Origin of the sequence: Methylobacterium sp. Leaf125, from assembly GCF_001423085.1 — a bacterium.
In the GTDB taxonomy this organism is placed as follows: domain Bacteria; phylum Pseudomonadota; class Alphaproteobacteria; order Rhizobiales; family Beijerinckiaceae; genus Methylobacterium.
On sequence record NZ_LMNU01000001.1, the window covers coordinates 956702 to 1296362 of the forward strand.

General features: G+C 69.7%; 315 protein-coding genes, 2 tRNA genes, 1 other RNA gene and 11 pseudogenes (1 of these 329 only partly in view). 170 read left to right on the forward strand and 159 right to left on the reverse strand.

The genetic code is table 11. From position 1 onward, the window contains the following. A protein-coding gene (argJ, locus tag ASF58_RS04330) for a bifunctional glutamate N-acetyltransferase/amino-acid acetyltransferase ArgJ (RefSeq protein ID WP_055947657.1) crosses the window boundary here: on the reverse strand, positions 1–432 show its 5' end (the start). Its footprint begins 819 nt before the window's first position; 432 of the gene's 1251 nt are visible here — the first part of the coding sequence; its start codon is at positions 430–432; its stop codon lies beyond the left edge, outside the window. A 381-nt stretch (positions 433–813) separates the two neighbouring features. Here argJ and ASF58_RS04335 point away from each other — a divergent pair, with 381 nt between their 5' ends. Next, complete coding sequence (locus ASF58_RS04335; RefSeq protein ID WP_055947660.1) at positions 814–1248, forward strand: hypothetical protein; 435 nt, start codon at positions 814–816, stop codon at positions 1246–1248. Between the two features lie 209 nt (positions 1249–1457). On the opposite strand, the gene ASF58_RS04340 is transcribed toward ASF58_RS04335, so the two are convergent. Next, a complete protein-coding gene (locus tag ASF58_RS04340; protein ID WP_055947663.1) occupies positions 1458–2024 on the reverse strand; it encodes a PRC-barrel domain-containing protein in 567 nt (188 codons plus the stop codon). A 189-nt stretch (positions 2025–2213) separates the two neighbouring features. On the opposite strand from ASF58_RS04340, the gene ASF58_RS04345 reads away from it, so the two are divergent. Then, positions 2214–2807, forward strand: a complete 594-nt coding sequence (locus ASF58_RS04345) for a glutathione peroxidase (protein WP_055947666.1) — start codon at positions 2214–2216, stop codon at positions 2805–2807. A 5-nt stretch (positions 2808–2812) separates the two neighbouring features. On the opposite strand, the gene ASF58_RS04350 is transcribed toward ASF58_RS04345, so the two are convergent. Continuing rightward, entirely contained in the window at positions 2813–3037 is a 225-nt protein-coding gene (locus ASF58_RS04350; RefSeq protein WP_055947669.1) for a hypothetical protein, read from the reverse strand. A gap of 131 nt (positions 3038–3168) precedes the next feature. On the opposite strand from ASF58_RS04350, the gene ASF58_RS04355 reads away from it, so the two are divergent. Together ASF58_RS04355 and ASF58_RS04360 are read left to right on the forward strand one after the other, a co-directional pair. After that, a complete protein-coding gene (locus ASF58_RS04355; RefSeq protein WP_244477180.1) occupies positions 3169–3399 on the forward strand; it encodes a hypothetical protein in 231 nt (76 codons plus the stop codon). Between the two features lie 86 nt (positions 3400–3485). Next, complete coding sequence (locus tag ASF58_RS04360; RefSeq protein WP_055947672.1) at positions 3486–3725, forward strand: hypothetical protein; 240 nt, start codon at positions 3486–3488, stop codon at positions 3723–3725. 24 nt (positions 3726–3749) lie between these two features. On the opposite strand, the gene ASF58_RS04365 is transcribed toward ASF58_RS04360, so the two are convergent. Next, positions 3750–5087, reverse strand: a complete 1338-nt coding sequence (locus tag ASF58_RS04365; RefSeq protein WP_156375517.1) for a diguanylate cyclase — start codon at positions 5085–5087, stop codon at positions 3750–3752. A gap of 321 nt (positions 5088–5408) precedes the next feature. On the opposite strand from ASF58_RS04365, the gene ASF58_RS04370 reads away from it, so the two are divergent. Further along, the gene (locus ASF58_RS04370; RefSeq protein WP_055947679.1) at positions 5409–6008 is read left to right on the forward strand and encodes a nitroreductase family protein; all 600 of its coding nucleotides are present in this window, start codon (positions 5409–5411) and stop codon (positions 6006–6008) included. A 10-nt stretch (positions 6009–6018) separates the two neighbouring features. After that, a complete protein-coding gene (locus tag ASF58_RS04375; protein ID WP_055947682.1) occupies positions 6019–7635 on the forward strand; it encodes an AMP-binding protein in 1617 nt (538 codons plus the stop codon). A gap of 126 nt (positions 7636–7761) precedes the next feature. Here the strand turns inward: ASF58_RS04375 and ASF58_RS04380 are convergent, their stop codons facing one another. After that, on the reverse strand, positions 7762–8046 hold the full coding sequence (locus ASF58_RS04380) for a hypothetical protein (RefSeq protein ID WP_055947685.1): 285 nt from the start codon (positions 8044–8046) through the stop codon (positions 7762–7764). 243 nt (positions 8047–8289) lie between these two features. Here ASF58_RS04380 and ahcY point away from each other — a divergent pair, with 243 nt between their 5' ends. The 8 genes from ahcY to addA all read left to right on the forward strand — a co-directional run bounded on the left by ahcY (position 8290) and on the right by addA (position 22502). Then, positions 8290–9720, forward strand: coding sequence for an adenosylhomocysteinase (ahcY, locus tag ASF58_RS04385; protein ID WP_055948829.1), 1431 nt, complete (start codon positions 8290–8292; stop codon positions 9718–9720). 312 nt (positions 9721–10032) lie between these two features. Further along, positions 10033–12531 carry a PAS domain-containing sensor histidine kinase gene (locus ASF58_RS04390; RefSeq protein ID WP_055948832.1) on the forward strand — a complete coding sequence of 833 codons (2499 nt, stop codon included), beginning with the start codon at positions 10033–10035 and terminating at the stop codon, positions 12529–12531. A gap of 192 nt (positions 12532–12723) precedes the next feature. Then, entirely contained in the window at positions 12724–14250 is a 1527-nt protein-coding gene (gene tsaE, locus ASF58_RS04395) for a tRNA (adenosine(37)-N6)-threonylcarbamoyltransferase complex ATPase subunit type 1 TsaE (RefSeq protein WP_082512860.1), read from the forward strand. Positions 14251–14327: 77 nt separating this feature from the next. After that, entirely contained in the window at positions 14328–15065 is a 738-nt protein-coding gene (locus ASF58_RS04400) for a nucleotidyltransferase family protein (RefSeq protein ID WP_055947690.1), read from the forward strand. A gap of 67 nt (positions 15066–15132) precedes the next feature. After that, entirely contained in the window at positions 15133–18267 is a 3135-nt protein-coding gene (addB, locus tag ASF58_RS04405; RefSeq protein WP_055947693.1) for a double-strand break repair protein AddB, read from the forward strand. Positions 18268–18333: 66 nt separating this feature from the next. Then, on the forward strand, positions 18334–18747 hold the full coding sequence (locus ASF58_RS04410; RefSeq protein WP_055947695.1) for a PIN domain-containing protein: 414 nt from the start codon (positions 18334–18336) through the stop codon (positions 18745–18747). Between the two features lie 18 nt (positions 18748–18765). Further along, complete coding sequence (locus ASF58_RS04415) at positions 18766–19014, forward strand: hypothetical protein (protein WP_055947698.1); 249 nt, start codon at positions 18766–18768, stop codon at positions 19012–19014. After that, positions 19011–22502, forward strand: a complete 3492-nt coding sequence (gene addA, locus ASF58_RS04420; RefSeq protein WP_055947701.1) for a double-strand break repair helicase AddA — start codon at positions 19011–19013, stop codon at positions 22500–22502. Before ASF58_RS04415 ends, addA begins: the two co-directional genes overlap by 4 nt. A 122-nt stretch (positions 22503–22624) precedes the next feature. Here addA and cobT read toward each other — a convergent pair whose 3' ends face one another. The 3 genes from cobT to ASF58_RS04435 all read right to left on the reverse strand — a co-directional run bounded on the left by cobT (position 22625) and on the right by ASF58_RS04435 (position 26428). Further along, positions 22625–24526 (reverse strand): cobaltochelatase subunit CobT, encoded by a 1902-nt coding sequence (gene cobT / locus ASF58_RS04425; RefSeq protein WP_055947703.1) that lies wholly within the window; start codon positions 24524–24526, stop codon positions 22625–22627. A 37-nt stretch (positions 24527–24563) separates the two neighbouring features. Beyond that, entirely contained in the window at positions 24564–25547 is a 984-nt protein-coding gene (gene cobS, locus ASF58_RS04430; protein ID WP_055947706.1) for a cobaltochelatase subunit CobS, read from the reverse strand. A 254-nt stretch (positions 25548–25801) separates the two neighbouring features. Next, the gene (locus tag ASF58_RS04435; RefSeq protein WP_055947709.1) at positions 25802–26428 is read right to left on the reverse strand and encodes a DnaJ domain-containing protein; all 627 of its coding nucleotides are present in this window, start codon (positions 26426–26428) and stop codon (positions 25802–25804) included. Between the two features lie 134 nt (positions 26429–26562). Here ASF58_RS04435 and ASF58_RS04440 point away from each other — a divergent pair, with 134 nt between their 5' ends. Both ASF58_RS04440 and arfB read left to right on the forward strand, forming a co-directional pair. Then, positions 26563–26847, forward strand: coding sequence for a BolA family protein (locus ASF58_RS04440; RefSeq protein WP_055948837.1), 285 nt, complete (start codon positions 26563–26565; stop codon positions 26845–26847). A gap of 59 nt (positions 26848–26906) precedes the next feature. Continuing rightward, the gene (arfB, locus tag ASF58_RS04445) at positions 26907–27329 is read left to right on the forward strand and encodes an alternative ribosome rescue aminoacyl-tRNA hydrolase ArfB (RefSeq protein ID WP_055947711.1); all 423 of its coding nucleotides are present in this window, start codon (positions 26907–26909) and stop codon (positions 27327–27329) included. Between the two features lie 8 nt (positions 27330–27337). Here arfB and ASF58_RS04450 read toward each other — a convergent pair whose 3' ends face one another. Both ASF58_RS04450 and ASF58_RS04455 read right to left on the reverse strand, forming a co-directional pair. Then, entirely contained in the window at positions 27338–28075 is a 738-nt protein-coding gene (locus ASF58_RS04450) for a YoaK family protein (RefSeq protein WP_055947714.1), read from the reverse strand. Between the two features lie 193 nt (positions 28076–28268). Further along, positions 28269–29204: a methyltransferase domain-containing protein gene (locus ASF58_RS04455; protein ID WP_055948840.1), complete on the reverse strand. Its 936-nt coding sequence runs from the start codon at positions 29202–29204 to the stop codon at positions 28269–28271. Positions 29205–29245: 41 nt separating this feature from the next. Here ASF58_RS04455 and ASF58_RS04460 point away from each other — a divergent pair, with 41 nt between their 5' ends. The 3 genes from ASF58_RS04460 to ASF58_RS04470 are packed head-to-tail and all read left to right on the forward strand — an operon-like array spanning position 29246 to position 32477. After that, entirely contained in the window at positions 29246–30289 is a 1044-nt protein-coding gene (locus tag ASF58_RS04460) for a ligase-associated DNA damage response exonuclease (protein WP_055947717.1), read from the forward strand. Then, positions 30286–32010, forward strand: coding sequence for a cisplatin damage response ATP-dependent DNA ligase (locus ASF58_RS04465; protein ID WP_055947721.1), 1725 nt, complete (start codon positions 30286–30288; stop codon positions 32008–32010). Before ASF58_RS04460 ends, ASF58_RS04465 begins: the two co-directional genes overlap by 4 nt. Continuing rightward, positions 32007–32477, forward strand: a complete 471-nt coding sequence (locus ASF58_RS04470; RefSeq protein WP_055947724.1) for a secondary thiamine-phosphate synthase enzyme YjbQ — start codon at positions 32007–32009, stop codon at positions 32475–32477. Before ASF58_RS04465 ends, ASF58_RS04470 begins: the two co-directional genes overlap by 4 nt. A gap of 12 nt (positions 32478–32489) precedes the next feature. On the opposite strand, the gene ASF58_RS04475 is transcribed toward ASF58_RS04470, so the two are convergent. Continuing rightward, on the reverse strand, positions 32490–32936 hold the full coding sequence (locus tag ASF58_RS04475; protein WP_055947727.1) for a DMT family transporter: 447 nt from the start codon (positions 32934–32936) through the stop codon (positions 32490–32492). Positions 32937–33031: 95 nt separating this feature from the next. On the opposite strand from ASF58_RS04475, the gene ASF58_RS04480 reads away from it, so the two are divergent. The 3 genes from ASF58_RS04480 (at position 33032) to ASF58_RS04490 (ending at position 35834) form a co-directional block, all read left to right on the forward strand. After that, on the forward strand, positions 33032–33952 hold the full coding sequence (locus ASF58_RS04480) for a LysR family transcriptional regulator (RefSeq protein ID WP_055947730.1): 921 nt from the start codon (positions 33032–33034) through the stop codon (positions 33950–33952). A gap of 76 nt (positions 33953–34028) precedes the next feature. Then, the gene (locus ASF58_RS04485) at positions 34029–35201 is read left to right on the forward strand and encodes a zinc-dependent alcohol dehydrogenase (protein WP_055947733.1); all 1173 of its coding nucleotides are present in this window, start codon (positions 34029–34031) and stop codon (positions 35199–35201) included. A 33-nt stretch (positions 35202–35234) separates the two neighbouring features. Further along, a complete protein-coding gene (locus ASF58_RS04490) occupies positions 35235–35834 on the forward strand; it encodes a cyclase dehydrase (protein WP_244477181.1) in 600 nt (199 codons plus the stop codon). Positions 35835–35980: 146 nt separating this feature from the next. Here ASF58_RS04490 and ASF58_RS04495 read toward each other — a convergent pair whose 3' ends face one another. Next, the gene (locus tag ASF58_RS04495) at positions 35981–36964 is read right to left on the reverse strand and encodes a catalase family peroxidase (RefSeq protein WP_055947735.1); all 984 of its coding nucleotides are present in this window, start codon (positions 36962–36964) and stop codon (positions 35981–35983) included. A 92-nt stretch (positions 36965–37056) separates the two neighbouring features. Then, positions 37057–37899, reverse strand: a complete 843-nt coding sequence (locus ASF58_RS04500) for a porin family protein (RefSeq protein WP_055947738.1) — start codon at positions 37897–37899, stop codon at positions 37057–37059. Positions 37900–38502: 603 nt separating this feature from the next. Between ASF58_RS04500 and ASF58_RS04505 the strand changes: the two genes are divergently transcribed. Beyond that, the gene (locus tag ASF58_RS04505) at positions 38503–39255 is read left to right on the forward strand and encodes a bacteriorhodopsin (RefSeq protein WP_055947741.1); all 753 of its coding nucleotides are present in this window, start codon (positions 38503–38505) and stop codon (positions 39253–39255) included. Positions 39256–39260: 5 nt separating this feature from the next. Then, positions 39261–40253 (forward strand): Brp/Blh family beta-carotene 15,15'-dioxygenase, encoded by a 993-nt coding sequence (locus tag ASF58_RS04510; RefSeq protein WP_082512812.1) that lies wholly within the window; start codon positions 39261–39263, stop codon positions 40251–40253. On the opposite strand, the gene queC is transcribed toward ASF58_RS04510, so the two are convergent. From queC to queE, 3 genes are read right to left on the reverse strand one after another with little or no spacing between them, the layout of a single operon-like run. After that, on the reverse strand, positions 40208–40927 hold the full coding sequence (queC, locus tag ASF58_RS04515) for a 7-cyano-7-deazaguanine synthase QueC (protein WP_055947744.1): 720 nt from the start codon (positions 40925–40927) through the stop codon (positions 40208–40210). The two genes, ASF58_RS04510 and queC, sit on opposite strands and share 46 nt — an antisense overlap. After that, entirely contained in the window at positions 40924–41301 is a 378-nt protein-coding gene (gene queD / locus ASF58_RS04520) for a 6-carboxytetrahydropterin synthase QueD (RefSeq protein WP_055947747.1), read from the reverse strand. The genes queC and queD overlap by 4 nt, the downstream gene beginning before the upstream one ends. Before the next feature lie 44 nt (positions 41302–41345). Beyond that, positions 41346–41978, reverse strand: coding sequence for a 7-carboxy-7-deazaguanine synthase (gene queE, locus ASF58_RS04525; RefSeq protein WP_055948848.1), 633 nt, complete (start codon positions 41976–41978; stop codon positions 41346–41348). Positions 41979–42366: 388 nt separating this feature from the next. On the opposite strand from queE, the gene ASF58_RS04530 reads away from it, so the two are divergent. From ASF58_RS04530 to ASF58_RS04540, 3 genes are all read left to right on the forward strand, one after another. Continuing rightward, complete coding sequence (locus ASF58_RS04530) at positions 42367–43953, forward strand: D-alanyl-D-alanine carboxypeptidase family protein (RefSeq protein ID WP_055947750.1); 1587 nt, start codon at positions 42367–42369, stop codon at positions 43951–43953. Positions 43954–44280: 327 nt separating this feature from the next. Then, positions 44281–45423 (forward strand): GTP-binding protein, encoded by a 1143-nt coding sequence (locus ASF58_RS04535; protein WP_055947752.1) that lies wholly within the window; start codon positions 44281–44283, stop codon positions 45421–45423. A 108-nt stretch (positions 45424–45531) separates the two neighbouring features. After that, positions 45532–46491, forward strand: coding sequence for a hypothetical protein (locus ASF58_RS04540; RefSeq protein WP_156375518.1), 960 nt, complete (start codon positions 45532–45534; stop codon positions 46489–46491). A gap of 38 nt (positions 46492–46529) precedes the next feature. On the opposite strand, the gene ASF58_RS04545 is transcribed toward ASF58_RS04540, so the two are convergent. From ASF58_RS04545 to ASF58_RS04565, 5 genes are all read right to left on the reverse strand, one after another. Beyond that, positions 46530–46850, reverse strand: a complete 321-nt coding sequence (locus ASF58_RS04545; protein ID WP_055947757.1) for an HPr family phosphocarrier protein — start codon at positions 46848–46850, stop codon at positions 46530–46532. A 117-nt stretch (positions 46851–46967) separates the two neighbouring features. Beyond that, entirely contained in the window at positions 46968–47369 is a 402-nt protein-coding gene (locus tag ASF58_RS04550; protein WP_055947765.1) for a PTS sugar transporter subunit IIA, read from the reverse strand. Between the two features lie 125 nt (positions 47370–47494). Then, on the reverse strand, positions 47495–48016 hold the full coding sequence (locus ASF58_RS04555; protein WP_055947768.1) for a hypothetical protein: 522 nt from the start codon (positions 48014–48016) through the stop codon (positions 47495–47497). A gap of 55 nt (positions 48017–48071) precedes the next feature. After that, positions 48072–49796: a sensor histidine kinase gene (locus ASF58_RS04560; protein WP_082512813.1), complete on the reverse strand. Its 1725-nt coding sequence runs from the start codon at positions 49794–49796 to the stop codon at positions 48072–48074. A 97-nt stretch (positions 49797–49893) separates the two neighbouring features. Continuing rightward, on the reverse strand, positions 49894–50604 hold the full coding sequence (locus ASF58_RS04565) for a response regulator transcription factor (protein WP_055947774.1): 711 nt from the start codon (positions 50602–50604) through the stop codon (positions 49894–49896). Positions 50605–50987: 383 nt separating this feature from the next. Between ASF58_RS04565 and ASF58_RS04570 the strand changes: the two genes are divergently transcribed. Further along, positions 50988–51803, forward strand: coding sequence for a DUF2470 domain-containing protein (locus ASF58_RS04570; RefSeq protein WP_055947777.1), 816 nt, complete (start codon positions 50988–50990; stop codon positions 51801–51803). Positions 51804–51921: 118 nt separating this feature from the next. Here the strand turns inward: ASF58_RS04570 and ASF58_RS04575 are convergent, their stop codons facing one another. The 3 genes from ASF58_RS04575 to ASF58_RS04585 form a co-directional block, all read right to left on the reverse strand. Then, positions 51922–52161, reverse strand: coding sequence for a hypothetical protein (locus ASF58_RS04575; RefSeq protein ID WP_055947779.1), 240 nt, complete (start codon positions 52159–52161; stop codon positions 51922–51924). A 137-nt stretch (positions 52162–52298) separates the two neighbouring features. Next, positions 52299–53726 carry an ATP-binding protein gene (locus ASF58_RS04580; RefSeq protein WP_055947782.1) on the reverse strand — a complete coding sequence of 476 codons (1428 nt, stop codon included), beginning with the start codon at positions 53724–53726 and terminating at the stop codon, positions 52299–52301. Beyond that, entirely contained in the window at positions 53723–54523 is an 801-nt protein-coding gene (locus tag ASF58_RS04585) for a response regulator transcription factor (protein ID WP_082512814.1), read from the reverse strand. Before ASF58_RS04585 ends, ASF58_RS04580 begins: the two co-directional genes overlap by 4 nt. Before the next feature lie 344 nt (positions 54524–54867). On the opposite strand from ASF58_RS04585, the gene lepA reads away from it, so the two are divergent. The 3 genes from lepA (at position 54868) to ASF58_RS04600 (ending at position 58410) form a co-directional block, all read left to right on the forward strand. Then, entirely contained in the window at positions 54868–56673 is a 1806-nt protein-coding gene (lepA, locus tag ASF58_RS04590; RefSeq protein WP_055948858.1) for a translation elongation factor 4, read from the forward strand. A gap of 16 nt (positions 56674–56689) precedes the next feature. Then, positions 56690–57556, forward strand: a complete 867-nt coding sequence (locus ASF58_RS04595) for a glycosyltransferase family 2 protein (RefSeq protein WP_082512815.1) — start codon at positions 56690–56692, stop codon at positions 57554–57556. A 182-nt stretch (positions 57557–57738) separates the two neighbouring features. Next, positions 57739–58410, forward strand: coding sequence for a L,D-transpeptidase (locus ASF58_RS04600; protein ID WP_055947785.1), 672 nt, complete (start codon positions 57739–57741; stop codon positions 58408–58410). Positions 58411–58476: 66 nt separating this feature from the next. On the opposite strand, the gene ASF58_RS04605 is transcribed toward ASF58_RS04600, so the two are convergent. The 5 genes from ASF58_RS04605 to ASF58_RS04625 all read right to left on the reverse strand — a co-directional run bounded on the left by ASF58_RS04605 (position 58477) and on the right by ASF58_RS04625 (position 63575). Further along, entirely contained in the window at positions 58477–59532 is a 1056-nt protein-coding gene (locus ASF58_RS04605) for a GGDEF domain-containing protein (protein ID WP_082512816.1), read from the reverse strand. A 185-nt stretch (positions 59533–59717) separates the two neighbouring features. Beyond that, positions 59718–60119 carry a hypothetical protein gene (locus tag ASF58_RS04610; RefSeq protein ID WP_244477201.1) on the reverse strand — a complete coding sequence of 134 codons (402 nt, stop codon included), beginning with the start codon at positions 60117–60119 and terminating at the stop codon, positions 59718–59720. 170 nt (positions 60120–60289) lie between these two features. Continuing rightward, positions 60290–60676, reverse strand: a complete 387-nt coding sequence (locus ASF58_RS04615; RefSeq protein ID WP_055947790.1) for a hypothetical protein — start codon at positions 60674–60676, stop codon at positions 60290–60292. Positions 60677–60742: 66 nt separating this feature from the next. After that, complete coding sequence (locus ASF58_RS04620) at positions 60743–62602, reverse strand: methylmalonyl-CoA mutase subunit beta (protein WP_055947793.1); 1860 nt, start codon at positions 62600–62602, stop codon at positions 60743–60745. 169 nt (positions 62603–62771) lie between these two features. Continuing rightward, positions 62772–63575 (reverse strand): undecaprenyl-diphosphate phosphatase, encoded by an 804-nt coding sequence (locus tag ASF58_RS04625; protein WP_055948865.1) that lies wholly within the window; start codon positions 63573–63575, stop codon positions 62772–62774. A 255-nt stretch (positions 63576–63830) separates the two neighbouring features. On the opposite strand from ASF58_RS04625, the gene ASF58_RS04630 reads away from it, so the two are divergent. The 4 genes from ASF58_RS04630 to ASF58_RS04645 all read left to right on the forward strand — a co-directional run bounded on the left by ASF58_RS04630 (position 63831) and on the right by ASF58_RS04645 (position 67854). Continuing rightward, positions 63831–64523 carry a glutathione S-transferase family protein gene (locus ASF58_RS04630; protein WP_055947796.1) on the forward strand — a complete coding sequence of 231 codons (693 nt, stop codon included), beginning with the start codon at positions 63831–63833 and terminating at the stop codon, positions 64521–64523. A gap of 161 nt (positions 64524–64684) precedes the next feature. Beyond that, positions 64685–65818: a tRNA epoxyqueuosine(34) reductase QueG gene (gene queG, locus ASF58_RS04635; protein WP_244477202.1), complete on the forward strand. Its 1134-nt coding sequence runs from the start codon at positions 64685–64687 to the stop codon at positions 65816–65818. Beyond that, positions 65815–66678 (forward strand): SDR family oxidoreductase, encoded by an 864-nt coding sequence (locus ASF58_RS04640; protein ID WP_055947799.1) that lies wholly within the window; start codon positions 65815–65817, stop codon positions 66676–66678. Before queG ends, ASF58_RS04640 begins: the two co-directional genes overlap by 4 nt. A gap of 84 nt (positions 66679–66762) precedes the next feature. Continuing rightward, complete coding sequence (locus ASF58_RS04645; RefSeq protein WP_156375519.1) at positions 66763–67854, forward strand: acyltransferase; 1092 nt, start codon at positions 66763–66765, stop codon at positions 67852–67854. A 12-nt stretch (positions 67855–67866) separates the two neighbouring features. Here ASF58_RS04645 and ASF58_RS04650 read toward each other — a convergent pair whose 3' ends face one another. Together ASF58_RS04650 and ASF58_RS04655 are read right to left on the reverse strand one after the other, a co-directional pair. Beyond that, positions 67867–68913 carry a GNAT family N-acyltransferase gene (locus ASF58_RS04650; protein WP_055947805.1) on the reverse strand — a complete coding sequence of 349 codons (1047 nt, stop codon included), beginning with the start codon at positions 68911–68913 and terminating at the stop codon, positions 67867–67869. A gap of 214 nt (positions 68914–69127) precedes the next feature. After that, positions 69128–69598, reverse strand: a complete 471-nt coding sequence (locus ASF58_RS04655) for a DUF2267 domain-containing protein (RefSeq protein ID WP_280137525.1) — start codon at positions 69596–69598, stop codon at positions 69128–69130. Between the two features lie 112 nt (positions 69599–69710). On the opposite strand from ASF58_RS04655, the gene ASF58_RS04660 reads away from it, so the two are divergent. The 14 genes from ASF58_RS04660 (at position 69711) to ASF58_RS04725 (ending at position 82866) form a co-directional block, all read left to right on the forward strand. Then, positions 69711–71243, forward strand: coding sequence for a helicase HerA-like domain-containing protein (locus ASF58_RS04660; protein WP_055947810.1), 1533 nt, complete (start codon positions 69711–69713; stop codon positions 71241–71243). A 223-nt stretch (positions 71244–71466) separates the two neighbouring features. Beyond that, positions 71467–71781 (forward strand): 50S ribosomal protein L21, encoded by a 315-nt coding sequence (gene rplU, locus ASF58_RS04665; RefSeq protein ID WP_055947814.1) that lies wholly within the window; start codon positions 71467–71469, stop codon positions 71779–71781. Between the two features lie 39 nt (positions 71782–71820). Continuing rightward, positions 71821–72087, forward strand: coding sequence for a 50S ribosomal protein L27 (gene rpmA, locus ASF58_RS04670; protein ID WP_055947817.1), 267 nt, complete (start codon positions 71821–71823; stop codon positions 72085–72087). A 149-nt stretch (positions 72088–72236) separates the two neighbouring features. Further along, positions 72237–73271 carry a GTPase ObgE gene (gene obgE / locus ASF58_RS04675; RefSeq protein WP_055947820.1) on the forward strand — a complete coding sequence of 345 codons (1035 nt, stop codon included), beginning with the start codon at positions 72237–72239 and terminating at the stop codon, positions 73269–73271. Between the two features lie 76 nt (positions 73272–73347). Next, entirely contained in the window at positions 73348–74484 is a 1137-nt protein-coding gene (proB, locus tag ASF58_RS04680; RefSeq protein ID WP_055947823.1) for a glutamate 5-kinase, read from the forward strand. Between the two features lie 108 nt (positions 74485–74592). Next, a complete protein-coding gene (locus ASF58_RS04685) occupies positions 74593–75891 on the forward strand; it encodes a glutamate-5-semialdehyde dehydrogenase (RefSeq protein ID WP_055948871.1) in 1299 nt (432 codons plus the stop codon). A 30-nt stretch (positions 75892–75921) separates the two neighbouring features. After that, positions 75922–76545, forward strand: a complete 624-nt coding sequence (locus ASF58_RS04690) for a nicotinate-nucleotide adenylyltransferase (RefSeq protein ID WP_055947826.1) — start codon at positions 75922–75924, stop codon at positions 76543–76545. Positions 76546–76608: 63 nt separating this feature from the next. Further along, positions 76609–77052, forward strand: a complete 444-nt coding sequence (gene rsfS / locus ASF58_RS04695; protein ID WP_082512817.1) for a ribosome silencing factor — start codon at positions 76609–76611, stop codon at positions 77050–77052. A 16-nt stretch (positions 77053–77068) separates the two neighbouring features. Beyond that, positions 77069–77569, forward strand: coding sequence for a 23S rRNA (pseudouridine(1915)-N(3))-methyltransferase RlmH (gene rlmH, locus ASF58_RS04700; protein WP_055947830.1), 501 nt, complete (start codon positions 77069–77071; stop codon positions 77567–77569). A 29-nt stretch (positions 77570–77598) separates the two neighbouring features. After that, positions 77599–78921: a peptidoglycan DD-metalloendopeptidase family protein gene (locus ASF58_RS04705; RefSeq protein WP_244477182.1), complete on the forward strand. Its 1323-nt coding sequence runs from the start codon at positions 77599–77601 to the stop codon at positions 78919–78921. Then, complete coding sequence (locus ASF58_RS04710; RefSeq protein WP_055947835.1) at positions 78921–80243, forward strand: S41 family peptidase; 1323 nt, start codon at positions 78921–78923, stop codon at positions 80241–80243. The genes ASF58_RS04705 and ASF58_RS04710 overlap by 1 nt, the downstream gene beginning before the upstream one ends. Before the next feature lie 132 nt (positions 80244–80375). Beyond that, positions 80376–81590, forward strand: coding sequence for a divergent polysaccharide deacetylase family protein (locus ASF58_RS04715; RefSeq protein WP_156375520.1), 1215 nt, complete (start codon positions 80376–80378; stop codon positions 81588–81590). A 104-nt stretch (positions 81591–81694) separates the two neighbouring features. Beyond that, positions 81695–82240 (forward strand): RNA pyrophosphohydrolase, encoded by a 546-nt coding sequence (locus ASF58_RS04720; RefSeq protein WP_055948876.1) that lies wholly within the window; start codon positions 81695–81697, stop codon positions 82238–82240. Positions 82241–82254: 14 nt separating this feature from the next. Beyond that, complete coding sequence (locus ASF58_RS04725) at positions 82255–82866, forward strand: DUF2939 domain-containing protein (RefSeq protein WP_055947841.1); 612 nt, start codon at positions 82255–82257, stop codon at positions 82864–82866. Between the two features lie 14 nt (positions 82867–82880). On the opposite strand, the gene ASF58_RS04730 is transcribed toward ASF58_RS04725, so the two are convergent. From ASF58_RS04730 to ASF58_RS04740, 3 genes are read right to left on the reverse strand one after another with little or no spacing between them, the layout of a single operon-like run. Further along, complete coding sequence (locus ASF58_RS04730; protein ID WP_055947843.1) at positions 82881–83957, reverse strand: ROK family protein; 1077 nt, start codon at positions 83955–83957, stop codon at positions 82881–82883. A gap of 55 nt (positions 83958–84012) precedes the next feature. Next, positions 84013–84375 (reverse strand): hypothetical protein, encoded by a 363-nt coding sequence (locus ASF58_RS04735; protein ID WP_055947847.1) that lies wholly within the window; start codon positions 84373–84375, stop codon positions 84013–84015. A 51-nt stretch (positions 84376–84426) separates the two neighbouring features. Beyond that, positions 84427–84855 carry a response regulator gene (locus ASF58_RS04740; protein WP_055947850.1) on the reverse strand — a complete coding sequence of 143 codons (429 nt, stop codon included), beginning with the start codon at positions 84853–84855 and terminating at the stop codon, positions 84427–84429. A gap of 168 nt (positions 84856–85023) precedes the next feature. Between ASF58_RS04740 and ASF58_RS04745 the strand changes: the two genes are divergently transcribed. The 5 genes from ASF58_RS04745 (at position 85024) to ASF58_RS04765 (ending at position 88968) form a co-directional block, all read left to right on the forward strand. Then, positions 85024–85695, forward strand: a complete 672-nt coding sequence (locus ASF58_RS04745; protein WP_055947853.1) for a YoaK family protein — start codon at positions 85024–85026, stop codon at positions 85693–85695. Positions 85696–85728: 33 nt separating this feature from the next. Beyond that, positions 85729–86730 (forward strand): hypothetical protein, encoded by a 1002-nt coding sequence (locus ASF58_RS04750; protein ID WP_055947857.1) that lies wholly within the window; start codon positions 85729–85731, stop codon positions 86728–86730. Positions 86731–86735: 5 nt separating this feature from the next. Then, positions 86736–87017: a hypothetical protein gene (locus ASF58_RS04755; protein ID WP_055947860.1), complete on the forward strand. Its 282-nt coding sequence runs from the start codon at positions 86736–86738 to the stop codon at positions 87015–87017. Positions 87018–87090: 73 nt separating this feature from the next. Continuing rightward, positions 87091–87618: a DUF2937 family protein gene (locus ASF58_RS04760; RefSeq protein ID WP_055947862.1), complete on the forward strand. Its 528-nt coding sequence runs from the start codon at positions 87091–87093 to the stop codon at positions 87616–87618. A gap of 111 nt (positions 87619–87729) precedes the next feature. After that, positions 87730–88968 (forward strand): hypothetical protein, encoded by a 1239-nt coding sequence (locus tag ASF58_RS04765; RefSeq protein ID WP_055947865.1) that lies wholly within the window; start codon positions 87730–87732, stop codon positions 88966–88968. 4 nt (positions 88969–88972) lie between these two features. Here ASF58_RS04765 and ASF58_RS04770 read toward each other — a convergent pair whose 3' ends face one another. Both ASF58_RS04770 and ASF58_RS04775 read right to left on the reverse strand, forming a co-directional pair. Continuing rightward, the gene (locus ASF58_RS04770) at positions 88973–89392 is read right to left on the reverse strand and encodes a metallopeptidase family protein (protein WP_055947868.1); all 420 of its coding nucleotides are present in this window, start codon (positions 89390–89392) and stop codon (positions 88973–88975) included. After that, on the reverse strand, positions 89389–90117 hold the full coding sequence (locus ASF58_RS04775; protein ID WP_055947871.1) for a pyrimidine 5'-nucleotidase: 729 nt from the start codon (positions 90115–90117) through the stop codon (positions 89389–89391). Before ASF58_RS04775 ends, ASF58_RS04770 begins: the two co-directional genes overlap by 4 nt. 408 nt (positions 90118–90525) lie before the next feature. On the opposite strand from ASF58_RS04775, the gene ASF58_RS04780 reads away from it, so the two are divergent. Genes ASF58_RS04780 through ASF58_RS04795 form a run of 4 tightly spaced genes read left to right on the forward strand, consistent with a single transcriptional unit; the run spans position 90526 to position 94059 of the window. After that, positions 90526–91080: a SiaB family protein kinase gene (locus ASF58_RS04780; protein WP_055947873.1), complete on the forward strand. Its 555-nt coding sequence runs from the start codon at positions 90526–90528 to the stop codon at positions 91078–91080. 14 nt (positions 91081–91094) lie between these two features. Further along, the gene (locus ASF58_RS04785; protein ID WP_055947876.1) at positions 91095–91481 is read left to right on the forward strand and encodes a DUF1987 domain-containing protein; all 387 of its coding nucleotides are present in this window, start codon (positions 91095–91097) and stop codon (positions 91479–91481) included. Beyond that, complete coding sequence (locus tag ASF58_RS04790; RefSeq protein WP_055947879.1) at positions 91478–92341, forward strand: GGDEF domain-containing protein; 864 nt, start codon at positions 91478–91480, stop codon at positions 92339–92341. Before ASF58_RS04785 ends, ASF58_RS04790 begins: the two co-directional genes overlap by 4 nt. Further along, entirely contained in the window at positions 92338–94059 is a 1722-nt protein-coding gene (locus ASF58_RS04795; RefSeq protein ID WP_055947882.1) for a SpoIIE family protein phosphatase, read from the forward strand. Before ASF58_RS04790 ends, ASF58_RS04795 begins: the two co-directional genes overlap by 4 nt. A 39-nt stretch (positions 94060–94098) precedes the next feature. On the opposite strand, the gene argB is transcribed toward ASF58_RS04795, so the two are convergent. Further along, positions 94099–94995: an acetylglutamate kinase gene (gene argB, locus ASF58_RS04800; protein WP_055947887.1), complete on the reverse strand. Its 897-nt coding sequence runs from the start codon at positions 94993–94995 to the stop codon at positions 94099–94101. A gap of 264 nt (positions 94996–95259) precedes the next feature. Here argB and ASF58_RS04805 point away from each other — a divergent pair, with 264 nt between their 5' ends. Further along, on the forward strand, positions 95260–95469 hold the full coding sequence (locus ASF58_RS04805; protein WP_055947890.1) for a hypothetical protein: 210 nt from the start codon (positions 95260–95262) through the stop codon (positions 95467–95469). A 196-nt stretch (positions 95470–95665) separates the two neighbouring features. Continuing rightward, a complete protein-coding gene (locus ASF58_RS04810; RefSeq protein WP_055947893.1) occupies positions 95666–95941 on the forward strand; it encodes a hypothetical protein in 276 nt (91 codons plus the stop codon). On the opposite strand, the gene ASF58_RS04815 is transcribed toward ASF58_RS04810, so the two are convergent. Beyond that, the gene (locus ASF58_RS04815; protein WP_055947896.1) at positions 95938–96714 is read right to left on the reverse strand and encodes an MOSC domain-containing protein; all 777 of its coding nucleotides are present in this window, start codon (positions 96712–96714) and stop codon (positions 95938–95940) included. The two genes, ASF58_RS04810 and ASF58_RS04815, sit on opposite strands and share 4 nt — an antisense overlap. 230 nt (positions 96715–96944) lie before the next feature. Between ASF58_RS04815 and clpB the strand changes: the two genes are divergently transcribed. Continuing rightward, positions 96945–99575, forward strand: a complete 2631-nt coding sequence (clpB, locus tag ASF58_RS04820; RefSeq protein ID WP_055947899.1) for an ATP-dependent chaperone ClpB — start codon at positions 96945–96947, stop codon at positions 99573–99575. A gap of 96 nt (positions 99576–99671) precedes the next feature. On the opposite strand, the gene ASF58_RS04825 is transcribed toward clpB, so the two are convergent. Next, positions 99672–100055, reverse strand: coding sequence for a hypothetical protein (locus ASF58_RS04825; protein ID WP_055947902.1), 384 nt, complete (start codon positions 100053–100055; stop codon positions 99672–99674). 161 nt (positions 100056–100216) lie between these two features. Here ASF58_RS04825 and ASF58_RS04830 point away from each other — a divergent pair, with 161 nt between their 5' ends. Beyond that, complete coding sequence (locus ASF58_RS04830) at positions 100217–101662, forward strand: TIGR00366 family protein (protein ID WP_055947907.1); 1446 nt, start codon at positions 100217–100219, stop codon at positions 101660–101662. A 35-nt stretch (positions 101663–101697) separates the two neighbouring features. Continuing rightward, on the forward strand, positions 101698–102321 hold the full coding sequence (locus ASF58_RS04835) for a hypothetical protein (RefSeq protein WP_055947909.1): 624 nt from the start codon (positions 101698–101700) through the stop codon (positions 102319–102321). Positions 102322–102444: 123 nt separating this feature from the next. Here the strand turns inward: ASF58_RS04835 and ASF58_RS04840 are convergent, their stop codons facing one another. From ASF58_RS04840 to rpmH, 5 genes are all read right to left on the reverse strand, one after another. Next, positions 102445–102819: a DUF423 domain-containing protein gene (locus tag ASF58_RS04840; protein ID WP_055947912.1), complete on the reverse strand. Its 375-nt coding sequence runs from the start codon at positions 102817–102819 to the stop codon at positions 102445–102447. Then, positions 102816–103466: a ribosome biogenesis GTP-binding protein YihA/YsxC gene (yihA, locus tag ASF58_RS04845; RefSeq protein ID WP_055947915.1), complete on the reverse strand. Its 651-nt coding sequence runs from the start codon at positions 103464–103466 to the stop codon at positions 102816–102818. The genes ASF58_RS04840 and yihA overlap by 4 nt, the downstream gene beginning before the upstream one ends. 169 nt (positions 103467–103635) lie before the next feature. Next, on the reverse strand, positions 103636–105489 hold the full coding sequence (gene yidC / locus ASF58_RS04850) for a membrane protein insertase YidC (protein ID WP_055947918.1): 1854 nt from the start codon (positions 105487–105489) through the stop codon (positions 103636–103638). Then, positions 105482–106072: a ribonuclease P protein component gene (rnpA, locus tag ASF58_RS04855; RefSeq protein WP_055947921.1), complete on the reverse strand. Its 591-nt coding sequence runs from the start codon at positions 106070–106072 to the stop codon at positions 105482–105484. Before rnpA ends, yidC begins: the two co-directional genes overlap by 8 nt. 84 nt (positions 106073–106156) lie before the next feature. After that, positions 106157–106291 carry a 50S ribosomal protein L34 gene (gene rpmH, locus ASF58_RS04860; protein ID WP_055947927.1) on the reverse strand — a complete coding sequence of 45 codons (135 nt, stop codon included), beginning with the start codon at positions 106289–106291 and terminating at the stop codon, positions 106157–106159. Between the two features lie 581 nt (positions 106292–106872). Between rpmH and ASF58_RS04865 the strand changes: the two genes are divergently transcribed. Beyond that, positions 106873–107403: a DUF1465 family protein gene (locus tag ASF58_RS04865; protein WP_055947930.1), complete on the forward strand. Its 531-nt coding sequence runs from the start codon at positions 106873–106875 to the stop codon at positions 107401–107403. Positions 107404–107541: 138 nt separating this feature from the next. On the opposite strand, the gene rpmE is transcribed toward ASF58_RS04865, so the two are convergent. Continuing rightward, positions 107542–107796, reverse strand: coding sequence for a 50S ribosomal protein L31 (gene rpmE / locus ASF58_RS04870; RefSeq protein WP_055948879.1), 255 nt, complete (start codon positions 107794–107796; stop codon positions 107542–107544). A 178-nt stretch (positions 107797–107974) separates the two neighbouring features. Between rpmE and ASF58_RS04875 the strand changes: the two genes are divergently transcribed. Further along, a complete protein-coding gene (locus tag ASF58_RS04875) occupies positions 107975–109822 on the forward strand; it encodes an ABC transporter transmembrane domain-containing protein (RefSeq protein ID WP_055947933.1) in 1848 nt (615 codons plus the stop codon). Between the two features lie 35 nt (positions 109823–109857). Here ASF58_RS04875 and moeB read toward each other — a convergent pair whose 3' ends face one another. Then, positions 109858–110640, reverse strand: a complete 783-nt coding sequence (moeB, locus tag ASF58_RS04880; RefSeq protein WP_055947936.1) for a molybdopterin-synthase adenylyltransferase MoeB — start codon at positions 110638–110640, stop codon at positions 109858–109860. Positions 110641–110752: 112 nt separating this feature from the next. Here moeB and dapE point away from each other — a divergent pair, with 112 nt between their 5' ends. Next, positions 110753–111931 (forward strand): succinyl-diaminopimelate desuccinylase, encoded by a 1179-nt coding sequence (gene dapE / locus ASF58_RS04885; protein ID WP_055947939.1) that lies wholly within the window; start codon positions 110753–110755, stop codon positions 111929–111931. A gap of 44 nt (positions 111932–111975) precedes the next feature. Here dapE and ASF58_RS04890 read toward each other — a convergent pair whose 3' ends face one another. The 5 genes from ASF58_RS04890 to recR form a co-directional block, all read right to left on the reverse strand. Continuing rightward, complete coding sequence (locus ASF58_RS04890) at positions 111976–113316, reverse strand: hypothetical protein (RefSeq protein WP_055947942.1); 1341 nt, start codon at positions 113314–113316, stop codon at positions 111976–111978. 77 nt (positions 113317–113393) lie between these two features. After that, entirely contained in the window at positions 113394–114164 is a 771-nt protein-coding gene (truA, locus tag ASF58_RS04895) for a tRNA pseudouridine(38-40) synthase TruA (protein WP_055947945.1), read from the reverse strand. A 19-nt stretch (positions 114165–114183) separates the two neighbouring features. After that, positions 114184–115113: a methionyl-tRNA formyltransferase gene (fmt, locus tag ASF58_RS04900; RefSeq protein WP_055947947.1), complete on the reverse strand. Its 930-nt coding sequence runs from the start codon at positions 115111–115113 to the stop codon at positions 114184–114186. A 22-nt stretch (positions 115114–115135) separates the two neighbouring features. Next, on the reverse strand, positions 115136–115651 hold the full coding sequence (locus ASF58_RS04905) for a peptide deformylase (protein ID WP_055947950.1): 516 nt from the start codon (positions 115649–115651) through the stop codon (positions 115136–115138). A gap of 106 nt (positions 115652–115757) precedes the next feature. Then, positions 115758–116363 carry a recombination mediator RecR gene (gene recR / locus ASF58_RS04910; RefSeq protein ID WP_055947953.1) on the reverse strand — a complete coding sequence of 202 codons (606 nt, stop codon included), beginning with the start codon at positions 116361–116363 and terminating at the stop codon, positions 115758–115760. 417 nt (positions 116364–116780) lie between these two features. On the opposite strand from recR, the gene ASF58_RS04915 reads away from it, so the two are divergent. Further along, positions 116781–118397 (forward strand): phosphoenolpyruvate carboxykinase, encoded by a 1617-nt coding sequence (locus ASF58_RS04915; protein WP_055948882.1) that lies wholly within the window; start codon positions 116781–116783, stop codon positions 118395–118397. 64 nt (positions 118398–118461) lie between these two features. Here the strand turns inward: ASF58_RS04915 and ASF58_RS04920 are convergent, their stop codons facing one another. From ASF58_RS04920 to ffs, 5 genes are all read right to left on the reverse strand, one after another. Next, positions 118462–118809 (reverse strand): hypothetical protein, encoded by a 348-nt coding sequence (locus tag ASF58_RS04920; RefSeq protein WP_156375522.1) that lies wholly within the window; start codon positions 118807–118809, stop codon positions 118462–118464. A gap of 129 nt (positions 118810–118938) precedes the next feature. Continuing rightward, complete coding sequence (locus tag ASF58_RS04925; protein ID WP_055947959.1) at positions 118939–120783, reverse strand: CHASE3 domain-containing protein; 1845 nt, start codon at positions 120781–120783, stop codon at positions 118939–118941. A gap of 176 nt (positions 120784–120959) precedes the next feature. Beyond that, positions 120960–121280 (reverse strand): YbaB/EbfC family nucleoid-associated protein, encoded by a 321-nt coding sequence (locus ASF58_RS04930; RefSeq protein ID WP_055947962.1) that lies wholly within the window; start codon positions 121278–121280, stop codon positions 120960–120962. 65 nt (positions 121281–121345) lie between these two features. After that, a complete protein-coding gene (locus ASF58_RS04935) occupies positions 121346–123319 on the reverse strand; it encodes a DNA polymerase III subunit gamma/tau (RefSeq protein WP_055947965.1) in 1974 nt (657 codons plus the stop codon). Positions 123320–123387: 68 nt separating this feature from the next. Then, an RNA gene (gene ffs, locus ASF58_RS24730) (signal recognition particle sRNA small type) lies at positions 123388–123484 on the reverse strand. A 247-nt stretch (positions 123485–123731) separates the two neighbouring features. On the opposite strand from ffs, the gene ASF58_RS04940 reads away from it, so the two are divergent. Then, a complete protein-coding gene (locus tag ASF58_RS04940) occupies positions 123732–124199 on the forward strand; it encodes a DUF5991 domain-containing protein (protein ID WP_055947968.1) in 468 nt (155 codons plus the stop codon). Positions 124200–124249: 50 nt separating this feature from the next. Here ASF58_RS04940 and ASF58_RS04945 read toward each other — a convergent pair whose 3' ends face one another. Beyond that, on the reverse strand, positions 124250–124513 hold the full coding sequence (locus ASF58_RS04945) for a PepSY domain-containing protein (RefSeq protein WP_103708487.1): 264 nt from the start codon (positions 124511–124513) through the stop codon (positions 124250–124252). 162 nt (positions 124514–124675) lie between these two features. Between ASF58_RS04945 and ASF58_RS04950 the strand changes: the two genes are divergently transcribed. Continuing rightward, a complete protein-coding gene (locus tag ASF58_RS04950; RefSeq protein WP_055947970.1) occupies positions 124676–126211 on the forward strand; it encodes a YifB family Mg chelatase-like AAA ATPase in 1536 nt (511 codons plus the stop codon). A 2-nt stretch (positions 126212–126213) separates the two neighbouring features. On the opposite strand, the gene ASF58_RS04955 is transcribed toward ASF58_RS04950, so the two are convergent. From ASF58_RS04955 to ASF58_RS04965, 3 genes are all read right to left on the reverse strand, one after another. After that, positions 126214–126789, reverse strand: coding sequence for a YgjV family protein (locus ASF58_RS04955; RefSeq protein WP_055947973.1), 576 nt, complete (start codon positions 126787–126789; stop codon positions 126214–126216). 147 nt (positions 126790–126936) lie between these two features. Further along, a complete protein-coding gene (scpA, locus tag ASF58_RS04960) occupies positions 126937–129102 on the reverse strand; it encodes a methylmalonyl-CoA mutase (RefSeq protein ID WP_055947976.1) in 2166 nt (721 codons plus the stop codon). Between the two features lie 167 nt (positions 129103–129269). Further along, the gene (locus ASF58_RS04965) at positions 129270–130178 is read right to left on the reverse strand and encodes an N-formylglutamate amidohydrolase (protein ID WP_055947980.1); all 909 of its coding nucleotides are present in this window, start codon (positions 130176–130178) and stop codon (positions 129270–129272) included. A 207-nt stretch (positions 130179–130385) separates the two neighbouring features. Here ASF58_RS04965 and ASF58_RS04970 point away from each other — a divergent pair, with 207 nt between their 5' ends. The 4 genes from ASF58_RS04970 to ASF58_RS04985 all read left to right on the forward strand — a co-directional run bounded on the left by ASF58_RS04970 (position 130386) and on the right by ASF58_RS04985 (position 132466). Then, positions 130386–130742: a response regulator gene (locus tag ASF58_RS04970; RefSeq protein ID WP_003603128.1), complete on the forward strand. Its 357-nt coding sequence runs from the start codon at positions 130386–130388 to the stop codon at positions 130740–130742. 94 nt (positions 130743–130836) lie between these two features. After that, a complete protein-coding gene (grxC, locus tag ASF58_RS04975) occupies positions 130837–131094 on the forward strand; it encodes a glutaredoxin 3 (protein WP_055947982.1) in 258 nt (85 codons plus the stop codon). Next, positions 131091–131939, forward strand: a complete 849-nt coding sequence (locus tag ASF58_RS04980) for a carbon-nitrogen hydrolase family protein (protein WP_055947986.1) — start codon at positions 131091–131093, stop codon at positions 131937–131939. The genes grxC and ASF58_RS04980 overlap by 4 nt, the downstream gene beginning before the upstream one ends. Positions 131940–131974: 35 nt before the next feature. After that, a complete protein-coding gene (locus ASF58_RS04985; RefSeq protein ID WP_055947989.1) occupies positions 131975–132466 on the forward strand; it encodes a DUF1178 family protein in 492 nt (163 codons plus the stop codon). 3 nt (positions 132467–132469) lie between these two features. Here the strand turns inward: ASF58_RS04985 and ASF58_RS04990 are convergent, their stop codons facing one another. Together ASF58_RS04990 and ASF58_RS04995 are read right to left on the reverse strand one after the other, a co-directional pair. Next, positions 132470–132958: a disulfide bond formation protein B gene (locus ASF58_RS04990; protein ID WP_055947992.1), complete on the reverse strand. Its 489-nt coding sequence runs from the start codon at positions 132956–132958 to the stop codon at positions 132470–132472. A 20-nt stretch (positions 132959–132978) separates the two neighbouring features. Continuing rightward, positions 132979–133560, reverse strand: a complete 582-nt coding sequence (locus ASF58_RS04995) for a YqaA family protein (protein ID WP_055947995.1) — start codon at positions 133558–133560, stop codon at positions 132979–132981. 138 nt (positions 133561–133698) lie between these two features. Here ASF58_RS04995 and ASF58_RS05000 point away from each other — a divergent pair. Beyond that, positions 133699–133783: transfer RNA gene (locus ASF58_RS05000), tRNA-Leu, on the forward strand. Positions 133784–134170: 387 nt separating this feature from the next. Here the strand turns inward: ASF58_RS05000 and ASF58_RS05005 are convergent. Then, the gene (locus ASF58_RS05005; protein ID WP_082512819.1) at positions 134171–136048 is read right to left on the reverse strand and encodes a M10 family metallopeptidase; all 1878 of its coding nucleotides are present in this window, start codon (positions 136046–136048) and stop codon (positions 134171–134173) included. Between the two features lie 1019 nt (positions 136049–137067). On the opposite strand from ASF58_RS05005, the pseudogene ASF58_RS05010 reads away from it, so the two are divergent. Continuing rightward, positions 137068–137226: pseudogene (locus ASF58_RS05010) on the forward strand (IS3 family transposase); the annotation flags it as partial. 195 nt (positions 137227–137421) lie between these two features. Here ASF58_RS05010 and ASF58_RS05015 read toward each other — a convergent pair. Further along, on the reverse strand, positions 137422–138120 hold the full coding sequence (locus ASF58_RS05015; RefSeq protein ID WP_055948000.1) for a glutathione S-transferase N-terminal domain-containing protein: 699 nt from the start codon (positions 138118–138120) through the stop codon (positions 137422–137424). A gap of 147 nt (positions 138121–138267) precedes the next feature. On the opposite strand from ASF58_RS05015, the gene ASF58_RS05020 reads away from it, so the two are divergent. From ASF58_RS05020 to ASF58_RS26955, 6 genes and pseudogenes are all read left to right on the forward strand, one after another. Further along, positions 138268–139062, forward strand: coding sequence for a DUF72 domain-containing protein (locus tag ASF58_RS05020; protein ID WP_055948889.1), 795 nt, complete (start codon positions 138268–138270; stop codon positions 139060–139062). Positions 139063–139306: 244 nt separating this feature from the next. Beyond that, positions 139307–139383 (forward strand) — tRNA-Arg (locus ASF58_RS05025). An 83-nt stretch (positions 139384–139466) separates the two neighbouring features. Further along, positions 139467–140234: a CDP-diacylglycerol diphosphatase gene (locus ASF58_RS05030; protein ID WP_055948002.1), complete on the forward strand. Its 768-nt coding sequence runs from the start codon at positions 139467–139469 to the stop codon at positions 140232–140234. 111 nt (positions 140235–140345) lie between these two features. Continuing rightward, positions 140346–140624, forward strand: a complete 279-nt coding sequence (locus tag ASF58_RS05035; RefSeq protein ID WP_082512822.1) for a hypothetical protein — start codon at positions 140346–140348, stop codon at positions 140622–140624. Positions 140625–140692: 68 nt separating this feature from the next. Next, on the forward strand, positions 140693–140872 hold the full coding sequence (locus tag ASF58_RS05040; protein ID WP_055948007.1) for a hypothetical protein: 180 nt from the start codon (positions 140693–140695) through the stop codon (positions 140870–140872). A 179-nt stretch (positions 140873–141051) separates the two neighbouring features. Then, positions 141052–141260 (forward strand): annotated as a pseudogene (locus ASF58_RS26955) (hypothetical protein); the annotation flags it as partial. 9 nt (positions 141261–141269) lie between these two features. Here the strand turns inward: ASF58_RS26955 and ASF58_RS05045 are convergent. Next, entirely contained in the window at positions 141270–142760 is a 1491-nt protein-coding gene (locus tag ASF58_RS05045) for an amidase (RefSeq protein WP_082512823.1), read from the reverse strand. A gap of 778 nt (positions 142761–143538) precedes the next feature. Here ASF58_RS05045 and ASF58_RS05055 point away from each other — a divergent pair. Further along, positions 143539–143817 carry a hypothetical protein gene (locus ASF58_RS05055; protein ID WP_055948012.1) on the forward strand — a complete coding sequence of 93 codons (279 nt, stop codon included), beginning with the start codon at positions 143539–143541 and terminating at the stop codon, positions 143815–143817. Between the two features lie 53 nt (positions 143818–143870). Beyond that, positions 143871–144089 (forward strand): hypothetical protein, encoded by a 219-nt coding sequence (locus ASF58_RS05060; RefSeq protein WP_055948015.1) that lies wholly within the window; start codon positions 143871–143873, stop codon positions 144087–144089. Between the two features lie 233 nt (positions 144090–144322). Here the strand turns inward: ASF58_RS05060 and ASF58_RS05065 are convergent, their stop codons facing one another. Next, positions 144323–144610 (reverse strand): DUF4113 domain-containing protein, encoded by a 288-nt coding sequence (locus ASF58_RS05065; protein WP_055948018.1) that lies wholly within the window; start codon positions 144608–144610, stop codon positions 144323–144325. 246 nt (positions 144611–144856) lie between these two features. On the opposite strand from ASF58_RS05065, the gene ASF58_RS05070 reads away from it, so the two are divergent. After that, positions 144857–145483 (forward strand): DUF4142 domain-containing protein, encoded by a 627-nt coding sequence (locus ASF58_RS05070; RefSeq protein WP_244477183.1) that lies wholly within the window; start codon positions 144857–144859, stop codon positions 145481–145483. A 173-nt stretch (positions 145484–145656) separates the two neighbouring features. On the opposite strand, the gene ASF58_RS25585 is transcribed toward ASF58_RS05070, so the two are convergent. Beyond that, positions 145657–145998, reverse strand: coding sequence for a hypothetical protein (locus ASF58_RS25585; RefSeq protein ID WP_156375523.1), 342 nt, complete (start codon positions 145996–145998; stop codon positions 145657–145659). A gap of 792 nt (positions 145999–146790) precedes the next feature. Between ASF58_RS25585 and ASF58_RS25590 the strand changes: the two genes are divergently transcribed. Then, complete coding sequence (locus tag ASF58_RS25590) at positions 146791–146961, forward strand: hypothetical protein (protein ID WP_156375524.1); 171 nt, start codon at positions 146791–146793, stop codon at positions 146959–146961. Between the two features lie 506 nt (positions 146962–147467). Here the strand turns inward: ASF58_RS25590 and ASF58_RS05080 are convergent. Next, positions 147468–149198, reverse strand: coding sequence for a sensor domain-containing diguanylate cyclase (locus tag ASF58_RS05080; protein WP_055948023.1), 1731 nt, complete (start codon positions 149196–149198; stop codon positions 147468–147470). Positions 149199–149606: 408 nt separating this feature from the next. Further along, complete coding sequence (locus ASF58_RS05085; RefSeq protein WP_055948026.1) at positions 149607–150053, reverse strand: helix-turn-helix domain-containing protein; 447 nt, start codon at positions 150051–150053, stop codon at positions 149607–149609. Between the two features lie 102 nt (positions 150054–150155). Here ASF58_RS05085 and ASF58_RS05090 point away from each other — a divergent pair, with 102 nt between their 5' ends. Together ASF58_RS05090 and ASF58_RS05095 are read left to right on the forward strand one after the other, a co-directional pair. Next, complete coding sequence (locus ASF58_RS05090; protein WP_055948029.1) at positions 150156–150905, forward strand: SDR family oxidoreductase; 750 nt, start codon at positions 150156–150158, stop codon at positions 150903–150905. Further along, positions 150892–151102: pseudogene (locus ASF58_RS05095) on the forward strand (4-oxalocrotonate tautomerase). The gene ASF58_RS05090 and the pseudogene ASF58_RS05095 overlap by 14 nt, the downstream one beginning before the upstream one ends. Before the next feature lie 256 nt (positions 151103–151358). On the opposite strand, the gene ASF58_RS05100 reads toward ASF58_RS05095, so the two are convergent. Then, a complete protein-coding gene (locus ASF58_RS05100) occupies positions 151359–151958 on the reverse strand; it encodes a cysteine hydrolase family protein (RefSeq protein ID WP_055948032.1) in 600 nt (199 codons plus the stop codon). A 167-nt stretch (positions 151959–152125) separates the two neighbouring features. After that, the gene (locus ASF58_RS05105; RefSeq protein ID WP_348271566.1) at positions 152126–152998 is read right to left on the reverse strand and encodes a DMT family transporter; all 873 of its coding nucleotides are present in this window, start codon (positions 152996–152998) and stop codon (positions 152126–152128) included. Positions 152999–153405: 407 nt separating this feature from the next. Between ASF58_RS05105 and ASF58_RS05110 the strand changes: the two genes are divergently transcribed. The 3 genes and pseudogenes from ASF58_RS05110 to ASF58_RS26965 all read left to right on the forward strand — a co-directional run. Next, the gene (locus ASF58_RS05110) at positions 153406–154542 is read left to right on the forward strand and encodes an FAD-binding domain-containing protein (RefSeq protein WP_244477184.1); all 1137 of its coding nucleotides are present in this window, start codon (positions 153406–153408) and stop codon (positions 154540–154542) included. A gap of 327 nt (positions 154543–154869) precedes the next feature. Then, positions 154870–155684: MCP four helix bundle domain-containing protein (locus ASF58_RS26960; RefSeq protein ID WP_244477185.1), on the forward strand; the 815-nt coding region annotated here is incomplete at its 3' end. A 1-nt stretch (position 155685) separates the two neighbouring features. Then, a pseudogene (locus ASF58_RS26965) lies at positions 155686–156598 on the forward strand (methyl-accepting chemotaxis protein); the annotation flags it as partial. Between the two features lie 187 nt (positions 156599–156785). On the opposite strand, the gene ASF58_RS25595 reads toward ASF58_RS26965, so the two are convergent. From ASF58_RS25595 to ASF58_RS25600, 4 genes are all read right to left on the reverse strand, one after another. Beyond that, complete coding sequence (locus tag ASF58_RS25595) at positions 156786–157082, reverse strand: hypothetical protein (protein WP_156375525.1); 297 nt, start codon at positions 157080–157082, stop codon at positions 156786–156788. Between the two features lie 203 nt (positions 157083–157285). Beyond that, positions 157286–157531, reverse strand: a complete 246-nt coding sequence (locus tag ASF58_RS05120; RefSeq protein ID WP_055948038.1) for a hypothetical protein — start codon at positions 157529–157531, stop codon at positions 157286–157288. 167 nt (positions 157532–157698) lie between these two features. Next, positions 157699–157944: a hypothetical protein gene (locus ASF58_RS05125; RefSeq protein WP_055948041.1), complete on the reverse strand. Its 246-nt coding sequence runs from the start codon at positions 157942–157944 to the stop codon at positions 157699–157701. Between the two features lie 135 nt (positions 157945–158079). Further along, on the reverse strand, positions 158080–158358 hold the full coding sequence (locus ASF58_RS25600; protein ID WP_156375526.1) for a hypothetical protein: 279 nt from the start codon (positions 158356–158358) through the stop codon (positions 158080–158082). 510 nt (positions 158359–158868) lie between these two features. Here ASF58_RS25600 and ASF58_RS05130 point away from each other — a divergent pair. Beyond that, positions 158869–159048, forward strand: coding sequence for a hypothetical protein (locus ASF58_RS05130; RefSeq protein ID WP_055948044.1), 180 nt, complete (start codon positions 158869–158871; stop codon positions 159046–159048). A 404-nt stretch (positions 159049–159452) separates the two neighbouring features. Further along, entirely contained in the window at positions 159453–160475 is a 1023-nt protein-coding gene (locus ASF58_RS05135) for a helix-turn-helix domain-containing protein (RefSeq protein WP_055948046.1), read from the forward strand. Positions 160476–160513: 38 nt separating this feature from the next. Here ASF58_RS05135 and ASF58_RS05140 read toward each other — a convergent pair whose 3' ends face one another. Together ASF58_RS05140 and ASF58_RS05145 are read right to left on the reverse strand one after the other, a co-directional pair. Continuing rightward, positions 160514–160969, reverse strand: coding sequence for a MucR family transcriptional regulator (locus ASF58_RS05140; RefSeq protein ID WP_200930165.1), 456 nt, complete (start codon positions 160967–160969; stop codon positions 160514–160516). 570 nt (positions 160970–161539) lie between these two features. Further along, positions 161540–162454, reverse strand: a complete 915-nt coding sequence (locus ASF58_RS05145; RefSeq protein ID WP_055948049.1) for a LysR substrate-binding domain-containing protein — start codon at positions 162452–162454, stop codon at positions 161540–161542. 100 nt (positions 162455–162554) lie between these two features. On the opposite strand from ASF58_RS05145, the gene ASF58_RS05150 reads away from it, so the two are divergent. From ASF58_RS05150 to ASF58_RS05170, 7 genes and pseudogenes are all read left to right on the forward strand, one after another. Continuing rightward, positions 162555–163733, forward strand: a complete 1179-nt coding sequence (locus ASF58_RS05150) for a DSD1 family PLP-dependent enzyme (RefSeq protein WP_055948052.1) — start codon at positions 162555–162557, stop codon at positions 163731–163733. An 11-nt stretch (positions 163734–163744) separates the two neighbouring features. Further along, positions 163745–164137: a RidA family protein gene (locus tag ASF58_RS05155; RefSeq protein WP_055948055.1), complete on the forward strand. Its 393-nt coding sequence runs from the start codon at positions 163745–163747 to the stop codon at positions 164135–164137. 57 nt (positions 164138–164194) lie between these two features. Continuing rightward, positions 164195–164830 carry an HAD-IA family hydrolase gene (locus tag ASF58_RS05160; protein ID WP_055948058.1) on the forward strand — a complete coding sequence of 212 codons (636 nt, stop codon included), beginning with the start codon at positions 164195–164197 and terminating at the stop codon, positions 164828–164830. Between the two features lie 434 nt (positions 164831–165264). After that, positions 165265–165805 (forward strand): annotated as a pseudogene (locus tag ASF58_RS25605) (porin family protein); the annotation flags it as partial. Continuing rightward, positions 165806–166318 (forward strand): annotated as a pseudogene (locus ASF58_RS25610) (porin family protein); the annotation flags it as partial. A gap of 4 nt (positions 166319–166322) precedes the next feature. Continuing rightward, positions 166323–166496: pseudogene (locus tag ASF58_RS26970) on the forward strand (porin family protein); the annotation flags it as partial. Positions 166497–166701: 205 nt separating this feature from the next. Then, positions 166702–166911, forward strand: a complete 210-nt coding sequence (locus tag ASF58_RS05170; protein ID WP_055948062.1) for a hypothetical protein — start codon at positions 166702–166704, stop codon at positions 166909–166911. Positions 166912–166970: 59 nt separating this feature from the next. Here the strand turns inward: ASF58_RS05170 and ASF58_RS05175 are convergent, their stop codons facing one another. The 8 genes from ASF58_RS05175 to ASF58_RS05210 form a co-directional block, all read right to left on the reverse strand. Further along, on the reverse strand, positions 166971–167156 hold the full coding sequence (locus ASF58_RS05175) for a hypothetical protein (RefSeq protein WP_055948065.1): 186 nt from the start codon (positions 167154–167156) through the stop codon (positions 166971–166973). A 40-nt stretch (positions 167157–167196) separates the two neighbouring features. Then, a complete protein-coding gene (locus tag ASF58_RS05180; protein ID WP_055948904.1) occupies positions 167197–167736 on the reverse strand; it encodes a DUF2059 domain-containing protein in 540 nt (179 codons plus the stop codon). 72 nt (positions 167737–167808) lie between these two features. Continuing rightward, positions 167809–168069, reverse strand: a complete 261-nt coding sequence (locus ASF58_RS05185; protein WP_055948068.1) for a hypothetical protein — start codon at positions 168067–168069, stop codon at positions 167809–167811. Positions 168070–168375: 306 nt separating this feature from the next. Continuing rightward, positions 168376–168828: a BLUF domain-containing protein gene (locus tag ASF58_RS05190; protein ID WP_055948072.1), complete on the reverse strand. Its 453-nt coding sequence runs from the start codon at positions 168826–168828 to the stop codon at positions 168376–168378. 168 nt (positions 168829–168996) lie between these two features. Beyond that, on the reverse strand, positions 168997–169653 hold the full coding sequence (locus tag ASF58_RS05195; RefSeq protein ID WP_055948075.1) for an SOS response-associated peptidase: 657 nt from the start codon (positions 169651–169653) through the stop codon (positions 168997–168999). A 3-nt stretch (positions 169654–169656) separates the two neighbouring features. Beyond that, the gene (locus ASF58_RS05200; RefSeq protein WP_244477186.1) at positions 169657–169965 is read right to left on the reverse strand and encodes a hypothetical protein; all 309 of its coding nucleotides are present in this window, start codon (positions 169963–169965) and stop codon (positions 169657–169659) included. Further along, positions 169925–170134: a hypothetical protein gene (locus tag ASF58_RS05205; protein ID WP_055948078.1), complete on the reverse strand. Its 210-nt coding sequence runs from the start codon at positions 170132–170134 to the stop codon at positions 169925–169927. The genes ASF58_RS05200 and ASF58_RS05205 overlap by 41 nt, the downstream gene beginning before the upstream one ends. Positions 170135–170277: 143 nt before the next feature. Next, on the reverse strand, positions 170278–170976 hold the full coding sequence (locus tag ASF58_RS05210) for a glutamine amidotransferase (protein ID WP_055948081.1): 699 nt from the start codon (positions 170974–170976) through the stop codon (positions 170278–170280). 367 nt (positions 170977–171343) lie between these two features. On the opposite strand from ASF58_RS05210, the gene ASF58_RS05215 reads away from it, so the two are divergent. Both ASF58_RS05215 and ASF58_RS05220 read left to right on the forward strand, forming a co-directional pair. Beyond that, positions 171344–172996: a GAF domain-containing protein gene (locus tag ASF58_RS05215; protein WP_055948084.1), complete on the forward strand. Its 1653-nt coding sequence runs from the start codon at positions 171344–171346 to the stop codon at positions 172994–172996. 112 nt (positions 172997–173108) lie between these two features. Further along, entirely contained in the window at positions 173109–173510 is a 402-nt protein-coding gene (locus tag ASF58_RS05220; RefSeq protein WP_200930166.1) for a response regulator, read from the forward strand. A 425-nt stretch (positions 173511–173935) separates the two neighbouring features. Here the strand turns inward: ASF58_RS05220 and ASF58_RS24745 are convergent, their stop codons facing one another. From ASF58_RS24745 to ASF58_RS05245, 3 genes are all read right to left on the reverse strand, one after another. Continuing rightward, on the reverse strand, positions 173936–175765 hold the full coding sequence (locus tag ASF58_RS24745; RefSeq protein WP_082512826.1) for a glycosyltransferase 61 family protein: 1830 nt from the start codon (positions 175763–175765) through the stop codon (positions 173936–173938). 309 nt (positions 175766–176074) lie between these two features. After that, entirely contained in the window at positions 176075–177451 is a 1377-nt protein-coding gene (gene eat, locus ASF58_RS05240; RefSeq protein WP_055948095.1) for an ethanolamine permease, read from the reverse strand. Between the two features lie 177 nt (positions 177452–177628). Next, entirely contained in the window at positions 177629–178813 is a 1185-nt protein-coding gene (locus tag ASF58_RS05245; protein ID WP_055948913.1) for a ceramide glucosyltransferase, read from the reverse strand. 176 nt (positions 178814–178989) lie between these two features. Here ASF58_RS05245 and ASF58_RS05250 point away from each other — a divergent pair, with 176 nt between their 5' ends. Together ASF58_RS05250 and ASF58_RS05255 are read left to right on the forward strand one after the other, a co-directional pair. Continuing rightward, positions 178990–179937 carry an FAD-dependent oxidoreductase gene (locus ASF58_RS05250; protein WP_055948098.1) on the forward strand — a complete coding sequence of 316 codons (948 nt, stop codon included), beginning with the start codon at positions 178990–178992 and terminating at the stop codon, positions 179935–179937. Positions 179938–179947: 10 nt separating this feature from the next. Continuing rightward, positions 179948–180850, forward strand: coding sequence for a histone deacetylase (locus tag ASF58_RS05255; protein ID WP_055948100.1), 903 nt, complete (start codon positions 179948–179950; stop codon positions 180848–180850). 41 nt (positions 180851–180891) lie between these two features. On the opposite strand, the gene ASF58_RS26975 is transcribed toward ASF58_RS05255, so the two are convergent. Together ASF58_RS26975 and ASF58_RS05265 are read right to left on the reverse strand one after the other, a co-directional pair. Then, complete coding sequence (locus ASF58_RS26975; protein ID WP_244477204.1) at positions 180892–183729, reverse strand: PAS domain-containing protein; 2838 nt, start codon at positions 183727–183729, stop codon at positions 180892–180894. A gap of 626 nt (positions 183730–184355) precedes the next feature. After that, on the reverse strand, positions 184356–184928 hold the full coding sequence (locus tag ASF58_RS05265; protein WP_055948107.1) for a TetR/AcrR family transcriptional regulator: 573 nt from the start codon (positions 184926–184928) through the stop codon (positions 184356–184358). A 245-nt stretch (positions 184929–185173) separates the two neighbouring features. On the opposite strand from ASF58_RS05265, the gene ASF58_RS05270 reads away from it, so the two are divergent. Genes ASF58_RS05270 through ASF58_RS05280 form a run of 3 tightly spaced genes read left to right on the forward strand, consistent with a single transcriptional unit; the run spans position 185174 to position 190568 of the window. Beyond that, a complete protein-coding gene (locus ASF58_RS05270; RefSeq protein ID WP_244477187.1) occupies positions 185174–186277 on the forward strand; it encodes an efflux RND transporter periplasmic adaptor subunit in 1104 nt (367 codons plus the stop codon). After that, positions 186274–187395 carry an efflux RND transporter periplasmic adaptor subunit gene (locus ASF58_RS05275; protein WP_055948110.1) on the forward strand — a complete coding sequence of 374 codons (1122 nt, stop codon included), beginning with the start codon at positions 186274–186276 and terminating at the stop codon, positions 187393–187395. The genes ASF58_RS05270 and ASF58_RS05275 overlap by 4 nt, the downstream gene beginning before the upstream one ends. Before the next feature lie 59 nt (positions 187396–187454). Then, the gene (locus tag ASF58_RS05280; RefSeq protein ID WP_055948113.1) at positions 187455–190568 is read left to right on the forward strand and encodes an efflux RND transporter permease subunit; all 3114 of its coding nucleotides are present in this window, start codon (positions 187455–187457) and stop codon (positions 190566–190568) included. Positions 190569–190595: 27 nt separating this feature from the next. On the opposite strand, the gene tsaA is transcribed toward ASF58_RS05280, so the two are convergent. Both tsaA and ASF58_RS05290 read right to left on the reverse strand, forming a co-directional pair. Further along, complete coding sequence (tsaA, locus tag ASF58_RS05285) at positions 190596–191093, reverse strand: tRNA (N6-threonylcarbamoyladenosine(37)-N6)-methyltransferase TrmO (RefSeq protein WP_055948116.1); 498 nt, start codon at positions 191091–191093, stop codon at positions 190596–190598. A 122-nt stretch (positions 191094–191215) separates the two neighbouring features. Then, positions 191216–193591, reverse strand: coding sequence for an EAL domain-containing protein (locus ASF58_RS05290; protein WP_055948119.1), 2376 nt, complete (start codon positions 193589–193591; stop codon positions 191216–191218). Between the two features lie 280 nt (positions 193592–193871). Between ASF58_RS05290 and ASF58_RS05295 the strand changes: the two genes are divergently transcribed. Further along, a complete protein-coding gene (locus ASF58_RS05295) occupies positions 193872–195341 on the forward strand; it encodes an AMP nucleosidase (protein ID WP_210166873.1) in 1470 nt (489 codons plus the stop codon). A 40-nt stretch (positions 195342–195381) separates the two neighbouring features. Here the strand turns inward: ASF58_RS05295 and ASF58_RS05300 are convergent, their stop codons facing one another. Genes ASF58_RS05300 through ASF58_RS05350 form a run of 11 tightly spaced genes read right to left on the reverse strand, consistent with a single transcriptional unit; the run spans position 195382 to position 207286 of the window. After that, a complete protein-coding gene (locus ASF58_RS05300; RefSeq protein ID WP_055948125.1) occupies positions 195382–196674 on the reverse strand; it encodes an ATP-binding protein in 1293 nt (430 codons plus the stop codon). Positions 196675–196702: 28 nt separating this feature from the next. After that, complete coding sequence (locus ASF58_RS05305; RefSeq protein ID WP_055948127.1) at positions 196703–197746, reverse strand: lysylphosphatidylglycerol synthase domain-containing protein; 1044 nt, start codon at positions 197744–197746, stop codon at positions 196703–196705. Between the two features lie 57 nt (positions 197747–197803). Then, positions 197804–198514, reverse strand: coding sequence for a uracil-DNA glycosylase (locus tag ASF58_RS05310; protein ID WP_082512827.1), 711 nt, complete (start codon positions 198512–198514; stop codon positions 197804–197806). Next, on the reverse strand, positions 198504–199268 hold the full coding sequence (locus ASF58_RS05315; protein ID WP_055948130.1) for a PIG-L family deacetylase: 765 nt from the start codon (positions 199266–199268) through the stop codon (positions 198504–198506). The genes ASF58_RS05310 and ASF58_RS05315 overlap by 11 nt, the downstream gene beginning before the upstream one ends. Positions 199269–199272: 4 nt before the next feature. Continuing rightward, complete coding sequence (locus ASF58_RS05320; protein WP_055948133.1) at positions 199273–200496, reverse strand: glycosyltransferase family 4 protein; 1224 nt, start codon at positions 200494–200496, stop codon at positions 199273–199275. After that, on the reverse strand, positions 200493–201338 hold the full coding sequence (locus ASF58_RS05325; RefSeq protein ID WP_055948135.1) for a sugar phosphate isomerase/epimerase family protein: 846 nt from the start codon (positions 201336–201338) through the stop codon (positions 200493–200495). Before ASF58_RS05325 ends, ASF58_RS05320 begins: the two co-directional genes overlap by 4 nt. Further along, the gene (locus ASF58_RS05330; RefSeq protein WP_055948138.1) at positions 201335–202924 is read right to left on the reverse strand and encodes a YcaO-like family protein; all 1590 of its coding nucleotides are present in this window, start codon (positions 202922–202924) and stop codon (positions 201335–201337) included. The genes ASF58_RS05325 and ASF58_RS05330 overlap by 4 nt, the downstream gene beginning before the upstream one ends. Before the next feature lie 19 nt (positions 202925–202943). Continuing rightward, a complete protein-coding gene (locus ASF58_RS05335; RefSeq protein ID WP_055948140.1) occupies positions 202944–203957 on the reverse strand; it encodes a Gfo/Idh/MocA family oxidoreductase in 1014 nt (337 codons plus the stop codon). Beyond that, a complete protein-coding gene (locus ASF58_RS05340) occupies positions 203957–205141 on the reverse strand; it encodes a methyltransferase domain-containing protein (RefSeq protein WP_055948144.1) in 1185 nt (394 codons plus the stop codon). Before ASF58_RS05340 ends, ASF58_RS05335 begins: the two co-directional genes overlap by 1 nt. 31 nt (positions 205142–205172) lie before the next feature. Further along, the gene (locus ASF58_RS05345) at positions 205173–206096 is read right to left on the reverse strand and encodes a hypothetical protein (RefSeq protein WP_055948147.1); all 924 of its coding nucleotides are present in this window, start codon (positions 206094–206096) and stop codon (positions 205173–205175) included. Then, on the reverse strand, positions 206096–207286 hold the full coding sequence (locus tag ASF58_RS05350) for an inositol-3-phosphate synthase (protein WP_055948149.1): 1191 nt from the start codon (positions 207284–207286) through the stop codon (positions 206096–206098). The genes ASF58_RS05345 and ASF58_RS05350 overlap by 1 nt, the downstream gene beginning before the upstream one ends. A gap of 317 nt (positions 207287–207603) precedes the next feature. On the opposite strand from ASF58_RS05350, the gene ASF58_RS05355 reads away from it, so the two are divergent. Continuing rightward, positions 207604–208788: a transglycosylase SLT domain-containing protein gene (locus ASF58_RS05355; protein WP_055948918.1), complete on the forward strand. Its 1185-nt coding sequence runs from the start codon at positions 207604–207606 to the stop codon at positions 208786–208788. 18 nt (positions 208789–208806) lie between these two features. Here ASF58_RS05355 and ASF58_RS05360 read toward each other — a convergent pair whose 3' ends face one another. Together ASF58_RS05360 and ASF58_RS05365 are read right to left on the reverse strand one after the other, a co-directional pair. Further along, positions 208807–210423, reverse strand: a complete 1617-nt coding sequence (locus ASF58_RS05360) for a DHA2 family efflux MFS transporter permease subunit (protein WP_055948152.1) — start codon at positions 210421–210423, stop codon at positions 208807–208809. Positions 210424–210436: 13 nt separating this feature from the next. Further along, a complete protein-coding gene (locus tag ASF58_RS05365; RefSeq protein WP_055948154.1) occupies positions 210437–211675 on the reverse strand; it encodes an HlyD family secretion protein in 1239 nt (412 codons plus the stop codon). Between the two features lie 307 nt (positions 211676–211982). Between ASF58_RS05365 and ASF58_RS05370 the strand changes: the two genes are divergently transcribed. From ASF58_RS05370 to ASF58_RS05400, 7 genes and pseudogenes are all read left to right on the forward strand, one after another. Then, positions 211983–212558: an HdeD family acid-resistance protein gene (locus ASF58_RS05370; protein ID WP_244477205.1), complete on the forward strand. Its 576-nt coding sequence runs from the start codon at positions 211983–211985 to the stop codon at positions 212556–212558. Positions 212559–212645: 87 nt separating this feature from the next. Then, entirely contained in the window at positions 212646–215201 is a 2556-nt protein-coding gene (locus ASF58_RS05375; protein WP_055948160.1) for a PBP1A family penicillin-binding protein, read from the forward strand. A 241-nt stretch (positions 215202–215442) separates the two neighbouring features. Further along, positions 215443–216477, forward strand: coding sequence for a helix-turn-helix domain-containing protein (locus tag ASF58_RS05380; RefSeq protein ID WP_055948163.1), 1035 nt, complete (start codon positions 215443–215445; stop codon positions 216475–216477). A 104-nt stretch (positions 216478–216581) separates the two neighbouring features. Beyond that, on the forward strand, positions 216582–219119 hold the full coding sequence (locus ASF58_RS05385; RefSeq protein WP_055948921.1) for a heavy metal translocating P-type ATPase: 2538 nt from the start codon (positions 216582–216584) through the stop codon (positions 219117–219119). Continuing rightward, a pseudogene (cueR, locus tag ASF58_RS05390) lies at positions 219116–219559 on the forward strand (Cu(I)-responsive transcriptional regulator). The gene ASF58_RS05385 and the pseudogene cueR overlap by 4 nt, the downstream one beginning before the upstream one ends. A gap of 176 nt (positions 219560–219735) precedes the next feature. Further along, positions 219736–220911 (forward strand): M20 aminoacylase family protein, encoded by a 1176-nt coding sequence (locus ASF58_RS05395; RefSeq protein WP_055948166.1) that lies wholly within the window; start codon positions 219736–219738, stop codon positions 220909–220911. Positions 220912–221224: 313 nt separating this feature from the next. Next, positions 221225–222307, forward strand: coding sequence for a molybdopterin-dependent oxidoreductase (locus ASF58_RS05400; RefSeq protein WP_055948169.1), 1083 nt, complete (start codon positions 221225–221227; stop codon positions 222305–222307). A gap of 776 nt (positions 222308–223083) precedes the next feature. On the opposite strand, the gene ASF58_RS05410 is transcribed toward ASF58_RS05400, so the two are convergent. The 7 genes from ASF58_RS05410 to rimP form a co-directional block, all read right to left on the reverse strand. After that, a complete protein-coding gene (locus tag ASF58_RS05410) occupies positions 223084–223656 on the reverse strand; it encodes a hypothetical protein (RefSeq protein ID WP_055948174.1) in 573 nt (190 codons plus the stop codon). Positions 223657–224212: 556 nt separating this feature from the next. Then, positions 224213–225241 carry a tRNA pseudouridine(55) synthase TruB gene (truB, locus tag ASF58_RS05415; protein ID WP_082512830.1) on the reverse strand — a complete coding sequence of 343 codons (1029 nt, stop codon included), beginning with the start codon at positions 225239–225241 and terminating at the stop codon, positions 224213–224215. A 133-nt stretch (positions 225242–225374) separates the two neighbouring features. After that, positions 225375–225809, reverse strand: a complete 435-nt coding sequence (gene rbfA, locus ASF58_RS05420; protein ID WP_055948176.1) for a 30S ribosome-binding factor RbfA — start codon at positions 225807–225809, stop codon at positions 225375–225377. Positions 225810–226106: 297 nt separating this feature from the next. After that, positions 226107–229022, reverse strand: a complete 2916-nt coding sequence (gene infB / locus ASF58_RS05425; RefSeq protein ID WP_055948179.1) for a translation initiation factor IF-2 — start codon at positions 229020–229022, stop codon at positions 226107–226109. Between the two features lie 73 nt (positions 229023–229095). Beyond that, complete coding sequence (locus tag ASF58_RS05430) at positions 229096–229839, reverse strand: RNA-binding protein (RefSeq protein WP_055948181.1); 744 nt, start codon at positions 229837–229839, stop codon at positions 229096–229098. A gap of 74 nt (positions 229840–229913) precedes the next feature. Then, positions 229914–231515, reverse strand: coding sequence for a transcription termination factor NusA (gene nusA, locus ASF58_RS05435; RefSeq protein WP_055948184.1), 1602 nt, complete (start codon positions 231513–231515; stop codon positions 229914–229916). 82 nt (positions 231516–231597) lie between these two features. Beyond that, on the reverse strand, positions 231598–232410 hold the full coding sequence (rimP, locus tag ASF58_RS05440; RefSeq protein WP_055948187.1) for a ribosome maturation factor RimP: 813 nt from the start codon (positions 232408–232410) through the stop codon (positions 231598–231600). A 495-nt stretch (positions 232411–232905) separates the two neighbouring features. Between rimP and ASF58_RS27595 the strand changes: the two are divergent. Continuing rightward, positions 232906–233223: pseudogene (locus tag ASF58_RS27595) on the forward strand (chloramphenicol acetyltransferase); the annotation flags it as partial. Between the two features lie 598 nt (positions 233224–233821). Here ASF58_RS27595 and ASF58_RS05445 read toward each other — a convergent pair. Beyond that, complete coding sequence (locus tag ASF58_RS05445; RefSeq protein WP_055948190.1) at positions 233822–234856, reverse strand: aspartate-semialdehyde dehydrogenase; 1035 nt, start codon at positions 234854–234856, stop codon at positions 233822–233824. Positions 234857–235122: 266 nt separating this feature from the next. Beyond that, complete coding sequence (locus ASF58_RS05450; RefSeq protein ID WP_055948926.1) at positions 235123–236136, reverse strand: LLM class flavin-dependent oxidoreductase; 1014 nt, start codon at positions 236134–236136, stop codon at positions 235123–235125. A gap of 401 nt (positions 236137–236537) precedes the next feature. Between ASF58_RS05450 and ASF58_RS05455 the strand changes: the two genes are divergently transcribed. Then, positions 236538–237272, forward strand: coding sequence for a hypothetical protein (locus ASF58_RS05455; protein WP_055948191.1), 735 nt, complete (start codon positions 236538–236540; stop codon positions 237270–237272). 103 nt (positions 237273–237375) lie between these two features. Then, positions 237376–237783, forward strand: coding sequence for a hypothetical protein (locus tag ASF58_RS05460; protein WP_055948194.1), 408 nt, complete (start codon positions 237376–237378; stop codon positions 237781–237783). A gap of 89 nt (positions 237784–237872) precedes the next feature. Here the strand turns inward: ASF58_RS05460 and leuB are convergent, their stop codons facing one another. Further along, positions 237873–238979 (reverse strand): 3-isopropylmalate dehydrogenase, encoded by a 1107-nt coding sequence (gene leuB, locus ASF58_RS05465; RefSeq protein ID WP_055948197.1) that lies wholly within the window; start codon positions 238977–238979, stop codon positions 237873–237875. 62 nt (positions 238980–239041) lie between these two features. Beyond that, on the reverse strand, positions 239042–240004 hold the full coding sequence (locus tag ASF58_RS05470) for a polyprenyl synthetase family protein (protein WP_055948200.1): 963 nt from the start codon (positions 240002–240004) through the stop codon (positions 239042–239044). 117 nt (positions 240005–240121) lie between these two features. Here ASF58_RS05470 and mtgA point away from each other — a divergent pair, with 117 nt between their 5' ends. The 4 genes from mtgA to ASF58_RS05490 all read left to right on the forward strand — a co-directional run bounded on the left by mtgA (position 240122) and on the right by ASF58_RS05490 (position 243229). Then, positions 240122–240820: a monofunctional biosynthetic peptidoglycan transglycosylase gene (gene mtgA / locus ASF58_RS05475; RefSeq protein WP_103710694.1), complete on the forward strand. Its 699-nt coding sequence runs from the start codon at positions 240122–240124 to the stop codon at positions 240818–240820. Positions 240821–240924: 104 nt separating this feature from the next. Further along, positions 240925–241491: a hypothetical protein gene (locus tag ASF58_RS05480; RefSeq protein WP_055948929.1), complete on the forward strand. Its 567-nt coding sequence runs from the start codon at positions 240925–240927 to the stop codon at positions 241489–241491. 80 nt (positions 241492–241571) lie between these two features. Continuing rightward, positions 241572–242336, forward strand: a complete 765-nt coding sequence (locus tag ASF58_RS05485) for a histidine phosphatase family protein (protein WP_055948208.1) — start codon at positions 241572–241574, stop codon at positions 242334–242336. Then, entirely contained in the window at positions 242333–243229 is an 897-nt protein-coding gene (locus tag ASF58_RS05490; RefSeq protein WP_055948211.1) for an NAD(P)H-hydrate dehydratase, read from the forward strand. Before ASF58_RS05485 ends, ASF58_RS05490 begins: the two co-directional genes overlap by 4 nt. Before the next feature lie 38 nt (positions 243230–243267). Here ASF58_RS05490 and ASF58_RS05495 read toward each other — a convergent pair whose 3' ends face one another. Continuing rightward, positions 243268–244509, reverse strand: coding sequence for an argininosuccinate synthase (locus tag ASF58_RS05495; RefSeq protein WP_055948213.1), 1242 nt, complete (start codon positions 244507–244509; stop codon positions 243268–243270). A 208-nt stretch (positions 244510–244717) separates the two neighbouring features. On the opposite strand from ASF58_RS05495, the gene ASF58_RS05500 reads away from it, so the two are divergent. From ASF58_RS05500 to atpC, 8 genes are all read left to right on the forward strand, one after another. After that, positions 244718–245344 carry a 2-hydroxychromene-2-carboxylate isomerase gene (locus ASF58_RS05500; RefSeq protein WP_055948216.1) on the forward strand — a complete coding sequence of 209 codons (627 nt, stop codon included), beginning with the start codon at positions 244718–244720 and terminating at the stop codon, positions 245342–245344. A gap of 101 nt (positions 245345–245445) precedes the next feature. Next, complete coding sequence (locus ASF58_RS05505; protein ID WP_055948217.1) at positions 245446–246156, forward strand: DsbA family protein; 711 nt, start codon at positions 245446–245448, stop codon at positions 246154–246156. A gap of 255 nt (positions 246157–246411) precedes the next feature. After that, a complete protein-coding gene (locus ASF58_RS05510) occupies positions 246412–246984 on the forward strand; it encodes a F0F1 ATP synthase subunit delta (RefSeq protein WP_055948220.1) in 573 nt (190 codons plus the stop codon). A 69-nt stretch (positions 246985–247053) separates the two neighbouring features. After that, positions 247054–248583: a F0F1 ATP synthase subunit alpha gene (gene atpA / locus ASF58_RS05515; protein ID WP_055948223.1), complete on the forward strand. Its 1530-nt coding sequence runs from the start codon at positions 247054–247056 to the stop codon at positions 248581–248583. Positions 248584–248704: 121 nt separating this feature from the next. Beyond that, positions 248705–249580, forward strand: coding sequence for a F0F1 ATP synthase subunit gamma (locus ASF58_RS05520; protein WP_055948226.1), 876 nt, complete (start codon positions 248705–248707; stop codon positions 249578–249580). A 45-nt stretch (positions 249581–249625) separates the two neighbouring features. Continuing rightward, positions 249626–251086, forward strand: a complete 1461-nt coding sequence (atpD, locus tag ASF58_RS05525; RefSeq protein WP_055948229.1) for a F0F1 ATP synthase subunit beta — start codon at positions 249626–249628, stop codon at positions 251084–251086. 4 nt (positions 251087–251090) lie between these two features. Continuing rightward, positions 251091–251339, forward strand: a complete 249-nt coding sequence (locus tag ASF58_RS05530; protein ID WP_055948230.1) for a hypothetical protein — start codon at positions 251091–251093, stop codon at positions 251337–251339. An 82-nt stretch (positions 251340–251421) separates the two neighbouring features. Then, a complete protein-coding gene (gene atpC, locus ASF58_RS05535) occupies positions 251422–251823 on the forward strand; it encodes an ATP synthase F1 subunit epsilon (RefSeq protein ID WP_055948233.1) in 402 nt (133 codons plus the stop codon). A 120-nt stretch (positions 251824–251943) separates the two neighbouring features. Here atpC and ASF58_RS05540 read toward each other — a convergent pair whose 3' ends face one another. Genes ASF58_RS05540 through ASF58_RS05555 form a run of 4 tightly spaced genes read right to left on the reverse strand, consistent with a single transcriptional unit; the run spans position 251944 to position 254688 of the window. After that, positions 251944–253182 (reverse strand): CCA tRNA nucleotidyltransferase, encoded by a 1239-nt coding sequence (locus tag ASF58_RS05540; protein ID WP_055948237.1) that lies wholly within the window; start codon positions 253180–253182, stop codon positions 251944–251946. Beyond that, entirely contained in the window at positions 253179–253436 is a 258-nt protein-coding gene (locus ASF58_RS05545) for a DUF6111 family protein (RefSeq protein WP_055948241.1), read from the reverse strand. The genes ASF58_RS05540 and ASF58_RS05545 overlap by 4 nt, the downstream gene beginning before the upstream one ends. Positions 253437–253471: 35 nt before the next feature. Continuing rightward, positions 253472–254113 carry a CoA pyrophosphatase gene (locus ASF58_RS05550; RefSeq protein WP_055948244.1) on the reverse strand — a complete coding sequence of 214 codons (642 nt, stop codon included), beginning with the start codon at positions 254111–254113 and terminating at the stop codon, positions 253472–253474. Next, entirely contained in the window at positions 254110–254688 is a 579-nt protein-coding gene (locus ASF58_RS05555) for a DUF1285 domain-containing protein (protein ID WP_055948247.1), read from the reverse strand. The genes ASF58_RS05550 and ASF58_RS05555 overlap by 4 nt, the downstream gene beginning before the upstream one ends. A 239-nt stretch (positions 254689–254927) precedes the next feature. On the opposite strand from ASF58_RS05555, the gene ASF58_RS05560 reads away from it, so the two are divergent. From ASF58_RS05560 to ASF58_RS05575, 4 genes are read left to right on the forward strand one after another with little or no spacing between them, the layout of a single operon-like run. Continuing rightward, the gene (locus ASF58_RS05560; RefSeq protein WP_055948250.1) at positions 254928–255932 is read left to right on the forward strand and encodes a MoxR family ATPase; all 1005 of its coding nucleotides are present in this window, start codon (positions 254928–254930) and stop codon (positions 255930–255932) included. A gap of 3 nt (positions 255933–255935) precedes the next feature. After that, complete coding sequence (locus ASF58_RS05565) at positions 255936–256871, forward strand: DUF58 domain-containing protein (RefSeq protein WP_055948253.1); 936 nt, start codon at positions 255936–255938, stop codon at positions 256869–256871. Positions 256872–256881: 10 nt separating this feature from the next. Next, positions 256882–259701, forward strand: coding sequence for a DUF4159 domain-containing protein (locus ASF58_RS05570; RefSeq protein WP_055948256.1), 2820 nt, complete (start codon positions 256882–256884; stop codon positions 259699–259701). Between the two features lie 28 nt (positions 259702–259729). Further along, on the forward strand, positions 259730–261811 hold the full coding sequence (locus ASF58_RS05575) for a hypothetical protein (RefSeq protein ID WP_055948259.1): 2082 nt from the start codon (positions 259730–259732) through the stop codon (positions 261809–261811). Between the two features lie 4 nt (positions 261812–261815). Here the strand turns inward: ASF58_RS05575 and ASF58_RS05580 are convergent, their stop codons facing one another. From ASF58_RS05580 to ASF58_RS24765, 6 genes are all read right to left on the reverse strand, one after another. After that, positions 261816–262706, reverse strand: coding sequence for an alpha/beta hydrolase (locus tag ASF58_RS05580; RefSeq protein WP_055948262.1), 891 nt, complete (start codon positions 262704–262706; stop codon positions 261816–261818). A gap of 45 nt (positions 262707–262751) precedes the next feature. Beyond that, a complete protein-coding gene (locus ASF58_RS05585; protein ID WP_055948265.1) occupies positions 262752–263255 on the reverse strand; it encodes an N-acetyltransferase in 504 nt (167 codons plus the stop codon). Beyond that, positions 263252–264361, reverse strand: a complete 1110-nt coding sequence (locus ASF58_RS05590) for a microcin C ABC transporter permease YejB (RefSeq protein WP_055948268.1) — start codon at positions 264359–264361, stop codon at positions 263252–263254. Before ASF58_RS05590 ends, ASF58_RS05585 begins: the two co-directional genes overlap by 4 nt. Positions 264362–264370: 9 nt before the next feature. Then, positions 264371–266230 (reverse strand): extracellular solute-binding protein, encoded by a 1860-nt coding sequence (locus tag ASF58_RS05595; RefSeq protein WP_055948271.1) that lies wholly within the window; start codon positions 266228–266230, stop codon positions 264371–264373. Continuing rightward, the gene (locus tag ASF58_RS05600; RefSeq protein ID WP_055948274.1) at positions 266227–268110 is read right to left on the reverse strand and encodes an extracellular solute-binding protein; all 1884 of its coding nucleotides are present in this window, start codon (positions 268108–268110) and stop codon (positions 266227–266229) included. Before ASF58_RS05600 ends, ASF58_RS05595 begins: the two co-directional genes overlap by 4 nt. Positions 268111–268382: 272 nt before the next feature. Next, a complete protein-coding gene (locus ASF58_RS24765; protein ID WP_082512831.1) occupies positions 268383–269291 on the reverse strand; it encodes a c-type cytochrome in 909 nt (302 codons plus the stop codon). Positions 269292–269661: 370 nt separating this feature from the next. On the opposite strand from ASF58_RS24765, the gene ASF58_RS05610 reads away from it, so the two are divergent. From ASF58_RS05610 to ASF58_RS25620, 5 genes are all read left to right on the forward strand, one after another. Further along, positions 269662–270405: a 3-deoxy-manno-octulosonate cytidylyltransferase gene (locus ASF58_RS05610; RefSeq protein WP_055948277.1), complete on the forward strand. Its 744-nt coding sequence runs from the start codon at positions 269662–269664 to the stop codon at positions 270403–270405. A gap of 24 nt (positions 270406–270429) precedes the next feature. Continuing rightward, entirely contained in the window at positions 270430–271287 is an 858-nt protein-coding gene (locus ASF58_RS05615; RefSeq protein ID WP_055948280.1) for a prephenate dehydratase, read from the forward strand. A 304-nt stretch (positions 271288–271591) separates the two neighbouring features. Beyond that, positions 271592–272878 carry an oxalate/formate MFS antiporter gene (oxlT, locus tag ASF58_RS05620; protein WP_055948931.1) on the forward strand — a complete coding sequence of 429 codons (1287 nt, stop codon included), beginning with the start codon at positions 271592–271594 and terminating at the stop codon, positions 272876–272878. Positions 272879–273048: 170 nt separating this feature from the next. Continuing rightward, on the forward strand, positions 273049–273249 hold the full coding sequence (locus tag ASF58_RS05625) for a hypothetical protein (RefSeq protein WP_055948284.1): 201 nt from the start codon (positions 273049–273051) through the stop codon (positions 273247–273249). Positions 273250–273483: 234 nt separating this feature from the next. Next, a complete protein-coding gene (locus ASF58_RS25620; protein WP_156375529.1) occupies positions 273484–273642 on the forward strand; it encodes a hypothetical protein in 159 nt (52 codons plus the stop codon). An 86-nt stretch (positions 273643–273728) separates the two neighbouring features. On the opposite strand, the gene ASF58_RS05630 is transcribed toward ASF58_RS25620, so the two are convergent. After that, positions 273729–274454 carry a tyrosine-protein phosphatase gene (locus ASF58_RS05630; RefSeq protein WP_055948288.1) on the reverse strand — a complete coding sequence of 242 codons (726 nt, stop codon included), beginning with the start codon at positions 274452–274454 and terminating at the stop codon, positions 273729–273731. 215 nt (positions 274455–274669) lie between these two features. Between ASF58_RS05630 and ASF58_RS05635 the strand changes: the two genes are divergently transcribed. From ASF58_RS05635 to ppa, 3 genes are all read left to right on the forward strand, one after another. Next, positions 274670–275176, forward strand: a complete 507-nt coding sequence (locus ASF58_RS05635) for a GNAT family N-acetyltransferase (protein ID WP_055948291.1) — start codon at positions 274670–274672, stop codon at positions 275174–275176. Positions 275177–275252: 76 nt separating this feature from the next. Then, positions 275253–275582 carry a hypothetical protein gene (locus ASF58_RS05640; RefSeq protein ID WP_055948294.1) on the forward strand — a complete coding sequence of 110 codons (330 nt, stop codon included), beginning with the start codon at positions 275253–275255 and terminating at the stop codon, positions 275580–275582. A 124-nt stretch (positions 275583–275706) separates the two neighbouring features. Continuing rightward, positions 275707–276255: an inorganic diphosphatase gene (ppa, locus tag ASF58_RS05645; protein WP_055948297.1), complete on the forward strand. Its 549-nt coding sequence runs from the start codon at positions 275707–275709 to the stop codon at positions 276253–276255. An 84-nt stretch (positions 276256–276339) separates the two neighbouring features. Here ppa and ASF58_RS05650 read toward each other — a convergent pair whose 3' ends face one another. Next, positions 276340–277596 (reverse strand): FAD-dependent monooxygenase, encoded by a 1257-nt coding sequence (locus ASF58_RS05650; protein ID WP_055948300.1) that lies wholly within the window; start codon positions 277594–277596, stop codon positions 276340–276342. Positions 277597–277912: 316 nt separating this feature from the next. On the opposite strand from ASF58_RS05650, the gene tesB reads away from it, so the two are divergent. From tesB to ASF58_RS26985, 6 genes and pseudogenes are all read left to right on the forward strand, one after another. Then, on the forward strand, positions 277913–278791 hold the full coding sequence (gene tesB, locus ASF58_RS05655; protein WP_055948304.1) for an acyl-CoA thioesterase II: 879 nt from the start codon (positions 277913–277915) through the stop codon (positions 278789–278791). 343 nt (positions 278792–279134) lie between these two features. Beyond that, the gene (locus ASF58_RS05660; RefSeq protein WP_055948310.1) at positions 279135–279473 is read left to right on the forward strand and encodes a P-II family nitrogen regulator; all 339 of its coding nucleotides are present in this window, start codon (positions 279135–279137) and stop codon (positions 279471–279473) included. 90 nt (positions 279474–279563) lie between these two features. Then, a complete protein-coding gene (locus tag ASF58_RS05665; protein WP_055948313.1) occupies positions 279564–281069 on the forward strand; it encodes an ammonium transporter in 1506 nt (501 codons plus the stop codon). A 344-nt stretch (positions 281070–281413) separates the two neighbouring features. Further along, a pseudogene (locus tag ASF58_RS05670) lies at positions 281414–283477 on the forward strand (DNA translocase FtsK 4TM domain-containing protein); the annotation flags it as partial. A 99-nt stretch (positions 283478–283576) separates the two neighbouring features. Next, positions 283577–283911, forward strand: a pseudogene (locus tag ASF58_RS26980) (FtsK/SpoIIIE domain-containing protein); the annotation flags it as partial. A 67-nt stretch (positions 283912–283978) separates the two neighbouring features. Next, positions 283979–284395, forward strand: coding sequence for a DNA translocase FtsK (locus tag ASF58_RS26985; RefSeq protein WP_244477206.1), 417 nt, complete (start codon positions 283979–283981; stop codon positions 284393–284395). 27 nt (positions 284396–284422) lie between these two features. Here ASF58_RS26985 and ASF58_RS05675 read toward each other — a convergent pair whose 3' ends face one another. Both ASF58_RS05675 and ASF58_RS05680 read right to left on the reverse strand, forming a co-directional pair. Next, on the reverse strand, positions 284423–285463 hold the full coding sequence (locus ASF58_RS05675) for an aldose epimerase family protein (protein ID WP_055948320.1): 1041 nt from the start codon (positions 285461–285463) through the stop codon (positions 284423–284425). A 55-nt stretch (positions 285464–285518) separates the two neighbouring features. Continuing rightward, complete coding sequence (locus tag ASF58_RS05680; RefSeq protein WP_055948323.1) at positions 285519–287300, reverse strand: ABC transporter transmembrane domain-containing protein; 1782 nt, start codon at positions 287298–287300, stop codon at positions 285519–285521. A gap of 180 nt (positions 287301–287480) precedes the next feature. Here ASF58_RS05680 and ASF58_RS05685 point away from each other — a divergent pair, with 180 nt between their 5' ends. Continuing rightward, positions 287481–288428 (forward strand): metal ABC transporter substrate-binding protein, encoded by a 948-nt coding sequence (locus ASF58_RS05685; RefSeq protein WP_055948327.1) that lies wholly within the window; start codon positions 287481–287483, stop codon positions 288426–288428. A 76-nt stretch (positions 288429–288504) separates the two neighbouring features. On the opposite strand, the gene moaD is transcribed toward ASF58_RS05685, so the two are convergent. From moaD to ASF58_RS05705, 4 genes are all read right to left on the reverse strand, one after another. Next, the gene (moaD, locus tag ASF58_RS05690) at positions 288505–288756 is read right to left on the reverse strand and encodes a molybdopterin converting factor subunit 1 (protein WP_055948330.1); all 252 of its coding nucleotides are present in this window, start codon (positions 288754–288756) and stop codon (positions 288505–288507) included. A gap of 13 nt (positions 288757–288769) precedes the next feature. Further along, entirely contained in the window at positions 288770–289369 is a 600-nt protein-coding gene (pgsA, locus tag ASF58_RS05695) for a CDP-diacylglycerol--glycerol-3-phosphate 3-phosphatidyltransferase (RefSeq protein ID WP_055948933.1), read from the reverse strand. Between the two features lie 58 nt (positions 289370–289427). Next, positions 289428–291548 (reverse strand): excinuclease ABC subunit UvrC, encoded by a 2121-nt coding sequence (uvrC, locus tag ASF58_RS05700; protein WP_055948332.1) that lies wholly within the window; start codon positions 291546–291548, stop codon positions 289428–289430. A 78-nt stretch (positions 291549–291626) separates the two neighbouring features. Beyond that, positions 291627–292361, reverse strand: coding sequence for a chemotaxis protein (locus tag ASF58_RS05705; RefSeq protein ID WP_055948335.1), 735 nt, complete (start codon positions 292359–292361; stop codon positions 291627–291629). Positions 292362–292608: 247 nt separating this feature from the next. Between ASF58_RS05705 and ASF58_RS05710 the strand changes: the two genes are divergently transcribed. Continuing rightward, positions 292609–293463, forward strand: coding sequence for a L,D-transpeptidase (locus ASF58_RS05710; protein WP_055948342.1), 855 nt, complete (start codon positions 292609–292611; stop codon positions 293461–293463). Between the two features lie 81 nt (positions 293464–293544). On the opposite strand, the gene ASF58_RS05715 is transcribed toward ASF58_RS05710, so the two are convergent. From ASF58_RS05715 to pgeF, 3 genes are all read right to left on the reverse strand, one after another. Further along, entirely contained in the window at positions 293545–294306 is a 762-nt protein-coding gene (locus tag ASF58_RS05715) for a DUF2076 domain-containing protein (RefSeq protein ID WP_055948345.1), read from the reverse strand. Positions 294307–294523: 217 nt separating this feature from the next. Then, a complete protein-coding gene (locus ASF58_RS05720) occupies positions 294524–295330 on the reverse strand; it encodes a hypothetical protein (RefSeq protein ID WP_055948348.1) in 807 nt (268 codons plus the stop codon). A 264-nt stretch (positions 295331–295594) separates the two neighbouring features. Further along, positions 295595–296383, reverse strand: a complete 789-nt coding sequence (gene pgeF, locus ASF58_RS05725; RefSeq protein ID WP_055948351.1) for a peptidoglycan editing factor PgeF — start codon at positions 296381–296383, stop codon at positions 295595–295597. Positions 296384–296564: 181 nt separating this feature from the next. On the opposite strand from pgeF, the gene ASF58_RS05730 reads away from it, so the two are divergent. The 4 genes from ASF58_RS05730 to ASF58_RS05745 all read left to right on the forward strand — a co-directional run bounded on the left by ASF58_RS05730 (position 296565) and on the right by ASF58_RS05745 (position 301741). Further along, on the forward strand, positions 296565–297137 hold the full coding sequence (locus tag ASF58_RS05730) for a hypothetical protein (protein ID WP_082512832.1): 573 nt from the start codon (positions 296565–296567) through the stop codon (positions 297135–297137). A 421-nt stretch (positions 297138–297558) separates the two neighbouring features. After that, positions 297559–298644 (forward strand): aromatic ring-hydroxylating dioxygenase subunit alpha, encoded by a 1086-nt coding sequence (locus ASF58_RS05735; protein ID WP_055948354.1) that lies wholly within the window; start codon positions 297559–297561, stop codon positions 298642–298644. 115 nt (positions 298645–298759) lie between these two features. Beyond that, on the forward strand, positions 298760–299836 hold the full coding sequence (locus ASF58_RS05740; RefSeq protein ID WP_055948357.1) for an MBL fold metallo-hydrolase: 1077 nt from the start codon (positions 298760–298762) through the stop codon (positions 299834–299836). Positions 299837–300037: 201 nt separating this feature from the next. Then, entirely contained in the window at positions 300038–301741 is a 1704-nt protein-coding gene (locus tag ASF58_RS05745; RefSeq protein WP_055948360.1) for a methyl-accepting chemotaxis protein, read from the forward strand. Positions 301742–301794: 53 nt separating this feature from the next. On the opposite strand, the gene hslU is transcribed toward ASF58_RS05745, so the two are convergent. From hslU to ASF58_RS05800, 11 genes are all read right to left on the reverse strand, one after another. Continuing rightward, complete coding sequence (hslU, locus tag ASF58_RS05750) at positions 301795–303108, reverse strand: ATP-dependent protease ATPase subunit HslU (protein WP_055948363.1); 1314 nt, start codon at positions 303106–303108, stop codon at positions 301795–301797. After that, entirely contained in the window at positions 303108–304178 is a 1071-nt protein-coding gene (locus ASF58_RS05755; protein ID WP_055948365.1) for a hypothetical protein, read from the reverse strand. Before ASF58_RS05755 ends, hslU begins: the two co-directional genes overlap by 1 nt. A 127-nt stretch (positions 304179–304305) precedes the next feature. Continuing rightward, complete coding sequence (locus tag ASF58_RS05760; protein ID WP_055948370.1) at positions 304306–305976, reverse strand: methyl-accepting chemotaxis protein; 1671 nt, start codon at positions 305974–305976, stop codon at positions 304306–304308. A 79-nt stretch (positions 305977–306055) separates the two neighbouring features. Next, positions 306056–306592: an ATP-dependent protease subunit HslV gene (gene hslV / locus ASF58_RS05765; protein ID WP_055948373.1), complete on the reverse strand. Its 537-nt coding sequence runs from the start codon at positions 306590–306592 to the stop codon at positions 306056–306058. 112 nt (positions 306593–306704) lie between these two features. Then, positions 306705–307100 carry a GFA family protein gene (locus ASF58_RS05770; protein WP_055948376.1) on the reverse strand — a complete coding sequence of 132 codons (396 nt, stop codon included), beginning with the start codon at positions 307098–307100 and terminating at the stop codon, positions 306705–306707. 59 nt (positions 307101–307159) lie between these two features. Continuing rightward, positions 307160–308305, reverse strand: coding sequence for an AAA family ATPase (locus ASF58_RS05775; protein WP_055948379.1), 1146 nt, complete (start codon positions 308303–308305; stop codon positions 307160–307162). Then, positions 308305–308895: a suppressor of fused domain protein gene (locus ASF58_RS26480; RefSeq protein ID WP_055948382.1), complete on the reverse strand. Its 591-nt coding sequence runs from the start codon at positions 308893–308895 to the stop codon at positions 308305–308307. The genes ASF58_RS05775 and ASF58_RS26480 overlap by 1 nt, the downstream gene beginning before the upstream one ends. Next, on the reverse strand, positions 308892–309812 hold the full coding sequence (hemF, locus tag ASF58_RS05785; RefSeq protein ID WP_200930181.1) for an oxygen-dependent coproporphyrinogen oxidase: 921 nt from the start codon (positions 309810–309812) through the stop codon (positions 308892–308894). Before hemF ends, ASF58_RS26480 begins: the two co-directional genes overlap by 4 nt. A 60-nt stretch (positions 309813–309872) precedes the next feature. After that, the gene (locus tag ASF58_RS05790; RefSeq protein WP_055948388.1) at positions 309873–310142 is read right to left on the reverse strand and encodes a YiaA/YiaB family inner membrane protein; all 270 of its coding nucleotides are present in this window, start codon (positions 310140–310142) and stop codon (positions 309873–309875) included. 44 nt (positions 310143–310186) lie between these two features. Then, complete coding sequence (locus ASF58_RS05795; RefSeq protein WP_055948391.1) at positions 310187–310912, reverse strand: PspA/IM30 family protein; 726 nt, start codon at positions 310910–310912, stop codon at positions 310187–310189. An 85-nt stretch (positions 310913–310997) separates the two neighbouring features. Continuing rightward, complete coding sequence (locus ASF58_RS05800) at positions 310998–311465, reverse strand: tRNA (cytidine(34)-2'-O)-methyltransferase (RefSeq protein ID WP_055948395.1); 468 nt, start codon at positions 311463–311465, stop codon at positions 310998–311000. A 107-nt stretch (positions 311466–311572) separates the two neighbouring features. Here ASF58_RS05800 and ASF58_RS05805 point away from each other — a divergent pair, with 107 nt between their 5' ends. From ASF58_RS05805 to ASF58_RS05825, 4 genes are all read left to right on the forward strand, one after another. Beyond that, positions 311573–313444, forward strand: coding sequence for an ABC transporter ATP-binding protein (locus ASF58_RS05805; protein ID WP_055948399.1), 1872 nt, complete (start codon positions 311573–311575; stop codon positions 313442–313444). Positions 313445–313775: 331 nt separating this feature from the next. Next, on the forward strand, positions 313776–313985 hold the full coding sequence (locus ASF58_RS05810) for a hypothetical protein (protein ID WP_055948402.1): 210 nt from the start codon (positions 313776–313778) through the stop codon (positions 313983–313985). Positions 313986–314081: 96 nt separating this feature from the next. Beyond that, the gene (locus ASF58_RS05815) at positions 314082–316175 is read left to right on the forward strand and encodes a hypothetical protein (protein ID WP_055948404.1); all 2094 of its coding nucleotides are present in this window, start codon (positions 314082–314084) and stop codon (positions 316173–316175) included. Positions 316176–316627: 452 nt separating this feature from the next. Next, positions 316628–317593: a UDP-glucuronic acid decarboxylase family protein gene (locus ASF58_RS05825; protein WP_055948409.1), complete on the forward strand. Its 966-nt coding sequence runs from the start codon at positions 316628–316630 to the stop codon at positions 317591–317593. A gap of 17 nt (positions 317594–317610) precedes the next feature. Here the strand turns inward: ASF58_RS05825 and ASF58_RS05830 are convergent, their stop codons facing one another. The 4 genes from ASF58_RS05830 to ASF58_RS05845 form a co-directional block, all read right to left on the reverse strand. Beyond that, positions 317611–319722, reverse strand: coding sequence for an exopolysaccharide transport family protein (locus ASF58_RS05830; protein WP_055948412.1), 2112 nt, complete (start codon positions 319720–319722; stop codon positions 317611–317613). Positions 319723–319877: 155 nt separating this feature from the next. Further along, complete coding sequence (locus ASF58_RS05835; RefSeq protein WP_055948415.1) at positions 319878–321275, reverse strand: O-antigen ligase family protein; 1398 nt, start codon at positions 321273–321275, stop codon at positions 319878–319880. Positions 321276–321499: 224 nt separating this feature from the next. Further along, on the reverse strand, positions 321500–322804 hold the full coding sequence (locus ASF58_RS05840) for a polysaccharide biosynthesis C-terminal domain-containing protein (protein ID WP_055948418.1): 1305 nt from the start codon (positions 322802–322804) through the stop codon (positions 321500–321502). A 22-nt stretch (positions 322805–322826) separates the two neighbouring features. Further along, entirely contained in the window at positions 322827–323828 is a 1002-nt protein-coding gene (locus ASF58_RS05845; protein ID WP_055948421.1) for a GNAT family N-acetyltransferase, read from the reverse strand. Between the two features lie 200 nt (positions 323829–324028). On the opposite strand from ASF58_RS05845, the gene ASF58_RS05850 reads away from it, so the two are divergent. Together ASF58_RS05850 and ASF58_RS05855 are read left to right on the forward strand one after the other, a co-directional pair. Continuing rightward, complete coding sequence (locus ASF58_RS05850) at positions 324029–324808, forward strand: polysaccharide deacetylase family protein (protein ID WP_055948425.1); 780 nt, start codon at positions 324029–324031, stop codon at positions 324806–324808. After that, the gene (locus ASF58_RS05855) at positions 324805–325929 is read left to right on the forward strand and encodes a glycosyltransferase family 4 protein (protein WP_055948428.1); all 1125 of its coding nucleotides are present in this window, start codon (positions 324805–324807) and stop codon (positions 325927–325929) included. Before ASF58_RS05850 ends, ASF58_RS05855 begins: the two co-directional genes overlap by 4 nt. 13 nt (positions 325930–325942) lie before the next feature. Here ASF58_RS05855 and ASF58_RS05860 read toward each other — a convergent pair whose 3' ends face one another. Together ASF58_RS05860 and ASF58_RS05865 are read right to left on the reverse strand one after the other, a co-directional pair. Further along, positions 325943–326767 (reverse strand): WecB/TagA/CpsF family glycosyltransferase, encoded by an 825-nt coding sequence (locus ASF58_RS05860; RefSeq protein ID WP_055948432.1) that lies wholly within the window; start codon positions 326765–326767, stop codon positions 325943–325945. A gap of 26 nt (positions 326768–326793) precedes the next feature. Next, on the reverse strand, positions 326794–328059 hold the full coding sequence (locus ASF58_RS05865; protein WP_082512835.1) for a glycosyltransferase family 4 protein: 1266 nt from the start codon (positions 328057–328059) through the stop codon (positions 326794–326796). Positions 328060–328774: 715 nt separating this feature from the next. Here ASF58_RS05865 and dps point away from each other — a divergent pair. Continuing rightward, on the forward strand, positions 328775–329329 hold the full coding sequence (gene dps, locus ASF58_RS05870; protein WP_055948435.1) for a DNA starvation/stationary phase protection protein Dps: 555 nt from the start codon (positions 328775–328777) through the stop codon (positions 329327–329329). A gap of 311 nt (positions 329330–329640) precedes the next feature. Here dps and ASF58_RS05875 read toward each other — a convergent pair whose 3' ends face one another. From ASF58_RS05875 to arsH, 3 genes are all read right to left on the reverse strand, one after another. Further along, complete coding sequence (locus ASF58_RS05875; protein ID WP_055948438.1) at positions 329641–330522, reverse strand: hypothetical protein; 882 nt, start codon at positions 330520–330522, stop codon at positions 329641–329643. A 143-nt stretch (positions 330523–330665) separates the two neighbouring features. Beyond that, positions 330666–330872 carry a DUF2171 domain-containing protein gene (locus ASF58_RS27600; protein ID WP_055948942.1) on the reverse strand — a complete coding sequence of 69 codons (207 nt, stop codon included), beginning with the start codon at positions 330870–330872 and terminating at the stop codon, positions 330666–330668. Positions 330873–331075: 203 nt separating this feature from the next. Then, entirely contained in the window at positions 331076–331849 is a 774-nt protein-coding gene (arsH, locus tag ASF58_RS05885; protein WP_055948945.1) for an arsenical resistance protein ArsH, read from the reverse strand. Between the two features lie 86 nt (positions 331850–331935). Here arsH and ASF58_RS05890 point away from each other — a divergent pair, with 86 nt between their 5' ends. From ASF58_RS05890 to ASF58_RS05905, 4 genes are all read left to right on the forward strand, one after another. Further along, positions 331936–332283 carry a metalloregulator ArsR/SmtB family transcription factor gene (locus ASF58_RS05890; RefSeq protein ID WP_082512836.1) on the forward strand — a complete coding sequence of 116 codons (348 nt, stop codon included), beginning with the start codon at positions 331936–331938 and terminating at the stop codon, positions 332281–332283. Next, entirely contained in the window at positions 332283–332708 is a 426-nt protein-coding gene (gene arsC, locus ASF58_RS05895; protein ID WP_055948441.1) for an arsenate reductase (glutaredoxin), read from the forward strand. The genes ASF58_RS05890 and arsC overlap by 1 nt, the downstream gene beginning before the upstream one ends. A 109-nt stretch (positions 332709–332817) precedes the next feature. Then, positions 332818–334113 (forward strand): arsenic transporter, encoded by a 1296-nt coding sequence (locus tag ASF58_RS05900; RefSeq protein WP_055948445.1) that lies wholly within the window; start codon positions 332818–332820, stop codon positions 334111–334113. A 113-nt stretch (positions 334114–334226) separates the two neighbouring features. Then, positions 334227–334523 carry a hypothetical protein gene (locus tag ASF58_RS05905; protein WP_055948447.1) on the forward strand — a complete coding sequence of 99 codons (297 nt, stop codon included), beginning with the start codon at positions 334227–334229 and terminating at the stop codon, positions 334521–334523. 2 nt (positions 334524–334525) lie between these two features. On the opposite strand, the gene ASF58_RS05910 is transcribed toward ASF58_RS05905, so the two are convergent. Then, positions 334526–334906, reverse strand: a complete 381-nt coding sequence (locus tag ASF58_RS05910) for a TonB family protein (RefSeq protein ID WP_055948450.1) — start codon at positions 334904–334906, stop codon at positions 334526–334528. Positions 334907–335889: 983 nt separating this feature from the next. On the opposite strand from ASF58_RS05910, the gene ASF58_RS05920 reads away from it, so the two are divergent. The 5 genes from ASF58_RS05920 to ASF58_RS25625 all read left to right on the forward strand — a co-directional run bounded on the left by ASF58_RS05920 (position 335890) and on the right by ASF58_RS25625 (position 339632). Next, entirely contained in the window at positions 335890–336159 is a 270-nt protein-coding gene (locus ASF58_RS05920; protein WP_055948456.1) for a hypothetical protein, read from the forward strand. 279 nt (positions 336160–336438) lie between these two features. Further along, positions 336439–336957 carry a peptide-methionine (S)-S-oxide reductase MsrA gene (msrA, locus tag ASF58_RS05925; RefSeq protein ID WP_055948458.1) on the forward strand — a complete coding sequence of 173 codons (519 nt, stop codon included), beginning with the start codon at positions 336439–336441 and terminating at the stop codon, positions 336955–336957. Positions 336958–337551: 594 nt separating this feature from the next. Beyond that, positions 337552–338760: a tyrosine-type recombinase/integrase gene (locus ASF58_RS05930; protein WP_055948461.1), complete on the forward strand. Its 1209-nt coding sequence runs from the start codon at positions 337552–337554 to the stop codon at positions 338758–338760. Positions 338761–338937: 177 nt separating this feature from the next. Continuing rightward, positions 338938–339159, forward strand: coding sequence for a hypothetical protein (locus tag ASF58_RS05935; protein ID WP_055948464.1), 222 nt, complete (start codon positions 338938–338940; stop codon positions 339157–339159). Further along, complete coding sequence (locus ASF58_RS25625) at positions 339156–339632, forward strand: hypothetical protein (protein WP_156375530.1); 477 nt, start codon at positions 339156–339158, stop codon at positions 339630–339632. Before ASF58_RS05935 ends, ASF58_RS25625 begins: the two co-directional genes overlap by 4 nt. Positions 339633–339661: the final 29 nt, after the last annotated feature.

Genomic DNA, 339661 nt, shown 5'->3' on the forward strand with positions numbered 1-339661 from the left:
GCAGTCGGCCAGCACGCCCTCGAACTTGGTGGCATCGAGGGGCTCGCCGATCACGCCGGTCGAGGCGATGAAGATCTCTTCCGGCCGGCACTGTGCCGCCTCGGCGGCGATCCGGGCCGTCAGCGCCACGGCCTCGCGCCCGCGCAGGCCCGTGAAGGCATTGGCGTTGCCGGAGTTCACCACGAGGGCTCGGGCGCCCGCACTGCCCAGCGCCTCGCGGCACCAGTCCACCGGGGCGGAGGGGCATTTCGAGCGGGTGAAGACGCCGGCGGCCTGCGTGCCCGCGGCGAGCGCGACGTAGAGCACGTCCGTCCGCCCGGAATAGCGAATGCCCGCCTGCGCGGTCGCGAGTCCGACGCCGCGAATCGCCGGTAGCTGCGGTTGCGTCTGGGGCGCCAGCGGCGAGACAGGGGGGCTCTTGGCAGACGACATGGACGAGGGCTCCGGATCTCTGCGGCCGTCTCCGGCGCGCGGCGGAGCCGGTGTTGCCCCGCGGGCGCCATCCCCGTCAACCACGACCACCGTCATCCGTCTGTCGCATCCGACGCGCCGCCCGTGAGCGTTGCCGGATCAGGGACTTGTCTCAGGGATCAGCGTGAAGACGGGCCCGAATGCTGCGGTGCAGCATCGCGCCGCGACGAAGCTGCCCCGGGTCGAGCATTCGAGACATCGGACGGAGGGGCGCCCCGGACTCATCGGCTTGGACGGAATGGGGGGCTTGTCTGTACGAGCGAACGTGACATAGCATGCTGCGACGCACAGTTTCCGAGGTGGTCGGCACGGATGTCCAGGCGCGAGGGGGGAGTCTCGACTATGGAACGACCGACTTCGCCGGGTGGCGCCTACGGCGTTCAGGTCCTGATCGCCGGTCGCCAGAAGCATTGGCGCGACGAGGTGACATCGCAGATCCGACGAGCCGGCTTCGCGGCCACCACGGTGGATTGCGGCATCGACGCGATGACGGTCCTGGCCCTCGGTCTTCCCGTCGATGTTCTCGTCACCGACGTGAGCCTGCAGGGCAAGCTCTGCTGCCAGAAACTCGCCTTGGAAGCCCGTGCGCTGCGTCCGGACCTCCGCATCGTCTTCGCCAGCGACCTGGAATCGCTGGCGAGCGAAGACGACCCGACGCAGTGGCTCGAAGAGTTGTTCGACGCCCAGTTTCCCGACGACCGCGACGGCCTGATCGCGGTCCGGCGCATCGACAATGTCGCCAGCACGGTGCGGGACGCTCTCCGCAGCCCTGCCTGATCTCATCCGCTCTCGCCGCGCGGATCGCCTTTCAGAAATCTGCCTCTCGGGATCGAGCCGTGGCGCCGTTGGCTCCGCTTGGCGAGCCGGATACCCGAACGACGTGACGGTTTTCTGACGGTCTGGTGCGTCTCAGACCTGGACTGCCCGGAAACGAAGAAAGCCCTCGCGTGGATGCGAAGGCTCCCGTTTCATCGATCCCGACCGGATCACTGCGCCTTGGGGGCGTCCATCGGCTTCGGCTCGGTATTCGTCTTCGTATCCGTGCGCGTCGCGTTGGCATCCGTGTTCGGCTTGGTATCGGCGTTCGGCTTGGTATCGGCGTTCGGCTTGGCCTTGCCGAGATAGACGTATTCCGGCGCGGCGCGGAGCTGGTCCTTGTTGGTGTCGATCGTCGCCTTCAGGGTGGCGTCGTCGACGCGGACCAGCTTCATGGCGCTCGGGTCGATGGCGACGTACTTCGTGCCGAGACCGAGGAAGCCGCCGACGCCGACCACCCAGGACTTCACCGTATTCTTCTCGTCGAGCACCACGTCGGCGATCTCGCCGATGGTCTCGTTGGCGGCATTCTGGATGGTCAGGCCGACGAGCTTCGACGTGACCATGTCGCTCTTGTTCTGCACCACGAAGGTGGGGCGCAGGTCGTTGGCGAGGGTCGCGGGGGCGGCCTGGACCGGCGCCGACGCGGCGGCGGGCGCATTGGCATCCGGCGACTGAGCGAGGGCGAGGGTGGCGCTGGCAGCGAGGAGAGTCGTGCCGAGCAACAGGCTGCGCATGGGCGAAGTCTTTCGAAAGGTCGAGCCGAAGGTCGAACGAGGGGGGCGTGATGTCACACGCTCAAGTTCAAGCTTCCGCCAAAGGTTCCCGCAATACGGCATGGTGAATGGACGAACGCGGCGCGGGCCTTAGTTTCCACAGCAGAGGGGCAGCGGAACCGGTCCGCGCCCGCCACGGGGTGCCGCACCATGTCGAATCTCCTGCTGCCCGACGTCCGGCTCGCGCCGCTGCCACGCCGTCACGCCCTTGCGCTGCTCGGCGGGGCCCTCGTCTGCGGTGTCCGCCCCGCCCTGGCCGATGCCACGAAGGCGAGCGCCTTCGCGTTCGAGAAGCCGGAGGGCGGCACCCTGCCGCTCTCGGCGTATGCGGGCCGGCCCATCCTAGTGGTCAATACGGCCACGGCCTGCGGCTATGCCGGGCAATTCACGGGGCTGCAGGGCCTGTGGACCCGCTTCGGTGACCGCGGCCTCACCGTCATCGCGGTGCCGTCGCCCGATTTCGGCAACCAGGAACCGCTGGACGGCGTCGCCATTGCGGAGGCTGCGCGCAAGAACCATGGTGTGACCTTCCCGGTCACCGCCAAGACCCATGTCCGGGGTCCGAGCGCGCACCCGTTCTATCGCTGGGCCGCCGCCGAGAAGCCCGGCAGCACGCCGGGCTGGAACTTCCACAAGTACCTGGTCGACCGCGACGGCAGCCTGATCGGCGCCTTCCCGTCCTCGGTCGAGCCCAACGATCCGCGCATCGTCACCGCGATCGCCAATGCCCTGCCGGCTGCCTGAGGCTTTCAGTGCGGAACGTCCCGCGGCGGGCGAAGGGACCCCGACGGCGGTGGTGCGCGGCGGATGCGCCGTGCCCGCTCCGGGGTCCCGCGCACCGGCGGCGAGGCGTAATTCGAGGCGAAGGGATTGGCCGGCGTGCGATCGGCGCTGCCGAACAGGCTGAACTCCGCTCGGGCGCCCTGGCTCCCGCCCAGCACTATCAGGAGGAGAGCGAGGAGAAGGCGGCGCATGCGTGTTCCCGGGGGCGGCGGACTCTCTTGCGCCGATCCTTGCCCCGATACCGCAAACCCCCACATCCCGCGAGAGGCCGCACCGGAATCATCGAGGGGTCGGGCGGCCGTGGGATGGATCGAGGAACGGGATGATGAAGCCGCACCGGTTCGAGCAGGCGGGCACCGTCTTCGAAATCGCCTTCGAACGGGCGCCGGAGGGCTGGGTCGCCCATATCCGCCGTGCCGACAGCGAAACCACCCACGCGATCGGGTTTCCCGATGGGCCGGGCTACGATCCGACCGACGTGCGCGGGTCGCTGATCGCGGGCTGCGAGGCGGCGCTTCCCAACCTGTCCTGGGCGAACCCGACCCGGCACTGAGCGGAACCTCCCGAACCGCCCCGTGTTCGCCCTCCCGTATGCTGCGCTCGCACCGGCGTGGGCGCGCGGAACGGGAAGGAAAGCCGATGTCCGAGATCACCTATCGCATCGTCGAGCACGATGGCGGCTTCGCCTACAAGGTCGGCGACGTGTTCTCCGAGACCTATCCGAGCCACGACGAGGCCCTGCAGGCGGCCCAGGCCGCCGCGGCCGAGCAACAGGTTCCGGGCTCGACGGAGGGCATCCGCTACCAGGACAGCAAGGGCGCCTGGCACGACGAGACCGCCCAGGGCAACGATCGTCCGACCGCGCGCGTGGTCGATTGAGAGTCGCTTCCGGTCCGGCGGCGCTCAGGCCGAGCGTCGCCGGGCCGGTGTCTCTCCGGCCGGCCAGGCGGCCAGGGCCGGCTCGGCCTCGCGGCCCGGCCCGACCTCCGCGCGGCGCGCGGCCCCCTCGCATCCGGTGCGGTTGCGCCCGGCCGACTTCGCCCGGTAGAGCGCCGCATCGGCGGCCTCGACCAGCGCCGCCGCCGTCACCGCGCCGCCGGGGCTCGCCGCGACGCCGACGCTGACGGTGACGTGTTCCAGGCCGTCACCGCGCCCGGCATGCGGCAGGGCCAGGGCGTTCAACGATTGGCGGACCCGCTCGGCCAGGACGATGGCCGCCGCGCTGTCGAGGCCCGGCAGCAGCAAGGCGAACTCCTCGCCGCCGTAGCGCGACACGAGATCGGCGCTGCCGCAGACGCGGGCGGTCAACAGGCGCGAGATCGCGCACAGGCACGCATCGCCGGCCCCGTGTCCGTAATGGTCGTTGAAGCGTTTGAAGTGGTCGACATCCACGAGCATCAGCGCGAACGGATCGCCGTTGCGCGAGGCCTGCCACAGGGCATCGAGACGCTGCGAGAAGGCCCTCCGATTGGCCAGGCCCGTCAGCGGATCGGTGGTCGAGAGGCGGGTCAGGCGTGCATTGGCGACCACGAGCTGCTGCGCGCGCAAGGATTCCCGCAACGTATAGAGGTAGTTGCGGCGGTTGGCGCTCTCGATCTTATGCGCGGCCCCGAGGCTGAAGGCGGTGCCGATCAGCATATCGAGCCGGGCCAGGCCCACGAGGTCCGGGGCGATCTCCGGGTGGGCGGCGAGGGCGAGCCCGCCGGCGAGCGCCGTCGTCCCGGACACGATGCAGGCCCAGTTGAACCGGAGCGCCAGGGAGATGTTGGCGAAGATCACCGTCAGCCAGATCGCTGTGGTCGCGTGGGCGACGTTGGGTCCGTGGCCGAGCCACAGCGTGACCACCGGAATCGCCGCCGCCGCGAGGACGCCGAGGCCGCACAGGGCCTCCCGGGTGCGGGCGCTCACCCGGCTGAGGGCCACGAAGATCCCGATCGCGAGCGGCGTCATCACGGCGAACCGCAGGGCCAGGTTCAGCGTCGCGACGTCGGGCGTGGTGACGAAGGCGGCCCAGGCATAGAGGTGGAAGACCGCGAGGCCGATGAGGGTGGTGCGCCGCAGGTGGCGAACCCGCCGGCGTCCGGTCTCCGCCTCGAAACGGCTTTCGAGTTCGTCCGGGAAGACGAGGCGCCAGCGCGTCGCCTGCAGGGTCCGTTCGATGAGCGCCAGCAGACGGTCGCTGGTGCGAAACGACAGGGAACCCGGATCGTCGGACGATCCGGCAGCAGACGAAGCGATCACGCGCGGGGACATCCATGGGCAGGTGGGCGAGGGCCAGGCGAGCGACGTCGACCCCTGCGCCGAGAGTGACCGCAACTCCTGTCGGCATGCTTTCCCCGATCGTTACAATCCGAGCGATCGACGGCGCGGGACCCCTGCATCGCCGCCGGACTCCTCCCGGCATTCGTGGGGTGCGACGGTGCCGGACGGAATGGACGATTGCCTCCCGGGGCCCACCTCGTGCATGCCTCGTCCGGATCCGGGCGTGCCGCCACGGACCGCGTGCGGGCCTGCCCGTCGCCATGACTTGACCCGGATCTCTTCGCCGCCTGGAGCCCGCCCGTGACCGTCTCGAATCCGCGCCAGCCCGATCACGACATCGATCCGCTCTTCATCGAGCGCTGGTCTCCGCGCGCCTTCACGGGCGAGGCCGTGCCGGAATCCGAGCTTCTGCGCATGATCGAGGCCGCGCGCTGGGCTCCGTCGTCCTACAACTCCCAGCCCTGGCGCTTCGTCTACGCCCTGCGCGGCACGCCCGCATGGGAGACCTTCCTCGACCTGCTGGTGCCGGGAAACCGCAAGTGGGCGGAGGGGGCCGGCGCCCTCGTCATCCTGGTCTCGAGCAAGCTGATGAAGACCGGTGACGGGCTGAAGCCCTCGGCGAGCCATTCCCTCGACACCGGGGCCGCCTCGGCGAACTTCCAGCTCCAGGCGATCCGCCAGGGCTGGCACGTGCACGGCATGGGCGGATTCGACAAGGAGCGCTCCGTCAGCGTGCTCAACGTGCCGCCGGACCATCAGGTCGAGGCGGCCTACGCCGTCGGACGCGCGGCGAACCCGGCCGATCTCTCCGAGGAGCAGCGGGCCAAGGAGGTGCCGAACGGCCGGCGTCCGATCACCGATTTCGCCTTCGCCGGTGCCTTCAAGGCCCGCGAAGCCTGAGTCGTCCGCCGTGCTGAGGCCCGCCCCCGACTATGCCGGGCTCGTCGCCGGTTTCGCCTGGGACATCCCGGAGCGGTTCAATCTCGGCGTCGATGTCTGCGACCGCTGGGCCCAGCGCGAGCCCGGCCGGGTCGCGATCCAGGAGGTCGTCGGGGCGCAGGTCTCGGAGGTCACCTTCGGGGACCTGCGGGATCGCTCCGACCGTCTCGCGACCGGATTGCGGGCGAGGGGCGTGGTGCCCGGCGACCGCGTCGGCGTCCTGCTTCCGCAATCGGCCGCCGTGGTGATCGCCCATGCGGCGGCCTACAAGCTGGGAGCGATCGCCCTGCCGCTCGCCGGCCTGTTCGGGCCGGACGCCCTCCGCTACCGCCTCGCCGACGCCGGCGCCCGCGTCCTCGTCACCGACGCGGCCGGCCTCTCCAAGGTCGAAGCCCTCCGCGCCGATCTGCCGGCGCTCGAGCTCGTGGTCTGCGTGGACGGCGCGCGGGGCGCGGCCCTCGACTACGAGACCCTGCTCGCCGAGGCACCGGGCGGGTTCGTCCCGGTCGACACCCGGGCCGATGATCCGGCCCTGATGATCTACACCTCCGGCACAACCGGGCTGGCCAAGGGCGCGCTGCATGCCCACCGGGTGCTCCTGGGGCACCTGCCGGGCTTCTGCATGATGCACGATTTTCCCCCGAAGGCCGGCGACCGGATGTGGACGCCCTCCGACTGGGCCTGGGCCGGCGGCCTGCTCAATGCGGCCCTGCCGAGCCTGCATTTCGGCGTGCCGGTGGTGGCCTGCCCGAGCTTCCGGTTCGAGCCGGACGCCGCGTTCCGGCTGATCGCCGAGCGGGCGGTCACCCTCGCGTTCCTGCCGCCCACGGCCCTGCGCATGCTGCGCGGCGTCGCCGATCCGCGCGGGCGCTTCGACCTGTCTCGCCTGCGCAACATCGCCTCCGCCGGCGAATCCCTCGGTCCGGAAACCTTCGACTGGGCGCGGCGCGAGCTCGGGCTCACCATCGGCGAGGCCTATGGCCAGACCGAGTGCAACCTCGTCCTCGCCGCCTGCCGGTCGGCGGGGGTGGCGCGGGCGGGCTCCACCGGACGCCCGGTTCCCGGGCACCGGGTCGCGATCCTGCGGCCGGACGGCCGCGAGGCCGCCACCGACGAGCCCGGCGAGATCGCCGTTGCGCGGCCCGACCCGGTGATGTTCCTGCGCTACTGGAACCAGCCCGAGGCGACGGCGAGGAAGTTCTCCGGCGACTGGATGCTGACCGGCGATGCCGCCCGGCGCGACGCCGACGGCTACGTCCATTTCGTTGGGCGCGAGGACGATCTCATCACCTCGGCGGCCTACCGCATCGGTCCCACCGAGATCGAGGATTGCCTCGGCGCGCACCCGGCCGTGGCCCTCGCCGCCGCGGTCGGCAAGCCGGATCCCCTGCGCACCGAGATCGTGAAGGCCTACGTCGTCCTGCGCCCGGGCTACGAAGCCTCGGAGGCGCTGGCCGCCGAGATCCAGGCCTACGTGCGCACGCGTCTCTCGGCCCACGAGTACCCGCGCGAGATCGCGTTCCGGGACAGCCTGCCCATGACCACCACGGGCAAGATCATCCGGCGGCAGCTGCGGGACGAGGTGTGAGCCTTATCGGACCGTGACGCGGTAGCGCGCACGGCCGACGTTTCCCGCCGGATCGACGATCTCGATCGCGAAGTCGTCCGGTCCGGTATAGCCGGGCGTCGCGGTGTAGAAGACGAAGGTCGCGGGTCACTTGCGGACATTGCAGCGCGCGCGGGCGTTGAACATCGGGAAGTTCGGAAAAGCCTGTCCCTGCCCGACCTGGACGTGGCCGTCATGCGGCGGGTCGATGATGCTGATCGTCATCCGACCGAGGGACCGACAGGTCGGGTCGAGCGACGAGAACGAGCCCAGCGTGAGCCGGCTGCCCGACAGGGCAACTTTCTCGAAGGTGGCCATGCGCATCGGGGCGGCCTCGGCCGTCTCGAGCGGGGCGAGACCGAGGGCGATGGCGAGGACAAGGTATCGGTGCATGGCTTGCCGCTCCGCTCTTCGTGCGAACGCGCCTGAGCATGCCCGAGTCGTGCGTCGAGGAAAGCCACAACCGCCCGTACGAGATACACGTTGTGGACGATTTGTCAGTCGGCTTGGGCGAGCCGTCCGGGGAGCCCCAGTTGGAATCGTTCGCATAAAGACATCTTTATATCTTGATTGCCTCCCGTCCGGCGCCCTGCTATAGGCCACGCCGACACGTCACGCGAGATGGAGCGAACCGCCATGGCCCAGACTTCCCCGGCCCAGACTGCCTCGGCCCAGGATTATATCGTCAAGGACATCGGCCTGGCCGATTACGGTCGCAAGGAGATCTCGATCGCCGAGACCGAGATGCCGGGCCTGATGGCGACGCGCGAGGAGTTCGGTCCGTCGCAGCCCCTGAAGGGCGCGAAGATCGCCGGCTCGCTGCACATGACGATTCAGACGGCCGTGCTGATCGAGACCCTGAAGGCGCTGGGCGCCGACATCCGCTGGGTCTCCTGCAACATCTACTCGACCCAGGACCATGCCGCCGCCGCCATCGCCGCCGCCGGCATCCCGGTCTTCGCCATCAAGGGCGAGACCCTGGGGGAGTACTGGGACTACACCGCGAAGCTGTTCGACTGGCATGACGGCGGCATGCCGAACATGATCCTCGACGACGGCGGCGACGCCACCATGTTCGTGCACCTGGGCCTGCGCGCCGAGAACGGCGACACCGCCTTCCTCGACAAGCCGGAATCCGAGGAGGAGGAGATCTTCTTCGCGCTCCTCAAGAAGAAGCTCGCCGAGAAGCCGAAGGGCTGGTTCGCCGGTCTGGCCGATTCGATCAAGGGCGTCTCCGAGGAGACCACCACCGGTGTGCACCGCCTCTACAACCTCGCCAAGGAGGGCAAGCTGCTCTTCCCGGCGATCAACGTGAACGACGCCGTCACCAAATCCAAGTTCGACAACCTCTACGGCTGCCGCGAGTCGCTGGTCGACGGTATCCGCCGCGGCACCGACGTCATGATGGCCGGCAAGGTCGCCATGGTCGCGGGCTTCGGCGACGTGGGCAAGGGCTCGGCCTCGTCGCTCCGCCATGCCGGCTGCCGCGTCCTCGTCTCCGAGGTCGATCCCATCTGCGCGCTCCAGGCCGCGATGGAAGGCTACGAGGTCGTGACGATGGAGGACGCCGCTCCGCGCGCCGACATCTTCGTCACCGCGACGGGCAACAAGGACATCATCACCATCGAGCACATGCGGGCGATGAAGGACCGCGCCATCGTGTGCAACATCGGTCACTTCGACAACGAGATTCAGGTCGCCGGCCTGAAGAACCTCACCTGGTCGAACATCAAGCCGCAGGTGGACGAGATCACCTTCCCCGACGGCCACCGCATCATCCTCCTGTCGGAGGGACGCCTGGTGAACCTCGGCAACGCCACCGGCCACCCGTCCTTCGTGATGTCGGCCTCGTTCACCAACCAGACCCTGGCCCAGATCGAGCTCTGGACCAACCCGGGCAAGTACGAGAAGCAGGTCTACACCCTGCCCAAGGCCCTCGACGAGAAGGTCGCGCTCCTCCACCTCGAGAAGATCGGCGTCAAGCTCTCCAAGCTCCGTCCCGACCAGGCCGCCTATATCGGCGTCTCCGAGAACGGCCCGTTCAAGCCCGACCACTACCGCTACTGAACACCGCTCCGGCGCCCCTCGCGGGGCGCCGCGACCCGTCGAATCCCGTCCGCGAAGCCCGGCCCCGTGCCGGGCTTCCGCACGTTCGGGGGCGCCGCCCGCCCGCCTGCGCAGTGTGGCTTTTCTGCGCTCCTGCGCGGCCATCGCCTCTGAAGCCTCTAAAGTTAAGCTTAACCCTCTTCCGGGACGATTCCGCCTCGCGCTAGTGTGGGCTGATTCCTCAGATGGAGTGGCTCGCAGCCGGCCTCCGGCCTGTTGCGGGATGGGCGCCTTTCGGCGTCTCATCGAAGATTCGTGGAGGCGGGACGGATCATGAGGGTCGAACGAACGGCGCGCGCCCTGCTGTGCGCCGGCTCTCTGGTCGTTGCCGTGGCCGGTCTCCCGGCGCGGGCGGCCGGGACGGGGATGGATGCCGGCGCTGCCGTCTCGGGGTTCGGGCAGCACACGCACAACGCCGCCGGTCTCGCCATCCTGATCGGCTTGACGGTGTTCTCCACCATTGTCGCCCTGCTGCACATGCGCGAGCGCAGCCGCTGGACCCGGCGCGAGCGCGACCTCGTCACCGAACTGTCGGCCCTGCGCGAGTCCCACGACCGCGCCGAGATGCTCCTGAACGCCGAGCGCCAGGTCCTCATCACCTGGTCGGGCCGCGGCGCCCCGACCATCGAGGGCGATCTCGGACTCATCGATGCCCGGCGCGCGCCCGGCGACACCGATCTCGGCCTGCCCGGCTTCGAGACCTGGCTGCACGCGGTCGATGCCGATGCCCTCAACACTGCCGTCGAGGCGCTCCGCGCCCGCGGCGCCGGCTTCCGCCTGAGCCTGCGCACCCAGTCGGGCCGCTTCATCGATGCGCACGGGCAGGCCCTGTCCGGCCGCGCGATCCTGCGCCTGCGCGAGACGACGGACGAGAAGCGCGAGCTCATCGACCTGCGCCTCACGCTGTACGAGGCCAAGCGCGGCCTCTCGGCCCTCGGCAGTCTCCTCGACGCGATCCCGCAGCCGGTCTGGCGCCGCAACCGCGATGGGGCGCTCGCCTGGGTCAACCTCGCCTACGTCGCGGCGGTGGAGGCCGGCACCCGGGAGCATGCGCTCGAGGGCGGCGTCGAACTCCTCGACCGCCAGGCCCGCGACCTCATTGCCCGCGACGATTCCGGCCGCCTGGCCACCGGGGGCCGCGTGCCGCATCGCCTCTCGGCGGTGGTGGCGGGTGGGCGGCGCACCCTCGACGTCACCGAGAGCGCGATCGAGACCGGTCGGGTCGGCATCGCCGTCGACGTCTCGGAGCTCGAGAGCGTCCGTGCCGACCTGCAGCGGCAGATGGATGCCAACGTCCGCACCCTCGACCAGCTGCCCACCGCCGTGGCGATGTTCGACGCCCGCCAGCGCCTGATCTTCCACAATGCCGCCTATCGCCAGCTCTGGGACCTCGATCCGGTCTTCCTCGACGGCCGCCCCCTCGACGGCGAGATCCTCGACCGGCTGCGCGCCGCCCGGAAGCTGCCCGAGCAGGCCGACTTCAAATCCTGGAAGGCCGACGTGCTCGCCGCCTACCGGGCCGTGGAGGCCAACGAGGCCTGGTGGTATCTGCCCGACGGACGCTCGCTGCGCGTCGTCGCCGATCCCAACCCCCAGGGCGGCCTGACCTACCTGTTCGACGACGTCTCGGAGAACATGAAGCTCGAATCCCGCTACAACGCGCTGATGCGGGTGCAGGCCGAGACCCTCGACACCCTGAAGGAGCCCGTGGCGGTGTTCGGCGCCGACGGCCGGCTCACCTTCGCCAACCGCGCCTTCGCGACCCTGTGGCGCCTCGACCCCGAAACCCTGCGCGAGCGCCCCCGGGTCGATGCCGTCATCGCCGCCTGCCAGACCCTCTCGCCCGACGAGGACCCGTGGATCGACATCCGCGGCGCCATCACGGGCCTGGAAAGCCGCGCCGGCCTGACCTGCCGCCTGGAGATCGTCGACGGCACCGTCCTCGACTGCGCCGCCCAACCGTTGCCCGAGGGCGCGACGCTGCTCACCCTGATCGACGTCACCGCCAGCGTGAACGTGGAGCGCGCACTCACCGACAAGAACGACGCCCTGGAGCGCACCTCGCAGCTGCGCGACACCTTCGTGAACCACGTCTCGTACGAGCTGCGCTCGCCGCTCACCAACATCATCGGCTTCACCCAGCTCCTCGGCGACGAGACGGTGGGCGCCCTGAACGAGCGTCAGCGCGAGTATTCGGGCCACATCATGCGCTCGTCGGGGGCGCTGCTCGTGATGATCAACGACATCCTCGATCTCGCCTCCATCGACGCGGGCTCCCTCGAGCTGACCCGCGAGGTGGTCGACGTCCGCGCCACGGTCGATGCCGCCGTGCGCGGGCTCGAAGATCGACTCGCCGATTCCGCCATCGCCCTCGATCTCGACGTGCCCGACGACGTCGGGAGCTTCGTGGCCGATGGCAAGCGCGTCCGGCAGATCCTGTTCAACCTGCTGTCGAACGCCGTCGGCTTCTCGGCGCCGGGCCAGCAGGTCCGCGTCGAGGTCCGCCGCAACGCCTCCGAACTGACCCTGGCGGTGGCCGACCAGGGGCAGGGCATGCCGCCCGACGTCGCTTCGCGGGTCTTCGACCGGTTCGAGAGTCACACCCTCGGCACCCGCCATCGCGGCGTCGGCCTCGGCCTCTCGATCGTGCGCTCCTTCGTGGAACTGCATGGCGGGCGCGTCAGCCTGGAATCGGCCCCCGGCGCCGGCACCCGCGTCACCTGCACCTTCCCGATCACCGAGCCGACCGCGCGGCGGGATGCCGCCGAGTAGGGGCTTCGGGCGGGGGCGTCCCGATGGAGCCTTCGGTCTGTCCGCGATTTGGTTAAGGATGCTCCGGTATGACAGCGGGGCTCCGCGCGATCCGGATCCGGCCGCGGCGGCGCACGGCCATGGAGGAGTTGGGCGTTGAACGAGGATGGTGCCGACACGCCCCAGCGTGAGGTGAAATCGGCCTGGGAGATCATGCTCCCGGAAGAGAGCGCCACCGAGGATCTCGGCCGTTTCCTCGCGGGGCTTCTCGTGCCGGGGGACATCGTCGCCCTGTCCGGCGGCCTCGGCGGCGGCAAGACCACCCTCGCGCGCGCGCTGATCCGCGAACTCGTCGGCGATCCCGACCTCGACGTCCCGAGTCCGACCTTCACGCTGATCCAGCCCTACGAGGCCGCCGACGGGCGCGCCATCGTGCATGCCGATCTCTACCGCCTGCGCAGCCCCGACGAACTCGTGGAGCTCGGCTTCGACGAGATGGCCGAGACCGCCATCACCCTGGTGGAGTGGCCCGAGCGCCTCGGACCCCGCGACGCGCCGATGCTGATCGTCGACCTGTCCCTGCGGGCCGAATTCGGGGATGGGGCGCGCTTTGCCCGCATCGACGGCAGCGGCGGCATGGTCGCCCGGCTGAAGCGGGCGCGGGCGCTGCGCATCCTCCTCGTCCGCAGCGGCTGGGACGAGGCCACCCGCATCAACATGCAGGGCGACGCCTCCTCGCGCGCCTACGAGCGGCTGGTGAAGCCGGACGGCAAGAGCGCCGTGCTGATGATCTCGCCGCCCCGCGCCGACGGCCCGCCGGTCCGCAACGGCCGCCCCTACAGCGCCATCGTCAAGCTCGCCGAGAGCGTGCACGCCTTCGTGGGGATGGACCGGGGCCTGCGTGCCCTCGGTTTCTCGGCCCCCCGCATCTACGGCGAGGACCTCGCCGAGGGCCTGCTGATCCTGGAGGATCTCGGCTCCGAACCGGTGGTCGACGCCAATGGGCCGCGCCCGGAGCGCTACGCCGAGGCGGTGCGTCTCCTGGCCAAGCTCCACGCCACCGAGTTGCCGGGCGTGCTGCCCGTGGCCGACGGCATCGACCACGTGCTGCCGCCCTATGATCTCGAAGCCCTGGTGTTCGAGACCGAATTGCTGCCCGACTGGTACTGCCCGGCCATCCGGGGAGCCGATCTGCCCCACGCGGCCCGGTCCGAATTTGTGGCCCTGTGGGCGGAGGTGCTCGACAGCATCAAGCCCGACCGCCCGACCTGGACCCTGCGGGACTACCACTCGCCGAACCTGATCTGGCTGCCCGAGCGCGAGGGACTGGAGCGCATCGGCGTCATCGACTTCCAGGATGCGGTCCTGGGCCATCCCGCCTACGATGTCGCCTCGCTGCTCCAGGACGCGCGCGTGGACGCCACGGCGGAGTTCGAGCTGCGCCTCCTCGGCCTCTACGTGCGCGAGCGCCGGGCCCGCGAGCCCGACTTCGACATGCAGGCCTTCGCCCGGGCCTACGCGGTGCTGGCGGCCCAGCGCGCCACGAAGATCCTCGGCATCTTCGCCCGCCTGGATCGGCGCGACGGCAAGCCGGCCTACCTCGCGCACCTGCCGCGCATCGAGGGCTACCTCGCGCGCAACCTCAACCACCCGGCCCTGACCCACCTGCGCCTCTGGCACGAGGCGCACCTGCCGCACCTCGTGCCGAAGGCCGCGGGCGAGCCGGCCGAGGGCGCCTGACAATCCGCGATGCCCGCGCAAGGCTGCCCGAGGGCGGCCGCGCCCGCCCGAGACCTCTCCGACGAGACGAAGCCGCCATGTCCGACACAGCCCCCATCACCCGCGCCTTCGTCCTCGCGGCGGGTCTCGGCAAACGGATGCGCCCGATCACCGCGACGGTGCCCAAGCCCCTGGTGGAGGTGGCCGGCCGGGCGCTCCTCGACCATGCCCTCGACCGGGCGGCCGAGGGGGGCATCACCGAGGCGGTGGTCAACGTCCACTACCTGGCCGACCTGATCGAGGGGCATGTGCGCAAGCGCCAGACCGCCCCGAAGATCGTGCTCTCCGACGAGCGCGACGCCCTGCTGGAGACCGGCGGCGGCGTGAAGAAGGCCCTGCCGCTGCTCGGCGACCACCCGTTCGTCGTGTTCAACGCCGACTCGTTCTGGCTGGAGGGCCCGGAATCCAATCTCGGCCGCCTGATCGCCGCCTGGGACCCGGCCGCGATGGACATTCTCCTCCTCGTCGCCCCGACCGCGACGAGCCTCGGCTACGAGGGCAACGGCGACTTCGCGATGGATTCGTCCGGGGCTCTGGAGCGCCGCGGCGAGCGCGAGGTGGCGCCCTTCATCTATGCCGGCGTCGCCATCCTGAAGCCCGGCCTGTTCGCCGAGACCCCCGAGGGGGCCTTCTCCCTCAACCTCCTGTTCGACCGTGCCATCGCGGCCGGCCGGCTGCACGGCCTGCGCCTCGACGGGCAATGGCTCCATGTCGGCACGCCGGAGGCGATCACGGCCGCCGAGGCCCGGGTGAAATCGACGGCACCCACGCCCTGAGGGCCGATCGGCGATTCGACGCGCCGCCGCATTCCCGGGCCGGGGATTTGGTGGCATGGAGGGTGGGATGCCGACCTCAGACGTCTCCGCCCCCCACGTCTTCTCGATCCCGCCCGGCGCGCCCTTCCTGCCGACCCTCGCCGACGCCCTGATTTCGGGGCGCCTCGTGGGCGCGATCGGCGACGATCCCTTCGCGCTCGCCTCCATCACCCTCTACCTGCCGACCCAGCGGGCGGTGCGGGCGCTGGCCGCGATCCTCGCCGCACGCCTCGGGCACGCGGCCCTGCTGCCCCGGATGGTCCCCCTCGGCGAGGCCGACGAGGCGGAACTGGACCTGGCCGCCAACCCGCTCCTCGAGAACGGCCCCGATCTCCTCGCGCCGGCGATGCCGCCCCTGGAGCGCCGGCTCATCCTCGCCCGGCTCGTCCAGGGCTGGGCCGAGGCGGTGGACCGCACATTGCTGCCCATCGACGACGACGTGCCCTTCCTAGTGCCATCCTCCCCCGCCGACGCGATCGGGCTCGCCGCCGACCTGGAACGGCTCATGGACGCGCTCACCGTCGAGGGGCTGCCCTGGGCCGAGATCGGCGGCGCCGTCGAGGCCGAGTACTCGCGCTACTTCGGCCTGACCCTGGACTTCGTGAAGATCGCCGCCGAGGCCTGGCCCGGGATCCTCGCCGAGCGGGGCATGAGCGACCCGGTTTCGCGCTCGCGCCGCCTCGTCCTGGCCGAAGCGGACCGGCTGATGCGCGAGCGGCCCGCCACCCCGGTGATCGTGGCGGGCTCCACCGGCTCGGTGCCGGCGACGGCCCGGCTGATCGCCGCGGTGGCGGCGCTGCCCCGCGGCGCCGTGGTGCTGCCCGGCCTCGACTCCGAACTCGATGCCGCCGGCTGGGACGCCATCGAGACCGGCGAGGGCGTTTCGCGGGAGATCGCTCATGGCCACCCGCAGGCGGTCCTGCATCGCCTCCTCGGTCCCGCCGGTCTCGACCGCGACCGGATGCAGGTCGCGTCCCTGGGAGACCCCTCCGCCGAGTCCCGGGCCCGCTTCGGGTTGCTGTCCCAGGCCCTGCGCCCGGCCGAGACCACCGAGGCCTGGGCGGCCCTCGACCCGGCCGAGCGCGCCCGGCTGGCGGAGGAGGGCATGCAGGGCCTCGCCGTGGTCGAGGCCAGCGACGAGCGGGAAGAGGCGCTGATCATCGCCATCGCCTTGCGCGAGACCCTCGAAATGCCCGGCGCGACGGCGGCCCTGGTGACGCCGGACCGCGGCCTGGCTCTGCGCGTCGCGGCCGAACTGGCCCGCTGGGGCATCGTCGCGGAGGATTCCGGCGGCGAGGCCCTGTCGCGCAGTCGGGCCGGGCGCTTGGCGCGCCTCGCCGCCGAGGTCGCGGCCGATCTCGAGCCGGCCCGGCTGATCACGCTCCTGTCCCATCCGTATGTCCGCCTCGGCATGCCGCGCAGCGACGTGGTCCGGGCCGCCGCCGCCCTGGAGATCGGGACCCTGCGCGGCCCCGCCCCGGCACCGGGCTTTGCCGGTCTGCAACAGGCCCTGGCCGATCAGCGCACCGCCACCGGGCGACGGCCCCGGGCCAAGCGCCGCCTGACCGAACGCGACTGGGACCTCGCCGCCGATCTTCTGAACCGTCTAGAGGTGGCCTTCGACGGCTTCCTCGACGCCGATCACCGCGGCGTCGGAAACCTCGTCGCCTACGCCGCCTGCCACCGTGCCACCTTCGACAGGCTGATCGACGCGGCCGAGGGCGAGGCCGTCGACGATGCGTCCCTGGGCGTCCTCGACACCCTGTTCGACGACCTGGAGCTGGCCGAGCCCGGCCTGCTTCCGGGCCGTTTCGGCGACTATCCCGCCTTCTTCACCGCCTTGGCCCGCGAGCGCATGGTGGCCTGCAGCGACGGGCGCCCGCATCCGCGCCTGCGGATCCTCGGTCTGCTGGAGGCGCGGCTGATGAGTGTCGACCGGGTCGTGCTCGGCGGCCTCGACGAGGGCGTCTGGCCGATGCAGACGACCACCGACGCCTTCCTGAACCGACCCATGCGCGAGCGCATCGGCCTCAACCCGCCCGAGCGCCGGATCGGCCAGAGCGCCCACGACTTCGTCCAGGCGCTGGGCCACCACGACGCCCTCATCACCCGGGCGGCCAAGCGCGAAGGCGCGCCGACGGTGCCCTCGCGCTTCCTGCAGCGCCTGCGCGCCTTCACGGGCGACGCCTGCTGGAGCCAGGCCCTCGCCGCCGGGCGCCGCTTCTCGGCCTACGCCGCCGCCCTCGACCAGGGCACGGGTCCGGCGCAAGCCCGCTTGAAGCAGCCCCGGCCCAAGCCCGATCCGGCCCTGTTCCCCAGGTCTCTGAGCGTCACCGAGGTGGAGACCCTGGTGCGCGACCCCTACGTGATCTTCGCCCGGCACGTCCTCGGCCTCGATCCCCTGGATCCGGTGGCGGCCGAGCCCGGCGCCGCCGACCGGGGCACGCTGATCCACGAGATCCTGGGCCAGTTCGCCCAGGACCATCCCGAGGCGCTGCCCGAGACGGCGGTGGAGCGGCTGTTCAGCCTGGCCCTGAACGCCTTCCAGCCGATCTCGGACACCTATCCCGAACTCTACGCGGAATGGTGGCCGCGCTATGAGCGGCTGGCCGCGCACTTCCTCGCCTGGGAGGTGGAGCGCCGGGCGCAGCTGACGCGGGTGCACCCGGAAATCTCCGGCAAGTGGGTGATCCCGATGGGCACCGAGACCTTCACCCTGCGGGCGCGGGCCGACCGGATCGAGCGGCGCCGCGACGGCGGGGCCTGCATCGTCGACTTCAAGACCGGGCTGCCGCCGAGCAACAAGGAGGTCTTCGCCGGCTTCTCGCCCCAGCTCACCCTGGAGGCGGCGATGCTCATGGCCGGGGCCTTCGACGGCTTCCCCGCCACCACGCTGACGCCGGACCTCCTCTACGTCCACGCCTCGGGCGGCCGCAAACCCTTCGAGCCCCTCGCGGTGAAGCCGCCGCGCGGCGACGAGCGCGAGGTCGCCGCCATCGTGGACGAGCACGTGGCGCGCTTCCGCGGCCTCGTGGCCCGCTTCCTCACCGGCGAGGCCGCCTATACCTCGCGGCCCTATCCGAAATACGCCAAGTCCTACGGCGACTACGACCACCTCGCCCGGGTGCTGGAATGGTCGCTCGGCGGCGAGGGTGAGGGATGAGGCGCGACGCCGCGACCGATCAGATTGGGCCCTTGACCGATATCGCCCCCGATATCATTTTGAGGAATGATCGTCGTGGATGCCAACGTCTTGCTCGGCGCGCTGCGATCACGCAACGGAGCATCCCATGCCGTGCTGCGTGGTCTGCTCACCCGCCGGTTTTCGTTCGCGCTCTCGCCAGCGATGGTTCTCGAGTACGAGGATGTCCTCAAACGACCGGGACTGCTGGGTCCCACACCCTGGATCGACGAGGCCGAGATCGACACGATCTTGGACGCTCTGTGCGCGACGGCCGTCCTGACCCTGCCCTGGTTCCGATTCAGGCCGTTCCTCGATGATCCGAAGGATGATCTCTACGTCGAATGTGCCCTGGCCGCCGGAGCCGCGTTGATCCTGACCCACGATCGCCACTTCCGGAAGCCGGTCCTATCGGCTTTCGGCCTGCAGGCGATGACCCCGCAAGCCTACCTGACCCTCTGACAGACACGAGGATGGGCCATGCCGAACTTCGCACTCCGTCTGCCCGACCACGTCATGTCCCAGGCCAAGACGGCCGCTGACGAGGACAACGTTTCCATCAACCAGCTGCTGGTCGCCTTCATCGCGGAAGGGTTGGGCCACCGCCGCGGCCTGAAGGCGCTTCACGCTCGCGCCGAGCGCGCCGACGTGGACGCGGCCCTGGCCCTGCTCGACGGGGCGCCCGACGTCCCGCCCGAGCCGAAGGACCGGATGAGGCTGGACCGATGAGCGGCGTGGCTGTCCGCGAAGCGTTCGTCGTCGACGACCTCACAAAGGCGGCGCAGCGCAAGGCCGCCGATCCCCGCGCCTCGGCCTGGGTCTCGGCCAATGCCGGCGCGGGCAAGACCAAGGTCCTCACCGACCGGGTGGTGCGGCTGCTCCTCGACGGCGCGCCGCCCGCCCGCATCCTCTGCCTGACCTTCACCAAGGCGGCGGCGGCCAACATGTCGATCCGGGTGTTCCGGGTGCTCGGCCGCTGGGTGACGCTGGACGAGGCCGCCCTCTCGGCCGAACTGACGGAGCTCACGGGGGAACGCCCAGCGCGCAAGACGCTGCAGGTGGCCCGGCGCCTGTTCGCCCGTGCAGTCGAGACGCCCGGCGGCCTCAAGATCGAGACGCTGCACGCCCTCTGCGAACGCCTGCTGCACATGTTCCCCTTCGAGGCGAACGTGCCGGCCCGCTTCGTGGTGCTGGACGAGACGCAGGCGGCGGAGGCCTTCCGGATCGAGACCGGGAACGTGCTGGCCGACGCCATCGGCGGCCGGCATCCGCATCTCGGCGAGGCCCTCGCCGTCGTCGGCCCCGAGGCGACGGGGGATGCCCTGCGCAAGGCGATCCGCAGCGCCATGCGGGCGCGGGACGTGCTGGACAGCCGCTTCGGCCTCGAAGGGCCCTTCGCAGCGCTGGCCGACGCCCTCGGGGTCCGGGCGGGCGAGAGCGCGGCGGCGATCGAGGCGCGCATGCTCGACGGGGTCCTGGGCGATCTCACAGCACTCGCCGGTCGCCTGCGCACCGGCAAGGCCACCGATGACGGCATCGCCGACAAACTGCTCGTGGTGGAAGCGGCGGCCACACCGGCCGAGGCCCTGGAGACGTACCTCGGCATCTTCTTCACCAAGGAGGGCACGCCGAAAGCCGACCGGAGCCTCGGCACGAAAGCGGTGCCGGAGGACGCCAAGCAGGCGCTGTGCGACGAGCGCGACCGCCTTGAACCGCTGCAGGACACGCTCCGCGGCGTGCGCGCCCTGGAGCGCACCCACGCCCTCTTCACCCTCGCGGGCGAGATCCACCGCCGGGTCGAAGCCCAGAAGGCCCGCCTCGGCGCCCTCGACTTCGACGACCTGATCCACAAGACCCTCGACCTCCTCGGCCGGGTCGATTCCACCTGGGTGCTGTACAAGCTCGACCGCGGCGTCGACCACGTGCTCATCGACGAGGCGCAGGACACCAACCCGCACCAGTGGGAGATCCTGCGCCGCATCACCGCGGAGTTCGCCTCCGGCGAGGGAGCTCGCGAGGTCGCACGGACCCGCTTCGCCGTCGGCGACCCGAAGCAGTCGATCTACAGCTTCCAGGGCGCCGAACCGCGCGAATTCGAGACCACCCGCCGTGACTGGCAACGGGCGGCCGCGGGCGCCGACCTCGCTTTCGAGGACGTGCGGCTCGAACTCTCGTTCCGCTCGGCCGGCGGTGTCCTGCGCGCGGTGGACGCGACCTTCAAGATCGCAGCCCATTACGAGGGCCTGTCCTTCGACGACACGGCCGTCGGCACCACCCACAGTACCGCGCGCAAAGCCGCGCCCGGCACCGTCGAACTCTGGCCCATCGAGGAGCCTGCGGACGAGCCCGAGCCCGACGCCTGGGCCGCTCCCGTCGACGCGCCCGAGACCAACGCGCCGGCCATCGTCACGGCCCGCCGGGTCGCCCGGGCCGCCCTGACCTGGATCACCAGCGGCGACGAGACCGGCCGGGTCTGGCGGCCGGGCGAGATCCTCATCCTGGTGCGCAAGCGCTCGGCGGCCTTCGAGGAGGTCATCCGCGCCATGAAGGCCCTCGGCGTGCCCGTCGCCGGCCAGGACCGCCTCGACATCGCCGCCCACATCGCCGTCAACGACCTCGTGGCGGTGGGCCGCGCCGGACTCCTGCCGGCCGACGACCTGACCCTGGCCGGCGCCCTGAAGACGCCCCTCGTCGGCTTCGACGACGACGACCTCGTGCGCATCGCGGCCCGTCGCGACCTGCACGAGACCCTGGAGGATGCGCTGGCCCGGCACGCCGCCGCCGGCGACCCGGCCGCGATCCGGGGCCATGCGGCCCTGACATCCTGGATCGCACTGGCGGCCTGCGAGGGACCGTTCGGGTTCTACGCCGCGCTGCTCGGCGCGCGGGGCGGCCGGCGCGCCCTGGTCTCCCGCCTCGGCGGCGAGGCCGGCGACGCCATCGACGTCTTCCTGATGACGGCGGCGCAGGCCGAGCAGGCGCCCGACGCGCCCTCCCTCGGTGGATTTCTGGCCCGCTACGACACGGTTCCGGGGCGCGGGGAGGGCGGCCACACGGTCAAGCGCGATCTCGATTCCGGCCGCGACGAGGTCCGGGTGATGACGGTGCACGGGGCGAAGGGGCTGGAGGCGCCGGTGGTCGTCGTCATCGACGGCTGCGAGGCCCTGGGCCGCAACGATCCGCCGCTCCTGCCGCTCCTGTCGGGGGTGCAGCGCTTCGGCCAGGGCGCGGCGCCGCTGCCGCCGATCTGGGCCGGGGCCAAGGCGGGCGACTGCGAGGCCGTGACGGAGGCCCGCGCCACCCTGCAATCCCGCGCCCGCGAAGAGCACAACCGTCTGCTCTACGTGGCGATGACCCGGGCCGCCGACCGCCTCGTCATCGCGCCCCATCGGGGGCACGAGGCTCCGAGCGAGGCGGCCTGGTGCGAGATGATCCGCACGGGCATGGAGGAGTCCTTCGGCTCCGGGGAGGTCCTGGAGACCGCCTACGGCGCCGCGACCCTGTGGCGCGAGGGCGGCGCGGCGCAGCCGGCGGCCCCGGCTCCCTCGATGCCGGAAGGGCCGCCGGAGCTGCCGGCCTGGCTGGAGGCGCCCGTCCCGGCCGAGGTCGAGGCTGCCCCTCCGGTGACGCCGTCCGGCGCGCTGGGAGCCGCCGACACCCGCCGCGAGCCGGGCCAGCGCCAGGCCGACAGCGAGGCGCGCCGGCGCGGGACCCTGATCCACTCCCTGGTGGAGCACCTGCCGCGGATCGACCCGGCTCAGCGGGAGGCCGCCGCGACCGCCTTCGTGCGCGCCCGTGCCCCCGGATTCGACCGGGCCAAGCAGGACGGCATCGTCGCCGCGACCCTGCACCTCTTCGCGGAAGCGGACCTGGCCCCGCTCTTCGCACCGGAGGCGCGGGCCGAGGTGACGCTGTCGGGACGGGTCGTGGTCGGAGGCGTCTCGCGTCCGGTCTTCGGTCGGGTCGACCGCCTGGCCATCGCCGAGGACACGGTCTGGGTCGCGGATTTCAAGACGGGCCGGCCCCCGCGGGCGGGCGCGCCGCTGCCCCGCGCGGAAGCCGGGCAGATCGCCCTCTACGCCGCGCTCCTGGCGGAGATCTACCCGCGCCACCGCGTGGTCCCGATGCTGGTCTGGACCTCGGGCCCCGTCATCCGCCGGCTCGATGCCGACGCGGTGGCGGCCGCCCTCGACGCGCTGGCGCAGAGGGCGGCGTGAGCACTCGGGCCCGTCAGGTTCAATTTGAGCCGGACAGACCTTCAATGCCTGACTCGACGCTCGTTTCTCCGGGATAACCGGGTCTCGCTGATCCCTGACAGACGCGTGGCCTGAAGCAAACGCTAGCGTCGCCCGCCGGCGGCCCGCTTCTGCGGCGCCGGCGTGCCCGAATCCTCCTCGAAGAGTTCGGCGAGCTTCTCGGTCATCGCACCGCCGAGCTCCTCCGCATCGATGATCGTCACGGCGCGGCGGTAGTAACGCGTCACGTCGTGGCCGATGCCGATGGCCAGCAGTTCCACCGGCGACCGGGTCTCGATGTCCTCGATCATCCAGCGCAGGTGGCGCTCGAGGTAGTTGCCGGGATTGACCGACAGCGTCGAATCGTCGACCGGCGCACCGTCCGAGATCACCATCAGGATCTTGCGCTGCTCGGGCCGGCCCAGCAGGCGCTTGTGCGCCCAGTCCAGCGCCTCGCCGTCGATGTTCTCCTTGAGCAGACCCTCGCGCATCATCAGCCCGAGGTTCTTGCGCGCCCGGCGCCAGGGCGCGTCGGCGCTCTTGTAGACGATGTGGCGCAGGTCGTTGAGGCGGCCCGGGGTGTTGGGCTTGCCGCCGGCGAGCCACGCCTCGCGCGACTGTCCGCCCTTCCAGGCGCGCGTGGTGAAGCCCAGGATCTCGACCTTGACGCCGCAGCGCTCGAGGGTACGCGCCAGGATGTCGGCGCAGGTTGCCGCCACCGTGATCGGCCGGCCGCGCATCGAGCCGGAATTGTCCAGCAGGAGCGTGACCACCGTATCGCGAAAGTTCGTGTCCTTCTCGCGCTTGAACGAGAGCGGCTGGAACGGATCCGTGACCACGCGCACGAGGCGCGCGGGGTCGAGCTGGCCCTCTTCGAGGTCGAAGTCCCAGGCACGGTTCTGCTGGGCCAGGAGCCGACGCTGCAGCCGGTTGGCGAGGCGCCCGACCACGCCCTGGAGATGGGCGAGCTGCTTGTCGAGGTAGCTGCGCAGGCGCGCCAGCTCCTCGGCGTCGCAGAGGTCCTCGGCGTGGATGATCTCGTCGAAGCGCGGGTTGAAGACCTTGTATTCCGGACCGCGCGGCTCGTTCGTCCGCTGCGACGGCGGGCGCCAAGCCTCCGACGCCTCCTCGGATTCGGCGTTCTCGGCCTCGTCGGGCAACTCACCGGAGGGCGCATCGGCGGCCTCGGTGGCGCCTTCCTGCAACTCGTCGGTGGCCTCCTGCGAGGTCTCCATCTCGGAGCGGTCGCCCTGGGACTGCTCCTCGGCCTCGCCCTCGCTCGGGGTCTGCTCGTCGTCCTGGGCGTCGTTCTCGTCCTCGTTCTCGTCGTCCTCGGGGTCGAAGGGCGTCTCGTCCGCCATGTCGAGGGAGGTGAGGAGGTCGCGGACCGAGCGGGCGAAGGCGCGCTGGTTCTCGATCGCGCCGATCAGCCCGTCGAGATTCGTGCCCGCCTTCTCCTCGATATGCGGGCGCCAGAGGTCGACGATCTTCCGGGCCGCGTCGGGGGGCGCCGCACCGGTGAGGCGCTCGCGCACCATCAGGGCGACGGCATCCTCCATCGGGGCATCGGCCCGGTCGGTGATGTCCTCGTACTTGCCGCCGCGATGGTAGCGGTCCTCGAGCATCGCCGAGAGGTTCGCGGCGACGCCGGCCATGCGCCGCGAGCCGATGGCCTCGACGCGGGCCTGCTCGACCGCGTCGAAGACCGCCCGGGCGCCGGCATTCTCCGGCGCCAGCCGGCGGTGCACGGCGACGTCGTGGCAGCCGAGCCGCAGGGCCATCGAGTCGGCATTGCCCCGCAGGATCGCGACGTCTTCCGGCGTCAGCTTGCGCGGCGGCTCGGGCAGGCGCGCCTTCTCGCCCGTCAGCGCCGGGCGGTCGCTGGCGTAGACCACCTCGATCTCGGAGCGCTTGGCGATGGCGCGCAGGCAGCCCGCCACCGAGCGCTTGAGCGGTTCGGCGACGGGCTCGCGCCGGTCGCCGGGCTTGCGGTTGGAGATCGACATGCGGGTCGACGGTTTCCTCGAAACGGACGGAAGGGGCTCAGCTCAGGGCGACGTTCGAGGCGCTCTCGGGCAGGTCCTTGCCGAAGGCGCGCTGGTAGAACTCCGCCACCAGGGTGCGCTCCAGCTCGTCGCACTTGTTGAGGAAGGTCACCCGGAAGGCGAAGCCGATGTCCTGGAAGATGTCGGCGTTCTCGGCCCAGGTGATCACCGTGCGCGGGCTCATGACGGTGGAGAGATCGCCGTTCATGAACGCGTTGCGGGTCAGGTCCGCCACGCGCACCATGCGGTTGACGATGTCGCGGCCGCCGTCGCGCTGGTAATGCGCCGCCTTCGACAGGACGATGTCGACCTCGCGGTCGTGGGCGAGGTAGTTCAGGGTGGTGACGATCGACCAGCGGTCCATCTGGCCCTGGTTGATCTGCTGGGTGCCGTGATAGAGGCCGGACGTGTCGCCGAGGCCCACCGTGTTGGCGGTGGCGAACAGGCGGAAGGCGGGGTGCGGGCGGATCACGCGCTTCTGGTCGAGCAGCGTCAGGCGGCCCGACAGCTCGAGCACGCGCTGGATCACGAACATCACGTCGGGGCGGCCGGCATCGTACTCGTCGAAGACCAGGGCGACGTTGTTCTGCAGCGCCCAAGGCAGGATGCCGTCCTGGAAGGCCGTGACCTGCTTGCCGTCCTGCAGCACGATCGCGTCCTTGCCGACGAGGTCGATGCGCGAGACGTGGCTGTCGAGGTTGATCCGGATGCAGGGCCAGTTGAGGCGCGCCGCGACCTGCTCGATATGGGTCGACTTGCCGGTGCCGTGATAGCCCGTGACCATCACGCGCCGGTTGCGGGCGAAGCCCGCCAGGATCGCCAGGGTGGTCTCCCGATCGAAGATGTAGTCCGGATCGAGGTCCGGCACGTGCTCCTCGCTCTGCGAGAAGGCCGGGACCCGGAGGTCGAGGTCGATGCCGAAGGCCTCTCGGACGGAGACATCCCGGTCGGGGAGCGAGGCGGGCGAGACGTCAGAAAGCATAAGGACCTCGTCGGGGCGCGGGTGCCGTGGGGGTGTCACGGAACACGCGGGCTGTGTCGGACTTCGGGGCCTGGCGGTTCGGGAAGGATGAACCGCGCGCGACCGCCATCTAAAGGTCGACGCCGGGCGGCGCCAAGGGGTGTCAGGGCTGCATATAGGGCCTCGCCCGGCGATTGCCGCCCACCCAGAGCAGGGGAGCCCCGGAAAACGTGCATCGATCGTGCCGGAACCGCGCCGATCCGGCGATCGGCGCGTCAGCAGAGGCCGGCGGCGCGCAGGGCATCGTGGGCCCGGATGATGTCGCGCAGGCGCTCCTCGAACGAGCGGTCGCCGCCATTGGCGTCGGGATGGAAGCGCTTCACCAGGGTCTTGTACTGCGCCTTGATGGCGGCCGAATCCGCGTTCTCGTCGAGGCCGAGCACGTCGAGGGCCTTGAGGGTCGCCGCCGAGTGCCGGGGCCGACGCGGCTCGGGCGCCGCCTTGCGCCGGGCGGTCTCGCCGACACCCTCGGCCCGCAGGATGTCCAGGGGATCGACATAGGCCCAGTCGCGCTTGGGCGCCGCCTTGCCGCGCTCGCCGGCGGTGGCCGGGTTCACGCCCATCGCCCAGGTCGGGCGATGCCCGATGATCGCGTCCTTCTGGAAGGCCTGCACGGCGGCATCGTTCATGCCGTCGAAGTAATTGTACGTGGCGTTGTAGGCGCGCACGTGGTCCATGCAGAACCGCCAGTACTGCCCCTCCGCCTTGCGCCCCTTCGGCGCGCGGTAGAGCCCGGGGTTCTTGCACCCGGGAGTCTCGCAGGTCTGGGTCGCGGCCGTCTTCGGCTCGTCGCAGGACGGCTTGATGCGGATGCTGTCGAACAGGGGCGAGTTGAGATCCATGATAGGGCGATTATGAGGGGGTGGGTCGGAGACACAAGAGCGGCGGGCCTGATGCCGCATGCGGTGTTCGGGGGTTGACGCGCGAGACCGGACGCCAGCGCCCGACCCCCAGCAACAACGAGGAGACGTCCGCGATGACCGAGACCGTGACCCTGAAGGATTGGATCACCGACACGCTCCAGGCGCAACTGACGCCGCAGGACCTGGCGGTGATCGACGAATCGCACCTGCATGCGGGCCATGCGGGTGCGCGGCCCGAAGGGGAGACGCATTTCCGACTGGACGTGGTTGCCGCCGTCTTCGAAGGCAAGAGCCGCGTCGAACGGCATCGCCTCGTCAACGCCGCCCTCGCGCCGGCCTTCCAGCGCGGCCTCCACGCCCTGGCGGTGCGGGCCCGCACGCCTGCCGAAGCCTCCTAGAAGCGTCCGAGTAGCGTCCGAGAAGTGTCCTGGACGCGCAGCCTGCGAGAGACCCCGCCGTGGCCCTGCAATGCACGCCCCACATCGCCATCGACGAGGCGGAGCTGGAGGAAACCTTCGTGCGGGCCTCGGGCCCCGGCGGACAGAACGTCAACAAGCTCTCGACGGCCGTGCAGCTGCGCTTCGACGCCCGGCGCTCGGCCTCCCTGCCGGATGCGGTGGCCGTGCGCCTGATGCGGCTGGCCGGCCGCCGCCTCACCGTCGACGGGGTGATCGTGATCAGCGCCCAGCGCTTCCGGACCCAGGACCGCAACCGGGCCGATGCCCGCGAGCGCTTGGCCGAGCTCGTCGCCGAGGCCGCGGTGCCGCCCACCCCCCGGCGCGCCACCCGCCCGACCCTGGCCTCGAAGAAGCGCCGCCTCGACGACAAGTCGAAGCGGAGCGCCACCAAGCGGCTGCGCGGGAGCGGGGGAGCCGATTAGCTCGCCGGTCAGATCTGGGCCGCGGCGGCGCCGTCCGGCGGATGCCGCTCCACCTCGCCGCTGACGTAGCGGCTGCCCGGCTTCAGGATCGTCAGCCCCAGAGCGATGATGGCCAGGAGCGCCGAGAGCGCGGCCGGGAACAGGAACGCATCCTCACCGTAGCGCATCTGCAGGAAGCCGCCGATCACCGCGCCGGTGCTCAGGGCCGCCCAGAGGGGGGCCTGGATCCAGAACGAGGGCGCCACCGTGCCGAGCATGAGGTTGGCGAGCCCGGTCCCGAACCGCACCACGGCGCCGGTGACGTAGGTGAGCGCGAGGCTGCGCCCGCCCTCGTCCTGCAGCGTCGCGTTCTGCAGGCCCAGCGCGATGACGATCGGATAGGCGTGGAGCGGGAAGGCGAAGGAGCCGTGCGGGATGATCAGCCCGATGGTCAGGAACACGGATTGAAGCAGGAGCAGCACCGAGAGGCGCCAGCGCCCGACCCAGGCCGCGATCAGGGTGCCGGCGAAGGCACCGAAGCAGAACAGCACGATGACCGAGGCGACGCGCGACGTGCTCTCCCAGTCGAAGCGGCTGACCGAGACGCCGAAGCGTGTCGTGTTGCCGCTCATGAAAGACATGAACAGCTGCGAGAACTCGAGGAATCCGATCGAATCGGCGCAACCGGCCACGGCCGAGAGCGCCAAGGCGAAGGGGATGCGCGTCGCGGCGCTCGCCGGAAATGACTTGTTCTGCGTCTCTGCCATAGGTTTGCTATCCTCCGTCCCGTGTGGCGGCTGAACTACGGTGGCGTAAGGCCGATACGCTCGGTGCGAGGCCGGACCTCGACGTCAGGTCACGGGCGGGGTGCTCCGATGCGTCCGGGGCAACAGTCACGCTCCCGTTTGGTTCAACCGCGTCGTGCGCCAGCGCTCAAGGCCTGCAACGCAAACGTGAACGTTACCGCCGCCGGGCCACGATCACCCGGCCGGGGACGTCGGCACCGTTTTCCCGCCGCACGACGGCCGGCTGGGCGAACTCGCAGCTGAGGCCCGCCGCCGCCAGGGTCTCCTGCACCAGCGCGTCGCCGTGGGCGTAGCGGGCATCCGCGCCCAGGATGAGGCCGTCGCCCGCATGGGACTGCACCGTGAAGGCGAAGCGCCCGCCCGGGCGCAGGACGCGGGCGCTGCCGGAGACCATGCCGGAAAAGTCGCCCACGTAGATCATGACGTCGGCGGCCGTGACGCAATCGGCCGAGGCGGCGGGCTCGGCCGCGAGCGCCGCCACCAGTTCGCCCTCCACCAGGCGATGGTAGCAACCACGCCGCCCGGCCTCGGCCAGCATGCCGGGTGAGAGGTCGATCCCGGTCAGGTGCGCCGGCCGGCCGGCGAGGGCGGCCCCGACGAGGCCCGTGCCGCAGCCGAGGTCGATCACCCGCCCGAGGAACGTCGCCGGACCCGCCGCGGCATCGAGCGCCTCGGCGACGAGCGCGTGCCCGCGATAGGACAGGCCCTCCACGAGGTGGCGATCGAAGCGGGGCGCGTAGGCGTCGAACAGCGCCCGGACGTAGCCCGGCGAGATCGCGGTGATCGCATCGCCGGCGCCGATGCGCACCAGGGCGAGGCGCGCCCCCTGGGCATCCTCGGGATCGATGTCGAGGGCATTGGCGTAGGCGCGCAGGGCCGCGTGGTGATCGCGCGCCTGCCCGCCCTTCGCGTAGCGGGCTTCGCGGGCCAGCCCGAGCAGGAACCAGGCCGGAGCGAAGCGGGGGGCGATCTCCAGGGTCTGCTCCGCCATCTCGGCGGCACCGTCCGGGTTGCCCTCGTCGAGGCAGCCCTGGGCGTAGGCGTAGCGCCGGTCGGCGCGAAGGTCGCCGGAGGTGATCGTACGGGACATGTGGCTGCGCATGGGCTTCGGGCGCCCTATATGCCGCGCCGATGAGTTTCAGCGCCAGCGATCTTCTCACCCTGACCCGCGAGGGCCTGTACTGCCCCCTCGGCGGCTTCCATGTCGATCCGACCTGGCCGGTGCCGCGCGCCCTGATCACCCACGGGCATGCCGACCACGCCCGGGCCGGCCACGGGCGGGTGCTCGCCACCGGCGAGACCCTGCGCATCATGGCGGTGCGCTACGGGGCGGAGTTCTGCGAGAGCCGCCAGGAGGCGCCCCTCGGGCAGGAGATCCGCATCGGCGACGTGACCGTGCGCTTCGCGCCGGCCGGGCACGTGCTCGGCTCGGCCCAGATCGCGATCGAGGCGCAGGGCGTCCGGGTCGTCGTGTCGGGCGACTACAAGCGCGCCTACGATCCGACCTGCCTGCCCTTCGAGGTCATGCCCTGCGACGTCTTCATCACCGAGGCGACCTTCGGCCTGCCGGTGTTCCGGATGCCGGACACCCGCGACGAGGTGAAGAAGCTGCTCGATTCCGTGGCGCTGTTCCCCGAGCGCGCCCACATCGTCGGGGCCTACGCGCTGGGCAAGGCGCAGCGCGTGATGGCGCTGCTGCGGGAGGCCGGCTACAACCGGCCGATCTACCTGCACGGCGCGATGGAGAAGCTCACCGAGCTCTACAAGCAGGAGGGCATCCCGCTGGGCGAGACCCCGAAGGTCGTGGCGACCGAGCGCGCCAAGCTCCACGGAGCCATCGTGCTCTGCCCGCCCTCCTCGATCCAGGACGTCTGGTCGCGCAAGTTCCCCGACCCCGTGACCTCCTTCGCCTCGGGCTGGATGCGGGTGCGCGCCCGGGCCCGCCAGAAGGGCGTCGAGCTGCCCCTCTGCATCTCCGACCATTCGGACTGGCCCGATCTCTGCCGCACCATCCTGGAGACCGGGGCCGGGGAGGTCTGGGTCACCCACGGGCAGGAGGACGCCCTGGTCCACTGGTGCGGGACGCAGGGCATCAAGGCCAAGCCCCTGCACCTGCTGGGCTACGGGGACGACGGGGAGGCCGAGCCGGCCGCCGCACCGGAGGAGGCCGCGTGAACGACTTCGCCCACCTCCTCGACCGCCTCGCCTACGAGCCGCGCCGCAACGCCAAGCTGCGCCTGCTGCAGGATTATTTCGCCCACGCCCCCGACCCGGAGCGCGGCTACGCCCTCGCGGCGATGACCGGGGGCCTGACCTTTCGCGAGGCCAAGCCCGCGATGATCCGCGGCCTGGTCGAGGCGCGCATCGACCCGGTGCTGTTCCAACTCTCGCACAACTATGTGGGCGATCTCGCCGAGACGACGGCGCTGATCTGGCCGGCGCCCACGTCGCGGAGCGACGAGGCGGTCGTCGGCCCCGGCCACAACAACCCGCCCCCGCACGTGCCGACCCTGGCGGAGGTGGTCGAGACGCTGGGCACCGTGAAGAAGGCGGACCTGCCCGCCCGCATCGCCGAGTGGCTCGACGCCCTGGACGAGACCGGGCGCTGGGCGCTGCTCAAGCTCATCACCGGCGCGCTCCGGGTCGGCGTCTCGGCCCGTCTCGCCAAGACCGCGATCGGGGCGCTCGGCGGCCACGAGGCCGACGCCGTCGAGGAGGTCTGGCACGGGCTGGAGCCGCCCTACGCCACCCTGTTCGCCTGGGTCGAGGGAAGGGGCGAGCGGCCCACCACCCTGAATCCGGCGCCGTTCCGGCCGCCGATGCTCTCCCATCCCATCGACGAGGACGGCGATTTCGAGAAGCTCGATCCGGCCGCCTTCTCCGGCGAGTGGAAGTGGGACGGCATCCGGGTCCAGCTCGTGGGCGGACGCGACGAGGCCGGCGCGCAGGTCGCCCGGATCTACTCGCGCACCGGCGAGGACATCTCCGGCGCCTTCCCGGATCTGGCCGAGGCCATCACCTTCTCGGGCGCCATCGACGGCGAATTGCTGATCCTGCGCGAGGCCCGGGTGCAGAGCTTCAACGTGCTGCAGCAGCGCCTCAACCGGAAGGCCGTGACCCCGAAGCTCCTGGAGGAGTTTCCCGCCCATGTCCGCGCCTACGACCTGATGCACGCCGAGGGCGAGGACCTGCGCCCGCTGCCCTTCAGCGAGCGCCGGGCCCGCCTGGAAGCCTTCGTGGCGGCCCTCGACCACGCCCGGATCGACCTCTCGCCCCTGGTGCCGTTCGCGACCTGGGCGGATCTGGCCGCGTCCCGCGCCGACCCGGCCGCCGTGGGGGCGGGCGAGGATGCCGACGCCATCGAGGGCGTCATGCTCAAGGCCCGCGACAGCGCCTACCTGCCGGGGCGCCCCAAGGGGCCGTGGTGGAAGTGGAAGCGCGAGCCGTTCCGGGTCGACACGGTGATGATGTACGCCCAGCGCGGGCACGGGAAGCGCTCGTCGTTCTACTCCGACTACACCTTCGGGGTCTGGCGCGCGCGCGAGGACGGCGCGCCCGAGCTGGTGCCCGTCGGCAAGGCCTATCACGGCTTCACCGATGCCGAGCTGCAGAAGCTCGACCGCTACGTCCGCAACAACACCACCAAGCGCTTCGGCCCGGTGCGCGAGGTCGCCTACGGGCTCGACCACGGCCTCGTCCTGGAGATCGCCTTCGAGGGGGTGCAGCGCTCGACCCGGCACAAGTCCGGGGTCGCCATGCGCTTCCCCCGGGTGGCACGCATCCGCTGGGACAAGCCGGCGGCGGAGGCCGACCGGATCGAGGCCCTGGAGACCATCCTGGCCCGCGGCGAGCGCGAGATCGCGCCGGGCGAGACCCTGACGGAGGCGCAAGGATGAGGCGTGCGGGTAAAATCGGTACCTTGGAGGGCTTCGCCAGCGGCGGTGTCGAGCGGCAGGCGGGCGCGACCCTCACGGTCTCGACGCCGGGCCAGGGCTTCACCGACATCACCCGGTCGGTGGCCGAGTTCCTGGGGCGCAGCGGCATCGGCACCGGGCTCGTCACCGTGTTCTGCCGGCACACCTCGGCCTCCCTGACCATCCAGGAAAATGCCGATCCCGACGTGCAGACCGACCTCCTCACCGCCCTCGACGGGCTGGCGCCGCGCCATGCCGGCTACGTCCACGGCGCCGAGGGCCCGGACGACATGCCGGCCCATATCCGCACGATGGTGACGGATTCCGCCCTCGGCGTGCCGGTGCGGGGCGGGCGCCTCGCCCTCGGGACCTGGCAGGGGATCTACCTCGTCGAGCACCGCGACCGGCCGCACCGCCGGGAGATCGTCCTGCACGTGGTCGGGGCCTGAGGGCCGGCCGGATCAGCGCCGGATCAGGACCACGCCGCCGATCAGGAGCGCCACGCCGAGCACGCGGGTCGTGTCGAGCTCGCGCTGGGCGAGGCCGAGCCAGCCGAAATGATCGAAGGCCACCGAGGCCAGCATCTGGCCGGTGACGAGGAGGGCCAGGAAGGTCGCCGCGCCGAGCTCCGGGACCAGGATCGTGGCCAGCGCGATGAAGACCGCGCCGAAGAAGCCGCCGCTCCAGGCCCACCACGGGATGCGCGCCGTCAGGCTGGACGCCGGCAGCGGGTCGCGCAGGGCCAGGGCCAGCACCACCATGGACAGGAGGCCGACGAAGTAGCTCGCGAAGCCGGCCCAGGCGGCGGAGTTCAGGGCGATCCGGAGATTCGCGATCAGCGCCTGCTGCACCACGATGCTGGCGCCCGCCATGACGGAGAGGGCCACGGGAAGCAGGAGGTTGAACATCGGCCTGGCACCTGTTCGGGACACGGGCGCCTTGACAACCATTCCGTGGCCATGCCGTCAAATGACGGATCGGCGCGTTTCCATGCGAGCGAGGCATGATCAACCCGGGCCACCTCGATCTCTTCCGCGCAGTGATGCGCCACGGGGGCATGACCCGGGCCGCGGCGGCGCTGGGGATCGGCCAGCCCCACGTGAGCCGGGCGATGGCGCAGCTCGAGGCCGAGACCGGCCTGTCGCTGTTCGTGCGCGGCCACGGCACCGCCCGCCCCACGCCGGAGGGGGAGGCCTTCGCCCGCGAGGTGGAGCGCAGTCAGGCCGGTCTCGAGCAGCTGACCCACGCCGCCCGGCAGATCCGCGAACTCGGCACCGGGCCCCTGCGCGTCGCCTGCCAGCCCTCCCTGGCTTCCCGCCTGCTGCCGCGGGCGATCCGGCGCCTCATGGCGGAGCATCCCGGGGCCCGCGTCGCCGTCCACGTGCCGAGCCCCGACACGATCTGGGCCTGGACCGCCTCGGGCCGGTGCGACCTCGGCCTCGCCCGGCCACGCGCCGGCCATGCGGGGGTGACGGCCGAGCGCTTCCTCACGGTCGATGCGGTCTGCGCCCTGCCGCGCCGGCATCCCCTGGCGCGCCGGCGCTCCATCGCGGTCGCGGACCTGGCCGGCGAGATCCTGATCGCCGGCGGGCCCGGCCTGTTCCAGGAGGCGGTCGAGGCCCGCTTCGCCGAGGCCGGGTGCGTGCCGCGCTTCCCCCTGATGGCCCAGTACACGGCGGCGCGCTGCGGGCTGGTGGCGGAGGGCCTGGGCCTCGCCATCGTCGATCCGGTCCCGGCGGGCGAACTCACCGGCCTGCCGATCGTGCTGCGCCCGTTCCGGCCGGCCCTGTCGATCGAGACCACGCTGATCCGGCCGGCGGGCCACCCGCCGGGACGCCTCGCGGAGCGCCTGATCGACTTCCTGCGACGGGAACGCGACGCGCTGGTCTCGGAGCCGAGCCGCCTGCCCGATGAAGGCCTGTAACCCGGGACCGAACCCACGTCCCGTCGCCGGGTTCTCAGCGTATCGGCGACACGAAACCGTACGTGGGAGAGATGCGATGAAGGCCCTCGTCTGGCACGGAACTCAGGACATCCGCTGCGAGTCCGTTCCCGATCCGCGGATCGAGGACGACCGGGACGCGATCATCAAGGTCACGGCGTGTGCGATCTGCGGCTCCGACCTCCACCTCTACGACCACTTCATGCCCGGCATGGAGAAGGGCGACGTCATGGGCCACGAGTTCATGGGCGAGGTCGTCGAGACCGGGAAGGGCGTCAACGGCAGCCTGCGCAAGGGTGAGCGGGTGGTGATCCCGTTCACGATCATCTGCGGCGCCTGCGACCAGTGCAAGCGCGGCTTCTTCTCGGTCTGCGAGCGCTCCAACCGCAACAAGCACCTGGCCGAAAAGGCCTTCGGGCACACCACCGCGGGCCTGTTCGGCTACACCCACCTCACCGGCGGCTACCAGGGCGGACAGGCCGAGTACGTCCGCGTGCCCTTCGCCGACAGGACCCACATCAAGGTGCCGGAGGGGCTCACCGACGAGCAGGTGCTGTTCCTCGGCGACATCTTCCCCACCGGCTGGCAGGCGGCGGTGCAGGCCGACATCCAGCCCACCGACACCGTGGCGATCTGGGGCGCGGGCCCCGTCGGCCAGATGACGATCCGCTCGGCCATCCTGCTCGGCGCCAAGCAGGTGATCTGCATCGACAGCGTGCCCGAGCGCCTGGACATGGCCCGGGCCGGCGGCGCCATCACCATCGACCACACGCAGGAGAGCACCGTCGAGCGGCTGAACGAACTCACGGCCGGCAAGGGTCCGGAGAAGTGCATCGACGCCGTCGGCATGGAGGCCCATTCACCGCGCGCGCTCGAACAGGTCTACGACCGCGTCAAGCAGGCGGTGATGCTGGAGAGCGACCGGGCCACGGTGCTGCGGGAGATGATCTACGTCTGCCGCCCGGCCGGCATCCTCTCGATCCCGGGCGTCTATGGCGGCCTGGTGGACAAGATCCCCATGGGCGCCCTGATGAACAAGGGGCTGACGGTCCGCACCGGGCAGACCCACGTCAACCGCTGGACCGACGACCTCGTGAAGCGCATCGCCGACGGGCAGATCGACCCCTCCTTCGTCATCACCCACCGGGGCGGCCTCGAGGACGGGCCCGAACTCTACAAGACGTTCCGCGACAAGAAGGACAACTGCATCAAGGTCGTGCTCCGGCCCTGAGTGGCGCCCGTTTTCCCGATCGAGGAGGTCCGCATGCCCGCATCCGCGTCCCGTCCGAATCCGCCCGCTCGTCCCGGCCGGACAAGGCCCGAACGCCCGCCCTCCCGGCTGTCCTCGGACCACCGGCGCCGGCCCGATCCGGCCACGCGCCAGGTGGCGCAGGGCCTCGGCTGGTTCTCCCTCGCCCTCGGGGTCACCGAGCTGACCTGCGGCGACGCGATCGCGCGCTGGCTCGGCATGCCCCGCGCCGGCGCGCTGGTGCGTGCCTACGGCGTGCGTGAGATCGTCCAGGGCGTCGGCATCCTCGGCTCCCGCGATCCGACCCCCTGGATCTGGGCCCGGGTGGCCGGTGACGGCCTCGACGTCGCCACCGTCCTGCCCGGGCTCACCGGCGATCCGCGCCATCGCGCCAACACCGCCATCGCCCTCGGCGCCCTGGCGGGCGTCGGTGTGGTCGACGTGCTCTGCGCCCAGGCGCTCTCCGACGCCCCCCTGGCGCCCTCGGAGCGCGTGCGCGCGGATTACCGGAGCCGGAGCGGTTTCCCGAAGGGCATCGCGGCGACGCGCGGCGCCGCCCGTGACGTCCGGCCGCCGGAGTTCACGACGCCGGAGGCGCTGAGGGCCTGGGCCTAGGGCGTGGGCCTAGGCTGTGGGCCCGGCGCGGTCGCCGGGCGACCCGACGGACACCGGTCTGCGGGGATCCTTTCTCGGGCACCCGTCGCGACCGGCGTGACGCCCCAGGGAAACGCCCAGGAAAACGTCTTCGGGTTCGCTCGGGCTCAGTTGGCGCGCCGCGACAGCGAGATCGCGTAGGCCGGCGAGCGGATGGCGAACATCGGGTCGTCGGCCGGACCGGCGACGCCGTCGGGGAGGTCTGTGACCGGGTCGAAGGTGGCCGCGTCGCAGGTGGCTGCCGGTTCGAGGGCGTCGATCGCCACGGTGCCGAGCCGGGTCGTCTTGCGGTTCTCCTCGGGCCAGAGAACGGTGGGATCGTGGGTCGGATCGCCGGGCTCACCGCGGATCGCCACGAGGTCGAACGTGGCCGGTCCCTGGGCCAGCCGCTCCTTCAACTCGTCGGCGTAGAAGGCGTCGGGCTTGGCCTTGGCCTCGTCGTCCGTCAGGCCGAGCTGGCCCGCTGTCGCCACGGTCTTGAGCTTGGCCACCGTGGCCGTCCCCTTGGCGTCGGTGAGCGTGTAGGCGTGGACGCCCCAGTAATCGACGCCCGCGTAGCTCGCCGGTACCGGGCGCGCGGTGAGCCAGGCCGCCTGGCGCGTCGTCTCGGGGTTGGCCGCTCCGAAGGCCTTGATCTTCTCGGCATCCGGCTTTCCGTCCGGTCCCGGCGCCCGCACCGTGGCGAACTCGAGCAGCTGCTGCGGGGTCTTGGTGCCGAAGACCGGGGCCGAGATGAACACGAACACCATGTCGCCGGTCGGGTGGGTGACCCGCATGGAGAAGCCGCGCGTGACCGGCTTTGCCTTGTCGGACACCTTCGGGTTGCTGCCGCCCATGGAGAAGCGGGCCGTCATCGGCAGGGGCTTGTCGGAGGCACTCGTGAAATGCGGAGCCTTGGACAGGCCCTGCGCCTCGGCCGAGGGCGTGAAGCTGCCCTTGACGCAGACGCCCTTGGCCCCGCTCCCGCGCACGTTCGGCTGATTGCCGCCGGCCTTGAACAGGGCGTCGACGATGGCCTGCGTCTCGGGCTCGGCACGGGCATGCGTGGCGACGGTGAGGGCGGCGGCGAGAAGCAGCAGGTTCGGTTTCATCACGGGCGCACCCCACGGGCAAACGGATCGCGGTCGGGAGACAATGGAGCCGGCACCCCGGGCGCGATCCCGGGGTGCCGGCCGGGTCGGGCCTAGTAGCTGCCGAACTTGTAGTTCAGGCCGGCCCGGGCGATGCTACCCTCGGTGGAGATGCGGCTGTTGTAGCCGACCCCGGGACCGCCGACGCTGGCGACGAGCAGATTGCGGCTGCCGAGGTCGTAGCGCAGGTATTCGGCCTTCACGGTGACGGCGCTGGACTTGAAGAAGTTGAAGAACGAGTCCGTGGGCAGGGCGTACTCGATGCCGCCGCCATAGGCGTAGCCGGTCTCGATGTTGGAGCGCGACCCCGCATAGGTGACGGGCACGCCCGTGGTGAAGGCGATGCGCTGGGTGACATCGCCGTAGGCGAAGCCGCCGGTCCCGTAGATCAGGAACTTGTCGAAGGCGTAGCCGATCCGGCCGCGGACGGTGCCGAGGAACGACAGTTCGGTGCGGTAGCTGTTGGTCAGCTGGTTCGGATTGAAGACCGGGTTGAAGATGACCTGGGTCGTGGTGCGCTGGAGGTCGGTGTACTGCGCATCGGCCTCGAGGCCGACCACGATGCCGCTGCCCGGCGTGAACTGATAGTTGTAGCCGACCTGGCCGCCGCCGGTGAAGCCTTCGGTCGCGTTCCGCACGGACGCCTGACGCAGGCCGTTGAGGACGTTGTTCTGCAGCTGAGCGCCGCCCGGGGTGTTGATGCCCGTGGTGCGGATCGTGTCGTTCTCGCTGAAGACGTAGCCGGCGTTGATACCGAAATAGGCGCCCGTCCAGGTGAAGACCGGAATGGGCGTGAAGACCGGCGGCGGGGCCTGACGGCGAGGCAGGTCGGCGGCAGCGGCGGCACTGGTGAGGAGGGCCGCGGCACTGCCGGCAAGGAGCAGCGTCTTGAGCATCGGAAAGGGCCTTCGGGTTCAGGACTTTCGGGATGGAGGGACGGTGCCCGCCCACCCTCGACATGCCGATGTCTGGCGATCGCGCATAGATCTGCTGGCGTTCAAAGGTCATCTTCCGAAGCAGATTGCCCGCTTTCCGGCCTAGACGTGATCCATCGGCAACAGAAACCACAGTTGATCTCGCAGTTATAAACTTTCCGTGATGACGGATTAAATGCGTAACCTCGATTTTACTGCGCCGTCGACGGTCGTGTTGACTTGAGCAACGGATCGCGGCGTTCGGAAGAGCGGTCTTTGCCGTGCGACTCCGCCACGCCGAAGGCCCGCGCGTCGCCGGGGGCGCCGGCGGCCTGCCGGGATCCTGGCGGCCGAGCGCCGGGGCCGGCCTCCCGGCCTCGACCGCTCGGCGCGGTGCCGGGATTGGGATGAGGCCGGCCCCTCGTCCGATCCCGCGCCCCGACGCGTCGGGCCCGGCTCGGCGGGCGGTCCGGTCTCACTCGACTGTGACCACGCGTCCCCGCAACGAACGGCGCCGACGCCAATTGGGCAGGAGGGCCGCCACGTTCCGGGCCGGCCTTTCATCCCCGTACCGACGAGATAGTGATGACGCCTCAATTCTGGCTTTGGCTCGGCTTCGCCGGCATGGCGGCGGGTGCCGCCGCGATCTTGTTCCTCGGGAAGCGGCGGACGCCCGTGGAGGAAGCGGATGCCATCATCCACGGGATCGTGCCGATCATCGCGGCCTGTTCCTACTTCGCCATGGCGACGGGGCAGGGGAGCATCGCCCTGCCGGCCGGTCCGGAGGCCGCGGATGCCGCGCGGCAGTTCTACTTCGCCCGCTACCTCGACTGGACCTTCACCACGCCCCTGCTCCTCGTCGGCCTCGCCCGCACGGCGATGCATTCGGGGATGCGCCGTCCGGCCGTCGTCTGGGGCCTCGTCGGCTCCGACCTGATCATGATCGTCACCGCCCTGGCCTTCGGCCTGTCGACGGTCGCCTGGGTGAAGTGGACCTGGTTCGCCATCTCCTGCGGCGCGTTCCTGGCCGTGTTCTACGGGATCTTCGTGCAGCTGCGGGAGGAGAACGCCACGGAGCGGGCCGATGTTCGGTCCGCCTTCCTGCGCAACGCCGTGTTCCTCTCGGTGGTCTGGTGCGCCTATCCCGTCGTGCTCCTCGTCGGCCAGGACGGCCTCGGCATCCTGTCCCCCGCCGTGGCCCTGGCCGTGGTGGCGATCCTCGATCTGACCGCGAAGGTGGTCTACGGCGTGATGGCGACGCTGCAGACCACGCGGGCGGTCGACCGGGACCTCGCGGAAGGCAAGGCCACGGCCGCGCCCCTGCGCCGGGCGGCCTGACCCGGATGGCGGCTCGCCCGGTCCTCCCGGGTCTCGGGACGCCCGTCCGGGCGCGCCGCCGGCGCGTCGGTTCGGGGGGCGCGGGCCTGCTGCCCCTGGCGGGCGCCGGCGTGGCCCTCGCCCTCGTCGCCTCCGCGGCCCTGCCGCGCGAGGCGTCCTGGCTCGCGGCCCTGGCGGTGGTGATCGGGCTCGGCGTCCCGCACGGCGCCCTCGACGGGGCCGTGGCCGCGCCCCTGCTGCGCCCCCGCTTCGGACGCGCCTGGTTCGGGGTCTTCGCGGTGCCGTATCTCGGCCTCGCCGGCCTCGTCCTGCTCGCCTGGCACGTCGCCCCGATGGCGACCCTGGCGGGCTTCCTCGCCCTCTCGGTGCTGCATTTCGGCGAGGAGGATGCCGGCCCGGGCCGGCCGCTGGAGATCCTGGTGCGCGGCGGGCTGCCGGTGGCGCTGCCGGCCCTGCTGCGCCCCGAGGAGACCGCCGGGCTGTTCGCGGCCGTCACGCGCCTGCCGATGCCGCTGCTCCCCGGCTGGTGGGTGGCGGCCTCCTGGCTCTGGCTCGCCCTCGCGGCGTACTGGGTGCTCGTGCAGGCCCGGTCCTGGTCCGTGCGCGGCGAGATCGCCGCCCTGGCGGCCGCCTTCTGGCTGCTGCCGCCGCTCACCGCCTTCACCCTGTACTTCGTCGGCCTCCACGGCCCCCGGCACATGCGCGCGCTGGTGAACGATCCGACCCGGGCGCCCGGCATCGACAGCCTGGGCAAGGCCGTCCGCGCGTCGCTGCCGGTCTTCGGCCTGACGCTCCTGCTCGGCGCGGCCCTGTGGCCGCTCTACGCCGCCGGCTCCGGCTCCGGCTCCAGCTCCGGCGCCGGCACGCTCCTGTGCCTCACCCTGCGGATGCTCTCGGCCCTGACGGTGCCGCACGTCCTCCTCGACCGGATCGCGGCCCGGTCGCCGGCGGTTCAGGCGGCCGGCGGCGTCACCGGCTCGGCGACGAACTTGGCATAGCCCTTCGCCCGCAGGTCGCAGGCGGGGCACTGGCCGCAGCCGTGGCCCCAGGCATGGCGGTCGCCGCGGGTGCCGAGGTAGCAGGTGTGGCTGTCCTCGACGATGAGGTCGACCAGCGCCGGGCCGCCGAGGTCTTGGGCCAGCCGCCAGGTCTCGGCCTTGTCGATCCACATCAGGGGCGTGTGCAGGACGAAGCGCCGGTCCATCCCGAGGTTGAGCGCCACCTGCAGCGCCTTGACGGTGTCGTCCCGGCAATCCGGGTAGCCCGAATAATCGGTCTCGCACATGCCGCCGACGAGGTGGGTCAGCGACCGGCGATAGGCCAAGGCCGCCGCGAAGGTGAGGAACAGGAGGTTGCGGCCCGGCACGAAGGTGTTGGGCAGGCCGCCGTCCTCGAACGCGATGGCGGTGTCGCGGGTCAGCGCCGTCTCGGAGACCTGGCCCAGGGCATCGAGGGCCAGCGTGTGGTCGTCGCCGAGGCGCGCCGCCCAGGCGGGCTTCAGGGCCGCGAGGCCCCGGCGCAGGGTGTCCCGGCCGTCGAGCTCGATGCGGTGGCGCTGGCCATAATCGAAGCCGAGGGTCTCGACCCGGTCGAAGCGCTCCAGCGCCCAGGCGAGGCAGGTGGTGGAATCCTGGCCCCCGGAGAACAGGACCAGGGCGCCGCCGCCGCTCATCGCCGGGCCTCGCCCTCGGACCCGCCCTCGTACTCGGCCCAGGACATCGGCGTCTCGTAGACCTTCACGGAGGAGAGGGCCGGCAGCGCCGCCTTGGTGCGGTCCCAGATCCAGGCCGCGATGTGCTCGGCGGTGGGGTTCTCCAGCCCCTCGATCTCGTTGAGGCAGTAATGGTCGAGGCGGGCCAGCACCGGCGCGAAGGCGTGCTCGACGTCGAAGAAATCCACCACCCAGCCGGTGGCCGGGTCGACGGCGCCCGAGAGGGTGAGCTCGACCCGGTAGGAATGCCCGTGCATGCGGTGGCAGCGATGGGTCTCGGGCACGTTCGGCAGGCGGTGGGCCGCCTCGAAGGTGAAGGCTTGGGTGATCTTCATCGAGCAATCTTCATGGTGCGAGCGGGCGGGATCCTCCGGGATCCTCAGGGAATCCCGATGATCTTGTGCGTCTGGAGCGAGAGGCGCCAGCGCGCGTCGCGCCGGCAATAGGCCACCGCCGCGGCCGTGTGGGCGACCCGGTCCGGCCCGTCCATGGGCTGGAGCCAGTGGTGGCGGAAGTCGAGATCCGCGAAGGCGTCCGGGGCGGCCTCCGCCTGCGGGAAGACGAGCTTGAGTTCGTGCCCGCTGCGCTGGACCAGGGGATTGCCGGCCTTGGGGCTGACGCAGATCCAGTCGATTCCGGCCGGGGCCGCCAGGGTGCCGTTGGTCTCCACCGCGATCTCGAAGCCGGCCGCGTGGACCGCCGCGATCAGGGCCTCGTCGAGCTGGAGCAGCGGCTCGCCGCCGGTGAAGACGACGTAGCGGTGGCGCGACCCGCCCATCCAGGTCCCCGCGATGGCGTCGGCCAGGTCCTGCGCCGTGGAAAAGCGCCCGCCGCCCTCGCCATCCAGGCCGACGAAGTCGGTGTCGCAGAACCGGCAGGCGGCGCCGGCGCGGTCCTCCTCGCGGCCGGACCAGAGATTGCAGCCGGCAAAGCGGCAGAACACCGCGGCCCGGCCCGCCTGCGCGCCCTCGCCCTGGAGGGTGTGGAACAGTTCCTTGACTGCGTACGCCATCACGTCCTCGGCACCCGCCCCGGCGAACCGCCCCGGCGAGCCCACTCCATCCTCTGAAACACGCTTCGACTCTCAGAAACACGCTTCGGCCGCCGCAGCGCCTGACGCGCACATAAGCGGTCGAACGCGCGGGCACCACGGGCCGCGGACGGCCCCCACCCATGCGGAGGGCGGCGGTATACCATGATTCCGCCGGCTTCTCGCATCTGCGAGAGGGTCTGCCATCCTCCTGCCACGGAACGCGGCTTTGTGGAGACCGTGTCACGATCCGGCGAGACGCGCTTGCCGTCCCTCCCGGAGGGGTGGCATGCCAGCTTGGCCGTTGACCGGCTTCCCGCCAGGGCCGATCATCGATCGGGCCGGGGCGTTCCTTCTTGAGACAGGCCTGATGTCGAACGGATTGTTGAGGCGCCTCGTCGTCGGTCTCGCGGTGGCGGCGAGCCTGCTGGGTGCGGGCGCCGCGAACGCCACCACCGCACCGATCCTCGTGGTCGATGTCGATTCCGGCAAGGTGATCTACGGGCAGGCGGCCACGGATCCGTGGTTCCCGGCCTCCATCACCAAGCTGATGACCACCTACGTCGCCCTGGACCTCGTCCGGCAGGGCAAGCTTTCCCTCGACACGCTGATCACCATCTCGCCGGCCGCCGCCGCCGAGCCGCCCTCCAAGATGGGCTTCCGCCCGGGCACCAAGCTGACCCTCGACAACGCCCTCAAGATCATCATGGTCAAGTCGGCCAACGACGTGGCCTGGGCGATCGGCGAGAATCTCGGCGGCTCCGTCGAGGGCTTCGCCCAGATGATGAACGAGACCGCCCAGCGCATCGGCATGCGCGAGAGCCGCTGGACCAACCCCAACGGCCTGCCGGACGCCCGCCAGTGGACCTCGGCCCGCGACATGGCGGTCCTCGGGCGCGCCCTGATCCGCGACTTCCCCGACAGCCGCGGCCTGTTCTCGATCAGCGCGATCCAGTTCGGCCGCTCGGTGATGGCCAACCACAACGGTCTCCTGGGCCGCTATGCCGGCGCCGACGGCATGAAGACCGGCTTCATCTGCTCGGGCGGCTTCAACGTGGTGGCCACGGCGACCCGCAACGGGCGCCGCATCCTCACCGTGGTGATGGGCCAGCCGAGCGCCCGCGAGCGCGACCTCAAGGCGTCGGACCTGTTCGACTACGGCTTCAGCCAGTCCCCGGGCTGGGGGGCGCAGACCCTGGACGCCCTGCCGGTCTCCGGCCTCTCGGAGCCGCCGGACATGCGGCCCTACATCTGCGACCGGAAGAAGCCGATGCCGGTGGACGAGGGCCAGGGCGCCATCACGGCCAGCGCCGGGGCGGCCGGCGCCAGCGCCGACAACGCCAATGCGCAGCTGATGGCCGCCGCCGCTCCGCCCTCCGCGGCGCTGGCCTTCGCCACCATGAACAGCGCCGCCCTGCGCAATCGCGCCCTGCCGCCCCGCGCTCCGCTGCAGCCGATCCTGGTCTGGATCGGCCGCGACCCGGCCGAGGGCGCCATCGCCCTCAACGAGCAGGAGGAGGCCGAGAAGGCGGAGAAGGCCGCCAAGATCGCCGACGCCCGCAAGGCCAAGCTCGAGGCGGTCGCGGCCAAGCGCGAAGCGGCCCATCAGGCCAGGGCGGCTGCCTCCGCCTCAAAGGCGGCCGCCACCGCTTCAAAGGCGGCCGCCCCCGCCACGAAGGCGGCCGCCAAGCCCGAGCCGAAGAAGGCGCTCGCCCGCGGCAAGGCCGGCGTTCCGGCGACGGCGAACGCCTACGCCCCCGCCGAGTCGACGCCCGTGATGGAGGGCGCCCCGAAGCTGAAGGTCGGCGCCGTCAAGAAGCCCGCGGCGAAGGCGGCCCCCAAGGCGGGTGCCAAGACCGACGCGAAGACCGACGCGAAGGCCGAGCACAAGCCGGCCGGTGCCGCCGCGAAGGCCAAGTCGACCAAGTCGGCCAGCAAGACCCAGGCGGACGAGTAGGACGGTCTCCGGACCGTCCGCCTCTGGCAGGCGCCCCACGCGGGGCGCGCGCCGTGCCGACGGCCGTGTTTCAGCCCCGCGACATTCCGGGGCCGCAAAGCGGAGCCCGGGATCCCGACACGCGTAGGGTGCGGGACCGTCCACCGTCGGCGGCTCTGGAGTCCGGGCTCGCCTGCGGCGCCCCGGACCGACGGTGTGGGGCCGACGACGCGCTGACCGACGGGTCGGCCGCAGCCCCACCGACGCCACCCCGCGCGCGTGCGTTCTGTAACATTATAACATCGACGTGGGATTGAGCGGAGCCGCCGGGAGGGCTAGGTCAGGGGGATGACCGACCTGTCCAAGCCCGATCCCCGCGCGCCCGAGCCGATCCCGCTCACCGTCCTCACCGGATTCCTCGGAGCCGGCAAGACGACGCTGCTGAACCGGATGCTGCGCGATCCGGCGCTGGCCGACACCGTGGTCATCGTCAACGAGTTCGGCGAGATCGGCCTCGACCACCTGCTGATCGAGCGGATCGACGAGGACATGGTCCTGCTCGGGGCCGGCTGCCTGTGCTGCACCGTGCGGGGCGACCTCATCGCGACCCTGGAAGACCTGCTGCGCAAGCGCGACAACGGCCGCATCCAGCCCTTCCGCCGGGTCGTGATCGAGACCACGGGCCTCGCCGATCCCGCCCCGATCCTGCACGCGCTGATCTACCATCCCTATCTGGTCATCCGGTACCGCCTGCAGGGCGTCGTCACCGTGGTCGACGCGGTGAATGGGGCCGCGACCCTCGACGCCCATGGCGAGGCCGTGCGGCAGGTGGCGGTGGCCGACCAGATCGTCGTCACGAAGCGGGATCTGGCGGACCATGACGGCCGCGCCCTGGCGGCGCGCCTGCGGGCCCTGAACCCGACGGCGCCCCTGCGCGAGGCCGCGGTGGCGCCCGTCGACCTCCTCGGCGGCCTGTTCGGCCTCGACGGCAAGAGCGACGACGTGCGGGCCTGGCTCGGTGCCGAGGCCGCGCGCGAGGCCCATCACGATCATCCCCACGATGGGCACCCTCACCACGGCCATCACCACCACCAAGGCCATCATCACGACGTGAACCGGCACGATGCCGCGATCCGGGCCTTCAGCCTGACCAGCGACGCGCCGGTGCCCCGGGCCGCCTTCGAGATGTTCCTGGATCTCCTGCGCTCGGCCCACGGCCCGAACCTGCTGCGCCTGAAGGGCCTCGTGGCGCTGGCCGACGCGCCCGACCGGCCGCTGGTGGTGCACGGGGTGCAGCACGTGATCCACGCTCCGGTGCATCTCGAGGCCTGGCCCGATGCCGACCATCGCTCGCGCCTGGTCCTGATCCTGCGCGACCTCGACCCGGCCTTCGTCACCCGCCTGTGGGACGCCTTCCTCGGAAGGCCCCGCATCGATGCGCCCGACGCGGCAGCGCTGACCCAGAATCCCCTCGCCATCCCGGGCGGCTAGGCCGCGCCGTCCGGAAACGGGCGGCACCGATCTTGAAGCCTTAACGCCGACTGGCGCCTCAAGGCGCCCCCTTGTCCCAGGACGGGACGCGGCGGATCGGATCGGCACATGAGACAGCGCTTCACGGTGATCGAGGGCGGCGCGGCGACCGGCAATTCGGTGGCCCAAGGTTCGCTGGCGCAAGGTTCGGTGATCGAAGCTTCGGTGATCGAAGGTTCGCCGGCCGATGCGGCCCTGAGCGCGCGCGTCCCCGCTTCGCCGATCGCAGCGTCGGTTTCCTGGCGGGTCGACCTGCGCCGGGCGGTGGCGGTGAGCGAGGGAGAGATCGCGGCGTGGCGTGCGCTGCTGGTGCGCGCGCGGGTCGCCGATCCGATCCGGTCCGATCCCGACTACCTGCTCTCGGCGGCCCAGCATCAGGCGGGGGGACGCGACCTCGTCTTCGCCCTCGCCTGGGTGACTGGGCAGGGCCCCGACCAACTCGCCGCCGTCCTGCCGCTGGCGATGCCCCACACCCTCTGGGGCCAGGAGCGGATCGGCCTCTGGCAGCCCTACGGCACCGCGCTCGCCCCGGTCATCGCGCCGGCCTGCTTCGCGCCCGTGCGCGTCGCCGTGGCCGATCGCCTGCGGGCGCTTCGTCCCCGCTCCGTGCTGGTGCTCGAGCCCATGGCCGCGCCTGAGGCGGACAGCGCGGTCGCGCCGCTCCGGGCCGTCCCGCAGCGCGCCGGGATCCCGGCGCACAGCCTCATCGGCGTGCGGGCGAACCCGGCGCCGGTCCAGGTGGAGCGGGTCAGCGAGCCCAGTCTCGTCCGTGACGCGGTGGAGGAGTTCCTGCTCCTCGATGCCGAGGTCGCGGCCGCCCCGATCATCGGCGATCCGTCGGAGGCGGCCCTGGTGCGGGTGGTGACGCGGCTGTTCGCGCAACGCCGGCAGGTCACGGTCGCCCTGACGCGGCGGGACGATGCCATCGTCGCGGCGACGATCACGCTCGGCCACGGCGCGCAGGCCGTCCTCTGGCGACAGGTCGCGGGCGAGGCGGGGGTGCCGGAGCGTTACGGCCGCCGCGCCTGAGCGGGACGCGCCGCGCCCGATGCCCCGTGCGCCGGCGCCTACTCGTCCTCGCCGAACTTGTTGGCAAGGAGGTCGGTGATCGCCGTCATGCAGGCCTCCGCGTCGCCGCCCGAGGTGACCACCGCGATCGTGGTCCCCTGCGCGGCGCCGAGGGTGAGGAGGCCCATGATCGAGCGGCCCCCCACCGTCTCGCCCGAACGGGTCACCGTGACGGCGGCATCGAAGCGCTCGACGGTCTGGACGAACTTGGCCGAGGCCCGGGCATGCAGGCCGCGCCGGTTGATGATCGGCAGGACCTGGATCAGCCCGCCCTCGGGCACCGGCGGCAGGCTGTCCTCGGCGTCGTCGTCGTAGCTCATGGGCGTCGGCCGTCCCCTCGCTGGCGCGCCGGGCCGCATTCTGCGGCCTCGGCAGGCCCTCCGTTCACGCCGGGGGCCCGAGATTGCCTGTAAGCCGTGGCGGCAAGGGAAGAAAGTCTATTTGCCGGCCAGCACGCGGGACGCGACATTGATGTACTTGCGGCCGGCTTCCTGGGCGTGGAGGACGGCGTCGCCGAGGGGCTCGGCATCGCGCACGCTGGCGAGCTTGATCAGCATGGGCAGGTTGATGCCCGCCACGACCTCGACCTGTCCGCCGTTCATGCACGAGAGGGCGAGGTTCGAGGGCGTACCGCCGAACATGTCCGTGAGCACGACGACGCCCTTGCCGGTGTTCACGCGGCTGACCGCATTCATGATGTCGAGCCGGCGCAGCTCCATATCGTCCTCGGGACCGATGGTGATGGTCTCGATCTGCTTCTGAGGCCCGACGACGTGTTCAAGGGCAGCCTTGAACTCCGTCGCCAACAGCCCGTGGGTGACGAGCACCATTCCAATCATCGACGCGGGTTCCAACGCCTTGTGAGCGGAGCCGCCATTTTGTGCAGCGCAAGGTCGAGCGCAAGGTGAATGCGGCATTTTGTGTGCTCGAACGTCATGATCATGCCACGTGGGTGGCACCGGCGCTACGGTCTCGGGAGCGGCGTCAGACGCAAGACCGGGCAGTGCGTCCCGCTTGCCACGCCGGCGCAGGCGGCCAGGGCGTCGAGAACCAGGCGCGGCGCGAGGCCGGAGCGCCGCAGGGCCGCGTCGAGGCACAGGCTCGGCAGGTCGACGTCGAGGAGCCGCGTGCGGCTCAGCGGATTCTCCGGCAGGCGCGGGGCGTCGGCGACGCAGTCGACCACCAGCCGAACCGGAACGCTGGGCAGGACGTCCGCGACCGGCAGCAGGCCGAGGCCCCGCACCTCGATCCGATCGCCCAGGGTGGGGTCGGCATGGGCCAGCACGGTTCCGCCCTGGCGGGTCAGCCGGACCCGATCGTCGGCCACGAGGCTCGCCGGCTCCTGCATCAGGGCGGCCCGGTCGAGGAGGAGCAGCGCGAGGGTCGACTTGCCGGCGCCCGACGGTCCCCGGATGAGCAGGCCCGCCTCGCCGAGGGCGATGCAGGTGGCGTGCACCGAATCGGTCCGGCTCGACGGATCGTTCATGAATCGCTCACGGCTTGCTCACGGCGCGGCCCTCATGGCTCGGCCGGTCCCCGGCTCAGCGGGTCACCGCCGGCAGGCGCACGATGAAGCGGGCGCCGCGCACCGTCGGCTCGCCGTCCTCGTCGGCCGGACCGGGCCGGTTCTCGGCCCGGATCGTGCCGCGATGGGCCTGGACGATCTGGCGCGAGATCGAGAGGCCGAGGCCGGAATTCTGGCCGAAGCCCTGCTCCGGGCGGTCCGTGTAGAAGCGCTCGAAGATCCGCTCCAGGGCATGCTCGGGGATGCCGGGACCCTCGTCCTCGACGATGAGCTCGACATCGTTGCGCACCCGGCGCAGGGCCACCCGGACCTTGGCATCGGGGGGCGAGAACGAGCGGGCATTGTCGAGGAGGTTGTTGACCACCTGGCCGAGGCGGCTGTCGTGGCCGAAGATCGTGAACGGCGAGTCCAGCTCGCCCGCGAGCGTGTCCACGTCGAACTGGATCGGCGCGTCCTTCGCGCGCCGGCGCTCGTTGGCCACCGAGACCACGGTGGTCATCAGCTTGCGCATGTCGACCCGGCGCGCCTCGGCGCGGGCGAGCTCGGCATCGAGGCGCGAGGCATCGGAGATGTCGGAGATCAGGCGGTCGAGGCGTTTCACGTCGTGCTGGATGATGGCGAGCAGGCGCCCGCGCGAATCATCCGACTTCGCCAGGGGCAGGGTCTCGACGGCGCTGCGGAGCGAGGTGAGGGGGTTCTTCAGCTCGTGGCTGACATCGGCCGCGAAGCTCTCGATGGCGTCGATCCGGCGATAGAGCGCCTGGGTCATGTCGCGCAGCGCCCCCGAGAGGTGGCCGATCTCGTCGGTGCGCCCGGTGAAGTCGGGGATCTCCTCGCGGGACTTGATGCCCAGCCGCACCTTCTCGGCGGCGTCCGCGAGGCGCCGCACCGGGCCCGCGATGGCGCCCGCGAGCAGGATCGAGAGCACGAGCATCACCGCCGCGGCGATCAGGAAGACCTGCAGCAGGCCGAAGCGCTCCGAGGCGATGACGCGGTCGATGTCGCCCCCTTGCGTGGACAGCATCAGGGCGCCGCGCACGGAGTTGGCCCGCTGGATCGGCACCGCCACGGAGACGATGGTCTCGCCGACCGGGTTGCGGCGGACGATGGTGCCGCGGGCGCCCGCGAGCGCCACCTGGACCTCCTTCAGGCCGTGGCCGCTGGCCGGGCCGACATCCTCGGTCACGCCCGGGGCCGCGCCGTCGCCGCCGAGCTGCGTCCCGAACTTCGCCTGGACGGTCTCCCAGGCCTTCTCCAGCCAGGTGCGCTTGCGGGGCCGCACATCCGGGTCGCTGCGGTTCATCTCGCCCCGCGCCGAGAGGGTGCGGGTGTCGAACAGCAGGCCGCCTTCCTGGTCGTAGACCCGGGCGCGGTTGCCGGTGGGGGTGATCAGCCGGCGCAGCAGCGGGGCCACGCGCTCCGGGTTGAGCGAGAAGGTGAGGGGGGAGGAGGGCTCCTCGGCCTCGCCGGCCTGGAGCTGGAGCAGCTTGTCGGGGTCGATCCGGATCGCGTCGGTCTCGACGGAGGCCGAGGAGGCGATGGCGCCGGCGATGATCTCGCCCTGGATCAGGAGGCTCTGCACCCGGGCCTGGATCAGGCCCTGGCGGAACTGGTTCAGGTAGAGGAAGCCGAACAGGAGCGCGATGAGCCCGACGAGGTTGAGCACGACGATGCGTCGCGTCAGGCTCGACGAGGCACGCTGACCGATCCCGTTCCAGATCTGGCGCGGCCAGCCCAGCATGCCGCGCGACGGGATTTCGGCTTGGTCTGTGGTGGCCACGAGCGTCCGGTGGTGAGGGAACAGCGTTGCGGGAGGGGTAAGAGACCCGGGCCGGGTCTCAGCTCTCCTTGAAGCGGTAGCCGACGCCGTAGAGCGTCTCGATCATGTCGAAGCTCGTGTCGGTCACCTTGAACTTCTTGCGCAGGCGCTTGATGTGGCTGTCGATGGTCCGGTCGTCGACGTAGACCTGGTCGTCGTAGGCCGCGTCCATCAGGGCGTTGCGGCTCTTCACGACGCCCGGGCGATGGGCCAGGGCCTGCAGGATCAGGAACTCCGTCACCGTCAGGGTGACGGGCTCCCCCTTCCAGGTGCAGGTGTGGCGCTCGGGGTCCATCATCAGGAGGCCGCGCTCCAGGGAGCGGGCGGCGGCGTCGGCCTCGCGGGCGGCGGCGCCCGGGCCGTCCTTCGGGGCAAAGCGCCGGAGCACCGCCTTCACGCGCTCCACGAGGAGGCGCTGCGAGAACGGCTTATGGATGAAGTCGTCGGCGCCCATCTTGAGGCCGAACAGCTCGTCGATCTCCTCGTCCTTCGAGGTCAGGAAGATCACGGGAAGGTCGGATTTCTGCCGCAGACGCCTGAGAAGCTCCATCCCGTCCATGCGCGGCATCTTGATGTCGAAGATCGCGAGATCCGGCGGGGAATGCTTCAGGCCGTCCAGCGCCGAGGCCCCGTCGGTGTAGGTCTGGATCCGGTACCCCTCGGTCTCGAGGGCGATCGAGACGGAGGTGAGGATGTTTCGGTCGTCGTCCACGAGGGCGATGGTCGGCATGCGCGTGTCCTGTTGCTCGGATGCGGCTCGGCGGACGTCTGATGGCGCCAGCCCCTCCGCATCCCACCCCATCCTCCGTCGCGGACGGAGGGCAGAGATCGGCAAAAACGCGGTGGCGACCGTGCCGGGGAGGCGGGCCGCGTTCGCGCGGAGAGTCAGGCTGTGTAATGGCTCTATGCTGAAAAAGCGAGCGACCTCGGTCGGTTGTTCGTTTGGCGCTTGACTGATGCCAACGGGCCGCAGTCCGGTACCCTCGTGCGGAGCCCCGATCCCTGGCTATGATCCCCTGGCTGAACGCGGCCTGAGCGCCGGTTCGCCAGCACCGAATCGAGGGGATCTTCATGGCCGCAGGCGAAATCAGCAGTGCTCCAGGCGAGACCAGAATGGCCGAGGGCGGAACCGGGACCGCGGGGGCGCGGCGCGGGCCGGCGGTGCCGCTGCCGGCCTCCGAGGCGCCGTTCGACGCGATCGGCCTTGCCCGCCATCTCCTGCGCAGCATCCGTTCCGGCGCCCTGGCCACCCTCGACCCGGAGGACGGCACGCCCTTCGCCTCCCTGGTGACCATCGCCACGGACGTCGACGGGACGCCCCTGATGCTGCTCTCGCGGCTCTCGGCCCATACCCGCAACCTGCTGAAGGACCCGCGGGCCTCGCTGCTGTTCAGCGCCGGCGGCAAGGGCGACCCGCTCGCCCATCCGCGCCTGACCGTGACGGGTCGGGTGACCCAGACGCCGGACCCGCGGGCCCGTGCCCGCTTCGTCGCCCGGCATCCGAAGGCGAAGCTCTATGCCGACTTCCCCGATTTCGGCTTTTTCGCCCTCGAACCCGTGGCCGGGCATCTCAACGGCGGGTTCGCCAAGGCCGCCGTGCTGACGGCCGACGAGCTGCGCCTCGACCTCACCGGCGCCGAGGGGCTGGTGGCGGGCGAGGCCGGCGCCGTCGAGCACATGAACGCTGACCATGCCGACGCCCTCGCGCTCTACGCCCAGGCCGCCGGCGCCGAGCCCGGCCCCTGGCGGCTCACCGGCCTCGACCCGGAGGGCATGGACCTCCTCACCGGCGACCGGACCGCGCGGGTGCTCTACCCGGCGCCGGTCCGTGAGATGGGCGCCCTGCGCAAGGTGCTGGTGACGATGGCGGCCCAGGTGCGCGCCGGGGAGGCCGCGCCGGCGGACCAGGGTCCGCCAGGCTCATCCTGAGCCGGACGGACCCTTGAGTCTTATCTTGAAGGTTGGCGTTCCGGGAGAACCGGGTCCCCCTGAGCCCCGACAGACGCCAGGCCCGGGCGCGACGCCCTCGGCCGGACCGGACGCGTCCTTACTGCTTGTCGGGGCTGTGCGTGTGGGTGAGGCCATCCTTGGCCGCCTGCACCGGCTTGCTGCGCCCGGTCACCGCGCCGCGCTCGGCGTGGTGGTTCGGGCCGCCCGAGACGCCGCCGGTGTTCGGGAAGGCCTGCGACGGGTTGTCGGAGTTTCCGTTGCCCTCGGTGGCGGAGGCCTGGCCCGCCAGGGCGGTCAGCAGGGCCAGGGACAGAAGCGTGATGCTGATGCGCGACATGGTCTCGTCCTCGTGTCTCGCAGCCCCGTTGGCTGCGTCGAGACCTGATGTAGCCGCGGCGCTTGGCTGGCCGATGCCGGGTCTGTGACGAAGTGTGGCGCGCGGCGCCGGACCCCCGTCGCCGACCGAATCCCGCCTCAGCCGGCCGGGCGCGGCAGGGTGATCCGCACCCGCAGGCCGCCGCCGGGCCGGGTCGCCAGGCCGATCTGGCCGCCCTCGGCCTCGATCACCCGGCGGGCGATGGTCAGGCCGAGCCCGGTGCCGCCGGTGTTGCGGTTGCGGGAGGTTTCCAGGCGGGTGAACGGCGCGAAGGCCCGCTCGACCGCGTCGGGCGACAAGCCGGGGCCGTCGTCGTCGACCTGCAGCTCCAGCGTCGAATCCGCGATCGCCAGGCCGATCCGGGCGCGCTCCCCGTACCGGACGGCGTTGTCGACCACGTTGTCCAGGGCGCGCCGGAGCGCCACCGGCCGGATGGCGGCGAGCGCCCGCCCGGGCCCCTCGTACACCACCGCGTGCCCGGCATCCTGCCCGGCATCGGCGATGCTCATCAGCAGGCTGGCGACGTTGGTGACCCGCCGGACCTCCGGGTCGGCATCGCCGCGCAGGTAGGCCAGGGTCGAGTCGATCATCGCCTGCATGTCGTCGAGGTCGGACGCCATCGCGCGGCGCTGCGCGTCGTCGGCAAGTTCTTTGTCGGGAAGTGCGTTGTCGGCAAGTTCTTTGTTGGGAAGGGCGTTGTTGGCAAGTTCATTGTTGGCAAGGGCGTTGTCGGCCAGCGCGTCGAGGCGCAGGCGCAGGCGCGCGATCGGCGTCCGCAGGTCGTGGGACACGGCGGCGAGGGCCTGGGTCCGCTCGGTGACGAGGTCGCGGATGCGCAGCTGCATGCCGTTGAGGGCGCGGGCGATCGCGCGGGTCTCGTCGGGGCCGACCTCGGGCACCGGCACCACCCGGCCCTGGCCGGCGGCGTCGCCGATCAGCCCGGTGATGCGGCCCAGCGTGCGCAGCGGCCGGGCGATCCGGTGGGTCAGGAGCACGGCGGCGAGGCCGACCAGGATCGCCATCGCGGTCGCCAGCACGGCCCAGGGATTGCGCAGGGCCATGCCCGAGGCATGGGCGGAGTGGAAGGTCAGCTGGCTGCCGTCCGGGAGCGCCAGCGTCCCGCCGAGATCGAGCCGGTGCATCGGATCCGCGTCGCCCTCCATCGCCAGGGACAGGCCGGTCCCGAGGCTGGGGTCGAGGGCGGCCAGGCGCTGGTGCAGGGGGGCCAGGGCCGGGTCGCTCTCGGGCTGGGCCGGGGCGGGGGCCTCCGTCCAGGCCAGCTCGAAAAGCGGGTTGGACAGGGCCTTGGCCTCGGCGTTCCGCTCCGCCGGCGGCCGCCGCATCACCGCCTCGCGGGCCAGGGCGAGCTGCGTCGCCACCTGGGCGGCGAAGGCCTCGGCCGCGGCGGCCGCCGCCGACTGGCGATAGAGCAGCAGGGCCCCGCCATGCACCACCAGGATGGCGACGAGGAGGACGACGAGCGTCCGGGCCTCGAGGCTGCGGGCCAGGGCGAACAGGCGTCTCACCGGCGCTCGACCTTGGCGGCCAGCATGTAGCCCGACCCCCGCACCGTCTTGATCACCGGCGGCTCGCCCTCGGGCGGGTCGAGCTTGCGCCGCAGGCGGCTGACGAGGGTGTCGACGCTGCGGTCGGACGGCGATCCGAGGCGGGCGCGGGACAGTTCGAGGATCTGCTCGCGGCCGAGGACCCGCCCGGGATGGTCGAGGAACACCAGCAGGAGGTCGTATTCCGCACCGGAGAGGTCGACGCCGGCGCCGCCCGGGTCGACCAGGGTGCGGCTGCGCAGGTCGAGGCGCCAGCCCGCGAAGGCCAGGGTCTCGCCGCCGAGGGAGACCGCCGGTGCCACGACGGAGCGCCGCAGCACCGCCCGGATGCGGGCGAGCAGCTCCGGGCGCCCGAACGGCTTGGCGAGGTAGTCGTCGGCGCCGAGTTCCAGGCCCAGCACCCGGTCCGCCTCCTCGCCGCGCGCGCTGACGATGATGACCGGCACGGTGGAGCGCGCGCGCAGGGCCCGCAGCAGGTCGAGGCCCGAGGCGCCGGGCAGCATGACGTCGAGGAGGATCAGCTCGACCCCGCCCTGCGGCAGCAGCCGCCACATCTCGGCGCCGCTCCGGCAACCGGTGACCCGGTAGCCGCTGTCGCGCAGGGCCCGGGTCAGCAGGATGCGCAGGCCGTCGTCGTCCTCCACCAGGAGGACGTGGCCCAAGACAGTCTGGCCCAAGGCAGGCTGGCCCGGGGCGTTCTGATCCAGGGCGGTCTGGTCCCGATCCGGCCTCGGCCCGGCGCCCTCCAGAGGAGACATGGTTCTGGCTCGGCGTCCTGACGGCGCCCGGGACCGCGAATCGGCGGGCGTCGGGACTCAGCCGGAAATCGCCGGCCGCCGCAAGCTTGCGCCGGGCCCGGCCTTCTTCGCCCGGGCCCGGCGCGCTGGTGCGGCGCGCGGCCGGCGTTCGGGCCGCGGCGCCTAGCTTTGGGCCGCGGCGCTTACTTTTGGGCCGCGGCGCTTACCTTTGGGCCGCGGCGCGTGCGCTTGGCGCAGGGGGCCGGCGCTGCTATCTGCGGGCGACCTGTTTCCCATTCCAAGAAACCGTGCGCCGGGTCCGTCCCTTGGACGGCGGGCCGCGCGCGCCGGAGATCGCATCCTCGATGACAACGACCCCCATCGACAACATCCGCAACTTCTCCATCGTCGCGCATATCGACCACGGCAAGTCGACCCTCGCCGATCGCCTGATCCAGACCACCGGCACGGTGGCCCTGCGCGACATGAGCGAGCAGATGCTCGACTCGATGGACATCGAGAAGGAGCGCGGCATCACCATCAAGGCGCAGACGGTGCGGCTCGAATACAAGGCCGAGGACGGTAAGGACTACGTCCTCAACCTGATGGACACGCCCGGCCACGTCGACTTCGCCTACGAGGTGTCCCGCAGCCTCGCCGCCTGCGAAGGCTCGCTGCTGGTGGTCGACGCCTCGCAGGGCGTCGAGGCGCAGACGCTCGCCAACGTCTACCAGGCGCTCGACGCCAACCACGAGATCGTGCCCGTCCTCAACAAGATCGACCTGCCGGCGGCGGAGCCGGAGCGCATCCGCGCCCAGATCGAGGAGGTGATCGGCATCGACGCCTCCGAGGCGGTGGCGATCTCGGCCAAGAGCGGCCTCAACATCGAGGCGGTGCTGGAGGCCATCGTCACCCGCCTGCCGCCGCCCAAGGGCGACCGCGACGCGCCCCTCAAGGCCCTGCTGGTGGACAGCTGGTACGACGTCTATCTCGGCGTCGTCGTGCTGGTGCGCATCGTCGACGGCGTGCTGAAGAAGGGCATGAACATCCGCATGATGCGGGCCGATGCCGTCCACGGCGTCGACAAGATCGGCGTGTTCCGCCCGAAGATGGCCGATATCGGCGAACTCGGCCCCGGCGAGGTCGGCTTCTTCACCGGCTCGATCAAGGAGGTGGCCGACACCCGCGTGGGCGACACGCTCACGGAGGACAAGCGCCCCTGCAAGGAGATGCTGCCGGGCTTCAAGGACGTGCAGTCGGTGGTGTTCTGCGGGCTCTTCCCCGTGGACGCGGCCGAGTTCGAGACCCTGCGCAGCGCCATGAGCAAGCTCCGGCTCAACGACGCCTCGTTCTCCTACGAGATGGAAACCTCGGCCGCCCTCGGCTTCGGCTTCCGCTGCGGCTTCCTCGGCCTGCTGCACCTGGAGATCATCCAGGAGCGCCTGGAGCGCGAATTCAACCTCGACCTGATCTCCACGGCGCCCTCCGTGGTCTACCGCCTGCAGATGACGGACGGCACGATCAAGGAGCTGCACAACCCGGCCGACATGCCGGACGTGATGAAGATCACCGCCATCGAGGAGCCGTGGATCCGCGCCACCATCCTCACCCCCGACGAGTATCTCGGCGGCGTGCTGAAGCTCTGCCAGGATCGGCGCGGCACCCAGGTCGACCTCAACTACGTCGGCAAGCGGGCCATGGTGGTCTACGACCTGCCGCTCAACGAGGTGGTGTTCGATTTCTACGACCGGCTGAAGTCGATCTCCAAGGGCTACGCCTCGTTCGACTATCACATCTCCGACTACCGCGAGGGCGACCTGGTGAAGATGTCGATCCTCGTGAACGCCGAGCCGGTCGACGCCCTCTCGATGCTGGTCCACCGCACCCGGGCCGAGCATCGCGGCCGGGCCATGTGCGAGAAGCTCAAGGACCTGATCCCGCGCCACCTGTTCCAGATCCCGGTCCAGGCGGCGCTCGGCGGCAAGATCATCGCCCGCGAGACCATCAAGGCCCTGTCCAAGGACGTGACCGCCAAGTGCTACGGCGGCGACATCTCGCGCAAGCGCAAGCTCCTCGACAAGCAGAAGGAGGGCAAGAAGAAGATGCGCCAGTTCGGCAAGGTCGAGATCCCGCAGGAGGCGTTCATCGCCGCCCTGAAGATGGACGATTGAGCCGGGCCGCCCGACCGTGGATCCCCATTCGGACCCCCATTCGGACCCGACCACGCCGATCCCGCTGACCGTCCTGATCCGCACGCTGAACGAGGCGGACCGGATCTCGGCGGCGATCCGCTCGGCGCTGCCGCTGAACTGCGAGATCCTCGTCATCGACGCGGGGTCGACGGATGCCACCGTGTCGATCGCCGAGGCCCTCGGGGCCCGGGTGGTGGTGAACCCCTGGATGGGGTTCGGCCCCCAGCGGCGGTTCGGCGAGGCGCTTTGCCGGCACGACCACGTCTTCAGCGTCGATGCCGACGAGATCCTGACGCCGGAGATCGTCCGCGAGATCCGGGGGATCTTCCAAAGGCCCGCGATTCCGCCCCTAATGATCGTCCGCAAGGCGATGGTGCTGCCCCACCACGCGCGCCCCTCGCCCTGGGCCTTCTGCACCGAGAACATCTACCTCTACGACCGGCGCGTGGCGCGCACGACCGACAACCCGAACTGGGACAAGCTCGCGATCACCACGGACGCGAAGCCGGTGACGATCCGGTCCGTGGTCTGGCACCACACCTTTCGCGACTGGAACCACGCCATCGCCAAGTCGAACTATGTCGGGCAGCTCGCCGCCGACACGCAGCCGATCGGCTCGCGCTTCGAGACCGGCCTGCGGCTGGTGTTCGAGTATCCGCTCAACTTCCTGAAGTTCTACGTCCTGCGGCGCTTCTTCCTCGCCGGCCTCGACGGCTTCGTGATGGCCAGCGTGCTCGCCTATGGCCGCTTCATCCGGATCGCGAAGATGCACGAGGCGACCCGCGGCCAGCCCTCGACGGGGCTGCCGTTCCTGCGCCGGGCCAAGCGCCCGCCCGCCGACACGCGGGCCGGATCCGGCTGAGGCCCCGCCGCCCCCGCCGGTCATCTCCGCGACGCAATCGGCCGGCTCCTGTTCGCGGGTGACGTCCGCCCCCGGCGCCCGGCTTGCCAGCCGGCGCGGGGACCGGCACTGTCAGCTTGGCCATAAGGCCGCGCGGGGTCGATCGGTCGGCCCGCCGCGCGACGGAAGACGGGACGCCTGCGATGACGAGGGACACGAGGACCATGGAGTTCGGCCGCCTGAGCCGCCGGTCGTTCCTGGCCGGCACGGGCGCGGGTCTCGGCGCCCTGGGGCTTGCCGGCTGCGTCGCCTCGGACGGCGCCCTGCGCGCCGAGGCGGCCAAGATCTACGGCCCGATGCCGGAGGAGAAGTTCCCCATCCCGGCCACCGACATCAGCAAGGTCGATCCGAAATACTTCCGCCGCACGGTCCCGTACGAGACCAAGGAGGCGGCCGGCACGATCATCGTCGATCCGGCCAACTACTACGTCTACCGCGTCGAGGGCGACGGGACCGCCACCCGCTACGGCGCCAATGTCGGCCGCGACGGATTCCGGTGGAGCGGCGACGCCTATGTCGGGCGCAAGTCCGAATGGGCCACCTGGACCCCGCCCGCGGAGATGATCCGGCGCCAGCCCGAGGCGGCCAAGTACGCCCGCGGCATGCCGGGCGGCCTCGACAATCCGCTCGGCGCCCGCACCCTGCATCTCTACCAGAACGGCGCCTACACCCTCTACACGATCTACGCCTCCGGCGAGCCCGACACCATCGGCTCGGGCATCACCAGCGGCTGCGTCGGCCTGCTGAGCCAGGACATGATCCACCTCTACGCCCGCACGCCGGTGAAGACGAAGGTGGTGGTCCTCCCGGCCTGAGGCCGGGGATCGCGGGCCGCCGGCGCCCGGGCCGTTTCTCCGCGGGCCGCCGAAGGCAGGGCGGGCTCAGCGCGGCTGGGCCATGCGCAGGGTGCCGCGGCCGGCGGCCTTGGCCGCGTAGAGGGCCGCGTCCGCGCGGATGAAGAGATCCGCCGGCGCCGAGGCGGCGGCCCGGGCGATACCCACGGAGGCCCCGAACCGGAGGCAGACGCCGCCATGGGGGTAGGGTTCGCGCATGGCCGTGACGATGCGCCGGCCGATCGCCTCGCAGAGCGGCCCGTCGGCCCCCTGCGCCACCAGGACGGCGAACTCGTCGCCACCGATGCGGGCGACGAGGTCCGTGTCCCGGCAGGCCGCCCGGAGGCGCCGCGCCGCCTCCTGCAGGCAGGCATCGCCCACGGCATGCCCGTGGCTGTCGTTGATCGCCTTGAAGCCGTCGAGATCGACCAGGAGCAGGGCCCCGGTCTCCGACATCTGCGCCAGGCGGTCGTCGAAGACGGACCGGTTGGCGAGGCCCGTCATGCGGTCGAATTCCGCCTGGTAGCGCGTGCGCTCGGCGCTGAGCGTCTGCGCGGTGATGTCCTGCTTGAACCCGAACAGGCGCGCGGGGACGCCCGCGCGGGTCTCCACCGACCCGGTGATCCGGATCCAGCGACGGCTGCCGCGGCGCGCGACGATCTCGGCATCGAGCGTGAAGGCGGAGCGCCGGCCGATCGCCTCCGACCGAACGGCCCCGAGGTGGCGTCGCGCCTCCTCGGTGTAGCAGGCGAGGGTGTCCTGCCGGTTCACCGCGGATCCGTGCGGGAATTCGAACAGGTCGTAGATCCCGTCGCTCCAGCGCAGGGACTCGGTCGGCAGGTCGCATTGCCAGAGGCCGATCCGCGCTTCGGTCGTGGCCTCCTCGAAGACGCGGGTCAGGTCGGCGAGGGCATCGGCCTGGCGCTGGATCAAGGCCGCCTGGGCGTCGAGTTCGTGGCGCAGGGTGAGGATCGTCGCGGTGTCCCGCCAGCTTTGGGCGGCCGCGGCATCGACCGCGCGGGTGGCCAGCCGGAGGGCGGCGGAGGCCAGGCGCGGGCGGCGTGGCGCCGGCAGCGCCTGACCGGGGTCGTCGGAAGAGTTCAAGCGTCGTGCCCCGTTCGCGCCAAGGCGTGCCTCCGGGTGGAACGGACATCGCTGGCGACGTCCCGCCGTGTCCGACACGTCCTGCCGTCGTCAGGACGTCCCGCCGTGTCCCAGATGACCCTGGACCGTGACGATCGCACGGCGCCGGTTAACGGAGGCCAACCCGGCGGCGCCGGCGCCGCGTCCTACTCGGCGGGCTTGTCCAACTCCTGCGCCTCGGCCTTGTCGACCGGCGGCTCGGCGCTCGCCACGGACTTGCGCTCCAGCATCGGCTGCAGGCGCTCGGCGAGCTGCTGACCGAGATGGCGCGTATAGGCGTTCTGGAAGTAGCGGGCGCCGGTGCCGCGGCCGTAGAGGCGGTCATGCGCCTGGATCATCGCGTCGACCTCCGGGCGGCACAGGAAGCCCGTGATGCCGGCGGCCTCGTACCAGCGGCCCGCCCGGGCGTGGCGGGTCGCGGCGGGGTTCGCCAGCACGGTCTCGGCGAAACAGTCCGTCGCCGCCCCCTCGAGGGGCGACATGACCGCGTGCGGGTGGGTCGGATTACGCCCTGCCGCCTCCGCCGCGGCGCCCCATCCCAAGGTCATCACCAACGCGCCGAACAGCAAAGCCTTCATCGTCGGAAGCCCCGTGCGAAATCGATCTCGATTCGGCGCGAGTATTCACCAGTGATTCGGTCCGGAGAAGGGCAGAAGTCCGGCCGTTGGAGGCCCGACGATGATCGGCGCGCGATTGTGGCGCGCCCATCACAGGGCCGTCAGCCCCGACGCTCGGCGTTCCAGCGGCCGCTGCAGGCGATCAGCCCGGTGGTGTTCCAGGTGCCGTTGCCGGTGCCCGAGCGGCCCAGCCGGCCGACCACGTCGGCGGCGTCGTTGCCGCGGGAGATCACCGCCCGCACCGCGCCGCTCTGAGAGACGCGCCCGTTGATGTTGAACTCGCCGCCGGCATAGCTCGCCTCGCCGCGCCGGATATGGACGCCGTAGCGGTAGGCGCGGTCGCAGGGACCGTCGAGGGTGACCACCTCGATGCTCCAGGTGCCGTCGTAGCGGTTCGGAACCTGGACCTTCTTCTTGGCGGCGTCCGCGACCCCGGCGGAGGCGGTCAGGAGGGCGAGGGTGGTCGCCGCGAGGGCTGCGCGTCGCATGGAAATCCGTTCGTGATTCGACTTGATTGGGTCGAGAACGAACGTGGTCGCCCCCGGGTTGCGCGCCTACGCGTTCGTCGCGTGCGCCAGCGCTCCCGTCAGCAGCGCCAGGACGTCGCCGCCGGCATGGAGATAGCCGTCGACGCCGGCCGCCGTCAGGGGCTCGGCGAGGTCGCCCGCCTTGCCGGCGAGGTACAGGGTGGTGGCCCCGGCCGCCTTGAGGGCGCGGGCGGCCTCCACCGCGTGGCTGGCGTAGAGCGCGTCGGAGGAGCACAGGCAGGCGATGCGGGCGCCGGAGGCGCGGAAGGCCTCGGCCAGGAGCGCCGGGTCGGTGAAGCCCTCCGCGTTCACCGCCTCGATGCCGCCGGCCGCGAAGGCGTTGGCGGCGAAGGTCGAGCGGGCGTTGAAGACCGCCACGGGGCCGAGATTGGCCAGGAACACCGTGGGGCGTCGGCCGCTCGCGGCGAGGGCCGCATCGGACGCGTCGCGCAGGGCCTCGTAGGGTTCGGCGAGGCGCAGGGACGGCAGGGGCGCGGCGGTGAGGACCGATCCGTGGCCGAAGCCCGTGGCCGGGGGCGCCGCCACGGGGGGGACGTCCAGGACCGTGACGGGCTTCTCGGCGAGGTAGGGGAACTCGCTGGCGCCGGTCAGGGCCTCGCGCCGGGTAGCGACGTTCCGGGCCCGGGTCGCCTGGATCGCGGCGATCCGTCCCTGGATCGTGCCGGCGCGCAGGCTGGCGACGATGCCGCCCTCGCGCTCGATCGCCTGGAAGGCCGCCCAGGCCGCCTCGGTCAGCTCGCCCGTCAGGGTCTCGAAGCTGCCGGCACCGGCGGCCGGGTCGGCCACGCGGGCGAGGTTCGATTCCTCGATGAGGACGATCTGGCTGTTGCGCACCACCCGGCGGGCGAAGGCGTCGCTGAGGCCCAGGGCCGCCGTGTAGGGCAGGGCGGTGATCGCGTCGGCGCCGCCGAGGCCGGCCGAGCAGGCGGCCATGGCGGTGCGCAGGATGTTCACGAAGGGGTCCCGCCGGCTCATCATCCTCCAGGCGGTCTCGGCATGGAGGCGCAGGGGGGCGGGGGCGAGCCCGCAGGCCGATTCCACCCGCGCCCAGAGACGGCGCATGGCCCGGAACTTGGCGATGGTCAGGAACTCGTCGGCATCGGCCGTGAGCAGGACGGCCACGGCGTCCCGGGCGCGCTCCAGGGCCTGCCCGCCGGCTTCGAGGGCGCGCAGGTAGGCCACCGCGGTGGCGAGCACGGCCCCCAGCTCGGTCGCCTCGCTGGCACCGGCCTCGTGGTAGGGCCGGCCGTCGGCGAGGCAGGCGCGTCCCGAGAAGCCCTCGGCGTCGAAGGCCGCCAGGGTGCGGGCGAGTTCGGCGCCGTAATCCTCCGCCAGGGCACCGCCCGCCGCGAGGGTGCCGATGGGGTCGAGGCCGAGGTCGAGGTCGAGGCCCTTGAGGGTCTCGCCGCGGGCCTTGACCATGTCCTTGATCAGGAAGGCGGCCTCGGTCCCGCGTGCGCCCGCATCGAGACGGGTGGCGATCAGCGGCAGCATCACGTTGCCGAGCGCGGCGTCGAGGTCCGCGGCGTTGGTGGCGGTGAGGCCGTAGCCCCGCGCCGCGGGGGCGCCGGCGAAGACCAGGGTGAGGGCGTCGGCGCCGCCCTCGAGATCGGCCAGGGCGAGGGCGCTCGCCTGGTCGCCCTCCGGATGGTCGACCCGCTGGGCCACGCGCCACGGGCCGGGGGCCCGCACGGGCTGCGCCACCGGGGCCGCGGCGTCGTAGAGCGGTTCGATGCGGATGCCGTCGGCCGTCTTCGAGACGAGGCGCTTCTCGAAATCGCCGCCCTTCAGGACTCCGTCGACGAGGCCGAGCCAGCGCGCGCGGGTCGCGGGCGGGAACAGGTCGGCGAGGGGACGGTCTTCCATCGGGGCGGGCCTCCGCAGATGCTTGGCTTTGGCCAAGCGGCGTTGCGCCGGCCGCGCGCAGCCGGACATTCTGATCCGGAGAGCCCTTGCACGGGGCGGCGCGCGGACGCAATCGCCTCCCCGTCCTGTATTCTTTATCCCGTCCGATCCGGCGCTCGGGCGCTCCGCGTCAGCCGAAGATGATCAGGCCGGCAAAGCCCAGCGAGCCGACGATGATGCGCCACCAGGCGAACAGCCGGAACCCGTGGGAGGCGACGTAGTCGAGCACCGTCCGGACCACGATGAAGGCCGAGATGAAGGCGACGATGAAGCCGATGACGATCAGGCCGGTGTCATCCCGGGACAGGTTCTTGTAGTTGTCGAGCAGGTCCTTGGCGAAGGCGCCCGCCATGGTCGGGATCGCGAGGTAGAACGAGAATTCCGTGGCCGAGCGCTTGTCGGCGCCCATGAGCATCGCGCCCACGATGGTGGCGCCCGAGCGCGACACGCCCGGGATCATCGCGAGGCACTGGAACAGGCCGATCCTGAAATCCATCGGCAGGGTGAAGTCGAAGACGTCGCGCTTCTTCACCTCGAGGTCGGTCTCGTCGAGGACGAGGAGGACGATGCCGCCGGCCACCAGGGTCGCGCAGACGATCCAGGGATTGAAGAGGTAGTACTTGATGTACTTCGAGAAGAGGCCGCCGATGATCGCCGCCGGCAGGAAGGCCACCAGGATCCCGAGGACGAAGCGACGGGCCTTGGGGTCGTTGGGGAGCGCCAGGGTGATGCCGAGCAGCCGGCGGAAGTAGACGGCCAGGATCGCCAGGATCGCGCCGAGCTGAATCAGCACCTCGAAGGTGTTGTTCGGTGATTCGAACCCGATGAAGTGTCCGACGAGGAGCTGGTGCCCGGTCGAGGAAACCGGAATGAACTCGGTCGCGCCCTCCACCACGGCAAGCACGACCGCCTTCGCGATGCCCATCGCATCCATCATCTCAGCGCCTCGAGGGTTGGAGGTGTTTCGTGGGACCGGGCCGGTCCGGAGCGAGCGGTGCGGATCCACCTCGCGCGGCCTTCGCGGATCGAGCCTGATCCGTCAAGGTTGACGGATGGTTATCGCGTTCGCCGCAGGCATGTTAATGAGGCGGCAACCCTCGGGCCATAAGTGTGATCGCCGCCGACCATCCCCGCGGGGCACCGACGCGGCCCGTCCCCCGGCAAACCCTCCCCGTTCGAAACGGCCTCGATGGCGACGCTTTACCACTCTCCTTTCTGCCCGCACTCACGCTTCATCCGCCTGGTCCTGTCCGAGATGGGCATGGAGCCGACGCTGATGGAGGAGCGTGCCTGGGACCGGCGCGAGGCCTTCCTGCTGATCAATCCGGCCGGGACGACGCCGGTGCTGGTGGAGCAGAGCGGGCTCGCCGTGCCGGGGGCCGGGATCATCGCCGAGTATCTCGACGAGACCCGCGGGCTCGGCCTCAGCGGCCGGCGCCTCCTGCCCGAGACCACGGCGGCCCGGGTCGAGGTGCGCCGCCTCCTCGACTGGTTCCTGGTCAAGTTCAACGCCGAGGTGACCGAGTACCTCGTCACCGAGAAGATCTCGAAGCGCTTCATGACCAGCGCCAACGGCGGCGGCCCGCCGGACATGAACGCCATTCGCGCCGCGCGCACCAACGTGCGCTACCACATGAAGTATATCGGCTACCTGATGTCCCGCCGGAAATGGCTGGCGGGCGACCATCTGACCTATGCCGATCTTGCGGCGGCGGCCCACCTCTCCTGCGTGGACTATCTCGGCGACGTGCCATGGGACGAGGACGAGACGGCGAGGGACTGGTACGCGCGGGTGAAGTCCCGCCCGTGCTTCCGCACCCTGCTGGCCGACCGGGTGCCGGGCATGGCGCCGGCGGACCACTACGCGAACCTGGATTTTTGAACGCACCGGGGCCGCCGCAGGCACGCGCCGCGAGCCGGCCGTTGCACGAACACGCCGCGAGCCGGCCGTCGCAGGAACGCGCCGCGAGCCAGCCGTTGCAGGCAACTGCCGCACGCAAGACACCCCGAAAAATTCTCGCGGGCGCCGACCTGCGTCGCGCCGTGGAGGCGCGCGCCCGCCTCCTCGGCTTCGAGGCCGTCCGCGTCACCCGCCCGGACGCGGTTCCCGAGCTTCGGACCCGGCTGCCCGCCTGGCTCGCCGCCGACCACCACGGCGAGATGGACTGGATGGTGGAGCGGGCCGACCAGCGGGCCGATCCCGCCACCCTGTGGCCCGGTGTCCGCAGCATCGTCATGCTGGGCATGAATTACGGCCCGGAGGTCGATCCCCGCGCGGTCCTGGCGCGGCGGGACCGGGGCGCCATCGCGGCCTATGCCCAGCGGCGCGACTACCACGAGGTGGTCAAGGGCAAGCTGAAGGAGCTCGGCGGCTACCTCTCGGCCAAGGGCGACGTCCGCGTGAAGGTCTTCGTCGACACGGCGCCCGTGATGGAGAAGCCCCTGGCCGCCGCCGCCGGCCTCGGCTGGCAGGGCAAGCACACGGTCCTGATCTCGCGCGCCTTCGGGAACTGGCTGCTGCTGGGTGCGATCTACACCTCGGCCGAGCTGGAGCCCGACACGCCGGAGACCGACCATTGCGGCTCGTGCCGGCGCTGCCTCGACATCTGCCCGACGAACGCCTTCCCGGCACCCTACCAGCTCGATGCCCGCCGCTGCATCGCCTACCTCACCATCGAGCATGCCGGGCCGATCCCGACCGAGTTCCGCGCCGCCATCGGCAACCGGGTCTTCGGCTGCGACGATTGCCTGGCCGTCTGTCCCTGGAACAAGTTCGCGGCGGCGGCCGCAGAGGGCCGCATGGCCGCCCGGGCCGACCTCGCCGCACCGGCCCTGGCCGACCTCGCCGGCCTCGACGAGGCGGCCTTCCGGGTCCGCTTCGCCGGCACGCCCGTGAAGCGGACGGGCCGCGACCGCTTCCTGCGCAACGTCCTCATCGCCATCGGCAACTCCGGTGAGCCCGGCCTCGCCGCGGCCGCCGAGGCGAACCTGTCCGACCCGTCGGCCCTGGTGCGCGGCATGGCGGTCTGGGCCCTCGGCCGCCTCGTCGCCCGGCCCCGTCTGCAGGACCTTTTCAACGCCCGGGGTTTCGGCGAAACCGACGACGCCGTCCGGGCCGAGTGGCGGTGCGCCCTCGATCCCGCCGGCTCCGAGACGACAGGACACGCCGCCTCATGAACCTCTTCGTCTTCGGCCTGGGCTTCACCGCCCGGCGCTTCGTGGAGCGCGCCCGCAGCCGCTTCGACACGGTGCGCGCCACGGTCACCGATCCGGGGCGGACCGGACCGGGCGACATCGCCGAGATGCGGGCCTTCGGACCCGATTCGAACGACCCCCGCATCGCGGCCGACCTCGCCGATACGGACGTGCTCCTCGTCTCGGCCCCTCCGGTCCGCGACCTCGACACGACCCTCGGCGTATACCGCGACGCCATCGCCCGGAGCCGCATCGGCTGGATCGGCTATCTCTCGACCATCGGCGTCTACGGCGACCACGGGGGCGCCTGGATCGACGAGGACACCGCCCCCAGCCCGGTGAGCGGCCGCTCGCAAGGTCGCCTCGCCGTCGAGGCGGCCTGGCTGACCCTGGGCCGCGAGACCGGCAAGCCCGTCCAGGTGTTCCGCCTGTCGGGCATCTACGGCCCGGGCCGCAACCCGATCGTCAAGCTGCGCGACGGCAAATCGCAGCGGATTATCAAGCCGGGACAGGTGTTTAACCGCATCCACGTGGACGACATCGCCACGACGCTGCTGGCCTCGATCGACAAGCCCCGGAACGGCGCGGTCTACAACGTCACCGACGACGAACCCACGCCGCCGCAGGTGGTCACGGAGTACGCCGCCAAGCTCGCCGGCCTGCCGCTGCCGCCGGAGATCGATTTCGAGACCGCCGACCTCAGCCCGATGGCGCGCAGCTTCTACGGCGAGAACAAGCGGGTCCGGAACCGCCGCATCCGGGACGAGCTCGGCGTCGACCTCGCCTATCCGACCTACCGCGAAGGCCTCGCCGCCCTCACCGCCGATGCGCGGACGGCCTAGCGTCCCGGCCTGCCCCGTGGGCGCCCGGGTTCGGTCGCACCGGCCATCGCGACGGTTCGGCCCGCATCACCGGGGGACCACGCCGTGAGAGTGCTCCATTCCCTCCAGGCGATGCGGGGGCTCGCGGCGTGCCTAGTCGTCTACGCCCATGCCTTCGACCTCGCCAAGACCCTGAGTTCCGGGCCGGCCGTCCAGGCCCGCCTCGGCTACCTTGAGGATTTCGGGGCCATCGGCGTCGACGTCTTCTTCGTCATCAGCGGCGTCATCATCACGCTCACGGCGCAGCGCATCGTCGATCTGCCGTCCGCACATCGCTTCGCCCGGCGCCGCGTCCTGCGCGTCGTACCGTATTACTGGCTCCTCAGCGGTCTCGTCGTCGGCCTGACGCTCCTGTCCGGGCTGCCCGACGCGCGCCGAATTCCGGCGACGGTGCTGTTCTTCCCGTTCAGTGCGCGCGGCTTCGAGATGCCGTACCTGGCGGTCGGCTGGACGCTCTGTTTCGAGATGCTGTTCTATCTCTGCGTCTATCTCGCCCGGGCGTGGCTGTTCTGGACGCCGACGCTCCGGTTCTCCGTGGCGCTCATCCTCTTCGCCGGGCTCTTCGTGCTGGCGCGGCCCGAGCCCGTCACCCTGTTCCTCCTCAACCCGATCATCCTCGAGTTCGGCTTCGGCATCGGCCTCGCCCGGCTCTATCGGCGCGGTACCGTCGGGCGCGCGGAGGCCCGGTATCTCTTCGCCTTCGGTCTGATCGGCTTTGCCCTGAACCTGATCTTCGGCTTCGGTCAGGCCTCGGAGCTGGAATACACCGTCGCCCTCCCGGGGGCCGCCTACCGGGTGCTGGTCTTCGGCGTTCCGAGCGCCGCCGTGGTGGGCGGCCTGCTGCTCATGGAGGGGGCCGGCGTGCGGATCGGAACGGCGCTGGAGGGACTGGGGAACGCGTCCTACTCGATCTATCTCACGCACACGCTCACGTTCGAAGTCATCCGGGCTGCGGTGCCGCGGAACAGCCTGGCGCCCGACCTCGCCATCGCCCTGGCGCTGGTCCTCGGCGTCGCGCTCGGGTTCGTGGCCTACCACGTCCTCGAGCGGCCGCTCCTGCGGGCCCTCGGGAGCCTTCCTGCCCCCGCCGGTCAGGGCCGTTCGGGGCCTGCCGCCACCGGGACGGCGAGCCCCTGAACGGAAGGACCGTCAGGCCGCCCTGCGGTTTGCCGCCGGCCCGAAATGGTCGCGGTAGCGTTCCGCGATGGCCGAGACGGGCAGCACCACGAAGACGTCCGTGGTGCCGAACTGGTGGTCCACCACGGCCCCGTCGCCGAAGGTGGCACCGACGCGCAGGTATCCCTTGATCAGCGGCGGCAGCGCTTGGAGCGCCGCCTTGGGATCCACGGCCTCGCGGGCGAGGCGGTCCATGGCGACATAGCGCTCGGGCAGGGCGCGGGCGCACCAGCCCTCCGCCGCCCGGGCATGGTGGTGCAGGAAGCTCAGGGGGAGGGCGAGACGGTCGGGGTCGGTCCCTTCCAGGCTGGCGCAGCCCAGCATGGCGTCGATGCGGTGATGCTGCACATAGGCCCAGATCCCGGCCCAGAGCAGCTCCACCGTCCGCTTCGTCCGATAGGGCTTCAGCACGCAGGAGCGCCCGAGCTCGAGGAAGCGCGCGCCCGGGTTGGCCGCCATCATCGGGGCGATGTCGTACTCGCCCGCGGTGTAGAAGCCGAAGTGACGGTCGGCCGCCTCCTGGCGCAGGAGGCGGTAGGTGCCGACCACCTTCGGCCGGGCCCGGCGGAAGGGCTTTGTGGCGAAGGGCGTCGTGTCCACGGCCGCATGGTCGATGACGAGGAGGTGGTCGCAGACCGCGTCGTAATCGTCGATGTCCCGGCGCGACAGTATCGCGAGGCCGCTCGGGACCGCCGACATCTCCTCGTAGAACACCCCGTAGCGCAGCCGCTGCGCCCGCCGAATTTCCGAGACGGTGGTGGCGAGACGGACCTCCAGGGTGCCGATCCGGCCCAGGGTCGCAGGGAGGCCCGGAGCCGCCAGGGGCTTCTTGAGGCGGGGCTTGAATCGGATCGGCGCCGCCCCGGGGGGGAGCAGCAGGCCGCGGGGATGGAGGGCCGGAAGGCCGGCACGGCCCGCCTCGGCGGTGCGCTGCTTCAGCCGGGCAAAGGGGGCGTGCACATGCGCCTCCCAGCCATTGAGCCACGCCGTGGAGGCATCGCGCGCGAAGTTCGGAACCATCGTCCAATCCGCCCTGTCGGGACACCGAGGCGGCTCCGCGGGAGCCCCTGGCCTCGTGCCTTCGGGAGGTCACAACATCACGAAGCCCACACGCTTTTATGACACAGATTGCCGTTTAGCCAGAGAGGTTTGCGACGGGATGAGCCCGACCCTCGGCGACGGCCCGGTGGGTAGTCGCCGAAGGATCAGGCCCGCCGATCGCAGACGAACGGGCTCAGACGAACTGGTTCAGACCCGGGATCGAACCGACGATCGGTCCCATCACGTCCTCGCCGGCCTTCTCGCGGCCGTAGGCGAACAGCTCCTGGCCGAGGGGCTGCATCTGGCCCATCGGCACGCCGGCCGACATCAGCTTCTGGCCGAGAGCCATGACGCCGCCGCCACCCATCATGCCGCCGAGCATGCCCATCAGGCCGCCGCCGCCCTCGCCGGCGTTGGCTTCGGCGATCGTGGCCTCGGATCCCGGCAGGGCGCTGAGCAGCTGGCTCACCTCGGTGGCGGGCCCCTCCTTCTGCAGGAAGGCCAGGATATGGCCGATGGCGGTCTGGGCCGTGGCGGCATCGAGGCCGGTCCGGTTCGTCACACGGGCGATCAACTCTTCCATCTCAAACGGGCTCCTGGGTGGCCGGCTCTTCCACGCGGCCGGGATTGCTACGCGGTCGGGATGTTGTCCTTCCGGCCTCATCGCCCCGAAATCAAGGCCGGCCCGCGAAGCGCTGGAAAATGCCGCGGCCGCAGCCCATAACCGGCACGGTCGATGCCGCCGCGCCTAGGCCGGCGAAGAGGAGCGGACGGTCATGCAGGACGACGGCACGATCCTGGTGGGCAAGGCGCCGCTGAAGGACGGCACCCTGAAGTCCGAGGGTCTGACCCTCCGGCTCGCCAATCGCCACGGCCTGGTGGCGGGGGCCACCGGCACCGGTAAGACCGTGACCCTGCAGGTCATGGCCGAGGGGTTCTCCAACGCCGGCGTTCCCGTCTTCGCTGCGGACATCAAGGGAGATCTTTCGGGCCTCGCTGCGGCCGGGGAATCGAAGCCGGTTTTCGTCAAGCGCGCCGCGGAACTGGGGATTTCCTACGAGCCCGACCGGTTCCCGACGGTGTTCTGGGACCTGTTCGGAGACCAGGGCCATCCGATCCGCTGCACCGTCATCGAGATGGGGCCGCTGCTGCTCGCACGCTTGCTGGAGCTCAACGACACCCAGGAAGGCGTCCTGAACATCGCGTTCCGGGTCGCCGACGACAACAAGTGGCCGGTCCTCGACCTCAAGGACCTGCGAGCCCTGCTCCTCTACCTCACCGAGAACCTGAAGGCGGTCTCGGGCCAGTACGGCAACGTCTCGGCGGCCTCCGTGGGCGCGATCCAGCGCCAGCTCCTGATGCTTGAGAACCAGGGGGCGGACCGCTTTTTCGGGGAGCCTGCCCTCGACCTCAACGACTTCATGCGGGTGGACCGCGAGGGCCGGGGCATCGTGAACATCCTGGCCGCCGACAAGCTGATGCAGCGGCCCCGGCTCTACGCCTCGTTCCTGCTCTGGATGCTCTCCGAGCTTTTCGAGCAGCTTCCCGAGGTCGGCGACCTCGACAAGCCGAAGCTGGTGTTCTTCTTCGACGAGGCGCACCTCCTGTTCGACGACGCTCCGAAGGCGCTCCTCGATGCGGTGGAGCAGGTGGTGCGCCTGATCCGCTCGAAGGGCGTCGGCGTCTACTTCGTGACGCAGAACCCCCTCGACGTGCCGGAATCGGTCCTCGGCCAGCTCGGCAACCGGGTGCAGCATGCCCTGCGCGCCTTCACGCCCCGCGATCAGCGCGCCGTGAAGGCCGCGGCCGAGACGTTCCGCCAGAATCCCGGCTTCGACGTCGCCGAGGCCATCACCGAGCTCGGCGTCGGCGAGGCCCTCGTCTCGTTCCTGGAGGCGAAGGGCACGCCCTCGGTCGTTGAGCGCGCCTTGATCGCCCCGCCCCAGGGTCGCGTCGGCCCGATCACCCCGGCCGAGCGGGCCGAGCTCATGGCGAAGAGCCCCGTGCGCGGCAAGTACGACCAGTCGGTCGACAACGAGAGCGCCTACGAGATGCTGGCTGCCCGCAAGGGCCTCGACGGAGGGCCGGGCGGGGCCGAGCCCGCGGAAGGGGGCTTGGGTGGAATGCTCGGCGGCTGGCTCGGGGGTGTTCTCGGCAGCAAGCCGGCCGGCAAGAGCGGCCGCCGGCCGGCCCCCGGCCTCGCTGAGCAGGTCCTTGGCAACGCCGCCCGCTCGATGGCCCGCAAGGTTGGGACCGAGGTGGGGAACGCGATCCTGCGGAACGTGCTGGGCGGCCTGACGAAGCGGTAGGTCGTCGGTGCCGACGCTCGGGCGCCCGCATTGACAAATCACCCTGTCCCCGCCTATCCACCGCCTCTCGCGCGGCTTCCTCGACGAAGTCCGCGCGTTTCGCGTTCGCGCTCGGCCCAGGCAGCAAGCCCCGATCCGGTGTCGCGGATGACCTGAACAAGAAGACGGTCCAGGCTCGCCTCGCGGTGAGCGGGAGACCGGCAGAGAACACGAAGAGAGAACGATGTTCGCAGTCATCAAGACGGGCGGCAAGCAGTATCGCGTTGCCGCCAACGACACCATCACGATCGCCACCCTCGAGGGTGAGGCCGGTTCGGCCGTCACCTTCGGTGACGTGCTCCTGTTCACGAACGGCGAAGGCGCCACCCAGGTCGGCGCGCCGCTGCTCTCGGGCATCAGCGTCACCGGCGAGATCGTCAGCCACGGCCGCGACGCGAAGGTCATCGCCTTCAAGAAGCGCCGCCGTCAGAACTCGCGCCGCAAGCGGGGCCACCGCCAGCACCACACGGTGGTCCGCATCACCGGCATCAGCGCCTGACGATCCGACCTGAGATCCAAAGATTCGGAGTAATTCCCCATGGCCCATAAAAAAGCAGGCGGCTCGTCCCGCAACGGTCGCGACTCGGCCGGTCAGCGCCTCGGCGTGAAGAAGTTCGGTTCCGAGGCCGTGATTCCGGGCAACATCATCGTGCGCCAGCGGGGCACCAAGTGGCACCCCGGCACCAATGTCGGCATCGGCACGGATCATACCCTGTTCGCCAAGGTTGCCGGCCGGGTGCTGTTCGAGACGAAGCGCGGCCGCGCCTTCGTCACCGTCGTGCCGATGCAGGAAGCTGCCGAGTAAGGCGCCGAACCAGGGCCTTCCGCGAGGCGGGCCCGACCACCAGATGATCCCGGGGAAGATGGGAAACCGTCTTCCCCGTTGTCGTTTCTCCCCTCGACGTTTCGGTGGCACGCTCGCGCCCCGAGAGCCAACCTGACCTGAGTCCGCCCGTGAAATTCCTCGACGAAGCCAAGGTCTATGTCCGCTCCGGCGACGGTGGCGCCGGCTGCGTGGCCTTCCGCCGTGAAAAGTTCATCGAGTTCGGCGGACCGAACGGCGGCGACGGCGGTCGCGGCGGCGACGTCTGGGTGGAGTGCGTCGACGGCCTCAACACCCTGATCGACTACCGCTACCAGCAGCACTTCAAGGCCAAGAAGGGCGAGCACGGCATGGGCTCGAACCGCCACGGGGCCAATGGCGCCGACGTGGTGCTGAAGGTGCCGGCCGGCACCGAGATCCTGGCCGAGGACGGCGAAACCCTGATCGCCGACATGACCCATGTCGGCCAGCGCGTGCGCCTCGCCAAGGGTGGCAACGGCGGCTTCGGCAACGCCTATTTTACGACCTCGACCAACCGGGCTCCGAAGCACGCGAACCCGGGCCTGGAAGGCCACGAGCAGTGGGTCTGGCTGCGCCTGAAGCTCATCGCCGATGCGGGACTGGTCGGGCTGCCGAATGCCGGCAAGTCGACCTTCCTCGCCACGGTAACGGCGGCCAAGCCCAAGATCGCCGATTACCCCTTCACGACGTTGCACCCGGGCCTCGGCGTGGTGCGCTCCGACGAGCGCGAGTTCGTCCTCGCCGACATCCCAGGCCTGATCGAGGGCGCGCATGACGGTGTCGGCCTCGGCGACAAGTTCCTTGCCCACGTGGAGCGCTGCCGGGTGCTGCTGCACCTCGTCGAGGCCACCAATGAACATGCGGGCCAGACCTACAAGCTCGTCCGGCGTGAGCTCGAAGCCTACGGCCACGGCCTCGACGAGAAGCCTGAGATCGTGGCGCTCTCGAAGGCAGACGTCGTCGATCCGGACGTGCTCAAGGAGCAGGTCGCCCGCCTCAAGCGCGCGTCCAAGAAGAAGCCCCTCATTCTGTCCTCGGCCACGGGCCTCGGCGTGCAGGACGCCCTGCGGGCGCTGGCCCGGGAGATGGATGCCGCCAAGCTCGCCGAAGCCGAGGCGCGACCGGCAGAGGCGTGGCAGCCCTGAGGAGGGGAAGCCAGGTCTTGTGCGGTGGCCAACCGGTCGTCACAAGCGCTCCATCGCCCTCTCGCCGATGCTGCCGATGACCTCCGACGTTCAGCCCCCGAACCTCCAAGACTTCCGTCGCATCGTCATCAAGGTCGGTTCGGCCCTCCTGGTCGACCGGACGCGTGGGCGCCTGCGCCATGCTTGGCTGAGTGCGCTCGCCGAGGACATCGCCGACCTTCATGCCAGCGGTGCCGACGTCCTCGTCGTCTCCTCCGGGGCCATCGCCCTGGGACGCACGGTGCTCGGCTACCCGCCCGGGACCTTGCGCCTGGAGGAGAGCCAGGCGGCGGCGGCCGTCGGGCAGATCGCCCTCGCGCGCCACTGGTCGGAAGCGTTGGGGCATCACGGCATCGCCGCCGGCCAGATCCTGGTTACGCCCCAGGACACGGAGGAGCGCCGGCGCTACCTCAATGCGCGCGCCACGGTGCTGAAGCTCCTCGAGGTGCGGGCCGTGCCCGTCGTCAATGAGAACGATACGGTGGCCACCAGCGAGATCCGCTACGGCGACAACGATCGCCTGGCCGCCCGCGTCGCCACGATGATCGGGGCCGACGTGCTCGTACTGTTCTCCGACATCGATGGCCTCTACACAGCGCCGCCGCACACCGACCCGGAGGCGCGCCACCTGCCCCTGATCGAGCGGATCACTCCCGAGATCGAGGCCATGGCGGGTGGGCCGGCCTCGGAGCTTTCCCGCGGCGGCATGCGCACCAAGGTCGAGGCGGCCAAGATCGCCGCGAGCGGCGGCACCCACATGATCATCGCCGACGGGCGCGAGAAGAATCCCCTGCGCAGCATTCTCCGGGGTGGGCGCTGCAGCTGGTTCCTGTCCGGCTCGAACCCCGTCACCGCGCGCAAGAGCTGGATCGCCGGCTCCCTGGAGCCGCGCGGCATTCTCACGGTCGATGCCGGCGCGGCGCGAGCCCTCCAGGGCGGCGCGAGCCTGTTGCCGGTGGGCGTCACGAAGGTCCAGGGCGGCTTCGGGCGCGGTGACGCGGTGGTGATCCGCGACGAGGCCGGGCGCATTCTCGGACGTGGGCTCGTAGCCTATGACAGCGATCAGGCCCTGCGCATCATCGGGCGGCCGAGCCGCGAGATCGCGGACCTCCTCACCCATCCGGGTCGGGCCGAGATGGTGCACCGCGACGACCTCGCCATGGTGGGGGAATAGCAGCTCTGTCAGCGGCAATGCTTGTTTTGACGGTATCCGGCATGGCATGACGAGCGGGAACACATGGCGGCCGCGCCCCTTTCCGCGACGGTCGCGAGGATGAAGGCCGTGCCCGTTCTGAACCTGCGAACCGATTTTGCGCCGCCCGGCGATCTCTCCGAGGAGATGAACGCCATCGGCCGTCGCGCCCGCGCCGCCGCCCGCCAGATCGCCCTCGCGCCAGCCCAGACCAAGGACACGGCCCTGCGGCTGATCTCCGAGCGCCTGCGCGCCGAGCGAGACGTCATCCTGGCCGAGAACGCCCTCGATGTGGAAGCGGCTCGTGCCGCCGGCCAGACGCAGGCGCTCATCGACCGCCTCACCCTTGATGCGGGCCGCCTGAACGGCATCGCGGATGCGGTGGCCAAGATCGGTGCGCTGCCCGATCCCGTCGGCCGGCAGGTCGCGGCCTTCGAGCGGCCCAACGGCCTGCTCATCGAGCGCATCGCCGTCCCCCTCGGCGTGATCGGCGTCATCTTCGAGAGCCGGCCCAACGTCACTGCCGATGCCGGTGCGCTCTGCCTGAAAGCCGGCAACGCCGCGATCCTGCGGGCAGGCTCGGACAGCCATCGCTCCGCCATGGCCATCGCCCGCGTCATGCGCGCCGGGCTGGAGGCTGCCGGCCTGCCCGCCGACGCCATCCAGATCGTACCGACCCGCGACCGGGCCGCGGTGGGAGCGATGCTCACCGGTCTCGACGGGGGTATCGACGTCATCGTGCCCCGCGGCGGGCGTGGGCTGGTGGAACGCGTGCAGGTGGAGGCCCGGGTTCCGGTCTTCGCCCATCTCGATGGGATCTGCCACGTCTACGTGGCGGCCGGTGCCGACCTCGACATGGCCCGCACCGTCCTGCTCAACAGCAAGATGCGCCGCACCGGCATCTGTGGGGCTGCCGAAACCCTGCTCGTCGACCGCGCTTGTGCCGACACACACCTGGCCCCCCTCGTCACCGCTCTGCTGGACGCCGGCTGTGCGGTGCGCGGTGACGCCGCCGTCCAGGCGGTCGACGACCGGGTCACGGCCGCCATCGAGGCGGACTGGCGCACCGAGTACCTCGACGCCATTATCTCGGTGCGCGTGGTCGACGGCCTCGACGCTGCAATCGAGCACATCGAGACCAACGGCTCGCACCACACCGACGCGATCATCACTGACGATATCGCCGAGGCCACGCGCTTCCTCGCCGAAGTCGATTCGGCGATCGTGACCCACAACGCCTCGACCCAATTCGCCGATGGCGGCGAGTTCGGCTTCGGGGCCGAGATCGGAATCGCGACCGGACGGATGCACGCACGTGGGCCGGTGGGCGTCGAGCAGCTGACGACCTTCAAGTACCGCGTTCACGGGAACGGGCAGACGCGTCCTTGACGCGGCCACGTCCGACCCGACTCGGCCCCGATGCGCTTTGACGCGTCGGGGCCGGCGCACCTGCCCCCCGTGACGCCGGGCCTGCGCATCGGCCTCTACGGCGGCTCGTTCAACCCGGCCCATCTGGGGCACCGGCATGTCAGCCTCGTTGCCCTGAGGCGCCTCCGACTCGACCGCCTCTGGTGGATGGTGACACCGGGCAATCCGCTGAAGGACCGCGGGCAGCTCGCGGCCATCGACCGGCGGGTCGCTCGCGCTGACCGCGTCGCCGACCATCCGCGCATCGACGTCACCGATTTCGAATCACGGATCGGCGCGCGCTACACCCGTCAGACCCTGCGCTTCCTCACCCGTCGCTATCCCTCGGTGCGCTTCGTCTGGATCATGGGGGCGGACAGCCTCGCGACATTTCATCGCTGGCAGGGATTTTCCGAGATCGCCCACCTGATGCCGATCGCGATCGTCGACCGGCCGGGCTTCACGCTGAAGGCCCCAGCCGCTCGCGCCGCTCAGGCCCTAGCGCGCTGGCGCATACCCGAAGCGGATGCGCCTACCCTGGCCGATCGGGCCGCCCCGGCCTGGATGTTCCTGCACGGGCCGCGCTCGACCCTCTCGTCGACGGCTCTGCGGGCCAGGGCGGAGAGCGATGCATAGGCCGGTCATGGAAAAGGCAAGAGCCACGTTCCACTTTATCCTCATACAGGGTACGATCACGGGATGACGATGGCGATTGCAGGAACCCAGACACTGAACGACGCGGTTCATACCGGAGCCTTAGGCTCTGACGACTCCACCAACCGGAAGATCAATGATCTCCGGAGCCTGGCTCTCGATTGCCTCGAGGACATGAAGGCCGAAGAGACGATCGAGATCGATCTGATGGGCCGGACCTCCCTGGCCGACACCATGATCATCACCTCGGGCCGCTCCCAGCGCCATGTCGGCGCCATCGCCGACCGAGTCCTTCAGGAAATGAAATCGAAAGGGCTCGGTACCGCCCGCGTCGAGGGTCTGCCGGCCTGCGACTGGGTGCTCATCGATGCCGGTGACATCATCCTGCACATCTTCCGGCCGGAGGTGCGCGGTTTCTACAATCTTGAGAAAATGTGGGGCGCCGATCGTCCGACCAGCGATCGTCCCCTCTCCGTCGTCGCCGAGTGAGCGCCGGCACCGCTTCGTGCGCCTTCTCGTGGCGGCAGTCGGCCGCCTGAAGCCTGGACCCGAGCGCGACCTCGCCGTCCGTTACCGTGAGCGGGCCGCGCAGCTCGGGCGCGGCCTCGGCTTCACAGCCTGCGACATTGCCGAGATCCCCGAAAGCCGAGCCCGCCGCGCGCCGGACCGCGCCGCCGAGGAGGGGGCTGCAATCCTGGCTCACGCGGCCGCTGGCGCGGTGCTGGCCGTCTATGACGAGCGCGGCCGCGCCGATCTCACGAGCGAGACCATTGCGACGCGCATCGGAGGCTGGCGCGATGCGGGTCGCTCCGTCCTCGTCCTCGCCATCGGGGGCGCCGACGGCCTTGACGCCGTGGTGCGAGATCGCTCTGAGCTCGCCCTGTCCTTCGGAGCCGCCACCTTGCCGCACGGGCTTGTGCGCGTCCTCGCCCTGGAGCAGGTGTATCGCACGCTGACGATCCTTGCCGGCCACCCGTACCACCGCGGAAACCTCGACGAGCGATGAACCCGGCCACGCGACGCAGGCGAGACGGCATGAGGGGCGGCCTGCTGGCGCTCGTCCTTCTGACGCCATCGTTCCTCGCCGCGCCGGCCGCGCTCCGAGCCGAGGAACCGGCAACGCCGGAAGCGGTCCAGAAGGCACTCGAGGAGAAGACCCGCCGGGCGGAGAACCTCAAGCGCATCGAGGACGCCCTGGCTGCCAGCACCGGGACCCGCGCCAAGTACGAGGCGGAGATCGCCAGTATCGGCGGCGATCGGGCCAAATTGAACACCGCGCTTCTCGACGCCACGCGCCAGGCGCAGGCCACCGAGGTTCGAATGAGCCGGCTGGAGGAACGTCTGAAGACGCTTGGTGCCAGTGAGGCCGCCCTGCGCCGCTCGCTGGATTCCCGCCGCGGCGTCATTGCGGAGATCCTGGCCGCCCTGCAGCGGATGGGGCGGCGGCCGCCCCCCGCCGTGTTGGTGCGGCCAGAGGACGTGCTCGCGGTGATCCGTACCTCGATGCTGCTTGGAGCCGTGGTGCCCGAACTGCGCGGCGAGGCGGAGACTCTTGCCGCAGACCTCTCGGAACTCGTGCGCCTCAAGGGCCTCATCGCCGCCGATCGCGAAGGATTGACCAACGATCTCGCGGGCTGGGCCCGCGAGCAGCAGCGCTTGAACGCCCTCATCGCCGCGCGCCGCACCCGTCAGGCCGAGGTCGAGAGCGGCCTCGCAGCCGAGCGGACCCGCACGGCCGAACTGTCGGTGCAGGCCCGCAGCCTCAAGGATCTTCTCGACCGGATGGAGGGGGAGGTCGCCTCCGCCCGCCGGGCTGCGGAGGAGGCCAGGGCCGCCGAGACGCGGGAGGCCCGTGCGACGCAGGAGCGCTTCGCCGCCGCCGGGGCCCGAGATCCCGCCCGGCTTTCCCCGAAAGTGCGCTTCGTCGACACCCGTGGCGACCTGCCACGTCCGGTCAGCGGAGCACTCCTGCGCAGCTTCAACCAGCCTGATGGGAACGGCGGCACCACCCGCGGCATATCGCTCGCGACCCGCCCGAAGGCCGTGGTTTCGTCACCGGCCGATGGCTGGGTGTCCTTCGCGGGGCAGTTCCGCTCGTACGGGCGACTCTTGATCATCAACGCCGGCGATGGCTACTATCTCTTGTTGGCCGGGATGGACCAGATCAACGTCGAAGTCGGCCAGTTCGTGCTCGCGGGCGAGCCGGTGGCGGCGATGGGGGAGGGCGGTACCGGCACCGATGCGGCGGCCGCAGACCGCGGCGATCCGGTCCTGTACGTAGAGTTCCGAAAAGACGGCGGCTCCATCGATCCGGAGCCTTGGTGGGCGAAAAGCCCCAGCGAGAAGGTTCGCGGATAATGCGCAAGGTTTCCCTCGTTCTGCTCGGCGCGTTCGTCGGCGTCGGGTCCTCCATGGTGGCGACCCAGACCCGCCTGCTCTCGGGGACGAGCGCGGTCGCGGCCTCCGCCGAGACCTACCGCCAGCTCAGCCTGTTCGGCGACGTGTTCGAGAAGGTGCGCACCGATTACGTCGAGAAGCCCGACGAGGCGAAGCTGATCGAGGCGGCCGTCAACGGCATGCTGACCTCGCTCGATCCGCATTCGAGCTACATGGATGCCAAGAGCTTCCGCGACATGCAGGTTCAGACCCGCGGCGAGTTCGGCGGCCTCGGCATCGAGGTTACGATGGAGGACGGCCTGATCAAAGTCGTCACTCCGATCGACGACACGCCCGCCTCGAAGGCCGGCATCCTCACCAACGACATCATCACCCAGATCGACGAGGATCAGGTCCAGGGCCTGACCCTGAACCAGGCCGTGGACAAGATGCGGGGCCCGGTGAATTCGCCGGTCAAGCTGAAGATCAGCCGCAAGGAGTCGAAGGACCCGATCGAGGTCACGCTCAACCGCGACGTGATCAAGATCAAGCCCGTGCGTTCCCGCGCCGAGGGTGGCGACGTCGGCTACATTCGCCTGACCCAGTTCAACGAGCAGACCTTCGACGGCCTGCGTGCGGCGATCGACAAGCTGAACACCGATATCGGCGCCGATAAGCTCAAGGGCTACGTGCTGGATCTCCGCAACAATCCGGGTGGCCTCCTCGATCAGGCCGTGATGGTTTCGGACGCCTTCCTCGACCGGGGCGAGATCGTCTCCACGCGCGGACGCAACCCGGACGAGACGCAGCGCTTCTCGGCCAAGGCCGGCGACCTGACCAAGGGCAAGCCGATCGTCGTGCTGGTGAACGGCGGCTCGGCCTCGGCCTCCGAGATCGTGGCTGGCGCCCTGCAGGATCACAAGCGCGCCACGGTGCTCGGCACGCGCTCGTTCGGCAAGGGCTCGGTGCAGTCGATCATCCCCCTGGGCGGCAGCGGCGCCCTGCGCCTGACCACGGCGCGCTACTACACGCCGTCGGGCCGCTCCATCCAGGCCAAGGGCATCGAGCCGGACCAGGAGGTCCTGCAGGAGGTACCGGACGAGCTGAAGGGGAAGGACGAGACCAAGGGTGAGGCCGGCCTGAAGGGGCATCTCAAGCAGAAGGACGTCGAGGAGCGCGGCGGTTCGTCCGCCTACGTCCCGCCGGATCCGGCCAAGGACAAGCAGCTCATCGCCGCCTTCGACTTCCTGCGCGGTATCCAGAAGGGCGCAGCCAACACGCCGAAGGTCGCCGTCCCGAACTGAACACGATCCGCCTCGCCTTAGCGAAGCGTTAACCATGACGGCCCCCAATGTTGGTTCAGGACCGACGCTGGGGGCCGTCGCCGTTTCGGCCAGTCCCTCTGCGAGCCCCGGTCCAGGAGCCTGGGGAAGCGGCTGCGCGTGGCCACCGACGATATCCTGACCCGTCCGCTCGGCGGCAAGCCGACCGCCGGCCAGCGTCTGCGGGCCCTGCGGCAGGCGCGCGTGACCGCCCCGATGGTGCTCGGCGGTCTCGTGGCGGGCCTCGTCCTCGGTGCCAGTATCCTCGTCGTGGCAGGTGACCCCGAGGGCGGCGAGCCCAGCGCGGTGGCGGTGATCGCGCTCCGCGAGCCGGTCGCCCCGGAGCCGACGACACAGGCGCCGAAGCCAGAGGCGGTGAAATCCGGTCCGAGCAGCGCCAGCGACGTCGAGACCGCCTCCGGCGTTATCGTCGTTCGCCCGACCGGCACGGCCGCCCCCACCGATGCCGTGGTCATCCAGGTTCCGTCCGCGGCCGCCGTGAAGCTGAGCACCGCTCCGGATCCGCGGCTTGTCGAACGCGGTCGCCACGGCAACATCCCCCGCCTCGGCGACGGGCGCCTGCGCGCCCTCGACGTCTATGCGCGGCCGGATGCCGGCGGTTCCGGGCCCCGCATCGCCATTCTGCTCTCGGGCCTCGGGATCGGCCAGGCGGCCACCGCCAGCGCGATCACCCGCCTGCCCCCCGCGATCAGCCTCGGCTTCGCACCCTACGGCACCGACCTCGAGCGGACCGTCGCCCGGGCTCGCGAGGCCGGGCACGAGGCCCTGCTCCAGGTGCCCATGGAGCCCTTCGACTATCCCGACAGCGATCCCGGTCCTCAGACGCTCCTGACCAGCTCGCGCCCTCCGGAGAATCTGGATCGCCTGAGTTGGGTCATGAGTCGGTTCTCGGGCTTCGTCGGTCTCGTCAACTACATGGGCGCGAAGCTCACCAGCGATCCGGGCGCCCTGGAGCCGGTGCTGCGTGAGATCGGAGCCCGCGGCCTGGGTTTCGTCGATGACGGAACCTCGCCGCGCTCGGTTGCCCCCGCATTGGCCGCCAAGGCCAAGGTACCCGTCGCCCGAGCCGAGATCGTCCTCGACGCCCTGCCGCGGCCCGAGGCGATCGACCGGGAACTGGCTCGGCTCGAAGCGCAGGCCCAACAGAAGGGTTTCGCCTTCGGCTCCGCTTCGGCCCTGCCGATGAGCATCGACCGAATCGCCCGCTGGGCCGCCGAGGTGGAGGCGCGCGGCATTCGTCTCGTTCCGGTCAGTGTCGCCCTGCGCGGAAGCGGGCCGAACCCCCGGCTCACCAGCGCCAAGCCCTGACACGGCTCGCTCGACGGCTCGTGCCTGACAGGCCGGCCCGGAATTGCGCTGCGGCGCCGTTTCGTGCGTTGCGGCACATCCCCCGCCTGCCTATGGTCGCCGCCATGACCGCATCCCCGATCACCGACGGCGCCGACCTTCCCTACCGTTCCTGCGTCGGCATCACGTTGATCTCGCGCACAGGTCTCGTCTTCATCGGGCGGCGGCGGGCTGATGCCGGGCCGGAGCACGTGTCTGACGGACGGGCCTGGCAGATGCCCCAGGGCGGGATCGACGACGGCGAGGATCCGGAAACGGCCGCCCTGCGCGAGCTCTATGAGGAGACCAACGTCGCGGCCGGCTCGGTGGTGCGGCTCGGCGAGACCCCGGGATGGCTCTCCTACGACCTGCCCCCGGAGGTCCTGAAGCAGGCCTGGAAGGGGCGTTACCGCGGCCAGACGCAGAAGTGGTTCGCCTTCGGCTTCCTCGGTTCAGACGACGAGATCGATGTCGCCACGCCCGGCAACGGCGCCTTCAAGTCCGAATTCGATGCCTGGCGCTGGGAGCCGATGGCCGGATTGCCGGACCTGATCGTACCCTTCAAGCGGCCCGTCTACGAGGGCGTGGTCGATGCCTTCTCCGGGCTGACGACCTGGCGCGTTCCCACGTGACGGCCTGACGCCCGATGCGGTGGTGGTCGATCCCGATCCTGTTGGTGCTCGGCTGGTTCGCGTACACGCTGACGCCGCTCTGGGCACTCTATGACATCGCTCGCGCGGTCCAGGCGCACGATACCGACTACATCGCGCAGCACGTCAATTTCCGATCCCTGCGCCTCTCGGTGATCCGCCAGGCCGCCGCGGCGGCCCAGACGCGTGATCCCGCTGCGCCCGATGCGGAGCCCAGGGAGCGCCAGCGCATCGCCGAGGCCGCCGCAGCTCTCGCGATCCCGATCGCCGAGGCCCTGGTGACGCCCCGGACCGTCGTCGACCTCCTCGACGACGGATGGCCGCAATCGGTGGAGCTCGGCCGCGACGCGCCCGAGGAGAAAGCGACCGGCGGGGGCCTCCGGATCGACTCCTTTCGCCGGCTGATCCCCTTCTATCTCGCTTCCGAGATGCGGGGCTTTCGCACCGTGGTCGTCGGCGTGCCGCCGGAGGCGGGCCGGGACCGTCGTCTGCGGATCCGCCTGCGCCTGCGCGCCTGGACTTGGCGCATCGTCGATATCGAGCTGAACGACGAGCTGCGCGAGCGCATCGCCCAGGCCTTTGCGCGCACCGGCGCGAAAGCGCGCTGAGGCCGCCGCGGCGGCTAGTCCTCGTCCTCCGCGCCGCGGTTGGTGAACCTGGCGTTGCCGAGGCCCGTGCCGATGGTGAGCACACCCCATCGCGTCACGTCCGTCCGGTGCGGAACCTCGCTGAGGCCCTGCACCACGGCGTCGTTGTGCATGACCACCATGGCCGGGTGTTCGCCGATCCGGGGAATCGCGGCCGTCACACGCTCGGCAAGGTTGAAGTCGCGGCCCTCCCAGTTGCCGGGCAGGTTCTGGCCCCCGCGATCGATCGTGCCGTCGGCCTCGATCATGCCGGGGCAGCCGATGCCGATGAAGGGCGCGAGGGTGAGGTTGGCGCGGTCCGCTCGGCGGATCAGGTCGTTGAGCATGCCCACGAGGCGCTCGACCGCTTCGTCGCGGCTCGGCATCGGATCCTCGTCGCAATGGCGCCAGATCTCTGAGCGCCAGACCTCGCTGCGCGAGAGGTCGGCAGCCTTCCTGAGGTTCGTGACCACGACGCCTGCGCGAATGTTGCTGCCGCCGATATCGACGGCCAGCAGGCTGTCGTAGCCGGAGAACATCCAGGACGGCGCCAGGTGCACGGCGCCGATCAGGCCGCCCTCGTCGGGATGGTGCCGGATCGGTTCGAGGGTGATGTCGAGGCCCCCGGCGCGCAGCAGGAAGCCTGCCCGCGCGACCGCGAGGCGTCCGGCCCGGCTGTCGCTGAAGCCACCGCCCACCACGATCGCCTGCGTGCCCTCCCAGCCATCCTGGCCGAGGAAGAGGCGGGCCACACGGGCCAGCTCCTGCGCGAAGTCCTCGATCGCGCTGAACACCACGCCCGCGGCGAGGGGATCCTCGCCGAGCAGGATCTGGTCGATGCGACGCTTCGAGAAATCGCAGCTCGCCTTTTCGCCCAGCGGATCGGCGCCGAGGGCACGCAGGCGCTCCCGGCACGCTTCCAGCATCTCGCGAAACGCAGACTTCGAAACCCGGTCGCCGATGAAGCCTTCGCCGTCCTTCAGCTCGATGTTGTAGTCGTCGACCACCACCGACGGCAGCCGTTGTGCCGCGTGCGCGATGCCCGCCTCGCGGATCTGAGTGTCCTTCGCCATGCCGTTTCGCTTACCCCTCGTCGTGTCGTTCCGCGCAGCTCAACGCACCGCGCATTCATTTGGGCTTGGCGGTTTCGGCCGGGGTCGGCGCTTTCGGCTCGCGGGCCTCCATCAGGTCCTCGGCTTTGTCCTCGTCGGTATCGCCGCCGCGCTCGATCGTTTTCTCGGGGTTCGCGGCGAGGGCCCGCACGATCTCGACCAGGCGCTCGCACTCGGTGGAATACTTGTAGGTCTCCAGCACGATGGCCGCGTCGCGCAGCGTGCGCAGGTCGCGCACCGTCTGCTTGTTGGCCGTCTCGCGCAGCTCGGCCTTAGCTGCGATGGCCTCCTCCAGCTTGGCGCCCTTCACGTCGCAGACGGCCGAGGCCGTCGCCGTGCCGGCCAGGAGGACGAGGAGAGGGAGGAACAGATGGCGCATCGGAAGACTCTGGGCTCCGGCGGCCGAACCCGCGCCGCGCGCGGTCCGGTCTCAGCCGTGGTGGGGGTGGGAACGCAGGATCTCGTTGGCGAGGGCCACGAGATGGCTCAGGCGGTAGGGCTTCGGAACGAAGACGGACTGGGTGACGGCGTCGGCCTGCGAGAGGTGGCCGCGTCCACCCGAGGTGTAGACCACCGGCAGGTTCGGCAAGTGCCGGCGTGCGCGCCGCGCGAGGGCGATCCCGTTCGTGTTGCGGGCCAGATCGATATCGGTGAAGAGCAGGTCGACGCGCTCCCGCGCCAGGATGTCCTCCGCTGCGTCGGCATCGGCGGCGGTGAGGACGCGGTAGCCCTCGTCGAGCAGCGCCTCGGCGGCGAGCTCGCAGACCATGGCTTCATCCTCGACCACCAGGACGGTCTCGGCGGCGGCACGCGGGCTGAAGGCGGGATGGGCGGGAAACGCGCAGGCGAAGGAAATCATGACGCAACTCCTACTCACCCGGCGTGAGCCCCTGGGGGCTGGGCCGGATCGCAAGACAAACGGGTCGCCGAGGCGCATCGTTCGCCGCCGATCACTCCAATTGCGCGGACTTGGTAAGCGAAGCTTTAACCCTGCGGCGACGCCGGTGAATGGGTGCGTGCCCCGTCCATGACCCGTCCCTGGCATCTCGGCTTCGGCCTCGTCCTCACGGCCCTGGCCGGCTACGTGGACGCCCTCGGGTTCATCCGGCTCGGCGGCCTCTACACCTCGTTCATGAGCGGGAACACGACCCAGTTCGCGGTCTCCCTCGGGCACGGCGATCCCCACCACGCCATTCTGCCGGCGCTGCTGATCGTCGCCTTCCTCACCGGCGGCATCTGTGGCGGTGGCCTCTCAGCCCTCACGCCCGCGCGCTGGGTCACTCCGGTGATTCTCGGCTTCGAGACCGCAATCGTCGGCGCTGCCTTCGAGGCCGCGACGGCCGCGCCGGATTCCGGTGTCGCCTCGCTGATGCTGGCCTTGGCGATGGGCGCGCAGAACGCCGTCCTCTCCCATGTCCAGGGCTTCCGGGCCGGGACCACCTTCGTGACCGGCGCCTTGTTCGGCTTCGGCCAGAAGCTCGCTCTGGCGCTCGCCCGGCGCGGCGCGCGCACCGCCTGGGTCGGCGACGGCGTCGTCTGGTTCGCGCTCCTCCTCGGATCCGTGGCCGGGACGGTCGCCTACGGGAAGCTGGCGTTGTATGCCCTCGCCATTCCCGCCGGCATCGCCGGCCTCCTCGCGCTCGTCGCGACGGTCCTGACGGCGCGCACGGCGCCGGCGAAGGTCGCCGTCGTGAAGTGAGCGCGCGAGCCCCTGGTTGAGAGACCCGTTGCGATGAGTGCCCCCTCCCTCCTCGATCACGTCGCGCCGCTATCCGCCGGTGCCCACGTCACCGCCACGGTTTGGCTGAAGGACACCCTGGCCCTCGCCCTCGGAGACGGCGGCGTGCTCTTGGCCTCCGGAGCCGAACTCCGCCGGGTCGAGGCGCATCCGGAGGCCGGCATCCTCGTGGCGGCCGGGGACGGACGACGCCTCGTCACAGGCGGCGACGATGGCCGGGTGGTGGCGACCTCCGATACGGGCGACGTCGTCGAGGTCGCCCGTGCGAAGAACGGTGCCTGGATCGACGCCCTCGCCCTGCATTCCGAGGGCGGCCTCGCCTACGCGGCCGGGCGCAACGTCGTCGCCCGCGACGCGAAGGGGCGGGAGAAGAGCTTCGCGGCGCCCTCGACCGCCCGCGGCCTCGCCTTCGCGCCCAAAGGCTATCGCCTGGCGGTATCGCACTACAACGGCGCCACCCTCTGGTACCCCAATCTCGACACTGCCCCCGACTTCATCGAGTGGAAAGGCTCGCATATCGACGTGACCTGGTCGCCGGACGGCCGGTTCGTCGTGACCACGATGCAGGAGAACTCCCTGCACGGCTGGCGCTTGCAGCCCGACCGCGGTCACATGCGGATGTCGGGTTATCCTGCGAAGGTGCGCTCAGTCTCCTGGTCCGGCGACGGACACTGGCTGGCCACCAGCGGCGCCGAGGCAGCCATCGTCTGGCCCTTCGATTCGAAGGAAGGCCCCACCGGCAAGGCCCCCCGCGAGTGCGGGGTGCGGCCCGCCCGCGTCTCGCGGGTGGCGTTCCACCCCAAGGCCCTGGTTCTGGCCATCGGCTACGAGGACGGCTGCATCCTTCTCGTGCGCTTTGCCGACGCGTCGGAACTGCTGGTCCGACCCGCGGTGAAGGGCAGCGCCATCTCGGCCCTGGCCTGGGACGGACGTGGCAGCCGCCTCGCCTTCGGCTGCGCTGACGGGCAGGCGGGCCTTCTGACCCTCCCGGCCTGACGCCGATGGCCCTGTTCAGCTTCGGCAACCGCCGCCCCCCGGCGGATCAAGGTGTCCGCACGAGGGTCGTCGATTGGGTCCGCCGCTGCGGCGGCTTCGACGCGGCCGTCACCGTGAAGGCGAGCGAGATCGTCTGTGCCGACCCGGCTTGCCCGGGTATCGAGACCGTCATTCTCATTCTCGTCCCCGGGCGCCCGACCCGCGCCCTGAAAGTGGCCCGTCCCCTCGCAGAGGTCACCGAAGCGGACATCGCTGCGGCGTTCGCGGGGGAGGGGACGGCGGCTTGAGGCCGAGCGGTCCGCCGGAACCCGCCGCGCCGTCGCGCCCTTGTCCCCCGTCACCACCCACGCGGAGAGGCCGGTGTTTCGCGTCCTACGCACCCTGGGGCTTGCCCTCGGACTGATCGGCGGTGCCCTGGCGGCGCAGGCGCCGGAATTCGCCCAGCAATACGCGCAGCGCCTCGGCGGCACCCTGGACGAACTGCGCCGCGTGGTTTCCGGTTTCGAGGCCGATGCCGTCGCGACCGGGCGTAGCCGCGACGATGCGGTGGCGCGCCTGCGCAGCGACGGCGACCCTCTCGTCGCCCGGCGCGGCGAGGCGGCACGCCAGGATATCGTGCGTCTCGCCGCCCTCGATCGGCAGCGCCGGGAACTCGCGGAGGCCGGCGGCCCTCTCGGCCGCGTCGTCGCCCTGATGCGCGATCCCGATCCCAGCCTCGCGCGGGCCACCTACCAGGACTACACGCCCGCGATCCCCACCACCGCCGACGGCCTGACAGCGGGCCTGGTGGGCTTCCTCGCCACCTGGGCAGGCTGGCGCATCCTCGCCGACCTCCTTCGGCGCCTCGCGTCGGGCCGTGTCCGGCGGTCCGTGACCCGGCCGGCGTGAAGACGCGACTGTTGCCCGGCGTCTACAGCGTGGCCCCCGCGGCTGCACTAGGGTCTGGCGGTTAGCGCGCGGGCCTCATCCTGGCGCCGTTTCACGGCCTCCTTCGAACCCATGGCGCGCCTTCCTTCCACTTCGGTCGACCCAGCCATCGATGCCGCGGCCCTGCTGCGCCGCATCGGCTTCATCGGCCTGTTCGTGATCATGCCGGTGGCGGCTCAGGTCGCCCGACGCGCGGTGGTCATCCTCGCGCCGATCTCCATCGCACTTCTGCTCCTGGCGAGCGCCATTGACGGCCGTGCACGGCCGGTCCGCCCGGCCTCCACCCGCCTCTTGCGCTCGCCCGCCTTCCTGGCCGGCTGCTTGGTGATTCTCTGGTCGGCCCTGTCCCTGGTCTGGACGCCGTTTCTGAGCCTTGCGACCGAGCGGCTGCTCAACGTGATCGCCACCTTGCTGATGACGATGGCGGCCTATCTGGCTCTGCCGGACCGTATGCGTTCGGCAAACCTCTATCTTTTGCCGGTGGGCGTGGCGGCGGCGGCCATCTTCGCCATTGGGCTCGGGCTCACGGGGCAGGGGCCGTTCGGCCAGGGCCTGCTCGGACCTGACGAGGACGCGATTCTCGACCGGGGCTTGATCCTGCTCATCCTGTTCGTCTGGCCGGCTGTGTCTTGGCTTCGCTCCCGTGGGCGCAACGGCGAGGCCCTCGGGCTGGCCCTGCTCGTCTCGGTCGCGCTCCTGGTCTCGCCCGGCCCGACCACCCTGGTCGCCTTGGCGGTGGGGGCCATTGCCTTCGCGCTCGCAACGTTCCGGCCCATGCTGACGCCGCGCCTCCTCGGCGTCACGGCGGCGACCCTGCTGGTGCTGGGACCGGTCCTGCCCTTCATTGCCCGACCGATCGGCGCGACGATGTTCGGCGGGCGGGCGCCCGGCGTCCTGAGCCTCAAGGCCTGGCAGACCATCGTCACCGGCGAGCCGCTGCGTCTCGTCACCGGGCACGGCCTCGAGACGGCCCTGCGGGGTCGTTACGTCAACCTGCTGCCGATCAACGCGCCGCGGACCCTGCTGTTCGAGCTCTGGTACGAGCTTGGCTTGGTCGGGGCCTTCGCGGCCGCCTTCGCCCTGCACGCCGCGATCCGCCGCGCGGGACGTGAAGCATCGGTGCTGGTGCCCGGTGCCATGGCAGCCTTCGCCTCGGCCTTCCTGATCGCCTGCATCGGCGTCGGGATGACGGTGATGTGGTGGCTCACCACCTTGGCGCTCGCCGTCCTGGTCTTCGTCGCGGTGGAGCGCGGGCAGTTCCGCACCCGCCGACCCAAGGCCAGCCTGTTGCCGTCCGCCCAGAAGGCCTGACGCCTCAGGTGTCCGCGGCCGCCTCGATCGCCTCCATGTCGGCGTCGGAGAGCCCGAAATGATGCCCGATTTCGTGGACCAGGACGTGCGTGACGAGGTGGCCGAGGGTCTCGTCGTGCTCGGCCCAGTCGTCGAGGAGGGGGCGACGGTAGAGCCAGACCTGATTCGGCATCTGCCCGGTCGCCGCCTCGCCGCTCTGGGCGAGACCGATCCCGCGGAATAGGCCGAGGAGATCGAACGGGCTCTCGCACTCCATCTCTCGCAAGGTCTCGTCGTCGGGGAAGTCTTCGACGTGGATGACGAGGCCGGCACAGAGATTCCGGAAGGCCCGGGGCAGGTTGGCGAAGGCCGCATGCGCCAGATCCTCGATCGCACCGAGGTCCGGTGCCCGAGCCGACGTCCAGTCCGGTTCGCCGCTGCTCACGCGAGTTCCGGCAGCACGCGCTGCGCGAGGAAACCGGCGAGATCGCTGGTGATATGGTCGATATGCGCTTCGCGAACGGCCTCCTGCTCGAAGGCTTCCCGGAAGGGGTCGATCGTCGGCGGGACCACCAGGACCGTGGACATGCCGATGTCGTGCGGCACGATCAGGTTGCGGGCAATGTCCTCGAACAGGGCCGCCCGGCGCGGCTCGACACCGTGGCGCTTCAGGAACCGCTCGTAGGTGGAGCGCTCGGGCTTCGGAATGAAATCGGCATCGGTGATGTCGAACACGTCCTCGAAATGGTCGAGGATGCCGAGCTTGGCCGCCACGTTCTCAGCGTGCCGGCGCGATCCGTTGGTGAGGATGAGCTTGCGGCCGGGCAGGCGCTCGATGGCGTCGCCCAGCGCCGGGTCGAGGCGGATCGACGAATGGTCGATGTCGTGGGCGAAGTCGAGGAAGTCGTGCGGATCGATGGCCGATTCCACCATCAGCGCCTTCAGGGTCGTCCCGTAGCGATGGTAGAAATACTTCTGCAGGGCCCGGGCCGAGAGGCCGTCGAGGCCATAGAGGCGCATGACGTAGAGGGTGATGCGCTCGTCGACCTGCGGCCAGACCCGGGCGTCGCTCGGATACAGCGTGTTGTCGAGATCGAACACCCAAGTGTCGACGTGGCGAAAGCCGCGGGATTGGTCGGTGGTGAAGTGGGTTTCGCCGGGCAGGAACAAGGTGGGTCGATGTGGTTCTTGGGTGGGCCGAGACGCCCGGCCATTCGAGATGGGGACCGGACACCGCGAAGGAAAGCGGGGCGCCTGCATGTCAGAGCATGGCCGTCGGCATCCCGCAAGCATGTGCGCCGGCCCGGCCTCGAGGCCCCATCGTCCGAGCCGCGCTTTGCCGGCAGGCCCCCCGCATCAGCCCGAGGTGAGTTGGTCAGTGTTTAGGCAAAAGCCAACCGTTTTGTCCTCGAAATAGGCAGCCTAAGCATCGGCATGGCGATATTGTGCTTGCCGGCGGAAAGACATGGCGAAGATGCCAGCTTAACCGAACGTATACGAACGTCCGGCTATTTGATCACGACGGTATAGCGCGAGACGAGCGTCTAAGGCCGACCCGGTGTGGCGGGAGAAATTGCATTGCTCGCACGCGATTTCATGAACTTCTTCGACGCGTCCCGGCGCCAGGGCGTAATCCTTTCCTTCGGCGGCGACATTTCGGAGAACGTCCTCTTCTCCCTCGGCGAAGTGCTCAAGTTGCGCATGCGCCAGGGCGAGACCGATGCATCGGTGGCCAAGCGCGTCTTCGCGATCTTCGTCGAGCAGGCACAGAACGTCATCCGCTACTCCGCCGACAAGGTCGTGAAACCGTCCGGTCCGCAGGCAGATCTGATCAGCAACGGGGTGATCGTCGTCGGTATGGAGGCGGGGCGCTTCTACGTCGTCTGCGGTAACGAGTTGCCGGATCTCGACGTCCCGCCCCTGCGCGCCCGGCTCGACCATATCGCGAGCCTGAGCAGCGACGAACTGAAGGCCTATTACCGCGAGAAGCTTCGCCAGCCGCCGGACGAGGGCAGCCTCGGCGGCAGCATCGGCCTGATCGAGATCGCGCGGCGCTCCAGCGCGCCGGTCGAGTACGGCTTCCAGGCGCTCAGCTCCGGGCGCAGCTTCTTCTGCCTCAAAGCCTATATCTGACGGGCCGACCACCGATGGACCGAATCCAGCTTGCCGCCACGGACCGCTCGCCGCGGGTCGATTTCGACTTCGCGACCGGGCACCTGTCCCTGCACGGCGAATCCTATCCCGAGGATGCCGCCGCCTTCTTCGGCCCCCTGCTCCAGGCTCTGCGCACCTACCTGGCGGATGCCTCCCCGACCCCGATCGTGTTCGAGGTCGGGCTCGCCTACTTCAACTCGTCGAGCGCCAAGGCGCTGATGAACCTGTTCATGCCCCTGGAGGACGCCGCCGAGGAAGGGCGCTCGATCACGGTGCGCTGGCGGTTTGCCGATGGCGACGAGACGATCGAGGAAGCGGGCGAGGACTTCGCCGCCGACTTCTCCTACGCGCGCTTCGAGATGGTGAGGGAGATCGTATGACCCGCACGATCCGGGCCGTCGGAGGCACGGCCTCAGAACCCGCCGCCGATTCCTTCAGTCTCTACGACGCTGAGGAAGCGGTCCTGACCCGCACGGAGGCGATGCTGTCGGGGCTCTCGGACGTCGCCGGCGGTGTCCAGGCGCTGGCCGACGCCTATCGCCGGGGCTTTCGCGAGCAGCAGCGGCTGGTCCGCATGAGCGACCGGATGCAACTCGACCTGCAGAAGGCGAACCAGCGCCTGGCCGATCAGCGCCGGGATCTGCAGGCCCTGAACGCCGCCCTGTCCGGTGAGATCGAGCACCGCACCCGCCTGGAGGCCGAGCTGCGGCGCTTGGCCGACACCGACGACCTGACGGGGGCCCTGGCGCGCCGCCGCTTCATGGAGAGCGCTGCGCGCGAATGGCTGCGCCACGCGCGCAGCGGCGCCCCGGTCTGCATCCTCATGCTCGACCTCGACCGATTCAAGCTCCTCAACGACAGTTTCGGTCACGCGGCCGGCGACGCCGCGCTGGTCTCCTTCGTCGCGATCTGCCGGGCTCACCTGCGCACCCTCGACTTCATCGGCCGCACCGGCGGCGAGGAGTTCGCCATCGTCCTGTCCGATACCGGCCTCGAGGGCGGCGCGGCCTTCGCGGAACGCCTGCGCGAAGCCGTTGCCGTGACGCCGGTGCCGATGATGGATGCCGCCATGCGGATCACCGTGAGCATCGGCGTCGCCCAGTCCGAGCCGGGAGAAACCCTGGAGAACGCCATGCAGCGGGCCGATGCCGCCCTTTACGCGGCCAAGGATTGCGGTCGCAACCGTATCGCATTGAGGTCCGGCGCGCAGGACCTCTCTGGCGCTGCGATCCGGCCATGACTGCCGAGACCCCGACCCTCGGAGCCGCCACCGGCCCGTCCGCCAGCGACCGGCCCGCCTCCGGCGTACGGCGCGGCGGGTCCCTGCGCGGAGCCGGCCCGCGGCGCAGCAGTGATTTTCTCAGCGCGGCGGGCTTCATCGATGTCCCGACCGGCGAGCCGGGCGCGATGCGTCCCGGCGCCCTGCGCGGCGCGGCCCAGGGGCGCGACCTCGACAGCCTCGCCCACACCCTCTTCCTGCGGATCTACCCCGTGATCGCGGTGGTCGTCCTGGTGACGCAGATCGGGATCGCGTGGGTCAATTATCGCGACCAGCTCCACCTCTACACCGAGCGCGCCGACCTGATGGCGTCCCTGACCGCCAAGGCTATTGCCGGCCCCGACTGGCGCAGCCGTCCGGAGATCTATCGTCGTCCGATGGAGGCTTTGACCCTCGACCCGGCCTTCCGCGCGGCGACCCTGCGCGACGCCGCCGGCGCCGTGGTGATGACGCTGGGCGAGCCGAAGCGCGGGCGGTCCTTCGAGCAGATCACGACGCAGGCAGATCTCATCGCTGGCCCCGGTGACGCTCCGGTGGGACACCTGACCCTGTCGATCTCGGCCGAGGCCCTGCGCGGCAACGCCGAGAAGCAGGCGATTCTCGCCGTCGTCACCAGCCTGATCCTGATGCTCGCCTTCGTGCTGACCCTGCATGCCAACGTGCGGCGGCACGTGCTGTCCCCCCTGAAGCGCCTGCTGCTGGCCATGCGCGAGGTCGAGCACAAGCGTTGGGTGCCGGTGGAGCTCGATGGCGCTTTCCGCGCCAGCAACGAGATCGACGTCATCTCCCAGGCCTTCAACCGCATGGTCGACGGGCTCCGCTCCGGCGACGAGGCCAAGCAGCTCCTGGAGCAGCTGGAGCAGGCACACCAGAAGCTGGCCCAGGCCAACCATTTGGTGATGGAGAGCATCGGCTATGCCCGTCGCATCCAGAGCTCGGTGCTGCCCGACCGGTCAGCCCTCGACGGCACGGGTCTAGACGTGGCGGTGCTCTGGGAGCCGCTGCATCTGGTCGGGGGCGATTATTTCTGGCTCGAGGAAATCGACGGCCTCGGCATCCTGCTGGTGGCCGACTGCACCGGCCATGGCGTTCCGGGCGCCTTCCTGACGCTCATCGTCGCCACCGCCCTCGACCGCCTGATCCACGAGCGCGGCCTGCGCGATCCGGCCGCCATCCTGGAGGCGCTCGATGGCATGGTGCGGACCCAACTGCGCCAGGACGGGCGGGGATCAGAATCCGACGATGGCCTCGATTGCGGCCTCTGCGTCTGGGACCCGGCCGCGGCGGAGCTCCGCTTCGCCGGCGCCGGCTCGGCCCTGACCTTAATCGACGGCGCGGCGGTGACGCGGATCCGCGGTGCCAAGCGCGGCCTCGGCTATCCGCGGCGACCGGGCGAGCGCTTTGCGGCGGAGGAGACCCGCCTGCGGGTTGGACCCGGCATGACGTTCTACCTGATGACGGACGGGATCACCGACCAGATGGGCGGCGCCGGACCCGCCCGACGCCTCCTCGGCCATCGTGGCGTGACCGAGATCCTAGGGCCTCATCAAGGGGCGCCGCTGGCGGAGCAGGTGACGGTGCTCGATGCAGCGCTCGCCGCCTATCGCGGCGGCGAGAGCCGACGGGACGACATGACCCTGGTGGCCTTCCGGCCGCGGGTCCTGCCCCGCGCGACGTGAGCGCGGGGCAGGGGCCGAGCGCGGGGCAGGGGATCGCGTTCAGCCCCGACGGATCAGGGTGCCGGCACCGTAATCGGTGAACAGCTCCAGCAGCACCGCGTGACTGACCTTGCCGTCGAGGATGACCACCGCCTCGACGCCCTGCTCCAGAGCGTAGATGCAGGTCTCAACCTTGGGGATCATGCCGCCCGTGATCGTGCCGTCCGCAATGAGCCGGCGGCAATCGTCAATGGACAGCTCGGGGATGAGCTTCTTGTCCTTGTCGAGCACCCCCGGAACGTCGGTGAGCAGCAGCAGGCGCTTGGCCCGCAGCGCCCCCGCAATCGCGCCCGCGAAGGTGTCGGCATTGACGTTGTAGGTCTGGCCATCGGCGCCGAAGGCCACGGGGGCCAGGACCGGAATCAGCTCGGCCTTCAGCACCGCGTCGAGAACGCCGCGCTCGACATGCTCGGGCTCGCCGACGAGGCCGAGATCGACCTCCTGCTCGGTCTGGCTCTCGGGATCGATGATGGTGCGGGTGGCCTTGCGGGCCCGAACCATGTTCCCATCCTTGCCGCAGAGGCCGATGGCGCGGCCGCCCTCGGCCGAGATCCAGCCGACGATCTGCTTGTTGATCGAGCCCGCCAGAACCATCTCGACCACCTCCACGGTGGCTTCATCCGTGACGCGCAGACCGCCGCGGAATTCCGATTCGATGCCGAGCCGGCCGAGCATCCGCCCAATCTGCGGGCCCCCGCCATGGACCACGATGGGCTTCAAGCCGGACTGCTCCAAGAGCACGATGTCCTCGGCGAAATCCTCCGCCGCTGCCCGGTCTCCCATGGCGTGGCCGCCATACTTGATGACCACGATCTCCTGGTCGTAGCGCTGCATGTGCGGCAGGGCCTGGACCAGGACCTCGGCGCGCACATGGACGTTGGGCAGCGGTTCTTTCATCGTGGGGCTCGTCCTCGATGGCGCGTCGGGCACCGCGCGCGACGCCGGGCTTCTAGCGCAGCAACGCGACGGTGCGAAGCAGCAGGCAAATGAATTTCACGCGGCGGCGACGTGTTGCGCCGGCGTCCGTCCGGCGCGGGCGCCGCCGGAGCCGGCGCGGCCCCCTCCCGCGGACGCGTCGCGCACGCGGCTGCAACCGATCCCTGGTAATCAATCCTTAAGGTTGATAAACCATGATCGGTCGGTCGCCGGGGATCCTGCACCATGCTGAATGTTGATCCATACGTACCGCGTCCCACCCTGCTCAGCCCGCACCACATCGCCAGCGCGGTCGACCAGCTCAACCCTCAGGCGGCCTCGCCCTCCGAGGTCTGGCGCCTCCTGACCGAGCAATTCACCGTCGATCTTGATGCCGTTGCAGCCATTCTGCCGCGATCCGAGCCCGAGCCGCACTGGTTGCAGGTCCGCCGCTAACGCAAGCCGCGCCATTGGCGGCCCCGTCCACGCCGGACGGTGATCCGCGTCTCAGGGGAAGGACGCTGGCACACGCCGTGCTTAGCCCTCTTCAACAACAACGACACGGGGAACACCAAGGCAACGATCACGCGGCCGCTCGCACGCCGGAGCCACACCGCGGACCTTTTTCGCCATCTCGAACAAGGGGTCCGTCATGTCTGAACTGCTCTCCGTCGCCCTCGTCTGCGCCGCGACGCTCCTCGCCAAGGATTGCTCGCGCGACACCGCCCTCGATGTCATCGTCGCCCCTGCCCGAACTCCCATGGAGTGCCTGATGCACGGTCAGGCCGCCGCGGCTTCCACGGGCCTGGCCGCCGGTGAGAGCCGCTACCTGAAGGTCACCTGCGAGCGCCGTCACGCGGACCTGCGCCACCTGCGCCGGGCGGGCTACGCCGCCGCCATCGTCCTCGTGCACCGCGACGCCATCTAGCCCAAGCTGAGAGCCTCGCCGGCCGTCAACACGCCGCCTTCCAGCACCTCCGCGTAGACGCCGCAATCCGTGTGGCCGAGATGCTGCGCGAGCGTACGAGGAATCGCGAGGTCGCGCTGGCCCGTGGCCGGGTCGACATTGGTCGCTGCGCAGCGCTGCGTTCGCTTGTGGATGCGCAGGCGCACGCCGCCCGGCGACGTGAGCGTGTGATCGACGAGATCGAGCTCGGCCCAGGCGTCGAGGCCCGTGACGTGGAGGTTCGCGCGGAAGCGGAGGGGATCCACCGCCGCGCCGGTCATGGTCTCGAGCGCGGCGACGCTGGCGAGATTGAGGAGCGAGACGAAGCCGCGCGGAGAGTCCGTGAAGCGATAACCGCCCGGCGCCGACAGGATCCGGGCTGGACCGCGCAGGGATCCGGGCATGTAGCGCGTGAGGAAGTCTTCGATGGTGGCCCGCCCTTGCGGTTGGGCGAGGTCGCCGCGGGCTGCGATCGCGCCGCCCTGGCGGATCGTCAGCGTCCCATCCGTCGGATCGTAGCGCGTGTCGAGCTGCGCCAGCGCCTCGTCGCGCATCAGCATCAGGAACTTGATCTTGGGCTGGTGCACCGGGGCGGCCGGGTCGAAACCCGACGGGCCGTTCTCGACCGCGAACAGGCGGTCGTCGGGAAAGTAGTCTCCGTTCCTCAGGGTCGCGTGGGTTATCGACTCGGGTGAGAGCCCCTTCACGGGGTAGCGATAGAGGGCGTCGAGGCGCAGGCTTGGCATGTCGGTCATGCGCCGAGCGTGGCCCTGAAATGCGTCGGGACGCAAGCCTGAGCGACGGCTGTCTCCCGTCGCGTACCGCACCCTTGTGGTGCCGATTTACAACACCACATCTCGACTACCGGCGGCCAGGTGGCGCCGGGGTCTCCAGCGGCATCGGCCGTGGGGGCGACGTCTCGGCGATCGGTCGCGCCGCGAAGAGCGGGCGGTGGGTCGAGCCGACACGGGGAGGTGGGACACAGATGAATTTTGAGATCTATACCGAGCGCGCCCGCGGCTTCGTCCAGGCCGCGCAGAGCCTCGCAATGCGCGAGGGCCATCCGCAATTCCAGCCGGGCCATATCCTCAAGGTTCTGCTCGACGATCCCGAGGGCCTCTGCGCCGGTCTGATCGATCGGGCGGGCGGTCAATCGCGGGTCGCCCTTGCACAGACCGAGGCTTGGCTCGCCAAGCAGCCGAAGGTGTCCGGCAACGCGTCTCAGCCGCAGGCGACGCGCGAACTCGTGCGCCTGTTCGACACTGCCGAGAAGGCCGCCGAGAAGGCGGGCGACAGCTACGTCACGGTCGAGCGCCTGCTGCTCGCCCTCGCGGTCGAGAAGGATACCGAGGCCGGGCGCGCGCTGGCGGCGGCCGGCGTCACCGCGGCCTCGCTCAACGGCGCGATCAACGCCCTGCGCAAGGGCCGGACCGCCGACAACGCCACGGCCGAGAACGCCTATGATGCGCTGAAGAAGTACGCCCGCGACCTCACCGAAGCGGCGCGCGAGGGCAAGCTCGACCCGGTGATCGGCCGCGACGAGGAGATCCGTCGCACGATCCAGGTCCTGTCTCGGCGCACCAAGAACAACCCCGTCCTCATCGGCGAGCCCGGCGTCGGCAAGACCGCCATCGTCGAGGGCCTCGCCCTGCGGATCGTCGATGGCGACGTGCCGGAATCCTTGCGCGACAAGAGCCTTCTCGCCCTCGACATGGGCGCGCTGATCGCGGGTGCAAAGTATCGCGGCGAGTTCGAGGAGCGGCTGAAGGGCGTGCTCTCCGAGGTGACGGCGGCCGAGGGCGGGATCATCCTGTTCATCGACGAGATGCATACCCTGGTGGGCGCCGGCAAGGCGGATGGGGCGATGGATGCCTCCAACCTGCTGAAGCCGGCCCTCGCCCGCGGCGAACTGCACTGCGTCGGGGCCACCACCCTCGACGAGTACCGCAAGCATGTGGAGAAGGACGCGGCCCTGGCGCGGCGCTTCCAGCCCGTCTTCGTCTCCGAGCCCACCGTCGCGGACACGGTCTCGATCCTGCGCGGCATCAAGGAGAAGTACGAGCAGCACCACGGTGTACGCATCCAGGATGCGGCCCTGGTGGCGGCTGCGACCCTGTCGAACCGCTACATCACCGACCGCTTCCTTCCGGACAAGGCCATCGACCTGATGGACGAGGCCGGATCGCGCCTGCGCATGCAGGTCGATTCGAAGCCCGAGGAGCTCGACAACGTCGACCGCGAGATCGTGCGCCTGAAGATCGAGGGAGAGGCCCTGAAAAAGGAGACCGATTCCGCCTCGCGCGACCGTCTCGTGCGATTGGAGAAGGAGCTGGCCGACCTCGAGGAGCAATCCGCCGCGATCACCTCGCGCTGGAAGGCCGAGAAGGACAAGCTCGGGGCCGCCGCCGAACTCAAGCGCAAGCTCGACGAGGCGCGGAACGAACTGGCCTCGGCCCAGCGCCAAGGCCAGTACCAGCGCGCGGGTGAGCTCGCCTATGGGGTGATCCCGGGCCTGGAGCGTCAGCTCTCGGAGATCGAGGCCCAGGCCGAGAGCGCCGTGGTCCGCGACGGCATGGTCGAGGAGGCGGTGACGCCGGCGCATATCGCGGGCGTCGTCTCGCGCTGGACCGGGGTTCCCGTCGACAAGATGCTCGAGGGCGAGCGTGACAAGCTCCTGGCCATGGAGAAGGTGCTGGGCGAGCGCGTCGTCGGGCAGCGCGAGGCGGTGGAGGCGGTGGCGACCGCCGTGCGCCGGGCGCGCGCCGGTCTCCAGGATCCGAACCGGCCGATCGGCTCGTTCATCTTCCTGGGCCCCACCGGCGTCGGCAAGACCGAGCTGACCAAGGCCCTGGCGGGCTTCCTCTTCGACGACGACACGGCCCTCGTGCGCCTCGACATGTCCGAATACATGGAGAAGCACTCCGTGGCCCGGCTGATCGGCGCGCCTCCGGGCTATGTCGGCTACGAGGAGGGGGGAGCACTGACCGAAGCGGTTCGGCGCAGGCCCTACCAGGTCGTGCTGTTCGACGAGGTCGAGAAGGCGCATCCGGACGTGTTCAACGTCCTGCTTCAGGTGCTCGATGACGGCCGGCTGACCGACGGACAGGGGCGGACGGTGGATTTCCGCAACACGCTCCTGATCATGACCTCCAACCTCGGTTCGGAATACCTCGTCAACCAGGGGGAGGGCGACGACACCGACGCCGTGCGCGAGGAGGTGATGGGCGTGGTGCGCAGCCACTTCCGGCCGGAATTCCTGAACCGGATCGACGAGATCATCCTGTTCCACCGCCTGATGCGCTCGGAGATGGGCGCGATCGTCGATATCCAGCTGAAGCGCCTGCAGAAGCTCCTCGACGAGCGCAAGATCACCCTCGACGTCGATCCGGAGGCTCGCGACTGGCTCGCCGACAAGGGTTACGACCCGGCCTACGGGGCGCGTCCCCTCAAGCGCGTGATCCAGAAGGCGGTGCAGGATCGGCTGGCGGAGCAACTCCTGTCCGGCCTGATCCACGACGGGGAAGTGGTGCCGGTGGAGGTCGGTCCCCTCGGGCTGAAGGTGGGCAAGTCCGGCCTCAGCACCGAGCGCCGGCCGGAGAGTGCCACCCTCAACTGAGGCGGGGCGTCATTCCGACATCCTGCCGAGAATCCCGCCGAGATCCCGGGGCCCGCGACGGCAGCCGCCGTCGCGGGCCCCCGTCAGGCCGGTTCCTCACTGTCCCGAGCGCAGCACGAGGCGGCGGATGCGACGGTCGAAGTCCTGGAAGCTGGCCGAGATGCCCCGGCCGGCGCAGGCCTGGAAAGAGTCGCCGGCGAAGAAACCGCGCGCACTCTGCTCGCGGCACGCCATCAGGGGCGGGACCAGCACGGTGCCGAGGCCTACGACCAGCACCAGGGCGAAGTTCAGGATGACCGCGATCATCCAGCCGAGGGGGGACAGGAAGGGCGTCTCGAAATCCGTTCTGCCCCGGTCCTGGCGAGCCAGATCACGCACCTTGGCGCTGGCCTGACGCCGTTCGGCCATCCTCGTATCGAGGTCCCGGAACTTCGAGATTTCGGCCACGAACAGGGTCTCCCATGCGAGAACAGGGCGCATCGTAGCCGTCGAACCCTCAAGGAAGCCTGAAGCGGCGACCTGACATTCCCGCGCGATCCCTGCTGCCAAGCCTGTGTACCGGCCGGATTGCATCTTGAGCCCGGTCGGCAATTGCGGACAATGCGCCCCCAAGGCCATTTCCTCGTTCCCAGGACTTCCCGATGTCGACACCCACGCCGGAGCGTCGAGCCGATTCCGCCGCGCTGGACAGCGCCCTGTCGCGGGCCGGCATCCGCTTCACCGCCTGGGCCGAGAAGTGGTTTCCCGATGCCTTCATCTTCGTCGCCATCGCGGTGGTCATCGTCGCCCTCGGCGCGCTGGCCAATGGCGCCCCGGCGCCCGCCATCGCCAAGAGTTTCGGCGACGGCTTCTGGAGCCTGATCCCCTTCACCATGCAGATGGCCTTCGTCACGATCGGCGGCTACGTCGTGGCGACGGCTCCCCCGGTCCAGGCGCTGATCGATCGGCTCGCCGCCATCCCGAAGACCGGCCGCGGCGCCGTCGGCTTCGTCGCCGCCGCGACCATGCTGTCCTCGTTCCTGAGCTGGGGCCTGAGCCTGATCTTCGGTGGCCTCCTCGCCCGCGCGCTCGCCCGCCGGACCGAACTCCGCATGGATTACCGTGCCGCCGGGGCAGCCGCCTATCTCGGGCTCGGCGCCACCTGGGCCATGGGCCTCAGCTCTTCGGCGGCTCAGCTTCAGGCGAACGCGGCGAGCCTGCCGAAGGCGCTGCTGCCGATCACCGGTGTGATCCCCTTCAGCGAGACCATCTTCCTCTGGCAGTCGATGCTGATCGCCGCGATCCTCTTCGTGATGTCGGTGATCATCGCCTACGCCTCGGCGCCCCGCCCGAGCACGGCGGTGACGGCCGAGGATCTCGGCGTGAACGTCGCGCGCGAAACGACCGATCTCGGCCGGCCGGAGCAGCCCGGCGAATGGCTGGAGCACTCGCCCATCCTGACGATCCTGCTCGTGGTGATCGCGGGCGCCTGGATCTACCAGGAGTTCGCTCGGCAATCTTGGATCACCGCGATCTCCAACCTGAACACCTACAACCTCCTGTTCATCACCCTCGGCCTGCTGCTGCACTGGCGCCCGAAGCGCTTCCTCGTCGCAGTGGCCAAGGCAGTCCCGGCGACGGCCGGCATCCTCATCCAGTTCCCGCTCTACGCCGCCATCAGCGCGATGCTGACCGGTCCGAAGAATGCGGCCGGGATCTCGGTGTCCGAGGTGATCACCCACGCCTTCGTCAGCCTGAACACCACGGGCAGCTTCCCGATCTCGATGGGCGTGTACTCGGCGGTGCTCGGCTTCTTCGTGCCGTCGGGCGGCGGCAAGTGGCTGCTCGAGGCACCCTATGTGATGCAGGCGGCCAACGAGCTGCAGGTGCATCTCGGCTGGGCGGTGATGGTCTACAACGCGGCCGAAGCGCTCCCGAACCTGATCAACCCGTTCTGGATGCTGCCGCTCCTCGGCATCCTCGGCCTGAAGGCGCGCGACATCGTCGGCTTCAGCTTCCTGCAACTCCTGATCCACCTGCCGGTGGTGCTGTTCCTGCTCTGGGCCCTGGCCTTCACGCTGACCTACCACCCGCCGGTGATGCCGTAGGCCGCGCCCGGAAGCCGGATCGGAGGATCCAACCCATGCGTGTCGCCGTCCTGCCGGTCCTGTCGATCCTTCTCTTCGGGAGTCTGTCCGCCTTGGCCCAAGACCGCCTGCCGCCGCTTCAGGCCGACGCACTCAGCCCGGAGCAGAAGGCGGCCTCCGAGGCCTTCCTGGCGGCGCGGAAGACGCCGGTCTTCGGACCGTTCGTGCCGCTCCTGCGCAGTCCCGAGCTGATGACCAACGCCAGCAACATGGGGCTGCACCTGCGCTACCGCAGCGTGCTGCCCTTGCGGCTGAGCGAGTTCATCATCCTGATCACCGCGCGGGAATGGACGCAGCAGCTGGAGTGGCACATCCACGCGCCGATCGCTCTAAAAGCCGGCCTCGACCCGGCGATCGTCACGGCGATCCAGGAGGGCCGGCGGCCGGACGCGATGGGCCCGGAGGAGACGCTGGTCTACGCGTTCTCGACGGAGCTGCACCACAACAAGGCGGTGAGCGATACGACCTACGCGCGGGCGGTCCAGACCTTCGGCGAGCAGGGCGCCATCGAGATGGCGGGGATCAACGGCTACTACACGCTGCTGGCGATGAGCATGAACGTGGCGCAGACCGCGCTGCCGGACGGCGCTACGCCACAGCTGCCCCCGCTGATCCGCTGAGGGGCCGGGTCTCGGCGGCTATGCCGGACCGCTGAGGCGTTTTCCCGCCACACGATCCCGGAGCCGACGACGAGGAGTCACCCGCGCGGTGCGCATCGGGCGGTCGGCGGAGGGCCCCATGCCTCAGGACCGGCGTGCCGGAACGAAGGCGGCCACGGCCGTGAGCAGCCAGCCGGCCATCAGGGCGAAGCCTCCGGTCGGCGCCGCCATGGGAAACAGTGGCGTCCCTTGGAGCGCCCGGAGCGCGAGGTCGCCCGAGAACAGCGCGAGACCGACGACCAGGGCCCCCGCCGCGATGCGGGTCACGAGACGGTGCGTCGTGCCGGTGGCGGTCAACGCGACGAGCCCGAGGATCGCCGGGGCGTGGAAGAGCAGGAACTGGGCGGCCGTCTTCAGACTGTCGGCTCCGCTGAGATGAGCGGCCGCCGCGCTGGCAGCCACACCCAGCAGGCCCGCGAGGGCGCCGAGCGCCAGGAGGACGCGATCGACGCCGTTCACGCGCCGCGCTCCCGCAGCAGGCGGGCGACGCTGGCCCGGAGTTCGGGGACGCCCCGATCGTCGCGGCTCGAGGTGAGCAGGATCTCGGGGTAGGCGGCCGGCCGACGGGCGATGGCGGCCTGCACGCCGGCGAGGCGGGCATCCATCTCGGATTTCTTCAGGGCGTCGCCCTTGGTCAGCACGATCTGGTAGCTGACGGCGGCCTTGTCGAGACCGTCGAGGACGTCGGTGTCGATGCTCTTCAGGCCGTGGCGCGAGTCGATCAGCATGAAGACCCGGGCCAGGTTCGAGCGGCCCTTCAGGTAGTCGTGGATCAGGTCGGTCCAGGCTTCGACCTTGGTCTTCTCCACCGCCGCGTAGCCGTAGCCCGGCATGTCGACCAGGGTCAGGCGGCCCCCGATATCGAAGAAGTTGAGCTGTTGCGTGCGCCCCGGGGTGTGCGAGGTCCGCGCCAGGGTGTTGCGCCCGGTCAGCGCGTTGACGAGGCTCGACTTGCCCACGTTGGAGCGGCCCGCGAAGGCGATCTCAACGCCCTTCATCGCCGGCAGGGCGGGCACGTTCGGTGCCGAGGCGATGAAGTCGGCCGCACCCGCGAACAGCAGGCGTCCGGCCTCCAGCAGGGCGGCATCGTCTTCGGCTTGGGACATCGGGCGGCTCCGGACGAGGGGGCGCATCCACCGCCCTCGCGAGCCGACACGCCGGAAACAGGACGGTCCTCCCCGTCAGGAAACGGAGAGGACCGGTTGGAAGTCGCGCGCCGTGGCCGGACGTCGGCCCGGCGCGGTTCGGTCGAGCCGGGTTCAGCTCTTGGCAACTTCAGCTCTTGGCGACGGCGTTCTTGTCGGCGGGTTTGCGCCGGAACATGCCCCTGAGATTGTCCCACAACTCCACCTTCACGCCGTTGCGGCGCATGATGACGTATTGCTGGATCACCGACAGGGTGTTGTTCCAGGCCCAGTAGATCACCAGTCCGGCCGGGAACGAGCCGAGCATGAAGGTGAACACGATGGGCATGAAGGTGAAGATCTGCGCCTGGACCGGGTCCGGCGGCGCGGGGTTCATCTTCATCTGGATGAACATCGTGATGCCCATGATGATGGGCCAGATGCCGAGGTGGATGAAGTCGGGTGCCGCGAACGGCAGGAGACCGAACAGGTTGAGGATGTTTGTCGGATCCGGCGCGGCCAGATCCTGAATCCAGCCGAAGAACGGCGCGTGCCGCATCTCGATGGTGATGAACAGGACCTTGTACAGCGCGAAGAAGACCGGGATCTGGATCAGCACCGGCCAGCAGCCGGCGACCGGATTGATCTTCTCCTTCTTGTACAGCTCCATCATCGCCTGCTGCTGCTTCATTTTGTCGTCAGCATAGCGCTCGCGGATCGACGCCATCTCCGGCTGCACGGCCTTCATCTTGGCCATGGACTGGTACGACTTGTTGGCGATCGGCAGGAAAAGCAGCTTCAGGCAGAAGGTCACCACCAGGATCGACACACCGAAGTTGCCGAACAGGTGGAAGAAGAAGTCCAGCGCCCGGAACATGGGCTTGGTGATGAAGTGGAACCAGCCCCAGTCGATCAGCAGGTCGAACTGCTTGATGTTCTGGTTCGCCTGATAGGCGTTGACGGTGTTCACTTCCTTGGCGCCAGCGAACAGCTGCTGGGTCGCGGTCGCCGAGGCCCCGGGCTGGATCACCTGCACGTTGCCGAGCACGTTGGCCTGGTAGACCTTGGTGGCGCCGTCGGTCCGCTCGGTGAAGCTGCCCGTGTAGGGGGTCGCCTGATCCGGGATGGCGGCAGCGGCCCAGTACTTGTCGGTGATGCCGACGAAGCCGCCGGTCACGCCCGCCCAGGTCTTGCCCTTGGTGCTGACATTGCCGAGGGCCGGCTCCTTGGCGAGGTGGTCGTAGGTGTATTCCTGCAGGCCGTCGGCGCCGAGGACGCCGATCAGGCCCTCGTGAAGCACGTAGTAGCCCTGGGTGTGCGGCTTACCCCAGCGCGACACGAGGCTGTAGGGATAGAGGGAGACCGCGTTGCCACCCTTGTTCTCGACCTCGTCGCGAACGGTGAACATGAACTTGTCGTCCACCGCGATGATGCGCTTGAACAGCAGGCCGGCGCCGTTGTCGTAGCTCAGCGTCACCGGCTTACCCGGCGCCAGAGTGGTGGCGTCGGCGGTCCAGACAGTGTCGCCGTTGGGCAGCGGTCCGGCGTTCTGGCCGACCCAGCCGAACTCGGCGTAGTAGGGATTCTCGGTGCCGGTGGGCGAGAGCAGGACGATGCGCGGGCTCTTGTCGTCCACGGTCTCGTGGTAGTTCTTCAGCGAGACGTCATCGATGCGGCCGCCCTTCAGGGCGATGGAGCCGGCGAGCGCCGGGGTGTCGATGGTCACGCGCGGGGAACGCGCGATCGCCGTCTCGCGGGGTACGACGCCACCGCCGGCGCTTGCGGCGCCCGGCAGGGTTCCGGGGACGGGATTGGCGGGGCCGCCTTCCTTCGGGCTGGCGCTGGGCACGCCGTCCGGACTGGTCGGCTCGGCGGCGGCCTTGTTCTGGAGGGCGGCCTGGCGCTGCTGCTCCACGCGGGGGGCGGCGATGAAATAGTTCCAGCCGAGCAGGACCGCCAGCGACAAGGCGATCGCGACGATCATGTTCGTCTTGTCATTACCCATCGGTCGGTCCGTCGCATGCGTTGGGAGAAGGGGAGGGCGCGTTCGCGCGGGCCGGCTCGGCATCGGCCGGCGCGGCGAGGCCCGAGGCCAATACCGGAGCCGCCGCCGATGCGCCAGACGCGGGCGCGCCTTTGCCGCGTCCGCGCCGGGCGGGCCGCGAATCGGAGGCGCCGGATGTCTGGCCCGGCAGTTTTGGATCCTGCGGCTTCGTCACCACGGTGACGGCGCGGCGCAGGTCGTCGATGAGGGTTTGGAACGGGGCGTGCAGGGCCGGGCGCCGCGCCACCAGGACCACGTCGGCGGGACGCGCCGGCAGGTCGCCGGCCGCCTGGGCCACGGCTGCGCGCAGCCGTCGCCGGATACGATTGCGCTCCGTCGCGTGGCCGACCCGCTTGGTGATGGTGAAGCCGATGCGGAGGCCGTCGCCCGCGGGATCGCCGGGGGCGTCGTCCGTGGACGCCGCCGCGGCGCGGACGAGGCCCTGCGCCGACAGGCGTTCGTTGTGGAAGCGACGTCCGCCGGCCGCGGCCAGGAACTCGGAGCGTCGCGTGAGCCGCCCGACCGTCGGTGGGGCCGATGACATGGCCGATCCGATCTCGCAGCGGGTCCTGTGGCCCCTGGCCAGACTCATGATGTGGCGCGCCGCCGTGACGGCGCCGCCGACCTCTTAGGCCGAGAGCTTCTTGCGACCGTGTGCGCGGCGGGCCGCGATGACCTTGCGGCCGCCAGCGGTCGCCATGCGGGCGCGGAAGCCGTGACGACGCTTACGCACGAGCTTGCTGGGCTGATAAGTTCTCTTCATGGCGCGATCTCCGAATGGCCGAGGATCGATCCGGGCCGCACCGAAGGCCGCGCCGGATATTCACTCGCCCTGAAATGTGTCTGCAAGCGCGAACAGCGCCCTCGAGGGCGCCGCGTCGCGATGGCGCGGCTTATGGGGCAAGGTCCCGCGCGAGTCAATTCCGGAGCGTGCCGAAACGGCAAGATCCCGGTCCCTCGATCAGGCGCCCGGACGGCATTCCGTGAACCATCCGTTAACCAATCTACGCCATCCTGTGATCCTGTTCGGTTCTCCCGGACAACGTGCGGATTGTCCGATCCGCTCGCTTGGACTGCTCCCGAAACTCGCTTTACAGGCCGCCCGCACCGGGCGGCCTTTTTTCGTTCCGCGTCCTTCGCGTCCGGGCCTTCGCGTGTCCGGTCATCCGGATGCGTCAGCGGCGCGATCGCGCGGCCGGGACCCGATCGCCCCGGTTAACGTTAACATCGGGTAAAGGCCGCGGATCGGTGGGTTCGGCGCTAGAGTTGCGCAGATCGGTGCAAGCGCGGCGCCTTCGTCCCATCTCGGGACGCAATCGGTCCGGTCGCGGCACAGGAGGCACCATGAGCGGGTTCGACGTCATGTTCCGGGACGAGCGCGATTGGGTGAATTTCGGTGACACCTACGTCACGTCCGAGGCCTTCAAGGTTCTTTTCCGCGAGGGCATGACCCTGGTCGAGGAGGCAGCCGCCTATCTCGACGGGACCGGCCGCGAGGAATCCCGCCTGATGTCCCGCGATGGGACGCTGAGCTATGCCAGCGAGAGCATGCGCCTCACCACCCGGCTGATGCAGATCGCCTCCTGGCTGCTGGTGCAGCGCGCCGTGTCCGAGGGCGAGCTGACCCCGGCCGAGGCGATGCAGGAGAAGACCCGCGTCCGCCTGACCACGCCCGAGACCTTCCGTAGCGAGGTGTTCGGCGTCCTGCCGCCGACCCTCCAGGACCTCATCGTGCGCTCGCGCCGTCTCCACAGCCGGATCCTGCACCTCGACGGCCTGATCGCCGACGAGCGTCCGACGCCGCTGCCGCAGGAGAGCCCCGTCGTGGCCCAGCTGAGCCTGCTGCGCTCGGCCTTCGGCGGCGCGTCCGCCTGAGCGGGGCTTCACCGCCCGGCCTCGGCCGGGCGGCGGGAAAGGAGACGGAAACGCAGAACGGGCGGCTCCGGGAGAGCCGCCCGTTCTGCGTTGTCCTGAGGCCGCCGCCGCGTTGCGCGGCAGCGAACCCGGGTGACCTTACTTCTTGCCGAAGCTGAGGGCGCCGAAGCGCGAATTGAAGCGCGACACGCGACCGCCGCGATCGAGCATCTTCTGCTCGCCACCGGTCCAGGCCGGATGGGTGTTCGGGTCGATGTCGAGGTTGAGGGTGTCGCCCTCCTTGCCGTAGGTCGACCGGGTCATGTACTCGGACCCGTCGGTCATCACGACCTTGATGAAGTGGTAGTCGGGATGCTCGGTACCCTTGGCCTTGTCGGCCGCGCTCTTTGCCATGACGAAATCCTTGAATAGCCAAGCCGACCGGCCCGTCTGGCGGCCCGCGGCCATAGATCACGCGCAATCGGATGAAGGCGCGCCTATACCTCACGCACCTCCGCCCGACAAGCGTGCGCCGATCGAAGAGACCGCCGAACGGTCGCTTTTCCTGGAAGACCAACGATGACGAGGCACCATGGCTCGCGGCCGTGACAAGAAAATCCCCGGCGAGGCGCGGCCGAAGGCACCGCTGGGTTCGCTCCGCCCGCTGATTCCGTTCGCGATGGTCTATCGCGGCCGGATGCTCGCGGCATTCCTGGCGCTCCTCGCCGCTTCGGGCGCGACCCTGGTGGTCCCGATCGCCTTGCGTCGGGTCATCGACCACGGGTTCTCGCCCGAGGGCCAGGGCGTGATCGACACCTACTTCGCCGCCCTGATCGGCGTCGTGGCGGTCCTCGCCCTCTCCAGCGGGGCGCGCTACTACACGGTCGCGACGCTGGGCGAGCGCGTGGTGGCGGATCTCCGCACCGCCGTGTTCCGGCGCCTGACCCAGCTCGATCCCGCCTTCTTCGACCGCTCGCTCTCGGGCGAGATCATCTCGCGCCTCACCGCGGATGCCACGCAGGTGAAGGCCGTCTTCGGCGTCTCGATCTCGATCCTGCTGCGGAACGCCTTCCTGTTCACGGGCGCGGTGGTGATGATGGTCATCACGAGCCCGAAGCTGTCGGTCCTCGTCCTGGCGGCGATTCCCCTCATCGTCTTTCCCCTGATCCTGTCCGGCCGCGGCGTGCGACGCCGCTCCCGGGCAGCGCAGGACCGCCTCGCCGACGCCTCGGCCTATGCCGCCGAGGCCGTGAACGCGATCCGCACGATGCAGGCCTTCGGCATGGGCCGGACCACCGCGAGCCGCTTCGCTGCGGCGGCCGAAAATGCCTATGCGGCCGCGCGGGATTCGATCCAGGCGCGGGCGCTCCTGACCGGCGTCGCCATCTTCCTCATCTCCGCCAGCGTCGTCGGCGTGATGTGGTACGGCGCGCAAGGGGTCTTGGCCGGCACCATGACGGCGGGTCAGCTCTCACAGTTCGTGCTCTACGCGGTGTTCGGGGCGAGCGCCCTCGGGCAGCTCTCGGAGGTCTACGGTGAGCTCGCCCAGGCGGCCGGGGCCGCCGAGCGCCTCGGCGAGATCCTGGCGGCCGAATCGATGATCCGTACCCCGGCCGAGCCGCTGGCCCTGCCGGTGCCCGCCAAGGGCGCCGTGTCCTTCGACGCCGTGCGCTTCCAGTACCCGACCCGGCCCGATCATCCCTCCCTGGACGGCATCAGCTTCACCATCGCGCCGGGGGAGCGCGTCGCCCTGGTGGGACCCTCCGGCGCCGGCAAGACCACGGTGCTGCAGCTGCTGCTGCGCTTCTACGACCCGCAATCCGGCTTCATCCGGGTCGACGGGGTCGACATCGCCCAGGCGGATCCGGAGCCACTGCGCGAGCGCCTCGCCCTGGTGCCCCAGGACCCGACGGTCTTCTCCGGCTCGGTGCTCGAGAATATCCGCTATGGCCGGCCGGCCGCGACCGAGGCGCAGGTCCAGCGCGCGGCCGAACTCGCCCATGCCGACGGCTTCATCCAGGCCCTGCCGCAGGGCTACGCCACGACGGTGGGCGAGCGGGGCGTCACGCTCTCCGGCGGCCAGCGCCAGCGGGTGGCGATCGCCCGCGCCATCCTCAAGGATGCCCCGATCCTCCTGCTCGACGAGGCGACCTCAGCCCTCGACGCCGAGAGCGAGCGCGCGGTGCAGACCGCCCTCGACACCCTGATGCGCGGGCGTACCACCCTGGTCATTGCGCACCGCCTGGCCACGATCCGCAAGGCGGACCGCATCCTGGTCCTCGACGGTGGTCGAATCGTCGAGAGCGGAACGCACGAGAGCCTGCTGGCGCAGGGCGCGCTGTACGCGCAGCTGGCGGCCCTGCAGTTCACCGATGCCCATGACGATGGCCCGCGCGCCCGGGCATCCCGGCCGCTCCTCGACGCGCTGCCGGCGGAGTAGGGCGTCAGCGAGCGCCCCCGGCCGGTCGCGGCGGGTCAGCCCTTCGCGCCGCTCCCGTTGAGCGGGTTTGCCTCGTCCCAGGCGTAGCCGAGGGTCTCGAACCGCATCGCGCGGGTATCGACCATGAGGAGGCGGCCGACGAGGGGCTCGCCGAAATCCGTCACCGTGCGGATCACCTCCAGGGCCATCAGCGAGCCCATGATGCCCGCGAGCGCGCCGAGCACGCCGGCCTCGGCGCAGGGGGCGACGCTTCCGGGCGGCGGCGGGTTCGGGAACAGGCAACGGTAGGTCGGGTTCGGGCGCCCGCGCGCATCGGCCTCGTAGGGCCGCAGGGTCGTGAGCGAGCCGTCGAAGCGTCCGAGCGCCGCCGTCACCAGCGGGCGCCGGGCGTGGAAGCAGGCATCCGAGACCGCGTAGCGCGTGGCGAAGTTGTCGGAGCCGTCGGCCACCACGTCGTAGGCGCCGATGAGGTCCGGGGCGTTCTCCGGCGTCAGCCGCAGCGCATGCGCCTCCACGGCGACGTGCGGGTTCAGGCGCGACACGGCCTCGGATGCGCTCTCGACCTTGCGCCGGCCGATATCGGACGTTGCGTGGATGACCTGCCGCTGCAGGTTCGACAGGGAGACGGTGTCGTCGTCGACGATGCCGATGGTGCCGATCCCGGCAGCCGCGAGGTACTGGATCAGGGGGGCGCCGAGACCCCCGGCCCCGATGACGAGGACGCGGGCGGCCTTCAGCCGGGCCTGACCCGGGCCGCCGACCTCCGGCAGGACGAGATGGCGGGCATAGCGTTCGACTTCGTCGGGGGAGAGGGCCATGTCCCGCAGATAAGCCCCCCCGTCGCCCGGCGAAAGCCCGGCCGCGAATTGCACCTGCCCGCCCGCCCGCCTATGGCCGTCCGCACCCGGACATCACGCGAGAGTCCCGCCCGTGCCGAACGCGCCCCTCGACCGCTCCCCCCTCGCCCTCGCCCAAGGCCTGATCCGCTGCCCCTCGGTGACTCCGGAAGAGGGGGGCGCACTGGCCTGGCTCGCCGGCATCCTCGCGGGGGCGGGGTTCCGCGTGGAGCGCCCGCGCTTCTCCGAACCGGGCACGCCCGACATCGACAACCTCTACGCCCGCATCGGTACGAAGGCGCCCTGCCTTCTGTTCGCCGGTCACACCGACGTGGTGCCCCCCGGCGATGTCGCCCGTTGGCGCCACGGCCCCTTCGCCGGGACCGTGGAGAACGGGGTGCTGTACGGGCGCGGGGCCGTCGACATGAAGGGTGGGATCGCCTGCATGCTGGCCGCCGTCCTCGACTACCTCGACGTGGCCGGTCCGGATCTTCCGGGATCGATCGGCTTCCTCATCACCGGCGACGAGGAAGGGCCTGCGATCAACGGCACGGTGAAGCTCCTCGAATGGGCCCGGGCCCGGGGCGAGCGCTTCGACCATTGCCTCCTCGGCGAGCCCACCAACCCGGACGTGCTCGGCGACATGATCAAGATCGGCCGGCGCGGCTCGCTCACGGGCCGGCTGACGGTGCAGGGACGCCAGGGCCACGTCGCCTACCCGGACCTCGCCGAAAATCCGATTCCCGGGCTGCTGCGCCTCGCCGCTGCGCTCCTCGCCGCGCCGCTCGATGCCGGCACCCAGCATTTCGGTGCCTCGAACCTGGAATTCACCACCCTCGACGTCGGCAACACGGCCACCAACGTCATCCCGGCCGAGGCGCGCGGCACCTTCAACGTCCGGTTCAACGATCGCTGGACCGCCGAGACCCTGGGTGCCGAGATCCGGGCCCGCCTCGACGCGGCGGCCGGCCGGAGCGTACGCTACAGCCTCGAACTGCTGCCCTCGAACTCACCCGCCTTCCTCACCGAGCCCGACGCCTTCACCGAACTCGTCGCCGGCGCCATCGCCACCGAGACCGGCCGCCGCCCGGTGCTCTCGACCACGGGCGGCACCTCGGATGCGCGTTTCATCAAGGAGGCCTGCCCGGTCATCGAGTTCGGCCTCGTCGGCCAGACCATGCACCAGACCGACGAGTGCGTGCCGGTCGCGGACCTGAACCGGCTCACGGCGATCTACACCCGCGTGCTGGCGGCGTATTTCGCCGGGCGCTAGCCCGTCCGTCGCGACCGCACGCGGGTGTTCGTGGCCCTAGCCTCTCAGGTCGCGTTGCCGGACGCGCCCGCGGGCTGGGCTCGGAAACGCCGGCAGTCCGGCCCGAGGCGGTCGCCCACCGCGATGAAGATCTGGCGCAACCGCTGAACGTGGGGGTCGTCGAGCCGCAATTCGATGCTGGCGACGACCAAGTCGACGGCGGCCTGCCGGTCCGCTGCCGCGTCGATCATGGGCGCGCCCAGGATGATACGGCCGACTTCGAGCAACAGAGCCTCGTTGCGCGTCGCGCTCGGCGCGGCCAGCCGTTCGAGGTCGAACAGGGTCCGCACGCCCAGGGGCCAGAGCCGGATGACTCTCTCGCGCCCGACCGAGCAGCAGAGCTGCGCCTGCGCGACCCAATCCATGATCTGATAAACCCCGTAGGGCGTCTCGACGAACAGCATCAGCGGGTTGGCGGCCGCCAGGTTCTGGGTCGAATGGATGTGGTGGTCGTCGAGACGGACGCGGATCTCACTGTCGATTCCGTCGATGATCTCCACGGGCGTAATCTTGAAGGCGCGAAAGACCTCGCGTTCCTCTCGCTTGAAGTTCTTCAGCTTGTCGCGCTGGAGGATGTTGCGCAGTACGACGTCGGGCATGATGCCGGCGACGAAACAGCCGGTAATCGCCAGGGCGAGCACCAGCGGGGAACGCATCGGGTCCTCAAGCGTCGCGATGGCTTCCGCGAGGCTCGTCCCAAACCGCAGCAGGCCGACCACCAGGATCGGCGCGAGGACGATGCCAATCACGATCTTGATCGTTTCGCCGACGATGGTCGCGGGGCTCAGGTCGAAGTTCTTGATCGCACGGTACAGGTTGCGCAGCGCCGTGAGGTAGCTGCCGGCAAAGGCCGCACAGACGCCGAACAGCCAGACCGCGGTCCGATCCTGGTTCGTCAGACAGGGGCCATCCAGCCACGCGAACCCCGACCCCGTGGCGCACAGAAGCGTCGCAAGCAGCGAGAGGGTATGAAACACAGCGACTGCCGCCAGCACGCTGAAGGCGATGCTGCCGAGGATCCAGGCTGTTGTCGTGAAGTCCTCCCGGTGTCGCGACCGGTCAAAAATATCCAGAGATCCTTCCGATGAATCGGGCGATCCCCCTTTTCCAAACAGCTTGGGTCGGCCAACGAAGTACTTGTACTTCACGAATTCGAAGGATGGGATCAGACGTTGGCTCGAAGGCCCCGCAATGTCGAAGACGGCCGCCAAGTCCCGGACGATCTCCTGTCTCTGACGCTTCACGGCTTCGCGGATTGCGATGAAGATGAAGGGCGAGAGGGCAGCGAAGACGGTTGCGCCGAGGATGAGCAGAGGAACAGGAGGATTCGTCACGGCAAATTCCATCGCCCCGATGCGAATTGCACCGGACGCGACGGATCATCAGGGTTCCTGCCGGCGTATCAACTTAAAGTAAGAAGTTCTTAACTCACGGTTGTGTTATCGACGTAATCGACGCCGACCAGAGTGAGCCCACGGGCGGGAGCCAGGGGGCCGCACCGGCTGCGGTCCCGACTTGCCAGGATCTCGCTCACGTCGTCGGCGCTGATACGGCTGGCGCCGGCCAGCATGAGGGTGCCGACCATCGAACGAACCTGATGATGCAGGAAGGCGCGAGCCGACGTCGCCACCACGATCTCGTCGTGCAGGCCCATCGGCAGGACGGCGACATCCAGCTGATCGAGGGTTCGGATCGGGCTCTTCGCTTGGCACTCGGCGGCCCGGAAGGCGGTGAAGTCGTGCAGCCCGAGGAGGCGTGCGGCCGCGTTGCGCATCAGCCCGACGTCGAGGGGCCAGGGGACTTGCCAGACATGGGCGCGGTTGAGCACGGGGGGGCTGCGCCGGTTGAGGAGGCGGTAGCGATAGTGCCGGCGGGTGGCGGAGTGCCGCGCGTTGAAATCGGCGTCGACGATCTCGGCGCTGAGGATCGCCACCGGGTTCGGGCGCAGATGCGCGTTGAGCGCGTCCCGCACCACATCGGTGCGCCACGCCCGTTCGAGGTCGAGATGAGCCACCTGATGCGTGGCGTGGACGCCGGTATCGGTGCGGCCGGCGCAGGTGAGGCCCGCGACCTCGCCGGAGAAGCGCTTGACCGCCGACTCGATCGCGCCCTGGACGGAGGGCTGCGCGGTCTGGCGCTGCCAGCCGCAGAACGGGCTGCCGTCGTACTCGATGACGAGCTTGTAGCGCGGCATCAGGGGTGAACCGGTGCGGTCATGCCAACGGCGTCCCCGGCGTTCGGTGGGTGCCGCGCACGAATTCGGCCCCGCTGCTGACGCCTCCCTTTCCGGCGCGCCGCACTGCGCACAGGCGCACGGCAGCCTCGCCACAAGCGATCGTTCCCTCGGTGTCGAGGAGCGTACCGGGGGTGCCGGAGCCCGGCACGGCCTCGGCCGAGAGCACCTTCACCCGCTCGGTCCCCTTGCCGAAATCCGCCTCGAAGAAGGCGCCGGGGAACGGCGACAGGCCCTGGACGTGGTTGGCGACCGCGTGGGCCGGTCGGGTCCAGTCGATCCGGGCCTCGTCGTTGGTGATCTTGTGGGCGTAGACCACGCCCTCCGGAGCCTGGGGGGTGAAGGCCAGTGCGTCCCGCTCCACGTCCCGGAGCGCGCGGGCCATGAGGTCGGCGCCGAGCGGCATCAGCGCGTCGTGGAGTTGTCCGGCCGTCATGCCGGGGGTGATGGGAATCCGCGCCTCCAGCGCCACGGGGCCGGTATCGAGGCCGGCCTCCATGCGCATGATGCCGACGCCGCTCTCCGCGTCGCCGGCCATCACGGCACGCTGGATCGGGGCCGCGCCGCGCCAGCGGGGCAGGAGCGAGCCGTGCAGGTTGAGGCAGCCGTGGCGCGGCAGGTCGAGGATCGCCTGAGGCAGGAGCAGGCCGTAGGCGACCACCACAGCGACATCGGCCGCATGGCCGGCGAAGGTCTCGGCGGCCTCCGCACCCTTCAGGCTCGTGGGCGTCAACACCGGCGCGCCGAGGCTCTCGGCCATCGCCTGCACGGGGGAGGGCTTGAGCGCCATGCCGCGTCCGGCCTTGGCCGGCGCACGGGTGTAGACCGCCGCGATGGCGTGGCCGTCGGCGGCGAGGCGCGCCAGGGTCGGCACGGCGAAGTCCGGCGTGCCCATGAAGACGACGCGCATGGCTCTCCCCCCGCACCCGGTCTCAGACGTCGCCGCGCTTGGCCGCCTTGGCGAACTTCTTCACCACCCGGTCGCGCTTCAGCTTCGACAGGTGGTCGATGAACAGCACCCCGTCGAGGTGGTCGATCTCGTGCTGGATGCAGGTCGCCAGCAGCCCGTCGGCCTCGATCTCCTGCTCCCGGCCGTCGAGGTCGCGGAAGCGGACGCGCACGCGGTCGGGCCGCTCGACCTCCCCGTAGAATTCGGGGATCGACAGGCATCCCTCATCGTAGATCCGCTTCTCCTCCGAGGCCCAGACGATCTCGGGGTTGAGGAAGACCTGAGGCTGGCGGTCGTTCTCGTCCTTCGAGGTGTCGATGGTGACGATCCGCTTCGGCACGCCGATCTGGATCGCCGCGAGGCCGACGCCGGGGGCGTCGTACATGGTCTCCAGCATGTCGGCGGCGAGCGTCCGGATCTCGTCGGTCACGGGGCCGACCGGCGCGGAGGCAAGGCGCAAGCGCGCATCGGGCAGGATCACGAGGGGGCGGATGGTCATGGGGCGATCGGACTTGAAACGGGTGCGGGGCGGGCGGCGGCCTTGAGCCCCCGCAGATACGGGTGCACCGGAGGCCGGTCAAATACCAGGCCTGCGCGTTCCGGAGTCAGAACGGCGTGCGGCTGCGGATCGCGGCGGTGAGGGTGCCCTCGTCGAGGTAGTCGAGCTCGCCGCCGACCGGGACGCCGTGGGCGAGGCGGGTCACCTTGAGGCCGTGCGCCTTCAGGGACTCGGTGACGTAGTGGGCCGTCGTCTGCCCGTCGACGGTGGCGTTGAGAGCCAGGATGATCTCCCGCATGGCCGGGTCGGCGGCGCGGGCCACGAGGCTGTCGAGGTTGAGGTGCTCGGGCCGCACGCCGTCGAGGGCCGAGAGCACGCCGCCGAGGACGTGGTAGCGGGCCGTCACCGCGCCGGAGCGCTCCAGGGCCCAGAGGTCCGAGACGTCCTCCACCACCACCAGGGTGGCCGGGTCGCGCGCCGCGTCGCAGCAGATCGTGCAGGGATCGCGCGTATCGACGTTGCCGCAGGCCTGGCACACGACGATGCGTTCCGACGCCACCCGCATCGCGTCCGCCAGGGGCGCCAGCAGCGTCTCGCGCTTCTTGATGAGCTGCAGGGCGGCGCGGCGGGCGGAGCGGGGCCCCAGGCCCGGCATGCGGGCCAGAAGCTGGATCAGGCGCTCGATCTCGGGACCGGCGACGGCTTGTGCCATGGACGCAAATTCTCGTGACGGTGGGGACGCCCACGCGGCGGACGGCGGAGCGGTAGGCGGATGAGACGGTGCAGCTCCGGCGCGCCCGGCTGTTCCGCACCGCCTGACATAGGGTTTCCGGCCCGGAATTTCGCCCCCGGCGTTCCGGAAACGCGCCGAAAAGCTTGTCGCGCCGGCCCGGTTCACGGGGGCGCTCGGGCGCTCATCCTGGTCATGTAAGACTTTTTGTTGGCCAACAGGCGGATTGACGGCAACGGTGCCGTCTCTATGCAGGAGAGGCGCGGAACTCGAGCGGTGAACCTGCGCGCGGTGGACCTGACCAACCACGCGGACGCTCGAGATCCGAACGAATACGGAGAGCCGGCAGGGCTCCCGTCATGGGTGGCGACGCGATCAGGTGCCCGAGGAGAGATGAGCGTGACGAATATTGGCCCGTTCAATGCAGCGCACGGTTCCGAAGCCATCGGGCTGCGCAACCTGAAGGCGGTTCACTGGAACCTCGAGGTTCCCCGCCTCTACGAAGAGGCTCTGGCGCGTGGCGAGGGCCAGCTCGCCCGGGGTGGTGCCTTCGTGGCCACCACCGGGTCTCACACCGGCCGCTCGCCCAAGGACAAGTTCGTGGTGCGCGACGACGCCACGGAGAACGAGATCTGGTGGGACAACAACGGCGCGATCACGCCCGAGCAGTTCGAGACCCTGTACGCTGATTTCCTCGCCCATGCGGAGGGTCGCGAGCTCTTCGCCCAGGACCTGCGCGGCGGCGCCGACCCCTCGCACGGCGTCAACGCACGGGTGTACACGGAGCTCGCCTGGCACTCCCTGTTCATCCGGAACCTGCTGATCCGGCCGGATCGCGCGTCGCTCGCGGGCTACGTCCCCGAGCTGACGATCATCGACCTGCCGAGCTTCCAGGCTGAGCCGCACCGCCACGGCTGCCGCTCGAAGACGGTGATCGCCATCGACTTCGCGCGCAAGCTCGTCCTCATCGGCGGCTCGGCCTATGCCGGCGAAATGAAGAAGTCGGTCTTCACCTACCTGAACTACATCTTGCCCAAGGCCGGCGTGATGCCGATGCACTGCTCGGCCAACGCGGCCCTCGACGAGGCCGGCGACTCGGCCCTGTTCTTCGGCCTGTCCGGCACCGGCAAGACCACCCTCTCCAACGATTCCTCGCGCCAGCTCCTGGGCGACGACGAGCACGGCTGGAGCCGGGAGGGCATTTTCAACTTCGAGGGCGGTTGCTACGCCAAGACCATCCGCCTCTCGCGCAATGCCGAGCCGGAGATCTACGCCACCACCGAGCGCTTCGGCACGGTGATGGAGAACGTGGTGATCGACCCCGAGACCCGGATCCCGGACTTCGACGACGCCTCGCTCACCGAGAACACCCGGTGCGCCTATCCGCTCGACTTCATCGCCAATGCGAGCGCCACGGGGCGTGCCGCGCATCCCAAGAACATCGTGATGCTCACCTGCGATGCCTTCGGCGTGATGCCGCCGATCGCCAAGCTGACCGGCGCCGAGGCGATGTACCACTTCCTGTCCGGTTACACCGCCAAGGTTGCCGGCACGGAGCGGGGGCTGACCGCACCCGAGGCGACGTTCTCGACCTGCTTCGGTGCACCGTTCATGCCCCGCCACCCCAGCGTCTACGGCAACCTGCTGCGGGACCTGATCGCCGATCATGACGTGGATTGCTGGCTCGTGAACACCGGCTGGACCGGCGGCGGCGTCGGCACCGGGCGCCGCATGCCGATCCGGGTCACGCGCCGCCTGCTCACGGCCGCCCTCGACGGCTCCCTGGCGCATGTCGAGTTCCGGCGGGACCCCTATTTCGGCTTCCAGGTGCCCGTCGCGGTCCCGGGCGTCGAGACGGAGGTGCTCTCTCCGATCGAGACCTGGACCAACAAGCCCGCCTTCCACGAGACCGCGACGCGCCTCGTCACGATGTTCCAGGAGAACTTCAAGCGCTTCGCCGCCCACGTGGACGCGGATGTCCGCGCTGCCGAACCGGTGCGCTCCGCGGCCGCCTGAGCACTCGCCTTCCGGGGCGCGGCGCGCGAGCGTCCGCGTCCCGGCACGGAGTCCGATGCGGGCGCTACGGTTTCGGGATCGGACCGGTCGCAGGATCTTCGCCGCACAGCGCATCGTCGCACAGGACCTCGGGGGCATTCTCCCGCGCTTCGCGGAAGAGGACGCCGACTTCGTTCCCGCTGGACCAGATCGTGTGCGCCCGGTAGGCGGTCTCGCCCGGATCGAGGAAGAGGTCGAAGCTGTCCGGGACCTCGACCTCCGAGCAGAACGCGACACGCGCCCCGATGGGCGACAGGTTTCGCACGAGGCAGGGCGTTGTCTCGGCCGATGCCCCGTCGAGGGCAACACGACCGGACAGATGCGTCGAGGCTCGAACGGCGTGGCGATGCTCATCCATGCCGTCAGCAGACACGGGCATCCGTTAAGACAGCCCGACTTCAATCGGTGAAATGCGAGGCTATCGCCTGCAGACCGGTTGATGGCGGGGTAAATCGTGCCTCCGCCCGGGCATTCGGCACGCCGGCGTGCCGGGCAGGATCGCTCAGGCCGCCTCGCGCACCATCGCCTGACGCACCTTCAGGGCCAGCTGCTCCAGCGTATAGGGCTTGGCCAGCAACTGCACGTCCGCGTCGACGAGCCCGTTATGCACGATGGCGTTGCGCGTATAGCCCGTCGTGAACAGAACCGGCAGGTCGGGCCGGCGCTGGTGGACGGCCTCGGCGAGTTCGCGACCGTTGACCTCCGGCATGACGACGTCGGTGAAGAGCAGTGCGATCTCGGGATGCGTGTCGAGCATCTGCAGGGCATCCTTGGCGCCCTCGGCATGGATCACGGTGTAACGCAGGTCGCGCAAGGCCTCGACGGCCAGGTCGCGCACACCGTCCTCGTCCTCGACGACCAGGATCACCTCCCGGGCCGAGCCCTCCGGGAGCATCGTCGGCGTGACGCGCTCCATCTCGGCGGCGTCACCGAAATGACGCGGCAGGTAGAGCCGGACCGTCGTTCCCCGCTCGGGTTCGGAATAGATCGCCACGTGCCCGCCGGACTGGCGAACGAAGCCGTAGACTTGGCTGAGACCGAGGCCGGTGCCCTGTCCGACGGGTTTCGTCGTGAAGAACGGATCGAACGCCTTGGCGGCAACGTCGGGCGGCATGCCGCTCCCGCTGTCCGTCAGGGCCACGAGGACGTATTGGCCGGCCGGAACGCCGGGATTCTGGGCGGCATAGGCCTCGTCGAGATGGACGTTGTCGGTCTCGATGATGAGGCGGCCGCCCTTCGGCATCGCGTCGCGGGCGTTCACCGCCAGGTTGAGAATCGCGTTCTCCAGTTGGTTGGCATCGGCCTGCGTGGTCCAGAGGTCGGGGGCCGCCACGGTCTCGATCCGGATGGATTCACCGAGGCTGCGGCGCAGCAGGTCGGACATCGCGGCGATGAGACGGTTACAGGCGATGGCCTCCGGGGCCAGGGGCTGCTTGCGAGCGAAGGCAAGCAGCCGATGCGTGAGGGTCGCTGCCCGGTCGGCGCCCTTGAGGGCCTGCTCGGCGTAGCGCTCCACCGCATGCTCTCCGCGCTCCAGCCGCCGCTTGAGGAGGCTGAGATTGCCGATGATGATCGCCAGCATGTTGTTGAAGTCGTGCGCGAGGCCGCCGGTGAGTTGACCGAGGGCCTCCATCTTCTGGGATTGCCGCAGGCGGTCCTCGAGCATGTCCCGGGTGGCGGCGGCCTCGATCAGGGAGGCGTTCGCTTCCTGCAGGGCGGCGTGGGCACGGAGTGTGCGCTGATGCCGCTGGCCCGCATCGATCACCACGTAGGCACCCAGCACGACCACCAGGATGACGGCCGCCGCGACGGCGAGTTGCACCTGGCGTGCCGCCTCGCCCGCCTGTTCCTGACGGCGGATCAGGCGGCTGTAATTGTCGGCCTGGGCCTCCCCGAAGAGCGTGCGGACCTCGTCCATGAGGTGCTTGCCCTCGCCGGAGCGCATGCGCGCCAGGGCCGCTTCGACCTGGCCGGCGCGGCGCAGGACGATGGTCTCCTGCATTTCCGCGACCTTGGCTTCGGCGGCGTGGCTCAGCCGGGCGATGATCGCCGCCATGCCGGGATTGCGTGCCACGGCCTCCGCGATGGTGGACAGGCGACCGGGCGTCCTCGCGACGGCCTCCTCGTAGAGCTTGAGGTAAATCTCGTCGCCCGAGAGGAGAAACCCCCGCTGACCCGATTCGGCATCCTGGATGCCGGAATACAGGGTGAAGATGGCGTCTCGAATGCGGACGCTGCGACGCAGTTCGGCTCGGTTCGCATCCTGCTCCGCAACCAGGCTGGCTGTCGCAGCAACTGTTGCGATCAGGAGTAGAAAGCCGACGATCAGGGGTGCAATGTCCCTCAAGCGTCCCGGTACAACCTTGGGCTGTATCGGCGTAACCCGAGGAAGATGCGCATCAAAGTTCATGATCCGGCCGGCGGGAGAACGTTGGAGACCCAACGTTCCACTCCGCCGGCTCTATGGCAACGCTTCAACGACCAAATTGTGATCGATGTTGCTCAATTGCCGGATTGACGGACTTAGAACAGCTTCATGCCCGGGGGGATCGGCAGGCCCTTTGTGAGCTCGGCCATCCGCTCGGCTGCAACCTGTTCGGCCTTGCCGCGGGCATCGTTGACGGCGGCCACGATGAGGTCCTCGAGGATCTCGCGCTCGTCGGCCACCAGCATGGCGGGGTCGAGCTGCACGCCCTTCACGAGGCCCTTCGCCGTCATCGTCACCCGGACCGCGCCCCCGCCCGACGCACCGGACACCTCGACGGTGTCGAGCTCGTCCTGCAGGGAGGCCATCTTCTCCTGCATGGCCTGGGCCTGCTTCATGATGCCCATGAGGTCGCGCATCGGGTCTGCCCTCTCTCGTTCCGGAATTGGGATGGATCACATCTGGGGCGCCACGGCCCCGGAGGCTATGCCTCGTCGTCGGGCTCGTCGGTTTCCGCTTCCCCGGTGGGCGCGGCCTCGATCGCCGGCGACCCCTCGGGCGCCTTGTCGCGCACGTCGACGATCTGCGCGCCCGGGAAGCGGGCCAGGACCTCGCGGACCAGCGGATGGGCGGCGGCGTTCTGGTGGCGGGTCTCGGTGGCGGCGCGCGCGGTCGCGTCGAGGGTCGGATCGCCGGCCTCCTTCGACAGGGCGACGATCCAGCGCCGGCCGGTCCAGGCATCCAGGGCGCGGGCGAGGTCGTTGGCGATGCTCTGACGCCCGCCCTCGGCGAGGCGGAACTCGATGCGGCCCTCCTCGAAGCGCACGAGGTGGACCTCGCGCTCCAGGGCCATCTTCAGGCCGATATCGCGCTTGGCATCGGCCAGGGCGACGACGTCGGTGAATCGGAGGAGGCGCGGCGCTTCGGGCTGCGGCGCCGGAGCCGGGTTTGCCAGGGCCGGGTTTGCCAAGGCTGGGTTTGCCAAGGCCGGGTTTGCCAAGGCCGGGCGCGCCCCGCCGCCATGGGCCGCCATGGTCAGGGCAGGGCGCGGCGGTGGCTCCCCGGAGAAGGTCGGGATCGGCGACAGGGCCGGGCGGGCCTCGGCCATGGTGGCCCCCGGGGACGGGGACACGGCCAGGGACGGGGCCACGGCGGGGGACTGCACGGCTAGGGACGGGGATTCGGCGGGGGACGGGGCCGCGGTACCGGTGGTCGCCGCCGGGCCCGTCAGCGCCTGGGCCTTCATCTGGCGCAGGGCCTCGTCCGGGGTCGGCAGGTCGGCGGCGTAGGCGAGGCGCACCAGGGCCATCTCGGCCGCCGCCAGGGGCCGGGTGGCCGTCTGCACCTCGGGGATCGCCTTGAGCAGAATCTGCCAGGCCCGCGACAGCACCCGGACCGAGAGGGTCTTGGTGAAGTCGCGTCCGCGCGACCGCTCCGCCTCGCTCAGGGTCGGGTCGGCGGCGGCCTCTTCCGGCACCAGCTTCAGGCGGGTGACGAGGTGCGTGAAGCTCGCGAGGTCGGACAGGATCACGGCCGGATCCGCGCCGGCCTCGTACTGCCCGCGCACCTCTGCGAAGGAGGCCGGGATGTCGCCGCGCATCACCGCCTCGAACAGGTCGACGATGCGGCCGCGATCCGCCAGCCCCAGCATGTCGCGCACGCTCTGGGCGCTGACGAGGCCGGCCCCGTGGGCGATCGCCTGGTCGAGGAGCGAGAGCGCGTCGCGCACGGAGCCCTCGGCCGCCCGGGTGATCGCCGCCAGCGCCTCGGCGTCGGCCTCGACGGATTCGGCGGCGCAGATCCGGCCGAGGTGCCCGACCAGGGTCTCCGCCTCGACGCGGCGCAGGTCGAAGCGCTGGCAGCGGGACAGGATTGTCACCGGTACCTTGCGGATCTCGGTGGTGGCGAAGACGAACTTGGCGTGCGGCGGCGGCTCCTCCAGGGTCTTCAGGAAGGCGTTGAACGCCTTCTCCGAGAGCATGTGGACCTCGTCGACGATGTAGACCTTGTAGCGGGCCGAGACCGGCGAATAGCGGATGCCGTCGATGATGCCGCGCACGTCGTCGATGCCGGTGTGCGAGGCGGCATCCATCTCCAGCACGTCCATGTGCCGGGATTCCATGATGGCCTGGCAGTGCCGGCCGAGCTCCGGCATCGCGATGGTGGGGCCCGTATCGGGATGGCCGTCGCGCACGTAGTTCAGGCCGCGGGCGAGGATCCGGGCCGTGGTGGTCTTGCCGACGCCGCGCACGCCGGTGAGCATCCAGGCCTGGGGAATGCGGTTGGCTGCGAAGGCATTGGCCAAGGTTCGCACCATGGCGCCCTGGCCGATCAGATCGTCGAAGTTCTGGGGCCGGTACTTGCGCGCCAGCACCCGATAGGGTGTGGCGGCCGGGGTCGGCTCGGGAAGGCCGGGCAGGAGCCCGGCGTCGCTCAGAGGACCGGAGGTCGCGTCCATGCCGCCTTGCTGGGTTGGTGCGGCTCCGGTCGGAGGGTGCCGCCACGCGAGCCCGAGGCATCGATCGAGGTGGGAGGCTGGACGAAGACCCGCTCGGTCTCGTTAGGGCTGCTTCCTTCCGGACCTGACCCGGTTGGCGAGTGAAACGTCCCTCGCCAACCTCCCGAGCGCTATATGGCCGCCGCGCGCGACGGATGCAAGCGGAGTCCGGGTCACGACGCGGAGTCCGGGTATTCCACGGAGATTTTCGGTATTCCAAGCGAATGCAGGGTATTCCAAGCGAATGCGGTGTATTCCGAGCGAAATCCGCCTCGGAGGGCGGCTCGCGACAGCCCGCGGCGTGCCCGCAAATCGCCCGATCCCTGCGCCAACGTCCGCCCCCTGACCTGTATCGTCCAAGAGGGAGACGCCGATGACGCGGCGGTTCGGCTTGAGCCTGATGGTATCCACGTGCCTCGCAGCGGGTCTGATGGCGGCATCTGCTGCGCCCGAGGCGCCGAGAGCCTGGGCGGGCCGCTATCTCTACGAGCACGATGGTGGTCGCACCGTCGGCGGATCGCCGATCGTCGTCACCTACGAACTCAACATCGCTCCGGGACGCGGCAACCGTGACTGTCTGTTGCGGATCGAGGGCTTCCAGACCGACGAGACCATCGTCTGCAAGGCGAGCGGTACGGCCGAGAGCGTGTCCGTTGCGTTTCACACCTTCGGCGACGGCCGCACGGTCAACGCCTACGGTACGCGGCTCTACGATGTCGGCCTGAACCTGTTCGAGATGCACCGGGGCGGCGACGCCGTCCTGACGCAGTGGCGCGCGCTCAATCCGAGCGGTGCCGGCTCGGCCGCGCCGGCCGGCACCTATTTTACCCGTCAGGGCTGAACGTCGAAGCGAGGCCTATTCGGCGGTCCGGCCCAGATGAGCATCGTGGACTATTCGGCCTTGCGCTTCACGATGGCGAAGGTCTTGGGGTCGAGTTCCAGGTCGAACTGCTTCCCATTGGCGTCGATGGCATCGTCGACTTCGATCTCGTCGTCCTCGACCTCGATCTTCTTCCATTTGGTGAAGCCTTCCTGCTTCAGCACGGCTTCGATCTTGGTCTGCTCCTCCGGGGTCGGCTTCCGGTCGGCGAAGGCGGATCCGGTGAAGGCGAGGCCGAGGGCGAGGGCGGTGAGGCCCGTGAGCTTGATCGACATGGTGTCTCCCTGCTGTGTTGAGAAATGTTTCTGACCCCAGTCGAACCACTCAGCCTGGGTGAGGTTCCTGCCGACGTCGTGCGATGGCTGCGCCCAGAGGTTGTGTCCGGGGGCGGTGCCTCCTAGGGTCGCCGGATCTTTCCGCTCCAGGATCGGTCCAGCATGGTCACGCGCGTCGCCACCGTGGCGTTCGAGGGCATCGAGGCGCGGGCCGTCGATGTTCAGGTTCAGATCGCCCCCGGCATCGTCGCCTTCACGGTGGTGGGCCTCGCCGACAAGGCCGTGGCGGAATCCCGGGAGCGCGTGCGGTCGGCGCTGATCGCCTCCGGCCTCGCCCTGCCGGCCAAGCGCATCACCGTCAATCTTGCCCCGGCCGACCTGCCGAAGGAGGGCTCGCACTACGACCTGCCGATCGCCCTGGCGGTGATGGGGGCCATCGGCGCCCTGCCGGCGGATGCGCTCGCGGGCTACTGCGTTCTCGGCGAACTCGCCCTCGACGGCACGATCACGGCCGTGTCCGGCGTCCTGCCCGCCGCCATGGCGGCCAGTGCCCTCGGCCTCGGCCTGATCTGCCCGGCCGCGACCGGGCCCGAGGCCGCGTGGGCCGGCGGCGACCTCGACGTGCTGGCGCCGCGCTCCCTCATCCAGCTCGCCAACCACTTCAAGGGTACCCAGGTCATGGCCCGGCCGGAGCCGGCGGTGGCCGCGCCGGGCGCCGCCTTGCCGGACCTGCGCGACATCAAGGGTCAGGAGGGGGCCAAGCGCGCCCTGGAGATCGCGGCGGCCGGCGGCCACAACCTGCTGATGAACGGGCCACCGGGAGCGGGCAAGTCGATGCTCGCCGCGCGCCTCCCCTCGATCCTGCCGCCACTGGCGCCGCGGGAACTCCTCGAAGTCTCGATGATCCAGTCGGTGGCGGGCGAACTGAAGGGCGGCGCGCTCTCGAACCGGCGCCCGTTCCGGCAGCCCCACCATTCCGCCTCCATGGCGGCCCTGGTCGGCGGGGGCATCAATGCCCGTCCGGGCGAGGCCTCGCTCGCCCATGGCGGCGTGCTGTTCCTCGACGAATTGCCGGAGTTCACGCCCCAGGTGCTCGATTCCCTGCGCCAGCCGATGGAGACCGGGACGATCATGATCGCGCGGGCCAACCACCGCGTGACCTACCCAGCCCGCTTCCAGCTCGTCGCCGCGATGAATCCCTGCCGCTGCGGGCAGGCGCTGGAGCCGGGCTACGCCTGCCGCCGGGGGCCGAACGAGCGCTGCGTCGCCCAGTACGGCGCGCGGATCTCTGGGCCGCTCCTCGATCGTATCGACCTGCGCATCGAGGTCGGGGCGGTGACGGCCGCCGACCTCATCCTGCCACCGCCCTCGGAGGGCTCGGCCGAGATGGCGGCGCGCGTGGCGACCGCCCGCGCTCTGCAGGCTGCGCGCTACGCGGCCTACGATCCCGACGCGACGTTCACCAATGCCACTTGCCCGTCGCCGGTGATCGAGGCCGTCGCCGCGCCGGACCCGGAGGGCGCCGCCCTGATCCGGTCGGCCGCCGAGACCATGCGGCTCTCGGCGCGCGGCTTCCACCGGACCCTGCGCGTCGCCCGCACCCTGGCCGACCTCGACGGCGAGGCCCAGGTCCGCCGCCTCCACCTCGCCGAGGCCCTGTCCTATCGCGGGCGGACGGAGCAGCCCGTCGCGGTATGACCTCAGGCGGCGGGGAGCACCTGCGATGCAGGGTGCCGCCGCTGGTGGCGGATCAGCGCAAGCGTCAGGCCCGACAGGGTGAGCAGGTCGCAGGTGAGCCCGAAGACCGAGCCGACCAGGGCGTTATGAAAGGCCCAGCACAGGCTGGCGCCGAGGAAGAGCCGCCGCATACCCTGCGGGTCGCCCTGGAGGCGCGCGGCCGTCGCCAGCAGGGCCCCGAGCCCGGCACAGGCCGAGGGACCGCCGTTCCAGGTCGCCAGGGTCAGGCCGGCGGCGACGAGGGTTGTCGCGGCGAAGAGGGGACCAACCCAGGGAGCGCGGCCCTGCGGCCCGATCGCATGCGCCGAGACCAGGTTCTGCAGGAGGGCGATGGCGCACATGGCCGTGCCGGTGAGCGCACCGAGATGCAGGTAGTGTAGGCCGAACGCGGTGGCGCATCCGGCGGAGGCGAGGAGCATCCCGCGGCGATGCGGCATGATCCCGGCGGCGAATCCCAGCAGCAGGCCGAGGGTTCCGAAGAGGTCGAGATGTGGTTTCGCTGCTGCCCAGCCGATCTGAGCCCACTCGATGACAATCATGGTCCGCGCCCGGTCGGCGCAGAAGCGCGCCGCACTCGATGCAGGCGCTAGGTCGTCATGGTAACCGGTCGGTTAACGCGTCTTGTCGAGGGCCGGAGCTGTCGTCCGACTGCCACAGCGGGCGAACGGACCGCCCGCTGGACCGTCCTATTCCGCGGCCTGGCGGGCGGCGTAGCCGAGCCGCCCGTTCAGCTCCTCGATCAGCTTCACGGCGGCCTCCGCGATGACGGTGCCGGGCGGGAAGATCGCCGAGGCACCGGCGGCGTAGAGGGCGTCGTAGTCGCCGGGTGGGATCACGCCGCCGATGACGATCATCACGTCGCCGCGGCCCTGCTCCGTCAGCGCCGCCTTGAGCTCGGGCACCAGGGTCAGGTGGCCGGCAGCCAGCGACGACACGCCGACGATGTGGACGTCGTTCTCCACCGCCTGCCGCGCCGCCTCGGCGGGAGTCGCAAAGAGCGGTCCGATATCCACGTCGAAGCCGAGATCGGCGAAGGCGGAAGCGATGACCTTCTGGCCGCGGTCGTGGCCGTCCTGCCCCATCTTGGCGACGAGGATGCGCGGGCGGCGCCCGTCATTTTCCTCGAAGGTCTCCACGAGCTTGCGAACGGTCTCGACCACCGGCGACATGCCACCCACCTCCCGCTTGTAGACGCCCGAGATCGAGCGGATCTCGGCCCGGTGACGGCCCCAGGCCTTCTCCAGCGCATCCGAGATCTCGCCGACCGTGGCCTTGGCCCGCGCCGCACTGACCGCGAGTTCGAGCAGGTTGCCCTGGCCCTGTGCCGCGGCCGTGAGGGCGGCCAGCGCCGCGTCGACGTCGGCCTGGCTGCGCTCGGCGCGCAGGCGCTTCAGCTTGTCGATCTGCAGGGTGCGGACGTTGCCGTTGTCGACCCGCATCAGCTCGATGGCGCGATCGTCGTCGGGCTTGTACTTGTTGACGCCAACGATGGTCTGGCGGCCGGAATCGATCCGAGCCTGGGCGCGGGCGGCGGCCTCCTCGATTCGCAGCTTCGGGATGCCGGCCTCGATGGCCTTGGCCATGCCGCCGAGCTCGTCGACTTCGCGCAGGTGCTCCCAGGCGCGGGTGACGATGTCCTGGGTCAGCTTCTCGACGTAGTAGGAGCCGCCCCACGGATCGACGATGCGGGTGGTGCCGCTCTCCTGCTGCAGGAAGAGCTGCGTGTTGCGGGCGATGCGGGCCGAGAAGTCGGTGGGCAGGGCCAGCGCCTCGTCGAGCGCGTTGGTGTGCAGGGACTGGGTGCCGCCCTGCGTCGCCGCCATCGCCTCGATGCACGTCCGGGTAACGTTGTTGAACACGTCCTGGGCGGTCAGCGACCAGCCCGAGGTCTGGCTGTGCGTGCGCAGCGGCAACGACTTGTCGCTCTTCGGTTCGAACTCCTTGACGAGCTTGGCCCAGATCAGGCGCGCAGCCCGCATCTTGGCGATCTCCATGAAGAAGTTCGTCGAGATCGCCCAGAAGAACGACAGGCGCGGGGCGAACTGGTCGATGGTCAGGCCAGCCGCCAGACCCGCCTTGATGTACTCGACCCCATCCGCCAGCGTGTAGGCGAGCTCGAGGTCGTTCGTCGCCCCGGCCTCCTGCATGTGGTAGCCGGAGATCGAGATCGAGTTGAACTTCGGCATGTTCTTCGACGTGTAGGCGAAGATGTCGCCGATGATCCGCATCGAACCCGCCGGCGGGTAGATGTAGGTGTTGCGGACCATGAACTCCTTGAGGATGTCGTTCTGGATCGTGCCGGCGAGCTTCTCCGGCGGCACGCCCTGCTCCTCGGCCGCGACGATGTAGAGGGCGAGGATCGGCAGCACCGCGCCGTTCATCGTCATCGAGACGGTCATCTCGTCCAGCGGGATGCCGGAGAACAGCGTCCGCATGTCGTAGATCGAATCGATCGCCACGCCGGCCATGCCGACATCGCCCGAGACACGCGGGTGATCGGAATCGTAGCCGCGGTGGGTGGCAAGGTCGAAAGCCACCGACAGGCCCTTCTGCCCGGCGGCGAGGTTGCGCCGGTAGAAGGCGTTCGAATCCTCCGCCGTGGAGAACCCGGCATACTGCCGGATCGTCCAGGGCTGGGTCACGTACATCGTCGGGTAGGGACCGCGCAGGTAGGGTGCCACCCCTGGGTAGGTGTCGAGGAACTCGATGCCGTCGCGATCCTCGGGGCCGTAGACGCCCTTCACCGGAATGCCCTCGGGCGTCATCCAGGGCTCGCCCGTGGGCGGCACCGGAGCCGGGATGGCATCGGCCGCGTAGGGAACGGTCGCGAAGTCGGGGATGCGAGACGTCATGGGCTCTGGCTCGTGCGGCAGCGGCGTCCCTGCATTATAGGTACGCGCACAATCTGGGCTACCTCTAACCGGACTTCGCCCGGATGGGGCCGGCAAAACCGTCACTTTCGCGCATGCGAGCGGCAAATCTTTTCGGGCCGCTGCCAAATCTTTCTTGTCGGATGCCCCTATTCAGCGGCCATCCGGGAGGGGGCGAGGCCCTGGACCTCGGCGGCCACGGCTGCCACGACGCTGCGCAGGTGCCAGACGAGTTCCGAGAAGCCCGGCGTGATCGCGAGGGAGGCCTCGTTCATGTAGAGGCTGCGGTTGATCTCGATCTGCAGGGCGTGGCGCTCGACGTTCGGTTCGCCGTAATGCTCGGTGATGAAGCCGCCCGCGTAGGGCTTGTTGCGCAGCACGCGGTAGCCGCGAGCGCGCAGGTGGTGCTCGAAGGCGTCGATCAGGATCGGCGCGCAGGCCGTGCCGAAGCGGTCGCCCAGGATGATGTCCGCCCGCGCCGCCTCGTCGCGCCCGAGGCTCGACGACGGCATCGAATGGCAGTCGATGAGGATGGCGTGGCCGAACTGGCGGGCGGTACGCTGGATCAGGCTGCGCAGCGTGCGATGATAGGGCTTGTACAGCGTCTCGATCCGCTCGACCGCGACCTCCACCGGCAGCCGTCCGCGATAGATCTCCTGCCCGTCGGCGACGAGGCGCGGGATGGTGCCGAGGCCGCCCGCCACCCGCATGGAGCGGGTGTTGGCGAAGGCCGGCAGGCGTCCGTCGAACATGCGCGGATCAAGCTCATAGGGCTCGCGGTTCACGTCGAGGAAGGCGCGCGGGAAATGTGCCCGCATCAAGGGGGCCCCGAGATCGACCACCGGGGCGAACAGCCGGTCCACGTGCGCGTCTTCCGAGCGCCGCAGCGCGAGCCCATCGAGGCGCGAGGCGGCCAGGAAGGCGGGTGGGTAGACCGCACCGGAATGCGGTGTGTTGAAGACGAAGGGGAGGGTATGCGCCGTCGGTTCGTCCACCGTGAAGGGCGGATCGAAGACCGCCGCTCCGGACGCTTCGGGGGTCTGGAACGGCTCTGTCATCGCGGCGCGGGCGCCTCGGTGCGGACGGGACAACGCATCGACTCACTTTGCGGTTTGCCAACTCGCCTGTCCAGCAGGACGGAGGCGTCGCGAGGCCGCTCTGGGTGCCGTTGGACACCCCGTCCCGACGGGCTGGCAACGTTCTGTTTACCAAGCCGGTGCTTTGTGGAAAGAACACGTCGAATCAAAGGTACGGGACGCTGCTCGATGAAGATCCTCCTGGCGGAAGACGACAACGACATGCGCCGCTTCCTGGCCAAGGCGCTGCAGAACGCCGGCTACGACGTGCTGTCGTTCGACAATGGGCTCTCGGCCTATAATCGCCTGCGCGAGGAGCCCTTCGAGCTGCTGCTCACCGACATCGTGATGCCCGAGATGGACGGGATCGAGCTGGCGCGTCGCGCCACCGAGCTCGACCCCGACATCAAGGTGATGTTCATCACGGGCTTCGCCGCCGTGGCTCTGAACCCGGATTCGAAGGCCCCGAAGGACGCCAAGGTCCTGTCGAAGCCCTTCCATCTGCGCGACCTCGTCAACGAGGTCGAGAAGCTTCTGGCCGCCTGAGCGTAACCGCCAGCACCCCCACCGAATCGAGGCAGTAGGAAGAGCCCGCCGGCTCGCCTATATGCTGTACGGATTGGGATGGGGCGTTTCGACGATGAAGCCGGTCACGATCTATACAACCGCGTGGTGTCCCTACTGCTCGGCGGCCAAGAGCCTGCTGCGCGACAAGGGCATCGCGTTCACCGAGATCGACGTCGAGCGGACGGCCGGCGCGCGCACCACCATGGTCCAGCGCGCCGGGGGCCGCACGAGCGTGCCGCAGATCTTCGTCGGCGAGACCCATGTGGGTGGCTGCGACGACCTCTATGCCCTGAACGGCGCCGGCAAGCTCGACGCCCTGGTGGCCGCATGAACGGCGCGCCCAAATTTACGGCCGCGTGCGTACAGATGCGCTCGGGCCGCGATCCGCTCGCAAACCGCGACGCCGCCGTGGCCCTGGTCCGCGCGGCCGCGGATGCCGGGGCGCACTACGTCCAGACGCCCGAGATGACCTCTCTGGTGGAGCGCAGCAAGGCGAGCCTGTTCGAGAAGGTCACGGCCCAGGACGACGACCCGACGCTGGCGGCGCTGCGCGACGTCGCCCGTGAGCGCGGCATCGTGCTCCAGATCGGGTCGCTCGCCGTGCGCAACGGCGACAAGGTCGCCAACCGCGCCTTCCTGATCGATGCCGAGGGAGCGATCACCGCCTCCTACGACAAGCTGCATCTCTACGACGTCGACCTGCCCAACGGTGAACGCTGGCGCGAATCGGCGACCTATACGGGCGGCGCCTGCGCCGTGGTCGCCGACACGCCCTGGGCGGCCATCGGCCTCGCCATCTGCTATGACATCCGCTTCCCGGCCTTGTACCGGGCCCTGGCGGAGGCGGGCGCCACCGTCCTGACGGCGCCGGCCTGCTTCACCAGGCAGACGGGCGAGGCGCACTGGCACGTGCTGCACCGGGCCCGCGCCATCGAGACCGGCTCGTTCATGATCTCGGCCGCGCAGGGGGGACACCACGAGGATGGACGCGACACCTACGGTCACTCCCTCATCGTCGATCCCTGGGGCCGAGTCCTGGCCGATGCCGACGGAGCCGAGCCGGGGGTGATCCTCGCCGAGATCGATCTCGCCCGCGTGGCCGATGCCCGCGCCCGCATTCCGACCCTGCAGCATGCCCGCCCCTTCACGATCGAGCGGGTGGGGCGCGCCACCTGACACCGCCCGCAGACGCGTTCCGAAAATCCTGACCCATGATCCGCTACACCCTCGTCTGCGAGGCCGAACACGGCTTCGAGAGCTGGTTTCCGTCGAGTGATTCCTTCGACGCCCAGGCGGCACGCGGGCTGGTCTCCTGCCCGGTCTGCGGCTCGGTCCGGGTCAGCAAGAGCATGATGGCGCCCTCGGTCGCCCGGACGGATCGCGGTCCTCGCACGCTTCCGGCCCCCGTCGGGACCCCCGCGGAGGCTGGCGCGTCCCCCGCCGGGCCGCCGGCGACGCCGCAACTGGCACTCACCGAGCCCGAGCAGCGCCTGCGCGCCCTGATGCGGGCGATGCGCGAGGAGGTGACGCGGAACGCCGATGATGTCGGGGCACGCTTTCCGGAAGAGGCCCGGCGGATCCACTACGGCGAGACCGAGACTCGTGCGATCTACGGCCAGGCGAGCCTCGAGGAGGCCCGCGCCCTCGTCGACGAGGGCATCGCGGTGGCGCCCCTCCCGCCGGCCTCCGACGACCGGCACTGAGCCTCAGCGCTTCAGTGCGGCGGTCCCGGCGATCGACGAGAGGGCGAAGGCGATGAGCGCGTTCCAGCCCGCGAGAGAGATCCCGGCCAGGCGCCAGGCCGCCGTGGAGCAATCGGCCACGCGGGTGGTCTGGAGTGCGTTCAGAAAATCGCCGACGGCGGCCGGATTGGCGCCCGCGCCACCGCCGCAATCGGTGGGGCCGGCCCAGAGGCTCCACTCCGCCCCTGCGTGATAGACGCTCAACCCGGCTCCATAGAGGAGGCCGAGGGCGGCGAGGCCGAGGACGAGACGGGTGGCCCAGGCAGGCAGGACCAGGCCCAGGACAGCCAGCGGAATCGCCGCGTAGTAGGGAATGCGCTCCTGCAGGCAGAGCTTGCACGGCACGTAGCCGAGCCCCCACTGGAAATACCAGGCTCCCGCGAGCGTCGTTACGGATCCGACGAGCAGAAGGAGGGCGGTGCGGCGCAGGCGCAGGAGCGAGGCGTAGTCCATCTGTCTACAATCACCTTGGTCTAGAGCAACACCTTGAACAGCACGAAGCCGAGGATGATGACGGCGACGGAGATCGCCGCCACCACGTTGAGGTGCCGGTCGAGCACCCCCCGGATCTGAACGCCGTAGCGGCCCAGAAGTCCCGCCAGGATGAAGAACCGGGCGCCGCGCGTCAGCAGCGACAGCACCACGAACCAGAACAGGTCGTAATGGGCGAAGCCCGAGGTGATGGTCACGAGCTTGAACGGGATCGGCGTTAGGCCCTTCAGCAGAATCACCCAGTGCCCGTACTCGGCGTAGGAGGCCTGGAAGGTCGCGGCCTTGTCGGACAAGCCGTAGACCCGGAACACCCATTGCCCGATGGAGTCGAACAGCAGGGCGCCGATGGCGTAGCCGAGGAGGCCGCCCGCCACGGAGGCCAGGGTGGTGATCAGGGCATAGAACCAGACCCGGTCCGGCCGGCTCACCGCCATCGGCACCAGCATCACGTCCGGCGGCACCGGGAAGAACGAGCTCTCGGCAAAGGCCACCGCCCCGAGGGCGTAGGGCGCGGAGGGCTTGCCCGCGAGCGCGAGGATCCACTCGTAGAGGCGACGGATCATGAGGGGTCCGGGAAGGCTGGAAGGGATGGGCGGCGCCCTTTGACCATACGGCGCCGTTCCTGGCGAGCGCTCGCGGACCGCACTGCGAAGAAAACCCCTCTGGCCGAAACCGGGAAGGTGTGCGATGACGCGGGTGCTGCGGGCGTGGTGGAACTGGTAGACGCGCCGGACTCAAAATCCGGTTCCGCAAGGAGTGTCGGTTCGATTCCGACCGCCCGCACCACTCGGCTCCCCTAGCCATCGCGATTCGGCCCGAGCGCCCAGGTGCGCCTCGACCCGTCTCATCTCGGCGAGCGGCCCGCGAAAAGCGGGCGATCGACGAACTTGGCATGGTGGCTCTCGCTCGATCCCCGCCTTGACCGGCCTGACGTTGCGGGGAGGGCCGAGAGACAATCCATCGCGCGGTATCCTAGACGGACGGTCCGGTCGGCTCCGCCTGCGCGCGACCCGTGATGCAGGGACAATCCTGCCGATCTGGGCGATCCGAACGAATGAAGTCGACGCTGCCCTCGCCGTGAGCCTCGCAAAGCGCGGCTCACGAGGCCGCTCGACCGGACCAGACCTGCGGCGCAGGCGCGCCGTAGGTCTGTCTTCGTTTCGAGTGTGGTCCTCAGGCGACGAGCAACACGTCGTGTTTCAGACTCCCGATAAGGTCGAGGTTGGTCACGCCGGCGATCTGGAACGTCTCGCTCAACTCCCCCCAAAGGTCGGTATCCGCCGTGATCGTGTAGACGTCCGTGCCCATCGTTTGGCTCAGCGTGGCGCCCGGACCGAAGCCGGAGAACGCAAGGCGGTCGCCCGCCGACGCACCCGCGTCGTTGAAGTCCATCACCTTATCGCCGTTGGTCTCGCCCGGGCGGAACACGAAGGTGTCGGTGCCGCCCCCGCCGATGAGCACGTCCTTCCCGCTGTCGCCGTCGAGGACGTTGTCCGCACCGTTGCCGATCAGGGTGTTGCCGAGGGCGTTGCCCGTGCCTGTCAGATCGGCCGTGCCGGTCAAGGTCAGGGCATCGAGGCTGGTTCCGAGGGTGTAGCTGATCGAGGACCGCACGGTGTCGATGCCTTGGCTGGCCATTTCGACCACGAGATCACCGCGCGCGCCGACGATGTAGGTGTCGTCGCCCATGCCGCCGATCATGAGGTCGTCGCCGGTGCCGCCGTCGAGCGTATCGTCGCCGGTACCACCGTAGAGCCAATCATCGCCGGCGGCGCCCGACAGCGTGTTGGTGGCCGCGTTGCCCATGAGGACGTTGTCCAGCGTATTGCCGGTGGCGTCGATGGTGCCCATCCCCGTGAGCTTCAGGTTCTCGACGTTGGCGCTGAGCGCGTAGGAGATCGCGGCGAGGACGGTGTCCGTGCCCTCTCTGGTCGACTCGATCACACTGTCGTCGATGCTATCCACCACGAAGGTGTCGTTGCCGAGGCCGCCCGCCATGGTGTCGGCGCCGAGGCCGCCGTCGAGGCGGTCGTTCCCGGCACCGCCGGTCAGCGTGTCGTTGCCCAAACCACCGGCCAGCGCATTGTCAACGCTGTTTCCGACAATCGTATCGTTGCCCGATCCGCCGATGGCGTTCTCGATGAGAGACGCGGTATTGTCGTTATACAGGAGGGCATTGGCAATATTCCCAGCCGCCGGATGACCTACTCCGAGCTGAGCCAGTTGACTGACGGAGGTTACCGTCCACTTTCCGGGAGACAGGTCGATACTCAGATTTGTCCCATAATTCGAGAAATCGTATGTATCATTTCCTCCCCCATCCCAGATCGTCATGAACAGGCGATTTTCCAACGGAATGGAGAATCCATTGCCATCGATCGAGAGCTGGCCAGTATCGGGGCTCCACTGGTAGCGATTGTCGCCTGCGTTGACGTCATAATTCGCTCCGTACATGTATTGCAGCGCGGCAATGTCGTACATCATCAGCGATTGAGGAAAGCCGTTGAGCTCGTTTTCGGCATACCCTCCATCTGAGCCGACATACGATTTGGCCATGATCGTGTATTCGCTTGAATCATGCTCATAGGTCATGGCCCCGAATACACCGGGCTCATTGCCGTGCTTGAAGCCCAGCGCATGCCCGATTTCATGGAGCATCGCAGAAAAAGCATAGGTTCCGACAACCGGGTCGTCGAACCCTACCGTATTATACCAAGTGTCGCCGGCATCGGGGCCATTGCCTGGATAGTAAGCCCACGCATTTGGGGGCATATCCGACATGGCGAAGCGTAAATCGCCGGCCCCTCCGTCGATCTCGGTAAAAGAGAGATCTGCGACTGAGGCGACAGAACTCAACATCTCTCGGACAACTTCCTTTTGCCGCTCGCTGAAAGACTGGAAGTTTAAATCCCTCTCGCCTCTGTATTCGTACTGGGCAGGATCGGTGGGAAAACTGAACGTCATATCGGTGTTCGCCCAGCGCAAGCCTGCCAGCAATCCATTGATATCTTGATTGCCGCTTGCAGGGACAGACGCATAAGTATTGGCCATTTTACACTCCAGTCGATACGAACTAGCTCTTCGAAATCTTTGATGCCTGCTCAGGATTTGTTCGAAAGGCGGTAGATCGGACGTCTCCCCAGTCTTCCGGCCGGCCGATCGGGTTTATCTTCGATCGCATGTCGGGCAGTCGCGTTGACGTATTGACCCTGGCGGGATGGCAACCATGCCTCACCCGATCAGAGGTGGAGGATGAGACCTGTTTTTGACTTGATCGCATCACGGCATAGAGCAAGCTTCGATGCCGTTGTATTTCGGGTTATGCTACAAGTCGCAGGTGTTGATCTATTATTGTCTTTGGCAAAGGCCGCGAGCAATTTACTCTGTGTGACCCTTTATTCTGAATCGGCCTCTTTCATAACGCAGGGTTCCTCGACCGGGGAAGTGCTGAAGATGTGTCGGCGCAGGCATCGCGCCGCGTCGCAGGTCGGTCTCGGGTTGGCTCGGATGTCAATCGATACGGCAGCGGTCTGGGATGTCTCGATTTGCACTGCGTGGTTGTCGCTCTGCCGATCATCCTTTCCTGTGGCGCGCCTCCGGATGCGGCGGCCCGACCCTCGGAACTGCGTGTCCAACCGCCGCTTCGAGGGGCTACGGAGACTTTGGGCGATACCGATCCTGCCCAGGTCGACGATCATCCCAAGTAGGCGTAAGCGAAATTCGTGCCGTGGTTGAATAGGCTCGATCGAAGGATCGCGCTGCGTGCACGCTGCGTCCCGTCTTCGATCTGCGATGGATGCGCGTCGCCAGCTGGGGCATCGAACCGCACCTCGATCGCTGGGAAGCGAGCGCCTTGCCGAGAGTTTGTCAGGGACAAGCGCGGACCGGTTGTCCCGAAAAGACAAACGCCAAGACCGGAATCAAGGGTCTGTCTGGCTCGGGATGAGGCTGACAGACCCGGACGACGCGATCGTTGGCGACCCGGCCCAAGCCCCGCTCCACCAGTTGCATGGTCTCCGACTGCATGGTCCCTGGATGTCATGCGCCCGATCCGTCGCGACGCGAGCCAGGCCTGCCGGATCCTCGGCGAGCCTCGGGGCATGCAACGCTCCGTGCCGACGGTACCGACCGCCGAGGATGCGCTGACCCGCGCCAGCATGGCCTCGGCGTCCGAGTTCGGACGCTATGGCGAGCGCCGCATCTCCGCGCTGCGGCAGGCGGCCGGGTGGGCGGGGTCAGGTCAGGTCGGGCACCACGCCGGGTGATTGCTTCGGTTTGATCGATGCCGCACACATCGCACGCGCTGATCCGCTCAACGAGAGCGGGCAGGCGAAGGGCAAGGTCGTCCTCGCCGGTTTCGCCGACTAAACCCCATCAGGACGCATTCCGCCTGGAACCGGGACGCGTCCTGCATCGGGCCGAGGCTACGGTGTGAGTTGTGCCAATTCCTCGAGGCCGCCACCATCGGCATAGGCCTTTCGGAAGCTGTCGCGAGACTTCCAGCGCTTCCAGAATCCGTCGAGCTGCTCGAACCGTTCGTCGAGCGGCGTGGCTACGGGGCCGAACTTCGAGAAGGCGATGGCCGTGCAGAGGGTGATATCGGCAAAGGTCGGGTGCTCGCCGCCCAGCAGCCATTCGCGTCCTTCGGCCAGGTGTCGATCGACGAGGGCGGCGTGCGCCAGGGCCTCCTTGCGGCAATGCTCGCCCCATTGCGGGTTGCTCGTCAGCTCCAGCTTCGGTCCGAGACCCTGATGCGAGACGTGGAACAGCGTCGTCAGCCGGTAAAGGATCTGCACCCAGACGCGATTGTCCCACATCGCGTCGAGCCCCTGAGCGAGGGGCGTTTCGCCGGTGATCCTGCGGCCCTCATGGTGTGCATCGAGGTAGCGCACGATCGCGGACGACTCCGAGAGATAGCTGCCGTCGGGCAGTTCCAGCGTCGGCGTCTCGCCCCACGGGTTCATCTTGAGGTGGCGCCAGCCGCGCTGCTCCCCCTTGGGGGCCATATCGTAGATCACCTCCTCGAAGGCGTCGGTGATGCCCTTCTCGTGCAGGAAGAGGCGAAGGCGCTGAGGGTTCGGGAACGCCGATGGCGACGTGTAGATCCGAGTTTTGGTCGACAAGGAAAATCTCCGCTGATGGGCACGGCCGGCAGGTGGGCTGCACCATCAGGACTGGCAAGGACGGCCGATGTTCCAGGGCCTGACGCGATTCATGGCCCCATCGTTCCGCGAGGCGCCGGCTTGCGCCGCCTCCGGCGCCCGCGCACCCTGCCCGAGACGTTCTTCAACGTTGGGGGCTCGAACAGCGTGATCGCGATTGGGACGGCCGGCTGGAGCGTGCCGAAGGCCCATGCCGATGCGTTCCCCGCATCCGGCAGCCATCTGGAACGCTACGCGCAGCGCTTCGATGCCGTGGAGATCAACACTGCGTTCTACCGGTCCCACCGAGTCGGGACCTATGCGCGATGGGCGGCGTCCGTGCCCGAACGGTTTCGCTTCGCCGTCAAGCTTCCGCGCACGATCACGCACGAGCAGCGGCTCGATCGAGCCGAGGGGCTGCTGCGCCAATTCCTCGGCGAGGTCGCCGGGCTCGGCCCCAAGCTTGGCCCGCTCTTGATCCAGCTGCCGCCGAGCCTCCGCTTCGACCCAGATACGAGCGCTGGGTTCCTGCGGGCCTTCCGAGACATTCATGGCGGCAGCATCGTCTGCGAGCCGAGGCACGCCAGCTGGTTCGCGCACTATGTCGATGCGCTGCTGACCGAGTTGTGTATCGCGCGCGTCGCAGCTGATCCGTCCCCAGTGCCCGGCGCCGGCGAACCCGGAGGCTGGCATGGTCTGCGCTACGAGCGCCTGCATGGCTCACCGAAGATGTACTACTCGGCCTATCCACCCAGCACTCTGGATGCCCTCGCCGGACGCCTGCGAGGCGACGCCGTGCACGGGCACGAGTGCTGGTGCATCTTCGACAACACCGCTGCTTTCGCGGCCGCCGGCGACGCGCTGGCTGTATGCGAGCGCCTTCGCAGCCACGCAAAGCTGAGCGAAACGCCGACGCCACCTTAGCGCTGCCGCAAGACGATCTTGGCGCGCCACAGGAACGGCGCGCACCCCGCGTCGCAGCCGAGCCGTGTTCGCATCTGCCCAGCATCTCAGTGCACAAACGGCGCCCTTGCACCCTGAGAGACTCGACCCGGTTGGGACCTGCGACCTTTGCTTTCGAAGCCCTTGCGGACATCCCTTTGAGCCGAAAGGCTGCCACGACCCGTTGCGCGGAGCCCGTGCATGGGCTACCAGAACGACACGGTCAGCACCCGTAGCTCAGCTGGATAGAGCGTTGCCCTCCGAAGGCAAAGGTCACACGTTCGAATCGTGTCGGGTGCGCCAATCATTTCAATGATTTACCGTCGCTTCAGGCTCCGTCCCGCCTTCGCGTATCGAGCGTTGCGCGACGAAGAGGTCCTTGAGACGTGAAAGGTGCGTTCCGGTTACCGGCTCTCCTGCTCTGCGTTGCAGCGGCTGTCACGCCGGCCCGGGCGACCCTGAACCCCTCCCGCGACGTCCTCTGGATCGCCCTGCAGGGCTGTCTTCTCACGAAGAAGACCACGGGCCGCGCCTTTCCCTGCCTCTCGGTCGATCTGGGCGACGAGGATCGTCCCGGAACGGCCGTCCTACGGGCGCCCGGACAGCCGACACACACCGTTGTCATGCCGACCGTCGCGGTGGTCGGCCTCGAAGCACCGCAGCTTCAGCAAGCTGCCGGCAATACCTACTGGAAAGCAGCGCTTGCCGCCCGGTCTTATGTGGTCTCGGCTCTGGGAGGACGATTGCCAGTGGAGCGGGTCGGCCTCGCCGTGAACTCCGTGGGTGGGCGGAGTCAGGACCAACTCCATATCCATCTCGATTGCATCAGGCCGACCGTTCGTGCTGCCCTACAGCGTCATTCCCTGCGCCTGCGGGAGAATTGGACCGCGTTTCCGACGCCCCTCGTGGGTGGGCGTTTCATGGTTCGTCGGATCGATGCGGCCGCGGTGGACGGCTTCAATCCCTTCGCTGCCCTGCGGCAGCTTCCGTGGCGTACGTCCGATCTGCGCTCGACGAGTTTCGCGATCATCGCCCGCGAGCCGAACGATCCTGATAAGGGGTTCTACATGCTCGCCTATCGCTCCCCCGAAGCGCATGCCGAGATGCTACTCGACCACAGTTGCTCGGTTGCGCCGAAGGCGGTGTCCGAGTGAACTCTCCCATCTGGAGCGGTGGTGTCGGGCCGAGTCGGTTGGCGCAGGGCTGGACCGCTTGCCGCGGACGGTGGATGTTCACGGTGGGCCTAACGGCGAGAGCGACCTGAGATGACAGCAGAAACCGGAGATCCGCCGGAACGGCTATCCAAGGTTGTGCGCCTCTCGACGCTTCTCGCAGATCAGGTGCTGGCAGCGCAGGCCGCCGAGCAGCCGGTTCCCAAGGCCCACATCAACGCGTTGCTCGACGCAGCCATCATCCTCGATAAGTACCAGGTCGCGTTGCCGGCGCCACTCGGCCAGATCGTCGATCAGATCAGCGACGTCGAAGATCAGGAAGCTGGCCGTCTCGCATGGCTGTTCCGGCCATTCCAAGGGTCCGCAAGGTAGAGCTCGCCCTTCCGTCTCGTAGAAACCGCTGCAACATTCACCTAACCGCGCCCAGCGGAGGCGGAGCGTTGCTGCTCAAGCCGGTCTCAACGATCTTCAATCAGCGCTTCGACCGACTGGATCTTGGCCTCGAAATCAGCGATCCGCTGCAGGACACCCCTGCTCGGGAGTGGTTCACCCGCTTCCGCTTCCAGCACCAAGAAATGCTGTTCAGCCCTCAGGCGTTCGATGAGCGCTTCCAGATCTGACATACCAGGGGAAGCTCACCACGGCGGAGCATGTTCCTCATCGGTTCAGGCTCATCCTTAACACCTGCCTACCGCGATGGACGGACCTTCGTCCCTGGCGCCCGACCTGTTCCGCATCGCGGATCACGCGCGTCTATGCCCAAGCCGCCGATCCATGTGTGCTGGGCGCAAACGTGGTGTCACCGACCAAGGGTGGCGCATCGAAGAAGGCTGAAGCGATGGCGCGCGCATGCCTCGCGCGGCCGCAGTCAAGGTTGTCGCTGACGAGACCGGCGAACGCGAGGCGGCCGCGATCCTCGCGCCGTTCGGCGAGCTCCCGGGCGACTTTGTCGAGAGCATACAGCGCGCGCGGCGCAATCGTTCACGCGGCAGGGGCGCTCGAGGATGAAGGCGATTCTCAGATCGTCGGGGCCGTCCACCCGCCGAACTTCTCTTCCAGGCATCGTACCAGGGCGAGCGCAATATCCTCGCGCCACGGCCGCGCGGCTATCTGGACACCGATCGGCATGCCCTCGGGGGAGGTTCCGATGCGAACGGTGGCCGTGGGCCAGCCTGTCAGATTGTGCATCTGCGCATAGCCGACTCCTGTCTGCAGCGTGGGATCGAAGCTCTTTCCATGGTGCGGCGCGACGTAAGGCAGCACCGGAGACAGCAGGGCGTCGTATCCGCGCATGAAGCCCATCATGGTGTTGCGGTAAGCATCCCACCGCGTGAACGCGGCCAAGGCGTCCGTAGTGCTGGCCATTGCAGGGGCCGAGCGCGATGAGAGCGATTGCTCGAAGAGCGGTGAGATCTGTTCGGTCCCGACGGACTTCAGGAACGCGCGCACCCCGGCGCCCCCATCACCACGGGTCATGTCGTAGTAGATCGTTGCGGCGCGGTCGGCCTCAGGTGGGCGGCGCTCCTCGACTCTTACGCCCAAGTTCGCGAGTGCATCAGCAGCGGCGCGCACCGCGGCGGCGATTTCCGGCGTCGGCGCAAGAGTCCCGTCATTGTCAAAGTAGGCGAGGCGAAGCTTCGGCACAGCCACAGTGCGGCTGTCGAGCAATGGCATATCGATGATGGTGTAGTCTTGGAAATCCGAACCCGCGATGATCGGCAGCGCGAGGGCGAGGTCATCGACCTTCCGGGCGATCAGACTGACATGGAAAACCGAATTCCGGGCACCCATAGGTCGAGGGAACTGCCCGGTCCGCGGAACACGACCCGATGTGGGCTTCAAGGCCGCCAAGCCGCAGTAATGTGCCGGCACGCGGATGCTGCCTCCGGCGTCCGTACCGAGCCCGAGCGGCGAACCTCCCGCCGCGACGATAGCCGCCTCGCCGCCGCTGCTTCCGCCCGGCGTCCGTGTAAGGTCGTACGGATTGTTGGTCCGCCCATAGATCAGATTGTCAGTCTCGAGCGCGCCAGCCAGCTCCGGCACATTGGTCTTGCCCAGGAGAATTGCGCCGGCAGCGCGAAGGCGAGCAACGGACGTTGCATCCGTCTTCGGCACGTAGTGCGTTCGGCCGAGCGTTCCGCCCGTGCAGATGACGCCCTCCGTCTCCAAGGTGTCCTTGATCGTTATCGGAACGCCGTGGAGAGGACCCTTTGATTCGCCGCGGGCGAGCGCAGCATCAGCTTCGTCTGCTTGCCGACGGGCAGAATCAGCAGTGAGCTGGACGATGGCGTTCAGCTTGGGGTTGATGCGCTCAATACGGCCCAGGTACGCCTCGACCACCTCGCGAGAACTTAGCCGCTTGGAGCGAATGGCCTGGGCAAGTTCGCCCGCGGAGGTCGCAGTTGTCGAACTGGAGGCGCCTGCAGATTTTGCGGGACCAAACGCGGCGACAGCACCGGTGGCCGCCATTCCGCTGAGAACCGAACGGCGTGCAATCCGATTGGACATCCAACTCACCTTCGATGGTCGCTCTGAGCGCAGTTGCCAGCAGCTACGCCATTCGTTTCCGCGCCGGTTCTTCGAAGGGCAGGTTCTTCGAAGGGCAGGTTCTTCGGATACCTTACGGCGTCGGACGGCTTCCCGAGCAAGCCTTGCACCATCCGAGACGATGGTCGGCACGCGGGGAGTGCGACGGATTGTGACTGCTCTGGTGGAGCCGGTCGGGACACGGAACGAGAAGACAGGGCGCCTGAGAGTGGCGCGGCTCGCGCAGTTGGCCGAGCAGAAAGGGTAAGCCGAGAGATGTCCGACGACTCCCGTAAGCTCGAGATCCTCGTGGGCCTGTACGAACTCGCAATCAGTCGGCTGTTCGAAACGGTCCCGGAGGGAGGCGAAGCCAAGCGACTCTTCGTCGAGGACGTCCGGCAGCTCCTGGGCAGCACGAACGAGGTTCAGCCGCACTCACCGGCCGCTCAGACGTACGAAGCGCTCCTCCGGCGCCTTGGGGCGGCTCCCCCCGATGCTGCTGGTGGTTTGGGCGTTGTGCCAACGCCTGAGCGGGGCCTTCCCGTATCCGGCTCGGGCGAGTAGGCACGCGTCGTTCCCATCGAGCGCCATGGCGATCGGGTTCAGGGGGGACTGTAAGCGTCCACCAGTCAGGCATTTTCAGAAGTGCTTTTCGAGCCACACCCTGCGCACAACGATCGACGTTACGGACAAGCTGCCACACTCCGCGCAAAGGCCTCCCGCATGCCTCCGTCATCGAGACCAGCGTAGGAGAGCCGCTATGAGCAACAAAGGGCAGTCCAATGGCGCTGAGGTCGTCCAGTTCCCTCCACGGGTGGCGCTCACCAGTCCAGACGCGGACATCGCCTCGATGATCGAGGTGCTTCAGGACCAGCTTGCCTTGGCTCGCGAAGGTAAGCTGCGCTCGGTGGCCGTCGTCTCGGTTTCTGCAGACGGCGAGGCCGTTGGTACGCAGTGGTCGTGCAAGGGCGCTGACGTCACGAGTCTGATCGGCAAGCTGACGGTGCTGACGCATGACCTCATGGCAGCTCGGAAGTAGCGACAACACATGCCCCCGCGGCTCCAGCCAATGGGGATCGGAAGGCTGAACACATGGCGACGTCATTCAAGGGCCTCTACCTGTGCCTGCCGAAGCAGGCGCAGCCGACGCGCATCCGTGCGGAGGATGGCGAGCATGGCCAACTCACGCTGTCACGGGAGGATTACGAGGCTCGTGGTGGCCAGCCGCCTTGGCAGAGTCTGCCCTGGGAAGGCGGAGAGGCACTTGCACCCGACGCCACCGGCAAGGACATTCCGGACACCAGCATGTGAATGGTAGCCCCTGCGGATCGGACGACCGGCCCAGCGGCGCGATGCCACTGATGCCCGTCGCACCACCCGCGCGCTCAAGCGTGCTATCCGGCAGCATGCCTCGTTGGTTCTTTCTCCTCTTCGCCATCGCACTCGGCTTGTCCGTTATGGGCGGTGTGCTGATCTTTCTGCGGTCGCCGACGCCGGTCGAGCAGCCTTCGAACTAAGCCGTCGTGGGCAGGCAGCCGTTGCGATCAAGCGCGCGCTGTTGGCAGCGCACCGACCTGCGTGGTGTAGCGCGGGCGGCGCATCTCGAACTTCGTCGACCAAGTCCGTTTCTCGGTGAGCCCACCCCGGGCGGGCACGACGGCACCCCGACCGAAGCATGCGGTGCAGGCGTCCAGAGCCTCCATCAGCGGTGCGCCGCGCTCCCGGTCGAGCTGACCGATCAAGGCTCGTGGCGCGTCCGCGAGGCGTGTCGGGTCGGTCGTGAGCGAATCGACACGCCTCGCGGACGCGCGCGACGGCGAGCGGACTCGCATCAACGACAGTTCCGGGGAGCGCAGGTTTCGCCTAAAGGACGAGGCGTAGGCGGCCAGCCGGCGCGCGGCGTGGCGCTGAGAAGACGCTGCCCTGACGCCGGTGCGCTACGCGGACGCATTCAACTCCTGCGGGTACAAATCCGGAAACACTGACGGCCTGGGCTCGGTTGGCGCGGTATCAGGAGGATCTCACGAGCGTCTTCGTTCGCGAGAGCCTTGTGCCAACCAACTACACGAGGAAATCTCATGCGTCGTCTCACCCTCAGCGCTGTCGCGCTGGCCTTTACCATGCCTTGCATCGCGCTTCCGGCCGCCGCTCAGAACGCGTCAGGCTCAGCATCCGAGCAGAACCCGTCGAGTTCGGCATCCGAGAAGACGGGCAACAAGGCTGCGGCGATGGGCGAGGCGGAAGCCAAGCACGCCGCCGACACCACGACCGTCGGTCTCCTGGCTCTCCAGACCAGCCAGATCGCCCTCAAGAAAGCGCAGAACCCGAAGGTGAAGGAGTTTGCGCAGCTGGAGGTCGCCGAGCAGGAGACGATCGCTGACGTGCTGAAGTCGATGCGCGATCAGAGCACGCCAGCCAGCGGGCAGGTGAAGGCTCCGACCGCCGACACTGTCCAGTCGAACCTCGACGCCAAAGGAAAGGCGATGGTCGAGAAGCTTCAGAAGGCCGACGCCGGACCCGCCTTCGATCGTGAGTACGTGCAGAGTCAGATCGAGGGGCATCAGCAGTTGCTCGAGATCCAGGAGGCCTACCTGAAGACCGGCAAGGATCGCGAGAACCTCAACGTGACGAAGCTGATGCGTGGCCAGATCAAGGAGCATCAGATGCTCCTTCAGGATATGCACAAGCAACTCGGCCGTAGCTGATTTGAGTCGATCGTCACCCTCTCCTCGCAAGGGGGTGACGAGCTCAGGTCGATAGACTGTCGTTCTCCGAACCTATCAAAGTCGGTCCAGATGCCTCCAACGAGTGGCCACGTTCTCAGAGCATGACATACCGTATCATATTCTACGATGCTCACGGTGAGATCGGCTCACGCTTAGAACCGAGCGACCTGGAAGCGGCCAAAGCGCATGCTGAGGAGGGCTTGACCCTGCATCATGCCGCGTCCGTCCGGATCGTTGACGGCAACGATGACGAGGTCTGGGTCAAGCAGGCCGCGGGACGCGCAGGTGGCGTCCCTCAGGTTTGAGGGACGCCTTGAGGTTCTAGTAGAAGCCGCGGCGGCCATAACCGCGATCATGTCCATAGCCGTGACCGCGCCCTCGACCATAACCGAAGTGACGGCCGCCGAAGCGCGGCCCGAAGTGATGACCGCCACCGTAGCCGCGGCGCCCATATCCATCCCCGTAACCGCGGCGCCCGTATCCTCCGCCGCCATAGCCATATCCGTATTGGACGTTTCCTACAGCAGTCGCAGTTTCCGGCATCGTTGTAACACCAAGCGGTGTTGCCGAAACCGGGGCCGATGCCAGGAACAGACTGGCAGCCATCAGGCCAGCACCAAGCGTGAGTGTCTTGAACATAGGGTTTCTCCCTGCGGATCCGCTTATCCGAGCAGCTCGCTCCGGAGACCTACCAGCCTCAATCTGAACGACGCCCGCGTCGGCAGCATCTCTGCAATCAGCCTACGAACCAACATGCCCCGAGCATCACGGCCGCCCTGGCAGCGGCCATGCCAAGCAGGGTCACGCGACTGACCTGATCGACCTTGTCGATGGTGTCGCCGGTTCGATGTTCCCCACTCACGGATGCGCTCTCCAGGCCGGCCTGTTCGCTTCCTCATTCACGACGCCGTTCGTGGTCGGGATCGTGCCTGTTCCGCGCTAGACGCGCGCGGTCATGCCTGTCTCCTTTCCGCCCAGGAGGGGAACGGTCGAGGAGCGGTCGAGGTCGGTGAACGGAGGTGCGGCGAGATACCCATGCCCCTCGTCACTCAGAGAGGCGATGCATACGTCCCGAGGGCACTTGGAGAGGAACGAGCGGCGTGAACGTGTTTGCCGAACCTTTTGAGGATCACACAATCGGCTCTGCGGAATGGAGGTCTGCTCTCTTTGCGGAAGCGGTTCGCCACACGGCTCATCTCGCCGGTCCCATCAAGGTAAGTGCTCTGCAAGAGCACCTCCTGGCGTTCACTGGTGGAACGGAGGAAGAATGTAGGGGCGAGATCCTCATGACGCTCTGCCTGCTGATCCACAGCGGCCTCTACACGGCCAACACCTACAATCGTGCTACGATGACCCTCATCCTGAGCGAGGCAACGACCTTCACGGCCTCGCACGTCCTCACCATGCACATGCACGGAGAGCACGAGGCCGGCGAGGAGGATGAGGAAGAGGCGTAAGGTTCGCACCCAAGCTTGCCACTGATCCCGGTGTTCGAAACTCCTTCCGTGTGAGGCACGCCCATGAAGGCGACCTGATGACGGGACGTGTCGCCTTGATGATGAGCCGATTTGAGGAAGTCAAAGCCCCGTGCCGGTGAGGGCTGCAGGGCTTCGGACATCGACAATTGGTCAGCGTTCCCGCGGCCTGACAGCCCTAAACCGACGGCGGTTCGTCCTCACCGCGCACGATGCGACGACCGAGGCCGATGGACTTCGCCAGCTTCGAGCGGCGGGCTGCATATTTCGCGGCAACGTTCGGGCATGCTCCACCGAGCCACATCGCAACGGCAGCAAACGTGCCGAAGGTGTGGTCGACCTTACTGAACGGGTGTGGCCGCCTCTGCGGTGGCGGATCGTCGAGCGGCGCAGCAGGACAATCGGACGTCGGACCATCGAGGACAGGTACGGCTCGAAGCGCGGAACGAAGGCCACCTGCTGGCGAACCGCGCGAGACCAACCAGCTGCTACGCCGCCACTTGCAACGCAGAGGCAGCCGACGTCTCAAACGACCGGACGCAGTTGCGGCCACCTGATTTCGCAGCGTAGAGCGCGCGATCGGCCCGCTCGATCGTGCGATCGATGTCCTCGTCGGATGTCTCCGCCTCGGCCATGCCGATGCTGATCGTTGCCTTGAAGCACGAGCCCCCCGGCTCGAACACCGTGTCAGCGACCGTCTGGCGGATGCGTTCGGCGAACACCGCAGCTCCGGCCAGGTCGGTTTCACGAAGCAGAACCACGAATTCCTCGCCGCCGAACCGGGCGACCTTATCCGTCGTCCGGATCGCTTCGCTGATGATCCGGCCAACCTGGCGGATGACTTCGTCGCCTGCGGCGTGGCCATGAAGGTCGTTGACGCGCTTGAAGTGATCGATGTCGATCATCAGGACGCAGATCGCCCGGCGGTAGCGCTTGAAGTAGCTCATGGCGTCCTTGGCCAAGGGCATGAACGCACGCCGGTTCAGGAGGCCTGTAAGGGCGTCCGTGTCGGCCAGGACCTGCATGGCATGGAGATCGGCTCCGAGGCGTCTCACGCGGTCTTCAGCGACGTGCACCGCGCTCGACGCCTCAGCCTCGATGTGACGGGCATCCGCCTCGGCGGTGCCGATGCGCCGGAGCAGAGAGCGGACAGAAGCCGACAGTTGCAGAACCTCGGGCGAGCCATGCACGCGGTCGGTCATCCGCGCATTCGGTTCACGACCCACGCGGTCGACAGCTTCTGTCAGTTGCGACAGAGGCCGGCTCAACCGTGCCGCCACCGACCGTATCCCCAGCATCCCAACCAGGGCAGCACCAAGCCCGAGCAGGGTGATGAGGACGGCCAGATGATTGGCCCCTGCGAGCGCTGTATCGATGGGCTGCAGAGCGACGACGATCCAGCCCAGCCCCGCATAGTCGCCCCGTCCGCGGGTCGACGTCGTCGATGCTACCTGATTGCCTTGCGGGCGGAGAGCAAAAAAGGATCCGGCGGCAAGTTCGTCAGCCGTGAAGGGGCTTGCGCCGAGGTCCGGCCCAAGGAGAACACGACCTGCTCGATCAAGGACGATGATGTCCTCCTTCAGGTCTGCTCTTCGGGACGACAGCACCTCACGCCGGACGACATCGGCCCAGCGCCAGCTGAGGTGAACGCCGAGAACGCCGATGATCTGACCGGATGCATCCCTGACCGGTGCAGCCAGATCCACGAACCGGAAGGGGGTTCCATCCGCATGCGGCTTGAGCAGTGACTGCAGCATGGACGCCGCATGCACGTCCTCGACAGCCGCGTGTTTGATGCCGTTCTGAAACCAGGGTCGTTGTGCGACATTCGCCCCTTCGAGAACACCGCCCGTGGCCGCGCGCACGCGCCCATCGCGATCCGCGAACCCAACCCAGGCGTAGTCCGGGAGTGTTCCCTGCATACGGTCGAGGACCTTGCGAAGGCTGCCGGTATTCTCGAGCCAATGCGGCTGCAGCGCCTCGAGAGCTGCGACGTTGCGAATTTCGCGTAACCGTTCGGCCATATCTTGATCGAGCCGGTCGGCCACCGAGCGCGCCACCTGTAGAAGGTTGCTCTGGGCCATCTCCGTCGCTTGCCTGCTCGCCAGGAGAGCCGAGCCTACCGCGGTCACTCCGATCACGGCGAGAGCAATCGCACCAGCGAGCAGGCTGATCTGGCGCCTCAACAAAATCCCGTCAGCAAACTGCGTGAACGTCATGACTTATCCTCGATGGCGAGGATCATCCCTTATATCGGATGGCATCACATGAAGTTTATAAGTTAACGACCTGTGAACGAGCTGGAAAAATATATGTAAGTTACTTGAGAGTTACAATTGCTATTCAGAAATTTATTCAGTTCTGAGCGCGAATAAATCACTTAGAAAAATACAGTCTTTCGGGTTGCGGGACTGCAGCTGCTCAAGGTGCTCTTCGGTCAGTCTGCGTCGTAACGGAGAGGTATTGAAGCGAGAATTACTGCTCCGCCGGCTTACGTATCAATGCACAGGATGGGGCGCTGCCAAGCAGGCCAAGCAGCTAACTCTGACGGGTTCTGGCGCAGCCGAACGTCTGTTCTCGCAGGGTAACCCTGTGACGGCGCACTGCTGACAGCGGTCCCATGATCTTCAAGACCCTTCGGCGCAGGCGGACACGTCATGCGCTTCGCCCGCCGCAAACGCTCGACGTGCGCGCTCGATCTCGCCGTGATGCGTCTCCGCCCAGATCCACACACCGCAGAACGCCGCTCCCAAACTTTGCCCCAGCGGCGTCAGCGTATAATCCACATGCGGCGGAATCACTGGATGCACCGTCCGACGCACCAGACCATCTCGCTCCATTTGCCGGACTGTTTGCGTCAACATCTTCTGGCTGATCCGTCCCACCGCCTTGCCGAGTTGGGTGAACCGTAGCGTGCCGTGCTCGTCCAAGGCTTCAAGGATGAGCATGGTCCACTTGTCGGCCACCTTGGCGATGATGTCGTTGACCAGAGCTTCAATCACCGGATCGATCTCGTTTGGGATCGGCTCACGCCGCTGCACCTCAATCCTGGGGTCAGGGGCAGCTCTACGCATCCGACACTCTCCTTTTGGTAAGTACCAATCTTTTCGGTGCCTACTTCAGTGTGGAGAGTGTGGTCCATACTCTCCGAGGCGACAACAACGAAGGTCGCCGTCATGAAAATCTCAGGCAACACCATCCTCATCACCGGAGGCGGCTCCGGAATCGGTGAGGCTCTCGCGCATCGTTTCCACGATTTAGGCAACACCGTCATCGTCGTCGGTCGCCGAGTGCAGGCACTGGAACGGGTCACCACCGGCCGGCCGCGCATGCACGCGATGCCGCTCGACATCGCGGATGCCAGAGACATCGCCGCGTTCGCGAAGCGGATCGTGGCCGAGCACCCGACCTTGAACGTGGTGATCAACAACGCCGGGATCATGCGCTTCGAGGCGTTGGATCAAGCTCGCGACCTCTCTGATGCCGAGGCAACGATCACCACGAACCTGCTCGGCCCGATCCGGCTGACGGATGCCCTGATCGAACATCTGCTCGGTCAATCTGATGCGGCGCTGATCAATGTGTCCTCTGGACTGGCATTCGTTCCCCTGACGGCGACACCCACCTACGCGGCAACGAAGGCCGCCATTCACAGCTACACGGTGTCCCTGCGAGAGGCTCTGAAGGGTAGGATCGAAGTGATCGAACTGGTGCCCCCGGCGGTACAAACCGATCTGACGCCGGGCCAAGCCACCCGCGAGGGCTATCTGCCGCTGGCCGACTTCATCGACGAGGTCATGGCGCTCTTCCAGCAGCAGCCCACGCCGCGTGAGATCCTCGTGCAGCGCGTCGCCTTTCTGCGTAACGCCGAGGCCGAGCACCGCTTCGACCACGCCGTCATGAGCCTGAACGATGCCGTTCGCTAACATCGAAGTTCCCGAGGTGGCGCTCAGCCGCGCGGACGGAGGAGATCGTCCATCGCGTGACGAACCTGTTCGCGGACGATTTCAGCGAAGGCGTTCGAGGACCCACCCTGGTGTTGATCGCGAAGGTCAAGGACGGCGGCTACGCCCGGGCCAATGAGGTGTTCGACAGGCCGCATGCCTATCGGTCGAAGGACTGACCGTGTCTGGGCCGCCCAGGAGAGCGGCGGCCCAGACATCTGGCGTTACCGGAAGTTGCTGCAAGAACCGCGGAGCAGGCGGTAAGTCTGCGGCCTTGATCAGCCATGACGGAGCAAAGGGCGAAATCTCTTGACTGCTTCCGAGGACGGCAGGTCAGCTTCCACGATTTATTTGGCGGAAAACCGTCTTGTGGGTTTCGGTCTAACGAGGACTTCCACCGGAGCTTCAATGCCACGTCCGTGTATCGAGCGACCCTCAATCAGGGAGATCGGTCTGCTTGCCTGCGACCACGGCGAACAGGTCCGTGAGTGCGGCCAGGCTCGCCGCCTGAAGCTGCGCGGCTCGAACAACCGAACCATCAGGAGCAGGCAGGTCGCGTGTTGCCGTCGTCGAGGCAACGACTGTGGGTCGAAACCCGAGGCTGAAGGCGCCGCGCGCCGTTGAGTTGATGCACATGTGCGTCATGAAGCCTGCCAGGACGACGTCCTTCACCCCCGCCGCTTCCAACTGCGCCTGGAGATCGGTCCCGACGAACGCGTTCGGATAGGCCTTGGTGATCACCGCCTCGCGGCCCTGAGGGGCTACCTCGGCGCTGATCTGACCGATGGGTGCCGTGATGTCGTAAGGCGAGCCCAGCCCGGCATCGTGCTGAATGTGAATGATCGGGATACCCGCGCCCCGCGCCCGCGCGAGCAGGGCAGCGGCTTCCCGAAGAGCGGGCTCGACACCTTCGAGGCGCATCACGCCTCGTCGATAGGTCTCCTGCAAGTCGATCATCACGAGGGCCGAGTCCTTGAGGGACGGGGGCTCCGTGCTGAGACCGGAGAGCCTGCGTAGGGTCGCGAGATCTGACATCGTGCTTCTCCTTCGGCACCACTCGACTTTTGGCGTGCCATCCAAGCGTGCTGCGGACATTACCACCCGCAGATCCGAAGGCATCTGGCCGGAAAGTCGGGTGTGCTCACCTCGGCACGCTGGATTTTGTTTCTCGCATCGACCTGCCCGATCTGAGGGGAAGGTGATTACGCGGCCCGCCGACGAGTTCCGAGGCGTTCCGCGATGAAGATCCCACCGAGGACGAGTACGAGTGCAGCGGCATTGTCGAGGCGAAACGGCTCCCCAACCAGCATCACGGCCAATAGGGCGCCGAACACCGGCAGGAGGTTCACGAAGACGCCTGCTCGGTTCGGGCCGATCATCTCCACCCCGCGTAGGAAGCAGAGTTGGGAGACGAGAGATGGACCAAGTCCGACATAGACGACGATGGCCCAGCCCTCGCGGGTCGGCCAGACGAGATGACCGCTGATCCACTCTGCAGCCGCGAGCGGCAGGGACGTCAGGAAAGCGGCGACTGCCATCGCCGTGAAGAACGTGAGGCCTGAAACCGCCGGTCTCGCCCGTAGGGCTACGGTGTAGCCGGCGTAGAACAGGCAGGCGACGAACATGAACAGGTCGCCTCGGTTGAAAGCCAGGGTTCGCAGGATCTCCCAATCGCCGTGGGTTGCGGCTACGGCGACCCCCAGCAGCGTGACCAGCACGCCCACGGCTTGCATCGGCCTCACGGGGGTCCGGTAAGCAAGGAAGCTGCAGAGCAGCACGATGACGGGGATCGCCCCTTGGATCATCGCCAGATTGGTGGCGCTCGTATGGGTCCCGGCCACGTAGAACAGTGCGTTGAAGGCAGTGTAGCCGCAGGCGCCCATCATGACGACGAAGCGCCAACGCGGCAGGAGGAGGCGCCACTCGCGAGATACGGGACGAGATGCGAGCGGCACCAGGGCGATACACGCAACCAGCCAGCGTAGGCTGGTCAGGGCAAAGGGTGACACCTGACCGACCGCCCACTTGCCCGCGACTGCGTTGCCGGCCCAGATCAGCGCGGTGAACGTCAGCAACGCGTAAGCGACGTTCGTAGACGCGGTGTCAGGGCTGTGGGGAACGGTCGAAGGAGTTTCGCCTGAAGACATGGACGCTTCTAGCACGCCTCCAATGAGAACCGGGATCTCTGACTCTGCCCACTTCACGACGAGAAGGAAGGTCACCGTATCGGGCGTCATTAAGTCGGAACCGTCTGTCCGCTCTACGACCGGGTTGGGTGGTTTCCGGCAGGTCTGCTTTGCAGCTCTTGGCCGCGAATAACGCCGTCATGCGTACAGGCCAAAGGTCTGGATCCGAGCGGCCGCCGCGGGTCGGGCGGTAAGGCGCCGGGGCGCGGCGGGCTTGGGGCTCGGCTCGAGCAGCCCTCTGGGGCAGGGGAAATGGGTCGCATCCGCTGGTTCGCCCAGGCTCCTAGGTAAGCGGCATGGACCGCAGCTTTCCCATGACCCGCGCCGCCGGGCTCGATCGCCTCTCCGAATTCCTCGCTGGCGCCGGCGCCTCCTACGCCGCCGACCGCAACACCGATCGGGGGACTGAGCACGCACCGACGACTTCGGCGCTCTCACCCTATCTGCGTCGTCGCCTCATCACCGAGGCCGAGGTCGTAGCCGCGGCCGACCGCGCTTTCGGTGACGGCGGCGCGGAGAAGTTTGTGTCGGAGGTCTTCTGGCGGACCTACTTCAAGGGTCACTTGGAGACCCACCCCTCCGCCTGGACGGAGGCACTCGCGTTGGCCGCCGCGGGCCACGAGCGCCTCGCCGCCGAGGCCGGCCTGCGCCGGACCTACGAGGCGGCCATCGCGGGGCGCACCGGGATCGAGGGCTTCGACGATTGGGCCCGGGATCTCGTCGAGACCGGGTGGCTCCACAACCACGCCCGAATGTGGTTCGCCTCGATCTGGATCTTCACCCTGCAGCTGCCCTGGGCACTCGGGGCGGACTTCTTCATGCGCCATCTCCTCGATGGTGATCCGGCGAGCAACACGCTGTCGTGGCGCTGGGTGGCGGGCCTGCACACCCGGGGCAAGCACTACGTCGCCCGGGCGGAGAACATTCGCCGGTATACCGAGGGCCGTTACGATCCCGCCGGTCTCGACGAATACCCGGACGCGCTCGACGAGCCGATGCCGCCGCGCGAGCGCCCCCTGTCCCCGGCCGATACCCCGCCGTCGGGGCAGGCTGCACTGCTCCTGCATCTCGACGACCTGCACCCGGAGAGTTTGCCCCTGGGCGGCGCGACCGTCATGCGCGTCGGCGGGCTGATCGCCCATGCGGATGGGGCGTCCGACCGCGTCAGGTCCGCGGACAGGGTCGCGATGGCCGATGCCCTGGCCCGGGCCGGAGCGTATTTCGGGTGCCCGGCCGGCCCGGTCGAGGCCGGATGGGCGGGCGACCTGCCGGTCCTAACGGCCTGGGCCCCCGTCGGACCATCGGCGACGCTCCTGCCGGACGGCTGCCGGCGCGTACGCCGGGCCTGGGACGAGGCGGCCTGGCCGCGATCCACCCGTGGGTACTCACGCCTGCGCTCTGCTATCCCGGCGGTGCTGGCAGGCTGCCCCTGATGCCCCTTCGCCTGCCGACGGGGCCTGCGCATCGAACGGCATGAACAATGAAAGGCATGAACAATCCGATCCGGCGACGGCAGCGCCTCGGGCCCCGGGGCCGCTCCGGTCTCATGGCTCTCTGACGCGCGCACGCAGTTCGCCGACGCGACGTATCCGCGAGACACGCTTCAGCACACCGAAGCAATCGTGCGACTTCGAACGCTCGATTGGTCAGGCCGCCATCTCGTATTTTGCGATCACAGGAGGCGCCTGCTTAACACTTTTCCGTGACGATGCTCCTCCAGCTGCTTTCGACTTTTCGCTTCGCAGCTTTGGGAGCTCATCGTGTCGTTCCGAAATCTTTCCATCCGCGCCAAGCTTGTTGCGGCTTTCTCCATCCTGACACTGCTGGCCATCGGATTGGGTTTGCTGGGCGTGTTCGGCACGCAGCGCATGCGGGAGCAGGCCCTCAACATCGAGACGAACTGGCTGCCGAGCATGCGCGTGCTGGGTGAGATCGATACGCTCACCGCACGGACCAGCGCCCTCGTTCTGCGCCACACGCAGGCCACCGACCCCGCGCTCGTTGCCAGCATCGAGAAAGACATGGAGCGCTTCGGCAAGAAGCTCGACGAGAAGAAGGCCACCTACGAGCCCATGATCGGCTCTCCTGAGGAGCGGGCGCTCTACGAGACCTTCACGCGTGAGGCCCGGAATTTCGAAGGCGTGCGCGGGTCCATTCTCGAGCTCTCGCGTGCCGGTGAGAAAGCTCAGGCCTATGCCCTTTACGAGAGCAAGGGCATCATCCCGCGCCGTGCGGCCTCCGTGGCCCTCGACAAGCTCGTTGCCATGAACAACGAGGGCGCCACGGCCGCTCAGGCCGAGAGCAAGGCCGTCTTCGAAACCACCCGCACCTGGGGGGTTATCGCCATCTCGTTCTGCGTTCTCCTCTCCACCGTCTCTGCGACCCTGATCGTGCGCGGCGTCACGCGCGGCATCGGCGCGGTGGTCCAGCCCATGCAGGCGCTGGCCGGCGGCGACCTCTCGGTGACCATCCCGCACCAGGGCGCCCGGACCGAGATCGGCACCATCGCGGACGCCGTTCAGGTGTTCAAGGACGGCCTGATCCGGATGCGGGCGCTGGAGGAGGAGACGGTGCTNCCAGGGCGCCCGGACCGAGATCGGCACCATCGCGGACGCCGTTCAGGTGTTCAAGGACGGCCTGATCCGGATGCGGGCGCTGGAGGAGGAGACGGTGCTAGCGCGGGCCGGGGCCGAGGCGCAGCGCAAGGCGGCGATGCGGGCGATGGCCGACAGCTTCGAGGGCGCGGTGGGCGGCATCATCAGCATGGTGACGAGCTCGGCCACCGAGCTGCAGGCCACCGCCCAGAGCATGGCCGGCACCGCCACCCAGACCGCCAACCAGACGACCAGCGTCGCGGCCGCGGCGGAAGAGGCCGCTTCCAACGTCAACACCGTGGCGGCCGCCGCCGAGGAGCTCGGCTCCTCGGTGCAGGAGATCGGCCGTCAGGTCAGCACCTCCGCGACCATGGCACACGGCGCCGTCCAGGAAGCCGCCGAGACCGCCGAACTCGTACAGCAGCTCAACACGGCGGTGGCGCGCATCGGCGACGTGGTGACGGCGCGGGCCGGCGAGGCGGGCCGGGGCTTCGCGGTGGTGGCCGCCGAGGTCAAGGAACTGGCCAACCAGACGGCGCGGGCCACGCAGGAGATCGGCGGGCACATCAGCCAGATCCAGGGTTCGACCGCGCGTGCTGTCTCGGCGATCGGCAGCATCGCGGCGCGCATTCAGGACATCAGCGGCGTCGCCACCTCGATCTCGGCGGCGGTGGAGGAGCAGGGAGCGGCCACCCAGGAGATCGTGCGCAACGTGGCGCAGGCGGCGATGGGCACCAGCGAAGTCACGAGCAACATCTCGGGCGTCGCAGGTGCCGCCGAGGAGACCGGCGCGGCCGCCAGCCAGGTGCTGGGCGCCGCCTCGGAGCTCTCGCGCCAGTCCGAGCACCTCAGCACCGAGGTAGACCGCTTCCTGGCCACGGTTCGGGCGGCCTGAGACGCGCATGTGAAGGCGGGGCGGCCTCGCGCTGCCTCGCCTCGGCGCACACCCGGCGACCAAGCGCGCAGGATCGAGAAGCCTGTGCCGCCGGGCGGTCGCTGACTGGTGCGGTGCCTGCTGCGTGGGGGTGACACGACAAGCCCGGCACGCCACGACGACGCCCAGGCCCCATAGGCAGGCCGGATCAGGCGAGGTCGTTCTGCTCCTCTGGATCCTCCGGCAGACGCTCGGCCGGATCGACGGTGTCCTGCGCGCGGCGACCTTCGATGCCGGATTCCTTCGGATTGGCCTCGCCCTTCGGCTCAGAGCCTTCTGAACTGCTCCCGCCATTCCTGGTGAGCACCCGATCCATGGGGACGTCCAGCGGATCTTGCGGATTTTCAGGCATCATTTCCTCCAGGGTCTTTGTTCGAGACCAACGGATGAAGACGATGAACGTTCGAGCGCCCTGCGCCGGCCATGTGCGCGAAGGCGGCGTCACGGAACAAAAACCCGCCGCGGCCGGAGCCGGGCGGGTGAAGGTGGAGTCCTCGGGTAAGGACAAACGCCGGCCAGAACCATTCTGGCGGCTCGCTGCATCGCTTGCAGGATCCGTGCAACACCACGATGACCGGGCGGACTTTCTTCCGGATTGCCCACGGGCGCGGTGTGGAACGCCGATCCGGCCTGCATGCGGTGCGCCGGTCAGCATACCCCCGTCTGGTGATCCTCGGTGAGCGTCAAGCACGCGCGGTAAGCGGTCTCTCCGTCCTCATCCCGGACGATGGCGGTGAAGGTGCGATCGTCTCCGTCCAAGCCGCACTCTCCGGCGACCTCGTACAGGGCACGGACGGCCAGACAGCGACCGGCTTGAAGGTCCGGGAGAACACTGCCCTCCTCGTCCGCGACGAAATCTTGTCCCGCTGCAACGTCGACGAAGTACCGCGGCATCCGCTTGCTCCGAGTCGTTTCAGATGACTCGTGAATGCCCGGTGCGGCGTTTTGTTCGGTCGGCTTCCCATGCCTCGCGCCGACTTTCAACGAAAAACCCGCCTCAGACTGCGCTGGGGCGGGGTAACCGGCTGTGTACAGATCGTAATTTGCCATGCACTCGGATGCTATGCGAGCGGTGTGCTACTTCGCGCGGATAGGGTGATCTTGGCGCAGTATGACTCTTCACCTTGCTCATCTCGCACGGTGGCAATAAACGTCTGGTTCTCTCCTGTCGGAAGATCCTCTTTGATCATGTCGCTGAGGGATTGAAGGGCAACCTGCCGGCCCGACTCTCTGTCTGGCAAGATGGTCCCAACCTCATCCTCGATAAAATGGGTGCCCTCTGCGACGTCGATGAAATACTTCGGCATTCACCCGCTCCAGTTGACCCAGGCTGTTGAAATGCCTGCCGAGCCGCCAAGTTCATCACGTTTCGGTCAAGCTGCGGTTACGGTTAACGTTTCGTGGAGAACGCCCCGAAGCGGCTGCGCTCGGCATGCACGGATTCAGCCGTCCTGGGCGGGACGATCTCGGCCAGACGACGCCGGTCGTGTTGCAGGCTCTGACCCTGGCGAACCGAAACGCCGGACGAGTCCACGATTGCTCCAGAGATCGGTGCGGATGTTGCTGCCGCGTGCGGTGACGATCAGGATCGCCTCTGCGTCGCTGTCGGCGAGAAAATCCCTGACATGGATGATGCGGCCGTCGGTGTGCCGCGTGATGGCGCGATACAAGCGCGCCGGATCAAATCGCGTCTTGCTCCTCTCGCCGCCCTTATCTCGCAAGCGCTTCTCTCCCTGATCGTTTCGCGCGGTCGGGGCGCGGTACGGTCGACGGAGGTCGAAAGTTTCAGGGGCGCAGAAAAAACCCGCCACGGATTGCGCCGGGCGGGGGAAGTCGGTCTCGCGCTTGGGAGGAAGCGTGGGGGCTTCCCTACGCCGATCGCTGCGGGGCGTCATGGTTACGGTTGCGGGGCTGGTATGCAAAGCGCCGCAACACCCAATGGCACCTCCCGGCGGGCCGTGCGTGGATCGACCCCCACCCTGGTTCGCGCGATGATCATCGGCTCTGCACCGATGGCTGGGCCAGACAGCGCATCGTCCCCGGAAGACGAGGCCCGGGCGGTTGGCGCGGTGCGGCGCTGAGCGCTTGGCCGCCCATCGAACCCGTGGTGTGGCGAATGAGTGATTGCGGCCAAGCTTTGTTGTGGCCAGGGTCCCGCGCCGTCCGCCCCGTGTCGGGCGACCGTGATGTGAGGTGCCGTGACAAGCGATAAGCCGTGCACTGCCGATGCGATGCTCGTTCTCGAACTCGCAACGGAGAACGCCCTGTTGCGGGCGCAGCTCGCGGAGGCGCAGGACCAGTGCGTCGAGCTGGCGGTCGACGCCGGCGATCTGCATGCCGAGATCGAGGCGCTGCGTGCGGAGCTGGAGACCCTGCGGGCCAGCGCCGCCAAGTGGCAGCGCGTGGCGTAGCGGAAGCGTGAGGGCGTAGGGCGGGGAGCCCCGGAACCTCTTCCTGCTCGAACGCGCAGGCCTGTGTTCTTCCCGCTTGTGGCGTGCCCGGGTCGCGGGAGCCCACTGAAGGCGTCGTAGCGCGGTGCCGCCGAGGTTCAATCTGACGCAAGCCAGGGCCAACCCGGTCTGGGCACCTGCTGGAGCCGAGGTACGGTTCGATGGCCGCAGTAAGCCTTGGACGAGGCCGTGCTCTTTCGACTCCCAATGCTCGGATTGCTCGTGTGCCAAACCTTGGTCGGCAACTCGTACGGGATTGGACAAAGTCCCGTCATTCCCAAGGGATGCGAGCGCGAAGGCGTGACTGTTCGGCTACGCTCTCTTAGGGCTGGAACACCTCGAAGATCCTCGGTTTTGCGGACCGCATGACCATCGTTCCGACCCTGAACTTCAACACCGACCATCTCTCTCCGGCTCACGCCTTTGCGGCATGGCGGGATCTGATGGCGCCGATCATTCGGGTCGAGCAGTGCGAGGGGGCCGGGCCACCGCGCGGCAATCTCTCCTGCACGATGCTCGGCGACATCCTCGCCAGCCGGATGGTCTTCACCCCGCAACACATGATCCGGGACCGCCGGCACGCAGCGGTGACGCCGGATCACCTGACCTTCATGCTCTACGTCTCGGGAGGGCTGACAGGCGAGATCGCAGGCTGCGCGGTGATGCAGCAGCGGAACAGGGTGATGGCGGCCGATATGGGCCGAGAACTCGATGCGCGCGGGGCTCGGTCCAGCGCGATCGGGCTGACCGTCCCTCGCCGGCTCCTGGCTGATGTCGATCTGAGGCGCATTCCGATGTTCTTCGATCAGGAGCGCAACAGATTGCTGCTCGCGCGCCTTCACGCGCTGTATCGCCATCTTCCCGCGACACGAATCGCCGACGCCGATGAGGTCGCGGCCGAGCTGACCGGGTTCGTGCGTCGCTTGCTCGACGGCTCCTCTGCCTCGGACGTTCTGCAAGGGAGCGAGCTCGACGCAGGGGTCGTGGAAATGGCTGAGCGGCTGATCGATCTGCATCTCCCCTCATCCAGGCTCTCACCCGAATGGCTTGCCGAACGCCTGGGGACGTCACGGACGTCGCTGTATCGGGCCTTCGAGCGGACTGGCGGGGTCATGCGCCTCGTTTGGGAGAAGCGGTTGGAGGCGATCCGGACGGCGCTCGCGGATCCGCTCGAAACCCGCTCGATCACCCGCCTGGCGAGCGAGTATGGGTTCAAGACTTTGGCGCATCTCAGCCGTGAATTCCGGAACCGCTACGGCGTGGCGCCTCGCGAGTGGCGCCACGCCCGGATTGATCGGTCCGCTCTGACGTTCGAAAAATCACCTGCGATGGCGCACGATTGGTACGAGCGACTTGGTCAGCGGTCAGGCCCACGACGAATCGCATGACCAAGGATCCTTCGAAGGCCGCTGCCAATCCCCTGCAATCATGCCGCCTTGTGTCGACCCTTCGCGCTGGGCTGCTCGTCTTCGCTCCGGTCGGCGATGCGGCCGAGGCCGATGGATTTCGCCAGCGCTGATCGACGTGCGGCGTATTCCGAAGCGACCATCGGGTAGTCGGCCGGCAGGCCGAAACGAGCCCGATAGTTGAACGGGTCCAAGCCATGGGTGTTGAGATGGCGCTTCAGCGTCTTGTAGGTCTTGCCGTCCAAGAAGCTGACGATGCCCTCTGGTGTCACCGACTTCCGGATCTGCGCCGCCGTGGGCTTTTCGACCTCGATCTCGGATGCGGTTGCATCCGTGACGTTGGCGAGGCCGTTGAGGGCCCCGTGGACGTTCCGGATCAGGTCCGGCAGATCGGAGGGACGGACGGGATTGTTCGATACAAACGCCGACACAATGTCGGTAGTTAACTCGACAAAATCAATTTGTTGATCGTCCATGTCAGTAATAATGCTACTTTCGCGTTTTGCACCCCTGCAACATGTGCATCGTCGATCCTTGGGCAGCAATCAAGCGTCGATCAGCAAATCAAGGATATTACATTCCTAGCGTGCATCCAACAAATAGATTGCACGAGCAGATCGTTTCCATGATCGAAATCTGTGCGAGCCGCGTGGCCTCACTGAGGATCGCTTCCTCGGGTGACGACGCGACGGCATCGGGCGTTGCGACGGTGCGGTCGTCCTGGCTGAGCGGATGCGGCCGCTTCGTGCGCCGTGGATCATTCGGGCGTTCGGCGCGCCTCACGGGGGCGTCGGCGCCAGACTCGATCGTCCGTCACGCGCCTGATCAGGACGATTCGTTTGCGTCCGAAGGTGGAACGCGCGATCCCGGCGCCCGCTGCGAGAGGGCGCGCGAAGAGTGGGCGTGGTCGGAGCCATGTCTCTGGAACGGAGGCCCAGCCTGATCATCACGGTGGCAGTCCGTTACGGATCTATAGCTGGCGACGTCCAGTTGGCACCATGGATGAACACACCGACACCGCCCCGGTTCGGCGAGGCGGGATCGGTTCAGCGCCAAGGCACGGGCTCCAGTGAGCGCTGCAGTGCATCGAGGAAGCGTCCGGTTCGCGCCGCACGCGCTTGGCGACGCGCGCCGAGCAGAGCCACGACCGGCGCCGCGGGCAGCCGGTAACTGTCCAGAAGCCGGACCAGCCGACCCGCCCGGACATCGTCGACTAAGTCCCATTCGGAGCGCACGATGATCCCGCACCCCGCCAGGGCCCAACGGCGCACGACTTCGCCGTCGTTGCTGGCCAGATCGGGCTCGATTCGGATGCGCTCCTCGGCGGCGCTCGCCGATTGGAAGCGCCACAGGGTCACGTCCTCATCGTTCTCGCGCAAGGCGATGCAGGCATGTGCGCGCAGCGCGCCCGGTGTCTCCGGCACCCCGCGACGGCTCAGGTAGCTCGGAGCCGCGCAGGCCCAGCGCGCGTTCGGGGCGAGGTTGCGCATGATCAGACCCGGGGCCGTGTGCTCTCGGTCGCCAACGTGGATCGCCAGGTCCCAGCTGCTGCTGCCCGGTGCGCCTCCCAGACGGTCGGATAAGACGAGGTCGATCTTCAGTTCCGAATGCTCCGCCTGGAAGGCTGCGACCACCGGCGCCACGTAGCGGCGGCCGAACCCGAGCGGTGCGACGATGCGCAGATGGCCCCGAACCGCGCCGCGGCGCTCGGCAAGTGCATCGTCGATCTCGCTGAGGCCTTCGAGGATTTGGCGTCCGCGTCCTGCGAGCAACTCGCCCTCGTCGGTCAGCGTCAGGTGCCGCCCCGAGCGATCGACGAGATGGACGCGAAGCCGGGCCTCCAGGGCACGAAGCCGCTGGGTCACAGCCGGCGGAGAGACGTTCAGGTCGCGCGCGGCCGCCGCCAGCGACGATGCCCTGGCGATGGCCGCAAAGAAGCGAAGGTCATCGGTCGTCAGCATTCAGGCCGAACTTAATCCGGGATGCAGCGGGCGTTAATGGCGGTCGACCATCGTCCGTGTTCTGTGTGGTCTCGCACCTGCGTAGGAGGCAAGCCCATCGATGCCGGACGTCACGTTCCGCCAGACGCCCCCCGCCAAGCACGGGACGGCCTTGGACCAGCTCGAAACACCCTGCCTGCTGCTCGACGAGGCAAAGCTGCGCGCCAACGTCGAGAACCTGCGCGCGCGCCTGGTGCGGCTCGGCGTCACGTTCCGCCCCCATCTCAAGACCGCCAAATCCCTCGACGTCGGCCGTATCGCCATGACGGCTCCGCACGGCCCCGCCATGGTTTCCACCCTGCGTGAGGCGGAGTACTTCGCCGAAGGGGGCGTGCGTGATCTGGTCTACGGCGTCGGCATCGCGCCGGCCAAGCTCGATCGCGTCTCGGCCATCCGCGCCCAGGGGGCCGATCTCGCCCTCATCCTCGACAGCCTGGAGCAGGCCGAGGCCGTCGCCGCCCATGCCCGATCCCTCGGCGACGCGCTTCCCGTCCTGATCGAGGTGGATGCGGACGGCCACCGCTCCGGCGTGGCCCCGGCCGACGCCGATTTGCTCGTCGAAATCGGCCGGCGCCTGGTGGCCGGGGGTGCGGGCTTACGAGGTGTCCTGTTTCATGCGGGTGACAGCTACGCGCTGCATGATCCGGCGGCTTTGACCGCAGCGGCCGAGGCCGAGCGCATGGCGGCCGTGACGGCGGCCGAGACCCTGCGCGCGGCGGGGCTGCCCTGTCCGGTCGTCAGTGTCGGCTCGACCCCGACTGCCCGCTCCGCGCGGGACCTGACGGGTGTCACCGAGGTTCGCGCCGGGGTCTTCATGTTCGGCGACCTGTACCAGGCCGGCATCGGCTCGGTGAATCCGGCCGATATCGCCCTCTCGGTGCTCGCCACGGTGATCGGCCACCAGCGGTCCAAGGGCTGGATCATCACGGATGCCGGCTGGATGGCGCTGTCGCGCGACCGCGGGACGGCCAAGCAGGCCGTGGACCAAGGGTACGGTGTCGTCTGCGACCTCGCAGGCCGGCCTTACCCGGACCTCATCGTCGCCGACGCCAACCAGGAGCACGGCATCATCGCCGTGCGGCGCGGATCCGAGGCCACGCTCCCCGATCTGCCGATCGGGGCACGGCTGCGCGTCCTGCCGAACCATGCCTGCGCCACGGGCGCCCAGCACGACCGTTACCACGTCCTCGACGGAACCGGCCGCGTCTCGGCGGTCTGGCCCCGCATCAATGGTTGGTAGGAACCCGCATCATGACCGATCCCATCGCACGCATCGCTTCGTCCGCCGTATCGGCGCCGGCCGGGCACTACGTTCATGCGACTGCGTGGCGTGATCTGGTGTTCGTCTCGGGACAGCTCGCCGCCCGCCCGGACGGGACGCATACCGCCGATCAACCCTTCGACGTGCAGGTTCGGCAAGCTCTCGCCAACGTCCTCGCCATCCTGGGCGAGGCGGGATGCGGACCGCAGGATGCCCTGCGGGTCACGGCCTATATCGTCGGCGTCGAAAACTGGCCCGCTTTCAACCGGATCTACGCCGAGGTTTTCGGGGAGGCGAAGCCGGCCCGCACCGTCGTGCCGGTGCCGGAACTCCACCACGGCTATCTCGTGGAGATCGATGCGATCGCCGCCCGGACCACGTGAGGGCAGCGTCCCGCACGAACGCCTTCGCGAAGCACGGCAACGATTTGGAGACCCACGATGCCAGAGCAGCGCCATGATGCCGTCCTGTTCGATCTGCTGACCGCCCTCCTGGACAGTTGGTCGCTCTGGAATTCCGTGGCCGGAAGCGAGGACTTAGGCCGGCGCTGGCGCGCCGAGTACCTGCGGATCACCTATCGTACGGGGCGCTACTGCCCTTACGAAGAGCTCGTTGCCCAAGCCGCGGGGATGGTCGGCCTGCCGGGCGGCGCGACGGCCGAGCTCGCCGAACGCTACGCCGAACTCAGACCCTGGCCGGGCGTGGTGCAGACCCTGCGGGACCTCTCGGACAAGTCCATACCGCTCGGGATCGTGACGAATTGCTCCGAACGCTTGGGACGGATCGCGGCCGACTGCGTCGGGGTCCCCTTCGCCACGGTGGTGACGTCCGAGCGGGCGGGATTCTACAAACCCGATCCTCACCCCTATCGCCTTGCCCTGAGCGAACTCTCCGTCGATGCGTCCCGCTGCCTGTTCGTCGCTGGCTCGGCCTACGATCTCGTCGGGACGGCTGCGGTCGGGTTGCCGACCTACTGGCACGATCGCGTCGGGATGGCAGCCCCCGAGGGCGCACCGCCGCCGCTGGTGCACGCGGCCTCGCTGGATCACCTGACGCCGCTGGTCCGAGGCCGGTGATGCCGGCGTCATCCCCGAACGACCCGCCGGCCGACGTCGCGAACCGGCGCCACACACCGACCGAACCTCATTCGCACGTCAGTTCACGGATCGCCCGCCTGCGGCGTCTCGCCCCGTGGAATGTTTTTCGGGAACCGAACAGGCGAATGGGCGTTAGAGCGATCGCAAATAACATGGTAAGTAAAACCCTAGCGCAGTCTTGGACCATCTGGCGCTTCACCAATCTGATCTGGGTGTTGCGCATCTGCACTAGTCGCCAAGTCTGCCCTGTCGCTAAGGTGTCTTCACACCGCACCGAGAGNGACCATCTGGCGCTTCACCAATCTGATCTGGGTGTTGCGCATCTGCACTAGTCGCCAAGTCTGCCCTGTCGCTAAGGTGTCTTCACACCGCACCGAGAGTGCGCGGCAGATTTCACCGGCAGACCCACCATGATCAAGACCCTCATCCTCGCCAGCGCCGCGACGGCCCTTCTCGCCGGCGCCGCCTCCGCCGCCGACCTTCCGCGCCGCGCGGCGCCCCCGGTGTTCGTGCCGGTGCCGGTGTTCACMTGGACCGGCTTCTACGCTGGTTTCAACGCCGGTTACGGCTTCGAYGCCTCCAGCAACAGCCAGCCGWCCGTCATCGGCGTCAACGGCGCCAGCACCCTGGTCCTGCCGGGCACCACGGCCGCCATCGCCTTCAGCAACGGCCAGAGCAACGACGGCTTCGTCGGCCCAGTACGTCGACTTCGGTCGTGAGCGGAACCGCTTCTCGGCCACCGGCCCCCTGGCCGCCCAGCAGGTCTTCAACCCGGCCGGCGTCTCGGGCCTCGACTACTTCGGCACCGTCCGCGGTCGCCTCGGCTACGCCTTCGACCGCACCCTCGTGTACGGCACCGGCGGCTTCGCCTACGGTTCGGGCGGCGGTCGCGACTTCGGTCTGACCAACTCCAGCCGCGACGACTTCCAGACCGGCTGGGCTGCCGGCGGCGGCCAGTACGTCGACTTCGGTCGTGAGCGGAACCGCTTCTCGGCCACCGGCCCGCTGGCCGCCCAGCAGGTCTTCAACCCGGCCGGCGTCTCGGGCCTCGACTACTTCGGCACCGTCCGCGGTCGCCTCGGCTACGCCTTCGACCGYACCCTCGTGTACGGCACCGGCGGCTTCGCCTACGGTTCGGGCGGCGGTCGCGACTTCGGTCTGACCAACTCCAGCCGCGACGACTTCCAGACCGGCTGGGCTGCCGGCGGCGGCGTCGAGTACGCGCTCCCCACCGACTCGTTCCTGAACTTCTTCAAGTCCTCGGCCGTCACGCTGAAGATCGAAGGTCTGTACGTGAACCTCGACCAGGGCAACCGCAACAACGGCGCCTTCGCGGTCAACAAYGTCGGCAACGTCGTCACCACCACCAGCCCGGGCGTCGTCCTGGTCAGCGGCGGCCGTCAGGTGCGCGACACCGAGTTCGCCGTCGTCCGCGCCGGCCTGAACTACAAGTTCGGCTCCTACTAGGATCCTGAACCTCGACCAGGGCAACCGCAACAACGGCGCCTTCGCGGTCAACAATGTCGGCAACGTCGTCACCACCACCAGCCCGGGCGTCGTCCTGGTCAGCGGCGGCCGTCAGGTGCGCGACACCGAGTTCGCCGTCGTCCGCGCCGGCCTGAACTACAAGTTCGGCTCCTACTAGGATCGACGGGACTTTTCGGTTCGGCCTGAGCGTCCCCAGCCCCGATCACCTGGCCGCTTTCGTCGCAACGCGCCTCGAGGAGACATCCTCGGGGCGCTTTCGTTTCGAGGCACCGTCAGATCTCGCGGCGCGGACGGAGACCCGGAACCGTCCGGGTCGCGCCTGTTAGGGTTCCGCTAACCGCGACCGTCGCACGCTCGGCGGCATGACCAAGCGCGCGATGAAGAAGACCGGCCGGCTGATCCTGTGGCTCTCCGCTCTCGGTGTGGGCGGGTTCGTCGGCGGGCGGCTCGTCGATGCGAACCGGACGGGGCAGCCGATCGTCGCGGCGTCAGAACGCGTCGAGCCGGAAACGACCGGCTCGATCGACCAGAGGGCGATGCGCTGGTGCGGTGCTGCGCCCTGGTGCCATTGAGGCCCCGCCGCCGCAGGGCGAAGGCGCGTTGCTGAAACGGCTCCTGGGCGCGCGGGTCGCTACGAGCCCTTGTCGGCCTTCTCCTTGGCGAGTCGAAGGGCCTTGAGCCGCGCCGTCTTGTCCTCGGTGGCCTGCTGGGTCGCGTCGTATTCGGCCCGGGCCTCACCCCCGGCGCGAGCCCGTTCCAGATGTTTGGCGGCCTTCGTCTCGCGACGATCCTGGGCGCCGCTGTCATCGCGCGTCATGAAATTGTTCCTCCTCGATCCCGACGGCGGGCTTTGCGGATCAGCGCGCCTTCGGCTGACCGCTCGTGGTCCAGCCATGCGCCTGGATCGCCTTGGCCAGCTTGCCCTGCAACTCGGGCATCACGGACTGCATCCACTGCTGCGTGCCGGCCAATTGGGCCTGGGCGAGTTGCGGCTGCGCCGTGACCAGGCGCTTGCCGGCCGGCGTCGCGTAGAACGCCGCGATCGCCTGAAGGTCGTCCTTCCCGAGCGCCGCGGCAAAGCTGCGCGCCTGAATGTCGAGAAGCTCGTCGTAATGCGCCGAAAGGGTCGGCATCACGACCTCCTGCACGAGCGCCTGTGCCTGATCCTGCTGCTTGACCCCGATCTGCTGCATCATTCCGACCATGGGGGCCGCAATCGCGTTCAGGAGGGCGTTTCGATCGCCCTGCATCTGCATGACCACCTCGCGGGCCGCCTTCAGGGTGGTCGGGTCGGAGACCGGGGCCGGTGTTGCGGGGGAGGGCGCAGGTTGTGCCATCGCTGCGCAAGGCAGGGCGAGACCGAGGCAGAGGCTGGCGAGCAGTCGAGAGTGGCGCATGGCTGTTCCGATCACGGGCATCGCGCAATTCAAAGCTGCGCGGCGGGTGTGCACTGCTCGTACACGTCCGTGTCAGATCTGTCCCGGCTGACAGCCGTAGGGTGGGACGGCGCGAGGAAATCGATCCCTGATGCGCTCGCAGCCCCAGGTCCGAAGCGATGCGGGCAGGCGACGGTTCACCTCGATGCCCACCTCGTCGTAGGGCGTGGCGCCGGCCGTCACGTAAGCGTACCAGCGCCAGCCGATGGTCCCGAAGCCGGCGACGAGGATCCCGCAGGCCACCGTCAGGGCCAGGGCCAATCGCGACTGAGGGCGCTGCGCTTCACCTGCCATGCCAAACTCCGATTGCTGGATTGAACCCTCCCTAGCCTGACGGATGCACAGAAGTCGACGCCGCGGCGCACGGGCCGCGGTGGGGTGCTGACGGCCGCACGACGGGCCAGCGCCGCTGCCATGTCCGGCGAACGCACCCGCCGATCGTGCTGGACCGCACATCCGCGCCCCGAATTTGGGGCCACCACACGGGTGGTCGCCGTCTTGCCCCCCTTCGGCGACCACGACGAACGGCGCAGCGGCTTCCAGGCCCTGCGCCGTTTGCATGGTCGAGGAAACGATCGGGCGACGGCCGGGTGCCGGCGTCTAGCTGGCGAGACGCTGCGCCTGACGCTTGGCGGCATCGAAGGCCTGGAGATCCAGGGCGAGGTTGATGATCTGGCTGCTCTTCAGGCGTGTGGGCTCGATGGCGCTGCCGATGCCGTGCTGCAGGTAGACCTCTTCCACCTCGGGCGTCCGCATGGCGCCGCCCATGGTCCAGTTGGGGAAGGAGCGGCTCGGACTGTTGCGCGCATCCATGATGGTCGCCGTCGTATGGCGTGGATCACGGGCGATACGGGTGTAGGTCGCGCTCACCTGCGCCTGCTCGCCCTCCAGGATCTGGATGAACCAGGTCTTGTCGAAGATCAGGAACCCGGTGATCCCGTCCCGGCTGTTGTTGCGCTGTGAGGCGGCGACGATCTCCCGCAAATTCGTGAGCATCGCCCGGTCGTTGCCGAGGACGACGTTGCGGCTGTAATAAACAAGCTGGTGGATCATCGCAGGTTTTCGCTTCTGCCATCAGGCGTTGCGTGAGTAGATCTTCGTCACTCACGACCAGATGGCTCGATAACGCGGCCAAGCGCAGATCGTTTTTGGTGCGATCTGCTTGTTTGTTGGCTCAGTTAATCAAACGAAAAGCCGCGACGCTTCATATCGTCCGGTGCCTTATTCCGATGGGTCTTTCCGGCCCCCCGTCGCCACGATCCGCATCATCGCGTCCGGCAAGGGACGCTGAAGCTCCAGCGCGATCTCGGTGGGAGCTGCGAGCCAGGTGCTCCACTCCTCCGGCGTCGTCAGCAAGACCGGCATGGCCTTCGGGTGGACCGGGCCGACGACGCCGTTAGCCTCGCAGGTCAGGAACGAGAACAGCCGGTGGTCCTCCTCCGCACGATCCGGATTCTCGGCCTTGGTGCCGCGCACGCCCGTCCAGGGACGCCAGATCCCCGCGAAGGCAAACAACGGCCGGTCCTCATCAAGCGCAAACCAGGTCGGCGTCTTCTTCGGCTTGGTGTCGGCATACTCGCTGAACGAAGAGACCGGCACGAGGCAGCGGTATTCCGGCTTCAGCCAGGGCCGCCAGTGCGGGCTCTTCACGTTGCGCACGTTGGTGACCGGGTGCTCGCCGAACTGCTTCGGGCCCGGGATGCCCCAGCGGAACATCTCCAGGACACGCGTGCCGTCCTGGGCCACGCGGACGATCGGGGCGCGCTGGTCGGGGAAGATACCCGGCAGCGGCGGCAGGTTGCCGGCGCGATCCACCGAGACGTCGAAGGCGGCGCGGATCTCCGCCTGGGGCGTGACCAGGCTGTAGAGGTTGCACATGACTCAGGTCCTCGACGGCAGTCCTGCGGGTGTCGGGCCACCCGTCGTGTCGAGCTTGGCCCGGCAGGTCATGCCGTAGACATTGGGCGTCCGGCTTCCGACCTCGCGCTGGAACCGGCAGGTTTGCGTCAGAGCCAGGTACACGTCCAGCATCGAGGCATGCGGCCCGAAACGCTGGCGCAGCCGCTCGACGCCGTAGGACCCGCTCCGGCCACAGGGACGACACGCGACGACGATGCGTTCGCCCCGGACATCGCACAGGCGCTCCATGTCAGGTGCCCTGACCGGGAACGGCACCACGAACGTAGCCATAGGAGATCCGCCGCTCGGCCGTCGCCAGCTTCGTCTCCAGGCTCAGGATGTCCTCGATGGCCTGCAGCAGGGCTCGGCGTGCGTCACCACCCACCGCTTCCTCGTAGGCCAGGGCGATCAACTCGGCCTCGCTCATGGACGCGATCTCGGCGATCTGTGCTGCGGTCATCGGCCTTGTCCCTATCCAGTACAAAGCAGGAACATTCTCGCGGAGCCGGGGTCAAACTCTTTGTGGATGACCTGTGCAGAGCGGGGACAGGCCGTGGAATTCCCTTGCCAGGGGCAGCGTCACGCTGCGGTTCAAGAAACCTGTCAAGCGGGATCGCCGAGGAATCGTCGAATCCATCGGCCGACGCGCGCGCTGTCGTCGGGGGCATCGAGGGAAGCCAGGGCCCGGGTGCGGACGGTCTCGTCGAGGTCGCCTGGACGGTGGCCTGCGATCAAGGCACGGGCATAATCGGTCGTGAACTCCGGATGGAATTGGACGGAGAGGGCGTGCCGGTCGACATAGGCGAGGATGCCGTGGGGCGTGAAGGCGCTGCCCGCCAGGGTTCGGCTGCCCGGCGGCGCCGCGACCACCTGATCCTGGTGGATGGCCGGAACGGAGACCCGGGCCTGTCCATCCATCCAGTCGGCCGCCCGGTGGATGTCGTAGCTGTGCAGCCCGATCCCCCAGCCTTTCGGTGATTTCTCGACCCGTCCGCCGAAGGCCGCTGCCATGACCTGATGCCCGAAGCAGAGTCCGACGAGCGGCTTTGTTGGATCGAGATCGCGCAGGTAGGCGATCAGTGTTCCGATCCAGGGCGAGGGATCGTAGGCGCCGGCCGGCGAACCCGTCACGAGGGTGGCGTCGAAGGCGTCGGGATCGACGGGCCAGTCGTCCTGGTTCACCCGGAACACCGAGACGTCGTGGCCGGGGCACAGCCTTTCGGCCGTCATCCGCCCGTAGCCCGGATATCGGCCGGCGAGCCGGTCGGGGGGTGTGCCGGCTTCAAGAATCGCGATCTTCATGGATGGGAGTTGGAGAGCCGGCAGGGAACTCCTGATACCAGAGCCCCGCACGCTCGGCCCAGCATTTCCCGCGCGACCCACGTCCGCGGTGATTCGCGTTTCGGCCACCGGACGGCGGGCGAAGGTGCTTGCGTCTTGCGGAACAACCTGTCGGACAAGCGGTCCGACGCGCGGAATAACCTGTCGGACAGGCGGTCCGACGCAGGTGCCGGTTTCGCACGCGCCTACGTTGTGCGACAGTCCCGGCCTGTGCCCAGGTGGACCTCACCCATCGGTGCGATTAAGCGGTGCCATCGTGCCAACAAGGGCTAAGTGACTTCACGCGAAACGGAGGATACAACGGCTGACCGCCGGGAACGTTCCCTTCATGAGCTATCATCTCGATCAGGGTATCAGACCGGATACATCCGATCCGCAGCGGCTTGCTGAGCTTGCCGCGCTCGACATCCTCGACACGGCTCCGGAGCAGGCGTTCGATGACGTCGTTCAACTCGCCCGGCTGCTGTGCGGATCGCCCGTCGCCCTGATCAGCCTGGTCGACAGCGACCGGCAATGGTTCAAGGCGCGCGTCGGCTTTCCGCGATGCGAGACGGATCTGAATTCCTCCGTCTGCGTCTACGCCCTGAGCGAGCCCGACCTCCTCGTGATCCCCGACCTGATGGCGGATCCCCGCACCTGTCGGAATCCCCTCGTCACGGGAGACCCGCATATCCGCTTCTACGCCGGCGCCCCGCTGCGGATGCCCAGCGGCCGCGTGCTCGGCAGCCTGTGCGTGCTCGACCACCAGCCGCGCCCGGGTGGCCTGACGGAGGATCAGGCGGACGGTCTCCGGCGCCTGGCGCGTCAGGTGACGACCCTGATCAACGAGCGTCGGCAGATCGCCCTGGTGAAGGTCGAGGAGATCTATGCCCGCGCGGCCTCGCTCCGGCGCGCCGCGCTGATCGAACTCGGCGACTTCCTGCGGAACGAGGCCTCGATTCCGGCGATGACGCACCGGGCGGCGGAGATCGTCGGCCGAACCCTGGACGCCAGCCGCACCGGATACGGCGAACTCGACGCGGCCGGCGAGCACATCACCATCCATCGCGATTGGACCACCGTCGGCTCGGACAGCCTCGTCGGGCGCCATCGGTTCATGGACCACGAGACCCTCGGTCCCTGCCTCTCGCGGGGGGAAACCCTCGTGGTCGACGCCGTGGCCGAGGATCCGCGCACCGTGGAGACGGCCGCGCTCCTCTCCCGGATCAATGTCGCCGCGATGCTCAACGTCCCGGTGCGAGAGCGGGGTCGCAGCGTCGGCCTGTTCTTCGTGCACAGCGCGGCACCGCGCCCGTGGCGGCACGAGGAGGTCGCCTTCGTCCGCAACGTCGCGGATCGCGTTCAGGTGGGCATCGCGCGCCTGCGGGCCGAGGAGCAACAGGCGGTGCTCAATCGCGAGATCAGCCATCGCATGAAGAACATGCTGGCCATGGTCCAGGCGATCGCCACCCAGACCCTGCGCAGCGCACCCGACCTCGAGACCGCGCAGGACGTGCTGGCCGACCGCCTGATCGCGATGAGCAAGGCCCACGACCTGCTCCTCAGCGGGACCCGCGAGAGCGCCAGCATCGAGGCGATCATCCGCGCGGCTCTCGAGATCCACGACGATGCCCGGTCGGAGCGGCTGCACCTGGCCGGTCCCTTCGTCCAGGTCGGCTCCCGGGCCGCCCTCTCCCTGGCCTTGATGGTCCACGAACTGGCGACGAACGCGGCCAAGTACGGGGCGCTGTCCCGATCCGAGGGGTCGGTCGCGGTGATCTGGACCATCGAGACCGAGGGACCCGAACCGATGCTGTCCCTGTGCTGGACCGAGCGTGGCGGCCCCGCGGTGGTCACACCGACGCGCCGGGGCTTCGGAAGCCGCCTGATCGAGCGGGGCCTCGCCGGCGCCGTGGGCGGGGCGGTGCGCACCGTCTACGCGCCCACCGGCCTGGTCTGTACCCTGGCCGCACCCCTGCGCGGGATTGAAGCGGAGGAGTAAGGCGCGTAGGGTCCGCCGGCTTGGAGCGCTGGACGTGAGGGTCGCTTGGGGCAGGTGGCGGCAAAAGAGCCGCCAGGCCGGACCTTTTCTCGCCAGCGAAGCATTGAGGTTCATGACCTACCCGACCTCCTCCAAAGGCTCTCACGCTCTCGTGGTGGAGGATGACGGCCTGATCCGCATGGATGCGGTCGATATTCTCGAGCGGGCCGGCTACGCGACCCTCGAGGCTCAGACCGCCGATCAGGCCCTGGACCTGCTGCGCCGCTGCCATCAGGATGTGTCCGTTCTGTTCACGGATGTGCGGATGCCCGGCACGCAGGACGGCTTCTCCCTGGCGCGGGAGACCGCGCGGACCTATCCCCACATCGCCATCCTGGTCTCGTCGGGCATCGCCCGCCCGGTCCTCGGCGACATGCCGGATCAGGCCCATTTCATCGAGAAGCCCTTCAGCGCCCGCATCGTCAAACGCCATCTGCAGCAGATGATCGACGAGAACGGGGTGAAGGTTCAGTAGATCGGGGATCGGATTCGCTTCCGGCTGCTTGTGGGGGCGTTCCCGCAGGTCCGGTGGAGCTCTCCGCCCCCGCTAGCCACCCTCGATCCGCTGAACGCTCCGGCAGCGTGGCGACCCGCGACGACTCCCGGTCGGATTTCGAACTCGCAGCACCGATCGTGGAGCGGCCTGCCGGCCATCAAGGCCGGGGTCGCCAGCCCTTCCGCGGCGCGGATGGCGGGCGCCACCCGCACGAGAACGATCGCGAAGCGCACCGGATCGCAGACCACCAGACCCGCGCGGTGATGTGGTAGGGGCGTCCGGGTCGAATTCGAAGGCCGAGAGGCGTGGGGGTTCGAGGGCCCCCACCGCCACCGGTGCCGGCCGAGGCGCGCCCGATGACGGGATCGCCGCAGAGGGTCCGCCAAGCCTTTCCGGATCGGGGGCTATCGCCGCAGGGCTGCCGCCAGGGATCCCGGCGAATGGTATGCCGCGGTGGGCGTGACATCCACTTCCTGCATGAATTTGGCGACCGTCATCGTGGCAAGATCCATCGCCAGCATGTCGTTGACGATCGACTCGTAGCGATCATTGAGGAGCGTCGAGGTTGGATCCAGGCGTGAGATCAGCACAAGTCCCGTGGGTGCGGAATCCAAGCAGAGGATGTTGAGATCTGTCCGGTGACGCTTGAGCGCGAGAACCGTCCTCCATACGTCGCCGGTCCACCAGCCGCCCCTGTGCGGTGCGATCGGCGGTGTTCCGTTCTGGGTTCGATCCGTCATGGGTATCTCGACCGGAATGCAGTCGTGAAGGGCGATGACACCGAACGGCGCCGAATGTCGTTCCGCGTTCATGAAGTCGCGGAGCAGAAACTCGCAGTGATGCATCCCATCGAGGAACGTGAAATCGAGGGCAGATCCCAGCAACGCCTCCGGTGTATAATCCCGGAAGAATGTATCGCTCTCCAGTTGATAGAACAGACACACAGATTTTTCGCCGATCACTTCCGAGGTGATCTGGAATTTGGGATCGATCGCAATGGATGGGGATCGCGAGAGCGCCAGTGTTCCTCCGGTCAGCGTGCCGATTTCCAGATAGGCTGCGGGGCTCAGTTCGTGATGAAGCTTGGTTAATGTGTCCCGATAGCTTTCTCCGGCGAGATCAGGCAAGCAATTGGCATTGTAAATCATAGCTGAACCCGTGAGCGATTTGTCTGCAAAGGCGAGTCCGGGAATTTTGTTGCGCGTCGGGAGGCTGGAAATTTCTAAAAGCTCTCGGGCGAACCGGTTTATATCTTTGATCTTCCGGGAGCAGATATAGCCTGAAATCTCTATATTCTCAATATTATCGAACGGATAGAGATATCTTGTGTCTGAGGCGTTGAGTTTGTCGAGTATCAAGAAGTTCGTGTTGATGAATTTATCCAGAGTTATACAAGTTATTCGAGGTCTTTGCCGCGAAAAGATATGGTTGTGGAATGCCGACCCGGCGAAACCAAAAATATTCTGGCGATTCGAAAATAGATCGATCTGTTGTGGAAGGGTAAGTTGTTCCGGGTAAACGATATCGAATCCGAACGAGACCAGAACCTCTTCCAGTTCGGCCTCGTTGGCGATGTGGGCGACGCTATTGATGCCCATACGGGATTTGGAGAGCCAGACCGGTCGGGGCTCGCTCTCCAAGGGAGCACCCTCTCCCAGGGCGTCCCCGATCCGGCGCATGGGGGGAAGAAACGCCTCGTGGGCGAGTTTCTGTTCGAGGAAGGCAGGAGCGGGGATCGTCAGATTCCGGAAGCGGACCTCGTTCGTTGGCGCCACGAACCGTTCGGGCTTCAAGCCCAGCGCGGACGTAAGAACGCCCATATACCCGCGAAAATGGTCGTGGATCGCATGGTCGGAGTGGCAGAGCAGAGGCTGATCGACGTTGTCCGGCTGCGCCGCGAACCACGCTCTCGCGAGGCTGCCGACGAGAAAATGGCCGTAGTGCGGGATCAAGGCCCCGAAATAAATGTGCTCGGCCTGTTCGACATCGAGGCTCCGACCGCTCAAGTCGCGTGCAGGGCTTTGGCCGATCAATTGCAGTTCTGGGCCGCGCCGGTAGGCTGCCTCAAGTATGAGATTGCCATCCGTCGTATAAACACCCCAAGACGGATCGCCGGCGAAAAAGACATCTCGCGGGAAGGGCGCATATACACAATCGACGTTGTTTAAGACAGCGGGGTTTTCCGGCTTCACTTCCACTTCGCCGAAATATGCCAAAGAGGATAAAAAGGGCATTTGGCATCCGCCGCAGGTGTTTGATCTGACTAGACAGCGTCTAGCAGCAAAAATGTCAACTGCGATCGCGGACCGAAGCGGGGATAGCCTTCAGGGTATCTGGTAATAGGGTGCGCGCGTTACTGTTATCCCGCGTTCCTCAGGGCCTTCACAGGGTAGCGTCCCGGAACGGGTCGGCTCCCTTGATTTTCGCTTCTCCTGAAGGAAGGGCGTCGGGTGACGCTCCGGGGCCTGGACTGGCGGCCCTGGCCGAGGGGTCCCCGAGGGGCCGAGGTCCTGGTGGCGAGCGGGCTGGCGTTTCCTTCGCCCTCAGGGGACTGGATCGGAGATAGGCTGCACGGCCACCGGGTCCGGGGTCGCCAGCCCCTTCGCCGCGAGCACGGCCAGCAACATCAGGACGAGGAAGATCGCGAAGATCACCGGGTTGTAGACGACCAGGGCGACGAAGCAGATCGCCGCCATGACGAGTGCGAAGGCGGGCGCCGCCGGGTAGAGCGGCGCGCGATAGGGACGGGCGAGGCCCGGCTCGATCCGGCGCAGCCGGAACAGGCTCGCCAGGCTCATCCCGTACATCACCAGCGCGCCGAACACCGCCATGGTGACGATGCTGGCCGTGAGGGACTGGCCCGCGAGGGTCACGAGGTTGTCGCTGTAGATCGCCGCGATCCCGACGACGCCCCCGGCGAGGGTGGCGATGTGCGGCGTGCGGAAGCGCGGGTGCAATCGGGCGAGTCCGCGGGGCAGGAAGCCGGCGCGGGCCAGGGCGTAGATCTGGCGCGAATAGCCCATGATGATGCCGTGGAACGAGGCGACGAGGCCGAACAGGCCGAGCCAGACCAGCATGTGCAGCCAGCCGCTGGATTCGCCCACCACGCCCTTCATCGCCTGGGGCAGGGGATCGTTGAGATTGCTGAGGATCCGCCAATCGCCCGCGCCGCCGGCGAAGATCATCACGCCGAAGGCCAGGGCCGTCAGGGTCAGCACGCCCGTGATGTAAGCGATGGGGATGGTGCGCCTGGGGTCCTTGGCCTCCTCGGCGGCCATCGCCACGCCCTCGATGGCGAGGAAGAACCAGATCGCGAACGGGATCGCGGCGAACATGCCGCCGATCGCCGGCAGGCCGAACCGGTCCGCGCCGGCCCAGCCGTTGGCGGCGAAGTTCGACCAGGCGAAGGCCGGGGCGACGACCCCCATGAAGACCAGGAGTTCCGCCACCGCCAGGATCGTCACGAACAGCTCGAAGGTCGCGGCAATCTGCACCCCGACGATGTTGAGGGTCATGAAGACGAGGTAGGCGCCCAGGGCCGCGTGCTTCGGATCGAGGCCGGGGAACTGCACGTTCAGATAGGCCCCGATCGCCAGGGCGATGGCGGGCGGGGCGAACACGAACTCGATCAGCGTGGCGTAGCCGGCGATGCAGCCGCCCACCGGCCCGAAGGCGCGCCGGCTGTAGGCGAAGGGCCCGCCGGCCTGCGGGATCGCCGTGGTGAGTTCGGTGAAGCTGAAGATGAAGGCGACGTACATCGCCGCCACGGCCATGGTGGTGATGAGGAAGCCCAGGGTCCCGGCGGAGGCCCAGCCGTAGCTCCAGCCGAAATACTCGCCCGAGATGACGAGCCCGACCGCGATGCCCCAGAGGTGGAAGGCGTTCAGGCCCTTGTGAAGTCCGTTCGTCTCGGTCTGCAACGCCCAGGCTCCGTCCGCTCGCCCGCCGCGGGCGGAGCGCCTCAAGCAAGAGCGCTGCCGTCCGGAAGCGCTGGCGCCCGAGAGCGCGTGTGTCCGAGAGCGCGTGTGTCCGAGAGCGCCTGTGTCCAGGAGCGCTGCGGGCTCATCTCCCGGGGCGGAGGGCCGGCACCGGCGCGCTCAGGCGGCGCTGGCGCGGGCCCGCAGGCGACGCCAGGGGCTGCGGCCGGACGGCTCGGACGCCTTCGTCCGGATGTCCATCGGATTGCCGCGCCAGACGATGGCGCCCCGCATCCAGGCGCTGACCCACAGGGCGGGCACCAGGGTGTCGCGGATCAGGAAGGCGAGGAGAAGCCGGGGCTGACGGTACCAGCGCGCCCGGGCGGCCAGGCCGATCTCGGCCCCGTACCACAGGGCGGCGAGCCCGAGGAGGAGGCCGGCCAATGCCAGAGAGGGCGCGGCCGCGAGGGCGAGGGCGAAGGGCAGGAGCGGGCCACAGCCGATCTCGGGGGCGAAGAACAGGGGGAAGGTGACCCGGCGCAGGCGGGCCCAGCGCAGCTGCCGGGACCAGACCTCCGCGAGGGTGCGCTGTCCGAGGGGCTGGTCGAAGGGGGCGGCCACGAGGTGGACCTGCGCGCCCGCCGCCCGCACGAGCTTCGTCGCCGCCGCATCCTCGGCGATCTCGGCCGCCAGGGCCCGGATACCGCCACGGGCCTCCAGGAAGGGCTTGTGCCAGAGCATGCTCTTGCCCTGGGCGAAGCCGAGGCCGAGGGCCTCGCCGGTATATTGCCAGCGCGCCTGCAGGGTGTTGAGGAAGGCGCATTCCACCGCGGCGAACAGGCCGGTGGGGCGGGCCCCGATCGGTGTCGAGCAGACGAGACCGGTGTTCGGGCGCCACGCCGCCTGCAGCTGCTGCAGGTAATCCGGCGGCATCGCGACGTTCGAGTCGGCGAGCACCACCCAGTCGTGGCGGGCCGCCTCCCAGCCACGGACGCAATTGTTGAGCTTCGGGTTGTCGCTGATCCGCTCGTCGCCGACGATCAGGCGGGCCGGCACCCGCGGATGCGCCGCCATCAGGCGCTCCAGCAGCGGCACGATGGGGTCGGCCCCGTGCGCCACGCAGAAGATCAGCTCGTAGTCCGGATAGGCGAGATGGAAGCCGCGCGTCAGCAGCTCCTCGCTGAAGGCCTCGACGCCGCAGACCGGCCGCACCAGGGAGAGGGGGGCACCTTCGGGAAACACCGACGCGCCGTTGCGCCGGCCGATCCGCAGGGCCGCCACCGCGATGCCGGCGAGGTTGATGAGGGTCAGGGCGACGCAGAGCCAGAGGGCGACCGCAGCGCCCGGCTCCGACAGCTCCCGCATCGCCTGATCCCACATCCGCGACGTCTCCCGTCCGCGAAGCCCCGACATCGCAGCCCGGCGCGGGCTGGACACCGCGTCGCGTCCCGGACTGCACAGCGCCCCTAACAGCCGTGCTGCTTCAGTCGTATGACAATCTCGGATCACGAGGGGGGACACGGGTGACGGGACCGGCGCAGATGGCGATACCGGCACAAGTGGCGATCGTGGGGGCCGGGATGGCGGGGGCCAGCGCGGCACGCCGTCTGCACGAGGCCGGGTTCTCCGTCGCGGTGTTCGACAAGGGCCGGCAGCCGGGCGGCCGCATGGCGAACCGCCGCGACCGCGAGAGCGGGCTGAGTTTCGACCACGGCGCGCAGGTGATGCGGGCGCACGGCCCCGCTTTCCGCGCCCGCCTGGCCGACTGGGAAGCCCGCGGCCTCGTCGCGCCCTACGAGGCGCCCGGCCGCGTCACCGCCGTACCCGACATGACCGCGCCCGTGCGCGATCTCCTCGCAGGCCTCGACGTGCAGGTCGCCCGCACCGTCACCGCCCTGGCGCGGGCCGACCGGGGCTGGCGCCTGACGCTGGCGGAGGCCGGCGAGGACCGGCATTTCGACGCAGTCGTCCTGACGCTGCCGGGCCCGCAGGCCCTGCGCCTCCTCGCCGCCAGCGGCCTCGCATTGCCCGGGGTTGCGCGGGCCACCTACGCGCCGTGCTGGTCGCTGATGCTGACCTGCGGGCGGGACCTGCCCTTCGCGGGCGACGTCCTGCGCCCCGCGGATGGACCGGTCGCCGCGCTGTTCCGCGAGGGTGCGAAGCCGGGGCGCCCGACGGCGCCCGCCGCCTACACCGTCCATGCCACGCCCGACTGGTCCAAGACGCATCTCGAAGACACCCCGGAGGCCGTGCGGGCCGCCTTGCTCGCCGCCGTCGCCGACCTGTTCGGCGGACCCATCGCCTCCCTGCAGGCCCGCGCCCATCGCTGGCGCTACGCCCTCGTGGAGGAGACCTGCGGCGCACCCTGCCTCTACGATCCGGTCCAGCGTCTCGGCTATGCCGGCGACGGCTGCCTCGGGCCGCGCATCGAGGCCGCCCATGACAGCGGGCTCGCCCTGGCGGACCGGCTGATCGCGGATCTCCCATGAGCCTGTCACGATGAGCCTGCCCATCGTCTTCCACCCGGCCTACGAAGCGACCCTGCCGGAGGGCCATCGCTTCCCGATGCGCAAGTACGGGCGCTTGGCCGAGCTCCTGACGGAACGGGGATTGGTCCCGGGCGGCTTCGCGCGGCCGGAGCCGGCCGGGGCCGACCTCCTCGTCGCCGCCCACGAGCGCGCCTACGTGGAGGCCGTGCTCGCCCTAAACGTCTCCCGCGAGATCGAGCGCAATATCGGCCTGCCCGTGGGCGCCTCGGTGGTGGCCCGTTCCTGCGCCTCGGTGGGCGGCACCCTGCTGGCGGCCCGCCTCGCCCTGGCGCACGGCCTCGCGGGCAGCACCGCCGGGGGCAGCCACCATGCCCGGCGCGAGACCGGCGCCGGCTTCTGCATCTTCAACGACGTGGCGGTGGCCGCCCGGACCCTGCACGCCGAGGGCAGCATCGCCCGGGCCCTGGTGGTGGATTGCGACGTCCACCAGGGCGACGGCACCGCCGATTGCCTCGGCGGGACGCCCGACCTGTTCACCCTCTCGATCCATGCCGAGAAGAACTACCCGACGCGCAAGATCGCCGGCGACCGCGATGTCGGCTTGCCCGACGGCGTCGACGATGCCGGCTATCTCGCGGTGCTCGAGGCCCATGTCGGGCCGCTGCTCGATGCCCTGCGCCCCGACATCGTGTTCTACAATGCCGGCGTCGACCCGCATCGCGACGACCGCCTCGGCCGTCTCGACCTCACCGATGCGGGCCTGCTGGCGCGTGACCGCTTCGTCGTCGGCGAGGCGCATCGGCGGGGCATCCCCTTCGTCGGGGTGATCGGCGGCGGCTACGCCACCGACATCGATGTGCTCGCGGCCCGTCACGCCCTGGTCTTCGAAGCCATGGCCGAACGGGCGGCCTGAGCGGGCACGTCTTCGGTCGTCGCGGCGCGGCGCCGGGGACCTCAGGAACCCGACGGTACCGCGTGGCGGGCAACGATCCGATTGATCGTCCGGCCCAGCTGCTCGGCGGAATAGGGCTTGTGCAGGAGCTCGAATCCGTGGGCGTCCTCCTGCGCCAGGATGTGACTGTAGCCGGAGGCGAGCAGCACCGGCAGCTTCGGACGGCGCCGCTTCAGTTCCTGCGCCAGGGCGACACCGCCCATGCCGGGCATGACCACGTCCGAGACCACGATGTCGAAGGGGGTGGTGTCGCGCTCGACTTCCGCCAGCGCGCTCTCGGCATCGGTATGCCAGGTCGGCAGGTAACCGAAATCCTCCAGGATCTGGCGCGCGAAGCGGCCGACCTCCAGGTTGTCCTCGACGAGGAGGACGCGCAGGCCGTCCCCCGAGACGGCCGGGTGCTCGGCGGTCACGGGGGCCGGGGCCGGAATCTGGTCGGCCGCCACCGCGGGCAGATAGAGCGTGAAGGTGGTTCCGGCCCCGACCGCGCTCCGCACCGCGATGTCGCCGCCGGACTGCTTGGCGAAGCCGAAGACCTGGGACAGCCCGAGCCCGGTGCCCTTGCCGACGCCCTTGGTGGTGAAGAACGGCTCGAAGATCCGGTCGAGATGCTCCGGCGGGATCCCGCTGCCGGTGTCGGTGAGGGAGATCGCGGCGAACCGGCTCGCGCTGCCGCCGTGATTGCGCAGGGGCGGCAGCGGCGCGCCGCATTCGAGCCGGATGGTCAGGGTGCCCCGCTCCGCCATCGCGTCCCGGGCATTGACGGCCATGTTGATCAGCGCGGTCTCGAACTGGCTGAGATCCGCACGGATGTGACAGGTCTCGTCGGGCAAGGCGGTGACGACCTGGATGCAGGCGCCCGTCACCGTCTCGAGGAGCTCGGCGACGGCGACCAGCCGCGCCCGGACCTCGAACACCTCGGGCTTGAGTGCCTGGCGCCGCGCGAAGGCGAGCAGCTGGCCGGTCAGCTTGGCGGCCCGGTCGACGGTCTCGGAGACCGCGTCGAGGTAGCGGCTCTTGCGCGCCTCGGGCAGGTCCGGCCGGCGCAGGAAGTCGACCGAGGAGCGGATGATGGTGAGGAGGTTGTTGAAGTCGTGCGCGACCCCGCCGGTGAGCTGGCCGACCGCTTCCATCTTCTGCGCCTGCCGCAGGGCCTCGTGGGTTTGCTCCAGCTCCGCCGTCCGTCCCGCCACGCGCTCCTCGAGGGTCGCGTTCAGCTCGCGCAGGGCCGCCTCGGCCTCCGCCTGCGCGTAGGCCGACCAGGTCCGCGCCGCGACCTCCATGGTCAGCCGCACCTCCGCATCGGTCCAGTGCCGCGGTTCGGCGGAATGCACGTAGAACAGGCCACCGAGGGAGAGGCTTCCGCCCTCCTGCCCCCGCAACATCGGCGCCACGATCAGGGCCCGCGTGCCGATGCTGTCCCAGGTGGCCTGGAACGCGGCCTCCGCCGTGCGCGGATCCGTCCGGCAATCCGACACCACGAGGGTCCGGCCCCGGCGCAGCTCCGCGATCAGGGTCGGGCCGAAGGCGTCCAGCACTCGGGTCTCGCCGGCGAGCGACCGCATGCGCCCGTCGCACCAGTCGCGCTCGACGGAGATCACTTCGCCCCCGTTCAGGAGGTGCCCGTAGCCCGCCCGCCCGACGCCCAGATAGGCGCCGAGGCTGGCCGCGGCGATCATCTTGAGCTCCAGGGGCGTGCCCGCCGTCCGCAGGCGGTCCGCGAGGGCGATCTGGAAGCGCAGGTGACCCTCGGCGGACTTGCGCGCCGTGATGTCGATGGCGGTCCCGAGGGCCCGGACGCAGCGCCCGCTTCCGTCGAAGACGCCGCGGCCCTTGGCGGCGACCCAGCGCATCAGGCCGTCATTGCGGCCGATGGTGCGGTATTCCACGTCGTAAGTCGCCCGCACGGCGGGATCGAGGGCCGAGGCGAAGGCGGCCCGGGTGGCCGCCAGGTCCTCCGGGTGCAGCCCGGCATGGAAGTCGTCCATCGTCACCGCGGCCTCCGGCCCGAGGCCGAACATCGCCTTGGTCCGGTCAGACCAGATCAGCGTGTCGCCGATCGGGTCGAGGTCCCATGTGCCGATCTCCGCCGCCTCGGTGGCCAGCCGAAGCTGCTCCTCCTGTCGCTGGAGCCGCATCTCGGCCCGCTTGCGGTCGTGGATGTCCTCGACCACGCCGTACCAGCGCAGGATCGAGCCGTCCTTGGCCCGGCGCGGAAAGGCCCGGGCGCGCATCCAGCGATACTGCCCCGTCGCCAGGCGGATGCGATAGTCGACGTCCACGGGCTCGCCCGAGGCGAGGCAGGTGCCGAACACGGCCAGGGCCTGCGGCAGGTCCTCGGGGTGGACCGCCCGGGTCCAGCCGTCGCCCAGGGGGTCGCCGGGCGCCTGCCCCGTCAGCGTCAACCAGCGCGTCGCGTAGGAGGTGATGTTGCCGGCGGCATCGCAGGTCCAGGGAACCTGCGGGTTCAGCTCGACCGCGTGGCGGTAATGGTCCTCGCGCTCGCGCAGGGCCGCCTCGCCGCGCACGCGGTCGGTGGTTTCCGCGGTGATGCAGAACAATCCGTTGATCGCGCCCGCGTCGTCGTAGACGGGCGAGTAGGTGAAGGACCACCAGCTCTCCTCGGCCCGGCCCGTCCGTGCCAGGTCAAGCTTCATGTCGGTGAGGGTGCGCGTCTCGCCCGCGAGGGTGGCGTCGACCAGGGGGCCGATATCCTCCCAGATGCTGTCCCAAACCTCGCGGAACGGGCGGCCGAGGGCCTGCGGCAGCCGGTAGCCGAGGATCGGCCGATAGGCATCGTTGTAGAAGCAGAGCAGCTCGGGACCCCAGGCCAGGAACATCGGCTGGGGGCAGGCCAGCATCAGCGCCAGGGTGTTGCGAAGGGCGGGCGGCCAGCGCTCCGGCGGACCGAGCGTCGTTCCCGACCAGTCGTGGGCACGGATCTCGGCGCCGGTGGCGCTGCCCGCGTCGAGGAACCCCAGGGAGAAAGTCACGCGGCGCGCATCCGGGAGCGCGCGCTTCGGTCCGAGATCGGCCCTCCGGCGCCCGGCTCGCAAGGCTCCGGCGTGGCGATCGTCCGCACCGCGAGCCGACGCAGCCTTGCCTCGGAAGCCGGCCTCTCGGAAGTTCGGGCATGCGACGGGGTCGTTCCGGATGGCATCCGCAAGACATAGCGCTGCCGCGCCGGGTCGTACAGCGATCATCCATCGCCGAACAGAACAGATCCCGGGAATCCCAACTAGATCCTGCCGGTCAGACTTTTGCCCGGCCGGGCCCCGCGAGGGTTGAGCGGGGGCTGGAAAGTATCGGCCGGGAAGCCGGCCGGTGAATTTTCGTTGACCATCTTGGTCATCACAGCGTGCCCAGGGCCCCGCGGCGAAACTCGTCTGCATCAATACGCGGCGGTGGCCTGTGTCGGCTTTCGCTCATCAGTGTCCGAAAGCGGACGCGCGGGTCGCTTGCGACCTCAGGCCCGGACCGGCTTCGGCAGGCTCTGGGCCGTGTTCTCCATGGCGTCGAACAGCTTTTCCAGCTCCGCGCCCTCGAGGCAGTGGAAGCCCAGGGTCCGGGTGAGCAGCAGCCCCAGGGTGGCGAAGGTCAGCATCGCTCCGGCGCCCGGGCAGCAGGCCACGTCCTCCATCTGGGCGAGGCGCTGCTTCAGGAAGGCGTTGAAGCCCGCGAAGGCCTCGGGGTTTTCCGCCGAGGCCAGCAGGAGCGCGCGGGGAAACCCGTCCTCGTCGGCATAGACCTGACGCGCATGCGCGATCAGGGCGAGGGGGAGGGCGGCCGGGCCCGGACCCTGCTCCGCCTCGTGGGCCGCCACGCTCTCGCGGATCTCCCGCAGCTTGCGCTCGGCCAGCGCCGAGATCAGCGCGTCCTTCGAGGCGTAGTGATGCAGCACGCCACCCTTGCTGAGCGAGGCCTCGGCCGCCACCGCATCGATGGTGAGCGTCCGGGTGCCCATGCGCCGGATCAGGCGTTCGGCGGCATCCAGGATGACCACCGGTCTGTCTTCGCGGCGGGTGCGCGCCTTCATCATCGACAATCCGGCCGGTTCACCGGCGGTTTCGAGGGCGGGAGATCCGTTGCCAGGGCCGGCGAGGCGATCGGAAACGTCAACGGGATACCGGGGAACGACGGCGCCGGGAAGATGGTTCGCCGAAAAAAGAAACCGTCTGGACGGTCGGTAACGGAGCCGATATGGGTGACGCCGGGATGGGGCCTTTCGAGTTCGAGGACGCGATGGTGGGTAGGCTGACCGTGTGGCCGCGCAGGTGCGGGGGCGTGGCCCTCGTGCTCGCGGCCTGTGCCGCCACGCTGCTGCCGGCCCGGGGCGCCGAGGCGGCCGCGGAGACGGAGAAGGGGACGGCCAAGCCGGCGAGTCCCGCCGTGGCCGTCGTGCGCACGGCGGTGGCGCGCGCCACCACGATCGCCTCCGACCTGATCTTCACCGGGGATATCCAGGCCCAGTCCCAGGTCAACGTGGCCTTCCGAACCAACGGCAAGATCGCGCAGCGGCTGGTGGAGGTCGGCGACCACGTCACCGCCGATCAGGTGCTGGCCAAGCTCGATCCTCAGGAGCAGCGCGCCAACCTCAACAACGCCCAGGCCGCGCTCACCTCCGCGGAGGCGCTCCTGACCCAGGCCAAGCTGAACTTCAAGCGCCAGGAGCAGCTCCTCGCCAGCGGCTACACCACCCGCCCGAGCTACGACGATGCCGAGCAGCAGCTGCGCACCACGCAGGCCTCGGTGGATTCCGCCAAGGCCGCCCTCGGCAGCGCCGAGGAGCAGTACTCCTACACGGACCTGAAGGCCGGCGTGGACGGCATGGTCCTGAGCCGGACCTTCGAGGTCGGCCAGGTGGTGCAGACCGGCCAGACCGTCCTGGCGATGGCCCAGGACGGTCCCCGCGACGCGGTCTTCAACATCTTCGAGGCGGTGCTGGCCGCGCCCCCCGAGAGCAAGACCGTGGAGGTGACGCTGCAGGCCGACCCGCGGGTCAAGGCGGTCGGCCGGGTGCGCGAGATCTCGCCCAGCGTCGATGCGGCCTCCGGCACGGTCCGGGTCAAGGTCGGGCTCGACGAGACGCCCAAGGCCATGACGCTCGGCGCCGTCGTGATCGGCACCGGCAAGTTCCGGCCGCGCCAGGCAATCGTGCTGCCCTGGTCGGCCCTCTACCGCTGGGAGAACAGCCCGGCGGTCTGGGTCCGCGATCCCCGCAACAGCACCGTCGCGCCCCGCCGCGTCGTGATCGAGCGCTACGGGCCCAACACCATCGCGCTGAAGGGCGGGGTCGAGCCCGGCGAGGAGGTCGTCATCGCGGGAATCCAGCTCCTGCGCCCGGGCCAGACCGTCGCCGTCGCGCAGACCCTGGAGGCGGCGCGATGATCCGCCCATCCCTGCTTCGCCCATTCCTCCTCGCTCCAGCCCTGCTTCGCCCGGCCCTGCGCGCCCTGGCGCTCGCCCTTCCCCTCGGGGCCTGCCAGGCCGCCGAGGAGACGGCGTCGCCGCCGCCGGTGCGGCCGGTGCTGTACCGGGTCGTGAAACCGGTCGCGGCCCAGGTCTTCGGCCCCTTCGCCGGGGTCGTGGCCCCGCGCTACCAGTCGGAGATCGGCTTCCAGATCGCCGGCCGGATGATCGCCCGCGACGTCACGGTGGGCGACATCGTCCACAAGGGCCAGCGCATCGCGGCCCTCGATCCCGTGGTGACGCGCTTCGCCCTGACCCGTGCCGAGGCGGACCTCGCCGACGCCAGGGCGCAGGCCGAGAACGCCAGCGCCACGGAAGCGCGGCGCCGGCGCCTGCTGGCCGGCGGCAACGTCACCCAGGCGCAGCTCGACACCGCCGTGGCGAGCCGGGACACGGCCCAGGCCCGCGTCTCCCAGGCGGAGGCGAACCTGCAGCGGGCGCGCGACCAGATGGGCTATACCGAGCTGCACGCGGATTTCGACGGCGTCGTCACGGTGCGCAGCGCCGAGGTCGGACAGGTCCTCAGCGCCGGACAGGCGGTGGCGACCCTGGCCCGCCCCGAGGAGCGCGAGGCCGTGGTGGACATTCCCGAGGAGCTCGTCGGGACGATGCCCACGGACGCCGAGTTCACCGTGGCGCTCCAGAGCGCGCCGGACGTGACGGCGACGGCGCGGGTGCGCGAGATCGCGCCCTTCGCCGACCAGACCACGCGGACCCGGCGCATCCGCATGACCCTGATCAAGCCCTCCGAGGCCTTCCGCCTCGGCTCGACCCTCACCGTCACCCTGGCGCGGGCCGAGGCCCCCCACGTGGACCTGCCCGCCACCGCGGTGCTGACGGAGGACGGCCGCGATGCGGTCTGGATCGTCGCGCCGGACGGGAAGAGCGTGCGCAAGCGGCCCGTCACCGTGACCCGCCGCGACCCGGAGCGCATCAGCATCGGCACGGGCCTGAATGCCGGAGACCGGGTGGTCCTGGCCGGGGTCCACTCGCTCCAGGAGGGACAGGCCGTGCGCCTGCCCGACCAGGCGCCCTGATCCTCGGCGCCGCCGCCATCCATCATCAGCCGCCACCCCGGTGAGGCGAGAGCAAACCCGTGAAGACCTTCAATCTCTCCGAATGGGCCTTGGAGCATCGCTCCTTCGTCTGGTTCCTGATGCTGATCTCGGTGGTGGCCGGGTTCCTGGCCTACGAGCGCCTCGGCCGCGAGGAAGACCCGCCCTTCGCGATCAAGACCATGATCGTGCAGGCGCGCTGGCCGGGCGCCACCATCAGCGACACCCTCGATCAGGTCACCGAGCGGATCGAGAAGGAGGTGCAGCAGATCGATGCCGTCGATTTCAGCCGCAGCTACACCACGCCGGGCCAGGCCACGGTGTTCGTGCAGCTGCGCGAGACGACGCCGCCGAAAACCATTCCGGCGATCTTCTACCAGGTCCGCAAGCGCATCGGCGACATCCAGGGCACCTTCCCGCAGGGCATCCAGGGTCCGTTCTTCAACGACGAGTTCGGTGACGTGTTCGGCAACGTCTACGCCTTCACGGCCGACGGCGTGACCCCGCGGCAGCTGCGCGACTACGTCGAGCGCGTGCGCGCCGAGGTGAAGAAGGTGCCGAGCGCCGGCAAGATGCAGCTCCTCGGGGCGCAGGACGAGGTCATCTACCTCGACTTCTCGACCCGCAAGCTCGCGGGTCTCGGCCTCGACACCAACTCGGTGATCCGCACCCTGCAGTCGCAGAACGCCATCGCGCCCTCGGGCGTGATCCAGGCGGGCCCCGAGCGGGTGTCCGTCCGGGTCGGCGGCCAGTTCGTCAACGAGGAGAGCCTGCGCGCCGTGAACCTGCGGGTGAACGACCGCTTCTTCCGCCTCTCGGACGTCGCCGAGATCTCCCGCGGCTTCACCGACCCGCCGACCGACCTGTTCCGATTCAACGGCCAGCCGGCCATCGGCCTCGCCATCGCGATGCAGCCCTCGGGCAACCTGCTCACCTTCGGCCACGACCTGAAGGAGCGCATGCGCAAGCTGGAAGGCGAACTGCCGGTGGGCGTCGGCATCCACCTCGTCTCGGACCAGCCCAAGATCGTCGAGGAGGCGGTGGGCGGCTTCACCAAGGCGCTCGTCGAGGCCGTGGTGATCGTGCTGGCGGTGAGCTTCATCTCGCTCGGCTGGCGCGCCGGCCTCGTGGTCTCGCTGTCGATCCCGCTGGTGCTCGCCATCGTGTTCGTGATCATGCAGATCATGGGCGTCACGCTCCAGCGCATCTCGCTCGGCGCCCTCATCATCGCGCTCGGCCTGCTCGTCGACGACGCGATGATCACGGTGGAGATGATGGTCGCGCGCCTGGAGGTCGGCGACAGCCTGAAGAAGGCCGCCACCTTCGCCTATACCTCCACCGCCTTCCCGATGCTCACCGGCACCCTGGTGACCGTGGCGGGCTTCCTGCCCATCGGCTTCAACGGCTCGTCGGCGGGCGAGTACACCTACTCGCTCTTCGTCGTCATCGCCGCCTCGCTCCTCGTCTCCTGGGTGGTGGCGGTCCTGTTCGCGCCCCTCATCGGCGTGAAGCTCCTGCCCAAGCAGATGAAGCACAAGGACCATGACGCCCCGAGCCGGTCCATGCGGATCTTCACCGGCCTGCTCCTCGGCGCCATGCGCTGGCGCTGGACCACCGTGATCGTCTGCGTCGGCATGCTCGGCGCCTCGATCGTCGGCATGGGCTTCGTGCAGCAGCAGTTCTTCCCGGCCTCCGACCGGCCCGAGCTCCTCGTCGACATGACGCTGCCGCAGAATGCCAGCATCGCCGAGACCAAGGGGCAGATGGACCGCTTCGAGGCGACCCTGGTGGGCGACCCCGAGATCGTGCGCTGGTCGTCCTATGTCGGCCAGGGCGCGGTGCGCTTCTACCTGCCCCTCGACCAGCAGCTCGGCAACGCCTTCTTCGGCCAGATCGTCATCGAGACGAAGTCGATCGAGGCGCGCGAGCGCATGAAGCTGAAGCTCGACGCGCTCGCGCGCGACAAGTTCGTCGGCACCGACTTCCTCATCCACTCCCTCGACCTCGGCCCCCCGGTCGGGCGGCCGGTGCAGTACCGTCTCAGCGGGCCCGACCTGCAGACCCTGCGGGCCTACGCGCTCACCCTCGGCAACATCGTCGGCGCCAACCCGCATCTCGACGTGCCGACCTTCGACTGGAACGAGCCCGGCAAGGTGCTCAAGGTCGACATCATCCAGGACAAGGCGCGCCAGCTCGGCGTCACCTCGGAGGACATCGCCGGGCTCCTCAACGGCATCGTCGGCGGCCGGTCGATCACTCAGGTCCGCGACTCGATCTACCTCGTCAATGTGGTCGCCCGGGCGCAGGCCGTGGAGCGCAATTCCCTCGACACCCTGCAGAGCCTGCAGGTGCCGCTGGCCAACGGCAGCGTGGTGCCGCTCCTGGCCTTCGCCACCATCGGGTACGAGCTGGAGCAGCCCATCGTCTGGCGCCGCGACCGCCTGCCGACCATCACGGTGCGGGCCTCGATCTCGGACGACACCCAGCCGGCCACGGTGGTGAGCCAGCTCGACCCGCAGATCAGCGCGTTCCGGACGAGCCTGCCGGACGGCTACGTGCTGGCGGTGGGCGGCGCCGTGGAGGAGAGCGCCAAGGGCCAGGGCCCGATCGCGGCCGTGGCGCCGGTGATGCTCCTCACCATGGCGATGTTCCTGATGATCCAGCTCCAGAGCTTCCAGAAGCTCTTCCTGGTGGCCAGCGTGGCGCCCCTCGGGCTGATCGGCGTCGCGATCGCGCTGCTGACCTTCAACAAGCCGATGGGCTTCGTGGCGATCCTGGGCGTCCTGGCCCTGATCGGCATCATCGTGCGCAACTCGGTGATCCTGGTCACCCAGATCGACGAGTACGAGCGCGACGGGCTTCCCCCGTGGGATGCGGTGGTGGACGCCACCTGCCACCGCATGCGCCCGATCCTCCTCACGGCCGCCGCCGCCAGCCTCGGCCTCATCCCCATCGCCCGCGAGGTGTTCTGGGGACCGATGGCCTACGCCATGATCGGCGGCATCCTGGCGGCGACCTTCCTGACGCTGTTCTTCCTGCCCGCCCTCTACGTCGGCTGGTACCGGATCAAGGCGCCGCCGAAGGGCGCCCCGCGCAAGATCCACGGCGCGGACGGGCGGGTCCACGGCGCCGAGGCGCCGACACCCGCGGGTTGATCCGCGGATCCACGGCCGGGCGCCGCGTCAGCGCGGCGTCGTCCCGGCCCGCTCCACCGTGGCGCCGGGGCGCGCATCCGTCGTCGCGAAGTAGGGCTTGATGTCGAGGAGCGGGGTGCCGTCGCGGCAATCGAGGCCGCGCACCCGCAGGGTCGCCCCGTCCCGTTCCAGGAGCTCGACCACCGACAGGGCGATGGGGTTGGGGCGCACCGGCGAGCGCAGGGAAAAAGTGCCCCGGCTGCCCTCGGCGTGGCGGGGGCGCTGCAGCGCCAGGTCCCGGGCGGCCTCGTCCATCCAGTAGAGGACGATGAGGTGGCTCGCGCCCTCGACGTTCTGGAGGGCCTCGGCAAAGGGCGCATCGACGGTGAGCGTGCAGACCGCGTCGGTCTTCAGCCCGTTCTTCGGGCACGCGCCGCGGGTCGCCCAGGGCGTGCGGACGCGGCCGATGAAGTAGAGCCCGGCGTCGAAGGTTTCGGGCAGCGGGATCGCCACCTCGCCGGGACGATGTCCGGTCTCGTCGTTCATGCGCGGCGCCTCTCCTCCGGCGCGGGCCGAGCCGCCGGGCCTCTCGTTTCGGGCAAGTCCCGCTTGGCAGCAAGTCCCGCTTGGCAGCAAGTCCCGCTTGGCAGCAAGCGGGTCGGCGCCGGTCAGGCTGCGACCGGCGACCGTTGCCGCGCGCCGCGGGTCTGCTGCTCGAAGCCGCTGATCGGGCCCGGTCGGCCGATGAAGTAGCCCTGCGCGGCGTGGCACTTCTCGGCGACGAGGAAGCCGAGCTCCTCGGCGGTCTCGACCCCTTCGGCGATGACCGGCAGGCCGAGTCCGGCACCGAGCCCGAGCACCGAGCGCACGATGGCGGCCGCCTGCGGGTTCGAATCCACGGCCGCGATGAACGAGCCGTCGATCTTGATGGTGTCGAAGGGGAACAGCCGCAGGTTCGAAAGGGACGAGTAGCCGGTGCCGAAATCGTCCATGGCGAGGCGCAGGCCCAGCGCCTTCAGCTGGCGCAGGTTGGTCAGGGCCCTGTCGGGATCGCGGATCAGGGCCGTCTCGGTGATCTCGAGTTCGAGGCGCCCCGGATCGAGGCCGGTCTCGGCCAGGATCGCCCGGACCGCCGGCGCGAAGCCGGAATCATGGACCTGGATGCCCGAGACGTTGACCGCGACGGACAGGGGCACCTCCCAGCGCGCGGCTTCCCGGCAGGCCTCCCGCAGCACCCAGGCGCCGATCTCCCGGATCAGCCCGCTCTCCTCCGCGATGGGGATGAAGACGGCCGGCGAGACCAGCCCGCGCCCGGGCAGGTGCCAGCGCAGCAGGACCTCGAAGCCGATCACGGCCCGCGAGCGGGTTTCGATCTGCGGCTGGTAGACCAGGCGCAGCTGGTCCTCCGCTAGGGCGCGGCGCAGCTGCTTCTCGAGGACTCGGCGCTCGCGGACATCCTGTCCCATCGACGCCTCGAAGAAGCGGTAGTTTCCCCGGCCCTCGGCCTTGCCCAGAAGCAGCGCCGTATCGGCGGCGTTGACGAGGTCGTTGCGGTCGCGCGCGTCGTCCGGGAACACCGCGATGCCGATGGTGGCGGCCGGCACGGGTTCGCCCTGGGGGGCCCCTTCGGCCGCGGCCTGGAGGGTGGTCCGGATGGCCTCGGCGAGGCGGCCGGCCGCCACCGCGTGGGTGCAGGGCGTCAGCACGGCGAACTCGTCGCCGCCGATCCGCGCCATCGTCTGGGTCTCGTCGAGGAGGCCGCCGATGAGGTGGGCGACCCGCACGAGCGTGGCGTCCCCGATCGGGTTTCCGAAGAGGTCGTTGATCTCCTTGAACCCGTCGAGGTTGATGTGGAGGAGCGCTAGGTGCCCGCTCCCCACCTGCCGGATGTCCCGATCCAGGCAGTCCTGGAAATGCCGGCGATTGGGCAGTCCGGTGAGGAGATCGTGCCCGACCAGGAAGCGGATCTGGCGCTCGGCCCGCCGCCGCGTCGTGAGGTCCCGCACCGCCAGGGCGACGTGCGGCGTCCGCCCGTAGGCGACCGGGCGCATGATGAGCTCGACCGGGAGGTCGGACCCGTCGAGCCGGTACAGGGTCCCCTCGACCACGTCGTTGGGGTTGTCGGCGAGGCCGGTGCGGGTCGCGCTGTCGGGAACGAACTGCGCCAGGGGCAACCCGGCCAGGGCCTTCGCCTCGGCGCCGGCCAGATCCGCGAAGCTGTCGTTGGCGCTGACGATGACCCCGTCCTGGCAGATCACCAGGCCCTCGACGGCCGCGTTGGCGAGGCTGAGGAGGCGCCCGCGATAGACCTCGCGCTGGCGGTCCCGCAGGTCGAGCACCAGGGTGGTGCAGGCCATGATCAGGATCGTCAGGCTCGCCAGCCCGACCGGCAGGGCGAGCCAGAGCGCCGGGACCGTCTCCTCGGGGACGATCACCGAGGGGTCCGGCACCATCGACAGGGCCATCATGCCGAGGGTGTGGTGGCTGCCGATCGCGCCCGCCAGGAGGGCGGCCCCGACGACCCGGCCCCGTGCCCGCCGGCTGCTCAGCCCGATCCACAGGGCCGCCATCGCGAGCCCGACGCCCACCGCGACCGAGAGCGCCACCAGGGCCGGGTTCCAGACCAGGCGCCCGGCCACCTGATAGGCGGCCATCCCGGTGTAATGCATCGCGGCGATGCCGAGGCCCACGACGGCTCCTCCGGCCAGGGCGGCGCTGCGGGCGCGCCAGAACACCGCAATCGCCAGGCCGAGCCCGCTCACCACGATGGCGAACACCAGCGAGAGCACCGTCAGCCCGACCGCATAGGCCGGGATCAGGCCCGGATCGGTGGCCAGCATGCCGAGGAAATGCGTCGCCCAGATCCCCGAGCCACCGGCGACGGCCGCCACCGCGACCCATCCGTTGCGCCAGCCGACCCGGGTCTGCTTCGCATGGTGCAGAAGCGCGATCGTAGACGTCGACGCCAGGGCGCAAATGATCGCCGCGAGCGTCAGCAGCCACGGATCGTGTTCGATAATGAAGCAACCGATGACTGTGAGCATCGACGCCCTGTTCCCCCTGTCGTCGCCGCTTATGCCAGTCCGTGGATCCAATCTTCGTCTCTTCGAGGCAAAGCGGATACATCGCATATGTTAAGGGAATCGGAGCCGTAACGAAATGGTTGTATCGGAACCGAAGGGCAATTTGGAATCGCCCGGGTCGCGATCGCGTTGGAAAAATCCCTGGCCCGCCCCGCGTTCGCCTCCCGGGTTCGCCGGGTGTAAGACCCTGGGGACCGAGCGCCTGGCAGGAGTCACCGTGATCCGCGACGAGTTGCGACCGATGGAGTCCGTCTCCGATCCCGAGACGGCGGTGGACCGCCTGGCGTCCCTCCATGCGGGAGCGATCGAGGCGCTGCGTTCGGCCCTCGCGCGCTACCTCGACGGCGGGCCGCCGCCGGACGCGACGGAGCGGCTGCAGTTCCGCTATCCGGAGCTGCGTCTCACCTACCAGCCGACCGGGCCGATGCCGCAGGTCTCCCGCGCCACGGCCAAGCTGCAGGCACCGGGCACCTACGCCACCACGGTGACCCAGCCGGACCATTTTCGCGGCTACCTGCTGGAGCAGTTGCGGCCCCTGGTGCGGGACTACGCCGTCACCCTCGAGGTCGGCCTCAGCGCCCAGGAGATCCCCTATCCCTACGTGATCGAGCCGGGAGCCGATCTCGGGCGCGGCGGCGTCACCCCGCGGGACCTCGCCACCTACTTCCCGGTGCCGCTGCTCTCGGTGGTGGGCGACGAGATCGCGGACGGGCTCTGGCACGACCTGCCGGACGCGCCGCGCCCGCTCGCGCTCTTCGACGCGATCCGGACCGACTACTCGCTCCGGCGCCTGGTGCACTACACCGGCAGTGACTGGGGCGACGTGCAGCCCTGGATCCTGCTGACCAACTACCACCGCTACGTCGACGGCTTCATCCGTCACGGCCTGGAGCGCCTCGCGCGCGGCGACGACGGGTTCGAGCGCATGATCCTGCCGGGTGGCGTCAGCGTCTCGCGGGCGGAGGCCGCCACCGTCGATCCGGCGGCGCTGATCGCCGCCTCGCCCTGGCACAAGTACCAGATGCCGGCCTACCACCTCGTGGCGCGGGGCCCCGACGGCAGCCAGCAGGGCACCACCCTGGTGAATATCGGCGTCGGCCCGTCCAACGCGAAGACGATCACCGACCACCTCGCGGTGCTGCGCCCGCATTGCTGGCTGATGGTCGGGCATTGCGGCGGCCTGCGCCAGTCGCAGACCATCGGCGACTACGTCCTCGCCCACGGCTACCTGCGCCGCGACCGCATCCTCGACGAGCTGGTGCCGCCCGACGTGCCGGTGCCGGCGCTGGCCGAGGTGCAGCTCGCCCTGCAGGCCGCCGCCGCCCACGTCACCGGCGAGAAGAGCGAGGCCCTGAAGCGCCGGCTCCGGACCGGGACGGTCGTCACCTACGATGACCGCAACTGGGAGCTCCGCTTCAGCCAGGAGCGGCGGCGCATCAACCTCTCCCGCGCCATCGGGGTCGACATGGAGAGCGGCACCATCGCGGCCCAGGGCTATCGCCTCAGGGTTCCCTACGGCACCCTGCTCTGCGTCTCCGACAAGCCGCTCCACGGCGAGATCAAGCTGCCGGGCGCCGCCAACGCCTTCTACGAGCGCGCGGTGGCCGAGCACCTGCTGATCGGGCTAGCCGCCCTCGACAACCTGCGGGCCGAGCGCCACGGCCTGCATTCGCGTAAGCTGCGCAGCTTCGACGAGCCGCCGTTCCGCTAGGCTGCCGGTCTCAGGCCGCCATCCTGCCAGACGGACGGCCTTACGCCGGCTCGGCCAGGACGTCCGGGGTCTCGGCAGCCTCGTATGCCGGGAAGATCGCCCGCACGGTGGTGCCCTCGTCGGGCACGCTCTCGATCAGCAGGCGGCCCCGGTGCCGGTTGACGATGTGCTTGACGATGGCGAGGCCGAGGCCGGTCCCGCCCTGGTCGCGGCTCGAGGCGACGTCGACCCGGTAGAACCGTTCGGTCAGGCGCGGGATATGCTCGGCGGCGATCCCCGGCCCGTAGTCGCGCACGGCGAGCTCGACGCTCGTCCGCCCGCTGGCGGCATCGGTCTGGCGCCGGAGCGCGACCTCGACGCGCCCCCCGCTGCCGCCGTACTTCACCGCGTTCTCGATCAGGTTCTCGACCACCCGCAGCAACTCGTCACGCTCGCCCAGGATGGGGAAGGCGCCCTCGACGGCGGCGCTCAGCATCACGCCGCGGTCGCGGGCCAGCGGCCCCTGCGTATCCACCATCTGCCGGGCGATCCGGGTCAGGTCGACGGGGCGCGTCGGCGGGACATGTTCGCGCAGCTCGATCCGCGAGAGCGACAGGAGGTCGTCGACGAGGCGCGCCATCCGCTGCGCCTGGGTCTTCATGATGCCGAGGAAGCGCTCGCGCGCCGGCGGGTCGTTGCGGGCCGGGCCCTGCAGAGTCTCGATGAAGCCGAGGAGCGAGGCCAGCGGCGTGCGCAGCTCGTGGCTCGCATTGGCGACGAAGTCGACCCGCATCGCCTCCAGGCGCCGGGCCGAGGTGAGGTCGCGCAGGAACAGCACCACGTTGGGCTGGCCTCCCAAGACCCCCCCCACGACCCCGTCCGGCATCGGCAGGGCGCCGATCTGAACCTCGAAGGCGCGCTCGGTGGGGACGCGCGTGGCGTAGAGGGTCTTGAGCGAGGCGCCGGTGCGCAGGACCTCCTCGATCCCGTCGAGGACGTCGGGGGCGCGCAGGGCGAAGGAGAGCGGGTGCCGCAGCTTCAGGGCCGGCAGCAGGGCCCGGGCGGCGGGATTGACCTCGATCACCACCGCGCGCCGGTCCACCAGGATGACGGGATCGGGAATGTTGGCGAGGAGCGCCTCCGCCACCGAATGGCGGCTGGTTCCGGGGCTCTCGGGCATCCGCACGACGCGGGCCCGCCCGAGGCTGCCGATGACGCCCCCGAGGCAGAGCACGACCAGGGAGGCCGCGATCATCGGCGCGTCGAGGGTCCCCCGTCCGGCCGCGAACACCCCGAGCCCCACCGTCGCGATGGCGGCGGCGGTCCAGGACGATCGGCGCGCGCCCCGTGCCATGCGGACTCTCCCGGCTCAGCCCCGCGCCTCAGGCCCTGGCGGCCCGGGTGCGCTTGACGATCTCGTAGACGGTCAACATGGCCAGCGCGATGACGAAGGGCACGAGGTAGTAGCAGACCCGGAACAGCAGCAGCGATCCGAGCACCTGGTCGCGGGGCAGGCTCGACAGGGCGAGGAGGATCGTCGCCTCGAACACCCCGATGCCGCCCGGCGCGTTCGAGGCGATGCCCAGCATGGCCGCCAGGACGTAGATCGCCACGAAGGTGGTGAAGCCGATGGACGTGCCCGCCGGCAGGAGCACGTAGAGCGTCGCGGCCGCCGCGCAGACGTCGCCGATGCCCACCACCATCTGGCTCAGGGAGACCGAGGCGCCCGGCAGCTCGAGCCGCCAGCTCTTCACCCGCACGTGCCGGCGCTTGAGGGAAACCCAGAGCAGGTAGGCCACCACGGCGAGGAGGGCGCCGAAGCCCACCCCCTGGTTCAGTGCGATGCTGGTGAAGGTGAGAGCGGCGAGCTGGCCGGCCTCGACGATCAGGCTCAAGCCCAGGACGACGCCCATCCCGAGCCAGAAGGTGAAGCCGGCGATGACCGTCAGGGCGGCGATCTTGGCCGCCCCCAGGCCCTTGCTCGAATAGATCCAGTAGCGGATCGTCCCCGCCGTCAGGAGCGGAAAGCCGAGGGTGAAGCTGACGGCGTAGCTCGTGAACGAGGCCAGGGCCGTCGTTCGGTACGGCACCTTCAGCTTCAGCTGCCGCAGCGCCAGGGCGTCGTAGCAGGTGAGAAAGAGGTAGCTGACGCCGACGAACAGGAAGGCGAAGCCGAGCTGTTCCGCCGAAGCACCCGTGAAGGCCGCGTGCATCTCGGCCCAGGTCACCGTCTCGACGAGCTTCCACAGGACGAAGAGCGAGCCCGCCAGGATGGCGAGGCTGGCAATGGTGCCGAGCCAGGCATAGCGACCGCACATGCCGGATTTCACCGGCGCCGCCTCGGCCTCCGTCGCGTCGATCGGGGCCGCCTCGGGCGCGAGCGCCTCGGCCGTCTCGACCTGCTTCTGCTGTCCTGCAAAATTCATCGTGTCGGCGTCCGCCTCCGCTGGGCTCCCCGCGCACGGCCGCATCGGCGGCATGGGTCAACCCGAGCTTGTGCCGGACCACGGCCCGTCGCCCGCATTTAGGGGCATCGGCCGGCAATTGCCAGCGAGAGAGGCGCAATGCCCACCGGCGATGCACGCCTGCGCCTCGCTCAGGCCCGCCCGGATGCGCGCGGCGACGCTGGGGGCGGTGCAGACATAGGTCGGGCTCGGATGGGGGATCGGGATCAGCGTCAGGTCCGGGCGCAGGGCTTCGAGCTCCGGCCGCGCGAAGCCCGCGACCCGCCCGGAGAGCACGACGACGCCGAGCCGCGGCAGGCAGGCGAGGAGGGGCGCCAGGCAGGGCAGGGCCTGCCGCACCTCGGACCGGCGCGGTGCGCGGTTCAGGGCCCCAGGGGGGTGGATCACCCACGGAATCGTGTTCCAGATCAGGGTGTCGCGGCGGGCGATCCCGGCCTCCGCCAGGAAGCGGAACAGGTTGGCGGCGGTGCCGGTCGGGTTGTCCCGCGAGACGAAGCCGGTGCCGCGGATGCTCGGACCGGGCGTCTCCAGGAGCAGGAGCAGGCGGGCCGCGACGCCGCCGTCGAGGGGATCGGGATCGGGGACTTCGGCGCCCTGTGCCGCGGCGATCTGCCGGCCGAGGGCGCGGATCGGGGCGATGTGGGGGCTGGCCAGCAGGGACTTGCGCGCGGCCAGGGCGACGGGGTCGCGCAGGCTCTTCGGTTCGGCGGGCGGCGCCTCAGCCGACATCGGCGACGAGGCGCCTCAGGCTCTCGGGCAGGGCGCCCTGCCGGCGGAAGCGCTCGCGACCGTCCTCCTGCGCCAGGCGCCGGACCAGGCCCTCGGGGCCGCCGAACTGGAAGCCGAGCTGCGTCGCGTAGGCGGCGCAGGCCTCGGCCTTGGCGCCGCGGCCTTCGGCTCCGCAGCGGATCTCGGCCTCCGGGAGGTGGGCGAAGCGCGCCCGCAGGGGCTCCTTCGGGGTCTGGTCGCGCACCGTGTAGGGGAAATCGCGCCACCACAGGATCGGTGCCGCGGGCTCGGCCGCATCGAGGGCGCGCACCACCTGGACGTGGTCGACATGGCCGCCGATGGCCTGGGGCGCCAGGATCAGGGTGGGCGTCGTCTCGGCCAGGAGCGCCCGGAACGCGCCGGTCAGGTCCGGCACGATCCCGTCATCCGCCCGCACGTCCTGGAACAGCGCGGGGGCGGAGGCGTAGCCGCGATGGGGCGCCTCGCGGAAGGGCAGGTGGCGCGGACGCGCCAGCCCGAGGGCCCGGATCGCCGCCGCATCCTCGGCCCGGCGCAGGTCCATGTAGTCGACCTCCGGCCCGAGCCCCTTGTCGGTCTGGCAGGCGAGGGCGAACCCCGTCGGGTCCGCCACCGAGGCGGTGAACACCGTCACGGTCACCACGTCCCAGCCCGCCGCACCGAGCGCGTGCAGGAGGCCGCCGCAGGAGAAGGCGGCGTCGTCGAGATGGGGCGACAGGGCGAGGGCGGTGGGCATCGGCTCAGAGCAGGTGCGGTTCGGCGCGGAAGCGGCAGGACGGATCGTGCGGCAAGACCGTCGGGAAGTCGGTGGCCGGACGCGTCCGGGCGATGCCGGCATAGACCTCCATGATCTGCCGGCCCACCGCGCGCCAGGAATAGACCCGGCGGCACTCGGCCAAGCCGTCCGCGGCGAGGCGCTTGCGCAGGGGCGCGTCCTCGATCACCCGGGCGAGGGCCTCGGCCAGGGCCGGCACGTCGCCCGGCTGGACCAGGAGGCCGTTCTCGTCGTCGCGCAGGCAGTCCGAGACGCCGACCGAGTGGGTCGAGACCACCGCGAGCCCGGCCGCCATCGCCTCCAGGATCGTGTTGGAGAACCCCTCCGCATAGGTCGGCGACACGAAGACGTCTGCCGCCCGGTAGAGGTCCGGCACGGTGTCGTAGTCGGCGTAGCCGGTGAAGCGGATCTCGGCCTCGGAGAAGTTCAAGTCCGCCGCGCGGGCCTTCGAGGATTCCACGTCGGGCCCGATGCCGGAGATGATCGCCTCGAACGGGATCGCGCGGGCGCGCACGAGCGCCAGGGCGTCGATGAAGTCGAGCACGCCTTTCCGGCGGTCGACGCGGCCGTGATAGAACAGCCGCACCGGACCGGGATGGTCGCCGGGCCCCGGCGTGAAACGCGCGGTGTCGACGGCGCCGGGCACGATGGTGAAGCGGGCGGGGTCCGAGCCGAGCCGGTCGCAGACCTCCTGGACGAAGGAGGCGCCGCCGATCAGCAGGGCGTTGGCATGGGCCAGCACCTCGCACATGGCGACCCGGTGGGTCTCGCAGCAGGAGCCGACCCAGTGGCCGTCGCCGCCCTGGATCGAGACCACGTTCGGCACGCCGATTGTCCGCGAGGCCAGGAGTGTGGCCCAGCCGGTCGGGTAGCCGTACTGCGCGTGCAGGATGTCGAAGGGCTTCCGGGCGTGTTCGGCGCGGATCGTCGCCACCATGGTGTCGATGTCGCGCTCGAAATCGCCGCTCTCCTGCTCGCCCACCTGTTCCAGGCCGATGACGGTGACGCCCGGCACGGCGGGGGGCGGGCCGCCGCCGTAGACGCGGGTGCCGAAGGCGTCGCCGCGGTACTGGGAGATCATCGTCACGTCGTGGCCGGCCTCGACCAGCTCGCGCAGGAGATTCTGCGCGTAGACGCTCATGCCGGAGATCGCCGGGAAGTAGCGGCGCGAGACGAAGCAGATCCTCACGCGGAGGCTCCCGGGTTCGGATTGCGGCAATCGCGGAGGTATTTCAGCGAGGCCGGTACCATCAGGTCGGCCCGGTGGCTCTCGCGGGAGAGCTCCACGCAGATCAACCGGTCGAACCGGATCGCGTCGAGGGCCGCCAGCACGCCCGGCACGTCCATGTCACCCTCGCCGAAGGGCAGGTGGATGTGGACGCCCCGCGCCATGTCCTCGATCGCCACGGTGCCGAGGCGGTCGGCGAATTCCGCGACCGCCACCGCCGGGTCGCGCTCGCCGGTGACGAGGCAGTGGCCGGTGTCGAGGGCGAGCTTCAGCCCCGGCAGGTCGAGGGCGGCGTAGTCGTCCAGGGTCTCGATCAGCATGCCGGGCTCGGGCTCCAGGCAGGCGACCACGTTCTGCGCGGCGGCGTAGGCGACGATCTCGGTCAGCCCCTCCCGCAGCCAGCCCTGGGCCTCGGTGGGATCGATGCCAGGCTTCGGCACGCCGGCCCAGAACGAGACCGCCTCGGAATGCAGGATCGCCGCGATGTCGACGGCGCGCTTGAGGAAGCCGATCCGGCGGGCCCGGCCGGCGGCATCGCCGCTCACCAGGGTCGGCTCGTGCTTGGCCTTGGGGTCGAGGAGGAAGCGCGCGCCGGTCTCGATCACCGAGCCCAGGCCGAGGCGCTGGAGCCGGCTCGACACGCGCTGCGCCTCCGGCCGCCAGCTCTCGGCGAAGGGGTCGAGGTGGTGGATGTCGAGGGTCAGCGCCACGCCCTGGTAGCCGGCCTCGGCGATGAGATCGATCGCATCGTCGAGGCGGTGATGGGCGGTGCCGTTGGTGTTGTAGGCGAAGCGCAGGCTCATGCGGCACGGCCCTGCTGGGCCAGACGGAACGGCGCGTGGTGCGATTCCGGCTCGCGGTAGAGCGGGTAGTGCGCGCCGACGATCCGGTCGGCGAGGGCGGTGTCGAACAGCGGCTGGCCGCCGAAGCGCTCGATCGCCTCCGGGGGCAGGCGCACGGGCTTGAGGGTGTCGGTGGCCGCGCCGAAACGGATCAGCGGGTGGTCGCGGTCGATGAGCTTCTGCGTGTTGCGCGCGCCGATGCGGTGGTAGCTCATGGTCTCGACCTCGAGCCCCGGCACGATGGCCTTGACCACGCCGACGCCGCCGCCGGGCGGCGAGCAATCGACGTAGAGGACGTCGAAGCCGGCCTGCTCCAGGCGCTCGCGGGCGATGCGGCCGCGGGCGTGGCCGTCCGGCGCCTCCGTGGTCGGCAGGTCGGTGAAGCGCTTGGTCGAGCGCTCGGAATAGACGGTGTCGCGCAGGGTGGCGGCGATGCCCTCCGGCGGCTGCACGATCCATTCGAGCATCGCCTTGAGGGCGCGGCTCTCCTCGAGATCGAGGCTCGGCAGCGCCTTGTCGATGAAGGCCTTGACGTAGCCCGGGGGCGTGACCCGTTCGGCGAAGGAGAGCGGCCCATGGCCGAAGGCCTTGCGCACGCGGGCGGCCTGGAATTCGAGGAGCGCCTTGCGCAGGGCCCGCTCGCGATCCGGATCGCAGGCCTCGCCGCAGGCCGAGAGGGCGATCGGCACCGGCGTGTCGGCGAGGTTGCGGTCGTGGCCGACGACGTAGAGGTTGGTCAGGCCGAACTGGTCGGTGGCGAATTTCGGCAGGGCCTTGATCCCGAGCTCGTCCAGCCGGTCGAGCATGCCGCGCGTCTCGGGGCCGAGGCCCTCCGAGAGATCGAGCATCACGCCCTGGTCGAGGGCCCGGAACAGCAGGCCGTTGCCGTCGCGCTGCAGCAGTTCGAGCAGGCCGTGGCCCAGTGCGAACGGCACGTCCGGCCCGGCGCCGAGACCGTTGGTGATGAGGTTGGTGAAGGGCTTGTAGCCCTCCGACAGCTCGAAATAGTCGGTGGCGGCGATGTCGAGCGGCATCAGCACCGTCTCGCCGCTGCGGGCGCGGAGGGTGGGCGTCCATTCGAGGGTGGTGCCGCGCCCCACCGGGCTGCCGGCCGGCAGGCAGAGCGTCAGGGGATCCGCCACCGCGCCGGCGCCGTAGACGCGCACGAGGTCGTCGTAGCTGGCGCGCTCCTTCTTGCGCGGCATCACGGCGAGCGACGGCATCAGGTTCTCGGCGATCTCCGCCACCGCGCCGATGATGGCCTCGTCGTCGGTGGCGCCGTAGCCGATGCCGCTCGGCATGGCGCCGACGAAGAACGGGTCGTCGAGGAACAGCGACACGAACCAGACCGGGATGCCGGTGCGGTCGAGGGGCGCCAGGGGGAAGCCGACGATGCGGCCCTCCGGCAGGATGTCGAGATAGGTGCGCACGGGCTCGGGTAGAGCGGCCGGGAGGCCCTCGATCCGGCGGGGGGCGCCGTGGGTGTAGGCGCGCGGCGCCTTGATCCGGCTGTGGCGGGCGCGGTCGTCCTGGTCCTGCTCGTTCACGGTCGTGGTGTTCCGTTCCTCAGGGCAACGCGGCGTAGGCGCGGGCCAGCAAGCGCATGGTGTGAAGGTCGCGGGTCGCGCTGTAGGCCTCGCGCTCCGCCGGCCGGCGCAGGGCCGAGCCGAAGGCCTTCACCTGTTCGAGGAAAGGCGAGGCCTCCCCGTCGAAGGGCAGAGTGTCGGACAGGCCGGTTGACCCGTCGGTGAACGAAAGGCTGCCGCCCGCCACCTGGCCCATCGTGTCGATGGCCGTCAGCAGGCCCCCGGTGCCGGTCACTTCGAGACGGCGGCGGGGCAGGGCGTCCGGGCAATTGTAGGCGACGTGCAGGTTGGCGAGGACGCCGGAGGGCGTGCGCCCGATCAGGAGGGCGCCGTCGTCGACGGCGTAGTCCTGCGCCCGCGCCTGGGTCAGGGCGGCGAGGTCGTGGATCGATTCGTCGAGGAGGAAATCGACGAGATCGAGGCCGTGCGGAGCGAGATCCATCAGGGCGCCGCCGCCGGCCTTGGCCGGGTCGATGCGCCAGTTGTCCTGGCCGGCGAAGGACGTCCACGTGCTCGGCAGCCAGCAGGCATAGACGATGCGGATCGCCGTGACGGTCCCGAGCCGGCCCGCGCGGATCGCGTCCCGCATGGCCCGGTGGGCCGGGTGGTGGCGCTGGTCGAAGGCGGTGCCGTAGAACGTCTCCCCGCCGCGCAGCGCCGCGACCATGGCCTCGGCCTCGTCGAGGGAGGCCGCCATCGGCTTCTCGCACAGGATCGCCTTGCCGGAGCCCGCCAGCGCCTCGATCGCCTCCCGGTGCAGATGGTTAGGGGTGGCGACGTAGACGGCCTCGACCTCCGGATCGTTCACGAGGTCTTCGAGCCGCGCATAGGCCCGGGCGCCCTCGGCCTCGGCCGCCGCGCGGGAGGCCTCGCCTGGATCCGCGACGGCGACGAGCCGATGCCCGGCCGCGCGGATGCCCGGCGCCATGTAGTCGCGTGCGACCCAGCCGTAGCCGACGATGCCCCAGGCGACGGGGTCCTGCTCCGACGCCATCACCAGCGCTCCGGAAGGTCGACATAGGTCCGGTCGCGGACCCGGTCGGCCTCGGGCGAATCGAGGTCGCCCTGCCAGTCGAGACTGTCCGGCCCGGCATAGGTCGACGGATAGGTGGCACGGGCGGCGTACTCGGCCTCGTAGCGCTCGGAGGGCCAGCGGATCGCGTGTTCCGCGCCGCCCTCGGAGACGAAGAGCGGGTTGATGCGCAGGGTCCGGCCCGGGCGCGGCACGGTAATGCCGTCGATCACGGGGCGGGGGGCCGGGCGCATGCCCGGGCCCGCCACCACCGAGAAGGCCTCGCAGCCGGTCAGGTCCTGGGGCTTGCGGGGGGAGGGGGCGCGCCGCTCCAGCATGGCCCGCGTCAGGTCGTCGTCGTCGTAGACGAGACCGTCGGGGAAGAGCTCGTCGATCTCGGCCGCCGAGACGGCGCGACCCGCCGAGAAGCCCGGTCGGTCGCTGTTGTGGATGTGGCTGACGGCAAGCCAGCCGTCGTCGCCGGCATTCTGGCGCAGGCATTCCAGCACCTCGGCCTTGCGGTCGAGGAAGTAGAAGGCGTCGTTGCAGACCACGAGGTCGACCGGCGCGTCCGGGATCGGCCAGTGGGGCGAATGGGCATCGAAGCAGACGAGCTGTGCCGACTTGCCCACCACCCAGTGGCGCGCGACCCAGAGCTTCGCGAAGACGACGTCGGCGCCCGAGACCTTGATGCCGCGGGTCTGGAATTCGCGCAGGTAGTGGCCGATGCCGCAGGCGAACTCGAAGACGCAGACCGGGTTGTTCCAGTGCGCTTCGAGCAGGGTGAGGCCGGCCAGGAAGGTCGGGTCGGTCCAGCGATGCAGGAAGTAGTCGCCGACCCGGCCCCAGCCGAGGAGCCGCACCGCATCGCGCAGGGAATGCTTGTCCCGCGCGCGCACGAGTTCGTGCAGCTCCAGAGGGTCGGCCGGCGGCCCGGTCCACCAGTCGTCCTGGTCGGCGAGCAGACCTTCGAGGGCGAGGTCCGCCTCGCCGGCATCGAGCCGCTTTAGCGTCTGCGCGACGAGGTCGGCGCGGTTGGTGCGCAGGTAGGGGATGCCGTCGATCACCGGCCAGCGCGCGCCGCTCTCCGCCTCGCGCAGCGAGTGGGGGGTATCGGCCTTGAGGGGCTCGCCGGTCTCCGGCGAGCGAAGATCGAAGGGGATCATGACGGGGCGCCCGCGCGGTCGCGAGGTGAAATCACGGGATCTGCATGTCCTTGAGCACGCGGTCGTGGAAGCCTTTCACCGGACCCGCATGGACGAGCTCCATCTCGTCGAGAACCGTGCCCATGGTCAGGGTCGCGGCCCGCAGGTGCTGGGCGATCTGCAGCACGCGGTCGATGCAGTCGGCCGCGTGGAAGGCCCGGCCTTCCGCCGTGGCGTCGTCGGGCAGGACGCTGCGCGCCCGCTCGACCGTCTCGCGCAGGGCTGGGTCGAGTTCGTCGAGCGCCCATTGCGTGGTGCGGGCCATGATCGGCAGGAGGTGGTCGCCCAACAGCATCTCGCCGGTAAAGCCGGCATCCGGCATCGCGGCATTGTGGAAGTGATGGGCCATGGCGGCGAGGAAGACCTGGGTCGGGTCGGCTCGGTAGAACGGGCTCAGCACGACGCCGTAGACCGCCACCATCAGGCAATGCTCGGCATGGTTCTCCGGCGGCTCCAGCAGGATGCGGGGCTTGCCGGGGCAGGTGACGCCGGCGCGGGGCTGATGCGCCAGGGCGGCGACGAAGCCCGGCAGGGGACCCGGCACGAAGCTTTCCGGCGCGCGCAGGGCCCCCCGGAGGCGGTCCCGCAGGCTGGAGGCGACGCTGTCGGTGACGGCATCGAAACCCGCCACCAGGACATCCGCCGTTGCCCGCTCGTCGAGCCCGGCGGCGCTGAGGAACGCGGCGTCGAGATCGCAGAGGCGGGCCGCGGCGAGGGCCTTGGCGGTGATGTCGAGGGCGACGGCCTCTGGCGCGGCGCCCCCGGTGAGAGCGCCCCAGCCTTGCGCGAACAGGCGCTCGGCGATGGAGCCCGTCCGCCCGGCGGCGTGCACGCGCTTGAGGTCGTTGACCTCGACGAGGAGGGCGCGAAGCGCCAGCGGGGCCGCGGGACCGGCGCCCTCCGTCTGCGTCGACATCAGTGCGTGCCGAGCCACTCGAGCAGCATGGTCTGCTGCTTGCCGAAGTCATGCTCGGGGCCGTGGCCGTTCTTCACCATCGGGGCCTTGAAGAAGCTCGAGAGCTGCTCCTGGACACCGCCGTCGCCGCGCTGCTTGGCGAGCTCGAGGACGCGGGCGATCTCGATGACGAGGGGGGCGGCCAGGATCGAGTCCTTGCAGAGGAAGTTGACCTTGATCTGCATCCGCTGGCCCATGAAGCCGCTGACATCGATGTTGTCCCAGGCTTCCTTGTCGTCACCGCGGGGGCGGTAATAGTGGATGTGCACGAGGTGGTCCTCGACCGGGTAGCCGAGGATCGAGTCGAGCACCGTGCCCTTGGTGTTGAGCTTCGACTGGAGCGAGTCCTTGTCGTTCAGGGCCAGACCGTCGCGGTTGCCGAGGATGTTGGTGGAGAACCAGCCGTCCACGTGCAGGGCGCGGGCCTTGAGGGCCGGGGCCAGGACCGTCTTCATCATGGTCTGGCCGGTCTTGCCGTCCTTGCCGGCCACGGGGACGTTCATCTCCTTGGCCAGTTCGAGCAGGGCCGGCACATCGGCGGCCACGCTCGGGGTGAAGTTGGCGTAGGGCACGCCGCTCTTGATCGCCGCATAGGCGTAGAGCATCGCCGGGCTGATCGACTCGTCGCTGCTGTCGAGGCCCTTCTCGAAGGCGGCCGTCGAGTTCAGGGTCGGGTCGGACAGATCGGGCCAGCGCTCGGTGGAGGCGAGGTTGATGACCACGACCTCGTCGAGATTGCTCTCGGCCTTGAAGCGGCGCAGGTCGTTGGCGATGACCGAGACCGCCTCGCGGTGATCCTTGGCGACGATGCGGTTGGCACCCTCGATGTTCTTGCAGAACTTGGCGCTGCCGACGGCCGGCCAGGGCTTGATGCCCTTCAGGACCTGGGCGCCATTCTCGATATCCTGCGCGGTGAGAACGCCGTGGCCGGTGGCGGCGGAGGCGAGGTCATCGTCGTTCAGATCCCATCCGCCGAACACGAGGTCCTTGTAGTCGGCCATCCCGGCGACCGGGACGCCCGCCAGGGGCAGGCCATCGAGGCGGTTCGATCCGGATTTAATCATCTCGATGCCTGCGATGGCGGTGGTGGCGACAGCGCCACCCATGCCAACGAACGCAACGCCGACGCGGCGACCGGTCTGCATGCTCATTGGAAAACGGCTTCCTTCTTCAGGCGAACGGGAGCCTGTCCCAACCTGGGGGCCGTTCCGCTCAGCCCTCACTAACTGGGCTTCCGGGGTTGCGTTCCAACCCTGGCCAGGACGCCTTTTTGACGCGGTGCACCTGAACGGCCACCGAACGATCCATTAAAAATTCGTAAATACAATGGCTTAACCCAACGTTAAGCCTGCCATCGTTGAATCACGGAGCTGTCCCATTCTGGTCACAGCAACCGGCGAGACGTCCCCTCGCTGAACGACAACGAAGCCGCGCCCGACGAAGGCAGCGGTACGAACAAGGACCAATGATGGGGGTTTTCCCGGAGCCGGCGCTCTGCGCCGACGACGTGAGCCGTCTCGTGCCCAACGAGACCTTCGACGCAGACCCGACCGTGGCATGGCTGCCGCGGACCGAGCGCAGGACGCGCCGGACCTTCGCCACTCTCCGCCGCCGGACCCTCGCGACGCTCGTCACCGGCGTGCTGCTGGGCGGCGCGCTGCCGCAGAACGCCCTGGCACCCGCCGCGGCGGCCCATGACCGGATCGACGAGCGCGCCCTGACGGCGCAGGCTCTCGTCCGGGACCAGTCCGCGCCTGTTCCCGAGACCCCTAACGCGTCCGACTGGGCCGGGGTTCCCGTGGTCGAGCAGGAACCCGCGACGCTGTCGCTGATCGAGAGCGACCTCGCCTCCCTCGCCCCGAGCCGCGACGCCTCCGGCGCCGAGCGACTGCGCTTCGGCGACATGGCGGTGCCGCGCGAGATCGTCGACACCATCCTGCGGGCCGCCACGGAAACCGGCGTCGACCCAGTCTACATGATGGCGCTGGCCGACAAGGAATCGAGCTTCGCCACCAAGGTGAAGGCCTCGACCTCCTCCGCCGAGGGCCTGTTCCAGTTCCTGTCGGGCACCTGGCTCGAGCTGATCCGCACCTACGGCGCCCGCCATGGGCTCGCCGACGAGGCGGCGGCGGTGAAGGGGCGCGGCAGCGCCATCACGATCGCCGACGAGGCGACGCGGACCCGCGTGCTACGCCTGCGCCAGGACCCCTACGTCGCCGCCCTGATGGCGGGCGAGCTCATCAACCGCGACAAGGGCCGGATCGAGCAGCGCATCGGTCGCGACCTCTCCACCGCGGAGCTCTACTTCGCGCATTTCCTCGGCACCGCCAGCGCCGGCCGCTTCCTCGCGCTCACCGCCGAGAAGCCGGGCCAGGTCGCCAAGCAGGTGTTCAAGGCCGCGGCGAAAGCGAACCGCAGCCTGTTCACCGAGAAGGCCGGCAAGGGCCGCCGCAGCCTCACGGTCGCCGAGGTCCGCGAAAAGATCGGCGGCATGATCGACCGCCGCCTCGACCGCTACGAGGGCGTGGCCGCCCTCGCGGCCCCGGAGCTGAAATCCGAGGTGACCCTCACGGAGATCGAGACCGACGCGGTCCCCGTCCCGGCCCAGGCCGGACGCGTCCACGTCACCGAGGCGACCACACCGGCCGAGTGAGCCCAGACGCGGCCTGGTTCAGTGCCCGGCCGGTGCGCCGCCGCCGAGCTTGACCTTGCTGAGGATCATCGCGAGCGGCACCGCCGCGCCGGAGACGAGGCAGAGCGACCAGAACACGTCGATGTAGCCCCAGTACGCCACCTGGGTCTGGAGCTGCTGGCCGATCCAGGCCATCGCCTGGTTCTGCGCCTCGACCCCGGACGCCCCATGGGCCTGGAAGTACTGCGTCGCCGCCCGCAGGGTCTCCTGGTAGTTCGGGTTGGCGCTGGAGACGCTCTCCCCGAGCCGGCTCTGGTGGAATTGCTGCCGGTAGGCGAGCACGTTCTGGGCGAGGCTCACGCCCATCGAGCCGCCGACGTTGCGGGCCACGTTGATCAGCGCCGAGGCCTGGTCGGTCTGGCCCTTCTCGATGCCCTCGTAGGAAGCGGCGGTGATCGAGATGAAGATCATCGGCAGGCCGATGCCGATATAGATGCGCGACCAGGCGAAGAACCAGAAGCTGGTGTCGCCGTAGAGGCGGGTGAGGTCGTACATCGCCGCGGAGACGATCGCGGCGCCCAGCGCGATCAGGTATTTCGGCTGCACCTTCCCCGAGATCCGGCCGATCACCAGCATCATGAACACCGTGACGAGGCCGCCCGGCGCCAGGACGAGGCCGGCGAGGGTGGCGGTGTAGCCGTAATATTCCTGCACCAGCTGCGGTACGAACTGCGTCGTGGCGATCAGGATCGCGCCCGTGGCCATCATCACCAGGAAGCAGGCGCCAAACTGGCGGCTGCCCAGGAGCCGGAGATCCACCACCGGGTTCTTCCGGGTCAGCTCCCAGGGGATCATCGCCACGAAGGCGACGACGCAGATCACCGCGAACACCACGATGAAGTTCGAGCCGAACCAGTCCTTGCGCTGGCCCTCGTCGAGGACGACCTCGAGCGCCCCCAGGAAGGTGGCGACGAGCAGGAACCCCACCAGGTCGAAGCGCACGCCCTCGCGGCGCAGGCGCCGCCGCTCCTCCACGGCGCCCTTCGGGTCCTCCAGCAGCAGGTGCATCAGCCCGAGGGCGATCAGGCCGATGGGGCCGTTGATGAGGAAGCACCAGTGCCAGGAGACGTTGTCGGAGAGCCAGCCGCCCAGGGTCGGGCCGATCACGGGGGCCACCACCACGGCGAGCCCATAGAGGGCGAAGGCTTGGCCCCGCTTCGCCGGCGGGAACGAATCGGCCAGGATCGACTGGGCCAGCGGCGCCATGCCGCCCCCGCCCAGCCCCTGGAGCACCCGGAAGACCAGGAGCGATTCGAGGTTCCAGGCGAAGCCGCACAGCACCGAGGCCACGGTGAAGAGCGCGATGCTCCACATGAAGAAGGCTTTTCGCCCGAATCGCTTGGCGAGGAAGCTCGAGGCCGTGAGCACGATGGCGTTGGCCACGAGGTAGCTCGTCACCACCCAAGCCGCCTCGTCCGGGCCCACCGCGAGGCCGCCGGAGATGTAGCGCAGGGCCACGTTGGCGATGGTGGTGTCGAGCACCTCCATGAAGGTCGCCAGCGAGACCACGAGGGCGATGGCCCAGGGATTGTGCCCGCCCGGGGCCTTGGCGGAGGCGTCCGAGGCCCCGCCGGCCTCCGCCGCGGCGGCGCTCATCGCGCGATGCCCGTCACCGGACGTGCACCCGCGGCACGATCGACATGCCGGGCCCGATGGCGACGTCGGTGGGCCACTGGTCGACTACGATCTTCACCGGGATGCGCTGGACCACCTTCACGTAGTTGCCGGTGGCGTTCTGGGCCGGAAGCAGGCTGAAGGCGGTGCCGGAGCCGGGCTGCACCGAATCGACGTGCCCGGTGATCTTGCGGTCCGGGTAGGCGTCGATCGCGATATCGGCGTGCTGGCCCGGCCGCATGTCGGTGATCTGCGTCTCCTTGTAGTTCGCGATCACCCAGATGTCGTCGGGCACGAAGGTCGACAGCGTCTGCCCGGCCTGGGCGAACTGTCCCCTGGCCCCCGACAGCTGCACCATCCGGCCCGGCTGGGCCGCCGTGACGGTGGTGTAGCCGAGGTTGAGTTCGGCCTGCGCCACCTGGGCCCGGCCGGTGGCGAGGCTGGCCTCGGCCCCCGCCTTCTGCGCGGCGAGCGCGCCGACCTGGGTGCGCGCCGCGACGAGGGTGGCTTTCGCGCGGTCGTAGGCGGCCTGCTGCTGGTCGAGGGTCGAGGCGGAGGATTGCGAGCGCTGGATCGTGCCCGCGCCCTTCTCGGCGAGGTCGCGGTAGCGGGCCGCGTCCTCCCGGGCGAACTTCAACGAGGCCTCGGCCTGGGTCACCTCCGCCTGGGAGGCCGAGACCTGCGCCTTCTGGCCCTCGATCTGCGCGTCGAAGTTGCGGATCGAGGCCTCCGCCGAGGCGACCTGCGCCCGGGCCTGCGCCAGGGCGACCTCGTAGTCGCGCCGGTCGATCTGGAACAGGACGGCCCCGGTCTCGACATGCTGGTTGTCGGTGACCGGCACGTCGACGATGTAGCCGGCGACCTTCGGCGCGATGGAGAATTGCCGCGCATCGACGAAGGCGTCGTCGGTGGATTCGAACGGGTGCAGGCGAGTCAGCCAATAGACGTACGCGCCGGCCGCCAGGGCAACGACCGCGACCGCGATGCCGAGGGCCCAGAACGGATGCCGGCGCAGGATGTTCGGCTTCTTGTCCGCGCTCCCGTCGGACTCCTGGGCCGGATCGGTCTCGCCGGCGGACTCGCCGGCGCGGTCGCGCGCTCCGGTATCCTCCGGCGGCGCCTCTCCGGGCGCCCGCGCGTTCGATGCCTGCGCTTGGGAGCCGTCCGCATCGGATGGCCGCACCGACTCGCCCCGTGCGGGCTGGCTCCCCACGGCCTGCTGATCCTGAAGCATCGACTGATCGTCCGAACGCGTCCAGGGGCCGCGCGATCGAAACCGCGCCGCCCGAAATTCCCGCCTCGGCGACAACAAGAAGTAGCGCAGGCGATTGTTCCGGTGGCGGATCACATTTGCGGACCGCGTCCGCGACCGGACGGAACGTCCGAAATCCGGCGCGCGTTTTCGGGATCGAGGGGCCGGGTCGCGGTCCGTCCGCAAGCTGCAGGAGGCGCGTATGACCGCCGGTTCTCCCCTGTCGCCACCGGGTGCCGCCGGTCCGGGCGGCCTTGATCGTCTCGACGCGGGGGCGCGTCTCGATGCGATGAGTACGGTGCTGGCCCGCAACTGGTGGTTGATGGCGCTGCGCGGGGTGGTCGCCATCCTGTTCGGGCTGATCGCCTTCGTGGCGCCGGGCGCCTTCGTCCTCTCCCTCGTGCTGTTCTTCGCCGCCTACATGCTGGTGGACGGCATCGTCGGAATCGTCGCCTCGGTGCGGGCCGCCCAGCGCCACGCGCGCTGGGGTTTCCTCCTCCTCGAAGGGCTCCTCGACATCGTCGTCGGCGTCGCGGCCGTGCTCGTGCCGGCGGCGGCCGTCTGGGCCTTCGTCTATCTCGTGGCGTTCTGGGCCCTCGTCACCGGCGGCCTGATGGTCGCGGCGGGCTTCCGCCTGCATGCCCATTACGGGCGCTGGTGGCTGGTGCTCGGCGGCGGCGTCTCGATCCTGTTCGGCATCGCGCTCCTGATCAATCCCGGCCTGTCGGCCCTGGTGCTGACCTGGTGGATCGGCAGCTACGCGATGGTGTTCGGACTCCTGCTGGTCCTGCTGGCCTTCCGCCTGCGCGGCCGCCATGCGGAGGCGGGCCGGCCCGGCCCCCTGGGGCGTCCCGGAACGGCGTAGCTTTGCCCGCGCGAGATGGTCTAGAACTGACCCGACACCGCGCGGCGCTTCGCTGCTGAGCGCCGCCCCCCGTGACCATGGCCCGCGATGACCTCCCCCGACCCGGACCGCCCGCGCCTCGAGCGGGTCGACCCGCCCCAGCCGGCCCCTGGACCACGCCCCGCCGGCGGGCCGGAGACCGAGGACACGCGCGCCGCGGCGCGGGAAGCCGCGGCGGCGGCCCGGATCCTCGGCCGCCAGCTCGGCGTGCTCGCCATGGGCGCGGCGCGGGGGGCCGGGCGCCGGGCCGCCGGCGCGGCGCGGGCGGCGGGGCCCGCCTGGCAGGGATGGGCCGACCGCATCCGCCCCCGCGCGCCGGCCGGCCCGCAACCCCTCGCCCATGCCGCGCCCGCCGCGGGACCGACGCCCGCGGCCGAGCCTGCACGGGAGCCGCCGGCCCGCGCCGCCGGCCTGCCCGCACGCCTGCGCCGCCATCCCTGGCTCGCCGCCGCCCTGGCGGTCGTCCTGCTGCCGATGGTCGCCCTGGCCGGGCTCGTCCTCTACAGCTTCGCCACCCTGCCGCCCCTGGGCGGCGTGGTGCCGGAGGCCGGGCAGCGGGCGCTCACCGTCGAGGCCGATGACGGCCGGGTCTTCGCCACCCGCGGGGCCTTCCAGGGCCAGAAGCTGACGGCGGCGGAGATGCCGCCCCATCTCGGCCAGGCGATCATCGCGATCGAGGACCGGCGCTTCCGCTCCCACTGGGGCATCGACCCCCGCGGTCTCCTGCGCGCCGTGTACCGCAACGCCGTCGGCGGCGGCGTGCGCGAGGGCGGCTCGACGATCACCCAGCAATATGCCCGGCTCGTCTCCCTGAACCAGGAGAAGTCGCTGCGGCGCAAGATCCAGGAGGCGTTCCTGGCCCTGCGCGTCGAGGCGACGATGTCGAAGGACGAGATCCTGCTCGGCTACCTCAACACCGCCTATTTCGGGGCCGGGGCCTACGGCGTCGATGCCGCCGCCCGGCGCTACTTCGGCAAGGGCGCCAAGGCCCTGACCCTGCCGGAGGCCGCGATGCTGGCCGGCCTCGTGCGCGCGCCCTCGCAGCTGGCTCCGACCCGGAACTTCGGCGGCGCCAAGGAGCGCGCCGACGTGGTGCTGCAGGCCATGGTCGAGACCGGCGCCATCACGGCGGCCGAGGCCGACAAGGCCCGGGCCCAGACCATCACCCTGCGGACGCCTCCCGAGACGCCGCCGGGCACCAACTACTTCCTCGACATGGTCTCGGCCGAGTCGAAGAAGCTCGCCGACGCACCGGGCGACGTCACCGTGCGGACCACCCTCAACCTCGACCTGCAGAGCCTCGCCGAGGGGGTGATCGCCCGGCGCCTCGATGCCGAGGGGGCCAAGAAGAAGGCCAGCCAGGGCGCCATGGTGGTGCTCAACAAGGAGGGCGCGATCCTCGCCCTGGTGGGCGGGCGCGACTACGAGGACAGCCAGTTCAACCGGGCCACCCAGGCCAAGCGCCAGCCCGGCTCGCTGTTCAAGCTCTTCGTCTACCTCACGGCCTACGAGAACGGCTTCAACCCCGACACGGTGCTGGTCGACCGGCCGATCCAGATCGGCGACTGGGAGCCGCAGAACGCGACGGGCCGGTTCAAGGGCGCGGTCCCCCTGCGCAGCGCCTTCGCGCAGTCGATCAACACCGTGGCGGCGCAGCTCGCCGACGAGGTCGGCATCCCGGCGGTCATCGCCACCGCCCACCGGATGGGCGTGACCGCGGACCTGCCCAACGTGCCGAGCCTGGCCCTCGGCTCGGCCGAGGTGACGCTGCTCGAGATGACCCGCGCCTACGCGGGGGTGCTGGCCGGGGCCGCGCCGGTGGACACGCACAGCGTCCACGCCATCCGGGGCGCCCAGCCGCAGCCGCTCTTCCTGCGCGCCGACGCCAAGGGCGGCACCGCGATCCCCACCGAGGCCCGGGCGATGATGCTCGATTCCCTCCAGGCCGTGGTCGACGGCGGCACCGGCAAGGCGGCCCGGGTCGCCGGCCTGCCGGTGGGCGGCAAGACCGGCACGACCCAGGATTATCGCGATGCCTGGTTCATCGGCATGACGCCGGACCTCGTGGTCGGCGTCTGGGTCGGCAACGACGACAATTCCTCCATGAACCGCGTCGGCGGCGGCGATCTTCCGGCGAGCATCTTCCACGACTTCGTCCAGCGGGCGACGGCGCAGCTGGCCAAGGGCCGCAAGCGCCCCTCGGCGGCCCGCGGCGAGCCGGCCCGGGCCGAGCCGGCGCCCGCCCGCGAGGCCGCCGCCAGCGCCGCCGCGCCCGGCATCCGCGGCGTGCCGGAGGTGGTCGATACCGGCACCCTGGCCTTCCGCGGCCGTACCGTCCGCCTCCTCGGCGTCGAGGGCGAGGGCGGGGCGCTCGCCCGGCAGCTCGCGCGCTACCTGCGCCGTCGCGAGGTGACGTGCACCGCCGCGGCCGGTGCCGAGGCGGCCGCCGAGCAGCTCCGCTGCCAGATCGACGGCGACGATCTCGCCTCCCTGATCCTCACGGCCGGCGGCGCCCGCGCCGCCGAGGACGCGCCGGCCGACCTCCTGGCCGCCGAGGAGCAGGCCCGCTCCGAGCGCGCCGGCATCTGGGGCCGGCGGCGGTAGGGGGAGGCCGCGCTCGTGCGGGCCCGAGGATCGAGCCTGTGGTTGCACCGCGCCGTCGATCGCCTATCACGATGCTCGCCCGCGAACGGACGTGGGTCGCATCTCCGATGCGGTCGCGTGACGATCCGCGGGGGCTCTGGCGTTGATCAGGGAAGGCATGTCGCTCGGGGCAGACCCGTCGATCAGGCAAGACCCGTCGCTTAGGGAAGAGCCGTCGCTCGGGAAAGACACGGCGATTCCGGTGGCTGCCGGCCGGATCGTGCCGCACCGGACGGTCCTGAGGAACGACGTTCCGAATGCCTTCGGGACCTACCACGACCTCGTCCGGGCGAGCGGCTCGACCACCTACCGGCTGGGGGACACGTTCGAATCCGCGGTGACGGCCTACAGCTTTCCCCGTTGCACGCTGTTCGACCGGCAGCTGGTCGGGGTCGAGCACCGACGCGACCCCGCGCAGATCCGGCGCGACGGTTTCGAGCACTTCCACCTTCAGGTTCTGCGTTCGGGCCGCATGGCCGGCGGCCCCTTGGGCGAGGAGCGGACACTCGCGCCGGGGGACGCCCTCCTGTTCGATGCGACGCTGCCGCAGCGGACCCTGGTGGCGGATGCCGATTACGTCACCGTGACCCTGCCGCGTGCATGCCTCGACGCGGTGCTGCCGGACGCCCGAGGCCTGCACGGACGGATCCTGCCGCGGAACTCCGGCCCCCTGGGGGCGGCGGTCCTGTCCCTGGCGCGGCAGGCGTCCGGCCTCGGCGTCGATCCCGGCGCCGACAGCGCGCTCATGATCGCGGATCTGCTGGCGTCCTTCGTCGGAAGCACCCGGCTCACCGGCCAGGGGCGGATCGACGAAGCGGAGATCGATCGCTCCAGGCGGCTCCGGGCGGAGCTGTTCATCGACGCCAACCTGGGCCGCCAGGACCTCGACGTGGAGGCCGTGGCGCGCGGCATCGGCCTGTCGCGGAGCGCCCTGTACCGGGCGTTTCAGAGGTCCGGGGGGATCGAGCGCGCGATCATCCGGCGCCGCGTCGCCCGGTTCAGGTCCGCGCTCCTGACGCCGTACGAGGGCCGCCCGATGAAGGTCATGGCCTACGATTTCGGCTTCGCGAGCCTGAGTCACTGCTCGCGCGTCTTCAAGGATTTCTACGGCGTCGCCCCGAACCGGCTTCGGGGCGAACTGCGCGGGGCGGCCGGCACGAACGCGCAGGCGCTCAGGGTCGATCGCATGGACGCCTGGTACCGGGACCTGAACGTGTCCCCTCCCGTGTCGGCCTAGCGTCCGTCCGTCGCGCCGCCGCGGCGCGACGCGCGGGGGGCGCGCCGGGCGGCTGCCACCGACCCCCTTGACCTTCCCACCATGGGAACCCCCACATGGGGGACATGGACAAGCGCCCGCTCCTCGATTCCGCGATTCCCACGCCCGGCCGGCGCCTCGGCTTTCCGGTGGAGGGGCTGTCCTGCGCCTCCTGCGTCGGGCGGGTCGAGCGGGCGCTCCGGGCGCTGCCCGGGGCCCAGGAGGTCTCGGTCAACCTCGCCACCGGTCGGGCCGAGCTGCGTCTGCCCGGGCCGGGCGCCGCGGCGGTGGAGGCCGTCGCCCGGGCGGGCTACGGGGTGCCGGAGACCGTCACGGCCCTGGAGATCGCCGGGCTGTCCTGCGCCTCCTGCGTCGGCCGGGTGGAGCGCGCGCTGGCCGCCGTCCCGGACGTCACGGCGGTCGCGGTCAACCTCGCCACCGGTCGCGCCGAAATCCGCCACCCCGAGGGGCTGGTGGCGCGCCGGGACCTGGAGGCCGCGGTCGTGAAGGCGGGCTACCAGCCGCAGGCCCCGGGCGAGGACCCGGCCGAGGCACCGGTCGCGGCCCGGGAGGCGCGCCAGGCGCGGGAGGGGGCGGGCCTGCGCCGCGACCTCGTCGCCGCGGCCGTCCTGTCGGCGCCCGTCGTCGTCCTCGACATGGGCGGCCACCTCGTCCCGGGCTTCGGCCACGCGGTTCACGGCGCGCTCGGCGCCGGGGCCGGCTGGATCCAGGCCGGCCTCGCCACCCTGGTGCTCGCCGGACCCGGGGTCCGCTTCTTCCGCCAGGGCCTGCCCGCCCTGGTCCGCGGCCATCCGGACATGAACGCCCTCGTGGCCCTCGGGTCCGGCGCCGCCTACCTCTATTCCCTGGTCGCGGTCCTGGCGCCGGAGCTGCTCCCGCCCGGGACGGCCCATCTCTACTTCGAGGCCGCGACCCTCATCGTCACGCTGATCCTCCTCGGCCGGACCCTCGAGGCGCGGGCCAGGGGGCGGACGGGCGCGGCCATCGCGCGCCTGGTCGGCCTCAGCCCCGCCACCGCGCGGGTGATCCGCGACGGCGTCGAGACGGAGGTGGCCCAGGCCAGCCTCCGGCGCGGGGACGTGGTCCGGGTCCGCCCGGGCGAGCGGGTGGCCGCCGACGGCACCCTGGTCTCCGGGTCGAGCTACGTCGACGAGAGCATGATCACCGGCGAGCCGGTGCCGGTGGCCAAGGCGCCCGGCGACGGGGCGGTGGGCGGCACCCTCAACACCCATGGCAGCTTCGACCTGCGGGTGGATTCCGTCGGAGCCGAGACCGTGCTCGCCCGGATCGTCCGCATGGTCGAGGCGGCGCAGGGCGCCAAGCTGCCGATCCAGGCCCTGGTCGACCGGGTCACGGGCTGGTTCGTGCCGGCGGTCATCGCCGCCGCGGCGGCGACCTTCGCGGGCTGGCTCGCCTTCGGCCCGAGCTCCGCCGACGCCCCCGCCCTCGGCCTCGCGCTGGTCAACGCCATAGCGGTGCTCATCATCGCCTGCCCCTGCGCCATGGGCCTCGCGACCCCGACCTCGATCATGGTCGGCACCGGCCGGGCGGCGGAGCTCGGCGTGCTGTTCCGCAACGGCGGCGCGCTCCAGCGCCTGCGCGCGGTCCGGGTCGTCGCCCTCGACAAGACCGGAACGCTGACCCTCGGCCGCCCGACCCTCACCGACCTCGTCGCCGCGCCGGGCATCGCGGCGGACGAGGCCCTGCGCCTGGCCGCGAGCCTCGAATCCCGCTCCGAGCACCCCGTCGCCCGCAGCCTCGTGGCGGCGGCCGCGGCGCGCGGCCTGGCCCTCGGATCGGTGACGGACTTCGCGGCGGAGCCCGGCTACGGCATCGCCGGCACGGTGGAGGGCCGCGCGGTCGTGGTGGGGGCCAAGCGCTTCCTCGATCGCCGCGGCATCGCCGCCGGGGCCCTGGAGACCGAGGCCGACCGCCTCGCCCGGGACGGCCGCAGCCCCCTCTACGTCGCCCTCGACGGGCGCCTCGCCGCCGTGATGGCCGTGGCGGACCCGATCAAGCCCGGCGCGGCGGACGCCGTCGCGGCCCTGCGCGCCCGCGGCCTCGTGGTGGCGATGGTCACCGGGGACGGGCAGGCGGCCGCGGAGGCCGTGGCCCGCACCCTCGGCATCGCGTCGGTCGCGGCCGAGATCCTGCCCGGCGGCAAGGTCGCGGCGGTGCAGGCCCTGCGCGCCCGCCACGGCGCGGTGGCCTTCGTGGGCGACGGCATCAACGACGCGCCGGCCCTGGCCGAGGCCGATGTGGGGATCGCCATCGGCACCGGCACCGACATCGCGGTGGACGCCGCCGACGTGGTGCTGATGTCGGGCGCCCTCTCGGGCCTGGTCAGCGCCCTCCGGCTCTCGGCCGCGGTGATGCGCAACATCCGCCAGAACCTGTTCTGGGCCTTTGCCTACAACGTCGCGCTGATCCCGGTGGCGGCGGGGCTGCTCCACGCCGTCGGCGGGCCGCTGCTCTCGCCGGTCCTCGCCGCCGGCGCCATGGCGCTGTCGAGCGTCTTCGTCCTCGCCAACGCCCTGCGCCTGCGCCGGGCCGGCGGCAGGGTGACGACCCCGGGGGCGGCGACCCCGGGGGGCGGGGCATGAGCGCGGGGGCGATCACCATCGGCGAGGCCGCCCGCGCCACCGGCGTCTCGGCCAAGATGATCCGCTACTACGAGGAGACCGGCCTGCTGGCGCCGGCCGGCCGGACGGCCGCGGGCTACCGCCTCTAAACCGGGGCCGACCTCCACGCCCTGCGCTTCGTGCGCCGGGCCCGCGACCTCGGCTTCACCATGGAGGACATCCGGGCGCTCCTCGCCCTCTGGCACGACCGCTCGCGGGCGAGCGCCCAGGTGCGCCGCCTCGCCCTCGACCACGTGGCGGACCTGCGGCGCCGGATTGACGCCCTGGACGGCATGGCCCGCACCCTGGAGGACCTCGCCGCCCATTGCGGCGGCGACGCCCGGCCCGACTGCCCGATCCTCGACGACCTCGCCAGCGGCCGGCAGGGCTTGGCCGGCAGGGCATGGCCGGCGAAAGCCTGACCGGAGAAGGCTTGACCGGCGCGACACCGCGGCAGGGGGAGCGCGACCCCGAAGGGGCGCCTTCGCGACGCGGGAAGCGTTGACCGCATTCCTGGCCTCTTGTTTGCTGGGTGAACGGCGTCGCAACCCCGGCGCGTCCCCCCTTGAGAGCCGTCGCCTCTCGAAAGTCGCTGTCCATGCCCGTCCTCGACCGGATCGCCGCCTTCGCGGACGAGATCGCCGCCTGGCGCCAGGATCTCCACGCGCATCCCGAGCTGCAATACGACGTCCACCGCACCGCCGGCTTCGTCGCCGACAAGCTGCGGGCCTTCGGCTGCGACACGGTCGCCACCGGCATCGGCCGCACCGGCGTCGTCGGCGTGATCCGGGGCCGCGCCCACGGCTCGAACCGGGCCATCGGCCTGCGCGCCGACATGGATGCCCTGCCGATCCAGGAGGCGCGCGACCTGCCCTACCGCTCCACGGTGCCGGGAAAGATGCATGCCTGCGGGCATGACGGGCACACCGCGATGCTGCTCGGGGCGGCGAAGTACCTGGCCGAGACCCGGGACTTCGACGGCACGGCGGTGCTGATCTTCCAGCCGGCCGAGGAGGGCGGCGGCGGCGGCGAGGCCATGGTCCGCGACGGCATGATGGAGCGCTTCGGCGTCGAGACCGTCTACGGCATGCACAACATCCCGGGCCAGGCGCTGGGCACCTTCGCCATTCGGCCGGGCCCGATCATGGCCTCCACGGACCGCTTCACCATCACCATCACGGGACGGGGCGGCCACGCCGCCCAGCCGCACAACGCCATCGACAGCGTGCTGGTGGCCAGCCACGTGATCACGGCCCTGCAATCCGTGGTGTCGCGCACCGTCGATCCCCTGGAGAGCGCGGTGGTCTCGGTCTGCGCCCTGGAGGCGGGGGAGGCCTTCAACGTGCTGCCGCAATGCGTGGTCCTGCGGGGCACCATGCGGGCGCTCTCGAAGCCGATGCGGGCCCTGGTCCAGGACCGGATCAGCGCGATCGTCACCCACGTGCCGCGGGGCTTCGGCGCCACGGGCACCATCGAATTCAACAGCGGCTATCCCATCACCGAGAACCACCCGGCGGAGACGGACTTCATCGCCGACGTGGCGGCGGAACTCGTCGGCGAGGCCGGGATCGACCGGGCCGTGGCGCCCATGATGGCGGCGGAGGATTTCTCCTACATGCTCGCCCACCGCCCCGGCGCCTACATCTTCCTCGGCAACGGCGACAGCGCCGGCCTGCACCACCCCGACTACGACTTCAACGACGCCGCCGCGCCCTACGGTGCCTCGCTCTGGGCCCGGGTGATCGAGACGGGGCTGCCGATCCGGGGCGCGTGAGGCGGGGTGCGCCGCGCGGGCCGACCGATGACGCTGACTTGACCCTCACTTGGCCCTCACTTGGCCCTGCGCCGGGAACGGCACCCGATCCGCTCGACCCGGCGCGGGACGGCTTGCGACCCCGACCAGGTATCCCGACCAAGTATCCCGACGAGGCCCTGCGCGTCTCCGGACCGTCCGTTCTTCGGCCCTCGGCCCTCGGGCGACGGCGCGCGACGCCGCTCCGCGCGCGGCGTCGTCCCTCGGGTCCGCGATTGAGCCTTACCGCCGCCGGCGCGTTCACGTCCGTGTCCTCACCCGAACGGAAGCCGCGATGTCGAGCCCCTCTGAGCGAAAGGCTCGCCTGATCGTCCATGGCGACCAGCCCTACAATGCCGAACCGCCCCTCGGCCGCCTCCGTGCCGCCTACCGGACCCCGGCAGAGGACTTCTATGTCCGCTCGCATGGCGACCTGCCGGATCTCGAACCGGAAACCTGGAGGCTTACCGTCGAGGGCGGAGACGGTGTCACGGGCGAGCTGTCGCTGCACGACCTGCAGACCCGCTTCCCCGAAGTCACGGTCACGGCCACGATGCAGTGCGCCGGGAATCGTCGTGCCGACCTGCGTGCGGTTGCCCCGGTCTCCGGCGATCCTTGGGATGCCGGGGCCATCGGAACGGCGGCGTGGACCGGCGTCCGGCTCGGCGACGTCCTGCGCGCGTTCGGGGTCACGGACGACGCCGGCCTCCATGTGGCCTTCGAGTGCCACGACCGCGTGGAGGGGCGCCCCTACGGAGCCTCGATCCCCCTCGCCAAGGCCATGGCGCCCGAGACCTTGCTCGCCCACGCCATGAACGGCGCGCCTCTGCTGCCCGAGCACGGCTTCCCGGTCCGCGCCGTCGTACCGGGCTTTGCCGGCGTGCGCAGCCCGAAATGGCTCCGCCGCCTCGCGGTGCAGCGCCACCCGTCCGACAACCCGATTCAGGCCGACGATTACAAGCTGTACCCGCCCGACGTGACCGCGGAGAGCGCGGACCCGACCCGGGGGCACACCATCGACACGATGCCGCTGAACGCGGCGATCTGCGAACCGGACCGCGGCGCCACCCTCAAGGCCGGTCCGAACCGGGTCCGCGGCTACGCGGTGAGTGGCGACAGGGCCATTGTCCGTGTCGATGTCTCCGGGAATGGAGGCCGGTCCTGGAGGCAGGCCGACCTCGAGCACGAGACGGATGCGCCGTTCGCCTGGACCTTCTGGAGCGTGGACCTGGATCTGCCGCCAGGCGAACACGAGCTCGCCGTCCGCGCCTGGGATGCCGCCGGCCAAACGCAGCCGGCGCTACCGGACGATGTCTGGAACCACAAAGGCTATCTCTGCACCTGCTGGCACCGGCTGCGTGTGCGGGCGGAGGCCTGAACCACCGGTTTGTCCCAAGCAAGCGGAGCGCGTTTCGTGCGCAGCCCCCAGAATTGTTGCCGACATCGTCGCGGACATCGTTGCGGACTTGCCCCGCCTCCCGCGGGCCGCCTGCGCGGGGGACGCCGCCAGCCCGACGGTTCGCGCGGCGTCGGGACGGGGAACGGCAGGGGCGGGACCCGCCCGACATCGTGGTGCCCAGCGAGGACCGGAGCGCGGCGGCGTTCGCGACCGTCCCGGCTGCGCAGACCGACCGTTTTCGGGACGTTCGGCTCGCGGGCTGCCCTGGCGCGAGAGCGGCGCGCCTCTTCGCCCCGATGTCGGGAGGGCTGGCGATCCGACCTCGCGCCGCCCGCGAAGCGGCGGTCCGACGGGGGGCGATGATATCAGGGAAGCGGGACAGGGCGATCCAGGGACCCCTGGTCCCAAAGCCTGAGCTGACGAAAGCTGTCCGCCGCGCTCGACGCGGCCGCCTTCCGCTCCGTCGCCGGTGGCGGCATCGATCTTATGTGGGACGGCCCGGGCGGCGCCGATACCGTCGCGCGCGGCCCTTCAATCCTGACGGTCGATGTTCTCGATGCCTCGAGGTCTGCGCGGCTTCAGGTCGGCGGTGGGTCGGAGGCCTGGTTGTCGGGGGTCCCGCCCACGGCGATCACGGCAAACGACATCTTATTCATTAAGCGCATCAGCGATGGTCGTAATTTCGTAAGCTTGGCAGATCCTGCGCGCACGCCGCGCAGGATCTGATGTCTTAAAATGCCTTTCGTCCGCGACTATCAGGCATCGGCGTTGCGTGAGAGACTGAGGACCGGCGGCCCGGAAATGTAAGTCTTAAAGAATTCTGCAGCCTCTGCCATGTCATTCGCGCGATCTGTCTCGACAGCAGCGTCCATCGCGCGCTTGAATTCACCAGATAGAAGGGCAATGTAGAAATCTGATTGAGCGAATTCACTTCGATATCTATCATTCTCCGGCTCATCCTTGATCGCTGCAAGTTGTAGATTTTTCTCCTTGTCGGTCATTGTGCGGTCGCTACGGATACGGTCTTCCACGGCCCCCCAGTTGTCAAACCGCTCGGCGACTTGGCTCTGACCGATAGCGATGATGATGGACCGAGGTTCTTTCGCCCTCTGCGCTGCCGCGTCCCGCTCCGCTTGGGTGACGTTGAAGATGACCGCGGCGCCCGAGGCTTGTCGGGCGGCAGGGCCCGGAGCGGGTGACAGGCCCTGGGCCGTCTTGATCAGGTCGTTGGCATCACCGGAGGCCGGCTGCGCCGAGGGAGGCCGTCCGAGCTCCCGCAGCAGCGAGAGGACGGAACTAGACCGCGCGGACATTTCGCTCACGGACATGATGGTTCTCCAATGGATCGGCGCTCGGATCCTCATTGCGGGCCATGCTGTCCGCGGGCGCGCGATCGCGGAGCAGGCCGACGATCATGGGGGCCTTGCCATTGAAAAGGGTGTTAAACCACCGGCCTAGACTGTCTCGGCATGAGACTCTCAGGCTAAAATGTTTCGATGGATTGGAGCAGTCCGACACCGGTGCGCGCCCTGCACTGGAGAGGCAGGTGCCGGTGCGGTGCGTGCCTGCCGAAGCCGCAGCGACCACGGGCGGCGCGTCGGAGATCGAAGGCCCGGAACGCGGCTCATAGAGGGCGCCGCGCGCCGCGGTCGCGTGGGCGGACGCTCCGGTCGGACGACGGAGCCGCGTCGCGTCGGCCCCGGGGCCGCGCGGCGGAGCCCGGGATGGCACGCCTGCGGCGCGTCCCTTCGGGATCCGCGCTCGGGGGCGGCGACGGGGACCGGCGGCGCGGGGCGGTCGCCGGACGAAGGAGGGGGCCTGCGCGTGCCGCTGCTATGCGCGCCCGCGGCCACCCTCTCCGGGGGGAGGGGGCGAACGCCCTGCTCAGGCCGGGCGGTTGGCCGTTCCGCCGAGGTGGAACACCCGGTGCGGCACCAGTTCGCCGCGCTCGACATCGCCCACCGCCACGAGGATGCCGCCGCAGGTGGCGAAGGCCTTGCCCTCCACCGGGGCGTCCCGCCCGCGCAGGATCACCGGCTGGCCGCGCATCAGGCGCAGGGCCATGTCGCGGGAGACCGGCACCGACGGGACCGCGTCGAGGGCGGTCTCGACCGGATGGAGATGGCCGGCATTGCCGTCCGGCCCGGCTTCCTCGAGGGCGGCGACCTGGCAGGCATCCGCTTCCGTGAAGGGGCCGACCCGGGTGCGGCGCAGGGCCGAGACGTGGCCGTAGCAGCCGAGCAGGCGGCCGAGGTCGCGGGCGATGGCGCGGACATAGGTGCCCTTGCCGCAGGCGGCCTCGATCACCGTGCGCTCGGGGCTGTGCTCCACCACCGCGAGATGGTCGATCTGGACCGGGCGGGCCACCAGCACGACCTCCTCGCCGTCGCGGGCGAGGTCGTAGGCGCGCTCGCCCGCGATCTTGATCGCCGAGTAGCGCGGCGGCACCTGCTCGATGGCGCCGATGAAGGTCGGCAGCGCCGCCGCGACGGCCTCCCGGGTCGGGCGCGCCTCGCTGGTGGCCACCGGCCGGCCCTCGGCATCGTCGGTGTCGGTCTCGATGCCCCAGGTCACGGTGAAGATGTAGGCCTTGCGCCCGTCCATCACGAACGGAACCGTCTTGGTCGCCTCGCCCAGGGCGATCGGCAGGATGCCGGAGGCCAGGGGGTCGAGGGTGCCGGCATGGCCCGCCTTCTTGGCGTTGAAGGCGCGCTTCACCACCGCGACCGCGTGGGTCGAGGTCATGCCGACGCCCTTGTCGAGGATCACCCAGCCGTTGACGTCGCGGCGCTTCGGCCGATCGGGACGCGGCGCGCCCCGCGGCGGTCGCCGGCCCTCGGCGGCCACGGGCCGGTCCGCCGGATTCGGCAGCGCTGAGCCCTCGGTGCGCTCGACGGTCGGTTCGTTGATCATGGGGGTCCTCGGTCAATGATCATAGGGGGCGGGCGGCACGTCCTGCGCCGTCATCCGTCCCGGTCGGGGTTCGCTGTTCGGTGTCTCCGCCGCCGCGGGCCGGAGACCCTGCACCGCTCAAGCGCGCTGCGCGTCAGGCGGCATCGGGGTCCGAGGCGCCGTCGTCCTTCTCCGCATCCGGCGATTCGAGGTCTCGGCGCACCTTATCAGTCCGCAGCAGGGCGTCGATCCGGTCGGCCTCGTCGAAGGTCTCGTCGCGCAGGAAGCGCAGGTCGGGGGCGTATTTGAGGTTCACCCGTCGGGCGACCTCCTGGCGCAGCGCCTTCTTGTTGCGCGCCAGCGCGGCCAGGACCGGCGCCTCATCGAGGCCGCCGAGCGGCATGATGTAGGCGGTGGCGAGCTTCAGGTCCGGCGACATCCGCACCTCCGGCACGGTGATGACGTGCGCGCTCAGCACCGGGTCCTGGATATCGCCGCGCTGGAGAACCTCGGCGATGGCGTGGCGGATCAGCTCGGCGACGCGCTGCTGGCGCTGCGAGGGTCCGGTGGGAGTCTGTCTCTGGGCCATGTCGGGTTCTGATCGTCTTCTCGTCGAAACGGTTCGACACCGGCGCGCCGGAAGCCGCGGACGATGCGTCGCTGAAACGGAACATCGAGGTGCCGCCGCACGGAAACGCCGAGCCGGCTGAAACGAAGCGGACGTCGAAGGCGACCCTCTTAGCGCAGTTCGCCGTCCGGGATATAGGCCCGTCGCGTCAGTTTCCGCGTCGTCTTTCCGCGAAAGAGACGCGTGCGGGCTCCGAAATGCACGACGGGGCCGCGACCTCGTCGCGACCCCGCTGGTATTTCTAAGCGAATCAACCGCTCAGAGCGTGCGGCGGATCTCCTCGACCCGGTAGCACTCGATGGTGTCGCCGGCCCGCATATCCTGGAAGTTCTCGAAGGACATACCACACTCGTAACCGGCGGTGACTTCCTTCGCATCGTCCTTCAGGCGCTTCAGCTGGGCGAGCTTGCCCTCGTGGATGACCACGCTGTCGCGAATCAGGCGGACATGCGCCCCGCGCTGGACCACACCGTCGGTGATGCGGCAACCGGCGATCTTGCCGACCTTCGAGACGTCGAAGATCTGCAGGATCTGGGCCTCGCCGAGACGCTCCTCGCGAAGGGTCGGCGGCAGCATGCCCGAGAGGGTCGACTTAATGTCATCCACGAGGTCGTAGATGATGTTGTAGTAGCGGATCTCGACACCGTTCCGCTCGGCCGACTCGCGCGCTTCCTTGTGGGCCCGCACGTTGAAGCCGATGACGACGGCCTTCGAGGCCTCCGCCAGGGTGATGTCCGACTCGGTGATGCCGCCGACGCCCGCGAGCAGGATGCGCGCCGACACCTCGTCGTTGCCGAGCTTCTCCAGCGCGCCGTTGATGGCCTCCACAGAGCCCTGCACATCGCCCTTGACGACGAGCGCCAGTTCCTTGCGGCCGGCGCCCTCCTTCAGGTCGCGCATCATGTCCACGAGCGAGCGGTTGGCACCGCCGGTGCGCGCGGCCAGGCGCTCACGCTTCTGGCGAGCCCGGTACTCGGTGACCTCGCGCGCCCGCGCCTCGTTCGGCACGACCACGACGCGGTCGCCCGCATCCGGGGTGCCGTTGAAGCCGAGCACCTCCACCGGGACCGACGGTCCGGCGTAGGGCACGTTCTCGCCCTTGTCGTCGATGAGGGCACGCACGCGGCCCCATTCGGCACCGGCCACGACGATGTCGCCGGTGAACAGGGTGCCGCGCTGGACCAGGACCGTCGCCACCGGGCCGCGACCGCGATCGAGCTTGGCCTCGATGACCGTGCCCTCACCGTCACGCGTTTCGTTGGCGCGCAGGTTCATGATTTCGGCCTGGAGCTGCAGGCCCTCGAGAAGCTCCGGCAGACCGTCGCCGGTCTTGGCCGAAACCTCGAATTCGAGGGTCTCGCCGCCCATGGACTCGACCTGGATGTCGTGCTGCAGCAGCTCGGTGCGCACCCGCTGGGGGTTCGCCTCGGGCTTGTCGATCTTGTTGATCGCCACGATGAGCGGCACGCCGGCCGCCTTGGCGTGGGAGATCGCCTCCACCGTCTGGGGCATGACGCCGTCATCGGCCGCCACCACGAGCACGACGATGTCCGTCACCTTGGCGCCGCGGGCGCGCATCGAGGTGAAGGCTGCGTGGCCGGGGGTGTCGATGAAGGTGACCATGTCGCCGCTCGGGGCTGCAACCTGATAAGCACCGATGTGCTGCGTAATGCCGCCGGCCTCGTCGGAGACGACGGTGGTCTTGCGGATCGCGTCGAGGAGCGAGGTCTTGCCGTGGTCGACGTGGCCCATGATCGTGACGACCGGGGGACGCGGATCGAGATCCTCCTCCAGCTCGGGCTCGTCGCTGAACAGGCCTTCCTCGACGTCCGACTCCGCGACGCGGCGCACGGTGTGGCCAAGTTCCTCGGCAATCAGCTGCGCTGAATCCGAGTCGATCACGTCGGTGATCTTGTGGATCTCGCCCTGCTTCATCAGCAGACGGATGACATCCACCGCTCGCTCCGACATGCGGTTGGCGAGTTCCTGGATCGTGATCGTCTCCGGGATGATGACTTCGCGGGAGAGCTTCTCTTTCTGCTCGACCTGCCGGTTTCCGCTCATGCGCTGCTGGCGGCGGCGGAACGAGGCGACGGAGCGCGTGCGCTCGTCTTCACCCGAGGTGGCGGTAGCAATCGTGAGGCGGCCGCGGTTGCGGTCGCCACCCGGCTGCTTCGGTGTCTTGGGCGGCGTGATGATCTTGAGCGGCATGCCCGGGCGGCGGATCACGCGCTTCTGCTCGCTCTCCTCCTCGGCAGCCTGCGGACGACCCGCCGTGCGGGCCGGCGTGGCACCACCGGCCGGGCGAGCGGCCGTGGCGGCCGTCGGGGCGGTGGGCTCAGGCTCCGGCGCCGGAGCGGGACGAGCCATGAAGTTGAGATCGCGCGGCTTGCGCACGTCCGCCGTGATGGTCTTGCGCGGCTCTGCCGTAGCCGGACGCGCCGTCAGTGGCGGGCGGGCAGCCGGACGGGCGGGAGTTGCTGTTGCTGCCGGACGGGCCGGCGCAGCGGCAGCGGCGGGACGCTCTGCCGCCGGAGCGGCTGCGGGGGGCGCCGAGCGAACGATCGTCGGAGCCGCGGGCATCGGGGCGGTCTTCGACACCGTCGGGGTAGAGGCCGGCACAGCCTGTTCCTTGGCTGCCTCCTGCGCCGCAGCTTCGGCGGCGCGCTGCGCCTCCTCGGCGGCACGACGCTCCTCCTCTTCTTTGCGGCGGCGGGCTTCTTCCTCGCGCTTCTTGGCCTCGGCCGCTTCACGCTCGCGCTGCTCGGCAGCCAGGCGCTCACGCTCCGCAGCGGCTTCCGCCTCGGCACGGTTGCGGGCCTCCGTCTCGCGACGCTGGGCGTCGGCGAGGGCGGCAGCGCGGGCATCGCGCTCCTGCTCGCTGAGCGTCCGCAGGACGACGCCGTTCGCCGAGCGCTGGGCCGGGCGCGGAGCCGCTGGCGGCGGGGGCGGGGCCACCCGCGTCGCAGGGGCGACGGGCGTCGTCTCACGCGCCGGGGCAGCCGGAGCCGCACCGATGACACGGCGCTTCACCGTCTCGACCACGACCTGCTTGGTGCGGCCATGGGAGAAGCTCTGACGCACCGTTCCCTGCTCGATCGGACGCTTCAAGGACAGCGGCTTCGAAGGGGGTCTCGCCTGCGTCTTGTCGCCCGGATTGTTCGTATCGCTCATTCAGTCCAAACCCTGAGGGTTTCCATCGTCCCGTGAACCGGCAAACTGCTGTGCGCCGGGTAGATCCGTCACTTCAATCGTCGTGCAGATCGGAAACGGCCTGCCCAATGCGGGCGGAGCCGGCCTCCTCGGCCGTCGTCGCCAAACCCTCGAAGGAGCGGAGCCGACGCCAACGCGCAAGGCAGCCGGAAGCTCCGACTCCTGCGACGAGAGCCGCATGTATCACATGATCCCGACCCAAGGCCATGTCCAATTCTTCATTGGACAGGTCATCGATGACGGGAATGCACGATATGGCACTGCCATGTCGCCGGTGCAATGCCGCGACGATTTTCCGCCGTCCGTCGGCGCTGCCGTCGGACGCTTGAATCACTGCCGCGACGCCAGCCTTGTCGCCGATGGCCGACTCCACCTTGGCAAAGCCCGCGACGACGCATCCGGCCTTGTTGGCCAGGGACAGCGACTGACGCAGGTCGGCGCGCAGACCCTCCGCGATGCGGTCGGCGAGATCGGATGCGACTGCATCCTTGCTCTTGAAGGCGCGCTGGAACGCACGCCGCTTCACCGCTTCATTGACCACCGCACGTGCGGGAGTCAGCCAGGCGCCCCGGCCCGGCAGGCGGGCTCGGAGATCCGGCACCACGGTGCCGTCGGGTCCGAGCACGAAGCGGATCAAGCCGGATGGCGCCTGCGCCACGCGTGTGACGAGGCATGTGCGCAGAGCATTGGCACGACCTCGCCCCAGGCCCGGATCGAGCAGCGTGCTTGGATCCGGTTCTGCAGCGGCGTCAGTCACGTCTGCGGTTTCGCCCGTCATGCGGCGTGGGAGTCTCTCGTCGAACGGAACATATCCCCGCGATCGACGACCGCGGGGCGCAATGATTCGCTTCGTCAGGCCGAAGCGGGTTCTTCGTCGGTGGTCTCGGCGGCTTCGGTCTCGGCCGGTGCCTCGATCCAGCCGGCATGGACACGGGCCGTCATGACCATGGCCTCCGCCTCCGCCCGCGAAATCTCGAAACCGTCGAGATAGCCTGCGTGCCGCTTGGCCTCGGGGCCACGCCCCTCGGTGTAGCCCACCAGATCGTCTGTAGCGCAGCCGGCGAGGTCCTCGATCGTCTTCACGTCATTCTCGCCCAGCGCCACCAGCATGGGCGTGGTGATGCCGTCGATCTCGCGCAACTCGTCTTGGACGCCGAGTTCCTGCCGCTTGGCATCGAATTCCGATTCGACGCGGGCGAGGTGATCCTGGGCGCGGGCCTGGATCTCGGTCCCGCTCTCCTCGTCGAGGCCCTGGATGTTGGCGAGCTCGCCCGGTTCGACGTAGGCGATCTCCTCGACGTTGCGGAAGCCTTCCGCTGCCAGGAGCTGCCCCACGGTCTCGTCGACATCGAGGGCTTCCATGAAGATCGCGGTGCGCTCGGCGAATTCCTTCTGACGGCGCTCCGACTCCTCGGCCTCGGTGAGGATGTCGATATCCCAGCCCGTGAGCTGTGAGGCGAGGCGCACGTTCTGGCCGCGGCGGCCGATCGCCAGCGAGAGCTGGTCGTCGGGTACCACCACCTCGATACGGTCGGCCTCCTCGTCCAGCACCACCTTGACCACTTCTGCCGGCTGCAGCGCGTTGACGATGAAGGTCGCCTGGTCCTCGGACCACGGGATGATGTCGATCTTCTCGCCCTGAAGCTCACCGACGACCGCCTGGACGCGGGAGCCGCGCATGCCGACGCAGGCGCCGACTGGGTCGATCGAGCCGTCCCGCGAGATCACCGCGATCTTGGCGCGCGAGCCCGGATCGCGGGCTACCGCCTTCACTTCGACGATGCCGTCGTAGATCTCCGGCACTTCCTGGCCGAAGAGCTTGGCCATGAATTGCGGGTGCGAGCGCGAGAGGAAGATCTGCGGCCCGCGCACCTCGCGGCGCACGTCGAACAGGTAGGACCGGATGCGGTCGCCCGGACGGAAGGTTTCGCGCGGGATCATCTCGTCGCGGCGCACGATGCCTTCGCCGCGACCGAGGTCGACGATGACGTTGCCGTACTCGACGCGCTTCACGAGACCGTTCACGACCTCGCCGATCCGGTCCTTGTACTCGTCGAACTGACGGTCGCGCTCGGCGTCGCGCACCTTCTGCACGATGACCTGCTTGGCCGACTGAGCGGCGACGCGCCCGAAATCGAAGGGCGGCAAGGTGTCGGAGATCACGTCGCCCACGAGGGCACCGGGGTTGTAGCGGCGGGCCTGGTCGAGGGTGACCTCTCGAGCATCGTTCTCAACCTGGTCCACCACCACCAGGTGGCGCGACAGGCGCAGGGCGCCGGTCTTGGGGTCAATCTCGGCATGCACGTCCGTCTCGGCCCCGTAGCGGGAGCGCGCGGCCTTGGCGATCGCTTCTTCCATCGCGTCGATGACGATGGAGCGGTCGATCACCTTCTCGCGGGCAACCGCTTCGGCGATCTGCAGGAGTTCGAGCCTGTTGGCGCTGACGACGGCCATCGGTTTTCGTCCTTCTCTTCGTCGTAGGGCGTTCACATCCCGCATCCCGGGCCACGGCGGCACCGGGAGATCGGGGGAAAAACTAGTGGAGCTTGCCATCTTCCTTCACCCGCACCGCCTTGGTGCGGACGGGCTTGGCCTTGTTCTTCGCCTTGATGGCGAGGCTTTCCTCGGTCTCGACCTTGACGGGCTTGGGCCTCTGCGAGGCCTTCGGCTTCAGGGGCCGGGTCACCTTTTTCTTCAGTGGAGCGGGGGGCAACTCGGCCTCCGCCTCGATCTCATCCGACTCTTCGTCATCGTCGTCCGCGTCCAGGACGGGCGGACCGCCGCGGCGAAGCGACTCGCGCACGAGTTCGTCGGTGAGCACGAGGTAGGCGTCGCCGAGGTCGCGCAGCGGCAGGTCGATGCGGCTCGGCAGGCCCTCCTTCACGTCGGGCAGGTCGATCGGCACCGTGAGCCCGTCGGGGTTCGGCGCGCCGATGATGCCCCGGAAGCGCTTGCGGCCATCCATCGGCACGGCGAGCTCCACCTTGGCCTCGTAGCCGGCCCAGCGCGCAAAATCGACGGCCCGCACCAGGGGGCGGTCGATCCCCGGCGAGGAGACTTCGAGGTAGTAGGCCTTGCCCACGGGGTCGTCGAGGTCGAGGAGCGGCGAGATCGCCCGGCTCACCGCCTCGCAATCGTCCACCGTCATGGTGCCGTCCGGCCGCTCGGCCATGATCTGCACCGTGCAGCCGTTGGCGCTCGACACCTTCACCCGAACCACCCGGTAGCCCAGGCCCTGGATCGAGGCCTCGATCACCTGCACCACCCGCGCAGCCACGCCCGTCTCGGTGATCAGGCGCTTCTCGGTGAGGTCGCTGTGCGACGCGTCGGTGTTGGAATGGTCCGCCATGCTGCGCTTGAAGTCCGGCCTTGTCCGAGGCGATCCGGCGCGGGAGGCATTGCGGCAATAAAAAAGAGCGGACCCGGTGGGGCCCACTCCCGAACCGCAGTCTCACAACTGCAACCAGAACTGATAATCGCAAAGTAGGCTGGTTCGCCGCGGTTTTCAAGCGGTTTCGGCCGATCCGGTCGCGGCCGGCGTCGCGTCGTGGAACGAGAGCGGACGAGCCATCGTGCCGTTCCAGGGCTGCGCAGCGAAGCCCGGAATCCGGAACCGCCGGTGGTGCAAGGCCTGACACGGTCGACTGCTCTGGATTCCGGGCTCGCCTCCGGCGCCCCGGAATGACAAGGAGCCTCTCGACGGGCATGCGATCACAGGCGGTTCGATCCTCCATGACGACCACCGCAGACCCGAGCCTTCCTCGGAGCCCCCTCGACCGATCCCTTCGCCATCTTCCGCGGCGCCTGGACCGGGCACTTTCCCGAGGAGACCGACTTCCCGAATCGCGGTGATACGATCATCGGCCACGACGTCTGGCTCGGCTACGACTGCACCATCCTGCCGGGCGTCACCGTCGGCACCGGCACCGTGGTGGCGGCGAAATCCGTTGTGACTGGCGACGTGCCTCCCTACGCCATCGTCGCCGGCAACCCGGCCACCGTCGTGCGGATGCGGGTGCCGCCGGAGGTGGCGGAACGGCTGCTCGCCGTGGCGTGGTAGGACTGGACGCCTGAGCGGATCACACGCTGCTTGCCGGCGATCAGCGGTGGGGATGTGGCGGCCTTGGAGGCCGAGGGGGCACGAATTCAGGCCGACCGATGAGCCATCATCGCCGTCAGGACGGGTCGTGTCCGGACGACCAGCAGGGCTCTCGCGGCGATGCAACGATGGTCTCGGCTTTCCATCGGCGCAGGATCACGACGGACGCTTTCCCGTCTCGCTGCCGGAGAGGCTGGGCGAGCAGGCGACGTCGGCTGCGTATATGCTGCTGTAAAGCGTTTTGCCGGACGTCACTGCTAAGTCAGACCGGTCTCAGTAATGCTCAGATCTCCGGGGCCTAACCCAATCTCGTTGAGGGCGATGCAGACAGCGAGATGCCGCGCGAAAGGGAAAGCATTCCTTGCGATAGGGGTGCGATCGCGAAAATTCGTGGCATTCGCGATCGGTGGCGGAGCATCGAGCGGGTAACCGTCTCTGGCTGAGCGTTCCCGAGAGCGAACTTGGGATCTCACATCATGGCGCGCTTGTAGGCGCTATGTGCTTGCTTTCTCGCGTGGCCGTATGGGAAAACATTCAAGAATTGGCGGCTTCAGGTTGCCGGATCCTCAAACGCCGTACGCCGCCCCACGGGGTGGGACGGCGCTGAATGCAACTCTGTCGGCCCCTGAGATTCAGCGACCGGTCTCCGATGCTATCGAGCTCAGGCGGCCGCCTGCGCTCGCTTCAAGAGCTTCCGGTTCACCAGCATCTCGGCGATCTGCACGGTGTTGAGCGCCGCGCCCTTGCGCAGGTTGTCGGCGACGCACCAGAACGAGAGGCCGTTCTCCACCGTCGCGTCCTCACGGATACGGGAGACGTAGGTGGCGTCCTCGCCGGCCGCCTCGTGGGGGGTCATGTAGCCGCCGGGCTCACGCTTATCGACGACCATCAGGCCGGGAGCCGAGCGCAGGATCGCGGTGGCCTGCTCGGCCGTGATCGGGCGCTCGAACTCGACGTTCACCGCCTCGGCGTGGCCGATGAAGACCGGCACGCGCACGGCGGTGGCCGTGAGCTTGATCTTGGGATCGAGCATCTTCTTGGTCTCGGCGACCATCTTCCACTCTTCCTTCGTGTAGCCGTCTTCCATGAACACATCGATGTGCGGGATGACGTTGAAGGCGATGCGCTTGGGGAACTTCTCGGCCTTGATCTCGCCGGCGGTGAAGACCGAACGGGTCTGCTGGAAGAGTTCGTCCATGGCGTCCTTGCCGGCCCCAGAGACCGACTGGTAGGTCGCCACCACCACGCGCTTGATCGTGGCCGCATCGTGCAGGGGCTTCAGCGCGACCACGAGCTGCGCCGTGGAGCAGTTCGGGTTGGCGATGATGTTGAGCTTCGAGAAGCCATGGATGGCCTCCGGATTCACCTCGGGCACGATCAGCGGCACGTCCTGGTGGTAGCGGAAGGCCGACGAGTTATCGATCACCACGCAACCAGATTGACCGATACGGGGCGACCACTCCTTCGAGGTCTCACCGCCGGCCGACATCAGGCAGATGTCGGTGTCGGAGAAGTCGTAGGAATCGAGTGCCTTCACCTTCAGGATCTTGTCGCCGAAGGAGACGTCCTGGCCGGCCGAGCGACGCGAGGCAATCGCCACCACCTCGTCCGCCGGAAAGGCGCGCTCGGACAGGATGTCCAGCATTTCGCGGCCCACATTGCCCGTGGCACCCACGACGGCGACCTTGTAACCCATTGCTCTTCACTCCGCTCTGCGCGGGCGCCAAGGCCGGTGCGACGCTCGCCGGTCTGGCGAGCCGCAGCGTCCGGGTCCGGCGCCGTTCTCAAGCCTCCCTGCCGTGCGCCGAGCCGCCCGTGGCAGCCGGCGGCCCGCCGGCCGCGAAGGTTCCGCGGCCCGATCCCGGTCCGCTCCGTCTGGGACCCGCCGCACCGCAGCATGAGTCGCCAAGCGCGGGAGCAAGACGCCTCGCTCCCGCTGCTGTCAAGGGTCGGGCGCCCCGATCATGCCACGAGGGCGGCCGGGGCAGCGCCGAGGGCGTCGCGGGCCTCCGCCAGGATGGCGTAGGATCGCTGCCGCGCGCCCTGGTCGTGAATCGCCGCCGCGACCATGATCTCGTCGGCGCCGGTCTCGCGGATCAGCGCGGCGAGTCCCTGCCGCACGGTCTCCGGCGAGCCGACGAGGCTGCGGGCCAGCATCCGTGAAGCCTGTGCCTTCTCGTGAGGAGCCCAATAAGTCTCGATGTCGTCGATCGGTGGGCGTAGCAGGCCACGCGTGCCGCGCACGAGGTTGGTGAACTGCTGCTGGGCCGAGCTGAACAACCGGCGCGCCGCAGCGTCGCTCTCGGCCGCCACGACGTTCACGCCGATCATCGCGTGTGGCCGGCTCAGCTGAGCCGAGGGTTGGAAGCGCTCGCGATAGATGGCGAGCGCGGGCAGCAACTGCTCCGGTGCGAAGTGCGAGGCGAACGCATAAGGCAGCCCCAGCATTGCGGCGAGCTGCGCGCCGTAGGTGCTCGAGCCGAGGATCCAGAGTGGCACCTTCAGTCCGGTTCCGGGCACCGCCTGCACCGCCTGTCCGGGCTGCGGATCGCCGAAGAGCGCTTGAAGCTCCAGCACATCCTGCGGGAAGGTATCGGCGGCGTCGGGCGAGCGCCGCAGGGCGCGCGTGGTACGTGGGTCGGTGCCAGGTGCACGTCCGAGGCCGAGATCGATCCGGCCGGGGAACAGGGTCTCCAGGGTGCCGAACTGCTCGGCGATGACCAGGGGGGCGTGGTTTGGCAGCATGATGCCGCCCGCGCCGACGCGGATCGTACGGGTGCCCGCCGCGACGTGCCCGATCACCACGGCCGTCGCCGCACTGGCGACGCCGATCATGTTGTGGTGCTCGGCCAGCCAAAAGCGACGATAGCCGTGATCTTCGGCGTGGCGAGCGAGATCAACGCTGTTGCGCAGGGCATCAGCAGGCGTCGCTCCCTCGGGTACGAAGGCGAGGTCGAGGACGGAAAGGGGGATCATGGAGTCCTTGTCTGTGTCGCGCGATGGTGCCCCGCGCTGAGAGATCGCGATCGGCAGGGCGCGCTGCAAGCCGGGGCCGGCATGTGCCAACCGCATGGGTCGACACCAACGATTCACCCTTTCGTCGGAAAGGCCGCATCCGCGGCGTTCTTGGAAACCCCGGTTTGCACGAGTGCGGAGCAGGGTGGGCTCCGGCGGCGCGCGGCCGCCGGAAACCCCGGAACGCGATGCGAACGGTTTTCGAACGAGACGGAATCGGCCCGGATGTGACGGCGACGAAGCGGATGCGCCTTCCGTGTCCGTCGGTCCGCCACCTCACGCAGATCATTGCAGCCGGTGCCGTGGTCGCGATCTTAAGTCTTGCGTCACGAGGTGGAGGACCCGACCCGTCCGCGCAGGCCATGGAGACACCGGCTGGGCCCGGCTTCGTGCCGTCCTCCGTCCAGACCGTCCGCCCCGCGATGCCTCTCGCCCTGTCGGCGCCCCGCTTCCGCCTCGACGACTTCGAAGCCATCGAGGCGCCGCGCGCGGAGGCGGCCCGCCTCAACCCGTCGAACGGTCGTCGGGAAGACCTGTTGGTCCAGGGCGGCTTCGACACGATCGAGGCGCCCTACCTGCGCCTGATCCTGACCGAGGCATCCGCGACCGAGTCTGGCCCCGGCCTGTTCGTCACCCTGGCCCGACGGGCCGCGGATGGCCAGGGTCTGGCCGTGATCCGGACCGGAGAGCGTGGCGCCATCGAGACGAAGTTCGGCCCCGTGGAGACCCTCGACCTCACCCTCGGCGGCGAGGGCAAGCGTAGCTGTACGGGCTTTGCCAGCCTGAACCCCGGCACGCTCCGTCTCGACGGTTGGCTCTGCGCCCCCCTCGGACAGGCGCCGGAGCCGCGCGCCATCACCTGTCTCCTCGACAGGGTCTCTCTACAGGGTCAAGCGTCCCCAGAGGTCGAGGCCGCCTTCGTGGGCTTCGATGCCCGGCGCGATCCGGGATGCGGGCCACGTTCCCCCGTCGTGCCCGGGTCGCCGCAGGAGATCGGAAACGAGACCGGATCAATCCCGGGCCGGACCACCCGGAAAAGTTGGGCCACACGAAAAAATGAGGCCAAACTGCGGCGATCGCACGAAGCGCGGCCATAATCCGGGAACCTCGGCCGGGCTGGCACGTCTTCCCTCCATACGAAGGCTTCAGTTTCTTAAGGAAGCCCGGCCTACAGTCCCACAGCTTCAACGAAGGTGCGTCATGCGCTCTGTCTCGATTGCCCTGATGGGCGCTCTCACTCTCGCAGCTGTCGGTGCGAACACCGCTGCCGAGGCCCAGGGGCGCTACGCGCCGGCCGGCTACCGCGTTAGCCAGCCGCTGCCGATCCGCATCCGCCCGCGCAGCTGGCTCGACGCGGGCAACGTGGTCGAGGCGAACAATGGCTCGGTCAGCAACCCGGCGACCAACCCGCAGTTCATTACGGCGAGCTACCTGAACTCTCCGCCCTACGGCCGGAACGACCGCTTCGGTGGCGGCATCTTGTCCGATCCGATCACCAACGGCCCGTTTATCGGCGCCCGGTCGAGCGCGATCCGCAACGTCGACTTCTCGGCCGTCGACGCGATCGACCCGACCTCCTACGTCTCGCGCGTCGGCAATCCCTACTAAGATCCGCCTATTTGGCTGGACATGCGACGGGCCCCTCTCGGGGCCCGTTTTCGTTCGTGCATCGTACGCGGGGAGACAGCGTCGCCGGTTCAGGCGGCCGCGTGCTTCAGCTCCCGAATGATGGCGTCGCCCATCTCGGCAGTGCTGATCGGCGTGGTACCCTCGGCGGCGATGTCCCGGGTCCGGGCTCCCGAAGCCAGGGTGCGGGTGACGGCCGAGTCCAGGAGGTCGGCGGCCTCACCCAGGCCGAAGGAATAGCGCAAGCACATGGCAAGCGAACCGATCATGGCGATCGGGTTCGCGTAGCCCTTGCCGGCGATGTCGGGGGCCGAGCCGTGGACCGGCTCGTAGAGGGCCTTGCGGCTGCCCTTGGCGTCGACGGCACCCAGCGATGCGGAGGGCAGCATGCCGAGGGAGCCGGTGAGCATCGCCGCCACGTCCGACAGCACATCGCCGAACAGGTTGTCGGTCACGAGGACGTCATACTGCTTCGGGCGGCGGACCAGCTGCATGGCGCAGTTGTCGGCAAGCACGTGCTCCAGGCTGACGTCGCTGTACTCGGCGTGGACTCGGGTCACCACCTCCTTCCAGAGGACGCCCGACTTCATGACGTTGTGCTTCTCGGCCGAGGCGACCCGGCCCGAGCGCTTCCGGGCGAGGTCGAAGGCCACGTGAGCGATCCGCTCGATCTCCGCCGTGGTGTAGACCTGGGTGTCGACGGCACGCTTCGTACCGTCCGGAAGAGTGGTGATCTCCTTCGGCTCGCCGAAATAGACGCCGCCCGTGAGTTCGCGCACGATCATGATGTCGAGGCCCTCGACCAGCTCGCGCTTCAGGGCGGAGGCGTCGGCGAGGGCCGGGTAGCAAATCGCCGGGCGCAGGTTGGCGAAGAGGCCGAGATCCTTCCGCAAGCGCAGGAGGCCCGCCTCGGGTCGGATCTCGTAAGCGACATCCGCCCATTTCGGTCCGCCCACCGCGCCGAGCAGGATCGCATCGGCGGCATCGGCCCGCGCCAGGGCCGCGTCGGTCAGCGGCTTCCCGTGGGCGTCGATGGCGCTGCCACCGACGAGGTCGCGCTCGATCTCGAAGCGGGCGAGACCCAGCGCGTCGAGGGCACCGATCACCTTCTCGACTTCTGCCATCACCTCGGGGCCGATGCCGTCGCCGGGGAGGAGGAGGAGCTTGTAGGAGGTCATGGGATCAACTCGCGATAGATGTTCGAAGGACGGGGGCGGTCAATCCGCCGTCGGATCAGGGGTCAGACCTTGCGCGCCACGGTGAATCGCGCCGCTTGGCGCAGGGTCTCGGCCTTGTCGCCCCAGGATGCCACGGCCTCCTCGCAGACGCCGACGAGGCGGTCGCATTCGGCACGGGCGCCGTCGAGGCCGAGGCGGTCGACGAGGGTCGCCTTTCCGGCGTCCTTGTCCTTGCCGGTGGCCTTACCCATGGCTTCCGACGAAGCCTCGCGGTCGAGGATGTCGTCGGCGATCTGGAAGGCCTGGCCCAGGGCGTGGCCGTAGCGCAGCAGCGCCTTGCGCTGGTCCGGCGTCGCGCCGCCGACGATCGCACCGGCTTCCACCGAGAAGGCCAGGATCGCGCCGGTCTTCATCGCCTGGAGCTGCAGCGTGTCGTCGACGTCGAGGGAGACGGGGCCGAAGCGACCTTCCGCCCCGAGGTCGAGAAGCTGGCCGCCGACCATACCGCCGAGACCCGAGGCCTTCGCGAGGCCGAGCACGAGATCGGCGCGCACGGCAGGGTCGGGCTGCCAGGCGGCGTCGGCCAGAATCTCGAAGGCAAGCGTCTGGAGGGCATCGCCCACCAGGATCGCGGTGGCCTCGTCATAGGCCTTGTGCACGGTGGGCTTGCCGCGGCGCATGTCGTCGTCGTCCATGGCAGGCATGTCGTCGTGGACGAGGGAGTAGCAGTGCACCAGCTCGATGCCCGAGCCGGCCGCGAGGGCTCCGGTCTCGGAACCACCCAGCATCCGGGCGGTCTCGATGGCGAGGAACGGACGCAGGCGCTTGCCGCCGCCGAGCACGGCGTGGCGCATCGCTTCCATCAGGCGCACCGGGCGGGTGATCTCGCCGGCTTGCGTCTCCGGGGTGAGTCGCTCGGCGAGGTAGGCCTCGACCGTGTCCGCGACCGTGGCAAGCCTGTGGGAAAACGCGTCGACCGGGGCATCCGCCTTGACCGAAGCGTGGGATCCTTGCGTTGAGGTCATGTTCGGTCGGGCCTTCGGTCAGACGGTGTCGTGTCGTGGGCGGGGGAGGTTCGAATTCAGGATCGGGAGGAGAGCGACGAGCAGCCGTTGCGGCAGGTTTCGGCGCGTCCGCTGGCGATGCGCGAGGCATCCGGCAGGAAACGGGCGAGAGGCTTGCGACGGATCGTCAACCTCATTCTGCTCCTCCCCGTCATCGGCCTCGTCCTCTTATTGTCGCTCGCGCTCGTCTATAGTGCGCTGACCCCGCCCTCAACCCTGATGCTCGGACGATGGTTGACGCTGCAATCCGTCGACCGCCAGGCGGTGGGGCTCGACGCGATCTCACCCTATCTCGTCCAGGCGGTCATCGCCTCGGAGGACCAGCGCTACTGCCTGCACAACGGTGTGGATTGGGGTGCCCTGCGGGAGGTCGTCGACGACGAGGAGGGTCCCAGCCGCGGCGCCTCGACGATTTCGATGCAGACGGTGAAGAACGTCTTCCTGTGGCCGGGCCGCTCGGTGATCCGCAAGGCTCTCGAGATACCTCTGGCCGTGGTGGCCGACACCCTGTGGGGCAAGCCGCGCACCCTGGAGATCTATCTCAACATCGCCGAGTGGGGGGAGGGGGTGTTCGGGGCCGAAGCCGCCGCCCGGCGCTGGTTCGGCAAGCCAGCCCGCGCCCTGACCCGCGGGGAGGCGGCGCTCCTGGCCGCTGTGCTGCCGAACCCGATCCTGCGCAATCCGGCCTTGCCGTCACGCGGCGTCCGGGCTCAGGCCGCCCGGATCCAGGCGCGGATGAATGGCGTGTCGGGGCTCATGGGCTGCCTCAAGCGGTAGCCCGGGGCCACGGGATCGGCTACCTGCCGCCCCAGACCCTCGTCGCGGTGCTGATCCGCGACCACGATGTGCCCCTGCGCGGCCCCACGGGCGAAAGACGGACGATGACCCAGCCGACCTTCGAACTCACTCTCGAGCGCATCGCGCTGATTCGCCGAATGGTGGTGGCCTGGAACCCCGAGGGTGTGGGGGCGCCCATCGTCCATCCCGACGCGCCCTACGGCAGCACGGATCGCGACGGCGACATCTTCAACGTCACCGGCGACGACGACGGGGCCGACGAGGAGCATCGGGCCCTGGGCGATGCGCTCGCGGTGTTCACCACCAACGCCGTCCTCAAGCCAGGGCGCTACGCCTATCACAACACCCTGGCAAAGCTCGCCTCCGACGATGTCGGCGACGTCTTTCGCGATGCGGCCACCGGCGAGACGCCCGAGCACGTCACCTTCGACGTCACGGCTGAGCAGGTCGCCCGCGTCAAGGCCCTGACGATCCGCTGGGACGCCGCCCGCGACGTGCCGGCGGTCGACACCGAGGCGCCCTACGGCCCGGGCATCGACCTGCCGAGCGAGCACCGCGAGATGCAGCCGGTGCTCCAGATCTTCCTGCGCTACGCCGATCTCGGCCCGGGCGACTTCAGCCGCACGGCATCGGGCTGGCAGCCGGCTTAGAGGTCTCGAACGACGCAGGAGGCGAACGGATCGGTTCGCAGGAACGTTGGCCTCGGAGAACAAGCCGAGGATGATGACGGATGCTGCAACGCTGGCCGAGCCGGATCTGGGTCGTCCGACACGGCGAGAGTGCGGGCAACGTCGCGCGCGATGCAGCCCATGAGGCCGGGCTGGAGCGCATCGACATCGCTGAGCGCGACGTCGACGTTCCGCTGAGTGATCGCGGCCGTCAGCAGGCCGACGCGCTCGGGCGCTGGTTTTCCGAGATGCCGGACGGGGAGCGCCCGAACGTGGTGCTCACCTCGCCCTACCTCCGGGCGCAGCAGACCGTTGCGGGCATTCGCCGGGCCGGCGGCATCGCGTCGGACGCGCTCGACGACGTGGTCGACGAGCGACTGCGCGAGAAGGAGCTCGGTCTGCTCGACCGGCTCACCCGAACCGGCATCGAGGCGCTTCATCCGGAACAGGCCGAATTGCGGGCCCGCCTCGGAAAATTCTACTATCGTCCGACCTGCGGCGAGAGCTGGTGCGACGTGATCCTGCGCCTGCGCGGCGCTATGGATACGATCTCCCTGCATCATGGCGAGAAGCGCGTCCTGATCGTCGCCCATCAGGTCGTGGTGCTCTGTCTGCGCTACCTCATCGAAAATCTCACCGAGGCCGAGATCCTGGGCATCGACGCCGAGGGTGATGTGCTGAACTGCTCCGTCACCGAATACGGCTTCCGAGCCGAGGCCGGGTCCACCGGGCGGCTCCTCCTCGAACGCTACAACTTCGTCGCCCCGGTGCAGCGGGCCGGCGCCCCCGTCACCGCCGAACCCTCGCTGACGGGAGACGTGCGATGACCGGGACCGAACTCGACGCGGCCTGCCTGCGGGCCCGTCCGCTTCCGACCCCGGAGGCTGGAAGCAAGGACGACCGCGGCAGCGTTCTCGTCCTGGGTGGCTGCGCCGAGGTGCCGGGCGCTGTCTTCCTCGCCGGCGTCGCGGCCCTGCGGGCCGGTGCGGGCAAGCTGAAGATCGCCTCGGTACGAAGCGTCGCCGTGGCGATGGCCCTGGCCGTGCCCGAGGCCATGGTGATCGGCCTCCCGGAGACCGACGCGGGCGAGATCGAGGCGGAGGCTGCGGCCCCCCGTATCGCCGGGGCGGCGCAGCGCTGCGACGCGGTGCTGCTCGGGCCCGGCATGAACACCTGCGACATCACGACGACCCTGGTCCGGACGCTGCTCGCAGAGCAGAACGAGACCGCCTACGTCCTCGATGCCGGCGCGATCTGCGGCCTGTCTCCCCATGCCGCGACGGTGCGCGCCCTTCAAGCCCCGCCGGTGCTGACACCGCATGCGGGCGAGATGGCGCAACTCCTCGATTGGGATCGCGAGGCGGTCGAGGCCGAACCCCTGAAGGCGGCTCTGCGCGCTGCCGAGCTGCTGCGGGCCGTGGTCATCATGAAGGGGGCTGAGAGCTGGATCGTCGCCCCCGACGGTGCGCACTGGCACTACGACGGCGGCGGCGTCGGTCTCGCGACTTCCGGCTCCGGCGACGCCCTCGCGGGACTCATCACGGGCATCCTTGCGCGGGGCGCCGATCCGCTGACGGCCGCCCTCTGGGGGGTCTACCTCCACGGTGAGGCAGGCGCCCGCCTCGCGAAATCGGTCGGGCCCGTAGGGTTTCTCGCCCGGGAGATCTCGGGCGAGGTGCCGCAGATCCTCCGGGAGTTCTCCGCAACACCGTCGCTCTAGCTGGGTCCCTGGGGGAGGGGGACCCGGCCCGGTTCGCCTCAGGCGCCGAGCTTCTTCTTGCGCTGGGCAAGCGTGCGCAGGCGCAGGGCGTTGAGCTTGATGAAGCCGGCCGCGTCGCGGTGATCGTAGGCCACGGCGCCCTCCTCGAAGGTCACGAGGTCCTGGTCGTAGAGGGAATTCGGGCTGGTGCGACCGATGACGTGGACGCCGCCCTTGTAGAGCTTCAACCGGACTTCGCCGGTGACCATCTCCTGGCTCTTGTCGATCAGGGCTTGCAGCATCTCGCGCTCGGGCGAGAACCAGAAGCCGTTGTAGATCAGCTCCGCGTATTGCGGCATCAGCTGGTCCTTGAGGTGTGCGGCACCCCGGTCCAGCGTGATCGACTCGATGGCGCGGTGGGCGGGGAGCAGGATGGTGCCGCCCGGCGTCTCGTACATGCCGCGGCTCTTCATGCCGACGAAGCGGTTCTCGACGAGGTCGAGGCGGCCGATGCCGTTGTCGTGGCCGAGCTGGTTGAGCTTGGCGAGGAGGCTCGCGGGCGACAGCCGCGCGCCGTCGATGGAGACCGCGTCTCCCTTCTCGAAGCCGATGGTGATCACGGTCGGCGTATCCGGCGCCTCCTCGGGCGACCGGGTGCGCGAGTAGACGTAATCCGGCACCTCGTCGGCGGGATCCTCCAGCACCTTGCCCTCCGAGGAGGCGTGCAGGAGGTTGGCATCCACCGAGAACGGGCTCTCGCCGCGCTTGTCCTTGGAAATCGGGATCTGGTGCTGCTCGGCGAAGGCGATCAGCTGCTCGCGGCTCTTCAAATCCCACTCGCGCCAGGGGGCGATGACCGTGACGTCGGGCTTCAGGGCATAGTAGCCGAGCTCGAACCGAACCTGATCGTTGCCCTTGCCGGTGGCACCGTGACAGACCGCGTCCGCCCCGAGCCTCTCGGCGATCTCGATCTGCTTCTTGGCGATGAGCGGCCGGGCGATGGAGGTGCCGAGAAGATAGACGCCCTCGTACTGGGCATTCGCCCGGAACATCGGGAAAACGTAGTCGCGTACGAATTCCTCGCGCAGATCCTCGATGAAGATGTTCTCGGGCTTGATGCCGAGCAGTTCGGCCTTCTTGCGGGCCGGCTCGAGCTCCTCGCCCTGGCCGAGATCGGCCGTGAAGGTGATGACTTCGCAGCCATAGGTGGTCTGCAGCCACTTCAGGATGATCGAGGTGTCGAGGCCGCCCGAATAGGCGAGCACGACCTTGTTGACGGGCTTCGGGTTCGCGTCGGTCATGGGCTCGCTTCCGGTTCGGGCGTCGTGTGCGTCGGCGTTTCGCGCCTCCGCGTCGTGATTGCGGCGGCTTATCAGCGGAGCGCGGGGCCGTGCAACCGCTGTGCCGTCCGACGCGTTCGCTCGGCGTGGCCGTGGTCGTGAACCGCCTTGTCGCGAGCCTGCAGGCGGGCGACACTCACGACCATTCTCGATCCCGGAGATTCGACGCATGCCGCGCAGGCCGACCCTCGAATTCTGGTACGAGTTCGCATCGACCTATTCCTACCTCTCGGCCATGCGGATCGAGGCCCTGGCAGAAGCGGCCGATGTCGAGATCCGCTGGCGTCCGTTCCTGGTCGGGCCCATCTTCGCCGCGCAGGGCTGGAATTCCTCGCCGTTCAACCTCTACGCCGCCAAGGGGCGTCACATGTGGCGGGACGTCGAGCGCGAGGCGGCGCGCCTCGGCCTGCCGTCGCTGAAGCGCCCGGATCCCTTCCCGCAGAACAGCCTGAGCGCCACCCGCGCGGCGACCTACGGCATGGACCACGACTGGCTCGTGCCCTTCTCGAAGGCGGTCTACGAGGCCGAGTTCGGGCGCGGCCAGTCGATCGCCGAGCCGCCTGCCGTGGTGTCGATCCTCAACGGCCTCGGTCTCGACGGAACCATCATCCTGAAGCAGGCTGCGGCGGAGACCAACAAGGGGCGGCTGCGCGTCAACGGCGAGGAGGCGCGCTCTCGCGGGATCTTCGGCGCACCGACCTTCCTGACCAATGACGGCGAATTGTTCTGGGGCAACGACCGCCTGGAACAGGCCCTCGCCTGGGCGGCGGGGGACCGGCCCGGCGCGATGCGCTGAGGCCGACCGGCGGGGCGGCGCTGGCGGTCGGGCACCGGTGGGTCTAGAAGCCGGGCGGTTTTCCGCACGCTTTCCCGATCCCCCGCTACCAGGGCCGCCCCATGAGCTTCGCGTTACCGAGCCTCGACCGCCGGCGATTCCTCCTCGCCTCCACCGGCTTCGCTGCCGGCCTTGCGATTTCCGGGGAGAGTTCGGCTCAGGGCTATGGCCAGGCGTTCAAGGTGGACAACGATGAGGGACGCCCGGTCGCGAACATGCGCCTGCCCGGCGAGATCGTCGGTGAGATCCCGGCCCTGCGCGGCCTGACCTATGTCGGATCGGCCGAGGCCGAGACGACCCTGTACGAGTTCTTCGACTACAATTGCCCTTATTGCCGGAAGGCGGCAGCCGACATGGTCTCCCTCAGCGAGAGCGACCCGTCGCTGCGAATCGGTCTGATCAACAATCCCATTCTCGCGGTACAATCGGCCCAGGCCGCCAAGGTCGCCCTGGCAATCCAGCGCAAGCTCGGATCGGCCGCCGCCTGGACCCTCTATCGGACGCTGCTGGCCAAGCCCGGCAAGATCGACGGGCCCGGCGCCCTCCAGGCCGCCGCCAAGCTCGGTGTGCCCGCCGCCGAGATCGAGAGCATCGCCGACAGCGAGGAGGTGCGCCTCGCCCTCAAGGCCCAGATGCGCATGGCCGCGGATCTGGGCCTCACCGCGACCCCCTCCTACGTTCTGGGCAATACGGGCCTTCTCGGCCATCCCGGCCCAAAGGCGCTGGCCCGGATGGTCGCCGCGACCCGGCGCTGCGACCGCATCGCCTGCTGAGGCGGCCTCACCTTCGCCACCGTTTGTCCGCATCGGAACAGGGTTCGGCATCTCGCGTTGCACAACGCTCCGGCACAAGTGCCCTCGTCTTGCGCCCCCCGGACACGCATGCTAGGCCCTCGCCGCGCCGGAAGGGCGGGCTTTTCATGGCTCGCGCAGACCGGCACGTTCCCAATCCTGACGGTTTCAGAGCCCGCGCCGAACACGGCGCGACGCGGCCGGAGCCCTCAGGCAGGATTGAAGAGAGAGCGGCGCGTGGCGCAGAACGGTTCCGAGGCGGGTTCCCCGGTTGCAGGCGTAGCGGCACGCTACGCGTCGGCCTTGTTCGAGCTGGCGCGCGACGAGCGCGACATCGATGGCGTGGCGGCGAGCCTCGACCAGTTCGGTGCGATGCTCAACGAGAGTGCCGACCTGCGCCGCTTCGTGCGCAGCCCGGTCTTCACGGGTGCCGAACAGGAAGCCGCCATCGTCGCGCTTCTGGAAAAGTCCGGCATTGGTGGCATCGGCGGCAACTTCATCCGTCTCGCAGCCGCCAACCGTCGTCTGTTCGCACTCCCCGACATGATCCGTGCCTTCCGCACCCTGGTGCGCGAATCGAAGGGCATCGTCCGCGCCGAGGTGACCGTCGCCGAGCGTCCGTCCGACGCCGTCGTCGAGGAGATCAAGGCCTCCCTGCGCGACGTGGCGCGCTCCGAGATCGACCTCGATCTCAAGATCGATCCCAGCCTGATCGGCGGCCTCGTGGTCAAGATCGGCAGCCGCATGGTGGACGCATCCCTGCGCACCAAGCTCAACGGAATTCGCCTCGCGATGCGGGAAGCCCGGTAAGGGCCTTCGAGGCCCGACCGCTTCCCGTTCCCAACCCCATTCATTCAATCCAAGACAAGAGGCCCGACGATGGACATCCGCGCCGCCGAGATCTCCGCGATCCTGAAGGATCAGATCAAGAATTTCGGCCAGGAAGCCGAAGTCACCGAGGTTGGTCAGGTTCTGTCCGTCGGTGACGGCATCGCCCGCGCCTACGGCCTCGACAGCGTCCAGGCCGGCGAGATGGTCGAGTTCGAGTCGGGCGTGCGCGGCATGGCCCTGAACCTCGAGCAGGACAACGTCGGCATCGTGATCTTCGGATCCGACCGCGACATCAAGGAAGGCCAGACCGTCAAGCGCACCGGCGCGATCGTGGACGTGCCGGTCGGCAAGGCGCTGCTCGGCCGCGTCGTCGACGCGCTCGGCAACCCGATCGACGGCAAGGGTCCCATCGCCACCACCGAGCGTCGCCGCGTCGACGTGAAGGCCCCCGGCATCATCCCGCGCAAGTCCGTGCACGAGCCGATGGCCACCGGCCTCAAGGCCATCGACGCCCTGATCCCCGTCGGCCGCGGACAGCGCGAGTTGATCATCGGCGATCGCCAGACCGGCAAGACCGCCATCGCCCTGGACACGATCCTGAACCAGAAGCCGGCCCATGCCGGCACCGACGAGAACGCCAAGCTCTACTGCGTCTACGTCGCCATCGGCCAGAAGCGCTCCACCGTCGCGCAGTTCGTGAAGTCGCTCGAGGACAACGGTGCGCTCGAGTACTCGATCGTCATCGCCGCCACCGCCTCGGACGCCGCGCCGATGCAGTTCATCGCGCCCTTCGCCGGCTGCGCCATGGGCGAGTACTTCCGCGACAACGGCATGCACGCCGTGATCGTGTACGACGATCTCTCCAAGCAGGCCGTCGCCTACCGCCAGATGTCGCTGCTGCTGCGCCGCCCGCCGGGCCGCGAGGCCTACCCGGGGGACGTGTTCTACCTGCACTCGCGCCTGCTCGAGCGCGCCGCCAAGATGGGTGACGCCGCCGGCAACGGCTCGCTGACCGCGCTCCCGGTCATCGAGACCCAGGCCAACGACGTCTCGGCCTACATCCCCACCAACGTGATCTCGATCACGGACGGTCAGATCTTCCTTGAGACCGACCTGTTCTACCAGGGCATCCGCCCGGCGGTGAACGTCGGCCTCTCGGTCTCCCGCGTCGGCTCCTCGGCCCAGACGAAGGCGATGAAGAAGGTCGCCGGCAAGATCAAGGGCGAGCTCGCGCAGTACCGCGAGATGGCGGCCTTCGCGCAGTTCGGCTCGGATCTCGACGCCTCGACCCAGAAGCTCCTGAACCGCGGTTCGCGCCTGACCGAGCTCCTGAAGCAGCCGCAGTTCTCGCCGCTGAAGATGGAAGAGCAGGTGGCGGTGATCTACGCCGGCGTGAACGGCTACCTCGACAGCCTCCCGCTGAACAAGGTTCGTCCCTTCGAGGACGCCCTGCTCTCGGCCCTGCGCACCAAGCATGCCGACCTGCTCACCAAGATCCGCGACTCGAAGGACCTGTCGGACGACAGCGCCAAGACGCTGAAGGGCGTCGTCGAGAGCGTCGCCAAGTCGCTCGCCTAAGACGCGGCATCGACAACGAAACCGGTCGCCCGCGGGCGACCGGATCTTGAGCGAGCGCAGGCGCCCGGGTCGTCCGGGCGCCTCGCCTTGAGCGGCAGCGGATGGATCTGGAAGTCACCCCATGGCGAGTTTGAAGGATCTGCGGAACCGCATCACCTCGGTGAAGGGCACGCAGAAGATCACCAAGGCGATGCAGATGGTCGCCGCCGCCAAGCTGCGGCGCGCCCAGATGGCCGCCGAGAGCGCGCGTCCCTACGCCGAGAAGATGTCCCAGGTGCTCGGGAATCTCGCGGCGAACCTCGTCGGCGGCGTGCAGGGCCCCCGGCTCCTCTCCGGTACCGGCTCGGAGAAGACCCACCTGCTCATCGTCTGCACCGCGGATCGTGGCCTCTGCGGCGGCTTCAACTCCTCGATCGCCCGCCTCGCCCGTGACCATGCCCGCCGGCTGATCGCCGAGGGCAAGACGGTGAAGATGATCACCGTCGGCAAGAAAGGCTACGACCTTCTCCGTCGTCAGTTCCGCGACGAGATCATCGAGAACCGCGACCTGCGCGGCAACAAGGCGGTCGACTACGAGTTCGCCGCCGAGATCGCCGACAGCATCATCGCCCGCTTCGATGCCGGAGAGTTCGATGTCGCGACCTTGTTCTACTCGCGCTTCCGCTCCGTGATCTCACAGATCCCGACGGCACAGAAGCTCATCCCGGCCGAGCTGCCGGCAACCGGCGCCACCGCCCCCGACGCGGCCCTCCAGTTCGAGCCGAGCGAGGAGGCGATCCTCGACACGCTGCTGCCGCGCAACCTCACCGTCCAGGTGTTCCGTGCGCTCCTGGAGAATGCAGCCTCCGAGCAGGGCGCCCGCACCGGCGCCATGGACTCCGCCACGCGCAACGCCGGCGAAATGATCAAGAAGCAGACGCAGATCTACAACCGGACGCGTCAAGCCATGATCACCAAGGAACTCATCGAGATCATCTCGGGCGCCGAAGCGCTCTAAGCGCAGACGACGCCCTGACCGCAACGCATCCAAAGGACCCGTAACATGGCGAACACCGCGATCCCCGGCGCCGGCTCGAGCAAGGTCGGCAAGATCACCCAGGTCATCGGCCCCGTGGTCGACGTTCACTTCGACGGCCACCTGCCCGAGATCCTGAACGCCCTGGAGACCAAGAACAACGGCAGCCGCCTGGTGCTCGAAGTCGCCATGCAGCTCGGCGAGAGCACCGTGCGCTGCATCGCCATGGACACCTCGGAAGGCCTGGTCCGCGGCCAGGAGGTCACCGACACCGGCGAGGCCATCAAGGTCCCGGTCGGTTTCAACACCCTCGGCCGCATCATGAACGTCATCGGCGAGCCGATCGACGAGGCCGGCCCGATCCAGTCGGACACCCTGCGCGCCATCCACCAGCCGGCGCCTGCCTATTCCGAGCAGTCGACCGAGTCTCAGATCCTCGTCACGGGCATCAAGGTGGTCGACCTCCTCGCCCCCTACGCCAAGGGCGGCAAGATCGGCCTGTTCGGCGGCGCCGGCGTCGGCAAGACCGTGCTGATCATGGAGCTCATCAACAACATCGCCAAGGTGCACTCCGGCTACTCGGTGTTCGCCGGCGTCGGTGAGCGCACCCGCGAGGGCAACGATCTGTACCACGAGATGATCGAGTCCAAGGTGAACATGGATCCCAAGGAGCACAACGGCTCGGCGGAAGGCTCCAAGTGCGCGCTGGTCTACGGCCAGATGAACGAGTCCCCCGGCGCCCGCTCGCGCGTCGCGCTCACCGGCCTGACCATCGCCGAGGACTTCCGCGACCAGGGCCAGGACGTGCTGTTCTTCGTGGACAACATCTTCCGCTTCACCCAGGCCGGCTCGGAAGTGTCGGCGCTTCTCGGCCGCATCCCGTCGGCGGTGGGCTACCAGCCGACCCTGGCCACGGACATGGGCGCCCTTCAGGAGCGCATCACCACCACAACGAAGGGTTCGATCACCTCGGTGCAGGCCATCTACGTGCCGGCCGACGATCTGACCGATCCGGCGCCCGCCGCCTCGTTCGCCCACCTCGACGCCACGACCGTGCTGTCGCGCTCGATCGCCGAGAAGGGCATCTACCCGGCCGTGGATCCGCTGGACTCCACCTCGCGCATGCTCAACCCCGCCGTCCTCGGCGAGGAGCACTACGAGGTCGCCCGTAAGGTCCAGCAGACCCTGCAGCGCTACAAGGCCCTGCAGGACATCATCGCGATCCTGGGCATGGACGAGCTCTCGGAAGAGGACAAGCTCACCGTCGCCCGCGCCCGCAAGATCGAGCGCTTCTTCTCGCAGCCCTTCTCGGTGGCTGAGATCTTCACCGGCTCGCCGGGCATCCAGGTTCCGCTGGCCGACACGATCAAGGGCTTCAAGGGCCTCGTGAACGGCGAGTACGACGACCTGCCGGAGGCGGCGTTCTACATGGTCGGTACGATCGAGGACGCCAAGGAAAAGGCGAAGAAGATCGCCGCGGCGGCCTGAGGTCTTGAACGCGAAAGTCGTTCTCCTCCTCGTCGGTCTCGTGGTCGGCGGTCTCACCGGGTATCTCACCCGGCCCGAGGCCGCCGAGATCAAGATCGGGTCGTTCAGCCTGGAGGTTCAGGGGGATTCGCCGGCGGGAACCCGTGGCGGCTCCCTGACCACGGGTCAGCTGCAGCACATCGGCATCTTCGCCGTCATCGGCGCGGTGCTGGGCCTCGGGATCGGCTTCGTCGCCGATCGCCGCAGGGCCTGACGACGAACTCGACGGCGCGCGCCTTCGCGGCACGGCGCGCCGTCACTCCGCACAGACAACCCGAGCCGGGATCCTCGACCTCATGGCCACCTTCCAGTTCGATTTCGTCGGTCCCGAGCGGACGGTGTATTCCGGCCAGATCGAAGCCGTGCAGCTGCCCGGCATCGAGGGCGAGATGACCGTGCTCCCCGGCCACGCCCCCGTGCTCACCGCCCTCAAGGTCGGCGTCATCGTGATCAACGAGGCCGGCCATACCGGCAAGCGCGTCCTGGTCCGCGGCGGCTTTGCCGATATCGGCCCGACCTCCGTCACCGTCATCGCCGAGCGCGCGAACCCCTTCGAGGAAATCTCCCCGGAGTCCCTGGATCGCGACATCGAGGCGGTCGAGCTTCTGCGCGACGCCACCGAGGACTTCGCCAAGAAGGACGAGCTCACCGGCCAGATCGTCCAGCTCCGCGACGCGAAGGTCGCACTCAACTTCTAAGGCCTTCCGGTTCGTCAGGCTCATCTTGAGCCAGACGGACCTCTAAGTCCTTTCTTGACGTTTGTCTTTCCGGGATAACCGGCTCCCACTTATCCCTGACAAACTCTCGGTTTCGAGACCTCACCCGGCCGCGTGCTCGAGCAAAGCCTCGCGCGCGGCCGCATCGTCCGGGCAGCCCAGATCCAGCCAACGGGCCCGGGCGAGAGCGAGCCGCCGACCGATCTCAGGACCCGGCGGAACCCCCCGCGCCACGAGATCGGCGCCCCCGAGGGGAAATTTCGGCGCGGCGATGCGGCCACCGGCCAGCTCGGCCAGATAGTCTTCCGCCTCAGGCGAAAGGGCCGGCATCTTTTCGCCCTGGGTGGTCGTCCGCGCGAGGGCGAAGCCAAGGCGATCGTGAGCGGCGGCCAGTCTCCGGATCTCCGTAGCGTCGATGATGGCCCGTCCATGCAGAGCGCCGAGGGCCCGGCCATAGGCCGCGAGGGCGGCGGTTTCCGTCTTCGAGAGCCGTAATCTGATCTCCAACCGCGCGACATCGGCATCGGACCAGATCGCCAGCGCTGCCAGCCGGTCGATCGCGGACGCCTCCAAGCCCTTCGCGAGGGCCCGGGCGAAGCGCCCGCGATCCCCGAATCCGCCGATCAGCCGCATCAGCAGCCCGGTCTCGCTCAAGATCGCGACGGCCGCCGCGGCGCCCGGCGCCAGCAGCAGCTTGAGGAGTTCCGCCCGGATGCGCTCGCGCGAGAGTCCGTCCAGGGCATCGCGGGCGGCGATGCAGGCCGACAATCCCTCCGGGTCGGGGAGGCCGACCCCGTAGCGGGCATGAAACCGGAAGAACCGCAGGATGCGCAGGGCATCCTCGCGAATGCGGGTCCGGGCCTCTCCGATGAAGCGGACGCGTCCCGCCCGCAGGTCGTCGACCCCGCCCGTCGTGTCGTGGAGGCTGCCGTCGGGCGTGAGCGAGAGCGCGTTGATGGTGAAATCCCGGCGCTGCGCGTCGCGGGCGAAATCACGCCCGAACCGCACCACGGCATGGCGCCCGTCGGTTTCGACATCCTCCCGCAGGGTCGTGACCTCGAAGGTGGCTTCGCCGGCGAGCAGCGTGATCGTGCCGTGCTCGATCCCGGTCGGGATGGCCCGCAGACCGGCGTCCGCGGCGCGGACGATCACGGCCTGCGGCAGCAGCGTGGTGGTCAGGTCGATGTCGTCGCCGGAGCGCCCGAGCAGAGCGTCGCGGACGCAGCCGCCGACGAGGCGGGTCGCTTCGCCCTCCGCGGACAGGGCGGCGAGCACGCGACGAACCCCCGGTCGGTCGAGGAGATGGCCGAGGCCCGCCTCGTCGAGGACGTGTCCGCTCACTGGAACCGTCCGGGCACGACCTGGCCGTTCTCCAGGTGGGGCGGCACGTAGCCGCCGCGATGGCGCTCGCTGAAGAGACCCGTCGCCACCAGGGAGAGGATGACGAGCACCACGCCCGCCAGGGTCAGGCGGAAGGCCTGCCCGTCCCAGTGCACGCCGTGGTCTGGCCGGCGTCCGCGGATCGCCAGGTAGAGCGCGTAGAGCAGGAACGGCGAGAGGAAGATCAGGAGTTCTTCGAGGACGCGGCGGATCATTGAGTGTCTCGAATGGCGAAGGGGCGGACGCTGCCTCAGGGGAAGAGGCGTTCCTGCAGGTTGTTGACGATCCCGGCGGTGACGCCCCAGATCCGGAACTCGCCGTAGGTGATGTCGTAGTAGCGCCGCTGACGACCGCGCCAGACCGCGCTCTCGATGCGACGCTGGGCCGGGTCGAGGAGGTGACTCAGCGGAACCTCGAAGGTTGCGGCGACCTCGTCGGGGTTCAGGGACAGCTCCGCCTCCGGGTCGACGAGGCCGAGCACGGGCAGAACCAGGAAGCCCGTGGCGGAGAGATAGGGATCGAGGTAGCCGAGCACACGGATCGCTTCGGCAGGAAGCCCGACTTCCTCGCGCGCCTCCCGCAGGGCGGCGTCGGCCGGGCTCGGATCCTCGGCGTCGATCTTGCCCCCCGGAAACGCGATCTGCCCGGAATGGTCGCGCAGATGCGCGGCCCGGACGGTGAACAGCAGGTGAGGACCGTCGGCCCGGGGCAGCACGGGCACGAGCACCGCCGCGCGCCGGTGCGGACGCTCCGGCACCACTGCCGTATCCGCGCCGTCGAGGTCGTGGTCACCCCGCGGATTCGCCGTCGGAGCGCCATCGCCCGGCGGCTCCACGGACAGATACTCGGCGGCCCGGGCGACGAGGTCCGCCAGCGCAGCGTCCTGCCTCATGCGCTCTCGGCGGGCGCGATGCGGTGAAAGGCGCCGCCGGCCGTGACGCCGAGCCAGCCGTCCTGCTCCTCTGCCAGGGCGAGGAGATCGTAGGTCAGCGCCCGGGTCAGCAGCGCCCAGAGATCGCGGCGGACGTGGACGTAGGGGCGCAGGCCGCCGCCGGCATCCTGTTCGAAGCGCAGGGCATGGTCGGCATCCACCGGCACGAGGTCGTCGACATTGGTGCGGAAGGCGAGGCGCCGCAACGGACCGTCGCCCTCGGCCGCCATCTCCACGGCGACGAAGGGGGCATCCTCGACCGTGATGCCGACGCTCTCCACGGGCGTGACCAGCACGTAGCCGCCATCGGGCTCACGCCGGAGGATCGAGGCGAAGAGCTTGACCAGCGCCGGGCGGCGGATCGGCGCGCCGTCGTGGTGCCAGGTCCCATCCGCGGCGATCCGCATGTCGATCGCTCCGCAGAAGGGCGGATTCCAGCGCTCCACCGGCGGCGGGCCGCGGCGCGCCGCATCGCCGAGGGCGGCGCTGAGGCGGTCGATCGTCGGATCGGCGGCGGGCGGGGCTGGGTCAGTCATGCGATCACAAGATAGCGCATCCGGCTGACGGGGGAACGGCGGCGCGACGTTCTCACCAGATGGCTCGGCATCCGCCCTCGCAGGCCTGAACCCTGCGTCGTCGCGCCGACCTTGCCAGCGTGCCGCAAAGGGCGCCACACTCCCGAACAGACGGCCGACGCTCGGCCCGCCCTTTGATGGCGCATTCCCACCGCGTGTGGCCCTTGCCGGCCGACGCGGAGAAGCCAGGACCGATACGCATGATTCAGGGCTCCCAGCCGGCCACCACCCTCGATGACGGCATCGTCGCCACGGCGGAAGCCTGTCTCGGTTCGGTCGGACAGGCCCGCGAGGCGATCCACAAGGTCATCTTCGGCCAGGAGCAGGTCGTCGACCTCGCCCTGGTGACGATCCTGGCCGGCGGCCACGGTTTGCTGGTCGGCCTTCCCGGCCTTGCCAAGACCAAGCTGGTCGAGACCCTCGGTACCGTTCTCGGCCTCGATGCCCGCCGCGTACAGTTCACACCGGACCTGATGCCGTCCGACATCCTGGGCACCGAGATCCTGGACGAGGACGCGGATCGCCATCGCTCCTTCCGCTTCGTCAAGGGCCCGGTCTTCACCCAGCTGCTCATGGCGGACGAGATCAACCGCGCCAGCCCGCGCACCCAGTCTGCCCTGCTGCAGGCCATGCAGGAGAACTTCGTGTCGGTGGCGGGCGAGCGCCATGACCTGCCGCGCCCCTTCCACGTGCTGGCGACTCAGAACCCGATCGAGCAGGAGGGTACCTATCCGCTGCCCGAGGCCCAGCTCGATCGCTTCCTCCTGGAGATCGACGTTGGCTATCCCGACCGCGCTGCCGAGCGCCGCATCCTGATCGAGACCACGGGCGTCGACGAGCACAAGCCGGTGGCGGTGATGTCGACCGAGGCCTTGCTCACGGCCCAGCGCCTCGTGCGCCGGCTGCCCGTCGGGGACGCGGTGGTCGATGCCATCCTCGACCTCGTGCGCGCCGCGCGCCCTGAAGGCGGCGATCCCGCGCTCAAGGGCAAGCTCCTCTGGGGGCCCGGCCCCCGCGCCAGCCAGGCGCTGACCCTGGCGGTGCGCGCTCGCGCCCTGATCGAGGGCCGTGTGGCGCCCTCCATCGCCGACGTGAAGGCGTTGGCCGAGCCCGTGCTCAAGCACCGCATGGCGCTGAGCTTCGCGGCGCGCGCCGACGGCGAGACCATCTCGGGCCTCGTCGCCCAGCTCGCCGGCAAGCTCTAGGGCATGGCGATTCCCCGGCCCGGCGGCGGCGCCACCCAGGTCCTCGACCGGAGCGCACGCAATCCCGGACGCCGCGAGACGGAGAGCGCGCTCGCCCTGGCCGAGCGCATGCCGCGCCTGATCCTCGAATCCCGCCGGGTGTCCTCGACCCTGGCCCACGGCATCCACGGACGCCGCCGGGCCGGGCCGGGTGAGAGCTTCTGGCAGTTCCGGCCCTTCGTCGCCGGCGAGGCCGCCGCGCGCATCGATTGGCGCCGCTCGGCCCGGGACGACCGGCTCTACGTGCGCGAGCGCGAGTGGGAAGCCACTCACAACATCTGGTTCTGGATCGACCGCTCGGCCTCGATGGGCTTCGCCTCGCACCTGGCGCAGGCGCCCAAGGTGGAACGCGCGCTGGTGCTCGGCTTCGCCCTGGCCGACGCTCTGGTCGAGGGTGGCGAGCGCACCGGCCTGCTCGGCCTCACCCGGGCCACCGCCTCCCGTCGCATCGTCGAGACCATGGCGCAGGCCCTCGTCGCCGATGGCAGGGGACAGGACGACGACGCTCCGCCGCCGGCCACGCCGGGTCGGTTCGACGAGGCCGTGCTGATCAGCGACTTCCTGTCGCCGCCCGATGCCGTGAAGGCGTCGGTGGACCGGCTCGCCGGCCGGGGGACCCGTGGCCACCTCGTGATGATCGTCGACCCGGTGGAAGAAACCTTCCCGTTCACGGGGCAAGCGGTCCTGCACGACCTGGAATCGAAGCTCAGCCTCAATGTCGGCGATGCGGGTGCCTGGGGCGAGGCCTACCGGATCCGGATCGCCGCCCATCGCGATCGCCTCGCGGAGATCGCCCGGTCCCAGGGCTGGACCTTGACGATCCATCGCACCGACCGTCCGGCGAGCGAGGCGGCCCTGCGCCTCCTGACCCTCGCCGCCGCGGCGCGCGGGACCGGCTGAGGATCGCCGCATGCTCGGATTGCCCCTCACCTTCGCCGCGCCCCTGGCGCTCGCCGCGCTCGTGGCCTTGCCAGCTCTCTGGCTCCTGCTGCGGGTGACCCCGCCGCGGCCGCGACGCATCGATTTTCCCCCTCTGCGAATCATGGCCGATCTGCTGGGCAAGCGCGAGACGCCGGCCCGGACGCCGCCCTGGCTGCTGATCCTGCGCCTCCTCGCCGCCGCCTGCCTGATCCTGGCGGTGTCCGGCCCGGTCTGGAATCCGTCCGGTACGGGTGCCGCCACGGGGCGCACGCCGCTCCTCGTCGTCCTCGACAACGGGTTCACCGCCGCCCACGATTGGCGCGACCGCCTGCGAGTGGCCACCGACACGATCGAGAGCGCGGCCCGCGACGGCCGGCCTGTGGCGGTGACGGCCCTGGCCGAGCCGGCCGCAGCCCTGGAGGCCAAGGTCCCGGCCGCCGCCCTCGAGCGCCTGCGCGCCATCGCGCCGCGTCCGCATCTCGCCGACCGTGCTGCGCACCTCGCATCGCTCACCGCCTTCCTCGAGCGTAGCCCCGGCACGGCGATCCTCTGGATCAGCGACGGGGTCGCGGGCCCGGGCGAAGAGACGTTCGGCAAGAGCCTCGCCGACCTCGTCGGCCGGACCGGCGCTTCGCTGACGATCCTGAAGGCGGACCAGCCGCCGGCGCTCGCGCTCTCGGCCGCCGAAGCCAGCGGCCAGCTCACCGCCCATGTCCTACGGGCGGCACCGAACGGCCGCGACACCGGCCTCGTGCGTGCCGTCGACCAGAAGGGCCTGCCCCTGGCCGAGCATGCCTTCACCTTTGGATCGGAGGCCACCGAGGCCGAGGTCGGTTTCGACCTGCCGGTGGAGCTGCGCAACAGCATCAGCCGGATCGAGGTGGCGGCGGAGCGCTCTGCCGGCGCCGTCACCCTGGTGGACGAGCGCGGCAAGCGCCGCCGCGTCGGCCTCGTCTTCGGCGGGACCAGCGATCAGGCCCAGCCGCTGCTGGCGCCAACTTACTACCTGTCGCGCGCGCTCAGCCCCTATGCCGACGTGCAGGAGCCCCGGGGCGCCAAGGGCATCGCGGAATCCATCGGACAGCTTCTCGACAACCAGGTCTCGGTCCTCGTCCTCGCCGATGTGGGCGCCCTCGACGGTCCGACCCTCGCCCGCGTCGAGCAGTTCGTCGACGAGGGCGGCCTCCTGCTGCGCTTTGCCGGGCCGCGCCTCGCCGCCGGCAACGATCCCCTGGTGCCGGTGCGCCTGCGCCGTGGCGGCCGCACCCTCGGCGGCACGCTCTCCTGGGACAGTCCCAAGACCCTGGCGGCCTTCGCCCCCGAGAGCCCCTTCGCCGGCCTGACCCCGCCGGCCGATATCGGCGTGCGCCGGCAGATCCTGGCCGAGCCCGACGGCGACCTGCCGGGCCGGACCTGGGCGTCCCTCCAGGACGGCACGCCCATCGTCACGGCCCAGAAGCGCGGCCAGGGCCTCGTCGTGCTGTTCCACGTCACCGCCGACACGACCTGGTCGAATTTGCCCCTGTCGGGCCTGTTCATCGACATGCTGCGCCGGGTGGTGAATCTCGCGGGCGCCAAGGCGCTGCCGGCGGGCGATGCCGCCGCACGGGCCACGGCCGTGCTGGCGCCGCGCCTCACCCTCGACGGGTTCGGGACCCTCGGGGCGCCGCCGGCCGGGGCCACCGCGGTCTCCGCCGACGAGACCGGCCGGGCGACCCTGGAGCACCCGCCGGGTTTCTACGGCCCGGCCGACGGCGGCATCGCCGTCAACGCCCTCGTGCCGGCGGACCGGTTGAAGCCCCTCGATTTCGGAGCCCTTTCCGGCGCCCGCCTCGGCTCGCTCGCCGGTGCCGAGACCCTCGACCTGCGCGCCACCCTCTTCACCCTGGCCCTGATGCTCCTCATCCTCGACACCCTCGCGGGCCTCTGGCTCGGCGGCTTCCTGCGGCGCGGACGGGGCTTCGTCTCGCGCCCGGCGGCGCTCCTCTTCGCCGGCCTGGCGCTCGGCGCGCTGGTCGGTACGCCCGGTCCGGTTCAGGCCCAGCCGGCTCCGCCGGTGCGTGCGGGCGCCTTCGACTCGGCCCTCGCCACCCGGCTCGCCTACGTCGTCACCGGCGACGAGGCGGCGGACACGGCGAGCCGGGCCGGTCTCTCCGGCCTGACCCAGATGCTGGCGAGCCGCACCGCCCTGGAGCCCGGCGACCCGATCGGGATCGACCCCGCCAAGGACGAACTCGCCTTCTACCCGCTGATCTACTGGCCCATCGTCGCCGGGCGGCCACAGCCGAGCGAGACCGCGATCCGGCGCATCGACGCCTTCATGCGCAACGGCGGCACCGTGATCTTCGACACCCGTGACGCGCTCACCGCGCGGCCGGGCGGCCCGCCGACGCCGGAGGGGGCGTATCTCCGCAAGATGCTGGCGACCCTGGAAGTGCCCGAACTCGAGCCGGTGCCGCCCGACCACGTGCTGACCAAGGCCTTCTACCTCGTCGACAACTTTCCGGGCCGCTACGCCACCGGCCAGACCTGGGTCGAGACCCTGCCGCCGGCCGGGGAGGGCTCCGAGCGCCGTCCCGCGCGGGCCGGCGACGGCGTCTCGCCCATCGTCATCACGAGCAACGATCTCGCTGCCGCCTGGGCGGTGGGCAAGCGCGGCGAGCCGCTCTACCCGATCGTCGGCGGCGACCAGCGCCAGCGCGAGATGGCCTTCCGCGGCGGCATCAACTTCGTGATCTACACCCTGACCGGCAACTACAAGGCCGACCAGGTCCACGTCCCGGCACTGCTGGAGCGGCTGGGCCAGTGACGCACCCCGCACCGGAGGCCCCGCGCCCATGCTGAGCCTCAGCTTCACCCCCCTGGTACCCTGGCCGGTGCTGATCGGCTTCGGCGTGCTCGTCGTGATCTTCGCCGTGCTGGCCTTCCTGGCGCGCGGACGCACCGCGATCCTGCGGGCGCTCGCCCTGGCCCTGGTGCTCCTGGCGATCGCTAACCCGTCCCTGGTGCGCGAGGACCGCGAGCCGGTGAAGGACATCGCCGCCATCGTGGTCGACCGTTCGGGCTCGCAGGCCCTCGGCGACCGGCCGGCCATGACCGATGCGGTCCGCGCCGAGTTGCAGCGCCGCTTCGGGGCACTGACCAACATCGAGCCGCGCTTCATCGACGTGCCCGATGCCAAGGAGGGCGACGAGGGCACCCGGCTGTTCACCGCCCTGTCGCAGGCGCTGGCCGACGTGCCGGCCGAGCGCCTCGCGGGCGTCGTCATGCTCACCGACGGCGTGGTCCACGACATTCCGGCCTCGGTGGCGGCCCTGGGCCTCAAGGGACCGCTCCACGTCCTCGTCACCGGCCATCCGGACGAGCGCGACCGCCAGATCAAGCTGATCGAGGCACCGCGTTTCGGCATCGTCGGGCGCGACCTGACCATCCGGGCCGAGGTGATGGAGCGCGGTGGCACCGGCAGCGCCACCGTCACCGTGCGCCGCGACGGCGAGGACGTCGGACGTCGGACCTTCCCCACCGGCCAGCCTTTCTCCCTGACCATGCGGATCGAGCATGGCGGGCCGAACGTGGTCGAGATCGAGGTGGAGCCGCTTCCGGGCGAGCTCACCACGATCAACAACCGCGCGGTCCTGCCCATCGAGGGCATCCGCGAGAAGCTGCGGGTGCTCCTCGTCTCGGGCGAGCCCCACCAAGGCGAGCGCACCTGGCGCAACCTCCTGAAGTCCGATGCCAACGTCGACCTCGTGCACTTCACCATCTTGCGGCCGCCCGAGAAGCAGGACGGCACACCGATCTCCGAACTCTCCCTGATCGCCTTCCCGACGCGCGAACTGTTCGTCCAGAAGATCAAGGACTTCGACCTGATCATCTTCGACCGCTACGCCAACCAGAGCGTGCTGCCCTCGGCCTATTTCGACAACATCGTCCGCTACGTCCGCGAGGGCGGTGCCCTGCTGATCGCGGCCGGCCCCGAATTCGCCTCGCCCTCCAGCCTCTCGCGGACGCGCCTGTCCGCGATTCTGCCGGGCGAGCCCAACGGGCGGGTGGTCGAGCAACCCTACAAGGCGAGCCTTACGGGCGTCGGCAACCGCCATCCCGTCACCCGGGCATTGCCCGGCTCCGAGGCCTCGCCCCCCGCCTGGGGCGACTGGCTGCGCATCGTCTCCGCCCAGGTGAAACCCGGCATCCAGCCGATCCTGCAGGGCCCGGACGCCCTGCCGCTCCTGGCCCTGTCGCGCGAGGAGAAGGGGCGGGTGGCCCTGCTCCTGTCCGACCATGCCTGGCTCTGGGCTCGGGGCTATCAGGAGGGCGGGCCCTATCTCGACCTGCTGCGCCGACTGGGTCACTGGCTGATGAAGGAGCCGGCCCTGGAGGAAGAGGCTCTGCGGGCCCAGACCACCGGCCACGGCCGGGAGGTCCGCGTCGAGCGCCAGACCATGGCCGACACGGTGGAGCCCGTCACCGTGACGGGCCCGACCGGCAACCAGCGCACCCTGACCCTGACGCCCGGCGAACCGGGCCTGTTCGCGACGACCTTCGAGGCTGCCGAACTGGGCCTGCACACCCTGCGTTCGGGCAATCTCGTCGCCTTCGTCAGCGTCGGTCCGCCGAATCCGCGCGAGCTCGCCGACGTCTTCAGCGACACCGAGCGCCTCAAGGCTCTGGCCGAGGGCACAGGCGGCTCGATCCGCCGCGTGGCGGAGACCGGCGGCATCGTGGTGCCGCGCCTGCAGTCGGTTCGCAGCGGCCGCCTCAGTGGTGCCGACTGGATCGGCTTCCGCCCGAGCGACAGCGCCAACATCCGCGGCGTCGAGGTCTATCCCCTGGCCCTCGGGCTGTGGGCATTGGCCGCCTTGGCGGCCGCCGTGCTGGCGATGTGGCTCGTGGAGGGTCGGCGCGGCCGGGCGGCCTGAGCGCTTAATCCGGCAGCCGCTCGAAGAACCGGGCGATCGCGGCGGCTGCCCGGTCGGGGTCCTCCCGGTGCGGGAAGTGGCCGAGGCCCGGGAAGGGCGCGAAGTCGAGGTCCGCGAAGGTCTCGCCGAGGCGGTCGGTCCAGGCGAGGGGGAACAGCGGGTCGGAATCGCCCCAGCGGATGCCGGTCGGGACGGCGATCGGCGGCAGGGACGGAGCCTCGCCGCGGATCATGGCCAGGCGCCCGGCCTGCGCGCTGACGTACCAGTTGAAGCCGCCCTGCAGATTGCCGGGCGCCAGGAAATTGTCGACGAAGGACTCCAGCACGTCGTCGAAGGCGGCCGGGTTGCCGCCGGCCCAGTGGCGCAGGAAGTGTCCGATATAGAGCCGGCAGCCCTCGCGCGAGGCCCCGACCTGTGCGGCCGCGAAAGGCTTCACATGGTAGGACTGGTACCAGATTTCGGCGAGCATCTCGGGGACGGCGAGGCGCGGCCCGATCCCCGGATAGGGGCAGTCGAAGGTGAACAGCCCGGTCAGGCGCTCCGGCACCGTCCGACCCAGGACCTGCACGACGGAGGCTCCGACGTCGTGGCCGACGATGCCGGCCCGGGCGATGCCGAGGGCATCGAGCAGCGCGACGATGTCGGCGGCATGCACGTCGGCGCCGGCCTTGTCGGAGGGTTGGAGATCGGGCTTCTCGCTGTCACCGAAGCCGCGCAGATCCGGGGCGATCAGCTCGAAGCGGTCGGCGAGGCGCCGCATCACCGGTTCCCAGGTCAGCCAGAATTCCGGCCAGCCGTGCAGCAGGACCAGCGGGCGGCCGCGCCCGAGCCGCGCCACGTGGAGCGCGATGCCGTTCGCCGTGATCGTGTCGTGCCGAATCGCCGAAGTGTCCATCGGAGTGCCGTCCCTGCCGGCGCCGGGTCGGCGCCCTCGGCGGGGTCAACGCCAGCGGAGGGCTGTGACGTTCCCCGAGATCGTCGCGGCCGCGCCGGGCCGGAGCTCGCGCCAGAGGAAGCGGGCCGGGTCGACGGGGGAAGGCGGGACGAGGCGTCCGGGCGGGATCGGCGCGAAGCCGAAGCGCCGGTAATACGGCGCGTCGCCGATCAGAAGGACGAGGCCGTGGCCGGCGGCCGTCGCCGCGTCGAGGCAGGCCGTCATCAGGGCGGCACCGATGCCACGCCCCTCGAAGCTGGGATCGACCGTGAGGGGGCCGAGCACGAGCAGGGGATCGCCCGCCTCGGCCGGTCCCACCCGCACCGAACCCACGAGGTAGGTCGCCACCAGGGCGGTGAAGCAGAGCTCAGCGACGGGTGCGGTTCCCTCCCGCAGGCGGTAGGCGGTGCGGGCGAAGCGGCCGGGGCCGAAGGCGCGGGCATGGAGCCGCTCGATCGCCTCGGCGTCGCCCGCGTGCTCGTGTCGGATGATGAGGGGGAGGGTGGTCACGTCGCCCGCGCCGAGAAGTCGATGCGCGGGTCGATCCAGGTGTAGATCAGGTCGGAGAGCAGGTTCACCGCCAGCCCGAGCAGGGAGAAGATGTACAGGGTCGCGAACACCACGGGGTAGTCGCGTCCAACGATCGAGGTGAAGGACAGGAGTCCGAGACCGTCGAGGGAGAAGATCGTCTCGATCAGCAGCGAGCCCGTGAAGAAGGCCGAGATGAAGGCCGCCGGGAAACCGGCGATGACGATGAGCATGGCGTTGCGGAAGACGTGGCCGTAGAGCACCCGGCGCTCGGACAGGCCCTTCATCCGGGCCGTGAGGACGTACTGCTTGCGGATCTCGTCGAGGAAGGAGTTCTTGGTCAGCAGGGTCGAGGTCGCGAAGGCGCCGAGCACCAGGGCCGCCAGCGGAAGCGTCATGTGCCAGGCGTAGTCGACCACCTTGCCCCAGAGGCTCAGGGACTCGAAGTTCTCGCTCGTCAGGCCCCGGATCGGGAAGATCTGCACGAAGGAGCCGCCCGCGAACAGGATGATCAGCGCGATACCGAAGAGGAAGCTCGGGATCGCGTAGCCGATGATGACCACGGTCGAAGTCCAGAGATCGAAGCGCGAGCCGTCATGCACCGCCTTGCGGATGCCCAGCGGAATCGAGATCGCGTAGGAGATCAAGGTCATCCAGAGACCCAGCGAGATCGACACCGGCAGCCGCTCGCGGATCAGCTGCAGCACCGAAACATCGCGAAAATAGCTGTTGCCGAAATCGAACCGGACATAGTCCCAGATCATCTTGGCAAAGCGCTCGGGCGCCGGCTTGTCGAAGCCGAATTGCTGCTCGAGCTTCTTGATGAAGGCCGGGTCGAGCCCCTGCGCGCCGCGGTAGCGGGCACTCGCCTCGCCCCCGCCCCCGCCGCCGCTGCGTGCAGCGCCGCCGAGGTCGCCGGCCCCCCCGGTCACCCGCGACAGGCTGCCCTCGTTCTGGCCCTGGAGCTGGGCCAGCACCCGCTCCACCGGGCCACCGGGGGCGAACTGGACGATGACGAAGGTGATGAGCATGATCCCGAAGATCGTCGGGACCATGAGCGCGATGCGGCGCAGGATGTAGCCGAGCACGGGTGTCCCTCAGGTTCGGCCGATGCGCCGGGCCTTGGCGGCATCGTACCACCAGACGTTCGGCACGCCGAGATCGTAGGTCGGTCCCTTGGCCGGGCGGCCGTAGACGTCCCAGAGGGCCAGCCGGTGATCGGCCTTGTACCACATGGGCACCCAGTAGCGCCCCGCCCGCAGCACCCGGTCGAGGGCGCGCGCGGCGTGGATCATGTCGGCGCGGGAGTTGGCCTCCGTGACCTTCTCGATCAGCGCGTCGATGGCGGGGCTCGCGATGCCCGCGAGGTTGTTCGCGCCGAGCGTACCGGCGGCGCGGGACCCATAGGCCTCGCGGAGTTCGGGCCCCGGCGTGAGCCCGCTGGCGAAGCGGCGGGCGGTGAGGTCGAAGTCGAAATCCTTGACCCGGGCCTGGTACTGCGAGGGATCGACCAGCCGGATGCTGGCGCGGATGCCGATCAGGCCGAGATTGCGGATGAAGGGCTGCGTCACCGGCTGGAACACCGGGTCGTTGTCGAGGAACTCGATCTCCAGCGGCTTTCCGGAGGCTAAGCGGATCACGCCGCCGTCGCGGGTGCAGCCGGCCTCCCGCAGCAGGGCCACGGCGCGGCTGAGCAGGGCGCGGTCCTGGCCCGACCCATCGGAACTCGGCGGGCTCCAGGCCTCGCCGAAGACCTCCGCCGGCAGGTCCCCGCGCATGGGATCGAGGAGGGCCAGTTCCTCCGGCGCCGGACGGCCCGTGGCCTTCAGGTCCGAGTTCTCGAAATAGGAGGCCGTGCGGATATAGGCGCCGTACATCAGGTTGGCGTTCGACCAGTTGAAGTCGAAGCACAGGCCGATCGCCTCGCGCACCCGGGGATCGCGAAAGGCTTCGCGGCGGGTGTTCATCCACCAGCCCTGGGTGCCCGACGGACGGGCATCGGGCACCACCTCCTTGCGGACGCGGCCCTCTTGCACGGCGGGAAATTCGTAGCCCGTGGCCCAGACCCGGGCGGTGAACTCTTCGCGGAAGGTGAAGGCGCCGCCCTTGAAGGCCTCGAACGCGACCTGGCGATCGCGGAAATACTCGTACCGGATGGCGTCGAAGTTGTTCTGCCCGACATTCACTGGCAGCTCTGCGCCCCAGTAATCCTTCACCCGCTCCAGTTCGATGAAGCGCCCCGCCTCCACGCGACTGACCTGGTACGGCCCGGAGCCGAGCGGCGGCTCCAGGGAGGAGGCCTCGAAATCGTGCTTGGCGTAGTAGGTGGCCGAGAACACCGGCAGTGTGGCGACGAAGAGGGGTAGGTCGCGGCTGCGGCCGGGGGCGAAGCGCAGGGTCACCGTGGCGTCGTCCTCGGCGATGGCCTCGGCGAGGTCGCGGATCACCTGGGAGATCTCGGGGTGGCCCTTCTCCTTCAGGAGGCGCATCGACGCCGCCACGTCGTGGGCGGTGAGGCGTGAGCCGTCGTGGAAGCGGGCCTGCGGCCGCAGGGCGAAGCGATAGCGCAGCCCGTCCTCGGAGATCTCGACCGAGCGGGCGAGGAGCCCGTAGAGCGCGTCCGGCTCGTCGAGGGCGCGGACCATGAGCGAGTCGAAGGTCAGGTTCATGCCGGCGGCGCCGTCGCCGCGCAGGACGTAGATGTTCAGGGTGTTGAAGGTGTCGGAGGCCTGGTTGCCCAGAGTCGAGGCGATTTGCGCCGAGAAGCGGCCTCCTCGCGGCGCATCCGGATTGACGTAGTCGAAGTTCGGGAAGTCGGCCGGGTACTTGAGGTCGCCGAAGCTCGACAGGCCGTGGCTGGTGCGGGCCGCCGCTCGGGCCGGGGGCGCCAGCACCAGGGTTGCCCCGAGGGCACCGGCGCCCGCGACGACGGCGCGCCGGGTCGGCTCGACGCTCATCGCGGCGCCCCGGTCTTGGCCGCCAGCGTCTCGTCGTACCACCAGGTCGCGGGGAAACCCGAGCTGCCGTATTTCGGCAGCACCGCCGGATGCCCGAAGCGATTCCAGCGCAGGGTGCGCGAGACGTTCGAGCCCCATTGCGGCACGACGAAGTTGTGGGCCAGCAGCACCCGGTCGAGGGCGTGGGTCGCCGACAGCACGCCGGGGCGGTCCTTGGCGAAGATCACCTTCTCGATCAGGGCATCGATGGCCGGGTCCTTGATGCCGATCAGGTTGCGCGAGCCGGCCTTGTCGGCGGAGGCCGAGCCCCAGTACTCGCGCTGCTCGTTGCCGGGCGAGAGGGATTCCGGCCACGAGCTCGTGGTGATGTCGAAGTCGAAGGCCCGCAGGCGATTCTGGTACTGAGCCTGGTCGATGACCCGCAGGGAGCTGTTGATGCCGATGAGCTTCAGCTGCGCCGCGTAGGGCAGCACGACCCGTTCGAACACGCTCTGGAATTCCAGGAACTCGACGGTGAGCGGTTCACCGCTCTTCACGTCGGTCATCTGGCCGTTGCGCAGCTCGTAGCCGGCCTGCTTGAGGAGGCCGACGGCCTCGCGCAGGTTGGCCCGCACCGCGTCGGGCGTGCCGTTGACGGGATTGGCGTAGGGCGTGGTGAAGACCGAGGCCGGAACCTTGTCCTTCACACTCTCCAGGATCGACAGCTCGTCGCCCTGCGGCAGGCCGGACGAGGCCAGCTCCGAGCCGAAATAATAGGAGTCGATCCGCTTGTAGAGGCCGAAGAACAGAGACCGGTTCATCTCCTCGAAGTTCATCGCGAGGTTGAAAGCCCGGCGTACCCGCGGATCGGCGAACTTCGCCCGGCGGGTGTTCAGCACGAAGGCCTGCATGTTGCCGTTGCCGCGATCGGGGAACTCCTCCTTGATCAGGCGGCCCTCCTTCACGGCGGGAAAGGTGTCGTAGGCCGTGGCCCAGTTGCGCGCCACGTTCTCGGCCCGGAAGTCGAACAGATCGCCCTTCAGCGCCTCGATCAGCACCGTCGCATCGCGGAAGTACTCGTTCCGCATGGTGCCGAAGTTGTTGCGACCGACATTCACGGGCAGGTCTTTGCCCCAGTAGTCCGCGACGCGCTCGTAGGTGGCGCTGCGCCCGGCCTCGAACTTCGCCAGGCGGTAGGGCCCCGAGCCCAGGGGGATCTCCAGGGTGGTCTGGGTGACGTCGCGCGGCCGCCCCTGCGCGTCCTTGCCCGTCCACCAGTGCTTGGGCAGCACCCGCAACTGGCCGAGCACCTGCGGCAGCTCGCGGTTGCCCGCCTCCGAGAAAGTGAACGTCACCTCGCGCGGGCCGGTGACGACGGCCTTGGTCACGGTCTGATAGTAGGCCGAATAGAACGGGCTGTTCGCCTTCAGGATGTCGAAGGACCAGACCACGTCCTCGGGCGTCACCGGCTGGCCGTCATGCCAGCGGGCCCCCTCGCGCAGGCGGTAGGAGACCGCGGACAGGTCGTCGGCGAGGCGCACGCCATCGGCCAGGAGGCCGTAGGAGGTGAATGGCTCGTCGGCGGATTCCGTCATCAGGGTATCGTAGGTCTGGACGATCCCGCCCTCGAGGTCGCCCTTCAGCCCCGACACCACGTAGTTGAAGTTGTCGAACCCGCCCTGGGCGCCCAGGCGTACGAGTCCGCCGGCCGGCGCGTTCGGGTCGGCATAATCGAAGTGCTTGAAGTCGGGACCGTATTTCGGCTCACCCATCAGCGTGATCGCGGGCATCCAGGCGCCTCGCGGCGCGGTGGAATCCGGATCGGGGGCGGCCCGGGCGGGCAGGCCACAGGCCAGGAAGGCGAGGGCGGCGACGAGGCGTCCGATCAGGGTAATGCGCATCACAGGCAGGCGGTCTCCGGATTCCGGGGTCGCGGTCCCGCCGCCGCACCGGCGACGGCAGGCGGGTGTTCTAGGACGGACCGGCCGCGAACGCCAAGCGGGCGCGTGCGCGCAGGATGAGACGGGCGCGCGTGCGCGCAGGAAGCGATGGGCGCGCGTGCGCAGGAACTTGAGTCCGTGTCGCCGCGGTCTGGACCGGCAAACGAAAAGGCCGGGCAATGGCCCGGCCTTTTTGCGTCCGTGAGGGGCTTCGGTTCTCGCCGAAGACCGACCTACGGCTGGGCCGGCTTCTCGGCCGGGAGAGTGGTGGCCGGGGCAGGCGGCGCGGCGGGGGCGGCCCCGACCGGCGTGTCATCGGCAGGCTTCACCGAGGCCGGCTTGTTCGCCTCCTCGCCCGTGACGGTCGGCTTGGCGGCCGTCGCCGGGTTGGCGACCTCCGGCTTCTGATCCTCGGTCGCCTTGGAGGCGTCCGCGGGCTTCGGCGCCTGCTCGCGCCGGACCTCGGCCGCGGGCTTCGACTCGGGGTTGGGCTTGGCGTCGGCCGGTTTGGCATCGGCCGGCTTCGCTTCGGCGGGCTTGGTATCCCCAGCCTTGGCAGCGGCCGGCTGGGCTTCGGCCGGCTTGTCGCCCTCGGCCTTCTTCTCCGCGGCCGGCAACGGCGCCGGGGTATCGGCGAGGCTGCGCAGGTAGAGGATGACGTCGGCGCGCTCGGTCGGCGAGGTGATGCCGGCGAACGCCATCTTGGTCCCAGGGACGTAGCCCTTCGGATTGGTCAGGAAGTGATCGAGCTCGTCGTAGGTCCAGGTGCCGCCCTTCTCCTTGAGCGCGGCCGAGTACTCGAAGCCGGGCTCGTGGGCCCGCTGGCGATCGACGACGCCCCAGAGATGCGGCCCGACCTTGTTCGGGCCGCCCTTCTCGAAGCTGTGGCAGGAGGAGCACTTCTTGGCCGCGGCCTGACCCTTGTCGACGGTGGCGCTGGCCAAACGGATCGGCAGGGGCTCGGCCTTCGCCTCGGGCGCGGCGCCGCCGGCGGCCTTCGCCTGCGGCTCGGGCAGGGCATAGCCGGCATTGCCGGCAGGCTTGGGATGATAGATCAGCTCGGCGACGAAGCCCGACCCCACGGCGAACAGCAGCGCGCCGAGCGCGGCACCCGCAACCTTGTTCAGCTCGAAAGAGTCCATTCTCGACAACTCCGGTGCGGCCGGCCTGAGGGGGAGAATTCAGGGCGAAGTCCAGCGCGTGCCTGTGCCGGACTTTGGAAACGGTCGAGGGTGCTTAGCCGCTGAAGCCCGACCTTGACAATGGTCGAGTCGCGCTTCGCGTAGTCGCAGACCGGCAGGTGTCGCCGCCATCCCTCACTTCTTCAGACGCGGGCGGGCGCATCCGGTTCCCGCGCCGGCGGACGCGGTCTCCGCGGCCCGGCGAGACACCTCTGGCAAGACACGCTCGGCAAGACACGCTCGGCAAGGCACCTCCGCCATGACACGCCCGGCATGACAACTCGGGGCGTCGCTGGTAAGCACCGGCCCAGCCGGAGCAGGGTCCAGACCGATGTCCGATCCCATCGTCCTCATTCCCGCGCGCATGGCCGCGACCCGCCTGCCCAACAAGCCGATGGCCGACCTCGCCGGGGAGCCGATGATCGTGCATGTCTGGCGCCGTGCCGTGGAGGCCGGTATCGGCCCCGTGGTGGTCGCCACCGACACGCCCGCCATCGTCGAGACCATCGAGGCCGTGGGCGGCCTGGCGGTCCTGACCCGGTCCGACCATCCCTCCGGCTCGGATCGCCTGGCCGAGGCCCTGGAGATCATCGATCCGCACGGCAACCACGACGTGGTGGTCAACGTCCAGGGCGACCTGCCGACCATCGATCCAGGCATCATCGGCGCGGCGATCCTGCCGCTGGCAGACCGCTCCGTCGACATCGCCACCCTCTGCGCCATCATCACCGAAGAGTCCGAGCGGCGTGACCCCAACGTGGTCAAGCTCGTCGGCCACATCGTGGGCACCCGCCGTCTGCGCGCGCTCTACTTCACCCGCGCCGAGGCGCCCTGGGGGGAAGGGCCGCTCTACCATCACATCGGCCTCTACGCGTATCGCCGGAAGGCGCTCGCCCGCTTCATGGCCCTGCCGCCCGGCGAGCTCGAGACCCGCGAGAAGCTGGAGCAGCTCCGCGCCCTCGAGGCCGGGATGCGCATCGACGCCATCGTCGTCGATGACCTGCCGCTCGGCGTCGATACCCCCGCCGACCTGGAACGTGCCCGCGCCATCCTGTCGGCCCGCCGCCTGAACTGAAGCGCCTCGGAAAGACCAGCCCGCATGCCCCAGCACATCGTCTCCTACCAGGGCGAGCCCGGCGCGAACTCCCACATCATCTGCGCTCAGGCCTACCCGGACTGGACGCCGCTGCCGTGCCCGACCTTCGAGGATGCCTTCGCGGCCGTGAAGGAGGGTCGTGCGACGCGGGCGATGATCCCCATCGAGAACTCGATCGCCGGCCGGGTGGCGGATATCCACCACCTGATCCCGACCTCGGGCCTGCACATCGTGGCCGAGCACTTCCTGCCGATCCACTTCCAGCTGATGGTCCTGCCCGGCACGCCGGTGGAGCAGATCCGGACGGTGCACAGCCACGTCCACGCCCTGGGACAATGCCGCAAGATCATCCGGCGCCTCGGCGTGCGCCCCATCGTGGCCGGTGACACGGCCGGAGCCGCCCGCGAGGTGGCGGAGGCGGGTGATCCCACGCGCGGTGCCCTGGCTCCCGCGCTCGCCGCCGAGGTCTACGGCCTCGACATCCTGGAGCACGATGTCGAGGACGAGAGCCACAACACCACCCGCTTCGTCGTGTTCTCGCCAGAGCCGGAGCCGGTCTCGCCCGAGGCGGGCCCGATGGTCACCAGTTTCGTGTTCCGGGTCCGCAACATCCCGGCGGCCCTCTACAAGGCGCTGGGCGGCTTCGCGACGAACGGCGTCAACATGTCGAAGCTCGAGAGCTACATGGTCGACGGCCAGTTCGTCGCGACCCAGTTCTACGCCGAGGTGGATGGCCATCCGGAGGAGCCGGGCCTGTCACGAGCCCTGGCCGAACTCGGATACTTCTCGCGGGAATTGCGGATCATCGGGACCTACCCGGCCCATCCCTACCGGGAGGCGAGCCGCATCGCCGCGGAATAGGAACTCCGTTTCGCCAAGCTACTGTCCAGAGCATGACCGCACCGGGGCCGGCGGCGGCCGTGCCTCCGGAAACCGTCGCCGTCGCCACCGCGCGGGCTGAGCCGTCGCGTCCGGCGACCGGCACCCGACGCATCGCCGCGCGCCAACACCCTGCAGGATGATACACGCCTGGAGACGCTGAGCGGGGTTCCGCCACCTCCGCACGTCCGAAACGACATTTCATTCCCTGGTATATTGCATACAAAGAATTTTGGTGCATGCTGGCGGCATCGGTGCGAACAATCCGATCAAGAAGGAATTCGGGATGGAACGTCTGGACTCACCGTCCGCCAAATGGTGGCAACTCGCCTTCGGCGTGCTCTGCATGGCGATGATCGCCAACCTTCAATACGGGTGGACGCTGTTCGTCGACCCCATCGACACCAAGTTTCACTGGGGCCGGGCGGCGATCCAGTTCGCGTTTACCATCTTCGTTGCGACCGAGACTTGGCTGGTGCCGGTCGAAGCCTGGTTCGTCGACCGCTACGGCCCGCGCATCGTGGTCTGCTTCGGCGGCATCATGATCGCCCTGGCGTGGTTCCTGAACGCCCACGCCGATTCCCTCTTCCTTCTCTACGCGGCGGCGGTCATCGGCGGGATCGGTGCCGGATCCGTCTATGGCACCTGCGTCGGCAACGCCCTGAAGTGGTTCCCCCATCGCCGCGGCCTCGCCGCCGGCGCCACCGCGGCCGGCTTCGGTGCGGGCGCGGCCGTCACGGTGATCCCGATCGCCAAGATGATCGCCACCAGCGGCTACCAGGACGCGTTCCTGTTCTTCGGGCTGGGTCAGGGGGCCATCGTGGTCCTGCTGTCGTTCTTCCTGCGGAAGCCGTCTCAGGCGGTACCGGTCCAGCGCAAGACTCTGCGCCTGCCGCAGGCCAAGCTCGATCGCACGCCGCGCGAGGTCGTGCGCACCCCCGTCTTCTGGCTGATGTACGTGATCTTCGTGATGGTCGCCTCCGGCGGCCTGATGGCGGCGGCGCAGATCGCCCCGATCGCCCACGACTTCAAGGTCGCCGACGTGCCGGTGAGCCTGTTCGGTCTGCAGATGGTGGCGCTCACCTTCGCGATCTCCCTCGACCGCATCTTCGACGGCTTCGGGCGCCCGTTCTTCGGCTTCATCTCGGACAATATCGGGCGTGAGAACACGATGTTCATCGCCTTCTCGATCGCCGCCCTGGCGATCATCACCCTGCTGACCTACGGCACGAATCCGCTGATCTTCGTCTTCGCCACGGCGGTGTATTTCGGGGTCTTCGGCGAGATCTACTCGCTGTTCCCGGCCACCTGCGGCGACACCTTCGGTTCGAAGTTCGCCACGACGAATGCCGGCCTGCTCTACACTGCGAAGGGCACTGCCTCGTTCCTGGTGCCGATCGCCAGCATCATCTCCGCCAAGTACGGCTGGTCGGCGGTGTTCTCGATCATCATCGGCCTCAATGTGGTGGCGGCAATCCTGGCGATGTTCGTGCTCAAGCCCCTGCGCCTGCGCTTCCTGAATGACGAGACCGTCGCGACCCCCGTCGCGGCCCGGCCTGTGCAAGCGGCCTGACACGCGGATGGTCCCGCGTGAGACGAGCCCCAACCCGGGCTCGTCCACAAGCCCTCCCTCCGCGGTGGGCCGACCCAGGGGGGGCCGACGCCCGACCGTGCGACGATCGGGCGAAGAGGCGAACCGATGGCCGGCCAGAATGCGAAGTTACCTATGAACCGAGGTTGTCCATGAACATTGCGGCGGCACTCACCCTTCAGACGGTCCCCTTCGCCGGCATCGTTCTGGCGGGTCGCGAAGACAAGGATTTCTTCGCGGTCGTGTATCTCGGTGCGGTGGGATTGATCCTGACGCTGATCATCCTCACGGGCGAAAGTCCGAGCTACGTTTCGTCCTTCGCAGCGGATCTCGAAAGTCTGTCGATTAACTGATTGCTGCGTTGCGAAAACTATCGGTTCGAGGACAGAGTCTTCCCGCAGAGGTTGGTTGAGCCTTGCAGAACTGAGGGTTGAGCGATGCGGAGAGTGCGGGGCGAGAATCGCCTCGACCGCCGATTTGCGGGAAGCTCTGCGTCGGCCGCATGAGTGGTGTGTAGAATTTGGTATACCAAGGAAAATGGTGCAGTGCCATATCTGGCTCAACGCAACCGCCCTGGAACACACCCGATGATCGCTCTTCTCGTTGTCGCCGCCGCCGCTCTCAACGTCTCGCTGGTCTTCGTGGCTGCCAATCTCCTGACCCCGAAGAACGGTCCGCTCTCCAATTCCGGCCGCTTCATCGCCAGCAACGAGAACGCCCCGTCGACGATCCGTCTCGCCGCCTGAGGCGACCCTGCCGGGCGCCCGCGCCACGGCATACGGTTCGTCGAAAGCCCGCCCGGCTCGGCCGCGGCGGGTTTTTTCGTGTCGGGCTATTCGCGCTTGATGATCCGGTCCACCACGAGGTCGGACCAGAAGCCGGGGCGGAACGTGCGCTTCAGCGCCTCCGCATCGTACTCGGTCTCGACCCAGGTCAGGAAATCCAGGCCCTTGGGCTCGCCCTCCCGGCGGTAGAGCGCGAAGAACGCGTCGAGGATCCCGGTCTTGGCGAACCGGAAATGGCCGTAGCGGGCCGAGAGCTGGCCCATGGCCTCCGAGACCGGCAGGCCCTCGTGCAGGATGAGGTAGAGCGCCGCCGCGAGGCCGGCGCGGTCTGCGCCGGATTTGCAGTGCATCATCGCCGGGTACTCGACCCCGTCGAAGAACGCCTTGGCGGCCAGGATGGTCTCCCGCGAGGGGGCCTCCCGCGAGCGCAGCACGAACTCCACCAGCGTCAGGCCCTGCCGTTCGCAAGCCTCGCGCTGGAGCGGCCAGGACCCGTGCTCGCGTCCGCCCCGCAGGGAGATCACGGTGCGAACCCCCTGGCGCTTGAACCAAGCCAGCTGGTGCGGTGTCGGCTGGGCCGAGCGCCAGAGCTTGCCCGCGCCGATCCGGTGGCGGTTCAGGTAGGCCAGGCGGAACACGCCGTGATCCACCAGAAGCATGTTCGCCCAGGCTTTCGCCCGCGAGACCGGGCCGGCGATCGGGCGCTCGAAGCGCGCGATCCGCGCCATGCGCCGGGCGTAGCGGGTCTCGTACGAGAGAAAACGGTTGAACACGGGGACGGGGGCACCGGTCTGGCGGGGCAGGGGGAGGGGTTGATCTACCAGTGCGCGGCGGCCGCGGCAAACGCGCTGTGGAGCGCGGGGAGCAACCGGCATCGCGCTTGCGTTGGTCCCCGTCGCCTTGTCTTCGCCCGGATCGTCGCTACCGATGCGGGGGTCGACACCGATTGCGAACCGTCCATCGTCCTCATCGAGCGCGGGGATCCGTCATGCGAACGAGCACCACCAGCATTCGCCGCGCCCGTCCGGCCGACGCCGACCCCTTGGCAGACCTGTTCGATGAGACATGGCGCGAGGCCTACCGGGGGATCATCCCCGGGGTCGCGCTGGAGCGGATGATCTCGCAGCGCAGTTCGCAGTGGTGGCTCGGGGCCACCCAGCGCAGCCGGCCCCTCGTGGTGGTCGAGCAGGAGAGCAGCATCGTCGGCTATGCGGTCTACGGACCGGCGCGGGGCCGCATTCTCCAGGCCCCCGGCGAGATCGACGAACTCTACATCCGCCCGGCCTACCAGGGGCTCGGGCTCGGACGCCGCCTGTTCCGGGCGGTCTCCAACGACTTGGCCGACCACGGCCTGACCCGGGTCGGGGTCTGGTCGCTCGAGGGGAACGAGCGGGCCTGCGCCTTCTACACCGGGCTGGGCGGCATCGCGATCGGCCAGGCCATCGACCGGATGGCCGGAACGGTTCTGCCCAAGGTCGGTTTCCGCTTCAGCTGACTTCGCCGAAGCCTGCGCCGCCCCCCGCGGTCCGGTCCGGCGGATCGGATCCTCGGGCGGGCGAGCGGGACGACGGATGCGCGTGACGGCAGCGGATTGGGACAGGCGGGTCACGGATCTCAGCGCGAAGCTGCCGGACCGCATCCGCCGCGCCGTGGATTGGCTGCGCGAGCCGTCGCGGTTCTGGGTTCGCCTCCTGGCTGCGATCCTGTTCATCCTCGGCGGCATCTTCTCGATCCTGCCGATCCTCGGCCTCTGGATGCTGCCCGTGGGCCTCGCTCTGCTCAGCCAGGACGTGCCCGCCCTGAAGGTGCCCCTGGAGCACGCGGCCCGCTGGATCGAGCGCATGGTCCGGCGCCTCGTCGCGGCCTGGCGCAGGCGTTTCGGCTCGTCCGACCGCCCCTGAGGCGCACCCGACAATTTCGTGCAAACGTCGCCCCCTGCCGCACGGTGCGATTTCCTTCGCGGCGGAAGGGCCTTAAGACACCCGGCAACGGGGCCGTGACGCCCCTGCTTCCGGGAGCACAGCTATGATCATCGACGCGGTCTCGATTGGCAAGAATCCGCCGGACGACGTGAACGTCATCATCGAGGTTCCGATCGGTGGTGACCCGATCAAGTACGAGATGGACAAGGAGGCCGGCGCCCTGGTGGTCGATCGCTTCCTCTATACGGCGATGCACTACCCGGGCAATTACGGTTTCATCCCGCACACCCTGTCGGGTGACGGCGACCCCTGCGACGTGCTGGTGGCCAACACCCGCGCCATCGCCCCCGGCGCCATCATCAGCGCCCGTCCGATCGGCGTCCTGGTGATGGAGGACAATTCCGGCGAGGACGAGAAGATCATCGCCGTGCCGTCGCGCCACCTGACCATGCGCTACGACCGGATCGAGAACTACACCGACCTGCCCGACATCACGATCCACCAGATCCAGCACTTCTTCGAGCACTACAAGGATCTGGAGCCCGGCAAGTGGGTCAAGATCAAGCGCTGGGGCGGCAAGGAAGAGGCGCATCGCCTGATCCTCGAGGGCATCGAGCGGGAGAAGGCCAACAAGGCCGCCAAGGGCAAGTAACGCGCCCCGGCCCGCCGTCTTCGGCGCGTGAGCAGTCCCATTGCGGCGGTCCTTTCCCGAGGGAAGGGGCCGCCGTTTCGCGTCTCAGAGTGCCTCGCCGCGCATCAGGCGTGGCTGCGGCCCGCGCGCGGCGGCCGCCTCACCGATGAAGAGGCGCTTCAAACCGGGAAGCCGGTCGACGAGGCCGAGGCCGAAATCGCGGACGAGGCGCAGCGGCATCACATCGTTGGAGAACAGGCGGTTGAGCCCGTCCGTCACCGCCCCCATTGCGACGGTGTCGAAGCGGCGCGCCCGCTCGTAGCGCTTCAGGACGTCCGGGCTCCCCGGATCGAGGCCGAGGCGGAGAGCGTCGGTGACCGCCTCCGCCAGCACCGCCGCGCCGGCGAGGCCGAGGTTCAGCCCCTGGCCGGCGATCGGGTGGATGACGTGCGCGGCATCGCCCAGGAGCGCCAGGCGCTCGCCGCGGAAGCTGCGGGCCATGCCGAAGGCGAGGGGATGCGCGCTCGGGCCCCGCTCCAGTGCCAGGCGCCCGAGATTGAGGCCGAAGCGGCGCTCGATCTCGGCCAGGGTGTCCTCCGGTCCGCCGCCCGTCAGGGCCGGTACCTCGGCTGCCCGCTCCGTCCAGACGATGGACGAGCGGTGCCCGAGGGCGCCCCCGTCCACCAGGGGCAGGATGGCGAAGGGGCCGCTGGGCAGGAAGTGCTCGTAGGCCCGCCCCGCATGGTCGCGCTCGTGCCCGATCGTGGCGACGAGCCCCATCTGCGGATAGGACCAGCCGACCCAGCCGATCTTCGCGGCCTCGCGCAGGCGCGAACGGGCCCCATCCGCCGCGACCAGGAGCGCGGCCGGCAGTACGCGTCCGTCGCCGAGGGCGATGCGCGTCGTGCCGCCGGCCGGCAGAGCCTCGACGATGCCGGTGGGCTCGAACACCACCCCGGCCGCCTCGGCCGCCGCGAGCAGCGCGGCCACGAGGGGCTCGGCCTCGACCATATGGGCGAATGGGGCGCCGGCTTCCGCCTCCTGCGCGAAGGTCAGGAAGACCGGGCGCACCGGGTCTGACAGGCGACTGTCGCTCACCACCATGTCGTGGATCGGCTGCGCGGCGTGCTGCACCGCATCCCAGATGCCGAGGCGGGTGAACATGCGCCGCCCGCCGGCCGCCACCGCGTAGGCCCGCCCGGCATGGCGCGCCGCTCCGGCGCTGAGGCCGGGATCGCAGAGCGTGACCGTCAAGGCCGGGCCGTTGGCCTGGGCCAGCGCCAGGGCGAGCGTCAGCCCGGGAATGCCGGCGCCGGCGATGACCACGCTGCGCTGGTTTCCGCGCTTCTCCGATCCGTCCATGCCGATCCCCGCCACCCTCGCTGCCCGGGAGGGAGTGCCATTCCCCGGCGCCGGGGGCAACGCGCGGCGTCGGGGATCGAGCCCGCGCCATCGTCGCCGGGCCCGGTCGCCGAAACCGTCGCCGCACCTTGCCCGTCGCACCTTGCCCCTCGCTCCTCGCCCGTCGCACCTTGCTTCCGATGCTGGCCCACAGATCCTGGCCGACCGATCCCGGCCGTCGCATCCTTGCCAGCGCGATGGTTCACATGTGAAGGATCGCCCGAGGCGCCGTGGCGTCTACGCGGTCCGGGGATCCCCGGGCGACCAGGGAAGCGGCATGACCGGCATCGTCACCGAACTCCTCGACATCCTCGACCTGAAGAGCCTGGAGCCGGACCTCTTCCGGGGCGAGAGCCTGCAGACGGGCTGGTTCCGGGTCTTCGGCGGGCAAGTGGTGGCGCAGGCGTTGGTGGCGGCGACCCGCGCGGTGCCCGAGACCCGGCCGCCGCATTCGCTCCACGCCTACTTCCTCCTCGGCGGCGACCCGAAGGCCCCGATCGACTATGCGGTGGAGCGCATCCGCGACGGCCGTAGCTTCACCACGCGCCGCGTCGTGGCGCACCAGCACGGCCGGGCGATCTTCACGATGTCGGTCTCCTTCCACGACGCGGAAGCGGGCGCGACCCACCAGGCGACCATGCCGGACGTGGCTCCCCCGGAGGAGGTCCCGGAGGCCCCCGCTGCCACCGCCGACGCCGCCCGGCACGGGCTCGCGATCCCGGCGCCGATCCTGTCCTATTTCGGCCGGCGGCGGCCCATCGAGCTGCGGCCCGTCGAGATCGAGCGCTACCTGCGCCGGGCCCCGCGGGAGCCGCGCTTCCACGTCTGGATGCGGGCCGTCGACCGCCTGCCCGACGATCCGGCGATCCACCGCGCCGTCCTCGCCTACGCCTCCGACATGACGCTGCTCGACGCCACCCTGATCCCGCATGGGCAGACCGTGTTCGACCCGGAGATCCAGTCGGCGAGCCTCGACCACGCCCTGTGGTTCCACCGGCCGTTCCGGGCCGACGACTGGCTGCTCTATGCCCAGGACAGTCCGAGCGCCGATGGGGCCCGGGGGTTCGCGCGCGGACAGATCTTCACGCGCGACGGCACGCTGGTGGCGTCCGTGGCCCAGGAAGGCATGATCCGGCCTCGCCGCACCGAGGCCTGACTGCGCCCGGTCGAAGCTGCGAAAGACGCTGCTTCGATGCACGAGTTGCCTGCGTCGGCAGCGTATTGCCTATTTTGCGGGCAAACTTGGCCGTGGAAACGCTGCGTCCTGAGTCAATGACCGGATACTTCTTGGGCAGATGCGCATCCGGCGAAAAAGTTCCGTTGGCATAGTCCTTGAATATGTGTGCGGGCGAACGGGCTGGAAGCGGCTCGGGCGCACCGGCCGGTCCGATCGTGTCGCGACGCTTGCGTGCGCCGGCCGGTGGCCTCCACGCGCGCATGTTTCTGTCCACCCGGTTCACCTCGTCGAACTCAACTCGTAGCTTAAGGGGGCGTCGCCCATGAAAATCGTGATGGCCATCATCAAGCCGTTCAAGCTGGAGGAGGTCCGCGACGCTCTGACCGGCATCGGCGTCCACGGCCTGACCGTCACCGAGGTGAAGGGCTATGGCCGGCAGAAAGGCCATACCGAGATCTACCGGGGCGCCGAGTACGCCGTGAGCTTCCTGCCCAAGCTCAAGATCGAGGTGGCCGTGGCCTCCGATCTGGTCGCCAGCGTGATCGATGCGATCGCGGCCGCCGCCCGCACGGGCCAGATCGGCGACGGCAAGATCTTCGTCGTGCCCCTCGAGAAGGCCGTCCGCATCCGCACCGGCGAGACCGACGTCGACGCCCTCTGAGGCGACCGCCTGTCCGGACGATCGCGTCCGGGCGCCCCTGACCTGTCCTCTTCACATCAGCATCGCACCGCGATCGGGAGTCTCGTTTCCATGAAACTTCGCAATGCCCTGGCGCTCGGGCTGGGGGGTGCCGCGCTGGCACTCCTGTTCATCGAGCCATCCCTTGCGCAGACGCCGACGGCGGAGGCCGTGCCGGCCGCCGCGAGCGCCGTGCCCGTTCCGAACAAGGGCGACACCGCCTGGATGCTCATCTCCAGCGCCCTCGTGCTGCTGATGGTCGTGCCCGGCCTGGCCCTGTTCTACGGCGGTCTCGTTCGCACCAAGAACATGCTGTCCGTCCTGACGCAGGTCTTCGCCATCGCCTGCATCTCCTGCCTGCTGTTCGTGATCTTCGGCTACAGCCTCGCCTTCACCAACGGCGGCGGTCTCAACGACTTCGTCGGCGGCCTGTCGAAGGCGTTCCTGAAGGGCATCGACCCGAACTCCACCGTCGCCACCTTCTCGAACGGCGTCGTGATCCCCGAATACGTCTACATCTGCTTCCAGATGACGTTCGCGATGATCACCCCGGCCCTCATCGTCGGCGCCTTCGCCGAGCGGATGAAGTTCTCGGCCCTGGTCGTGTTCATGATCCTCTGGACCACGCTGATCTACTTCCCGATGGCGCACATGGTCTGGTACTGGGGCGGCCCGGACGCGGTTGGCAACGCCGCCAAGGCGCTGGCCGCTGCCACCGACGACGCCTCGAAGGCGACCGCCCAGGCGGCCCTCGACGCGGTGAACGCCGATGCCGGCCTGCTCTTCAAGTGGGGCGCCCTCGACTTCGCCGGCGGCACCGTGGTGCACATCAACGCCGGGATCGCGGGCTTCGTCGGCTGCCTCATGCTCGGCAAGCGCATCGGCTACGGCCGTGACCTGCTGGCCCCGCACTCCCTGACCATGACGGCGATCGGCGCCTCGCTCCTCTGGGTGGGTTGGTTCGGCTTCAACGCCGGCTCGAACCTCGAGTCCAACGGCACCGCCGCCATGGCCATGCTCAACACCTTCGTGGCCACCGCCGCCGCAGCCCTCTCCTGGCTGTTCGTCGAGTGGATGCTGAAGGGCAAGCCGTCCCTCCTCGGCATGCTGTCGGGCGCCATCGCGGGCCTCGTGGCCGTCACGCCGGCCGCCGGCTTTGCCGGTCCGATGGGCTCGATCATCCTCGGCCTCGTCGCCGGCGCGGTCTGCTTCATCATGTGTTCCACGGTGAAGAACGCCCTCGGCTACGACGATTCCCTGGACGTCTTCGGCGTCCACTGCATCGGCGGCATCCTCGGCGCCGTCGCCACGGGCCTGCTCGTGAACCCGGACTTCGGCGGCGTCGGCCTGCCGGACTACACCTCCAAGCCCGGTGAGCTCGCGGTCGGCGCCTACGAGACCAGCGCCGCGCTGATGAGCCAGATCAAGGCCGTCGGCTTCACCATCCTCTGGTCGGGCGTCGGCTCCGCCATCCTGTACAAGCTCGTCGATCTCACCATCGGCCTGCGCGTGACCCAGGACGAGGAGCGCGAGGGCCTCGACATCGCCGATCACGGCGAGCGCGCCTACAACTACTAAGCCGCAGCAACGAACGCTTCCGGCGCCCACGGGCGTCGGAAGGAAAGGCCCAGGTCCCCGTGACCGGGGCCTTTCTCGTTTCGGCGGTCCGGTCGAGGCGGGCCGTCCGCAGACTTCGGGCGACGTTGCGGGGCCGCGAGGCGGGTCCGGCCCGGTGGCGCGCCATCGGCCCGTCCAGCGCCCATCGCACCGGGATAACCCGAGGCAGGCACGATCCCAGGCGGGAACGACCCAACGAAGGACCGCATTGCGACGGAGCGCGAAGGGAAGTCTCAACCTTAGCCAGCCGTTAACTCCGCCGACGCTACCGTCACCGGACAGTTCCCCATCGTGTCTGGTACCGCATGCGCTCGCTTCGCCGTTCCGCATCGCCCTACGATACTTTCGTCGACAGCTTTCGCCCGTTCCTGGCCAAGCGAATGACAGAGTTGGGCGGTCTCGTGCTGTTTGCCGGTGCCACCGCGCTGACGGTCGCCCTGGCGACGTGGTCGATCGACGATCCGAGCCTCAACCACGCCACCGACCATGCGGCCCACAACGTCCTGGGCACCGGCGGGGCCGTCGTCTCGGACCTGGCGATGCAGCTCCTGGGACTCGGCTCCCTGGCCTTCGTGCTGCCCCCGGCGCTCTGGGGCATCCAGCTGATGCGCACGCGGGCGCTGCCCCGGGGCGGCCTGCGCCTGACCCTCTGGATCATCGGATTCTTCGCCGCGAGCGCGGTGGCGAGCGCGCTGCCGTCAACGGCGCGCTGGCCCCTGCCCACCGGTCTCGGCGGTGTCGCCGGCGACGCGTTGATGCATGCCGCCCGGATGATGCTCGGCATCGTGGCGACCCCGCTCCACGCCTTCGCGGGCTTCCTCTTCGCCGGCGTCGCGATCCTGTGCCTCACGGGTGCCTGCCGGGTCGGTGAGCTCGATACGGAGGATTTCGACGCCTACGATGCGCCGCCGGCCCCCGCGCGCCAGGCCGTGCGCGGCCGGCCCGATGCCAGCCATGACGGACGCTACGAGGATGACGAGCCGAGCCTCGGCATCGTTTCCCTCGGGGCGATGGCGCAGGCCCTGATGGGCGGGCGCGCGGCCCTGGCGGCGCGCCTCGCCGACTGGCGGGCCGAGCGCGCGGCGGCGGCCACCGCACTCGCCTATGCTGGTGCCTCGCCGGCCCTCGCGGCACAGCGCGCCTTCGCGGCGCCCGAAGACGCCCCCTGGGCGACCCACGCGCCCGATGCCCGGGTGGCCCCCTCGGACGGCCGGCGGGAGCCGGTCTTCGACGCGCCGCCGCAGGCGCCGTCCGCGACCCGGCGCCCCCCGCCGCCCGTGCACCACGACGACGAGGACGCCGACGACGCGGCCGATCTCGAGGCGCCTCCCGTCGAGGCCGCCGCGCCGGCGCGTTCCCGCGTGGCGCCCGCGGCCCCGGCGCCCGTCCCGGCCGCCCCCCGTCGCACGCCACCGCCCCAACCCCAGAATGCCGAGAACTACCGGCACCCCGCCCTGGAACTCCTCGCCGACCCGCCGCGGCTGCCCGCCTCCAGCCAGATCTCTTCGGAGGCCCTGGAGCAGAACGCCACCCTGCTGGAGGCCACCCTCAGCGACTTCGGCGTGCGCGGCGACATCCTGGCGGTGCGCCCCGGCCCGGTCGTCACCCTCTACGAGCTGGAGCCGGCGCCCGGCACCAAGTCGAGCCGCGTGATCTCGCTCTCGGACGACATCGCCCGCTCGATGTCGGCGGTCTCCGCCCGCGTCGCCGTCGTCCCCGGCCGCAACGCCATCGGCATCGAGCTGCCGAATGCCCGGCGCGAGACCGTGTACCTGCGCGAGCTCCTCGCCTCGGCCGATTTCGCCGAGACGAAGCAGAGCCTCGCCCTGTGCCTCGGCAAGAACATCGGCGGCGAGCCGATCATCGCCGATCTCGCCAAGATGCCTCACCTGCTGGTGGCGGGCACCACGGGCTCGGGCAAGTCGGTGGCCAACATCGGCGGCGAGCCGATCATCGCCGATCTCGCCAAGATGCCTCACCTGCTGGTGGCGGGCACCACGGGCTCGGGCAAGTCGGTGGCCATCAACACGATGATCCTGTCGCTGCTCTACCGGATGAAGCCGGAGGAGTGCCGCCTGATCATGGTCGACCCCAAGATGCTGGAGCTCTCCGTCTACGACGGCATCCCGCACCTGCTCTCCCCCGTGGTCACGGACCCGAAGAAGGCGGTCATCGCCCTCAAGTGGGCCGTGCGCGAGATGGAGGAGCGCTACAAGAAGATGTCGAAGGTCGGTGTGCGTAACATCGACGGCTTCAATGCCCGTCTCGCCGAGGCGCGCGGGCGCGGCGAGATCCTGACCCGGACCGTCCAGACCGGATTCGACCGCGAGACCGGCCAGGCCGTGTACGAGACGGAGGAGATGGACCTGTCGGCGCTGCCCTACATCGTGATCGTGGTCGACGAGATGGCCGACCTGATGATGGTGGCGGGCAAGGACATCGAGGGCGCGATCCAGCGCCTGGCGCANTCGGCGCTGCCCTACATCGTGATCGTGGTCGACGAGATGGCCGACCTGATGATGGTGGCGGGCAAGGACATCGAGGGCGCGATCCAGCGCCTGGCGCAGATGGCGCGCGCGGCCGGCATCCACCTGATCATGGCGACCCAGCGTCCCTCGGTCGACGTGATCACAGGCACGATCAAGGCCAACTTCCCGACCCGGATCTCCTTCCAGGTGACGAGCAAGATCGACAGCCGCACGATCCTGGGCGAGATGGGCGCCGAGCAGCTGCTGGGCCAGGGCGACATGCTGTTCATGGCCGGCGGCGGGCGCACGACGCGCGTGCACGGGCCGTTCTGCTCNGACAGCCGCACGATCCTGGGCGAGATGGGCGCCGAGCAGCTGCTGGGCCAGGGCGACATGCTGTTCATGGCCGGCGGCGGGCGCACGACGCGCGTGCACGGGCCGTTCTGCTCGGACTCGGAGGTCGAGAGCGTGGTCGCCCACCTCAAGCGCCAGGGCCGGCCCTCCTACCTCGAGGCCGTCACGGCGGAGGAGGACGGTGCGGCGGGCGGAAAGGGCGGCGCCGACGAGATCGAGCTGGACGGCGCGGTCTTCGACCAGGGCAGCTTCGGCGAGTCCGGCGGCGACCTCTACGACCAGGCGGTCCAGGTGGTGCTGCGGGACAAGAAGGCCTCGACCTCCTACATCCAGCGCCGCCTGCAGATCGGCTACAACCGCGCCGCCTCCCTGATGGAGAAGATGGAGATCGAGGGCATCGTCGGCCCGGCCAACCATGCGGGGAAGCGCGAGATCCTGGTCGAGCCGGACGCGCATCACGGCTGAGCTGCGCCGCGGCGCCGGACGGCCGCCCTACGGAACGGTGCCGAACCGATAGGTCGTGGTCGCCCGGAACGGCGCGTCCGGTCGCAGGACGGTGCTGGGAAAGGCCGGGTGGTTCGGGGCGTCCGGGAAGCCCTGGGCCTCGAAGCAGACGGCATCGCCGGCGCGGTAGAGCCCGCCGCCCGAGCCCGTCACGGTGCCATCGAGCATGTTCGCGGTGTAGAGTTGCAGCCCAGGCTGCGTCGTGGCCACGGTGAGGCTGCGCCCGCTCGCCGGATCGACCGCCTGCGCCACTGCGCGCAGGGTCCCGTCGCCGCCGAGCACGTAGGTGTGGTCGTAGCCGTGAGCGAGGGCGAGCTGCGGATGCGCCGTCCGGATGCGCGCCCCGAGCGCCGTCGGCGTCCGGAAGTCGAAGGGCGTCCCGGCCACGGGCAGGATCCTGCCCGTGGGGATCTGCTCGGCATCCGTCTCCAGCACCGCATCCGCCGCGAGGGTGACCATGTGCCCGAGGGCGCTGCCCGCGTCCTCGCCGGCGAGGTTGAAGTAGCTGTGGTTGGTCAGGTTGACGATCGTCGGCCGGTCGGTGACCGCCGCATACGCGATGGCCAGGGTGCCGTCGTCCCCCAGGCGGTAGGTCACGGTGACGTCGAGGTTGCCCGGGAAGCCCTGTTCGCCGTCGGCGGACCGGTAGGCCAGGGTGAGGCTGGCCGCGTCGGCGGCCTCGACCCGCCAGACCCGCCGGTCGAAGCCTTCCGGCCCGCCATGCATGGTGTTGCGGCCCTGGTTGCGGGGCAGCTGATGGATCGCTCCGTCGAGGCTGAAGCGCCCGCCTGCGATCCGGTTGGCGTAGCGCCCGATCAGGGCCCCGAAATGCGCGTCGCTCGCGACGTAGCCTGCGAGGTCGGCGGCCCCGAGGACGACGTTGGCCACGCGGCCCCTGCGGTCCGGAACGTCGATCCGGCTGACGATCCCACCGTAATCGAGCACCTGCACCCGCAGGTCGCCCCGCGTGAGGGTATGGCGCGTCACGGCCGCGCCGTCCGCCGTGGTTCCGAAAGGCTCTGTGCGCATCGACGTCCGAGTCCCGCTCCGGCCGGCTCAACGCGCGGCCGGCGGATCGGTCCCGTCAGGCCGGTACGACGGCGTCCGCGGCGTCGCCGGAGAGCTGCATCCGGTGCAGCCGGGCATAGGCGTCGCCCGCCGTCACCAGCGCCTCGTGGCGTCCGGTCTCGATGATCCGCCCGGCCTCCATCACGACGATGCAGTCGGCATCGCGCACGGTGGAGAGGCGGTGCGCGATGACCAGGGTGGTGCGGCCCCGCATCAGGCGCAGGAGCGCGTCCTGGACCAGACGCTCCGACTCGGAATCGAGGGCGCTCGTCGCCTCGTCGAGGAGGAGGATCGGGGCGTCCTTGAGGAAGGCGCGGGCCAGGGAGATGCGCTGGCGCTCGCCCCCCGAGAGGCGGCCGCCCGAGGGCCCGACCGGGAAGTCGTAGCCCTCCGGCAGGCGACTGATGAAGCCGTGGGCCGCCGCCGCCTCGGCCGCCGCCTCGATCTCGGCGCGGGTCGCTCCCGGCCGGCCGAAGCCGATATTGGCCGCGATGGTGTCGTCGAACAGCACCACGTCCTGTGAGACCACGGCCACCGCCGCGCGCAGGGAGGCGAGGGAGACGCTGCGGATGTCCTGCCCGTCGATGCGCACCGCGCCCTCGGTCACGTCGTAGAGGCGCGGCACGAGGTTGAGGAGGGAGGACTTGCCCGAACCCGAACGCCCGACCAGGGCCACCGTCGCCCCGGCCGGGACGGTGAGGTCGATGCCCTCCAGGGCCGGCGCGTCGGCGCGGTAGCGGAACTGCACGCCGGTGAAGCGGATCTCGCCCCCCGCCACCTGCAGCGGGGGCGCGCCCGGCACGTCGCGGATCTGCGGCGCCTCGTCCATGAGAGCGAAGTAGCGCTGCAGGGCGGCGCCGGCTTCCTGAAGGATCGCGTTGAGGGTGCCCAGGGTGCGGATCGGCTGCGAGGCCAGGAGCAGCGCGGTGACGTAGCCGGTGAAGTCGCCCACCGTGCGGTCGCCCGAGGTCACGCGCTGGCCGACCAGGGCCAGCACTGCGGCCACCGCGAAGCCGCCGCCGATCTCGAGGAGCGGATCGAGGCGTCCGCGGGCATTGGCGGCCTTCATCTTGAGGCGGCGCACCTCGTCGAAGGCCCCCCGCGCCCGGCCCTTGAGGTAGCCCTCCAAGGCGTAGGTCTTGGCGATGCGGGCCCCCTGCAGGCTCTCGGTGATCAGGCTGGCGGTGAGGCCCATCCGCTCCTGCGTCGCGGTCGAGACCCGGCGCAGCTTCTTGCCGACCCGGCCGATCGGGCCGGCAACGAACGGCACCACCACGCCCGCCACCAGGGTGAGGATCGGATCCATCCAGACCAGGGCCGCCACCAGGGCGATCAGCATGGCGATGTCGCGCAGGAGCACCGTCGAGATGCGGGTCAGGGCCTCCTTGATGAAGGCGAAATCCGTGGTGAAGCGCTGGGTGAAGGCGGCCGGGCTCTCGCGCCCGAGCTGGGCGAGATCGGAGTCGATGAGGTGTCCGTAGAGGGCGGCCTGCATGTCGGCCTCGACCCGGGTGACGACCCGGTTGGTCAGGACGTTCTGGCCGAACAGCGCGAAGCCGCGGATCGACGTGATCGCGATGACGATCACCGGGCCGTAGGCGAGGGCACCCATATCCTTGCGGTCGAAGGCGTCGAAGGCGAGCTTGATCAGGGTCGGGTACAGGCCCGTCGCCGCTCCCACGATGGCGATGAGCACCAGAACCACCGCGAGGGTCGCCCGGTGCGGACGCAGCCATTCCCGCCAGACCCGGCCGAGGAGGGGAAGGATGTCGCTCTTGGGAAGCGCCCGTCGCGCCATCTGGTCCGCTCTTTCCGTGTCATGCCCGCCCGTCGGCGCAGAGGCCGCGACTGCGGGGGTGTTTGCGTCCGCCCGCCGGCGAGATCAAGCGGAAGCCACGGGGGAACGCTCCACGGCCCGGCTAGGAAATGTGATAATGTTACAGTAGAGCGGGGGAGCTTACCGAAAGGATCGTCTCCGATGCCGCTCCGGCTCCCGTTCCCGCGCCCGCGTTTCGGCCTGCCTGCCGCCCTCGTGCTCCTGCTCGGCCTGGTCGGTCCGGTCTCGGCGGCGGAGACGAAGCTGCGCGCCGTCGCGACCTTCTCGATCCTGGCCGACCTGGTGGCCCAGGTCGGCGGGGACCATGTCGCCGTGACCTCCCTGGTGCAGCCCAACGCGGATGCCCACGGCTATGCACCGGCGCCGAGCGACGCCCGGACCCTGGCGGATGCCAGGCTCGTCGTGGTCAACGGCCTGGGGCTCGAGGGATGGATCGACCGGCTGATCAAGGCCTCCGGCACCAAGGCGCCGGTGATCGTCGCCTCCGCCGGGGTCAAGCCGATCGAGGCCGAGGATGACGGCCACGGGCATGACGGGCCTGGTCACGCGCACGGCCACCACGACGATCCCCATGCCTGGCAGAGCATCGCCAACGCGCGGATCTACGTCGGCAACATCCGGGATGCCCTGGTGCGGATCGACCCAGACCATGCCGCGGCCTATGCCGACAACGCGAAGGCCTATGTCGCCTCCCTCGACGCCCTTGAGGGCGAGGTCCGGACGGGGATCGCCGCGATCCCGAAGGCCCAGCGCCGGATCATCACCACCCACGACGCGTTCGGGTACTTCACCGCCGCCTACGGCCTCACCTTCATCGCCCCCCAGGGCGTGTCCACCGACAGCGAGGCGAGCCCGCGCGACGTCGCCCGGATCATCCGCCAGATTCGCCAGGAGAAGATCCCGGCCGTCTTCCTGGAGAACATCAGCGATCCGCGCCTGATGCAGCAGATCGCCCGCGAGAGCGGTGCCGTGATCGGCGGCAAGGTCTTCTCCGACGCCCTGTCGGGGCCGGACGGGCCGGCGCCGACCTACGTGGCGATGATGCGCCACAACCTCGCGGCCTTCACCGCGGCCCTGGGCCAGCGCTGAACCCAGGCCCGGTTTCGCTCAAGCGTCGGGCGGGCTCGGCGGATGCGGGTCCCCGTCCGATCGACCGAGGGCCGGATCAGCCCCCGGTCATCGGCGGGAAGAACGCGATCTCGGCGGCGCCGGCGATCGGTGCGTCCGGCTTCGCATGGACCCGGTCGATCGCCGCGCGGACGATGCCGGTGGTCTCGAAGGCGTAGGCGTATTCCTCGCCCCGGCCGCGCAGCCAGTCGACGAGATCCGCGACCGTGACGATCCCGGCGGGGAGGTCGATGGTCTCCTCGGCCTTGCCGACGCGCTCGCGCACCCAGGCGAAATAGACGAGCTTCATCGCGTGGTGTCCCTCAGCGCGGGTCGTCGATGACGTGCTTGATGCCGGCGCGCAGGTAGTCCCAGCCGGTATAGAGCGTCAGCGCGGCGGCGATCCAGAGGAGGACGGTGCCGGTCTGGATCGTGCCCGGCAGGATCGTTTCCCCGGCCGGACCGGCGACCAGGAAGCCGATCGCGATCAGCTGCACGGTGGTCTTCCACTTGGCGACCTTGCTCACCGGAACGCCGACCTTCAGCTCGGCGAGATACTCGCGCAGGCCCGAGACCAGGATCTCCCGGCACAGGATCACGATGGCGGCCCAGAGGGTCCAGCCCACGATGGTGTTGTCGGCGGCCAGCATGAGCAGGCAGGCGGCCACCAGCAGCTTGTCGGCGATGGGATCGAGCATCCGCCCGAGGGCCGAGCTCTGGTCGTAGGTCCGCGCCACGTAGCCGTCGAGGTAGTCGGTGATCGCCGCCAGGATGTAGACCGCCAGGGCGCCGAAGCGCGCGCTGGGCTCGGTGGGCCAGTACAGCAGCGCGACCACGACCGGCACCGCCACGAGCCGCCCGTAGGTCAGGCAGTTCGCGAGCGTCCAGGCTGGCGACCGGCGGCGGGTGAGGACGGGATTCATCGCAGGCGTGAAACCATGTGCGGCGGTGGGGGTCAACCGCTCGGACCCGCCGATCTCGTCACGCATGGGTGTGAAAGAAGTCGTAGACGGCGCGCGCCGTGGCGGCGTTGACCCCCGGGGTCTTCGCCAGATCCTCGAACGCCGCGCGCTGGATCGCCTTCACGGTGCCGAAGTGGTGCAGCAGCGCGCGCTTGCGGCTGGGGCCGATTCCCGCGATCTCGTCGAGGGGGTTCCGCACCATCTCGCGCTTGCGCTTGGCCCGGTGGCTGCCGATGGCGAAGCGGTGCGCCTCGTCGCGCAGGCGCTGCACGAAGTACAGGGTCGGATCGCGCGGCGGCAGCTTGAAGGGGGGGCGCCCGGGCACGAAGAACGTCTCGCGCCCGGCGTCGCGGTCGCGGCCCTTGGCGATGCCCACCAGGGCGACGTCGGTGACGCCGATCTCCTCCAGGGCGGTCCGGGCAGCGTCCAGCTGCCCCTTGCCGCCGTCGATCAGCACGAGGTCGGGCCAGGCCGGCAGGGTGTCGCTCTCCGGCGGCGCCTCGGGCACCGGCGCCTCGGCGCCGCCCTCGCTCGCCGCGATCGCGGCCTCCCGGGCGGTGCGCGGGTTCTCCTTGACGAGGCGCTTGAAGCGGCGCTGCAGCACCTCGCGCATCATCCCGTAATCGTCGCCCGGGGTCAGCTCCTCCGACTTGATGTTGAAGGTGCGGTAATGCTGCTTGGCGAAGCCCGTCGGCCCGGCGACGATCATGCCGCCGACGGCGTTCGTGCCCATGATGTGCGAGTTGTCGTAGACCTCGATCCGCCGGGGCGTGCCGGAGAGCCCGAAGGACTGGCCGAGGGCGACCAGGAGCTTGCCCTGCGAGGCGGTGTCGGCGAGGCGCCGGCCCAGCGCCTCCTTGGCGTTGCGCTGAGCGTACTCGACGAGGTTCTTGCGCTCGCCGCGCTGGGGCTGGTGGATCTCGACCCGGTACTCCGTGCGGCTCGACAGGGCGGCGGCCAGGAGTTCCACATCCTCGATGGCGTGCGAGACCAGGACGCTGCGCGGCGCCGGCTTGTCGTCGTAGAACTGCCCGATGAACGAGGCCAGGACCTCGTCCGGCGTCATGGTGCGGTCGGCCTTGGGAAAGTAGGCGCGGTTGCCCCAGTTCTGGAAGTTGCGGAAGAAGAACACCTCGATGCAGAACTGGCCCGCCTGCTCGTCGAGGGCGAAGACGTCGGCCTCCTCGACGCCCTGGGTGTTCACGCCCTGCGTCCCCTGGATCGCCGACAGGGCGGCGATGCGGTCGCGGAACCGGGCCGCGCGCTCAAACTCCATCTTCTCGGAGGCGTCCTGCATCTCCTCGCGCATGCGGTCCTTCACGGCGTTCGACTTGCCCGCGAGGAAGCTCTTCGCGTTGTCGGCGAGCGCGCGATAATCGGCGAGGTCGATCTCGCCCGTGCACGGACCGGAGCAGCGCTTGATCTGGTAGAGCAGGCAGGGCCGGGTGCGGTTCTCGTAGTAGCTGTCCGTGCAGGTGCGCAGGAGGAAGGCCCGCTGGAGGGCGTTCACCGTGCGGTTCACCGCCCAGACGCTGGCGAAGGGGCCGTAATAGCTGCCCTTCCGGCGCCGGGCGCCGCGGTGCTTGATGATCTGCGGCGCTTCCGAATCCGCCGTGACGAGGATGTAGGGAAACGACTTGTCGTCCCGCATCAGCACGTTGAAGCGCGGCTTCAGCTGCTTGATCAGGTTGGCCTCGAGGAGCAGCGCCTCGGTCTCGGTGGCGGTGGTGACGAACTCCATCGCCGCCGTCTGCGAGATCATGCGAGCGATGCGGTTGGAATGGGCCTGGCCCCGCGCGTAGGAGCCGACCCGCGCCTTGAGGTTCTTGGCCTTGCCGACGTAGAGCACGTCGCCCTTGTCGTCGAACATCCGGTAGACGCCGGGCGAGGTCGGTAGGGTCGTCCAGAACCGCCGGATCACCTCGGTGCCGGCCTTGACCGCGCCCTCCTCGAAATCGAAGTCGATCTCGGGGGCGTCGTCGGCCTGCGCGAGGTCGAGCGCCTCCTCGGCGTCGTCCTCCCGGCCGCCGTCCTGCGGGAACCCGTCCTGCGAGAACCCATCCTGCAGGCCGTCCTGATCGTCGAAGCCGTCAGGCGGCAGATCTTTCGAGGCGTGGTCTTTCGCGGGCGCGCGGCTCATGCCGCTGACTTAAGCCTCGGGGGAAGGCGAGGGAAGGGGCGATCCAGGCGGCGCGCGGGGCGACGAGGCCCCGTCGCCTCAGTCGAAGAGCGCGTCGATGTCGCCCTGGTCGACGTGGCCGATATCGTCCTCGAGCTTCGGCCCGTTGAGGAGCGAGCTCTCGTCGTCGATGTCGATCTTGGCGGGATGGGCGCCCAGCAGCTCGCTGAAGCTGTCGAGGCCGCCCCAGGCCTCGATCATCCGGTCGAGGTGCTCCTCGATGAACTTCAGCACGCCGACGATCTTGTTGATGCGCTGGCCGGTGAGGTCCTGGAAGTTGCAGGCCTCGAAGGCGACCACGACGCGGTCGAGGATCGCGTCGATGTTCTCGCGTCCCGCCATGGTGGTGGTCATGGCGCGCAGCATGCTGGCGTTGGTCTCGATTTCCTCGATCGCGCCTAGGATCGTGCTGGTGGCGCGCTCGGTGGAGTCGACGACGGCGTCGAGTTCGCCCGCCACGCGGCGCATGCCCTTGCCGGTATTCTCCGAGCGGTAGAGCGTCGCGATCTCCTGCTTGGTGCGGGTGATCGCATCCTTCATGATGTCGAGTTCGGACCGCATCGCGAAGGCTTCGTTGAGCTCGCGCCGGCAGGCGTCGATCGTCTCGACGGTGCTCGTCTGCGTGACCTTCCGAAGATCCTGGATCGCCGAGAGGATCTCCTCGAGGCGCTTGTTGTTCAGGGTTACCGCCTCCGACGAGACGGCGGCTTCGGTGGCCACGGCGGGACCTGCGAGCCCGAGGCTTTCCTCGATGCGGTAACGTTTGAGAGTCATCGGTCGCGATCAGCCGGAAAGAGTGAAGCCCGGTGACGATGCCGCCAACTCATTGCGATTTCTTGAACGTCGCAACGGGCCAGCAACCTTTACCGGCCGTTCACGCTGAATCCGAGGAACTGTTCGAAGCCGAACCGGGCTGAACGATTCACCATGTTCCTTCACCGGGTCCTCGTTCGGGGCCCCGATCCTCCGGGCATGTCGGACCCGCGGACGGGTTCGACCGAGGCTTGGAGCGTTGACGAGCATGCGGTTCGATTGGTGCGTGGCCGTGGCCTGCCTGACGGTGGGACTGGCGGGGCAGGGGGCACAGGCGCAGTCGCAGGGATCGGCCCGGCCCGGCGCCTATGGCGGGGGCTTCATCGAGTACATGCTGGGAAGCGGACAGGAAGCGCGCCCGGCCGCGCCGGCCCCGGTTCGCTACGTCTCGGGCAACCGCCTCGCCGATGCGCAGGCCCTCGACCCCGCGTCCCGCGCCTACGGTGTCGCCCCGACGCCACGCATGCTCCACTCCGGCGACCGGGTTCCCGAGGAGCGCTTCGTACCCTCGTACGCGCCACCGGTCGCCGCGGCGCCCGTCCGGACGCCGATCCGCCTCGCCGCCCTGCCGTCGGCCCAGGCCGTGGAGCCGGCGGTCGAGACCATCGCCCGCGCGCCCGATCCCCGCTACGCCCGCCAGGTCGTCGCCTTCGATGGACCGCAGCGCGCGGGGACGATCGTCGTCGATACGTCCGGCAAGTTCCTCTATCTGGTCCAGCCCGGGCACCAGGCGATCCGCTACGGCATCGGCGTCGGCCGGCCGGGCTTCGCCTGGTCGGGCCTGAAGACGATCAGCCAGAAGCGGGAATGGCCGGATTGGACGCCGCCCGAGGAGATGATCCGGCGCCGTCCGGACCTGCCGCGCCACATGGCCGGCGGTCCCGGCAACCCGCTCGGCGCGCGGGCGCTCTATCTCGGCTCATCGCTCTACCGCATCCACGGCACCAACGAGCCGCACACGATCGGGCAGAACGTCTCGTCCGGCTGCATCCGGATGATGAACGAGGATGTCATCGATCTCTACGAACGCACGCCCGTCGGCACGCGGGTCGAGGTCCTGTGACGGCTCAGGCCTCACGACCGGGGCCCTGAAACGAGAAGCGCCGGCGCCCCATCGAGGCGCCGACGCTTCGTCGTCGTGGGATCAGACCCAGTCGTCGTCCCCGCCGCCGCCGAGGTCACCCCCGAAGTCGCCGCCGGAATCATCCGTGAAGGACGCGTCCTGGAGATCGTTGCCGCCGCCGAGGGCCGAGCCGAGATCCTCGTTGCCGCTGCCGCCGAAGAAGTTGTTCTCGGTGATGTTCGGGGTGCCGCCGAGACCGGCCGCTGCTGCGCTGCCGAGCTGGGAATGGCCCCCCGCGAAGGCGTTGGAGAGGGCGCTGCCGAGCAGCATGCCGCCGGCGGCACCCGCCGCCATGGGCAGTGCCGTCGCCATGAAGCCGCCGCCGCGGGCCGGTGCCGCCTGCTGGCCACCCCACGGGCCGCCCTGCTGCGGGCCGCCATAGCCCGGCTGCTGTCCGTAGCCCGGCTGCGGCTGGCCATAGCCCGGCTGCTGCGGCTGGCCGTAGCCCGGCTGGCCGCCCTGATTGCCCCAGGCGCCGCCCTGACGCGGTGGCTCGGGCTGGCGGGCGGATGAACCGCCGCCGAAGATGCTGGACAGGAAGCCGCCGCCGCCGCCCTGCGGCTGCTGCTGACCCGCACGGCGCAGCTGCTCCAGCTGCTCGTTCAGGCTCTTGATCGCCTCTTCCTGCACGTAGATCAGCTGCGCCATGGCGTAGGGCGCGTAGGGCTGTGCCCGGATCTTGTCGGCAATGAAGCGCTCGGCTTCCGCGTCACGGGGCTGGCTCGAAGCCTGCTCCAGGCGCTGGAAAATGCCGCCGATGACGTCGCGTTCTTCGCTGTTCATGGAGTTGTCCTCCTGGGGCAAGCCGGCGGGTGACCACCCGCACGGGCGGGTCACAGATGGGGGGTGCCGCCGGCCTTTGTCAGGGGTTCAACGCAAACTTTGCCGTCCCGGATGCATGGGCCGATTTCGAATCTGCCCAGAACGCGGAAAAGCCCGGCCTTGCGGCCGGGCTTTCCTGAAGATGCGCGCCCCGCGAAGGGCGCGATCGGGTCGGATCCTAGTAGGAGCCGAACTTGTAGTTCAGGCCGGCGCGGACGACGGCGAACTCGGTGTCGCGCACCTGGCGGCCGCCGCTGGCGAGCACCACGCCCGGGCTGGTCAGGCTGACTTCCTGGCCGGCGTTGTTGACGGCGAAGACGCCGTTGTTGCGGTTGCCGCGGTCGAGGTTCACGTACAGGCCTTCGACCTTCAGCGTCACGGCCGAGGAGCGGAAGAAGTTCAGGAACGAGTCGGTGGGGAGCGCGTACTCGATACCGCCGCCGGCAGCCCAGCCGGTCTGGAAGTCGTCGCGGCTGGAGTTGGTCAGACCGAAGTCGCGACCGCCGCCCGAACCGTAGGCGAAGCCGCCGGTGCCGTACACGAGGGTRCGGTCGAAGGCGTAGCCGAGGCGACCGCGGACGGTGCCGAAGTAGTCGAGGCCCGAGACGCCGGCCGGGTTGAAGACCTGCTGGGCGGCCAGSGGGCCGGTGGCCGAGAAGCGGTTCCGCTCACGACCGAAGTCGACGTACTGGCCGCCGACGAAGCCGTCGTTGCTCTGGCCGTTGCTGAAGGCGATGGCGGCCGTGGTGCCCGGCAGGACCAGGGTGCTGGCGCCGTTGACGCCGATGACGGTCGGCTGGCTGTTGCTGGAGGCGTCGAAGCCGTAGCCGGCGTTGAAACCGGCGTAGAAGCCGGTCCAGGTGAACACCGGCACCGGCACGAACACCGGCGGGGGAGCCTGACGACGCGGAAGGTCGGCGGCGAAGGCGGAGCCGGCGATCGCGATGCCGGCGAGCGCGGTGGCGCTGCGAAGGAAGGATTTCATGATCTGGTCCTCTAACCGTTACGCACCGGCGCCACTTTTACGGGTGGCGTCCGCTGCAGTTCCCCGTCTTTAAGCCAGCAGCGTGCGAGAAGCTGTTGCGTTACGATCACGCCAGCCGCAGCGAACGCGGCCCCTTTGTGGCGATACTCGTCTTATTCTCACCCACTCCGTGAACACCGAACGCGCACCAATGGCCAAGGTTCGCGCACGGCCACGCTTTTTTCATCATCGGTCTTTGACAAAGTGTCGCAGGGCCTGGACGGCCTACGCCGAGAGGGCGATCGCGGAGATCAGTCGGCCATAATCCGCCTCGCCGAGATGGGTCGTCCGGCGGAAGCTGTAGAACCGGTCGGGATCCGCGTAGGTGCAGCACCCGAGATCGTCCGCCTGGGCGATTCCGGCCTGTGCGAGGCGCGCCAGGATGAACCCCGGGAGGTCGAACTGGGCATGGTCCGCACGCGCGCCGGGACCGAGGAACCGTTCGAAGGCGGGGGCGTCCGCCCGGAACCGGGCGATGAAGTCGGGTCCGACCTCGTAGGAGGCCTGCGCGATCGTCGGCCCGAGCACGGCGACGATGCGACTTCGCGCGGCGCCGAGCCCTTCCATCGCCGCGATGGTGCGCTCGATCACGCCGCCGAGGGCGCCCTTCCAGCCTGCATGCGCGGCGCCCACGACGCGGTTCTCCGGGTCGGCGAACAGGATCGGGCCGCAATCGGCCGTGGCAATGCCCAGGGCGAGGCCGGGCACCCGGGTCACCATCCCGTCGGCCCTGGGGCGATCGGCGAGGGCGATCGGACCCTCGACCACCACCACGTCGGGCGAGTGGACCTGATACAGGCTGACGAGGGCGTCCTCCGCGACATCGAGGTGGCGGCTCATGCGGCGGCGGTTCTCGCCCACGTGGTCGGGCGCATCGCTCGAGCCGAGGCCACCATTGAGTGCGACGTAGAGTCCCTCCGAGACGCCGCCGCGCCGGGTGAAGAAGGCGTGCCGAATGCCCGGGAGGCCGGCGAGATGCGGGGACTCGAGGGCTTCGGGATGTTCGCGCGTCATAGGCACTTCGACCCTTGCGGAGGATTGCGTTGCTGGGGGAGGACTGGGCGGGCGCGGCTCTCGCGACCGTGAGGCCTGCGCGCGGGTGTAAGTGACCCCGACGACACCCTGACGTCGCGGCTCTTTACGGTTCGTTAAGCATGTTTTGATCGTATGCGCTTCAAGAGTCGAGGATCAGCCGATGTCGGAAGCAGCCCGTCACCCCGCCCCGTACGAAACGGCGACCCGGCCTCAGCCCGGTCCGCTGCGCGATTGGCTGGCAGCCATGAAGGCCGCGACCCAACCGGCGGGCGCCGAGGTGCAGCCGGCGGTCGTTCCGGCCCCGATGGCGGAGGAGCCCCGGGTTGCCGAGCAGAACAAGGCCTGGACCCCGCGGGTCGTGACGCCGGCCGCCGCTCCGGCGGATGCCGTGGAGGGCGACCTCTCGGACCTGATGGCCGAGAACATCATGCTGAAGGCCAAGCTGAAGGTCGAGAACGACCGCTACGACGCGCTCCAGGGCGTCATCGCCCGTGAGCTGCGCAACCTGCGCGCCCATGTCGAGGCCGAGATGCAGGAATTCGAGGAGGCGCGCCGCGAGCGCGACCGGCTCAGCGCGACGCAGGGCGAACTGGAGAACGAGCTCCGCGACCTCCGGGCCAAGGGCGCGGCCGATGCCGCGCAGCTCTCCGAGATGCGCGGCGAGCGCGATCTCTGGGCCGCCCGGGCCGAGGCTCTGGCGCAGCCCATCTTCCAGAAGCGCAGCGGCCTCTGAGGCCCGCGCTCCCGACACCACCACCCTGAAACATCGAAGGGCCGCCCCGTGAGGGGCGGCCCTTCCATTGCCGAACCACTCGTGTCCGGCCGGAACTGTCGTATTCGCGTCGAGCGCTAGAAGGCTGCGCCGGAGGCGAAGGTCCAGGTCCGGGAGGCCGGGGTGAGCGGCTGATGACAATGAGACACTGGATCACCTCCTTTCGTTCGTTGCGGGTGAGCCGAAGTTAGTCAGCCCCTTCCGGTTTGAAAAGGCCCGCGCCCGCGCCCATCCGCCGCTCCCCTCGGGGCGGGTCCACGGTGCCGCGGGGCGGCGGCTGGCCTCGGCCCCGCCGGAGGTCTAAAGGTTCCGGCCTTCTCCCTCGCGCGGCGCGGCACCGACCTCGCGTCCGCGCCCACCGGCCACGGACCCGCTTCCCTCCATGTCCACAGCCCTGCGGATGCCGGCGCCCGACGAGGCGGCCCTCGACCCGGACGCCATGCGCCAGCCGCTGCCCGACGCCTGGTACTGCGTCGGCCGGTCCGAGTCCCTGAATGCGGGGGCCCTGCGCGCCGTCGAGCTCAACGGCGAGCAGATCGTCCTGGGTCGCGAGGCCTCCGGCGCTCCCTTCGCCCTGCGCGACCGCTGTCCCCACCGGGGCATGGCCCTGTCGAAGGGCCGCTTCGACGGCGACGCATTGACCTGCCCGTTCCACGGCTGGCGCTTCGGCACCGACGGCCGATGCCGCGACGTGCCGACCCTGTCGGCCTCGGACACTGCCGATTTCACGCGGATCGCGGTGCAGCGCTTTCCCATCCGCGAGAGCGCCGGCTTCGCCTGGGTCAATCCGCATCTCGGGCCGGAGACCGGATCGCCGCCGGCGGCGCTGCCGGAGCTCGGCTTCACGGCGGCCGGGTCCCTGGTGGTGGAACTCGTGGTCGAGGCCTCCTTCGACCTGACGACGCTCAGCCTCGTGGATCCCGGACACGTCGCCTTCGTGCACGATTCCTGGTGGTTCCGGCCCTCGAAGGAGCTGCGCGAGAAGGTGAAGACCTTCACGCCGACCCCGCACGGCTTCACCATGACGAGCCACGCCACGACGACGAGCTCGCCGGTGTACCGGCTGCTCGGCGGCGTGCCCGCGGTGGAGATCGAGTTCCGCCTGCCGGGCGTCCGCTTGGAGCGGATCGAGGCCGGGACGAAGCGGGTGGCGAACTACACCTTCGCCACGCCCCTGACCCAGAACCGGACCATGCTGACGAACGCCCTGTACTGGAACATGCCGGCGCTGAATCTCCTCAAGCCGGTGGCGCGGCCGCTGATGCGCCAGTTCCTGACCCAGGACCAGCAGGTGCTCCAGCACGCCCAGGCCGGCCTCGACCGCAAGCCCACCATGGTGCTGTTCGGCCAGGGCGACCTGCCGTCCCAATGGTACTTCCGCCTCAAGCGCGAGGCCCTGCAGGCGGCCCGGGAGGGACGGCCCTTCGCCAACCCCCTGGCCACGCAGGAGCTGCGCTGGCGCTCCTGACCGGCCCGGATCCGCGCATCGGCCAGTGATGCGTCTTGCGGATACGATGCGTCTTGCGGACGCGATGCGGGGCCGCGGCGCTTGATCGGCGCGCCGCAGCCGCCATCTCGGATCCATGAAACGGCATAGTTTGATCAAGGCGTTGAGCGCCGCCACGGTGATGACGCTCGGCGGGGTCGGCTATGCCGCCCACAAGCGCGGGCGCAATCCCTATTATCGCGGGCCGCGCAGCGACCATTTCGACGGCGTCCGCTTCCACAGCTCGGACCAGCCGGCGGACAAGACCCTCGGCGACATCGCCCGCTGGCGCTCCCGCCGCGGGGTCGACAGTCCTCTGCGCCAGGCCTGGCCGGCCTTCCACCCGAGTCCCTACGCGCCCGACGTGCCGCCCGAGCGGGTCTCGGGCCTGCGCGTCACGCTGATCGGGCATGCGAGCTACCTGTTCCAGGTCGCCGGCCGCAACATCCTGGTCGATCCCGTCTATGCCCGCCGGGCGAGCCCGGTGAAGTTCGCCGGCCCCAAGCGGGTGAACCCCCCGGGGATCGCCTTCGCCGACCTGCCCCCGATCGACGCGGTGCTGATCACCCACAACCACTACGACCACCTCGACGGAGCGGCGGTCGCGCGGATCTGGCAGGCGCACCAGCCGCTGATCCTGGCGCCCCTCGGCAACGAGGCCGTGCTGCGCGCCTACGACGACACCATGCACGTGGAGACCCGCGACTGGGGCGAGTCCGTGGATCTCGGCGGTGGCCTCACCGTCCACGTCACGCCCGCCCACCACTGGTCGGCCCGGGGTCTGAACGACCGGCGCATGGCCCTGTGGTGCTCCTTCGTCCTGACCACGCCGGTGGGGGTGCACTACCATTCGGGCGATACCGGGCTCCGCGACGGCGCGACCTTCCGGGACGCCCGCGCCCGCTTCGGGCCGCCGCGCCTCGCCACCCTGCCGATCGGCGCCTACGAGCCGCGCTGGTTCATGAAGGACCAGCACATGAACCCGGCCGAGGCCGTGGAAGCCGGGCTGCTGCTCGGGGCCGACCAGATGCTCGGCCACCATTGGGGGACCTTCCAGCTCACCGACGAAGGCATCGAGCAGCCGGTGGACGCCCTGGCGGAGGCGCGCGCCGCGCACGGGCTCGCGCCCGAGCGGTTCGTGGCGATGCGGCCGGGCCAGGTCTGGGAAGCGTGAGGCTTTCCGGATCGCTGGCCACGGCGCCGCGCAGTTCAGGACAGAAGTCTCGACAAAGGATCAAAGTCGAACGCAGATGTTCGCCATCGAGGTTCGATCATCCGGTTTCAAATCGCGCCGAGTGAATCGCGCGTTAAGAGGTTGATAGCGTCTCTCAGCCAAGTCCTGGTCGTACTTTAAATACGATCGCCGATAGGTTGCATGATGATTCACCTCAAGACGCTCACCGCGAAGGTCATTCTGCTGGCTGCTGGCGCAATTTTGCTGGTGTCCGCTGCGTTGTTACTGGTGACCGGCTACGAGATCGGGTCACAGCTCGAGGCCAAGCAGCGCGCCGACGGTGAGCGCCACCTGCGCGCCCTGAGCCTCGTCGCGGGCGACCAGATTGCCGGGGCCGAGATCGCCTTCGACGGCGATCGGGTCCGCACGGCCCGCATGCCCGACCTCGGCGGCCTGTCCGACCAGGCGATCGTGGACCGCACCGTGGCGTATGTGGGCGGCAGCGCGACGGTGTTCGCCTACGATCCCGCCGGCGATCGCTTCGTGCGTCGCGTGACCACGATGAAGAACGAGCGCGGCGAGCGGGCGGTGGGCACCGCCCTGGCCGCCGACCATCCGGCCCTGGCCCTGATCCGCGCCGGCAAGGCCTATAGCGGGCCCGCGAACCTGTTCGGCCGCTCCTACCTCACGGTCTATCAGCCGACCCTCGACGCGGCCGGGCGCATCAACGGCCTCCTGTATGTCGGCGTTCCCCTGGAGGCCTATGAGACGGTCTACGCCCAGACGATGGCGGCGATGCGCTGGACCATCCTGTCCGTCGCCGTCCTGGCCTGCCTCCTCGTCGGCCTCGTGGCCGTCCGCCTGTTCCGGCCGATCCGGGTCATCGCGGAGCGGACCTCCGGCCTGGTCGCAGGCGACTACGAGGGCGTCATTCCCTACCGGGACGCCGCCGACGAGGTCGGTGCCGTCGCCCGCGCCCTGGAGGCCCTGCGCGACACCAGCCTGCGGGCCCGCGCGCTGGAATCCGACCGGGCTGCCATGAGCCAGGTCGCCCAGGACCGCCGGGCGCTCCTGGATGCCGAGATCGCTCGCTTCCGCAGCCAGGTCTCCGAGGCCCTGAACGCCGTCGGTGCCCAGACCGGCGACCTGCGCAGCCGCTCGGCCGCGATGTCGAGCGCTTCGGCCGAGGCCTCCCGCGCGGTGGAGGGCGCTTCCGCCGGCTCGCGCGAGACCTCGTCGCACGTCCAGACGGTGGCCAGCGCCGCGGAGGAGCTCACCGCCTCGATCGTCGAGATCAGCGGCCGCCTCGATGCCGCCAAGGGCGCGGTCGACGCCGCCTTCGACGAGGCTTCGAGCACCAATCACCGCATGGGCGAGCTCGCCGGGACGGCCCAGCGCATCGGCGACGTGGTGGGGCTGATCCGCGCCATCGCCGACCAGACCAACCTGCTGGCGCTGAACGCCACCATCGAGGCGGCCCGGGCCGGCGAGGCGGGGCGCGGCTTCGCCGTCGTCGCCTCCGAGGTCAAGGCGCTGGCGAGCCAGACCGCCAAGGCGACCGACGAGATCGCCAGCCAGGTCGCTTCGGTCCAGACCTCGACGGGGCAGGCGGTGGATGCGATCGGCCGCATGACCGACCGGATGGGCACGATCAGCGCGATGACGAAGGATCTCGCCGCCGCGGTCGCGATGCAGGGCGAGGCCACCGGCGAAATCTCGCGCAATGCCGGGAACACGGCCACGACCTCGGTCGCCATCGCCCGCGACCTCGGCACGGTCACCGACGCCACCCGCCGGACGGCCGCCATGGCGGAGAGCGTCCAGGGCAGCGCCGCCTCCGTCGAGGACGTGGCGGCCGGCCTCGAGGCCGAGATCGGCCGCTTCCTCAGCGCCGTCGCGGCCTGAGCCGCGAGGTCAAGCGGATCGACGGACTCCCCCAAGCGGAAGAACGGCCCCGGTCAGAGAATGAACCGGCTCAGATCCGCGTTGGCCGCGAGGCTCTCGACCCGGGCGCGCACGTAGGCGGCGTCGATCGGCACGGTCTCGCCCGACCGGTCAGTGGCCGTGAAGGAGATCTCGTCGATGACGCGCTCCAGCACGGTCTGGAGCCGGCGGGCGCCGATGTTCTCCACCGAGTTGTTCACGTCGACGGCGACCCGGGCGAGGGCGTCCACCGCGTCGTCGCTGAACGCGAGGGTGACGCCCTCGGTCTGCATCAGCGCCACGGTCTGCTTCAGCAGGCTCGCCTCCGTCGAGGTCAGGATCTGGCGGAAATCCTCGACGGTCAGCGGCTGCAGCTCGACCCGGATCGGCAGGCGGCCCTGCAGCTCCGGCAGCAGGTCGGAGGGCTTCGAGACGTGGAAGGCGCCGCTGGCGATGAACAGGATGTGGTCGGTCTTCACCGGCCCGTGCTTCGTCGCCACCGTGGTGCCCTCGATCAGGGGCAGGAGGTCGCGCTGCACGCCCTCGCGGGAGACATCCGCCGAGGAGCGGCCCTCGCGGGCGCAGATCTTGTCGATCTCGTCGAGGAAGACGATGCCGTTGTCCTCGACCTCGCGGATCGCCTCCTGCGTCAGGGATTCGGCGTCGACGAGCTTGTCGGATTCCTCGGCCAGCAAAGGCGCGTAGGCATCCTTCACCGTCATCCGGCGCGGCTTGCCCTTCTGGCCGCCCAGCGCCTTGCCGAGCATGTCGCCGAGGTTGACCGCGCCCATGGAGGCGCCGGGCATGCCGGGGATCTCGAACATCGGCAGACCGCCCGGGGCGGCGCCCGTGAGTTCGATCTCGACCTCCTTGTCGTCGAGTTCGCTCGCCCGCAGCTTCTTCCGGAAACTGTCGCGGGTGGCCTGGCTCGCGGTCGGCCCGACCAGGGCGTCGAGGATGCGGGCCTCGGCGGCGGCCTCGGCCTTGGCCTTCACCGAGCGCCGCTTCTCCTCGCGCTTGAGGCCGATGCCGACCTCCACGAGGTCGCGCACGATCTGCTCCACGTCGCGGCCGACATAGCCGACCTCGGTGAACTTGGTGGCCTCGATCTTGAGGAACGGGGCCCCGGCGAGGCGCGCGAGGCGGCGGGCGATCTCGGTCTTCCCGCAGCCCGTCGGCCCGATCATGAGGATGTTCTTTGGGGCGACCTCCTCGCGCAAGGGGCCGGTGAGCTGCTGCCGGCGCCAGCGGTTGCGCAGGGCGATGGCGACGGCGCGCTTGGCATCCGCCTGCCCGACGATGAAGCGGTCGAGTTCCGAGACGATCTCGCGGGGAGAGAAGGTGGTCATCACGCTCCGATCGGGTGCGGCAGCCGGGCTGCCAGGGGGCGGGGGAGGGCGCGCAGGGTGAGGGCGCGCAAGGGGTGCCATCCGGCGCTGAGCGCCAGGATGAAGGCCCCGAGGGTGAGAAGGCTCAAGGGGACGGTGTTGCCGGCGAAGCCCGCCCCGCGCACCAGGGCGCCGAGGGCGAGCCCGGCATAGACCAGGCCGGAGACCAGGAGGGCCCGCCGGTCCACCGCCAGGGCGATGCCCGCGAGGCCGAGGACGATCGCCAGCACCCCGAGGGTCGCCGCCTGGCCGCCGCCGGCGGTCAGGCTGCCCAGGATCGGGTGGACGATGAGCGGGGCGGCCAGCAGGTGCAGCCAGAAGGCGATGTCGGTGCGCCGGGTGACGCGGGCCGGATCCGACAGGTCGAAGCGCATCGCGAGGGCGAAGACGCCGAGGCCGGCTGCGATGAACAAGCCGTTGCGCCCCGCGCGCGTCAGGTCCGGCGCCGCTGCGAGCAGCAATCCGAAGACGAGGGCGCAGAGCGCCGCCGCCCCGGCCGCCACCGTGATCGGGACGGAGAAGCGCCGGTAGTGCAGGGTGACGAGGGCGAGGGTCGCCAGGGCGCCGCCGATCAGCGGCAGCGGGCCCGAGCGGGGATCGGCCGTGAGGTCGAGGAGGGTCGGCCAGCTCGCACCGGCGCCGCCCCCTCCGGCGAGGGCGAAGGCCGCTGCCGACTGCACCGCCAGGGCGAAGACCACGAGGAGCACGAGGCTCGGCAGGGCCATCCGGCGCCGGCGGGTGAAGAACTCGGCGAGGCCCCAGGCGAGGGCGGCGATCAGGGCGTAGCCGGTCGCCGGGCCGAGGGTCGACAGGCCGAAATGCGCGCAGGCGCCGAGGAACAGGAACAGCCCGAGGGTGACGAAGATGTCGGCGAAGCCCGAGACGAAGCGCAGGCGCTCGTCGTCACGGGGTTCGTCGCGGCCGGTGTCCGGCCCCCCGTTCGCCCGCGCTAGGCGATCGAGGGATGCGGCCTGGATCTCGGTGATGATGCCCTCGGCCACGGCGCGGCGGAGGTGGTCGGCGGTGATCACGACGGAACCTCGCGGTGGGTCACCCCGCGCAGGGCGAGGGCGATGCCGCGTCGGGCGGGAAGGGGGTGGACGACGCACGCCCCCGACTTAAGCGCGCCGCCTCGCCCTTTCCAGTCGTTCCCGTGTCTCAGGCGGCGCGGATCGAGCCGACGAAGTGCGTGACCTCGCCGTCGAGGGCGCTGGAGCGGCGGGCGAGCTCCGCCGCCGAGGCGAGGACCTGGGCGGCTCCGGCACCCACCTCCACCGCGGCACCCTGGACCTCGGCCATGGTCTCGGTGACGTCGTGGGTGCCGCGGGCGGCGTCGCTGACGCTGCGGGCGATCTCCTGCGTGGCGACCTGCTGCTCCTCCACCGCCGCCGCGACGCCGAGGGCGATGCTGTGCACGCTGCCGATGGTCGTGCCGATCTCCCGGATCGCCTCGACGGTCTCGCGGGTGGCGGCCTGGATCATGCCGATCTGCGCCGTGATCTCGTCCGTCGCCTTGGCGGTCTGGGCCGCAAGGGTCTTCACCTCGGTGGCGACCACGGCGAAGCCGCGGCCCGCCTCGCCGGCCCGGGCCGCCTCGATGGTGGCGTTCAGCGCCAGCAGGTTGGTCTGGCCGGCGATGTTCGAAATCAGGGCGACGACGTCGCCGATGCGGGCGGCGCCCTCGGCCAGGGCCTCGACCCGGGCATTGGTCTGGCGGCTGCTCTCGACGGCGTTGGCCGCGGCGGCCGAGGTCTGGCCGACCTGCTGGCCGATCTCGTTGGCGGTGGCGGCGAGCTCCTCCGTGGCGGCGGCCACGGCCTGGACGTTCTGCGCCGTCTCCTGGGCGGCGCGCATCACGGCGGCGGATTGCAGGTTGGTGCGTTCGGCCTGGGCCGACATCGAGCGGGCGGTCTCCTCCATGGCGGCGGCGGCGTCGGAGAGGTCGCCCACGAGGGCGCCGACGCTGCCCTGGAAGCGGTCGGCCAGCTCGGTCCGCTCGGTGCGGCGGCGGGTGGAGGCGAGCCCGGCGGCCTCGTCCTGCGTCGCCCGCAGGGTCTCGGTCTCCCGCATGGAGCGGGCGAAGACCTGCATGCTGGACCAGATCGCGCCGATCTCGTCGCGGCCCGGCTTCACGGGCGGCAGGTCGAGCTGGCCCTCCGACAGGCGCCGGATGGCCGCGGTGACCCGGGCGAGGGGCGCCGCGATCTGCCGGTGCCCGATCAGGAGGCCGAGCACGAGGCTCGCGAGGGTGCCGCCCGCGGCCAGGACGATCAGCAGGGTCAGTCGGCCGTCGTAGAGGGTGTCGGTGGCGGCATCGATGGCAGCGACCTGGGCCTGGCCGCCGGCCACCAGGGCGTCGATGGAATCCTGGAAGGCCTGCCGGTTGGCGCGGTTGGCCTCGTTGAAGCCGAGATCCGCCGCCGCCTTCGGGGCGAGCGCGGTTCCCGCCCGGGCGATCTCCTGGCGCAGGCTGGTGAAGGTGGCCGCCCCCTGCAGCACCCGATCGAATGGCGCCCGCTCCGCCTCGGGGACCCGGCGGCCCAGGGCGCCGAGGAGGTCGTTCATCGCCGTCAGGTTTTGGCGCATCCGGTCGGCGTATTTCTGCGCGTCCGCCGTATCCTTGGCGGCGTAGACGCCGCGGGATTCGAGGACGACGTTGCTCACGAGCCGGTTAACGTTGGCCGCGTCGAGGGCCCGGCGGGCCGCCTGCCGGGACTCGACCATCGCGTCGTTGAAGGCCGAGAGGGTGGCAATCCCGACGCCGGCGACCACCAGGGTGATTGCCCCGCAGGCCAGGACGAACAACAGTATCTTCGCCTTGATCGTCATGTTCGGGACCCTGCCACGAGCGTTGATTCAAGCTCGTAAACAGTGTCTCGAAAACTTCGGTTAACGAGTCGGCCCGCGATCAGCTCTCGGCCGTTTCCAAGGTCTCGATCACCAGGCTGTCATTCGTATAGACGCAGATCTCGGCAGCGATCCGCATCGCCCGGCGAACGATCTCTTCTGCGTCGTGACTGCTGTCCTCGAGGGCGCGGGCGGCCGACAGGGCGTAGTTCCCGCCTGAACCGATGGCCATCACGCCGCTCTCCGGCTCCAGGACATCGCCCGCGCCCGAGAGCAGGAGGCTGACCTCCTTGTCGGCCACCAGCATCATCGCCTCCAGGCGGCGCAGGTAGCGGTCGGTGCGCCAGTCCTTGGTCAGCTCGACGCAGGCCCGGGTCAGCTGCCCCGGATACTGCTCGAGCTTGGCCTCCAGCCGCTCGAACAGCGTGAAGGCATCGGCGGTGGCCCCCGCGAAGCCGCCGATCACCGAACCCTTGGCGAGGCGCCGGACCTTGCGGGCATTGCCCTTGACGATGGTCTGGCCGAGGCTGACCTGCCCGTCGCCGCCGATCACCACCCGGCCGCCCTTGCGGACCATCAGGATCGTCGTGGCGTGCATCTGCGGCGGACCGCTCGCTTCGGAATGGGACAAGACAGGCTCCGGTTCGGTTGGGAACCCCGCTCACGTAGTCGCTCGCGGGGTCGGCTCCAAGCGCCGCCGGCGTCGCCGCCTATCCGGGATAGCGCGGAAAGGCCGGCAGGGCGTCGAAGCGACCGAACCATTCGGGGGCGTCCGCGACCTGGATGCGGATCGACGGGGGCAGGGCGTCGGGATCGTCCAGGGTCGCCGTGTGGAGGTCGACCTGGCCGGGAAACACCGCCGCGTTGCGGTAGAACAGGCCGGTGCCGCAGGTCCCGCAGAATTCGCGGCGGACGCCCGGCGAGGATTCGTAGACGGACGGGGTGCCGGTGATGGTGATCCGGTCGTCCGGGAACAGCGCGAACCCCACCGCCGGTGCGCCCGAGGACCGCCGGCAATCGGTGCAGTGGCACAGGGCGCTGTGGCTCGGCTCGCCCTCGGCCACGTAGTGGATGCCGCCGCAGCGGCAACGTCCGGTCAAGGCCATGCGAATCTCCCCGCGTTCGCCTCCGTTGTCCCCGAGGGGTGAGGGCTGCGCAAGCCGCCTTACACCACCACGGTGATCCGCTTCGCCGCCCGGGTCAGGCCGGTATAGAGCCAGCGCGCCCGGTGCTCGCGGAAGGCGAAGGACTCGTCGAACAGCACGACGTCGTCCCATTGCGAGCCCTGCGCCTTGTGGACCGTCAGGGCGTAGCCGTAGGTGAACTCGTCGGTCTCGCGCTTCAGGAAGGCCGGGATCTCCTCCTCGGAGCCGGACATCACGGCCTTGAGGACCTTGATGTCGACCGGGCGGCGGCGCAGGGCCGGGTCGTCCTCCGGCACCACGTCGAGGCGCACCGTGTCCGAGCGCGGCGACGAGCGCTGGGCGTGCACGGTCCAGGTCGAGCCGTTGAGGAGCCCCTTGGTGCGGTCGTTGCGCAGGCAGACGAGCTTCTCGCCCACCGCCGGCATCGGGTCGGTGTGGCCGGCGAGCTCGCGCAGGCGGTTGTTGTAGAGCCGCCGGGTCTTGTTCATGCCCACCAGCACCTGGTCGGCCTGCAGCACCACGGCCGGGTCGATGGACCGGCGCGAGACGATGCGGCTCTCGCCGTAGTCGCCGATGGTGAGGCGCCCGCCCTCGCGCACCGTCATCGCCATACGGACGATGGGGTCGTCGGCGGCCTGGCGGTGGACGTCGGTGAGCATCACGTCGGGCTCGGCCTCGGTGAAGAAGCCGCCCCCGCGCACCGGCGGCAGCTGCGCCGGGTCGCCCAGCACAAGCACCGGCCGGTCGAAGGACAGGAGGTCGTTGCCGAGATCGGAATCCACCATCGAGCACTCGTCGATGACGATGAGCTCGGCTTTCGAGACCGGCCCGGTCCGGTTCAGGGTGAAGGCCGGGCCGCCATCCTCCGTCTCCTTGGTGCGGTAGATCAGGCTGTGGATCGTCGCGGCGTCGTGGCAGCCCTTCTGGCGCATCACCGAGGCGGCCTTGCCCGTGAAGGCACCGAACACCACCGTGCCCTCGACGTCGTCGGCGATGCGGCGAGCAAGGGTGGTCTTGCCGGTGCCGGCATAGCCGAACAGGCGGAACACCTGTTGGCCGCCGGACTTGCGCCAGTCGGAAATCGCCTTCAGGGCCGCGTCCTGCTGCGGGGCGAAGCGGGTCGGCAGGTCGCGCGCGGGCTCCGCCTTGCTGTCGGTCTCGGCCATCAGAGCACCGAGGGCCGCTGGAGGTCGAAGAGGTCGGCGCCGCGCTCGGCGAACAGGTCCTCCAGGGCATCGCCCCCGGCCTCCTGCGCGAAGGCGTACTCGGCCTCCGAGATCGGCACCGCCTGGAGGAAGGCCAGCGCCGTGTCGGCGGCGGCCGGCGCCTCCAGCCCGGCCGCGAACAGCGCCGGCGGCACGAACAGGACGTGGGCGAGGCGCGCCGAGAGGCCCGTGAGCAGGCCGGGGAAGACGATGCCGGGAGCCAGGAACCAGTGGCCGTCGATGACCCGGAAGGCGCAGGCCGCCAGCATGCGCGCCACGTCCGGGTCGCTGCTCACGCCCAGGATTTCGCAGCGCCCGGGAAACTCCGCGCCGTCCCGGTAGAGCGGGTGGTTGGCCAGGGTTACCGTCGCGCAGGTGATGAGGCCGGGGCGCGGGGCGTCGCGGCAGGTCAGGATGTCGACGTGGCTGCGCCCGGTCTCGTCGGCGTGCCGGGCGACGGAGGGCGCGCCGCCGAAGGCCCCCGCCAGCCTGCGCGCCACCGCACGGTTGGTCTCGGTGATGTCCGCCGGAGGGGCGGCCGGGGCGCTCACGGCCAGCGCACCGTCGGGGGCAGCGACGACAGGATCGAGGCGACGTTGCCGCCGGTCTTCAGGCCGAAGATGGTGCCGCGGTCGTAGAGCAGGTTGAACTCGACGTAGCGCCCGCGCCGGACCTGCTGCTCCAGCCGGTCCGCTTCGGTCCAGGGCGTCGCCAGGTTGGCGCGCACGATGGCGGGGTAGGCCTTCAGGAAGGCTCCGCCGACGTCGCGGGTGAAGGCGAGGTCGGCCGTCGGGTCGCCGGTCCAGTGATAGTCGTAGAAGATCCCGCCGATGCCGCGCGGCTCGTTGCGGTGCTTCAGGTGGAAGTACTCCTCGCACCAGGCCTTGTAGCGGGCGTAGTCGGCGGCCGGCGCGTGGGCGTCGCAGGCCTCCCGCATGGCCGCGTGGAAGGTCAGGGAATCCGGGTCGTCCTGGGTCCGGCGCCGGTCGAGCACGGGGGTCAGGTCGGCGCCGCCGCCGAACCACGTCTTCGTGGTCACCACGAAGCGGGTGTTCATGTGGACGGTGGGCACGTTGGGGTTCCAGGGATGCGCGATCAGCGAGATCCCGGTGGCGAAGAAGCGCGGGTCCTCGGCGGCGCCCGGCATCTGGGCGCGGAACTCCGGCGCGAACTCGCCGTGGACGGCCGAGACGTGGACGCCGGCCTTCTCGAACACCCGGCCCTTGATCATCGCCATGGTGCCGCCGCCGCCGGGCGCGCCGCTGTGATCGGTGCGCTGCCAGGGGGTCTTCACGAAGGTGCCGGGCTCGGCCGGGGCGTCGGGGTGGAAGGGGCCCGTGGCCTCGGCCTCCAGGGTCTCGAAGGCGGCGACGATCCGGTCGCGCAGGGTGGTGAACCACGCCGTCGCCGCGGCCTTCAAAGCGTCGCGCTCGGCCTCGGGCAGCGGGGGGACGGAGGATTCGGGCATGGTCATGCCGGGGGATGTCCCATCCCGCCGCCCGGCCGTCAATTCGCCGGGGCGCGGTGCTCAATCCTTGACGGACATCAGCAGCCGCTCGGTCTTGGCGTCCTCGATCCGGTTGACCATGCGCCGGCCCTCGTGGACGTCGCGGATGGTCTTGGTGGCGGTGATGCAGGACTGCACGAGCATGATCGTGCCCATGGCGAGGTAGCCCTTGATCCAGATGTCGATGGGCATGAACAGGATACCGAGGCCCACCATCGCGGCGGACCCCAGGAACGACGCGTAGGTGAAGGCGACCCAGGCGCCGGAATGCTGCGTGGTCTCGTTGGTCATGGTCGTGCTCCTTGGCGTGCGGTGCGGTCGGGGTTTGGGACGGGTCAGGCGGTCGGCTCGCGGGGCGCTTCGGCCCGGGCGCGCAGGCGGTCGAGGATCGCGGACGGGGCCGGGCGGGCGCTCGGGCCGAAGCCGGCGCGCTCCATTCGCTCGGCGATGTCGGCGCCCGGCTCGGCCTCGCGCAGGGCCGCCTCGGTGTCGTCGGCCTCGGCCTGGAGGCTGCGCAGGCGCGCCAGGGTCGCCTCGGCCTCCTTCAAGGTGGCGCGGTCCTGCAGCGTGGCGCGGCCCTGCAGCGTGCCGCGGTCCTGCGGGGCCGGGCTCACCCGCAGGCGACGGGCCGCCTCGGCCGCGGCGGCGAGGCGCCGACCCCGCTCGAGCTCCGCCTGGCGCCGGGTGGCGTCCGTGACCGTCGCCCGGATGCGGGTCAGCTCGGCGGCGAAGCGGCTGCGGGCGGTGCGGATCGCGTCGCGCTCGGCCTCCAACTCGGCGATCGCCTCGGCGGCCTCCGCCGCGAGGTCGTCGCGGCCGGCCTGGAGCGCCGCCACGGCGCGGGTCTCGAGGTCGGCGGCGCGGGCCTCGACGTCTGCGAGGCGGCGCTCCTCGGCCCGGTCGCCCGCCACCGAGGCGGCCAGCGCCTGCCGGCTCCGCTCCAGGGCGGCGCGGGTTTCGCGGACCTGCTGGTCGAGGATCAGGAGCGCGTTGCGGTCGAACAGGTCTTCTTCGGCGCGGGCGGCGGCGCCGCGGGCGAGGGTACGAAACAGTCTGAGCATCGTCGGGCTCCGGGTCGGTGGCTGCTGTCCACCCCCCGCTTGTCGCAGCTTTTGAACACTGTTCAAGTGCGAGATTGCACGTCGTTCAATCTGCGCGTGGGAAGCCGCCGGTCTGGCGCAGGGCCTCGCCCAGGATCATGGCGGCGCAGACCGCGACGTTGAGCGAGCGCAGGTCGGGGCGGATCGGCACCACCACCCGGGCATCCGCTGCGGCGTGGACGGCCTCGGGCACGCCGGCCGATTCCCGGCCCATCAGCAGGCAGTCGCCGTCGCGGTAGGCAAAGTCGGTGTAGGGCAGGGCGCCCCGGGTGGTGGCGAGGACGAGGCGGATGTTCTCCGCCCGCCGCCACGCCGAGAACGCGTCCCACGAACGATGCCGGGTGACGGCGACCCGGTCGAGGTAATCGAGGCCCGAGCGGCGCAGGTGCCGGTCGGAGACGTCGAACCCCGCCGGCTCGATGATCTCCACGGCGGCGCCGAGGCAGGCGGCCAGGCGCAGGAGGGTGCCGGTGTTCTGTGGAATGTCGGGCTGGTAGAGGGCGAGGCGGAGCATCGGCGGCGTCTCATACGGAGCGGGCGGGTCCGTGCGGCATCGCTCCCCGGTTGGCAGACGGTCAAGGCGGCATAGCTAAGGGAGCGCTGCAGCAACCGGATGGTCTCATGTTTCTCGATTGGCTCGAGCGCCGGATCGACACCTTCGCGCCGTTCGACGACGGTCGCATGCCGCCGAAATCCGTGCTCGGCTTCGCGAGCTTCTACCTCCGGCCGATCCGCGGCGCCCTGGCGATCCTGTTCGTGGTGGCGGTGCTGGCGGGGTCGGTGGAGGCCTCGCTCTACCTGCTCATGGGCTGGTTCATCGACCTCCTGAACAAGGCCGACCGCGCCACCCTGTGGCAGGAGCACGGCACGGGCCTGATGCTGGCGGCCGGCCTCCTGCTGGTGGTGCGCCCCATCACGATCTGGCTGCACGAGATCCTGTCGAACCAGCTCATCGTGCCGCAGGCCACGAACCAGATCCGCTGGCGCACGCACCTCTACACCCTCGGGCACTCGCTCTCGTACTTCCAGGCGGACTTCGCCGGGCGCCTCGCCAACCGGGTGGTGCAGGTCGGGCCGGCGGTGCGCGAGCTCGCCGTCGTGTTCATCGACACCCTGCTCTACGTCGCGATCTACGCCGTGACGGCGGTGGGCCTGTTCGGCTCGATCTCCCTCTGGCTCGCCCTGCCCGTGGTGGTCTGGATCGCAGCCTACGCCGCCCTGACGCGCTGGTTCGTGCCCCGGGCGCGGTCCCGCTCGCTGGTGACGGCCGACACCCGCTCGGCCCTGATCGGGCGCATCGTCGACAGCTACACCAACATCCTGACCGTCAAGCTCTTCGCCCGCGACCGCGAGGAGCGGGCGGCGGTGCGCGATGCCGTCGACGTGCACACCAAGGCCTACCTGCACCAGTTCCGGCTGGTGAGCAGCACCACGACCCTGCTCGGCCTCCTCAACAGCCTGCTGATCCTCTCCACCGCCAGCGTCTGCGTGCTCCTGTGGCAGCGCGGGGGCATGACCACGGGCGAGGCCTCGGCCGGGCTCGCCCTGGTCCTGCGCCTGATGGCGATGTCGGGCTGGGTGATGCAGACCGTGCGGGGCATCTTCGAGAATGTCGGCGTCATCCAGGAGAGCATGCAGACGATCGCGCGTCCGCACGCCATCACCGACCGGCCCGAGGCCGGGACCCTGGCGGTCACGGGCGGCGACATCCGCTTCGAGAACGTCAGCTTCCACTACGGCCGCGACGACGCCGCGATCATCGAGGGCCTGAACCTGCACATCCGGCCGGGCGAGAAGGTCGGCCTCGTCGGCGTCAGCGGCGCCGGCAAGACCACGATCACGTCCCTGCTGCTGCGCCTGCACGACCTCGAGGGCGGCCGCATCCGCGTAGACGGCCAGGACATCGCCGGGGTGACGCAGGGGTCGCTGCGCAGCGCCGTCGCCATGGTCACCCAGGACACCTCGCTGCTGCACCGCTCGATCCGCGACAACATCGCGTATGGCCGCCCCGACGCGACCCAGGCCGAGGTGGAGCGCGCCGCGCGCCTCGCCCAGGCCGACACGTTCATCCGGGACCTCATCGATCACAAGGGCCGCACCGGCTACGACGCCCAGGTGGGCGAGCGCGGCGTGAAGCTCTCCGGCGGCCAGCGGCAGCGCATCGCCATCGCGCGGGTCATCCTGAAGGACGCGCCGATCCTCATCCTCGACGAGGCGACCTCGGCCCTCGATTCCCAGGTGGAGGCGGCGATCCAGGAGAGCCTCGACACCCTGATGGAGGGCAAGACGGTGCTGGCCATCGCGCACCGGCTCTCCACCATCGCGGCCCTCGACCGCCTCATCGTCCTCGATGCCGGACGAGTCATCGAGGAGGGCACCCATGCCGAGCTGATCGCCGGCGGCGGGCTCTATGCCCGCCTGTGGGCGCGCCAGTCCGGCGGTTTCCTGGCCGACGGCCTCGCGGCACAGCCCTACGAGGCCGCGGCCGAGTAGGGAGAGCCGCCGCAGGGCATCGACCTGCCGGGCGAAACTGTCCGGTTCCGGGATATCCGTGCTGCACCGCACACGCGCGGCGACGGGGCTGCCGGGGCTTTGGGCAGGGGGCTCCGCGAGGGCCGGGCTGCGCGCGTTGAAAGTCGAGCGTCAAGAGGGATTTAGCGCTGTTCTGCGCAGGGCTTAAGCAATCCCTGCCCGTTTCATGTCCATCCTGCATAGCAGACCGGCCGCATCAGCCCTCGTGCTGCGCTGCGGCGAAGCCTACATCAGGGCCATGGCGACGGGGCGATGTTCCTCGTGGCACGAACAGTTTCGGACCCTGACTCCCATGGTACACTCGATCATCAACCACATCCGTTCCTCCTGGAAGGAGAACGCCTCGGCGCGCCAGATCGCGGATCTGACCGACCAGCAGTTCGCCGATATCGGTGGCGATCGCCTCGACAGCCGCCTGCTCGACAAGGCCCGCCGCCACCGGGCGCGCGAGACCGTGCAGTTCCACAAGTCGGTGGGTGTGTTCTCCTACCCGACCGCCTAAGGTCATCGTCGCCCCCCGGCCGTCATCCCGGGGTCGGGGTGGCGGTGGATCGAGGGGCGTCGCTTGGGGCCAAGCAATCGGAATCCAGGCGGCCTGATGACCCGGACCCGCCGGGACCACAGACGGAACGTCACTGCGTTTCGTCTCCGGGCCGGCCTTGCGGCCTTCCTCTTCCTAACGGCGATGCAGGTCGCGGTTCGCGCCGCCGAGCCCGTCGTCATCACCGTCGATCCGAGCGGCGGCGCTTCCGCTTCGGGGGCTACCTCGGGGGCCACCCCGAAGCGCGCGGTCGGCAACGCCGTCGTCGCCACCCTGCCGGAAGCCCTGTCCCTGCGCCGCACCTGGCGCCGATCCGATCCGCGCCGGCCGATCGCGATTGCCCTCGCGCCGGGCCCGCACCGCCTCGCCGAGCCGGTCCGGTTCGGTCCCGAGGATAGCGGCACGGCCGCCGATCCCCTGGTGGTGCGCGGCAGCCCGGACGGCACCAGCCGCCTCGTCGGCTCCATCCCCCTGCAGCCCGCCCCGGGCGGCATTCCCGCCGACCTGCTCGCGCGCCTGCCCCCCGCCGCCCGCGCGCAGGTCCGCGCCTATCGGCTGCCGGTGTCGGCCGGTCTCGAACCCCGCATCCAGGAGCCGCGCACCCTCGCGCAACGCGACGCCCGGGTGAACCTCGCCGTCTTCGACGGGGCCGGGGCGCTCTGGCCCGCGCGCTGGCCGAATCAGGGCTGGGCGAAGGTGTCGGCCGTCTCCGGCGATGCCGCCGGCTTCACCGCGTCGGACGGGCGCGTGGCCGGCTGGCGCGGCGAGCCCGACCTGTGGGCCGAGGGCTACTGGCACTGGGACTGGCTGTTCGAGGCCTTTCCGGTGGTCGGCCTCGAGGGAGCGGCAAAGCGCCTGACCCTCGGGAGCCAGCCCTACGAGGGCATTGTGCCGGGTGCCCGCTACCGCATCGTCCATGCCCTCGCCGAACTCGACGCGCCCGGCGAGTGGTGGCGCGACGTCGGCTGGGGCGTCCTCCTGGTCTGGCCGCGCGATCCCGCCGCTGCGCCCGAGGTGGCGATCACCGACGGGCTGGTGGTGGTGGAGGGCGCGTCGCACCTGCGCCTCTCCGGCCTGACCCTCGAACAGGCGCGCGGCGACCTCGTGCGCGTCGCGGATGCCACCGACGTCGTCCTGTCCGGCGTGACCCTGCGCCGAACCCCCGGCCGAGCCCTGTCGATCGCGCGCGCGACCGCCAGCGGCCTCGAACGCAGCCGCGTGGCGGAGACCGGCATCGGCGCCCTCCACCTGTCGGGCGGGGACCGGGCAGCCTTGAGTCCGGCCGGGCTGTTCGTGCGGGATTGCCGGATCCGCGACTACGCGCAGCTGGCCCGGACCCAGAGCCCGGCGATCACCCTCGAGGGCGTCGGCCAGGTCGTGGAGGGCAACTACATCCACGACACCGACGAGTACGCGATCCTGCTGCGCGGCAACGCCCACCGGGTCGCCTGGAACGAGATCGCCCGGGTCCTGTCCGGCTCGACGGATAGCGGCGCGATCTATTCCGGCCGTGACTGGACCGCCCGCGGCACGGTGATCGCGCACAATTACCTGCACGACATCCGCGCCGCGCCGGGCTTCGAGATCAAGGGCGTCTACCTCGACGACATGGCGAGCGGCTTCACCGTGCGGGACAATCTGTTCGTGCGCGTCGATCAGCCCGTCTTCCTCGGCGGCGGCCGCGACAACCGCGTTGCCGACAACCTGTTCGTCGAGTCGAGCCCGGCCATTCACGTCGATGCCCGCGGCCGGACCTGGGCCAGGGACGCGATCACCGACCCGCAATCGGAACTGCGGGCGGCCTTCGCGGCGATGCCGGTCGGCTCCAAGCTCTGGCGCGCCCGCTATCCCGGCCTCGCCACGATCCTGCAGGACGATCCCGCGGCGGCGCGCAACAGCCTGACCGGGAACGTCTTCCTCGGCAGCGACCCGTTCCGGTTCGGCGACGGCGCCCGGGCCGACGAGCAGGTCCGGTCCGGCAATCGCGGTCCGGACGGCCTGCACCTGCCGGCCGACGCACCCGCGCAGGGCGTGGCGCGCTTCGGCACGGTGCGCGACGCGGCGGGTGCGGTGGTGTGGCGGGCGGATCTCGCGCGCCTGGACCGCGACGCGCAGCTCGCCCCATCCCCCGTGGCCGCGCCGGCAAAATAGCGCCCAAACCGCACGCGGCCCCCGGTTGTTCCCTGGCCCGGACGGGAATTTTTTCTCGTGAATTCGGCGCCGATCACGGCGCCGTTAGCGTATGTTGAAGCGCGCGGGCGATGGGCTGGTATCCGACGAGGACGTAGCGAGAGACGAGCGCGACCGCGTTTTGGATGCTTGGACCCGTCACACCGACAAGTATCGCCAAGATGATCCCCCTGCCGCCTTGCTGCAGCAGCGGCGCGCAGCTTCGCTTCCAGTCCCACGAAATCTCCGCACGGGATCGACGGCGCGGGGCCTGCACGGCCGCGCTCGCCGCGGAGACATCGGTTGCGCGGGTCGATACGGTGGCGGCCGCTCCATGATCGCGGACCTGCTGCGCGCTGGGGCAGCGATCGCCGGCCTCCACCCCGACCACCCCAACGGCATCATCCTGCAACGCGAGTCAGTTCGGATCCGGCATGCGATACGGTGAGACGAAGACGGTTCTGGTCACCGGCGGGGCGGGCTTCCTGGGCTCCCACCTCTGCGAGCGCCTGCTGGAGCAGGGCCACGAGGTGCTCTGCGTCGACAACCTCTTCACCGGATCCCGCCGCAACATCGCGCCGCTGCTCGACCATCCGCGCTTCGAGTTCATGCGCCACGACGTGACGTTCCCGCTCTACGTCGAGGTGGACGAGATCTACAATCTCGCCTGTCCGGCCTCGCCGGTGCACTACCAGTTCGATCCGGTGCAGACCGCCAAGACCAGCGTCATCGGGGCGATCAACATGCTGGGGCTGGCCAAGCGCCTGAAGATCAAGATCTTCCAGGCCTCCACCAGCGAGGTCTACGGCGACCCGGAGGTGCATCCGCAGCCGGAGGAATACTGGGGCCGGGTCAATCCGATCGGGTATCGCTCCTGCTACGACGAGGGCAAGCGCTGCGCCGAGACGCTGTTCTTCGACTACCACCGCCAGCACAAGCTCTCGATCAAGGTCGCGCGCATCTTCAACACCTACGGCCCGCGCATGCACCCCAACGACGGGCGGGTGGTGTCCAACCTCGTGGTCCAGGCCCTGCGCAACGAGGACATCACGATCTACGGCGACGGCTCGCAGACCCGGGCCTTCTGCTACGTCGACGATCTCATCGACGGCTTCCTGCGCCTGATGGAGACCGGCCCCGCGGTCACGGGCCCGATCAACCTCGGCAATCCCGGGGAGTTCTCGATCCGCGAACTCGCCGACCTGGTGATCGAGCTGACCGGCTCGCGCTCCCGCGTCGTCGCCCGCCCGCTGCCCCCGGACGATCCGCGCCAGCGCCGGCCCGACATCGCCCAGGCCAAGGCGGTCCTCGACTGGGAGCCGACGGTCTCGCTCCGGGAGGGGCTGATGCACACGATCGGCTATTTCGACCGCCACCTCGGCGCCAACACCCCCGCCTGACGGGGGCGTACCGCGCCTCAGTCGAGCGCCTCGGCCTCGGTGAGCACGAGGCCGACGAAGGGGCGCGGGCCGATGGCCGCGAGCGCCCGGTCGAGGGTGGCGTAGCGGCTGCGGCCGTGGCGGACGGTGACGAGCACCGCCGTGACCCGGGGATCGGCCGCCAGGCGCTCGGCGATGGCGTCGGCGCCGATCAGGCCCACATGGATCACCACGAGGTCGTAGGCGTCCTGGGTGCCCAGGATGCTGTCGACGTAGCTGCGCAGATCGCTGCGCGCGGTCTGGCCGTCCTGCGGGATCAGGGCGAGGCCCGAACGGTGGCGCACCAGCACGTCGGAGAGGTCGGACCGGCCCGGAACCGGGGGCCCGCCGCGCCGGGGCGGCAGCCCGACCTCGCGGGTGACGGTGCCGTCGGCGGAGGCGTCGACCAGGAGGACGCGCTCGTTCTCCTGGGCGGCCGAGGCGGCGTAGTCGAGGGCGAGCATCGAGCGGCCGGCGACGTCGTCGGCGGAGGTGACCACGATGACGTGCGGGCGCTTGGCCGGCAGGTCGCGCCGCAGGCGGTTGCGCAGGCGGGTGATCGCGACCTCGTAGGGGCCGCTGCCCAGGCGGTCCGTCCCGTTGCGGACGCCCCGCGGCAGCGACGGCAGCAGTCCGAGCACGAGGCGCTGGGTCCGGGTCTCGAGGCGGGTGCGCGAGCGGATGCGTCCGCTGAACTGCTCGGCCGTCAGGCTGCCGCCGATTCCGAGCCCCAGGCCCGCCACGAGGGCGGCCGCGAGGACGAGGGCGGCGGGCGGCCCCTGGCGCCGGGTCGGCGGCAGGGCGGGCGAGATGATGCGCGAGGTGGAGGTGTCGAGCTGCTGCTGCTCCTGCAGTTCGCGCGTGCGCACCAGGAAGGCCTCGTAGACGCCGCGCCGCGCCTCGACCTGGCGCTCCAGCTCGCGCAGCTTCACGAAGCTGTCGCCGACCTTCAGGGCCTCGGCCTTGCGCTTCTCCAGGGCCTGCGAGAGCTCGGTGACGTTGGCGAGGCTGGCGCGGTACTCGTTGCGGATGGCGGCGGCGATGCGCTTCACCTCGGCATCGAGCTGGGTGCGGGCGCTGCGCACCTGCACGTCCGAGGCGTTCATGGCCGGGTGGCGCTCGCCGAGGCTGAGCGCGGCGTCGGCGCGCTGGCGCTCGGCCTGGGCGAGCTGGCCGCGCAGCTGCCCGATGGTCTGCGACTGCAGCACCTCCTGGATCGAATCGAGCTTGGCCGGGTCGCCGCCGGCGGCGCCCTCGATCTGGCGCAGCTTCGCCTGCTGCTCCGCGGCCTTGGCGCGGGCGGCGCCGAGCTGGTCGCTGAGCTGGCCGAGCTGCTGCTCGCTCACCAGCTGGGTGCGGGTGCCCACGAGGTTGTTCTTCGTGCGGAAGGCCTGGGCCGCGGTCTCGGCCTGCTGGACGCCGTCGCGCAATTCGCCGAGGCGGCTGTTGAGCCCCTCCCGCGCCCGGCGGATCGCCTCGGAGCGGTTGCCGATCTCGGTGGCGAGGTAGGTCTCGGCGATGCTCTGGGCGAGGCGGGCCGATTTCTCGCGGTCGTTGGACGAGACCGAGACGTCGACCGCGAAGCTGCGCTCCAGGCGCCGGGCCGACATCCGGTCGCGCAGGGCCCGCAGGGCCGTCAGGGCGGGGTCGGCCTCGGGCTCCGCCGGGCGCCCGAGCATCTGTCCGATCCAGGCGCGGATCCGGTCGAGGGCGCCGGGCTCCACGAAGTCCGGATCGGTGGCGAGGTGCTGCGTGGCCACGACCTTGCGCAGGACGTCGTCCGACTGCAGCACCCGCAGCTGGCTGTCCACCAGGAGCAGGGTGGATTCGTTGGCCTGGCCCTGGGGGTTGGCCTCGTCCTTCAGCACGGCGAGGCCGCGCGGGTCGATGAGGAGCTGGACCGTCGCGGCGTACTGGGCCGGCAGGGCGAGGAAGCCCGCCGCCAGGCCCAGGAGGACCAGGATCGGCAGGAGCACGGTCAGCCAACGGCGGCGCAGGATGCGGCCGACCTCGCCCATGTCCAGGAACCAGGGCAGGGCCTCGCGCGACGTCTCGGTGCCGGCACCGAGGTGCTGCAGGATCGCTGGTGGGGCGCGTTCGATGACAGCCATGGACGCTTTCCGTTACGCAATCGGCGAGGGCTGGGGCTCGGGGCCGCAGGCGTCCCGTCCTGGGACACCCGGGTCCGCCGAGTCCCGGCCCGGTCGGTCGATCCGGCCGATTTCGGCACGTGGTGCGCCGAAAGCCGCCGGGTGGGGGGCGCGTTTCATGAAATGCGCCACGTGCTCGGGATCCCGGCCTCGGGGGAGGGCGCGCGGGCACGCGGCGCGGGCGCCGGCGCGCGGGGATAGGCCGGCACGCGCCCGTCCGGCGGCAGCTGGACGCGGATGAAGGCGAGCAGGCCGGCGAGCGCCAGGACGTTGACGTTCCAGTCCTGGAAGATCCCCGGCGTCGTCATGCCGTTGAGCACCAGCATCAGCACGCAGGCGGCGACGAAGCGGCGCCCGCTGAGGTCGAGCTTCATGCCCCACGACAGGGTCGTGAGCAGGACCACCAGGGCGAAGCCGAGGCCGATCAGGCCGGTGCCGGCCCAGGCGCTGAGGAACATGTTGTGCGAGCTGGTGATGAAGACGTCGTCCCGCCCGAGGGTCTCGGCCAGGGTGGTGGTCGGGATCAGGAGCTGGATGAAGCGATCGCCGGCCGAGAAGCCCGATCCGGCCAGCCGGTCCTGCGTCGCCGCGATGAAGGTCGGCCAGAAGGTCGAGCGTCCGGTGCCGTTGGCGAGCTCGATGGCGGGCTTCTGCAGGAGGGTGGCCAGGAGGTCGAGGAGCGCCGGGAAGGCCGCGAGGTCGAGCATCAGCAGGACGAAGCCCGCGATGGCCAGGAGGGCGCCCGCGATGCCGAGGCGGCGCAGGACGGCACGGCGCGAGGACATCAGCAGGGCCGGGCCCACCGCGACGAGGGCGCCGGTGCTGGCGGCCGAGCCGGCGATCACGAAGCCCGCCAGCGCGAGGGCGAGGTAGGTCCGCCGGCGCCGCTCGGGCGGCCGGAAGATCACCAGGAAGCCCAGCATCGCGCAGACGTAGGGCATCATGTTGTTCTTGGCGGCCGAGAACACGATGCCGTGCGCCAGGCTGTCGACGATGATCGGCAGCACGGCGACGAGCCAGGCCAGGGTGATGATCGCCAGCAGGTCGGCGAAGCGCCGCTCGATGTCGCTCCGGTCGAAGATCACGATCGAGGCGTGATAGAAGATGAACAGTTCGGCACTGCGATAGAGCGTGTAGGGCGGCACGATCGACCAGGCCGCGCTGAGGGTGTTCACGCCGATCATCAGGGTGAAGGGCAGGTAGGGCATCGCGAAGGGCAGCAGCGCCACGCGCCGGTCGAGGGCGATCTTGCCGAACAGGTAGAGGCCGGTCAGTCCGGTGAGCACCAGGGTGATGATGTTGGAGGCGCTCAGCCCCTCTTCCAGCACCGCGTTTCCGTCTTCGCGCGGCACCGTGAAGACCAGGGGCATGAAGGCGAAGGTGCAGACGAGCACCATCGGAAGCACAAGCCGGGCATCGAGCGGGCGAACCGCGACCGCGAGCCTGCGCCGGACCACGGGATAGAGCATCGTGAACCAGGCGGGGATCGCCAAAACGAGGAACAGGTTCAGCACGCGTGTTCCTCCCTGGTGGCCTGCGGGTCCGACGATGACGACACTTCCGCTGTGAAGCGTTTCACCGGTGTGAATTGCTCCCGAAACGCGGCCGGACTTCGACAATATCGTAAATGCCCGCCGAACGGTCTCGACGACTCTCGGTCCCGGAAGACGGGGGCACGCAAAAGCTTGTGAAGGCGAGGTTTGCGGGTGTGTCTCGCGAGCGGATCTGGCCCGCGCCCTCAGCCGCTCCCGGCCGAGCGGCGGCGCAGGGTCAGGATCAGGTGCGTGGCCGAGACCGCGTGCCCGATCGTGATGACGAGGGCCGCCCCCGCGATTCCCGCATAGGCGATGAGCGGCAGCATGATCGCCAGGGAGACCACCAGGCTGACGACGAAGGCGCGGAAGACCGGCCCGGTATCCTGGATCGCCCGGAAATACTGGGTCGCCAGATCGCGCAGGAAGATGCAGCCGACCGCGAGGGCCAGGATGCGCACGCTGGCGGCGTAGTCCGCGAAGGCCGGTCCGAAGACGAGGGTGAGCCAGGTCCCCGCCGGGAGCGCGATGGCGAGGAGGAGCAGGGCGACGACCGGGCCGAGGGTCAGGGCGGCCTTCGCCAGATAGGCGCGGAGACCCCGCTCGCCGCCGGTCTCGTAGGCGCGCGCCGCCGCCGTGGGCAGGATGTTCTCGGTGGCGGTGAGCAGGATGATGACGAAGCCCACGAGGTACTGCGCCGCGCGCAGGCCGCCGATCGCCTCGTCGCCGAGCATGATCCCGGCGAGGATCCAGGCCACCTGCTCCTGCCCGAAGGTGACGAAGACCAGGGGGAACATCCAGCGGCCGATGCCCCAGTGCCGGCGCATCACGGGCTTCAGGCGCAGGGCGCGCCGGGGCGCGCGCCAGATGCCGTCGGCGACGGGGGCGGCGGTGACGAGGGCGGTCCCCGCCAGGGCCGCGGTGGCGAGGGCGGCGTCGAGGCGCAGGCCCGCCCACCAGGCCGCCCCGAGCACCAGGGGAAAGGCGACGGCCCGGGCGGTGTCCATCGCCACGGCGACGAGGCCGCGCCCCCGGGCGAACAGCGTCCGGCGCACGGTGAGCTGGAGGTTCTGCGCCACGGTGAGCCCGGCCCCCGCGACGACCACGCCGATCTCCACGGCATGGTGGCGCAGGGCGAAGATGCCCACGAGGGCGAGGGCCACCCCGGCGGCGGCGATGAGGGCGGCGAGCAGTGCGGCGGCCAGGACGGTGGCGTCGTAGGTCGCGGCCGACCGGCGCCCCTGCGCCGCGAGCGTCATCATCGGGGCCGTCACCAGGGCATTGTGCAGCCCCTGCGCGAAGGCCGTGACGATCAGGATCAGGACGAAGAGGCCGAATTCCTCGATGCCGACGAGGCGGGCGGTGACGATGCCGCTGACGAAGCCGAAGCCGCTCACCGCGGCCTGGTCGAGGAGCGAGGCCAGGGCCGGACGCCGGGCGAAGCGCCGCGCGCGGGCGAGGAGCCCGGCCTCGTCGCCGAGGGGCTGGATCACGGGGGCTTGCGGGACCATCGATCTCCGGGGGATGCGCCGGTCAGCGATAGGACAGGAACGCCGCCGCCGCATCCCGCAGGCGGGGGGTGCGGCCATAGATCCAGCGCGGGCCGCTGATGGCCGGCCTCTTGCTCAGGCCGTGCTTGAACTCGAACACGCCGCGATTGTTGGCCGGGTCGATGCCGCCGAAATCGAAGGTCTCGCGTCCCTCCGCATGCGCCTGCTCGACGAAGCGCCAGACCGCCAGGGTGGGCGCGGCGCAGGCGCGGGCCCGGTCGTTCGAGGCCGTGTAGAAATCGGTGAAGCGCCGGCCCGAGACGTGGGCGATCCGGATCAGCACGCGCTCGCCCTTCTCCCGCACCTCCAGGATGCGGTGATGGGGATCGCGCGCGACGAGGTCGCGGAACTGCGGCCCGTCGAGGCTGTCGCGGAAGCCCTTCTGGGCCTGCAGCGCCCCGTACATCTCCCAGAACGCGTCGAAGGCGGCGAGGCGCTCGTCGAGGTCGGTGAGGAAGTGGGTGGTGAGATCCGGGTTGCGCTCGGCCTTGCGCAGGGCCTTGCGCCAGCGCTGGTCCATCGCCTGCAGGATCGGCTCGGTGCCGCCCGTCAGGTCGAGCTCCAGGGTGAAGTACTTGGCCGATTGCGCCGGCACGAAGCCGTGGCCCAGCAGGGCGAGGACGATCGCGTCGGACTGAAAGTGCTCGAAGCTCACCGCCAGGAGATCGAGGCGCCCGAGGGCGAGGTGCTCCAGCAGCAGGGCGACCACCGCCTCGGCGTGCTTGTCGCCCTTCTCGGTGAGGAGCGGGCAGCCCTGGAGCAGGACGAACCGCACGAAGCCGCGGCGCTTGACCTGGTACTGGATCAGCGCCACCGGCGCCTCGCTGGCGTCGCGCACGATCAGGCGGGTCACGTCCCAGCCGACCTTTGCCTTGTAGGTGCCCCACATCCACGAGGCGAAGACGTTGCCGCGGGGCAGAGCCCAGACGGCCTCGTCCCAGACGGCGGAGTCCAGGCAGGGACGGATGCTCAGTGCCGCGCTCATCGGAGCTTCCTGTCTCGTATCCTCGACGCATCCCTCGCGGGACGGGCCTTCCTACGGCGAAACGCTTGTCATCCCTCCCTGCGCACCGGAGATCTCCCGCCCAGACTGTGAAGATCCTTAATTTAACGCTGTTCGCGAATGCTGCCGGGGATCATCCACGGATCCCGGCCGATCGGGCGAGAAGCTGCTAACGTCCCGGCATGCCGAGGACGCTCGAACACTTTATCCGCGACACGCCCGTCCTGCGCGAGGCGGCCCTGCGGGTGCGGGCGCTGTCCCGCTCGCTGGCGGCCGCGCCGCCCGGGCTCTACACCCTCTGCTACCACCACGTCGCGCCGCGCGAGCAGGCGCGCTTCGCCCGGCAACTGCGCTTCCTCGGCCGCCACGGCACGTTCGTCTCGGCCGACCGGGCCGCCGACCTCCTCGCCGACGGCACGGCCGGGCAGGGGCGCCACTTCCTGGTCAGCTTCGACGACGGCTACGCCGACAACCACGCGGTGGCGCTTCCCGTGCTGCGGGCGCTCGCGATCCCCGCGATCCTGTTCCTCGTCAGCGACTGGGTGGACGCACCCCCCGGCGGGGACCGGGCCGGCTACATGGACCGCGCCGCCGTGGCCGACTGGCTGGCCGCCGGGCTCGATGTCGGGTCGCACTCGACGCGCCACCGCAACCTCGGGCGCCTCACCGCGACGGAGGTCGCCGAGGAGCTGACCCGGTCGCGCCGGGACCTCGAGGCCCTGACGGGCCGGCCGGTCCGGCACTTCGCCTGCCCCTGGGGCGTGGCCGGCACCGACTTCGACCCGGGCCGCGACCCGGAACTGGCCCGCGAGGCCGGCTATCGCAGCTTCCACACCACCCGCCGGGGCGTGGCCCGGGGCCCGGAGGACCTCCTGCTGATGCCCCGCCACGTCCTCGAACCCGCCTGGGGGCTCTACCAGATCGATGCCCTGGTGGGCGGGCCGACGCGCGCCGCCCGATGAGCCGCCTCGCAATTGGGCGCGGCGACGGACCCGTCGTGATCGTGATCGGCGCCCGCGCACCCTACATGCACCGCCTCTACGAGCGCCTGGGGGCGGCCCTGGACCGGCCCCTCCACGTTCTCGCCTGCAGCGCCCGGGAGGCGGCGCGGCACTGGGAGCTGCCCGAGCCGGAGGCCTACCGCTTCGCGGTGGTGCCGGGCCTGCGCTGGTACCGCAGCGCAGTGAGCAACCTCTACATCAACCCCGCCATCGTGCCGCGCCTCGCGGCCCTGCGTCCGAGCGTCGTCGTCGTCAACGACTTCGCCCCCACCATGCTGATGGCCGCCGCCGCGGCCCGGTGGCTCGGCGTGCCCTACGGCCTGCGCACCGACGGGGTGCCCGAGACCGATCCGGGCCGGCGCTCGCGGCCGCACCGGGCGATGCGGCGCCTGCTGGCGCCGGGGGCGCGCTTCGGCCTCGGGCCGAGCGCCGGCAGCCTCGCCCTCCTCGAAGGCTACGGCCTCCCCGCCGACCGCCTCGCCCTGGCGCCGCTCTTCCCCGCCTGGGAGCCCGGCCCGGCGGCGGCGACGCCGGAGGCGGAGCGTCCCTACGACCTGCTGTTCTGTGGCATCCTGAACGAGGACGTGAAGGGCGCGCGCTTCTTCACCGACGTCGTCCTCGCCTGCCAGGCCCGGGGCCGGAGCCTGCGGGTCCGGGTCGCGGGCGACGGTCCCCTGCGGGCGGAGATGGAGGAACGGCTGGCGGCGGCCGGGATCGCGGCGCAGTTCGACGGCTTCGTGCAGCAGGCCGAGCTCGGAGCGGTCTACGCCTCGGCCCGCCTCTTCCTGTTCCCGAGCCGGGGCGACGTCTGGGGCATCGTGCTGCAGGAAGCCCTGCAGAGCGGCGCGGCGGTGCTGGCCTCGCCGCATTCGGGCGCGGCGCGCGAGCTCGTCGCCGCCGGGGCGTGCGGCGCGGTCGAGCCGATGACGGTGGAAGGCTGGGCCGGGGCGGCCCTGGCCCTCCTCGACGACCCCGCCCGGCGGGCGACGTACCGCGCCCGCGCCGTCCCGGCCCTGGCGCGGTTCTCCCTCGAGGCCGCGACGCGGGCCTACCGCGCGGCGCTGGCCCCCGCCGCCGGCTGAGGCGCGCCCGGTCTCAGACCGAGCGCACCCCCTCCGGGGCCGGGACATGCTTGGCCTGCCGGGCCCGGTCGAAGGCCACGATGGCGAGGAAGCGCGGCACCACCTGGGCGTAGCGGGCGCGCAGGCGCCGGGGCTCCTGGATCAGCCGGTAGAGCCATTCGAGCCCGCATCGGGTCATCAGCCGCGGCGCCCGCGGGATCGTGCCGATGTTCACGTCGAAGGCGGCCCCGACCCCCATGGCGATGACGCCGGGCAGGGACGGGGTGTGCGCCTGCATGAAGAGTTCCTGCTTGGGCGTGCTCAGGCCGATCCAGAGGATCTGGGTGCCGTTGGCGCGCAGGCGCGCGTAGAGATCCTGGGCCTCGGGCTCCGTCAGCGGACGATACGGGAGGGTCTCGGCCCCGGCCACGACGAGGCCCGGCGCCCGCCGGGCCATCTCGGCGGCGAGCTTGTCCGCGACGCCGGGACCGCCCCCGAGGAAGAAGTGGCGCCAGCCGGCCTCGACCCCGGCGCGGCACACCGCCTCGACGGATTCGATGCCCGGCACCTGCGCGATGGCCTTGTGGCCGCGCAGGCGCCCGACCCAGGCCAGCGGCCGCCCGTCGGCGCAGACCAGCAGGGCGGCGTCGTGGGCGGCCCGCACCTCGGGCTCGTCCTGCGCCCGCACGATGCCGTGGGCGTCGCGGAAGACCACGAAGGTCCCGGGACCCGGAACCGCCCGGCTCAGGCGGCGCCGAAGCGCGGCCACCAGGCCTCCCATGTCGGTGATCGAGACCGGGACGCCACCGAGAAGGAAGTGGGGGACGTCCGGGTCGTGGCCCCAGGCGCGCACGGGCATGGCAGGATCCGGAGTGAGGGGGCGCGTCATGCGGCAGCCCGGGGGGTTGCGGAGGAACGGGTGGCGATGGCTTCGCGGTAGATCGTGAGCGCGCGCGCGGTGACGGCGTCCTCGGTCCAGTCGCGCTCGTAGGCGAGGCGGGCGTGGCGCCCCATCGCCCGGGCGGCCTCGGGATCGTCGACGATCCGGTCGAGGGCCTGGGCGAGGGCGCGGGGATCGCGGGGCGGGACGAGGAGGCCGGTGCGGCCCTCCGTCACGAGGTCGGCGAGGGCGCCGATGCGCGCGGCGACCACCGGCGTCCCGAGGCTGAATGCCTCGGCGATCACCATCGGCAGGCCCTCGTACCAGTGCGAGGGCACCACCAGGGCGGCCGCCCGCGCCATCGCGGCCTGCACGGCCGCAGGGTCCTGCGGGCCGAGCAGGGTCAGACCGGGCGCGCGGCCGAGGGCGTCGGCCTCGGGGCCCTCGCCGATGACGGTGATCGGCGCGCGCGTCAGGCGCGCGGCCGCCATCAGGGTGCCGACGCCCTTCTCGGGCACGAGCCGCCCGACGAACAGGATGCCGGCCCGGGGGCCGTTTGCATCGAGGCTCGGATCGGCCAACCCGTTGGGCTTGATGCGGATGCGGCTGTCCGGAAGCCCGGCGGCGAGGAAGCGGGTGCGGGCGAAGGGCGTCAACGCGATGAAGCGGTCGACGTCCCGTCCCCAGGTGCCGGCCCGCCGGTGCACGTCGATCATCCGCGCCACCGCCAGGGAGCCGAGCCGGGACCCGCGATAGCAGGCATGCCGCACCGCTTGGTAGGGCGAGCCGGTCACGCAGTCCTCGCAGGGGCGGGACTCGCGCATGAGGATGCCGTTGGCGCAGGTCACGCGGAAATTATGCAGGGTCTGCACGGTGGCGACCCCCTCGGCCTGGACCGCGGCGTGCATGCCCGGCGACACCTGCGGGAAGACGTTGTGCGCGTGCACCACGTCCGGGCGGAAGGCGCGGACGGCCGCCACCACGGCGGCGATCCCGCGCGGGGCGTGCGGCGCCTCGTAGGCCGTGCGCAGCCGGTCCCAGCCCGTCCGGATCGTGGCGTTGTCGAAGAACAGGGTCTCCACGACCTGCCCGGCGCGGCGCAGGCTCGCCACCTCCTGGGCCACCACCGAATCCTCGCCACCGCGCACCTGATAGCGATTGTGGACCACGAGGATGCGGAGCGGCGCGGCCGCGAAGGGGCCCGCGGGCGCCTCCTGCCGAGCCGGATCGCCTCCGGGCGGACGACGCTGTGCGACCTCTGGTTTTGTCATCGCAGCATGCCAAGCCTGGACGAATGGCAGCGGGGCTGCCGGCGAAGAGCGAGACGATCGTGACCCGACCGTCGACATTTTGCAAGAATAAGCGCGTGTCCTTTAAGATTTGACATCGCCTCAGGACAAGCATTGTGCACTGCCGTTCACCAACATCTTACCAAGTTCGTTTCCGTTGCCGCAGAACCCGTCGTCATTCAGGCATCGCCCCGCATACGGGCCGCGAGCGCCAGACGTTTCAAGGTCGGTGGAGCGACAAAGAGTCATCGTTAAGGAATAGTCAGGCGCCCTGGACTGTGGGCCGGGCGAGTCCGGGACCAACGCAGTTTAAGCGCGGCCGTTCGCGTCGGCATCGTCCAAGCCAATTTATGGTTGACGGTCGCCTGCCCGCGCCGCGTCGAGTCCGATCACGGGGATTTTCAGTCACGGGGAATGCGGTCCGGCCGGGACGGAAGCGGCCGGCGGCCATGACGGGCCGCGGGTTGCTGTCCACGCAGATCAGGCGCGCGCGACCACTGGGTCTGGAACACACGGGATCAGGAACATGGGCCGGGGCCTGTCGTTGATGGGGCAGACTGATCGCAGGGGCGGCGCACGCCGCCCGGGCGAGATCATGTTCCGCCGGCATCGAAGGCTCGGCGTCGCGACCGCGCAGGCTGCGGGATGAGCGACGCGCCTTCCATGAGACTTGCCTGAGACTTGAAGGACGAACTGAATGGCCGATTCCAAGACCCAAGCCGGAAACCAGCGTCTCCACGAGACCCAGAACGGCACCAAGTCCAACGCGAAGAAGGTTTCGATCGAGGTGCTCAACGCGCGCCTGTCGGACGGGATCGACCTCGCCCTCGACGTGAAGCAGGCCCACTGGAACCTGAAGGGACCGCAGTTCATCGGCATCCACGAGATGCTCGACGGATTCCGGACCGAGCTCGACGACTACAATGACAAGGTCGCGGAGCGCATCACCCAGCTCGGCGGCACCGCCCGCGGCACCGCCCAGGCGGTCGCGTCGGCCTCGCAGCTCAAGCCCTATCCCCTCGATGCCTACGCGATCGCCGACCATCTGGCCGCGCTGATCGACCGCTACGGCGTCTACGCCAACGCGGTGCGCCAGAACATCGACGACACCGACGAGGCCGGCGATGCCGGAACCGCCGACCTCCTCACCGAGGTCTCGCGCGGCGTCGACAAGCAGCTCTGGTTCCTCGAGGCCCACGTGCAGGAGCCGACCGGCACCCTGCGCGACGGCGACCACGCCGGCCAGCGCTGAGCGCCCGCCCAGGTTCGACGGATCAGGGGACGCCGCGAGGCGTCCCCTTTTTCGTGGGCGGACGGCCCGTGACCGACGATCGCTTCACTACGGTCGTGGCCAGATCGCTCCATCACCGTCACGGGACCTGTCGCGTCTCACCGCGACCCGGCTGGGCCGGTTACACCGCCGCCGGAGACGTCTCACGTCGCGACCGGCTGCCGCCGTCACGCTGGCAGCGCGGGTCCCCCATCGGCGAGGCGAGGAACAGGGTGGGGTGTGGAGGGTGTCCGGAGAGGGAGCGCCCCTCGCGACAGGGGGTCGCATGTCCATCACGAGCGCTCCTCGGGCGCCCCCGTCTCCAGGAACCCGCGCGCGATCCGCGAAAACTCCGGCGTGCGCAGGTAGCCGTAGGACTTGTGGTGGTTGGCCTCGCCCGTGGGCCGCCGGTAATCGTTCACCACCCTGTGGTCGTCGAGAACGACCCCGGTGTCGCTGGGAGCGTAATCGTCCGCGAGGGTGCCGGTCACCGTGACGATGTCGTTGCCGTCGGCGAGGTTGGTCCAGTTCTTCACGTTGTTCGGCACCCGGGTGGCGCCGAATTCACTCTCGATTTTCATCTTCACTTTCGCGAGACCGAGGGGCGAGCCGACCGTGACCAGGTGGTCGACCCGGAGGTCCGGGGCGTCGCGCTCCAGCAGCCGCAGAACGTCGTAGGCGATCACCGAGCCCATGGAATGCGCCACCAGCAGGATGCGGTGCCCGCGACATTCGGCGAGGCGCTCGCTCAGGCGCGCCCGGACCTCCGCCGCGAAGGCGCGCTCGCCGTGGTAGTGCCAGAGATCGTCGAAGCGATGCTCCAGGATCAGGTCGTCGACGAGGGTGATCCCCGTCACCTCCTCGACGCGGTCGATCCCGGCATAGAGGGTGGCCAGCACGTCCTGTCCCGTCAGGCTCGGCGCATCTTCGGCGCCGTGCAGGGGTTCGGAGGCCGGCTGGGGGCGATACGGCTCGGTGACGGCGTCGCCGGCGAGGGGCGTCTCGTAGCGCAGGTCGGCCCAGTAGACGAAGCCGAAGGTGAACGTGGCGCCGTCGAGTCCTTCGTTGCGAGACAGGCCCTCGGTGATCGCGTCCCGCCACCAGCGCGTCTTCTCATCGACCGGCGGCTTGTTGGCCAAGCCGTGGATGCCGATGATGACGCTAGGCCGTTCCATGGAGTCCGAAGGTATCCTGTACGCGGGTGGCGCGGCTGCGCGCACTCAGTCTCGAATGGCTCCGCTGCCGCGCTGACCGGGAATCTAGGGTCGGTGGCGACGGCGGCGACCGGGCGAAAGGTCGCCTGGAGGCGGAAGACTGCTCAGCCGGCATCTTCCCAGTAGCCCCGGACATCGGCGGCCGTGGCCGTGAGGTGGACGTGCTCGTCAACCCGCTCGACCCAGGAGAGCGGCAGCAGGTGGTGGCGACCGTGGGCCGCCGGATCGGTCCGTGTCAGCTTGATGAGGGTGTCGCCCTCCATGTGGTCGACCGTCCCGACATGCAGTCCATCCGACGACCGCACCTCCATGTGCGGCACGATCTGCTGCGGCGCGACCTCTTCGGCCACGACCTCTTGGGCCACGACCTCCTGCGCCACGACCTCTTGCGCCACGATTTCTTGCGCCTTGATATCCGATGGCTCTGCCATGTGGCCTTTCCGCTTGGGACCCTTCTGCCTCAACGGCCCTGCGCCGCCCTGGTTCGACGCCGCGGGCGCTTCGCCACGGGGCGTCAGGCGGGGCGCGGGGTGAAACCGATATCCGCCGCCACCGCCCGGAGCCGTTCCGGCTCCCGCTCCTTGCGCTCCGAGTACCGGTCGACGAGGTGGTCGGCCCGCTCGCGGGTCAGGAGCGTGAACTTCACCAGCTCCTCGCAGACATCGACCACCCGGTCGTAGAGCGGACCCGGGTTCATCCGGCCGCCTTCGTCGAACTCCCGGTACGCCATCGGCACCGAGGACTGGTTCGGAATGGTGATCATCCGCATCCAGCGCCCCAGCACCCGCAGGCCGTTGACCGCGTTGAAGGACTGCGAGCCGCCGGAGACCTGCATCACCGCCAGGGTCCGCCCCTGGGTCGGGCGCACCGAACCCTCCGACAGGGGCAGCCAGTCCACCTGGGCCTTCATCACTCCGGTCATCGCCCCGTGGCGCTCGGGGCTGACCCAGACCTGGCCCTCGGACCAGATCGAGAGGGCGCGCAACTCCTGCACCTTAGGATGGTCGGCGGTGGCATCGTCCGGCAGCGGCAGCCCGTGCGCATGGTAGATCCGCACCTCGCCGCCCATGGCTTCCAGGAGGCGCGCCGCCTCGTAGGCCAGGAAGCGGCTGAACGAGCGCTCCCGCAGGGAGCCGTAGAGGATCAGGAAGCGCGGGGCGTGGCTGAAGGTTTGCGGTACCCCGAGCGCCGCGGAGGTCGGGACCGTGAAATGCGCTTCGCTCAGGGCCGGCAGGCCGTCGGCGAAGGGCTGCCGGGGCCGCTCGTGATCGGCCTGGTCCGGAGCGATCTTGTCAAAATCGGTCTTGTCCGAATCTGTCTTGTCCAAGGCGTCGGCATCCTCTACGTTTCAATGATGTTTGAAATATTGACACCATGATGGACGAGGGGCAAGCCGTCGCCGCCTTCGCGGCCCTCGGCCAGGCGCACCGCCTGCGCATCGTGCGCCGCCTCGTCACCGCCGGGCCTGAGGGCTTGGCGGCGGGCCTGCTGGCGGAGGCGGTCGGCGTCTCCGCGACCAACCTGTCGTTCCACCTCAAGGAACTGAGCCGCGCCGGCCTCGTCACGGCGCAGCGCGAAGGCCGCTCGATCCGCTACCGCGCCGCCTATCCGGACCTCTCGGCGCTGATCCAGTTCCTGATGCGCGATTGCTGCCAGGGGCGGCCCGAGGTCTGCGCCCCCGCCGTCGCCGCCCTCGCGACCTGCTGCCCGGAGCCCGCCTGATGGACGTCGTCATCTACCACAACCCGGCCTGCGGCACCTCCCGCAACACCCTCGGCCTGATCCGCAATGCCGGCCTCGAGCCGCACGTCGTCGAGTACCTCAAATCGCCCCCCAGCGGCGCGCTGCTGCGCCGCCTCGCGGAGCGGGCCGGCCTCACCCTCCGCGATCTCCTGCGCGAGAAGGGCACGCCCTATGCCGAGCTCGGCCTCGACGACCCGGCCCTCGGCGACGAGCAGCTCCTCGACGCCATCGCGGCGCATCCGATCCTCCTAAACCGGCCCCTGGTGGTGACCCCCCTGGGCGTCGCCCTGTGCCGGCCCTCCGAAACCGTGCTCGCCCTGCTGCCGCCCCAGCAGGGGGCCTTCGCCAAGGAGGACGGTGCGCCGGTGGTCGATGCGCAGGGGCGGCCGGTCGCGGAGTCCTGACGGCGCCCGGACGCGCGATCCCGCCTGAGAGCAAGCTCTCGCCCACGCCCGAGATTTCACCCGCGAACAAGATCTCAAGGTTTCGTCGCGACACGAACAGAAAAAGTCGATGCTTGCCCTCGCCATCTTCGTCGTCACCCTGGTCCTCGTCATCGTCCAGCCGCGGGGGCTCGGGATCGGATGGAGCGCCCTCGCGGGGGCCGCCGTCGCCCTGGCCACCGGCGTGATCCAGCCCGGCGACATCCCGGTGGTCTGGCACATCGTCTGGGACGCCACCTTCACCTTCGTGGCGCTGATCGTGATCTCCCTCCTCCTCGACGGGGCGGGCTTCTTCCAGTGGGCCGCCCTGCACGTCGCCCGCTGGGGCGGCGGTCGCGGCCGCCGCCTGTTCCTCCTGGTGATCCTGCTGGGCGCCGCCATCGCGGCGGTCTTCGCCAATGACGGCGCCGCCCTGCTGCTCACCCCGATCGTGCTGGCGATCCTGATCCGGCTCGACGTCCGCCCGGCCACCGCGATGGCCTTCATCGTCGCCTGCGGGTTCGTCGCCGATTCGACCAGCCTGCCGCTGGTCATCTCGAATCTCGTCAACATCGTTTCGGCGAATGTCTTCGGCATTTCCTTCGGCCGCTACGCCGCCGTGATGGGGCCGGTGAACCTCGTCTCGCTGGCCGCGACCCTCGTGGTGCTGTGGCTGGTCTACCGGCGTGACCTCGACACGACCTACGCGGTATACCGTCTGGACCCGCCGCCCAGCGCCATCCGCGACATGGCCGTGTTCCGCGCGGCCTTCCCGCTCCTCGCCGTGCTGCTCGGCGCCTACTTCGTCACCGCCCCGTTCGGCGTCCCGGTCTCGGCCGTCACCGGCGCCGGCGCCCTCATCCTGCTCGCCCTGGCCGGTCGCAGCGGGGTGATTCCCCTGCGCAAGGTCCTGGCCGGCGCCCCCTGGCAGATCGTGCTGTTCAGCCTCGGCATGTACCTCGTGGTCTACGGCCTGAAGAATGCCGGCCTCACCGAGCTCCTCGCCCAGGGCCTGGTCCGGCTCGCCCAGGCGGGCCCGGTGGTTGCCACCCTCGGCACGGGCCTCGCCGCCGCCCTTCTGTCCTCCGTCATGAACAACATGCCGAGCGTCCTGGTAGGAGCGCTGGCGATCCAGCAGGCCCCCGACCTGTCCCCCCTGACCCGCGAATTGATGATCTACGCCAACGTCATAGGCTGCGATCTCGGGCCGAAATTCACGCCGATCGGCAGTCTCGCGACCCTGCTGTGGCTGCACGTCCTCGCCGCCAAGGGCCACCGCATCACCTGGGGCCAGTACATGACGGTGGGCCTCCTCGTGACGCCGCCGGTCCTGCTGGCGAGCCTCCTCGCCCTGGCCCTCTGGCTCCCGCATCTCGGCCCGCCGTAAGCCGCCCGCGGCCTGCGCTTCGACGCGAAATCGCCCGGCGATCAACAATCGTGAATGCGCGCTCCGGTGCGATGCCGGACCCTGTCCGCTCACCGAGGCTCCGAGGGGGTCCCATGAGAGTGGCACTGGAGGAAGGGCTCGCGGCCCTGGAGCGGATCATCGCCGCGGCCGAGGAGCGCCGGATCGAGCAGATGATCCGAATCGCCGTTCTCCTCGCCGAGGAGCAGGACCCGAGTGACGCGCAGGAGTCCCTGCGGCGGACCGAACGCCTCCTCAAGATCATGCAAACACAGCGGATTCTGCTGATCGGCGTCCATCCGGCGCCCTCCGACACCGTCAGGACGCGCGAGACCTCCCCCGTGGCGGCGTCCCTCTCCGGTCCGGCGACGGCGCACGCTGCGCCGCTGTGAGCTCATCGGTCCAGCTGGAGCGGGAAGCTGAGATCCGTGGTGCCGGCCGGGGTCAGAAGCGGCGCAGGCGGCGGGCTGAAGGGGCCGGCCGCCCGGACCAGGCCCCGTGCCCGCTCATCGAGATCCGGCAGGCCGGAACTCCGCTCGACATCCACCCGATTGACGAAACCGTCGGCCGCGATCTGGACCCGGACCACCACCGTGCGGCGCCCGCGCTTGCGCCCGGCAGCGGCCGGAGCGCCCGTGGCCGGATCGATCTTCGCGATCACCGCCGACACCCAGCCTGTCACGTCCCGGGAGGGTCGCTCCCGTGCCTGGAGCCCCATCCCGCTCCAGAGCGTCGCGCCAACGCTGATCCAGCGGACGACCGAGCGCAGTCTCATCGGTGGTACTCCAGCACGCTGCCGTCGGAAGGATCGACCGGTCCGGCCCGCCGGTCGATCCACCCCGCAGCGCCGAAAAACACAAACGGCGCAGGGCCTTGAGGCCGCTGCGCCGCTGGTTCTGGCCGCCGAGGGGGCGATGGCGGCCGCTGATGTGATGCGCCTGGATCGCCGGCGCGGATGTGCGCCGAAACACCGCCCAATGCGAAGAAGCCGGTTGCGCCTGCCTCCAGGGAGGCTTCTCGGCCCGCCATTACGGGCCCCTGGGTGTGATCGGACCGCTCCGCTTCGGGCGCGGCGGACGGTCGTCCAGCGTTGCGTGCTGCGGACTGGGGTGTCGAACCTTGGACGGGCGTCCGTCCGCGCGCCTCCGCTGATCCGCCTCGGCCCGGGATGGTGGCGTGGCACCGGGTCGGGTCCAGTGAACGGCGGAGGCTTCGTCACATCCGCGGACCAGCTTCGGCATCGCCTGCCGGTGGGCACCGGCCAGGATGTCCCGGCGCATCGCCGCCTCGTCGTCCCACCGCGGCATGGTCCAGAAGGTCCAGGCCCGATCGACCAGGATCGCCCCCATCGGAGTGCCGCCGCCTTCCGCGCCTGCCTCTCTGTGCGGACGGCTCTCTGTGCGGAGGGCATGAACGGCGAAGCCCGGCAGGAACCGAACCGACCGGATTTTGAGGCGCGTGATACCGACGAAAGGCACGTCTTGCAGTCCCTGGCCACCTCCTGTGAGGGGCTCCGCAACCGCATGAGACCATCATCCGTTCGAGCCGGCGTTCGCATGCCGCACGGTCCACGCTTCAGGTTGCGAACCGATACGCTCTGCTTCGTCGCTCTCGATCCCCGCGCGCCAGCGATTAAGCTTTGACGACGTGCCAAACGGCACCGAGTTTCGGATTGTGGGATCCTAGATCAGCGTTACTCAACAAGTCACGGCCAGCCGCCACTCGACGGAGACCGCGCAAATCTAAGTGGATTGTGCCATGAATACGCGTGTTGCTTCTATTGTTGCTGCAATTGTTTTCACCGCGAGCGCGTCTGCTTCGCCCGTCCTGGCCCAGAGCGACACGGCACCGGCTGGCATCACCGCCGACGTGGCGTCCGGTGGGCATGGAGCCCGCGGCTACGACGACATCACCACCGGCTCCATCGGCTATGGCCGCCAGCCCTCCTCTGCACAGGAGGGCAATGCCGAGCAGAACAGCTTCCCCGTCTGGCAGTACGGCCGCACCTCCGGGGGGACGGCTCGGTAAAATGCGATCGCCGGACAGGAGATACCGAGCGGCGGGGTGAAAGCCCCGCCGTTGCCTTGTCCAACACCGAGGTCCAGGGCGCCTTGGCCGGCCTTCGTTCAGAGGTCATGGGCGGGATGGGTCGAAACGCCCGGAACGACACCCGCCGGTGAGACCCGGCGGCAGGTGCAAACCCACCGTGAAGGCGTCCCGCGACATCATCGAACGGCGGCAAAAGGCGGTTCGGCTCCCTATCTATCGGGCAACGGCGTCACGCCTCGCTTCGGGAGAGATGGAACCATGAGTCATGAACGTGCAGTCCTCGCCGGGGGATGCTTCTGGGGAATGCAGGACCTCATCCGTCGGCAAGAGGGCGTCGTGTCGACCCGTGTCGGCTATACGGGAGGCGACGTACCGAATGCCACCTACCCCAACCACGGTACGCATGCAGAGGCGATCGAGATCATTTTCGATCCCGAGCGGACGAGCTATCGCCGGGTGCTGGAGTTCTTTTTTCAGATCCACGATCCGACAACGTTGAATCGGCAGGGGAACGATCGCGGCCTGAGCTATCGCTCGGCGATCTACTACACCGACGACGCGCAGCGTCAGGTCGCCGAAGAGACCATTGCCGACGTCGATGCATCCGGTCTCTGGCCCGGAAAGGTCATCACGGAATTGGCCCCCGCCGGGCCGTTCTGGGAGGCTGAGCCTGAGCACCAGGACTATCTCGAGCGCCGTCCCGACGGTTACACGTGCCACTTCATCCGCCCCAATTGGCGGCTTCCTGTACGAACCGCGGCCTCGCAAAGCGCCTGAGTGCCGTTCCCACGCTGCCCTGTCGGAGGTGGTTGGGTCGATTAGTGGAGTGTCTGGCCGATTGCCGGATCGGAAGGTTCTTAAGGTGCCCAGCCTGACCCGTCAGGTAAGCACCACGATCCGTGAGATTGCGGCAGTTGCGAGCGCTCTCGTGGCGCAAGGACAGGCCAAGCTCGTCCTCAGGGTCTGAGATCGTCTCGCTGCCGCGCGGACGATCCTCTCGATCTTGGGGACGAGCGTCCCTTTGCGTTGTGGTTCGCTATCGGGTCGATCGCACCATCGATGGGAATGGCCGTGCTCGGCCAATGCTCTCATCCGAGCAGCCCCGAACCATCACTCGGCGGTGCCGATCGACCGAGCGACGTGGTTCTGAGGCTGTTTGGAAAACGGAATGGTGCCGCAAGAGGGATTCGAACCCCCGACCCCCTCATTACGAATAGTGTCGCACCCGGTCCATGAGGGTATCGGGAGGTATATCCGGCACCTCACAACACCCTGTTTCTGCTGATTTAATCGGGATATTATGGGATATGTGGCGTTCGGCGGGTTTGCAGAAACCGTGCTGCCCATGTGCTGCCCACAGGGTCCTGATCGATGAAACAGAAGCTGACCGATGCTCTCGTCGCAAGGGCGGCTTTACCGTCCGGCGCCATCGACATGGTGCTTTGGGACAGCGACGTCTCTGGCTTCGGTCTGCGCATCCGTCCAGCCGGTAAGACCTGGATCCTCGCCTACCGCCCGGTCGGTGCCGGCCGGCGCGCTTGCACCAAGAAGATGAAGCTGGCGACCCTCGGCGCCGTCGCGAAGGTGTCTGCCGCGCGGACGTTGGCCCAGGTGGAGCTTGGACGGATCGCGTCAGGTGCCGACCCTTTGGCCGTGCGTGCTCAGAGCCGCATCCGCGAGAAAGCTCGCCTCGTCGACCTGCTCGATCGCTACGATCGGCACCTCGAGCGCCGGCAGTACGTGAACCGCAAGGACGTGCTGGTCATGCTGCGCTCGAGGATGGCGCCGCTCCTGAATCGCGATGTGTCGACCATCACCGGGGCCGAGTTCGCGAAGATCACCGACGCCATCAGGGAAAAGGGTCTGCACGGAGCCGCCGCGCATTTCCGGACGCTCTGCCGCGCCTTCCTGACATGGTGCGTGGCCGACGCGAAGGTGTTGCCGGTGAACCCGCTTGCAGGACACCGAAAGGAGCGAGCGACCCGTGCAGATCGCCTGGCGAAGGCAGAGAAAGGCCGGGCTCTGTCCAACGCCGAGCTTGCCAAAGTGTGGGCCGCAGCACGCCTCGATTCGACCGCCGGCCGGCTGATCCGGTTCTACATTCTCACAGGCTGCCGACGCGGGGAGGGGGCTGGCATCACGTGGACGATGCTCAACACGAGAGCTGCCGTGTTCGAGCTTCCCCCAGTCTTCGTGAAGCAGGGCCGCGGCCATAAGGTCCCCGTCACGCCTCAGCTTCAAAGTCTTCTGGATCATTGCCATCGGGACGCACGATCCGACCTCGTCTTTCCGTCCGCCCGGACCGGCAGTCTGATGAGCGGGTGGACGAAGCTGGTCGCCGGCCTGACGAAGGCCTCCGGCGTCGAGTTCACGCTGCATGATTTGCGTAGAACCTTCCGAACTGGCTTGTCTCGGCTTAGCATCGATGTCGACACCGCAGAACTGGCCCTGGGACATGCTCGTGCGGATCTCGAGGCGATCTACAATCGAGATACGGGTACGGACCGACTTCGGGCGGCATTCACGGCTTGGGCAGACCATGTGTCGAGGCTAATTGCAGAGCACGAGAGCTCGAAGTAGCTGCGTAAATAAAAAGTCAGAATGGACATTCTGTCCCTTGAGGTGTCGGTGGGTCTATCGGCATACTACGGATGCTGCATGAAACGGATGACCCTGTAGACCTGAGAACTGGGCAGCTCCCTCAATTCCAGTCCAGACGCGAGTGAAGCCGGATGCGGCTCCCGCGCAGGAGAGTCTATGCCTGCCATCAGCAACTCCGCGATTTCAGCCCCTGACATCGAGCGGCTTCCCGACAGCGCGCTCCTGACGCGCCGTCAGCTTTCCGAGATCAGCAGCTTCGCACTCATCACCTTGAAGGTATGGGCGAAGAACGGCCGCGGGCCGCGGATCACGGTGGTCGAAGGGCGGCCCCGCTACCGCGTCAGCGATGTGCGGGCCTGGATGGGGGCTTCGTCATGAGCCGCCCCACGCACTACGCCAGGAAGGCGAAGAGTCCCTGCCCGGATAGCCGCTACGCCTTCCATCTCGCCGCGAACCGGATCCTCGACAGTGAGCCGACCCCACCGCTCGGTACAGCTCCCAGCGAGATCACCGACGATATGTCGGCCGCTGAAGCTCGCTACTGGCGCCGGCACAATCCAGTGCTTGAGCTGCTGCAAGAAGCCGCCATCAAGACGATCAAGGCACGGCTGCTCGCCATAGGAGTGCCGGCGGAAGCTCTACGCGATCCTATGGGCCCTGCGGCACAAGCCCTCGTCAACGGAATGCTTCATGGCGAGCGATGCTTGCTCCAGATCCATCGCGAGAACTGCGGGATCGGCTGGATCTCCAAGCCTCTCGTCGAGCATCATGTCTCGATCCTGTGTCCGACGTCAGCACCTGTGGGACAGAATGAGGGTCTTCCCGAACGGAGGATGGCTGGTTCATCGTAGCCCCTGAGGAGCGAAGATGAAGCAGACAT

Bases quoted from the DNA above. Each gene is read 5' to 3' on its own strand.
- cobT (WP_055947703.1), bottom strand. From the start codon at position 24,526: ATGTCGATCTCCAACCGCAAGCCCGGCGACCGGCGCGAGCCCGTCGCC.
- ASF58_RS04730 (WP_055947843.1), bottom strand. From the start codon at position 83,957: ATGGCGAAGGACACTCAGATCCGCGAGGCGGGCATCGCGCACGCGGCA.
- oxlT (WP_055948931.1), top strand. From the start codon at position 271,592: ATGGAACGTCTGGACTCACCGTCCGCCAAATGGTGGCAACTCGCCTTC.
- ASF58_RS05660 (WP_055948310.1), top strand. From the start codon at position 279,135: ATGAAAATCGTGATGGCCATCATCAAGCCGTTCAAGCTGGAGGAGGTC.
- hslU (WP_055948363.1), bottom strand. From the start codon at position 303,108: ATGACCACCTTCTCTCCCCGCGAGATCGTCTCGGAACTCGACCGCTTC.
- ASF58_RS05520 (WP_055948226.1), top strand. From the start codon at position 248,705: ATGGCGAGTTTGAAGGATCTGCGGAACCGCATCACCTCGGTGAAGGGC.
- ASF58_RS05710 (WP_055948342.1), top strand. From the start codon at position 292,609: ATGCGGTTCGATTGGTGCGTGGCCGTGGCCTGCCTGACGGTGGGACTG.
- ASF58_RS05490 (WP_055948211.1), top strand. From the start codon at position 242,333: ATGACCGGGACCGAACTCGACGCGGCCTGCCTGCGGGCCCGTCCGCTT.
- ASF58_RS05345 (WP_055948147.1), bottom strand. From the start codon at position 206,096: ATGTCGACGCAGACGGAGGGCGCCGGTCCCGCGGCCCCGCTGGCGCTT.
- uvrC (WP_055948332.1), bottom strand. From the start codon at position 291,548: ATGAGCCGCGCGCCCGCGAAAGACCACGCCTCGAAAGATCTGCCGCCT.
- ASF58_RS05430 (WP_055948181.1), bottom strand. From the start codon at position 229,839: ATGACGGGCGAAACCGCAGACGTGACTGACGCCGCTGCAGAACCGGAT.
- ASF58_RS05375 (WP_055948160.1), top strand. From the start codon at position 212,646: ATGACCTCCCCCGACCCGGACCGCCCGCGCCTCGAGCGGGTCGACCCG.
- ASF58_RS05840 (WP_055948418.1), bottom strand. From the start codon at position 322,804: ATGGTCCCGCAAGCCCCCGTGATCCAGCCCCTCGGCGACGAGGCCGGG.
- ASF58_RS04945 (WP_103708487.1), bottom strand. From the start codon at position 124,513: ATGTCGATCAAGCTCACGGGCCTCACCGCCCTCGCCCTCGGCCTCGCC.
- ASF58_RS04415 (WP_055947698.1), top strand. From the start codon at position 18,766: ATGCCGAACTTCGCACTCCGTCTGCCCGACCACGTCATGTCCCAGGCC.
- ASF58_RS05890 (WP_082512836.1), top strand. From the start codon at position 331,936: ATGATGGACGAGGGGCAAGCCGTCGCCGCCTTCGCGGCCCTCGGCCAG.
- ASF58_RS05790 (WP_055948388.1), bottom strand. From the start codon at position 310,142: ATGACCAACGAGACCACGCAGCATTCCGGCGCCTGGGTCGCCTTCACC.
- ASF58_RS04930 (WP_055947962.1), bottom strand. From the start codon at position 121,280: ATGCGCGACCTCATGGGCATCATGAAGCAGGCCCAGGCCATGCAGGAG.
- atpC (WP_055948233.1), top strand. From the start codon at position 251,422: ATGGCCACCTTCCAGTTCGATTTCGTCGGTCCCGAGCGGACGGTGTAT.
- tsaE (WP_082512860.1), top strand. From the start codon at position 12,724: ATGCTCCCGGAAGAGAGCGCCACCGAGGATCTCGGCCGTTTCCTCGCG.
- ASF58_RS05685 (WP_055948327.1), top strand. From the start codon at position 287,481: ATGCCGCTCCGGCTCCCGTTCCCGCGCCCGCGTTTCGGCCTGCCTGCC.
- ASF58_RS05545 (WP_055948241.1), bottom strand. From the start codon at position 253,436: ATGATCCGCCGCGTCCTCGAAGAACTCCTGATCTTCCTCTCGCCGTTC.
- ASF58_RS26985 (WP_244477206.1), top strand. From the start codon at position 283,979: ATGGCCGGCGGCGGGCGCACGACGCGCGTGCACGGGCCGTTCTGCTCG.
- ASF58_RS05125 (WP_055948041.1), bottom strand. From the start codon at position 157,944: ATGCCGAAGTATTTCATCGACGTCGCAGAGGGCACCCATTTTATCGAG.
- ASF58_RS05055 (WP_055948012.1), top strand. From the start codon at position 143,539: ATGAGCAACAAAGGGCAGTCCAATGGCGCTGAGGTCGTCCAGTTCCCT.
- ahcY (WP_055948829.1), top strand. From the start codon at position 8,290: ATGGCCCAGACTTCCCCGGCCCAGACTGCCTCGGCCCAGGATTATATC.
- yidC (WP_055947918.1), bottom strand. From the start codon at position 105,489: ATGGGTAATGACAAGACGAACATGATCGTCGCGATCGCCTTGTCGCTG.
- addA (WP_055947701.1), top strand. From the start codon at position 19,011: ATGAGCGGCGTGGCTGTCCGCGAAGCGTTCGTCGTCGACGACCTCACA.
- ASF58_RS05920 (WP_055948456.1), top strand. From the start codon at position 335,890: ATGAATACGCGTGTTGCTTCTATTGTTGCTGCAATTGTTTTCACCGCG.
- ASF58_RS04410 (WP_055947695.1), top strand. From the start codon at position 18,334: ATGATCGTCGTGGATGCCAACGTCTTGCTCGGCGCGCTGCGATCACGC.
- ASF58_RS05205 (WP_055948078.1), bottom strand. From the start codon at position 170,134: ATGACCGCAGCACAGATCGCCGAGATCGCGTCCATGAGCGAGGCCGAG.
- ASF58_RS04380 (WP_055947685.1), bottom strand. From the start codon at position 8,046: ATGCACCGATACCTTGTCCTCGCCATCGCCCTCGGTCTCGCCCCGCTC.
- ASF58_RS04620 (WP_055947793.1), bottom strand. From the start codon at position 62,602: ATGGAAGACCGTCCCCTCGCCGACCTGTTCCCGCCCGCGACCCGCGCG.
- rimP (WP_055948187.1), bottom strand. From the start codon at position 232,410: ATGGCGGACCATTCCAACACCGACGCGTCGCACAGCGACCTCACCGAG.
- ASF58_RS04535 (WP_055947752.1), top strand. From the start codon at position 44,281: ATGACCGACCTGTCCAAGCCCGATCCCCGCGCGCCCGAGCCGATCCCG.
- ASF58_RS05180 (WP_055948904.1), bottom strand. From the start codon at position 167,736: ATGCGCCACTCTCGACTGCTCGCCAGCCTCTGCCTCGGTCTCGCCCTG.
- ASF58_RS04610 (WP_244477201.1), bottom strand. From the start codon at position 60,119: ATGACCTTGGGATGGGGCGCCGCGGCGGAGGCGGCAGGGCGTAATCCG.
- ppa (WP_055948297.1), top strand. From the start codon at position 275,707: ATGATCATCGACGCGGTCTCGATTGGCAAGAATCCGCCGGACGACGTG.
- ASF58_RS05550 (WP_055948244.1), bottom strand. From the start codon at position 254,113: ATGAGGCAGGACGCTGCGCTGGCGGACCTCGTCGCCCGGGCCGCCGAG.
- hslV (WP_055948373.1), bottom strand. From the start codon at position 306,592: ATGCACGCCACGACGATCCTGATGGTCCGCAAGGGCGGCCGGGTGGTG.
- ASF58_RS05370 (WP_244477205.1), top strand. From the start codon at position 211,983: ATGAGTACGGTGCTGGCCCGCAACTGGTGGTTGATGGCGCTGCGCGGG.
- ASF58_RS04485 (WP_055947733.1), top strand. From the start codon at position 34,029: ATGAAGGCCCTCGTCTGGCACGGAACTCAGGACATCCGCTGCGAGTCC.
- ASF58_RS04755 (WP_055947860.1), top strand. From the start codon at position 86,736: ATGGCCCTGTTCAGCTTCGGCAACCGCCGCCCCCCGGCGGATCAAGGT.
- recR (WP_055947953.1), bottom strand. From the start codon at position 116,363: ATGGCACAAGCCGTCGCCGGTCCCGAGATCGAGCGCCTGATCCAGCTT.
- ASF58_RS04640 (WP_055947799.1), top strand. From the start codon at position 65,815: ATGAACCTCTTCGTCTTCGGCCTGGGCTTCACCGCCCGGCGCTTCGTG.
- ASF58_RS05150 (WP_055948052.1), top strand. From the start codon at position 162,555: ATGCCGGACGTCACGTTCCGCCAGACGCCCCCCGCCAAGCACGGGACG.
- ASF58_RS04510 (WP_082512812.1), top strand. From the start codon at position 39,261: ATGGCGGCTCGCCCGGTCCTCCCGGGTCTCGGGACGCCCGTCCGGGCG.
- moaD (WP_055948330.1), bottom strand. From the start codon at position 288,756: ATGAAGCTCGTCTATTTCGCCTGGGTGCGCGAGCGCGTCGGCAAGGCC.
- ASF58_RS04970 (WP_003603128.1), top strand. From the start codon at position 130,386: ATGAAGATCCTCCTGGCGGAAGACGACAACGACATGCGCCGCTTCCTG.
- ASF58_RS05200 (WP_244477186.1), bottom strand. From the start codon at position 169,965: ATGGCTACGTTCGTGGTGCCGTTCCCGGTCAGGGCACCTGACATGGAG.
- ASF58_RS05715 (WP_055948345.1), bottom strand. From the start codon at position 294,306: ATGAACAGCGAAGAACGCGACGTCATCGGCGGCATTTTCCAGCGCCTG.
- ASF58_RS05155 (WP_055948055.1), top strand. From the start codon at position 163,745: ATGACCGATCCCATCGCACGCATCGCTTCGTCCGCCGTATCGGCGCCG.
- ASF58_RS04625 (WP_055948865.1), bottom strand. From the start codon at position 63,575: ATGGATGCGATGGGCATCGCGAAGGCGGTCGTGCTTGCCGTGGTGGAG.
- ASF58_RS04875 (WP_055947933.1), top strand. From the start codon at position 107,975: ATGGCTCGCGGCCGTGACAAGAAAATCCCCGGCGAGGCGCGGCCGAAG.
- ASF58_RS04995 (WP_055947995.1), bottom strand. From the start codon at position 133,560: ATGATCCGTCGCCTCTACGAGTGGATCCTCGCGCTCGCGGGCAAGCCC.
- ASF58_RS04740 (WP_055947850.1), bottom strand. From the start codon at position 84,855: ATGATTTCCTTCGCCTGCGCGTTTCCCGCCCATCCCGCCTTCAGCCCG.
- ASF58_RS25620 (WP_156375529.1), top strand. From the start codon at position 273,484: ATGATCGCTCTTCTCGTTGTCGCCGCCGCCGCTCTCAACGTCTCGCTG.
- rpmH (WP_055947927.1), bottom strand. From the start codon at position 106,291: ATGAAGAGAACTTATCAGCCCAGCAAGCTCGTGCGTAAGCGTCGTCAC.
- ASF58_RS04765 (WP_055947865.1), top strand. From the start codon at position 87,730: ATGGCGCGCCTTCCTTCCACTTCGGTCGACCCAGCCATCGATGCCGCG.
- ASF58_RS05795 (WP_055948391.1), bottom strand. From the start codon at position 310,912: ATGCTCAGACTGTTTCGTACCCTCGCCCGCGGCGCCGCCGCCCGCGCC.
- ASF58_RS25585 (WP_156375523.1), bottom strand. From the start codon at position 145,998: ATGGCGGCGGAGGATACGGGCGCCGCGGTTACGGGGATGGATATGGGC.
- ASF58_RS26975 (WP_244477204.1), bottom strand. From the start codon at position 183,729: ATGTTCCTGGCCTGGGGTCCCGAGCTGCTCTGCTTCTACAACGATGCC.
- ASF58_RS05485 (WP_055948208.1), top strand. From the start codon at position 241,572: ATGCTGCAACGCTGGCCGAGCCGGATCTGGGTCGTCCGACACGGCGAG.
- mtgA (WP_103710694.1), top strand. From the start codon at position 240,122: ATGCGCGAGGCATCCGGCAGGAAACGGGCGAGAGGCTTGCGACGGATC.
- ASF58_RS05175 (WP_055948065.1), bottom strand. From the start codon at position 167,156: ATGACGCGCGATGACAGCGGCGCCCAGGATCGTCGCGAGACGAAGGCC.
- ASF58_RS05120 (WP_055948038.1), bottom strand. From the start codon at position 157,531: ATGCCGCGGTACTTCGTCGACGTTGCAGCGGGACAAGATTTCGTCGCG.
- ASF58_RS05930 (WP_055948461.1), top strand. From the start codon at position 337,552: ATGAAACAGAAGCTGACCGATGCTCTCGTCGCAAGGGCGGCTTTACCG.
- ASF58_RS05650 (WP_055948300.1), bottom strand. From the start codon at position 277,596: ATGGACGGATCGGAGAAGCGCGGAAACCAGCGCAGCGTGGTCATCGCC.
- ASF58_RS05340 (WP_055948144.1), bottom strand. From the start codon at position 205,141: ATGATCCCCTTCGATCTTCGCTCGCCGGAGACCGGCGAGCCCCTCAAG.
- ASF58_RS04545 (WP_055947757.1), bottom strand. From the start codon at position 46,850: ATGAGCTACGACGACGACGCCGAGGACAGCCTGCCGCCGGTGCCCGAG.
- ASF58_RS04355 (WP_244477180.1), top strand. From the start codon at position 3,169: ATGATGAAGCCGCACCGGTTCGAGCAGGCGGGCACCGTCTTCGAAATC.
- ASF58_RS05600 (WP_055948274.1), bottom strand. From the start codon at position 268,110: ATGCGCATTACCCTGATCGGACGCCTCGTCGCCGCCCTCGCCTTCCTG.
- ASF58_RS05495 (WP_055948213.1), bottom strand. From the start codon at position 244,509: ATGACCGACGCGAACCCGAAGCCCGTCAACAAGGTCGTGCTCGCCTAT.
- ASF58_RS04570 (WP_055947777.1), top strand. From the start codon at position 50,988: ATGGCCGAGGGCGGAACCGGGACCGCGGGGGCGCGGCGCGGGCCGGCG.
- ASF58_RS04435 (WP_055947709.1), bottom strand. From the start codon at position 26,428: ATGGATCTCAACTCGCCCCTGTTCGACAGCATCCGCATCAAGCCGTCC.
- ASF58_RS04935 (WP_055947965.1), bottom strand. From the start codon at position 123,319: ATGGACGCGACCTCCGGTCCTCTGAGCGACGCCGGGCTCCTGCCCGGC.
- ASF58_RS04505 (WP_055947741.1), top strand. From the start codon at position 38,503: ATGACGCCTCAATTCTGGCTTTGGCTCGGCTTCGCCGGCATGGCGGCG.
- ASF58_RS04335 (WP_055947660.1), top strand. From the start codon at position 814: ATGGAACGACCGACTTCGCCGGGTGGCGCCTACGGCGTTCAGGTCCTG.
- ASF58_RS05740 (WP_055948357.1), top strand. From the start codon at position 298,760: ATGAAACGGCATAGTTTGATCAAGGCGTTGAGCGCCGCCACGGTGATG.
- ASF58_RS05610 (WP_055948277.1), top strand. From the start codon at position 269,662: ATGTCCGATCCCATCGTCCTCATTCCCGCGCGCATGGCCGCGACCCGC.
- rnpA (WP_055947921.1), bottom strand. From the start codon at position 106,072: ATGTCATCGGCCCCACCGACGGTCGGGCGGCTCACGCGACGCTCCGAG.
- ASF58_RS04830 (WP_055947907.1), top strand. From the start codon at position 100,217: ATGTCGACACCCACGCCGGAGCGTCGAGCCGATTCCGCCGCGCTGGAC.
- ASF58_RS04650 (WP_055947805.1), bottom strand. From the start codon at position 68,913: ATGGTTCCGAACTTCGCGCGCGATGCCTCCACGGCGTGGCTCAATGGC.
- ASF58_RS05365 (WP_055948154.1), bottom strand. From the start codon at position 211,675: ATGCTTCAGGATCAGCAGGCCGTGGGGAGCCAGCCCGCACGGGGCGAG.
- ASF58_RS05875 (WP_055948438.1), bottom strand. From the start codon at position 330,522: ATGGAACGGCCTAGCGTCATCATCGGCATCCACGGCTTGGCCAACAAG.
- ASF58_RS04390 (WP_055948832.1), top strand. From the start codon at position 10,033: ATGAGGGTCGAACGAACGGCGCGCGCCCTGCTGTGCGCCGGCTCTCTG.
- ASF58_RS04340 (WP_055947663.1), bottom strand. From the start codon at position 2,024: ATGCGCAGCCTGTTGCTCGGCACGACTCTCCTCGCTGCCAGCGCCACC.
- ASF58_RS05170 (WP_055948062.1), top strand. From the start codon at position 166,702: ATGACCAAGCGCGCGATGAAGAAGACCGGCCGGCTGATCCTGTGGCTC.
- ASF58_RS05295 (WP_210166873.1), top strand. From the start codon at position 193,872: ATGGAGTCCGTCTCCGATCCCGAGACGGCGGTGGACCGCCTGGCGTCC.
- hemF (WP_200930181.1), bottom strand. From the start codon at position 309,812: ATGCCCGAATCCTCCGTCCCCCCGCTGCCCGAGGCCGAGCGCGACGCT.
- ASF58_RS04450 (WP_055947714.1), bottom strand. From the start codon at position 28,075: ATGGCAGAGACGCAGAACAAGTCATTTCCGGCGAGCGCCGCGACGCGC.
- cobS (WP_055947706.1), bottom strand. From the start codon at position 25,547: ATGCTTTCTGACGTCTCGCCCGCCTCGCTCCCCGACCGGGATGTCTCC.
- ASF58_RS04350 (WP_055947669.1), bottom strand. From the start codon at position 3,037: ATGCGCCGCCTTCTCCTCGCTCTCCTCCTGATAGTGCTGGGCGGGAGC.
- ASF58_RS05385 (WP_055948921.1), top strand. From the start codon at position 216,582: ATGGACAAGCGCCCGCTCCTCGATTCCGCGATTCCCACGCCCGGCCGG.
- ASF58_RS05570 (WP_055948256.1), top strand. From the start codon at position 256,882: ATGCTCGGATTGCCCCTCACCTTCGCCGCGCCCCTGGCGCTCGCCGCG.
- ASF58_RS05215 (WP_055948084.1), top strand. From the start codon at position 171,344: ATGAGCTATCATCTCGATCAGGGTATCAGACCGGATACATCCGATCCG.
- ASF58_RS05250 (WP_055948098.1), top strand. From the start codon at position 178,990: ATGGCGATACCGGCACAAGTGGCGATCGTGGGGGCCGGGATGGCGGGG.
- atpD (WP_055948229.1), top strand. From the start codon at position 249,626: ATGGCGAACACCGCGATCCCCGGCGCCGGCTCGAGCAAGGTCGGCAAG.
- rbfA (WP_055948176.1), bottom strand. From the start codon at position 225,809: ATGGCCCAGAGACAGACTCCCACCGGACCCTCGCAGCGCCAGCAGCGC.
- rpmE (WP_055948879.1), bottom strand. From the start codon at position 107,796: ATGGCAAAGAGCGCGGCCGACAAGGCCAAGGGTACCGAGCATCCCGAC.
- ASF58_RS04725 (WP_055947841.1), top strand. From the start codon at position 82,255: ATGCGGTGGTGGTCGATCCCGATCCTGTTGGTGCTCGGCTGGTTCGCG.
- ASF58_RS05035 (WP_082512822.1), top strand. From the start codon at position 140,346: ATGACAGCAGAAACCGGAGATCCGCCGGAACGGCTATCCAAGGTTGTG.
- ASF58_RS05680 (WP_055948323.1), bottom strand. From the start codon at position 287,300: ATGGCGCGACGGGCGCTTCCCAAGAGCGACATCCTTCCCCTCCTCGGC.
- ASF58_RS05675 (WP_055948320.1), bottom strand. From the start codon at position 285,463: ATGCGCACAGAGCCTTTCGGAACCACGGCGGACGGCGCGGCCGTGACG.
- ASF58_RS05210 (WP_055948081.1), bottom strand. From the start codon at position 170,976: ATGAAGATCGCGATTCTTGAAGCCGGCACACCCCCCGACCGGCTCGCC.
- ASF58_RS05770 (WP_055948376.1), bottom strand. From the start codon at position 307,100: ATGGCCTTGACCGGACGTTGCCGCTGCGGCGGCATCCACTACGTGGCC.
- ASF58_RS05355 (WP_055948918.1), top strand. From the start codon at position 207,604: ATGGGGGTTTTCCCGGAGCCGGCGCTCTGCGCCGACGACGTGAGCCGT.
- ASF58_RS05130 (WP_055948044.1), top strand. From the start codon at position 158,869: ATGCTCGTTCTCGAACTCGCAACGGAGAACGCCCTGTTGCGGGCGCAG.
- ASF58_RS05290 (WP_055948119.1), bottom strand. From the start codon at position 193,591: ATGCTCACAGTCATCGGTTGCTTCATTATCGAACACGATCCGTGGCTG.
- ASF58_RS05775 (WP_055948379.1), bottom strand. From the start codon at position 308,305: ATGGCCGAGACCGACAGCAAGGCGGAGCCCGCGCGCGACCTGCCGACC.
- ASF58_RS05815 (WP_055948404.1), top strand. From the start codon at position 314,082: ATGACCCGGACCCGCCGGGACCACAGACGGAACGTCACTGCGTTTCGT.
- fmt (WP_055947947.1), bottom strand. From the start codon at position 115,113: ATGCGCGTCGTCTTCATGGGCACGCCGGACTTCGCCGTGCCGACCCTG.
- ASF58_RS05455 (WP_055948191.1), top strand. From the start codon at position 236,538: ATGGAGACACCGGCTGGGCCCGGCTTCGTGCCGTCCTCCGTCCAGACC.
- tsaA (WP_055948116.1), bottom strand. From the start codon at position 191,093: ATGAACGACGAGACCGGACATCGTCCCGGCGAGGTGGCGATCCCGCTG.
- tesB (WP_055948304.1), top strand. From the start codon at position 277,913: ATGACCGGCATCGTCACCGAACTCCTCGACATCCTCGACCTGAAGAGC.
- ASF58_RS05315 (WP_055948130.1), bottom strand. From the start codon at position 199,268: ATGCCCACCGCCCTCGCCCTGTCGCCCCATCTCGACGACGCCGCCTTC.
- ASF58_RS05560 (WP_055948250.1), top strand. From the start codon at position 254,928: ATGATTCAGGGCTCCCAGCCGGCCACCACCCTCGATGACGGCATCGTC.
- ASF58_RS25590 (WP_156375524.1), top strand. From the start codon at position 146,791: ATGACGCTCTGCCTGCTGATCCACAGCGGCCTCTACACGGCCAACACC.
- proB (WP_055947823.1), top strand. From the start codon at position 73,348: ATGACCTCCGACGTTCAGCCCCCGAACCTCCAAGACTTCCGTCGCATC.
- arsC (WP_055948441.1), top strand. From the start codon at position 332,283: ATGGACGTCGTCATCTACCACAACCCGGCCTGCGGCACCTCCCGCAAC.
- ASF58_RS04790 (WP_055947879.1), top strand. From the start codon at position 91,478: ATGACCCGCACGATCCGGGCCGTCGGAGGCACGGCCTCAGAACCCGCC.
- clpB (WP_055947899.1), top strand. From the start codon at position 96,945: ATGAATTTTGAGATCTATACCGAGCGCGCCCGCGGCTTCGTCCAGGCC.
- ASF58_RS05830 (WP_055948412.1), bottom strand. From the start codon at position 319,722: ATGGCTGTCATCGAACGCGCCCCACCAGCGATCCTGCAGCACCTCGGT.
- ASF58_RS05805 (WP_055948399.1), top strand. From the start codon at position 311,573: ATGTTTCTCGATTGGCTCGAGCGCCGGATCGACACCTTCGCGCCGTTC.
- ASF58_RS05640 (WP_055948294.1), top strand. From the start codon at position 275,253: ATGCGCGTGACGGCAGCGGATTGGGACAGGCGGGTCACGGATCTCAGC.
- ASF58_RS05445 (WP_055948190.1), bottom strand. From the start codon at position 234,856: ATGGGTTACAAGGTCGCCGTCGTGGGTGCCACGGGCAATGTGGGCCGC.
- ASF58_RS04575 (WP_055947779.1), bottom strand. From the start codon at position 52,161: ATGTCGCGCATCAGCATCACGCTTCTGTCCCTGGCCCTGCTGACCGCC.
- ASF58_RS27600 (WP_055948942.1), bottom strand. From the start codon at position 330,872: ATGGAGGTGCGGTCGTCGGATGGACTGCATGTCGGGACGGTCGACCAC.
- ASF58_RS05500 (WP_055948216.1), top strand. From the start codon at position 244,718: ATGCCGCGCAGGCCGACCCTCGAATTCTGGTACGAGTTCGCATCGACC.
- ASF58_RS04990 (WP_055947992.1), bottom strand. From the start codon at position 132,958: ATGGACTACGCCTCGCTCCTGCGCCTGCGCCGCACCGCCCTCCTTCTG.
- ASF58_RS05085 (WP_055948026.1), bottom strand. From the start codon at position 150,053: ATGCGTAGAGCTGCCCCTGACCCCAGGATTGAGGTGCAGCGGCGTGAG.
- ASF58_RS04865 (WP_055947930.1), top strand. From the start codon at position 106,873: ATGAGCGGGTTCGACGTCATGTTCCGGGACGAGCGCGATTGGGTGAAT.
- ASF58_RS04550 (WP_055947765.1), bottom strand. From the start codon at position 47,369: ATGATTGGAATGGTGCTCGTCACCCACGGGCTGTTGGCGACGGAGTTC.
- ASF58_RS05080 (WP_055948023.1), bottom strand. From the start codon at position 149,198: ATGACGTTCACGCAGTTTGCTGACGGGATTTTGTTGAGGCGCCAGATC.
- ASF58_RS25625 (WP_156375530.1), top strand. From the start codon at position 339,156: ATGAGCCGCCCCACGCACTACGCCAGGAAGGCGAAGAGTCCCTGCCCG.
- ASF58_RS05195 (WP_055948075.1), bottom strand. From the start codon at position 169,653: ATGTGCAACCTCTACAGCCTGGTCACGCCCCAGGCGGAGATCCGCGCC.
- ASF58_RS04360 (WP_055947672.1), top strand. From the start codon at position 3,486: ATGTCCGAGATCACCTATCGCATCGTCGAGCACGATGGCGGCTTCGCC.
- ASF58_RS05735 (WP_055948354.1), top strand. From the start codon at position 297,559: ATGTCCACAGCCCTGCGGATGCCGGCGCCCGACGAGGCGGCCCTCGAC.
- ASF58_RS05145 (WP_055948049.1), bottom strand. From the start codon at position 162,454: ATGCTGACGACCGATGACCTTCGCTTCTTTGCGGCCATCGCCAGGGCA.
- ASF58_RS04965 (WP_055947980.1), bottom strand. From the start codon at position 130,178: ATGACAGAGCCGTTCCAGACCCCCGAAGCGTCCGGAGCGGCGGTCTTC.
- ASF58_RS05825 (WP_055948409.1), top strand. From the start codon at position 316,628: ATGCGATACGGTGAGACGAAGACGGTTCTGGTCACCGGCGGGGCGGGC.
- ASF58_RS04940 (WP_055947968.1), top strand. From the start codon at position 123,732: ATGACGCGGCGGTTCGGCTTGAGCCTGATGGTATCCACGTGCCTCGCA.
- ASF58_RS04455 (WP_055948840.1), bottom strand. From the start codon at position 29,204: ATGTCCCGTACGATCACCTCCGGCGACCTTCGCGCCGACCGGCGCTAC.
- ASF58_RS04475 (WP_055947727.1), bottom strand. From the start codon at position 32,936: ATGTTCAACCTCCTGCTTCCCGTGGCCCTCTCCGTCATGGCGGGCGCC.
- pgsA (WP_055948933.1), bottom strand. From the start codon at position 289,369: ATGAATCCCGTCCTCACCCGCCGCCGGTCGCCAGCCTGGACGCTCGCG.
- ASF58_RS04955 (WP_055947973.1), bottom strand. From the start codon at position 126,789: ATGATTGTCATCGAGTGGGCTCAGATCGGCTGGGCAGCAGCGAAACCA.
- addB (WP_055947693.1), top strand. From the start codon at position 15,133: ATGCCGACCTCAGACGTCTCCGCCCCCCACGTCTTCTCGATCCCGCCC.
- rsfS (WP_082512817.1), top strand. From the start codon at position 76,609: ATGACGATGGCGATTGCAGGAACCCAGACACTGAACGACGCGGTTCAT.
- ASF58_RS05505 (WP_055948217.1), top strand. From the start codon at position 245,446: ATGAGCTTCGCGTTACCGAGCCTCGACCGCCGGCGATTCCTCCTCGCC.
- ASF58_RS05555 (WP_055948247.1), bottom strand. From the start codon at position 254,688: ATGACTGACCCAGCCCCGCCCGCCGCCGATCCGACGATCGACCGCCTC.
- ASF58_RS05220 (WP_200930166.1), top strand. From the start codon at position 173,109: ATGACCTACCCGACCTCCTCCAAAGGCTCTCACGCTCTCGTGGTGGAG.
- ASF58_RS04890 (WP_055947942.1), bottom strand. From the start codon at position 113,316: ATGGAATTTGCCGTGACGAATCCTCCTGTTCCTCTGCTCATCCTCGGC.
- ASF58_RS04655 (WP_280137525.1), bottom strand. From the start codon at position 69,598: ATGAGGCCGGAAGGACAACATCCCGACCGCGTAGCAATCCCGGCCGCG.
- ASF58_RS04660 (WP_055947810.1), top strand. From the start codon at position 69,711: ATGCAGGACGACGGCACGATCCTGGTGGGCAAGGCGCCGCTGAAGGAC.
- pgeF (WP_055948351.1), bottom strand. From the start codon at position 296,383: ATGACGCGCGAACATCCCGAAGCCCTCGAGTCCCCGCATCTCGCCGGC.
- ASF58_RS05265 (WP_055948107.1), bottom strand. From the start codon at position 184,928: ATGATGAAGGCGCGCACCCGCCGCGAAGACAGACCGGTGGTCATCCTG.
- ASF58_RS05310 (WP_082512827.1), bottom strand. From the start codon at position 198,514: ATGTCGGCTGAGGCGCCGCCCGCCGAACCGAAGAGCCTGCGCGACCCC.
- ASF58_RS05865 (WP_082512835.1), bottom strand. From the start codon at position 328,059: ATGACAAAACCAGAGGTCGCACAGCGTCGTCCGCCCGGAGGCGATCCG.
- ASF58_RS04825 (WP_055947902.1), bottom strand. From the start codon at position 100,055: ATGCGCCCTGTTCTCGCATGGGAGACCCTGTTCGTGGCCGAAATCTCG.
- ASF58_RS05060 (WP_055948015.1), top strand. From the start codon at position 143,871: ATGGCGACGTCATTCAAGGGCCTCTACCTGTGCCTGCCGAAGCAGGCG.
- ASF58_RS05665 (WP_055948313.1), top strand. From the start codon at position 279,564: ATGAAACTTCGCAATGCCCTGGCGCTCGGGCTGGGGGGTGCCGCGCTG.
- ASF58_RS04480 (WP_055947730.1), top strand. From the start codon at position 33,032: ATGATCAACCCGGGCCACCTCGATCTCTTCCGCGCAGTGATGCGCCAC.
- ASF58_RS04745 (WP_055947853.1), top strand. From the start codon at position 85,024: ATGACCCGTCCCTGGCATCTCGGCTTCGGCCTCGTCCTCACGGCCCTG.
- rplU (WP_055947814.1), top strand. From the start codon at position 71,467: ATGTTCGCAGTCATCAAGACGGGCGGCAAGCAGTATCGCGTTGCCGCC.
- ASF58_RS05935 (WP_055948464.1), top strand. From the start codon at position 338,938: ATGCCTGCCATCAGCAACTCCGCGATTTCAGCCCCTGACATCGAGCGG.
- ASF58_RS05160 (WP_055948058.1), top strand. From the start codon at position 164,195: ATGCCAGAGCAGCGCCATGATGCCGTCCTGTTCGATCTGCTGACCGCC.
- ASF58_RS05580 (WP_055948262.1), bottom strand. From the start codon at position 262,706: ATGGACACTTCGGCGATTCGGCACGACACGATCACGGCGAACGGCATC.
- ASF58_RS05045 (WP_082512823.1), bottom strand. From the start codon at position 142,760: ATGTCCAATCGGATTGCACGCCGTTCGGTTCTCAGCGGAATGGCGGCC.
- ASF58_RS05615 (WP_055948280.1), top strand. From the start codon at position 270,430: ATGCCCCAGCACATCGTCTCCTACCAGGGCGAGCCCGGCGCGAACTCC.
- ASF58_RS04495 (WP_055947735.1), bottom strand. From the start codon at position 36,964: ATGAAACCGAACCTGCTGCTTCTCGCCGCCGCCCTCACCGTCGCCACG.
- ASF58_RS05005 (WP_082512819.1), bottom strand. From the start codon at position 136,048: ATGGCCAATACTTATGCGTCTGTCCCTGCAAGCGGCAATCAAGATATC.
- ASF58_RS05395 (WP_055948166.1), top strand. From the start codon at position 219,736: ATGCCCGTCCTCGACCGGATCGCCGCCTTCGCGGACGAGATCGCCGCC.
- ASF58_RS05110 (WP_244477184.1), top strand. From the start codon at position 153,406: ATGGACCGCAGCTTTCCCATGACCCGCGCCGCCGGGCTCGATCGCCTC.
- ASF58_RS05850 (WP_055948425.1), top strand. From the start codon at position 324,029: ATGCCGAGGACGCTCGAACACTTTATCCGCGACACGCCCGTCCTGCGC.
- ASF58_RS05275 (WP_055948110.1), top strand. From the start codon at position 186,274: ATGATCCGCCCATCCCTGCTTCGCCCATTCCTCCTCGCTCCAGCCCTG.
- ASF58_RS05480 (WP_055948929.1), top strand. From the start codon at position 240,925: ATGACCCAGCCGACCTTCGAACTCACTCTCGAGCGCATCGCGCTGATT.
- ASF58_RS05255 (WP_055948100.1), top strand. From the start codon at position 179,948: ATGAGCCTGCCCATCGTCTTCCACCCGGCCTACGAAGCGACCCTGCCG.
- ASF58_RS05350 (WP_055948149.1), bottom strand. From the start codon at position 207,286: ATGAGCATGCAGACCGGTCGCCGCGTCGGCGTTGCGTTCGTTGGCATG.
- truB (WP_082512830.1), bottom strand. From the start codon at position 225,241: ATGATCAACGAACCGACCGTCGAGCGCACCGAGGGCTCAGCGCTGCCG.
- ASF58_RS05300 (WP_055948125.1), bottom strand. From the start codon at position 196,674: ATGGCACGGGGCGCGCGCCGATCGTCCTGGACCGCCGCCGCCATCGCG.
- yihA (WP_055947915.1), bottom strand. From the start codon at position 103,466: ATGTCCCAAGCCGAAGACGATGCCGCCCTGCTGGAGGCCGGACGCCTG.
- ASF58_RS04555 (WP_055947768.1), bottom strand. From the start codon at position 48,016: ATGAACGATCCGTCGAGCCGGACCGATTCGGTGCACGCCACCTGCATC.
- ASF58_RS05140 (WP_200930165.1), bottom strand. From the start codon at position 160,969: ATGGACGATCAACAAATTGATTTTGTCGAGTTAACTACCGACATTGTG.
- ASF58_RS05325 (WP_055948135.1), bottom strand. From the start codon at position 201,338: ATGAGCCTGCGCTTCGCCTACAACACCAACGGCACCGCCCATCACCGC.
- argB (WP_055947887.1), bottom strand. From the start codon at position 94,995: ATGAAAGAACCGCTGCCCAACGTCCATGTGCGCGCCGAGGTCCTGGTC.
- ASF58_RS04565 (WP_055947774.1), bottom strand. From the start codon at position 50,604: ATGCCGACCATCGCCCTCGTGGACGACGACCGAAACATCCTCACCTCC.
- queD (WP_055947747.1), bottom strand. From the start codon at position 41,301: ATGAAGATCACCCAAGCCTTCACCTTCGAGGCGGCCCACCGCCTGCCG.
- ASF58_RS04835 (WP_055947909.1), top strand. From the start codon at position 101,698: ATGCGTGTCGCCGTCCTGCCGGTCCTGTCGATCCTTCTCTTCGGGAGT.
- ASF58_RS05450 (WP_055948926.1), bottom strand. From the start codon at position 236,136: ATGATCCCCCTTTCCGTCCTCGACCTCGCCTTCGTACCCGAGGGAGCG.
- ASF58_RS04630 (WP_055947796.1), top strand. From the start codon at position 63,831: ATGGCGACGCTTTACCACTCTCCTTTCTGCCCGCACTCACGCTTCATC.
- ASF58_RS05905 (WP_055948447.1), top strand. From the start codon at position 334,227: ATGAGAGTGGCACTGGAGGAAGGGCTCGCGGCCCTGGAGCGGATCATC.
- ASF58_RS05910 (WP_055948450.1), bottom strand. From the start codon at position 334,906: ATGAGACTGCGCTCGGTCGTCCGCTGGATCAGCGTTGGCGCGACGCTC.
- ASF58_RS04470 (WP_055947724.1), top strand. From the start codon at position 32,007: ATGAGGCGTGCGGGTAAAATCGGTACCTTGGAGGGCTTCGCCAGCGGC.
- ASF58_RS04460 (WP_055947717.1), top strand. From the start codon at position 29,246: ATGAGTTTCAGCGCCAGCGATCTTCTCACCCTGACCCGCGAGGGCCTG.
- ASF58_RS05745 (WP_055948360.1), top strand. From the start codon at position 300,038: ATGATGATTCACCTCAAGACGCTCACCGCGAAGGTCATTCTGCTGGCT.
- ASF58_RS05245 (WP_055948913.1), bottom strand. From the start codon at position 178,813: ATGCGGGAGCTGTCGGAGCCGGGCGCTGCGGTCGCCCTCTGGCTCTGC.
- ASF58_RS04810 (WP_055947893.1), top strand. From the start codon at position 95,666: ATGTCTGAACTGCTCTCCGTCGCCCTCGTCTGCGCCGCGACGCTCCTC.
- ASF58_RS04795 (WP_055947882.1), top strand. From the start codon at position 92,338: ATGACTGCCGAGACCCCGACCCTCGGAGCCGCCACCGGCCCGTCCGCC.
- ASF58_RS05190 (WP_055948072.1), bottom strand. From the start codon at position 168,828: ATGATCCACCAGCTTGTTTATTACAGCCGCAACGTCGTCCTCGGCAAC.
- ASF58_RS04805 (WP_055947890.1), top strand. From the start codon at position 95,260: ATGCTGAATGTTGATCCATACGTACCGCGTCCCACCCTGCTCAGCCCG.
- ASF58_RS04500 (WP_055947738.1), bottom strand. From the start codon at position 37,899: ATGCTCAAGACGCTGCTCCTTGCCGGCAGTGCCGCGGCCCTCCTCACC.
- ASF58_RS04815 (WP_055947896.1), bottom strand. From the start codon at position 96,714: ATGACCGACATGCCAAGCCTGCGCCTCGACGCCCTCTATCGCTACCCC.
- ASF58_RS05625 (WP_055948284.1), top strand. From the start codon at position 273,049: ATGAACATTGCGGCGGCACTCACCCTTCAGACGGTCCCCTTCGCCGGC.
- ASF58_RS04400 (WP_055947690.1), top strand. From the start codon at position 14,328: ATGTCCGACACAGCCCCCATCACCCGCGCCTTCGTCCTCGCGGCGGGT.
- ASF58_RS05855 (WP_055948428.1), top strand. From the start codon at position 324,805: ATGAGCCGCCTCGCAATTGGGCGCGGCGACGGACCCGTCGTGATCGTG.
- ASF58_RS04600 (WP_055947785.1), top strand. From the start codon at position 57,739: ATGACGAGGGACACGAGGACCATGGAGTTCGGCCGCCTGAGCCGCCGG.
- ASF58_RS05900 (WP_055948445.1), top strand. From the start codon at position 332,818: ATGCTTGCCCTCGCCATCTTCGTCGTCACCCTGGTCCTCGTCATCGTC.
- ASF58_RS04985 (WP_055947989.1), top strand. From the start codon at position 131,975: ATGATCCGCTACACCCTCGTCTGCGAGGCCGAACACGGCTTCGAGAGC.
- ASF58_RS05305 (WP_055948127.1), bottom strand. From the start codon at position 197,746: ATGAATTTTGCAGGACAGCAGAAGCAGGTCGAGACGGCCGAGGCGCTC.
- ASF58_RS04540 (WP_156375518.1), top strand. From the start codon at position 45,532: ATGAGACAGCGCTTCACGGTGATCGAGGGCGGCGCGGCGACCGGCAAT.
- ASF58_RS04905 (WP_055947950.1), bottom strand. From the start codon at position 115,651: ATGACCATCCGCCCCCTCGTGATCCTGCCCGATGCGCGCTTGCGCCTT.
- ASF58_RS05470 (WP_055948200.1), bottom strand. From the start codon at position 240,004: ATGACCTCAACGCAAGGATCCCACGCTTCGGTCAAGGCGGATGCCCCG.
- lepA (WP_055948858.1), top strand. From the start codon at position 54,868: ATGACAACGACCCCCATCGACAACATCCGCAACTTCTCCATCGTCGCG.
- ASF58_RS04530 (WP_055947750.1), top strand. From the start codon at position 42,367: ATGTCGAACGGATTGTTGAGGCGCCTCGTCGTCGGTCTCGCGGTGGCG.
- ASF58_RS05565 (WP_055948253.1), top strand. From the start codon at position 255,936: ATGGCGATTCCCCGGCCCGGCGGCGGCGCCACCCAGGTCCTCGACCGG.
- ASF58_RS05135 (WP_055948046.1), top strand. From the start codon at position 159,453: ATGACCATCGTTCCGACCCTGAACTTCAACACCGACCATCTCTCTCCG.
- queC (WP_055947744.1), bottom strand. From the start codon at position 40,927: ATGAGCGGCGGCGGCGCCCTGGTCCTGTTCTCCGGGGGCCAGGATTCC.
- ASF58_RS04735 (WP_055947847.1), bottom strand. From the start codon at position 84,375: ATGCGCCATCTGTTCCTCCCTCTCCTCGTCCTCCTGGCCGGCACGGCG.
- ASF58_RS04705 (WP_244477182.1), top strand. From the start codon at position 77,599: ATGAGGGGCGGCCTGCTGGCGCTCGTCCTTCTGACGCCATCGTTCCTC.
- ASF58_RS05070 (WP_244477183.1), top strand. From the start codon at position 144,857: ATGCGTCGTCTCACCCTCAGCGCTGTCGCGCTGGCCTTTACCATGCCT.
- ASF58_RS04615 (WP_055947790.1), bottom strand. From the start codon at position 60,676: ATGCGACGCGCAGCCCTCGCGGCGACCACCCTCGCCCTCCTGACCGCC.
- ASF58_RS05360 (WP_055948152.1), bottom strand. From the start codon at position 210,423: ATGAGCGCCGCCGCGGCGGAGGCCGGCGGGGCCTCGGACGCCTCCGCC.
- ASF58_RS05090 (WP_055948029.1), top strand. From the start codon at position 150,156: ATGAAAATCTCAGGCAACACCATCCTCATCACCGGAGGCGGCTCCGGA.
- ASF58_RS05730 (WP_082512832.1), top strand. From the start codon at position 296,565: ATGTCGGAAGCAGCCCGTCACCCCGCCCCGTACGAAACGGCGACCCGG.
- ASF58_RS24765 (WP_082512831.1), bottom strand. From the start codon at position 269,291: ATGGACTCTTTCGAGCTGAACAAGGTTGCGGGTGCCGCGCTCGGCGCG.
- nusA (WP_055948184.1), bottom strand. From the start codon at position 231,515: ATGGCCGTCGTCAGCGCCAACAGGCTCGAACTCCTGCAGATCGCCGAA.
- ASF58_RS05575 (WP_055948259.1), top strand. From the start codon at position 259,730: ATGCTGAGCCTCAGCTTCACCCCCCTGGTACCCTGGCCGGTGCTGATC.
- truA (WP_055947945.1), bottom strand. From the start codon at position 114,164: ATGCCGCGCTACAAGCTCGTCATCGAGTACGACGGCAGCCCGTTCTGC.
- ASF58_RS04785 (WP_055947876.1), top strand. From the start codon at position 91,095: ATGGACCGAATCCAGCTTGCCGCCACGGACCGCTCGCCGCGGGTCGAT.
- ASF58_RS05705 (WP_055948335.1), bottom strand. From the start codon at position 292,361: ATGACTCTCAAACGTTACCGCATCGAGGAAAGCCTCGGGCTCGCAGGT.
- rpmA (WP_055947817.1), top strand. From the start codon at position 71,821: ATGGCCCATAAAAAAGCAGGCGGCTCGTCCCGCAACGGTCGCGACTCG.
- ASF58_RS04950 (WP_055947970.1), top strand. From the start codon at position 124,676: ATGGTCACGCGCGTCGCCACCGTGGCGTTCGAGGGCATCGAGGCGCGG.
- dps (WP_055948435.1), top strand. From the start codon at position 328,775: ATGGCCGATTCCAAGACCCAAGCCGGAAACCAGCGTCTCCACGAGACC.
- ASF58_RS04980 (WP_055947986.1), top strand. From the start codon at position 131,091: ATGAACGGCGCGCCCAAATTTACGGCCGCGTGCGTACAGATGCGCTCG.
- scpA (WP_055947976.1), bottom strand. From the start codon at position 129,102: ATGACGTCTCGCATCCCCGACTTCGCGACCGTTCCCTACGCGGCCGAT.
- ASF58_RS05810 (WP_055948402.1), top strand. From the start codon at position 313,776: ATGGTACACTCGATCATCAACCACATCCGTTCCTCCTGGAAGGAGAAC.
- ASF58_RS04750 (WP_055947857.1), top strand. From the start codon at position 85,729: ATGAGTGCCCCCTCCCTCCTCGATCACGTCGCGCCGCTATCCGCCGGT.
- ASF58_RS05065 (WP_055948018.1), bottom strand. From the start codon at position 144,610: ATGCGAGTCCGCTCGCCGTCGCGCGCGTCCGCGAGGCGTGTCGATTCG.
- moeB (WP_055947936.1), bottom strand. From the start codon at position 110,640: ATGGCCCTCTCCCCCGACGAAGTCGAACGCTATGCCCGCCATCTCGTC.
- ASF58_RS04690 (WP_055947826.1), top strand. From the start codon at position 75,922: ATGCGCTTTGACGCGTCGGGGCCGGCGCACCTGCCCCCCGTGACGCCG.
- ASF58_RS04720 (WP_055948876.1), top strand. From the start codon at position 81,695: ATGACCGCATCCCCGATCACCGACGGCGCCGACCTTCCCTACCGTTCC.
- ASF58_RS05860 (WP_055948432.1), bottom strand. From the start codon at position 326,767: ATGCCCGTGCGCGCCTGGGGCCACGACCCGGACGTCCCCCACTTCCTT.
- infB (WP_055948179.1), bottom strand. From the start codon at position 229,022: ATGAGCGATACGAACAATCCGGGCGACAAGACGCAGGCGAGACCCCCT.
- ASF58_RS24745 (WP_082512826.1), bottom strand. From the start codon at position 175,765: ATGCCCTTTTTATCCTCTTTGGCATATTTCGGCGAAGTGGAAGTGAAG.
- ASF58_RS04490 (WP_244477181.1), top strand. From the start codon at position 35,235: ATGCCCGCATCCGCGTCCCGTCCGAATCCGCCCGCTCGTCCCGGCCGG.
- ASF58_RS05800 (WP_055948395.1), bottom strand. From the start codon at position 311,465: ATGCTCCGCCTCGCCCTCTACCAGCCCGACATTCCACAGAACACCGGC.
- ASF58_RS05845 (WP_055948421.1), bottom strand. From the start codon at position 323,828: ATGAGCGCGGCACTGAGCATCCGTCCCTGCCTGGACTCCGCCGTCTGG.
- atpA (WP_055948223.1), top strand. From the start codon at position 247,054: ATGGACATCCGCGCCGCCGAGATCTCCGCGATCCTGAAGGATCAGATC.
- ASF58_RS05185 (WP_055948068.1), bottom strand. From the start codon at position 168,069: ATGGCAGGTGAAGCGCAGCGCCCTCAGTCGCGATTGGCCCTGGCCCTG.
- queE (WP_055948848.1), bottom strand. From the start codon at position 41,978: ATGGCGTACGCAGTCAAGGAACTGTTCCACACCCTCCAGGGCGAGGGC.
- ASF58_RS04345 (WP_055947666.1), top strand. From the start codon at position 2,214: ATGTCGAATCTCCTGCTGCCCGACGTCCGGCTCGCGCCGCTGCCACGC.
- ASF58_RS05335 (WP_055948140.1), bottom strand. From the start codon at position 203,957: ATGGCGTCGGAGCAGGACCCCGTCGCCTGGGGCATCGTCGGCTACGGC.
- ASF58_RS05410 (WP_055948174.1), bottom strand. From the start codon at position 223,656: ATGTCCGTGAGCGAAATGTCCGCGCGGTCTAGTTCCGTCCTCTCGCTG.
- leuB (WP_055948197.1), bottom strand. From the start codon at position 238,979: ATGACCTCCTACAAGCTCCTCCTCCTCCCCGGCGACGGCATCGGCCCC.
- ASF58_RS04585 (WP_082512814.1), bottom strand. From the start codon at position 54,523: ATGTCTCCTCTGGAGGGCGCCGGGCCGAGGCCGGATCGGGACCAGACC.
- ASF58_RS05460 (WP_055948194.1), top strand. From the start codon at position 237,376: ATGCGCTCTGTCTCGATTGCCCTGATGGGCGCTCTCACTCTCGCAGCT.
- grxC (WP_055947982.1), top strand. From the start codon at position 130,837: ATGAAGCCGGTCACGATCTATACAACCGCGTGGTGTCCCTACTGCTCG.
- ASF58_RS05100 (WP_055948032.1), bottom strand. From the start codon at position 151,958: ATGTCAGATCTCGCGACCCTACGCAGGCTCTCCGGTCTCAGCACGGAG.
- ASF58_RS05635 (WP_055948291.1), top strand. From the start codon at position 274,670: ATGCGAACGAGCACCACCAGCATTCGCCGCGCCCGTCCGGCCGACGCC.
- msrA (WP_055948458.1), top strand. From the start codon at position 336,439: ATGAGTCATGAACGTGCAGTCCTCGCCGGGGGATGCTTCTGGGGAATG.
- ASF58_RS04560 (WP_082512813.1), bottom strand. From the start codon at position 49,796: ATGCTGGGCTGGCCGCGCCAGATCTGGAACGGGATCGGTCAGCGTGCC.
- ASF58_RS04440 (WP_055948837.1), top strand. From the start codon at position 26,563: ATGACCGAGACCGTGACCCTGAAGGATTGGATCACCGACACGCTCCAG.
- ASF58_RS04710 (WP_055947835.1), top strand. From the start codon at position 78,921: ATGCGCAAGGTTTCCCTCGTTCTGCTCGGCGCGTTCGTCGGCGTCGGG.
- ASF58_RS05595 (WP_055948271.1), bottom strand. From the start codon at position 266,230: ATGAGCGTCGAGCCGACCCGGCGCGCCGTCGTCGCGGGCGCCGGTGCC.
- ASF58_RS05760 (WP_055948370.1), bottom strand. From the start codon at position 305,976: ATGACGATCAAGGCGAAGATACTGTTGTTCGTCCTGGCCTGCGGGGCA.
- ASF58_RS05400 (WP_055948169.1), top strand. From the start codon at position 221,225: ATGTCGAGCCCCTCTGAGCGAAAGGCTCGCCTGATCGTCCATGGCGAC.